We start from the raw sequence: 355,167 nt of genomic DNA, 5'->3' as shown, positions 1-355,167 counted from the left end.
ATGCGGACGCGACGCGAGACGGTCGAGCATCCCTTTGGCACGATCAAGGCCCGTATGGGTGCAACCCACTTCTTGATGAAGCGCCTACGGAACGTCGCCGCCGAGATGGCTTTGCACGTCCTGGCCTATAACCTCACTCGGGTGATGAACATCGTCGGCAAACCGAGCCTGATTGCAGCAATCCGCGCCACCTGAACGCGCGGAAGTGCGTCCAAAAGCGCCACCGCGCGTCGCTATAACCACCTCAGCCGGCTATTGGACGATCCGACGCGAAAACATCGGCGGCCTGCAACGATTGTCGACTACGGCCGCTTCCGAGCTATCCATTTCCACACAACCAAGACCCAATGCTGCAATCTAGCGAGCCTTTGAGCATTGGTCAGCTGGTGACGGAAGAGCCGACCTCGCAGCGTAACCGGTTGCTTCGCACGAGCGATGGTTCATTGGCTTCGCGGCCGAACCTCAGATAGTTGCCGATCTGCAACATTGCCGCTTTCTTTGCAACTTTGCCAAATCTGCATAGGCAGCCTCGCGCTCCTGCTGTTGCATTCCCTTAGGGGCATACAGCGGCTGCGATTCACGTCGCTCGGATGGTGCTCGGTTTTTGAAGAAGGGGACGCAAATGAATAAGACGTTGACCGCAAGTGTCGCGCTCATTGCGCTCGGCACAACGGCCGCCGGAGCAGCGGATATGGCTGTTAAGGCCCCGCCGCCGCCACCGCCGGTGCCCGTGTTCAGTTGGACCGGGTTCTACATCGGCGCCAACATTGGAGGCGCCTGGTCCAACAACCGCTGGCACGACACGCTCTTCCTGACAAACTTCAACAACAATAACAACGGCAGATTCATCGGCGGCGGACAGATCGGCGGCAATTACCAGATTGGCAATTTCGTCATCGGCGGCGAATGGGACTTCGACTGGGCCGGCAACAATAACAACAACGGCGCCGGTGTTTTCATTCCGGGCGTTGGAGCCATCGCGGTCACCAACAACAACAATCGCTGGATCACGACAGTGGCTGCTCGCTTCGGCTGGGCCGTCGACCACTGGATGTTCTATGGCAAGGCCGGCGGCGGTTGGGTTGGCAACAACAACTTCACCGTCACCAACCTCACGACGGGCGCGTCTTTCACCTGCGGCACCTTCGGCCTTACAAACTGCGGCAACAACGCCGGCGGTTGGCTGGTAGGGGCTGGCTTCGAATATGCGTTCACGAACAATTGGACGGTGAAGTTCGAATACGACTATCTCGGGTTGGGCAACCGGACTTTCGTCATTCCGGCCACGGCCCCGTTCCTCGCTGGCGATACGTTCACCTCCAACAATCGCAATGTCCAGATGGTGAAAGTTGGTGTCAACTACTTGTTCAACTGGGGCGCGCCGGCTGCCTCCAGATACTAGTCGCCGAATCCATCTTTGACTTTGGGCAATCAACATAAGGGCTCCGGGCTCTCGCACCGGAGCCCGCTCTGTCTTACGGCGCGGGCCTCCAATACGCCCCTCATCGCCAGCGCGATGAGATGATTGAAGAGCACGCAATTTGAGTCCGGAGTTGCCCAAATCCCGACATGTGCCCACGCCGCTTGAACGTCTGCTTTCGAGAGCAAAACTGGCTCGACGATTTTGTGAAGCCACACCCTAGTCCGGCGACAATCCCGTCCTGCGCCTCAAATCCGTGATCGCGCGCATAAAACTGTCGGCCGGCGTCGTCTCCGGATCGATCAACCGGTGCAGGCGAAAGCCGTCCTCCAAGGCCAGCACGACGGACGCTGTCCATGACGGGTTGAGTCCGCCATTCCTGCCGTTGCCCTTCAGCGTGGTCTCGACGATGTCGGCAATCAGCTTGCGCCGGGCGCGCAGGCGTTTTGCAAGTTCGGGGCGGCGTTTCTCGGCGCGCGCGACGTAGAGGATCATCTCCATGTGCAGGAGAGGGGAGCGGCCAAGCGGATCCTGCCGGCTGCGATCCATCGATTTCAAGGCTGCGATGAAGTCGTCGAGATCGGTATGCTCGGCGAGGATGTCGAGATTGCGCCGGATCGACTGCTCGACATGATCTTCGAGCATCGCGATGATCAGCTCATCCTTGCTCTTGAAGTTCGAATAGAACGCCCCGCGGGTGAAACCGGCCGCGGCCGCGATCGCCTCGATGCTGGCACTGCCGATGCCTTCCTGCTCGAACACGCGGGCGGCTGCCTCGAACAGCTTGTCGCGCGTGTCGTCCCTGGTCGGCCTGGTTCTTACCCTTGACATCGGCGCAGATTAGGCGAGAATGCAACTCGATACAACAATGTATCGAGTTGATTATTCAGGGATGGTTACGCCGGGCTTTGGGCCGCCGGCGTATTCGTGTCATGCGGCAACCGATTTGAGGTCACCATGAACGAGCATGTGCAACCCGCAGGCGGCGGGCCGCTGTTCAATCCGCTGTCACCGGATTTCATCCGCGATCCCTATCCGCACTATGCGCGGCTGCGCACGACCGATCCGGTCCACCTCTCGCCCTACGGCTCGTTCGTCACCAGCCGCCATGCCGAGGTGAGCCTCGTGATGCGCGACAAGCGTTTCGGCAAGGACTATGTCGAGCGCACCAAGCGCCGCTACGGCGAGAAGATCATGGAGGAGCCGGTCTTCCGCAGCATGAGCCACTGGATGCTGCAGGCCGATCCGCCCGATCACACCCGCCTGCGCGGCCTGGTGGTAAAGGCCTTCACCGCCCGCCGCGTCGAGGACATGCGGCCGCGCATCCAGGAGATCGTCGATCAGACCATCGATGCGGTGATGGATCACGGCCACATGGACCTGATCGAGGATTTTGCCTTCCGCCTGCCGGTCACCATCATCTGCGACATGCTCGGAATCCCCGAAGACCATCGCGAGGTCTTCTACAAGAGCTCGCGCGATGGCGGCCGGCTGCTCGATCCCGTGCCGCTCTCGCCGGAGGAGATCAAGCAGGGCAACGCCGGCAACCTGATGGCGCAGATGTATTTCCAGCAGTTGTTCGAGCTGCGCCGCCGCAATCCCGGCGACGACCTCACGACCCAGCTGGTGCAGGCCGAGGAGGACGGCCACAAGCTCACCAACGAGGAACTGACCGCCAACATCATCCTGCTGTTCGGCGCTGGCCACGAGACCACCGTCAACCTGATCGGCAACGGCCTGTTGGCCCTGCATCGCAATCCGGACCAGCTTGCACTGCTGAAGGCGAAGCCTGAGCTGATCACCAATGCGATCGAGGAATTCCTGCGCTACGATTCGTCGGTGCAGATGACCGGGCGGGTCACGCTGGAGGACATCGACGACCTCGGCGGCGTGCGGATCCCCAAGGGCGAGACCGTGCTGTGCCTGCTCGGCTCGGCCAACCGCGATCCGGCTGTCTATCCTGATCGCCCCGACCGGCTCGACATCATCCGGCCGAACGTCAAGCCGCTGTCGTTCGGCGGCGGCATCCATTTCTGCCTGGGCGCCCAACTGGCGCGCATCGAGGCCGAGATCGCCATCGCCACGCTACTGCGGCGGCTGCCGGACTTGCGGATCGACGACGTCGAGAACCCGGAATGGCGGCCGACCTTCGTGCTGCGCGGCCTGAAGCGGCTGCCGGCGAGCTGGTAAGGCGGCTCGGCGTTAACCTCCGCGCGCAACAGTCGCTGTGACTTCGCCACACTTCGCCCTATATAAGGGATTGTTCCGGCGCGGGTTTAGGCAGTGACGCAAGGCTTGGGTTTGGCCCGGGCGCCGGTTTGGCCGAGGGGAGACCCGTGCAGACGACACTGCTCGGATTAGCGATTGCCTTCATCATTGCGCTGCTGGCCGCGCTGATCGGGCCTTACTTCGTCGACTGGAACCAGTTCCGGCCCCAGTTCGAGGCGGAGGCGACCCGGATCATCGGCGTGCCGGTGCGGGTGGCGGGCGAGCTGGACGCGCGGCTGCTGCCGGCGCCGACGCTGCGCCTGCGCTCGGTTACCTTCGGCGGCAACAACGATCTCGGCCGCCTGCGCGCCGACAAGCTCGACGTCGAGTTCAGCCTGGGCTCGCTGATGCGTGGCGAATGGCGCGCCACCGAGCTCACGGTCAATGGCATGGCGGTCGATCTCGGCCTCGATGCCAAGGGTCGGGTCGACCTGCCGTCCACCGCGAGCGGCAGCTTCAATCTCGCCTCGCTCGCGATCGAGCGGCTGAACCTCACCGGCCGCATCGCCCTGCATGATGCCGCCAGCCGCTCGACGCTGGAATTGAATGACATCGCCTTCTCGGGCGACGTGCGCTCGCTCGCCGGCTCGGTGCGCGGCGACGGCAATTTCACCCTCGGGCGCACCCGCTATCCGTTCCGCCTCTCCTCCGGCCCGAGCGCCGACGGCAGCGCCACCCGGCTCCATCTCAATATCGATCCCGGCGAGCGCGCCATCCTGGCCGATCTCGAGGGTGTGCTCACCTTCGACAACCGGCTGCCGAAGTTCGATGGCGCGCTGACGCTGGCCGTACCCAAGAAGCCGGGCGAGGCGGGGCCGACGCCCTGGAAGCTCGCCGCCAAGCTCAAGGCCGATCCGGCGGGTGCGAAATTCGAGCAGATCGACGCGAGCTTCGGCGCCGAGGACAATGCGCTGAAGGTCGGCGGCGTCGGCGACATCAGGTTCGGTGCGGCGCCGCTGCTGCGCGCGGTGCTGTCGGCGCGCCAGGTCGATGCTGACAAGCTGACTGGCAAGGACGATGCGGAGCCGCTGCGCATCCTCCCGGTCCTGCGCGCCGGCCTCGCTGCGATCCCGCAGGCGCCAATCCCGGCGCAGATCGAGTTCAATTCCGACCAGATCATGCTGGGCGGCCGTCCTCTGCAGAACATCGCGGCCGAGCTGCAGACCGACGGCAAGTCCTGGACCTTCCGGCGGCTCGAGCTGCGCGCGCCCGGCATGACGCAGCTTTCGCTGAACGGCGCGGCTCCCGGCTCCGACAGTTTCAGTGGCCGCCTCAGCGTCGAATCCTCCGATCCCGATGTGCTGGTCGCCTGGCTCCAGGGTCGCAGCGACGTCAACCGCCGCAGCACGAGGCCGCTGCGCCTTGCCGGCGACGTGACGATCGCCGCCAACCATCTCGCGATCGAGAAGCTGAAGGCCGAGATCGAAGGCGGCGCCGTCGAGGGCCGGATCGCATTCGCGCAAGTCGGCGCGAACAAGGGCTCGCGGATCGATGCGGAGCTCAAGGCCGATCGCCTCGATCTCGACGTCGCATCGGCCTTCGTGCGCGCGATGGCCGGGCCGCAAGGCGAATGGCCGGAGGAGGCAAAGCTTTCGCTCGATGTCGGCCGCGCGATCTCGGCCGGCCAGGAGCTGCGGCCGTTCACGGCGAAGCTCGGCTACGGCCCGACATCGCTCTCGTTGGAGCAGCTCCGATTTGGCCAGGCCAGCGGCGTCACCACGGAAGCGAGCGGCAATTTCGACCGCACGCGCACGACCGGCCGGCTTGCGCTGACATCGTCGGCGGGCTCGCTGCGCGAGCTCGCTGCGCTGATCGAGCCGCTGGCACCAATGGTCCGCGCGCGGTTCGATGCCATCGAAGCGTTGCCGGGCGCCACGCGCCTGAAGCTCAACGTCAGCCTCGACAAGAACGCCGAACATGCCGACCGCAGCGACGCGCGCGCGACGTTCGATCTCGATGCGCCGCAGCTCAAGGCCACCGCGACATTGGCGGCTCAGACCCCGGCGACCGCGGTCAACGGTATCGACATCGACAGGCTGCGCAGCAGCGATTTCACGCTGGACTCGAATGTGTCGACGCCGCAGGCCGCGACCCTGCTGGCGCTGCTCGGCCTTGATCGCGCGGTTGCCGCAGGCGAGGGGACTTCGCAGTTCGAGGGCCGCCTGAGTGGCGTTTGGCAGAAGCCGCTGCAATTCAGCGCCAAGCTGTCGGGCGGTCTGGACGCGGACGCGCAGGGCAGCTTCGATTGGTCGGCATCCAAGGGCAGTGCGAATCTGCGCGTGCGCAACGCCAATCTGGCGCCGCTGTTCGGAATGAGCCCGACCGAGAAGTCGGCGCAGAATGTCGGCCTGTCCTCGCGGGTCAGCCTGTCCGGCAACAAGCTGATCTTCGACGATCTCGACAGCAGCGCGGCCGGCTCGCGCCTGCGCGGCCGTCTGGCGATGACGCTGGACCAGGACAGAAGCGTCGAGGGCGAGGTCGGCCTCGACACGCTCGATCTCATGCCGGCGCTCGCGGTCGCCCTTGGCGCGGCCGGACGTGACGCCGGCGAGCCACTGAGCGTGGGGCTTCTCGGCAACTGGCGTGGCAAGATCGCCTTCCAGGCCCTGCGCGGCAGCCTGCCGGGCGGCGTCGAGGTGCGTCCCTTCAGCGGCACGATCCGGAACGACGGCCAGGCGCTCTCGCTCGATGGCCTGAAGGGCAGTGTCGGCGGCGGCGAGATGGCCGCGAGCCTCGATGCCAGGAATGGCCCTAACGGTCTTGCGCTGAACGCGCGTATCGAGCTCACCGATGTCGATGCGACGACGCTGCGCTATCGCAACCTCGCACTGCCCAAGGGACGCGCCTCGGTGCAGATGGCGCTGACCAGCCAGGGCCGCAGCGTTGCGGCACTGACCGGCGCGCTGGCCGGCAACGGCACGGTGACGCTGAACGCGGCCGAGATCACCGGCCTCGACCCGCGCGCCTTCGAGATCGCGATCCGCGCCAGCGACGGCGGCCAGGTCACCGATGACAACCGTCTCCGGCAGCTGGTCGAGCCCGCGCTGTCGGCAGGTCCCATCGCGATCGCCTCGGCGCAGATCCCGTTCACGATCCGCGACGGCCGCTTGCGCGTCGGCGCCACCACGCTCGAAGCGAAGAACGCCCGCGCCATCATCTCCGGCGGCTACGATATTCCGGCCGACCAGGCCGACATCCGCGCCAGCCTGACGCCGATCATGACTGGGCTCTCCGGCGCCCCGCCCGAGATCCAGCTGTTTGCGGCAGGTCCCCCCGACAGACTGAACCGCACCGTCGATCTCGGGCCGCTGTCCTCGTGGCTCGCGGTGCGCACGATCGATCGCGAGACGCGGCGGCTGGACGCCATCGAGCGCGGCGAGCCGCCGCCGGCCACCGCGGCGCTTCCGACCCTGGTCGCTCCGGACGCGGCGCCCGGGCCGGCGCCGGCCAACATACCGTTGCCGGGCCAGGATCCGCGCCGTATCCCGCAAAAGCCGAAGGCCGCTCCGACGCCGAAGGCGCAGCACGCAGCTCCCGCGACACAGGGCCCGCCGATCGCGAGTCAGCAGGTCGCCCCGCTGCCGCCGCCGATCGAGGTGAGGCCGGCCCCAGGGCCGCCGCCAAGGCCCAAACCGAAGCCGCCGCTGGTCCTGACACCGTCGAATCCCTGAACGAACTTGAGTTGAATTGAGGCTTCACGGAAGCCCGGCCATGACGCCGGGGAGGCTTCAGCGCTCCAGGCTCTTGCGTCAGATGCGCGCCTTGCGCGGCGGTGAATTCATTCCCCCGCATTTTAATGAAAATTGGTCGGCAAAACTGATTTGCCGATTTTACCGAATTCTCGCGTTTGACGGCTAGCGTCAGCTCAAGAGGAATTCGGCGTCTTGCCAACAGAGGCAGGATCGCTCGCCAAGAACTGGGGTTATCGAATGAACGGGGCGAAATCGCTTCTGCAGGATCTGGACGACGCGATCGCGCGGGGCACGGATGAAAGCCGCGCGCGCGCGCTGTGGCACGCGACCGATCTGTTGATCACCGGTCGCTACAGCGACGACGAGATCAGCATGTTCGGCGAGGTCATCGGCCGGCTCGCCGATGAGATCGAGGTCGCCGCGCGCACGCAGCTCTCCGAGCTGATGGCGGCGTGCGATCACGCGCCGCTCAACGTCATCGAGCAGCTCGCCTTCGACGACGAGATCGATGTCGCCGGTCCCGTGCTGCGCGACTCCACCCGGCTCGACGAGAAGGTGCTGGTCAGGAACGCCATGACCAAGGGCCAGTCGCATCTTCTCGCGATCTCGCAGCGCCAGTCGATCGGCGAGGCCGTGACCGACGTGCTGGTCAAGCGCGGCGACCAGGAGGTCGTGACCGCCGTCGCCAGGAACGAGGGCGCGCGCTTCTCGGGCTCGGGCCTGCTGCACATGGTCAGGCGCGCCGAGGGAGATTCGATTCTCGCCGAACAACTTGGCCTGCGCAAGGACGTGCCGCGGCACATCTTCCAGCAGCTCATCGCCAAAGCGTCGGAGGACGTCCGCCGCCGGCTCGAGACCGAGCGTCCCGAGATGATGGCGCAGATCCAGAGCTCGGTGACCGGGGTCACCGGCGACCTGCAATCCAAGTTCGGTCCGTCCTCGCGCAGCTACTTCGTCGCCAAGCGCGTGGTGACGACGCAGTACCGCCAGGGCAACCTCAACCAGGATTCGATCTCGAACTACGCGCGCCAGCACCGCTTCGACGAGGTGCAGATCGGCCTGTCGCTGCTGTCGTCGCTCCCCGTGGACGTGATCGAGCGCGCGCTGATGGACCGCAACCGCGAGATGCTGCTGGTGCTGTGCAAGGCGCTCGATTTCTCCTGGCAGACCACGATGTCGCTGCTGTTCCTCGGCGCCAAGGATCATCTGATCACGGCGCGGGACCTCAACGACAGCGAGCGCGAGTTCGGTCGCCTCAACATCGAGACGTCGCGCAGCATTTTGAAGTTCTACCAGTCGCGCAAGAACAACGCGGCCGCCGACCCCGCCGCGGGTCGTCAGGCCGAGCTCCAGATGCACTAAACATCGGGAATTGGCAGGGGAGAATTTGCCATGTTGCCTCAGTTCGGCACCGCAGCCCGCAAGAATCCAAACAAGAATCTCAACAAGGCTGTTTCCGCCGATGCCGGCGGCGCAGCCCCGGAAAAGGCGTCGGTGGACGCCGCCTGGCTCGTGCTGGAAGCCGCCAACGATCTCGGCGATCAGGCCGCAGTCGAGGCCTGCCGCCGCGTCATCGATGCCGAGCTGAACGGCACCGTCGCCGGCGCCTCGGACCTCGATCTCGTGCTGGGGTATTTCCGCTAAGAGTTAGCAGTCCGTAGGGTGGGTTAGCCCCGCGGCTGCGCGAAGCGCGGTCCGCTCGGCGTAACCCACCACTTCTCTCACAGCCCGGATAGAAGTTGGTGGGTTACGCCTCCGGCTAACCCACCCTACGAGCTTCCTGCGATCTTCGTCGAATGCTTCGCCAGTAACAGGAAGGCCTCGCTTCCCGCGAGGCCTTCCACGCTCGATGACGGGGCTTGCTTAGTCATCGTCCCAGTAATGTCGGCGGATCACCACGCCACGATCGTAGTCGCGGTCATGATGGTACCAGCCATGATGCCAGCCGCGGTCGTGACCGTAGAAGCGTGCGCGCGGACCATCATAGCGATCGCCGTAATAGCCGCTGTCGCCGCCGATATAGACGCCGACGCCGCCCGCGTTTGCGATGGTCGGGGCACTGGCCGCAAGCGTCGCAATCGCTGCAAGAGCGTAAGTGAGCTTGTTCATCTGTTCCTCCTCTGCATCGTTGGTGCGGGGGTCAACGGCTGCCGGCATCAGCCGTTGCAGGAACCAGGCAGGAACTTTCTTGAATGGCTGTTCAGCTTTCGGCGAATGACAGCCGTCGGATGGGGTGCGGTCGAGGCCATGCTATCGTACCACCTGGGATAGCATCCGCTATCCCCTGGAATCCGGGAGAGATAGCCATGAAGACCTTGTCGCTCGTCGTCGCGGTACTCGCTGTCGCAACCCTGTCAATGTCGACGGCAAATGCTCAGTACAAATGCTCCTGGAGCGGCGGGACCATTTCCTCCGTCCCGTGCGCCAAACGCTACGCTGTCAATTACGAAGCGTGCCGGAAATACGTCGTGGAGCATGGCTCGACGGCGGCTGACGCCATGTGGTGGTGCACGAGCCAGGGCTACACCAAATAAGGCTACACCAAGCGATTTGATGTCGACCACAAGCGAGAGGCCGCCCCCGGTGGGCGGCCTCTTGATTCCAGATGTTGGCTGATCAGCCGCAATTCCAGATCGGGCCGATCGGCGTCCGCGTCCAGCACGGACCGAAGCTGCCGCCATTGTAGCGGCCGTTGTAGATGCCGGGCCGGCCGAAATAGTGCCACTCGCCGTCGTAGTACCGGTAATAGCGGGGGACCGGGTCGATGTACCAGGGGCGCCGGTTGTTGCGCGCGACGCGCCACGTCGGGTCCTTCTGCGCATAGAGCGGCTGGCTGTTGCTCGGTGGCTGGCGATAGCCCGGCAGGAAGCCGTAACCGTGCCAGCGCGGCGCCGGCCGCTTGTGAACGGGATCCGCCGGCGCGATGGACGGCAGCAGCGACAGAACGATGACAATCGGAAGATACTTGAGGCGGGACATGGTCCGACCATACGCAGTCAGTCGCGGGATGGCGATTCAAATCCGAGTGCGAAGATCGGGCCGGTCGCTTCTGTTGCTAAACATTGCCGGCCGGACAAGTTCGGTGATCAAAAACGGAGGCTATCCGTCGAGCGCAGGCAGCGCCGCTTGCGGCAATGCCCGGCTGCGAATCGACGAGCGTTGAGCACGGAGCGGGCTTGGGGGCATGCTACCTGCAAACTTCAACCAATCCGCCCATGCCATTGCCGGCATACGAAGAGCCTGTGCTTCCCGATCCGGGTGCGGCGCTGGATCGTTCCAGCCTGCATCCGGATCTTACGGGTCGACATCCGGCTTGGCCGCATATGATCTGGCCGCTCGCCTGTGGCTTCGATGGCGCTGTTTCCGTCTGCTTTCGATCCGCATCGCGTGGCTTTTGGTCCTCGCGTGCAACGGGCTTCTTCTCCGGCACCTTCTCGCATTCGTTGTCGTCATTGACGCGATAGCCGCTGCGGCAGGTGATCTTCACGCAGGCATCGCCGTCTGCCCTGAAACCGTGATCGCAGACCAGCGGGCAGACGCGGCCTTGCCTGGCCTTGATTGCGTCCAGCGCGTCGAAGCTCGCGAGCTTCGTGTCGAACTTCGTCCCCGCATATTTGTTGAACAGCGTCAGGGAGCGCTGCGACGTCGCGTTCCAGTCGCCATCGCCAGTTCCTGTCAGACATCCGACACGCCGCAGTTCGGATTGCACCAGCTTCGCCATCTCCGGAGGCGAGAGAGTTGGTTGCGATGAGGTCGGCGCCAGAGCGGCAACTTTCTGTTCGCTGTCGCTCTTCACCTTCATCTCGGCCGCCTGCTTCTCCGCGGCCTGCTTCTGTGCGGCCAACTCGGCAGCCGCTTTCTCATTGGCGATCTTGTCGGCGAGTGCCTTCTCGGCGGCCTGCTTTTCGGCAACCGCCTTGGCTGCGGCAGCCTCGGCCTCCTTCCGCCGCTGCTCGGCCGCTGCGGCCTTGGCCTCCTCGATCTGTTTTGCCTTTTCGGCGGCAAGACGGGCATCCTCGGCGGCCTTCGCTGCGGCCGCGGCCTTGTCCTGCTCCGCCTTCTTGGCGCGCTCGGCTGAGAGGCGGGTCTTTTCGTCCTCGGCCTGCCGGGCCTTCTCTGCGGCGGCGGCCCGCGCTTCCTCTGCTGCGATCCGGCTCAACTGCCCCTTGGCGAGGCTGGCGTAAAACCCATCGGTGTATTTGGCGAGGAAAGCGGTCCAGACCTCTCGCGTGCCGATCTGCAACGCCAACTCGTAGTCGCGGCGCACCGCATCATCCGGGCTCGCCTGCGGTCCCGTGGCGGCCGGTTTTGCCGGGACCAATGGCACGTCCTCGCCACCAAGCGAGCCGTAGACGTAGGGCTCCTGCCTGTAGCTCGTGTTCTTCAAGACATCGTCGCGGACGAAGCCGAATGCTTTTCGCAGGTCGAGACCGGGTGTAGGCAGCCGCTCGACGAGAGCGGCCGTGAACGGGCTGTTTTTGGAATCGCCGTCCGAAGCCGTCGACCCCGCCTTCGCGGCGAACGCGATCATCGTGTTCGGGCTGGTCGGCTCGATCTTGGCAAGGCCGCGCCCGATGGCGCGGGCGGCGACCGTGCGCTTCATGGTCTTGGCGAAGGGATTGTCGCGGCAGGCATCCAGAATGACGAGCCGAAGCTGCTTGGCGGGTTCGACCGTGGCCAGCACACGGTCAAGCGCAAAGGCCTCGTCGTAGACGTCCGTATCGACCTCGAGAACCGCATCGGTCGGGATGAGGTAGTTGTTGCCGTCGATCTCGATCCCGTGCCCGGCGTAGTAGATCACGGCGACTTCGGCATCGCGCGCCCTCATTCCGAACTCGCGCAGCGCCTTGCGCATCTCGGGAACACCGAGGTCGACCTTGACCTCCACGTTCTCGAATCCGGCCTTCCCCAACATGCCACCGACCAGAGCGGCATCGTTCACGGGATTGGCGAGCTTCGGCACGTTCTTGTAGGCGGAGTTGCCAATCACCAGCGCGACGCGGCGCTCGGCATGGGCCGAGCCGCAGGTGAGCCAGATGAAAAAGAACAATGAAAACCAGCGAAACGCGCCCATCGCAGCCCCGACAATATGTGCGCAGCCTATGCGGAACCTGCCGAAAGGCAAGCATCGGCTCTGTGACGCTGGTCACGCTACATGGCATGATCGCTTTGGGGCGGTTGCAGACGCAAACGCGGGCCCCGGCGTGGACCGAGGCCCGAAGCTATTTTCCGACAAGAAGCGCTCTGCCTAGGACGAAAGCTGCGTCAGCGGCAGACGTAGGTGCCGTTCACCAGCACGCGGACGCATGCCGTGCCGGCAGCGGCGGCTCCGACGGCCGCGCCGCCGACCACCGCGCGCCGGGTCGTCCTGCGCGCGACGCCTGCGACGCTCACCGGCGTCAAAGGACGTCCCACTCTTGCCTCGGCACTCGAAATGGCAAGTGACAAGCCATCCTGTGGCGACCATTCGATCGAACCCGTGCCGCAAACCAGGATGGCTGCTACGAACAAAATCTGTCTGACGCGCGTGTGTCTCATTCTGGAATCCTCCCCTCCAACTTGGTTCAGGATATCCAGCATTCCCTTTGGGTGGACCTGTTGCTTGATCCACATCAACGTGCCCGGCGGTTCGGCGGTCTGCAAGCGATGAGCTGTGGCACGAAGTGCATAGGCCGGGCGCCGCTCACCAGGGCCGGAATCCGAACCATGCGAATTGTGGCCGCGCCCACGGATCCATCTGCGGCTTCACATGTCGCTTCGGCCTTGTCGCGACGTGTTGCGGCTTGCGTTGTCGCTTGCGATCGACGGATTCGGGTGGACGGGGCAGCATCGCCAATGCATTCGCTGCTGCCGACGTCTCCGCGCGGACGACAGGTGGCGCGATCGGGGCCGCCGCGATCGCGGTGGCCGTATTCGATACGACAGGCGCAGCCGAGGTATCCAAGACCACACGCTCGGGCAATTTTTGTTCGGAGTGAATGCGTATGGTCGGCCGGTCCGCAGCCGCGTCCCGAACGGTCGGCGCCCTGGGCAGACAAAAGTCCGCGACGAAGAGAAGGGCGAGCAACAGCGCGCCGATCTTCCAGAAATATGCCGCCAGCGGCATGTCGGTCGCTCCGTGCCCCCCCCGAGTCTGGGCCCAGTCGGCGACGATGTCTCAACGATTATTGGTTCTTACCCGTGGAGGTAGATTGATCTGGATCAAGCCCTCGACGTCATCTTCGCGATGGTGCGCTCGCGAAGCGTCCAGCGCCCAATTCTTCGATCGTGGCATCGTGCCGCTGTTTTGCCCGACATGTCAAATGGCTCGGCAGGATGTGCCAGCCATCATGACCTGTAGCGGCCTGGAATTCGATATGATCTGGAAATTGATCGACTTAAAATTTGATATCGAGTCCGGAATGTTTTTTCGCGTCGGCGATCCACTCGTCGTCGGTTGCGGCACCCAGATGGACCCACTCTTCGTCGGTCTTGCTCTTGCGCCAGTTGATGAGCGTCGCTCCGTCGGCGCCGGCCGGGTTTCGCAGCTTCGTGCTCTTGCCTTCCACGATATCCTGGATCGTCTTGGCCACGTCGAACGGCGAGGTCGGTCTGCCGAGTGATGCCATGAAATAGGCAGCCATTCGTCGCCCATGCATGGAGTAGGGGCTCGGAGGCGGGGCGGGCCTCGGCGTCGTCGTCATCGGTGTTGCAATCACGCCCGGCTCCACGATGGCAACGCGGACGTTGAATGGGCTGAGCTCTTGCGCGAGGCACTCGCTCAATCCTTCGAAGGCCCATTTTGAGGCGGCGTAGGGCGCCTGCGGCGGCATTCCGAACTGGCCTGCCACCGAGGTTATGTTGACGATGCAGCCGCTTCGCCGCTCTCGCATCGAGGGCACGACAGCCTGGATACAGCGCAGGCTGCCGAAGAAGTTCGTTTCCATCACTTGCCGGAAGAACGCGATCGGCGTCTCTTCGACATAACCCCGTCCCAGAATTCCCGCGTTATTGACCAGCGCGTCGATGTGGCCGGCCTCCTTCAGGATCCCGCCGAACGCTTCGTTGACCGAACTGTCGCTGTCGATGTCGAGCTTCACGAGCCTGATCGGAAGGTTCTCCTTTGCGGTGACCTCCCGAAGCTCGCCGCCCTTATCGAGATTTCGCATGCCCGCAAAGACGACATGTCCGCCGCGCGCCAGAGTGATTGCGGTTGCAAGACCGATTCCAGTGCTCGTCCCGGTGACGACGACAACAGCCATGCCAGCCTCCGCTCCAGTACCGCAGCCAAATATTGTCCAGGAAGCAGTCGATCCCGGCGACCTTAGTTACCGATCGTCGCCCCGGTCATTGTACCAAGGGACAGTTGGGAAGGCGATCTTGCACAGGCCCTGACGGCTCATCGATCGTCCGATCGGACGCCTCGCGGATCAACGGAGGTGTTCGCGGCGACGTAGTCGATCTCGCCGCGGGAGATGCCCATGTCCAGGAGCTCCCGATCGGACAGTCCCGACAGGTCGCCGCGCAACCTCTGGCGCTGTTGATGGGCCAGCAGCGTCGTCCAATACCTCCGGAGCAGGCCTGAGACATGTCGCGTTGGTGCCGCCGTCCGTCTCAGCTCGATGAGCGTACTCATTGTGACATCTCCTCAGTCCTCGGGAAGTCCCAGCTCGTCGATTATTGGCAGTAGCGAGCCACCGGTGCAGCAAACGCTGAGCACGATGAGTGCCGCGCGCACGATCAAGCGAAGCTTGCGCATGGCTTCCTCCATTGGGCCGGGCTGAGCGGCCTCAATGGCCGTCTCCCTGTCCAGAAGCATGCTATCGATGCGCCGCAATCGACCTGTGGTTCCCAGCGTGATAGGATCGCAAAATCATCGATCCGGGCGCATGTTGGCGTCCTCAGCTCGCGTGCGACCGGTATGGCGAAGGTCAATCTCGCACTGCTGGGTGGTTTTCGGCTCCAGACCAATCTCGGCGAGCCGGTCCCGCTGTCGACCAAGAAGGCCGGCGCATTGCTGGCTTATCTGGTGCTCCACCCGGGTCAGGCTCAGGCGCGGCCAAAGCTTGCCGCGCTGCTTTGGGGCGATCGCACCGAGGCTCAGGCACGCGACAGTTTGCGACAGGCGCTCAGCCTGCTGCGCAAGGCGCTGTCGCACATCGATTCACGGGCCCTGGTTGCTCACGAGGATGCGATCGGCTTCGAACCCACCGCGTTGACAAGCGATGTCGTCGCTTTCTGCGATCTGGCGGCGCGACAGGATGTTGGCAACCTCGAGCAGGCGAGCGCACTCTATGGCGGCGAGCTTCTCGACGGTTTCGAGGTGCCGGCTCCCGAGTTCGAAAGCTGGATGCGCGCGGAACGCGAGCGCTTCCGCGAGCTGGCGCTCGCAGCGATGACCAGGCTGCTCGACCATCATCTGTCGAATGGTTCGGTCGAGCGCGGCATTCACATCGCGGCCCGGCTGCTGACGGTCGACCCGCTTCAGGAGCGTATCCATCGCACATTGATGGAGCTCTATCACCGACAGGGCAGGCACAGCGCCGCCCTTCGCCAGTACCGCACCTGCGCGGATTTGCTGACCAGGGAGCTGGGAATTGAACCGGACGCCAGCTCGAAGGCCTTGCGCCGCGAGATCCTTCGCGAGTGGAACCAGCAGCAGGATGTGATCCCCGGCGATGAGGCGGCGCCGCGTCCTCCTGACGAGAGCGATGTGGAAGCGCCGGCAACGCCGCGCGCGCCGGAGCGGCGTCAGGTCACGGTGCTCGCCTATGATCTTGTCGGCACGAGCGCGCTCGCGGCCCAAATCGATCCGGAAGAGTTGGAGGCCTTGATTGCCGCCTATCGGCGCTGCTGCACGCCGATCGTCTCTCGCGCCGGCGGCGTGATGGGCAAATTGTCCGCGACCGAGATGGTGGCCTGTTTCGGGCATCCACAGGCGCACGAGCACGACATCGAATGCGCGGTTCGTGCGGGTCTTGCGCTCGTCGATGCAGTCCCCCGGCTTGACGGTGTCAGCCTCGGCCCCCTGCAGCTGCGTGCGGGTATCGCAACCGGGCCAGTCGTCTTCGGTGATGTCCTTGGCGATGGTGCGGATCAGCAGGTCATTGCCGGCGAAGCGGTGCAGCTTGCAAGCGGCCTGCAAAAGGTCGCCGCGCCCGGCACCGTCTTGATCGCAGCGAGCACGCGCCAGTTCGTCGGCAATCTGTTCGACTGCAACGACCTTGGCGAGTTGGTGCTCAATGGCGTCCCTGGGTCGGTTCGGGCCTGTCACGTGCTGGGCCCGAGTGGCGTCGACAGCAGGTTCGAAGCCTTGCGCGCGGCGACGACGCCGCTCATCGGGCGCGAGGAAGAACTCGACCTGTTAGAGCGCCGATGGCGGCATGCGACGGAAGGGGAGGGGCGCGTGGTGCTGCTGGCGGGAGAGCCGGGGATCGGCAAGTCGCGGCTGACGGTGGAGCTGCAAGACCGGCTCCGGGAAGAATCGCACGCCCGGCTGCCACACTTCTGCTCGCCTCACCACCGCGACAACGAGCTCTATCCGATCATCAGCCAGCTGGAACGGGCCGCCGGGTTTCGTCGCGACGAAACCGATGAGCAGCGGCTGGACAAGCTGGAGGCCGTCCTTGCTCCGACGACGAACGAAGCGCGCGACGCCGTACCATTGATCGCGAATCTGTTGTCGGTAACATCCGCCCGCCACCCGCCGCTCAATCTCACCCCGCAGAAGCGCAAGGAGAAGACGCTACAGGCGTTGCTCGCCCGGCTGGAGGGGCTGGCCGCGCGTGCGCCGGTGCTGATCGTGTTCGAGGATGTCCATTGGATCGACCCGACGTCGCTGGAATTGCTGGACCTGATGGTCGAGCGGGTCGCGACCATGCCGGTTCTGCTCGTCATCACGTTCCGGCCCGAGTTCGCGCCGGCGTGGATCGGTCGTCCGCAGGTCACTCTGCTCGCGCTCAGTCGTTTGCCTCCCGCCCAGCGCGCCCAGATGATCGTGGCGCTGACAGGCGGCAGGGCGTTGCCCCAGGACATACTCGACCAGATCGTCGATCGTACCGACGGCGTGCCGCTGTTCGTCGAAGAGCTGACCAGATCCGTCATGGAGAGCGGCGTTCTGGACGAGGCCGGTGGTCGCAACGGGGCAGGCGGACAGGTGATCCCGCTGGCGATCCCGTCGACATTGCAGGCCTCGCTGCTCGCGCGGCTTGACCGTCTGCCCGAAACGCATGAGGTCGTGCAGATCGGCGCGGCCCTTGGCCGATCGTTTTCTCACGAGCTGATTGCTGCGGTCGCTCGGCTGCCACAGCATCGACTCGATGATGCCCTTGCCCGACTGGTGGAGGCCGGGCTGATCTTCCGCCGCGGTATTGCCCCCGACGCGGAGTACACGTTCAAGCACGCTTTGGTGCAGGACGCGGCCTACGGGACGCTGTCGCGCACCCAGCGCCAGCTCCTGCATGGCCGCATTACCAAGACGCTCGAAGAGCAGTTTCCCGAGACTGTCACGGCCCATCCGGCGTTGCTTGCCCATCACAGCGAGGCGGCCGGTTTGACGGGAAAGGCGGTCGGCTACCTCAGGCAGGCCGGCCAACAGGCGATTGCGCATGCGGCGATGACCGAGGCGGAGACACAGCTGCTCAAGGGCATCAGTCTTCTCGAAGGCCTGCCCGAAGGTCCCGAACGCCGTCGCCACGAGCTGCGATTGCAGATCGCTCTTGGCTCGGCGTGGTTTGGCACGCGCGGTGGCGGCTCAGTCTCGGCAGGTGAGGCCTTCGACCGCGCCCGCGAGCTCTGTGCGGGACAGGAGCAGGCCGACGAGCTCCCGACCATCCTCACCTGTCAGGCCGTCAATCGCTTGTATCGTGGCGAGCCGCGGTCTGCGTATCAACTGTCCGACGAACTCCTCGATCTCGGCAGGTCTTGGCAAGACAAGGCTTCGCCCGCCTTGCGATGGACGTCCAATGCGATCACGTCCGTGGCGCGCTATCTGAGGGGACAAAACGGATTGTGGCTGGGTGAATTCGCATCGGCTCGCGCAGATACCGAGGAGGCACTTCGTCTTCTCGACCCGGCGCGCCTGCCTGGCAACTGGATGATTGACGTTCAGGCGGTCCTGCTTTCGGTCAGCATGGGATCGCTGACAGGTCTCGGCTATCTGGATCAGGCGCGTGCGCGCCGCGACGAGGCACTGGCGCGAGCCCGCGAGGTCGATCGGGTTGCCACGTCCGTCGTCATATTCGCGAACGCCGCCATTTGCGATGCGTGCATGGAGACCGATCCTGCGGTCCTGCTGGATCAGGTCTCGAAGTTGGAGGCCTACTCGACCCAACACGGATTCTTCTCGGAGTACGAGAAGTTCGCCAAGTGGCATCGCCAATGTTACCTGATTGCGCTTGGCCGGAGCGAGCCGGCAAGGCTACATGCAGAGTTCCCCGCGGAATTGCACGCCGAACGCCGCTACCTCTACAAACCGACCTGGTTCATGTCCCTAGCCGAAGCACTTGGGAAAATCGGCCGGTCGAAGGATGGGCTCGACGAACTGGACAAGGCCGAACGCGAAATGGAGGTGACCGGAGAGCGTTGGGCGGAAGCGAACCTGCACCGTATCCGCGGAGAGTTGCTGGTCGACATCGGCGATGCTGCGGCAGGGGAAGCAAGTCTCCGACGCTCCATCGATCTTGCATGCCGCCAAAGCGCGAAATTGTGGGAGCTCCGCGCGGCCACAAGCCTCGCCCGCCTCTGGCGCGGCCAGCGCAAGCATGCGCAGGCGCGCGATCTGCTCGCGCCGGTCTATGCCTGGTTCACCGAGGGGCTCGACACGCCGGTCGTGCAGGCCGCGAGAATTCTGCTGGAGCAGCTCGCCTAGCAGGGCTAGCGATGATGCCATCGTGCCGGTGTTTTGCCCGACGTGTCAAATGGCTTCGCAGAATGTGCCAGCCGTCATGACCGGTGGCCTCGGCTACTTTGCATGGGGTTGTTTTTCATATTTTTGTTGGACCCGATCAGCCGTTCGGCCATGTCGGCCGCAATGGCTCCTAGACCGGGCCGGCCGAGCCGGGCGGGATCATGTAGAGCGTCATCGCGAAAATGGCGTAGATGAAAAGCAGGAGAGCACCGATGAACCAGGCTGAGCGTCCGCTATTGCTCACGAAGCATGTGACCACGGTGGCGATCATGACCATGGTCACCGCGCCGGGCCAGAATTGAAGGTCCATCGGCTGCGGCCCGATGACATAGCTGAGCAGCACGAGGACGGGCGCGACGAACAGGGCGATCTGGGAGGCGCTTCCCAGTGCGATGCTGACGCTCATGTCGAGCCGATTCCGGCGTGCCGCAGAGAACGCAACGGCCATCTCGGCTGCGGCGCCGACAAGGGCAACCACGATGAAGCCGACGAAGGCCGGGCTCATGCCGAGCGTTTCGGCCGCCTTCTGCACCGACTCTACGAAAATTTCACTGACGAGCGCGACCAGCACGGTCACGACGATCAGCGTCGGCACGGCAACCCCGATCGGCAGTACTGGTCCGGCCCCTTCGCCGTGGTCCTGGCTGGCGAACAGCTCCTTGTGCGTCTTCAGCGAGAAAAGCAGGCTGAGACCGTAGGCCGCAATCAGCAGAAACGACAGGGCTGCACTCAACCGGTGAACCGTCGCTTCCCGTCCGGGGAATTCGAGGTCGGCCACCGCGGAAGGCGACAGCAGGGCGATCGTGGCCATGAGCAGCAGCGCCGAATAGAGGCGTCCGCCCGCCCGGTTGTAGTCCTGCACGTGGTGCCTCAGTCCGCCCAGCAGCAGGGACGCGCCGAGCATGAACAGCGAGTTGGTCACTATCGCACCTGCGATGGAGGCCTTGACCAGCATGTATTGACCGGCGTGCAGGGCCGTCACCGCGATGATGAGCTCGGTCAGATTCCCGAGCGTGGCATTCAACAGCCCGCCGACGGCATCACCGGTCTTCTCGGCGACGGCTTCCGTCGCGTGGCTGAGCAGGCTCGCGAGCGGAACGATGGCGATCACGGCGAGGATGAAGAGCAGCGTGTGCGCATCCGGCATGATGTGCTCGAGCGCGATCACCACGGGCACGAAGACCAGCAGCCACAGGAGTGGACTGTGCCGGATTTCCTTCAGCAGCGGATTCATGGTCCGTCCTCTGTGCTCTGAGGCGGACCTTGATGCCGGGGACAAGCCGGGCGTTGATCTAGCTCAATGAGCGCAAGGAGCTACCCCGCGCCGAGCGCGACGGCGACGTTGTACGTCAAAAAGCTCGCGGCATAGGCGAGCACCAGCATGTAGGTGAAGGTCACCGCCATCCAGGTCCAGCTTCCGGTCTCGCGACGGATCACGGCCAGGGTCGAGGCGCATTGCGGGGCGAAGATGTACCAGGCCAGCATCGACAGAGCGGTCGCGAGCGACCATTTCGTCGCCAGCACCTGGCCGATCTGCTCGGCCGCTTCCTTGCCGCCTTCGATCGCATAGACGGTGCCGAGCGCCGCGACCGCGACCTCGCGCGCCGCCATGCCCGGAATCAGGGCGACCGCGATCTGCCAGTTGAAGCCGACCGGTGCGAGCAGCGGCTCGATCGCCTTGCCGATGATCGCAGCCAGGCTGAAGTCGATCGCCGGCTCGGTGGCACCCAGCGGCGGCTGCGGGAACGAGGCCAAAAACCAGATCAGCACCATCATCGAGAAGATCGTGGTGCCGGCGCGCTGCAGGAACATCTTCGCCCGCGTGAAGATGCCGATCGCGATCGATTTCAAGCGCGGCATCTTGTAGTCGGGCAGCTCCAGCATGAACGGCGCCGGCGCATAGTCGCGCAGCATGAAGAACTTGATCAGGAACGAGACGAGAAGCGCGCTGATGATGCCCATGGCGTAGAGGCCGAACATCACGAGGCCCTGCAGGTTGATGAAGCCCCAGACCTCTTTCGCCGGAATGAAGGCGGAGATGATCAGCGTGTAGACCGGAATGCGCGCCGAGCAGGTCATCAGCGGCGCGATCAGGATCGTGGTCAGGCGGTCGCGCTTGTTGTCGATCACGCGCGTCGCCATGATGCCGGGGATGGCGCAGGCGAAGCTCGACAGCAGCGGAATGAAGGCGCGGCCATGCAGGCCGGCGCCGCCCATGATGCGGTCCATCAGGAAGGCGGCGCGCGCCATGTAGCCGAAATCTTCCAGGAGCAGGATGAACAGGAAGATGATGATGATCTGGGGCAGGAACACGATGACGCTGCCGACGCCGGAGATCACGCCGTTCTGCAGGAAGCTCTGCAACAGGCCGGCGGGCAGGGTGTCGTGCACGAGCTCGCCGAGCGCATCGAAGCCGGAATTGAGCAGTTCCATCAGTGGCTGCGCCCAGGCGAACACTGCCTGGAACATCACGAACAGGATCAGCGCGAGCACCAGGAGCCCGCCGACGGGGTGCAGCACCACGGCATCGATCCGGGCGGTCCAGGTGTCGGGGCGGCTCGGCAGGCTGACGCAGTCGGCGATGATCCGGTCGGCTTCGCGCTGGGTGGCGCGCAGTTCCGAGACGCTGAGCGCGCGCCACTTGTTCTCCTGGGGCTCGGGGGCGAGCTCGGCCGAGATCTCGTCGGTCAGCCTCAATAGGTCGGCAGTACCGCCCTTGCGGACCGCGATCGAGGTGACCACGGGCACGCCGAGCTCCTTGGCGAGGCGTTCCACGTCGACCGTAATGCCGCGGCGGCTCGCGATGTCGAACATGTTGAGGACCAGGATCAGCGGCCGGCCGGTCCGCTTGAGCTCGAGCAGGAGGCGGATGGTCAGCCGCAGATTGGTCGAATCGGCCACGCACAGCACGAGATCGGGCATGCTCTCGCCGGAGGCCTTGCCGAGCACGAAGTCGCGGGTGATCTCCTCGTCCGGGCTGCGGCCGCGCAGCGAATAGGTGCCGGGGAGGTCGACCACCGAGACCTGGCGTCCCAAGGGAGTGACGAAGAAGCCTTCCTTGCGCTCGACGGTGACGCCCGGATAGTTCGCGACCTTCTGCCGGCCGCCGGTCAGCGCATTGAACAGCGAAGTCTTGCCGCTGTTTGGCGTGCCCACCAGGGCGAGATGCAGCAGGGGTGCTTCCATGAGATCAAAGGTCCGGCCGCTTCACGCGACGATGATGGCCATGGCTTCGCGACGACGTACCGCGATCGTGATGTTGTCGACGCGCACGGCGATCGGGTCGCGCCCGACGATGCCCTCATGCAGGATCTCCACCCGGGCGCCCTCGACGAAGCCGAGCTCGATCAGCCGGCTCTCGAGCTCGATGTCGGGCAGGGCCGAGGCTGCGTCCCTGGCGGAAAGGTGCTGAATGACGCCGGTGTAGCCGCGCTGGGCCAGACCCAGCGGAATTTGCGAGCGCGTGTCATTGTCGTCGGTCATGCCCTGTATTTTCAACGCAGGGCATTGAGGTCAAGCCGGCTCGGCCTGCCCCGGTCGCACCTTAGAGTAATTATAAAGTGCGAGCCGGCGAGACACGGCCGGCTCGGTCTCTGGCGCTTACTGAGCCGCGACCTTCTGCTCGGCCGGGACGGCCACGGGCCCGGCCCCTGCGCGGTTCTTGAAGTAGTCGAGAACGAACAGGCGGATCGCCGACGACAGGTTGCCCTGCTGGCGAGCGCCGTCGATCTCGCCCACGAGCTCGGACAGCGTCATATTGCGCAGGCCGGAAATCTCTTTCATGCCGTTCCAGAACGCCTCTTCCAGGCTGACGCTGGTCTTGTGGCCGGCGACGACGATCGATCGTTTGACGACGGGCGATTTCATGGCTGTTCCTCGCGCTCGATCAGATGCTGGTCCAGTTGCTCCTTCGCCTGCGCCTTGCGCTTCTCCTCCGCCGTGCGCTCGGCCTTGGTACGGCCGAACTTCGTCCGGTTGGCGTCCGCCTGTTTGGCCGAGGCTTCCCGCTCGGCCCGCTTCCTGAAGCGGTTCAGGTTGATGACGTTCCCCATGGCGCGTCTCCATCACCCGATCCTCGGCGGGCGGGATGAAACATTCAGAAACAGGGCACGGCAATGTGCCCGATAAGATTTGATTGTCATTCGCTCGTCCTCGTCAATCGGCCCGATGGACCATCAAACGATGAATCTGGCCCCGGGAAGGGGTGAGAGGTTTGCGGTAGCACGCATCCCCCCCGAAACATTGACGGTAATCAAATCCTTCCCATTAAACTCATATAAATATGCTGTTTTGGGTCCGTATCATTACGGATGACTATCGGAATTCGGAATTACCCCGGACGGGTCATCTTCCCGGGCTGCACCAGGCGATCGAACTCGTCCGCCGACACGAATCCAAGCCGTAGCGCCTCCTCCTTCAGCGTGGTGCCGTTGGCGTGCGCCGTCTTCGCCACCTTGGCCGCGTTGTCGTAGCCGATCTTGGGTGCGAGCGCGGTGACCAGCATCAGGGACCGCTCCATCAGCTCCTTGATGTGCTGCTCGTCGGCGCGGATGCCGCTGACGCAATGTTCGGTGAAGGAGCGCGCGGCGTCCGCCAGGAGGCGGATCGAGTGCAGCATGTTGTAGGCGAGCACGGGCTTGTAGACGTTGAGCTCGAAATGACCCTGGCTGCCGGCGACCGTGATCGCGGTGTGATTGCCGAACACCTGGCAGCACACCATCGTCATCGCCTCGCACTGGGTCGGATTGACCTTGCCCGGCATGATCGAGGAACCGGGCTCGTTTTCCGGCAGGATCAATTCGCCGAGTCCCGAGCGCGGGCCTGATCCGAGCAGGCGGATGTCGTTGGCGATCTTGAACAGCCCCGTCGCCACCGAATTGATCGCGCCGTGCACCAGCACATAGGCGTCGTTGGAGGCCAGCGCCTCGAATTTGTTGGCGGCGCTGGTGAAGGGCAGCTTGGTAATGCCAGCCACGTGCTTGGCGAACAGCTTGGCAAAGCGCGGCTTCGAGTTGAGGCCGGTGCCGACGGCCGTGCCGCCCTGCGCCAGCGGATAGAGATCCTTGACCGCGACCTTGAGCCGGGCGATGCCGCTTTCGACCTGCGCGGCATAGCCGGAGAATTCCTGTCCGAGCGTCAGCGGCGTCGCGTCCTGGGTGTGGGTGCGGCCGATCTTGACGATCTTCGCGAACTCATTCTCCTTCTTGCGCAGCGCGCGCTGCAGCTCGCCGAGCGCGGGGATCAGGTCGGCGGTGATGCGGCTTGCTGCGGCGATATGCATCGCGGTCGGGAACGAGTCGTTCGACGACTGGCTCATGTTGACGTGATCATTGGGATGGACCGGCTTCTTGGCCCCGAGCTCGCCGCCGAGCAGCTCATTGGCGCGGTTCGCGATCACCTCGTTGAGATTCATGTTGCTCTGCGTGCCCGAGCCGGTCTGCCACACCACCAGCGGGAAATGATCGTCCAGGCTGCCGTCGATCACCTCGCGCGCGGCGCGGATGATGGCATTGGCCCGGCGCTGGTCGAGCAGGCCGAGCTCGCGGTTGGACTGCGCAGCGGCCAGCTTGACGATGCCGAGCGCATGCACGAGCGCGATCGGCATGCGATCCTGCCCGATGCGGAAGTTCTGGCGCGAGCGTTCGGTCTGCGCGCCCCAATAGCGATCGGCGGGGACCTCGATCGGACCGAAGCTGTCGGTCTCGACGCGGGTTGCGGAGCGGCGTGAGGGGCGGGTGGTCTTGTCCATGAGCATATCCATTCTGCCGCGCGAGAATGCGCGGCCTTTCGGTTGCTCATCTATATAGGCGGTTTGCCTGCGTGTGGCGGTCGCGTTCCGGATCTAGATCATTTCTTGCGGAAACGATCGAGGCGCACGACCTCGGCGCCGCCCTGGCTCGGCGGCGTCGGCTCGTCCGCGGTCTCGGCTGCTTCAGCTGCAGCCGCGGGCACCGACACGGCCGACGGCGCGGGAGCCGCCGGCAGCTTGTCCGGCGCCACCTCGGCGACGTCGGAGGTGTCGAACTGGAGGCCGAATTTCACGGACGGATCGAGGAAGCTCTTGATGGCGCTGAACGGCACCACCAGCCGCTCAGGAATGCCGCCGAAGGACAGGCCGACCTCGAAGCGGTCCTCGAGCACGGTCAGATCCCAGAACTGATGCTGAAGGATGATCGTCATCTCTTCCGGATACTGGGCCAGGAGCCGCGGCGACAGCTTCACGCCCTCGGCCTTCGACACGAAGGTGATGAAGAAATGATGCTCGCTCGGCAATCCGTGGGCTGCGGCATCGGTCAGCACCTTGCGCAGCACGCCGCGCAGCGCGTCGCGCGCCAGCACATCGTATCGGATATGATCGGTCGCCATGGTGGTCCTGTCGCATTCTCGGAGCCGGCCCTGCCGGCCCGACTCGCCAAGTCGCAATGGTACCGCGCCTGACAGGTCAGAAGGAGTCCCCGCCGGGGATAAAAATGAAAGGCAAGTGGAGGCTTCTGTTGCCAGGTGCCTCCGAACCCCGCCTAGCGGAGCTTAACCCGCTAGGACTTTAAGTTGGTCTTTCAAACTGCGTTACGCAGCCTGAGCAACCGGAGCAAAGTTGTCGTTGGCAACTATTGCAGTAGCCCGATAACGGCGGAACAATACCGGGAAAAAGCACGCCCTTTACGCCCTCGTCGATCCTATTTCGCCCCCGCCGAAGCCCACTTTCTTGGGCGGGCCAGAGCCCGCTTTTTTGCGCGGGCCGGGGCCCGCTATCCGGTGGGCTTTGGTGGAGGCGCCGGGTACCGCCCCCGGGTCCGAATGGTTTATTGCGACGACCGTTTATTTCCATAGCCGGCGAACCGGCACCCCCAATATAGGGGGCAAAGGTTTCAAAAAACAGAGGTTTCAAGCAACAAGCACGCTGTTCCTTTTGGATAGGGTTCCGGACGGTCTTGGCCACGTGGCCGTGCCCATTCTAAAGTCCTGCCATGTCCTCGGATTCGTCACCGGCCGCCCAAGAGCCGGCCGCCCAAGAGCCGGACCTTCCAGCCAAAAGCGTTCCACCCGGCCTGCTGGCGCTGTTTGTCGCCTTTGCCAGGATGTCGCTGGCCGGCTTCGGCGGCGTTCTGGTGTTCGCCCGCCGGGCCATCGTCGACCAGCACCGCTGGATGACGGCCGAGGAGTTCAACGAGACCTTCGCCCTCTGCCATTTCCTGCCCGGCCCCAACATCGTCAATCTGTCGATGGTGTTCGGTGCGCGGCTGCGCGGGATCGCCGGCGGCGTTGCCGCCTTCTCCGGGCTGTTGCTGCCGCCGACGCTGATCATGACCGTGCTTGCGGCACTCTACGTCCATTTCGGCGAGCTGGAGCTTTTGCGCCGCAGCCTCGCCGGCATCTCCTGCGCCGCAGTCGGGCTCCTGATCGCAGTGGTCTTCCGCGTGATGACCCCGCTGCTCAAGAAGCCGGACGGAGTCGGGCTCATCCTGATGCTCGCGGTGTTCGCCGCCATCGGCGTGCTCCGCCTGCCGCTTCAGGCCGTGCTGCTGGTCGCGATCCCGCTCAGCGTCGCCGTAACCTACGTCCTGCGACGGAAGGTAGCGGCATGAGCAGCCAGAGCCCGATCTGGACGCTGATCTCCACCTTTGGTCTGATGTCGCTGTTCGCCGTCGGCGGCGCCGCCGCGGCCGTTCCGGAGATGCACCGGATCGCCGTGGAGGTGCATCACTGGATGACCGACAAGCAGTTTGCCGATGCCTATGCCATCGCGCAGCTCTCGCCCGGCCCCAACGTTCTGATCGTCACACTGATCGGCTATGCCGTTGCCGGCATTCCCGGGGCGCTGGCGGCAACGCTGGCGATGTGCCTGCCAACGGCACTGCTTGCTTATTGTGTCAGCCGGCTCCTGAACCGGCCCAGCCAATCGCGTTGGCCGGGCCTGATCCAGGCTGCGCTGGTTCCGTTGTCGATTGGATTGATGGCGGCAAGTGCCTTGATCCTGGCCCAGGCGACCGATCGCACCCTTGTTGCGCTGTTCCTGACCGCGGCGGTTGCGATCATCGCCTCCCTTTCGCGCGTCAATCCGCTGTGGCTGCTGCTGGCCGGAGGCCTGTTGGGTTTTGCTGGCATTGTGTGATGAAAATCGCTAGGCAGTGGTGCGGGCAGGGGATCCATTTCCAGCCGATTTAAAACAACAGTGCTCGTGACTTACGGGTCGCGGAGGAGACATGCATGGCCGATACGATGGGCCACTCGGCGACGGCCACCCGAAACACCTCGGTGGCGCTCGGCTTCTGTCTGCTGGCGATAGCGCCGCAGATCTTTGAATTCATCTGGTCGATCGGGACGATCTTCGGCTGGGGTGCCGGGCGCGGTCCGGCGACGGTCGTGATTAGCCATGTCACTGCGCTGCTCGCGGGGGCTCCGAGCGCACTGCTCGCCGGCGACACCAAGAAGTCGTCCGACGTGCTGCTGGCACTGATGTATTCGTATCCGCTGTTCGCGGTCGCGATCCTCACGATCTTCATGACGATCAAGTCGGCGCAGGACTATATCGGCGGCATCGTGCTGATGGCTCTCGCCTTGTTCGCGCTGTGGGCCTCGAGCGACCTGCAGGGCATGCGCGGCTTCTCCTTCGGCGCGGGCACTGCGCCACGCATGTTCGGTGGGCTTCTGGTCGCGCTGTCCGCCGGCATTGCATTGACCGGCCTGATGACGGACGGGCCGGCGCTGGCCCATTATTCCTGGCGCGGTCCGCTGTTCGTGATGGCCGCGATCCTGTTCTTCGCCCTCGCGATCCGGCCCCTCGGCCTCGTGGTCTCGGCCTTCGTGAGCTTCTTGATCGCCGCGCTCGGATCGCATGAGACGCGCTGGCTCGAGGCCGTGATCGTCGGCGCCTGCCTGACGCTCGGCTGCGCGCTTCTGTTCCCATACGTGCTCGGGTTGCCGATGCCGATGTTCCCGCGTTTCCTGGTTCAGTGAGGATGTGATGGAGCTCTTTGCCAACCTCGCTCACGGTTTTGTCGTCGCGTTCTCTCCGATCAATCTTCTGATGTGCCTGATCGGTGCCCTGGTCGGCACGCTGGTCGGCGTGCTGCCGGGCATCGGCACCATTGCAACGGTCGCGATGCTGCTGCCGATCACCTTCGGACTGCCGCCGGTCGGCGCGCTGATCATGCTCGCCGGCATCTATTACGGCGCGCAATATGGCGGCTCGACCACCTCGATCCTGGTCAACATCCCAGGCGAGGCGACATCGGTCGTCACCGCCATCGACGGCCACCAGATGGCCAAGCAGGGCCGCGCCGGCCCGGCGCTGGCGATCGCGGCGATCGGCTCGTTCTTCGCCGGTTGTGTCGCGACCGTGCTCATTGCCGTTCTCGGTGCGCCGCTGACCAAGCTCGCGCTGGCGTTCGGTCCGGCCGAGTATTTCTCGCTGATGGTGCTCGGCCTGATTTTCGCGGTGGTGCTGGCGAAGGGATCCGTGCTCAAGGCGATTGCGATGATCGTGCTGGGTCTCCTGATGTCGATGGTCGGATCGGACATCGAGACCGGCGCCTCGCGCATGGCCTTCAACATTCCGGAGCTTGCCGACGGTCTCGGCTTCGCGACGGTGGCGATGGGTGTATTCGGTTTCGCCGAGATCATCCGCAATCTCGACGCCGGCGCCGAGATGAACCGCGATCTCGTGCAGCAGAAGATCACCGGCCTGATGCCGACCAGGAAGGACCTGATCGACTCGACACCTCCGATCCTGCGCGGCACCGTGCTCGGCTCGATCCTCGGCATTCTGCCCGGTGGCGGTGCGGTGATCGCCTCCTTCGCGGCCTACACGCTCGAGAAGAAGCTCGCCAAGGATCCGAAGCGGTTCGGTCGCGGCGCGATCGAGGGCGTGGCGGCGCCGGAAAGCGCCAACAACGCGGCGGCGCAGACCTCGTTCATCCCGCTCCTCACGCTCGGCATCCCGCCGAACGCGGTGATGGCGCTGATGGTCGGCGCGATGACCATTCACGGCATCGTTCCGGGCCCGCAGGTGATGCAGAAGCAGCCTGACCTCGTCTGGGGCATGATCGCCTCGATGTGGATCGGCAATCTGATGCTGATCATCATCAACCTGCCGCTGGTCGGAATCTGGGTGCGGCTGCTGCGCGTTCCCTACCGGCTGATGTTCCCCTCGATCGTGATCTTCTGCGCGATCGGCATCTACTCGGTGAACAACGCGCCGGTCGACGTCATCCTCGCCGGTGTGTTCGGTCTGGTCGGCTACTGGCTGATCAAGCACGATTTCGAGCCGGCGCCGCTGCTGCTCGGCATGGTGCTCGGGCCGCTGATGGAGGAGAACCTGCGCCGGGCGCTGCTGATCTCGCGCGGCGACTGGAGCGTCTTCCTGACGCGTCCATTGTCGGCGGTGCTGCTCGCGATCGCGGCCTTCCTGCTCGTGCTCACGGTGCTGCCCGTGCTGCGTGCCAAGCGCGACGAGGTATTCACGGAGTCCGAGAACTGACCGCAGCGTCCCTGCGTCGGCGCGCCGCATTCGGAAGTTGAATCGACTCGTCCGACTGCTTCATGAAATGAAAATGCCGGCCGCTTGGCCGGCATTTTTGTCCGTGTCCGAGGGGATCGATATGACTTCAATTCGCGCGCTTGCGGGCGCATGTGTCGTGGCGTTCGCATCGCTGTGCGTCTTTGTCGCACCGGCGGAAGCGCAGTCCTATCCGACGCGCAGCATCACCATGATCGTGCCGTTCGCGGCCGGCGGTCCGACCGACGTCGTTGCGCGTATCGTCACCGCGCATATGGCGCAGACGCTCGGACAGAGCATCATCATCGAGAACGTGGTCGGCGCCGGCGGCACCACTGCGACGACGCGCGCCGCGCGTGCGGCCAATGACGGTCATACGCTGATCACCGGCCATATGGGCACGCACGCCGCGTCCGTGCCGCTCTATCCGAAGCTCGCCTATCACCCCGAAAAGGACTTCGAGCCGATCGCGCTGCTCGCGGGCACGCCGATCCTGATCCTGGCGCGCAAGGACTTTCCGCCGAAGGACCTCAAGGAATTCGTCACTTACGTGAAGGCGAACGCGGAGAAGGTGAATGCCGCGCACGCCGGCGTTGGTTCCGTCTCGCACGTCTCGTGCGAGCTCCTGCACTCCATCCTCGACGTCAAGCCGGTCGGCGTGCCCTTCAACGGCACGGGCCCCGCGATGAACGCGCTGGTGGCGGGGCAGGTCGACTACATGTGCGACCAGATCGTCAACGCCGTGCCGCAGATCAACGCCGGCACCATCAAGGCCTATGCGATCGCGACGGCCGAGCGCAATCCGTCGTTGCCGAACGTGCCGACGACGGCGGAAGCGGGCCTGCCCGCGTTCCAGGCTCAGGCCTGGAACGCCATGTTCGCGCCGAAGGGAACCTCGCCGGCGATCGTGGCCAGCCTGAATGCGGCCGCCGTCAAGGCGCTCGACGATGAGAACGTGCGCAAGCGCCTGCTCGAGCTCGGCAGCGTTATCCCGGGCCCCGCGGAGCGGACGCCGGAGGCGCTGGCAGCCCTTGTCAAAGCCGAGATCGCGAAGTGGAGCCCGGTGCTCAAGCCGGCAAGTTAGCGAGTACAATCAAGCCGATAGATGAGGGGCGGGACACCGGTTCCGCCCCTTGTCGTTTGCGGCGGGAACGCTCACTTTTCGGGGTATAATCCGTGCGGACAGCGAATCGCGGCTGTCGCAGCGGGGGGGTGGCCGTTAAGTTCGCCGTCCTCCCAAAGGCTCATGGCACATGCACCAGTATCAGGACCTGCTCGAGCGGATTCTTTCAGACGGCGCCGAGAAGACCGACCGGACCGGCACCGGCACGCTGTCGGTGTTCGGCCATCAGATGCGCTTCAATCTATCCGCCGGCTTTCCGATGCTGACCACCAAGCGGCTGCCGCTGAAGGCGATCGTGCATGAGCTTTTGTGGTTCCTGAAGGGCGACACCAACATCAAATATCTGAAGGACCACGGCGTCACCATCTGGGACGAGTGGGCGGACGCCAACGGCGATCTCGGCCCGGTCTATGGCCATCAGTGGCGCTCCTGGCCGGCGCCCGACGGAGGCAGCATCGACCAGATCGCGAACCTCGTCGACATGATCAAGCGCAACCCGGACTCGCGCCGCTTGATCGTCTCGGCCTGGAATCCCGCCGAAGTCGACCAGATGGCGCTGCCGCCGTGCCACTGCCTGTTCCAGTTCTATGTCGCGAACGGAAAGCTGTCCTGCCAGCTCTATCAGCGCTCGGCCGACGTGTTCCTCGGCGTGCCCTTCAACATCGCCTCCTACGCGCTGCTCACCCTGATGGTCGCGCAGGTCACGGGGCTGAAGCCCGGCGACTTCGTGCACTCGCTCGGCGACACCCATCTCTATTCCAACCATCTGGAGCAGGCGCGGCTTCAGCTCACGCGCGCGCCGCGTGCGCTGCCGGTGATGAAGATCAATCCTGACGTGAAGGACATCTTCTCCTTCCGCTACGAGGATTTCGAGCTCGTCGGCTACGATCCGCATCCGCACATCAAGGCGGAAGTCGCGGTCTAGCGCCGATGTCCCTCACCATCCGCCGCGCGCGGCCCAGCGAGGCCAGTCTCGTTCTCGCTTTCATCCGCGAGCTTGCCGAGTACGAGAAGCTCTCGCACGAGGTGGAAGCAACCGAAGCGATGATTGCGCAAGCGCTGTTCGGCGACGATCCGCGGCTCTATTGCGCGATCGCCGAATGGGAGGGCGAGCCGGCCGGCTTCGCGGTCTGGTTCCTCAATTTCTCCACCTTCAGCGGGCGGCACGGCATCTATCTCGAGGATCTCTATGTGCGGCCGTCGCACCGGGGCAGGGGCCTCGGCAAGGCGCTGCTGGTTTATCTCGCCAGGGAATGCGTCGAGAACGGCTGGTCGCGCCTGCAATGGGCCGTGCTCGATTGGAACGCGCCGTCGATCGCATTCTACAAATCGCTGGGCGCGGTGATGATGGACGATTGGACGCTGTGCCGCGTCGCCGGGCCCGCGCTGGCAAAGCTCGCAGGGAAGGCGTCCTGATGGAGATCGTCTTCGTCGTCGCCATCGCGGAGAACGGCGTCATCGGCGCTGGTGGTGCGATCCCATGGCGGCTGAAGTCCGACATGCAGCGCTTCAAGGCGCTCACGATCGGCAAGCCCGTGATCATGGGCCGCAAGACCTTCGAGTCCCTGCGCCGGCCGCTTCCGGACCGCACCAACATCGTCATCACGCGGGATGCGGACTATCGCGCCCGAGGTGCCATCGTCACGACGTCGGCGGCGGATGCCGGTGCGGTCGCGCGCGGCGACGCCCTGCGGCGTTCGGCCGCTGAAATCGCCGTGATCGGCGGCGCCGAGATCTACCGGCAATGGCTCGACCGCGCCGACCGCCTCGAAATTACCGAGGTGCACGCGCGGCCCGAGGGCGACACTTATTTCGAGATCGACAAGGCGCAGTGGGAGGAAACGAGCCGCATCCGCCATCCGGCAGGCGCGGACGACAGTGCCGACTACTCCTATGTGACATATCGTCGGCGGTCCCAAGATTAACCGCATTCGCCAATGTTTACATTGACTTTTCCGCGCTCAAGCATAGCTCGGGAGACGGTCAGCGGCGCGTTGTAAGGGACCTGCCGGTCCCCTATAAAGCCGGACCGGACAAATGCCGGCCGGGTAAGTTCTAGTCCCGGTCCGCAGAGGAGACTGTCGAATGCCGTGGAAGAATCAGGGCGGTGGCCCTTGGGGCTCGGGTCCGAAAGGGCCATGGGGCACAGGCCCGCAACCGGTCGGGCCGAGGCCGCCGGATCTGGAAGACCTTCTGCGGCGCGGCCAGGACCGCCTCCAGCAGATACTGCCCGGCGGCTATTTCTCCGGCGTCGGCATCACGCTGATCCTCCTGATCATCGTCGCGTTCTGGCTGCTGTCGGGCTTCTTCCGCGTGCAGTCCGAAGAGCTCGGCGTCGTCTTGCGCTTCGGCAAGCATGTCCGCACCGTGCAGCCGGGCCTCAACTATCATCTGCCCTATCCAATCGAGACCGTGCTGCTGCCGAAGGCGCTGCGCGTCTCCACGATCTCCATCGGCATGACGCTGATCGACGATCCGGCGCGGCGCGGCCGCTCCATCCGCGACGTGCCGGAGGAGAGCTTGATGCTGACCGGCGACGAGAACATCGTCGACGTCGATTTCACCGTGCTCTGGCGCATCAAGCCGGATGGCGTCGGCGACTTCCTGTTCAACATCCAGAATCCCGAAGGCACCGTGAAGGCGGTTGCCGAGAGCGCGATGCGCGAGGTGATCGGCCGCTCCAACATCCAGCCGATCCTGACCGGCGCCCGCAACGTTACCGAACAGGGCGTGCAGGAGCTGATGCAGAGGACGCTCGACAGCTACGGCTCCGGCATTCTGATCACACAGGTGCAGATGCAGAAGGTCGATCCGCCCGCGCAGGTGATCGACGCCTTCCGCGACGTGCAGGCGGCGCGCGCCGACCTCGAGCGCTTGCAGAACGAGGCGCAGACCTATGCCAATCAGGTCGTGCCGCAGGCGCGCGGACGTGCGGCGCAGATCCAGCAGGCTGCCGAGGCTTACAGGGAGCAGACCGTCGCTGAGGCCAGGGGCCAGAGCGCACGCTTCCTGAAGGTGTACGAGGAATACAAGAAGGCGCCCGACGTGACGCGTGAACGGATCTATCTGGAGACGATGGAGCGCGTGCTCGGCGGCTCGGAAAAGCTTGTCTATGACGGCGGCCCCTCGGGCCAGGGCGTCGTGCCATTCCTGCCGCTGGGCGAATTGACGCCCAAACGGGCGCCCACCGCCGGCCAGCAGCAGAGCGGAGGCACCCGATGAGGTCTCCGGTTACAGGCATCGTCGCGCTGCTCGGACTGCTCCTGATCGCGATCGTGGCCTACATGTCGCTGTTCACGGTGCAGCAGACGGAGCAGACCATCGTGCTTCAGTTCGGCCGGCCCGTGGACGTGGTCACCGATCCCGGCCTGCATTTCAAGGCGCCGTGGAACTCGGTGATCAACATCGACAAGCGGATTCTCGATCTCGAGAACCCGTCGCAGGAAGCGATCGCTTCCGATCAGAAGCGGCTGGTGGTCGACGCCTTCGCGCGTTACCGCATCAAGGATGCGCTGCGCTTCTATCAGAGCGTCGGCTCGATCCAGGCCGCCAACCTGCAGCTTACCGCGCTGCTCAACGCGGCGCTGCGCCGCGTGCTCGGCGAGGTCACTTTCATCAACGTGGTGCGCGACGACCGCGAGAAGCTGATGCTGCGTATCCGCGACCAGCTCGATCATGAAGCCGACGGCTACGGCATCCAGGTGGTCGACGTCCGGATCCGCCGTGCCGACCTGCCGGAGCAGAACAGCCAGGCGGTCTACCTGCGCATGAAGACCGAGCGTGAGCGCGAAGCGGCAGAGTTCCGCGCGCAGGGCGGTCAGAAGGCACAGGAAATCCGCGCCAAGGCGGATCGCGAGGCAACCGTGATCGAGGCAGAAGCCAAATCTCAGGCCGATCTGACCCGCGGCGCCGGCGACGCCGAGCGCAACCGTCTGTTCGCCGAGGCCTACAGCAAGGATGCCGACTTCTTCGCCTTCTATCGGTCGATGACGGCGTATGAGACCGGTCTGCGCTCCAGCGACACCCGCTTCCTGCTGCGCCCCGACTCGAATTTCTTCCGGTACTTCAGTAATCCGAGCGGCAAGACGGGCGGCGAGACGCCGCCGGCGAAGCCTTAAAAGTCGAGCGAGCCGAAGGGCGGCGCATCCGCCGCCCTTCGTCGAAACAAGAATTGCACGCGGGGAGGTTCCAATCCGATGAGGTCCATTGCGTTCGCCGACTTCCTCATCGGCTTAGGCATCCTGTTCGTGCTGGAAGGCCTGATGTTCGCGGCAAGTCCGAACTGGATGCGCAAGGCCATGAAGAGCGCGCTTGCGACACCCGATCATGTGCTGCGCGCCGTCGGGATCGCTTCGGCTGTGGTCGGCCTGATCCTGATCTGGGTTATGCGACGGCCCGTTTAGCCGCCAGGCCAACGCCAAAGTGAAACCTTGGGCCGGTTTTTCGCCGTATTATCCGACTGTTGAGGCCCGTTAACCTCTGTGCTTGCGCCGTCCCTCCGTTCGTGCGCAGTCTGGAGCCGAATCCTTTCTCTGGAGATCACAATGATCGCTGCCACCATTGCCCCGACCCGCTTGCACCATTGCGTGCGACTTGGGCTGGCCGCGCTCGCCATCGGCGCATTCAGCGTGTTCGGCTCGCCGGCCCATGCGCGGGGACCTGAGGGAATCGCCGATGTCGCCGAGAAGGTGATCGACGCGGTCGTCAACATCTCGACCTCGCAGACCGTCGAAGCCAAGAGCGGTGGCGGCAGCAATACCATGCCGCAACTTCCGCCCGGCTCGCCCTTCGAGGAATTCTTCGACGACTTCTTCAAGAACCGTCGCGGCCCCGGTGCTGGCAAGGGCGGCGAGCGCGGCGACAACGGGCCGCCGCGCAAGACCAACTCGCTTGGCTCCGGCTTCATTATCGATACGTCCGGCATCGTGGTGACGAACAACCACGTCATCGCCGATGCCGACGAGATCAACGTCATTCTCAACGACGGCACCAAGATCAAGGCCGAGCTGGTCGGCGTCGACAAGAAGACCGACCTTGCCGTGCTGAAATTCAAGCCGTCGAAGCCGCTCGTCGCGGTGAAGTTCGGCGACTCCGACAAGCTCCGCCTTGGGGACTGGGTGGTCGCGATCGGCAATCCCTTCAGCCTCGGCGGCACGGTAACCGCGGGCATCGTCTCGGCCAAGAACCGCGACATCTCCTCTGGACCCTATGACAGCTACATCCAGACCGACGCCGCCATCAACCGCGGCAATTCCGGCGGTCCGCTGTTCAACCTCGATGGCGAGGTCATCGGCGTCAACACGCTGATCATCTCGCCCTCCGGCGGCTCGATCGGCATCGGCTTCGCCGTGCCGTCGAAGACGGTCGCCGGCGTCGTCGATCAGCTCCGTCAGTTCGGCGAGCTTCGCCGCGGCTGGCTAGGGGTGCGCATCCAGAGCGTGACGGACGAGATCGCCGAGAGCCTCAACATCAAGCCCGCGCGCGGCGCGCTGGTCGCCGGCGTCGACGACAAGGGCCCGGCCAAGCCGGCCGGCATCGAGCCAGGCGACGTCGTCGTCAAGTTCGACGGCAAGGACATCAAGGACCCGAAGGATCTCTCCCGCGTCGTCGCCGACACCGCGGTGGGCAAGGAGGTCGACGTCGTCGTCATCCGCAAGGGCCAGGAGGAGACCAAGAAAGTCACGCTCGGCCGCCTCCAGGATCCCGACAAGGTGCAGGCCGCGGTGAAGACCGACGAGCCGCCGCCGGAGAAGCCGGTGACGCAGAAGGCGCTCGGCCTCGATCTTGCGACGCTGAGCAAGGATCTGCGCACGCGCTACAAGATCAAGGACAGCGTCAAGGGCGTGGTCGTCACCAATGTCGATGCCAATTCGGATGCCGCCGAGAAGCGGCTCTCCGCCGGCGACGTCATCGTCGAGGTGGCGCAGGAGGCGGTGGCGAGCGGCGCCGACGTCCAGAAGCGGGTCGACCAGCTCAAGAAGGACGGCAAGAAGTCGGTACTGCTGCTCGTCTCCAACGGCGACGGCGAGCTGCGGTTCGTGGCTCTGAGCGTGCAGTAGGGAAGGCTGTCCACCACAAACTCACTGTCATGCCCCGCGAAAGCGGGGCATCCAGTAGCTGCGGCCTCTCTGTATCCTCGCACTGTCTCTGGAATACTGGATCACCCGCCTGCGCTAAAGCTTCGGCGGGCCAGTACCAGAACCCCGGCGAAGCCTTGGCGTAGCCGGGTCGCGGGTGATGACGGCCGAGGTTAGCCCTCCACAAACTCCTCGCGCCGATACCCCTGCGCATAGAGCAGCGCGGTGAGATCGCCATGGTCGATCCGGGCCGCTGCCGCGGCGGCGACCGCCGGCTTCGCGTGATACGCCACACCCAGCCCCGCCGCCTGGATCATCGCGAGGTCGTTGGCGCCGTCGCCGACCACCAGCGAGTCGATATCGTCGAGATCGAATGACTCCATCAGGTCCACCAGCGTCGCGAGCTTTGCGGCGCGCCCGAGGATCGGCTCCTTCACCTCGCCGGTGAACTTGCCGTCGCGCACGACGAGCTCGTTGGCGCGGTTCTCCTGGAAGCCGATCCTGGCGGCGACCGCGCGTGTGAACAGCGTGAAGCCGCCGGAGACGAGGCAGGTATAGGCGCCGTGCGCGCGCATGGTCGCGACCAACTCGCGGCCCCCCGGGGTCGCCGTGATGCGCTTCGCCAGGACCTCGTCGACCACGTTGACGGGGAGGTCCTTCAGCAGGGCCACGCGCTCGCGCAAGGCCGGCTCGAACTCGATCTCGCCGCGCATCGCGCGTTCGGTGATGCCTGCGACACGCGCCTTCATCCCGACGAAATCGGCGAGCTCGTCGATGCATTCCTGGCCGATCATGGTGGAATCCATGTCAGCCAGAAAAAGCTTCTTGCGCCGGAAGCCGACCGGCTGCACGACAATGTCGATCGGGAGGTCGCCACGGATTTCGCGCAACCGCTCTTCGATGGCGTGACGGTCGCCTTCGAGGTTACTGTTGGCGCCGAAGGGAATGTCGACCGCGACCCCGTCGAACAGCCAGTGCGCCGGTTCTGCCTTGGGCAGCACGGCGCGGGCGCCGTCGACGATGGTGGAGTCGAGCGCGGGATTGGCAGGGTTGCAGATCAGCGTGGCGACGAGGGACATTTGAGGTTTTCGTGAGCGAGGGGCATCCGAGCAAGGCCGTGCTTATCGCAGGCCCGACCGCCAGCGGCAAGTCGGCGCTGGCGCTCGAGCTTGCGCTCGCCGCCGGCGGTATCGTCATCAATGCCGATTCCATGCAGGTCTACCGCGACCTGCGCATCATCACGGCGCGTCCCACGCGGGGTGACGAGGCGCGGGCGCCGCACCGCCTCTATGGTCACGTCGATGCGGCCGTGAACTTCTCGGCCGGCGCCTGGGTGACCGATGCGGCGAAGGTGCTCGAAGAAGCGCAGGCGCTGGGCCGCCTGCCGATCTTCATCGGGGGCACCGGGCTTTATTTCAAGGCGCTGACGGCGGGGCTCTCGGTGGTGCCGCCGATCCCTGCCGCGGTGCGTGAGGACGTGCGCGCGCGGCTGGAGCGGAACGGCGTCGAGGCGTTGCATGCGGAGCTCGCGGCCCGCGATCCGCGCGCCGCCGAGCGATTGAAGGTCCGCGACCGCACTCGCATAGCGCGCGCGCTCGAAGTGGTCGAGGCGACCGGCCGTTCGCTGCTCGACTGGCACCATGAGGGCCAGCCGCCGCTGCTGCCGAAGAACAGTTTTCGCGCGGTGTTTCTCGCGCCCGAGCGCGACGAGCTCTACGCCCGCATCGATGCTCGTTTCGACGCCATGCTCGGTGCCGGCGCGCTGAAGGAGGTGCAGCGGCTCGCCGATCGCCATCTCGATCCGCTGCTGCCGGCGATGAAAGCCCACGGCGTGCCGGTGCTGATCCGGCATTTGCGCGGCGAGCTTGGCCTGGAGGAGGCCGCAAGCATCGGCCGAGCCGACACCCGCCATTACGCCAAGCGCCAGTTCACCTGGTTCCGCCACCAGCTTCCGGAGTTCGAATGGGTGAAGCCGGAGGAGGCGAGGGGCTGGCTTGCCGCGGCGGCACGGGAGAGGGATTAGGGGCGTGTCCGGTCGTCGTTTCCGGTGCGCGCAAGGCGCGAGCCAGGCCCCCGCATCCCGAGATGGTTGTGGGGCGATGACCGCCGGCCAAGCCTCGCGCCACATCAGGGCCTGTGGTTATGGATTCCGGGCTCGATGCTCGGGCGTTGCGCTTCGCGCGATCCCGTCGCATCGCCCCGGATGACGGAGGATTGTTGGCGGTGCCGCAATTTCCCCCTCGCCGAACCGCGGGAACACCGCTACACTGCCAAAATCGCGTGGGAACGGCCGCTTTGCCTTGACATCCAGGCTTTGGTCGCTATGTTTCGCGCAACCTTTGGGAAGCCGGGCGCCCGCCATGCGTAACATTATTACCAAACTCCTTATCGCCGTCGTACCCAGGCACACCGCCGGGGGTGGCTAGCTGCCATCCACAAGACAGGCGGTGTGCATGGGCCCTCTTCGGGGCCTTTTTTATTTCCCGAACCCGACCAGAACGAAGCCGCTGACAACAGCGCATCCGGAGCAAGCCAATGAGCGACAAGAGCCACGATCCGAACCAGATGACCGGCGCCGCGATGATCGTTCGCGCGCTCATCGATCATGGCGTGAAGGATATCTTCGGCTATCCCGGCGGCGCGGTGCTTCCGATCTATGACGAGATCTTCCAGCAGAGCGAGGTCCAGCACATCCTGGTCCGCCACGAGCAGGGCGCGGGCCACGCCGCGGAAGGTTATGCGCGCTCGACCGGCAGGCCGGGCGTCGTGCTGGTGACCTCCGGCCCCGGCGCCACCAACATGGTGACGCCGCTGACCGACGCGCTGATGGATTCGATTCCGCTCGTCTGCATCACCGGCCAGGTGCCGACGCATCTGATCGGCAACGACGCGTTCCAGGAGTGCGACACCGTCGGCATCACGCGCCCCTGCACCAAGCACAATTGGCTGGTGCGCGACGTCAACGATCTCGCAAAAGTGCTGCACGAGGCCTTCTACGTCGCGACCTCCGGCCGTCCCGGCCCGGTGCTCGTCGACGTGCCGAAGGACGTGCAGTTCGCCACCGGCACCTACCATCCGCCGCGCAAATCCGACGTGCACCGGTCCTATGCGCCGCGCGTGAAGGGTGACGCGATGCAGATTCGCAAGGCGGTGGCGCTACTCGCCCACGCCAAGCGTCCCGTGATCTACAGCGGCGGCGGCGTCATCAATTCCGGTCCCGAGGCGACCAAGCTGCTGCGCGAGCTGGTCGAGGTTACCGGCTTTCCGATCACCTCCACGCTGATGGGGCTGGGCGCATATCCGGCGTCGGGCAAGAACTGGCTCGGCATGCTCGGCATGCACGGCACCTATGAGGCCAACATGACCATGCATGATTGCGACGTCATGCTGTGTGTCGGCGCGCGCTTCGACGACCGCATCACCGGCCGCGTCGATGCGTTCTCGCCGGGCTCGAAGAAGATCCACATCGACATCGACCCGTCCTCGATCAACAAGAACATCCGCGTCGACGTGCCGATCATCGGCGACTGCGGCAACGTCCTGGGCGACATCCTCCAGGTGTTCAAGGCAGAGGCGAAGAAGCCCGACATCAAGGCGTGGTGGCAGCAGATCGCGCAGTGGCGCGCCCGCAATTCGCTGTTCTACAAGAAGAGCAACGACGTCATCCTGCCGCAATATGCGATCCAGCGCCTGTTCGAGCTGACGCGCGGCAAGGATACCTACATCACGACCGAGGTCGGCCAGCACCAGATGTGGGCGGCGCAGTTCTTCGGCTTCGAGGAGCCGCACCGCTGGATGACGTCGGGCGGTCTCGGCACGATGGGCTACGGTCTGCCGGCGGCGCTCGGCGTGCAGGTCGCGCATCCCGACAGCCTCGTCATCGACATCGCGGGCGATGCCTCGGTGCAGATGACGATGCAGGAGATGTCGACGGCGGTTCAGTACGAGCTGCCGATCAAGATCTTCATCCTGAACAACCAGTACATGGGCATGGTGCGGCAGTGGCAGCAGCTGCTGCACGGCAACCGGCTGTCGCATTCCTACTCCGAAGCCCTGCCGGATTTCGTCAAGCTCGCGGAAGCCTATGGCGGCGTCGGCATCCAGGCGCACAAGCCTGCCGATCTCGACGGCGCCATCAAGGAGATGATCTCGGTCAAGCGTCCGGTGCTGTTCGACTGCCGCGTCGCGGCGCTCGAAAACTGCTTCCCGATGATTCCCTCCGGCAAGGCGCATAACGAGATGCTGTTGCCGGAACAGGCGAACGACGAAGCCACGGCGACCGCATTCGCGGGCGGCAAGGCGCTGGTGTGATGTGATGTTTGACCTGAAGGAGCTCGAGCGCGCACATGCGATCGTGGGGCAGGCGGTGCCGGCGACGCCGGCGCATGCCTGGCCCTTGCTCGCTGAGCGGCTCGGCACTGAGGTCGTGGTCAAGCACGAGAACCACACGCCGATCGGCGCCTTCAAGGTGCGCGGCGGCCTCGTCTATCTCGAACGGCTGAAGCGCGAAAGGCCGCACACGCCCGGCATCATTTCGGCGACGCGCGGCAATCACGGCCAGAGCCTGGCGTTCGCGGCCAGCCGGCATGGCGTGCCGGCCGTGATCTACGTGCCGCGCGGCAACTCGGTCGAGAAGAACCGGGCGATGAAGGCATTTGGCGCCGAGCTCGTCGAGCATGGCGAGGACTTTCAGGCCGCGCGCGAGGAGGCCGAGCGCCGCGCGCAATTCGCCGGCCTCCACATGGTGCCCTCGTTCCACCCTGATCTGGTGCTGGGCGTGGCGACCTATGCGCTCGAGCTGTTCAGGGTCGCGCCCGACCTCGACATTCTGTACGTGCCGATCGGGCAGGGCTCCGGCATCTGCGGCTGCATCATGGCGCGCGACCTCCTCGGCCTGAAGACCGAGATCGTCGGCGTGCAGTCGACCGAGGCGCCGTCCTACGCGCTATCCTTCGCGTCCGGCACGATCGTGACGACCGAGACAAGCAACACGCTTGCCGACGGCATGGCGACGCGCATCCCCGACGCGGATGCGCTCGCACTGATCCGCAAGGGCGCCTCCCGCATCGTCCAGGTTACGGACGACGAGGTCGCCTCCGCGATCCGCGCCTACTGGACCGATACGCATAATCTTGCCGAAGGCGCCGGCGCCGCCGCGCTCGCCGCGGCACTGCAGGAAAAGAGCAAGCTCGGGGGCAGGCGAGTGGGTCTCGTGCTCTCGGGCGGCAATATCGATTTCGATCTGTTCCGCCGCTGGGTTGGAACGGATGCGCCTTTAGCCCGGCCGGCGATGGCGTGACGAAGAGAATAAAGGGGACGACAATGAACCAGCCCGCATCCGCCTATTTCATCGAGGACCGCCACGATCCCAACGAGACGCACACGCTCGCGGTGCTCGTGCAGAACGAGCCGGGCGTGCTCGCGCGCGTCATCGGCCTGTTCTCGGGCCGCGGCTACAACATCGAGAGCCTCACGGTCTCGGAGACCGAGAGCCAGAAGCATCTCTCGCGCATCACCATCGTCACCACGGGCACGCCGATGGTGATCGAGCAGATCAAGCATCAGCTCGACCGCATGATCCCGGTCTACCGCGTCGTCGACATGACGCAGACCAAGCGCTCGATCGAGCGGGAACTTGCGATGGTGAAGGTGCGCGGAGAGGGCGAGCACCGGGTCGAAGCGCTCAGACTCGCGGACGCGTTCCGGGCCCGGGTGATCGATGCGACAACCGAGAGTTTTGTGTTTGAGATCACAGGCAATACCGACAAAATCAATCAATTTATCGACCTGATGCGCCCGCTCGGCCTCGTCGAGGTGTCGCGCACTGGCGTTGCCGCGATCGGCCGCGGGCCTGAAGGGATGTGAACCATGTTGGCGCGCGACTGGTACTACAACGAGCGGAACCGGATGGGCATAGAGCCCGCGGTGGCGTCGATCTATGACAATCATGACGACGCCGATCTGCGCGCGCGCGCCGCGCTGAAAATGCTCGGGGTACAGCGAGGCTGGCGCATAGCCGACATCGGCTGCGGCAACGGCGTGCTCGCGACCGAAGCCGCGCTGATGGGCGCCGAGGTCGACGCCATCGACATCTCGCCGGCGATGCTGGCGCTCGCTGAGATCTATGCCCGCGACCGCAAGGCGCCCGTGCGCACGCAATCGGCGGGCCTGCTCAGCTTCTCCTATCGGCCGGAATCCTACGACCTGATCGTCAGCGAGTTCACGCTGCATCATCTGCCGGATTTCTGGAAGGCGGTGGCGATATCGCGGATCTATCGCGCGCTGAAGCCCGGCGCGACCTTTTACCTGCGCGACATCGTCTTCGCCGCGATGCCCGACGCCGTCGAGCGCGACGTCGAGCAATGGGCCGACTTCCAGATCAAGAATCATGATTTCTCGCGCGAGGGCGTGGTGACGCATATGCGCGACGAATATTCCACCTTCGGCTGGGTCATGGAGCGGATGCTGACCGACGTCGGCTTCACGCTGGTCTCGGCCGACTACCACGCCCCCATGCACGGCACCTATCTGCTGCGCAAACCCAATCCTTCCACGTAATGGCCGAGCAGGCCCAGACGACAACAGAGCGGCACGACAGAGCAGAGCCAAGAAACAGCCAAGAACAAGAACAATGAAGCCGGCCGACATCCTCATCGCCGTCCTGGTGGCGATCATCTGGGGCCTTGCCTTCGTGGCGAGCCGGATCGCGCTCGACGAATTGTCGCCGGAGCTGATGACGGCGCTGCGCTTCATCATCGCCGCGGTGCCGTGCCTGTTCATCCGCAAGCCGAAAATCGCCTGGCCGCTGCTGATCGCGATCAGCTTCACGCTGTTCCTCGGCCAGTTCTTGTCTCAGGCCTATGGCATCGCCCATGGCGTGCCGGTGGGGCTCACCAGCGTCATCGTGCAGAGCCAGGCGCTGTTCACCATCGGCTTTGCGGTGCTCGCCTTCGGCGAACGGCCGACTCCGGTGCAGATGCTCGGCATTGCGATTGCAGCGGTCGGCCTCCTGATGATCTGCGGCACCGTCGGCTATGATTTCAGCGTCAGTGCCTTTGCAGTGCTGATGATCTCGCCGATCTCTTTCGCGATCGGCAATCTCCTCTTACGCGGCGCCCGTGGCGTGCCGATGTTCGATCTGTTTGCCTGGCTGTGCCTCGCCTCGGCCGTGCCGCTGTTCGCGCTGGCTCTGATCGCCAACGGCCCGGGGCCGACCTGGGCCTCATTGACGCATATGTCTCTAACGGTCGTTCTTTGCATGCTGGCGCTCGGCGCCATTTCCACCAGCATCGCCTATTGGCTCTGGGGTCGGCTGCTGCGCGATTATCCCGCCGCGCAGGTGGTGCCGTTCGCGCTCCTGGTGCCGTTCGTCGGCTCGGCCGCCTCCAGCATCGCGTTCGGCGAGAAGTTCGGGCCGCTGCGCCTCGCCGGCATGCTTACCGTCATCGGCGGCATCGCGGTGATGCTGCTGGCCCGGCGTCCGCAGACGCTGCCGAAGACAGCATGAGGTGAGCATGTCCCAGTCGCTGCTCTATGCCTTCATCATCTTTGCGGTCGTGATGTTCTTCACGCCGGGGCCGAACAACATCATGCTGCTGTCGTCGGGGCTGACCTACGGCTTCCGCCGCACCATCCCGCACATCGCCGGCATCACCATCGGGTTTGCCTTCATGGTCGGCGCCGTCGGCCTCGGGCTTGGCACCGTGTTCCTGGCCTATCCTATCCTCCAGACCATCCTGAAATATGCCGGCGCCGCCTATCTGATCTATCTTGCCTCTGCGATCGCCCTGTCCGGGCCGACCAAGCCGGGGGAGGGGGACGGTCGCGGCCCGATGACGTTCTGGGGCGCGGCGATGTTCCAGTGGATCAACGCCAAGGGCTGGGTGATCGTGATCGGCACTATCACGGCCTATGCCGCCATCGCCCGGTTTCCGGTCAACATCGCCATCCAGACCCTGATCAGCCTGCTGGTCGGTACGGTCTCGACCGTGGTCTGGGCCCTGTTCGGGACCGCGCTGCGGCCGGTCCTGACCTCGGAGCGGCTGGTCCGCGCCTTCAATATCCTGATGGCGATCCTGCTGCTCGCCTCCCTCTACCCCGTCTTCATGGATGCATGATGCCGCAGATTTCCATGCAGAAACGGGTTTCCCAGGGGCCCTAAAATGCTCTAGACAGCCCCCGAAATCCGTCAATTTCACCGTCCGAGACCGTCCATCGGCCGATTCCGGCCCCCAATGAGGAAACGACTATGCGTGTTTATTACGATCGCGACGCCGACCTGAACCTGATCAAGGGCAAGAAGGTCGCCATCGTCGGCTACGGCAGCCAGGGCCACGCCCATGCGCTGAACCTGAAGGACTCCGGCGTCAAGGAGGTGGCGATTGCGCTGCGCAAGGGTTCGGCCTCGGCCAAGAAGGCGGAGAACGCTGGCTTCAAGGTGATGGAAGTCGCCGAAGCCGCCAAATGGGCCGACCTCGTCATGATGCTGACCCCGGACGAGCTCCAGGGCGACATCTATCGCGAGCACCTGCACGACAACATGAAGAAGGGCGCTGCGCTCGTCTTCGCGCACGGCCTCAACGTCCACTTCAACCTGCTCGATCCGCGCGCCGACCTCGACGTGCTGATGATCGCCCCGAAGGGTCCAGGCCACACCGTGCGCTCGGAATATCAGCGCGGCGGCGGCGTGCCCTGCCTGATCGCGATCGCCAAGGACGTCTCGGGCAACGCCCATGACCTCGGCCTGTCCTACGCTTCCGCCATCGGCGGCGGCCGCGCCGGCATCATCGAGACCACCTTCAAGGAAGAGTGCGAGACCGACCTGTTCGGCGAGCAGGTGGTGCTCTGCGGCGGCCTGGTCGAGCTGATCAAGGGCGGTTACGAGACCCTGGTCGAAGCCGGCTACGCCCCGGAGATGGCCTATTTCGAGTGCCTTCACGAAGTGAAGCTGATCGTCGACCTGATCTATGAAGGCGGCATCGCCAACATGAACTACTCGATCTCCAACACCGCCGAGTACGGCGAGTACGTCACCGGTCCGCGGATCGTGACCGCCGAGACCAAGGCCGAGATGAAGCGCGTTCTCGCCGACATCCAGGGCGGCAAGTTCGCCCGCGACTGGATGCTCGAGAACAAGGTCAACCAGACCTCGTTCAAGGCGACCCGCGCCAAGCTCGCCCAGCACCCGATCGAGGAAGTCGGCGCCAAGCTGCGTGACATGATGCCCTGGATCAAGAAGGGCGCGCTGGTCGACAAGTCGAAGAACTGAGGCTTGCGTTCCCCGGATGCAGCGCAGCACTCCTGGCGATGCGAAGCATCGTTCAGTGTGATGCGCTGCTGATCCGGGGTCCACGCGGCTAGATGGATCCGGCTCTGCGGCGCATCGCTGACGCGCTGCACCGCGTCCGGGACAAGAGGGTGAAACAAGAGCTTCACTCGCCAAACCAAATATTAAACCTTCGCGACTACAACCGGAGCGAGATCGCGAGCAGCGCTCTCGCTCTTTCCTTCTCGGCGCAAGCGCTGGTGCTTCATTCAAATTCTTCGATGTTGAAGCGCGGCATGAAGTCCAAGAATTGACGCTTAAAGCACATTCTTGAGCTCGCGCTGTTTCTGAGGCCTTTGCCTCCCTTCTCCAACCTTCAAAAGACCAGCGACATCAGAGTCTAGGATTCGGCTCTTCATCCTCGCTGTAATCATTCGCGAGACATGCGCGAGGGCGGCTTCGCGCAGCACATCATCTTAAGAGCTGACGTTCGCGCGCGCTTCTTGACCTCGATCGCGGATTCGAGAGGACGCGCATCTGGCCCGCGCGATGGGCGGGCAGCGTTGCACTCTGTTCCCTTTCCCCTACATGATCCCTGGAGATTGAGGGGGAGGACATCATGCGATCTGTCGTCATCACCGGCGCATCCACCGGCATTGGCTGGGCCACCACAAAATTCCTGATCGAGCGCGGCTTCCGCGTTTTCGGTAGCGTACGCAAGCAGGAGGACGCGGACCGGCTCAAGGCCGAGCTCGGCGCCAACTTCACGCCGCTCCTGTTCGACGTCACCGATGAGGCTGCGGTGTTTGCTGCGGCGCGGCAAGTGCGCGAGGCGCTGGGCGGTGAGACGCTCGCAGGTCTCGTCAACAATGCGGGGGTCGCGGTCGCCGGCCCCGTCCTGGAATTGTCCGCCGACGAATTCCGCCGGCAGATGGACGTCAACGTCATGGGGCCCGTTATTGCGACCCAGGCGTTCGGCCCGCTGCTCGGCGCCGATGCCTCGCTCAGGGGGCCCAAGGGCCGGATCGTCATGATGAGCTCGGTCGCCGGCAAGAACGGCAACCCCTTGATGGCGCCTTACTGCACCTCGAAGCACGCCGTCGAAGGGCTGTCGGAAAGCCTGCGCCGCGAGCTGATGCTGTATGGCATCGACGTCGTCATCATCGCGCCAGGCGCGGTGAAGACGCCGATCTGGAGCAAGGCGGAGCAGTTCGACGTCTCCGCCTATCAGAACTCGCCCTATTTCCCAGTGCTCAACAGGCTGATGGCGTTCATGAGCAAGCTCGCCGAAAGCGGCCTGCCGGCCGAGCGGATCGCCGAAATCGTGTTCGAGGCGCTCACCGCCGCGAGACCCAAGGTGCGCTACCAGATCACGCCGGACCCGATGCGGCACCTGATGGGGGCGACGCTGCCCAAGCGCGCCCTCGACCGCATCATCGGCAAGCAGCTCGGCCTGGTGTCGCGGTGAGACGGGCGTACTAGCCGGCCGCGACCGTTCGTCCGCGCGGGTGTGCGGCCATTGCGATCATGCGCAGCGCCATCACGGCGAGCAGCGGCAGCAGGAAGGCCGCGTAGGGCGGCATCGCCGGCACGCGCATGCCGAACGACACCATGAACTGGAACCAGAGATAATAACCGCCGACAAGGTGGAGCGCGCGCCAGGCGCGCGGTCCGATCAGCGCCGCCGTGCGGTCGAACGAGGTCGCGCTCATCGCGATGATGAAGGTGTAGCCAATGCCGCCGAAGATGAATGAGGCGGCCGAGGTCGCCGCCGCAAAGCCGACGGGGTCCATCTTGGCGAACGCGATGATCGCAACCGCGTGGATGGCGTGAGAGGCGGCGAAGCTCAGGCCGAGGTAGCGCCGGTTGCGGCGCTGCCAGTGCGTCCAGGCGTTGGGCCAGAGCCGCGCCAGCGCCGCGGCGCCGAAGGCGAGGCAGAACAGGAGGAGCGAACTGCGCGCCGTGAAGCGGATCACCATCCGCACGCCCTCGATCTCGAACTGCCGCATCGAGGCGATCCACAGGCTCAGGGCGACCAGACTGAGGGTGAGGGCGGCGAGCAGCCGCCAGCCTTCGAGCCAGCTTCGACGTTGCGTCATGACGATGATCCTCTCCGCTATGTAATCATTGATTACATTTTGGCGAGAAGCGATCGTCAACGGTGTAATCGCCGCTTACATTCACGTTCGTGTGATGGTAGAAGAAGAGGAACGATGCGGCCGCAGCCGTGCTGCACCTCTCCCGCTTGCGGGGGAGGTCGGCGCGAAGCGCCGGGTGGGGGCTTTCTCCACCCAGGGAGTCTTCGTCGTGGCGCTACCCCCACCCCAGCCCACCCCCGCAAGCGGGAGAGGGAGCCTACTTCCGCCGTGACTCTCAGAATGTCCAAATCCGCCCATGCAACTCCGAAGCGTCGCGCCAGCCGCCGCACCCCTGAAGCCCGGCCTTACCACCATGGCGACCTCCGCCGTGTCCTGATCGATGCTGCGCTGCAGCTGGCGGCGGAGGGCGGCGAGGTCTCGGTGCGCGAGGCCGCACGCCGCGCCGCGGTGTCGCCGGGGGCACCGTTCCGGCACTTTCCCAATCGCGATGCGCTGATGGCCGCGGTGGCGGAGGAGGCGCAGCGGCGCTTTCGCGCCGAGATCGATTTGGCGCTGACGGAGGCGCCAACCGACCCACTTGCCCGCTTCCGCGCGTTCGGCCTTGCCTATGTGCGCTGGGCGATGCGCAATCCCGCCCACTTCGAGATCATCTCGACCGGTCGTTACTTCGTGCACAGCAGCTCCGCCGAGTTGACGCGCGACAATGCCGAACTGGTCGCGCTGACCGAGCGGATGCTGACCGAGGCGGCGGAGCAGGGCCTGTTGCGGTCGGCTGATCTCAAGCGCATCCAGATCGCCGGCCGCGCCCTGGTCTATGGCTTTGCCAGGATGAACCTCGACGGCCATTTCCCGCGCTGGGGGGTGGAGGAGGGCGAGATCGAGCGGATGGCGGAGGGGGTGATTGACCTGTTCATCGCGGGGATCGCCAAGCGCTAGCGCCCGAGTGACTCTGCCCGATCCTCATGGTGAGGAGGCGAGCAGCGCCGTCTCGAACCATAGAGGCCCCGGCTCCGGGCCTCGCCCTTCGAGACCGCCGCTTCCCGGGCTCCTCAGGGTGAGGGGATGGAGCGAGGTGTGCGGCGCTTCGCCGCTCGCTAACATTAAGCGAAGGTCGAAGCGGTGCCCGCGTTGCGTGTCCGTGACTGTTCCGTTACAATTTTGTGACACGGCGCGCTCCGGCGGCGCTGGACGCCCTGGCCGTCAATAGGCCGGCCAGACGGCTTGGCATCACCGCGCCGGACTTTAAGTTTAGCGTGTCGTCGATGGCGTCCGCGCCCAATCCAGGCCCTTCCGCCGCGACCGCTGTGTTGGCGAGCGTTGCCGCACTCGGCATCTGGCGCCTGCTGGCGGTCGCCGCTCCACACCTCGCGGCCCTCGCGCTGATGTACGAGACCGAGACCGATTTCGGCTCGCGGCTCTCCTTCGTCCTCGCCTGGGGTATCCTCAACTTCTTCTGGATCACGCTGCTGCGGCGGCCCGCGCTGTCGGGCGCGTTGTCACTGACCATGGTCGTCGTGCTCGTGCTGCTGTCGCGGCTCAAGCACGACGTCGTGCAGATGACGGTGAACTTCATCGACCTGATGATGATCGACCGCGACACCGTCGCGTTCCTGTTCACGATTTTCCCGAACCTGCGTTGGTCGGTGATCGGGGCCGGCCTCGTCACGCTGCCGCTGATGTATGCGCTGTGGTGGCTCGATCCGTTCCGCATCCGCCGCCTGCCGGCGCTCGCCTGCAAGCTCGCCTGTCTCGCAGCTCTGGTCGGTTACTCCGTCTATCATCCTGACGAAGCCTGGCGCGGCTATTACGATGACGGCTATCTCTCGAAATTCTTCCGCTCCGGCGTCACCGCCGTCTCCGACTTCGTGCAATACGGCTTTATGGAGTCCGCGGCGTCCACCAATGAGCGGCTCAACATGCCGCTGGTCGATTCCTGCCATCCTGCGGGCCGTCGGCCGAACATCATCATGATCCATGATGAATCGAGCTTCGACATCCGCGCCGCGCAAGGCATCAAGGTGCCGCCTGGCTATGGCAGCCATTTCAAGTCCTATGACGGCAAGCAGCGCACTTTCCTCGCCGAGAGCAATGGCGGGCCGAGCTGGTTCACCGAATACAACGTGCTCGCGGGTCTGTCCTCGCGCTCGTTCGGCCGCTTCGCCTACTTCGTCACCCGTCTCGCGTCCGGCCGTGTCGAACGCGGCCTGCCGCTGGCCCTGCGCCGCTGCGGCTACGACACCATGTCGCTCTATCCCGCATACGGCGGTTTCATGGGAGCGCGCAGCTTCCAGCTCACCACCGGCATCGAACGCTTCTACGACGCGAAGGATCTCGGCGCCAAGGACGTCGAGCCCGACTCGTTCTTCTACGACAAGGCGCTTCAGCTGATGGGCCAGCGGCCGCCGAACAAGCCGCTGTTCACCTTCGTCTATCTCGGCGCCAATCATTTCCCCTGGGAGACGCGCCTCCGCCCGGACCTGATGCCGAACTGGCGCGCGCCCGGCAATACGCCCTCCATCGACGAATATCTGCGCCGGCAGGCGATGAGCGCCGAGCAGTACAAATCGTTTATTGCAGGTCTGAAGAAGACGTTCCCGGGCGAGCCCTTCCTGATCGTGCGCTACGGCGACCATCAGCCGGAATTCGCGCCCCATATCCTCGAGCCCGGGCTCGACGAAGGCAGCATCGGCAAGAAGCTCGACGACTATGATAAACGCCTCTACGCGACCTATTACGCGATCGACGTCGTTAATTTCGAGCCGATGAAAAGCAAGGCGGTGATGGATACCATCGACGGCGCCTATCTGCCGCTGGTGATCCAGGAGGCCGCAGGCATTCCGCTCGACCCATCCTTCGCCGAGCAGAAGGAGATCATGCTCCGCTGCAACGGCGCATTCTACGGCTGCAAGGACGGCGCGGAGGCGCGCCGTCTCAACCGGCTGCTGATCGATGCGGGGACGATCCGGGGGCTTTAGCGCTGCTGGTCCGATCTGCTGGGCCCGCGAGCGACGCTCTCTAACCGTCACCTTGAGGTGCGAGCTACTGCCTGTGGATCTTCTCCCACAGCCACATCGCCACCGCATCGGGCGATGAGTTCGCGTCGTTGCCGCTGGCGCGCAAATTCGCTTCGCGCATGGTGGCGATGTCGATCTTGCCGAGCAGTGGCTTCAGCGCCGCCTGCAAGCGCGCGTCGCCGGCGCGCTTCGGCGCCAACAGCAGGATGGCATCGTAAGGCGGAATCGCGTGCCTGGGGTCGTCGAGCGTCACGAGGTCGTATTTCGCGATCAAGCCGTCGCTGGTGTAGCCCGCGATCACGTCGACCTCGCCGCTTGCGACTGCCGCATACATGAAGTCCGGTTGCATCTGGCGTTGGGCTTGGAACGCGAGGCCGTAGGCCTGCTGCAGCGCAGCCCATTCCGGACGCGAGAAGAACTCGTAGTCGCCGGCGATCGACATTGTCGATGCATGTGCGGCGAGATCGGCGATGGTGCGAATATGAAGCGCCTCGGCGCGTTTCCTCGGCATCACCAGCGCATAGGCGTTCTCGAAGCCGAGCTCGCCGAGCAGGGTGATGTTGTCCTTGGCAAGCGCCGTCCTCAACTCCGATAACAGCTCTGCGCGCGGCTTGATGTCGGTGCGATGCAACTGGTTGGCCCAGAGCGTGCCGGAATAGTCGACATAGAGATCGATGTCGCCGGCCTTCAGCGCCTCGAAGATCACGTTCGAGCCGAGGCCGGAGCGTGTGGTCGCAGGCAGGCCTGCCGCCTCGAGGCGTTCCTTCATGAGCGCTGACAACACATATTGCTCCGCAAATGTCTTCGCGCCGACGACATAGCTCGATGAGGAGCGCCCCATCGACGGCACCAGCGTCGCAATCACCAGCGCTGCAAGGCCGACGCCGCCGAGCCCCGCGCGCAGGCGGCTGCGGTTGCGCAGGCCGCTCTCGATCAGGCCGAGCAATTGGTCGACGGCGAGTGCCAGCAGGGCAGAGGCAAAGCAGCCGAACAGCACGAACACCCAGTTCTGCGTCTGGAGCCCTGCGAAGATGTAATTGCCGAGGCTGGTCTGTCCGATCGGCGTCGACAGCGTCGCCGTCCCGATCACCCACACCGCGGCGGTGCGGATGCCGGCCATCATCACCGGCAGCGCCAGCGGCAGCTCGACCATGACGAGCGACTGTCGCGCGGTCATGCCGACGCCCTTGGCGGCCTCGAGCAGGGCCGGGTCGATGCCGTTCAGCCCGGTGATGCCGTTGCGCAGCACCGGCAGCATCGAATAGAGCGCCAGCGCCAGCATCGCCGGCAGGAAGCCGAACGCGGAGAAGGAGACGCCGAACCAGGCGAGCGTCACCGAGGCCGCCGCCAGCAGCAGCGGATAGAACAGCGCGAGCAGCGCCAGTCCGGGGACGGTCTGCACGATGCTCGCAAGCGCGAGCAGGACGCCGCGCGGTGCCGGGCGGTTGCGCGTCAGGATCGCCAGCGGCAGGCTGACGATCAGTCCGAGCGCCAGTGCGGCGAGGCTCACCCGCACGTGGTTGCCGAGATAATCGGGCAGATGCGCCAGCGCCTCGCCCCAGCGTGGATCGGTGAGGAGGCTCATGCCGGGCCATCCTGCGGCAACAGCGCGTTCAGCCGCTCGACCTGGCGCCGTGGTGTACGCAGGAGCTCGAGCACATAGGCATCGCCGCTGCGGGCGAGCTCAGCCGGCGTGCCCTGCGCCAGCAGCTTTCCGCTCCGCATCACCGCGATGCGGTCGGCGAGCAAGATCGCTTCCGTCATGTCGTGCGTGATCATGACGGTGGTGAGCCCGAGCTTGCGGTGCAGGTCGCGAAAATCCTCGCCGAGCGCATCGCGGGTGAGGGGATCGAGCGCGCCGAACGGCTCGTCCATCAGCACGATGCGGGGACGTGCAGCGAGCGCTCGCGCCACGCCGACACGCTGGCGCTGGCCGCCGGAGAGCGCTTCTGGCAGTCGGTCGCGGTGGGCGCCGCGGTCGAGCCGCACCAGCCCCAGCAGCTCGTCGACGCGCGCGGCAATCTCCGGCGCCGGCACAGCCAGCAGTTTTGGCGTGATCCCGATATTGTCGGCGACGCTCAGATGCGGGAAAAGTCCACCGCTCTGGAACACGTAGCCGATCCGGCGCCGCAGCGCGACATGGTCGACCGTGCCGATATCCTCACCCTCGACCGTGATCGTGCCGCCATTCGCCTCGATCAGCCGGTTGGTCAGCCGCAGCAGCGTCGTCTTGCCCGAGCCAGAGCCGCCGACCACCGCCACAAACTCGCCCTCGGCGATGTCGAGCGATACGTCGTCGACGGCCACGACGGGGCCGAAATTCTTGGTGACGTGCCTGTAGCTGATCGTCGGCTTGGAAAGCATTGGTGGCGGGCTCACTCTTGCTCGCCCTCCCCCTCCAGGGGAGGGTGAAGAGCGACGAGGCTTATGCGTACCACGCTTGGCGGCTTGATTGAACTTGGCCGCGCGAGAGGCTAAGCCATCGATCAAGGTTCGGAGGAAACACATGACAACGCCCACGGCGGTGGCGCTCGAGGACGCGAAGGTCGCGTTTCGGCTGGCGGACGAGCGAATCTATACGGCGGTGGAGAAGGCCCACCTCACCGTGGCGCAGGGCGAGTTCGTCGCCATCGTCGGTCCGACCGGCTGCGGAAAATCCACGCTGCTCAACGTCGCGGCGGGCCTGCTGAAGCCGGCCGCCGGCAGCGTCAAGATATTTGACCGGCCGCTTGCCGGCCTCAATCGCGATGCCGGTTACCTGTTCCAGGCCGACGCGCTGTTTCCCTGGAAGACGGCGCTCGACAATGTCGCGATCGGGCTCGAGATCAAGGGCACGCCGCGCACTGAGGCGCTGCCGCGCGCGCAGAAATGGCTTACCTCGGTCGGCCTCGGCGCGTTCGCGGGCCGCTATCCGCACATGCTCTCCGGCGGCCAGCGCAAGCGCGTCGCACTGGCGCAGGTGCTGATCCGCGATCCAAAAATTCTCTTGATGGACGAGCCGTTCGGGCCGCTCGACGCGCAGACCCGGCAGGTGATGGGTAATCTCCTGCTCGACCTCTGGAGCGCCGATCGCAAGGCCGTGCTGTTCGTCACCCATGACCTCGAAGAGGCGATCGCGCTCGCCGACCGTGTCGTCATCATGTCGGCGGGGCCGTCCTCGCGCATCATCGGCGACTGGCGCGTGACGCTGCCGCGGCCCCGCGACATCTTCGAGGTGCGGCTGGACAGGGAGTTTCACGCACTCCATCGCGAGATCTGGAGCGTGCTCAAGGACGAGGTGATGAAGGGCTACGCCCAATCCACCCAAGCGGCGGAGGCGGTCTGATGTCGCGTCTGACGCTGCTTGCACTGCAAGTCCTGGTTGCCGTCGTCTGCATCGTGCTGTGGCAGGTGCTGTCGACTGTCCCTGTGTTCGGCAAGATCCTGCTGCCCCCGTTCTTCTTCTCCAACCCGGTCGACGTGTTCAGCCAGATCGTGAAGTGGTTTGCGAGCGGCGTGATCTGGAAGCATCTTGCGATCACGCTCTGGGAATCCATCCTCGCCTTCGTGATCGGCTCGCTCGGCGGCGTCCTGGTCGGCTTCTGGTTTGCGCGGCAGCCGACGGTCGCCGCGGTGTTCGACCCCTATGTGAAGATGGCCAACGCGCTGCCGCGCGTGGTGCTCGCCCCGATCTTCGCCCTGTGGCTCGGTCTCGGCATCTGGTCCAAGGTCGCGCTCGGCGTGACGCTCGTGTTCTTCATCGTGTTCTTCAACGTCTATCAGGGCGTCAAGGAGGTCAGCCGCACCGTGCTCGACAATGGCCGCATGCTCGGCATGAGCGAGCGGCAGTTGATGCAGCACGTCTATTGGCCGTCCGCATTGTCGTGGATGTTCTCCTCGCTGCACACGTCCGTCGGCTTCGCGGTGGTCGGCGCCGTCGTCGGCGAATATCTGGGGTCGGCGGCGGGGCTCGGCTATCTGATCCAGCAGGCCGAGGGCGTGTTCGACGTCGCGGGCGTTTTCGCCGGCATGTTCGTGCTGTCGGCCTTCGTCATCCTGATCGACACGGGCGTCACGCTGGTAGAGCGGCGCCTGCTGGTGTGGCGGCCGACGGCAGCCGACGGGCGCGGTTAGCGCAATGAGGCCCGCGCGTCAGCGCGAGCCCGATGGCGCGAAGGCTTTAGTCCAGAAGCTTGGTGTCATCGGGCGCCTGCGGCGGCGTCTTGATCGCGATCGCCTTCACCTGCCCGCTGATCGGCTTGGTGCCGCCATGCGCCGTCCCCTTCGGGATGATGACGAGGTCGCCGGGTTTCACCGTGACTTCCTTGTCGCCGAGCCAGATCGTCCCGGTCCCGTCCAGGATGTACTGGATCTCGTTGGTGTTGGGATGCATGTGCTTGGGCACATTGCCGACCTGGATCGAGATGGTGGCGCCGTCGGCGCTCATGAACATCTTGGAGCGGTAGCCGACATTGTTGGCGGGCCCGAGCGCGTCGCCTTCCATCTCGCTGGTGTGGATGATTTGTGCGTTGACGTTTTCCGCAGCGAGCGCCGGCCGGAGCAGGTGTGTCGCGCCGCATCCGGCGGCAAAGGCGGCGGCCATCGAAACGGCGGCGGCGATACGGTTCATGGATAGTCCTCCCATCTGGAATTGTTCTTGTGCCGTCATGCTATTGCGCCGAAAGGCCGATGACCAGTGCCCCGTCCGGCGCTTCTCAAGCCTGTCCCGCTGCTCTATGGTGCCGCCAGCCGAACGGAGGAAACCAATGAAGAACACGATAGCGAGGCTCGCCGGCGCGCTGCTCGCGCTGACGCTCACCACCGGTCTTGCCGCGGCGCAAAGCAAGGTGACCATCGCGGTCGGCGGCGGCTCCTGCCTGTGCTACCTGCCGACGGTGCTGGCAAAGCAGCTCGGCGAATACGAAAAGGCCGGCGTCAACGTCGATCTGGTCGACCTCAAGGGCGGCTCGGACGCGCTCAAGGCCGTGCTCGGCGGCAGCGCCGACGTGGTCTCCGGCTATTTCGACCATTGCGTCAACCTCGCGGCCAAGAAGCAGGAACTCCAGGCCTTCGTGGTCTATGACCGCTATCCCGGCCTCGTGCTGGTGGTTGCGCCCTCGCGCACCAACGAGATCAAGTCGGTCAAGGATCTCGCGGGCAAGAAAGTCGGCGTCAGCGCGCCCGGCTCGTCGACGGACTTCTTCCTGAAATATCTGCTGAAGAAGAACGGGCTCGATCCCGCCGGCACCGCCGTGATCGGCGTCGGCCTCGGCGCCACTGCGGTGGCCGCGATGGAGCAGGGCCAGCTCGATGCGGCCGTGATGCTCGACCCCTCCGTGACCGTGCTCCAGGGCAGCCACAAGGACCTGCGTATTCTCAGCGATACCCGCACGCAGAAGGACACGCTCGAGACGTTCGGCGGTGAATATCCGGGCGGCGCGCTGTACTCGACGGCGGCGTGGGTTGCCGGCCACGAGAAGGAGACGCAGGCGCTGACCAATGCGATGCTGGGCACGCTCGCCTGGATCCATTCGCACTCGCCCGAGGAGATCATGGCGAAGATGCCGGAGGAGATGGTCGGCAAGAACAAGGATCTCTATCTCGCCGCGCTGAAGAACACGATTCCGATGTTCTCCGAAACCGGCAAAATGGACCCGAAGGGCGCCGACGCGGTGCTCGCGGTGTTCAGCGTCGGCTCGCCGGAGGTGGCGAACGCCAAGATCGACGTCAGCAAGACCTTCACCAACAAGTTCGTCGATCAGGCCAAGAAGACCACGGGATCGAATGCCAAATAACTGACGCGAAGGCGTGCTAGTCGACTGTCATGACGTCTTCCATCATTCATCGCGTCACGACGCTTGATCTTGCCGTCCGCCCGATCGCGTGGCCGTTCGCGGAAGAACGGCGCGCCGAGATCGACGCGCATTTCGCCGCGAAGCAGCGCGAGCTCCCGCAGATCTGGAACGGCCGCGTCCTGCTCGGGCGCGACCCCGTGTTCTCTGACGGCCATTTCGCCGCGACTTATTTCGAGACGGATTTTGCCAGCTTCCTCGCTTGGCGCGACTGGGGTTTTCCGGACCCGGCCGTGTTCAACGGCTTCGGCATGGGCGCGCTGCGCGCCTCCGACGGCGCCTTCGTGATGGGCGAGATGGGACCGCATACATCCAATGCGGGCCGCATCTATTTCCCGTCGGGCACGCCCGACCTCGATGACGTCAAGGATGGCACGCTCGACATCACCGGCAGCGTTGTGCGGGAGATGGAGGAGGAGACCGGCCTGACCGCCACCGACTACGTGGTGGAGGCGGGCTGGCACTGCGTTGTCGCCGGCCGCTCGATTGCCATGATGCAGATCCTCAACCTGGACATGCCGGGCGAGGCGGCCCGTGCCCGGATCGAGGCCAATCTCGCTGCCCAGGCCGAGCCCGAACTTGCGGCCGTTCATCTCGTGCGCGGGATGAGTGATCTCACGCCGACCATGCCGCGTTTTGTCACGGCCTTCGTCGAGCACCAGTTCGCCGCGCGCTGACGCGCGAGGCTTGACATCGCATCGCTCAACCCATGTGATGGGCCAAAAAGCAAAAACAACAAGAATGCAATGCACAATCGTCCAGGGAGGTTTAGATGCGCCTGCGCATGGCTGCCCGCTTGGTACGTGGGCTGTTGGTCGCGATCGCGGCGACGGGCTTGGCAATGTCCGCCCAGGCCCAGGAGAAAAAAATCAAGATTGGCGTGATTTTCGACCTGACCGGACCGCTCGCAGGCGGCGGATCGGAGCTCGAATATATCGGCGTCAAGATCATCCTCGACCAGTACAGCAAGACCGGCGTCGAGGGCTACAAGGTCGAGGCGGTTTACGCCGACGCGCAGAGCAAGCCTGACGTCGCCATCAACGAATCCGTTCGCCTGCTCGAGCAGGAGAAGGTCGACATGGTGCTCGGCTTCTTCTCCTCGGCGCAATGCGTGCCGGTGGCCGCTCGCGTCGAGCAGCTGAAGAAGTTCATGTGGATGACGACCTGTATCTCGTCCGCGGTGTTCAACGACAAGAACTACAGATACGTGTTCCGCCCGCAGGCGAGCGGCGATCAGTTCGGCATGATGACCATGGACTTCATCGCGCAGAACGCGAAGGAGAAGTTCGGCAAGGAGCCGAAGGACCTCCGCGTCGCCATCATCCACGAGGACGGCGCCTATGGTGTCGACGTCTCCAAGGGCAACGAGGTTGGCGCCAAGAAGGCCGGCTTCAACGTCGTGCTGAAGGAAGGCTATTCGGCAACCGCGCCGGATCTCTCAGCGCTGGTGACCAAGCTGAAGCGCGCCAGGCCCGACGTGATCTTCCACACCGGCTACAATCCCGACATCACGCTCCTGCTGCGCCAGGCCCGCGAGCAGGGCTTGAAATTCGGCGCGCTGATGGGCCACGGCGCGGGCTACGGCGTCTATGAGAAGCTGAAGGAAGGCCTCGGCGCCGACGCCACCTACATCTTCAACACCGACCCGATCTCGATCTGGCTCGCCAACCAGAAGACCATGGATCCGAAGCTCGCGCCGGTCATCAAGATGGTCGGCGAGGAGTTCGACAAGATCAAGCCCGGCGTCGCCATCCGCTCGGCTCATGTCGGCATCGGCGCCTCCAACACCTACGTGTTCATGAACGATGTGCTGCCGCGCGCGATCAAGAAGTATGGCGGCGTCGATCCGGACGCGCTGCGCAAGGCATCGCTCGATACCGACATCCCGGAAGGCGGCACCATGCTCGGCTTCGGCGTCAAGTTCTACGGCGAGGGGACGCCGATGGCCGGGCAGAACGAGCGCTCGTTCCCCGTTGTCATCCAGTATCTCGACGACAAATCCTATGTGGTGTGGCCCAAGAGCCAGGCGCAGCGCGAAGCCGTTCTGCCGCTGCCGAAGGGCACCACCTACAGCAACCAGTAGCGGCGGAGAGCTTTGGTGTTGGAGGTCAGCGGGCTCGTGAAGCGGTTTGGCGGCTTCAAGGCCGTCAACAACGTGTCGTTCAGGGTCGATCAGGGCGAGATCCTCGGCCTGATCGGCCCGAACGGCTCTGGCAAGAGCACGATCTTCAACATGCTCTCCGGCACGCTTCCTCCGACTTCCGGATCCATCCTGTTCGCCGGGCACGAGATCGCGGGCCTTGCCCCGCACCGGATCATCAACCGCGGCATCGGCCGCACCTTCCAGATTCCGCGGCCGTTTCGCAAGCTGACCATCTTCGAGAACGTCGCGCTCGCCGGCTTCTACGGCCAGGGCCGTCACAGCCGCGTCAAGGCGGAGGAGGCGGCCGAACGCGCGCTCGCGATGGTTGGATTACCGACCGATCGGCATGCGTCTGTCGACGGCTTAGGAGCGGCCGGCCTGAAGAAGCTCGAGCTTGCGAAGGCGCTCGCGACCGCGCCAAAACTGCTGCTCGCGGATGAAAGCCTCGGCGGCCTCGATGAGGCCGAGATGGATCAGGCCGCCGAGATGCTGCGAAAGATCCGCGACGAGCTCGGCATCACCATCATCTGGGTCGAGCACATCATGGGCGTGTTGATGCGCGTGGTCGACCGCGTCATGGTGCTCGACCACGGCGAGAAGATCTCGGAGGGGCTGCCGAGCGCGGTTGCGAGCGATCTGCGCGTGATCGAGGTCTATCTCGGCACCGATGCCGAGACCACGCAAGCCGCGGCCGCCGAGGCGCGCCGCCGCGCCGGAGTGTAGCGCCATGCTGGAGCTTCGTTCCGTCGATGCCGGCTATGGCAGCTTCCAGGCGCTGTTTGACGTCAATCTCGACGTGAAAGCCGGCGAGGCGGTCGGCGTCATCGGACCGAACGGCGCCGGCAAGACCACCTTGATGCGGGTGATCTCGGGCCTGATCCGCCCCTCGCGCGGATCGATCCGGATGGAGGGCGTCGATGTCGCGGCGACGCCGGCGCACCGCATCGTCGGCCTCGGCATCGCCCATGTGCCGGAGAACCGGCGGCTGTTTCCGCAGCTCTCGGTCGACGACAATCTGAAGATGGGCGCCTTCATGAAGGAGGCGCGCAGGACATACGCCGAGCGCCTCGATTTCGTCTTCGAGCTGTTCCCCCGGCTGAAGGAGCGCCGCCACCAGATGGCCGGCACCATGTCCGGCGGCGAGCAGCAGATGTGCGCGATCGGCCGCGCGCTGATGTCGAATCCGAAGCTGCTGCTGCTGGATGAGCCCTCCGCAGGGCTTGCGCCGGTCGTCGTGCAGCAGGTGTTCGAGCTCGTGAAACGAATCCGAGCGAGCGGGCTGACCGTCTTGATCGTCGAGCAGAACGTGCAGCAGGTGCTGCATGTGGTCGACCGTGCCTATCTGATCGAGGCCGGTACGATCCGCAGCTCGGGCACCGCGGCCGAGATGCTGGCCAGCGACACGGTCAAGGAAGCGTATCTCGGGGTATGATGGCGGGTACGGCGCATGCAGGCATTTCTTGACATCTTCGACATCTATCTGCTGGAGGCGGTGATCAACGGCATCCTGCTCGGCGGCGTGCTGGCGCTGCTGGCGCTCGGGCTGAACCTGATCTTCGGCGTCATCGACGTGACCTGGATCTGCTACGCCGAGCTCGTGATGATCGGCATGTACGCCATGTACTTCATGGTGCAATATTACGGCCTCAGCTATTTCATCGCCGCGCCGTTCACCATCCTTCTGGTTGCGCTGCTCGGCGCCTTGCTCCACTACCTCGTCATCGCGCCGCTGCTCACGGCGCCGCCGATCAATCAGCTTCTGGCGACCGGCGGGGTGCTGTTCGTGCTCCAGAGCTTTGCCACAGTCGCCTTCGGCATCGACTTCCGCAATCTCGGCATCCGCCTGCCGGTGCTGGCCTTCGGCGACATGAATTTCAGCTACGCGCGATTGCTGTCGTTCCTGGCTGCCCTGGTCGGCATGGTCGCGGTCTATCTGTTCATGACCCGCACCTTCACCGGCACCGCGATCCGCGCCATCTCGCAGGACCGGCAGATCATGGCGCTGATGGGTGTCGATACCAAACGGATGTACATCATCACATCCGCGCTCGGCGGCGGGCTCGCCGGACTCGCCGCCTGCCTCCTGGTGCTGCAATACGACGTGCATCCCTTCGTCGGACTGTCGTTCGGGCCGATCACCTTCCTGATCTGCGTGCTCGGCGGTCTCGGCAATTTCATCGGCGGCTTCATCGCTGCCTTCGTGTTTGCCGAGATCATCTCGCTCGGCGGCCTGTTCTCCGACCTCGAATGGGGCTATGTGCTCGCCTTCGCCTTCTTCATCGTCATGATGTTCATCCGGCCCGCGGGCCTGCTTGCGAGGCGGCGATGACGGGGCAGGGCCGGCTTGCAGCGTGGGCGGTGGGTTTGGCGGCACTGGTTGCGCTGCCCTTCGTCTATCGCGATCCCTATCATCTGCACATCCTCGTGCTGATCCTGATCTGGTCGTTCGCCTACACCTCCTGGTCGATGATGGGGCGGTTCGGCCTCGTTTCGCTCGGCCATGGCGGCTTCATGGGAATCGGCGCCTATGTCACCGCGCTGCTGTGGAATCATCTCGGTCTGTCGCCCTGGATCGGCATCCCCGTCAGCATGGTCGCGGCCGGCGCGCTGGCCCTCGTCGTCGGCTATCCCTGCTTCCGTTTCCGCATCACCGGGCACTATTTCGTGCTGGTGACGCTCGCGCTCTCCGGCATCGTGCTCCAGGTCATCACGGCGACGCGCGACTATACTGGCGGGTCCCTCGGCTATACGCCGAACCGCGCCACGACCAACAAGCTGCTGGCGCTGCAATTCGACGACAAGACGACATGGTACCTGATCGCGCTTGCGGTTTGGCTTGCGGGCATCGTCGTCTGGCACTTGATCGATCGCAGCATGAGCCGCTACGCACTGGAGGCTATCTCGGAGGATGAGGACGCCGCGGCGGCCGCCGGCGTCGACGTCACCGCCGAGAAGCTGAAGATCACGCTGATCAGCGCGCTGATGACGGCGCTGGCCGGCGCGATCTACTGCCAGTACCAGATGTTCATCACGCCCGACACTGTCAGCGGCATCGCGGTGTCGCTGCAGATGGTGTTCGCGGCCATCGTCGGCGGCCTGTTCGTCTCGCTCGGTCCGACCGTCGGCGCCATCATCACCATCCTGCTCGCGGAGACCCTGCGCATCGGCTTCGGCACCAAGGCGGTCGGCTGGGACAATCTCGTCTACGGCGTGCTGCTCGTCCTCTTCATCATATTCCTTCCCAAGGGCATCCTTGGTAGCGTGCTCGATCGATTGAAATCGCAACGCAAGGTATCCCGCACGCATGAGCAAGAGGCCGTCAAAATCGCTCGCTGAACAACTCGACCGGTATATCTCGCCGTTCCGCCATGACGGGTCCGGCAAGTTTCGCCTGAAAGAGCACAAGACCGACGAGAAAGGGGGCTTGGACAAGGAGCAGGGGCAGGAGATCCTCGACGCCAACAAGAAACACCTCATCGAATTCCAGGAGAAGCTCTACGCCCAGGACCGCTGGTCGCTCCTGATCGTGCTCCAGGGCATGGATGCGGGCGGCAAGGACTCCGCGATCAAGGCGATCTTCGAGGGCATCAACCCGCAGGGCTGCGAGGTCCATGCCTTCAAGCAGCCGAGCAGCAAGGAGCTCGACCACGATTTCCTTTGGCGCCACGTCATCGCGCTGCCGGAGCGTGGCCACATCGGTATCTTCAACCGCTCCCATTACGAGGAATGCCTGGTGACGCGCGTCCACCCGGAGATACTCGCCAAGGAGAAGCTGCCGCCAAAGCTCGTGACCAGGAACATCTGGAAAGAACGGTTCGAGGACATTTCCGCCTTTGAGCGATACCTGACGCGCAACGGCACCGTGGTGCTGAAGTTCTTTCTCAATCTGTCCAAGGACGAGCAGCGCGAGCGCTTTCTCGACCGGCTGGAGGATCCGGCCAAGCAGTGGAAGTTCTCCATGGACGACATCAAGGAGCGTGCGCTGTGGCCGCGCTATCAGGCCGTGTACCAGGATATCGTCCGGCACACGGCGACGCCTCATGCGCCCTGGCATGTCGTGCCCGCCGACCACAAATGGTTCGCGCGGGTCGTGATCGGCTCGGTGATCGTCGCGGCGCTCGAAAAGCTCGATCTGCGCTTTCCGCGCGCGGACAAGGCCTCGCTGAGTGAGTTCGCCGAAGTGCGGAAAGCGCTCGAGAGCGAAGCCAAGCGAGGCAGGAAGCGCGCCAAGTGACCGCCTATGGGACCGGAAACCAGAAAAACGTCAACTTCGCACTCCAGGGCGGCGGCGCGCACGGCGCCTTCGTCTGGGGCGTGCTGGACCACGTGCTCGAGGACGGCAGGCTCGCGATCGAGGCGATCAGCGCCACCAGCGCCGGTGCGATGAATGCCGTGGTGCTGGCTTCCGGCATGGCCATCGGCGGAGCCGAGGCGGCCCGGCAGAACCTGCATGCGTTCTGGAACGAGGTCTCGCGGATGGACCAGATCTATGACCTGTTTTCGCCGCTCAACCAGCTGATCCAGGCCCTCAAGCTGCCGCCGGAATATCACCCGGTCCATGCCTTCATCCACACGTTGACGCACACGGTTCCGCCGAACGTGCTCAACCCCTTCCAATTCAATCCGCTCCGGTCCTTGCTGCAGCGCGTGGTCGACTTCGACCGGCTCAATTCGTCGCCGGAGGCGCCGCAGCTCTTTCTTAACGCCACCAATGTCCGCACTGGCAAGATCAAGGTGTTCCAGACGCCGCTGCTCAGCGCGGACACCGTGCTGGCCTCGGCCTGCCTGCCGCCGTATTTCCAGGCCGTCGAGATCGACGGCGAGCATTATTGGGACGGCGGCTATCTCGGCAATCCCGCGATCTTTCCTCTGATCTATCGCAAGGGCAGCCACGACGTCATCATCGTGCAGGTCACCGCGATCCGGCGCGACGAGCTGCCGGCGAGCGCGGCCGATGTCCTGCACCGCATCAACGAGATCAGCTTCAATTCGTCGCTGATGCGGGAGATGCGCGCGATTGCCTTCGCCACCCGTCTGATAGACAATGGCGAACTCGATAGCAGCACGCACAGCCGCATGTTCATGCACTGGATCGGCAATGACCAGTTGATGTCGCAGCTCGGGACCGCCACACAGTTTCATCCCGAATGGAGCTTGCTGTGCCAGCTGCGCGATGAGGGGCGCGAGGCCGCGCGAAGCTGGCTCGCGCAAAACTTTGACCAGATCGGAAATTCATCTACGGTCGATTTGACCGACATGTTTCTGTGAATCCGAGGTCGTTGTGTTCAAGCCGGTTGTCGCCATTTCCGCGCTCGCCATGCTCCTGGCGGCTGGTTCTGCGCGAGCCCAGACCTATGCTGGCAACGCGCCGGTCTGCCTGCGCGTCTTCGGCGAATTGGAGGGCGAGCGGATGGATTGCATTTTCCATTCGTTAGGCGAGTGCCAGGCGAGCGCGTCGGGACGCCCGGCGACCTGCCTTGCGAATCCGTATTTCGCGCAAGCCTCTCCCCGCAGGAGCGGGGAGAGGTCAAAACCCTCTCAATACCCGCGGCCCCACCAATAGCAGAAGCGCTCCACATTGGCGGGGAGGCCGCTTTCGTAGTTCGCCCATTTCTCGTATTTGGGCAGCTTCACTTCCTTCATCGCGGTGTCGAAGCACTTGCCGGCATCGGCGGCCCTCTTCACCTCGGCCGACAGGTCCTCCATGTAGGCGATGTCGTCTTCGACGTCCTTCTTGGTGCCGAGCCGGCCGCCCGCATTGGGGTGGCCCGGGATCATCCGCTCCCAGTCGAGCGCGGCGAGCTTCTTGAGCGAAGCGATATATTCGACCGGCGACGCATTATCCGGGATGTTGCGGAACTGGACGGACTCGATCGGTGCGAAGTCGACGACGAAGACGAGTTTCTCCTTCGGCAGCCGCATCACCAGCGAATTGTCCGAATGGTTGCGGCCGACATAGTTCAGCTCCAGCGTGGTGCCGCCGAGCGTGATGGTCTTCTTGTCGTCGACCACCTGGTCCGGCATCACGACGTCGGACAGCAGTGCATTCTGCTTCTTCAGCTCGAGCAGGCGCTCCTTGGTCCGCCGGTGGGCGATGAAGATGGCGCCGAGATCCTTGAACGGCTGGCCGCCGGCGATGTGGTCGTAATGGTGGTGGCTGTAGATGACGTATTTGATCGGTTTGTCGGTGACCGCCTTGATGGCTTCGATATAGGGCTTCGCGGGACGCAAGTACGAGATCGGGTCGGTCGCGATCACGCCCTGCGGTGTCACCACGAACATCGACTGATGGCCGCCATAGCGGAAGATGTAGACGTTCTCGGTACCGTCGACCTTCCTGGTCGAGGTCTGCGGCGGATTTTGCGCGGCGGCCGATCCAACTCCGGCGACGAGCGCGGCGAGCACAGTGAGACAAATCGATATCTTCATCTTTTGCTTTCTGGAAATGACGGAGAAAGGAGAGGCGAATATCCTCATCGACACAAACGCTGCGGGGAAGAATTTATTCCGCCGCATCTTGTCGCGGACCAGCCACCGGCAGCGTCGACGTTGCGGAACCAGCACATTCAAATGTGATCCGCGCACCTCTGATCCCGCTTGACAGTTTTGTGGCACGGGAGGAGCATTCCGAGGGTCGCAAATCTGCGACGCGCAATGTCCAACCTCAAGAGCAAGGGGAGGTCTATGACGCCACCTCCGCAAATCCGGCCGCGTTAATTGCGATGGAGCTCGTTCGGACTATCGCATAGCGGTTCAATCCGCGAACGACACGCCGGGACAAGGTTTAAGCGGGCTGCATCAGTGAGGCAAAGCCCCTTACCTTCCCGGCGGTGTGTTGTGAGACGCGCTCAGCGCATCAGGCGACCGCGACGAGGCCGCCGCGCGAAGTTGCCTTCGACATCCTGCTTTCTCTCTCTTCTCCTCCTCGCCGTCATTCCGGGCTGAAGCCCGGGATGACGGGAGCTTTGCTCTCGCCTATTACGCCGCGGGCATTCCCTGCATTGCGGCAAATGCCAAGAGAAAGTCGTCTCGCCGGCAAACTTCCGACACAGGATCGGGGCGAATAGCACAATCCGACATGACGCCTGCGCCACGGCGGCGACGAGTCTCGTCTCCGCCGGGCGCAGCCGTTTTTCCAGGGAATCTTCGTGTCGCACAAGCTCGTCCCAGCGCTATTCGCTGTCCTCTTCCTCGCAATCTCGACCTTCTCCGGTGCCCGCGCCGAGCCGCGCGCGCCGGCAACGAACGGAGCGGCCACGCTGTCGCCCGACGAAGCCAAGCGGGCGCTGGAGACCCTGCAGGACGACAAGAAACGCGCCCAGATGATCGATACGCTGCGCGCCATCGCCAACGCTTCGACCCAGGCCGCGCCGCCCCCGCCCGAACAGAAATCCCCGATTCCCCTCTCGGCCGACGGTCTCGGCGCGCAGCTCCTGCTGACGGTATCGGAGGAGATCGGCGATATCTCGCGTCAGGTCGCGGAAATCGCGCGGACGCTGACACATTTCCCGGCCTTCTACTACTGGTTCCTGCGCACGGCGAATGATCCCGCCGCCTACAATCTTCTGATCGAGATCGCCTGGAAGCTGGCGCTGGTGTTCGGCTGTGCCTTCTGCGCCGAATGGGTGATCTTTCGCCTGATCCGGCGTCCGGTCGCATTCCTGGAATCGCGCGTGCCGCAGACCGCGCGTCTTCCCGCGCAGGCGCTGCCCGTCGCCGATCCGCCATCCTCCGCCGCCGATGTCGCCGCCGCACCCGAGCTGCACCGGCGCCGCGCCACCCTGGCGCGGGCCTGGCAGCTGTTCCTGCGGCTGCCGTTCGTGATCGGACGTCTGCTTCTCGAGCTGCTCCCGGTGTGCGTCTTCGTCGGCATCGCCACGGCGCTTCTGGGAACGGAGATCGGCGATCCAATAACGGTACGCCTCGTGATCCTCGCGGTCGTCAACGCCTACGCGTTCTCGCGCGGGCTCATCTGCGTCGTCCGCGCTCTGGCGGGGCCGTACGGCCTGTTCCCGGTTCGCGCCGAGACTGCGGCCTATATCGAGATCTGGGCGCGCCGCATCGTCGGCGTCGGCGTGTCCGGCATCTGCTTTGCCAACGTGGCGCTGCTGCTCGGGCTGCATCGCGCTGGCTATGCTGCCTTGCTGCGCATGGTGATGCTGATCGTGCATCTCTTCATCGTCGTCATCATCCTGCAATGCCGCCGCCAGGTTGCGGACGCCATTCGCGCGCCCGCCGGCCGGCAGGGAATTGCGGCGCGCCTGCGCAACCGCATCGCCGGCGGCTGGCACTATCTTGCGATCGCGCTCGACCTTGCGCTGTGGGCGGTGTGGGCGCTGAACATCCGCAACGGCTACTCGCTGCTGCTGCAATATTTCGTCGGCACCATCGCGGTCGCGCTGATCACGCGCGTCGTCATCATGGTGACGCTGAGCCTGATCGACCGCGGCTTCCGCATCAATCCGGAGATCTTGCAGCGATTCCCCGGCCTCGAGATCCGCGCGAACCGCTATCTGCCGCTGCTGCGCAGGATCGTCTCTGGTGTCATCGCCTTCATCGGCTTCGTGGCTGTGCTCGAGGTCTGGGGCGTCGATGCCATCGTCTGGTTCTATGGGGGCCAGATCGGCAGCCGGCTGATATCGGCGGTGGTGACCATCGGCATCGCCGCTGCCATTGCCGCGATAGTCTGGGAAGCCAGCAACGCGCTGCTGGAACGTCAGATCAACACGTTGTCGCGGGACGGACATTACGCCCGCGCCGCGCGGCTGCGCACGTTCCAGCCGATGCTGCGGACGGTGCTGCTCTGCCTGATCGCCACCGTCGTCGGTCTCACTGCGCTGAGCGAGGTCGGCGTCAATGTCGCGCCATTGCTTGCCGGTGCCGGCATTGTCGGCATTGCTATCGGCTTCGGTTCGCAGAAGCTGGTGCAGGACCTCATCACCGGCCTGTTTCTGCTCCTGGAGAACACGGTGCAGGTCGGCGACACCGTCAGTGTGTCGGGTCTCACCGGCGTGGTCGAGAACGTCTCGATCCGCACCATCCGCCTGCGCGCCGGTGATGGCTCCGTGCACATCGTGCCGTTCAGCGCGGTCACAACCATCACCAATTCGAGCCGCGGTGCGGGCAATGCGTCGGTCAGCGTCAACGTCGCCTACAAGGAGGACACCGACCGCGCCGGCCTGATCCTCAAGGAGATCGTCGACGAGATGCGCCGCGAGCCGGAATTCCGTGCGGCGATCCGCGGCGACCTCGAGCTCTGGGGCATCGACAAGGTCGACGGCGCGATGGTGTCGATCGTCGGCCAGATCCGCTGCACGGATTCGGGGCGCTGGCCGGTGCAGCGCGAATTCAACCGCCGCATGAAGCTGCGCTTCCAGCAGGCCGGGATCGAGATCGCATCTCCCGTTCAGACCATCTTGATGCAGATCGCGCCGCCGGCCGATGCGGCTGCGAACCTGACGCCCCGTCGCGCGACCGGATAGCCGCTCGACAAATTTCCGGCTTGCCTCTGTCCGCCTGGCAGCGTTCACTCCGGCTCCAGCCCGCTGCCAACATGCGGGCGACGAAAAGGGTGGTGAGGATGATGCGGGGGCTGTGGGCTGGATTGCGCGGCCAAGTGATCGTTTGCGCGTTGATCGTTTGCACTCTGATCGGATCTGCGCTGTGGACCGCGCCGGCCGGCGCTCAGTCCTTCCCGTCGCGACCCATCACGCTCGTCGTGCCGTTCGCGGCGGGTGGCCCGACCGATACGCTGGCGCGGATCCTGTCCGAACGGATCTCCGCTGAATTGCACACGACGGTCGTTGTCGAGAACGTGGCGGGCGCCTCCGGCAGCATCGCCGGCGCCCGTGTCGCGCGCGCGAGCCCGGACGGCACGACGATCACGATCGGCCATTGGGGCACGCATGTTCTGAACGGCGCGATCTTCAAGCTACCCTACGACGTGATCGCGGATTTCGAGCCGGTCGCGATGATCGCGATGGGCACGCAGCTCATCGTCGGCAGGAAGACGCTCAAGGCCGACAATCTGAAGGAGCTGATCGCCTGGCTGAAGGAAAATCCCGGCAAGGCCACTGCCGGGACCGCCGGTGCCGGCACGGGCGCGCATGTTGCTGGCGTCTTCTTCAAGGAAAAGACCGGCACCGACTTCCAGTTCGTGCCCTATCGCGGCGCGGGGCCCGCGATGATCGATCTGGTGGCAGGGCAGATCGACATCATGTTCGACCAGGCATCGAACTCGCTACCGCAATACAAGAACGGTGCGATCAAGGCGTTCGCGGTGACGTCGCCGACGCGGCTTGCGTCCGCGCCCGACATTCCGACCGTCGACGAGGCGGGGCTGCCCGGCCTCTACATCTCCTACTGGCACGGCATCTGGGCACCGAAGAACGCGCCCAAAGAAATTGTCACAAAACTCAACGCGGCGATCGTGGCAGTGCTGGCCGATCCGTCAGTCAAGCAGCGCTTTGCCGAATTGGGGCAGGAGATTCCGCCGCTGGAGCAGCAATCGCCCGCAGCGCTCGAGAGATTCCAGAAGGCCGAGACTGAAAAATGGTGGCCGGTCGTGAAGGCCGCCGACATCAAGCCGGAGTAGCTGCAGTATCACAAAGCGCTCCCCCTCATCCTGAGGGCCCGCTGGAAGCGGGCGTCTCGAAGGATGGGAAGCGGGCGAGATAGGGGCATTCATGGTTCGCGACGCGCGTTCCGCGCGCCTCACCATGAGGGCGACGAGTTTGCGGCGTTAACTTTGTCGTCGCATGCAACTTGCGGTCTTTACGGAAATCTCGCTGCGGTGCGAGATCACAATCGACGCATGCGTGGCAACGTCCTTGATCTCCAGGGTGTGGTGGCCGACAATGTTCGCGGTTCAATAAGAAACTCCCTGGGGGGAATTCGTGAATAGACCTAACCGGGTTAGTGCCCACTCGACACCATCTTCCACCGCGCTGCAGGGCATGACGCTGCTTCGCGATCCCTTGCTCAACAAGGGCACCGCCTTCACCGAACAGGAGCGCGCCGCGCTCGGCTTGCGCGGTTTGCTGCCGCCCTGCGTGCTGACCATGGAAACGCAGGCGGAGCGCGTGCTCACCAATTTGCGCACGCTGCCGACCGACCTGGAAAAATACGTTGCGCTGAACGCGCTGCATGACCGCAACGAGGCGCTGTTCTTCCGCGTCGTCTGCGACAATATCGACGAGATCCAGCCGATCATCTACACGCCGACGGTTGGGCTCGCCTGCCAGAAATATGGCCTGATCTTCCAGCGGCCGCGCGGCATGTTCATCTCCTCGCGCGATCGCGGCCAGATCGCCGAGATCCTTAAGAACTGGCCCTATCCGGCGAAACTCATCGTCGTGACCGACGGCGAGCGCATCCTCGGTCTCGGCGACCTCGGCGCCAACGGCATGGGCATCCCGGTCGGCAAACTCTCGCTCTATTCGGCCTGTGCGGGCGTGCATCCGGAGCAATGCCTGCCGATCGTGCTCGATGTCGGCACCAACAACGAAGAGCTGCTGAACGATCCCTATTATCTCGGGCTGCGCGAGCGGCGGCTCACGGGCGAGGCCTATGACAGCTTCGTGGACGAGTTCATGCAGGCCGCGCGAAAGACGTTTCCGGGCGTGCTGATCCAGTTCGAGGATTTCGCCAACCATTCGGCATTCAAGCTGCTGCACAAATATCGGGACGAAGCCTGCGTCTTCAACGACGATATCCAGGGCACGGCGGCGGTCGCGCTCGCCGGTCTGTTCTCGGCGCTGCGAGTCAGCGGCGGCAAGCTCAGGGACCAGAAGATCCTGTTCCTCGGCGCGGGCGAGGCGGCGACCGGGATCGCCGATCTCGTTGTCTCCGCCATGATGGCGGAGGGCGCCACGGAGGCCGAAGCGCTCCGGCGCAACTGGCTGGTGGATTCCCGCGGCCTCGTCGTTGCGGGACGTGCGGGCCTTTCCGGCCACAAGCTCCGCTATGCCCATGCCGACCAGGCGCCGATCACCGACTTCCTCGCTGCCATCAAGACGCTGAAGCCGACGGCGATCATCGGTGTCGCTGCAGTCGGCGGCGCCTTCACGCCCGACGTGCTCAAGGCGATGGCCGAGCTCAACAAGCATCCGATCGTGTTCGCGCTCTCCAACCCGACCTCGAAGGCGGAATGCTCGGCGGAGGATGCCTATCGCTACACCGAGGGCCGCGCGCTGTTCGCCTGCGGCAGCCCCTATGATTCCGTGACGCTCAACGGCCGCACCTTCGTGCCGCGCCAGGGCAATAATTCCTACATCTTCCCTGGCGTCGGCCTCGGCGTCATCGCCAGCGGTTCGCGATTGGTAACGGACGAGATGTTCATGGCCGCGGCCCACACGCTCGCCGATTGCGTCGGCAAGGAGGACCTCGCGCAAGGCAGCCTCTACCCGGCGCTGCCCCGCATCCGCGAGGTCTCCGCGCGCATTGCCGCTGCCGTCGCGCAAGTGGCCTATCAGCGCGGGCTCGCCGATGGTCCCGCGCCCAACGACGTGATGGCCCAGGTCTCGTCGCAGATGTACGAGCCGCATTACTGAGCGTCGGGCCAAATCCAACCGCATATGATGCGGGCGCTAAGTGCGCTGACGCTTCCACATCGTCATGGCCGGGCTTGTCCCGGCCATCCACGCGTTGCCTGCGGTACGAACAACGTGGATGCCCGGGACAAGCCCGGGCATGACGACCTCCTGAAGTTTGGCATATGCGATCAAGCCGACCTCGGCCGGACGGTGGTTTAGGTCAGCACGGCGATACCATTTCAGGTAGAATCGCCGTTGCGCGGCGCGAAGGCGCGGCTTCGGGCCAGCTCTTCAATCTGCTCGGCGCACTCGACGGTGCCTTCGCTTCAATCGAAAGCAACATGGGCGAAGCCTGGCACGAGACCGTGGTCGCCGTCGTCACCGAATTCGGGCGCACCGCCCGCATCAACGGGACGGGCGGAACGGACCACGGCACCGGCACAGTCGCCTTCCTCGCAGGCGGTGCGCTCGCCGGTGGCCGCGTGATCGTGGACTGGCCGGGGCTGAAGCCGGCGCAGCTGTTCGAGGACCGCGATCTCAAGCCCACCATCGATCTGCGCGCCGTGCTCAAGGGCCTGCTCAAGGATCATCTGCGCGTCGAGGAGAATCTGCTCGCCAGCGCCGTCTTCCCCGACAGCGTAGATGTCAGGCCGATGGGAGGTCTCGTCGGCTGACGCGTTCAACGGATCGGGTTCGTGATGTGCACATTGGCGCAACGAGAGCTCGACTTTCTCGCCAGCCTGACGACTCGCTGGCAATGGCTCTACCGACGCGAGCTCGTGCGCATCCTTAAGAAGCACTCGCTGGCCCGTAAGCCCGGCGCAGCGCTCGTGCTGTGACGTTGCGACTTGTCTTGCGTCGAGTTATTGGCCGGTTCGGTGGGAACCTGTCCCGATTCAGGACATAAACTGTGATGGAATCGTCACAGCCGGCCCGAAACGACGGTCGCCTCAGGCCTGCTTTCCTTCCGACAAGGTTCTGCCCCCATTGCCGAACGAACCTAGGGTTGTTCGGAGGGGCGTATCATGTCTCGCTATGCACATACCGAAAGTGCCCGGATTTCTCCCGCAACCTCATGCCGGCTTCTGCTCGCCGTGATCGGCGCCGCTTCCCTCGCCGCGTGCGCGCAATCGCCGGCCGGCCGCCAGGCGGCCTCTGGATTTGTCGGAACCAGCCGCCAGGCCACCGTCGAGCGGCCTCATAGGGTTGCAGCCCTGCATACTCGGCCGATCAGGCGTGCGCGCGCGCCGGTCGATCGAGGCAATGCCACGGAGACAGCCGCGCACGGCGTTGCCAGCTTCTACTCGGACACGGAGACCGCGAGCGGCGAGAAGTACGACAAGAACGAATTGACCGCGGCGCATCCGACCCTGCCGTTCGGGACGCGCCTGCGCGTCACTGATGTCTCCAGCGGCCGTTCCGTCACCGTCAGGGTCAACGATCGCGGGCCCTATGTCCGGGGGCGCGTTGTCGACCTTACCCCTTCTGCTGCCGCCGCACTCGGCATGGAGGACAAGGGCATCACCAATGTCCGGCTCGACGTGGTGCGATAGACGTAGTCGATCGACATTGAGCACCGCGCGCTTAACCGGCTATTAGCCGCTCTGACGCACCATGGGTGCCCAACAAATCGGGCTCTCGGGGAGACGGCGCTTGAACACGATCCAGTATCTCGAAGATCAGGCCGCGCGCGCCGAACGGCTGGCCAAACGGATCACGGATACGCGGACGATCGAACAGCTCCTGACCTTCGCCGGCGAACGCCGCCGCGAGATCGAGGTGATCGCCGGCAGATATCAGCGCGCCTAACTCCGGTCGCTCCAGGCGTCGTTTTGTGCGGGCTTGCGGATTTGGCCGGGCCGATGCGATCGTGGGCGATCAGCTATGGCTCTCGACGAAATCGCTGAGATAGTCGGGCAGCGTGACGCCGTCGATGTCGCAGCGCGCCTGGATTTCGCCGGCGATCTCGGTCGAGATGTCCTTCATCCAATGTTCGAGCGTGTTGAAGGAAATCACCTGGATAGGATCGTGGAAGCAGCCGGCGACGAGTTCGTCGATCGTGACTTCGATGTCGCTTCGTTCAATGCGGATTTCTGTCGCCCTGTCGAGACGGTCGACCACCACGAATATGGTTTGATCGGCGCCATAAGGCACGATCGGGGATGATACGTCCGCTTCAAGCATCGTAGGCACTCACGCCATTTTCCGATGCACTGATAACGGGAAAATCCGGCAGAAGGTTCCTACTGTCGCGCGAAGCTTGTCGTGCGCTGCAAACGACAGCAGCCGCACGCGATCAGAGAAATTCCCGTAAGCGTGACAGCTCGGCGATGTGCTCTGGCGACAGGATTGCCGTGACCAGTGGCGGCTGCGGCGTTGCGCGGATCTCATAGAGGTGCCGGGTTGCCGCAGGTTTGCCCATGAAGGCCGAAATGCACTGATCGAGCGTGCCTTCGATCACTTGATAGGAGGTACGATCCGGCCGGCGCTGATTGCCGAGCGAAGGCCATTTGTACAGTACGGCGGCCGCGCTGAAATTGACCTTGGAATCACTGAAAGACGCGTCTCCCATCGCACTCCCCCTCACGCAAAAAGAACCCCAGCACGCGTGCCTTGCGTGCCGGGGCCCACACATCTATCGCTGCATCTCAATGCCACGCGCTGCTAACGTGGCGGCCGGGAAATGGTTCCCGGCAGTCCGTCACCGGTTAACTCGCAGCCGCCGCGATCTTGTAAAATCCCGCGAAGCGCCTCAGCGCCTCGGCCATCTGCACCCGGCCCGGCACGCCGGTGATCACCACGTCGACCATGGTGAAGGACGAGTGGAAATGACCGCGCGCCTTGAGCTGCTCGACCGGCACTCCGGCGGCCGCGAGCGCTTCGGCATAGGCGATCCCCTCGTCGCGCAGGGGATCGAACTCACAGGTGACGATGAAGGCCGGCGGCAGGCCCGCGACCTTGCCGCGCAGCGGCGAGACGCGCGGATCGGTGCGGTCGGCCGGTGAGCAGTAGAGGTCCCAGAACCAGTACATCAGCGAGCGCGTCAGGAAATAGCCGGTCGCATTGTCGTTGTAGGACGGCCGTTCGTAGGTGCAGTCGGTGACCGGGCATATCAGGAGCTGACCGGAGATCTCCGGGCCGCCACGGTCGCGCGCGAGCTGGCACGTGACGGCAGCGATATTGCCGCCGGCGCTCCATCCCGCGACCAGCACGGCGCCGGGCGCGCCGCCGAGCTTGGCCGCGTGTTCGGCGATCCAGCGTGTCGCGGCATAACCGTCCTCGGCCGCGGTCGGGAAGCGATGCTCGGGCGCATGGCGATAGCCGACGCTGACGAAGATCATGCCGGTTCGCCGCACCATGTCGCGGCAGAACGGATCGTCGGACTGCTCGTCGCCGAGCACCCAGCCGCCGCCATGGAAATAGACCACGACCGGATGCGGCCCCGGCGTCGCCGGTCGATACAGCCGATAGGGTAGCGGACCGTCGCTGCCGGGCAGGGTGCCATCGACGATTTCGCCGACAGGGCGTCCCGCAGGCCGCAATTTGTTGAACTCGTTGACGAAGGCGCGCGCGCCAAGCGCGCCCATCGACTCGATCGGCGGCAGGTTCAACTGCCCGAGCAGGTTCAGCACCAGCCGGACATCCGGCTGCAGGCGCACGATCTCGCCGTCATTGCATTGCGCGGCGCCGCCGGCGCCGGTGAGCCTGAAGCCGAGCATGCCGCGGCCGACGACCTCCTCGCAGATGCTGCGATAGGGACCGACGCCGCCGGTATAGGGCATCAGCGCGTGCACCTTGCCGGGCACGTTGGCGCCCGTGTACCAGGTGTTGGCGAGCCGGTGCAGCGTCAGCATCGAGCAGTCGGCCATGTGCTGGCCCCAGCCGGCCTGCGCCGTCTCGGTGGCCTCGATGGTGGAAAAGCCGGTGTCGCGAAGCGCGGCGAGGCGGTCGACGATCCAGTCGACATGCTGCTCGATCGACACCGCCATGTTCGACAGCACCGACGGGCTGCCGGGCCCGGTGATCATGAAGAAGTTCGGGAAGCCCGCGACCGTGAGCCCGAGATAAGTCTGCGGCCCCTGCGCCCAGACGTCGGACAGCGACTTGCCGCCACGTCCCGTGATCGGATGCACGGCGCGGATCGCGCCGGTCATGGCGTCGAAGCCGGTTGCGAACACGATCACGTCGACGTCGAAGCTGCGCTTGTCGGTCACAATGCCGCCGGCGGTGATCGCCTTGATCGGCTCCTGGCGCAGATTGACTAGCGTGACGTTCGGCCGGTTGTAGGTCGCGTAGTAATTGGTGTCGAGGCAGGGACGTTTTGCGCCGAACGGATGATCGTGCGGCATCAAGGCGGCCGCCGTTTCGGGATCCTTCACGATCGTCGTGATCTTCTCGCGGATCAGGTCGCAGATCAGCGCGTTGCCGTCGAAGTCGACGGCCTGGTCGGCCCAGAGCTGCGTCAGGATGTAGACGAGGTCGCCCTTGCCCCAGGCCTCTTCGAAGCGCGCACGGCGCTCGGCATCGCTGAGCTGCCAGCTCACCGCGGTCTGCTGCGGATAGGGGACGCCCGCCATCGACTGGCGCGCCTGCTCGCGATAGGCGGCACGGTCGCCCTGCAACAGGCTCATGCGATCCTCCGGCGCCGGCCCGTTGTGCGCCGGCAGCGCGAAATTCGGCGTGCGCTGGAACACGGTGAGATGCGCGGCCTGCTCGGCAATCAGCGGAATTGACTGGATGCCGGAGGAGCCCGTGCCGATCACGGCGATGCGCTTGCCCGCAAGGTTGACGCCCTCATGCGGCCAGCGCCCGGTGAAGTAAACCGCGCCCTGGAAATCCTTGACGCCGTCGATCTCCGGCGGCTTCGGTGCCGAGAGGCAGCCGGTTGCCATGATGTAATAGCGGCAGGAGACGGGTGCACCGTTGTCGGTGCCGAGCCGCCAGCGTTCGGCCGCTTCGTCCCACTTGGCTTCCGTGACCTTGGTCTTGAAACGGATGTCGCGGCGCAGATCGTAACGGTCAGCGACGAAGCCGAGATAGCGCAGGATCTCCGGCTGGGTCGCGTATTTCTCCGACCAGGTCCAGGCCGTCTCGAGCTCGGGATCGAAGGTGTAGCTGTAGTCGATGGTCTGGATGTCGCAGCGCGCGCCGGGATAGCGGTTCCAGTACCAGGTGCCGCCGACATCGCCGGCCTCTTCCAGCGCGACGGTCGAGAAGCCGGCCTTGCGCAGCCGGTGCAGGAGATAGAGGCCGGCAAAGCCGGCGCCGACCACGGCGACATCGACCTGCTGGATGGCTCCGCTTGCGGCGTCAGAGGCACGTGCAGCGACCATTGCGTCAGGCATGGCATTCCTCCCGTGCGTTTTGTTTTGCCGGCAGGCTATCGCTGCAGGCCCGGCTTGTCATTTGAGCAATTTCAATCTTCGGTAGTCGTTTGGAGCGGTACCGCGGCAACGCGAAGGTCATGGAGATACACGCGTCGCGACGCACAACGGCGCCATATGCGTGATTTTCCGGACTAATCAGGCGGGATGCTTCTGTGTACGCTGCGTTTTTCGTCACCCATGCGTACCGACCGGCGCCATGACAGAGTTGAGCGAGCGAACCAAAGCCAACATGGACGTCGTCCTGGAGGAGACGTGCCGCCAATTGCCGCACGGCGGCGATCACGACAGCCGCAGATTCATCGCCGAGAACCTGATCAAGGCGGCGCAATCCGGGCACTCGACGCTCGGTGAACTCGGCATCGTCGCGCGGCGCGCGCTCGCCGAGCTCACCAGCAAGCACAGCTAGGCTCGACGTCGCGTCGGGCTTGCCTCGCCGCAGCCTGCGGACGTAACTTCTCGAGGAACCATTCCGCGCATCGAGATCCTCCGAAGATGCGGTCCTTGCTTGCGCTCGCTCTGGCTACCGCAATCCTGTGCTGCGCCGGCCTCGCCGCGGCCCAGCCGGTCGGCCAGTTTCCATTTGCGCTGACGCGCGAAGGACAGATGCTCGGCGCCGTCGAAGGCGAGGTCGCCTCCTTCAAGGGACTCGCCTATGCCGCGCCGCCGGTCGGCCCGCTGCGCTGGCGCCCGCCGCAAGCCACGGCGGAGAGCTCGGACATGCGGACCGCCTATGATTTCGGCTCGTCTTGTCTGCAACCGTCCTTGCAGGACACGAGCGAGGATTGCCTCACGCTCAACGTGTTTCGTCCTTTCGGGGTGGACGGCCCGCTGCCGGTGATGGTGTTCATCCACGGTGGCGCGTTCGTCTCTGGCACCGCCAACGATCCGCTGTTCGATGGCGCAAAGCTCGCGCAGGCCGGGCTCATCGTGGTGTCCGTGAATTATCGCCTCGGCGCGCTCGGCTGGCTCAGCCATCCCGCGCTGTCGGAAGGCGGCTCCGGCAATTTTGGACTGATGGACCAGATCGCGGCGCTGCATTGGGTTCACGACAACATCGCGGCGTTCGGCGGCGATCCAGCCAACGTCACCCTGTTCGGCAGCGGTGCGGGCGCGACATCGATCGCGCTGCTGATGCTGTGCAGAGAGGCGCGCGATCTGTTCCAGAAGGCGATTCTTCAATCTGTGCCCGGCCGCGCGCGCCTGCGCTCGCAGCAGGAGACGGAGACGCTTGGTAGCCAGTTCGTTACCGCGCTCGGGCAGGATGGCAACAGGACCGATCCGCGCGCGATCGAGCCCGACCGCCTGCTGGCCGCCGAAAAACGCCTGCTTGCAAAATCCGCACGCTACGCGCCGACCGCCGACGGAGTCCTGGCCGCGGAAGACATCGCCGCAGGGTTTGCTGCCGGCCATGAAGGCCGCATTCCCCTGATCATCGGCTCGAACGATGACGAGACGCGTTTCGACAGCGAGCGCGATGTGAAAGACGAGCTTGCATCCTCCGGCACCGGCATCGACGAGCTGCGCAAGCTCTATCCTGATGTCGCCAAGCCGTCGGACCTCGCGGCACGCTTCTACACCGACAAGGTCTACTCCGAACCGGTGCGATTGCTGTCGCGCCTGCACGCCGCGAGCGGCGCGCCGACCTTCCGCTATCGCTTCGCCTACGTTCCCGAAGCCCGGCGCGGAAATCCGGAGGAGGGGCACGGGCGCGAGCTGCAGTTCATCTTCGGCGTCGAGGGCCTGCCGGGTGCGGGCATCTTCACGCGACGGGATCGCGAAGTCGCGAGCCGCTTGCGCGCCTACTGGATCAACTTCGCCAGAAGCGGCGATCCCAACGGCCCGGACCTGCCGCATTGGGATGCGGCTGCGAAGGACGATCGTCTGCTGCTGATCACGAATGATCACATCACGAGCGGCGACGACGCCTGGTCAGAGCGTCTCGACCGGCTCGTTCGATAGAGATTCGAAAAGGAGGTTTGGATTTATGCCGCGAGTTCGACGCGCGGTGCGGGCGTCAGGCGGTCTTCCTCCAGATAGTCCATCGCGCCGTCCTTCTCGACGGCGTAGAACTGCTGGCCTTCCCTCGACTTGAAGGCGGCGCGAACCACGCCGCGGCGGCCCTTGTCACTGTTGACGACGTCCCCCAGCGAAAACTTCCTCATCTTTCGTCCTGCTTGTCTTCTGGCCGAGTGCTTCGGCCACGCCGGGGATTGTGAGCGGCAAATCGTTAACGGCTTGCTAACCATACCGGTTTGCCTATGCTCGCCGCCGCTGGCGCGGGTGTAACACGCGCATGTTGCGAAACAGACGAGCCGACATCCATGACGCGATTTCCAACCTTCTTCCTGTCGCATGGCGGCGGCCCCTGGCCGTTCATGGAGGACAGGCGGGTGCAATATGCAAAGACCGCCGAGGAGTTCAGGCGGTTGCCGCAGCTTCTGCCGGCAAGACCGAAGGCGGTGCTCGTCATCACCGGCCATTGGGAGACCGATGCGTTCACCGTGTCGACCTCGGCGCATCCGCCGATGGTGTATGACTATTACGGCTTCCCCGAGCACACCTATCACCTGAAATACCCGGCGCCCGGTCAACCCGAGCTCGCCGCCGAGGTGAGGGCATTGCTCGTGCGCGCCGGCGTCGATTGCCGCGAGGATGCCAATCAGGGTTTTGACCACGGCACCTTCGTGCCGCTGGGCCTGATGTATCCGGACGCCGATATGCCGATCGTGCTGTTGTCGCTGAAGTCCGGCTACGACGCGGCTGAGCACATCAAGGTCGGGCAGGCGATCGCCTCGCTGCGCGATGCCGGCATTCTGATCGTCGGCAGCGGGCTCACCTATCACAACATGCGCGGTTTCGGCCGACCGGAGTCGAAGCCGGTGTCGTACGAGTTCGAAGCCTATCTGAATGATGCGATCAGCCAGCCGGATCCGGCGCGCCGCAACGCGATGCTGATCGACTGGCAGAACGCGCCGAGCGCGCGGCTTGCGCATCCGCGGGAGGATCATCTGCTGCCGCTGATGGTGGTGGCCGGCGCCGCCGGTAGCGACGTCGGCCAGCGTCTGTTCCTCGACGAGGTCGCAAGCGTCGCGATGGCGTCATACGCATTCGGTGGATGATCGTCAGCCGTATTTCAGCTTCATGAACAGGATGCCGCCGGCGAGCAGCATCGTGACGGCGTTGGCGGCGACCAGTGGGGCATCGCCCGAGAGCAGACCGTAGACGAGCCAGAGTGCGAGGCCGAGCACCATGACCAGGAACATGCCGAGCGAGATGTCCCTCGCCGAGCGCGTCTTCCAGACCTTGATGAATTGCGGCGCGTAAGCGACGGTGGTGCAGGTTGCAGCGGCAAAGCCGAGCAGCTTGATCGCGAAGGGTTCCATGCGGCTCTATAGCATGGATTCGACGATGGTGATGCGTCAGTCGAAATGCGTCACGGACGGCGCGCAGCGATGAGGTCGCGGTAGAGCGTGGCATAATCACCCGCCCGGTTGCGCCACGAGACGTCGGTGGCGAGGCCGCTCAGTTGCAGCCGCCGCCAGGTCAGCTTGTCATGGAAGGCGATATTGGCCTTGCGCAGCGTGCCTGCGAGCGCCTCCGCCGTCACCGGAGCGAACTTGAAGCCGGTGGCGTGGCCGGACCTGTCGGCCTCGCCGATATCGATGATGGTGTCCTCGAGGCCGCCGACGCGGGAGACGATGGGCGCGGCACCATAGCGCAGCGCGCAGAGCTGGGTCAGGCCGCACGGTTCGAATCGCGACGGCACGATGAGCGCATCCGAACCGGCCTGGATCAGATGCGCCAAGATCTCGTCATAGCCGATCACGACCGCGATCCGTCCTGGATTGGCGCGCGCGACGGCCTGATAGCGATCCTGGAGATCGCGGTCGCCGCTGCCCAATAGCGCAAGCTGCATGCCCTCGCTCAGGATGGTCGGGATCGCCTCGAGCAGGAGATCGAGGCCCTTCTGCCACGACAGCCGGCTGATGACGCCGAGCAGAGGCGTTTCCGGCGCAGATGCGAGATTGAACTGCTGCTGAAGCGCGGCCTTGTTCGCGGCCCGAAACGCCAGGTCCTGGGCGCTGAAGCGATAGGCGATGTGCGGATCTGTTTCCGGATTCCAGACCGAGATGTCGATGCCGTTGAGGATGCCGCTCAGGACGCTTGCGCGTTCGCGAAGAAGGCCGCCGAGTCCCATGCCGCCCTCGTCGCTCTGGATCTCATGGGCATAGGTCGGCGACACCGTGGTGATGCGGTCGGCGAATTGCAGGCCGGCTTTCAGGAAGCTGATGCCGCCGAAATATTCCAGGCTGTTGACGTTGAACGAGTCCCACGGCAGTCCGATGGCGCCGATCAGCTCGCGGTCGAACTTGCCCTGATAGGCCATGTTGTGAATGGTCATCACGGTGCCGGGCCGCGGTCGGTTGTCATAGTGCAGATAGGCGGGCGCGAGCCCCGCCTGCCAGTCGTGCGCGTGCACGATGTCGAGCACGAAGCCGGGGACGAGGCCGTGGCCGATATCGGCGGCGATGCGCGACAGCGCCGCGAAGCGGACGCCGTTGTCCGGCCAGTCGACGCCGTCGGCCGTGACGTAAGGGTTGCCCGGCCGCGCGTAGAGATGCGGCACGTCGAGCACGAACAGATCGAGCCCGTCGCGCGAGCCGGCGAGCAGGCGGCCCGGGCCGCCGAAATAGTCCGGCCAGCGCCGGATTTCCTCCGCGCCCGTGAGAACCCGCATCACGTCGGGATAGCCCGGCATCAGCGTGCGCATCTCGACGCCATGCGACTTCAGCGCGAGCGGCAGCGCGCCGGCGACATCCGCGAGGCCGCCGGTCTTGACGATGGGATAGACTTCAGAGGCGACCGCAAGGACGCGAACAGGCGTCATGTATTGAGCCTGTCGATCATCGGCTGGGTGATGAGCGAGATGCCCTGCTCGGTGGTGCGAAAGCGCTTGGCGTCGAACTCCGGATCTTCGCCGACGACGAGACCTTCGGGGATCTCGACGCCGCGGTCGATCACGACGTTCTTCAGCCGCGCGCCGCGGCCGACATTCACGTAGGGCATGATCACGGCGTTCTCGACATTGGCGTAGGAATTGACGCGCACGCCGGTAAACAGCAGCGAGCGGCGCAGCGACGCGCCGGAGATGATGCAGCCGCCGGAGACCAGCGAACTCACGGCCTGGCCGCGCCGGCTCTCCTCGTCGTGCACGAACTTGGCGGGCGGCGTGATCTCCGCATAGGACCAGATCGGCCAGGAGCGATCGAACAGATCGAGCTCCGGCACCACGTCAGTGAGGTCGATATTGGCGGCCCAATAGGCATCGACCGTGCCGGCATCGCGCCAGTAGGAGCGGTGGTCGTTGCCGGAACGGACGCAGGAGCTGGAGAACTGATGCGCGATCGCGCGGCCGTTCTTCACGATGTAGGGGATGATGTCCTTGCCGAAATCGTGGTTCGAGTTCGGATCCTCGGCGTCGCGCTTGAGCTCGTCGAACAGGAACTTGGCGTTGAAGACATAGATGCCCATGCTGGCGAGCGAGACGTTGGGCTTGCCCGGCATCGGCGGCGGATCGGCGGGCTTCTCGAGGAACGACTTGATCCAGCCATCCTCGTCGATGTGCATGATGCCGAACCCGGAGGATTCCGCGCGCGGCATTTCGAGGCAGCCGACCGTGACGTCGGCGCCGCTCTCGACATGCTGGCGCAGCATCACCTCGTAATCCATCTTGTAGATGTGGTCGCCGGCCAGCACCACGATGAAGCGGGCATTGTGCGACTCGATGATGTCGATGTTCTGGTAGACCGCGTCGGCCGTGCCGACATACCACATGTTCTCGGAGACGCGCTGGCTTGCCGGGAGGATGTCAAAGCTCTCGTTGCGCTCGGGACGGAAGAAATTCCAGCCCATCTGCAAGTGCCGGATCAGGCTGTGTGCCTTGTACTGGGTCGCGACCGCGATGCGGCGGATGCCGGAGTTGACGGCGTTCGACAGGGTGAAATCGATGATGCGCGACTTGCCGCCAAAATAGACCGCCGGCTTGGCGCGCCGGTCGGTCAATTCCAGCAGCCGGCTTCCCCGTCCGCCGGCCAAGACGAATGCCAGCGCCTGACGGGCGAGCGGCTCATTTCCCACGGCATTCATGTCATCCTCCCACTGACGTCTGGCGCGGGCCGAGGCCTTTTGTCGCGAGGAGCCTGTCGGCCCGGCGCCATTGGAACCGATAGTAACGGCACGAATAGTAAATCGAAAAGGTGGTTGTTGGTTGCGACCGTGCGGGAAGCTTAATGCTTTCGCCTTTAGCGACAGACCTTTGCCGTCGCAGCGGTGTCATATCCGCGCGGAAATAGACGTGTCGATCGAGGCTCGGAAAGACGCGGCGTCTGCGGCGAGGCTTGATCACGATTGAGGCAGGAGCAGGTCTCTTGTGCGCTGCACGCGAAATCGAGGCTTTGACTCAGCGCAAAGATACCCGATCATCGCGCGCGATCCTTTTCCAAGCGAAACGTCAAACAGGGAGTTACGACGATGAGTATCTGGAAAACGGCAATTGCCGGCTCGCTGGCGGTCACGGTGATCGTCGGTCAGGTGGAGCAGGCGTCGGCGGCGCCGATGCCGACCAATGTCGGAGCCATGAAGGCCGCGGCAGGCAATGACACCACGCGGGTGCATTGGCGTGGCGGCTGGGGCGGCGGTTGGGGATGGGGCCTGGGCGGCCTCGCGGCCGGCGCCATCATCGGCGGCGCCATCGCCGCCAGCACCGCACCTTACGGCTACTATGGTGGCGGTCCCTATTACGGCGGCTACGGATATCCGGGCCCTTATTACGGCTATGGTCCGGCCTACTATGGCTACGCGCCCACCTATGGCTATTACGGCGGCTACCGCCGCTATTATCGTCCATACTATTATGGCTACCACCGGCCGATGCGGTTCTATCATCGCGCGTATTGGTGATTAAACGCGCCGGCAAAGGCACCCGGTTCGAGCGGGGTGCCTGCCGAGCGGAAACGCTCCGATGCCTATACTGGCCGCGGACCGCTGAAAGCAGGTGGTCCGAGGGGCGGGCGCTTGCTCCGACTTGTGATCCGGTGCATGGCTGTGGGCACGTAGGCCCAAGAAAATCCCGATGCAGATCGCGACAATGATCGCGATGTCGATGCACCATTCGAGGGGGCCCGAGCTCATGGTAACGCGACCGCGGTGATGATGTCGGCTTCGGGCAGGCCGGGGCCGCCTGAGGCGAGATACAGCGCGATGAGGAAAATACGGCTGAGGATGGCGACGCTCAGCAGGACCTTGATATCGTATTGGCGAATGACAAGAGCAAAAGGTGCAATCGCCGGGCGTTTTGAAATGCTCATGGCCAACTCCTTGCCAAAATTCGGGCGTCGAGTGCCTGCTGACCGAAATTGACAGCGTGATGAGAGGTTGTCCGACACCTTCCTGAAATGACGATGCGCGATGCTAGTGCCGGCGCCAGGCGCAAGTCTTAAGCGTGTCCTTACATTTGGCTGAGCTTTCCCTTAAGATTGGGGAGCATCCGGAGGTTGGAGCCGTGCGTACTGACGCGCTTGCCTTTGGGGAATTTCGGCTCGATCGGGCCAACGCGCTGTTGTGGCGAGGCCGGGAGCGGATCGCGCTGGCGCCGAAGCCGTTCGAGGTTCTCTGCTGTCTGGCCGGCCGCCCCGGTGAGCTCGTCACCAAGGAAGAGCTGCTCGACACGGTCTGGTCCGATCTGCATGTCAGCGAATCCAGCCTTGCCGTGGCCATGAACGCGCTGCGTTCGGCGCTCGGCGATGACAGGCAGTCTCCCAACTACATCGAGACGGTCACGCGGCGCGGCTATCGCTTCATTGCGGCGGTCACGATCACCGACCTCGTTCCGATCGAACAGGCGGTCGAGGAAGAGCCGTCCGCCGCCGAGCAGATCGTCGATCGGCGGCGGCAATGGCGAGTGGGACGCGCTGCGGCGCTCGAGACGCTGGACAAGGCGCTGCAGCTTGCTCGGACCGGACAGCGTCAGGTCGTCTTCATCACCGGCGAGGCCGGAATCGGCAAGACAACCCTCGTCCAGATGACGCTCGACAGGATCGAGCGGCAAGGGCTGAGCGTCCTGCATTGCAACTGCAACGAGCTGTTCGGCACGCACGAGGCCTTCCTGCCGATCATCGAAGCGCTGAACGAGCGTTGCCGTGGGACCGAAGGCGCTTCGCTTCTTGCCTCCATACGCGCGCACGCGCCGACCTGGCTCGCGCAAATGCCCGGATTCCTGGGCGAAGCAGACCGCACCGCATTCCAGCATGAAGTCTTCGGCGCGACGCGCGAGCGCATGCTGCGTGAATTCGCCGATCTCATGGAAAGTCTTGCCGTCGGCCGACCATGGGTGATCGTGCTCGAAGACATGCATTGGAGCGACTTTGCCACCGTCGACGTCCTCTCGCGGCTCGCGCGGCGGGACCGCAAGGCTGCGATCCTTGTCCTGGCGACCTATCGGCCGATGGAAGTCGCCGTCGGCGGACATCCCGTCCGCGCCGTTCATCAGGATTTGCGGATCCATGGCCATGCCATCGAGCTCGCGCTCGATCGGCTGTCCGGCGTCGACGTCGAGCGCTATCTTGCTCTGCGCTTCGGCTCCGCCGATTTTGCCCGGGAGCTGGTCGAGCGCATTTTTGCCCGAACCGGCGGCCAGCCGTTGTTCGTGACATCTCTCGTCGATCATCTCGTGGCGCAGGGTGCGCTCGTCGAGGACGACGCCGGCTGGCGGCTGGTCCGCGAGGAAGCGGCCTCGCATGACAGCGTGCCGCGCGATCTGGAAGGCATGATCACGCAGCAGATCGATCACCTCTCCGCCGACGAGCGCAGCCTGCTCGAGGTTGCAAGCGCGGCGGGTGCGGAGTTTTCCGCGCTCCAGGTTGCCGGCGTGCTGGACCGTCCGGTGCTGGAAGTCGAGCAGATGTGCGAGGACCTCGCACGGACCGGCCGCATCATCGTTGTCGATGGCCTGACCGAGTGGCCGAACGGAGAGGTCTCCGGACGCTATGCGTTCCAGCACGCGCTTTATCAGGAGGCGTTGTATCAGCGGCTAGCGCCGGCGCGCCGCACCAGGACCCATGCGAGCCTCGGGGCGGGCCTCGAACGGGCTTACGGGCCTCGGGCTCCGGAGATTGCCGCGGTGCTCGCGCGTCACTTCGAGCTGGGGCGAGACTTCCCGAAGGCGATGCTCTATCTGGGCACGGCCGCCGAAGGCTCGGCGCGGCGGTTCAGCACGCGCGAAGCAGCGAACTATTTGTCCCGGGCCTTGGAGCTCGTGCCGAATCTGCCGCCCGAATTTCAGGTGGCAACGCGTCTGAAGCTGCTGCTCCAGCGCGCCTGGGCCTGGCGGGCCGGCGGAGATTTCCTCAATTCGCTCCAGGATCTCGGCGCAGTGGTCGCGCATGCGGCCGAGAACGGGCTGGTGCGTGAAGAGGTGAACGCGCTGGTCGACCTCAGCAGGTTCTGCCTTTACGTCGATCGGCGCCAGAGCCTGCCGTTCGCCGAGCAGGCTCTGGCGAAGAGTCGTGCGATTGATGACGCCGCGTTCGGCGCACTGGTTCAGGGCAACGTCGCCAATCTGAAGTTGATGCTGCGCGGCTGGGACCGCGAGAACGCCGAACTCTCCGAGCGGGCATCAAGGCTGATCACGGACTCGCAGGATTTCAGCATGAGGCTGCGGCGCTGCTCGATGGAGATGGTGCTGGAGTATTTGCGCGCAAACTACCCGGCCTGCTGCGCTGCGACGAGCAGAGGAAAACAGCTCGCCCGGCAAGTCGGCGACGTCTATCTGTTCGCGCTCTACGAGTCGGTCGAGGCTTTTGCGCAGATCTATTCCGGTGAGTGGGGGCGAGCGCATAGCAGCGTTGTCGCCGCACTGGCCATCTCGGAGCGGAACGCAAATCCGCAGGCCATCGCACTGTGCCAGCTCACCATCGGTTGGCTGTATTCCGAGGCCGAGGAATACGGCGGCGCGGCGCGACGAGGCGAGGAAGCGCTCGGCCCGATGACCGAGGCAAATCCGTTCACCTTCTTCGTCGGCAGGAACCTGCTTGCGCGCGCCTATGTCAGGATGCGCAACCTGGCCCTGGCGCGACAGCACCTCGACGCTCTGGAGAGGCGAATGGAGGTCGACCGCGTGCCGATGGAGTCGCTGGTCATGCCCCACTATCTCCTGACCTGGTGCGACTACTGGATTGCGGTCGGCGATCTCGATCGCGCCGAGAGTGCAGCCGGTCGTTTTCATAAGGTGACGAGCGCTGCGCCCGACAAGCCGTTTCTCGTGCTGAGTTACGATGTGATGGCAAGAATTGCGCTGCTGAAGCACGATGCGCAGTCGGCAGGCGACCATCTGTCGGCGGCCATTTCGGTCATCCGCCATGCGGGGCTGCCGCAGGCTGCATGGCGCGTCTACCGTACGGCCGCGGCACTTTACGAAAGCCTGGGACACGCGCAGAAGGCGGCCAAGTGGCAAGGTCGATCCCGCCAGGTGATCGCGTCGCTGGCGCAGTCGCTCGATCCCGGTGATCCCTTGCGGTTGGCATCCCTCTTCGACGCAGACCGCAATGCCGAAGGCGAAATTGCCGGCCTGACGTGATCGGGCTCAATCTGGCAGGTCCGCGATCTCTCGCGGCTCTTTGGGCGGTGGGAACTTGTCCTTGTTCTGTTGCTGCCGGAGCGTCCGGGACATGCGGTAGGCATCCCTGCGCACCCGCATGATCGAGCCGAGCGGCCGATGCGCCGCAAGGGATCGCCAGGGATCGAACGACAGCACCTCGTTGGCATAGTCGCGACGTGCGGGACTGTCGGCGGCCTGGCGCGGAAGGGTGATCTTGCCCAAGGCTTGCGGCGGCGAGACGTCCTCGGGCCAGTCGATCGAAGCATCCTCGATCGGCGTGCGCTTCAAGTCGGTGCAGAGCTGGGCCTGCAGTTCATACTCCGCCGAATTGTCCTTGAAGTAGGCAACGACGGATTTGAGCACGACATCGTCGCCATCATGGCAGGGCTGACCGGTGAGCCTGCGGAGCGCCTCCGACATCGGCACCGCGCGAAGCCGTGCGACATAATCACCAAAGCGCAGCGCGCCCTCGGTGTGGAAGGTCTCTCCAAGAATGTTGTTGCCGGGATCGCCGATCGCCCGCAGCAGGATCGGGATGTGAATGCCCGTCGAGTCCGACAGCGCGACAAGATTGCGCGCGACGAACCCTCCGAATCTGAACACGAAATCCGGCATGCCCACGTTGCGCTCGGCATTGCGCTGTGCGCTCCAATAGGCCATGGCATCCGCGAAATAGCTCTTGTGATTGACCAGCAGCAGATCCTGGTTCGTCGAGGCATCGTCGTCGGTCGCCTTCGGGCCCGTCACGCCCAAGACCTTGATGGCGAATCCCCGTGGCGAGCGAACGCGATCGCTCTTGTCGAACGCGGTGGAGAGGCGGACGATGATCGGATAGACGCCGGCCTTTTCGAACAGGCCCTGGCGCAGATGGTCCGGCAGACCGTCGTAGACGGTCAATTCGCCCCGGAGAAAGCCGACGCCCTTGGCGTGCTGCTGGCGCGTTCCGTGCCCCTTGTCTCGGTCGCAGGTGAATTCGCTGGTTCGCTTGATCGAGGCGATGATCTCCGCGACCGCTTTCGTCTCCTCCGGCCGGACTTGTTCGACGGACGGTTCATAACGCAGATATTGAGTGGCTGACATGGCGCTGATCTCCAGCCCTAAGGTCGCCTTCCCCTGCGAGCGTCGGCGGCCGCAGGGCAAGTTCCATTGTAAGCCCGTAACTGCGGCATGGGCAACCAGAGAGCGAACCCGGCTGTCCGGCCGCGCCGCGGGTGAGGCATCGCGTTACCACCGAAATGACGGGCGCGATGCTAGTGCGGCGGTGCGACAAAAGTCCTTATGGCAACCTTATGTTGTCATGATCATTTTCTTAATGCCGGCGGGCGGATGCGGGCCGTTAGAGCGACGGCCACACGAGCAGACTCATGCAAGCGAGATGCGCGAGCACGATCGCGGCGAGATGAAGCGGGGCGGCCTTGGGACGAAGCCTGCGCATCCCGCCGCGTCCTTCTCTAGTTCGAGCCAGCGACTGCGGCAGTGAAGCTGCGGTCGACGGCTTTACTGACGTCGAGCCGCTTCGGCAGGATGCCGTAGCGCGTCGAGCGGTCGGACGCCTCCTGGATTTCCTTGACCACATTCTCATCGATCACGATCGGGCTGGTGCGCTGTGCGGTGTAGGCGGACAGCAGCACGTCCTCCGGCAGCTTGGTCAGCTCGGCCGTGCTCTTGGCATACTCGCCGAGGTGATCGAGCGACCACAGCCGCGCCTTGTTCAGCCGCTGCACGAGGTCCTGCACGGCGGCACGCTTGGTGGCGATGGCATTGTCGGAAGCCACGATGAAGGTGATGGTCGGCGTCAGGCCATCGCCGTCGGCGATCACGCGCGCCTTGTCCTTCAGCGTCGCGAACGACACGTAGGGCTCCCACACCGCCCACGCATCGATCGAGCCGGCCACCAGCGCGATCTTGGCGTCGACCGGGCCGAGCGGTGCGAAGGTCGCATCCTCGAGCTTGATCTGGGCCTTCTCCAGCGTCGCGTCGATCAGGAACTGGCCCCAGCCGCCGCGCGTGCCGGCGAGACGCTTGCCCCGGAGATCGGCGACCGATTTGATCGGCGAATCCCGGCGCACGAGGATGGCCTGCGTCTTCGCATCCGAGCGCGTGCCGCCGATCGCCTTGATTGGCGCGCCAGCCGCATAGACCGAGAGGAAGGAGAGATCGCCGGTGTGGCCGACGTCGAGCGCGCCGGCGTTGAGCGCTTCGAGGATCGGTGCGGCCGCGGGGAATTCCGACCGCTCGATCTTGTACGGCAGATCCTTGGCGTAGCCGGAGATGTCGAGCAGTGAGCGGTTGCCGCCCTTCTGGTCGCCGACGCGCAGCACGACGGTCTCGGCGGCGAGTGATGCCGCGGCTGTCGACAGCGTGATGGCAGCCGCGAGCAGCGATGCTGCAAGCCGGCGAGTGATGGGATGGTCGTGGGAGGAGGAGTTGATACTCATGTCTTCTGTCTGTTGCCTTGCTCACGACGCGTGAGCGAGCGATGCAGCGAGACGATCAAGTCTATGATCGCGCCACGCGCAGTCAATGAAATGGCCGACCGTATTGCAGGCAACGCAGGCAAGGACGTTTCAACGAACCGACGCTTTCGAGAAGGCGCCATGCGCACAGACGAAGATGCGCAAGAATGATGTAGACCAGGGAGAAACGACGCTGCATTGAGCGACAATGCTCCAGCGAAAATCGTTTCATCGCGCGTGTGCGTGCCGATGGACAGAATGACTTCGCCTCGCACGACATTCGAAATTCCATTTCATTGACGATGTGCCGAACGCGCCGCATGATTTGCGCATCGCATCAACGCGGCGCGTGATCGCCGAGGATAAGATTTTTCTTTCAACGCAGCTCCGCACGGAACATGCGCAACGCCAGACGTTGCGCAAACGGCAGAGCCGTGCCAGCGCAGGAGCCAAAGACCGATGAAGAACGACAACGAACGCGGCGGATCGAGCCTCGACCGGCGCCATCTGCTGCAGGCCGGGCTAGCGGCGGCTTTCGTCGCGCCGCTCGGGGCCCTCGGTGCGCAGGCCTTCGCGCCCCGCGCGGTCGCGCCGGGTGTCGATTTCTCGGAGTTTCCACTGTGCCGGACGGCATCCGATGGAGCCGCGCTCACAGGCGCGCCGCGCAAGCTGAAGCTGTCGTGGAACGCCGGAGCCGTCTGCCTCGCGCCGCTGCCCGTCGCCATCGAGCACGGCTTCTTCCAGAAGCAGAATCTCGACGTCGAGCTCGTCAACTATTCCGGCTCGACCGATCAGCTGCTCGAAGCGATCGCGACCGGCAAGAGTGATGCCGGTCTCGGCATGGCGCTGCGCTGGCTGAAGCCGCTGGAGCAGGGCTTTGACGTCAAGATCGCTGCCGGCACCCATGGCGGTTGCATGCGCGTGCTGACGCGCACCGATTCCGGCGTCGGCAAGCTCGCCGATCTCAAGGGCAAGATCGTCGCGGTCGGCGATCTCGCCGGTCCTGATAAGAACTTCTTCTCGATCCAGCTCGCAAAGCTCGGAATCGATCCGGTCAAGGAGGTCGATTGGCGCGCCTATCCCGGCAACCTTCTCAACGTCGCCGTCGAGAAGGGCGAGGTGCAGGCCTTCTTGTCATCCGATCCGCTCGCCTATCTCTGGCTCAAGGACAGCCAGTACAAGGAGGTCGCCTCCAATCTCGACGGCGAATACCGCGACAAGAGCTGCTGCATCGTGGGCCTGCGCGGCAGCCTGGTTCGCGAGGAGCCGCAAGTTGCGCGCGCCATCACCCAGGCGCTGCTCGATGCCGCGATGTTCACCGCGCAGAATCCGACCGTTGCGGCGAAGTCGTTCCAGCCTTACGCGCCGAAAGCGGCAACGCTCGCCGATATCGAAGGCATGGTGCGCTACCACACCCACCATCATCATCCGGTCGGCGAGGTGCTGAAGCGCGAGCTGAAGGCCTATGCCGACGACCTGAAGAGCGTCCAGGTTTTCAAACAGAGCACCGACACGGCCAAGTTCGCGGAGCGCATCTATGTCGACGTATTCGCTGTCTGACGGCCTCGCTTCTGGCGCGCCACGCCTCACGCGCGCACCGCTGCTCGCCGGCTGGCTGAAGGAATCCGGCGCGGGCGTCGCCGCCAGCGCCATCTGGATCGCCTTCGGCCTGTCCTGCCTGTGGTGGGAGGACGTCGGCGACTGGTCGCGGACGCGTTCGCTCGGCATTGCCGCCTTCATCATTGCCGCGGTCGCTCTGTTCGGAACGGTCGGCGCCGATTACCTCGGCTCGGCCGGTCGAGGCTTGCGCCAGCGCGCGCCCTGGCTCGTCGCGCTCGGCGCCTTCCTGACGCTGTGGGAGGTTGCGACTGCAAAATTCGCCTGGTTGCCGCTGCCGTTCTTCCCGCCGCCGCAGGCGATCATCGAGGTCTACACCGACGATCTGCCAAAGCTGCTCGACAGCGTGTTTGCGTCGGTGAGGCTTCAGCTCGGGGGCTATCTGATCGGCGCCGCCGTCGGCTTCCTGACCGGCGTCTCGATCGGCTGGTCGCGTGCGGTCGGCTATTGGGTGCACCCGGTGCTGCGCTTCATCGGACCGCTGCCGGCGACCGCCTGGCTGCCGATCGCGTTCTTCACGTTCCCATCGAGCTGGAGCGCCTCGACCTTCCTGATCGCGCTCGCGACCGGCTTCCCGGTCACGGTGTTGACCTGGTCAGGTGTCGCGAGCGTCAGCAATGCCTATTACGACGTCGCGCGCACGCTGGGTGCAAAGCCGTCCTTTCTGGTGTTGAAGGTCGCGATCCCCGCGGCGTTGCCGCACGTCTTCGTCGGGCTGTTCATGGGGCTCGGCTCGTCCTTCGCCGTGCTCGTCGTCGCCGAGATGATCGGCGTGAAGGCCGGCCTCGGCTGGTACCTGCAATGGGCGCAGGGCTGGGCTGCCTACGCCAACATGTATGCGGCGCTGATCGTGATGTCGCTGCTCTGCTCCGGCGCCATCACGCTGCTGTTCGCGATCCGTGACCGCCTCTTGGTCTGGCAGAAGGGGACCGTCAAATGGTAGCCGTAGCTCTCGCCGAAGCCATCACCCATCCGGCCGCCGGCGCCGCGCTCGATATCGAGCAGGTCAGCCATGCCTTCGACATCGACGGCGCCGAGCTCCCTGTGCTCAGCGACGTCAGCAGCTCGGTCGAGCCGGGCGAGTTCGTCGCGCTGCTCGGCCCATCCGGTTGCGGAAAGTCGACACTGCTGCGCCTCGTCGCGGGCCTCGACAGGCCGAAGGCGGGAACGTTGCGCGAGGACGAAAGCCGCATCAGAAGTCCGCATCCCTCGCGCGTCGTCGTGTTCCAGGACCCGACGCTGTTTCCCTGGCGCTCGGTGTGGGACAATGTCGCGCTCGGTCTGGAAGCCCAGGGCATTCTGAAGAGCCAGCGTCACCGCGTCGATGACGCGCTCGATCTCGTCGGCCTTGCGGCGTTCCGCAACGCCTATCCGCACCAGCTCTCGGGCGGCATGGCGCAGCGCGTCGCGCTCGCCCGTGCGCTGGTCAACGATCCCAGAATCCTCATCCTCGACGAGCCGCTCGGCAAGCTCGACTCGCTCACGCGGATCACCATGCAGTCCGAGATCGTTGCGCTGTGGCAGCGCAAGGGCTTTACCACGCTGCTGGTGACGCATGACGCCGAGGAGGCGCTGGTGCTCGCCAATCGCGTCATCGTCTTCAGCGAACGGCCCGCGCGCGTCAAGGCCGACATCCGCGTCGACCGTCCCTATCCACGCCATCGTGGCGACCCCTATCTTGCGGATCTGCGCCGCCAGATCCTTGGCCTGTTGGGGCTCGACGCCACATGGTGAATTCCGCGGCCAGGGGCCGGACGGCCCAGAGCGAACCCGACTTTGTCGCGCGCGCCGAGGCTCTCGCCGAGGGCTTTGCTGCACGCGCGGCCAAGCACGACCGCGAGGCCAGCTTCCCCTTCGAGAATTTTCGTGAGCTTTCCGAGGCCGGCTTGTTGTCGCTGACGGTGCCGGCGTCCCACGGCGGGGCCGGGGCCGGCGCAAGATACGCCGCGCGCGTCCTCGGCATCATCGGCAAGGCCGATGCGTCGACCGCGCTCGTGCTGTCGATGCACTACATCAATCATCTGGTGATGGCGCGAGGTGCGAATTGGCCGGCGTGGCTGTCGCGCAAGCTCGCGCGCGAAGCCGTCGAGGGGATTTCCCTCATCAATGCGCTGCGGGTCGAGCCGGAGCTCGGCTCGCCAGCGCGCGGCGGCCTGCCGGCCACGATCGCGCGGCGCACCGAAACCGGCTGGCGCCTGACCGGCCACAAGATCTATTCGACCGGTGCGCCGATCCTGGAATGGTATCTGGTCTGGGCGCGGACCGACGAGGCGGAGCCGCGCGTCGGCCAGTTCCTGGTGCCCGCAGGGCTGCCGGGCACGCGCATCGTCGAGACCTGGGATCACCATGGCCTGCGCGCCAGCGGCAGCCACGACGTCGTCTTCGACGATGTCGTGATCCCCCTCGATTCCGAGATCGACGTCCGCAAACCATCGGATTGGCGCGGGCCAGATGTCGCGCAGGCGACTGTTCACACCGTCTTCGTGGCCGCGATCTATGACGGCGTCGCACGTGCCGCGCGCGACTGGCTTGTGACCTTCCTGAAGCATCGTGTCCCCGCCAGCCTCGGCGCGCCGCTCGCAACCTTGCCGCGCGCGCAGGAAATCCTCGGCGCAATCGAGGCACGGCTTGCCGTCAATGCGCGGCTGATCTCCTCCTTCGCCGGCGATTTCGACGATGGCGCCGCGCTCTCCGCCGGCGAGTCCAACGTGATCAAGCTGACCGTGACCAACAACGCCGTCGCGGTGGTCGAGGACGCGCTGTCGCTCACTGGCAATCACGGCCTCAGCCGCGCCAACCCGCTGGAGCGGCACTATCGCGACGTCCTGTGCGGGCGCGTGCACACGCCGCAGGACGATTCCACGCGCCTCGCGCTCGGCCGCGCCGCGCTTGCACTCTAGGACTCAACAAGGAGACGATCATGTCGATCGAGTTCATCGGTTACATCAGCAACAACAATTCGTCGGAGACCATCGTCCGCGAGGGCCCGGTCCTCGATCCGACGCATATCGAGACGGTGGCGAAGGCACATGAGAATGCCGGCTTCGACCGCGCGCTGCTTGCGTTCCATTCGACCACGCCGGACAGTCTCCAGGTCGCCCAGCACGTTCTTAACGTCACCGATCGCCTGAATGTGCTGATCGCGCAGCGCCCCGGCTTCACCGCGCCGACGCTGCTGGCGCGGCAGTTTGCCGTGCTCGACCAGTTCTCCCGCGGCCGTGTCGCGCTGCACGTCATCACCGGCGGCAACGCCACCGAGCTCCGGCAGGACGGCAATACGCTCGACGACAAGGACGCGCGCTATGCCCGCACCTCCGAATTCCTCGATATCGTCCGGCAAGAATGGACCAGCGACAAGCCGTTCACCTACAAGGGCAAGTACTACCAGGTGGAGAACGCCTTCTCGCAGGTGAAGCCGTATCGAGCCGAGGGCATCAGGATCTATTTCGGCGGCGCCTCGGAGGCGGCCATCGACGTTGCCGGCAGGCACGCCGATACCTTCGCGCTGTGGGGCGAATCCTACGCCCAGGTGCGCGACGTCACCTCGCGCGTCCATAACGCAGCGGTCAGGCAGAGGCGGCCGACGCCGCGCTTCAGCCTTTCGGTGCGGCCGATCATTGCGCCGACTGAGAAGCAGGCCTGGGAGAAGGCGGAAGAAATCCTGGCGCGCGCCACCGCGCTTCAGGACAAGACCGGCTATCGCAAGCCGGCCGACGGGCATGCCACCGCCGGTGCACGGCGCCTGCTCGCGCTTGCCGACCAGGGCAGCCGCATCGACAAGCGGCTCTGGACCGAGATCGCAAAGCTCACCGGCGCCAACAGCAACACCACGGCGCTGGTCGGCACGCCCGAGCAGGTGGCCGAAGTCTTCGGCGACTATTTTGACCTCGGCATCACCCATTTCCTGATCCGCGGCTTCGATCCATTGATCGATGCCATCGAATATGGCCGCGAGCTGATCCCGCTGACGCGCAAGCTGATCGTTGAACGTCAGGTCGCCCGCGGCGAGGCCGCGGAATGATCCGCCTCATGCTGGCCGGCGCGCTGCTGTTCGGTTCGCTTGAACTGGCGGCCGCGCAACCCACCTTGGGCGTCGGCGACCAGAAGGGCAATTCGCAAGCCGTGATGGAAGCAGCCGGCGTCCTCAAGGACGTCCCCTACAAGATCGAATGGAAGGAGTTTCCGGCCACAGCACCGCTGCTCGAAGCGCTGAGCGCCGGCGCGATCGAGACCGGCCTCGTCGGCGATGCGCCCTTTACCTTCGCCGCCGCCTCCGGCGCGCCGGTGAGGGCGATTGCCGCGATCCGCCAGACGCGCGAGGGGCTCGCGATCCTCGTTCCTGAGAATTCGCCGATCAGGACATTCGACGATCTGCGCGGCAAGAAGATCGCAACCGGTCGCGGCTCGATCGGCCATCAGCTCATCCTCGCGGCATTGGAGAAGAACGGCTGGAGCAGAAGCGACGTGCAGATCGCGTTCCTCGCACCGTCCGAAGCCAAGATCGCCTACACGCAAGGTTCGGTCGATGCATGGTCAACTTGGGAGCCCTATGTCAGCCAGGAGGAGGTGCTGTTCAGGTCGCGCCGCATCATCACCTCGGAAGGTCTGACGCCGGGCCTGAGCTTTCAGGTGGCGCGACCCGACGCGATCCGCGACAAGCGCGCGGAGCTGACCGACTTCATCCGGCGTCTGACCGCGGCGCGGGCGTGGTCGCTGAACAATGTGAACGGTTATGCGGAGACCTGGGGCAGGCTGATGAACATCCCGACCGCCGTGCCGCAAAATTGGCTCTCGCGCGCAAGGATCCGGATCGCCCCGATCGACGATAGCGTGGTAGCGGACGAGCAGGCGACCATTGATCTGTACTTCCGCTGGGGTTTGATCAAACAGAAGCTGATGCGGCGGAGATCGTCGATCGCTCGTTCGCGGATGTGATCGCAAAGGCAGGATTGTAGCCGCTAGGCATACTCTCGTGTCTCCAACGCGGAGCAGCGCTGCATCCGGGGCACGAGACCTCACAAACACTCAAGCATTCGTGAGGCATGAACGAGGTTTCCCTCTCGGCTGCAATTTTTGAAACATTCCGTCTGCAATCTGGAGCTCGGCGAGAGCCCTATTGCTATTTGCATCGCCTCCCTTGCAGCGCGCTATGGCCCGTCAAAGATCAAACAGACGTCCTCATCGGGAGACCGGCCATGGGCCTGCAAGAAACAAAAATCGTATCGCTTCCCTTCGTCAACGCCGAACTCAACTATCTCGCGCCGACAGCGGCCAAGCCGCGCACTTACGCGTTCGATCCGCCGCCGGGCGAGCCGAAGAGCACGGCGTTGCCCGAGCCGCACCAGGTCCCGATCTTCGATGCACGGCTGATCGCGCAAAACATCTCGCTCGACCGCGAGGGGTTTGCCCTGGTGCGCCACCCGACGCGCGTGAGGGACTTCTACAACGATGAAGAGGTGAGGGCGGTCTACTATCCCGCCGTGGAGGCCTTCCTGCGAGCGACGCTGAAGGCAGACCGCGTCGTGATCTTCGATCACACCGTGCGCAAGCGTGTCGATGGCGCTGCCGACATCCGCGGCGCCGGGCCGCGGCAGCCCGCGACCCGCGTCCATGTCGACCAGACCATCCTCTCGGGCGCCAACCGCGTGCGCGAACATCTGCCTGACGAGGCCGACGAGTTGCTCAAGGGCCGAGTGCAGGTGATCAATCTCTGGCGGCCGATCCGCGGTCCCTTGCGCGATTCGCCGCTGGCGATGGCTGACGGCACGACAGTGGAGCCCGGTGATCTCGTCGCTTCCGATCTGATCTATCCCAACCGCCGCGGCGAAACCTATTCGGTGAAATACAATCCGAACCATCGCTGGTTCTATTTCCCGGAGATGACGCCGGACGAGGCGTTGCTGCTGAAGTGCTACGATTCCGCGACCGATGGCCGCACCCGCTTCGGGCCACACACGGCCTTCGTCGATCCGACCACGCCGCTTGATGCGCCGCCGCGCGAAAGCATCGAGCTGCGCATACTCGTCTTCCACAAACAGTAACAATGTGTGATGGCACTGCCGGACCGAGCCCGGCAGTGTTTTTGGAACTTCAAGGAACAAGTCCACGTTTGCAGCCGCAGGCAGGCCAACCCGGGAGCGGTGCCGTGCGAGCGCTGACGACGCTATTCTTTTGTCTTGTTACGTTTTCTCTGGCTCACGCCGAAAGTGGACTTGCCTCATACTACGGATACGGAAAGGCCGCCAGGAATGGCGAACTGACCTGCGCGCATCGGACGCGTGCCTTCGGCAGTGTGCTCAAGGTGTCTTATGGCGGCCGCTCGATCCAGTGCCGCGTCAATGATCGCGGTCCCTTCATCCGCGGCCGCATCGTCGATCTCTCCGTCCCCGCCGCCCGCGCACTCGGCATGATGAGCGCCGGCGTGGTGCGCGTCTCGGTGGAATAGCGAGCGGCGAGGTCTTCCGCTCCGGGCTTCGCGGCTATTTTGGCGTGTCGTAAAGCGACACGCCCTTGTCGACGATGTGCGTGGATAGATAGACGATCGGCTTGTCGCCGACGACCTTGAATGCGCCGTGAGGAACGTCACGACGGTTGATGCCGGTCGTCCCGGTCGGGAACGGCACCTGCTTGCCGTCCGGAAGCTCGATCGTTCCGCCTGACACGACGTAGAACGACTCCTCACCATGATGAACGTGAAGCGCCGAGGAGTCGCCGGGCTTGATCTCATTGATGCTGGTGATGACCTCCATGTTCGTGCCCGAGAGGTCGGCCCGCTTCAGCTCCTTTCGGAAGGGAGAGTCCTGTGCGCTCGCCGCGCTGATCAGGACCCCCGCAATCAAGACGCCGAGACACCACTTCATGGAAACCTCCCTTTCCCCAATAGCGACTGTCGAACTAGACTAGCGGCCGGGGCCGCAGTCAGGCAAGAGCCTGCGACGACGGCAAGACAAACGGCAAGCGGAGGGGCTCGCGATGGCGAGGATCAGGGTGGGGCTCGTGGGCTGCGGCTTCGTGTCGGAGCTGCACATGTATGCGTTCCGGCGGGTCTACGGCGTTGACGTCGAGGTCGCGGCGGTGGCGGCACGTGGCGATCATGTCGTCGAATTCGCCCGGCGCCACCAGATCCCGCGCTTCTATCGCAGCTTCGTCGAGCTGATTGCGGATCGCGAGCTCGACGTCATCGACATCTGCACGCCACCGAGCCTCCACGCCGAGATGATCGTCGCGGCCATGCAGGCCGGCAAGCACGTCATCTGTGAGAAGCCGTTCGCTGGCTATTTCGGCCGCGAGGGCGACAAGCAGCCGATCGGCAGACACGTGCCGAAGGGCCTGATGTACGAGCGCGTGCTGGAGGAGATGGACAAGACCCGGGCCGCGATCGAGCGCACCGGAAAGCTGTTCATGTATGCCGAGGACTGGATCTACGCGCCCGCGGTGACCAAGATCGCGCAGATTATCAAAGCAACCGGGGACAAGATCCTGTTCATGAAGGGCGAGGAGAGCCATTCCGGCTCGCATGCCGCCCACGCCGCGGAATGGGCCATGACCGGCGGCGGCTCGCTGATCCGCATGGGCTGCCATCCGCTTTCGGCTGTGCTTTATCTGAAGCAGGTCGAGGCCAAGGCGCGTGGCGAGACCATCCGCGTCGCCAGCGTCTCCGGCGATGTCGGCAACGTCACCGCCGGCCTCAAGCCCGAGGAGCGCACCTACATCAAGGCCAATCCAGTCGACGTCGAGGACTGGGGCACGCTCACCGCCACCTTCTCCGACGGCACCAAGGCCACCGTGTTCTCCGGCGATATGATCATGGGCGGCGTACGCAATTTGATCGAGACCTACACCTCCGGCGGTTCGCTGTTCGCCAACATCACGCCGAACACGCATCTGATGAGCTACCAGACCAGCGAGGAGAAGCTCGCCAGCGTCTACATCACCGAAAAGGTCGACCGCAAAACCGGCTGGCAATACGTCTGCCTCGAGGAGGAATGGACGCGCGGCTATCTCCAGGAGATCCAGGACTTCATGGAATGTGCCGCCACGGGCCGGCAGCCGCTGTCGGACCTGGCGCTGGCGTATGAGACCATCAAAGTGAACTACGCGGGATATTGGGCAGCGGAAGAGGGAAGGCGCGTGGCGTTGTAGTGAAGAGCCGGCTGTGCCAGCCGCGCGCATGGTTGAGCAGAGAGGCGCGCAAACAAAGAAAGCCCCCGAGAGGGGGCCCACAATGGGAATCCTTTGGGGGCTATTTTCGGCGAAGCTCGTATTGAGAGTGTACGAGGTTTTTATTTGCAGACCCGCCCAGGTTCTGCCAAAGCAAGGCTACTGCTTCTGTCTCCCGGTTCGTTGTGAACCAACTCACATCGTCGCATCGTTAAAATGTCGAGAGGTTTACTCGCGGAGAGAACCCCTCACCGGTATCGCCGCTGCGCGATAGCCGATGCGTAGCATCGGCGTTTCCAAGGACGGCGGCCGAAGGCCGCCTCTGCCACCCTCCTCCACAATGGGAGAGGGGCACCGTCGGCGCGGCGAGTGTGCTTACGTCATCGCAGCATAGCTTGATTGACCACGCGCCAGCGCAGTGACCGCCGTCGCCTACCAAGCTCCGATAGCCATTAAAACAAAAATGGTCGCGCACGAGATGCAGGCGATCGATGCAGTATAGAATTCTGGCGTGTTCATGTTGCCTCCTGAACTGTTGCCGCTTTTCCTGCTGGCTGCTGCGGCGAGGAGAGGCCCCCCTGCTTTTTGGCGCGCTTCAACTCAGCGCGCCGTCACGCACTTCGTGCTGCGTGTCTGCCGTGTCAAAGCTGCTCGGATCAGCAGGATCGCAATCCGCTTGCAAGAGTTCAGGTCGTTTGCTCGTGAGCAGAAGCTGTTTCCGCATTTCAGTGAGGCGAGCGCGGCAATATTCGCGATAGAGCAGGTCGAATATGGCGGGCATGGTCACCCCCATCGTTGAGTATCACTAATATGAGTATTCCCAACACGAGCCCTGCTGGACGGCTCCGCGATGCGAACCCGTTCGCCGGCTGCGCCAGTCGTGCGAACAAAGAGCAGGACCAATTACCTAAAGCCTACTGTAGCAAGCTCCTGTTTCAACAAGACTTCGTCAAACAACTTGAACGCGCTGCCCCGCGACCAAAAATCCAACTACAGCGCGAAGAAGTTTACCACTGGATGCAAGCGTCGTTGGCTGCAACGCTGATCGAGACGCTTGCCGGTGCCCGGCTTTATGCGGGGCAAGGCATAGGAGCGGTCTTCCTTCTCCCCTTGTTTGTGGAAGAAGGTGGCGTAGGCGGCCTTTGGCCGCCGTTCCTAAGAGAACGCCGAAGCGCAGCTTCGGCTATGGCGCCGGGCGAGGGGTTGCTTCCGCGAACTCGAACGTTGAGATGTTCACTCGCGGAGAGATACCCCTCACCCGGCTCGCAGCCACTGCCCCGTCTACCTGGAAGTCGCCGGTCACGCGGAAGGCGGCGGCCTCAAATCAAATGCAGCGCCACGTTCCATCGGGCATGAGCGTGGCCGGATGGCCCGTCTTTCGAATGCACCAGTCCTGATTTTGACCGCCGGGAACGCAACGGCCCCAGCCATCGCGATGTGCGTTTCGACCGCAGCCGCCAAGGGCAAGTGCGGGTGCCGACGTCAGCCACAGCGCGGTCGACAGAACAGCAATTCCGAACAGGGCAGCAGCAAGAATTTTCATGAACATCTCCACTTCTCGCGCCATCGTGATGAATGGCTCTCGCGCATAGCACGAGCGCGGAAGCGAAAGTGTGCCGTGCGTCTCACCCGACTGATTTGTTCGCGACATGCCGGCTCGCAAGCACGAGAGCGGGGTTGCGCCGTCAGCTTGGTGTCGTGTTACTACGCCCCGTAGGTCGACCCCTTCGGCAACGGAAACACCGGATCCTGTGTGCGAATGTTCGTTGGCCACACCACAGAAATGTGCTCGCCGGCGTTCTGCATCACCACCGGCGTCGAGCGTTCGTTCTGGCCGGAGAGTGGCGTGCCCGGCGGGAAGAACTTCACGCCGTAGCCCTGGATCGTGCCGCCGGCAGGGATGTCGACGTCGAGTGCCGCCTTCCGAATGGCCTCGGGCTCGAAGCTGCCGTATTTCTCCTTGGCGACAGGCAGCACGTTGTTGAGCAGCACCCAGGTCTGGTTGAAGCCCATCGAGCAGTGCGGCGGCACGTCGGTGGCGCCGGTCTTGGCCTGGTAGCGGCTGACCATAGTCTTGATCAGATCGCCCATGCCCGGCGCGAGCTTCGACGGATCGAGCAGTTGCGCCGGCACTGGATCGATGTTGCAGAAATTGTCGATATCGGCGCCGAAGGTGGCGCGCAGCTTGTCGAGTTGGCTGTAGCCGGCGCCGGCGCCGAACAACATCTTGAAGCGCAGGCCGCTCTCGCGCGCCTGGCGCAGGAACAGCGTGATATCCGGATTGTAGCCGGCATGCGAGATCACGTCGGCTTTGGCGCGCTTGATCTTGGTCACGAGCACCGACAGGTCGGGGGCGGAGGCGGAGTAGCCCTCGCGCAGCACCACCTGGATGCCGGCTTGCTTGGCATAGGCCTCGTCGGCCGCGGCGACGCCGACGCCATAGGGGCCGTCCTCGTGGATCAGCGCGACCTTGACGTCCTTGGGGTCCATGCCGAGCTTGCCTTGCGCGTGCTCGGCGAGGAAGCTCGCGAACGCCTGGCCGTACTGATCCGAGTGAATCTGCGCGCGAAAGACGTATTGCAGGTTCTTGTCCTTGAACACGGCGGTCGAAACGGCGGTCGTGATCCAGAGGATCTTCTTCTGCTGCTCGACCTTGGCCGCGAGCGGCACCGCATGCGAGCTCGCATAGACGCCGTTGAGGATGTCGATCTTTTCCTGGCTGATCAGGCGCTCGGCCTCGTTGATCGCAACGTCGGGCTTGCTCTGGGAATCCGCGGCGACCGGAGCAACCTTGTACTTGCCGCCGATGCCGCCCTTCTCGTTGACGAGGTCGATGGCGATCTGTGCGCCGACTGAGGAAGCGACCGAGCCGCCTGCGGCGAACGGTCCGGTGAGATCGTAGATCAGGCCGATGCGCAATGTCTCGGCTTGTGCCTGGGCGCGCGTCCAATCGAGGCTGAGTGCGGCGGCGGCAGCCGCCGAGGTCTTCAGCAGCGTCCTGCGTGAAGTCGGCATCCTATCCTCCCTCTGAACCGTCGTATGATCGGTTGTTATTTTTTTGCGAAGTATTCAGAGCGGGAACTGGAAAGTCAACATCGCCCAAGGTCGATACGGGTCGGCCGTGCCGCAGGACGCAATTGCGAAAGACCAAGAAAAATGCCCACCGCTCCGCAACGAGCGATGGGCGCGACGTCGGCGGGTAGGGGTTACTGCGACAGCTTCACGAAGTTCGGAAACTTGAGTTTGCCTTCCGCGATCTTCTCGGGCCAGACCACGACCTGCTTGCTGTCCTGCCACTGGAACACGAGACCGGTCACCGCGCTGGGGCCGGACTTGATGCCGTGGGTGAACTCGTCGTCCTTGCCGTAGAACTGGATGCGGCCGATCGTGCCCTCATAATCGGTCTTCTCCAACTCGGCGACCATCTTGTCGGGATCAGTCGAGCCCGCGCGCTTGATCGCTTCGGTGATGAAGTAGACCTCGTCATAGGCGGTGTAGCCGGTATAGGCCGGCGGCGTGCCGAACTTGGCCTTGAAGGCTGCCGCAAACGGTTTTGTCTTGGAGGTTACGGCAACATCGGGTGTTGCCACGGCGAGCGACGGCACGCCGTCGGCGGCACCGTTGGTGTCCTTCCAGAAGGTCGGGCTCAGCGCCTGCGCGCTGATGCCGAACATCGGGATCGGCACCTGCTGGTTCTTCCACTGCACCGTGGGCTGCACGCCGACATGGGAGATGCCGGTCACGATCACGTCCGGCTTCTTGCTCTCCATATTATTGAAGATCGGCGTGAAGTCGGTCGTATCGGGCGAGAAGCGCACGTGCTCGACGACCTTCAGTCCGGCCTTGGGCAGGCAGGCCTCGTAGCCGACGTCGAGCGGTTTGGTCCAGGCCGCGTCCTCGCTCATGATCGCGACAGTCTTGAACTTGAGCTTGTCGACCAGAAGATCCTTGGCCGCGTCGCAGACGAGCTGCGCCTGCGCCGCCGACGTCAGATAGCCGTGGAAAGTGTACTTGTTCTTCTCATAGTCGTTGTGAATCGCCTTGGTGATCTCGTTCGAGGCGGCGCCGGGGGTGATCAGTGGCATCTTCAACCGGGCCGCCCAGGGCTCGAGCGCCAGCACGACTTCGCTGATGTAGCTCGCGATCACGGCGGAGACCTTGTCCTCGCTCACTGCGCGCTGGAAGGCGCGCACGGAATCCGCCGACGAGCTCTTGTTGTCGTAAGTGACGATCTCGATCTTGCGGCCGAGCACGCCGCCCTTGGCGTTGATCTCGTCGGCTGCGATCTGCGCGCCGCCTGGGGTAGCCGCACCCGCGATCGACTGCACCTCGGCGATGACGCCGATCTTGATCGGATCGTTCGACTGCGCGTAGGCCGGCGCGGCGAGGCACAGCGCCAGCGCGGAGGCGAGAAGGAGGCTACGGCTCATTGTCGTCGATGATCGCATGGTCGTTTCCCTTTCTATTGTTCTGTCGTCGTTATGAACTGCCTCAGAGATATCCGGCGCCGGCCTCCGCGGCGAAGCGGCCGGGATCGCCTTCCCAGACGATCCGCGCATGCTCGAGCACGTAGACGCGGTCGGCATGCGGAAGCGCGAACGTCACGTTCTGCTCGCCGAGCAGCACCGTGATTGACGTGGTCTGCTGCAGCTTCTCCAGCGCCTTGGACAATTGCTCGAGGATGACGGGGGCGAGGCCGAGCGTCGGCTCGTCCAGGATCAGGATCTGCGGCTGCATCATCAGCGCGCGGCCGATCGCGAGCATCTGCTGCTCGCCGCCGGACAGCGTCTGCGCCAGTTGGCCCTGGCGTTCCTTGAGGATCGGGAACAGCTCGAACAGCCAGGCGAGCTGCGCTCTGCGCGCCTCGTCGGTGAGATGCTGGCCGCCGAGATCGAGGTTCTCGCGCACCGTCATTTCGCCGAACAGCTCGCGCGATTCCGGGCATTGCACGAGACCGCCGCGGGCGATCTTCGCGGGGCTCGTGCCACGCAGCTTCTCGCCGCCGCGCAGGATCTCGCCGCTATAGGGCAGGAAGCCTGAGATGGTGTTGAACAGCGTGGTTTTGCCGGCGCCGTTGAGGCCGACGATCGAGACGAACTCGCCCTCGTGGACATGGATCGAGACGTTCTCGAGCGCCTGCGCCTTGCCGTAATGAACACTGACGTTCTCGACCTGGAGCAGCGGCACCTTGTCCTTGAAGCTGGTCTCGGGCCGCGCATGGGTCTCGATCGCGCCGCCGAGATAGACCCGCCGCACGGTCTCGTTCTTCATCACCTCGTCGGCCTTGCCGGTGACGATCTCTTCGCCGAGATACATCGCGAGCACACGGTCGACGAGGGCCGCGACGCTCTTGACGTTGTGGTCGACCAGCATCACCGCGCGCCCTTCATCGCGGAAACTGCGGATCAGGTCGGAGAACACGTCGACCTCGGCGCGGGTCAGCCCGGCGAAGGGCTCGTCGACCAGGACCACCTTCGGGTCGCGCGCGATTGCCTTGGCCAGCTCGAGCCGACGCAGATCGGCAAAGGGCAGCGTCGGCGGGCGGCGGTTCATCACCGCGCCCAGTCCGACGCGATCGGCGATCCACTTGGCGCGATCGACCAGCGCCTTGTCCGGGAAGAGCATGAACAGGCTGTCCGGCAGGAGCGCGACCATGATGTTCTCCAGCACGGTCTGCCGGTTCAGTGGCCGCGAGTGCTGGAACACCATGCCGAAGCCTTTTCGCGCGATCTTGTGCGCGGGGAGGCCTGCAACGTTCTCGCCTTCGAAGATCACTTCGCCGGCGGTCGGGCGCTCGATGCCCATAACGCTCTTCATCGCGGTCGACTTGCCCGAGCCGTTCGGCCCGATCAGGCCAAAGATCTCGCCGCTATTGACCTCGAAGCCGAGGTTCTTCACTGCGGTCAGGCCGCCGAAGCGCTTTGTGAGGCCGCGGACTTCGAGCACGGGTCTGTTTGCGATCATATCCATCACGAGCGTGCCTCGCGCGAGAGGGCCGCTCCGAGGAAGCCGCCGGGGAAGAACAGCACGACGAGGAGGGCGACCGCCGAGACGATGAAGGTCGCAAGTTCGCCCGTCGGCCGCAAGAATTCGCCGGCGACGATCAGGAAGATCGCGCCCAGCGCCGCGCCGAGTACGGTGCGCCGGCCGCCGAGCACGGCCGAGACGATGACGTTGACGCCGACCGCGACGTCGACGACGGTGCCGACCGAGGCGGTGCCGAAGTAGAACACCAAGAGTGCGCCGGACAGGCCGGAGAAGAACGCGCTGACGATGAAGGCGGCGAGCTTGTGCTTGACGATGTTGAAGCCGAGCGCGCCGGCCTGCACCGGATCCTGGCCGCTCGCCTGCAGCACGAGCCCGATCGGCGATTGCGACAGGCCGTAGAGGATTGCCGCCGAGATCGTCATGAAGCCGAGCGCGATCCAGTAGTTGGCGCCGGCGTTGATGGTGATGACGTCGGGGATGGTCAGGCCGATTTCGCCACCGGTGAGATCGGCGAACACCACGATGAAGTTCTGCAGCATCAGGACCGCGACCAGCGTGGTCAGGCCGAAATAGGGCCCGCGGACCCGGAGCGCTGGCAGCGCCAGCACGAGGCCAGCGATGACGGAGGCGAGGGCGCCGAGCAGGATGCAGAGATAGACCGACCAGCCGAACTGGTTGTTCAGGATGCCGGCGGTGTAGGCGCCGACGCCGATCAGGAAGGTCGGCCCGAAATTGACCTCGCCGGCGAAGCCGAACAAGAGGTCCCAGGCCATCGCGAACACGCCGAAATAGAACGCGACCGTGAGAAGTCCGAGCACGTAGCCGGAGACGTAGAGCGGCAGCGTCGCCGCAATCACGACCAGGGCAAGCGAAACGAAGAACAGGCGTGAGGTGAAAAATCCCGACATCTCAGCGCCTCCCCAGAAGGCCCTGGGGCCGGATGTACATCACGACGACGAGCAGCAAGAGCGCCGGAATGGTGCGATAGGCCGGCGAGACCAGATAGGCCGTGATGGTTTCGAGATAGCCGACCACGAAGGCCGCGATCAGCGAGCCGGAGACGCTGCCGAGGCCGCCGAGTACGACGATCGAGAAAGCGCTCGCCGTCAGCGGGCCGACGCTGTAAGAGCTGACGCCCAGGAACATCCCGAGCAGCACGCCGGCGATGCCGGCGAGCACGCCGTAGATCGCCCAGACCACGATGAAGATGTTGGTGAGTTCGAGCCCGAGCAGAGTGACGCCGCGCGGATTCATCGACGCCGCCAGCACCGCCTTGCCGGTGCGGGTGCGGTTCACCAGCAGCCACAGCAGCGCGATGACGAGGCAGCACACGATCGCGGTGAAAATCTCGTTCTTCGGCGTGCGGACGCCGAGGATATCGACGACGCCCTCGACGATCGGCAGCACGGTCTTGGCGTTGTTGGTGAAGAAATAGGCAATCAGCTCCTGGATCATGATGCCCCACAAGAGCGTGCCGGTGAGGACGAAGATCTCTTTCTCCTCATTCGGGATGCGGCGCGAATCCTGGATCGGCTTCACCACCGCGAAGTAGGTGGCAAACGCCGTGATCAGGGCGACCGCGACCCCGATCAGCGCGCCGGCATAGGTGCCGACATTCAGGATGCTGGCGGCGGCCCAGGCCGCCACCGCTGCCGCCACCATGATGGCACCGTGGGAGAGGTTGAGGACGCCGGAGACGCCGAAGATCAGCGTAAAGCCGGTGGCACCGAGAGCGTAGAGGGCGCTGATGGCAAAGCCATCGATCAGAATCTGGAATGCTCGCATCTATGATTGGCCGGGTGGCAGTCTGGCTGCCGCTTTGAGGGAAGGTGCTGCGAGGAGCCGCATGTGGAAGCTCCCGGGAGATGGTCCCGGGAGCTGTTTCCGACTAGTTCGTGGTGAGCTTGACGAAGCTCGGGAACTTAATCTCGGTCTTGGCTACCTCTTTCGGCCAGACCGCGATCTGCTTGCCGTCCTGCCATTGCAGCATCAATCCGGTGATCAGGCCCTTGCCGTATTTGATCGAGTGGGTGAACGGATCGTCCTTGCCGTAGAACTGGACGCGGCCGATCGTGCCTTCCCAGTCGGTCTTCTCGAGCGCCGCGACCAGCTTGTCGGCATCCGTCGAGCCGGCGCGCTTGGCCGCGTCGGCGATGTAATAGACCTCGTCATAGGCGGTGTAGCCGGCATAGGACGGATAGTTGCCGAACTTCTTCTTGAAGTTCTCCGCGAACGGCACCGACTTCGGCGTCACTGCGACGCCCGGTCCGGAGACGCCCTGGTAGAGCACGCCCTCGGCCGCCTGGTTGGTGTCCTTGCCAAAGGTCTCGTTGGTCGCCTGCGACGAGATGCCGAACATCGGGATCGGCACTTGCTGGTTCTTCCACTGCACGGTCGGCTGGACGCCGACATGCGAGATGCCGGTGATGATCACGTCGGGCTTGGAGCCTTCGATCTTGTTGAAGATCGGCGTGAAGTCGGTGGTATCGGGCGAGAAGCGGATGTGGTCGAGCACCTTCAGCCCGACTTTGGGCAGGCACTCCTCGTAGCCGACGTCGAGCGGCTTGGTCCAGGCCGCGTCCTCGCTCATGATCACCGCCGACTTCATGTGCATCTTGTCGACGAGCAATTCCTTGGCGGCGTCGCAGACCGAGAGCGCCAGCGCAGCCGAGGTCAGATAGCCGTGAAAGGTGTACTTGTTCTTCTCGTAATCGGCGTGAACGCTTTTGCTGATCTCGTTGGAGGCGGCACCGGGCGTGACGAAAGGCGTCTTCAACCGCGAGGCCCAGGGCTCCAGCGCCAGCACCACTTCGCTGATGTAGCTGGCAATGACCGCGTTAACCTTGTCCTCGTTCACCGCGCGCTGAAACGCGCGCACCGAATCCGCCGAGGAGGAATGGTTGTCGTAGGAGATGATCTCGATCTTGCGTCCGTCGACGCCGCCGCTCGCGTTGATCTCGTCGGCTGCAAGCTGCGCTGCCTGCGGGATCGATGCGCCGGCGATCGCCTGCGCCTCTGCGATCACGCCGATCCTGATCGGGTCTGCCGCAAGGGCCGCGCCCGATGCGGTCACCAGTACACCGAGCGAGGCCGCGCCGAGGACCATTCGCAATGCACCAGAGAGTATGGTTTTCATGTTGTTCTCTCCCTTTAATAAGCCTCTTATGAGCTATTGGGGCGCGACTATACCGGCGATGGCATTCTCGGCAAGTGAAACTGCATTCAGGATTGTGAGAGCCGGACTAAAGTCTAGAATTGCGCAAACAGCAGGCGTTGCAGTTGCAAGCCCTGTTTCGCGATCAGGCATGCAGATTTCGTCGATCGCCATGCCGTGCGCGCCCGGCCTTGCGATCGTCGGTGTCGAGCCGAGCCGCTCGCGATGCGAGCAGCCATCGGTCATCGCCCGCCGCGGGCGTCGATGCGACCGCGAGCGAGCCGCGTTGACAATGGTAACGCCGCGCCGCGCGGGAAGGTCCTAAGCATGGCCCAGCTGGTTCAATGTCGCCTCGTCAACGAGCCTTTCGCCGATCCCGGCCTGCTCGTCGATTTCAGGTTCGGACGCCGCGCGATGCTGTTCGACATCGGCGATCTCGCTGGCCTGTCCAATCGCGAGCTGCTCCGCATCAGCGACGTCTTCGTCAGCCATCGGCACATGGATCATTTCGCCGGCTTCGACCAGTTGCTCCGGGGCCGGCATCATCAGCCCGGCCGTTTGCGCGTGACGGGGCCGCCGGGTCTCATTGCCGGCGTCGCCGGCAAGCTCGCGGCCTATAGCTGGAATCTGCTCGATGCGACGTCACCCGACTTCATGATCGAAGCGGCCGAGTTCTGCGATGGCCGGCTCGGCGACTGGACCGGCTTCGCGGCGCGAGGGCAGTTCCGCGCCCAGAAGAGCGAGGAGGCATCGCTAGCGCCCGGGCTGATGTTTAGGGATGGTGATCTCTCCATCGAGGCGGTTACGCTCGATCACGGCATGCCCTGCCTCGGGTTTGCACTGCAGGAGAGCCGCGGAGTCAATGTCTGGAGCGTTGGCCTGGCGCAGCTTGGCCTCGAGGTTGGACCATGGCTCAACGCGGCCAAGCGCGCGGTGCGCAGCGACGCGGACGACGACATGCTGATCACCGTTGGCGATGGTCGCACCGTCCGGCTCGGCGAGCTCAGGCGGCACGCACTCAAGGTCGCGCCGGGACAGCGCGTTGCCTACGTGACTGACGTTGCCTTCACCCCTGATAACGCCGAGCGCATTGTCGCGCTTGCGCGCGGCGCCGATCATCTCTTCATCGAGGCAGCCTTTGCCGGCGACGATGTCGAGATCGCCAGGGCCCGCCATCATTTGACGGCGATGCAGGCAGGCGAGCTCGCCCGCGCCGCGGGCGTGAAGCAGATGACGACGTTCCACTATTCGCCGCGCTATCTCGAAACACCCGACCGGCTGCGGACCGAGGCGGAGGCTGCGTTTTCCGGCGCGGCCTAGCGTGCCCTCAGCAGCGACGGATCGAGCGGCCGCATCCGGCTGGGATCGAACGGCGACAGGTCGATGTCGCCTGCTGCACCCTCCGCGATCAGCTGCGCCAGCGCTTCCCCGGTCGCGGGCGCATTGAGAATGCCCCAGACATTGTGTCCGGTCGCAACGTAGAGGCCTTCGCTTTGCGGCACCTTGCCGATCAGCGGCAGGCCGTCCTGCGTGACCGGACGGAAGCAGGCCTGCCGCGCGATGATCCTATCGGCGCGAAACGCGGGCGATATGCGCTCGGAGATCGCCTGCAGGCGGTCGATGGCGTCCTGGTCCGGCGTCACGGCGGCGGGATCCAGCGGCAGCGGCGCGACGTCGGAGAAGGCGGTGATGTGCGTGCTGCCGTCCGCACGCGGGAAAACCTCGATCGAGACCGCGTCGCCGTTCTCTTCAGACTCCAGAAACAAGGCATCCGCCGGGACATCCGTGCCGGTGTCGTAGACGATGCTGGGGCTGCGCTGTCCGTAGACGGCGGGCAGGCTCATCCATTGTGCGGCGAGCAGCGACCACGGCCCCATCGCGATCACCACGGCGTCGGCCTCAAGTGTGCGGCCATCAATCTCGACGCCGCGTGCGGTGCCGCTTGCATCGCGCATGACGCCGGTGACGCGTCCGGTGTGGAACTCGGCGCCTTGCGCGAGCGCTGCGTTCATCATGGCGGAGGTGAACTTGCGGGGATGTACGATCGCGGTCGTCTCCGTCGTGGCGAGGCGGTGGGCGATGACGATGCCATTGGAGAGCCAACCGAGCGCGGCCGGCGTATCGCGGCGTGCATCGGCGTCGGACACGACGAAGCCGCTATAGGCGCTCATGCGGCGATAGCCCCAATCGCCCGCGATCTCGTCCGCCAGCCGTGCATGTAGCGCAAAGCTGCGCCGCGCCAGCGCGTCGAGCGACGTGCCGGCGCACCAGTCGAGCGCGAGGAAGCCGCCGGCCTTGCCGGAAGCGGCGGCCGCCACCTCGGTCCGTTCGACGACGGTGACGTCGATGCCGCGGCGGCGCAGGAAATAGGCGGTGCAGCCGCCGATCACGCCACCGCCGCAAATGACAACGCGCATGGTCTTTCCAGTGATGACCTTCTCGCTTCGAGAGGACTATCCAAACAATTCGGCGCCGGCGGGGCACGACGGCGCCGTATCGTGTTCCGCTTCCCGCCGCTTCAGCCCGGCCCCGCGCCCTGCGTCGCGGTGTAGACGGCGTAGAGCGACTGGCTCGCGGCCATGAACAGGCGGTTGCGCTTGGGTCCGCCGAAGCAGAGATTGCCGCACACTTCGGGCAGGCGGATACGGCCGAGCAGCTTGCCCTCCGGCGACCACACAGTCACGCCGTTATAGCCGACCGCGCGGCCGGCATTGCTGGAGGCCCAGACATTGCCGTTGACGTCGCAGCGCACGCCGTCCGGTCCGCACTTCACGCCGTCGATCACGCAATCGGAAAACCGCTTCTGGTTCGACAGCTTGTTGTCGCTGCCGACGTCGAACACGAAGATCTCGCCCTTGCCGCCAGCGCCGGTGTCGCCCGGACCCTTGCCGGTCGAGATGACGTAGAGCTTCTTGAAGTCGGGTGAGAAGCAGAGCCCGTTGGGATCGGGCACCTGGTCCTCGCTGACCACGAGATCGACGCGGCCGGAGGGATCGATGCGATAGCAATTGGTCGGCAGCTCGCGCTTGCCCGGCACGAAGCCGGCCGGCTGACCGATCCGCGGATTGAGCTTGCCGCCAGAATTGCTCGGGCCGCCCGGGCCATCAGGCTCGCCTTCATAGAGCTGGCCGCCATAGGGCGGATCGGTGAACCAGTAGCTGCCGTCGGGATGCGCGACGACGTCGTTCGGCGAGTTCAGCTTCTTGCCGTTGTAGGAATCGGCGAGCACGGTGGCGGTGCCGTCGTGCTCGTAGCGCGTGACGCGGCGCGTGAGATGCTCGCAGGAGAGCTGGCGGCCCTGGAAGTCGAAGGAGTTGCCGTTGGAATTGTTGGATGGGCTGCGGAAGACGCTGACGCGGCCGTCGTCCTCGCTCCAGCGCATCTGCCGGTTGTTGGGAATGTCGCTCCAGAGCAGATAGCGCCCCTGCGCGCTCCATGCCGGGCCTTCGGCCCAGAGCAGGCCGGTAAAGAGCCGCTTGATCGCGGTGTTGGGCTGCGCGAGGTCGTTGAAGGACGGATCGACCGCGATGATGTCGGGGTCCCAGAAATAGGTGGTCGGCGCGCCGCTCGGGCTGAAATCGCGCGGCGGGGTGGTGATCGTGGTCGGCGGCGCAGCCGGGCCGGTCTGGGCCAGTGCGGAGGCTGCTCCGGCCACGCTGGCCGCGGCGCCGAGCGCGAGCCCCTGGACAAGCGTTCGTCGTGAAAGCGCAGCATCTTGGTCACGCTGCTGATGGCATGTCATCGCGTCCTCCCGGTCAGATTCACTGGCCGGTTGATCCGGCCGTGCAGGTGTGGAGGTTAATGCGCTCCGCAGCCGGTTGCGAGAGGCGGATTCCCATCCTCTGGGTGAAATCGGGTCGCAATCCCGTCACGTTCGTATGCGTCCTGATTTGCCGTTACCGCATGCTTGTGCGTGCGTTGCGTCGTCATCGAGGCTCGAAAATGTTCCGCGCACGCAAGCAAAAATTTCCCCTGTTCCAAAGGCAGGCGCGAGCTCACATGACGCATGTCAAGCCTTGACCTCGCGCGCGATGCTGGCAGAACTTCGCCTGGGGTCTAGAGCCGGAGCTCATTGTGCAAGGTATTGGCGTCGTCATACTGATCATATTGCTCGGGCTCGCTTACGCGGCCGGCTATTTCACGCGCGACTTCAAGTCCCGCAAACGGCGTGAGGAAGCGCGCCGCTGGCGCGACTACACGCAGCCGGACTGGCTGCAAGCCGCCGCCCCCGCCAACACCAACGAAGCCGCGCCTCAGCCGGTCGGCGAGCTCGGCCAGATGCTGAATCGCTGGGAGAGCAGGGCCCGCGCCCGCCGCACGGGATAGTGTCTCAGCTCGTCATTCCCCATTGCGCAAGTGCGCAATGGGGCTCGCGCCAAATGGCGCGCCCCGGAAGCCGCGACGCTACGCACCAGCATTTCGCCAATCTCTGGCCGGGGTACGGTCCTGGCCGTTACCATGACGAGACACCAACCGGCGATCTCATTGTCCCGCTAGGTCAGTTCCCCTGACCATCTTTTGGCGTTGCAGTTGCTCCTATTTCTCGTCTAGAAACGACGCATCGAGCCACCCGGCAACGAACCGTCAACGGTTTTGGCTGAGGATTTCTGGGCTCAAAAGGGTCTGGCAATGCTGATTCGCGGCCAAATCGATGGGATTTCGGGGGAGGTGGCTCTGGCCGCCGCCACGATCCCGGCCGCGCTGCTGCCCACCCTCCTTATTGACGGGCTTCTTCTTACCTGCCCCTGAGGGCCGGCTGGGCGCCACGCGCCTGGGCACTCAGGGGTTGTACGAGATCACCGGACACCTCAAGCGCCCAGAACCTGAACGGCCTGAACGGCGCGAAAGCTCAAAAGGAAATTTGATAATGGCCCCCGTAAATAAGTCCGAGAAGGACCGCGTCATCATTTTCGATACCACGCTGCGCGACGGCGAGCAGTGCCCCGGCGCCACCATGACCTTCGAGGAGAAGCTCGAAGTTGCCGAGCTCCTGGATGATATGGGCGTCGACGTCATCGAAGCCGGCTTCCCGATCACGTCCGAAGGCGACTTCCAGGCGGTCAGCGAGATCGCCCGCCGCTCCAAGAATTCGGTGATTGCCGGCTTGTCGCGCGCGCATCCGGCTGACATCGATCGTTGCGCCGAGGCCGTGAAGTTCGCCAAGCGTGGCCGCGTCCACACCGTGATCGCGACCTCGCCGCTGCACATGCGGGTGAAGCTGAACAAGACCCCGGAGCAGGTGATCGAGACCTCGGTTGCGATGGTCGCGCGCGCCCGCAATCAGATCGACGACGTCGAATGGTCGGCCGAGGACGGCACCCGCAGCGAGATGGACTTCCTGTGCCGCATCGTCGAAGCCGTGATCAAGGCCGGCGCCACCACGGTGAACATCCCCGATACCGTCGGCTACACGGTGCCGGAGGAATACACCCACTTCATGAGGACGTTGATCGAGCGCGTCCCGAACTCGGACAAGGCGATCTTCTCGGTCCACTGTCATAACGACCTCGGCATGGCCGTGGCGAATTCGCTGGCCGGCATCGTCGGTGGCGCGCGTCAGGTCGAGTGCACCATCAACGGTATCGGCGAGCGCGCCGGCAACGCCGCGCTCGAAGAGATCGTGATGGCGATCAACGTGCGCAACGACAAATTCCCGTACTGGAATAAGATCGACACCACGCAGCTGACCCGCGCCTCCAAGGTCGTGTCGGCGGCGACCTCGTTCCCGGTCCAGTACAACAAGGCCATCGTCGGCCGGAACGCCTTCGCGCATGAGAGCGGCATCCACCAGGACGGCGTGCTGAAGGATGCTTCGACCTACGAGATCATGCGGCCCGAAATGGTCGGCCTGAAGCAATCCTCGCTGGTGCTCGGCAAGCACTCCGGCCGCCACGCCTTCGTGCACAAGCTGGAAGAGATGGGCTACAAGCTCGGCCCCAACCAGCTGGAAGATGCATTCACGCGGATGAAGGCGCTCGCCGACCGCAAGAAGGACATCTATGACGAGGACATCGAGGCGCTGGTCGACGAGGAGATGGCGGCCTCGCACGACCGCATCAAGCTGACCTCGCTGACCGTGATCGCCGGCACCCATGGCCCGCAGCGCGCGACCATGAAGCTGGACGTCGACGGCCAGATTAGAATCGAGGAGGCCGAGGGCAACGGTCCGGTGGATGCGGTGTTCAACTGCATCAAGCGTCTGGTGCCGCACGAGGCCAAGCTCGAGCTGTATCAGGTCCACGCCGTCACCGAAGGCACCGACGCGCAGGCCGAGGTCTCGGTGCGCCTGTCTCAAGACGGCCGTTCGATGACCGCGCGCGCGGCGGATCCGGATACGCTGGTGGCTTCGGCCAAGGCCTATCTCGGCGCGCTCAACAAGATCGTCATGAAGCGCCAGCGCGACACGGTGACGACTGCCGCGGCGAGCTGAGGCTTACTCGCCAGACAGATCGGCGGAAACGCGGTGCCTTCGGCGCCGCGTTTTTTGTTGGGAGCGGGGCGAAGACCACCCCTCGGATACCGCATTTTTGCAAGGAGACCCCTGCTAACAGGCAATGGCGCCTGTGCCTGCTTCCCTATAATGCTGCCTCCAAGTCTTCAATTTAAAGTCTCGGGGCCGGCGGTCCGTGCCCCCAAGGACGTGCGGGAGGAAGCATGCGAAAGTTCGTTTGGGCTGCGGCGTCGATCGTGGCACTGGCCTTTGCCGGGACGGCATGGGCGCAATCGCCGATCATCATCAAGTTCAGCCACGTCGTCGCCACCGACACGCCGAAGGGCAAGGCGGCCGAGAAGTTCAAGGAACTCGCCGAGAAATATACCCGCGGCAAGGTCAAGATCGAGGTCTATCCGAACTCGTCGCTCTACAAGGACAAGGAAGAGCTCGAGGCGCTCCAGCTCGGCAGCGTGCAGATGCTGGCGCCGTCCAACTCGAAATTCGGACCGCTCGGCATCCGCGAGTTCGAGGTGTTCGATCTGCCCTACATCCTCCCCGACCTGAAGACGCTGCGGAAGGTGACGGAAGGGCCGCTCGGCGCGAGGCTGCTCAAGCTGCTCGAGCCCAAGGGCATCACCGGCCTTGCCTATTGGGACAACGGCTTCAAGGAGATGAGCGCCAACAAGAAGCTGGTCGCACCTGGCGACTATCAGGGCGTGAAATTCCGCATCCAGTCCTCGCGCGTGCTCCAGGCGCAGTTCAAGGCGCTCGGTTCGCTGCCGCAGGTGATGGCGTTCTCCGAAGTCTACCAGGCGCTGCAGACCGGCGTGGTCGACGGCCAGGAGAACACCTGGTCGAACATCTACACCCAGAAGATGCACGAGGTGCAGAAGTACATCACCGAGACCAACCACGGCTACATCGGCTACGTCGTGATCGTGAACAAGAAGTTCTGGGACGATCTGCCGGCCGACATCCGCGACCAGCTTTCGAAGGCGATGAAGGAAGCGACCGACTTCAACAACGCGCAGTCGCAGAAGGAGAATGACGACGCGCTCGCCGAGATCAAGAAGAGCGGCAAGAGCGAGATCATCAAACTCACGCCGGAGCAGGACGAGGCGATGCGCAAGGCGATGGAGCCGGTCTACAAGGACGCCGCAAGCCGCGTCGGGCAGTCGCTGATCGACGAGTTCCAGAAGGAAGCGAAGAGCACGACGAACTAGTGTGAATGAGTCGTGAAGGAAGGGCTTCCGCGCTGACCGCGCGGAAGCCCTTCCGTATTGTTGCAAATGATTTCTGAGTGCGAGTGCGAATTAAATTGCAATGAGAGCGCCTTCCCTGTCCAAGTTGTAAGTTGCGCACGGGCCGGGTGGCGCTCATTTTCATGGACATCCTTCCAGAGGAGGTTCTCATGAGGAAGTTTACCATCGCCGCCATCGCCGTGCTCAGCATCGCCGGCTCGGGCGCGGTCTATGCCCAGTATCATCGTCCGTGGATGTTCGAGCACATGCGCCACATGCGCATGAACCCGGAAGATCGCGCTGCCTTCGTCGACGCGCGCATCGCCGCCGTCCATGCCGGGCTGAAGCTGAACGCCGACCAGGAGAAGCTGTGGCCGCCGGTCGAGGCCGCCGTGCGGGAGTTCGCCAAGCTGCGCATCGACCGGGCCAACGCCCGAATGAATGCCGGCCCGGGCGATGCCGACAAGCCGGATGATCCGGTCGCCCGCCTGCGCCAGCGCGCCGAGGACATGGCCGCGACCTCCGCGGCGCTGAAGAAGATCGCCGATGCCGCCGATCCGCTCTACAAGACGCTGGATGAGGGCCAGAAGCGGCGTCTCGCCGTGCTGACCCGGCACCGGGGCCCGTTCGGCGGCGGTGGCGAGGAGGGCTGGCACCACCGCTTCATGGAACGGGGCATGGACCGCTTCCATGACGGCGACCGGGATGGCGGGCCGGACCGCGACCGGGAGGGCCGCCTTTGAGCGGGCCGGGATTCCCCTGGGATTAGCCCTCGCGAAGCCGCTGGATTCCAGCGGCTTTTCGCATTTTTGGGCTTGTGGACGAACCCTTGGAAAACCTTCGCCACATCGCTTGCCATCCCCGAACTGCTTTGCTAAACGACCGGCCTCGCAAGGCTTTGACCGCCTTTCGGGCGCATAGCTCAGTTGGTAGAGCAGCTGACTCTTAATCAGCGGGTCCCAGGTTCGAGCCCTGGTGCGCCCACCATATCAAAGCCCTGCCGATGCAGGGTTTTTCAATACCGGGCAGAAAACAAAGCGCGTTTCGTGCGACGCTTTTCGTGATCGGACGTCGCACGGTGGGATTGTTGTGCGACCTTTTTCTTTGCTTCTGCATCTTCACCCCGTTCGATAGAGCGCGCAGATGCGATGGTACAGGTCGACTATGTCCCCGTCGGAGAAAGGGATACTAGGGCGAGCAAAACGGTGAACGTGATCGAACACTCTTGTGTTGATCATTGCGGTCATTCTGTCTCCATTACCACGCGAGCCAGCTCCGACGGATTTTCGACAGCTGAGAAGTGGCCGGTATTCTTGAGCGTCACCATCTGCGAACCAGGAATCAGCGACCGTGTGCGTTCGCGTTCATCTGGCCGAGACCAATCGCTGTCGCCGTAAATGAGCGTCACGGGCGCCGAGATTTGCCGATAGTAATCGCGGGCCTTGCTCCAGGAGCGCCAGCCTGCCAGCAGCTTGCGGGCGCCCCGCTTGTATCCGGGGCGACGGGCGACCTTGTTGAATTCGGCAAGCAGATCCGCCGGCAGTTTGCGCGGATCGTGATATCCGCCGCTCATGACCTTGCCGAGCACGAGCTTGTTTTCGAGCGATGCATTGATCGCGCCGAGCACCGGGATCTGCAGGCTTCCGATGATGAAATTCGCGAACCAGTTGCCACGTCGAATGCCGTCGCCGTAACGGGTCTCGTAGTCGTACGGGTTGATTGCAACGACCCGCTTCACCCGCTGCGGAAGCGATGCCGCTACTGTGAGGACCAATGCTCCGCCGATCGATTCACCAACGAGCGTTACGCCCGAGAGGTCCAGCTCCTCGATAAAGCCTATGACGGCCCGCCTGAAGTAGGGTTCATCAAGGCTCGCGTTCGGATCGATTGGCGCGTGTCCGTGACCCGGAAGGTCGATAACGTACACCGTGTGCGCGCCGGCAAGGAGGGGCGCAAGAGCGCGGAAATATTCGAGCTGCGTCCGGATCGTGTGCAACAGTAACAACGGAGGCCCGCTGCCGATCTTTTGAAAACGTACGCTTAGCTTGTCCGATATCTTCAGCAAACTTGGTTTGGCTGCGGTCATGCTGAGCATTCGATCTCTCCGTGCTTTGAGGGCGCACGCTTTCAAGCGGCCGCGACGTCGCGAACCTGTTCGGCCGCGGCATTCAAAAGGGCCTGAGACAGATCAGGGTCGTTGACGACGCGCGATAGCGTCACCGCGCCGACCATCGTCGCGAGAATGGCCATGGCCTTGCCGCGCGAGGCCTCGTCGCCGGTCCCGGCGATGAAGCGGCCGATCACGTCGAGATGCGCTTTGATTCCCGCTTCGAATTCCGCCTTCACGTCGGGGCCCTGTCGGGCGGCATCCGAGCCGAGTGCCACGATCGGGCAGCCGTCCATCATTTCTTCGCGGTGGTCGCCGCTGAGATAGAACGCGATCACCGCGCCGAGTGGATCGTCGGGATTCTGCGCGGCCGCATCTGACCATCGGCCGGAAGCGCTCTCCAATGCCCGCTTGGACGCCTCTACCGCCAGATCCTCCTTTGATGCGAACTGCTTATAGAAGGCGCCTTGGGTTAGCCCGGCACCCTTCATCAGATCCTTGAGCCCGATGCCATCAAAGCCGCGCTCCCTGAAGAGGCGACTTGCCACATTGATCACGGTTTGGCGGTTCTCGGCCGCCTGAGTGCGACTCACTCGCATCGTGGATCTCCATTTGGATTTCGTTCGACTTCTATATGCGATATAGAGTTCGAGCGCAATCTATCAAGCTGCAAGGGCTCAAATTGGCTGCCCTAACCCCAATAACCCCGACTTTTCGAGATCACGTTCCCGTTATTCTCCGCAATTAGATTGCGACCGAAATCTAAATCGCGTATAGAAGTCATATGTAATCTAAATTTCAAAGGAGACGGTCATGAAGAGGGGTGTTGCGGTGCTCGCCGGTATTCTGGTCCCAGCAGGGGTAGCGACCTTCGTGGCTCTTGCAATTCCCGCCCATAAGGCCTCCGCAGTCGGCGATCCGAGGCAGGACCCGCCGATGGTCCGTCTGGTGACAGCCGTGCGGGTCAGCGGATCGGAGCGCGGTTTCACCGGGACCATCGGCGCCAGAGTGGAAAGCAATCTCGGCTTTCGCGTCGCCGGGAAGATCGTCGAACGACTCGTGAATGTCGGTGAGCAGGTCAAATCCGGCCAGCCGCTGATGCGGATCGACGAAACCGACCTCCGTCTGGCGGTCGCAGCGAAGCGCAACGCCGTCGCCGCTGCGCGTGCAGTTGTCGTTCAGACCGACGCAGACGAGCGGCGCTACGCCAACCTGGTGAACGACGGATGGACTTCCAAACAGCGCTACGAGCAGGCGAAGGCCGCATCGGACACCGCCAAAGCGCAGCTTGCCGCGGCGGAAGCCGAAGCAGGGGTCGCCGAGAACCAGGCGACCTATTCCATCCTGGTGGCGGATGCGGACGGAACGGTCACCCAAACGCTTGGTGAGCCGGGACAAGTGGTCTCCGCCGGCCAAACGGTCGTTCGGCTGGCACAGTCCGGTCCTCGCGAAGCTGTGGTGGCGCTTCCCGAAACGATCCGGCCGGCGATTGGTTCGCTCGCCGATGCAAGTCTGTATGGGAGCGATGGGCGCCGCTATACCGCACATCTCCGGCAGTTGTCGGATTCCGCCGATCCCCAGACCCGCACCTATGAGGCCCGCTACGTGCTCGATGGCGACGCCGCGGCGGCACCGCTTGGCGCAACGGTCACCATTCGGCTTGCAAGCCAGGATAATCAGCCGGAAGTCCAGGTGCCGCTGGGAGCCGTGCTCGATAACGGCAGAACGACAGGCGTTTGGGTCTTCGACGTCGCTACCTCGACCGTCCGCTTGCAGCCGGTCAAGCTCCTGCGAGTGACCAGCGAAACGGCCGTTATCTCCGGATCAAACACTGGTGACCAGATTGTTTCCCTGGGCGCTCATCTCCTGCACGAGGGTGCTCGCGTCAAGACCGCCTCGGAATCCAGGAGCAACGGATGAGCTTCAATCTTTCCGCGGTCGCCGTTCGCGAGCGGGCCGTCACCCTGTTCTTCATCGTCCTGCTAGCGGCCGCGGGCGTCTACGCCTTCATCATGCTCGGGCGGGCCGAGGACCCGTCCTTCACCATCAAGACCCTGACGGTCACCGCCGTATGGCCCGGCGCGACGGCACGCGAGATGCAGGACCAGGTTGCCGAACCCCTGGAGAAGCGGATTCAGGAGCTGACCTGGTACGACCGGGTGGAGACAACCACGCGGCCTGGTTATGCGTACATGACGATTACGCTGAAGGACAGCACACCGCCATCGAGCGTGCAGGAGGAATTCTATCAGGCCCGCAAGAAGCTCGCAGATGAAGCCCGCAAGCTACCGGCTGGCGTGCTCGGCCCCTTTGTCAACGACGAATATTCGGACGTGAGCTTCGCCCTCTATGCCCTCAAGGCCAAGGGCATGCCGATGCGTGAACTCGCCAGGCAAGCCGAGGTCATTCGTCAGGACCTCCTGCACGTGCCCGGTGTCAAGAAGATCAACATCCTCGGCGAGCGCCCCGAACAGATCTTCGTCGAGTTCTCCTATGCCAAGCTGGCTACCCTCGGCGTATCGGCAACGGATATCGTTGCCGCCTTGCAGCGGCAGAACACGGTGACGCCGGCAGGCTCGATCGACACCAAGGGGCCGCAGGTCTTCATCCGGGTCGATGGCGCTTATGACAGTCTCCAGGCGATCGCCGACACGCCGATTGTCGCCGCGGGGCGGACGCTGAAACTCTCCGATATCGCTGACGTTCGCCGCGGCTACGAGGATCCTCCCACCTACATCATCCGACACCAAGGTGAGCCCACAATCATGCTCGCGGCGGTGATGCAGGAGGGCTGGAATGGTCTGGCGCTCGGCAAGGCGCTGGAGGAGAGGTCCGCTGCCATCGCTCGTACCCTGCCGCTCGGGATGTCCCTGGCCAAGGTCAGCGACCAGGCCGTCAACATCACCTCGGCGGTCGACGAGTTCATGATGAAGTTCGCGATGGCGCTCGGCGTGGTGCTACTGGTGAGCCTGCTCAGCCTCGGCTGGCGCGTCGGCATCGTCGTTGCGGCGGCCGTGCCTTTGACGCTCGCCGTCGTGTTCCTCATCATGCTGGAGACCGGGCGGTTCTTCGACCGTATCACGCTCGGCGCTCTCATCCTCGCGCTCGGTCTCCTCGTCGACGACGCCATCATCGCCATCGAGGTGATGGTGGTGAAAATGGAAGAGGGCATGGACCGCATCTCGGCGGCAGCCTACGCGTGGAGCCACACTGCGGCGCCGATGCTGTCCGGAACACTCGTGACGATCGCAGGCTTCCTGCCGGTGGGCTTTGCCCGCTCGACCGCCGGCGAATACGCCGGCAACATCTTCTGGGTCGTGGGGTTCGCCCTCATCGTTTCCTGGATCGTCGCGGTGATCTTCACGCCCTATCTTGGCGTCAAGATGCTGCCCGCGATCAAGCCGGTCGAAGGTGGTCACCACGCGATTTACGGCACGCCCAACTATCAGCGCCTGCGAGGACTCATCACCTTTGCCGTCCGCCACAAGTTCCTAACCTGCAGCATCGTCGCCGTCGCCTTCGCGCTTTCCGTCCTCGGCATGAGTGGCGTCAAGCAGCAGTTCTTCCCGACCTCCGATCGCCCGGAAGTGCTGGTGGAGGTTCGTCTGCCGGAAGGCACCAGCATCGAGACGACGACGGCCACCGTCGAGAAGCTCGAGGGTTGGCTGCACGATCAACCCGAGGCCAAGATCATCACGAGCTACGTCGGTCAGGGCGCGCCGCGCTTCTTCTTCGCGATGGCGCCGGAGCTGCCCGATCCGGCCTTCGCAAAGATCGTCGTCCTGACACCGGACGCAGAGGCGCGCGAGGCTTTGAAGCACCGACTTCGACAGACCGTGTCACAGGGCCTTGCAGCTGAGGCCAATGTGCGCGTCACCCAGCTCGTGTTCGGACCCTACACGCCTTTCCCCGTGGAGTTCCGGGTCATGGGGCCTGATCCAGCGGAATTGTACGCTATCTCTCAAAAGGCCCTCGACGTCATGCGCGGCGTTCCCGACGTACGGCAGGCAAATCGGGATTGGGGCAATCGCACGCCCGTACTCCGCTTCGTCCCGGATCAGGATCGACTGAACCTGATCGGGCTTTCGCCAGCCGAGGTGGGCCGGCAACTCCAGTTCCTCCTCACCGGCATCGCCGTGACGCAAGTCCGCGAGGACATCCGCAATGTCCCCATCGTGGCCCGCAGCGCTGGTGGCGAGCGGCTGGATCCGGCGCGTCTGGCGGATTTCTCGTTGATGAGCCGGGATGGCCGCTCGATTCCGCTCGACCAGGTCGGCCATTCGGAAATCCAACTTGAAGAACCGATCCTGAAGCGTCGCGATCGCACACCGGTCGTCACCGTTCGCTCTGATATCAATGAGGCGACCCAACCTCCGGAAGTTTCCAAGGATATCAAGACGGCCCTTCAGCCGCTGATCGCATCCCTTCCGGCTGGCTATCGCATCGAGTTGGGCGGATCGATCGAGGAGGCAACCAAGGCAAACGACGCGTTGGCGACGATCTTTCCGGCCATGATTGCCGCCATGCTGATTGTCGTCATGCTGCAGGTGCGATCCTTCTCGACGATGGCGATGGTCGTACTGACGGGACCGCTCGGCCTCGTCGGTGTCGTGCCGGCATTGCTCATCTTCAACCAGCCCTTCGGCTTCAACGCGATTCTGGGTCTGATTGGACTGGCCGGCATCCTCATGCGCAACACTCTGATCTTGACCGAGCAGATCAAGGAAAACCTTGCCGCCGGCCTTGATGACTATCACGCCGTCATCGAGGCCACGGTGCAACGCACGAGGCCCGTGATCCTGACCGCATTGGCTGCCGTCTTGGCCTTCATCCCGCTCACGCATTCCGTGTTCTGGGGATCGATGGCCTACACGCTGATCGGCGGCACCGCGGTCGGAACAGTTCTGATCCTGCTGTTCCTACCTGCGCTTTATGCCGCGTGGTTCCGGATCAAGCCGACCGCAGATGATATGCACGAGGCTTCGCGCGAGAAGCCGGAATTGCGATCAGCATTGGCTGCCGAGTAAGGCTCTGTTGCTCCAATGGATCGTCCGGCCCGAATGGGAAAAGCGTCCAACGAGGCCCGCGCCCGGATCCTGGGAGCGGCGGAGGAGAGCTTTCGCCGCGTCGGTCACCACAGGACGTCGGTGGCCGACATCGCCGCTGAACTCGGCATGAGCCCGGCGAATATCTATCGTTTCTTTCCGTCCAGGCTTGCCATCGACGAGTCCATCTGCGGGCGTCTGATGAACGAGGTTGCCGACATCGCCGTTGCGATCGCACGCACGGACGCGCCGGCGACGGAGAAACTCGATCAACTGCTGACCAATGTGCACCGTCATGCCAAGATGATGCTGGTCAAGGCAAAGCCCATGCACGATCTGATCGTCGCCGCCACGCAGGAGAACTGGCCGATCATTCAGGCGCACATCAAGGGGATGCTGATGATCTTGGAGGCGATCATACGCGATGGCGCAGACGCAGGCGAGTTCGACGTCGAAGACGCAGCGGAAGCCGCGCGGGCAGTCAGGTCCGCGTTAGTGCCCTTCTTCCATCCAGTTCTGATCGAGCACCGCGTTGTAAACGGTGAAGACGCCGAGGCAGGCCTGCGCGATCAGATTCGCTTTATCCTGAAAGCTTTGGGCAAGTCCGGCTAAGCAGCCTGCCATATTCGGGCCAGATGCTCCTTGTTCAGGCAGCAAGAGTAATTCGCGTCACGAACATAGGTGCCAAGGTTCGGCTCTGGAACTACCGCGCTCGGACCATCATCAGCGCGACGTACGATGATCGTGCGACGAATGCCCATTCTCGGCGGAGAGGTCCAGGGGTGCGACCGGCAAGTCATTGATTGTTCTCAACCCGTGGCTGTCTCTTAATCAGCGGGTCCCAGGTTCGAGCCCTGGTGCGCCCACCATATCATTGGCTTAGCTAGCAAAACCGTTTGGCGGCACGCCGATCGATTACGAGCGCGAAGACTTTACGAAGGTCGTGCCAGGCGGGTTCGATGTCGTGTTCGACGGAATTGGAGAGGATGGCTGTCGCCGCTCGTTGGCGGCACTCAAACGGGGCGGTCTGCTCTGTGCCTACGGCTACACCGCCGGCGTACAGGCGCACCGCAGCCTGTTCAGCATCTTGACGTGGACGGCGCGCCTGTATGTGTTGGGGTGGTTGTCCAGCGGCTGGCGGGTCTACCTCTACTCGATCAATTAGATGCGGGCGCGACATCCGGCCTGGTTCCGGGAAGATTTGGCGCGGCTCTTCGAACTGTTGGCAGCTCGCGCCATTCAGCCACGCGTTGCCGAGCGAATCTCCTTCGCTGAAGTTGCTGAGGCGCACCGGCGTCTGGAAGCGGGCCTGTGCGGTCGACGGCTGTTGAGCATGAAACTGCGACTTTACCGCGAGGGCAGCTTCTGGCGCATAGCTCATGTCGCAGTCCGGCGCTCTGCACCGGCAGGAGGTCAATACAAAGCCTGCTATTCAAGCCCGCAGCTGCAAGAAAACGGGCGGTTGCCGGCGGCGCCGACAGGGCATTGTCGTCATCCCGGCCGCTTGACCCGAGGATTGCATTGAATCATCCGAATTTGATCTGAATCATGGAGTTCGGTCAGCCAACGCTTAAAGCGTAGGCGAGCCCCGCCGGACGAGGGGGCACTTCAACGGGAAGAACTCCAGGGATCATTGATGTGAGCAACCTCGCAAGGATTGAACGCGACCCGAACTATCAGGAGCTCGTGCGCCGGCGTTCGTCGCTGGGCTGGATGCTGTCGCTGATCATGCTTGTCACCTATTTCGGCTTCATCCTGCTGGTCGCCTACGCTCCCAAGTTTCTGGGCACTCCGCTGGGCAGCGGCGTGACAACGATCGGAATTCCAATCGGATTGTCCGTCATCGTGCTCGCCTTCGTGCTCACGGGCATCTACGTGCGTCGGGCGAATTCCAGCTACGACGTACTCATCCGCAAGATTGTCGAGGAGAACCGCTCATGAAGAAGTTCTCCTGGTTGCTAGTGATCCTGTTCGCAAGCATGCCCACGCTCGCGGTTGCCGCAGGCACCATCGAGGGCGGCTCCAGGCAGGCGACCAACTGGTCGGCGATCGGTATGTTCGTCGGGTTCGTCGCCCTGACGCTCGTCATCACCTATTGGGCCGCGAAGCGGACCGCGTCGGCTGCAGATTTCTACTCGGCCGGCGGTGGAATCACCGGGTTCCAGAATGGTCTTGCGATCGCCGGCGACTACATGTCGGCGGCTTCATTCCTCGGCATCTCAGGCCTCGTCTACACCTCCGGCTACGACGGCTTGATCTACTCGGTCGGCTGGCTCGTGGGCTGGCCGATCGTCACGTTTCTGATCGCCGAGCAGCTGCGCAATCTCGGCAAGTTCACCTTTGCCGACGTCACGTCGTTTCGGCTCGGGCAGACCGACATCCGTATCCTGGCGGCGTGCGGCTCGCTGGTGACCGTTGCGTTCTACTTGATTGCCCAGATGGTCGGGGCCGGCAAGCTGATCCAGCTGCTGTTCGGTCTCGATTACTGGATCGCGGTCGTCCTGGTCGGCGGCCTGATGATGATCTACGTAACCTTCGGGGGAATGAAGGCGACAACCTGGGTGCAGATCATCAAGGCCGTATTGCTGCTCTCGGGCGCAACGTTCATGGCCGGAGCCGTCCTTTACAAGTACGGGTTCAGCCCGGAAGCACTGTTCGCCAAGGCAACCGAGGTGCACCCCAAGAAGCTCGCGATCATGGAGCCGGGTAGCCTCATTTCGAACCCACTCTCGGCAATCTCGCTCGGCCTGGCGCTGATGTTCGGGACGGCGGGTCTGCCGCACATCCTGATGCGTTTCTTCACGGTGAAGGACGCTCAGGCGGCCCGCAAGTCGGTGTTCTATGCCACGGGCCTTATCGGATATTTCTACATCCTGACCTTCATCATCGGCTTTGGCGCGATCACGCTGGTTTCGACCGATGCGATGTTCCTGGACAGCACCATTCTGGAAAAGACCAAGAGCGGCATCGCGGCGATCAAGGGCGGCTCCAACATGGCCGCCATTCATCTCGCGAACGCGGTCGGCGGCAACCTGTTTCTGGGCTTTATCTCGGCCGTCGCCTTCGCCACGATCCTGGCCGTTGTGTCGGGACTGGCCCTGGCCGGGGCGTCGTCTATCAGCCATGACCTCTACGGCATGGTGATCAAGGGCGGGAAGGCCAATGAGCAGGACGAGATTCGTGTCTCGAAGATCGCGACACTGGTTCTTGGCGTGCTGGCGATCTTCCTGGGTATCGTGTTCGAAAATCAGAATGTCGCATTCATGGTGGGCCTCGCCTTCGCCATCGCGGCGTCCTGCAATTTCCCCGTGCTGGTGATGTCGATCTTCTGGAGAGGCCTGACGACGCGGGGAGCGCTGATCGGCGGCTTCCTGGGGCTCGTCAGCGCGGTCGTCGGAGTCATTCTCTCGCCGGCTGTCTGGGAGGTAACGCTGGGCTTTGCCAAGGGATCGGCGCCCGTCAAGCTGGACAATCCAGCCTTGTTCTCGATGGCGCTGGCGTTTGCGGGCATCTGGCTGTTCTCCATCCTGGATCGCAGCAGGCGTGCCGCTCTCGACCGCGACGGTTTTGACGCACAGTATGTTCGGTGCCAGACCGGTATCGGAGCTGCCTCGGCGACGACCCACTGAGCGAGGCTTGCAGGACGGCGGTTCGGCACCGGCCGGGTCACTTGACCTGCCGGTGCCATCTTTCGATGGTCAATCGTCAGGCCCCTGGATTGTCTGCATCTTCGGAAGACCGAAATGCCCAAGGCATTCGATATCACTAACCCTCCGTTCGATCGTCTGACGCCGCACGAGGCCGAAACATTGCTGGCGGCGCTCGATATAGGGTACTTCAGTCCGGGAGAAGCGATCATCAGCAGGGACGCTCCGGCGGATGCCCTCTATGTCGTGATCAAGGGCACGGTCGAGGAACGGAGTGAGGCCGACCTGCTCGCGCTGCTCGGTCCAAAGGACACCTTCGACAGCCGCGTACTCGTTCACGACCACAACGGGCACCAATTTCTCGCCCGCGATGAAACGCTTTGCTATATCATCCCCAAGGCCGTCGCCCTCAAATTGATCAAGGCCAACCCGCGATTTGCGGCATTCTTCTACCGCGAGATATCTCAGAGGCTGGATGAGCTTGCCAATGATGAGGAGGCGAAGCGTTACGGCTCGCTGATGAACGCCAGGGTCAACGAGCTATTTCTGCACCCTCCATCGTTTGTTGCGGCGAGCGATACGGTTGAAGCCGCCGGTCACCTGATGCGCGAGATCGACAGCAACGCGCTGTTTGTTCGCGACGGCGAGCGGATCGGCATCATTACAGGCATGAACCTGTCGAAGGCGGTGGTGTTGCGGCGTCAGCCGATCCAGACACCGGTCGCCGAGTTTGCCAATTTCGACATCGTGTCGGTGAGACCCGACGATTTCGTCTCCTCGGCCCTCCTGCTCATGACGAAATACAACAAGCGTCGTCTCGCCGTGCACGATGGCGAGCGGTTCGTCGGCATCCTCGAAGACATCGACCTTCTTGGATTCTTGGCAGGCAGCGCTCAGGTCGTCGCCGGTCGCATCGATCGCAGCTCCAGTCTGCAGGATCTGGCGATTTCTGCGCGCGAGATCGAAGCGCAAACGCGGACGCTGCGGAGGCAGGGCGTCAAGGTGGAAGTGATTGCGGAGATCGTCTCGGACCTCAATCGCCGCCTTCTCTCCAGACTGTTCGAAATGATCGCGCCCGCCGAGCTGCGGACCAGCGGTTGTCTGATCGTCATGGGCAGCGAGGGCCGCGGCGAGCAGACCATGCGCACCGACCAGGACAACGGGCTCATTCTCGAGGGACCCGCCGAAAGCGCGACACTGGAGTCGTTCCGGAACGAGTTTTCGGGCGCCCTGGAGAGCTTCGGTTTTCCACCATGCCCCGGCGATATCATGGTGCGCAATCCGGCATGGTCGAAGCCGCTCTCCGACTATCTTGCGGATTTCCGCCGCTGGATCGTGCTTCCCGACGAGACCGCGCATATGAATGTGGCCATCATCTATGATGCGCAAGCAATCGCGGGTAACGAGCAACTGCTTGATAGCGCCAAGACGGCGCTGATCGACTTGATCCGAGGCGAGCAGGCCTTCCTGGCCCACTTCGCCCGCGCAGTCGACGCCTTCGAGACGCCGATCGGCCTCTTCAACAACCTGATCACGTCCGAGGGGACAGGAGACGCGCTCGATCTCAAGAAGGGCGGCATCTTTCCTATCTTGCACGGCGTTCGCAGCCTGGCGCTGGGGCAGGGCCTGCGCGAGACCTCCACCGACAAGCGAATCTCCCGTCTATGTGACCTGGGCGTACTGCGCCCCGACTTTGGACGTGACTTGACGCAGGCCTTCCGATTCCTGCTGATGCTCCGGCTCGACGGACAGCTGGCCGCGTCGGCCGGCGCGTCGGGTACGCTGGTGAGACCGGCGCATTTGTCCAGCATGGAGCGTCATCTGCTGCGCGACGCGCTCCAAGTGGTGAAGCAGTTTCGCGAAATTGTCCGCCATCATTTCAAGCTCGGCATGTTCTAGAATGCTGCCCCGTGCGATCAAGCGGCTGCTCCACCAGGCGACCCTGAGCGACCAGTCGTACCGCTTCATGTTCGGTCGAGCTCCAGACGATGAGTTCGTCGTCATCGATTGCGAGACGACCGGTCTCAATGTGCGGACGGACGACATTGTCACCATTGCCGCAATCAAGATCCGCGGCAATCGGATACTCACCAGTGAGCACTTTGAAGCCGTAGTCCATCCCGACCGAGAGATGGGGGCAGAGGCGATCAAGATTCACGGTTTGCGTCGGTCCGATGTCGAGACGGCGCCAATCGTCTGGAAGATTCTGCCGAGCTTTCTGCATTTCATCGGGACGCGTCCCCTGATCGGCTACTATGTCGATTTCGACATCGCCATGTTGGACAAGTACATTCTTCCGCTGGTGGGAATCGAGCTGCCTAACGAGCGCATCGAAATTTCACGGCTCTATTACGAGCGAAAATACGGTGATGCCCCTCCCAATACGTCAATCGACCTCTCGTTCGCCGCGATGCTCAGGGACCTCTGCATCCCTCTCCTGAGACAGCACGATGCTTTCGATGACGCGTTGATGACTGCGATGATGTTCCTGCAGTTGCGTGACCTTGCCGAGCGGGGCGTGCGGATCGCGCGCCAACGCACCAGCCCCGTTTTTAATCCGACTGGGGCATGATCTCGCCCGGTGCGACGTCCAGGGGCGAGGCAGAATGTCTGTTGTTGGCGCAAGGTCTCATCGCTGACCTGCGCGTAGGCGATCCCGTGAGTTCGTCCTTAGTTCCACAAGCCGCGCGCGAATGGGGGCAATGGCTGAACAGTTGAAATAGACGGAGCGCGAACAGGTCTATTGGATTATCCGGTGCCGCCGGGAGTGAAGATCGCAGGTCAAGTCCGGCCATATCTTCAGGTGCCAGAATCCCTCCGATCGCACTGCGGGCATCGGCCATCCGTGGCGGCGCCGAGTTGACGACCGAATTCTTCCCTGAGGACGTCCGATGCCCAGAACCCGCCATCGCTCTTGGTGATTCTTTTCGCCCGTTCGAAGGCATGGCTCTCGGCGGCATCGTCGCCGACGCGGATGATAACCTGATCGTGGAAAGGACAGATGATCGTGGCACGGGTGGTTTCGAGCGCGTAGCGCACGACTGCGGTCAGATCGTCGGCGTGAATGTTGCTCGACATCGTGGCTCTCCTGTCGACGTCGCGGAGCGGGAAGGCAAATCAGCCCGGGCTTCCGAGGAGGAGCGCCGAGGCCAATTTCTCGATTTGCGTTTTCCTGCAGGGGCTGTGGCAATCCAACCCGCCGGGTCTAGCCTACGTTCCGTCGAACTAGCCGGCGGAGTTGCCTCTCGGAGCCAACTCCGGTGATTGCGGTCGCTTGCGCCCTGCCATGAAGCGGAGTCTGGGCGCCGCAATTGTCTCTAGTGCCATTCCTCGGGTTCGCATTGACCCAACTCAACAACGGATGTCGTATGGTTCAATCGCCGTGCGGAAGGTAAGGGAGGGTGCTTCGGCGAAAGTTCGGATGACTACTTACAGCTTAACTGCAGCGCCGCCTCCACGTCAGCTAGCGGAAGGGCGAGCAAATCGTTGATCTAAATCATTTCGTTATACTGCCAAGACACGCATGCTGCGCACCGGATACGAGGGAGGTTCCATATGGCGCTGGTCTCAACGCCGCATAACGCAAAATGCCCTCGCTGTGGTTCTGGGCTAGTCCGTCTCGAATGGCATGAACGCGTCAATGCTCAGGAAGCCCAGGAGCTCTGGCGCTGCTGGAGCTGTGACCGCGAATTTGTCACCGCCGTCGCTTCTGACGGGACTGAGTCGTCGGTCGCCGAGATCACTGAACCATTCTTCACGAACCTGCTTGTCTGATCAACTACGCCTGAGCCGATCGACAAGGAAATCGTTCGCTGTCCTTGGTTGATGCATCGAGACCTCGCTCTGGTAACGTGCGCGGAGGTGTCGGATCGGAATCAACGCCGAGCCTGGCCTCGATGTCATCGTGCCTCATCATTTCGAGCGCTGGCATGAAGTTCCGGACGCTGATGACCGCCGCGATTGTTGCCATGCTCCCGCCATTCAATGCGGGCGCACAGGTGAACTTGCCGGCTGGCAGCACGTCAGCCCAACTATCCGACCTTATGATCGCGCTACAATTCCAACACATCAAATTATGGTTTGCCGGAAAGCTCAGCAACTGGGACTTGGCGAATTATGAGCTTCGACAGATCCAGACAAACTTGCGGAAGGCAATGCCGTCTCCCTCCGAAAGCTTGCGATCGTCCCAAACTGCCGAACATCTGCAGGCGCTGGATCGCGCGATCCAACAGAAGGATGGTGCAGCTTTTGCCAAGGCCTACTCGGATCTCACGAACGGATGCAATGCCTGCCACCGCGCTAGCGGACTCGGTTGGATCACCATCCAGGTGCCGGCCAACTCACCGTTCGGCGATCAGCTGTTCGCGGATCAGATCGCGCAGGGTCGCGCGCTCGCTCATGGGACCTGCGGCCTCTGTCACATCGTCGCGGATGCTTCAAGGGAAACGCCAGCCTTTCGCTTCCCCGCGCCAAGCTTCAGCGAAATTGCCAGCCGGCCATCCTTTTCAACCAGCGATCTCCGACAGCTACTGACATCAAACCACCGTCGCGTAGGCCCGAACCAGGCAATGCTCAAGCCAAAGCTCGTCGAATACCAGATTGACGCGATCGTGGCGTTCTTCGAGACCTTGCAAGCCGACCGGGCTCGCTAAGACCCCAGCTTACGGTCACGGTCGCGCCGATCAGCGTTCTAGTCCTGAGCCTTTAGGCTAAGGATGTAATTCGCGAGAGCGTCGGCCTGATCGGGCGCGATAACCAGGTTCGGCATGTTCTGGTGGCTGGTCTTCAGGAACACTTTCAGCGAAAGCGCCGTCGTTCCATGCCTGTTTGCGATTGCTGCGAAGCCCGGTGCCTGATCCGACATTCCCGCCATGTGCGGTTCGATTGCATGACACGGCTTGCACCATGCTTCCGCGAGGCGATATCCTTCCGATGCGCTGCCTGCAGCAAGTTTAGATCCGTTCGCATCGTACACGCGGACGAGAAACAACGCTGCTAACGCGATCAGGATCGCAAGGCTGATGGCGAATCGCGTGCTGCGCGACATGTTCCGTCCACCCGCGGTTGGCACCTGCAGCAAAACCCGATTAAGCCATGTGGGAGGCGGCTAGTGTTGCGCTGGATCAAGGACGGGCGATTTTCCGCACAGCGGTCCCGTCACGGATTTCGTTGAGCGTCGCCCTGCGGCCAAGAGCGGATCAATGCGCGCAAGCGCACTTTGACGCCTCACACCTCTAACACGCGATCAGGTCGGTATGTCCAAATCCTCTTGAGTAGTCGAGCAGGGAGACGATCGTGGGTGTCAGGCGGAAGACGCAGACGTCCGGGGTTTTCGGCATGGGGAGATCAAGCCCCTTCTGGTTCGGATATCGCGAGATCAGGAGCCGCAAGGCCCTTTCGAATTCCGCGGAGTCCGTCACGAGTTTCGCGCGTGCCGCCATCGATAGGCCCGCGATGTCCATCACTTGCGCGGGATCATCATCCACCGCAAGCGAGACGCGATCGTCCCTCGCCAGGTTGGCTGCCTTCTGACTGTCCGCTCCGCAAAGGAAATAGATAGCGAGCCCATCGTTGGCGTAGCCGACAGTGGTCACCTGGGGCCAGCCGTCAGGCCGCAACGTCGCGATCCTCATGGTCCGGTGCTGATCCAGAAGCTGAAGGATTTTCCGCTTGAACGTCTCGTCCATTGGTCGCCTCCAGGCAAAATCTAGCTCCGGAGTAGCGTGCACGTTTTGAGGCAGGTCAAATCGCCGACCGAGGTCATCCTTTGAGCTGTATCAAGCGGGATTTCAACGACGGTGACATCGTGTGGGTCGGGAGGGCTGCTTCGATGCGCCGTTTCGCCTTGAAAGCCCTATTCACGGCTCTGGCTCTCAGAAGGGCCGAGAAGGAGCGGATCGATTGGGATCGAAACATCTTGATCTTCTCGACGGTGGTGACCGTCGGGTTGATCGTGCTCTACGTCTACGGCAAGGCAACCTCGCGCTGGTGAGCTGTTTCGCGAGAACGACTGCGATGATGCGATGCTTGCCGATACTCTTGGCAATGGGTCTCTGGTGGAGCGCCTGCGCCCACGCGCTCGATGCGGAGCAACAACATGGCAAAGATCTGCTGCAAAAGCTGTGCGCACGCTGTCACTCGGTTGGCAGGACCGGGGCGAGCCCCCTCAGGCAAGCGCCGCCCTTTCGCAGCTTTAGCGAAACCAAGCTCTACGATAGCGACTTGCTGCAGCGACTACAGGATGGCTATAGCAGCATTCATCCCTCGATGCCGACCTTCCGCTTCAGCAGGGACGATGCGGAGGCAGCCCTGAACTACATGAAGTCAATTCAGGAACCCCGAAGCCGAAACAATCTCCGCAGCGATGAGTTCCGGCCGTCTCCAGGAGGCCAAAATGCAGCCGACACCCAGCAGCGAAGACACCTCTTGCGCTGAACGAGTGCCTGCGCAAATTTGGCCTAAACTCCGGAGACCAGAACCAGCTCTTAAGTTCCAGTCCCCGGTTTCCTGCGACGACCGTTCAGGGCTAAGCAGCCTTATTTGGTACGACGGCGCTGTTCGATGTAGGGTTTTAGCTCGGAGGAGCGCCCGTCTTGACAGGAATTGTCTTGGCGCTCTTCAGGGCCTTGACAGGCTTCTTGATCAAGAGATGGAGTACGCCGTTGTCGAAATGAGCTTCGACGGCTCCCTCTTCTGGTTCGAAAGGCAAAAACATCGATCGATAGAATGAGCCGTAGCTCCGTTCCTCGATGTGCCAGTCCTTGTCTTCTTTCGTGCTCTCCGCCTTTTTCTCGCCTGAAATGACCAGCTGGTTATCGTCTAGACTAACGTTGATGTCTTTCTCGTCCACGCCAGGAAGTTCTGCAGTCACTTCGAAGGCATGACTTGTTTCCGCCACACTGATTGCTGGAGCGCCAGCCCCAATGCCGGGAGACGGTTTCTGATCGAAGCCACGAAACACGTTTTCCATTTCACGCCGCATCATTCGGAACGGATCCAATTCTTGGCTCCACAATCTTGGAAGACTCATCTGTTCCCTCCATCGGCTAGAGAAAATATATATGTGTATCCTGTTCCTGTTGAACGTGAGAGATCTTGATCCAGCTCAACCCGTCCGGACTGATCTTCGAGGCGCGTAACGCGTTATCCATGGCAACCGGCTAGTTGTGCACATCGAGGACACGCGCCGTCGGCCGCATCTGTCAGTTGGCGGGCAATCTCGTCCATCAAATCTTCATGCTCCCAGCTATCGCTCTTGATCATGTTTCTAACGCGGTAATAGGCATGAGTCTCGGCGGCGTCGTCGCCCACACGGATGATCACCTCTGGATGGAACGGACAGATCACTGTGGCGCGCGTCGTCAACAGCGCATGACGCACGAGCGCCTCGAGACTGTCGTTTGAGGTGGCTTCTAGCACTGGCGGTCTCCTACTCCGCAACTCTATCCCGAGCCGCAGCGCGACCTTCTTCGCCTGTCGCCGACTTCTGGACTTTGTTCACCGCCTCTGTATTCAGCCGGGCCCGATCCTAACAAACTCGCTATCAAGCTCCCCGCAACCGCGAAAACGCGACCAATTTCGTTCGGCGTCAGCCGCCAGCCGCAAAGAAATATGTGCGCTTAGCGCGTCAAACCGCTCTTCGGGAACATCGCTGAACAGCGGGTCCTTACGACCAGTTACGGCCGAAGCGATTTCGGTCCAATCTTGAGGCTTGAGTGCCTTAGGTACGGCAGGAAAGAAATCGCGATGTTCCATCATCATGTGATGGCGCTCGTGCTCGATGAAATCGAGCTCCCGCTCAGGGATGGCGAGCAGCGCCTCAATATTGCGATGCTCTCGTGATAGGCGCTCAACGATCATGGCAACACTCCTGCGAGTGAAGCAGTTTAAGAATAGTCCTTTGGCCCGATATCCTCTTTGCTCCAGATCAAATCGGGCCAGGAGAGGGCGCAGGCCCGCTGACATGGGCCTTACCGGAAATGCTGCCGACAAGCCGCTAGTCCGCGGCCAAGTCGTGGACATGCGTCGGTATTCCAGACCCAACGGCTTCTGACTCAATCGCCGGTTCCGGCTTTCCTGAGTTCTTCGCCTGCTTGATCCAACTCGTGGGCAGCTTGAGTAGGCTGCATTTGTTGGCGAGCGTTCGGAACCGGTCATTGATTCCGCTCAAACCGCGAAGCTGGTTTCGGAAGAGAATGATGTTGGTAGCTGCGGAATTGGACCATGTCGTTTGAGCGGGTTCTGCGATGGGCTCTGGCTGCGGTCGCAATCGCGGGATTGACCGCAGGTATTCTCGCGCGAGCCGCGGGCCGGCCTGATCTGGCGGACCTCGCATGGGCAATGGGAACGGCGCCCGTGATAGGAGGACTGGCGGTCTCGATCGTCAGGGACCTGCTGGGCGGCCGCCTCGGAGTGGACGCGATCGCGCTCCTTTCGATGAGCGCGGCGTTGGCGCTCGGCCAGCCGCTTGCCGGGGCTGTGGTCGCGCTGATGTATTCCGGAGGCAACGTGCTGGAGGATATCGCTGTCGCGCGAGCTGAGCACGATCTGCGGTCACTGGTCGATCGTGCGCCGCGCCGTGCACATCGCAAGACCGGCGAGCGGATCGAGGAGGTTTCGATCGAGGACGTCTCGGTCGGCGAGGAGCTCCTGGTGCGGGCTGGAGAGATCGTGCCAGTCGACGGCATCGTCCGTTCGGCCATGGCGACCATCGACGAGTCCGCGGTTACGGGAGAGCCGATCCCCGTCGCGAAGACCCGCGGCAGCGCCGTCCTTTCCGGTTCGCTGAATGCGGGTGAGACGTTGGAGTTGACCGTTACCGCACCGGCTGGCGAGAGTACCTACGCTGGCATCGTGCGCATGGTGACGGCGGCGCAAACGGCGAAGGCTCCCTTTGTGCGGTTGGCCGATCGCTATGCGCTGATCTTTCTGCCGGTGACGCTCGTCATCGCCTTCCTGGCGTGGTGGATCTCCGGCGATCTGATCCGCAGTCTCGCCGTGCTGGTGGCGGCAACGCCTTGTCCCCTGATTCTGGCCGCGCCTGTCGCCTTCATTGCCGGCGTGGCGCAAGCGGCCCGTCGCGGCATCTTGGCCAAGGGCGGAGGGGCACTGGAGGCGCTGGCTCGCGCACACACCGTGCTCTTCGACAAAACCGGCACCCTCACGGTTGGAGGTGCGCGGTTGCTTTCGGTTGAAGTCGCTCCGGGGGAAGACCCGGACGAGGTTCTCACGCTTGGGGCATCGCTCGAGCAGGCCTCGCATCACGTCCTCGCCAAGACTGTCGTCGCTGCGGCCGTCGATCGCGGCCTCAAGCTCAAAGCGCCTGAACAGGTCAAGGAAACCATGGGCACCGGCTTGTCCGGCCTGGTCGACGGCCGCCAGGTAACCGCGGGCTCGCGAGAGCTGCTTCGCTCGCATGCCGACCTGTCGCCGTGGGAGCTGCGGGCAATCCGGCGCGCATCGTGGCGCTCGGCATTGATCGTCTTTGTCGCTGTGGATAGCCGTCCGCTCGGCGCGCTGCTGCTGGCCGACGAGCTGCGGGCTGATACGCCGCGTGCGATCCGGCTGCTGCGCGATGCGGGCATCGCGCGAATGGTGATGGTCACCGGCGATCGCGCCGCGGCGGCGCAGGCCATCGGAGCAGCACTCGACCTCGATGCCGTGCTGGCCGACCGCGTTCCCTCTGACAAGGTCGAGGCCGTGCGCACGGAACAGCGGCTGCATCCGACCATCATGGTCGGCGATGGCATCAATGATGCCCCGGCGCTGGCCGTGGCCGATATCGGGGTCGCGCTCGGCGCGCGTGGCGCGAGCGCCTCGTCCGAGGCGGCGGATGTGGTCATCCTGGCCGATCGGCTCGATCGCGTCGGCGAAGCGATCATCATTGCGCAGCGGGCGCGGCGGATCGCCCTCCAAAGCATCATTATCGGTATGGGATTGTCGATAGCGGCCATGGTGGCCGCCACTGCTGGCTGGCTGAAACCCGTACCGGCAGCGGTCGTGCAGGAGGTGATCGACGTTGCCGTCATCCTGAACGCGCTGCGGGCGCTCACCCCCGCTTACGGGAACACCGGTCGCCGGATATCCGCAGAGCAGGGGCTGGCACTGCATCACGACCATCAGGCGCTTCTCAGGGATCTCGACCGGCTGCGCAAGATCGTCGATGCGATTGACGATGCGACACCAGACACCGCGGCGGCCTTGATCGAAGAGGCTCATCGCCTGGTTCAGGGCAGTGTCGTGACGCACGAGCGCGAGGATGAAGGCAGCGTCTATCCGAAGATTGCAAGTGTGCTGCGAGAACGCCACGGCCTCTCGGCCATGAGCCGCGCGCACCGAGAGATCCTGCACCTTGCGCGGCTGCTCGCGCGGATCGCGGCGGACCTACCGTCAGAAAAGGTCGACCGTTATCTCATCCGAGACGCCCAGCGTGTGATCGAGGCGATCGAAACGCTTGTGCGCATGCATACTGCTCAAGAGGAGGATATTTACGAAGCGGTGGCCGCGCAGTGATCAGCTTGGCGAGCTTTACGCAACCTGAACGCCAAGCAACAAGGCCTTGTTGGTTAGTTAGGGCGCGGACTCATTAGCACACAGCCAATCACGTCTCGGGCCGCAGCATCAATCGGCAACGCCCCGGGCCTGATTTACTTCCGCTTTCGGCGGGATAACTGACTTGGCGGGACTTGCTACTGGCTTGACCCGTCGCGAATGGCCCCAAACAGGCATCGGCGATGGGTCGTTCTTCCAAGGTTGAATTGTCGCCATTGCGATGTATAACGGCGTTCGGGTGCTCACTGCATTAAAGCAGCGACAGGTCAAGCGATGGTCGGGCCGCCACGCGGAAAGCGTGCGCCCCATGAACGATAGCCCCTCATTTGACGAACTGCCGAAAGCCCAGCGGCTGGCGGAACAGGCCCTCAGCACACTTCATCGGTTCCTGCATGTCGAGGCAGTCAGCGGTGCCGCCCTTCTCGCTGCCGCCGCCGCTGCACTGATCTGGGCCAACTCTCCGTTCGCCCATAGCTATCACGCCTTTTGGAACCTTCCGCTCACAATCGGTGTCGGGGAACACGCCTTTTCCCGTTCGCTGCATTTCTGGGTCAATGACGCGCTGATGACAGTCTTCTTTCTCGTCGTGGGCATGGAGATTCGGCGCGAAGTTCATGAAGGCGCACTGAGCAGACCCGACCAAGCCATTCTGCCGCTGGTCGCGGCGATTGGTGGCGTCATCGTCCCGGCACTCATCTATCTGAGCCTCAACAGCGATCCGGCTAGAGGGCAGGGCTGGGCCGTGCCAACCGCGACAGACATCGCCTTTGCCGTCGGGGTGCTCGCGCTGCTTGGACGAAAGATCCCGGTCAATGTGCGGGTCTTCCTGCTTGCTCTGGCGATCATCGACGACATCATTGCGGTACTTATCATTGCCCTCTTCTACACTACCAGTCTTCAGCTTGGCGGTTTCATCATCGCGTCAATTGGCATTCTCGCGGCTTTAGGGTTTCAGCGGATTGGGATCGGTTCGGCGCCCTTTTACGTGCTGCCCGGTTCTTTGGTTTGGATTGGGTTCTTGGTAGCCGGAATCCATCCGACTCTTGCAGGCGTCGTGCTCGGGCTGATCACTCCGGCACGCGCCATACCGATGCGGGAACCGCCGCTGGAAGTGGTGTCGCGCGTGCTCAAACAGCTGCGAAGTAGCGATGCGGTGAAGGCAAGGAATCCGTATCTGTTGGAGCAACCGCTGCGAGACCTTCGCGTAGCTCACCGCGAAATATTGCCGCCGGTGTCGCGGGTGCAGATGGCGATGCATCCGTGGGTGGCTTACGGCGTCATGCCGATCTTCGCACTGGCGAACGCTGGCGTCAGCTTAACGGGCGCCGATCTCTCCGCTGGGGGCCATCTGGTGATGATGGGCACTGCGCTTGCTTTGATCGCTGGGAAACCGCTTGGCGTTGTCGGCGCGACTTGGGTCGCGGTACGACTGGGCGGCTGTCGCCTCGCTCCTGGAGTTTCGTGGAGGGGCGTCTGTCTGGTCGGCCTGCTGGCTGGCATCGGTTTTACCATGTCGATCTTCATCTCGATGCTCGCCTTCTCCGATCAAGGATTATTGAGGGCGGCGAAACTGGGCGTACTGTTCGGCTCGCTTGTCGCAGCCACACTCGGTCTTGGCTGGGGCGCCACCTACGTTCGACGTCAGTGAAAGCGACTCCAATGCCTTTCAAGGCTCCGCACGTATCGTTCGTACCATTCGCGGTTGAGGTTCTACCCTCCGGGATAACCCAGGTGATGATCGTCGAAACTGGCTTGCACCTAAATCCGAAGCATCCCTCGTACAGTCAATCCGCCGTGGAAACTCTCATTTCGACCGCTCAAAAGTATCTTAGGCCAACATAGAAGGTCCTGCCTCTATTCGGCTTGTCTCGACCCAGAGCGGGGAGATCTGACTGTCTGCTCACCGTTGTTTTGTCGCCAATTGGCCCATCGTTCATTTAGCTGCGTTGCAGAGTTTGGTCGCTATCGATGGATAGCGGACTTTGGGCAAGCCGTCTGCCCTGACAAAACTTTATGGGTTCACGCCTAATCGATGGTGCCGAATTCTGCCACGGGCAGGATCCAATAGACGAGATTGGTGCCGGCAAACGAAGTCCGAACCCGGTCGAGCAGGCGCTCGGCATCGCTCCGTGGCAGGACAATCCATACGATGACCTGATCGGCGTGCCCTTTGACGCGCTCGGCCATGCTTTGGAGCCGCACGCCGGCGCCGTGTCCGGCTGCATCGGAGGCCGTAAAGCCGCTCACCAGATCGGTCTGTTCGTTGAGATAGTCGAACAGCTCAGCGCGAAGCTGGCGCGGCAGGATCAGCGTGATGCAGACGGCCGCGCTCGTCATTTGGCCTCCTTAGCAGCGCCGCCGTAGCGGCGATACAGGATCGGCAGCAGGATCAGCGTCAGCAGCGTGGACGAGACCAGACCCCCGATCACGACGATGGCCAGCGGTCGCTGCACTTCGGATCCCGGACCGAAGGCGAACAACAGCGGGATCAATCCGAGCGCCGTGATGCTGGCCGTCATGAGAACGGGCCGCAGCCTTCGCTTGGCGCCTTCGACGACGATGCGCCCCTCGCTCAGGCCATGAGCGCGGAGCTGGTTGAAATAGGAGACCAGCACGACGCCGTTCAGCACGGCTATGCCAAGCAGCGCGATGAATCCGACCGACGCCGGAACGGACAGATATTCGCCGCTCGAGACCAGCGCGAATACGCCGCCAATCAGCGCGAAGGGGATGTTGACCAGCACCAGCAGGGCATGGCGCACTGAGCCGAATGTGGTGAACAGCAGCACGAAGATCAGGCCGATGGCGACCGGCACCACGACGGAGAGCCGCGCGGCGGCGCGCTGCTGGTTCTCGAACTGGCCGCCCCAGGTCAGCCGATAGCCGTCGGGCAGCGGCAACTCGGCGGCAACCTTCTGCTGAGCTGCCTGGACAAATCCGACCATGTCGCGGCCGCGGACATTGGCGCGAACCACGCTCATCCGATTGCCGTTTTCACGGTCGATCTTCACGGGCCCATCGACGCGCTGGATGCGGGCGACCTGCGACAGCGCGACGTGCTGCCCGGACGAGAGCGTCAATGGCAGGCTGGCGAGCAGAGTAGGCGCCTCCCGAGTCGTCTCGCTGCCGCGAACCAGGATGGGCGTGCGGCGTCCCTCCTCGAGCGCCGTTCCGATCGTCCTGCCCTCGATCTGTGTGCGCAGCGAGTTGGCAATGGAATCGACCGTGATGCCGAGGCGGCCGGTCTCCATCCGGTTGACGGCCACAGTGTAGTATTGGGCGCCTTCGTTGAGCGTGGTGTAGACGTCTTCGGCGCCATCGATGCCGGACAGGATGGACGACAGTTTCGCCGCGATCTCATTGAGCCTGGCGATGTCCGGGCCGAAGATCTTGACCGCGACGTCGCCGCGTACGCCGCTGATCATCTCCTGCACGCGCATGTCGATCGGCTGGGTGAAGCTGAGCGAGATGCCGGGAAAGCCGGCCAGAACCTCGCGAAGCTTCTGCAGCATGGCTTCCCTGTCCGTAGTCTGCCTCTCTGCCGCCGGCTTGAGCACGAGAAACGTATCGGTCTGATTGGGACCCATGGGATCGAGACCGAGCTCATCCGATCCGGTCCGTGCGATGATGCCGGCAACGTCCGGCACCTTCAACAGCGCGGATTGCAGCCTGGCATTGATGGCGAGCGATTCGTCCAGGTTAACGGAAGGAAGCGTCTCCACGCTGACGATGACGTCGCCCTCGTCCATGGTCGGCATGAAGGTCTTGCCGAGCTTTGTGTAGGCAAAGCCCGCAGCGATGAGGCCGATCAGTGCCGCGGCGATGACCTTGCGCTCATTGTTCAGCGCCCAATCCAGAGCAGGCGCGTAGACGCGCTGCGCGGCCCGGATCAGCAGGGGATCGCCATGCGAGGCGGACTTGAGCATGAAGGAGGTCGCGACTGGAACGACGGTGAGCGCAAGCAGGAGCGAACCGGCGAGGGCGAAAATGATTGCGAGCGCCACGGGAATAAAGAGCTTTCCCTCCAGTCCCTGAAGGGTCAGGAGCGGCACGAACACGATGATGATGATCAGCACGCCGGAGGCGACGGGTTGCAGGACTTCGCAGACCGAGCGGAACACGATGTGGATCAGCGGCGTGGCTCTGCCGGGATCGTGCTTGCCGAGATTGCCGACGATGTTCTCGACCACGACAACAAGTGCATCGATCAGCATTCCAATCGCGATTGCAAGTCCGCCGAGACTCATCAGATTGGCCGACATCCCGACCGCCCGCATCACGATCAGCGCGATGACGATGGCGAGCGGCAGGCTGAGCGCGATCACCAGCGAGGCGCGCCAGTTACCTAGGAACAGCAGCAGAAGCACGATCACGAGCACAGTGGCTTCGCCGAGCGCCCGCACCACGGTGCCGACGGCACGGTTGACCAGGTGGCTCCGGTCGTAGAACACGTTGAGCGAGACGCTCTTCGGCAGCGACGGCTGCAGCTCCGCAAGGCGCGCCCGAACATCGCGGACAAGCTGACCCGCATTGGCGCCGCGCAGGCCGAGCACCAACCCTTCGACGGTCTCGCCGCGGCCGTCAGCCGTGACCGCCCCGTAGCGGGTCAGCGCGCCGATCCTGACGTGGGCCACGTCGCTGACCCGGATCGGGATGCCGTCGCGGGTATCAACGACGATGGAACGAATATCGTCGACACCGCGGATGCTGCCTTCGACGCGAACCAGCGCGCTGTCTTCGCCCTGGTTCACGCGGCCCGCGCCGTCATTGCGGCTGTTTGCCTCGATAGCGCGGCGAAACAAATCGGACGAAATACCGCGCGCTGCGAGTGCATCGTTGCGCGGCACGATCTCGAACGCACGTACATAGCCGCCGAGCGCGTTGACGTCTGCAACGCCGGGAACGGTGCGCAAGGCCGGGCGGATCACCCAGTCGAGCAGGGTCCTCCGCTCCGCGAGCGAGAGCTCGGGGCTGTCGATGGTGAACATGAACATCTCGCCCAACGGGCTCGTGATCGGCGCAAGCCCGCCGCTCACGCCGTCCGGGAAATCGCGCGAGATGTTTGACAGGCGTTCCGATACCTGGTTGCGCGCCCAGTAAATGTCGGTGCCGTCCTCGAAATCGACGGTGATGTCCGCCAGCGCATATTTCGTGGTCGAGCGCAGGATCTTCTTGTTCGGCAGTCCAAGGAGCTCGAGCTCGATCGGAACCGTGATCCGCTGCTCGACCTCCTCGGGGGTGAGACCCGGCGCCTTCATGATGACCTTCACCTGAACGGGCGAGACGTCTGGAAAGGCGTCGATCGGCAGGCTTGGCAGAAACACGGCGCCCGCACCAATCAACAGCAGCACGCTCAGGACGACGAACAGTCGCTGCGAAAGTGCGAATGCGACGAGGCGTTGGAGCATCTATTGCCCTAACCCAGAGAGAATGCCGCGAAGCGCCGAAATGCCGCCGATGGCGATCTCGTCCTTGTCCGTGATGGGGCCGGATACCACGACGTGGTCCTGATCTTCCGCGAGCAGAGTGACCGGGACGAGGCGGAAGCCGCCGTCGATGGCGACGAAGACCGAGGTCTGCTCGCCGCGGCGGACCAGCCCGCTGTAGGGAATCTCCCAGGCGCTTTCGCCAGCGGAGAGGAAGCCGACGCGCGCTGCAGCCGTTTGGCCGGGATGCAGCTCCCCGTTGTTGGGGATTTCTGCGCGCACCAAAATGGTCTGGGTTGCCGCGTCCGTGGTCTCGGAGACCAGTACGACCTGGCCCGGCGTGGTATAGCCCTCGATTTCAATTTTCGCACCCGTGCGGATCGCACGGATGTTGGCCGCTGGGATTGCGATTTCCGCCCAGAGTGACGATAGCTGCGCGAGCTTGACGAGCGACGCGGACTGCTCGAGCCGCTGGCCTGGTGAAACCGCGATGTCGACTACGGAGGCCGCCCGCGGTGCGATGACGGTCAGCGTTGCGCTGATCGCCGCCTCGTTGGTCAGCCGCGAAATCGCCTCGTCGGACAGTCCGCTCAGACGCAGCATTTGACGCCGCTCCGCGACCGCGATGCTGGCCTGCCGCGCCTCGGTCTGGCTCGCCTCCAGCACACGTTGCGGCACCGCCCTGCCTTCAAACAGATCGGCGTTGCGCTTGAGTTGCTGGGCGGCGAGAACTTCTTGCGCGACCGCTTGCAGATACTCGCGTTGCTGCGAAACGAAGCTTGGGCTTTCCAGTGTAACGAGTGGCTGGCCGGCGTTGACGCGATCTCCGCGAGCGATAGCCAGATTGGAGACCATCCCTGCAACCGGCGCGCTGACGACCCACAATTGCGGCGTCGGAATCACGATCTGGGCGGGATAGGGCAATGTCTTGTCGGTACGGCTCGAAACCGGATGCATCACCCGGACTCCGAGATTCTGCGCCTGCGCCGCGCTTAGCTTCACCTCGTCTTCCGCCATTGACACTGAAGGCAGAAAACTGAGCGCGAGCGCAAGAAGAGCGCGGGCCCCGCTCCGAAGGGGGCTCGGACGGAGAGTCGCCTGCCGGAGTTGCATGACGGATGTCCTCTGTCGCCGGGCGGCCGAAGCGTCCCGTGATCGCAGAATTCGCTTACTCCCTCAGAGCATTGGTGGGTTGATTTGCGTCAACTGACCACGAACCGCCCGGCAAGTGGGGATGCAGTCGAGTGCTTCTACGGTCTCCCTGCGGGTCATCAGCGGATTTCGCTTGATCTCGCTCAATCTGTTCACGGCGTTGGAGGTTAAATTGTTCCAAAGCTTGAGGAGCCCTGGGCAGTGAAGCCAATCAAAATCGCTTCGGTGCTTGCAAGCGCTCTTCTTGCGTCGCTCGGGCTTCTGCAGCCGGCGCTCTCCCATAGTGGAACAGCGCAGGACCCTTGGGATCCTGCGCACCTTCAGATGCTGCCTCCCGAAATTCGAGCGGACGTACGCAAATGGGATTCTATGTGCGGGGGCTCAGTAGCTGCGGCCCAGGGGTTTGGTCTTTATCTCAAAGTAGCTTGCTACGGTGGAACGGGAGCCGGTTTGTCCGGAAATAAATATCGCACAGTCTCTGGCGGGTCGGCCAAATGATCTCGCCCGGCGCGCAACGAGAACAGGGATGATCCGGAATCATACGCTCTAAATTTACCTTGCCCGACTTGGAGGAGGGGCTGCAAGAGTTGCAGGATGGAGCTGTTGTCCAAATCAGCCGCCGTGACTAAGGACCTTACTGGGCATCCGGTCGGCGAGATCGAAAAGCATTTGCTGGACGAGTAGGACAGGTTGCTCTCCTGGGAGCGGCCTGCGATGTCAGAGCACATTTTCTCGCTTGATGTGCATCAAGCCTTGAAGGGACCCGATACACGATAATGGGTTGTCACCTCGGAGCGCGGACATGTCTTTCGCCAGCGTTATGGTCTACGTCGATCCAGAGCAGCAGGAAGAAGGGCAGATTGCCGTCGCGGAGGGCATCGCCAGTCGATTTGGGGCGTCCATCCTCGGTGTCTCGGCGATCGCAACCGAACCCACGATCGCTGCGGAAGGCGTGATCATCCAGGAAACGACAGCCGAGGATCTCGAGCGCATACGGGCAACGCTGTCGGCCAAAGAGGCGTGGTTCAGGCGGATTGTTCGCCTGCCAGGCGAAAAGGTGGAATGGCGCTCGGCAATTGGATTTCCGACCGAATTTTTGGCTGAGCAGGCCAGGGCTGCTGACCTTGTTGTCGTCAAGCGCAAGCAGCACAGGACCTATCACCCCCGCTATCTCGATTCCGCCGGCGCCATGCTGCGGATGGGCTGTCCTACGCTTTCGGTGCCGGACGGTGTGACGCAACTGGCTGGTGACCGTATCGTGATCGGCTGGAAGGATACTCGGGAAGCGCGCCTTGCGGTTCGCGAGGCGTTGCCGTTCTTGACGCGGGCGTCGAAGGTCACGATCGCCGAAATCTGCACCCCGGACGAACAGGATGCGGCACATCTGCGGGTGCGCGACGTCGCCGGCTATCTCGGAAGGCACGGCGTGAATTGCGAGCACGAAGTCCGGGTGCATACGGCGGAGCCGGATGCCGGTTATCTCATTCGCCTGGCCACGGACGTCGGCGCCGACCTCATCGTTACCGGAGGCTATGGACATAGCCGGTTGGGTGAATGGATGTTCGGCGGCATGACACAGAGCCTTCTGCGACAGGCTCAGGTCTGCTTGCTTATGGTCCACTAGGCCGCAACGCGTAGCGGAACGCTCCTTCTATTCAGGTCGACCGATGGCCGTTCAATGCCGCGATCAAGAGGGGCCGAGGCGCAGGTTGCGGTGGAGAGAAGCAATGCGGGCGTCAGATATCATGCGGACCTCGTTCGCAACGGTGAAGCCGGAAACGCCGCTGCTGGAGGCCCTCCATCTCCTGCTCGAGACCAATCAACGTGGCTTGCCGGTTCTCGATGATGAAGGGGCTCTGGTCGGCCTTATTGCCGAAGGCGACTTCCTCCATCGTCGCGAGCTGGGCGTCAGTTATCCCGAGGGGTTTTGGCTCGAATGGCTACTGGGGAGACAGGAAGGCCAGCTCGCTCGTGAGCGGACGAGGGGACTGCGGGTCGATGCAGTCATGAGCCCTCATCCCGTTTGCGTCGATGAGAACGCCACGATCGAGGCGGTCGTCAAGGAAATGGATATCTACCAGATCTCGCAGGTGCCGGTGCTTCGCAAGAGACGGGTCGTGGGTATCGTTGGCCGGATGCAGATGCTCACAGCGCTGGAGAGCTGTCTTAGGGAGCCTGGGCGAGCCTTAAGCGAATAGGATCAGCGGGGATATTTCGAATATTTGCGATGGGCCCACTCGACGATATGCTTGACCGGGACATTCGGCTCGATGCCTGCAGAGGGGTTGCACTCTGGTTTGTCTTCATCAACCATATCCCGGGGAATATCTGCAGTTGGCTTACGTTGAGCCATTATGGATTCAGTGACACCACTGAAGTCTTCATGTTTGTCTCGGGACTGACGTGCACGATGGCATATGGACGCGTGTTCCGAAGCGCCGGGGCTTGGGCGACGATTAGTCATACGATTCGACGAAGCTGGGACATCTATGCGGCATTTCTGCTGCTGACGCTCTTTCTGGTCGTCGCCGTTCATTGGATGGATGCCGAACTCGCAGACGACGCAAATGTGGCGATCGTCCTGCAGCAGCCGGGAGAAGCGTTGTCGCGTGCGGCGATTCTGCAATACCGGCCCGTCAATACGGATGTGCTGCCGACCTTCGTGCTCTTCCATTTGCTGTTTGCGCCGTGGCTTTTTCTTCTCCTCAGATTCCCAAATGTCACCTTGGCTGTTTCGGCCCTGCTGTACGGCCTGGTTCAGATATACGGCTGGAACCTTCGGGGATGGCCGACGAACGACTGGTATTTCAACCCGTTCGCCTGGCAATTCCTCGTCACGATCGGTGGATGGTGGGCGGTGGTGGGGCACGGGCGGCTAGCGCCATTCGTGATGTCACGTCCGGCGATCATGCTGTCAGCCGCATACTTGATTTGGTCATTGGCTGTTGCAATGAGTTGGATCAACCCGGCTATCGAGTTCGCAGTTCCTCAATTCCTGAAAGCCTTGGTCTATCCGATAAACAAGTCGGATCTCGATCCGCTACGGCTTCTGCATTTCTTTGCGCTTGCGGTCTGCGTCGCCAATCTCGCGCCGGCGCATTGGGCCGCCATGCGGTCGCGCGTGTTCCTGAGGGCCGTTCGCTGCGGAGAAAACTCGCTCGAGGTCTACTGTGTGGGAGTTCTGCTGTCGCTTGCGGCTTATGCCTTTCTAAGAACTGTATCGGGCGGCGTGCTTGCTCAAGTCATGGTCAGTGCAACGGGCATCACGATTCTCATTGTCTTCGCCACCTTGTTGACCTGGCTCACCGGCCTTGTCTCGCCTCGGATAAGATTGTTCTGACCAAATCTCTCAACATTTCGCGCAGATTCTAGACTAGCATCAGGCAGCGACGCTCATACTCCCTCAAGCGCTTTGCGCAGTTTCCGGACGATGACGCCGCGCGATCGATCGTCCGCCGCCGCTTCGATCCGGTCATTGATATCGAGAATAAGTTTGGACATATCGTTATGCCAATCCCGTCCCGTGCTGAGGTTGATCTCTGTCAAGACGTCCTTTGACGCAGCAAATACCTCTTGAACCGCTCCGGAGTGGAAGATATGCGCGCGCACCAGATAATGTCTCGACGGGTGATGACGATCCGGCCCGAAGCCTCGATTGCCGACGCTATCAAGGTGATGCTTGCACATCACATCAGTGGTCTTCCGATCGTGGACGCGAACGGTAAGCTCGTCGGCATTCTGTGCGAAAGCGATTTCCTCAGGCGGATCGAAATCGGCACGGAGCATGCGCGCAATCGATTGCTCACGATCGTGCTTGGGGCCGACCGAATCGCGGGTGAATTCGTCAAGGAGCACGGCCGCAAGGTCGAGCAGGTGATGACGCGTCAGCCGGCGACCACCAGCGAGGAGGCGCCTCTCGAGGAGGTCGGCGACTTGATGGAGCGCCGACATCTAAATCATGTGCCGGTCATCAGGCCGCCGACCTCGATCGACAGCTTCGCGAACCGCATTAGGAACGAGCCGCTGCAGGGCAGGTTCCTGACGTAGAAGCCGGATCGATGCGTTTCCAGGCCTGGCCGCGTTCTAGACCGAGCCTCATCAGGGAATCGTCGATCCAGTTCGTTCGCATCTGAATCTCGTGCCTGCTCAGCAACGCGAAAGGACTATGCCGTACCACGCCAGCCTGATGGGAGATCGTCCGACATGTGCCATGTCAGCGTGGAGAGCCTCACCACCAGTCAAGGCGAGAAAGACTCCGCCAAGTAGCATGAAGCCTGACCGGATCAAGCTCGATGCGGTCTTTCCTTCAGTCGCGTCGATTGCGCGTTGCCACTTCAGGACGCGCGGAGCATCTTCTCGATCTTCCTGATTTCAGCGCGCAGCATGGGCGCGATCTTCTCGATGCGCTCCGACGGCAGTCGATTTTCGATGGCCGCGATGCTGATCGAGCCCGCAAGGCCGCCATCGGCGTGACGCACGGCCATGCCGACCGCCGCGATGCCCGGAGCGCGGTGTGGGTTGATTGCATAACCGCGGCCGCGCGCGGCCGCCACGAGTTCAGCGAGCTGTGTCGCCGTCACGTCGCCGTACTCCGCAAGGCGCGGCGCATTGAACTTGAGAATGCTCGCGGCCTCCTCTTCCGGGAGCGCGGCGAGCATCGCGATGCCGCCGCAGCCGATCCCGAGGGGCATCCTGCTTCCGACTTCGACGGTGAACGCCTTGATCGGAAAGCTACCGGCCTTGCGTTCGATGCAAAGCGCATCGTTACCGCCGCGCACGGCAAGAAACACGGTATCGCCTGTTTGCTCCGCGAGAAACGCGACCGCCTGACGTGCGATCTCGCGCAGATGAAAGCGCGGCTCCGCGAGCAAGCCGAGCTCGTAGATGAACGGGCCGAGATAATAGCGGCGCGTGCCTTCGTTCTGAGTGGCCATGCCTTCGGCGATCAAGCCCTGGAGGATGCGGTGGGCCGTCGGACGCTCAAGTCCAGTCTCACGGGCGATGTCGGCCATGCGCGCGCCCGATTGGCTGCGGAGCGCGAGCGCACGCAGCACTGCGGCCGCGCGGCCGATGCTCTGCGTGCCGGTGGGCTTGATGGCGTCATCCTTCATGATATGTCCAATATATGGAATATTTCTGATATCCTGTCGATCTCGTGATGCCGCTTCGCAAGAAATGAAGGATATCGTCATGCGCAGAATCGCTTGACGGAGATGGTCATTCGATTCCAGAACGCGCATCACAAGGGCGATCATTAATAGTCCATAATATGGACATGTCAAGCGGTGGAGGAAGTGGGCGATGAGGCGGTGCTGGTTGGGGACGTTGGTCTCGTTGGTTCTGGTGTGGGGCAGCTCCGCAGCCATGGTTCATGCCGATCCTTATCCGTCGAAACCGATTCACCTCGTGGTGGGGTATGCGGCTGGCGGTTCGACCGACGTCGTCGCGCGCATCGTGGGGCAGCAATTGTCCGAGGTCCTCGGTCAACCCGTGGTGATCGAAAACCGGCCGGGCGCGGGCGGAAGCATTGCATCGGCTCAGGTGGCGCGGTCCGCACCCGACGGCCACACGATCTTCATGGGCACGATCGCCAACACCATCAACACCAGCCTTTATCCGAAGCTGCCTTTCGACTTCGCCACGGATCTTGCGCCGATCAGCCTGGTTGCGACGGTGCCGAACGTGCTGGTGGTCAATCCAGAGGTTCCTGCGGCGAATCTGAAGGAGTTCATTGCTCTTGCGAAGAGCAAGCCAGGTCAGATCAACTTCGCGTCCTCGGGAGCCGGGTCATCGATTCACTTGAGCGGCGAACTGTTCAACATGGTCGCGCAGGTGCAGCTCGTGCATGTGCCCTACAAGGGGAGCGCGCCGGCAGTCGTGGATCTGATCAGCGGCCAGGTCCAATCGATGTTCGACAATCTTTCCTCGTCGCTGCCCTATATCAAGGCCAGCAAACTGCGCGCGCTTGCAGTGACGAGCCCGCATCGCTCGACGGCAGCGCCGGACATTCCGACCATGGCGGAAGCCGGCCTGCCTGGCTGCGAGGTGACGTCCTGGTTTGCGCTGGTGGCGCCGGCGAAGACGCCGCAGGCGATCGTCGCGCGTCTCAACGAGGAGGTTGGCAGGATTCTCGCCGAACCCCGCGTCAAGGCCCGCCTCGCCGAGCTCGGCGCCGATGCCGCACCGAGTACGCCGGAAGAGCTGGCCGCATTGATCGCATCCGAAACCAGGAAATGGGCCGGGGTCATCAAGGCCTCGGGGGCCAGCATCGAATGACGTTCGAGCAGCAGTGTCACACGTTTTCAAGAGGAATGATCGAGACAATGAATCAGCACGTTGAAGTGAACGCCGACGGCGGAACCGATGTCCTGTCGATCTCCGGTGGCGAAGCCATCGCCCGGATGATCCAGGTCTTCGATGGTGGCGTGATGTTCGGCATGGGCGGGTTTCAGCTCTTGCCGTTCTATGATGCGGCGAGGCGCTTCGGGCTCCCACACCACCTCGTCAACGACGAGCGCGCAGGAATCTTCGCGGCTGATGCTTATGCGAAAGTGTCGGGCCGGGTCGGTCTGGCCGACGCCACGCTTGGTCCCGGCGCGACCAATCTCGTGACCGGGTTGATGGAGGCGTTCAACGCGGGCACGCCGCTGGTGGTCCTTGTGGGCGATACCCATCGCGAGCACTCCTGGAAGAACATGACTCAGGAATGCCGACAGACGGATGTCTTGCGGCCCGTATGCAAGGAGCTGATCCGCATCGAGTCGGTCGGCCGCATTCCAGAGCTGATGCGCCGGGCCTTCGCGGTGGCGACCTCGGGGCGGCCCGGCCCGGTGGTGGTGGACGTTCCCGAGGATGTCTCCCATGCCGTGCACGATTTCAGCGCAGCGGACTTTTATGGCGACGCGATCTATCGCGGAGCGCCGTCGCTGCGCGCGCGTCCGGATGCGGCGAGTATTTCCCGGGCCGCCGAGTTGATCGCGGCCGCCCGCGCGCCCGTCATTCTCGCCGGCGGCGGCGTGCATCTCTCCGGCGCGGCCGAGCGGCTCACCGACTTCGCCCGCAGCTTCAAGCTGCCGGTTGCGCACACGCTGACCGGAAAGGGTGCGATCCCCTGCAACGATGCGCTCAATGCAGGCCTGTTCGGCCGCTACGATCGCTTTGCCAACGAGTTGATCGAGGAGTCCGATCTCCTGCTGGTGGTGGGCTGCAAGCTCGGCGAGATCGCAACCAAGCGCTACACGGTGCCGGGCCGAGGCAAGCCGCTGATCCATCTCGACTGCGTCGCCGAGGAATTCGACCGCACCGTTCCGGCAACCTTGCGGTTGTGGGGCGATGTGTTGCTCGGCTTGACCGATCTTGCCGCTGCGCTCGCGCCGCAGCGGGAGCGGTTGCAGGTTCGCTGGGCGGGCCGGCCAGCGGATATCGCGGAGCGAATGGCGAATTGGCGCCGCAAGGTCGGCGCGCGTCTCCATTCGGACGAGCATCCCGTCGACATCGCCCGTCTGTTGACGGAGATCAACGCGGCGCTGCCGGCCGATGGCTACCTGGTGGCTGATGGCGGTTTCGCGGCGCACTGGGGCGGGCTGCTGTTCGATACCAAGCGCGCAGGCCGCGCTTTCGTGCCGGATCGGGGTTCGGCCTCGATCGGCTATGGCCTGCCTGGCGCGATCGGCGCGGCGGCGGCGGCTCCGGGACACCCGGTCTTCGCGCTCACCGGCGACGGCGGCTTCAACATGATGATCGGCGAACTGGAGACGGCGCGCCGCATGGGACTCGCTTTCACCGTCATCGTGGTCAACAACGCGGCGTCGGGCTACGTCAAAGCGTTACAGCATCTGATGTACGGTGCGGGCGCCTATCACGCCTCGGATCTTAACGAAACCAACTATGCGGACGTCGCCGCGGCGATGGGCTGTCATGGTATTCGGGTCGAGCGCCCCGAGCAATTGGCGCCCGCGCTTCACGAGGCGCTCGCGCGACGCGTGGGCCCGACGGTGATCGACGTCGTGGTGACACGCGATCCCGCCAAGATGCTGCCGGGCGTCGACAGTCGCACCGTCCAGATCAAGAAAGGTGACCGGGTTGCGTGAGCCGGCGGACACGACCGATCGTCGCGGACCTGCCACTCTAGTCGATCGTCTCGGCAAGGATCGGATCGGCGCGGCGCTGCTGACGATGATGGGCGCGAGCATCTCGGCGCTCGCGCTCACCTACCGAATGGGTACGGCAACCCGCATGGGACCCGGTTACATGCCGTTCTTCTACGGCATGTTCATGGTTCTGGTCGGTCTTGCGATCGGCGTGTTCTCAAGGGGACATCAAGAGGAGGGCGGTGAAGTCACGACCGTCAATTGGCGGGGGTGGCTGTGCATCCTCGGTGCTCTGATCGCTTTCGCGATCATCGGGGTGTATGGAGGCCTGGTGCCGGCAACCTTCATCGCGGTGTTCGTCGCCGCGATGGGCAGCGCCGCCAATTCGGCACGGACTGCGGCTTTGTTGGCAACAGGCCTCGTCGTCGCGGCGGTTGTCATCTTCAGTTACGGTTTGAAGCTGCAGTTCGCGCTGTTCGCCTGGGGGTGAACGGTCGAGGGATTTGGGGGAAGAGCGATGGAACAGGCGTTGGCTGATCTATTGTATGGTTTCGGCGTCGCGCTGCAGCCTGCGAACCTGATGTGGGTCGTCATCGGCGTGGTGCTGGGAAATCTGATCGGCGTCCTTCCCGGATTGGGCGCGATGACTACAATTTCCATGCTGCTGCCGCTGACCTATGTAATCCCGGCGGTTCCGGCCATCCTCATGCTTGCCGGAATCTTCTACGGCTCCATGTATGGCGGCGCCATTTGCGCCATTCTCCTCAATCTGCCGAGCCATCCTCCGCACGCGGTCACCTGCATCGACGGTTATCCGATGACCCTGAACGGACGCGGCGGCGCTGCGCTCGGCGTCACGATGATGGCCTCGTTCTTCGCCGCATCCGTCGGTATCGCGCTGATGGTCTTCGTCTCGCCGCTGCTCGAGGCCGTTGCCTTCAAGTTCGGTCCGACCGAGATCAGCGCGGTGATGCTGCTCGGGCTGCTGGCGGGGTCGACCATGGCGCGCGGCTCGCCGCTCAAGGGCATCGCCATGACGCTGTTTGGTCTCTTCCTCGGCTCGATCGGCACCGACGTCAGCAGCGGCATTCAACGCTACACGTTCGGCCTGCCGGATCTCGCCGATGGCATCGATCTCGCGGCGCTTTCTCTTGGGCTGTTCGGCATCGCCGATTTCCTGCTCACCGTCGATCGACGGGAGGTCTCGACCACGACAACGCGCATCACCATGAGGCAGATGATGCCTACGCGCGCTGAACTGAAGAGATCTATCCTGCCGATGCTGCGCGGCACCGGCGTCGGCGCCATCTTTGGCGCGATGCCCGGCACCGGGCCTACGATCACGACCTTCGTTGCCTATGCGTTGGAGCGGAAGGTCTCGAAGTCGCCGGATCGATTCGGCAAGGGGGCGATCGAGGGGGTGACGGCGCCGGAGGCGGCCGCACATTCGAAGACCCAGATCGACTTCATCCCAACAATGTCGCTCGGTATCCCCGGCGACCCCGTCATGGCCCTGCTGCTCGGCGCACTGATCATCAAAGGCGTCAACACCGGGCCGCAACTGATCACGGAGCATCCAGACGTGTTCTGGGGGCTGGTCGCCAGCTTCTGGATCGGCAACCTGTTATTGATGGTCTTGAACGTGCCGCTCATCGGAATCTGGGTCAGGCTGCTCCGAATTCCCTATCGCTTCCTGTTCCCGTCCGCGTTGTTCTTCATTGCAATCGGTGTCTACAGCACGCACAACAACGTGTTCGATATCCTTCTCGTAGCGGTGTTCGGCTGTGTCGGTGCGATCTTTCTGCTGCTGGAATTTCCGGTGGCTCCCGTCGTGCTCGGGTTCGTGCTGGGACCCATGCTCGAGGAGAATTTTCGCAGGGCGATGGTGCTTTCGCGTGGCGACCTGATGACCTACCTGGAGCGTCCGATCAGCGCCACATTCATCGTCCTCTGCTTGGCGCTGATCCTGCTCCAGTTCTACAGCTATCTGCGCCTCTCGCCATCACCTCGACCAGCGCGAGCCATGCACTGAGCGATCGCGGGTGGGGCTCGGCATCTCCGTGCACCCCGACGCGCTGCCCTGCAATGCCGCAGCTGAGGCTGCGCGCTGGTCGGCGTCGGCATCGGCTTAATGATCAGCGGGGGGACGCTACGCGACGAGCCTCGCTGCGGGAACACTGATCTGGCGCATCAGGCGAGGAGCTTGTCGAGCGTGATCGGGAAGCGGCGGATGCGCTTTCCCGTGGCGTGATAGACGGCGTTCGCAATTGCTGCTGGGACGCCAACGATGCCGATTTCGCCGAGGCCCTTGACGCCCAGGGCGTTGATGCGATCGTCGCGTTCTTCGACGAAGATGACCTCGATCTCGTGAATGTCGGCATTCACGGGGATGTGGTACTCGGCGATATTCGCGTTCATGATCCGGCCGAAGCGGTGATCCGTCACCGTCTCCTCGTGCAGCGCCATCCCGATCCCCCAGACCACACCGCCCATGATCTGACTGCGGCCGGTCTTGGTGTTCAGGATCCGCCCGGCCGCGACGGCGCTCATGACCCGCGAGACGCGGATGACGCCGAGTTGCTCGTCGATCTTCACTTCGGCGAAGACGGCCGAATGCGTGTTGCGGGCGTGCGACTTGTCCTCCGCGAAGTGATTGAGCTTCTGCTTCTCGATCCGCTCGAGCTTGCCGTAGCGCATCGCATCTGCGATCGAGACGGCACGGCCCTTGTCGCCAGCCTTGGCAATCGTGCCGTCGACAAGAATCACATCGGCCGCATCGACGCCGCCGAGCGGCGAGGCTGGCATCGTCTTGGCAAGACGCGCGAGTTCCCGACGAATATCCTCGGCTGCTCCCAGCACCGCATGCGCGCTCGATGCGGCCATCCAGGAACCGCCCTCGACGGGAGCCTGCGGCAGGGTCGAGTCGGCAAGTTTCACGCTAATGCTCTCGATTGGCAGCCCGAGCGCATCGGCTGCGACCTGCGCCACGATGGTGTAGGTGCCGGTGCCGATATCGGACGCCGCGCAGGATACCTCGGCATGGCCATTGGCAGTCAGCACGATGCGGACCGCGACCGGCATCTGCAGCGCTTCCCACACACCTGTCGCCATACCCCAGCCGACCAGCTCCTTGTCATCACGCATCGAGCGAGGGGTGGGATTGCGCTTGCTCCAGCCGAAGGCCTCCGCGCCGCGGGCGTAGCATTCGCGCAGCTGCTTGCTCGTGTAGGGGAGGTCTTCGCTCTGGTCGCGATCGGAGTAGCACTTCAGCCGCAGTTCGAGCGGATCGAGTTTGAGCGCGACGGCCAACTCGTCCATGGCGCATTCGAGCGCGCAGACGCCGGAAGCGGCTCCGGGCGCGCGCATGTCGCAGGGAGTGGAGACGTCGAGACGGACGAGCTTGTGGGAATAGCGACTGTTCGGGCTCCTGTAGAGCTGTTCCGCCCAGCCGCTGTCGTTACGCGAGAAATCCTCGTAGCGCGAGGTGATGGCGGTGGCCTCGTGCGCGACCGCCTCGAGCGTGCCGTCGGGCTTCGCACCGAGCCCGATGCGCTCGATCGTCGCTGGCCGGTGACCGAGCCCGTACATCTGCTGCCGCGTCAACACCACGCGAACGGAGCGCTTCAGCGCAAGCGCGCCGAGCGTTGCCAGCACCACCTGGTATTGCGGCCGCAAGCCGGAGCCGAAGGCCCCACCGACATAGGGCGAGAGCACGCGGATATCATCGGGCTTTTTGCCGAACACGCCGCAGAGATATTTGTGGACGTTCTGGACGCCTTGCGTCTTGTCGTAAACGGTGAGTCTGCCGTTGCCGTCCCAGACAACCGTGGTCGCAAAGAGCTCCATCGGGTTGTGATGCTCGGTCGGAATGAAGTAGTCCGCCTCGTGCCGCACGGCCGCTCCGGCAAGCGCTCCTGCGGCGTCGCCGCGCGGCTTGTGCGGCCCCTGCACCTCGATCGCCTTGTCGCGCCCGGCTTCGAGGTCGGTACCAAACGCCCCCTCCTGATATTCGACGTGCACCAGCGTCGCGGCGAATTTCGCGGTTTCCCAGTTCTCCGCCACGACGAGCGCGATCGGCTGGCCGTTGAACTTGATGTTGTCGTCATAGAGCGGACGGAACGGCGATCCTTCGTCCGGCGCCACCTCGTCCATCCAGGCTTCGTCCTTGTCGGCGAGCGGCGGGCGATGCGTATGGGTGAGCACGTCGAGCACGCCCGTCACCCTCAGCGCCTCGCTGGTGTCGAGGCGCGCGATGCGGCCCCGTGGAATGGTGGCCGCGACGACGAAGCCATGGACGAGTCCGTTGGCCGTGAATTCGCCTGCGTATTTGGCTGCCCCCGTGACCTTGGCCCGACCGTCGACACGGGACGTTGGAGTTCCGACATAAGCGTTCATCGGTCCCTCACGCGATCTTCTTGTGAGCCTGCGATTGCGGCGTGGCGTTCGCGGCCTGCATCAGCGTCCGAACAATAGCGCGGCGCGCGAGCTCGATCTTGAAGCCGTTATGCGAATAGGCTTGTGCTCCCTGCAGCAGGAGATCCGCAGCGCGCGAGAAATGATCTGCCGTCGCGGCTTGGCCGCATAATGCCGTTTCGGCCTCGAGGCTGCGCCAAGGCTTGTGGGCCACGCCGCCGAGCGCCACGCGCGCCTCGCTGATGGCGTTGCCCTCGAGTTCCAGTGCGGCTGCGACCGAAACCAGGGCGAAGGCATATGACAGCCGATCGCGGATTTTCAGATAGCTGTAATGATGGGCGAAGCCGCGCGGCGGCAGTTCGATCGCGGTGATGATCTCGCCGATATCGAGATTGGTGTCGATGTGAGGCGTGTCGACGGGCAGCCGATGGAAATCGGCTAACGCCATCGTGCGCTCGCCGGAAGGACCGGCGATATGCACGCGTGCGCCCAGCGCGGCCAACGCCACGCTCATGTCGGACGGATTTGTCGCGATACAGGAGGCGCTGGCGCCGAGGATCGCATGGTTGCGGTTGAGGCCGTCGATCGCCGAGCAGCCGCTGCCGGGAGTTCGCTTGTTGCAGGGCGTTGCCGTATCGTAGAAGTAGGCACAGCGCGTTCGTTGCATCAGATTGCCACCAACGGAGGCCATGTTGCGCAATTGCGCCGAAGCTCCGGCGAGGATGGCGCTGGCGACCAGCGGATAGCGCTGCTCGATCAGCGGATGGTAGGCAAGATCCGAGTTCGGCACCAAGGCACCGATGCGCAGTCCTCCGTCGGCCGTCTCCTCTATCTTGCGGAGCGGCAGGCGGGAAATGTCGATCAGCCGGGAGGGCTCTTCGACATTCTCCTTCATCAGGTCGATCAGGTTGGTGCCGCCGGCGATGAGCTTGGCGCCGGGATGGGCGGTGAGCAGGAGGATCGCGTCGGCGACATCGGTGGCGCGGGAATACTGGAAGTTGATCATGGCTGCCCCATTGCCTGTTGGATGGCGGCGACGATGTTGGGATAGGCGCCGCAACGGCAGAGATTTCCGCTCATCAGCTCCCGGATCTCGTCAGCATCGCTGGCGTGTCCTTCGGCCAGGAGGCCGGTTGCCGAACAAATCTGACCCGGCGTGCAATAGCCGCACTGGAAGGCGTCGTGGTCGATGAACGCCTGTTGCAAAGGATGCAGCGCGCCATCCCTGGCAAGACCTTCGACGGTGGTGATCTCCGCGCCGTCTTTCATTACGGCGAGCGTCAGGCAGGAATTGACCCGCCGACCGTCCACCAGCACCGTACAGGCGCCGCATTGACCGTGATCGCAGCCTTTTTTTGTGCCGGTCAGTCCGAGATGGTCACGCAGGGCATCCAGGAGCGTAGTCCAGGGCACAAGGTCGAGCGTGCGCCCGACGCCATTGACGACGAGATTGGTTGGGATGCGGTTGGCAATTTGATTTGCGGCATCGGCCATGTCGTTTTTCCTGCGGTGGAAGCCGAGCCGAGAAGTCAAGCCTGTTGGCGCGAGCGCGCGCCGGTCTCCGCTGGCCACTAGCGCCCAACGGTCGGCCAATCGCTTGGTTCCATGCGGTGATGTTCTCTCCGGCGAGGAAACCGTGAGCTCTCAGATACCGCGGGTATCGCGCAGTTGACGACCTCGCGGGTCGTGTCGTGGGGGCGCGGAAGGTTCGCCGTCATTTCTTCAGGATTAGCCCCATCTCTCGCGCAGTCCGCTTTACCGACCCGGTGTGGCGGCGAAGAGCCGCGGCAATTTCCGCCGCGCCGAAGCGTCGGCGTATCATCGCCGAAAGCTTCTTGCGTTCGATGTCGGTCCATTCCTTGGGCTTCGAGGATTTCATTGCGAAATCTTCCAGCCGGCTCGACACGGGCGATATTGGGAAATCTACGGGTGGTGCTGCTAGCGGCACCGGATTCGGGCGGTCGGCGTCTTTTGAGCGAATGGTTATCTTCCCCAACAGCGCGATCAGTTCGACGCCAACGGCTATTTCGAGGTCGTCGGCTCTCAAAGCGGAAAGCGATACCGCACCCATTCCGCTTGATTCGGCAATTGTCGGATGAGTTGGTCGACGTTCGCGTAGCCGATCGAGAATCGAGCCCACAGCTCTCAGAGTTCGCAGTTCGGCTGCAAGTTGAGCTTTCGCAGAAGCGGGCTCAACCCATCTTGGCTGCAATTCTGCTTTGGCCTTTCGATGGTTCTGGCTTGAGTTGCCTTTGCCTCCGCAGCATTGCGCTTACGGATAGTGTATCCAGAGGCCGTGTTGTCGTGCCAATGGCGCGGAATGAAGGCGGGCTCTTTTGGCTTCGTCGTCGTTCGAGGGGGAGGCGTCGAAACCGCAGCCTCGGGTGCCGATGTCGGCTCGCTGGCTGTCGCGGCCGGGAGAGCAACCGCCACTTCCTGCCTTTTGGCCGGAAGCAATCGATCACTCTTGGTACCGACTGCCACCGGGTATATCACCACCTCAGGCGCGATCGCAGCAGGGGCTACCAGGGCAGCACTTCTACCAAGCGCTGCAACGGCACCCAGCGCCACCAAGCCGGTCACTCCGAGGGCAACGAATCTGATCACGTTGACGGGTCCCCACCCTTCCGCGAGTAGAGGGTCAGGCCGGAATCGGCCGACATTATGGCTAAGTGGTTGGCGCGGTTAACGGAAAGAGATTTTGACCCCAATCTCGTTCGCCCAACCAAATCCGGCCAATGCTTTCAGAAACGCGCCGGCAAGCCGATAGTGTCGAAAGAGCGTCCGAAGGGCGAGAATGTGTCCAGCATTAGCGGGCGATAAACGGGATTTCGTAGCTCGCGTTGGCATCTCGCTGGTGTTGCGAATGGATGAAGCCCTGCCTTGGGTGCCTTGGGCGATGGTCCTCCGCTCGATGACCTGCGCGTCGTAAAGTGGATATCAGGGCGAGCAAAATGGACAATCCGTCCCTCGCCGCGGGGTACGCGTCCTGCAGGGCCAGGACTTGATTGTTCGGGCCGGGGTTGGATTCGCTAGCACGGGATACGTTTTTTTCGCCAATCTACGATCTTTGGCGAGCAACCCGCTTTAGGCGGCGCGGGCACGAAAAAAGTTCTGCAGGTTAGCCACCCCACAGTTGTCTCTTAACTGGGTGGGCGTTGAAGTTGGCATCGCTCGTCGAGATCCTTCCCCCGGCGGCCAGCATGACCAGCAAACCTGAGGGCGGGCGCTGGGCATTGACCAGCACTTCGCCCGAGACCAGCTCGATCGCCGGCTGGTCGTGCACCGACCGGAGCGCGAGGCTTGTCAGCGTATTGAGCTCCACTGAGACTCCCGGCGCGAGCTGAACCGTGCTCCGCTCCCCCACGCTCGTCCTGGCCAACGTGGGGCATCGATACTCGCCAACGGTCGCAAGCCCGACCAATCCGTACGGGATCGGCTATGTCGGGGCCGACATGGCGAAGCTGCGCAACATCACGACTGCCGGGTGGACTGGTGCTTTTGAGCTAGGGTCTTCCGCATCATTGCTTCAGATTCTTGGCGTTGACCGCGATCGCGGCTGCCGCCGTGCGATTCTCGACGCCGAGCTTGGAATAGATCTGCTCGAGGTGCTTGTCGACGGTACGCGGGCTCAAGCCGAGGATTTGCGCTATGTCGCGGTTGGTCTTTCCTTTGGACAGCCAGGATAGAACTTCGCCTTCGCGCGTGGTAAGGCCCAGCTCTCTCGAAAATTCCGCCGGCGCATCGGCGCCAGAATCCTTGGCGAGGCGGAGCAGGAATTCGTTCGGCCCGAGCTTGCCCATATATTGCAGCCGCAGTTGCTCGTGGCCGGGGAAGGAGGCCATGGTAGCGGTCTTCGCGGCGGATTTGCCCTTCTGCGCCTGGTCGAGCCATTGCGGCATCGGATCGGGCAGCACGAAATCGTCCATGGCGTCGTCGGCAAGGGTGTCCGCGAGAAGCTTTTGGCCCTGCGGCGTCGCCCATAACAACTTGCCATGGCTGTTCACTGCGAGCAGATAGCGGCCCGAGACGTCGAGCGCCGCGCGTGCGCTCTGGGTCATCCGTGCGTTGGCAAGGTGGACGCGGATCCGCGCCAGCATCTCCTCGACCACGATCGGTTTCGTCACGTAGTCGACGCCGCCGGCCTCGAGGCCGCGTACAATATGCTCGGTCTCGGCGAGGCCCGTCATGAAGATGATCGGCACGCCGTCGAGGCCGGCGTCGCGCTTCAGCCGCCGGCAGGTCTCGAACCCGTCCATGCCAGGCATCACCGCATCGAGCAGTACGATGTCGGGCGTGATCTGGTCGACGATCCGCATCGCGGAGACGCCGTCGAGCGCGACCATCACGGTCATGCCGGCGCCGTCGAGCGCGTCGGTCAGGAACCGCAGCGTCTCGGGAGAATCGTCGACGACGAGGGCGACGTCGCGCTTTTTCGGATCAGTGATCATAGCTGTGCAGGGTTTTCAGCGTGGCCATGTATTGGTCGAGATCGAAGCGGTCGATCAGCGCGCGCATGTGGGTGACGAAATCGGCGTGTTCCGGATGTTCGGTGCCGATCTCGTCGAGCTTGAGTTGGATCGCCCTGACATAGCCGAGCTGGCCGAGGCCTATCAGCTCCGTGACGTATTTCACCGGCGGTCGCGAGCCGCTCTCCGGCTTCCACAGCGGCACCGGCGCCTGATCGGCCTCGTACTGCCATTCGATCCTGAGCAATTGCCGGATGGTTTCCAGGAGCCGCGGGATGTCGATCGGCTTCATCAGATAACCGTCATGGAACGGCTGCGCCAGCGGCGCGCCGTGCGCTTCCAGCGCGCTCGCCGACACCATCAGGATGCGCGCCTGGTGATGGCCGTTGGCGCGCAAGGTCTCTGCGACCGTCCAGCCGTCCATGCCGGCCATCGAGATGTCGAGCAGGAACAGGTCGGGTCGGCAGTGTTGCGCCAGCGCGAGGCAGCCGGGCCCATCGGGTGCGCTGAGCAGGATGAAGCCCAGCGGGGCCAGAACCTCGCGCAGCAGGTCGCGATGAGTTGGATCGTCATCGGTGATCAGGATGGTCCTGCGCGGGCCGAGATAGCCGTAGACCGGCGCCTCCACCGGCGCGTCGCGGCGTGGATTGGTCACCTCGGACAGCAGCAGCTTGACGCGGAACGTGCTGCCGGCACCGACCGTGCTCGTCACCTTGATGTCGCCGCCCATCACGCCGGCGAGCAGGCGACTGATCGTCAGCCCGAGGCCGGTGCCGGTCTGCGGCTGCGCCACGCCGAGCGCGCCACGTTCGAAGGGAGCGAAGATGCGTTCGAGATCGTCGGACCGGATGCCGGGCCCGGTGTCGGTCACCTCGAACTCGGCGACCGGGCTGCGGTAGTGCACGACGAACTGCACGCTGCCGGCCTGCGTGAACTTGATCGCGTTCGACAACAGATTGATCAGGATCTGCCGCAGCCGCTTTTCGTCGGCATAGACCACGATCGGCAGCACGGCCGGCCGCTTGAACACGAAGTCGATGCCTTTGGCGGCGGCTTGCAGTCGGAACATGCCGACGAGCTGATCGAGGAAGTCGCTGAGGCGGACCTCGTCGCGGGAGAGATAGAGCCGCCCGGCCTCGATCTTGGAGATGTCGAGGATGCCGTCGATCAGTCCCGACAGATGATCGGCGCTGCGGCGGACCACGCGCACCTGGTCGCGTGGCCGCGCCTGCAGGCTGGCGTCCTGCTCGAGCAGTTGCGCATAGCCGGAGATCGCGTTCAGCGGCGAGCGTAGCTCGTGGCTCAGGCCGACGACATAGCGGCTCTTGGCGAGATTGGCGGATTCGGCGACTTCCTTGGCGCGCTGCAATTCGGCGTCGGTGCGCTTGTGCGCGTCGATCTCCTGGATCAGCAGCGTGGTCTGCCGCCGTGTTTCCTGTTCGGCGGCGCGCCGACTCTGCTGCGCCAGCACGAACAGCCAGGCAACCACGCCGATGATAATGATCAGCGCAAAGAACACTTTCCACAACACGTCCGCCAACAGCGCGTCGGCGTGCATGGTCGCCGAGGTCTGCAGGTAGATCAGCCCCAGCGTCAGCCCGACCAGGCCGGCGGAGACCGCGAACACGCCCAGGTAATGTCCGAACTGCGAGTTGATCCGCGTATAGATCGCCTCGGGCAACATCCTGCCGAGTGTCTCCGACACCTGCGCACCGGCTCGCGCGTGCGGTTTGCAGAGATCGTGGCAGCGGGCATCGAGCGAGCAGCACAACGAGCAGATCGGTCCGGCATAGGCCGGGCAGGAGGCCATGTCCTCCGGCTCGAACGAATGCTCGCAGATACAGCACTGGATCGCCTCGATGTTCTGCCAGCTCCGCTTCGGCTTGCGCGCGATGTAATACTTGCCGTCGGTGGCCCACGCGATCAGCGGCGCCGAAACGAAGGCTGCCGCGAGCGCGACGAAGGCCGACAGCGCCTTCGCGGTCGGGCCGAACAGGCCGTAGAACGCGCTGATCGAGACGATGGTCGCGATCGTCATGGCGCCGACGCCGACTGGATTGATGTCGTAGAGATGGGCGCGCTTGAACTCGATCTGCGGCGGGCGCAGGCCCAGCGGCTTGTTGATGACGAGGTCGGCGACCAGCGCGCCGACCCAGGCGATCGCGACGTTGGAGTAGAGCGCCAGCGTCTGCTCCAGCGCCTTGTAGACGCCGATCTCCATCAACAGCAGGGCCACCATCACGTTGAACACCAGCCAGACGACGCGGCCGGGATGGCTGTGCGTCAGCCGCGAGAAGAAGTTCGACCAGGCGATCGAGCCGGCATAGGCATTGGTGACGTTGATCTTGACCTGCGAGAGAATGACGAAGATGCCGGTGAGCGCCAGCGCCAGATCCGGTTGCGACAGCACGTAGCGGAACGCCTCGAGATACATGTTCGCGGGCTCGGCGGCCTGTTCGAGAGCGACGCCGTGGCTCAGCGCGAAATAGGCGAGGAAGGAGCCGACCAGCAGCTTGAGTGCGCCGAAGATGATCCAGCCGGGACCGGCGCAGAGCAGTGCGGTCCACCATGAGATCTGCGACTTGCGCGGGTCGCGCGGCAGGAAGCGCAGGAAGTCGACCTGTTCGCCGATCTGCGCCATCAGCGAAAACACCACGGAGGCTGCGGCGCCGAATAGCAGCAGATCGAGATGGCCGTTGGGATCGCCATGTTCGCCGGCGAATTTCCGCCACTCGGTGAACGAATGCGGATTGGCCCAGGAGATCGCGAGGAACGGGAGGACGTGCAGGATCACCCACAGCGGCTGCGTCCACAGTTGGAAGCGGCTGATCAGGGTGATGCCGTAGGTCACCAGCGGAATGATGACGATGGCGCTGACGAGATAGCCGAGCGGGCGCGGGATACCGAAGCACACTTCCAAGGCGGCCGCCAGGATGACCGCCTCGAAGGCGAAGAAGATGAAGGTGAAGGAGGCGTAGATCAGCGAGGTGATGGTCGAGCCGATATAGCCGAAGCCGGCGCCGCGGGTCAGCAGGTCGATATCGATGCCGCATTTGGCGGCATAATAGGCAATCGGCAGCCCGCAACAGAAGATGATGACGCTGACGACCAGGATGGCCGCGGTCGCGTTGCTTGCCCCGTAGTTCAGCGTGATGGTGCCGCCGATCGCTTCCAGCGCCAGGAAGGAGATCGCGCCGAGCGCGGTGTTGGCGACGCGGGCGGCGGACCAGCGCCGCGCGCTCTTGGCGGTGAAGCGCAGCGCGTAGTCCTCGAGCGTCTGGTTGGCAACCCATTGATTGTACTGGCGCCTGACGCGGTCTATCCGCTGCCGCCCTGCCACGTCCGTTCTCCTCACTGCAAACGACCGATCCTTCGATCGCCAGCAAACCCCGTACCAAAAAACCTACGTCGCTATTTTGCGGTGCAGTATACGCAATCTTGCGTATCTGTGCGGTGCACAATTCTAGGCAATCCTCGCCTGACCAATAAGCGCGTTCTCAAACCAATGGGGTGCTCATGTCAGACGAAACCAACCAGGGCCTGCAATCGGCATTCCGCCGCAAGCTGCTGATGGGAATGGCGGCGATTCCCGCCGTGACCATGCTTCCGCGGTCGTCCTTTGCGCAAACGCCTGCAACTTCCGCGGTCAACACCACGGGACTCGCGGTGACCGATACTGAGGTCACGGTTGGCATTCTGCACTCGGCCACCGGCACAATGGCGATCTCGGAGACCGGCTCGATCGAAGCCGAGAAGCTCGCGATCGAGCAGATCAACGCCGCCGGCGGCGTGCTCGGCCGCAAGATCAAGTTTATCCAGGAGGACGGCGCCAGCGACTGGCCGACCTTCGCCGAGAAGGCCAAGAAGCTTCTCGTCAACGACAAGGTCGCGGCGATCATGGGCTGCTGGACCTCGGCCTCGCGCAAGGCGGTGCTGCCGGTGATGGAACAGTACAACGGCATGCTCTACTACCCGACCTTCTACGAAGGTCTCGAGCAGTCCAAGAACGTCATCTACACCGGCCAGGAAGCCACCCAGCAGATTCTGGCCGGCCTGAACTGGATCGCCAAGGAGAAGGGCGCCAAGTCGTTCTTCTTCATCGGCTCGGACTACATCTGGCCACGCACCTCGAACAAGATCGCGCGCAAGCATGTCGAAAACGTGCTGAAGGGCAAGGTCGTCGGCGAGGAATATTATGCGCTCGGCAGCACCCAGTTCAATTCGGTGATCAACAAGATCAAGCTGACCAAGCCGGATGTGATCTTCACCGACGTGGTCGGCGGCTCGAACGTCGCCTTCTACAAGCAGCTCAAGGCGGCCGGCATCGATCTGTCCAAGCAGGCGCTGCTGACGATCTCGGTGACGGAAGACGAGATCGACGGCATCGGCGGCGAGAACATCGCGGGCGCCTATGCCTGCATGAAGTACTTCCAGTCGCTCGACAATGCCAACAACAAGGCCTTCGTCCCCGCCTTCAAGAAGATGTGGGGCGAGAAGACCGTGATTGGCGACGTGACGCAGGCCGCCTATCTCGGCCCGTGGCTGTGGAAGTTGACGGTCGAGAAGGCTGGCAGCTTCGACGTTGACAAGATCGCCGCTGCCTCGCCCGGTGTGGAGTTCAAGGGCGCGCCGGAAGGTTACGTGCGCATCCATGAGAACCATCACCTCTGGTCGAAGACCCGCGTCGGTCGCGCCAAGCTCGATGGCCAGTTCGAGCTGATCTACGAGACCGCAGATCTGGTCGAGCCCGATCCGTTCCCGAAGGGCTACCAGTAAGCGCGCGGAATTCTCCGCAAGCCTTCCCCGAGCAAGAGCTCCCTGGCGCGGACCGTCAATCCGCGCTTCACGACCCCGCGTCGCGATATCGCTCGCGACGCGGGACCCTGTCCCCTCGACGGAGAAACATCGATGTTCGGTGACTATTCGATTGGCGATCTCGGCTCCATCTTCGTCATGCAGGGCTTTGCCGGCCTGATCCTGTTTTCCGTCTACGTTCTGATGGCGCTTGGTCTTGCGATCATCTTCGGCCAGATGGGCGTCATCAACATGGCGCATGGCGAGTTCATGATCCTCGGCGCCTACGTCACCTGGATGACGTCGAACGTCTTCCAGTCGTATTTGCCAAGCCTGTTCAGCGGTTATTTCTTCCTCGCGATGATATTGGCGTTCCTGGCCTCCGGCGCGCTGGGGATGCTGGTCGAATGGGTGCTGATCCGGCATCTCTACAAGCGGCCGCTCGACACGCTGCTCGCGACCTGGGGCCTCAGCCTGATGCTGCAGCAGGCCTATCGCTCGATCTTCGGCGCACGTGAAGTCGGCGTGGAGCTGCCGCAGTGGATGCTGGGCTCGCTGCACGTCACCGACTCGATCGAGGTGCCGATCAACGGCGTCTTCGTGATGGGCCTGACGGTGCTGATCACGATCGCGGTCGCCTACATCATGTTCAGGTCGCGCTGGGGCCGCCAGGTCCGTGCCGTCGTGCAGAACCGCGTCATGGCGGGCGCCGTCGGCATCAACACCGCGAAAGTCGACCGATACACCTTTGCCCTCGGCTGCGGCATCGCCGGCGTCGCCGGCAGCGCCTTCACCATGATCGGCTCGACCGGGCCGACGTCGGGCCAGCTCTACATCGTCGACACGTTCCTGGTCGTCGTGTTCGGCGGCGCCGCCAGCCTGCTCGGCACCATCGCATCGGCCTTCTCGATCTCGCAGACGCAGTCGACGCTCGAGTTCTTCATGTCGGGTTCGATGGCAAAAGTGCTGACGCTGCTCGCGGTGGTCGGAATTCTGATGCTGCGGCCGCAGGGGTTGTTCGCCCTCAAGGTCCGCAAATAACGAAGTGCAGGGGGCTGAACCATGAACGACAGTCGCTTTACCACGCGTTCGGAGCTGATCGGCATCCTGGTGCTCGCGGTCTTTCTGGTCGTGATCCTGCCGCTCTGCCTCGATGTCTTCAGGCTCAATCTGGTCGCCAAATATCTCACCTACGCTTTCGTGGCGCTGGGGCTGGTGATCTGCTGGGGCTACGGCGGCATCCTGAGCCTGGGGCAGGGCGTGTTCTTCGGCCTCGGCGGCTACTGCATGGCGATGTTCCTCAAGCTCGAAGCCTCGAGCGTCGAGAACACCAAGATCCAGTCGACGCCGGGCATTCCCGATTTCATGGACTGGAATCAGATCACCGCGCTGCCGTTCTTCTGGAAGCCTTTCCACAGCCTGACCTTCACCGTCGCCGCCGTCATGCTGGTGCCGGGCATCTTTGCCCTGATCATCGGCGCCGCGATGTTCAAGCGCCGCGTCGGCGGCACCTATTTCGCGATCATCACGCAGGCGGTCGCCGCGATCCTGACCATCCTGATCGTCGGCCAGCAGGGTTACACCGGCGGCATCAACGGCATGACCGATCTGCGCACGCTGAAGGGCTGGGACATCCGTCCGGACCACGCCAAGATCGTGCTGTATTTCTTCGAGGTCGGCCTGCTGTTCGCCTGCATCTTCGTCGCGCAGTTCGTCCGGCACTCGAAGCTCGGCCGCATCCTGGTGGCGATGCGCGACCAGGAAGACCGGGTTCGCTTCTCCGGCTACAGCGTCGCCAACTTCAAGATCTTCGCCTTCTGCATCGCCGCGATCTTCGCCGCGATCGGCGGCGCCATGTTCGCGCTCAATGTCGGTTTCATGTCACCGTCCTTCGTCGGCATCGTGCCGTCGATCGAGATGGTGATCTATACCGCGGTCGGCGGCCGGCTCTCGATCCTGGGTGCGGTCTACGGAACGATCCTCGTCAACTTCGCCAAGACCAGTCTGTCCGAGTCCTTTCCCGAGCTCTGGTTGTTCGGCCTCGGCGGATTGTTCATCGCCGTGGTGCTCGCCTTCCCGAACGGCCTCGCCGGCATCTGGGGGGACTACGTCCAGCCGCGGATCGACCGGTTGATCGCCTCGCGCAAGCCGAAGTCCGGCGCCGGCTGGACCGACGATTCGGTCGCAGACGGCGCGCCGGCAGAGTGAGGAGGACATCATGCTCATCGGTCATCAGCCAAAGCCCTTCCTGCTTTCGGTCGAAGGTCTCACCGTATCCTTCGACGGCTTCAAGGCGGTCAACGATCTCTCCTTCTATGTCGAGGAAAACGAGATCCGCGTCATCATCGGCCCGAACGGCGCCGGCAAGACCACCGTGCTCGACCTGATCTGCGGGAAGACCAAGGCGACGTCAGGCTCGATCGAGTTTCGCGGCAAGGATCTGACCAAGCTGAAGGAGAACCAGATCGTGAAGGCCGGCGTCGGCCGCAAGTTCCAGACGCCGTCGATCTACGACGACCTCACGGTGTTCGAGAATCTCGAGATCTCCTTTCCGCGGGGCCGCACCGTGTTCGGCGCACTGACGTTCACGCGCGACGCCACCGTGCGCGACCGCGTCCACGAGGTCGCCGAGATGATCTTCCTCAAAGATCACCTCGGCATGAGCGCAGCCCTGCTCAGCCATGGTCAGAAGCAGTGGCTCGAGATCGGCATGCTGCTGATCCAGGATCCGGATCTGCTGATGCTGGACGAGCCCGTCGCAGGCATGAGCGTCAGCGAGCGCACCAAGACCGCCGAGCTGCTCAACCGCATCATCAAGGACCGCTCGGTGCTGGTGATCGAGCACGACATGAAATTCGTCGAGGACATCGCCCACAAGGTCACGGTGCTGCACCAGGGCCAGATCCTCTCCGAGGGCACCATGGACCACGTCAAGAACGATCCTAAGGTGATCGAAGTCTACCTCGGCCATTAAGGAGCACGTTCATGTTGGCTATCAATGATCTCCATGTTGCTTACGGCCAGAGTGAGGTCTTGCATGGCCTCAACGTCTCTGTCGCGCCCAACGAGATCGTCGCGATCATGGGCCGCAACGGCATGGGCAAGACCACGCTGATGAAGTCGTTGATGGGGATCGTGCCGATCAAGAGCGGTTCGGTGACCATGGACGGCGACGAGCTCGGTGCGCTCCCGAGCTACGACCGCGTCGCCAAGGGTCTCGCGTATGTGCCGCAGGGGCGCATGATCTTCTCGACCATGACGGTGAAGGAGAACATCGAGACCGGTCTCGTCGTGTCCGGCGGCTCGGAAGTGCCGGATGACATCTACGAACTGTTTCCGGTGCTGCTGGAGATGAAGGGCCGCCGTGGCGGCAATCTCTCGGGCGGGCAGCAGCAGCAATTGGCGATCGCACGCGCGCTCGCCACCAGGCCGAAGGTGCTGTTGCTGGACGAGCCGACCGAAGGCATCCAGCCGTCGATCATCAAGGACATGGCGAAAACCCTGAAGCGCATCCGCGACCAGCGCGGGCTGTCGATTGTCGTGTCCGAGCAGGTCTTGAGCTTCGCGCTCGACATTGCCGACCGCGTGCTCGTGATCGAGAACGGCGAGATCGTGCGTGACGATCCGCGCGACAGCGTCGATGCCGCGCAGATCTCGAAATTCCTGTCCGTCTAACCAGTAAACCAAGGGGAGCATCTCGATGCCAGAGACACTGATCAAGGTCGATCTCACCAAGTCGGCCTACGAAAACGACAAGGTCCACAACCGCTGGCACCCCGACATTCCGATCGTGGCGTGGGTTGATCCGGGCGACGACTTCATCATCGAGACCTACGACTGGACCGGCGGCTTCATCAAGAACAACGATTCCGCCGACGACGTGCGCGACATCGACCTCTCGATCGTGCACTTCCTGTCCGGCCCGATCGGCGTCAAGGGCGCAGAGCCGGGCGATTTGCTGGTGGTCGATCTGCTTGATGTCGGTCCGCTGAAGGAGAGCCTGTGGGGCTTCAACGGCTTCTTCTCCAAGCAGAATGGCGGTGGCTTCCTGACCGATCATTTTCCGCTGGCGCAAAAGTCGATCTGGGACATCAAGGGCCTCTACACCTCGTCGCGCCACGTGCCCGGCGTGAATTTTGCGGGTCTGATCCATCCCGGTCTGATCGGCTGTCTGCCCGATCCGAAGCTGCTGGCGAGCTGGAACGCGCGCGAAGCCGAGCTGATCGCGACCAATCCCACCCGCGTGCCTGGCCTCGCCAATCCGCCGTTTGCGCCGACTGCGCATGCCGGGCAAGCCAAGGGTGATGCGAAAGCCAGGGTTGGCCTCGAAGGCGCGCGTACCGTGCCGCCGCGCGAGCATGGCGGCAATTGCGACATCAAGGACCTCTCGCGCGGCTCAAAGATCTACTTCCCGGTCTACGTGCCGGGCGGCGGCCTCTCGATGGGCGATCTGCACTTCAGCCAGGGCGACGGCGAGATCACCTTCTGCGGCGCGATCGAAATGGCCGGCTGGCTGCATCTGAAGGTCGATGTCATCAAGGATGGCGTGGCGAAATACGGCATCAAGAACCCCGTGTTCAAGCCGTCGCCGATCACGCCGAACTACAAGGACTACCTGATCTTCGAGGGCATCTCGGTCGATGAGGCGGGCAAGCAGCATTACCTCGATGTCCACATCGCCTATCGCCAGGCCTGCCTGAACGCGATCGAGTATCTCAAGAAGTTCGGCTACTCCGGCGCCCAGGCCTATTCGATCCTCGGCACCGCACCGTGCCAGGGCCATATCTCGGGCGTCGTCGACGTGCCGAATGCCTGCGCCACGCTGTGGCTGCCGACCGAGATATTCGACTTCGACATCATGCCGTCGTCGGCCGGCCCGGTGAAACATATCAAAGGCGACATCCAGATGCCGATCTCGCCGGACAAGTGATCCCTGCGTGAAGGGTGCGGGACGGCGCATCTGCCGCCCCGCATCCGTCACCCCTCAACCATCGCGCAAGGACCAGACATGCCCGTCTATGAATATCTCTGCAACGATTGCGGCCCGTTCACCGACATGCGGCCGATGGCCGAATGCGACGACCCGCGGGAATGCCCGAAATGCGAGCATGAATCGCCGCGCGTGATCCTGACTGCGCCGGCGTTCTCGTGCATGCCCGCGGACAGGCGCAAGGCCCACGCCACCAACGAGCGCAGCAAGCACGCGCCGAAGACGCTTGATCAGCACAAGGCCTCGCACGGTGCCGGCTGCGGCTGCTGCTCCGGCAGGAAGCCGGCACGGCTGGTGACGAAGAGCAAGAGCGGCGCGAAGGGTTTCCCGACCGCGCGACCCTGGATGATCAGCCACTGACGCACGTGGCCGTTTGACGGCGGCAAATTCAAACCAGACTAGAAGGGCGTTTCAAATGCTTCATGGTGACATTTCTTCCAGCAACGACACGGTCGGCGTCGCAGTCGTCAATTACAAGATGCCGCGGCTGCACACCAGGGCCGAGGTGCTCGACAATGCTCGCAAGATCGCCGACATGATCGTCGGCATGAAGCTCGGCCTGCCAGGCATGGATCTCGTGATCTTCCCGGAATATTCCACCCACGGCATCATGTACGACTCCAAGGAGATGTACGACACCGCCTCGCAGGTGCCGGGCGCCGAGACCGAGATCTTCGCCGCGGCCTGCCGCAAAGCCAAGGTATGGGGCGTGTTCTCGCTCACCGGCGAGCGCCATGAGGAGCATCCGCACAAGGCACCCTACAACACCTTGATCCTGATGAACGACAAGGGCGAGATCGTTCAGAAGTACCGCAAGATCATGCCGTGGGTGCCGATTGAAGGCTGGTATCCCGGCAACTGCACCTACGTCTCCGACGGCCCGAAGGGCCTGAAGGTCAGCCTGATCATCTGCGACGACGGCAACTTCCCTGAGATCTGGCGCGACTGCGCCATGAAGGGCGCCGAGTTGATCGTGCGCTGTCAGGGCTACATGTATCCGGCCAAGGAGCAGCAAGTGTTGATCTCCAAGGCGATGGCCTGGGCCAACAACGTCTATGTCGCGGTTGCCAATGCCGCGGGCTTCGACGGCGTGTACTCGTATTTCGGCCACTCTGCGATCATCGGCTTCGATGGTCGCACCCTGGGCGAGACCGGCGAGGAGGAATACGGCATCCAGTACGCCGGCCTGTCGAAGAGCTTGATCCGCGATGCGCGCCGCAACAACCAGTCGCAGAACCATCTCTTCAAGCTCCTGCATCGCGGCTACACCGGCATGATCAATTCCGGCGAGAGCGCGAAGGGCCTGGCGGCCTGTCCCTATGATTTCTATTCGAAATGGATCGCCGACCCCGAAGGCACGCGGGATATGGTCGAGGCAATGACCCGCTCGACCGTGGGAACCGCTGAATGCCCGATCGAAGGCATTCCCAACGAGAAGTCCGCGACGAACTACTAGTTCATCGGTCGACCTGAAGTCCCGGCGGAGCTGGCCCGGGTGCCGGCCCGCTGCGTCCGCTCTCCCGCGAAACCGGCCGACGGAGATTGGCTTGCGAAAGCTTGGACCTTGGGTTGAACACGCGATCCGTCGATCACCTCGAGTTGGCCGCAGCGGTTCAGGGTGTGCAACTTCCTTCCCGGCCAAGCCGGCCCGGGTCTCAGAGAGTGGCGAACGATCTGCCTGAATGTCGTCGACGACAGTTCGACGACTTCCGCCAGCCCGAGCCCTGCGCCATATCCGTCGGCACAGTCCTGGACCGGTCGCCACAATCGTTCATTGATGGTGACGAAATTCCCCGCCGGCCGCGCGCTTGCGCGATCGATCAGAACCGGGTTGCTGGCGTGGGGCAACCAGGGGCCGAGCAGGTGTTCGGCGTAGAAGATCGCGAGCGAATCCGAATAACCGCCGGTTCCGTCGCGCCAGGCTCCGAACAGATAATTCATGCCGTTGTGCCGTGTGATCGTCACGTCGGCCAGTTCAAGGCCTGACAAGAGCGTCGCGTGTCGCTCCCATTTGTCGGGAAAGCGCACGCATTTGTAGAGCGCGACGTCCCCGTGTGTGGAGCTCTCCGGGATCATCCATAACTCGCCACCGTCCTCGATCAGGAACGGATAGGACAGGTGCCAGGGCTCCTCCAGTACGGGCACGACCTCTCCGACCGGCCCGGCGTCGCCGAACTCGATCGCGGAAATGATCCCTTTTCCGACCCGGTGATCGAGGTCTTCAAAGAAGACGAACGTTCGTCCCTGCCACGTGATGGGAAAGGGGTCGGCGTAGAAGCGATGTCCCGGATCTGCAAGCACGTTCCAGCCTGGCCCGGACAGATCTCCGGTCTCCCAGACGCCTGCGCTCCCATTGTGGCGCCAGCCGACGTGCCAATGCGGGGCATAGCAGCAGAGACGATAGATCTCCTTGGCGATCGATACGGCGAGGCCACGCACAACGTATTCGCCGGGCCGCCGGCGCATGCCGTCTCCGGCAGGACGCGCGATTTGCGGCAGAATTCGCGGCCTTCCCGACAGGATGGCCGTCACCATGGTCAGGGTTCGCGCCATGACCGTTTCGAGCGCACCACTCAAGCCAGCCGCAATCTCTCCGGAGGGATGGCCGCGATCGAGCACCGAACCGTCGAGCTCGTTGACGATTTCGATGACCGGCAGGTCGCCCGCGAGGATGGCGGTCAGTGCGGCGTTCTCGCCTGCAGCTCCATTGAAGAACGGACGGAGATACAGCCGGGCAGAACAGTCCGGATGCCGCGGGTTGCGTGTAAAATCGACAATCACGTCGGCCGCTCCGGTGCGAGCCTGCGTCGGTTCCGAAATGATCTTCAGTCGATCGGCGCCGCCCTGTTTGCCCCTGCGCAAGACCATGCGTTCGAGTTCGAACAGCGCGTCGAGACCGGCAGGCCGCTGCTCTGCCGTTGCGGTCCACACGATCTGAACCGGAACGTCCCGGCCGTCGATCGATAATGTCTCGCGGCACATCCACTGCCGGGCATGTTCACGTTCGCAGCGAAACTCGATGATCATGTCGAGCCACTCTACTCCAACGCGCCGGCTCAAATGGCCCGGCTGAGAATTTGAATGTATTCCTCCACCATGGCATCGACCGAATAGCGCGACTTCAGGCCTTTAGCGTTTTGCCGCAGTTCGTCGCTCAGGGCCTGGTCTGTTAGAATTGTGGAGACGGCCGCCGACAGTTTCGCAGGATCGGAGGCATCGACGAAGAGTGCCGTGGGCCTTCCCTCGAAAGACAGCACCTCGCGCAAGACGGGAAGATCACTGACGACGGAGGGAACACCGGCGTTCGCGGCTTCGACCGCAGCCAGACCGAAGGTTTCGGCTTGCGTCGGAAATACGAACACGTCCAGACAAGCGAGAAAGTCCGCCATTCGCCACGGGGGAATTTCGCCGACCAGATGTAATCGGTCGGACACTTTCAGCTCATCCGCCAACTGCCTTAGCCGCGCTTCGTCGGCCCCCTGGCCGGCCAGCGCAAGGTGCCAGGACGGTTCACCCGGCAAAAGACGTATCGCCGCGTCAAGCCGCTTGTGCGGGTGCAGCCTGGCCGCGCAGCCGAGCAGCACGCGATCGTGCGGCAGATTGAATTGTCCTCGCGCAGCTTCCTTCGGCAGGGCGAGCGACTTGTCGTCGAAGCCGTGCGGGACGTGAATCATGCGCGATCGATAGGCGGCGGGATAGCGCGAGTACTCCCGTTGCATGTCCTGCGAGTTCAGCGTGATGCAGTCGAAAACGCCGAGGCTGCCCATGACAATGTCGGCCGTGCGGACCGGCCAGCTCATCGACAGCGCGGACGAGACCTGATTGGCGACAACCGGTGCGCGGCTGACGAGGCGCGACACGCCGCCGCCGATGACGTTGCCGAAGTGCTGAAAGGTCAGAACCGCGTCGGGCCTGGTGGTCCTGACATGGCGGCCGAGCGTCCACAGCATGCGTAGCAGCGCGAGCGGATTTCCCGGTCGGCTCGAGGCGCAGTAGAACGTGTTGGGCGGCTCGTCGAAGGAGTCCGATTTGCGGAAGAAGAACAGATTGGAGACCCGATAGCCGCGTGCGGTCAGGCCCGCACCCAGCAGCCTGGTGATCTCCTGCGCACCTGCGTTCTCGGCCTGAGTCTGCACGAGAAGAACGTGCGGCTTTGGCTTGCTTAAGTCTGGTCGCGCGGCTGGCGCGGTCGACGACCGCATCGGTGCCTCGCGCAATTCTGTGCTTGGCTGATAACGGAGCACGGATTTCTACCCATTGACGGATTTTTTCTCGTGGACGTACCTATCACGCGAGACACATTCGGACATCGATTTGCGCCGAACGGAGTTAATGCGCAGGCTGCACGATCGAGCGTCGCTCATGCGGGAATTCCGTTGGTTTCCCGCACCGGGCGCAGCGAGCTCGTTAACCAATTGGTTACGGTCATTTGGAGAGCGGGTAACTGCCGATTAACCATAGATATTTACGTTGGGGCAGGCCACTGAACAGTGTTCGCCAGTTGAATTCGAGTAAATCCATGACGTTCGGTCGCCGAGCAGACCCGACGAGTTCCGGATCGACCGGTGATTCCGCGTCGTGGCAGGCTAAAAATTTGCCGAACGGCGGGGCGCGCGAAACGATCGCGCTCACCGCCGCGGGTGCGCTCTCCTTCGTTCGGGAAAACCTCCGCCGCATTTTGACGCTCGCGGCCGCCATCTTCGCCGTCGGCGTTATCGTTCTCTTGGTGATCCCGGCTCGATTTGCGGCGACCGCGCTGGTCGTTGTCGATCCCCGCGAGCAACGCGTGACCACGGAGCAGGACGTTCTGCCGGGCATTGGGCAGGATAGCGCCGCGCTGCAGAGCCTGGTTGAAGTCGCCAAGTCCGATGGCTTTCTCCGGCCGCTGATCGAGCAGCTCAAGGTTCGGGACGATGAAGACATCTCCGGGGGTCACACCGACGCCACACGCCTGCTCGAGAGATTTCGCAATCGTCTCGATATTTCCCGTCGCGGGCTGACTTACGTCATCGCCATACGGTTCACCTCGAACCGCCCGGAGCGGGCTGCTTACTATGCCAATGCCATAGCCGAGGCGTTTGTCGCCAGCCAGGGTCGCATCCGCACCGAGGCCACCGACGAGGCGGCCGACTGGCTCAGTGGCCGGCTGAAGACATTGAACGACCGGCTGAGAGCTTCGGAGGATGCCGTTGCTGCATTCAAGCTCGAGCACAGGATCGTCAATGCCGGCAAGGACGCCACGACCCAGCAGTTGCGCGTGACCGAGCTGTCGCAGCAAGTTACCGCGGCTCGCGCCCGTACCGAAGAGGCGAGAGCCCGCTACGAGCAGGCCCAACGCGACCTGAAGGCGAACGTCGAAGGACCCGTCAAGCAGGACCTTCTGAACGTTCTGCGCGCCCAGCGGTCGGCGCTCAACGATCAGATTGCGCAAAAGCGGGCGGTCTTCGGCGACCGCCATCCCGACCTCGTCATTTCGTACAGCCAGCTGAATGATCTCAACCGGCAGATCGAGGTGGAGCGGACGAAAGCCATCGAGACTGCAAAGTCGGAATATGAGGCCCAGCGCGACCAACAGAAGGCTCTGGAAGGCCAGATGAAGGCGGCTGAATCGCAGCTGCTGATCGACGGTCAGGCTCTCGTCCGGCTGCAGGAGCTGCAGCGCGACGCCGAGGCCAACAGAAACATCTACGAGCAGTTTCTCTCGCGGTCCAAGACGACCAATGAGCAGCGCCTTCTGCAGAGCTCCCAGACCAAGGTTGCCTCGCCCGCCATTCCGCCGCTTCGCTCGACCCTTCCACCGCTGCCTCTGCTGCTCGCTGCCCTCGCGATCGGCTCGCTGCTGACATCGACGGCGGTCGTTGCCGCCACGGCGCGCGGACCGGGCAAGTCCGTTCAAGAGGTTCGCGATCCGGAGCCGGCCGTGCCCCAGCCCGCCGTGTGGCCGCGTCCGCCCGTATGGGCCCGGATTCCCGACCTGATGCCCGGAGGGGCAACCAGAAACGTCTGGCAAGGCCCGGTGTCCGCGACGGCTGAACTTGATCTCAGCCTCCATCTGCGTCCGCTGCTCGACAGGCTGGAGAAGCTGCCGGGACCTCGGGGCAAGGTCGCGCTCGTCATGTCGGTCGGGAAGGGGGCCGGCGGCAACACCGTCGCGCGGTCGCTGAACCGGTGGGCGGTGAACCAGGGAAAGTTGAGCGTTCTGATCCAGGTGCAACCGGATCTCGGCGGTGCCGCGGAGGCGCCGAAGGGGCAGGCGGAGGGCGCGTCCATGGCGAGCTTTCGCAGCGTCGACGTGCTTCTGGGCGCGAGCAGGAGTTCCGAGCCGTTGCCCGCGGACGATATTCGCTCTGAGTTCGATCTGATCGTCGTCCATGCGACGTCGCTTGCCCTGCAACCCGAGGCGACGGCTCTGGCCGCGCACGCCGATCTGGTCATCCTCGTGGTTCGCGAAGACGCAGTCGATTCGGCGGCAATGCGCAGGGCTACGGCTGCGCTCGCGCGGTTCGGCGGCGTGCCGACCGGACTGGTCGTCAATCGTGTGCCGAACGGTTCGCCGGCTCCTCAACGCCAGGGCGCAGCATTGGGCCTGGTTGGTTGATCGTCATTCAACAACGTGTTGCCGGGCCGGGCAATCATGCCGCCGATTGAGTAGAGGCCTAGTCGCTCGTGTCAGCCACACGGACCGTATAAGAGCCGCGTTTCGATCTCGAGAAGCGCGAAAGCACGAGAATTGAAGGATCAACTCCGGTTCGCCGTCGACAGAGGATGTTGAGGGCGATGGTCGCAAGCGCCAGCGACACGGTGGCCGAAATCGCTGCGCCAAGCACGCCGAGCCAGGGGATGAGGACGAGAAATCCGACCAGCCGCATCGCCACGTTCGCGGCAACCACGGGGACATACTGACGCTCATGGCCGGTCAGCTGCAATATCGCAGCAGCCGGACCGCCCGCCGCTTGAAACGCCGTTCCGATCGCGAGCACGATCAGCACCCAGTGCTGCGCGGCGAAATGCGGCCCGAACAGGTTGAGAAGATAGGGGGCGCCAAGCCAGATGATGACGAGCCCGCTCACCACGCAAAGCGCAGTCACCTCCGCCATGAGCTGCAGCGTTCGCTCGAATTCCTCATGATTCTTGCTGAAGTACAGCGAGGGAAGCCGGCGCGCCCCGAAACTATACAGTGCGGCCGACAGCATGGCGAAGATGTTGGCCAGACGCGACGCGGCAAAATAGATTCCGGCAGTCGTCGGATCCAGCATCCAGTAGACCAGAATGACGTCGAAGTACTGGTTTGCGGCTTCAAGGATGGACGCGACCCAGAAATGAAGCGCGCTCGATCTCCAGCGGGATGTCTCGGAGCGCGCGGACACGCCGCGCAAATGCGGCAGAGCCCGCACGATCGCGATGATTTGCGCGATCAGGCCCACCGACATGGCAATTGTCATCACGGCGATCAATTCGGTTGGATCGAGTTGTCGATGACCGAAGAGCACGGCGAGCAGAAACAGCACCACGATGACCCGCCAAAAGAACTCCCTATTGCCTTCGCCCATGAGAATGCTGACCAGCGAGCGTGCAATCTGACTGCCGAGCATCAGGGCGGCATTCACGGCAGTGTAGGCTGACACCGCGAGCATCAGCAGCCACCAATTGCCTCTCAAGCTCGCCACCATCGCGATTGCGGCAATTGCGATCAGCATCGCGACGGCAGAAATCTTCAGGCTTGATAGGAGCACGCCTTTCGTGAGGTCGTGTTGATCTCTCACCTGATATTCGTTCAGGAATCGCACCAGAAGCGACTCCTGGCCGACCAGTCCAACGACCGATGCGATCTGGGCAATCGAAAGCCAGGTTGCAAAGATGCCAAATCCGTCCGGCGACATGGCTCGAGCCGCCAGTGAGAACAATGCAAACGCAAGCGCACCGCTGCCGACCTTCAGGAGGATGGTACCGGCAACACCGCGCGTCACATCGCGTCGCATGAACTGGACAATGGATTCGATCATGGAAGTTACAGGGAAATTCTCCCGCGACGATGCGCGTTGCGATAGCAGGGACAGCCTAGCATGCCAACAAACCGCGAGTGTTAATTGCGACCGCCAGGAGCTTGTCCGCCGTGACGGACCTCAGCGCTACGCCAATTGCTTCACTGTGAAACACCATCAGTCCCAGCTGTGCCAGATCGAGCAATGGCCGGCGATTACCGAATGGCAATGTAGCGCCGCGCAGACGCTCCATGAGAACCGATATCGGCTGACCTGCCGCCGTTTGAGCGCGAAATGCCTCGCCAACATTGAATTCGGACCACCTGACACGATAGGAAACAACGGCTGCTCCGCCACGGAGACCGCGTTTCAGCTCATCCTCAGCAAGCTGCGTGCCGGGACATTGTCAGGCCTGGCAGGTCCGCAATTCATTAACCTCGATATCCGGAAATGATCGCGTTTGGTCCTGCGATGGGACATCAGGCGAGAGAATTGCACGTGCAACCACCGCTAACCGTGGGAGCCTGGACCATGACGACGAGCAAGAGCGTGACCGAGCCGATCGTGGCTGATATCGCTATCGTCGGCGGCGGCCTTGCGGGATCGCTCGCGGCGGCTGTCCTTGCACGGGCCGGGCATCGCGTCGCCCTGGTCGACAAGCGCGCGGTCTATCCGGAGGAGTTCCGGGTCGAAAAGATCGGCGGCCAGCAGCTCGATATGATCCGCAGGCTGGGCTTCATCCGCGGTCTCGAGAATGCCGGTTGTTTATATGACCGTGTGCTCAATATCAGGGAAGGCAAGGTGGTCGATGTCAGCGTCGGCCAGGCTTACGGACTTCCCTATGCCAACCTCGTTGCCATGGCGCGCGGTCAGATCCCCGATCCATCCAGTCTGGTTGTCGACGAGGTTACGGCGGTAAGCTGCAGCGATGACGTCCAACATCTCGAGCTCGCCTCCGGACAGCGCGTGAGCGCGCGCCTTGTCGTCCTTGCGACGGGCATGGCGGGCGTTCTCGGATACAAGCTGGGAATCAGGCGGCGCGTATTGGCCGAGCGCCACTCGGTCTCGTTCGGCTTCACGATCGCCCGCCGAAATGGTGGGCCGTTCGATTTCAAGGCCCTGACCTGTTACGGCGAGCGGACCTCCGACGGCGTCGATTATCTCAGCCTGTTTCCCGTGCCTGCGGGTATGCGGGCAAATCTCTTCATGTTTCGCGACCCGACCGATCCGGTCATGCGCGACCTGCGTCGCGACACGGAAGCAACCCTTCTGCGCCTGCTGCCGGGATTGCAGCCCTATCTCGGTGATTTCCATGTCATGGACCGGGTCCAGAATTGGGTGATGGATTTGTCCGTCGTCGAGGGACACCTGCAGCCCGGCGTCGTGCTCATCGGCGATGCCTTCCAGACCAACTGTCCTGCGGCCGGAACCGGCGTTGCCCGTCTGCTGGTGGATGTCGAGCGTCTTTGCACCGAGTATGTGCCGCAATGGCTCAAGACCGCGGGCATGGGCACGGATAAAATATCGCAGTTCTATTCCGATTCCGACAAGGTCGCGGCAGACCTGCAGTCACTGAAGATGGCGCACTTCCGCCAGGCGCTGACCTCCCGCAACGATATCAGCTGGGATGTGCGGCGACGGCTGCACTTCCTGCGGCGTAATATCTCCCACCGCGTCGATCAAATGCGGCCCGGCTGGCTCGCGGGCTTCCGCAGCGCGCTGCGCGCCTGAGCGCTGAACCGGGTTGGCGCCTGCCCATCGGTCAGCGCGCGGGAGTTGAGGTGCGGGCCGGGAAGAGCCTGAACTCCGACATTCGCTTTGCCGCCAGTTTGAGCCACGGGGCCTGCCTCAGCGCGAACAGGGTCACGGCACCTGCGGTGCTGCCGGCCTGCACGACCGTCCACATCGGCGAAGGCTGCCCGCCGAACAATTTCTTGTACGGCTCGTCGCCAATCGTGAAATCGAGCATCTGATCCCCGCGCTCGATGCAGTCCCGCGCGACCTGCTCGAACATCAGCGCGCCAAGGGACTGGCTCTTGTATCCGGCAATGTCGAAGGCGCTCATGATGACGAGGAAACTGCCGCGATGACACAGCCCCAGCACGGCAGCGATCAGATTGCCGTCCATCTTCATGGCATAGAGCCGGACAAGCGAGCCGAGACCGCGTAGCGCTACGTCGGAATAGAAACCGTAGTACTCGGGACGCTGAAGCAGGTCTCCGTCGCCCTGCGCCTGAAACCGCGGGCCGCGGAATTTCCTCATCACGTCCAGCGCAGCGAGGACGGAGGCGCTGTCGTCGCAGCATGAGAAGCTCAACGCGCCCTTCTTCTGGAGTTGGCGATATTTCTTGGCGAGCTCCTTTTGATAGGAGCGATCCAGCGCACTGGCCCGCCATTGCTCGAATGGAGCGACGAGAACGGTCGCGTAGGCATTCGTGTCCATCGATACGCGGCGCGGCGCTGCAAGGAGGTTCTCGATCGGAAGCCGTCCGTCGGGCAGCTTCGTCATGCGAAGCAGATCGAACGGGCGGATGAGGCGCCGGATCTCTCGGCACGCAGTCTCGTCCTCGATCAGTTGGGAAAATACGTCCGGGCTGCAGACCGGCGCCAAATAGTCGGATACGCGAAGGTCGGCGAATTCGACGGTCCGTATCGGGCCGCGCCGAACCCGGAGCAAGGGCAGCACCATCGCAAGCGCGCCGCTCGCGCGGTGGCGGACCACGACGACCATCCGTTTTGCCCCCGCATGGGCCGCGAGCTTGGTATAAAGGCTATCCAGCCAGAACGGATGCTGGAATGCGGTCGCGGCCGAGCTGTCAAACAGCTCCGCGTATTCCGGAGACAGGAAGTTGAACGCGTGATCGATGGTGACATCGAACGTGTCGCTATTGCTGTTCATACGTGACCAAGGAAACCAAACAATTTGGAAAAGCCGCGAGTGCTTATATAGCAGGGTGCGGCCGGTCCAGACACCGACGGGGTGCGGTTTTCATTAACGCGTTGAGCCGGTGTGCCCATCGTCTCACAGCGATGCCGAGCCTCGCGATATCTTCCATGCGGGGCCGGACCCGGTTACGGGCTGCTCTGGCAGTCGCTTCGTTCGGGATTGCGCGGCATTTCGTAACGTTAACGAACTCTTAATTCCCGCGGTCGCGAGAGGGGGCCACGTAGCTTGTCCAACCCGCGATAGCAAATAATTAACCGCGCTTCAGGAAGGTCATTTCATGGCCAGCCTACAGACACAGGTGGATTCCGGGGCACTCGAGAGCGCGATCTGGAAGACGCGCAGCGTTGGCGTGGAGAGGATTGCCAGGTTCGCAATCAGCTGGTCGATCACTATCAATGTCGTTGCATCGATGGGCACCTTCAATGCCGCGATCCTGCCGGCGGAGCTGACCTATCTGCAACAGGCCATTGCGCTCTTGATGTGGGGCGTCGTCATCTATGCAAGCGCCTTCGTGCGCCCGCGCCTGCGGTTGGAGTCCAACCCCGACCTGATCGCGTTGGTCGCATTCTATGGTCTCGCCGCCCTCTCCGTGCTCTGGACCACCTTGAACGCCGCCGCGATCATGAAGGGCGTGGCGCTTGCGATGACGACCTTCGGTGCGTTCTGTCTCATCACGCGTATCGACGTGGACGAGATCGTGAAGTCGACAGCCCTGGGGTTTTCCATACTGGTTGCCGCATCGGCGTTTTGTGCGATCTTCGTACCCGATATCGGGTTGGACCACAGCTGGATGCATGGTGGCCAGTGGCAAGGCGTCTACGAATCGAAGCAGACGCTCGGCTTTATCAGCGCGTATCTGATGTTCTTTGCCTGTTATCGAAAGATGACGGGCCAGGGGTGGGCAGCCTTCCTCGTTACATTCTTGCTCGCCTCGACCTGCGTCATCGGGTCGGAATCGCGAGGCGCCGGTGCTGTTGCCTTGGCTGCCGGTGCACTTCTTGCCACGTCGCTGTGGTCGATCAACTGCATGCGGATCTATGCGGTGTTGCCGTCCATCATGTGCATTCTGGCCGGCTTCCTGATCCTGTATTTTTATACGACGGGATATGATTCCATCCATCTCGGCGACTCGACGATCGATTTTACCGAGAGGACCTTCATCTGGCAGTACGCGATCAGCCATTTTGACGATGCGCCGCTGCTGGGCTTTGGAATCAACGGTTTTTGGACGGTTCCATCGATCTATGATTATTTCGAACAGAGCCACGGCTGGGTGCTCGACAACTATCACAGCGGCTACATCGCCATCCTGATGGAGACGGGATTTCTGGGGTACTTGCTTTTCGTCGCCAGCGTCTTTCTGTTCTCGAACAAGGTTCTCCATCTGATTGCCACGAGGTCGATCAATCGATCTCATTGCGCGCTCATCATCGGATTTGTCGTCCTCAGCTTTCAGACCAATTTCACCGAGACGATGTTTCTTCGTTCGACGATGTTCACGTCGTTGCTCCTGGTGGCGTTTTTCTTCGCGACGTGCAGGCCGGTGTCGCAGGCAAATCTGCCGCCATCATGATTGGAAGCAAGATGACCGTCATCCGCGCTCGTTGGTCGAGAAGCCTCACTCTCGCAGCGACGGCAATTTTCCTCGCAGCACTTGTCTCCGGGGCCCATGGGGTCGAGCAGGGTGCTTCCCGGGACGCCGCGGGGTTGGGGCGCGGCATCAATATCCTCGGCTACGACGGACTCTGGGAAGGCGGCGAGAACGCGCCGTTTCGCCTGGACAACCTGACGGAAATCCGCATAGCCGGATTCTCGCACGTCAGGATCAATTTCTTCGGCTTCAAGTACATGGATTCCGGCAACGTTCTGGATGAGACCGTCTTGAAGCGGCTTGATGCCGTCATCGAGGAAGTTCTCGCCAGGCACCTCATCCCCATCGTTGACGAGCACGATACCCATTTTTGTCAGCGCGACGTTTCCGGATGCGCTGAGAAGCTCAAGGCATTCTGGAGGCAGGTCGCCGCGCGCTATGCCGGGAAATATCCCTCGCTTGTCTTTGAGGTCTTGAATGAGCCTGGCGGGCAGATGACGTCCGCCAGCTGGAATTCCCTCCTCAACGAATGTCTTGGCATCATCCGCCTCACCAATCCCGAGCGGAAGGTCATTGCCGCAGTTCTCAATACCGATGATATGCCCGTCGACGACTTGGCTCTGCCGGACGGCGACAGAAACCTCATCGTCACGTTTCATTACTACGCGCCGATACGCTTCACGCATCAGGGCGCGCCATGGTCTCGAACGTTTTCGGGGATCGGGCCCCTGGACTGGGGCGCCCCGGACGATGAAGCGAAGGTCGTCGCTGATTTCGGGAAGATGAGTCTTTGGGCCGAGAGAGAGAAACGCCCGATCTATCTCGGCGAGTTCGGGGTGTACGAGCGTGCTCCATCCGACAGCCGCCAGAGATACCTGTCGTTCGTGGCGAGAACCGCCGATCGGTTTGGCTGGGCATGGGCCTACTGGCAGTTCGACCATGATTTCGCTGCCTTCGATAGTGCCAGTCAAACCTGGAAGCCGGACATCCTGCGTGCCCTGATCCCGTCTGCGCGTTGAACCGGGGACTTTGCACAACGGGCATTTGGAAGCGTGCGTCCGCCCCCGAATTCGCATATGTAGGCAGCCCTAGGCGTAGCTCCCGCAGCAGAGCCCGCCTTTGCAAGGTAAACACTGCCTCCAGCTTTCGCTGGTCGCGAATCAGCGATGGGTTCCCATTGGGCCGTTCCAGTAAAGCGCGCGTTGCCAGAACGGCAACGACGCGAAAGAAGTCATCACCTCGGACTGCGATCTCCTCGTCATCTCCCCTCGGGATGCTGAGCCTCCATCTGCTTGGTCAGTGGGAGAAGTCGGGGCGCAAAGGCGTCGTGTTCTTGGCTGAAAACGAAAGCAAGGCGGAGCGGCTTGGGGCCATCATTCATGCCCTCGACGCCTCGTGCGGTGTCCTGGTTCTTCCGAGACTGGACACGCTGCCGTTCGATCAAATGGAGCCGTCGCACGAAATCGCGGGTCGACGAAGCTCGGTCTTGAGGCGGCTTGCGAAGCCCGAGGAACCCATCCTGCTCGTAGCCACGGCAGAGGCCGTGATGGAGCGTCTGCCGGCGCCGGCGAGTTGGTCTCGGCTGAATCTCCGTCTGAGGGTGGGCGCCGAGTTTTCCGAGAAGGATCTCCGGGCGCGGCTCGAAGCGCTCGGATACGAGCTCGATGACGATGTCCGCTATGCCGGCGACGTGCTGTTTCACGGCCAGACATTCGAGATATTTCCCGCCGGAGCCCTCGGTCCATTCAGAGTAGAGCATTCCGGCCGGATGATACGTCGGATTGTGGCATTCGACCCGGTCGAGCATCACATCGTTTTCGAGACCAAGGAGCTGCTGGTCGACCCGATGTCGGAGCGGATCACGCTCGGAAATGGGCGCGGAAAACGTTCGACCCTGTTCGGCTATTGCGGCCCAGCCAAGTGGATTGCGGATGCCGGCGTTCCGGATCACGCCGACAATTGGCTGAGCACGATCGAGGAGGCGGCTGGTCGCGCGGACAGGGAGCGCGCCTATCTTGGACGGCGCGAATGGAAGGATGCGACCAAGCGCATGGACGTTCTGCCTCGACAGGCTCCGTTCCGTACCGTTCCGGACTTTTCCAAAGCCGCATCGCCGAGAAAGGCGCTCCGCGCATTCGTCGACGAGGTGCAAAGCGTCGGCTCGCGGCTGGTATTTGTCGCGGCGCATGAGGATGACCTGCGCGCGATCGAGCGAATGAGCGGGGTCAAGGCGGAGCGCTTTGCGGGTTGGCGTGAGGCGACGGCCGGACGCAATCGAGAAGCGGCGCTTCTCGCCGGCTTCGACTCCGGCTTTGTCGTGCCTGACGGTAAACCTCTTGTCGTCGTTACGGCTTCGGACGCGCTCGGCAGCAAGGCGCATCACGCGCAGCCTTTGGCGAGAACCTGGAGCGCGGCTTTCGACCACGCAGATGTACCGGAGCAGGGGACAGTGGTCGTTCATCTGCAGCGGGGACTGGCCTTGCTCGATGGATTGCAGACCGTGGCGACTGGAGGCGGATCATCGCGAGAAATGGTCAGGCTCCTGTTTGCGGGCGACAATGCCGTCCTGGTTCCGCCCGCGGACCTGGCATTGATCTGGCCATACGCATCGGAGCGCGGCGATCTGACGCTGGACAAGGCGGACGGCAGTACATGGTTTGCGCGCCGTACAGAGGCGGGGCACGAAATTCAGATTGCGGGCAGGCAGCTCTCCAAACATATCGGCCAGCGTCGCCGCCGGCGGGCTCCGAAACTCATCCCGCCGGGCCATCTTTATGAGAGGTTCGTCGCACGCTTTCCGTTCTTCACGACGGTCGATCAGGCGAAAGCCATCCGCGATGTCCTGGATGATCTTGCGTCCGGTCATCCGATGGATCGGGTCATTTGCGGCGACGTCGGATTCGGCAAGACCGAGGTGGCTTTGCGGGCGGCGGCTGCCGTCGTGCTGTCGGGAAAGCAGGTCGCGATCGCGGTGCCGACGACGGTTCTGGCACGGCAGCATGTGGCGACGTTCCGCAAGCGGTTTGCTTCCATCGATATCGAAGTGGGGAGCTTGTCACGGGCCACATCGAGCGCGGAAGTCAGGGTGGCAAAGGAGGGGCTGAAGAGCGGAAGATTGAAGGTCGTGGTCGGGACCCAGGCTCTTGCCTCGAAGGACGTGAAGTTCCGCGATCTCGGCCTGGTCATCATCGACGAGGAGCAGCATTTTGGCGCGGCTGAGAAGGCAAAGCTTTCCGGGCTCGCCAAGGGTGTCCATACCCTTTGGATGAGTGCCACGCCGATACCGCGGACTCTCGCGGCGGGTCTTGCGGGCTTCAGGGATCTCAGCGTCATTGCCTCTCCGCCCGCTCACCGGCTTCCGGTCGCCACGAGAATTGCGCCGCTCTCCGATGCTGCCATCGCCGCGGCGTTGCTGCGCGAACAAAGACGCCACGGGCAAAGTTTCCTGATCTGCCCGCGGATTCAGGATCTCGATCCGATGCTGGCGCGCGTGCAGTCGCTGGCCCCGGATCTGCGCATTGTCTGTCTCCATGGCAGGTTGAGCGCGGACGAAATGGACGATCGGATGATGAGCTTCGTCGAAGGCGAGGCGGACGTTCTGCTCGCGACCAATATCGTGGAGAGCGGTCTGGATATCCCGCGCGCAAATACGATCGTGGTGTGCTGGCCCGAAAGGTTCGGCCTTGCGCAACTCCATCAACTGAGGGGAAGGGTGGGGCGCGGCGGCATACGCGCGTTTGCGTATTTGCTGACCGAGTCGGATGCGGCGCGATCCGAGAAGCGGCTCGCGGTTCTGGAGGAGTTCAGCAGGCCTGGTGCGGGTTTTGCGATCAGCGCACGGGACCTGGACCTCAGAGGCGCGGGAGATCTGCTCTCGGAGCGGCAGTCCGGCCATGTGCAGGTGTTCGGACCCGTGCTCTACAGCCATCTCCTGAAATTGGCCTCGGAGAAGGTCGACGACAGGACGGCCGACCTGTGGGTACCCGATCTCAATCTCCCGATCGCCGACATGTTGCCGGCAGACTACGTGCAATCGGAGGCGGTCCGGCTGGAAATCTACGCCCGCGCCTCGCGGTGCCGAAGCGAGGATGAGCTGGACGACCTCGAGGAGGAGACCCTCCGTCGCTTCGGACAGTTGCCGCCGGCGGCGCTCGATTTCTTCGCGGCGGCAAAGCTCAGGATCGATTGCAGGCGAAGAGGGATCATAAGGCTGGATGTCGGATCGGAAGCGGTCGCTGCGACATTCCTTCCGGGACGGCTGCGAAAGTCCAAGGCGAAGTCAAAGGCGCGACCGCTGCATCGTGACGGCGATCGGGTCGTTTACGCCGACAATGGATCCGATGGACCGCTTGCAAAAGTCGAGAGCCTTTTCGATGTCCTGGACGAATGAGAGCAATCAGGAGAGCGCCAACACCAGCTGAATCGTGTGCGGGTCCAGCTTCGCCGCGGGCTTGAAGCCGAGCTTGGCGAACACGCGGCGCATCGCGGCATTCTCCGACAGCACTTCCGCCGTCAATTCCGTCAGCCCGGCCTCGCGCGCGAGGGCGATGAGATGACGCGCGAGCATCGCGCCGATGCCGCGCCCCTGCCAGGCATCGATCACGACGAAAGCCATTTCGGCCTCGCCGGGCGCGGAGACGATATAGCGGCCGCCGCCGACGATGAGGCTCCGGCCTGCATCCTCCACGCAGGCGACCAGTGCCACGTGGTTCTCGAAGTCGACCTTCATGAAAAAGGCGCGTTCGTTCTCGGAGAAATGGCGCTTTTGCACGAAGAAGCGGCGCTGGAGCGATTGCGCGCTGGTGTGGTCGAGTGCGGTCAGCATGTCGCCCTCGTCTTCGGGATGGAGTGCCCGGATCTCGACCGACCTCCCGTCGCGCAACTGCTCCTGTCGCGTGTAGCTCGCCAAGTCCTGCATACGGTGGCCTCGCTGCGATCCTTCGTGGGCGAAACACCATGATCTGTGCCCGCATTGGCCGATCAGGCCTTTAGGCCGCAATGCCCTGCTTGATCTGGATCAAGCCTTCCGCGCCAGATGAGCGGCTACGCTTGGCGAGTGTGGCCACACCTCGAGAGACAGGCACCAAGCCTTGAAGACACTGCGCCAGCTCCTGTCCACGGACGAGATCATTCAGCTCGTGATCCGGCTTGGATTGCTGGCGCTGCTGGTCCTTTGGGCCTTCCTGATCATCAAGCCCTTCGTACCGATCCTGACCTGGAGCGCGATCCTTGCGGTGGCCTTCTATCCGGTGTTCAGCTGGCTCGCCAAATGCCTCGGCGGCCGTCCCCGGATCGCTGCGGCCATTCTCACCCTGGTCACGCTCGGCATCGTCATTGGTCCTGCGACCTGGCTCGGCCTCAGCGCCGTCGAAGGCATCAAGGATCTTGCGAGCCAGATCGGAGCCGGCGATCTCAGGCTCCGGACCGCGCCCGAGCAGATCAAGGGCTGGCCGCTGATCGGACCATGGCTCTACGATTTCTGGAATCAGGCCTACACCAACATCCGCGCGGCACTGCGCGAGGTGGCGCCGTACCTGAAGCCGCTCGCCGGGATGATGCTGTCGTTCGCCGGCGATGCCGGCATCGGCACGCTCCAGTTCCTGCTGTCGGTGCTCGTTGCCGGTTTCCTGTTCCCGTACGGGCCGCAGCTGGTCGACGCGATCCGCGGCTTCCTGATCCGTATCGTGCCGGAGCAGAGCGAGCATTTTCTGGAGCTTGCGGGCGCGACCATCCGTGCGGTGTCACAGGGCATAATCGGCGTCGCCATCGTGCAGGCGCTTTTGGCCGGGATCGGCTTCAAGCTCGCAGGCATCCCGAGCGCGGGCCTGCTCGCCATCATCGTGCTGTTGCTGTCGATCGTCCAGATCGGAGCCACCATCGTCATTCTTCCCGTGGTGATCTGGATCTGGATGGACAAGGACGTCGGTACGGCGTTGCTACTGACCGTGTTCCTAGTCTTCGTCGGTCTCCTCGACAACATCCTGAAACCGCTCGTCATGGGCCGCGGACTGACCACGCCGACGCTGGTCATCCTGATCGGGGTGATCGGCGGAACACTTGCACATGGGATCATCGGTCTTTTCATTGGGCCAATCATCCTGTCGGTCGCCTGGGAACTGGCGGCAGCCTGGATCCGCATCGATCACGCCGCGCCGGCCTCGAACGTCGTCGCCGACCGTTGACCTATGTCAACGTCGGCGACCGCCGGGCTCCTTGAATAGGCGTGCGGGCGACGGCGAGGTCGGACATGTCGATGGAAAATATGAAACTGCCGGGCGGCCCAATGTCGGGTCTGGTCTCCTCCGCCGTGGAATACATGGTCGATGCGGGACAGCGCAGCGTCCTGTTCCTGGACATCATGCGCCAGCGCGGCGACCAGTACCGCGAGCACGTCGCGCAGACTGCGCCGCATGTGCTGCAATATGCCGCCGAATTGATCATGGACGGCCGCAAGCTGGACGAGCCGGTCAATTACGCGCTGGTACGCATCGTTCCACCCAAGGGCGTCGAGATCGACATGAGCCGGCGGCCATTCGTCGTGGTCGATCCGCGCGCCGGTCACGGACCGGGCATCGGCGGCTTCAAGGCGGACAGCGAGATCGGCGTCGCGATGCAGGCGGGCCATCCCTGCTATTTCATCGGCTTCCTGCCCGAGCCCATGCCAGGCCAGACCATCGAGCGCGTCGCGCGCGCGGAAGCCAAGTTCATCGAGACGGTCGTCAGCCGCCACCCCGATGCCGACGGCAAGCCCTGCGTGATCGGCAATTGCCAGGCCGGCTGGGCCATCATGATCCTGGCGTCACTGCGGCCAGAACTGTTCGGCCCCCTGATCGTCGCCGGTGCGCCGCTCGCATATTGGGCAGGCGTGCACGGCAAATATCCGATGCGCTATTCGGGCGGGCTTCTGGGCGGAAGCTGGCTCACGGCCCTCGCGAGCGACCTCGGCGCCGGCAAGTTCGACGGCGCCTGGCTGGTGCAGAATTTTGAAAACCAGAACCCGTCCAACACGCTCTGGAGCAAGCAATACAACGTCTATTCCAAGGTCGACACCGAGGCAGAGCGCTACCTCGACTTCGAGCGCTGGTGGGGCGGGCACGTCAATCTCAACGCCGAGGAGATCCAGTTCATCGTCGACGAGCTCTTCGTCGGCAACAACCTCGCCGCCGGCAAGATCGAGATGTCCGACGGGCAGAAGGTTGACCTGCGCAACATCCGCTCACCGATCGTGGTGTTCTGTTCCAAGGGCGACAACATCACCCCGCCGCAGCAGGCATTGCATTGGATCCTCGACTGCTACGCCGACGTCGACGAGATCAGGGCCTATGGCCAGACCATCGTCTACACCGTTCACGAAAGCGTCGGCCATCTCGGCATCTTCGTCTCCGGCGGAGTGGCAAAGAAGGAGCATGCGGAATTCTCAGGCAATATCGACCTGATCGACGTGCTGCCGCCGGGGCTCTATGAAGCGATGTTCGAAGCTCGCGGCGCGGAGACGCTCAATGCAGATCTCGCGGCCGGCCAGTGGGTGATGCGCTGCGAGGCCCGGACGCTGGATGATATCCGCGCAATGGGTGGCAACTCGCCCGAGGATGAGCGGCGCTTTGCCGCCGCCAAGCGCATCTCCGAGCTCAATCTCGCCGCCTACCGGAAGTTCATGCAGCCCTGGGTCAAGGGCATGGTGACGCCGCAGATGGCCGAATTGGCGCGCCACATGCACCCGCTGCGGCTGCAATATGAGGCCTTCAGCAGCCAGAATCCCTGGATGGCCACCGTCAAGTCTGCCGCTGATGCCGTCGAGGACAACCGCAGGCCCGTCTCGAAGGACAATCCGTTCCTGGCGTTCCAGGAGCAGATATCCAAGCAGATCGTCCACGCGCTTGATAGCTGGCGCGATGCGCAGGAAGCGCTGAGCGAGACCATCTTCCTCAACGTCTACGGCTCGCCGGCGCTCCAGGCCGCCGTCGGGATCGACCCGAACTCGGTGCCGTCGCACGTCCGCGAGATGTCGGCGGAGCACCGCGCCATGCTCGCGAGGCGGATTGCCGAGCTGAAGTCCCGCATCGGCGAGGGCGGGCTTCGCGAAGCGGCGCTCCGGGCGCTGCTCTATGTCGGCTCCGCCCGCGGCATGGTCGACGAGCGAAGCATCGAGGCGCTCCGTCAGGTTCGGCGCGACTATTCCGGTGCCCGGCTGACGCTGTCCGAATTCAAGATGCTGGTGCGCGAGCAGTTCTTCATGCTGCTGCTGGATAAGGAGGGCGCGCTCGCTGCCATTCCCAAACTGCTGCCCGACGACATGAACCAGAGGCGCGCGGCCTTCGCGGCGATGCGGGAGGTGCTTTCGGCGAGCGCAGACATCACCGGCGAGCGCGCCAGGCGTCTGAAGCGCATGGCCGAGCTGTTCGGTCTGGACGGGGAAGGGGAGTTGACGTCGAACGTCGCCCCTTTCGACACCAAGGCAAGGGCGTCGTAACGCGGATTGGCAGGATCGGGAGTCACATCATGTCGGCCGACACGACGCAAGCGCAGCCAGGCAGCAAGTACGACCGTCTGATCGCGGCAGCGAGGGCTGCCCCCCCGATTCCGACCATCGTCGTGCATCCCTGCGACGAGACCTCGCTGCGCGGCGCCGTCGATAGCGCGAGCGCGGGGATCATCCGGCCGGTGCTGGTCGGACCCGAGAGGAAGATCAGAGACGTCGCCGCCAAATTCGATATCGACGTAGCGGGCTTCGACATCGTCGACGCCGCGCATAGCGACGATTCCGCCGCCAAAGGCGTCGAGCTCATTCATGCCGCCAGGGGCGAGCTGCTGATGAAGGGCAGTTTGCACACCGACGAGTTGATGCGCGCCGTGACTGCGAAGGTCGGCGGTCTGCGCACCGACCGGCGCATCAGCCACGTCTTTGTCATGGACGTGCCGGCCTATGCCGAGACCATCTTCGTGACCGACGCCGCCATCAACATCTTCCCGGATCTCGACGCCAAGCGCGACATCATCCAGAACGCGATCGATCTCTACAACCTGGCCGGCTTCGGCAAGGCGCCCCGCGTCGCGATTCTGTCAGCGGTCGAGACCGTGACCACGAAAATTCCATCCACGATCGAAGCCGCTGCCTTGTGCAAGATGGCCGATCGCGGCCAGATCACCGGCGGTATGCTCGATGGGCCCCTGGCGTTCGACAACGCCATCGACCCGGAAGCGGCGCGGATCAAGGGCATCACCTCCGAGGTCGCCGGCCGCGCGCAGATCCTGGTCGTTCCGGACCTCGAGTCCGGCAACATGCTGGCCAAGAACCTCGCCTATTTCGCCAAGGCGGACGGCGCCGGCATCGTGCTCGGTGCAAGGGTGCCGGTCGTCCTGACGTCGCGCGCGGATTCGCCGCGCGCGCGCATGGCTTCCTGCGCGGTTGCTGCGCTCTATGCCCGCGCCCGGCGCCAGAAGGCGCCGACAGTTGCCGCGTGACTGCCATGGACACGATCCTGGTCATCAATGCTGGCTCCTCCAGCGTCAAGTTCCAGGTCTATTCGGTTGAAGGCGATGGGGCGCTTCGCCGGCAGATCAAGGGACAGATGGACGGTATCGGCAGCCGGCCGCGCCTGCGGGCGAGCGACGCGACGGGCGATCCGCTGGCCGATCGCGCCTATCCGATCGAAGCCGTGCCGGACGTTCCGGCCGCGATGGCGGTTGCCGGCGACTGGTTGCGGGACGAACTTCGGGTCATCCCGATCGCGGTCGGCCACCGCGTCGTGCATGGCGGTCCGGACCATGCCCGGCCGGTCCTGATCGACCACGGCGTGGTGTCCCGTCTCGAACGCTTCGTCCCGCTAGCGCCGCTGCATCAGCCGCACAACCTCGCGCCGATCCGCTCGCTGCTGGCGAACTTCCCGACGCTCCCTCAGGTGGCGTGCTTCGACACCGCGTTCCACCGCACGCATGATGCCGTCGCCGATCACTACGCCATCCCGCATCAGCTTCATGCCGAGGGCGTGCGGCGCTACGGCTTCCACGGCCTGTCTTACGAGTATATCGCCAGAACCTTGCCGAGCGTGGCGCCCGACATCGCCAGGCGACGCGTGATCGTCGCTCATCTCGGCAGCGGCGCCTCGATGTGCGCGATAAAGGACGGGCGCAGTATCGAAAGCACCATGGGCTTCACCGCGCTCGACGGCTTGCCGATGGGGACGCGTCCCGGTCAGATCGATCCCGGCGTGGTGCTCTATCTCATGTCGGAAAAGGGAATGTCGGCGGCGAAGGTGCAGGACTTCCTCTACCGCGACTGCGGATTGAAGGGGCTTTCCGGCGTCAGCAACGACATGCGGGAGCTGGAGGCGAGCACGGATCCGCATGCAAAGCTCGCGATTGACTATTTCGTCTACCGGATCGGCCTCAACGCCGGCATGCTGGCGGCGGCCCTGCAGGGCCTGGACGCCTTCGTGTTCACGGCCGGGATCGGCGAGAACTCGGCCTCGATCCGCGCGCGCATCGCGGAGCAGCTCGGATGGCTTGGCGTAGCGCTCGATGCGACCGAGAATGCGCGCCATGCGCGGCTGATCTCCCGGTCTGGCAGCCTCATCCCCGTCTATGTCGTTCCGACCGACGAGGAGCTGATGATCGCGCAGCACACGCTGTCGCTGCTGATGAACGGCCGATCGACCAACCCAAGACCTGAGAGGGTGTCATGATTCCTGTGTTTCCGGACAGCAAGGTGGCCCTCAAGGGTAAGAAGGGCCTGGTCGTCGGCATCGCCAATGATCAGTCGATCGCCTGGGGCTGCGCCCGGGCATTTCGCGCGCTTGGTGCCGATCTCGCCGTCACCTATCTGAATGACCGCGCCAGGAAGCATGTCGAGCCGCTGGCGCAGGCGCTGGAGGCGTCGATCTTCATGCCGCTGGACGTGATGGTCGAGGGACAGACCGAGGCGGTGTTCGAGCGCATTGCGAAGGAATGGGGCCAGCTGGACTTCCTGCTTCACTCCATCGCGTTCTCGCCCAAGGATGCACTGCATGGCCGCGTCGTCGATGTCGGCCGCGACGGCTTCCTCAAGACCATGGACGTGTCGTGCTGGTCGTTCCTGCGCATGGCCCATTTGGCCGAGCCGCTGATGAAGAATGGCGGCACCATGTTCACCATGACCTATTACGGCAGTCAGATGGTCGTGGAGAACTACAACGTCATGGGCGTGGCGAAGGCGGCGCTCGAATCGGCCGTCCGTTACGCCGCCGCGGAGCTCGGCCCGAAGGGCATCCGCGTCCACGCGATCTCGCCTGGACCGCTGGCGACCCGCGCGGCGTCAGGCATTCCCGAGTTCGACGAGCTCATGGACAAGGCGCAGTCGAAGGCGCCGGCACGCAGCCTCGTCAGCATCGACGACGTCGGCAACGCCACCGCGTTCCTGGCGCTCGACGGCGCCAAGCTGATGACCGGCGGCGTTCTTTACATCGATGGCGGCTATCACATCATCGATTGAGCGCGAGGCGGCGCATTACGCGCCGTTGCTGGCAACCTGCGTGCTTGTTCGGCGGCATTAGAGCGATGGCAGCCTACTCTTGGCCAGTGAGCTCATAGCACACGCTTCGTCCCCACGATCAGGTTTGAATCGCAGCTTGGCGGGCAGGCTCAGCTTGGCTCGCCAAGGAGAGGCTTTCTGCCTGAAAGCAGACCTATTATGCTCACTCGGAGTTTTGGCGTTGATGACCCGCAACGGACATTGCGTTTTGCCCGGTTACATCGTTGGCTTGGCCGTGCTCTAATGCGGTCGGCGGGTCAGCCAAAATCGGCGAGGCGATCGAATGAGACGCCGCGAATTCATGACGCTGCTCGGCGGCACCGCTGCGGCATGGCCGCTTTCCTCGCGCGCGCAACGACGCAAGCCAAACCCGCGCGTCGGCATTCTCTGGCACGCCGCCAACGCCAAGCAAGAAGAGGAATATCTGGTCGTCCTGACCAAAGCGTTTCACGAGCTTGGTTACGTCGAAGGCAAGAATATCGAGATCGACCACCGTTTTCCTGCCGAGCAACCGGAACGGTTTCGTGCGCTTGCGCAGGAACTTGCAGAAAGCAAAGTCGATGTGATCGTCGCGGTGACCGGACTTGGCGCCATGGAAGCCAAACGAGCCACCAACACCATTCCGATCGTACTTGTCGCCGATCCGGATCCGGTCGGTAAGGGGCTTGTCGAGAGTCTCGCTCGCCCTGGTGGCAATGTCACCGGATTTTCACTGATGACCGTTGACCTCACCAGCAAGCGGCTTGAGCTTTTGAAGGAAATCGTTCCGAAGCTAGCCCGCCTGGCCCTCGTGCTCGATCCCCGGGAGCCATCTTCAAAGCCTACCATTATCGCTAACGAAAGAGCGGGCAAAGCTGCGGGATGCTCGACACAAATATTCGAAGTGACCAGGGCAGATGAAATCGACTCGACGTTTTCGGCGATTGCGCGTGAGGGCTTTGACGGCGCATTAGTCTTTGGAGCGCCGATGTACAATGAACGGGTGCAAGTGGGCGCATCAGCCATGGCGCACAAGGTGCCGACAATTACAGCCAACGCTGAAGAGGTACCTTACGGCCTGCTGCTATCCTATGGACCGGATTTCCCAGATTATTTTCGTCGGGCGGTCGGCTATGTCGACAGGATCCTGAAAGGCGCAAAGCCCGGCGATCTGCCCATAGAGCAGCCCACGCGTTTCAAACTAGTCGTCAATCTGAAGACGGCCAAGGCCCTCGGTCTCACCGTTCCGCCTTCGCTGCTGGCCACGGCCGACGAAGTCATCGAGTGACGCGGCGGGGGATTCTCCCCTCCCGACATGGCGGATCAAGTCAGCGCTGTCGGCTCGGCGAGACGAGGCGGACATTGCGTTGGCGAGTGCGGAGACCCGGAAATGGCGTGGGGCTCGCAATCCGCGAGCCCCGCTGTGCACTCGGCAATGTCAGGCCTTGTGATGGACAGCCTGCAGGCCATAGACCGGCGTCGGGATGCTCTCGTAGCGTGCCTTCAACTGCAGGGAAAGGAATTGCGAGTAATGTCGCGACTGATGCAGATTGCCGCCGTGGAACCATAGGCCTTCCTGCTGCGTCGGCTTCCACATGTTGCGCTGCTCACCTTCCCATGGGCCGGGGTCCTTTGTCGTATTCGAGCCGAGGCCCCAGACCTTGCCGACCTTGTCGGCCATTTCCCGATTGACGAGATCGGCGACAAAGCCGTTCATCGAGCTGTAGCCGGTGGCATAGACGATCACGTCCGCTGGCAATTCCTTGCCGTTGTCGAGCCTGACGCCGTTGGGCGTGATTTCCTCGACCTGTCCAGCGAACAGTTTGATTTTGCCGTCAATGATAAGCTGCGAGGCGCCGACGTCGATGTAATAGCCCGAGCCTCGGCGCAGATATTTCATGAATAGCCCGGAATCGTCGTCGCCGAAGTCGAGCCTGAAGCCGGCCTTCTCCAGCCCGGCATAGAAAGCGGCGTCATCCTGGCGGATCTTGTCGTAGACCGGCTTCTGAAACTGATTCAATATCCGGTAGGGCAGTGAAGCGAAGATCAGATCGGCCTTTGCCGTCGTCATTCCGCCGCGGACGGCGCGTTCGGAATAAAGATCGCCGATACTTTCCATCAGCGAATCCGAGCGCACAATGTGGGTCGTCGAGCGCTGCACCATCGTCACGTCGATGCCGGCCTCGTACAGCGCAGCGCAGATGTCATGGGCCGAATTGTTCGAGCCGATCACCACCACCTTCTTGCCTTTGTAGCCGCTGGAGCCGGGATGGCGTGAGGAATGGTGTTGCTCGCCCTTGAACGTTTCCATGCCCTTGATGTCCGGCATGTTCGGCTTGGCCGACATGCCGGTCGCGAACACGAGCTGCTTGGGCCGCAGAGTAATCTCCTTGCCATCGCGTTCGACGATGACGGTCCATTCCTTCCTGGTGTCGTCCCAACTGGCGCGTTTGGCCGTGGTGTTGGTCCAGTAGTTCAGCTCCATGACCTTGGTGTACATTTCCAGCCAATCGCCGATCTTGTCCTTGGGCGAGAAGACAGGCCAGTTCTTGGGGAAATCGATGTAGGGCAAGTGATCGTACCAGACGGGATCGTGCAGGCAGAGCGACTTGTAGCGATTGCGCCAGGAATCGCCGGCGCGTGCGTTCTTCTCGGCGATGATCGTCGGTACACCGAGCTGGCGCAGCCGCGCCCCGAGCGCAATGCCGCCCTGTCCGCCGCCGATGACTAGCACGTAGGGCTGGGTCTTGAAGCCGAGTTGCTCGACTTCCTCGTCACGCAGTTCCTTCCAGGTCTTGGCGCCCGGATTGACGCCGTGCCTGGCGCCGAGCGGTCGGCTGAAGCCAGCCTTTTCCTCATGGGCCTTCAGTTCGGCCATGGTCGTCAAGAGAGTCCAGATCTGACCATCCTGCAGGCGGATGAGCCCATAACCGCGCGCGACATCGGTCTCGAACGTGATCCAGGATTCGGTCACGCCGCCGGCCTCGGTTGGCGTCTCACCCTCGGCGATTTTCCAGTTGTGCGGCTTCACATGCGCGAGGCATTGCGCGAGCATGTCGCGGATCTGATCGCGGCCTTCCATGGTCTTGATGTTCCAGGTGAAGGCAACGAGATCGCGCCAGTAGCATTCCGGAGCGAACATTCCTACGGCGGCGTCGAGATCGCCCACCGCAAGCGCGGCTTCAAACTTGTCGAGGAAAACCTGGACGCGCGCGCTAAGCGTGGTGTCGAGCATCACTTCCTCCCGGATGTCGTTTGCAATTGTTCTGCGCAGGCGGCGTAACCTTACCCCAACCATCGCGGGAATCCAGACTCGCACGGCAGGGTTCCCGGTCGGCTTCGGCGCCTCTCAGCGCTCGCCTGCGGCAACGCCACCTTTTTGAGCCGAAGGAGACGCTAGGCAACCCCATCTATGGGCACACGGCCTGGGACACCGGTCAGGACACTTTGGGCTGATCATGGCATCGTGCCGGTGTTTTGCCCGACGTGTCAAACGGTTTGGCTGACTGAAGGCAGCATGCTGACAACCCACGCTACTTTGCATGGGGTTGTTTTCCATATTTTGTGTTCAGCGGTAGTGCAGGGCGATCAGCTCGGCGACACAGGCGGGTCTCTTGCCGCCTTCGATCTCGATGACGAGATGGTAGTTCACGCGCAGGCCGTCCGGTGGCACATCCTCGGCTTCGGCGACCGTGACGCGGCCGCGCAGCTTCGAGCCCGCCGGCACCGGCGCGAGATATCTGATCCGGTCGGCGCCGTAGTTCATCGTGTTGCGCAGGCCTTTCAGGCCGATCACCGAGCGGATGAAGAGAGGCGCGAGTGCAAGCGACAGCAGGCCGTGGGCAATGGTCTTGCCGCCCGGCATCTCCTTGCTGGCGCGCTCCTGGTCGACGTGGATCCACTGCTCATCGCAGGTCGCTTCTGCAAACTGGTTGATGCGGTCCTGCGACACTTCCACCCAATCGCTGACGCCGATCTCGGTGCCAATGGCGGCTTTGATCTCGTCGAAATCGCTGAAGACTCGCATGACGACCTCGTCAGATCCTCATTTCCGGCACGGTGTCGGGAACGTCAAGTTCGGCCTCCGTCACCGCCATGACCTCGCCGACGCTGATGCCGGGCGCAGTTTCCAGCAGCGTCGCCTTGCCATCGGGAAAGCCGATCACGGCCATATCGGTGACGACCAGGTTCACCGGCCGCGCCGAGGTCAGGGGCAGCGTGCATTTGGCGACGATCTTCGATTTGCCCTTGGCGGCGTGCTGCATGGCGACGATGACGCGCTTGGCGCCGGTGACGAGGTCCATCGCGCCGCCCATGCCCGGGACCATCTTGCCGGGGATCATCCAGTTGGCGAGAAGGCCGTGCGCGTCGACCTGGAGGCCGCCGAGCACGGTGATATCGACATGGCCGCCACGGATCAGGCCGAACGACATCGCGCTGTCGAAGGTGCTGGCGCCGGGAAGCGCGCTGATCGGGCGCCCGCCGGCATCGGTGAGCGTCGGATGAGCCATGCCTTGCTCGGGAATCGGCCCGGTGCCGATCAATCCGTTCTCCGATTGAAAGAACACCTTCAGATCGGACGGCACGTAGTTCGCGACCAGCGTTGGAATGCCAATGCCGAGATTGACGAGATTGCCGTTCTTCAGCTCCTTGGCAACACGTCGGGCGATGATGATCTGCGGATCCATGATCTCACCCGTTCGTAATGAGGTAGTCGACGAGTGGCGCCGGCGTCACGACGTGATCGGGCGCAATGACGCCGACCGGCACGATGTTCTCCGCGGTGACGATGACGGTGTCGGCGGCCATCGCCATGATCGGGTTGAAGTTGCGGGAGGTCAGTGCGTAAGCGAGGTTGCCGAGGTAGTCGGCGAGAAAGGCATGCACTAGCGCGAACTGGGCGCGCAGCGCAATCTCGAGCAGAAACGGCTTGCCGTCGACCTCGATCTGGCGCTTGCCTTCGGCAACCAGGGTGCCGACACCGGTTGGTGTCAGCACGCCGCCGAGCCCGCAGCCGCCAGCGCGAATACGTTCGACGAAGGTGCCCTGCGGCACGAGATCGACATTGATCTGGTTCGCCAGCATCTGCTGCTGCGCCTTCGGATTGAGCCCGATATGCGTCGCCGTCAGCTGCGACACGAGCGCCGCATCGAATAGCTTGCCGACGCCTTTGCCCGGTATCGCGGCATCGTTGCAGATCAGCGACAGACCGGTCTTCTGCTGCCGCACCACTTCATCGACCAGGCGCTCCGGCGTGCCGACGCCCATGAAGCCGCCGACCATGACGCTCGCGCCGGCCGGGATCATCGCAACGGCTTCTTCGACGGAAACGGCCTTCATGGTCGGAACTCCGGTCGGCGGACGCAGGAATGGCGGTGGATGCAGGTTGGCAGGGTGCAGTCGCGCACCCTTGATCTGCGTCAAGGCTCGACGTCACTCGTCAAAGGCGACACCGACGCTCTGGAGCGTCTCGCGCCAAAGCTTGCGCACCTCGGCGTGGCGCCGCTCCAGTGCGGAATCGACGGCGTCGCGAAATGGGACGAGGTCGGGACCCTTCAGCGACAGGATTTGTGCCTGGAGCAGGCGGCTGCTTTCGAACTCGATGCGGCGCAGCGCCATTGCGAACGGATCCTCGGGATTTGCTTCCGCCGGCAACAATGCTGCCGGCCGGATACCCGCGTGAACGGCGTGGGCGAGCGTTGCAAGACCGATCGCTACCGCGAGAGGCCAGTCCGAAATCTCGTAGACCGGTTGCGGAAACCAGGCGCTTTCCCAGGTCGCGACCATGTAGCCCAGGCCGGGATCAGGCGCCCAGCTCGTCGCGCGCATCAGCAGCGAGACGATTTCGGTCTCGCGGAAGAGCTGCGCGTTCAGCTCGGTCTGCCAGGCGGATTCGAGCCTTGTGGGCAAGGTGAATGCCGACTGCCGCGCCAGGGCACCGTGTGCGGAGATGAGGAATGTGGCGACACGCGTCTGCTGCAACGGCGGCACGCGGCCCTCGGAATCGAGGGGTCCGAAGAACTCGCTCATGTCGCCTCCCTCTGGACGGGGATCTCGACCCGCAAGGTCTCGTGCAGCGCGCGCGGAGTCAGGAAGTCGAACTCGCCGTTCAGGATCATGGTCGGCACGGTGATTGACGAGAGCTGCGGCGTCAATGGCTTGAAGTCGAGGAAAGACTCCATCAGGTTGGGCCAACATGGTGATGGCCAATCCTCAACGCAGAGCTGAGGCTTCCATTGAGCTAAATCAAACGTCCGGAAGGTGCGCCCCCTAGCGTTCACGCGAAACACCGCCAGGAGGAGTCTGCAATGGTGCTGTGGGGCGAATGGGACGGCTGGATTCCGCCGGCCGATCTTCGCGCCATGGCCGAGGCGATGCCGGACTGCCGCCTCGTCGTCGTGCCCCGCATCGGGCATTCGATGAATCTGGAACCGCCGGCACTCCATGCCGGTTATTTCGGCGCCTGGTTCGGAGGACTTCCCGCGTAACCGCCAACCCCTGAAGGGAGAGATGTAATGGCAGATATCAATCCGTCCGCAGAGAATGTTCGCGCGATGCTGACCGAGGCGCTCGGCCGCCTGCGCAAGGCCAATGCGGACTATTTCGAGCTACTGGAGAAGGGCCTCGCCTCTTCGCCGCTGCCGATCGCGGGTCAGGCCAGGGAGCTCTGCAGCCTGATGCAGCGCAATGTCACGGCCAGTTTTGATCTCGGCGAGAAGCTCATTCATGCCAAGGACGTGCCGGACGCGCTCAAGCTTCAGGCCGAGTTCTTCCAGGACCAGATGCGAGCGATGACCGATCAGGCCAGGACCGCGGGCGAATCGGCGATGAAGGCGGCAGGCGGCATGTTCAGCCCGAAGAGCTGAAGGGCTGGCGTGCGGTTGCATGACACCTACGGCAATTGCCCGCAGGACTATCGCAATTCGCGATCGCAGCAATGCAAGGAGGGTGTGTCATGGCTGAGACGAACAAGCTTTCGGTCGAGAAGGCGCTCAAGAAGCTGCAACGCGATGAACTGCGGGAGTCGGGGACGGAGCAGCGAGACGAGAAGATGGAGGCTATGAAGAGCGAAATCAGGCGCATGAGGGCACAGCGATCGCGCCTTGGGCCACCCTCCGCCAAGCGCGATTGAAGTTCAGGCCAGCCCTTATGCTGCTTCAGTTCCTTGTCGGTACGCTGGTCAGTTTGATCAATATCGGGATCCACGCGCTGGTGACGGTCGTTGCCGTCTGGATCGCTCGCAGCGCCGGCCTGCAGAAAACCGCACGACCCAGATTGCACTTGATGGGCGTGATGGTCGCAACTGCCGCGGTGTTGAAGGTCGCGCACACGCTGGAAATCCTGGTGTGGGCCTCGACGTACGCCATCATCGACGCCGCCGAGCCCGGGAGCGATCTGCTCTATTTTGCCTTCGTCAACTACACCACCCTCGGCTACGGCGATATCGTACCGGTGCGCCAATGGCGGCTCATCGGCCCGCTGACTGCGATGAATGGTGTGCTGCTGTTCGGCTGGTCGGCTGCCATCCTGTTCGAGGTCCTGCGCAAGACACTTGAGCACCTGAGGCTGGCCGAACCGCCGGGCACCAGATCATCCTCGACCTGATGCAACCAACCGCGACTCACTTGTTCAAGGCTGCAGGTCGAGGCTCGCGAGCTGGCGCCGGTCCAAGAGCACGATCTGGCGCTGGGTATTGCCGACGAAGCCGAGGATGCCGAGCTCGTGCAGCCGTGACAGGGCGCGGGAGACAGTCTCCAGCGTCAGGCCGAGATAGTCTGCGATGTCGCGCCGCGACATCGGCAGCGCTATGACCCCGGCCGCGGTCAGCCGCTTGTCCATCTCGAGCAGGAAGGCCGCAACCCGCTCCAGCGAGGTCTTGCGGCCGAGCAGCAGCATGTGATCCTCGGCGTGCTGGAGATTGGTCGTGGTCATGCTGAGCAGGTTCCTGGCGACCATGGCATCGCTCTCGGCCACCAGCTCGAGGCTTTGGCGTCTGACCAGGCGCACCGTGGTATCGACGATCGCTTCCGTCGTGAAGCGGTGCTCGCCGCCGTTCTCGAGTCCGAAGATGTCGCCGACGAGGTGGAATGCGCCGATCTGCCTGCGGCCGTCCGATAGCAGCTTGTAGCTGCGTACCGCGCCGGACCTGACCTGGTAGATATACTCGGCGGGCTCCTTCTCGCCGTAGATCTCGCTGCCTTTCTTGTAGGAAAATTCGCTTAAACTGATGAGCGTATTTGAATCGCTGGTCATGCCGAGATCACGAAGCGAATTGGGGCGCGGTGTGGAATCCGTTGTGATGCGTACGAACATAGCCAACTCCTCAGCTCACCGCCGGATTGGTCCGTCAAACGAAAAAATCTCACAGCTGGGAATGCGCCGCGCCTTCCCACTCCCGCCGGAGGCGATTTACGACTAAGGCGGTATTCTCATCCATTGTCCCAAGGTTCATTGTCCTAAGGGACAGCGGACGTTCCTTCGGGCGTTTGTTGCGCGAAATGAGAAGGTTACCTATGCCGGAATGCAGGCCATTGCTAAGCAGACGTCTTGATTGTCGGATTATCTTGCAAGTATTTTCAGAGTGAGAATTCGATGGTTCTCGGTGGATCCGGCGAGAGGCGAAGCGCGCTAGGCCTCGTTCACGTGGTCGACGACGACGACTCCTTTCGGACGGCGATCGAGCGCCGGCTGAAGCTCGCCGGCTATGACGTTGCGACCTATGCGTCAGCGCAGGACCTGCTGGATGCCGCTCCTGACGACGAGCAGCCGGGATGCATCCTGCTCGACGTGCGGATACCGGGACTCAGCGGTCCCGACCTGCAGAGCCGTCTGATTGAATCGGGCTCGACCCTGCCGATCATCTTCCTGACCGGACACGCCGACACGCCGACCACCGTGCGGGCGATCAAGGCCGGCGCCGAGGATTTCCTGACCAAGCCGATCTCCTCAGAGCAGTTGATCGACGCGATCGAGCGCGCGCTGGCGCGCCAGCATGCGGCGCGCGCGCAGCGCGGCAGGCTCGAATCGTTCCGCGGTCACCTCGCCACGCTGACGCAGCGCGAACGGCAGGTGTTCGATCTCATCGTGCGCGGCAGAATCAACAAGCAGATCGCGCATGAACTCGGAACGACCGAGCGCACTGTGAAAGCGCACCGCCATCAGGTGATGGAAAAGATGCAGGTTCATTCACTCGCGGAGCTTGTTTCGATCGCGGAGCGGCTCGGAATGCTCGATACGAACGGCGGTTAACTGCTTCGTCATCGCGATGCAGTTTCCGTGATGTCACTTCCCCAAAGGACAATATGAAAGCGTGTTGACAGTGCACCGCGCGCTGTGCGCAATGCTGTGACAGATATTTTGTCGATGAAAGCAGGACACGGGTATTGCGTATTCCATCGCGGTCACCGGCTTGCAGTTTCGCTCATCTTTCGGGAAGGCCAACAGTCTTGCCGACGCGCGAATCCGTTTTCATCGTCGATGACGATCCGTCCATGCGGACCAGCATGAACAGGCTGCTGCGCGAGCACGGTTTCGCGACCACTCTGTTCGACTCCCCGGCCGCTCTGCTCGATCACGCCAACTTCGAGAAGGCAATCTGCATCGTGCTCGATATCAATCTGGACGGAAGCTCGGGCCTCGATTTGCGGAAAAAGCTGACGGATGCAGGCGTCACCGCGCCGGTCATCTACGTCACCGGCAATGACAGCACGGCAAACCGAGCCGCGGCAATTGCATCCGGCTGTATCGCCTACCTGGTCAAGCCATTCACAGCACAGTCGCTGATCGAGTCAGTCGAGCGCGCAGGCGTCATGTAGCGCTGCAAGTGTCGTTCATTCATCGACATATTGCTCCAGCGTCTTCGTCGGCGCGCCCTTGTGGACGGACGCAAACTGCGACAGGGGGATCGACGTCGTCAGGGCGAGCAGATTGGAATCGACGACCTCGAGGGCCAGCGTTTTCCCGGATTCCATCTCCTTGATGACCTTTGGATCAGCGACGTCCGCCGCAATGCAGGCGTTGGTGGCGCACCAAGTATAAGGCATCCGATGGGACTGCCCTTGATCGACGGTCAGCTTGGCCGGCTGTTGCAGGTACATGCCGACAGGCACGAACAATTGCAGCCGCGCCGTTGGCGCATCCTCGCGCTCGATCAGGTCCACGCGCACGGCCGTCTGGCCAGTCGGAAACTTGCCGGTGATCGACGTCCGACACAGCGTCGGCGCGCCGCCGGCCTTGAAGCAGAGTTTTTGCCAGTCGCCGTAGGTGATGTCCTTGGCCTCGCGCTGGCCGCGCGTTGCGACCTCGGCCGGTTTGTCGGCCCGTGCGGCCTTTTGCGCGGGAATGCCGGGAGATGCCACGACAGCGGCAATTGCGAGGACCAGAAGGCCTGCGAGACAATCACGGGTGCTTGGCATGGTTGCGCCTCCGGAGCCTGACTCTATTTCTGCGCGTCGAGGAATCCCGTCACCAGCGGCGACCAGAGCGGGATCGCATCCGGCGAGCCGATGAAGAAATGGCCGTCGTTGCCGAACGGCGGCATCAGGTGGTACTCGGCGCGGCCGCCGGCGGCGGTGAAAGCCGCATGCATGCGCTTCGACAGATCGGGACCGAAGAACGTGTCGTTCTCGATGTAGATCCACAGCATCGGGACGCGCGAGGTGCGGCCGAAATCCGCGGTTGCTTCGACAAGCTTGTCGGGTGCGCAGTTGTTGTTCGGCTTGCCGCCGACCCGGCCGCCGCGGCCGGCGGCAAAGGTGATGATGGCCTTCACCTGCGGCGGGTTCACGCTCGACAATGCGATCGAGGCCCAGCCGCCGGCTGACTGTCCGACCACGATCACGTCCTTCGGGATGATCCGCTTCTCTGCGGTCATGTAATCGATGATCCAGAGATCGACCTGCGCGACCGCAAGGCCTGCGTCGTGGAAGTTGGGATTGGTGCACTTGCCGACCTTGGAGAAGAACGGCCCATAGATTGCGCGCTCGGGAATGTCGATGGCGGCCGCGCCATAGCCCGTGCCGACCGGCGCCACCGCGAGATAGCCGCGCTTTGCGAACCATTTGGCGGCGTCGCGGAATTCGACCAGCGGAAAGAAGCTGCGGTCGGTCGGATTCATCGAGACGCCGTGGTTCATGATCACGAGCGGGAAGGGGCCGTCGCCGACCGGGCGCACCAGATAGGCGAACATCGGCAGTGGCAAGGGCAGGGCCCAGATCTCTTCCTGAATGCGGATATTCTCATCGGCGCGCGCCGGCGCAGCGAGAGCGGCAATAAGCAGAATGGCGGTTGCCAGGGACCGGAGGATTGCCGTCAGCGGCGCGCGCATCGCGATCTCCCTCAAGCCGTGAACAGCGACAAGAAGATCTCCGGTGTGGTGGAGATGATCCACCTGATGGTGTCCATGGTCGCAATTCCCCCGGGTGCGTCGATTTGAGTTGCGGCGGGAGGAGCTTGCTTGATCCAGATCAAGCCTAGCCGGCGGCAAGGCGCCGCCTATGCGTACATGCAGAACCTGCGACAGCTCCGTATCGCCAATACGAGCGTTCCGATCCCTGCGTTGCTAGGCCGCGTGGTCGCTCGCAAGGAGTCGCGATGAGCGCGCCGTCCGAGCCCGGGTGGACGCGGTTCTTTCCGCCATCCGGCTGGCTCCCTGGCTACCGGCGCGAGTGGCTGCCCTCCGATGCGGTCGCTGGCATCACGCTCGCCGCTTACGCCATCCCGGTCTCGCTCGCCTATGCCGCGCTCGCCGGCCTGCCGCCGCAGGTCGGCGTGTACGGCTACATGCTCGGCGGCATCGGCTATGCCCTGCTCGGGGCATCGCGGCAGCTTGCGATCGGCCCGACCTCGGCGATCTCCTTGATGATCGCCGGGACCGTCGGCGCGCTCGCCGGCGGAGATACGATCCGCTATGCGGAGATCGCGAGCTTGGCTGCGTTCGCGGTGGCGGTGCTGTGTCTCATCGCCTGGCTGTTCAAGCTAAGCGTGCTCGTGCGCCTCGTCAGCGACAGCATATTGGTCGGCTTCAAGGCCGGTGCCGGGCTCACCATCATCATGAGCCAGTTGCCGAGCCTCCTGGGCGTCGCCGGCGGCGGCCACAATTTCTTCGATCGCGCGATCAAGCTCGCAGGGCAGCTCGGGCATATCGACCCGCTCGTGCTGACGATTGGTGCGGTCGCGCTGCTGCTGCTCCTGCTTGGCGAGCGCCTCCTGCCGGGAAAGCCGGTCGGGATCACCATCGTGGCGCTGGCGATTGTGGTGGCAACGCTCCTCGGCTTTCCCTCGCTCGGTGTGCCCGTCACCGGCAAGATACCGGAAGGATTGCCGGCGCTGGGGATACCGACATTTGGGCTGCTGGAATTCGACGATCTCTTTCCGCTCGCCGCCGGATGCGTGCTGCTGGCCTACATCGAAGGCGTCTCGGCGGCGCGCAGCTTCGCCGCCAAGCACGGCTACGCGCTCGACGTCCGGCAGGAGTTCTTGGGGCTGGGGGCTGCGAACCTCGCCGCCGCCTTCGGCCATGGCTACCCCGTCGCCGGCGGCCTGTCGCAATCGGCCGTCAACGACAACGCCGGCGCGCGGACGCCGTTGGCGCTGGTGATCTGTTCGGTGACGCTCGGGCTGTGCCTTTTGTTCTTCACGGGGCTGTTGACCAACCTGCCCAAGGCCGTGCTCGCGGCCATCGTCTTCGCCGCAGTCTACAGGCTGGTGGATGTGCGCGCGCTCTTGCGGATGTGGCAGGTCAGCCGGATCGACTTCACCGCGGCGGCGATTGCGCTGGTGTCGGTGCTGCTGCTCGGCATCCTCCAGGGCGTGCTGCTGGCATCGATCGCATCGATCTTCCTGCTCCTGGCGCGCGCCTCGCGGCCGAACGTCGCGTTCCTCGGCCGCTTGCCCGAGAGCGGCCGCTATTCGGACAGCGCGAGGCATGAGGGCATCGAGCCGCTGGTCGGTGTCATCGCGTTTCGCCCCGAAGCTTCGCTGCTCTACATCAATGCCGAGACGATCCTGGACACGGTGCTGGTCGCGCTCAGGAGATCGCCCGGTATCCGGCTGGTGGCCTGCGACCTCTCCGCCTCGCCCTATATCGACCTCGCCGGCGCGCGCATGCTGCATGACCTCTATGATGAGCTTGCCTCCCGTCAGGTCACGTTCTGCATCGTCGGCGCGCATGCGCAGCTGCGCGACCTGCTGCGCGCCGAAGGGCTGGCGGAGAAGACGGACAGCGGCCAATGGCTGCGATCGCTCGACAGTGTTCTCGGAGGGGAGCAACCCGATACGGCTCAGAGAACGTCCTGACGACGGTGTGCTGCGATACGATGGGCATCGCGGTGATCGTCGGCGCCACCAGAATAGGCGCCCGTTGACTTGGATCAATGGAGCTGCCGGCATCCAACTCACGATCAAGGGATCGAGAGTGCCGCATGTCCAAGCGCGCTTTCGCGGTGATCCTCGCTCAAGAAGCCGCCGCTCTAACCAAAAGGAGAACGTACGTCATGAGGAAATTTGCCATCGGTGCCGTCCTGGTTGCCTCGCTCGCAGCCGTCGCTGGGTTCAGCACGCCGTCGCGTGCCGAGACCGGCCAGGTTGCCGTCGTCTTCACCAAGGGCGGCTTCATCGTTGGCGTCGGTGGTGGCGAGGGCGTGCTGCTGTTCCGAGGCAAGAAATACCCCTTCACCGTGTCCGGCATGAGCGTCGGCTTCACGGTCGGGGCCTCGACCTCGAAGTTTGTCGGCCGGGCGCTCAATCTGAGAGGACCGCAATCTATCGAAGGCTCCTACGCGGTGGGCGGGGCAGGCGGCGCCGTCGCGGCAGGCGCCGGAGCCGTTCAACTGCAAAATGCCAATGGCGTGATCCTGCAGCTCAGCGGTCCGAGGGTCGGCGCGGAAGTGTCGGCTGCGGTCGGTGGCGTCACGATCCGCCTGAAGTAGAGCGCATTGAACGGGCCACGCGGGCGTGGCCCGTTCACCTGCACGCTGCAAGGACACGGCTCAAAAGGCCTCCGTCTTGTTGATTTAAGTCAAGCTTGAACGCGATCGACACCTGACGTTATCCTCGGGTGCCAATCGCAGTCGTGCGGCGGCATCACCGAAGAGCGAGTGACGGCACCCTGATCAATGGAGGGAGATGCCATGCTTCGTTATCTTCTTGCTGCTCTTGCGGTCTTCACTCTTCTCACCATCAGCCTTGTTCCCGACGAGGCTTTAGCTCGCCGCGGTGGCGGCGGTGGGGGCTTCCGCGGTGGCGGTGGCTTCCATGGTGGTGGGATGCGCGCAGGTGGTTTTCATGGTGGCTTTCGTGGCGGCGCGGTTCATGCTGGCCGTGTCCACGGTGGTTATCGCGTCGCCGGAGGTCCGCGTCCGAGTCATCCGATCGCCGGCCGTCCCGGCCGCTACCCCATCGCAGGTCGGCCAGGTCGTCCGATCGCCGGCTATCCAGGCCGGCCGGTCGCAGGTTATCCCGGATATCGCCCCGGCTACGGTTGGGGTGCCGCCGCCGTTGGAGCAGCCGCAGCAGCGGGTGCCTATGGCGCTTACGGCTACTACAACAATAACAACGGCTGCTATCAGGACACCTACGGCAATTGGGTCTGCCCGCAGCAATACCCCTATAATTATTGAGCGGATGACAGATCAGGCCGCCATTGGGCGGCCTGGTCTGCTCAATATCGCTCGGCGACGAAATTCATCCCCTTCAGGCTGGCCCGGTCGTCGTAGCGTCCCTTGTTGGAGCGCTTCGGCAGCTTGATCTTGTCCTTCTTGATGCGCTTGTAGGAGATCGCGCCCAACAGATGCGCGATGCAGTTCAGCCGCGCCCGGCGCTTGTCGTCGGAGCGGATGATGTACCAGGGGGCGACCTCCGTGCTCGTTGCTTTGAGCATCAGATCGCGTGCTCGCGAATAATCGTACCAGCGCCGATATGACCCGATATCCATCGGGCTCAGTTTCCATTGCCGCACGGGATCGTCGATGCGGGCGTTGAAGCGGCGTTCCTGCTCCTCCATCCCGACCTCGAGCCAGATCTTGATCAGGATGATGCCGCCATCGATGAGGTATTTTTCCATCTGGGGGCACAGGTTCAGAAACCGCTCGTGCTCGGCGGGTGTGCAGAAGCCCATCACATATTCGACGCCGGCGCGATTGTACCAGCTCCGGTCGAAGATCACGATCTCGCCGCCGGCTGGAAACTTCTCCATGTAGCGCTGGAAAAAGAGCTGCGTCTTTTCGCGGTCCGATGGCGCCGGCAGCGCGACCACGCGAAACACGCGCGGTGAGACCTTCTCGGTGATCGCCTTGATCGTGCCGCCCTTGCCGGCGGCGTCCCGGCCCTCGAACAGGATGATGACCCGGAGCTTGTTCTCCCTGACATAGTCCTGGAGATGGCAGAGCTCGACCTGGAGCTTCCCCAGCTCCTTCTCATAGTCCTTCCGCTTCATCCGCTCCGCGGGCGCATCCTTGGCCATGCCTGTCCTTTCGCTGGTTCTTGCGGCTACTAGTCGTCGCCCCAGGAAATGGTCACGCCGACATCACCCGGCACGCCGCCCGGAAAATCGATGATCTGGTAGGCGATCCGATAGCCGCGAGGCTTCAAATAATCGGTCCAGAGCTGGAAGATCTCCTTCGGGATTCCGGTCAGTGTGTTCTCCCAGCCCTTCTCCTGCTGGTTGATGGCGCGCCCCTTGTCCGTGCACAGCGTGTTGGGGAACCGATAGACCTGGACCTGGGTCTGGCCGTTTCGCACCGCGCGCTGGATGATGGTCGAGGCGAGCTGGATCTTCTCCTCCTCGGTCTTGCCCGACGGCTTGGTCAGCCGTTCGATCAGCGCGCGCTTCTCGCCCTCGGTGGCGGCGGCGAGGCGGGCATATTCCTCGGCCTTCTCGGCTTCCTTGAGTGCGGCTTCCTTCCGGATCTGTGCGGCATTTGGTATGAGTTCGTCGAGGCCGGGCATGGCTGCGGCTCCTCAATTGGCTGTTTGCAGTTCGGCGTTCGCGAAAGGCTAGGTCGGGCAGTGCGCACTCCCTTGATTCAAATCAAGCAAACCCCACGCCCGTCTGCTCACAGTGCCGCACGTGCTTCGCGTGAGGCGGGGTCCTGACGGGGAGAGACATTTGAGCGATCAGCTTCATCCGATGGCGCCGCACCATCTGCCCTTTTTTCTCGCGCCCGGAAGCGGGGTCGATCCTCTCATGGTGGTGATGGGCATCTTCCTCGTCGGCACCTTGCTCTGGGTCGGAACGCTCTATTGGAAGCTGCACAGCCTGCCGGAGCGGATGGCGCATAAGTCGCAAAAGCTGCAGTTCGAATTTGTCGCAGTGCTCGGCATTATCTCGCTCTTCACGCACATGCACATCTTCTGGATTGCAGGCCTGTTGCTTGCGCTGATCGACATCCCCGATTTCGGCACGCCGCTGCGCAGCATCGCCGATTCCGTCGAGAAGATCGCCGACGCGACGCCTGGAGAGGAGGGCGAGCCGGCGCAACCAAGTCCTGCTCCTGCGGGTAAACCGGACGCGGCCAGGGAGAAGGAGCACAGTCATGCTTGAGCTCATGATTTGCTCCCTCGTGACGATCCTGCCCGACTACCTCTACCGGCGTTACGTCCAGGGCAAGCGCTTCGGCAAGGAGATCACCTTCTTCTCGGTGTGGTACGAGCTGCGCTGGGGCATTACTGGCTGCCTGATGCTCACGGTGTCGCTGATCACCATGATCTTCTACTTCCACCCGTCGACGACGTCGGCGACGCTGTATTTCCGCACCGTGCCGATCCTGCCCGAAGGCTCGGGCCGCGTGGCGGACGTCAAGGTCGGCTTCAGCGCGCCGGTGAGGAAGGGCGACGTGCTGTTCACGCTCGACAGTTCCAGGCAGCAGGCGGCGCTCGAAACCGCCAAGCGAAAGGTTGCCGAGGTCGATGCCGCCATACAGTCGGCGCAGGCCGACGTGGCCAAGGCGGAAGCGCAGATCGGCGAGGCGAAAGCCAACCTTCAGCAGGCCAAGGACGAACTCGACGTCAAAACCGAGCTCCAGCGCCGCAATCCCGGCATCGTTCCGCAGCGCGACATCGAGAAGCTGCAGGTGCTGGTTAATCAGCGCCAAGCCGGCGTCGATGCCGCGACCGCCGCCAGACAGGCCGCGGGCCTGCAGGTGTCGACGCTGCTGCCGGCGCAGAAGGCCAGCGCCGAGGCGGCGCTCGATCAGGCCCAGGTCGATCTCGACAAGACCATCGTCCGCGCCGGCGTCGACGGGCGCGTCGAGCAATTCCTGGTTCGCACCGGAGACGTCGTCAACCAGCTCATGCGCCCCGCCGGCGTGCTCATTCCGGAAGGCTCGGGCCGCAAGGTGCTTCAGGCTGGCTTTGGCCAGATCGAGGCGCAGGTGATGCAGCCGGGCATGGTGGCCGAGGCGACCTGCATCTCGAGGCCATGGGTCATCATCCCAATGGTGATCACGACGGTGCAGGACTACATCGCCACGGGACAGTTTCGCACCGGCGAGCAATTGCTCGAAGCCCAGAACGCCGTGCGTCCCGGCACGATCCTGGTGTTCATGGAGCCGCTCTATAAGGGCGGGCTCGACGGCGTGACGCCCGGCAGCAGTTGCATCGTCAATGCCTATACCAGCAACCACGAGGAGATCTCGGCCAAGGACACCCCGACCAGCCGGAGGATCGCTCTGCACGTCGTCGACGGCGTCGGCCTCGTCCATGCGCTGCTGCTGCGTATCCAGGCGCTGCTGCTGCCAATCCAGACTCTGGTGCTAAGCGGTCATTGAACGGCGAGGGAAGGGCGACAAAAATGAACTTATGGAAGGTGATCGCGCTGGGTGCACCGCTGCTTGTCACGGTGAACGCAGCCGGCGCGATCGATCTCAACGGCGCCTGGGCGAGCGATACCGACAATTGCGGCAAGGTCTTCGTGCGCCAGGGCGCGCAGCTCGGCTTCGCGGATATGTCGGACGTCTATGGCGGCGGCTTCATCATCGATGGCGACCAGATCATCGGCAAGTTCGCGCGCTGCCGGATCAAGGCCAGGAAGGACAGCGGTCCGAACGTTAATCTGATCGCCGCCTGCGCGACCGATATAATGCTTTCCAGTGTCCAGTTCAGCCTGAAGGAGCTGGATGCCGACAGTCTCGTCCGGCTGTTCCCGGGCATGGAGGACATGGAAATCCGCTATCATCGCTGTCCTAAATAGTGACAAGTCCTCGGGTTGTCGGCGCGCGGCGATCCCCGCTAGAATTGTCCCCGAGAGCGGCCGTGGGAAGCTGCCGGGGAAGAGGATGAGCGGGCGCTGCACCATTGCGTTGATCAAGCCGTGGCCAGCGGCAGCGCTGCTGCTGTGTCTCAGTCTCCTGTTCGCCGTATGCATCCTGCCCGGGCTCGCGGACGCCTCGCCAAACGTCTCCATGCGAACCGAGCCCAAGCGCGTGCTGCTGCTACATTCCTTCGGCCGCGAGTTTCGGCCCTGGAGCGAATATGCGCGCAGCATCAAGACGGAGCTGGAGCGGCAATCGCCGTGGCCGCTCGACATCCAGGAGCACACCCTGCTCACGGCGCGCTTCAACAGTCCGGGCCCCGAGGCGCCCTTCGTCGACTATCTTGGATCGCTGTACCACGATGCGCTGCCCGACATCGTGCTGAGCATCGGCGCGCCGGCGGCGCGGTTCGTGCAGAAATACCGGGGAAAGCTGTTTCCCGATACGCCGATGGTGCTGTCGGTGGTCGAGCAGCGGCTGGTGAACAAGTCCGACCTTACCGACAAGGACGTCGTCGTCGCGGTGCGCAACGATTTCCTGGCGGTCTTCGAAAACATTCTGAAGGTCTTGCCGGATACCAAAGCTGTCGCCGTCGTGGTCGGTGCATCCCCGCTCGAGAAATTCTGGATCGACGAGGTGAAGCGGGAACTGAAGCCGCTGGACGGCCGCCTCGACCTCGTCTGGTACTCCGACCTGTCATTCGACGAGATTCTCAAGCGCGCATCGAACCTTCCGCCGCACACGGCGCTGTTCTGGGGCCTGATGTCGGTCGATGCCGCAGGCGTTGTCCATGAGGGCGACGTCGCCTTGCGCACCCTTCATTCGGTCGCGAACGCGCCGATCTTTTCCTACCAGGAGCCATTCTTCGGCGGCGGCACCGTCGGCGGCCCGATGCATTCGGTCAGAGAAACCAGTGCGAAGACCGTCAGCGCCGCAATCCGAATCCTCGGCGGCGAGAAGCCTGCCAATATCACCTACGAGCCGATCGGATTCGGATCGCCGAAATACGATTGGCGGGAGCTGCGGCGCTGGGGCATCGCCGAGAGCAGTTTGCCGCCGGACAGCGAAATCCTGTTTCGCGAGCCGCCCCTCTGGGAAAGCTACCGCTGGCAGATGTTGTTGATCATGGCGGTCATCCTGGTGCAGGCCGGTCTCATCAGCGGGCTGCTCCACGAGCGCCACGGCCGCCAGCTCGCCGAGGTCGAATCGCGTCAACGCCTCGCCGAGCTCGCTCACGTCAATCGCTACTCGGCCGTCGGCGAGTTGACGACCTCGATCGCGCATGAGCTGAACCAGCCGCTCGGATCGATCCTGACCAACACGGAGACGGCGGAGCTGATGCTCAAAGACAGCTCGCCGGACCTCGACGAGATCCGTCAGATACTCGCCGACATCCGGCGCGATGATCAGCGCGCAAGCGAAGTGATCCGCAGGTTGCGCAGCGTGCTGAAGAAGGCGCCGTTCGAGGTCCGGAGTATCGAGCTCAACGACACCGTGCGGGACGCTATCGGCCTCGTGCGTGCGCTCGCCGACGGACGCCGGATTGCGCTGACGTTCGTGCCCGCCTCCGCCGGCCTTCACGTCAAGGGCGATCCGGTGCAGCTCCAGCAGGTTATTCTCAACCTGATCATCAACGCGATGGACGCGGTCTCGGACGCGGACATGAAGAAGCGCGAGGTCAGCGTGTCGACCCTGCGCACCGGCAGCCAAGCCGAGATCAGGGTCAGCGATACCGGGCCTGGAATTGCGGCCGCCGATCTCGCAAGCGTGTTCGATCCGTTCTTCACCACCAAGCCGCAGGGGATGGGCATGGGCCTTGCGATCGCCAGGACCATCGTCGAGGCCCATCACGGCACGATCGTCGCCACGAACCAGCCGTCGGGCGGCGCGCTGTTCGCGATCAGGCTGCCGATCATCCGCTGATCGCTGGTATCTTGATCTTGATCAAGGCCTCCGGTCTGACTGGCTGTTCCTTCGCAGATGCGTCATAACCGGGACGGGCGCGGGGGCAGGGTTGGGAGTGGTGGGTGGCCATGAGACGCCGTGAGTTCATGTCGCTGGTTGGCGCGGCGGCTGCATTCCCGGTCTTCGCGAGAGCCCAGGACAGGATGCCGTCCGTGGGCGTGCTGACCGGCAACGTCGCGGGCGATCCCGGCGCGCAGATGCGCGTCGATGCTTTTCAGCAGGGGCTCGCCGATCGGGGCTGGATCGCCAACCAGAACTACCGGCTGGAGGTCCGCTGGCCCGGCCCCAATCCGGCGCGGCAGCAATTGGAGGCGCTCGAGCTCGTCGCTGCGGCGCCGGACGTGCTGCTGTCGACCAGCACGGGGACAACTCGTGCGCTGCGCGATGCGACCTCGAGGATCCCGATCGTCTTCGTGGGCCTCTCCGATCCCGTCGGCACCGGCCTCGTCGCCAATCTGGCGCGACCGACCAGCAACCTCACCGGCTTTTCGCTCTATGAGCACTCGATGAGCGGGAAGTGGCTCAGCCTCTTGAAGGACATGGTGCCCGGCATCAGCCAGGCGGCTCTTCTGTTCAATCCGGAATCGGCGCCCTATGCTCCGTCTTACGTTCAGGCTGCGCATCAGATGGAAGGCCGCCTCGGCCTGAAGATCACCGGTGCCGCTGTCCGCAGCGGAGCCGAGATCGCCGCGGCCATCGAGGCGGCGGCGCGAACCGGTGCCGGCGTTGTCGTGCTGCCCGACGGCGGCTTCTTCGGGACACAAAGCGCGATGACGATCCCGTTGCTCGCGCAACGCCGCGTGCCCGCGATCTTCGCGGTCCGCTTCTACGCGCTGAACGGCGGGCTGATGTCCTATGGCGCCGATCTGACCCAGCAGTTTCGTGACGGCGCCAGCTATGTCGACCGCATCCTGCGCGGCGTCGATGTCCGCACACTTCCGGTGCAGTTTGCCACCAGGTTCGAGCTCGTCATCAACACGAAGGCTGCCAATGCGCTCGGGCTGACCGTGCCCAGCCGACTCTTGATGGAAGCCGAGTTGATCGAATGACGTATCGCTCTCGCGTTGCAACAGCGTGAGGGTGCCCTTTCGTTGATCTTGATCAACAAACACGTGTGCCCCGGCAACGATCTTCCCGGACTGGAGTCCAAGGGAGATTGTAATGTTTCGCTGCTGCAAGACCCTGATGGCGCTTGCCTTGGTGATGGCGATCCCAGTCGCTGCGCCCGCGCAGACCACCGACAAGCCGGCGGCCCCCAGCACGCAGGCGCAGCCCGCTACTCCGCCGGCTCCTAGCGCCGAGCTCCTGAAGCCGGAGCAACTCGAGGCCCTGGTCGCGCCGATCGCGCTTTATCCGGACGAGCTGCTGGCCAACGTGCTGGCCGCCTCGACTTATCCGCTGGAGGTGGTGCAGGCCGACCGCTGGCTGAAGGAGCGCAAGAACCTCAAGGGTGATGCACTGAAGACCGCGGTCGACAAGCAGGGCTGGGACGACAGCGTCAAGGCGCTGGCCAGCACCGCCGATGTTCTCGCGATGATGAGCGACCAACTCGAATGGACCAAGAATCTCGGCGATGCCTTCCTCGCGCAGCAGCCCGACGTGATGGATGCGATCCAGCGCCTGCGCAACAAGGCCTATGACAACAAGAAGCTGGTCACCACAAAGCAGCAGAAGGTCAGTGTCCAGACTCAGGAGGGCAAGCAGGTCGTCGTGATCCAGCAGGCCGATCCCGCCGAGCTGTACGTGCCCTATTACGATCCGGCGACTGTCTATGGCACCTGGCCCTATGCGGAGTATCCGCCATACTATTGGGGCTATCCGTCCTATATCGGCGCCGGTGTAATCGCCGCGGGTTTAGCCTTCGGCACGGCCTGGGCGATCGGGCGCTGGGGCAATTATTGGGGCGGCGGCTGCAACTGGGGCAACCGCAACGTCTATGTGAACCATCGCAACGTGAACATCAACAACGGCTGGCAGCACAATGCGGCGCATCGCCAGGGTGTGCGCTACAATAACGCCAATGTTGCACAGCGTTTCGGCAACAACAATCTGAAGGCCGGCGCGTCGGACCGGATGGATTTCCGCGGCCGTGAGGGAAACCAGGTGCTGCGCCCCAACCAAGGTGCCGGAGATCGGGCGGCAGATCGCGCCCGTGACCGGGCCGGAGATCGGGCGGGTGATCGCGGTGGAGATCGTGCAGGAGCCGGCGATCGCGCCAAGGGCGGCGGTGATCGTGCCAAGGGCGGAGGTGATCGCGCAAAGGGTGGTGGCGATCGCGCCAAGGGCGGTGGCGATCGCGCAAAGGCTGCCAACCGCGCGGGCGGCGGTGCGGGTAACCGCGCCGGCGGCGGCAATCGCGGCGGTGCGATGAACGTCTCGTCCGGCCGCGCGGCGGCCGCAGCATCGGCGCGTGGCCGCGCGAGCATGGCCAGCATGCCGCGCGGTGGCGGAGGCGGCGCGAGCTTCGCCGGGCGCGGCGGCGGTGGTGGTGGAATGGCCATGCGCGGCGGCGGAGGCGGCTTTGGTGGAGGCGGGCGCGGAGGTGGCGGTGGCGGCCGGCGCTCTGATATCGCGCTGAAGCACGACATCGTCCTGCTCGGCCATCTTGCCAACGGCCTCGGCTATTACCGCTTCAGCTATATCGGCAGCCACAAGGCCTATGTCGGCGTGATGGCGCAGGAGGTCGAGCAGGTGATGCCGGATGCGGTGACCCGCGGCAGCGATGGCTACTTGCGAGTTGACTACGAAAAGCTCGGACTGAAATTCCGCACCTATAGCGATTGGCTCGCCGGCGGGGCGAAGGTGCCTACGGAGGTGTCGCCATGATCGGTCTGAAATCGCTTCGACGTGTGGCCCTCCTGAGCCTGGTGGTGCTGGCGCTGCCTGGGGCGTCACAAGCACAGGAGTCCTACAAGACGCCGGAGGACGCTGCCGCGGCGCTCGCGGCCGCGGTCAAGAGCGGTCCGAGCGATATCCTGAAGGTGCTCGGCAAGGCCGCCGAGGACATCGTCTCCTCCGGTGACGAGGTCGCCGATACCGACATCCGCCAACGCTTCGCGTCGATGTACGATGCCAAGCACGCGATCAAGGCGGAGGGCAACAAGACGGCGACGCTGCTGCTGGGCCCGGACGACTTCCCGTTCCCGATTCCAATGGTCAACACCAAAGCCGGCTGGGAATTCGACACCGTCGAGGGGCGCAAGGAGGTGCTGTATCGACGGATCGGCCGTAACGAGCTCGATGCGATCCAGACCATGCTCGCCTATGTCGACGCGCAGAACGAATACGCCGAGAAGGATCGCGGCGAAGGCGCGGGCGTCTACGCGCAGCGTATCGTCTCCTCGCCCGGCAAGAAGGATGGTCTGTTCTGGCGCGACGACAGCGATCCGAGCCCGCTCGGCGCGCTCGCGGCGGAGGCGTCAAAGGAAGGCTACAGAGCGGGCGACGTGGGGCCGGCGCCGTATCACGGCTACTACTTCCGCATCCTGAAGGGGCAGGGCCCCGACGCGCCCGGCGGCGCGCTCAACTATGTCGTCAAGGGCAAGATGATCGGCGGCTACGGATTGATTGCGTGGCCTGCCGAATACGGTAACTCCGGCGTCATGACCTTCCTGGTCAATCATGCCGGCACCGTCTACCAGAAGGACCTGGGCAACCGGACCGAGTTCATTGCCGAGCGCACCACGCTGTTCGATCCGGATCAGACCTGGAAGAAAGTCGATGCCGCAAAACCCTGACCTGCGGAGGGCATCACGCACTTCCCGCCTGATTGCGATCGCTCTCCTGGCACTGGCACTGGCGCTCGCCGCGCCGGCGACGCCATCCTTCGCGCAGGCCGCCGGCCATGTCCGTGCCAAGATCGTCAAGGCCGGCCTCCTCGTCGGCGGCGGTGCCGGCAGCGGCGTGCTGACCTACCGCGGCAAGACCTATCCCTTCAAAATCTCCGGCTTGAGCTTTGGCATCACGGTCGGTGCCACGGTCGGCCGGCTCGATGGCTGGGCCTCGGGCATCCGCGAGGTCAGCGACTTCGCCGGCACCTACAGCTCCGTCGGCGGCGGCTTCGCCCTGGTCGGCGGCGTCAACGGCGTCCACTTGCGCAACGAGAAGGGCGTCACGATGGTGCTGCAGGGGGCAAAGGCGGGACTGGAGCTCGCGGCGAATATCAGCCAGATCACGATCTCGCTGAGGTGATGCCGCGAATCTCAAATGTATTCTCACGAGAAGAATGCCGGCGTGCGGCGGTGCGAACGCGCCGCCGGGATAGCTCACAGATCACCGGAGCCAAAGGCAGGGCGGCGAATAGACACACGCTGTGGTAGCAAATCCTCTTGCTGCCGAAGTGATGGCGGGCTAAATTCCATCCAGTAATTGCGGCTGGGGCCTTGCATCGTGCGCGGAGCGTGAGCGTTTTGCTCCTTCTCCTGCCGGAAGACTCGATCGATTTCTTTTTCGAAAGTGAATTGCTTCACACGCGGCGACGAATGCCGGGGCTTATGAACCGATCAATGCGAGTGCGGTGACGACGCGACGCTGAAGATATTTTCAGATCAACCTAATCATATCGCTGAGGAAGCCAGATATGACGCAGGTTACGGATCGATCATTTTTACACCAAGACAACGCCGCGCTGATCTTCTCGCCGCTGCAGTTTCGACATCTCGACGTCAAGAACCGCCTGTTCCGGTCAAACCTCTCGGGCATGTTTGACGAGTACAACGGCTATGGCGGGCACACCCGGATCAACTGGGAAGAGAAATTCGCCAAGGGCGGCGTCGGCTGCATCATCTCGTCCTACACTCCCGTCGCGGTGCGCGGGCGGATCCTGATCCGCTACGCCATGATCGACCATGACGACAAGATTCCATTCTGGCGCGAGGTCGGTCAACGGGTCCACGCGCATGATTGCCGTTTCATCATGCAGCTCAGTCATTCCGGGCGGCAGCAGGACATGGGCGGCGTCGAGAACCTGTTCAAGAAGGCGCTGAGTTCGACCAGCCAGAAGGACTTCTTCCACGGCATATTGGCGCAGGCCATGACCGTCGCCGAGATCCGCGAGACCGTCGAGCTGTTCGCGCAAGGCGCCCGACGCGCCAAAGAGGCCGGTCTTGACGGTGTCGAGCTGCATGGCGCCAACGGCTATCTGATCACCCAGTTCCTGAGTTCGGGGATCAACGACCGGACCGACGATTATGGCGGCGCGGTTGAGAACAGGGCGCGGTTCGTTCTGGAGATCGTGCGCGCCATCCGCCGCGAGGTTGGGTCGGATTTTCATCTCCAGATGAAGATCAACGGCGTCGACCACAACAACTGGCTCTATCCCTGGAAGAAAAAGGGCAACACGCTCGAAGACACGCTGACGATCTGCAAGATGCTGCTCGATGACGGCAAGGGCGTGGACGCCTTTCACATCTCCAGCGGCTCGACGTTTCCGCATCCGCGCAATCCGCCGGGCGACATCTCGCTTCAGAATCTGCTGCGGTGGTATTGCGGCATGCTTCCCTCCGGCGTCCGCACCCGCTTCAACTACGCGATCTTCAACAATCTGATCGCCGGGCCGCTGTTCCGGTGGCTTTGGCATCTGCGGCGCGGCAGGGTCATCGAAGGAATCAACGCCGGCTACAGCAAATATTTGCGCGACGAGATCACGAAGATCGATCCGAGCATCAAATTCATCTGCACCGGCGGCTTTCAGCACGCCGCCAACATCGCCGGCGTCATCAGGGACGGCTCCTGCGACGGCGTCAGCATCGCCCGGCCGCTGATCGCGAACGTGGATCTGCCCCAAATCCTGCGGACCGCCAACGGACCGGTCAAGCAGAAGGAATGCACTTACTGCAACAAGTGCCTGCTCAACGATCTCGCCAATCCGCTCGGATGCTACGAGGTGTCCCGCTACGACGGCGATACCTTCGATGAGAAGTGGGACAACATGATCAAGTGCGTCATGTCGGTGTTCCAGCCGCCGCTGTTCCGCTGACGGGAGCCGAAACACAGAGAGGGGGTGTTGTCATGAATTATGATCCGCCTACCCCGGTCGAGCGCGTTCTGGCCCGCACTCGGTGGATTCGTTTCCTGGTCGTTCTGCCGTTGCTGCTGCTCGCCGTCTACTATCTGGTGTTCGTGAGGCAGTACACCGTCGCCTATGCGGATGACAGGGAGCATTTCAAGTACGGGTCGATCGGCAGCGAACCGAACAACGGGATTCCCATCCTGGTGTTCAAGGCGCTCGCAGTCATGTACCGCGACGAGCTCGGGCCGACGGGTTACCGCCGGTTCGGATTGCTCTACGAAACCGAGCAGTCCGAGCTGCCCGTCGGCATGTCCAGGCGGATCGTTACCGGTATCGAGCGGGTCTGGCTGAATTGTGCCGTTTGTCATGTCGGCACCTACAGGATCAACACTGCGGACAAGCCAACTCTCATTCTTGGCGCACCCTCGAACAATCTTCGTCTCTATGACCTCCTGAGATTCTTTCTCAAGGTCGGCGCCGATCCGAAGTTCAATGCCGACAACCTGATCGCGGCCATCAACGGTCCCGAGGTCGGCGGACACCTCAATTTCATCGACCGCGCGATCTACCGGTACATCGTGTTTCCGCGCGTGCAGGCGGCATTCCTGCACCTGTCCCAGCAGTTCGCGTTCCTCGGCAGGCAGGGAGACGGTGGGGGCAATGGGCGCCCGGCATACCATCCCTATTACGATTGGGGGCCGGGCCGGGTCGACACGTTCAATCCCTACAAGGCGACGCAGTTCAACTTCCCGATGGACGCCTCGCACATTTCACTGATCGAGCTGAACGGCTCATCCGACTTCCCCTCGATCTGGGCACAGCATCCGCGCGACGGCATGCATCTGCATTGGGACGGCAACAACACGTCCGTCGACGAGCGCAATCTGAGCGCGGCGCTCGGCGCCGGCGTCACGCCAGTCAGCGTCGACATCGATGCAATCAAGCGGGTGCGCGCCTGGATCTGGGAGCTGCCACCGCCAGAAATTCCGCCGGCCGCGATCGATCGGTCCGATCGCGATTATGAGCGCAGGCTGAACCGCGGTCGTGAGCTCTTCGCCGAATACTGCGCGGGCTGCCACGGGATGAAAGATCAAACGGGAGCCTACAGCTACGACACCAACCGCTTTCCGCGTCTCGGTCAGGTCGAGAGCCTGAAGCAGATCGGCACGGATTCCGGGCGCTGGCGGTCCTACACGCAGGATTTCGCGGCCGCGCAGAACACGCTCTACGCCGGCTATCCCTGGCGCTTCAGCCATTTCACCAAGACGGCCGGCTACGCCAACCAGCCGCTCGATGGCATCTGGGCGCGTTCGCCTTATCTGCACAACGGTTCAGTGCCGACGCTGCGCGACCTGTTAGACCCGGCCCGCTGCACGGACCCATTGAAGCCGGTCGATTGTCGACCGCCGAAGTGGTCTCGGGGAAGCGACCTCCTTGATCTCAAGAAGGTCGGCTACCGCTCCGACGGATACGGGGCGGCACCCGAACGCTTGTTTCTTTACGACACCAGCATGCCCGGAAATTCGAACAGCGGACACGACGGCGAGGCCTACGGCACCGCACTCGGTCGCGAGGATAAGGATGCTCTAGTGGAGTACATGAAGACGCTATGAAAAACTCCGTCGACGACACGGTGAGCGCGTGGATCCTCCGTCACACGATCCTGGTGTGGTTCGGCATCCTCCTGAATGCGCTGTTCGTCATCCCGCTGCTGTTTTGTCCGCGATGGTTCCTCGATCTGTTCCACATTCCGCTCGAGGAGCTGATCTGGGCGCGCGCGTCTGCCGGCCTCCTGATGATCATCTCGGTCTTCTACATACCGGCCGCGGTCGATTTCGTGCGCTATCGCGCCAATGCCTGCATCGCCGTGTTTCCATCGCGGACGTTCGGCGCCACGTTCTTCTTCCTCGCCGTGGTGTTGTTCGGGCAACCTCCGGGCTTCCTGTCGATCTCGTTCGTCGATGCGCTGATCGGCTCGACCACGCTGTATTGCCTGATCCGCATCAGGAAGCTCGAGCAGCAGAACCGCGAGACGGGGCTGATCAAATGACCAGGATCATCTCCATCATCCTGGCGATCGTGCTCGCGCTCATTGCGGTCGTGGTCCCGCTCGCCTGGTTCGTGCTGCTGCGTCCGGTCCCGCAGCCCGCCACCAACGATCCGCTCCGGGTGTTCGACCACGGCTCCATCGGCAATGAAAGCGCGCAAGGGATTCCCTATTGGATCTGGCGGGTGCTGCCGACGCTGTTTCCCGAATATCTGCCGGGCAACCAGGACGGCTATGGATCGATCGGCGTCTATTGGATCGCCGGCGAGGAGCTGCCCGTCGGCTTTTCCAAGAAGACGCTCGGCGTGATCCCGCGCGTCGCGCCGAACTGCGCATTCTGCCATCAGGGCACCTATCGCCTGCACGCCGATGATCCCGCCACCTTCGTTCCGGCAGGAGCGGGCACGCGCGTGAATGTCCAGGGCTTCCTGCGCTTCCTGACTGCGATCGGCCGCGACAAGGATCGCTTCACTGCCGACAGGGTCATGACGGCGATCACGGCGATCTACGACATGCCGCTCGGCGAGCGCCTGCTGTATCGCTACTTGCTGATTCCGGCGGTCCGCAAGGGATTTGCGGAGCAGGCGACGCGTTTCGCCTGGATGGATGCGCGGCTCGATTGTTCGCTCGCGGGCCGCACGGCTGATGTCCCCTCGCGGACGTCGCTGCGGCCGGATTGGGGGCCAGGGCGGATCGATCCGTTCAATCCGGCCAAGTACTTCAACCTGAAGCTGCCCGATGATTGCACGATCGGCAATTCCGACATCATGCCGCTCTGGCACCTGGACAGGCTGACTGATCCCGGTCGCGAATATTCGCTGCACTGGGACGGGCTCAGCACCAGCCTGAGAGAGACCGCAATCTCAGGCGCGATCGGCGACGGCATGGACTATCAGGGCTATACCGGCGCAAAGGCGACGCTGGACACCATCATGGACTTCGTGCGGCTGCAGAAGCCGCCGCCTTCGCCCTTCTCCGCCGAGCGTGCTGATGACGATCCCTATCACGTCGACGCCGCACAGGTGGAAAAGGGCAAGGCGGTCTATGCGGATCGCTGCGCGACCTGTCACGACCCAACAGGGGCACGCTTCCGCACCGTCATTTCGGCAACGGAGCTCGGCACCGACCGCCACCGCATCGACATGTGGACCGAAGCCGCGAAGCAGCGCTACACCCAATACCGTGAGGGCGGCTACGATTGGGGCTTTCGCGCCTTCCACAAGACCAATGGCTATAACGCGACCGGACTGAGCGGATTGTGGTTGCGTGGCCCCTATCTGCACAACGGCTCGGTGCCGACGCTGCGCGATCTTCTGTCGCCGCCGTCCGAGCGGCCCAAACTATTCTATCGGGGTTATGACCTGGTCGATCCGGCGAATGGCGGATTCGTTAGTCAGCCGGGCACGGTGGCCGAGCGCTTCGGCACGCTCTACGACACGTCGCTTCCCGGCAACGCCAACGAGGGACACGCCTACGGTACGGACCTGCCTGCGAACGACAAGGAAGCGCTCCTAGCTTTTCTGAAGACGTTGTGATCTTGCCAATTGACGAGAGCCAGCCATGAAGAGCATCGCGATACGCATTCTCAAATGGGCGATTGTCTCGCTGGCGGTGCTGTCGGTGCTGCTCGTCGTTGGCGGTGTCGTCCTGTTCCGGGCCATCGTCGAACCGGAGAGCGACAAATTCGGCACCATTCCAGACGAAGCGAAGCTGGCCAACCGGCCGCGGCAGTCGCTGCCGGCGGTCGCGAAGCCATGCAGCGAAGTGCCGGCTGATTGCAGCTATTTTGCTCACATGGACAAAGGCCTTCTGTTGAAGCCGGCCGACGGCGCCTCTTATCCGCAGGAGGTGATGGAGGTCGCCGAGCTGACAAAGCTCAGTCCGGAGCAGATGCATGAAAACGCCGCACTCGCAAAGCTGACCCCGGAGCAGGTGCGCGAGAGCGCGAGCCTCGGCCAGACCGCCTGGATGATCTGGACCGGCGGCAATGATCGGTTCTGGAATTTTGCCGCGAGTAACACCGCGGGCGCATTCGATCTCCTGAAGACGGTCTCGTCCTACAAGGGCGGGCCCTATGGACGGCGCAATCGCTGGTCCTGGCTCGGTCTCGTCAATGAGCCGTGTTTCAGCGAGCCCACGGAAGGCGACGTGTCGCGGTTCGGGCTGTGGCTCGACCGGCGCGATCCGAATTGCGCGCCCGATCCATTTGCCGATCCGGACAAATATCCGGGAGTGCGGGTCGGCGCCCGCGGCAAGACCGTCCCTGTCGGCTCCTATTACGGAGAGCCGACCGGCGTCATCGGCCTGCGGCTGTTTCCAAATCCGGATTTCGACGAAAAGGCGAAAGCGGACTGGAACGCGGAACGCTACTACACCGATCCGTCCTACTACAACAACGCCAAGCTGATCCGCCCTTACCGGGTCGGCATGTCCTGCGCGTTCTGTCACGTCGGCCCCAGCGCGACCAATCCGCCCGCTGACCCGGAAAATCCAAAATGGGAAAACCTCGCCTCGAATCCCGGCGCTCAATATTACTGGGTCAACCGGATCTTCTTCTGGAACACCAGGCCGCGCGACGAGGATAACGCGCCCGCGCCCAATGAAGGCAACTTCCTCTACCAGCTCTTCCACACCAACCCGCCCGGAAGCCTGGACACCTCGCTGGTGTCCACGGACTACATGAACAATCCGCGGACGATGAACGCGGTCTACAGCGTCATCCCGCGTCTGAAATTGAGCCTGGAGCACGGCGCCGAGCAGTTGACGGGCGGCGAGCTCGATAACAAGCAGCTCCAGGACTATCCGCAGACAGCTGCGCTTCCCCAGTTCTGGGATCCCGCCAGCGGCACGTCGCACACCATGCGGGTGCTGAAGGACGGCGCTGACGCGGTGGGCACCCTCGGCGCGCTCAACCGCGTCTATCTGAACATCGGCACTTTCAGCGAGGAATGGCTGCTGCATTTCCGCCCGTTCCTTGGCGGACGCAAGATCACGCCGATCAGGATCAGCGATGCGGAGAAGCAATCGGTCTACTGGCAGGCGACCGAAGATCGAACCGCGGACATGGCAGTCTTCTTCCTGGTCACCGCGCGTCCCGACCGTCTGGAGGACGTTCGCGAGGGCGAGCCGTTTCTCGAAGACTTCACTTCCGAGAAGGTCAATCGCGGCAAGATCGTCTTCGCCGAAAATTGTGCCGCCTGCCATTCGAGCAAGATCCCGGAGATCCCGGCGAATTCAGGGATCAACGACGGCATCTGCGCCGGCGGCGGCAACGGACCAAATTATCGCCAGTGCTGGGACCGCTATTGGGAATGGACGCAGTCCAAGGCGTTCAAGGAGGCGATGGTCAAGTTGGTCGTGGAGGGCAAGCCCTTTCTGGAGGGCAATTATCTGTCGTCCGAGCGCCGCGTCCCTGTCGACCTCCTGCAGACCAACGCCTGCACGCCGCTCGCCACCAATGGTCTGGCCGGTGACATCTGGGATAATTTCACCTCGTCGTCGTACAAGACCTTGCCTCCGGTCAAGGAACTCACCGTCCAGCATCCGGTCTCCGGCGCGTCGATGCCCTTGCAGCCGCTTGGCAACGGGCGCGGCTATCTCCGGCCGCCCTCGCTGATCAGCCTGTGGTCGACCGCCCCGTTCCTGTCGAACAACTCGCTCGGGCACGAAGATGACGCGACTTACTACGCCCGCGACTACGCCGCAGCCTCTCGCGGCGGCAGCTACGGAAACTACGCCGCCGCCGAACACTGCCCCGCGGCGAGCGACGACAATCCGTATCTGCCGTGCGTGGCCAACCGGGTGAAGGTCTTCGATCGATCGATCCGGCAGATGCTGAATCCATCGACGCGGCGTATGGACAAGCTCACGCAGATTCCGGTGCCCGGTTATATCTATCGCACCACCGCGCCGGCCTGCCTGATGATCGCGTCGGGTTACATGCCGTCATGGGAGCAGCGCCTGTCGCGCCCGCTGCATTGGCTGGCGCCATGGGCGATCGACGAGAAAGGCGGAATTGCGCTCGGACCCTTGCCCAAGGACTTCCCCATCAATGCGATGACGAATACGAAGCTGTTGCCGGACAATGACGAGCCCGGCGGGATCAGCCATTACTGGCGGCTCGCCACTGCGATGCCGACGCTGGTCGGCGCCTTCAAGAAGATGGGCGGCAAATGCTCGCCCGGTGAACTCGCCGATCCGCAAACCCAGGCCAATTCCGAAGCCGCCGTGCGCGACACCGGACTGATCGACACGCTGGTCGGGCTGAGCAAATGCCCGGACTACGTCGTCAATCGCGGCCACTACTTCGGGTCTGATCTCTCCGCCGGCGATAAGGAAGCGCTCATAGCCTATCTCAAGCATTTCTGAGGTGTGCCGTGACGGCAGTGGAAACTTATGACTACGTCGTGGTCGGAGCGGGCGCCGGCGGCGGCGTGCTGGCCGCGCGGTTGGCCGAGGCAGGCCGGCGCGTGCTGTTGCTCGACGCCGGCGATGATCCCGTTGGATCGGTGGACGACGTCCCACCGGGAAGCCGGTCTGTCGGGCCGGACTATCAGGTCCCTGCATTCCATCCGTTCGCCTCCGAAAACCCTGGGCTCAGATGGAATTTCTGGGTCCGCCATTATGCGAATACGGTGCAACAGCGGAAGGATTGGCGCTACCACGAGTACTGGGACGGCGAAGCAGTCGATGGCGTGCTTTATCCGCGCGCCAGCGGCCTCGGCGGTTGTACTGGCCACAATGCGATGATCATCGTGCGGCCGAACAATGCCGACTGGAATCACATCTGGCAGATCACCGGCGACGCCTCGTGGCGGGCGTCCAACATGCAGCAATATTTTCACCGCCTCGAGCGCTGCCGCTACCGCTCGTTCGTCCTCAGATGGCTCGACCGGTTCTTCGGCTGGAATCCGACCGGACATGGCTGGCGCGGCTGGCTGACGACCGAACGCGCATTGCCGCTAAGGGCTGTTCTCGATTGGCGGCTGCGCCGCACGATGTGGCGGGCTGTGCTCGCCGCCGCCAGCCTGCTGCCGGACGCGGCCGAAGGCTGGGGCTGGCTGATGCGCAGCCTCGGCGATCCCAATGATGAGAGGCTTTTGGATGCCGAGGCCTCGACTGTCTGCCTGACCCCGATGTCGTCGGCGCGGCATGCACGGACCGGGCCTCGCGAATTCCTGCGCGAGGTGCAAAGGCGATTTCCGAACAACCTGACGATACGGCTGAACGCATTCGTCACCCGCATCAAGATCGATGACATCTCTGCCACCGCATCCGGCGTCTTCTATCGCGAAGGCAAGCGGATCTATCGGGTCGCGGCGCAGCCTCGCGGGGAGGCCGGGCCGGAGAGATTCGTCGGCGCGAGCCGCGAGGTGATCCTGGCCGGCGGCGCTTTCAACACACCGCAATTGCTGATGCTGTCGGGCATCGGTGATTGGGAGCACCTGAAGGCTCGCGGGATCGCAAAGGTAAAGCACTTGCCGGGTGTCGGCCAAAACCTCCAGGATCGATATGAAATCGGCGTGGTCAATCGGGTCAAGAAACCGTGGGAGGCCCTGCGCGGAGTGACGTACACGACCAAGGACCGCCTGTATCGTCAATGGCGCCGGTGGGGCACCGGCGCTTACACCAGCAACGGGGTTCTGTTCTCAGCGAAGTTTCGGTCGCGGACCGACCAGGAGCGTCCCGACCTCTTCTGCTTCTGTCTCCTCGCGGACTTCCGCGGCTACTATCCCAACTATTCCGAGCGCGTCAGGAAGCTCAACTATCTCACCTGGGCCGTCCTCAAGGCCTACACAAACAACACGAGGGGTACGGTGCGATTGCGATCCGACAATCCATTCGCGCAGCCGCTGATCAATTTTCACTATTTGTCTGAAGGCAATTGCGACCCCGGCCCTGATTTCGACGCAATGGTCACCGGCATCCGCGTTGGGCGCAAAGTGGCCGATGCACTGGGGAAGATGGTCGTCGAAGAGGAGGTCCCCGGACGCCATCTCTACACCGATGGTCAGTTGCGCCGCCATGTCGAGGATAACGCCTGGGGCCATCACGCCTGCGGCACCTGTGCCATGAAACCGGAAGATCAAGGTGGCGTGGTCGACAGCAAATTCCGCGTCCACGGCCTGCGAAATCTCCGCGTCGTCGATGCATCGGTCTTTCCGCGTATCCCCGGCTATTTCATCGTGACGGCCGTGTACATGATCGCGGAGAAGGCCGCTGACGATCTTCTGAGTGAGTGAGAGGTTGACCAGGCTGAGATGAGTGATCGCCCTTTGGGGGCACAGTAGCGAAGGGAGACGCGCCGTGAACAAGAACGAGCGTTTGTCGACGGAAACGGGTCGGGACCAAACGGTGGAGCCGCCCAGCGCGCCGCCGATACCCCCGTGGTGGCAATGCGTGCTCAGCGTCGCACTCATCCTGTGGGTTCTCCGCGTGCCCGTAACAACAACGCTGCTCGGATGGCTCCTGCTCTGCTTCGCGCCGCAGGCGCAGGACCTGTTTACCGAATATCTGGATGTTGTCATGTGGTTGCGGATGCTGCTGTTCGTGGTTGTTCTGACCGTGTTCTGGGCTTTGCCGACCCACTATGCCGCCCGCATGCTGGTCAACAGCGATTCCAGGCTGCCCGCGAATGGCGGGCCGTGCCTTGCTGGAGCAGCCCTCTGGCTGCCCCGTCTGCTTGGACTTCTGACATTCGTGGCCGTCGAAGCTGCGATCCTGCGCTCCTACATGAACATTCCGACGCTGGATCAACAACGGGAAGTCGTGCGGCCTGTCGAGCAAGCACTGCTCGCGATGGCAGGCTGGGTCGCGCTCGGTGCTGTCGCATATCTGCTCTGGATATTTTTCCGGCCACGCGATCTCAGGCCAAGGGGCCTGCTCGGGCGCATCAATGCCAAGCTCGGATGGTTCTGGCAGGCGATCTCTCCGGGGCGCAAGAGCGGGTCGGCAGACGAGGAAGGCCGCGACTTCGGCAGGCTTATCCTCGCCGCCGTATTCGCTATCTTCGCGGGGATATTTTTCGTGGGCGCCGATCACGTTGCCGGCTGGTTTCCGCGGTCGATGGCAATACCGTTCATCCTGGGCGGATGGCTGCCATTCCTGACTTATCTGTCCGGCCTTGGACGACAGATCCGCGCGCCGCTGATCACGGGACTGGCCGTGCTGGTCGCCATCGTCGCTGTCGTGTTCGGCGATAACCACACGGTACGCCGTGTGGCCTCGAAAGATGTCGTGCCCATCAAGATCGAGGACGCGATCGATCTCTGGATGACTGAGAACGGCTGCAATCCGAAGACCTCCAACAATGCGCCTGCCGCGAACTGTCCGCGTCCGATCATTGTCGCGGCGGCGGGCGGAGCAAGCCGCGCCGGCTTCATGATGGCAAGCATGATCGGCTACTTCCTCGATACCCATGAGGCAGACTATTACGGCGTCAAGGGACTTAGCGCCAAAGACGTCCGCAACCGCCTGTTTTCGATTTCAGGCGTATCGGGCGGAGCGATGGGAGCCGTGATGGTGACCGCAGCGCTGGGCGCGGCATCGCCGGCCGCCGACAAGCAGCCTTGCGTGAATGCCGTCGCCGTCGATCAGTGGTGGGGCGACAAGGTCAACAACTGGCGCGACTGCCTGGAAGCGTTGACCAGCGGGGACTTCCTGACGGCCGGCTTCCTTGGGTTTGCGTTCAACGATGCGTTGCCCTTCACGCTCCGCGACCGCGCCGCCGTGCTGGAGGACAGTTGGCGCAATCGCTTTCGCGATGTCGTACCCAAGGCAAAGGAGGACGCCAAAACCTTAGGCTGCGGGGGCCTGGATTGTCCGTTTCTCTCGTTGCGGCCGCAGCCGGGACACTGGATCCCGCTGCTGGTCCTCAACGGTACTTCGGAAGCCGTCGGCCGAAGGATCCTGACGACGCCGCTGGCGATGAGCTATGCGCCACCGGGAAAATGCCCGACGGCCGTAACGAACGGCCCCTGTCCGTTGTTCGTGGAAGCTGACAGCTTTCACCAGTTGCTGCGGACGGAGATCGCGTCGGAGAGCTGGCGCGAATGGCTGGGCATGTTCGGGCGATTGCTGTACGGCAACCCGCAAGCCAACGACATCCGCCTGAGCACGGCCGCGCTCAACTCGGCGCGCTTTCCACTGATCTCCCCGCCGGGCTCGGTTCGCAATCAGGAGTATCGGCTGGTCGACCGCATCGTGGACGGCGGCTATTTCGAGAACTACGGCACGTTGACCGCAAGGGAGCTTGCGCTGGCCATTCATACAATCGCGCCGCAACTCAAGCCGCTTGTCATCGTGATCTCGAATGACCCCGACGATCAGCTCGGCCCAACCGACGACGTCGCCAACGATCCGCAGGTCCCGCCACGCCCGACCGCAACTGCGGGCGAAGTGCTCAGCGAGGTCAGCGCTCCGATCACCACTGTTTTCAACCTTCGAACGGCGCATGGCGTGCAGGCCGTCGACGCATTGCGCACCGGACTGCACGCCACCATTCCGGAGTGCGACAAGCTCGTGATTCAGCTCCGTATCTCGCGCGATGGCAACAAGTCCTTGTCCATGAGCTGGTGGGAATCGCCGTTGGTTCAGCGGCGGATCCATCGTCAGACCGAAAGCGATCCGGATACCAATTACGCGAGGGAGCACAACCAGAATCTCCCGCGCCTGAAGGCGATCTGGCAGGAAATGCAATCGTCGAGCTGCAGGGCAAGTTAGCTGCCTTGGCTGGTGTTCGAAAGCAGCAGGTGCGCGTGGCGAATCCGACGTCTGTCGTTCCAGCGCTTCGTTCTCCGCCGGGACGCATTTTGCCGTGCGTTTGTGAAAAGTCGTGATGTGTCCATGCGGGGTTGATCGCGTATTGTCCGGACTGGCGGGCCGGCGAAAGCACTCTGAAATCGTTGCGGAATTCTCCTCCCTCGTCGGAGAAGTCGCGCCGCAATATGCCGTCGCGCCAGTCTGGAGCGAACGTGGACAGCGGTGGGCGAATACCCGATAATGAGTTGCTGGACTTGCAGGACGCTGTGGCCTGCGCTTGGACGCCCACAGAAGGATACATCTGATGACTAGAGCTGGTGCCTACGGACAGAAGCTCGGCCAGTTCCTGCATCTGAAGGACGCCCCGCCTTCGCTGGTCACACGTTCGCTGCGCAGCACTGAACTCGCGGTCACCGAGACCCGGAATGACAACCCGGTGTCGGGGCTGTCCGGCTCGCTTGCCGCCGAGGACGCATTTCTCGTCAGTCTGAAGCTTCACGATTACCCGGCCTGCGAGCTCTGGGAGCGTGGCAAATGCCTCATGACGGCGGATGTCCGCGCGGGCACGACCTATCTGTACGACCTCAAGCGCGATCCGCGCTACGTGATCGACAAGCCGTTCCACTCCCTGTTCTTCTACATTCCGCGCTCCGCGCTCGACGGCATCTCGGAACAGTCCGGCACGCCGCGTGTGGACGAGCTCGACTGCCGGACCGGCGTCGGCCATGACGACGCCATCGTCCGTCACATCGGCGCTTCACTGCAGCAAGGGCTGCGCCGGCCGGGCGAGGCCAATCAGCTTTTCATCGATCACATGATGCTCGCGCTGACCGCACACGTGGCGCAGACCTATGGCGGGCTTCACCGCGCCGCCGAACCCAGCCGCGGCGGTCTCGCGCCGTGGCAGGTGAAGCGCGCCTGCGACAGGCTCGAGTCCGATCTCGGCAGCACGCTCTCATTGCAGGCCATCGCGGCGGAGCTCGGCCTCTCGGTCAGCCATTTTTCGCGCGCGTTTCGCGTCTCCACCGGACTGCCGCCGCACCAATGGCTGCTACAGCAGCGCGTGAAGGCCGCCAAGCAGTTGATGAGCGTGCGCGACCTGCCGCTGTCGGAGATCGCGATATCGGCGGGCTTTGCCAATCAAAGTCATTTTACGCGGGTGTTCTCCGCGGTGGTCGGCGTCAGCCCGGGCGCGTGGCGGCGCGAAGCGCAGGGCGCCCCGGGCAGCGGGGGCGTGATCAGCGACGCTTAGGATTTCTTTTAACCGCTCAGGATGCGCCGGCAGGCGTCGACGAAGACCTCGGCGCCCGTGACGATATCCGCGTCGGCGGTATTTTCGGTCCAGTGATGGCTGATGCCGCCGATCGATGGCACGAACAGCATGCCTGCGGGCATGATGGTTGCGAGCATCTGCGCGTCGTGGCCGGCACCGCTCGGCATACGGACCGATCGTCCGTCGGCAACGGCCTTGCTCGCCGCCTCGATCGCATCCTGGAAGCGGGAATCCATCATCGCGGGGGCGCCAGTGCGGATCCGCTCCACCCTCACGATGCACGGTCCCTTCGCGTTGGCGTCATCAGCCATGGTGTGCAGCAGATCCTCCAGCCGCGCAATCACGGCCGGGTCGTCGTCGCGGATCTGGAACAGCATCTCGGCGCCGCCGGGAATGATGCTCGGCGCGCCCGGATCGAGCGCGATGCGGCCGGTGGTCCAGACCGTGCGCGGCCCGCATGCGGCCGGGAAGCGCTCGTCGATCGCCACGCAGAATTTGGCCAGCGCCAGCCCCGCATCCTTGCGGACGGCCATTCGCGTGGTGCCAGCGTGGTTCTGCTCGCCGACAAAATCGATGCGGTATTGCCAGATGCCGACGATGGAGGTCACGACGCCGATCGCGAGGCGGCCGCTTTCGAGCGTGTCGCCTTGCTCGATATGTGCTTCCAGATATCCGACGTGGCGTCCTGGCTCGGCGCTGACACGCGCGCGGCCGGCAAGTCCCAGGTCGGCGAGGGCATCGCGCATGGTCCGGCCGCTGGTGCGGTCACGCGCGGTGTCGATATCGGCCTCGGTCACCTGCCCGACATAGGAGCGCGAGCCGAGGAAGTGGCCGAAATGACCTTCCTCGTCGCACCAGGCGGCAACCTCGACCGCGCCCTTGAACGAGGGATCGGCATTGAGCACGCGCGCAGCTTCGAGCGCATAGACGACGCCGAGCGGACCGTCGAGCCAGCCGGCATAGTTCTGGCTTTCCAGATGCGATCCGGCCAGCAGCTTCGGCCCGGACTTCGCGCTGGTGCCGAAGACATTGCCGATGCCGTCGATCGCAGCCGAGAGCTTTGCCTCGGGCAGCTTCTGCATCAGCCAGTCCAGCGATTGCTTGTGCGGCTCGGAAAAGGTCGGCTTGTGCACGCCGGTCTTGTAGGCGCCGATGGCGCGGAGTGCGTTGAGATCGGCGAGAACCCGCTCGCCATTGGCGCGCGATCGAGTGTCAGGCATGTTCGGCAACCTTCAGCGCCTCGGTGCGGATCTCCTCGACCAGCCTCTCCTTCAGCCGGACGAATTCGGGCGTGGTCTTGATCTTGTAGGAGCGCGGATGCGGCAGGTCCACCGTAATCTCGGCCTTGATGCGGCCGGGACGCGCGCTCATGACGATGACGCGGCTGCCGAGGAAGATCGCCTCCTCGATGTCGTGCGTCACGAACAGCACGGTCTTCTGGTCGCGCTCCCAGATCCCGAGCAGCATTTCCTGCATCAGCGCGCGGGTCTGGTTGTCCAGTGCGCCGAAGGGCTCGTCGAGCAGGAGGATCTTTGGATCATTGGCGAGCGCGCGCGCGATCGCCGTGCGCTGCTGCATGCCGCCGGAGAGTTGCTTGGGCCAATGGTTCTCGAAGCCGGACAGGCCAACCTGGCGGATGAACGCATCCGCGACCTTGTGCCGCTCTGCTTGCGGCACGCCGCGCTCGCGCAGGCCGAAGGCGATGTTCTCGCGCACGGTCAGCCAGGGAAACAGCGTATAGGATTGGAACACCATGCCGCGATCGGCGCCGGGGCCGGTCACCTCGCGCCCGTCGAGCGTGACGCGCCCGCTGGTCGGACGGTCGAGGCCGGCGACGATGCGAAGCAGCGTGGACTTGCCGCAGCCGGAGGGACCGAGGATGGTGACGAAGTCGTTGTTGCCGATGGTGAGATCGGTCGGCTCCAGCGCCTTGGTCGGCGCGTTGCCGTGGCGCGCGGGAAAGGTTCGCGAGACCTGCTCGATCTTCAGCGTCGTCATGCGAGCTTCCACGGAAACAGCCAGGCGTTGAACGCCTTGAACAGGAAGTCGGAGATGAGGCCGATCAATCCGATGACGATGATGCCGAAGATGATCTGGCCGGTGTTGAGCAGGGCCTGGCTGTCGGTGATCATGTGGCCGATGCCGGAGGACGAGCCGATCAGCTCGGCGACGATGACGTAGGTCCAGGCCCAGCCCAGCACGAGCCGCAGGATTTCGGCGATCTCGGGCGCGGAGGAGGGCAGCAGCACGCGGCGGATGATGCCGCGGTCGCTGGCCCCGAGCGTGTAGGCCGCCTCGACCAGATCGCGCCGCGTAGCGCCGACGGTCACGGCGATCATCAGGATGATCTGGAACACCGAGCCGATGAAGATGACGAGCAACTTTTGCAGCTCGCCGATGCCGGCCCACAGGATCAGGAGCGGAATGAAGGCGGACGCGGGCAGGTAGCGGGCGAAGGAGACGAACGGCTCGAGGAAGGCCTCGACGGGCTTGTAGGCGCCCATCAACACGCCGAGCGGCACCGCGATAGCAGCGGCCAGCGCAAAGCCGCCGACCACGCGCCAGATCGTCATGCCGATGTCGAACAGGAAGCCCTGGCGGGTCAGCAGCTCAACGCCTTCCTGCACCATGGTCAGCGGGTTGGCGAGGAATGTCTTCGACACATGGCCGCCGAAGGTTGCCCACGACCAGAGGGCAACGAACAGCACGAAGAACGCAAAGCCGTAGGCCGCGCGTTGCTTCGATGTCACGGGATCCAGGGGACGCATCAAACGATCTATCCGAACCGATAATTTAAGTCATGCGCCGGTCCCGCCGCGATGCGGGACCCGCAGGTCCTAAGGCAGTTTACTTGATGTAGCTCGCGTCGAAGAGGTCCTCGACCTTCGGCGCTGCCTTGATGATGCCGATCTCGAGCAGGAGCTCGGCGGCGTCCTTGTTGAAGGTCAGGAAATCGCCGGCGAAGAATTTCTGGTTCGCGGCCTTGTCCTGCCAGCGCAGGTATTTTGCCGAGTTGCCGAACTGTTCGGCGGTCTGTTTCACGTCGGCGCCCATGATCTCGTAGGCCTTTGCCTGATCCTTGACGATCATGTCCAGCGCCTCGAAATAGCTTTCGGCGAGCGCCTTGGCCGCCTTGGGATTGTCGGTCAGGAATTTCGACGTGCAGCCGAAGGTGTCCATGACCATCGGATAGTCGAGCGTGGTCGCAATGATCTTGCCCTTGTCGGGCGCGGCGCGCACGGTCGACAGATACGGCTCATAGGTCATCGCCGCATCGTTCTGGCCGGAGACGAAGGCCTGGGCGGCCGCGGCGGGCTCCAGGTTCACGACGGTGACGTCCTTCACTGACAGCCCGTTCTTCTTGAGCATCCAGGCCAGCGCGAAATAGGGCGAGGTGCCGGGAGCGGAGGCTGCGACCGTCTTGCCCTTCAGGTCCTTGATCGCGGCGACGTCGTTGCGCACGGCCATGCCGTCGGCACCAAAGCTCTTGTCGAGCTGGAAGATCTGCTTGGTGGCGACGCCGTTGGCGTTCCAGGAGATCCAGGTCTCGACCGTCGTTGCCGCACACTGGACGTCGCCGGAGGCGATGGCGAGATGGCGGTCCTTCTGCGGGATCTTCTTGATCGTGACGTCGAGGCCGTTCTTCTTGAAGATGCCGGCCTCTTTCGCAAGCGTCAGCGGCGCGAAACCGGTCCAGCCGGAGATACCGACGCCGACCTTGATGTCGTCGGCGAGCGCCGGGCCGGATACCGCAAGCGCGGATCCGGTCACTGCGAGGGCAATGATTGTCGCGAATACCTTTGAACTACGCATGATTGTCGTCCTCTTGCGATCGATGGATTGACGTCCTGTTGATCTGTGTCAGTCCTGACTGGATGGACCGTTGCCCGAAGCGTTGCACGAATTGTGCCGACATCGTCTCTCTCAGCCCCCCTGGAATCGGGCGACAAGGCGGTGAGAGTCACCGGGATAGAGCAGCCGCACGGCAGTGATCGTGCGCGCACTGCGCCAGGTATAGCGGTCGATCACGAGGCAGGGTGCGCCGACGGCAATATCGAGCGCTTCTGCCGTGCGATCGTCCGCAACAATGGCGCTGATCGTGTGCTCGGCCTCTGTCCATGGGACGTGATGAAGCAGCCATGAGCCCGGCGGCTCCCGCGCAAAGTCTGCGGTCGCCGCCTCCGGCACGGAGGAGAGATCGATCAGCCTGTCCTCGACCGCAAACGGCACGTTGTCGGCGCTGTGCCGGCAGGCGATCGCAACCACCCTGCCGGCCTTCTTCACGCCGAGACGGTCGCGGTCGGCCGCAGTCGCCGCGCGCAGTTTGCGATGGATCAGCTCGTAACCGTAAGTGCGGCCGAGCGCGGTGATCTCGGCGCGGATGTCGGCGATCTTGAGCACGGCCGACATGTGTTGCGGCCGGCGCACGAAGGAGCCGGCCCGCCGCCGCCGCTCGATCAGATCGGCCTGTGCGAGCTCCGACAGCGCCTTGTTCACCGTCATGCGCGAGCAGCCATAGCGCGCCATCAACTGGTGTTCGAAGGGAATGCGATGCCCTGGTGGCCATTCGCCGGTCAGGATACGCTTCTCGATGTCGGCCCGGATCCGCTTGTAGAGCGTAGGCTTCTCGGCTGCGTCCGTGGCGAGGCTCATGCGACGAGCCTCCGCACGGCTGCATTGAATTGCTCCCGCGCCCTGGCGCGCAGTCTGTGCCTTCCGCCTTCGACCACCTTGGTGCCGCCGGCCCAGACGCAATCGATCGCGCCGTTGGCTGCCGCAAAGATCCAGCCGTCGATTGCGGCATCGCCACGGCGTCCCGCCAGCGACGGATGTTCGGTGTCGAGGGTGACGATGTCGGCGCGCGCGCCCGGAACAATGCCGACGGTCCTCTGCGCCAGCGCCCGCCCGCCGCCCGCAAGCGCATGATCGAACAGCGCGCGTCCCGTCGAGCTGCCTGCGGCGCCCGACAGCACATTGCGCTGGCGATGCTTGAGCCGCTGGCCGTATTCGAGCTGACGCAGCTCATCGGCGATGCCGACCAGCACATTGGAATCGGTGCCGATGCCGAACGCGCCGCCGGCGTCGAGAAATTCGCGGGCCGGAAAGATACCGTCGCCGAGGCTTGCCTCGGTCACCGGACAAAGGCCGGCGACCGCGCCGGTCCCGGCAAATGCGGCGACTTCCTCATTCGTCGTGTGGGTCGCGTGAATGAGGCACCAGCGCCGATCGACGGGTGCATTCTCCAGCAGCCACTGAACCGGCCGCCGGTTCGACCAGGACAGGCAATCCTCGACTTCCTTGACCTGCTCGGCAGCATGGATATGCACCGGCCCGCCATCCGCGAGCGGAATGATCGCCGCGAGCTCGTCCGGCGCCACGGCGCGCAAGCTGTGCGGCGCAATGCCGATATTGGCGCCCGGCAAGCTGCTGATCGCTTTGCGGGAGGCCGCCATCAGCATGGCAAACTGATCGACCGAGCAGATGAAGCGGCGCTGCCCGGCATGCGGCGCTGCGCCGCCGAACGAGCCGTGCGCATAGAAGCTCGGCAGCAGCGTGAGGGCGATGCCAGACGCTTCGGCAGCCTGCGCGATGCGCGCGGCCATTTCGGCGATGTCGACGTAAGGCGCGCCGTCGCGGTCGTGATGCAAATAATGGAATTCGCCGACGCGGGTAAAACCCTGTTCCAGCATCTCGACATAGAGCAGCGTCGCAACAGTGGCGACATCGTCCGGCGTCATCCCGAGCGCGAAACGATACATCGTCTCGCGCCAGGTCCAGAATGTATCGGTCGAGTCGCCGCGCAGCTCCGCAAGGCCCGCCATGCCACGCTGGAACGCGTGGCTGTGCAGGCTCGCCAGTCCCGGAAGCGCAATCTGGTGGCGTTCGTCGCCCGCGGCCGGCGCCACGCCCGCGGTCACCGCGGCAATCGCGCCGGCGGTCACGAGCACCTGCACGTCATTGGCCCAGCCCGAAGGCAGCAGCGCGGAGGCGAAATGCAGTCGTGTCATGTTTCCATGCCGGCTGGACAGAACCCCGCCACGATTATATGTCTAGACATATATGTCAAGCATCCCACGGCTAAGGGACCACCGCATGGCAGAGCGCTTCGACCGGATATGGCACAATGCCCGGCTCGCCACGATGCGGGCCGACCGTCCCGATCTCGGCGAGATCGAGCATGGCCTAATCGCAGCACGCGACGGCCGCATCGTCTACGCCGGGGCGCAGGCGGAGTTTCCGGCGGATGCCGATGCGGCCGAACGGATCGATTGCGAGGGCCGCTGGATCACGCCGGGCCTCGTCGACTGCCACACCCATCTCGTCTATGGCGGCAATCGCGCGCACGAGTTCGAGCTGCGCCTGAAGGGCGCGAGCTATGAGGAGATCGCGCGCGCCGGCGGTGGGATCGTCTCGACCGTGGCCGCAACGCGCAAGGCGAGCGAGGCTGACCTCGTCGCGAGCGCGCTACCGCGGCTCGATGCGCTGATGGGCGAGGGCGCAACCACGGTCGAGATCAAGTCAGGCTACGGCCTCGACACCGAAACCGAGATGCGGCAGCTCGCCGCCGCGCGCAGCCTCGGCCGGATGCGGCCGGTTGCGATCCGCACCTCCTTCCTCGGCGCGCACGCGCTGCCTGCGGAAGCCGAGGGCGACAAGGACCGTTACATCGATCTCGTTTGCAAGGAGATGTTGCCGACGGTGGCAAGGGCCGGCCTTGCCGATGCGGTGGATGCTTTCATGGAAGGCATTGCGTTTTCCGGTGCGCAGACCGCGCGGGTGTTCGAGACGGCGACGGCGCTCGGGCTGCCGGTCAAGCTGCATGCCGACCAGTTGTCGAACCTCGGTGGCGCGGCGCTCGCCGCTAAATTTTCCGCGCTCTCGGCCGATCATCTCGAACATACCGACGAGGCGGGCGCGGCGACGATGGCGAAGGCCGGCACGGTGGCCGTGCTGCTGCCCGGCGCCTTCTATTTCATCCGCGAGACGCAGAAGCCGCCGGTCGAGGCGTTCCGCAAGCACGGCGTCAACATGGCGCTCGCGACCGACTGCAATCCCGGCAGCTCGCCGCTGACTTCGCTGCTGCTCGCCATGAACATGGGCGCGACGCTGTTCCGGATGACGGTTGTCGAGTGCCTTGCCGGCGTCACCCGCGAAGGCGCGCGCGCGCTGGGCGTGCTCCATGAAACCGGTACGTTAGAGACCGGCAAATGGTGCGACCTCGCGATCTGGGACATCGAGCGTCCCGCTGAGCTGGTCTATCGCATCGGCTTCAACCCGCTGCACCGCCGGGTGTGGAGGGGCCGGTGACCGGGGCGGGCGCACCGATCGTCGTCGCGCCGGGAACGGTCGGCCTCGACGATCTTGCGCGTGTGCTCTCCGGCGCTTCCGTCACGCTTGATCCCTCGTACTGGCCGCGCGTCGAGGCGGCCGCGGAGATCGTCGCGAAGGCCGCACACGCCGATACGCCGGTCTACGGCATCAACACCGGTTTCGGAAAGTTGGCGTCGAAGCGCATTCCGCCGGACCGGACCGCGCTGCTTCAGCGCAACCTCATCGTCTCGCATTGCTGTGGCGTCGGACCAGTAACGCCCGAGCCGATCGTGCGGCTGATGATGGCGCTGAAGATCGTCTCGCTCGGGCGCGGTGCTTCCGGCGTGCGCCGCGAGGTGATCGAGCAGCTGCAGGCAATGCTGGCGCAGCGCGTCTATCCGCTGGTGCCGCAGCAGGGTTCGGTGGGCGCCTCCGGCGATCTCGCGCCGCTCGCGCACATGACCGCCGTCATGATCGGCGAGGGGCAGGCGATCGTCGACGGCAAGACCGTGTCAGGCCGCGAGGCGCTTGCCGCCGCGGGGCTGGCGCCGCTGACGCTCGGCCCCAAGGAAGGGCTCGCGCTGATCAACGGCACGCAGTTCTCGGCTGCCTATGCCATCGCCGGGGTGCTGCGCGCGCATCGCCTCGCCCGCGCCGCGCTCGTCACCGGGGCGCTGGCGGTCGATGCGGCGATGGCGTCGACGGCACCGTTCCGCCCCGAGATCCAGCAACTGCGCGGCCATGCCGGGCAGATCGCCGCGGCGGCAACGCTGACGGCGCTGCTAGACGGCAGCGATATCCGGCTGTCGCATCTCGAAGGCGACGAGCGCGTGCAGGATCCCTATTGCCTGCGCTGCCAGCCGCAGGTGGCGGGCGCCGCGCTTGACCTGATCGCGCAGGCCGCGCGTACCCTTGTCGTCGAGGCCAATGCCGTCACCGACAACCCACTCGTTCTGGTCGAGACCGGCGAGATCGTCTCCGGCGGCAATTTCCACGCCGAGCCCGTGGCGTTCGTCGCCGACGCAGTCGCGCTGGCGCTGTCGGAGATCGGCGCGATCAGTGAACGGCGCATCGCGACGTTGGTCGATCCCGCGCTCAATTTCGGCCTCCCGCCGTTCCTGACGCCAGATCCCGGTATCAATTCCGGTTTCATGATTGCAGAGGTGACGGCCGCCGCGCTCTATGCCGAGAACAAGCAGCGCGCGCTTCCCTGCTCGATCGATTCGACGCCGACCAGCGCCAACCAGGAAGATCACGTGTCCATGGCCGCGCATGCGGCGCGGCGCCTCTCCGACATGGCCGACAATCTCGCCGCCATTCTCGGCATCGAGCTGCTGGTCGCCGCACAGGGCATCACGCTGCGCGCGCCGCATATGACGAGCAAACCGCTTGTCGCTGTCATCGCCACCCTTCGCGGGCAGGTACCTGCGCTCGGTGCCGACCGCTACATGGCTGGCGATCTCGCCAAGGCAGCCGCGCTGATCGAGGCCGACGCGCTGCCGGCCGCGGCGCTCTCAACACTTTCAACCGATCCGTTTCCGAGACTTGGCTCGCGACTTGGCTAAAGAGGTCTTCATGAACCGCCGACTGGACAATGACCGCACCATCCGCGCCCCGCGCGGCAGCGACATCAGCGCCAAGAGCTGGCTGACGGAAGCACCACTGCGCATGCTCATGAACAACCTCGATCCCGAGGTGGCCGAGCGGCCGAGCGAGCTCGTCGTCTATGGCGGTATCGGTCGCGCGGCGCGCGACTGGGAGAGTTTTGACCGGATCGCTGCGTCCCTGCGCAAGCTGGAGACCGACCAGACGCTGCTGGTCCAGTCCGGCAAGCCGGTCGGCATTTTCCGCACCCATGCGGACGCGCCGCGCGTCCTGATCGCGAACTCGAATATCGTGCCGCACTGGGCAACGCTCGATCATTTCAACGAGCTCGATCGCCAGGGACTGATGATGTTCGGCCAGATGACGGCAGGCTCGTGGATCTATATCGGCAGCCAGGGCATCGTGCAGGGCACCTACGAGACGTTCGTCGAGGTCGGTCGTCGTCATTACGGTGGCAGCCTCGCGGGAAAATGGATCCTCACAGCCGGCCTCGGCGGCATGGGCGGCGCTCAGCCGCTCGCTGCGACCATGGCCGGCGCCTCGCTGCTCGCGGTCGAGTGCCAGCCGAGCCGCATCGAGATGCGCTTAAGCACCGGCTATCTCGATCGCCAGGCCGCAACGCTCGACGAAGCGCTCGCGATCATGGCCGAGGCCACGAAGACGAAGAAGCCCGTCTCGGTCGGCCTGCTCGGCAATGCCGCCGAGATCTTTCCCGAGCTGGTGCGCCGCGGTGTCAAGCCCGACATCGTCACCGACCAGACCAGCGCGCATGATCCGATCAACGGCTATCTGCCGAAGGGCTGGACGCTCGCCGAGTGGGAGACGAAGCGCGCCTCCGATCCCAAGGCGGTCGAGCGCGCCTCAAAAACCTCGATGGTCGAACACGTCCAGGCCATGCTGGATTTGCACGCGCAGGGCATTCCGACGCTCGACTACGGCAACAACATTCGCCAGATGGCGAAGGACATGGGCCTGAGCAATGCGTTCGATTTTCCGGGCTTCGTTCCAGCCTATATCCGCCCGCTGTTCTGCCGCGGCGTGGGACCGTTCCGCTGGGCGGCGCTCTCAGGTGATCCCGAGGACATCTTCAAGACCGACGCCAAGGTCAAGGAGCTGATGCCGCACGACAAGCATCTGCACAATTGGCTCGACATGGCCAAGGCGCGCATCAAGTTCCAGGGCTTGCCGGCGCGGATCTGCTGGGTCGGCCTCGGCGACCGCCACCGGCTCGGCCTCGCCTTCAACGAGATGGTGGCACGCGGCGAGCTCAAAGCGCCGGTCGTGATCGGCCGCGATCACCTCGATAGCGGCTCGGTGGCAAGCCCCAACCGCGAGACCGAGGCGATGCGCGACGGATCGGACGCGGTATCCGATTGGCCTTTGCTCAATGCGCTGCTCAACTGCGCGAGCGGCGCGACCTGGGTCTCGCTGCACCACGGCGGCGGCGTCGGCATCGGCTATTCGCAGCATGCCGGCATGGTGATCGTCGCGGACGGCACGCCGGAGGCCGCGAAGCGGATCGAGCGTGTGCTCTGGAATGATCCCGCCACCGGCGTCATGCGCCACGCCGATGCGGGCTACGAGACCGCGATCGAATGCGCCCGCGCCAACGGGCTCGATCTGCCGAGCCTGGCGAGATAGCCAAAGCCTAGTCGGGCAGCAGCAGCTTCGGCATCGTCGCCTTGGCGCCGTCCATGAAGGTCTGGACGGCATCGCGCACGATCGCGTCGAGATCGGACGGGATCGGCGTCGCGTAGATGAACTTGCGGATGGCGAGATAGAAGATGCGGCCGTGCAGGCCCCAGAACAGCTCGGTCTCGCGCTCGCCGAGCGGCTGGACTTTCGCATCGGGCAGCTTCAGCTCATGGCGCAGCTCGGCCGCCGCCGGCTCGATGATCTCGCGGCGGACGATGTCGAGATAGCGGCCGGTAATCCCGAACGACTTCATGCCGGAGAACACGAAGATCCGGACCCAGTTGTATTCGAACACGCGCACGACATAGTCGAGATAGAAGCGCGTCAGCCGCGCCTCCAGCGGCAATGCGCGGTCGCGGATCAAGGGACCCCAGTCGGGCGACCAGCGGCTGAGATAGACTTCCTGGTAGACGCGCTCGATCAGCGCCTCCTTGCTGGGAAAGTGGCGGTAGATCGCCGAATGGGTGATGCCCATGCGCTTGGCGAGCTCGCGGGTCTGACCCTCGAAGCCGCGCTCGGCGAAGAAGCGGATCGCCTCGTCGACGATCGCCCGCTCGCGGTCGGCTGCGCGCATGTTGCGGCGCTTTGGCGCGGCCTTGCCGCCGGTCTCGGCCCGTCTTCGGGCCGGTCGTTTCGCCGTCTTCTGCGTCTTTTTCGCCATCTTGCCGCTGAATCGCATACCCAGCTGCCTTCTTAGCCCAAGGACGCGTTTGTGACCAAATGGTCATTTCCTGTTGACCGACCTCTGCCGACATGTCAGGATTTTGAGACCAGATGGTTACAAATCTGGCGTCCCGGCTGATGAGCCGATGGATCTGAGGAAACGGTGTGAAGGCGAGGGCTTTCAGCTATTTTCGCGCTGATACGATCGACCAGGCGCTGAACGCTCATGCGCGCGCCGGGGACGACGCGCGATTCATCGCCGGCGGCCAGAGCCTCGTGCCGGCGCTGTCGCTGCGGCTGCAGGCGCCGCGGCTCCTGATCGACATCGCCCACATCGCCGAGCTGCGTGGGATCAGGCGCGAAGGCGATACCTTGCGCATCGGCGCGCTCACCCGTCACTGCGAGATGCTGAGCGAGCCGCTGATCGCCGAGTTCGCGCCGCTGCTGCGGGCTGCGGCGCCCTTCGTCGCCCATCCCGCGATCCGCAACCGCGGCACCTTCGGCGGCAGCGTCGCGCTCGCCGATCCCGCGTCCGAATTTCCCGCGATGACGCTGGCGCTCGGCGCCGAGATCGAGATCGCCGGCCCCTCCGGCAACCGGCGCGTCAAGGCCGACGACTTCTTCATCGATCTGTTCGAGACCGCCTTGCAGCCGGGCGAGCTGATCACGGCGGTCCACGTTCCGCTGTTCAGGAGCGGCCAGCGCTTTGCCTTCGACGAGCTGGCGCGCCGGCGTGGCGACTATGCGCTGGTCGGCTGCGGCATGCTCGCGAGCCATACGGGCGATCGCATCGACGACATTCGCATCGCGTTCTTCTCGGTCGGCAATACGCCGACACGGGTCAAGGGCGCGGAGGCTGCCCTGACCGGCTTCACCATCGATGCGGCGCGCATCGCTGCCGCGCAAGCCGCGCTCGAAGACGATCTTGCGCCGCCCGAGAGCGACGAGGTGCCGCCGGCGATGCGGCTGCATCTTGCCCGCGTGCTGCTCGGCCGTCTGCTCGGCCGCTTGGGCGAGGGCGCATGAGCGGGATCGGCGACGATATGTTGGTCGACGGAGCCGACGAGACCATGCGGGTCCGCTTCGTCGTCAATGGCCGCAAGGTCGCCTGCGAGGTGGCGCCGCGCGAGACGCTGGTCGATTGCCTGCGCAATGCGCTCGAGCTGACGGGTACGCATGCCGGCTGCGAGATGGGGGCCTGCGGCGCCTGCCTCGTGCAGATCGACGGCCGTGCCGTGCATTCCTGCCTGATGTTCGCAGTGCAGGCCGATGGCGCCAGGATCGACACCATCGAGGGACTGTCCGAGAGCGGTGTGATCGCCGACCTCCAGGCCGAATTCCATCGCCGCAACGCATTGCAATGCGGCTTCTGCACGCCGGGCATGCTGGTCAACGCCCACGAGCTCCTGTCGCAGGTCACGCGGCCGAGCCGCGAGGCGATCCGCGACGCGCTGTCGGGCAATTACTGCCGCTGCACCGGCTATGAGGCGATCGTCGATGCCATCGACGCCGTCGCCAAGGCTCGCGTCGAGGCACGCGTCGAGGTGCGCAGCGAAGGCGGAGGTGCAACATGAGCGCGCCGCTGACTTCGCTCGATCGTCCCAACTCCTATATCGGCCGCTCGGTGCCGCGACCGAACGCCAAGCGGTTGCTCGCCGGGCGCGGACGCTATGTCAGCGACCTTCGTCTGCCGCGCATGCTGCACGCCGCGTTCCTGCGCAGCCCGCACGCACATGCGAAGATCATCTCCATCGATATCGAGCAGGCGCGCGCGCTCGAGGGCGTGCATCTCGTGGCCACAGGAGCCGATCTTGCAAAGATCTGCACGCCCTGGACCGGCACGCTCGATCATTTCAAGGGCATGACGTCGGCGCCGCAACTGCCGTTGCCGCTCGATCGCGTGGTCTGGGCCGGGCAGGCGGTTGTAGCGGTGGTGGCCGAAACCAGGGCGATCGCGGAGGACGCGCTGGAGCTGATCGAGGTCGATTACGAGGATCTGCCCGTCGTCGTCGACATCGACAGCGCCCGCGACGTCGGAACGCCGCTCGTCAATCCCGGCAGCGCCAGCAATGTCTGCTTCCGCAGCCAGCTCGACAGCGGCGGCGTCGATGACGTCTTCGCGAGCGCGGCCCATGTCGTGGAAGAAGAATTCAGCTTCGGTCGTCACACCGCGGTGACGCTGGAACCGCGTGCGATCGTCGCCGATTACGATCCTGGCGCAGAGATGCTGACCGTGCATCACGGCACGCAGACGCCGTACCAGTTCCAGGACCTCTACTCGCGCCACTACGGCATCCCCGAGGCTCGCGTCCGCGTGATTGCGACGGATATCGGCGGCTCCTTCGGAATGAAGCTGCATGTCTATCACGAGGACATGGCGGTGGTCGGCCTGTCCATCCTGCTCGGCCGCCCCGTGAAATATGTCGCCGACCGCATCGAGTCCTTCGTCTCCGACATCCATGCGCGCGACCACCGCGTCCGCGCCCGCATCGCGCTCGATGCCAAGGGCGAGATTTTGGCGATGGACGTGCACGATCTGACCGCGATCGGCGCCTTCTCGACCTATCCGCGCACCAGCGTGGTCGAAGGCAACCAGGTGATCCGCCTGATCGGCGCGCCCTATCGTTTCAAGAACTATCGCGCCGCGCTGGAGGTGATCTTCCAGAACAAGGTGCAGACCAGCCAGTATCGGGCCGTCGGCCATCCCATCGCCTGCGCCGTCACCGAACGGCTGGTCGACATGGCCGCGGCCAAGGTCGGCCTCGATCCCTTCGCGATCCGCGCACGGAACGTCATCGCCGACGATGCCTATCCACAGACCTCGCCGACCGGTTATCGTTTCGAGGCGCTGTCGCACCAGGAATGCCTGAGGCGTTTACATGCGATGATGGACTATGACGCGCTCCGCGCCGAGCAGGCGGACTTGCGCAAGCGCGGCGTCTATCGCGGCATCGGGATTGCGACCTTCGTTGAAATCACCAATCCCAGCCCCGCCTTCTACGGCGTCGGCGGCGCACGCATCTCGTCGCAGGACGGTGCGATCGTCAGCCTGACGCCCTCCGGCGAGGTCCGCTGCCTGATCTCGGTCACCGAACAGGGCCAGGGCACCGAGGCGATCATCAGCCAGATCGTTGCCGATCAGCTCGGCCTCGCGCAGGAGCACGTCAAGGTCATCACCGGCGATACCGAGGTCACGCCGCATGGCGGCGCCACCTGGGCCTGCCGCGGTGCCGGCATTGGCGGGGAGACCGCGCTCCAGGCAACGCGCGTGCTCAAGCGCAACATTCTGGAGATCGCCGCGCTCATCCTGCAGGAGCAGCCGGCCGCGCTCGACATCATCGACGGCGAGGTCGTTGATGCTGCGACACGGCAGCAGCGCCTGCCGATCTCCGAGATCGCGCGCATCGCCTATTTCCGCTCCGACACGCTGTCGCCGGGCACGCAGGCCCAGCTCACCGTCAGCCACCACTTCGCTCCTCAAGGCTATCCCTTTGCCTTTACCAACGGCATCCAGGGCTGCTCGCTGGAGGTCGATGTCGAGACCGGCTTCATCAAGCTCCTGAAGCACTTCGTCGTCGAGGATTGCGGCCGCATCATCAATCCGATGCTGGTGGATGAGCAGCTACGCGGCGGCGTCGTGCAGGGGCTGGGTGCGGCCCTGTTCGAGGAATGCCGTTACAACGACACCGGCCAGCTCATCAACGGCTCGCTTGCGGACTATCTGGTTCCGATGGCGATGGAGATGCCCGACATCGTCATCGCACATGTCGAGACGCCGACTGCTGACACCGCGCTTGGCGCCAAGGGGTGCGGCGAGGCCGGCACCGCAGCGGCCTCCGCCTGCGTGCTCAATGCCGTCAACGACGCGCTTACCCCGTTCGGTGCAACGATCAGTACAATCCCGATCACGCCCGCTAAAATCCTGAAAGCCCTGAAGCGGTTCTAGAAAAAGCTCTTGGAGGAAATCATGCGCAAATCCGGTTCGAACCTGTTTCGTCCAAAAATCTCCCGCCGCGCCGCGCTGGCGGGCCTGTCGGCAAGCGCCGCGATGCTCGCCATGCCCCGGCCTGGCCGCGCCGCGGAAGAGACGATCCGCATCGGCTTCCCCACGCCACTGACCGGCCCCTTCGCGGCCGAAGCGCGCGATCAGGTCAAATGCGCCGAGCTCGCGGTCAAGCTCGCCAACGACAAGGGCGGCATCGGCGGCCGCAAGGTCGAGCTCTTGGTGCGCGATGACAAGCTCAACGCCGGGGAAGCCGCGACCCGCACGCTGGAGCTGATCGAGAAGGACAAGGTTCATGCCGTCGTCGGCGCGCTCTCCAGCGCCGTGCAGCTCGCCGTCAACGAGGTCACCCGCGCCCGCGGCGTGATCTATGTTTCGATCAGCCAGTCCGACACCATCAACGAGGCCAAGGATTTCAGCAAATACACTTTCCACGAGGCGCTCAATCCGCACATGACGACCGCGGCGGTGGCGCGGCAGACCCTGAAGAAGGGCATGAAGGTCGCCCATCTCGTCGCAGACTACGCCTACGGCCACGAAATGCTGCGCGGCTTCAAGCGCGCCCAGGCGGCGATCGGTGCCGACAATGTCGGCGAGATACTGCATCCGTTCGGTGCGGCCGATTACTCCACCTTCATGCCGCGCCTGATGTCGATGCGGCCGGACGTGCTCTGCATCTCCAACTTCGGCCGCGATCAGGCCAACGCGATCAAGCAGGCGGTGGATTTCGGCGTCAAGCAGCAGATGAAGATCGTCGTGCCCGTGATCCTGCACAACCAGCGGCTCGCGGTCGGCCCCGACGTGTTCGAGGGCGTCGTCGGCGGCGCCAATTACTATTGGGGCCTGGAGACGCAGAGCAAGTCGGCTGCCGATTTCAACGCGGCGTTCCGCAGCGCCAACGGCGGCGCGATCCCGACCGATTACGGCGCCTACGGCTATTCCGGCGTGGCCTCGCTGCTGCTTGCCATGCAGGCCGCCGGCGGTACCGACACCGACAAGGTCGTCGATGCCCTGGAGAAGCTGCAATACGATCTGACCAAGGGTCCGCAGCACTACCGCAAATGCGACCACCAGTCGGTGCAGTCGGTCCTGGTGCTGGAGTCCAAGAAGAAGTCCGCGATGGCCAACGACAACGACCTGTTCGCGGTCGTTGCCAACGACGTAGGATCGGACGACATGTTGCGCAGCTGCAGCGAGCTCGGACACGCCACTTAAAGCCTCCGCCGATGGACCTGTCGCTGATCATCATGCAGCTTCTCTCAGGGATCGCCCTCGGGGCGGTCCTGGTGATCACTGCGCTTGGGCTGACGATCGTGTTCGGCATGCTCGGGGTGGTGAATTTCGCCCACGGCGCGCTGTTCATGATCGGCGCCTATGCGGGGCTGTATCTGGCATCGCTCACCGGCAGCTTCTGGTGGGGGCTTCTGCTGGCCCCGATCCTGATCGGCGCGTTCGGCATGCTGATCGAGTTCGTTCTGATCCGCCGGCTCTATGGACGCTCGATCGACGATCCGCTGCTGCTGACGTTCGGCCTCAGCTACGTCCTGGTCGAGGGCGTACGCATCGTGTTCGGCAGCGACGGCATCCCGTTTCCGACCCCGCCGCAGCTCATTGGCGTGCTCGACCTCGGCATCGGATTCTTCCCACGCTACCGCCTCTTCGTCATCGCGCTCGTGGCGGTCGTCCTGCTGGTGCTCTGGCTGATGCTGGAGAAGACCCGTGTCGGCCTGATCGTGCGTGCCGGCGCCCGCGATCCCACCATCATGCAGGTGCTCGGCGTCGATATCGGCCGTGTCTGGCTCGCGATCTTCGGCCTCGGCGTCACGCTCGCGGCCCTCGGCGGCGTGCTCGCTGGTCCCATGCGCAGCGTCAATCCGGAGATGGGCTCGCTCGTGCTCGCGGAAGCCTTCGTCGTGACCGTGATCGGCGGCCTGGGTTCGATCGTCGGCGCGGTCGTGGCCGGCCTCATGGTCGGCATTTCCATCAGCTTGGTGGCGCTGTTTGCGCCGGAGATGGCGACCATCGTGATGTTCGCGCTGATGGCGGTGGTGCTGCTGATCCGCCCGCAGGGCCTATTTGGCGTGAAGGGGAGGACCGCGTGACGTCACCATCGAGCGGCGAGGCGATGGCCAAATCTGCGCCCGGCGGGCTGGCCTGGCTCCTTGACCAGCGCGTGCTGCTCTCCATCGCGGTCCTTGCCGTGTTGCCGTGGCTGCTGCCGTCCAAGGCATTGGCGGTCAACGTCCTGATCTACGGCGTCGTGGTGATGGGCTACAATCTCCTGTTCGGTTACACCGGCCTCCTGTCGTTCGGCCAGGCCGCTTTCTTCGGCGCCGGCGCCTATTTCACCGGCATCGCGATCGGCCGCTACGGCGTGCCCTGGTTCGCCGCGGTCACGATTGCGGTCCTCCTCAGCACGTGCCTTGCGGCCGTGATTGGCGTGGTCTCGACGCGCACCCGCGGCATCTATTTCTCGATGGTGACGCTCGCGCTCGCCCAGCTCGTCTACTACGTGGCGCTGCAGGCCGCCTCCTTCACGGGCGGCGAGAATGGCCTGCGCGGCTTCACCGTCGACCGCATCAGCCTGTTCGGCCTCTCCGTCAATTTCCTCGATCCCGTCAACAAGTACTACGTGCTGATGGCCTTCGCGGCGCTGGCGATGTGGTTCCAGTCACGCATCCTGAATTCACCCTTCGGCGCCGTCATCGAGGCGATCCGCGAGAACGAGCAGCGGGCGCGAGCCTGCGGCTACAATGTCGAGCGCTGCAAGCTGATCGTGTTCATGCTGTCAGGCGCGATCTCCTCGCTCGGCGGCTGCATGCTGGCGCTGCATCTGTCGATCGTGCCGCTGGACATCCTGCACTATCAGACCTCCGGCATGATCGTGATGATGGTGCTGCTTGGCGGCGCGCGCAGCTTCTTCGGGCCTTTCGTCGGCGCGGCAACCTTCCTGATCCTGGAGGATGTCATTTCGCTCTGGACGCCGCACTGGCAGATATTCGTTGGTGCGATCTTCGTCCTGTTCGTGCTGTTCCTGCCCAAGGGTATCTGGGGCACGCTGCTGGAAGGCTTGCCGATCCGAAAGGCACGGCAATGAGCGAGCTGCTTCGCGCCGAGGGCATTGGCAAGTGCTTTGGCGGGTTCGTCGCGCTCGAGGACATCACCGTGTCCTTTGCGGCCGGCCAGCTCACCTCGATCATCGGGCCCAACGGCGCCGGCAAGAGCACCTTCTTCAACATCCTCTCGGGCGCGCTGACGCCGTCGTCCGGCAAGCTGCATTTCAGGGGACGCGAGCTGAACGGGCTGCCGCAGCACCGCTTCGTGCATCAGGGTATCTCGCGCTCCTACCAGATCACCAACATCTTTCCGGACCTCACCGTGCACGAGAATGTGCGCGTTGCGGCGCAGGCACTGACCGTGAGCTACGACATCTGGCGCAACCGTACGCGCCTTGCCGAGTTGAACACGCGCGCCGACACGGCGCTCGACGCGGTCGGCTTGCTCGGCAAGCGCGGCGAGCTTGCGAAGTTCCTCTCGCACGGCCAGCAGCGTGCATTGGAAATCGCGATCGCGCTGGTCTCTGAGCCCGAGCTGCTCCTCCTCGATGAGCCCACTGCCGGCATGGGGCCGGAGGAGACCAAGGACATGGTGGCGCTCCTGGAGCGGCTTGCCGACAAGCGTACCGTGCTCCTCGTCGAGCACAAGATGAAGATGGTGCTGGGGCTCAGTAAGCGCGTGGTGGTGCTGCACCACGGCCGCCTGCTTGCCGACGGCGCGCCCGACGAGATCAGGGGCAATCCGGAGGTCCGCCGGGTCTATCTCGGACAGAGTGAGGGCTATGGCTGAGACGGCGCTGCTCGAGATCGAAGACCTCCACGCCTGGTACGGCGCAAGCCAGATCCTTCACGGCATCTCGCTCCGTGTGAAGGAGGGCGAGGTGGTCGCGCTGGTCGGCCGCAACGGCGCCGGCAAGACCACGACGTTGCGCGCGATGATGGGCCTGATGCCGAAGGCGACGGGACGGGTGCGCTTTGCAGGCAAGGAGCTGTTGCCGCTGCGGGCGCATCAGCGGTTCCACCTCGGCCTTGCCTATGTGCCGGAGGAGCGCCGTATCGTCCCCGGGCTGTCCGTGCGCGAGAACCTGCGCCTCGGCCTCGTCGCGGCCGGTGGCGATATCGAGGAGCGCGCGGCGATCGACGAGATCGCCGAAACCTTTCCGCGCCTGAAGGAGCGCCTCGACCAGGAGGGCGTGACGCTCTCGGGCGGCGAGCAGCAGATGCTGGCGATCGCCCGCGCGCTGATCGCAAGACCGAGGATGATCCTGCTCGACGAGCCCTCCGAAGGCATCATGCCGGTGCTGGTCGAGGAGATGGGTGTGCTGTTCCGTCGCCTGCGCGACGAGGGCAAGACGCTGCTGCTGGTCGAGCAGAACGTCGAATGGGCGCTGCGCCTTGCTGATCGCGCCGTGATCATCGACCAGGGCGAAGTGGTGCACGAGAGCAGCGCCGCGGCGCTGCTCGCGGACAAGGCGATCCAGGACCGCTATTGCGCGGTGTGAGCGGCCTTAGGCCGCGCCCCTGGCAGCGCGCTTGGCGTCATCGAGACGCTGATCTTCCGCCGCGAGATAGTCGGCGATCGCATCGGCTGGCATGGGCTTTGCAAAGTAGTAGCCCTGGATGAAGTCGCAGCCGAGGCGGCGCAGGCTGTCGAGCTGCGCGCGGGTCTCGACGCCTTCGACGACGCAGGCGATCTCCATGTCGTCGCACAGGCCCGTCAGCGACTTGATGATCTTGTGGCTGATCGGATTGTCGTTGACGTCGGCGACGAAGCTGCGGTCGACCTTGATCTTGTCCAGCGGCAGGCGGTGCACGTGGCTGAGCGACGAATAGCCGGTGCCGAAATCATCCAGCGAAATGCCGCAGCCCATCGCCTTCAGCGCGGCGATCGACTGCTGGGCGCGCACGAAATCGAAGGTGACGGCGGTTTCGGTGATCTCGAAGTCGATCCGGCGCGGCGGCACGCCGCTTTTCTCGATGATGGAGATCAGCGGCAGAATGCCGTCGGATGAACAGATGTCGTGGGCGGAGAGGTTGAATGACAGGCGGATGTCGTCGGACCAGGTCTTCGCGGTTGCGAGTGCGCGCACCAGCAGCGCCTGCGTTAGCGGGCGGATCAGGCCGATGCGCTCTGCGGCCGGAATGAAGTCGGCCGGCGAGACCAGGCCGAGGCGGGGGCTGTGCCAGCGCGCCAGCACCTCGAAGCCCGCGGTGCGCTCGCTCATGGCATCCACGATCGGCTGGAACACCAGATCCATCTCGGCGCCGAAATCGGAGGTGCGCAAGAGGTTCTCGATGACGCCGCGGCTGCGGATCTCGGCCTCGAGCTCGCTCGAGAAGATCACGGTGCGGCCGCGTGCATGGCGCTTGGCGTGATAGAGCGCGTAGTCGGCGCATTCGTAGAGCGCTTCGGCTGATGTCGCCGAGCGCGGGAACTGCGCAAATCCGATCGAGCAGGACAACCCGGTATGCGCGGTATCGAGCTGATAGGGCAGCTTGACGTGATCGCCGATGCGTTCACCGAGCCGCGCCAGATCCTCATCGTCGGGATCGCCGCACACCACGAGGCCGAATTCGTCGCCGCCGAGCCGCGCGAACTCGACGCGGTGTGGACCAAAGCCTTCGCAGACTTCGCGGATGCGGCGTCCGGCCTCGATCAGGACGCGGTCGCCGACGGTGTGGCCGTAATTGTCGTTGATCGGCTTGAAGCCGTCGAGGTCGATGATCCCGACCGCGAGGCGAATGTTCCTGCGCTCGGCATCGCCGAAAGCGGTTGCGAGCTCGGCGAAGAAGCGGCGCCGGTTCGGCAGTTCGGTCAGGGAATCGAGATTGGCGAGACGGAAATTCTCGTCCGAAAGCGCTTGCGTCGCCGCCTGCTGCGCCAACAGCGATTTGCGGCTGGCGACGAGGTCGGCGAAGTCGCGATAGTAGATGAACAGGACCGTCACCATCGCGCCCGAGACCAGCAAATTGTTGACCGCGATCGCCTTCCGCGTCGGCTCCCCCGTGGCGAAGAAGAACAGTACATAGGGCACGTCGACGACCAGCGTCACGATCAGCGCCGCCGAGCGCAGATGCATCAGTGAGAAGATGCAGCCGATCACGGTCACCGCCATGTAGAAGGCGACCTGGCTCTTGGCGAACGGATCGCCGTAAGGGTAGAGCGCGAATGACCATGCGGTGAAGCCCGCGGCGATCGGCAGGGTCAGCCAGTTGGTGGCGCGCAAGTTGCGCAGGATGTCGGCATCGCTACGCACCAGATGACGCTGGCGCAGCCACCAGAAGGTCCGCAAGCCCGCCAGCACGGACAGCACGCTCGGCACGATCATCGTCAGCCAGGCCGGCGCCAGCGGCACATAAGTATAGGCCACGGCGATCGTGTTGCTGATCAGGATGAAGTAGAGCAGCGGGATCTGCTTGGAGAAGGCGTCGAATTGGGCGCGCGTCAGATCGGGGTTGTCGGCCCGCACGCGGAACAGCCCCGCGGCGGCCGCGAGATAGGACTTCACATCGGCAATCGGCATTGAAATACGAGCCCCGGATGCTGAGAAAACGCCGGAGATCTTGCATGGCACGGGTAAAAGGCGGGTTAGACGGTTCCGCGTGGGCCGCGCGCGCAAGTTGCGCGCCGCCGCAGATTTCTCACCGCCGCGTGCACCGGTGAGGCCGCGTTAAGCATATGCACCGGAATGGGAGTGCATCCGGCTGCAGATTGCCCGCATCTGCGAGTGCTACCTCATGCTAACCATGCTCTTCACCTCTCCCGTGGGGAGAGGCGAAAAGCGAGAACCGAAGCCGCTACTTCGCGGTCTGCAGGGCTGCGGTCTGCTTGGCGAGCTGCTTGTCGAAGTCCTGTTCGAGGCCGGCCGCATAGGTGGTGAGCTCGCCCGGCTTGACGAACGGGTTCGGCGCGCCGTCCTTCATCTGCGCGCGCTTGTCCTGCATGCCGTAGACCTCCGGATGCGGCCCGAGCAGAACGTCGATCTTCATCGCCTTGGCCTTGGCGTAAGTCGCGCGATAGTCGTCGACGATACCGGGATAGGTCGGCTGGCCGACCAGCCGGTTGAGCGCGACCGTTCCGCTGCAGAAGAACAGAACCTCGCGGTCCTGGCCGCCGTCCTTGACGGTCATCTCCCAGCTCGTGCAGCCGGGCGAGTGGCCGGGCGTCGCATGTGCCGTCAGAGTGGTGTCGCCGAGCGTGACCTTATCGCCTTCCTTCACCGCGCGATCGACTTTCACCGCGGGAAAGGCGAGGTCCTCGTTCTTCTCGTCGCCGGGATAATAGCCGCCTTCGAGCAGCGGCTTGTCGCGCTCGCCGGCGATGAGCTGCGCGCCGCTTTCCTTCTTGATCTCGGCGAAGCCGCCGGTGTGATCGAAATGCGCGTGGGTGTTGAGGATGTACTTGATGTCGGCAACCTTGAAGCCGAGCTTCGCGATGCTGTCCTTGATCATGCCCGTCGACTGCGGCAGCGCCGTATCCATCAGGATCAGGCCCTGCGAGGTCTTGATGATGTAGACGGCGATGCCGTCGGTGCCGACATAGTAGATGTTGCCGATGAGCTGGAACGGCTCGAATGGCGTAGTCCATTTCTTGGTGACCGCCGCGAGGAAATCCTTCAGAGTCTGTGCCTGCGCGCCCGTCGCGAACAGCGCCACCGCGCATAGTGCGGCTGCGAACCTTCTCATCGTCTGCCTCCCAAGTGTTCTTGTCGTTCTCGCTGGCGGCGGCTTTGCGTGCGCGTCGCGATCATGCGCAAGCTACGTCGCGCAAGGCGCGGCAGGCAACAGCCTTGCGTTGAAAATATTTCGTCCCATGCGCGGGAATAACGGCACATGCTGGCTTTGCGCATGGCGCGAAGGATGGGAGGGATGCGCGTTATCGCCCGATCGTGACGCCGGCGGTCGAGCGCATGGCGTCCTTGAGGCTCGTTGCATTCATGTCGTCGAGGACCTGCCGCGTGAGCACGGTGGTCTGCCCGGGCGTGTTGAGGATCGTCTCGCCGCGCGAGAACGACAGCCGATCGGCCTTGTAGGGGGCTGCCGGATCGACAAACGGTGGTGGCGGACGGTGCGGCCGCTTGGCCGGGGCGGCGGAGGCTGCGTGCGAGACGCATAGCGTGACGATTGCGATCGTTCGCAACAATTTCGTGGGCATGCGATCTCCCCTGTCAGGGCGCAAGCCTAACACAATTCACCGGCCATTGCAGGCAAAACGATCAGGCCGGCACAGCCTCACGTGCGCGCTCCGGCTGTCGCCGCTCGGCGAGCACGGTGAAGCTGCGCTGGCCCTCATGCACGGGCGCCTCGACGATGACGCCCTCGCAAACGATCTGTCCGCCGAGCATCCTGAACTCGAGCTTGTCGTAGCGCGGCATCTTTTCGCCCGGCTCGGGCGGCAGCAGCTCGATGCGCCCCTGGATGTTCAGCGCGGCCTCACCGGTGCCATGCAGCCGCGGGTTCCACATCCTGATCCCGGTCTCCGCCCAGCGCCGCCGGATCAGCGTGGCGCGATCGATGGGCTCTGCGGCTTTCGCCGGCGCCTTCGGAACATCTCGCGCGTCCGGTGCGGGGGATGCGCCAACCGCAGGCGGTTCGCTGCTCGAGGTGATGCGGAGCGCCGACGCCGAAGGAGCTTCCTCTGCTTCGGCTGTAGCAATCGGCGCGCTTTCGACAGTGATTGCCTCGCTGGCAGCGTCGTCGCGGCTGATGCCGGCCTCGGGACAATCGACCAGAGCAGTCTCGGCAAGTTCGATCGGGCCGACCGCAATGGCGTCTACCGCCACCGGCTCGACGTCGATGACTGTGCTGCTGGATGACTTGTCGCCGGAAATATCTGCCAGGACCTCCGGAGAGCTCTCTGTGCTATCGGCAATGGCCGGTTCGTCCGCGGCGACCGTCTCGAGGTCCGCGATGCTGTGGCTCGGATCGCTGCTGATGCTGACATCGGGATGATCGGCCGGAGCCTCTTCCGCAAGGGCGGCAAGGCTTGCCGCAGAGGCGTCTACCGTGACCGGCTCGATGTCGGCGGCCGTGCTGCAAGACGACTCGTCGGCGACAATATCCGCCAGAGCCTCCGGAGAGCTCTCTGTGCTATCGGCAATGGCCGGTTCGTCCGCGGCGACCGTTTCGAGGTCTGCGATGCTGTGGCTCGGATCGCTGCTGATGCTGACGTCGGAACGATCGGGCGGAGCATCTTCCGCGAGGGCGGCAAGGCTTGCCGGAGAAGCGTCTACCGCGACAGGCTCGATGTCAGCGGTCGCACTGCTGGCTGACTCATCAGCGCCAGCAATATCTGCCAGGGCCTCGGGAGAGCTCTCGACGACCTCGATAACGGCTGGCTCGTCCGCAGCGACCAGCTCAACATCCACGGTGTCGCTGTGGTCTGGATCGGCGCTCGTGCTGGCGTCCGGGATCTCGGAGTGGTCTGAAGTCTCGAGAATGGTGAGCGGAGCGTCATCTGCGATGATCGTCTCGATGTCCGCAAGTGTGGTGCAAGATGGGCCGTTGCCGACATCGGGGCCGCCGGCCGAAGTCTCTTCAGAAAGATCCACGGTCGTCGCGCTCTCAACGGCAACCGCGGTGATATCGCGAGACGGCTCGCTGCCGACGCAAATATCGGCAGAAACAGCCGCAAGACCTTCCGTGCTATCGGCAACGACAACGGGAGAGTGTTCCAGAGCGACCGGCGCGACCCTCGCGGCGTCGACCTGCGTCGAGGGCCGAAGCTTACTGAAAGCCCATTTCACCGCAGGAACGCGGCGCAGCAACGCTATCAGTTTCGAAAGCACTGGAAGTTGTCCAAAAGGTACTCGAAATGAGACATCGCTGATTCGCCAGCAAAGCAAAAATTGCCCCGGCCGTCACATAGATGTCAATGGATGCGGCCCAATTGAGGCGCCCGCATCCACGAGTGAGGGCGGCAGCACAAATGCCGTGACCGCTGCTAGCCTTTCGACTGTTACTGACGGCCGCGCTGCATTCCGTTCTCTGATCGTTCTTCCGACATGCAACGCCAGTGAGCAGCGCAGAAGATACACGTGCGCTTGGTGGGCCGCCAGTTTCCCGCCTCAGCGCTTGACGGCCGCTGATGCCACCGTGGGCGCTTCGATGCTTTGCTGCCAGTAGTGTTCGATCTGCTCGATCAAGGCAGGCGGCAAGGGAACGTAGTTGAGCATTTCGGCCTGGGATTTCCCGTTCTCCAGCGACCAGCGAATGAAGTCGATCGCGGCCGCCGACCGTTCCGGAGATTTCGCGGTCTTCGGCATCAACACGAACGTCGTGGCGGTGATCGGATAGGCGTCCTCGCCGGGCGCATTGGTGAGCACGAGATGGAAATCCTTCTCTGCCTTCCAGTCCGCGCTCGAGGCCGCTGCCTGGAACGATGCTGCATCGGGGACGACGAAGTTGCCTGCGCTGTTCTGCACGACACCGAAGGAAATCCTGTCCAGCCGTTGCAGTGCGTAGGTGTATTCGAGATAGCCGATCGCGCCGGGAACGAGACTGACGAGCGAGGCGACGCCGTCATTGCCGCGTCCGCCCAATCCGAGCGGCCACTCGACCGAAGTGCCTTCTCCGACCGCCGTCTTCCATTGAGGACTGACCTTCGAGAGGTAGTTCGACCAGTTGAAAGTCGTTCCGGATCCGTCGATGCGATGAACGACGGTGATCGGCGCGCTCGGCAGCTTGATGTCGGGATTGATCGCCCGTATGGCGGGATCGTTCCAGGACCTGAGCTTGCCGAGATAGATGTCGGCAAGCATCGCTCCCGTGAAGCGGATCTGGCCAGGCTTGACGCCGTCAATATTGACCACCGGCACGACGCCTCCGACCACGATCGGGAATTGCATCATGCCGAGCTTGTCCAATTCTCTGGGATCAAGCGGCATGTCGCTTGCGCCGAAATCGACGGCTTCCTTCTTGATCAAGCCGACGCCAATGCTCGAGCCCACCGATTGATAGCTGACAATGTTGCCGGTCCTGGCCTTGTAGGCGTCGATCCATTTCGCCATCACCGGCGAAACGAAGGTTGAGCCCGCACCCCTGGTGTCGGCAGCAAAGCTTTGCGTCGCCATGACCAGGGCGGTGAAGATGATCGGTAGCCTGAGGCGCTTTGTCATGGGCGCGACCCTAGCAGTTCCAACACCAGGCCAATGTGGTCTATGTCACAAAAGTGCAATGTGCTTTCTGGCGCCGGCGCGGGCGGGAAAAGCCCGGCGTAGTCACTTCGCCGATATGCGGATTTGTCAGCTATATTGTCGCATCTTGCCGGCTAGCGCGATGCGGCGGCGTGGTCCGCCGCCAGTCCTGGCTCAGATCAGATCGCGCAGCACTTCAATCAGCCGGCCACACTGCTCTTCCGTTCCGACCGTGATGCGCAGGAAGTCTTCGATGCGCGGCTTCTTGAAATGCCGGACCAGAACGCCGCGCTGCCGAAGCGCAGCCGCGAGATCGGCTCCGCTTTGGCTGCGATGGCGCGCAAAGACGAAGTTCGCGAGCGAGGGCAGCACCTCGAAGCCGAGCTGCCGGAGATCGCGGGTCAGCGCTTCGCGGCTTGCGATGATGCGGGCGCGGGTCCGCCGAAACGACTCGTCGTCCTCGATGGCTGCGACCGCGCCGGCGATGGCGAGGCCATCGACGGGATAGGAGTTGAAGCTGTCTTTCACCCGTTCCAACGCTTCGATCAGCGGCCGTTGACCGATCGCAAAACCAACCCGCAAGCCGGCGAGCGAGCGCGATTTCGAGAAGGTCTGGACGACGAGCAGATTGTCGTGACGTGCAACGAGCGGCACGGCGCTCTCCGCGCCGAAATCGACATAGGCCTCGTCGACCACCACTAGCCGGTCCGGATCTTCGGCGAGCAGGGCGGCGATTGCGTCGCGCGGCAGGGCGATGCCGGTGGGCGCGTTCGGATTGCAGAGCAGGATGGCACTTGATGGTCGCCGGTAATCGGCGAGCTCAATTCTCATCGCGCCATCGAGTGGCACCTCCTCGTGAGCGACCCCATAGAGGCCGCAATAGACGGGATAGAAGCTGTAGGTGACGTCGGGGAACAGCAGCGGCGCATCGTGCTTCAGAAGAGCCTGGAAGGTGTGTGCGAGAACCTCATCGGAGCCGTTGCCGACGAACACCTCTTCGGGTGCCACATCGCAGCCCGCCGCGATCGCCTCGCGCAGCCGCGTCGCCCGCGGATCGGGATAGAGGCGCAGCCGCTCCGCAGCCGATGCGATCGCCGCCAGCACGCGCGGCGAGGGCGGATAGGGGTTCTCGTTGGTATTGAGCTTGACGATGCCGTCCTGCTTCGGCTGCTCGCCTGGCACATAGGGCGACAGCGTATGGACGACCGGACTCCAGAAGCGGCTCATGATCTCCGATCCAAGTTGATCGGAGCACAGTAGGATATGCCGGGCGTCGGTGGAAGTGCGCCTCCCGTTGAGGATTCGAAGCAGATCTGCACCAGCGTCGCAGCCGGAGACGTTCCCGCAAGCGCTGCCCTCATGCTAGGATTGGCCGCAAACGTGAAGAACCGAAAACAAGAACGAAGGCCGGCGCACCCAGGCTGCGCAGAAGAGCCGCAAAAAGAGAGGAATACATGCCGGGTGCAGCCCTTCCCACCATTCCCTCCATTCCGACCGCGCCCGTGACCGCTGCCATTCTCGACCGCTTGCAGGCAATCGTGGGCGACAGGGGCCTGATCCTGGACGAGCAGGACAAGCGGCCGTTCGTGACCGACTGGCGCGGCGCGCTGGCCGGGCAGGCTGCAGCGGTCGTGCGTCCCGCCAGCACCGCGGAAGTCTCCGCCGTCGTGAAGCTCTGCTATGACAACGGCATTGCCATCGTGCCGCAGGGCGGCAACACCGGTCTGATGGGCGGCGCTACGCCGTGGCCTACGCATCGCGGCATCCTGCTGTCGCTCGGCCGCATGAACCATGTGCTGAATGTCGATCCCGTCGGTTACGCCATGACCGTGGAGGCGGGCTGCATCCTCGAGACGCTTCAGGACACGGCTGCACGTCATGACCGCTTCTTTCCGCTCAGCCTGGGTGCCCAGGGCTCGTGCATGATCGGAGGCAATCTGTCGACCAATGCCGGCGGCGTGCAGGTGTTGCGCTATGGCAATGCGCGCAATCTGGTGCTGGGCCTCGAGGTCGTGCTGGCCAACGGCGACGTCTGGGATGGCTTGCGCGCACTCAAGAAGGACAATACCGGCTACGACCTCAAGCATCTGTTCATGGGCGCCGAAGGCACCCTCGGCATCATCACCAAGGCGGTGCTGAAGCTCTGGCCCGCGCCAAAGGACGTGTGCACGGCGTGGCTCGCGATCCGCGATCCGCTAGCCGCCATCGAGATCCTGTCGGAAGCGTATGCCGCTTCCGACGACAATGTCAGCTCCTGCGAGCTCATGAGCCGCGCGTGCACCGACATGGTGCTGCGCCACATACCCGGCACCCAGGATCCGCTCAAGGCGGCGACCGAATGGTATCTCCTGCTCGAATGGTCGTCGGCCCGGCCGCGGCAGGACGGCGCTGCGGGCATGTCGGACAAGATGGAGCAGTTCCTGGCCGACCAGCTCGACGCGGGCCGCGTGCTGGATGCGGTGATCGCGCAAACGGAAGCGCAGTCGCGCAACATGTGGCGGATTCGCGAAAGCGTGGCCGAGGCCTCGCGCACCGAGGGACCCGGCTTGAGCTACGACGTGTCGGTCGCGGTCTCCAGAATCCCTGACTTCATCGACAAGGGCCTCAAAGCCGTGCTTGAGATCCTGCCGACGATCCGCCCATACCCGCTCGGCCATATCGGAGACGGCAATTTGCACTTCTCCTTCATGGGTCCAAAGGGCATGGATCGCGAGACGCTCGACCAATATTCCGCGGCGATCACGCGGGTCGTCAACGACCTCATCACCTCGATGGGAGGCTCAATCTCGGCCGAGCATGGCATCGGCATCGAGAAGCTCGACGAGCTGGCGCACTATCGCTCCAGGACCGAACTCGACATCATGCGCACGATCAAGCGGGCGCTCGATCCCAGGAACATCATGAACCCGGGAAAGGTGCTGCGTCTTTCGTGAGCGAGACGCAGGGTGTCGCGATGCGGCTGCAACATGTCCGCTAAGGGCGCTCGCAAAGCGGACGTTGGTGCCGCTGCAGCCTGCAATCACGTCTAGGCAATTGGTCCGGGTGTCCAATCGTCGCCTACAAGCGGCGTAACCTTGACGCCAGCAATGACTCCTCGTTGCAGGCTTGGATCGAAGTGGCGCATCGTCTGCTCATTCAAATCAATGATGCGACCAGGCGTGAGAGGTCCTACATCGTTTATTTTGACGATGGCCTTCTTGCCTGCACCCTCGACGAGGGCATATTTCGGCTTCGCGCCAAATTGAACCCCGCCAAACTTCTTACGCAAATCAGTCTTGATGGCAGCCGCCCACGCAGATGGATCATAGCGCTCCCCGGAGGCTGTGTTCACGCCGCCCTCCCGATATCCGGGCCGGAACGGGTTGTACATGGAGGCTGCGCCGACGATCGCGGGTCCAGAAGCGGCGCTATCGACGGCATCTGAACGAACCACGCCGATTTCACTCCGAGCCATGGCAACGGATGAAATGGCAAGCGTCATTACGGCGCCGCACATTGCGGCGCTCAAGCGAAACACGATCGGGACTCCATGACTGATTTTGGATGCAGCATTCGGCGGGCTCTCGCGCGAGGTTGCGCGAGAGTGCAGGTGCTATCGGAGCCGAGCCGTCTATTTGCGGATTGGTGCCAATCGGGCGCCAAAACTGGCGAGGAAGCCGCGCTGGTCTTGGTCGACGAAAGCAGGGTTGGCTGGCACCGCGGCGGGAGCGCGGGCATCGACGTAGCACGGGCGATACATGGCTTGGAGCTGTCTGCCGCGAAGAAAGATCATTCTGCGGGTAAGACCGCCGCGGCTTGTAATCCACCGCCGCACTTGGGATGGATATCCCGAATAGAGCAACTGGGTTGCTTCAGGATTAGTGACAGTTCGGCCATTGCCGGCGAAATCATAAGCGGCGTGAAAGCCAAGGGTCGCGTTCGAGGTGACACAAATCTTGTCGTGAGGGATTGTCGAGAGGAGGATGGTGCAGGCCGAAGCGCAAAGGCCATCGATCATCACCGTTTGGCCTGAAGCGCGGAGTTCGCTGTACCTGGAGAGGTACTCTCCAATCTGCCCACCCGGGTCGTCTGCAATCCGAACCGCCGCGTGGCCTGACCCCATGCCCGCGAGCAAGAGCGCTGCCGTGAGCAGCGCAGACAGAATTTTCATCAATGTCCCTACCCAAGTTGATGTTGTGATGCGGACGTCCGCCGTAGCGCATCGGGCCGGAAAACAATGGCCGACGACGGTTCAGGTGTGACGCCAGAAGTCGAATTAGCGGCTCGCGGCCGCCGCTTAAACTAACTGCAACGTTTGTTGCGCGGTGCATGCACGCGCACTGTTCCCTGGCGGAAACCCTTTGCATTTCGATGAGTTAGCGGAATCGTTGCGAAACGATCGCGTCTTGGTTTGTGGCGGATCTTTGGCGCGCGACGAGATGCCGGCACGCTGATATGGTGTAACGGGAGGATGGAGCGATGAAGGTCCTTGCTGCGACACTCGCCCTGCTTGTCTCGAGTCCGGCCGCCGCCCAAGAGTGCCAGACGTGCTCGTCGACCGACGCCTGCATACAGACGTACCTCAAGTCGACCGCGCAGGCGCAACGGGAGGTCAAGCAGGCAATCCGGGATTGGAGACAGAACCTGGACAGGAAGGCCTCAGGGGAATTGCTCAGCAAAGGTACGGTAGCTTTACAAGGCGCCATGGAGTCTCAAGTTCGCTCGGAGCTTGAGCGGCTAAAGGAGTGCCTGGCCAAAATCCAATAGCGGCGCGCGATCTGGCCGCCTTCGCTCCGTTCGGCTTTGACCCGCGAGTGCGCTTGGTGTGCAAATCGGCCATTTCTGATTAACCTCAGAAGAGGCAGTCTGGTAGTTCGCACTTTCGACGCCGACTGCCAGAAATGAATCCACCGCGCCGCCGGATTTAAGCCGCATTGCGACCCAGGTCACGGCCAAAGGTCAAGGCCGGGCGGGGCGCAACACCGGGGTTTTCCATGTCCGGTCATTTGCGATTTTACTTCGCTGGTTTTGTCCTTCTTGCAGCCCTCTCGACGTCGCCCGCGTCTTCGAACCCTTTCGCCGACTTCTTTAATGTCGCTCCCGCGACACCGCCCGCGCCCAAATCCGAGCAAGAGTCGTGCGTGCCGCGACCCGGTAAGTCGACCGCCGACGGCCAGCACTGGGTCTATCGATTGGAGGGCCGCCGCAAATGCTGGTTTCAGGCTGCAGAAGGGACCGCGCCGGTGAAGAAGCTGCTTCAGCGCCGCGCCGCCAAATATCGTGTTGCCACAGTCCAGGAGAACGAGACGGCAGGGCGTACGCGGAAGGTTGCGGTGGATGCGCGAGCGGAGCTGCTTCGCTCAGTACCTGTGGATACGTCTCGGCCGAGCCCTTCCGCGCCCGTGCAGGTGGCTGATGCTGATCCACTCGCGACCGCGACCACGCTGGCTCCCGTTCTCAACCGCGCGAACGACCGGCTGACGGCTGACCGCATCACGCCGAGTCAGGTCGACGTGGAGGCGCTTCTGGCGGCCGCGCCGGCCGCCAGTGACGTGGTTGCCGCGTCCGCGTCTTCGGCGACGCCGCTAGCCTTTCCAACCGTCGAGGCCGGCGATGATGGGTGGGACTGGAGGTGGCTTGGCGTGCTGCTGATGGCTCTGGGGCTCGCATCCGTCTTAGGCTCGAGCCGAGCCATTCGGGAGGCCGTGCTACTGCATCACTAGTCGGAGGAATCTTTCGCGCGTCGATGCAACTGCCAGTCGACCGCAATCTCGCGCGGAAGCCAGCTTCTGGCGCAAAGCGGTTCTGCCGCACGAGAGAAGCCTACTTGCCATCGTTCCATATGTCGGTCGCGAGCTTCCAGTCATCTCCGACCTTCTCCCAAACAACGACATACTTTCCAGTCACCTCCTGCGGCGTCGGTCCCTTGGTCTTCAGGACGAAGGTGCCGATCTCGCGTGCGGCGGCTGGGCCAAGTGGCTTGACGTCGACCGTTGTGAGCTTCGGATCGGCAACTTGTTCGGCCATGCTCTTCCACATTGCCTCGATGGCTGCTCGGCCGTGCACCATCGGAGAGCCGGGCGGGAGCGCGGTTGCATCAGTGCTGTAGAGTGATCCGATCCCGGCGAAATCTCCCTTGTTGAAAAATTCGATCCATTTCGCGTTGATCGCGTCAATCTCGGCCTTCTGAGCCGAAGCCGGCGCGCTCAATGAAATCACGAATGCGATTGTCAACGCTATGCTGCGCATGATCGTCTCCAGGCTAAGTGCACGATGTGAATGCAGGCAGTCGTCTTGGCGCGAAGTTTTCATTCGATCACCTTGTCGGCGCGGGCGAGCACGCTGTCGGGAATGGTCACGCCAAGTGCCGCGGCCGTCTTGAGGTTCACGGCGAGCTCGAAAATCACTGGTTGCTCGACGGGGTACTCGGCCGGATTGGTGCCCTTGAAAACCCGGTCGACGTAATGTGCCACCTTGATGCAGATCGACTCGATCTTGGGATGATAGCTCGCCAGCGCGCCCAGCGACATGAACGGGCTGGATTGGTGACCGCCGGCATTCTCGGTTTGGCAGGCAACGTCGCGATGGCCGGTCTCGTCGGATCGCCGATCATCCATATGAAATTCCGTCGCAACATTGATCGAGCTCAAAATCGACTGCTGAAACGAAATGCAAAAACGATGTGATCTTGAGCGGAAGACGAGAGTTTTGCAACGCTCACGATGGGCGGGAATGCTCGCGAAGGTCGCCGCCGTCAGGCTGGCCCTCGACCGGTCGGCCTGCACACCCGACCGGCCCGGTCTCCCCGCATCCTCGGCATTCCCTGGGGGCGGGATGGGCGCGGGCCAAACAGGCCGAAAGAACGGCAAATCAGGCCTATCCAAGGGAACAGGCGGCTTTATTCCGGCCAAGGATGCTTTAAGGAAGGGCCAGGATCAGGTCGCACCCGCCCGGCAGCGGTGCTAGACCCTGATGCAGGGAAAATGGGGCTGGGCCCGTGCTGGCACGCCCGCAGGACGAGAAGGATGTGAATCAATGATCCAAACCGTTGGCATCATCGGGGCAGGGACCATGGGGAACGGCATCGCGCAGATCTGCGCGGCGGCGGGGCTCGACGTGGTGATGGTCGACATCTCCGATGCCGCCGTCAGCCGCGGCATCGCCACCGTCGGCGGAAGCCTCGACCGTCTGGTCAAGAAGGAGAAGCTGTCCGCGTCCGACCGCGAGGCGACTCTCAAGCGCATCACGGGAACGACCGACCGGGCCAAGCTCGCCAATTGCGACCTGGTGATCGAGGCCGCGACCGAGAACGAGGAGCTCAAGGTCAAGATCCTGAGGGATCTCTGCGCGACGTTGTCGCCGCGCACGCTGATCGCGACCAACACCTCGTCGATCTCGATCACGAAGCTCGCCGCTGCGACCGATCGCCCCGACCGCTTTATCGGCATGCACTTCTTCAATCCGGTTCCGGTGATGGCGCTGCTGGAACTCATCCGCGGTTTGCAGACCTCGGACGACACTCACGCCAAGGCTCTGGACTTCGCCAAGCGCGTCGGCAAGGTGGCGATCACCGCCAAGAACAGCCCGGGCTTCGCCGTCAACCGCATCCTGTGCCCGATGATCAACGAGGCGATCTTCGCGCTTCAGGAAGGGATCGCCACGGCGGAAGAGATCGACGCCGGCATGAAGCTCGGCTGCAACCATCCGATCGGTCCGCTGGCGCTCGCCGATCTCGTCGGGCTGGACACCATGTTGTCGGTGATGGAGGTCTTTTACAAAGGCTTCAACGACCCTAAATACCGTCCAGCGCCGCTGCTCAAGGAGATGGTCGATGCCGGCCATCTCGGCCGCAAGACCGGGCAGGGCTTCTACACCTACAGCGCCTAATTGGCGCAGGCGGCGGGTGTTCGGAGCATGATCCGGAAAAGCGCGTAGCGGTTTTCCGACAAGATCATGCTCAAGATATAGCGTCCGCCGCCGCACTCCCGCAATTTGCGCTGCGACAAAGACGGAGCGGCGTGGTCAGCCCAGACAATGTCGCAAGGGCGGTTGCGGAACCAACGAACGGATAGCAAGGGAATGTCGGATCGACTGAAGGCCGAGCGGGAAGCTGCGGCCGAGCGGCGGAGCCTCCTGGTTCAGGATGCGATCGAGCGCACCGGGATCACCGAAGAGATGATCGGGGAACTCGTCACCCGCTTCTACGGGCGCGTGCGCGAGGATTCATTGCTGGGCCCGGTGTTCGCGGTCGTCAAGGATTGGGACGAGCACCTCGCCAAGCTGAGGAATTTCTGGTCATCGGTTGTGCTGATGACCGGCCGCTATCATGGCCAGCCGATGCGGGCGCATCTGCCGCTGAGCCTGATCGGCGATCATTTCGATCGCTGGCTCGACCTGTTCGAGCAGACCGCCCGCGACGTCTGTCCGCCCGCCGCCGCCGCGCACTTCATCGACAAGGCGCGGCGCATCGCCGATAGTTTTGAGATGGCATCGGCCACGGTCGCGGGGCGCATTGCCGCGCCGCGCCACATGCTGAGATCCTGAAACTGAGATGCTGAAACGACAAATTGCCTGCAAAACGTGCAGTTGCATTGTCATCGTGTTGCATCGCGCCGCATGATGGCGCGTTGCACCAATACTGACATCATCGGTCTGACCTGCAAAATCATCATGACCGATCGCGCATCATGACGTTGCAATCGCGAAAATGCGCGTGAACGCGTTCACTCGCGTTCAATCAAAGCGAGCAAAGCCATATTGATGCACTGCGATGCCAATTCTCCGCCATGTTTTTGGCAGAGTTGCAGCGCCTGCTAGATGCATGTCGAGCTCATCGTTCAACATCACCTCAACATCATCGGCCTCTGACATCGCAACGGAACCTGACGCCGACGCGGGCGCGGAGCAAACGCGGCGAACGATCCTGATCGGCGCGCTTGTCACCACGGCCTGCCTTGGTTGTTCGGCACCGTCCCGTGCAGGCGAAGACGCGCCCGGCGCCGACGAGCGGCCGCAGAAGGGCGATCTCCTCGTCTTCTCTGAAGGCGATCAGGAAGGAAAGGTCATCACCGCGGCCGATCTGCCGCGCGGCGGACCGCCGGTGCATGCCTGGCCGAAAGATCCCAAGACATCGGTGGTGCGCAGCGGCTCGCGGCTGAACGAGATCCTGATCATCCGGCTCGATCCCGCCGAACTCGACGAGCAAACCAAATCGCGCGCCGTGGATGGCATCATCGCCTATTCGGCGATCTGCTCGCATGCCGGCTGTCCCGTCACCGCCTGGGTCAAGAGCGATGTCGGCGACAAGGAGGTCTTCAAGTGCATGTGCCACAACTCCGAATACGATCCCCGCGCGGGCGCGCAGGTCGTATTCGGGCCGGCGCCGCGGCGGCTCGCCGCGCTGCCGCTGGCGCTCGTTGACGCCACGCTCAGCGTCGCCGGCAATTTCATCGGAAAGGTAGGTGGCCAGCAGCCAGGATGATGGATCGCGGGTCGCGCCCGCATCACGACAGGCCGCATCCGCATCTCGTGCGGATGACGAGAAGAACGACAAGAATTCACGTCAAGAATTCAACGGATGAAATCAAGGGGAAACGTCCATGACCAGGAAGCAATGGTTACTGTCCGGCTTCGTCGCCTTCACCTGCCTCGTCCCGATCGCCGCCGGCGCCGGCCCGATCGAGAATTACAGTCCGGTCACCTCGCAGCGCCTGGAGAATCCGGAAGCCGGCAACTGGATGCTCTATCGACGGACCTATGACGGGCAGGGCTATAGCACGCTCGACCAGATCAACACCTCGAACGTCAAGAATCTCACGCCGGTCTGGACCTTCGCCACCGGCGTCGTCGAAGGCCACGAGGCGCCGCCGATCGTCAACAACGGCGTGATGTTCGTGGCAACTCCCATGGGGCAGGTGATCGCGCTGAATGCCAAGACCGGCGACGAATACTGGCGCTACAAGCGGCAACTCCCCGACGATCTGTTCCAGTTGCATCCGACCAGCCGCGGCGTCGGCCTCTGGGACGACAAGCTCTATCTCGCCACCACCGACGACCACGTCGTCGCGCTCGACGCCAAGACCGGCAAGGTGGTGTGGGACACCAAGGTGCAGGATTATAAGAAGGGGCAGTACATGACCCTGATGCCCCTGGTCGTCGACGGCAAGGTCATCGTCGGTGGCTCTGGCGGCGAGTTCGGCGTGCGCGGCTACGTTGCCGCCTACGATGCCAAGGACGGCAAGGAGTTATGGCGAACCTTCACCATTCCCGGTGAAGGCGAGCCTGGTCATGACACCTGGCAGGGCGAGGACTGGAAGAACGGCGGCGGCTCGGCCTGGATGACCGGCACCTACGACAAGGACACCAAGACGATCTACTGGGGCGTCGGCAATGCCGCGCCGTGGCCCGGCGAGATGCATCCAGGCGACAATCTCTACACCTCGTCCGTGATCGCGCTCGATCCCAACACCGGCAAGATCAAGACCCATCACCAGTATCATCAGAACGATTCGTGGGACTGGGACGAGGTCGATGCGCCGATGCTGGTCGATCTGCAACGTGACGGCCGCAGCATCAAGAGCCTGATCCATCCGGGCCGCGATGCGATCTTCTGGGTGCTCGAGCGCACGCCGACCAAGATCAATTACGTCGCCGGCTGGCCGTTCGTCTCCACCGACGTCTGGAAAGGCATCGAGCCCGAGAGCGGCAAGCCGATCGTCGATCCCGCGCACAAGCCGATCGTCGGCAAACGCGTCGAGTTCTGCCCGTCGCTCTGGGGCGGCAAGGACTGGCCGTCGGCGGCCTACAGCCAGAAGACCGGGCTCGTCTACGTGCCCGCCAACGAGAATTTCTGCGGCGGCTTCACCGGCGAGAAGATTCCGCTGAAGCCGGGCGAGCTCTGGCTCGGCACCAAGCCGGAAGACATCGGCCTGAAGGCCAAGCCCGGCGCCGATCATTTCGGCGAGCTTCAGGCCTGGGATCCCACGACCGGCAAGAAGGTGTGGCAGCACAACTTCCCGAAGTCGCAGCTGTTCGGCTCGGTGACGGCGACCGCCGGAGACCTCGTCTTCACCGGCGGCACCAACGACCGCAACTTCCGCGCCTTCAACGCCAAGACCGGCGAACTACTCTGGGAGCAGAAGACCAACTCCGGCATCATGGGCATGCCTGTGTCGTATGAGGTCGACGGCACGCAGTACATCGCGATCCAGTCCGGCTGGGGCGTCGATGCGCAACGCATCCAGGATGCGCTGGCGACCAACAATATCGGCATCGAATCCAACGTGCCGCAGGGCGGTGTGGTCTGGGTCTTTGCGCTCAAGAAATAGCTCCGCTGGCGGATCGAAAGAAGCGGAGCGTGCAGGGGGCGAGCGAATGCGGCGGACGGCAGCGTCCGCCGCATTCTGCTGTGTGCGCCCTGAGAGGGGCATAGCTGCCTGCTTGAGGCGGACCGCCACTCGTCCCCACGCAAAAGAAGGCGGACTACATTGCAGGGCCACGCAAGAAGCAGGCAGAGAAATTCGACTGGTCGGGATCAAAGGGCAAACGCCGCCTCATGCTCCGAGATCGGCGCCGCCGTCCTGCCTTTCGAGATGTTTCAGCATCGTGGTGCAGGCTTCCTCCGCTTCCGCGAAAGTCTTGAACGGTGAGCCGCCGATCTTGATCGCGCCATTGGTCTGATAGAGCGGTCGCCATGACGCCACATAGCCCGGCTGCCCGTGAAAGCCGGGACCGGCGGGACTCTCATGGCTGATCACGAACGAATAGCCCTCGCTGCTCGCGCTCCATATTTCCATGTGCTCGACAGCGCGGTGGAATTGCAGGGCCATCAGCGTCAGTCACCGGGACATGAGATCGTCATGTTCGGGCCCCCCTTAGCCAACCATCATAAGCAAGCTCATTGCCCCCATCAGCACGAAAAATCCGGTCATCGTGGTGACGATGAACCTACGCTCTACCCCGTTCATGGCCGTCTTCCTTCGTGGCCTATGAAGGCAGCATGCCGACTTCCGGAAGTCGCGTCGGTTCGTTTATGGACATAGAAAGCCAGTAATTATGCGGGCTGCGCCCTTTTCGCAGGACTGAATTCATTGGCAACCGTGGCACCAAGTCCAAGCCCGTCTGCGGGCCGCATCGGGTCTACCGGATCCTGACCACGGAGGCGAACGCAGTGGTCGAGCCAAGCCGATACCAGGTGATCCTGGCGGCCGATGAGAGCGCGATGTCTGAATGCGCGCACCGTGGGATGAGGCGCGCTGCATTGGCAGTTACCGGATGACGCGCTCAAGATCGTGATGCGTGGGGCGGACAAGCAGGGTAATGCCGCTGCATAACGCGGGCGCTCTTCACGGAAGCGCAAACAAGAGCGCCGCCCCGAAAGGTCCGGCGAGTGTTAGTCCGTGTCAGCGAACTCACTTCTTTATGGCGTCTGCCGCGTGCCTTGCGGCTTCTCATATGAACGTAGGGGGTGCGAGATCGCGAGGTCAGCGGACCGGCAGCATCAGATGCTCGTACTGCGTGCCGGGCCACATCACATAGGGTCTCGTTGGGTCCGCCTTCGCGTCGCGTGGATAACCATCCAACATCTTGGCGCCAGAGCCGACGATCATCACATGTGCGCCGGTTTTGATCCAGTTGTTGCCGGCCTCTTCTTTTGTTGCATACGGGTCGGTGTTGCTCGCACCCCCGTCTCCTCGGAGCATGTACATGAACCCTACCTTGTTCGCCGGTGGCTCCTTGTGATCCATCCAGGCTGTTGCCCATTCCATCGCGTTCTTATCGCCGCACATCGGGTCCGGGTTGGCCGGATCGGCGTGACCTGGCATGCACGTCCACTGCCCCGTTCCTTGGCGCAATGTCCGCATCTTGCCGTCGTGGTCCATAGCGACGATCGTTGCATCTTTGGCGATGGCCTCGGGCGCGGCTGACAGCGATAGTTTAATCAGCTCTTCGTCGCTCATGTTGTGGCCGGTTGAGCCTTGAGCGAAGCCGTAGCTCGGGGCAAATGCGAGAGCAAATAAGGTTGCATAAGCCAGCGATTTCATCGCGATGTCCTCCTGTGATTTTTGTCGATGGCAGCCGCGGAGTAAGCCGAAAGGCGGCCATCTGCACTGAGGTGCTTGCACGTGATAATCCTAGGCTCCTTGTTGGCCTCCCGCAACGATGCAGACCCATCCACAACCACGACGCGCGGTGGTCAAGAGGCGATCCCCCAACCCACTGACAATTTGCCAGCGGTATCACGCGGCGCTCGACCATGACTCATCTCGCCCGTCGTCGTGACTGCGACGTCTGACAGGAAAGCTGGCTGATCCCATTACGGCGATGTCCAAGGTCGGCAGCATCGGCCTGCGCAGCGGCAATCCGACTGAGAGTGATCCATGGCAATGGCGCTGCAGCTTCTATCCTGGGTCACGTGCCGGCGGGTGCATGTCGGGCACAGCGAAAACGTTCGAGAGCACGCGTGCTGCGTTCTTGGCTGCGTCGGCGGTATTCTTGTCCAAGCGCACCGAAGTCGATTTCAGAAAGTGGCGAGAAGAACTGGACGGCACGGAGATGTGCCACGTGGGATTGCGGCGAGAGAGTGCCTAGTGCGTGTCTTTCAGCGTCGCTGCCCTCTCCCACAACAAGGGGAGAGGGCACATCGGATGGGGAAGGTTGCTCTAACCTAAAGCGCTTAACGCGCTTTACGCCTCCAATTGCTTGCCGATCGGAAGCGCGCGGATGCGTTTTCCGGTCGCGGCGAAGATCGCATTCATCAGCGCCGGGGCGAAGGGCGGCACGCCGGGCTCGCCGACGCCGCTCGGCGGCGTGTCGGGTCCGGGCGGCACGATATGGACGTTGGTGATGAGCGGAGACTCGTCCATCCTGAGGACCTGGAAGTCGTCGAAGTTCTTCTGCTCCACCTTGCCGTCCTTGAAGGTGATCTCGCCATATTTGGCGAGGCCGAGGCCCATGATCGCCGCGCCTTCGATCTGCGAGGCGATGCGCTCGGGGTTGACATAGGTGCCGCAATCGATGGCGGTGTCGACCCGTGGCACCGTCAGCTTGCCCTTGTCGTCGACGTCCACCTCGACGATGGTCGCGATGTAGCTGACGAAGCTGCGGTGCACGGCGATGCCGAGGCCGTGGCCCTTCGGCACCTGGCGTCCCCATTCGCCCTTCTCGGCGACCAGCTCGACCACCTTGCGCAGGCGCGCGGTGTCGATCGGGTAGCTGTCATAGGGCTCGCCGTAGTTCCAGAGGTCCTTCACCGCGGGCTTGACGATCCGCGGGCTTCCGATCAGCGCGAGCAGCGTCTCCTTCTGATCGCGGCCGGTCGCATGCGCGATCTCGCCAACCATTGATTGCACCGCGAAGGCGCGCGGGATGTTCGACACCGAGCGGAACCAGCCGATGCGGGTGTGCGCGGCCGCTTCCGGATTTTCGCAGGAGATGTTGGCGATCTCGAAGGGCATGTCGACGAGGCCCATGCCGAGCTCGAACGGTGCCTGGTGAACGGTATCGGCGGCGAAGGTCGAGGCGATGCTGGGAGCCACGCTGCGGTGGCGCCAGGCGATCACCTTGCCGTTCTTGTCGAGCCCCGCCTCGATCCGCTCGGCCGAGACGGTGTGCAGGAAGTCGTGCTGGACGTCGTCCTCCCGTGTCCACTGCACCTTCACCGGCGTGCCGAGCTCCTTCGACAGCAGTGCGGCTTCCAGCGCGAAGTCGCATTTCGACTTGCGGCCGAAGCCGCCGCCGAGCAGCGTGACGTTGACCGTGACGTTCTGCTCGGGGATACCGAGCGTCTTGGCGACGTCTTCGCGTGTGCCGCCCGGGCTCTGAACCGGCGCCCAGATCTCCGCTTTGTCGTCCTTGACGTCGGCAACCGCGACCGGCGGCTCCATGCTGACATGGGCAAGGTGCGGGATGTAGTACTCGCCGACGATCACCTTGTCGGCGCTCTTCAGCGCGGCATCCGCATCGCCCTCCTGGCGCACGACGAGGCCCGGCTTGCGCGAGGCGTCCTCGAGCTCCTTGCGGTAGGCGACCGAGTCGTATTTGGCATTCGCGCCGTCGTCCCAGGTCAGCTTCAGCGCGTCGCGGCCCTTGATCGCCGCACCGGTGTTGCGGGCGATCACCGCAACGCCGCCGAGCGGCTGGAATTTCGAGGGCCACGGCCAGCCGCGGACCTTCATCACCTTCTCGACGCCAGGGACCTTCAACGCCGCGTCCGGATCGAACGAGACGAGCGTGCCGCCGGTCACCGGCGGGCGCGCGATGACCGCGTATTTCATGCCGGGCAGGCGTATGTCGGCGCCGTAGCGCGCCTTGCCCGTGGTGATGTCGTGAAGATCGACGATGCCGATCCGGCCCTTGGTCAGATAGCGGAAGTCCTTGGGGTCCTTCAGCTTGAGGCCCTCGATGCTCGGCACCGATTGCTCGGCGGCATCGGCCGCGAGCTCGCCGTAGCCGAGCTTGCGTCCGCTGGCGCTGTGGACCACCTCGTGATTGACGGCCTTGACCTCGGCAGCCGGCACGCCCCAGCGTTTGGCCGCGGCCTGCTCCAGCATGATGCGGGCGGACGCGCCGATCTGGCGCATCGGGATCAGATAGTGCCGCGTGCTGCGGGAGCCATCGGTGTCCTGGTTGCCGAACTTGACCTCGTCGCCATGGGCCTGCTCGACCTTGACCCTGGACCAGTCGGCCTCCATCTCCTCGGCCACGATCAGCGGCAGGCTGGTGCGCACGCCCGTGCCCATCTCCGAGCGGTGGGCGAGAATGGTGACGATGCCGTCAGGCGCGACCGCGACGAAGACGCGTGGATCGACCACGACGCCGTGCGGCATCTTTCCGGCGCCGGTCTCATAGGCGAAGGCCTGGCGCGTCATCACGGGCGCGGCCAGCACGAAGCCGCCGGTGACGCCGAGACCCTTCAGGATACTGCGGCGGGAGACCTTCTCGACCTTGATGTGCTTTTCGAAGCCGCGAAGCTTCCGGGGATTGTCGATGAAATTCATGATCACACCCCCGTCGATGCGAGATGAACGGCGTTCTCGATGCGCTGGTAGCAGCCGCAGCGGCAGATGTTGCCCGCCATGGCCTCGCGGATCTGCTCATGCGACGGTTTTGGATTTTCCATCAGCAGCGCGGCGGCCTGCATGATCTGGCCGGCCTGGCAGAAGCCGCATTGGGGAACGTTGACCTGGCGCCAGGCCTTCTGGACGGGATGATCGCCGGTGGGATGCAGCCCTTCGATCGTCGTGACCTCGCGTCCCGCGACGTCGTTGATCGATGTGATGCAGGCGCGCACGGCCTCCTTGTCGACGATGACCGTGCAGGCGCCGCACAAGGCCTGGCCGCAGCCGAATTTGGTGCCGGTCAGCCCGGCCTCGTCGCGCAGGAACCAGAGTAGCGGAAGATCCGGGTCGCCGTCCCAGCTCTGTTCCTGGCCGTTGATCTTTATTTTGATCATGATCGTCCTCGCTCTTCATAAGCTTGTCGATTTTTGATTGCGCCGACGTCGTCGACGCCATGGTCCGTGTGTCGTCTCGCCCGCATCCAGCCTGTTGTCCCCGCGCGGGCAGGTCCCGGGAGGAGGTCGGAATGCGATTGGCGATGTCTGGATGTGCTCGATACCTCCCGTTTTGTTCTTATTTGATTGAATTTGGCGCGGCATCGTCACGCCGCGACTCTTATCAGAGATCGGGCCGGACCGGCATTCACAGCCGGGTGTGCTTGACGTGAAGAGATTGTATCCGCGGTTTGGCAAAAGCAGGGCGGCGATGCTGCGCGTAGCTTTTGCAGCGGCAGGTTGCGCGGCAAAAAAAGCTTCGTCCGCCAGAGGGACTGCGCGGACGAAGCAGGATGCCTCAGTCGAGGGAGGGAGAAACGCAGGACGCGGACTTCAAGCTGGAAGTCGGCGGCACTGCGCAGTCATTCAAAGACCAGGACTGAGGGAGCAGAGGGCCCTCGCAGGCGCATCAAACGAAGGGGCGGAACCACGCCGCCGCAATCTTGGGAGCCTCGCCGTCCGGCGCGCTGGTGATGGTCGGGAGCAGCGGCCGGACGGGCGTGGCGAACGTCTGGCGGCCTCAGGCGGCCTTGGCTTTGGCCACGTGGGTCGCGATCGCGTCCATCAGGGGCGGCGACAGGCAGTCATAGGGCTCGAGCCCGAGCTCCTTGAGCCGCGACCGCACACCGGCCATCTGCTCCGGCTTCACGCCGGATTCGATCACCGAGGAGACGAAGGCGGCGAAGCCGGGAGCGGCCGAGCCCTGTTCCTGGAACAGCTCGGGATGGATGAAGTCGAGGCCGTAGAACGGATGGTTCTTGTTCTCGATGCGGCCGTACATGTGCGTGCCGCAGGCCTTGCAGGCATAGCGCTGGATCACCGCCGACGGGTCGACGATCTGCAGCTTGTCGCCGTTCTCGAGCACGGAGACGTTCTGGCGCGGCACGACCGCGACCACCGAGAACATCGCGCCCTGCGGCTTCCAGCACTTGGTGCAGCCGCAGGCATGGTTGTGGGCGACGTCGCCCTTCACGCTGACCTTGACCGGGTGGTCACTGCATTTGCAGACCAGCGTGCCGCCGGCAAAGCTGCCGCTGCCCTGTTTGACGCCGTTGTCGATCGAGGGATGGAGTGCAACAGTCATGGGTCGATCCTCCTTGGGTGGGATGTCTGAGAGCTAGAACACGACGACTGAACGGATGGACTTGCCCTCGTGCATGAGGTCGAAGCCCTTGTTGATCTCTTCGAGCTTCAGCACGTGGGTGATCATCGGATCGATCTGGATCTTTCCGTTCATGTACCAGTCGACGATCTTCGGCACGTCGGTGCGGCCGCGCGCGCCGCCGAAGGCGGTGCCCCGCCAGTTGCGCCCGGTGACGAGCTGGAACGGACGGGTGGCGATCTCCTTGCCCGCTTCCGCGACGCCGATGATGATCGAGGTGCCCCAGCCGCGATGGCAGGCTTCCAACGCCTGGCGCATCACCGTGGTGTTGCCGGTGCAGTCGAATGTGTAATCGGCGCCGCCGTCGGTGAGGCTGACGAGATGCGGGACGATGTCGCCCGTGATCTTCTTGGGGTTGACGAAGTCGGTCATGCCGAACCGGCGGCCCCATTCCTCCTTGGAGTCGTTGACGTCGACGCCAATGATCTTGTCGGCGCCAGCCATCTTGGCGCCCTGGATGACGTTGAGGCCGATGCCGCCGAGGCCGAACACGACCACGTTGGAGCCCGGCTCGACCTTGGCGGTGTTGACGACTGCGCCGACGCCGGTGGTGACGCCGCAGCCGATGTAGCAGCTCTTGTCGAAGGGCGCGTCCTCGCGGATCTTCGCCACCGCGATCTCCGGCAGCACCGTGAAGTTCGAGAACGTCGAGCAGCCCATGTAGTGGTAGATCGGCTTGCCCTTGTAGGAGAAGCGGCTGGTTCCGTCAGGCATCACGCCCTTGCCCTGGGTGGCGCGGATCGCGGTGCAGAGATTGGTCTTCTGGCTCAGGCAGCTTTTGCACTGCCGGCATTCCGGCGTGTAGAGCGGGATGACGTGATCGCCCGGCTTCACCGAGGTCACGCCGGGGCCGATCTCGCGGATGATGCCCGCGCCCTCATGGCCCAGAATCGAGGGGAAGATTCCCTCGCTGTCGAAGCCGTCGAGCGTGTAGGCGTCGGTATGGCAGATGCCGGTCGCCTTGATTTCGACCAGAACTTCACCGGCCTTCGGGCCTTCCAGATCGACCTCGACGATTTCAAGCGGTTTTTTCGCTTCAAAAGCGACGGCTGCACGTGTCTTCATCGTAAACTCCTCAGATCTTCACGGAGATGCCGAGATTTAAGTCCCGGTCAGACTCCAAACGTTCACTTCTTGTTGCCCATGCAGGCATCTTCAGCCGCCGTGTATGCCTGCGTCTTGTCCTCATGCTTGGGTGGCCGCGCACGGCCCCAGGCGTCATTGGTCCGGGCGCGCAGATAGACGTAAAGGTCGTCCATGTAACAGGCGACGTTCGGATTGTCGCCGAAGGCCGGCATCACGTTCTCCTGCGCCGTGGAGATATTCTTGCGGCCGGAGGCGACGACGCCGAGGAAGTCGGCGTAGCTCATGGTCTTGAGCGAATCCTTCAGCGCCGGAGCGTAGGTGGAGCCCATTCCGTCAGGGCCGTGGCAGACATGACACTCGGAGTGATAGCGGCGGTATCCGGAATAGGTGTACCAGTCCACGGATCCGTCGCTGACCTTGTAGGTCGGGTTTCCGTCCTTATCGGACCATTCGCCACTTTCGTTCTGTTTGACGGCGGTCGGGTCACCCGAGCCGTCCGCGACGGCAATTCCTCCGGACGCGACGAACATCATCGCAGCAATGACAGAGCAGATTCTACGCAAGTGAGTTTTCCTCGGACGCGTTCGGTGGAGACGAGCCAGCGCGTGGAGTTGATCCACGCGCCGGGACGATACGAGTCGACGTTAGTTCGGCAGCGAGAACACGGTCAGCGTACCGCCGAGAGCCGTGTAGTTCGACAGCGCCGCGTAGCCGCCGACCGCGCCGAGACCGGCCGTCGGATCGGTCAGACCAGCCGCCAGACCGATGCCGGCCCAGCCGCCCACGCCGGAGAGCACGGCAACGTACTGCTTGCCATTGTTCTCATAGGTCGTGACGTTGCCGATGATGCCGGAGGGAGTCTTGAACTTGTAGAGCTCCTTGCCGGTCTTGGCATCGACTGCCTTCAGGTAGCCTTCGAGCGTGCCGTAGAACACCACGTTGCCGGCGGTTGCGAGCGCACCCGACCAGACCGAGAACTGCTCCTTGTTCGACCACACGATCTTGCCGGTCTTGCCGTCCCAGGCGATGAAGTTGCCCATGTGGCTTTCACCCTGCGGCGGATACATCGACAGCGTCGCACCCACATAGGGCTGGCCCGCGGTGTAGCTCACCTTGAACGGTTCGTAGTCCATGCAGACATGGTTGGTCGGCACGTAGAACAGCTGCGTGTCCGGCGAGTAGGCCGCCGGCTGCTCGTCCTTGGTACCGAGCGCGGCCGGGCAGATGCCCTTGGTGTTGTGGTCCTCTCCGCCCTTTTCGGTCGAAGCTGCATCGAGCACCTTCGGACGACCATAGGTCGGCGAGTTCTTGTCCATGTCGACGCCGGAGGTCCAGTTCACCTTCGGATCGTACTTCTCGGCGACCAGCAGCTCGCCGGTGGCACGGTCCATGGTGTAGGCGAGACCGTTGCGATCGAAGTGCGTCAGGAGCTTCCTCGCCTGGCCGTTGATGCTCTGATCGGAGAGGATCATCTCGTTGACGCCGTCATAGTCCCACTCGTCGTGGGGCGTCATCTGGTAGACCCACTTGGCCAAACCGGTGTCCGGATTGCGCGCGAAGACGGTCATCGACCACTTGTTGTCGCCCGGGCGCTGTTTCGGATTCCAGGTCGAGGGATTGCCGGAGCCGTAGTAGATCAGGTCGAGGGTGGGATCGTAGGAGACCCAGCCCCAGGTGCAACCGCCGCCGATCTTCCACTGGTCGCCCTGCCAGGTCTTGAGGCTCGAATCCTTGCCGACCGGCTTGCCGAGCGCAGTGGTCTTGTCGTCAAACAGGATCTGGTCATCCGGGCCTTCCGAATAGGCCTTCCAGACCTGCTTGCCGTCCTTGACGTCGTAGGCGGTCATGCTGCACTGAACGCCGAATTCGCCGCCCGAGGTGCCAACGAGCACCTTGTCCTTGACGACCAGAGGCGCCGAGGTGCCGGTCTGGCCCTTGGTGGGATCGCCGTTCTTCGCGGCCCATACCTGCTTGCCCGTCTTGGCATCCAGCGCGACAAGCATGTCATCCGCCTGGTGCAGGAAGATCTTGCCGTCGGAATAAGCGAGACCGCGATTGACGGTGTCGCAGCACATCACCGGGATGACGTTCGGGTCCTGCTTGGGCTCGTAGCTCCAGATGATCTTGTTCTCGTTGGAAAGGTCAAGAGCGTAGACCTTGTTCGGGAACGGGGTGTGGACATACATCACGTTGCCGATGATCAGCGGCCCACCTTCGTGGCCGCGCAGCACGCCGGTTGAGAAGGTCCAGGCGACCTGGAGCTTGCCGACGTTCTGGGCGTTGATCTGGTTCAGTTTGGAATAGCGGCTGTTGGCGTAGTCGCCGGCCGGCATCACCCAGTCTTTCGGGTTCTGCGACATCTTGTTCAACTCGTCATTGGCTGACGCGCTGCCGACGGCGAGCACCGCCGCGGAGCCAAGATAGGTCGCCAGTAGCACCTTGCGCATAGTTTATTCCTCCTAGGGCTCGTTTATTGTTTCCAAAGCATTGCTAAATCGCTGGGCATTGACGTCCAGCGTCTGCTCGTGCAGGGCGGTCACGATTGGGACCAGAAACGATGCTGTGAGTTTCCTCCTCCTGGTATGAGCCACGGGTCCGCGTTTCGTCTGCAGCCCGTTTCTTGTTGTTCCTGCCACATTCCCTAACCGGTTCATAATCGGGAAACTTGCCCAAGAGGGAAGCTGCTTTGCTCGACAGCGCACGGATGCGAAGTTTTTGATTTTGCAGTAGCGAATTCAGCGGCTTCCGCGACGCCTGTCTGCGGCCTTTGGCGCTCAGGTTCCCCTTGACGGCGGTGCAACTAAGGCGGAGGATTATTCTTAAGGATGGCAGTGGGGCATAGCGCTTGCCCCAAAAGACCGCCCAAATTCGAGGTAAACGTCGCGCAATCACGACAGAGGGCACCCAGCGGCACCGGTCGCGATTCGCATCGTATCTCCGGGTGAAACCAGTTGGCTGGATGATGTCCGACACAATCCACACGCTCTCGACGACCGGACTGACGCCGAAGAAGCAGATCCAGAGCTGGATCGACGGGCTGACGAGCCTGTGCGGCTACTTCGACGTGGATCCGCTGGAAGCGTCCTCGCTCGAGGGCCGTATCGACTACACCACCGTCTCGCGCCTCAAGCTCTGCCAGATTGAGGTGAGCCAGCATCGCGTCGCGCACACGCTTGCGCGCGCCAAGGCGAACGAGCATCCCTATATCAAGATCCACTTCCAGACCTACGGCGTGTCCTATTTCGAGCAGGACGGCCGCCATATCGAGCTCAATCCGGGCGACATCATCGCCTATGATGTGTCCTGCCCGCATTCGATCATCAGTCCCGCCTTCACGCGGCACGACGTGGTGATCGTGCCGAAATCGCTGCTGCGCGATCGCGGTTTCCCCTCGCAGCGGATGCCCGCCTGCAAGCTGTCGGCGAAGACGGGAACGGGGCGGATCGCCCATGATTTCGTCCATGCGACCTTCGACGAGGCGGCGAAGCTGTCGGCGAACAGCGCGGTCGGCGTCGCCGATTCGCTGATCGATCTGTTGCTGCTGCCGCTGCGTGAGGCCGACACGATGTTCGATCGGGTCGGGCCAGAGGCGATGTATGTGCGCGCGCAGTTCTTCATTCGCGAGCATCTGCGCGATCCGGATCTGTGCATCGACCAGATCTCCACCGAGCTCGGCTGCTCCAAGCGCTATCTGCACATGCTGTTCTCTGAGCGCGGCACCACGGTGAGCGACTATATCTGGCAGGCGCGCCTTCAGAACTGCCGGCAGGAGCTCGAGGCCCACGGCGGCAAGACCATCACCGACGTCGCGTTCTCCTGGGGCTTCTCCAGCTCATCGCACTTCAGCCGGGTGTTCAGGAAGTATTTCGGCGTGGTGCCGTCCTCGATCCACAAGGCGCAACAGAACGTCGTTTCCTCGGAAGAGCACTAGGCGGGTAGGGGGCGCAGCCCTCCTGCAGGACATTCCGATGCTTGGTCGTTCGAGGAACTGGCGCGAAGGCGAGGCGCCGGATCGGCCAGGGGCAAGGCCGCCAAAAAGAAGCGGCCCATGTGCGCCCTGCCTCAGGTCGACGGGGCAACGTAGGGAATGCTGGTCACGAGAGCGACGACCAGGACCGCGTTGGACAGCATTCCGCCCCAATGCAGCCGACGTAACCGACGCGCCGCATTAGCGCCGCCCGCGCCCCCGGCGCTGAGCTGGTCATCCATCTGTCGCAGAAACCAGAGGCGTCCCCAGATCGCGAAAGCCACGATCAGGGCGGGACCGATTGCGAAGGCAAATCGACCGGTCACGACGAAAACCACCGTCCCGATTGCGCCGACAACGCTCAACATCAGGAAATAGGCATTGAACTGCCCGCGCAACAGCAGGGCGACGGGCCGGATGTCGAGCTTCACCAGCAGGAAGGCGGGCGACGACAGCAGAAAATAGCCCATCGGGAAAAGCAGGATGATCATGGTGGCCACAGTGACGCCGTCTGGTGTCATGCGATCGGCCTTTCTCGTCAGGACCCGGGGGGCTTGACGCAAGGGTTGTCCGGTCGGCGTGCATTATACTAGAACGCGTGTGCGTCTTCGACCTAGGCTTTGGTCGGATGCGAGCGCCCGACACGGGCTGCTAGCGCATCCGGGGGTCAGGTTGGCTCCAGTCCGAGCGACTGCGCGCTCTCGATCCAGATCGGCAACTCGCGCTGATACAGGGCATTGGTCTCCTTGAAGCCGAACGCCGGTTCGAGCACGAACGTGCCGAGAACCTCCTTCACTTTCGGATCGCTGTTGGCGGCGACACAGAGTTTGGCCAGCCGGTCGACGATCGGCTGCGGCGTCGCCTTCGGCACCGCCCAGCCGGTGAAGCCGCTCACGGTGAAGAACTTTGACGTCGCGCCCTGCTCGGGGAGAGTCTTGATGTTCGGGATCGCGTCGACCTTCTTCGAATGAACCGCGAACACGGTGCCGCGGTCGCTTTGCAGGACGGATTGCGCGGCGGTGTAGCTGCCCATCGCGGCATCGAGCGTGCCTTCCAGCATGCCCGTCCACATCGGGGCTTCGCCCCGGTAGTGGACCGGCTCGACGTTGAGGCCATACTGCTTGTTGAGCTCGTTGATCGTCATGTGTGGGGATGAGCCCGCACTATAGGTGCCGAAATTCACCTTGCCGCTCTTGCGCGCGAAGGCGACGAAGTCGTTCAGCGTCTTGATGCCGGTTTTCGGGTTCGCAACCAGCAAGAGGCCGGCGCCCGGAATGACGCTGACGAGCGTCAAATCCTTGTCCATGTCGTAGCCGGGATTCTTCATCACCACCCGATTCATGATGTAGGTGGTCGAGATCGAGCACAGCACGGTGTGGCCGTCGGGCTCTGCACGCGCGACCTCTGCCGTGCCGATCGCACCTGAGGCGCCGGGCTTGTTTTCGATGACGACGGTCTTTCCCGTCTGCTTGGAAATGAACTCGCCGAATGCGCGCGCGAGCAGGTCGGTCTGTCCGCCGGCAGGGTAGCTGCAGATCATGCGGATCTGCCGTGACGGCCATGGGCTTTGCGCCGATGCGCTGCGCGTGATGAAAGGCATCGCGATAGCGCTGGCGCCGGCGGCAACGAAGTGGCGGCGATCGAGTTTCGCGGACATGACTCCCTCCCTGAATCTTTGTCGAGGGTACTGCATCATGCGGCCTCTGCCATGAGCGAGAGGCGAGACAGATTGGCGCATTCGAGGACGCGCCGGGCATTATCCAGGCGAACGGGCTTTCCGCCGGACGCGCAGCCAGACGATCTCCGTCAAGGCGACCGCGATGAGGCCGAATGCGCCGCCCGTGATCACGTTGGCGACGCGCTCCTCCGCTATGCCGCTGGCGCCTCCGGCGAATGAGGCCGCAAGAGCGATGAAGAAGCAACGCAGGCCGAAGCCGACGATGTAGCGCGAGAATGAGATCAGCGTGAGGGTCGCGCCGAGAACCGCGAGCGCATAGCCGGCCCGGCCGACCGGCAGCTCGAAGCCCGCGAGGAAGCCGAGCGGGACACCAACGAACGCCCCGATCGCTCTCTGCTTCAGCTTGCCGGTGGAGGCGGAGAGATCTCCGACGATGACGCTTGCTGCCGACCACATCACCCATTGCCCCTGGGCGAGATCCAGAATTTCGACCAGCGCTGCCGCGGCGAACACCGCCACGGCGGTTGCGGCCGCGGGCAGGAACCATTCGGCGGAGGGAGGTCCATAGGAGGATGCCACGGCATCGCCTCTTCGGCGCTGGTCGTAAATCCGGACGCCGCAGACGAGCGCGAGCGCAACCGGTGAGGTCGCGACGATGATGCCTGCATGACGGAGCGCCTCCGCAGCGCTCACCCCCTCGCGGACCTCGCAGGCGAGATAGACGGCCGGGATGAACACCCAATTGCCCAGCGTGCGCAAATTGTCTCCATAGCGCGTCACCGCGACGGCAAGGAAGCCGGCCAGCGCTGTCAACGCGACGAACAGCGGCTTGATCGGAGCTGCGAGGAACAGCGTGCCAAAGGTGAGGAGAATGCTGAGGTAGTGCAATGCGATCATCTTCGACGGCAGCCGAAGTTTGAGCGCGGGAATGAGCAGCGAAACCGCGATCAGGCCGAGGTTCAACAGGGCCGGTTCGCGCGTGAGGAAATAGGCGGCCACGATCGGGCCGACCACGACCAGTGCTCGCAGAAGCTCGCCGGTCTTGATTTCGCGAGAGAGGAAATCTCCGAGGCGTGCAGCGGGCGGGACGGTCGGCAGGTTCACGATTGCACCAGATCGTCGATGAAACGGCGCGCATCATACGGTTCCGGGCGCGGGCGAGCTAGCCAAAGCCGCTGCGCTTGGCGGCAATCCCTTCTCCGTCATTCCGGGATGCGTGCGCAGCACGGGGGCCCGGAATCCATCGGGCCGCAATTTGTGCGGCGAGATGGATTCCGGGTTCGCCCTGCGGGCGCCCCGGAATGACGGAGGTAGACCTCACCGCTGGATGATCTGCCTCCAGACGTCGCCGAGGACCGCAGGGTCTCGCGGTGGCAGTTAGGTGAGGCTGGCCCGCTTGGCGACCTCGGTGATCCTGCCCTCGGAAGTCCGTGGCATGAAGCGACATGCGTTGTGTCTCGCGCGCTTGCGCATCTAGTGGGTCAGATGGTCCGGACAGAGAATCGGGCGCGACTTGGTTCCACGCTTGTCCGGCGGCACATTGCAATTGTCGATGCGTTGCTCGTCGGTCCATTTGGGGCCGAGTCGTTCCTTGCCGGTCAGGACCTTGGCCGTTGCCGGCATGGGTTTGGAAGGAGTCCCGCTCTGCGCCGCGGCGGGCGAGAAAAGGCAAATCGCAACGGCGCAGCACAATGGCATCTGGATCAAGAACTTCATGGGTGGCCTCGCTGATGCAGCATGGTCCGCAATAAGGCGACGGCTTGGCTCAACGATCCACCCGAAATCCGTCAACTTTGCGCATGTGCGAGCGCCCGCATCGAATTCGGCTTGGACCGGACCCCATCAATGGACTTATGTTGTCGCGATCCCGCGCGATGCGGGATTTTTCCGCCAGGGAGGTTTTGATGATTTCGCGCCGCTCCATTGCACTCGCGTTGACAAATGTTCTGTTCGCTGGCCCGGCCTGGTCGGCATCCGGCAACGTCATCAAGATGTTCGACACCGACAATGACGGAACGCTCGATCTTGCCGAGGTGAAGAAAGCTGCCGCCGCGCTGTTCGCCAAGCTCGATCCCGACCATGACGGCACGCTCGATGCACGCGAACTGCGCGGACGGTTGACGGCGAAGGAACTCGCCGTCGCCGATCCCGATCACGACGGGACGCTCACGCTGGATGAATATCTCGCTGTGGTCGAGCAACGCTTCAAGGCCGCCAATCCCGACAATGATGGAACGCTGGACGCCAAGGAGCTGAACTCGCGCGCGGGGCGCGCGTTGCTGCGGCTATTGAAATGAACGGCTGACCCGCTGCGCACAGGCGGCGGGTCAATTCCATGCCGGCATTCGGAACCTCGCGCGTCGCGACATATTCTCTCCGCAAGAGCTTCCCCGCGAGGGCACGGGCAGGAGGAGAGGAGATGCACATGAACACGAAACGATCGATGCTCGCGGCATGCGCGATTCTCGCTTTGAGCGCCGGCACAGCCATCGCGGGCCCCTGCAACAGCACAAGCGCCGCCAATGATAAGGACGCCGGGTCGGGTCCCGTCACGGTCGGCTCGGCGCAGTCTCACACGTCCGATTCCGCGAACGACACCAACAAGCATCCGCCGACCAGCACGATGAATCGTGCAAGCGGTGAAACGGCGACATCATCCGAGGATGCGCAGCGGCAGATGCAGGGGGAGCCGACTGCGGCTCAGCGCGCCGAGGGTGCCAAGCCGAACGCAGCAACCGCGGACAAGGGCTGCTGACGACAAGGCGCGGTTCGCGCCGAGTCATCGACGGTGCGTCGCACAAGATCACTCTTCGTTAATCGCGTTTGACCAAGAGGGAACAGCTCTTGTCCGAGAGCGAAATGCGCCTGCGAAGAATCGGCGCGGATGTGCTGCGCGTTCGAATCCAGGCTTGCGCGGTGCGCGATGCAGCCCTAGGTTTCCGTCCGCGCGATGTCGCGCTCAATCCCTTGGGAGACCCCGAATGGCTTGGAAAGCTCCGAAGATCGTGGAAGTGCCGGTGGGCATGGAAATCAACATGTACGCCTGCGCTTCGCGCAAGTAAGACCACCTCACGACCTGCCGCGGCTTCGATGGCAAACACCATCGAGGCCGTGGCAGTGTTCGGGCCGTCTTTGCCCGTCATCGTTGTGCCGGACGATCCGTCATTCAACGCATTGTCGTTGATGCAAAGCCACAACGATCGGGCTTCAACTCTCTTCCACCAAAATCTCGACTGTGCTCTTTCGGCACTGTGCTAGGCTGACGCTTGGTCAGCGCTGCTGCCGCTTTTGAGGCGAGCGTGATCCTGATCGTCAAGCGCTTTGCGTGCGCTCAGAGCGGCTCTTGAAACGCGCATATCGAAGCGCAAGAGTCGGCAGAACCAGCAAACTAAGCGCCATCGAAGTGATCAGCCCCCCGAGGATGACGATTGCCATCGGGCCCTCGATTTCACGACCCGGTTCTCCTGCGCCTATCGCCAGCGGCAGCAATCCCAGGCCGGTCACGAGAGACGTCATCAGGATCGGGACAAGACGATCGGCCGCGCCCTCGATCGCGGTATCGGGTCCCCACGCGTGACCATCGACGAGGACGAGGTGCTCGTAGTGCGAGATCATGAGGATGGAGTTGCGCAGCGTAATTCCGAACAGCGTGACGAAGCCGACCATCGATCCGAGCGAAAGCAGACCACCCGTCAACGCTAATGCGAACACGCCGCCGACAAAGGCAAACGGCAGGTTGATCATCACCAGCAACAAATTTCGCCAATGGCCGGTAACCATCGAGAGCAGAACGACGATACCCGTCCCAGCCAGCAAGGAGTTGACGATGAGATCGCGCCGCGATCGGGCTTGTGCCTCGGCCGCTCCGGCAAATTCGATATGGGCACCCGGCGGCAACGTGACCTCGCGGGCCAGCTTGCGTTTGGCTGCGGCCACGAAGGACTCGAGATCGCGTCCGCTGACGTTCGCCGTTACGGTCTGAACGCGCTGTGCATTCTGGTGCTGGATCTGATAACGGCCCGAGGTTTCGTAGACGTCGGCAATTTGCTTCAGCAGAATGTATGCTCCGCTCGGCGTGCGCACCGGCAGGTCACCGATCTGAGTGAGCCGGGCGCGGGCATGTGTGTCGAGGATCACGATGACATTGAAGACGGCATTGCCTTCATATCCCTGGCCGACGACATCGCCCTGATAGGCGGTGCGGATCAGTTCGAGCACTTCGACAGCATCGAGCCCCCAGCGCTGCAGATCGGTCGGACGAAGCGTCACATTCACCTGCGGCATCCCTGGCGGGGATCTCTGCTGCACGTCGATGGCACCACCGACCTCGTCGAGTTCTCGAGCGACGTCGCGCGCAGCGCGCTCGAGTGAATCGAGATCGGACCCGTAGATGTTGATCACCACCGCCGCGGTGAAGCCGGAGACGGTCTCCTCCACGCGCTCGGTCAAGTAGGTCTTGCTCGAGAAGGAAACCCCGGGGAAGTCGGCCAAGGCGGCCCTGATGCGCGCTTCCGCTGCGGATTGTGCCTGACCCGAGAGACCCGGCTCTAAGTCGACCTCGAACTCGCTGGAATGCGGACCAACCGTGTCGATACCGGCCTCGGCTCGGCCTGCATGCTGCGCCACCCTGCGGATGCCCGGGATCTGTCGGAGGGTATCCGTCATCAGTTTGCCGATACGAAGTGATTCGTCGAGCGAGGTGCCAGGGATCGCGGAGACGTGCAGTATCAGATGGCCTTCCCGCAGATCCGGCAGGAAGGTCCCGCCGAAGAAAGGCAGCATCGCCGCGCCGGCGATCGTGAGAGCTGCGGCGGCCGTCATCACCAGCTTCGGGAAGCGGCCGATACGACGCAGCAAGGCCTGGTAGTAGCGACGGGACCACCGCACCGCTGGCGGCTCATGCAGGCGTTGTTCGCCGGTCCGCCCGACGAGGAGCAGCATGGAGAGCGCCGGCGTCACCGTAAGAGCGACCGCGAGCGAGGCGAGCACGGCGAATATATAGGCGATCCCCAAGGGGCCGAAGAGACGGCCGGCGATGCCGGAAAGCGCCAGGACCGGAAGGAAGACCAGCAGCACCGCAAACGTCGCATAGGCAACGGCGGTGCGCACCTCGAGGAAAGCTTCGAGCACGACGCGAGCCTCGGGTTTCGGCGCCGGCGCCCGGCGATTTTCGCGCAATCGACGTACGACGTTCTCGACGCCGATCACGGCGTCATCGACGACTTCGCCGATCGCGATTGCAAGGCCGCCCAACGTCATCGTGCTGAGAGTCTCGCCCATCCATTGCAGCGCGAGCACGGCCGCTATCAACGATAGGGGGATAGCGGTGCAACTGATGATCGAGGTGCGCCAGTCGAACAGAAATAGAAACAGAACGACGACCACGAGCGCCCCACCGATCAACAAGGCGTTGAGCACGTTCTCGGTCGCCGCGTCGATGAAATTGGCAGGGCGAAAGATATCCGCATGGAGCTGTACCCCGTCGCCTTCGAGGCCAGGCCGCAGTTCTTGCAGCGCGGCTTCCGCCCGCGTGGTGACCTCTCGCGTATTCGCGCCGTATTGCTGGCTGACCATGAGCATGATGCCAGGCACGCCGTCGATGAGGGCGGCCCCGATTGGCGGCTCGGGAGCGGTCACGACGGTGGCGACGTCGCCGAGAACCACGCTTGCGCCGCCTTCGTGCAGAAGAACGGTGCGGGCAAGCTGGTCGGGCGTCAAAGACTGCCCCTGGGTTTGCAGCGTGATGCGCTGATTGGCGGTATCGATGAAGCCGGCGCCCCGTACGCCGGTGGCCTTGCGCGCGGCGGCCAGTACGTCATTCAGGCCGACCCGGTACCTGATCAGGTCGTCCGGTCGGACTTGCACTTGCAGAGACCGGACATCTTTGCCGTAAGTGGATACTTGTGCCACGCCCTGGACGGCCAGAAGTCGTCTTGCCACGGTCCAGTCCGCAATGGTGCGCAAATCCATCAGCGAACGTTGGTCGGACGTCAGGCCGATGACCAGCACTGTGCCGGCCAGCGGGGTCAATGGTGTCATCGACGGCGGCTGAACGCCCTGAGGCAGCCGCGCGGCCACGACCGCGAGACGCTCCGTCACCAATTGACGCGCCCGGTAGATATCGCTGCGCGGCTGGAAGATGACTGTTATTACGGAGAGGCCCTGGATCGACGACGAGCGCAGACTCTCGACGCCGGCCAAGCCGTTGATCGACGTTTCGATCGGTTGCGTGACCAGAATCTCGACATGCTCCGGGCTGAGGCCGGGAGCTTCAGTCTGAATCGTGACCTGTGGTGGCGCGAATTCGGGGAACACTCCGTATTTGGCTTCGCCGAGCGTGAACAGGCCATAGCCCAGCAGTGCGAACGAAAGCGCGAGCACGATGCCGCGGAAGCGGATGGAGAATGCGACGAGAGCAGCTTGCGGCCCTGACCTGTTGGAGCCGATGCCGTCAGTCATTGTCATCGCCGCCCCGAAGCTCGCTCTTGGCCTCTTCGGACAACAAGACCTGTGCGCCCCGGATTACGATTTCGGACCCCGATGGGATGTCTCGGACGACGTAGTCATCATCCGAAACCGGCTGATCCGTGCTGATCGGATGCCGTCGGAAGCTATCGGCGCTGACGCGCAGGTAAACCCACGATCGACCCTGCCATCGCACGATCGCGGTATCCTCGACGAACACGCCCGCGTAAGTGTTGCCTGACGGTACATAAACGGTGGTGTTCATGCCGGGCAGCAGGCCACTATCGCCAGGCGCGGAGAAGAAATAGCTCAATCCCTGAATACGAGGGTCGGTGCGTGTTGCCGGGGAAATGTACTGGAGATCGATATTCGCATTTCGCGTCGGCGCTTGTGCCAGGGCCGTCCCCGGGGGCCCCGTGACGGCCACGCCAGGCGGCAGCGTCACCTGCACCAGAAAATGATCGCGTTCGATCAGCCTTACAACGGCGGGCGAGCGCTCGACGATTCCCCGGCCGATCACCGGTCCCCACTCCTGCTTTGCTGTTGCCGCGAGAGTCCTGAGCTGCGATTCCGCCGCGGCAAGTGCGGCCTTGTCGGTCCGCAACGTTCCCTCTGCGGTTTCGGCTTCCTTTTTTGGGAGCGCGGCGGAGTCGACGAGATTCTTGGTCCGGTCGAATGCGCTCTTCGCAACTTCGAGCTTGGCCTGTGCTGTTTGGAGTTGAGCCTGCGCATTGGCGTAGCTGTTGGTGAGCTCCGTAATGCGGGAGATGTCCAGCACCGCGCCGTATGCGCGGAATTGCTCAGGATGCGGAGCAGCTTCCACAACCGAGGTTTCGAGTCCGACCTGTCCCTGCTGGCTGGGCGTAAGCTTGACCGCTGGCTGGTCGCTGTTTGCGGAGCGGGAAGGCTCGGTGCGGACAGAATTCGACTTGTCCGGCTGCGGCTCCGCCGCTGCGCGCCGGACTTGACCCGTGATAGCCCAAGAGCCAGCGAGGAGCGCCAGCAAGCACACAGCGACCGCGACGCCGCGCCGAGAGGTTTCCGTGAGAGCCATCAGCCTGTTAGCAGTTGTGGGGAACCAGCTTATTGACGAAATGATCTGGCGGCAAGGCGCTGGTTTCACCTCAGCTAGCTTGGCGAAGGTCGGCGCGCTTGGGTGAGAGGCCATGGCCCGCCAGGTTCCCGCTTCGTCTCGCACGGAGTTGAAACTTCCGGCTGCTGGGAACGTAGCTCTTATGCTAGTTTCTTGATCGCCGAGGCGAGAGGATCACAGCATGAACCCGATTGACCTGGTGGTGACCGTGTGTGCGGTGCTTTCGCCGGCGACGTGCGAGGAGCAGCATCTGGTATTTTCCTATGCCGGTTCGCCGCGGCAATGCGCCATGGCTGCGCCGCCCTATATCGCGCAATGGGTCGGCGAGCATCCGAAGTGGCAGGCCGTGCGGTGGCGCTGCGAATATCCGCACATGCATGACAAGGCCTGAGCACCGGCGTTTACTTGGTGCAGTCCTTCAGATCCTTGTCGGCAATCGAGAACACCGCGTCCGCCCTGATCTCGATGTCGCGGACGATGCATTGCCGTGAACTCGGATAGCTGACCTTGGCGTCGTAGCGGCCGGGCTCGACGCCGGTGATCCGCAGCCGCTCGTCATGGTCGACCTCCTTGTCCTTGTCGTTCAAGGTCTGGTTCGGTCCCCAGTCGGTCTTGCCGGCCGGCGAGAGCTGGAATCCGGAGATCGTCTCGGCCGTCAAATTCCAGAGCCGGATGCCCTTGCCCTTGCTCTGCGCGGCGGCTGCGCCGGCACATGCCACGACGACGATCAAAGCCAGACCCCAACGTCTCATCCGCTGCTCCTCCCAAATCACGCCGTCATTCCCTGATGACGCGCTCGCTGTTTCTTGCCTTGTCGAAATTCTTGGCGCGGTCAAGGCCGATCGGTGCGATCAGCCTGGTGGACACAAGATCGGCGCCCTCGAAATCGGTGCCGACGACGGTTGCTCCGCTGAGATCGGCGCCGCCGAGCTGGGCGCCCTTGAGCGAAGCGCCGGTGAGATCGGCGCCTTTGAGAACGGCGAATTCGAGATCGACGCGCGAGAGGTCGGCGTTGCGCGCATTCAGGCCTTCCAGATTGGCCGAGCGCAGGACGGCGCGCATCAGGCCCATCGACTGGTTGCGCATGTCGGCGCCGAGATGTGCATCCGCGATCGAGGCGCCCTTGAGGCTTGCACCGGTGAGATCGGCGGCGATGCGGGCACCGGTCAGATCGGCGCCGTCGAGGCGGGCGCGCGGCATTTGCGCGGCGAACAGATTGGCGCCCTTGAGGCTTGCGCCGGTGAGATCGGCCTCCAGCAGCCAGGCCTGATCCAGGATCGCGCGATCGAGGTGAGCGCCCACAAGCCTGGTCTTGTTCAGCCGCGCTGCACGAAAAATGGCGCCGGACATGTCGAGGCCCGACAGGTCGAGGCCCGAGAGCCGCTTGCTGGTGAAGTCGGCGGGTGCGGCCGCGCTCGCTCTTGCGAGCATGGCTTCGACCTCCGCCCGGCTCATCTCGGCCGACACCATCGCCGGCGAGGTGAGGTCGACACCACGCATCATGTCCTGCGCGTTGGCCGCGGGTGCGGCAAGCGCGAGGCCGAGAGCTATCAGTACAACCGTCGCCTTCATCATGAGGCTCCGCTTGAGGTCCATTTTAGCACGCAAGCGGCACGGGTTGCTATGAGACATCCCGGCCGGCGCGCTCGCCCTGGGTCCGCCGCACCAGGCCCGCCTTGATCGCGGCGATCTCGGCCTCGCCCCGCGCAGCGCGCGGGATGGCGATCGGCACTTCGGCCAGAATCCGCGCCGGTCGCGGCGACAGGAAGAACAGGCGGTCGCCGAGACGCACGGCGTCGTCGAGGCTGTGCGTGACGAGCAGCGTCATCACCGGCCGGCTTGCGACCAGCGTTGCAATCTCCTCACGCAAACGGCCGGCCAGGGCATCGTCGAGCGAGGCGAGCGGCTCGTCGAGCACCAGGAGGTCCGGCTCGACCGCGAAGGCGCGGGCGAGCGCGACGCGGCGGGCGAGCCCAAGCGACAACTCGCCGGGGAAGTGGCTGCGGTGCGCGTCGAGCTCCAGAATCCTGAACAGTTCGGTGAGCTTCGCCTCGTCGATCTCCGGCGCCGCCAGCCGCACGTTCTGCTCGACCGAGCGCCACGGCAGCAGACGCGGCTCCTGGAACACCATGCCGATGCGTGCGTTCGGAGGGCGTGTGACGTCGCCCTGGAAGTCGCGGTCGAGGCCCAGGATGATGCGCAGCATCGTGCTCTTGCCGCAGCCGGAGGGGCCGACGAGAACGCCGACCTCGCCGGCGCCGAGCGAGAGGCGGACCGGCGCGAGCACCTCATGCGTTTCGCCGGCCGCGCTCCGGAAGGTCTTGCCTGTGATGTCGACCTCAAGCCGCACGGGGGCGCCACCGTGTTGAGCGGGCTTCGAAGGGCTGCACCAGCAGGGTTTCGATGACGAGCACGACCGCGGCAAAGGTCAGCGAATAGGCGAGCAGCCGCGGCGTGTCGAACAGCTGGAACGCGACGCCGATCTCGAAGCCGACGCCGTTCGGCCGTCCCAGGAGTTCGGCGACCAGCACGATCTTCCAGACCAGCGACAGCCCGGAGCGGGCGGCGGCCGCGATATAGGGCGCAAGCTGCGGCAGCACCACGTGGCGGAACGCGCGCCAGCGCGACATCGCAAATACCGCGGCCATCTCGTCGAGCGAGCGGTCGAGCGCGCGCGTGCCCTCACGCAGCGTGACCACGGCGGTCGGCAGCTTGTTGATGGCGATCGCCGCGATCGCGGCGGCCTCGGTGAGGCCGGCCCAGATATAGGCCAGCACGATCACGACCAGCGCCGGCAGGTTCAGCAGCAGGATCAGCCAGGGATCGCCGAGCCGGTCGGCGAGCTTCACCCGCCCCATCAGGTAGCCGATGGCGCTGCCGAGCGACATCGCCAGCACGAAGGCGAGCACGACGCGCGCGAGCGTGGCACCGAGATGCAGGAATAGCGCGCCGCTCGCCGCTTCCGCCATCATCACCTGGAGCACCGCAGGTGGGGAGGGCAGCTTCACGCCGCCAACGAACAGCGCTGCGATCCACCAGATCGCGAGAAACAGGGCAAACGACAAAAGACGCAGCACCTCAGTCTCCGGAAACCGCGTGATAGAACGTGCCGGGATCGAGCTCGCCCGCCGGCCCGACCAGATCGCGGCCGCCAATCTCGGCCAGCACGCGGTAGAGCACGCGCGCGTCGGCCTCCTCGTCATCGATGCTCCGGCGCGGAATGCCGTCGCGATAGCGGTCGCGGTAGGTCTTTAGCATGGCCGCATCGGTCGTGCCGGTGAGCGGGGCGACCTTCTCCCAGGCCGCATCCGACGTCACCAGCAATTGCTTGGCCTTGCGGGTCATCGCGATGAAGCGCGCCACCGCGTCGCGATGGCCCGCCGCCCAGGTCTCGTCGAAGACATAGCCGACGGCGGAGACCGGGCCCTTGGCGCCGAGCTTCGGCAGAATGTCCTCGATGCCGGCGACGCGGCGAAAGCCCTTGGCCTCGAGCTGCGCGCAGAAATTCCAGAAATTGAGGCTCGCATCCATCTCGCCGTCGAGCGCCTTGGCCGCCAGCAAGGGCGGCGCGCCATAGACGATCGTCGCTTCCGATTTCAGGTCGATGCCGTCCTGCTTCATCCGCGCCTGGAGCAGCAGCCAGCTCTTGTCGATCGGCCCGCCGGCAACCGCCAGCTTGCGTCCCTTGAGGTCGGTGAGCGACTTGATCGGCGAGGAGGCCGGCACCATCACCGCGCCGAGCGCGCTGGAATAGGGATAGAAGGTCAGCTTGGCGCCGAGCGCGCGTTCGCGCGACACCCAGAGCCAGTCCGACAGCATGATGTCGGCATTGCCTGCGCGCATCGCGATCTTGCCGGCCTCGGTGCTCGCAAGCTCCGTCACCTCGAGCGACAGATTGGCCTCCTTGTCGAGTCCACCTGCGCGGATCGTGGCCAGTTCCCAGGAGAATGTTCCGGTTTTCTGCACCGCAAGGCGGATCGTGTCCGCGGCGCGGGCGGGGGCGAGAAGCGCCAGCGCGGCCGACAGCGCGACTATTCGTGCAAGATATCTCATCACCCTGTGAGCCGTTTCCACCAACGAGTTCTTTTCAGGACAATAGGCATAGCATAGTTTCGGTCGCAACCAGCGGGAGGACGCTCATGAGTTTCGCGGAACGGGTACGACCGATTGTCGCCGCATTGGCGGTGGTGGCCGCGACCGCATGCGTGGCGCGGGCCGAGGAGGCCAATGACTATCCGACCTCTGCGCGGGCTGAATATGTCTATGGCTGCATGAAGGCCAATGGCGAGACGCGGCAGTCGATCGAGCAATGCTCCTGCTCGATCGACGTGGTCGCCTCGATCGTGCCCTATGAGCGCTACGTCACCGCGGAGACCGCGCTCAGCATGTCTCAGGTCCGCGGCAATCTCGGCACCCAGTTTCGCACCTCCGAACAGGCCAACACCGCCGTGAACGATCTCCGCCGCGCGCAGGCGGAGGCCGAGGTGAGGTGTTTCTAGCCGCGGCCGCATAGGCGCTGTCCCTTCTCCCCTTGTCTTGTGGGAGAAGGTGGCGCGAAGCGCCGGATGAGGGGTCCGCTCCGCATATCCCGGCGCGAGCGGGTTGCGCGGAGAGCTCACCCGTCTCGCCGCTGCGCGGCGATTCTCCCTCTCCCACAAAGGAAGAGGCGGCGATCGCGCCACTCACGTCCCCGGCTTCTCCACGTCCCACTCGTTGCGGAACACGTGTCCATCCGTGTCCTTGGCTTCGGCGCGGAAGCGCCTGGCGCCGTTGGAGACGTAGGTGAAGCGCAGATTTGGGTCTTCCGAAATCGAGATGCCGCCTTCCATCGCCAGCACGAGGCTGTCGTCCTGCGTCAGCTTCAGCTGGTTGACGAAAAAGGCCGGGATATAGAGATGCGTGATCTGGTCCATCTGGAGCCCGGAATTGTTGGGATGGCCGATCATGATCTGCGCCTCGCGGATGCGGCTCGCCGGCGCGTCCTCGCGCGCGAACTGCCGGTAGCGCATCTGGCCGAGCCGGTTCCTGGCTTCCTCGGCGTTCTTCCCCGCCGGCGCCGAGCAGCCGCCGGAGGCCTTCACATAGGTCTTGGAGACATAGAGCTGGCCGTCGCTGAGCTCGGCCACCGCATGGACGTCGGTGTAGTTGTTGACGCGCACGCGTGTGGAGATCTCCGTGACATTGGCGTCCGGCCCGAGCTCGAACTTCGCCGCCATCGGCGCGGGGTTGCGGTCGATCACGAGTGTGATCGCGCGGATGCGACGCGCATCGCCGGGCGACAGCTTGCTGCGCAGGGTTACGGGAACGATCGCCGCATCCTCGGCGCGATAGGGCATCTCGATGCCGACGACGTCGCTGCCGTCGTTCATCGGGCGGTTGTTGAAGATGTCCTGCACGAGGCCCGGCCAGGGATCATAGGCCTCCTCGGCGCGCGCCGGTGCGGCAAGAGCGATGCCGAGCAGCGCGGCGATCAAGGGCAGGCGGAGAATGTGTCCCGTCATGGTCGTGGTCCTGCACAGGCGAAGCAGTAATCCCGGAGTCAGCGTAGCTGATCCCGGAGTCAGCGTAGCTGATCCCGGAGTCAGCGTAGCTGATCCCGGAGTCAGCGTAGCTGATCCCGGAGTCAGCGTAGCTGATCCCGGAGTCAGCGTAGCTGATCCCGGAGTCAGCGTAGCTGATCCCGGAGTCAGCGTAGCTGATCCCTGGGTCAGCGTAGCGCGCCCGCTACTCCCATTCAATTTCCGAAAATGCTGCGGTTGCGTTGCGGGCATTGTAGTCCTCGAAAAGGTCCCAATGAGGCTGCTCCGACGCCGCCGCCTTGTCCGCAGCAGCCCGGATCGGCTCGCCCTTCGTGTTGAGCGCGCGGACATCGGTAAGCAATGTCTGGAGATAACGCCGTTCGTCGGCCAACGCGGCGGGCCAGTCGGTCACGGGTCCGTGACCGGGAACGACGCGTTGCGCGGGAATGGCTTCGAGGTCCTTGAGCAGGGCAAGCCAGCCGCGGATGCTGCCGTCCATCACCGGGATATGGCGGAGAAAGACGAGGTCGCCCGCGAACAGGGTTTTCGTCGTCTCATCGAACACCGTGAGGTCGTTGTCGCTGTGCGCGGCAGGCCAGGCTCGCAGGCTCAGGCGGCGCGATCCGAGATCGAGCGTCATGGTATCCGAAACGAGCAGGGTGGGCGGCACGATCTTCACCGGCGCGATCAGCTCGTCGCCCATGATGCGGCGAAAATTGTCGAGATAGTACGGCCCGCGCGTGGCAAGCGCCTGCGGCAGCTTGCTGTGGCCGACGAAGCTGGTCCCTTGCGCAACGAAGGCGGCATTGCCGAAGATGTGGTCGGGATGGCCATGTGTATTGATGACGTAGCGGATCGGCTTGTCGGTGCGGGCCCGCACGGCCTCGAGCAGAGCCTCGCCCTCACGGACGCTGCCGCCGGTATCGATCACGGCCACCGCGTCGCTGCCGACGATGAAGCCGACATTGGCAATGGCGCCCTCGTTCTCGGAATTCATCGATGCAATTGACCCGGCGTGCATGAAAATTCCGGGTGCGACTTCGCTCACAGGCAATTCGGGAGGGGTTGCGCGTGCTAGCGTCGGCAGCCCCAGCAGGGCGAGCACCGCGATCACCAGAGCGACATGCGCCATCTTTACGCCTCAGTTCCGATCATCGCGCGGCATTGCACTGCAACAAGACAAACCCCAAGCGAAGTCATAGAGAAACTTCGCCGTCCATGGCGCATAACGTGATCCATGGATAGCATTCAATCAAGACAAGAGGAGGAAGCGCGATGACGGAGGCCGGACGACATCGTCGCGGGTTGTTCTCGCTGTTAGCGATCGCCGCAATGTTCGTCGTGGGCGGCGCCGCGCGGGCACAGACCAACGACAGCGGCGACCTCTCGTTCGAGCTGGTCGACCCGAAGGTGCTGCGCGTCTGCGCCGATCCACGCAACATGCCTTTCTCCAATGAGAAGGGCGAGGGCTTTGAGAACAAGCTCGCCCAGCTGTTCGCCGAAAAACTCCAGAAAACGCTCGACTACGTCTACTTCCCGCAGGCCACCGGCTTCGTCCGCATGACGCTCGGCGCGCACCGCTGCGACGTGATCATGGGTTTCCCGCAGGGCGATGATCTCGTGCAGGGCACCAATCCCTATTACCGCACGACCTATGCGCTGGTCGCGAAGGCGGGCAGTGGGCTCGAGGACGTCGACACGCTCGAGGACGCGCGGCTCAAGGGCAAGCACATCGGCATCATCGCCGGAACGCCGCCGGCGACCAACATGGCCATCGCCGGTCTGATGGGCGACGCAAAGCCCTATCCGCTGATGATCGACACGCGCTTTGACAATTCCGCCAAGGCGATGATCGATGATCTTGCTGCCGGCACGATCGATGCTGGCGTGCTGTGGGGACCGATGGCGGGCTTCTATGCGAAGCAGGCCGGCGCCTCGCTGCATGTCACGCCGCTGGTCAAGGAGACCACCGGGCCGAAGCTCGTCTATCGCATCGGCATGGGTGTGCGTCCTGCCGACCAGAACTGGAAGCGGCAGCTCAACAAGCTGATCCAGGAGAATCAGGGCGAGATCAACAAGATCCTGATCGACTTCGGCGTCCCGCTGCTCGACGAGAGCGACCGGCCGCTCGGCGCGGAGACCGCCAAGAAGACGCCATGAGACAGCGTCTTGCTGCTGCGCTCGTCGCCGTCGCGCTGGCGGTGCCGGCACTCGCGCAGCAGCAGGAGCCGTTCGAGCCTGAGGGCTATCGCACCGACAATTACCGCGCGCCGGTGCCGGCGACGCTGGAAGGCGCGCGCGTGCTCTCGACCGCGCAAGCAGAGGCGATCTGGCGGGCGAAGAGCGCCGCCTTCGTCGACGTGCTGCCGCGTCCGCCGAAGCCGAGCCTTCCCGCGGGCACCGTCTGGCGCGACATGCCGCGCAACAACATTCCCGGCAGCATCTGGCTGCCCGACGCCGGCTATGGCGCGCTATCGCCTGCCATGGACGACTATTTCCGCCGCGGGCTCGCACATGCGACGCATGGCGACAAGGCCGCGCCGCTCGTGATCTATTGCCAGGCCGATTGCTGGATGTCCTGGAACGCCGCCAAGCGCGCGCGCGCCTACGGCTATGCCAACGTCGCCTGGTACCCGGACGGCACCGACGGCTGGGAACGCGCGAGCCTTCCCACTGAAAAGGCGCAGCCAGAGCCGCGCCCCGAGCAGTGAGCCGTGTTTTGGAGCCGAGCCGCGTGATCCAACGAAGCTGCGCCCCCTCGCCCCGTTCTTGCGGGGTCGCGACGAGCTGCGCTCGCGCTGAGAGGGGTGGGGTGAGGGGCTCTATCCACGTTTCACAGTGCCAGTCGGATTCGCGGAAGCTCCGCCTCACCCGGAATCCGCGCGTTGCGCGAGTTCCAATCTCTCCCCGCAAGCGGCAGGGCTATCGCATATGCCCTTGTGGCGCGCGCTCGGCCTTCATGGTTCGAGACGCGCCGTAAGGCGGCGCTCCTCACCATGAGGGTCTAAGATCTTTGCCGCGAGACAAGACCTCATCCTGAGGAGCCCGCCAAAAGCGGGCGTCTCGAAGGATGGGCCGCAAGGAGGCTGCCTGCCAAACTCTCTCATATGCGATTGCCCTCCCCGCAAGCGGGGAGAGGACCACGCGCTGAGAGCTACTGCTTCTGAAGCTTGGTCAGCGTGCCGGTGCCGTTCGTGTCGGTCGCGGAGTACGTCACCCTGTCGCCGGCGTGAACGCTTTCGAGCATGCCGGCGTCCTTCGCCTTGTACTCCTGAAGCGCGCCGGCGCCGCCCGCGCTGCCACCGACCGTTCCCTTCTGCATCTGCTGAATGGAGATCGTGTTGTTGAGCCGGTCGATCCTCGTGATCATTCCGGTCATGTCGTCAGCGGCAAATGCCGGTGACGCAAGCATGCCGATGGCCGCAGCTCCTGCGTAGATGAATTTTGCTGTTCCCATCGAGGCCTCCCGACGTCTAGGATTCACTTCGACAAGACATGATAAATCGATTTGGTTCCGGCAGATAGCGCGGCAAAAGCGGGGCCAATCCAGGAACTTTTCGTGAGCTGTCAGCGAGGCTGACGCTATTCCATTTCCTGCTGGATCACGCGTCCAAGCGCAAACAGGCGCTGGTCGATCGTGGTTGGAACCTCGCAGACAAATCGCACCACCTTGCGACGGTCCTCGAAAATGCGGGTCTCCCAGACCAATTGATTACTCAGCGCCTCGATCTTGGTCTCGTCGCGGGGCGTCGCGCCCTGAAGCGCCTGGAGCTGGAGGGTCTCGTCGCGGATCTTGTCGGCGGCTTCGCGCTGCTTGCGGCTGACGCGTTCGAGCCCGCTCATGACCTGGGAGCGTTGGGCGTTGAGCGTGTCGAACAGGCCGGCGAACAGCAGTTTTGCGTTCGTGGTCTTGTCGGAGGCGGAAGCTGCCAGAAATTCCTTCACTGACTTCTCGGCCTCGTCCAGCGGCGTCTTCCGCGCCGATAGCTTTGAGACCAGTCCGCTGATCTTCGCGTCGTCCTTCCACTTGTTCTGGATGTCGTCGAGCGGCGGCCCGGCCCAGACAGCGGCGAGCGAGATCTCCGGAACCTTGGCCTGCGTGCAGGGCCAGTTGGGATAGCGCGGATCGGCCGCGCGCGCGGCCGTGCTCGCGGCTGCGAGCACCAGTGCGGCCATGGTCACGATCCCCAATCTCATCCTTCGCCTCCCGCGGGCCCGCGTCGTGCCAGTCCGCGCGATGGATCATAGGCATAGATCGCCCCGATCATGAAGACGATTGTACAGGTCGCGACCACCGCCAGCGAGATCCAGTTGATCTTTCCATACAGCGCGAAGCGGATCAGCTCCACCGCATGGGTGAACGGATTGGTCTCACAGACATAATAAAGATAGGGGCTGCCCTCCTGCACCCGCCAGAGCGGGTAGAGCGCAGAGGAGGCGAAGAACATCGGGAAGATCACGAAATTCATCACGCCGGCGAAGTTCTCGAGCTGCTTGATGCCGGAGGAGATCAGCATGCCGAGCGAGCCCAGCATCAATCCGGACAGGATCAGCGCCGGCAGCACGGTGAGATAGCCTGATGGGGGAGGGGTGATGTCCCAGAACCAGGCGATCAGGAGGAACGCATAGACCTGGAGCAGCGACACCGCGGTGCCCGCGAGCAGCTTGCAGAACAGCAAGAACCAGCGCGGCAGCGGGCTCACCAGCAGCGTGCGCATATTGCCCATCTCGCGGTCATAGACCATCGAGAGCGAGGACTGCATGCCGTTGAAGAGCTGGATCATCGCGATCAGCCCTGGCGCGATATAGACCTCGTAGAGGATGTAGGTCTCGTAAGGCGGGATGATCGAGATGCCGAGCACCTGGCGGAAGCCGGCGGCGAAGATGAACAGCCACACCAGGGGGCGCACCAGCGCGGAGATGAAGCGCTCGCGCTGATGCAGGAAACGCAGGCCCTCGCGCCAGACGATGCCGGTGAGGCAGGTCATGTACTCCGAGGCCGAGAAACCGCGCGGCGCGTCGCGCGTCGTGACGCTGCTCATGCGCCGCCTCCCGGCACGACTTGCGCGCCGGTCAGGCGCATGAAGGCGGTGTTGACATCCTGCGCGCCTGCCTCAGTGATAACGCGGCCGACGGGGCCCTTCGCCAGCACCTTGCCCTGGTGTAGCACCACGAGGTCGTCGCTTGCGGTGATCTCGTCGAACAGATGCGTCGCCCAGAGCACGCCGATGCCCTGTTCGGTCACGAGCTGACGGACATGGCTGATGATGTCGGCCCGCGCCTTGACGTCGAGGCCGACGGTCGGCTCGTCCAGCAGCAAGAGGCGCGGCCGGTGCAGCAGTGCCCGCGCGATCTCCAGCCGCCGCATTTGTCCGCCGGAGAGATCGCGCACCTTGTTGCCGGCACGGTCGGCAAGCCCGATGCGGCCGAGCAGGTCTGCGCTGCGAGCGGCCGCCTCGCGCCGGCTGATGCCGTGGAGGGCGGCGTGATAGAGCAGGTTCTGCGTCAGCGAAAGGTCGAGATCGAGCGTGCGCGGCTGGAATACGACGCCGAGCAGCCGCAGCGCCTCGCCAGGCGAGCTGCTGATGTCATGACCGAAAATGGCGACGCGTCCCGATTGGATGCCGAACAGGCGTGTGATGAGCGAAAACAGCGTGCTCTTGCCGGCGCCGTTGAGGCCGAGCAGCGCCGTGAAGCTTGCCGGCGCGACACTGAAGGAGACGTCGATCAGCGCCCGGCGCGGGCCGTAGGAATGGCTGACGCCGTCGATCGACAGCGCCGGCACTGTGGCCGGATCGGGCTTCGGCGCGGCCTCGCGTTGATCGGCGATGGGAGCAGGGCTGGTCATGGCGCGATCGTGATGCCCCAGGGCAGTTCGCCCACCTGAATGGTCTTGATCACCTTCTGCGCGGCGACGTCGATCACGGAGATGTCGTTCGAGACGCCGTTGGTGGTGAGCAGGTATTTTTCGTCCGGCGTGAACGCCATATGCCAGACGCGCTGGCCCACCAGCAGATATTTCGTCACCTTGCGCGTAGCGGTATCGACCACGGCGATGCGGTTGGCGGGGCCCAGCGCGATGAAGGCGGTCTTGTCGTCCTTCGTCATGCCGATACCGACCGGCTGGATCGCCTCGCGCCGCAGGCCCGGAATCTCGAATGTGACCTTGCCGATCACCTCATGCTTCTTGGGATCGATGATCGACACCGTGCCGCCGATCTCCGAGGACACCCACAATTCCGTGCTGTCATGCTTGAACTCGGCAAAGCGCGGCCGCGCATCGACCAGCACGTTGGCGACGATCTGGCGCGAGCCGGTGTCGATGAAATGCGCCATGTTGGTCGTTTCCGACGTGTTGATCAGCGTCTTGCCGTCGGGGCTGATGGTCATGCCCTCCGGCTCGACGCCGACCTGGATATCGCCGAGCCGCGCGCGCTTCTCCAAATCGATCACGGTGACGGTATTGTCGTTCTCGTTGGCGACATAGAGGACCTTGCCGGCGGCGTCCTGGGCGAACAATTCAGGGTCGGGGCCGGATGGCAGGCTGTCCACCACCGCTTGCGTCTTCGCATCGATCACCTGGATGGTGTCGTCGTCGCCGACCGCGACCATCACGAACTTGCCGTCGCGCGAGAACTCGATGCCGCGCGGACGCTGGCCGACCTTGATGGTCTTGGTCACCGTCCAGCTTTCGGTATCGATCACCGAGACGGTGTTGCTCTTCTCGTTCGAGACATAGGCGATGAACGCGTGCGCCGGCGCTGCCGCAAGCGCCAGTCCGAAGAGCAATCCCACACGCCACATGCGCGACATTCCGCTGCGGATTGGCTTCACCTCCCCCGCTTGCAGGGGAGGCCGCATCGCATCGAGAGATGCGATGCGGGTGAGGGTTTTCTCCCCTTGGGGGGGACCGCTTGTGGAAACACCCCCACCCCAGCCCTCCCCCGCAAGCGGGAGAGGAAGCGCAGCTTCGTCGCGTTGGCAGTTCGAACTCATCTCACGAGGCTCATTTCAGCTTGCATTTGCTCTCCGGGCGGTCATAGCCGAGCGTATCGAGCTCCGAGACCTGGTGCAGGAAGCCTTCCTGCGGCGAGACCGAGACGACCATGCGGCCGTCGACCAGGAGGATCGGCTGGCGCAGTTGGAGGTTCCAGTCGCGCAGGGTCAGCCGCGTGCCCTTGAAGGCGGCGACCGAGAAGTCCGGTCCCTTGATGAAATCGGTGACCTTCTTGACGTCGCCGGAATTGGTGCGCGAGGTCGCTTCCCCGATCATGCGCGCCGCGGTCCACGCCTGCATGTCGAGTGCCGTCATCCGCCGCGAATTCAGCTTCATGAAGCGGTTCTGCATCTGGATCGCGCCCCACTGATCCTGCGCCGCGTCCCAGCTGCGCGGCACGAGGCCTGCCGAGCCGGCGACGGGCCGCGGATCCCAGGTGCGATAGGGCAGGTAGGCGCCGAACACCTCGCTCTCGTCGGCGGCGACCAGCACGTCATAGGCCGGCGCCTGCTGCGTAAAGACCGGCATCTGGCGCTGGATCAGCGTCACGCCGGAATCGGTGCGGCGTGCGCCACCGGTGTCTTCGAACGTTCGCTCCTGCACGATCTTGGCGCCGAACCGCGCGGCGGCGCGCCTGAGTGCATCGGCATAGAGCTTGTCCTCGTCATGCGAGCCGACCACGAGCAGCCAGCGCGACCACCGCTTCCACACCAGATACTGGCCGAGCGCGTCCGCCAGCATCGACCGCGTCGGCGCGGTGTGGATGACGTTGGTGCGGCAATCGGCCTCGCGCAGCCGCTCGTCGATCGCGCCGGCGTTGAACAGCAGCGTGCCGCGGTCGCGCAAGGCGTCGGCAACCTTCAGCAGGGCATCGGGGGGAAGATCGGCAATGATGAAGCCGTTATGCTCGGCGAGCGCGGTGGCGGCCTGGACCGGGTCCTCGCCTTCCTTCAGGCGACGCTCCTCCAGCGTGAAACGCTGGTTGAGGAATTTTCCGGTGGTGTTGTTGTCCTCGATCGCCAGGCGCGCGCCGGCGATACCGTCATTCTCGGCGGGCTGCTCGACCAGCGACAGCGTCGACTTCGTGCCGGCAACGCCGAGATAGCCGACGCCGATCTCAATGGGGTCAGCGGCCAGCGCCTGCGTCGCCGCAAGACTGAGGCCAATCAGGCCGACCAACCATCGGATCATGTATCCTCCGTCGCGTTCTCCCCGGCTTGACCGCCGGTGGAGAATTGTTTCTGCTGGAAGCATGACCAATTTGGCATGGCTTGCAACCCCGCATTTCGTCCTCATGCGCGCACGGGCTGGAATCACGATCATGCGAGCGCTGTCGTCGATCGTCGTCCTGCTGCTCTTGGGATCGGTCGCGTTCGCCGATCCGCCGAAACTCGCGGTGTTCGATTTCGAGCTGCTCGACACCAGCCTGCCCGGCGAGTTCTACGGCTCGAAGCCGGAGCAGGAACGGCTCGGTCGCATCAGTGAGCAGCTGCGCAAGGAGTTGGCGGAGTCAGGCAGGTTCCAACTGCTCGACATCGCGCCGGTCCGGGATGCCGCCCATCGCAGCAATTTGCAGGCCTGCGGCGGCTGCGACGTCGAACTCGCCGGCAAATTGGGCGCCGACCTCGAGATCACCGGCCTGGTGCAGAAGGTCTCCAACCTGATCATCAACCTGAACATCTACCTGCGCGACGTGAAGACGGGCAGTCTCATCACCGTTGCCAGCGCGGACATGCGCGGCAACACCGACGAATCCTGGACCCGCGCCATGAGCTATTTGATCCGCAACCGCCTGCTCGCGCCGAACTACGGGAAGCCGGAGTAGGGTCTTTCACCCTCGCCCCTTGCGGGAGAGGGTGGCATAGGCGGCCTACGGCCGCCGTCCTTAAGAACGCCGATGCTTCGCGTCGGCTATGGCGATAGCGGCGAGACGGGTGAGGGGTTCTCTCCGCGAGTCCAACCCTCATTTGAGGTCGCGGAGAGAACCCCTCATCCGGCGCCATAGCCGAAGCTTCGCCTCGGCGTTCTCTTGAGAACGGCGGCCGTAGGCCGCCTATGCCGCCTTTTCCCACAAGGGGAGAGGGAAAAGGATTACGCCGCCAACTTCCCAGCGTGCCAGTGCAGTTGGTCGCTCATGAAGGTGGAGATGAAGTAGTAGCTGTGGTCGTAACCCACCTGACGCCGCAGCGTCAGCGGGATGTTGGCCTTGGTGCAGGCGGCCTCCAGCAGCTCGGGACGGAGCTGCTCTTTCAGGAAATTGTCGGCATCGCCATAGTCGACCATGAAGCCGGAAAACTTCGCGCCGTCCTCGATCAGCGCGACCGTGTCATGGCTGCGCCAGGCGTCCTTGTTGGGGCCGAGATAGCCGGTGAGCGCCTTGATGCCCCACGGTACCTGCGACGGCGCCACGATCGGGGCGAAGGCGCTGGCCGCGCGATAGCGGTGCGGATTGCGCAGCGCCACCGTCAACGCGCCGTGGCCGCCCATCGAATGGCCCATCACCGATTGCCGCTTGGCATCGACCGGGAAATTCTCCGCCACGAGCTTCGGCAGCTCGTCGGTGACGTAGCTCCACATCCGATAGTTGCGCGCGAACGGCTCTTGCGTGGCGTCGACGTAGAAGCCGGCGCCCAGACCGAAATCATAGGCGTTGTTGGGATCGCCGGGCACGTCGGGCCCGCGCGGGCTGGTGTCGGGCGCGACGAAGATCAGGCCGAGCTCGGCGCAGGCGCGGCGGAATTCACCCTTTTCGGTGACGTTGGCATGGGTGCAGGTGAGGCCGGAGAGATACCACACCACCGGCAGCTTCACCCCATCCGGGTGCGGTGGAACATAGACCGAGAACACCATATCGGTGCCGGTGACGGCGCTCGCATGGCGGTACACGCCCTGCACGCCGCCATAGGATTTGTTGGTCGAGACAGTCTGGATCGTCATGCCCTAATACTCCGTGGCGCCTAACCACATGATGATTGCAACGCTTGTGTGACCGATATGTGCCGGCGCTCGCTTCGTCAGGCGACGCCGCTGTCGATCGCCAGCCGCACCAGTTCGACCGAGGTCTTCACCCCGAGCTTCTGGCGCATGATCGAGGAGGTGTTGGCGACCGTCTTGTAGGACGATTGCACCAGCCAGGCGATTTCGGACAGGCTTTTTCCCGCGCTGAGCAGCCGCAGGATCTCCATCTCGCGCGCGTTCAGCTTCGCCAGCGGATTTTGCGCCAGCGCAGGTCCGGCAAAGGCGATGCTGCGCGCGATCGCGCTCGGCAAGTAGGTGCCGCCGTTGCCGACGGCGCGGATCGCCTCGACGAGGTCGTCGGGGTCGCCGGTCTTGGAGACGTAGCCCTTGGCCCCGCACTCGATCGCGCGCGCGGCGAAGGCAGGGTCGTCGTTCATGCTGAACATGATGATGCGGGCCTCGGGCGCACGATCGAGGATGCGGCGCGCGAGCTCGAAGCCGGAGACGGTCGGCAGGTTGATGTCGATCACGCAGATGTCGGGACGCTCGACAATGAAGACGCACTCGCCGCTTTCGGCGTCGGCGGCTTCCAAAATGTCGATCTCGCCTTCGTCGGCCAGCACGGCTCGGCAGCCGGAGGCGACGATAGGATGATCGTCAACGATCAAAATGCGCATAAGCGTTCCTCGCGACAGCGCCGCGACCTGCTTTTGCGCCGCATGGTTCGGACAGAGACGGCGCCTGCTTTCGGCGCGCTCCTCATCTGACCATGCAGCCCGGTCGAGATTGCTGTACGCTTGCGATTAGATATCGGGCGCTTCGGGTCTGTCAACGTCATCGGACAGGCGCGGGCAAACCTTCGCGGGTCACGGACACACCTATGTGGCAAAATCTCTCGTTGCGCGGGCGCATCAACCTCCTGCTGGCGCTGCTGCTTGCGCTGGGGCTCGCCGTCAACATCGCCCGCCAGGTCGCGGAGGCGGGGCCGCGCGTGCAGGCCGAGGACCAGAGCGTGATCCGGCTCGCGCGCGAGTTCATCGAGATGATCGTTGCCGATCTCAACGAAGCGCCCGATCCCGAAGCCAAGCTGAACCAGATCGCCCGCGACCTCAACCGCCTGCGCCACGTCAGCATCGCGCTGCGCGACGCCGACGGAAACCCGCTCACGCCGCCGCGGGCCGAGGCAGAAGACGACGCGCACGGGCCGCCGGCCTGGTTCATCAGCCTGGTTCATCCCGATCAGACCGCCGTCAGCGTGCCCGTTTCGATCCACGGCAAGCCCGGCTCGCTCGTGATCACCTCGCATCCGAATGACGAGATCGCCGAGATCTGGGACGGCATCGTGACGCAACTCGAGGTCGGCTCGGTGATCGCGCTCGCGCTGTTCCTGGTGACCATGACGGTGGTCGGCCGCGCGCTCGAGCCGCTCCAATCGCTGGCGCAGGCCATGTCCGCCCTCGAAAGCGGGCGCTACGACGCCCGCGTCAAGCCGGGCGGCGCGCCCGAGCTCGCCGCGATCTGCGCCAAGCTCAACCATCTCGCGGCGACGCTGGGGCAGGCCGTTGAAGACAAGCGCCGGCTCGCCGAACGCGCCGTATCGCTGCAGGACGTGGAGCGCAAGGAGATCGCGCGCGAGTTGCACGATGAGTTCGGGCCATATCTGTTCTCCCTGCGCGCGCATGCGAGCGCGCTGGCGAAACTGTCGGACGGGCGGGCGCCGAGCCCGGAGGCCGTGCGCAAGCACGGCAGCGCCATGCTGGAGCAGATCAATGCGCTACAGCAGTTCAATCGCCGCGTGCTGGAGCGCCTCCGGCCCGTCGGCCTCGCCGAGCTTGGCCTGCGCAAGGCGCTCGAATCGCTGTCGCGGCTCTGGCGCGAATCGCACCCCGACGTGGCGATCGAGACCACGATCTCGCCGGCGCTTGGGGTCACCGGCGAGACCGCCGACCTCACCATCTACCGCATCGTGCAGGAGGCGCTCACCAACGTGTTCCGCCATGCCGGCGCGACTTCGGTCAATGTCCTCATCGAGCCGGCCGGACAGTCCGACGGTGTCCGCGACGGCCGCGGCTGTGCCCGGGTGCGGGTCAGCGATAATGGCCGCGGCATGGAGCCGGGCCAGAAGCTCGGCTTCGGTCTGGTCGGCATGCGGGAGCGGATTCTGGCGTTGGGCGGCACGCTCGACATTGCGTCCGGAGAGGGGGGCGTCACCGTGGAAGCGCTGGTTCCGACAGCGGCGGCCTGATCGCGCCGCAGGTGATCGGGAAAAATTCCCGGAATCGTCGGGAAGATGGGCGCGGAAATCGCCCGACCTTTTGTGGCTGGCGCGACCGCGACCGGCGATTACACTCGTCTCAACCAAACGGCGAGAGAAAGCAGCCGCAGAAAAAGAATGTGTTTGCGGGTGGGACGGCAGGGGATGGGCGTGCGCAAATTGTTGATTGCCTCGATGTCGACGGGGCTGGTGCTCTGGACTGACGCCGGTATGGCGGCGCAGGACGAGGACACCAACGTCCAGAATCTGCCGGCGGTCGAGGTGGTGGCGCCGCAGCCCGCGCCAAGACGCCACACGACGCGCGCACCGGCACGCGTCGTCGCGGGCTCCGGAAAGCCAAAGACGCGGCTTTACGTCTACCCGACGTCGCCGGGCACCGGCACCGGCAAAGGCCTCGAGGTCGACAAGGTCCCTTCGGCGATCAACGCCGTCGATGCCAACCAGATCAGCCGCACCCGCTCGCCGGATATCGCCGTCGCCTTGCAACAGTATGTGCCTGGTCTCAGCATCAACGAGGTGACCGGCAATCCATTCCAGCCTGATGTGCAGTTTCGCGGCTTCGTCGCTTCACCTCTGGCCGGAACGCCGCAGGGCCTCGCCGTCTACCAGAACGGCGTGCGCATCAACGAGGCGTTTTCCGACACCGTCAATTGGGATCTGATCCCGACGGCTGCGATCCGATCGGCGCTGGTCGTGACCAATAATCCTGCATACGGCCTCAACGCGCTCGGCGGCGCCATCGATCTGCAGATGAAGAACGGCTTCAACTATCACGGCGCCGAGATCGACATCATGGGCGGCTCATTCGGCCGCATCCAGGGCTCCGCACAATGGGGCAAGCAGGTCGACAACAATTGGGCGGTCTACGGCGCGCTCGAAGGCGTACACGACAATGGCTTCCGCAACTTCTCGTCATCGGACGTCCGGCGCTTCTATGGCGATGTCGGGTATCGCTTCGAAGGCAACGAATTCCACCTCAACATGGGCGTCGCCAACAATTCCCTGGCGGGACCCAGCACTGTTCCGGCCGAATTGCTCCAGCAATATTGGGGCGCGACGTACACAACGCCGCAAACCACTTCCAACAAGGTCGGCTATCTCAACCTGACCGGCAAGGTGGAGGCGACGCCGACCTGGACCTTCGAGGGCACGGCGCATCTGCGGGGCTTCAGACAAAATACCGTGGACGGAAACCCGACCGATACGCAGCCCTGCGACGCCGATGCGACGCTGCTTTGCTTTGGCGACGTCAACCCTTTGACCGGCCTCCAAGCGCCGGCGAACGGCCTCAATGGCGCTCAGCTCGTCAATCCCTTTGCGCCGGGTGCCATACTCGGCGAGATCGATCGCACCACCACGAGATCGACCACGTTTGGCGTATCCGGGCAGGCGACCAACAGCGACCAGCTTTTCGGTCACGAGAACCGCTTCGTGATCGGCGCGACCTATGACGTCAGCAGCACGCGCTTCACCGGTAGCGCCGAATTGGGCACCATAGGCACGAACTATGTCGTCACGGGCAGCGGCATATTCCTGGGCCAGTCCGGCGACCCGACATCGATTGGCCCGGTGTCGCTCCGCACCGTCAACCAATATCAGGGGCTCTATGCGCTCGACACGTTCAACGTCGATGATCGCTTCGCGGTGACCGCAGGCGGGCGCTTCAATGCGGCCCGTGTCACCCTGATGGACCAGCTCGGCACCGCGCTCAATGGCGATCATACCTATGATCGATTCAATCCGGTCATCGGCGGTACCTACAAGATCACGTCTGAAGTGACCGCCTATGCGGGCTATTCCGAAGCCAACCGGGTGCCGACCCCGCTCGAACTGGGCTGCGCCGATCCGACGAGGCCGTGCATCATTGGGCAGTTCCTGATCGCCGATCCGTCACTGCAGCAGGTCGTATCCAAAACTGTGGAAGCGGGCTTCCGCGGCACCAGGGAATTGAACATCGGCTCGCTCGGCTGGAAGATCGGCGCCTACCGCGCCACCAACAACAACGACATCCTTGCGGTCGCGAGTCCGGGTTTAACGGGATTCGGCTTCTTCCAGAACGTCGGCTCGACGCGCCGGCAGGGGATTGAAGCCGAGGTGAGCATCAAGTCGAGTGTCCTCCAGTTCCAGGCGAGCTACGCGTTCCTGGATGCGCGCTTCCTCGACGCGTTCCAGATCGGCTCTGAGAGCCCCTTCGCCGTCGGCGGCATCATCCAGGTCCTGCCGGGCAACCACATTCCGCGCCTGCCGAGCCACCTCGTCAAGGCCAGTGTCGAATACGCTGTTACCGACGTCTGGAAGGTCGGAGGCGACGCGCTCTTTGTCTCGAGCCAGTATTTCGTCGGCGACGACTCCAACCAGTTTCCGAAGTTGCCGTCCTATGCCGTGTTCAATCTCCACACCTCCTACCAGGTCACCAAGAATCTCCAGATCTACGGTCGTGTCGACAACCTCTTCGACAACCGCTACTCGACTCTCGGCACCTTCTTCGACAGGGAGAAGCTGCCCAACTTTGCCAATGGCGGCGCAGAATTCACCGATCCGCGTTCGCTCAGCCCAGCTAGGCCGCGCGCGTTCTACGCGGGGATGCGGGTCACGTTCTGAGCTCGCATTGCGCTGCGATCGCGGCGAACGACGCAGGGTGCGCGGCAATCAGGCCGCGACACACAGAGCCCTGTCCCCATGATAGGATAAGTCACGGCGCATCAAGGCTGTCGAGGCGCAAGTCAAGCCCGCCGCCGTTGAGCAGACAGCGCGAGATTGTCTCTGTCTTTTGATCTTATCAGGGGAGGACACTCGATGCCGAGAAAAGAAATTCTCGACCAGATCCAGAAGTACACCCACCCGTTCCGCATTGCGAGCGGCAAAGGCTTTCAGCTCAGGGATTTCGACCCCGGCGACACGCGCGGTCTGAACATGGAAAAGGGCGAAGCCGCCGAACTTCTCCAACGCGGCACGCGCTGGCTCGCAGAAGAGCAGGACATGCTTTATGCCCAGGACCGCTGGTCGCTGCTGCTCGTGTTCCAGGCCATGGATGCCGCTGGCAAGGATAGCACGATCAAACACGTCATGTCGGGGGTGAATCCGCAGGGCTGCCAGGTCTTTTCATTCAAGCAACCCTCACAAGAGGAGCTCGCGCACGACTTCATGTGGCGCTATGTCACGCGCCTGCCGGTGCGTGGGCAGATCGGAATCTTCAATCGTTCCTATTACGAGGAGGTCCTCGTTGTGCGCGTTCACGAGGAGATCCTGAAACGGCAGAGGCTGCCGCCGGCGTTCATGGGCGCGCGGATCTGGGACGAACGGCTTGCGGACATCGCGCACTTCGAGGAGTACCTGACCCGACAGGGCGTAGTCATCCTCAAGTTCTTCCTGAATTTGTCGCGCGACGAGCAAAAGAAGCGTTTCATGAAGCGCCTCGACAATCCCGAGAAGAACTGGAAATTCTCTGTGTCGGACGTGCAGGAGCGCAGGTATTGGGACGACTATATGGGCTCGTACGCGGCGGCGATCGCCGCCACTGCATCGGAGCACGCGCCGTGGTACGTGGTGCCGGCCGACAACAAGTGGTTCACCCGCCTTGTCGTCGCCGCGGCAATCGTGGAGGCCGTGGAGAAGCTCGACCTTGCATATCCCAAGGTGAGCCCGGAGCAGAAGAAGGAGTTGGCTGCGGCCCGTGCGGAACTTGCGCGCGAAGCCTGACTCCCGTGGCCCGATCCGCTCACGCGCCTGCTTCCGCGGCGACAACAACCTTTCGCAAGGTGCTTGACGAGCGAATGACAAGCTTTTCTGCCTCCACCACGAGGAAGAACAGCAGGCCGCCCGCAAACAGCCAGGGCCACACCCAAAGCGGGATGGATTCGTTGCCAAACAACGCCTGGACCGGCGGCGCGTAGGTGAAGATCAGTTGCAGGATCACGACGGCAATGATGCCGAGCGGCAAGTACGCGTTGCCCAGGTGCGCCTTCAGGGAGAGCGACGAATCGAGCAGGTAGCGGCTGTTCAGCAAATAGAAGACCTGGCCGATCGTGATGGCATTGACGGCGACCGTTCGGGCAAGCCCATCCGATGCGCCTTGTGCCGTCATCCAGAAGAATGCCAGCAAGGTATAGGCAAGCAGCGCCAAGCCGACGAAGATGATCCGCCAAATTCCGAAGCCGGTCACGATCGGGCGGTCTACCGCGCGCGGGGGCCGGTGCATCACATCGATCTCGTGCGGCTCGAAGGAGATGACCAGGCCGAGCGCGACCGAGGTGACCATATTGACCCAGAGCACCTGCGGGGCGGTGATCGGCATGGTGAACCCGACAAAGATTGCAACCGCAATGACCAGCGCCTGCGCGACGTTGGTCGGCAGCATGAATAGCATGGCCTTCTCGATGTTGTTGTAGACAGTGCGCCCTTCCTTCACCGCCGCCGAGATCGAGGCGAAATTGTCGTCGGCCAGGATCATTTCGGCAGCTTCCTTCGTGACCTCGGTGCCTTTGATACCCATCGCGACCCCGATGTCGGCCTTCTTGAGAGAGGGCGCGTCGTTCACACCATCGCCTGTCATCGCCACGATCTGATTGTTGGCCTGGATCGCTTTCACCAGACGCAGCTTGTGTTCGGGGCTGGCGCGCGCGAAGACGTCAACGGCGCGAACGCGTTCCTGCAGCGTCGCGGTGTCCATGTTCTCGATTTCGGCGCCGGTGATCGCGGTCTTTCCGTCGCCAAGCCCGAGCATCTTGGCGATGGCTGCGGCGGTGATCTTGTGATCGCCGGTGATCATGGTGACGCGGATGCCACCACCTTGGCACTCCTTCACGGCTTCGATGGCCTCTTTGCGCGGCGGATCCAGGAGGCCGATCAGGCCCAGCAGGACGAGCGTCCTTGGCAGATCGGCCGCTGTGAGACCGCCGGCCTTCACATTCGGATTTTGTAGCCACGCGAACGCCAGCACACGTTCGCCTTGGGCCGCAAGTCTGTCCGATTGTTTCAGGAAGTGATCGCGGTCGAGCGGGCTCGACTGGCCGTCGGCGGTCTGCTGGCGATCGCAGTGCTCGAGGATGACTTCCGGGGCGCCCTTGACGAGCAGGACCTGCTCGCCGCTCGCTCCCCTCTGGAGCGTCGCCATGAACTTGTGCTCGGATTCGAACGGAATGGCATCGATGCGCGGAGATGCTGCCTGCTCGAGCTGCCGATCCATGCCGAGCTTGGCCGCGAACGGATAGAGCGCGCCCTCGGTCGGATCGCCCTCCACCTTCCAGGTGCCTTCCTCCTGGAACAGCTCCGCGTCGTTGCAGAGCAGGGACACTCGCCCCATCAGCGTGAGCACCGGGTCCTTAGCCGCGGGCTGTCCGTCCTTCTTGATTTGCCCCTCGGGAGAATAGCCGTCGCCGGTGACCTGATACGTCGCCTCGGCCGTGACGGCGGACACCACCATCATCTCCATGAGCGTGAGCGTGCCCGTCTTGTCCGAGCAGATCCGCGACACCGAGCCGAGCGTTTCGACGGCCGGCAACCGCCGGATAATGGCGTTGCGCTGGGCCATGCGCTGCACGCCGATGGCCAGGGTGATCGTGATGAGCGCAGGCAGTCCTTCCGGAATGAGCGATACGGCGATGCCGACGACCGCCTGGAAGAGCTCCACAAAGTCGATGTGCTTCACCCACTTGCCGTAGGCGAAGATGAGGACGCTGATCACCCCGATTGCCCCGGTGATGGCGTAGCCGAATTTCTTGATCTGGCGCAGCAACGGAGTCTCGATCGGACTGACGCTGGCGAGGAGCTGATTGATGCGGCCGAGCTCGGTCTGATTGCCGGTCGAGACGACGATCCCGGTTGCGCGGCCGGACACGACCATTGTGCCGGAAAATGCCATGCTTTCGCGATCCCCGACGGTCGCGTTCGCGGGCACGGCATCGACGGTCTTTTCCGCCGGCACCGACTCACCGGTGAGCGCCGCCTCTTCGGTCCGCAGGTTCTTCGCTTCGATGAGTCGCAGATCCGCAGGAATCTTGTCGCCTGACTCCAGGAGCACGACGTCCCCCGGGACGAGTTGCTCCGCAGGAATCATGCGGGTCTCGCCGCCGCGCACCGTCCGTGCTTCCGCGGACAGCATGTTGCGAATGGAATCCAGGGCTTTTTCCGCCTTGCCCTCCTGAATGAAGCCAAGCAAGGCGTTGAGAACGACCACGCCAAAGATGATTGCCGCGTCGACCCACAGGTTCAACATCAGCTTGGTGAACCCTGCGGCGAGCAGCACGTAGACCAGGATGTTGTTGAACTGTGCGAGGAGCCGCGAAAACCAGCCGCGCTTCCTGCCTTCGGGCAGGCGGTTCTGACCAAATTTCTGAAGTCGGACCGCGGCCTCAGCCGGAGCAAGCCCCTTCTCGGAGCTGGTAGCAAGTCGCTCCACGACCTCGTGTTGAGGTATCGCGTGCCAGGGCGTCACCTCATTGGTCGTGGTCGCATTCGCTGCTGCGCTCATGCTATTTCGCCTACCGGCCGACGTCCAAAACCAGTCAAGTCCGCTTACGGCGTTGGCATCTGACATTTCTGTCGAAGTCGCAATGACATGGGTTGTGATCCGCACGGCCCTTGATCTGAATCAAGAGAATGAGACGCGTTGGAGGGCCTGTTTCAATCGGGAAAATCCCTCACTCAACTTGGAGTTTCGTCGTAGGGTTTGACGAGATCGACCGTGGCGACGGGTTCCGTATCTGATTTCGTTTAGCGAGCAGCTTTCGGTCATGGGCTCGGAGCCGACGCAAGGCCGGCCGCGGCTAAAGTCGGTTTCCGACCCATTGCGGGACACGGCCTGTCCTATGCCGGGTAGCTCAAGGTCTCCGTGGAATTGCCAAATAATCGGGATTTGCTTGGAAATCGGGGGCCTCGAGGTCTGCAGTGAATTCGTTCCACCAAGTTCCGTTAGTCGCTTACGGCGAACGTCCGAAGAACGAAGTTTCGTGCCGGACGGTCGTCGACTGCGCGAGCCGGCAGGATCTGACCCCTCGATCCAGGCAGGTGAGTTCGTCGGCTCGACCCGCCTTGTTATGCCTCGTGTCGCTGGCCATGCTTGCGTTTTGTCTCAATGCCCTTCACGCCCAGGAGAGGGCGCCCCCCGACAGGGAATTGGTGGTGGCGACCAAGGCGGCACCCCCGTTTGCGATCAGGCAATCGGACGGGAGTTGGAGCGGCATCAGCATTGCGCTCTGGAAGAGGATCGCTGATCGGGAGCACCTGCGTTTTCGCCTGGTCGAAACCCAGAGCGTCCCGGATCTCTTGGATGGCGTCGCAAACGGCACCTTCGACGCCGGTGTTGCCGCCGTGACAGTGACCGCGGCGCGTGCACGCAGCATCGATTTTACTCAACCTTTTTACAGTACCGGGCTCGGAATAGCGGTGCCGATCAATGAAAATCCGTGGGTCTCGATCGGGCGGGCGCTGCTTTCCTTCGGCTTCTTCCAGGCTGTCGGGGTGCTGCTCTCTTTCGCGCTCGCGGTCGGCTTCGTGATTTGGATGCTGGAGCGGCGCAAAACGGAACACTTCGGCGGTGGCGCCAAGGGGCTAGGCTCGAGCTTCTGGTGGTCGACGATGGCCATGACCCAGGCGGGCGCTGCCCACAATGCTCCGGCAACCCTCCCAGGCCGGATCGTCGCAATGGGTTGGATGATCGCTTCCGTCATCGCGATCGCCGTATTCACCGCTGGTATCACCTCCACACTGACGCGCAGAGGGCTCGAAGGTGCCGTTCACGGCTTCAACGACCTGCGCTCCGTGCGTGTCGGCGCGGTCGCGAACTCCGCGACGTCCGATTACCTCGGCCGTCACCGGCTTTCCTTTCGAACATTTCCCGACATTCAATCCGGCCTCTCTGCACTCGGAGCCGGCAAGATAGATGCCTTTGTCCATGACAAGCCACTCCTGACCTGGATGGTTCGGAATGACTTTTCCGGTTCGGTCCGTGTCGTCGAGACCAGCTTCAGCAGCGAGAGCTATGCGATCGTTCTGCCCAGAAACAGCGCACTGCGGCCGATGCTCGATCTCGCCGTTCTCGATCAGGTTGAAAGCGATTGGTGGCAGCAAACGCTGTTCGAGACCCTTGGAACCGCTCGATCCCCTTGATGCCCCCTGCCAGGCATCGTCAGGCGCAACCCGTCTTCGGCTCCCCGGCCGCGCTGAGCGCCTGGCAGGTTGACCGCCGACGAAGATGCGCCAATCGACCGGGGACAATCCGCCTGATCGGGTGGACGAGGCGAGCTAGGACCTCACACGCCTAGGCAGCCTTTGCCTGAGCCGCAGCAGCGAGGGTATCACGCAAATGCTGCTCCTTCTTTTCGTCCAGCGAGGTCTTGAGAACATGCCCTCCTGCATCCTTGATCTCATTGAGAACCTTGTCTGTAGTCATGTTCTGGATCAGCAGGAATAGAACAGCATCTCCCGATTTCACCTTCGACGCGAGATCCTTCATGAATTGATCTCTGATCCCGAAGTCGGTCAGCGCGCCGCCCAACGCGCCTGCGCCGGCACCGAGAGCCACGCCGATAAGTGGATTCAAGAACACCAATCCAAACAGCAGTCCCCAGAAGCTTCCGCTTGCGGCGCCCGTCATCGTGGTGTTCACAAGCTGATTGAGCTTGACAGAGTCTCCCGTCTTGACGGCGATCACGGCATCATTGATCGTGATCAGATACTCTTTTTGCAGCTTGAGTATTTTCTGCCGAACTTCCTCTGCTTTGGCTTCGGATGGATATACAATCGCAACGAGGTCGGACATTGAACGCTCCCGTGCTGACCTGAAGTGCTGCCCCTGATCACACGCGCTTGTTTGCGCGGCTATCGTTTAACACGGCGCAAAAAGTCTCCTGTCGGCTAATCGGACTCGCGTGTTCACAAATCGGAGACTCGTGGTCTCGGCGCGATTGAGTAAGCGGGATTGCCGTATGTGGCGCCGCGCCATGCGACTTCGCAGGCTTGCCGAACGAGCAACAGGCTTTGGCAGTCCTGAGTGAAGAGATATACACGTGAGCAAGCGCGCTCGGCTCATGGATGATCGCGCGATGTTTGGAACCGAGCTCGCGACGGGGGCGAAACCTCATAGGAGGAATTTATGTCGGGTTCTAAGCTATGGCTGATCTCCGCGATGATGCTTCTCTCGCTCGGCTTCGCTCTCTGTGCTCAGGGCCCCGCCAATGCTGCCAGCTTCTGTGCGCAGTTGAGAGGAGCGAAGGCCACAGGACAACCTGACTGCTCATTTTCGACGCTGGAAGCCTGTCGTCTGCGAGTGAAGCACAGGGGCGGCGGCCACTGCTATAAATTGACTCATTAGCCTGATGGGCCAAATCCGCCACGACACTTGCAATCATATGCGGGTCGTGGCGTTCGGTTCGTCGAGCAACTCGGATTGACGAAATCAGCGAAACCTCATCGTTGGCTGAGCGGCCGCGGCGAGGCTGAGCATCGGCAACGATACGCGCTTCAATGGGCGTTCGTTGCCGCCTGTGCGGGCACGCAAGGCCGCATGGCGAACATGGCCGTTGCGCCTGGAGACGGCTGGGGAAGCTATAACGTCCTCGTATTCGTTCATCGTATCAAACGTCACGCACCGCGAAATCGATTGGGGCGAGGGCGGCGACGCGCACTTGGGACGCGCCAAGCGTACGCATCTGCGGCGCGGCCAGCGTTGAGAGGAAGCGTGATGGATCTTACTCAAATCATCGGCTTCGCGGCGGGGCTCGGGACAACCTTCGCGGCTCTGCCCGATCTCATTGCGATGCTGAAACAGCGCTCCAGCGTCGGCATGAATCCCAGAATGGCAGCCATCACGGGCACCTTCCAAATTCTCTGGGTGATCTACGGCATGTTGATTGGCTCAAGCAACATCATCATGTGGAATGTGATTGCAGTCGTGATCAATTATCTGACCGTCGCGGCATACGTGCACTTTCGCCGCCAGGAAGCGCGATCGTGATCAAACGCAACGCCGCGTGCGTTCTATGCAGGGATGCGGGTGGCGTTCTGAGTGGAGCTCGTGCTGCAGCGGGTGACAGCGATACGCCACCATCAAAGCGGCGACCTTTCCGCTTTCGAACGTCGAGCAGTCCTCGAACAGGCCGACGTCGCAGGTGTACGGTTGACCCTAAATGGATATGTTACCCAGACTGGAAGGTCCCGCCGATATTGTTGATCTAAGTCAAGACGAGTTTTATGCTTGGGCAAAGCATTGCGCCGCCTGCTTCGTAGACGCTACGGAGATCGATATGGGCATGCGATTATCGGCGGTGTCGATCACCGCAGCTTTTTTTACGACGACCATTTCGGGTTTTGCTCAGGACCCCTTTTCGTTTGAGAAAAGAGCTGCGGCAAAGGGCAGCCATCGATATGGCGACGTGCCGTTGGGGGCGGTCATCCGTACCGACGAACGGTACAACCAGAATGGCTTATTCCAGGGCCCGCGTGGATGGGCCTACTGGAATTTTTTGCCAGAGCCCTATCAGAACCCCAACCTTTGGCCCGATCAGCGGCCGACCTGGAAGTTCCGAACCCAAGACCTTGGCGAGGATCTGGTGTTGGACCTCAAGTCGGATCAAACCATCTACGCTATCGGTGACGAATACCATCAGTATTGGACGCGAATTCCAGACAGCAAGGCGACCGACGCCACGACTGCGAACTGACCACGGTCTCGGGGCCTACGCCCCTTGGGGCAATTGCGCGCTGCAACCTGCCAATGCCCCGAACAGCAGGAGGGTGTGTCATGCGTATAGCTATTCCTCTCGTCCTCTCGATCGCGATCTCGTCGCAGGCTGCGATCGCCGACATCAAACGGCACGCGTCGATCCCGGAGGCGCTGCAGGGATCATGGGCAACGAGCGCGGATGCCTGCAAAATCGCGAACAAATCGGCCGTCGCACTCGCAGCCAAGACTTACGCCGGGCCTGCGGGGAACTGTACCGTGATGTGGGTGAGCGAAACCCCCAGCCCGCACGGGGCACTCTATTCCGCCCGTTTGCGTTGCCCGAACGAGGACGCGCAGCAGCAGTGGTCGGAAACCAACCTGGTCATCCGTTCTGACGACACGAACCAGATTTCGGTCGGCCCCGATTTCGGCAGTCTCAAGACATATCAGCGCTGCCCATAATCTCGCTGCTGCGTTTGACCATGCCAGTCAAGAATCGTTCGACCTTTGGTCAACCCGTCGCAATCGTCGCACCGGCTGGCTCGGGGCCGGCGCCAATGTCGAGCCATCTCGATCACTCATCGTGCACTTGAAAGATCACCCGATGCTGGACGCGCTGCTGCCAATGGAGCCACCTTCGATCGACCAACTCAGCCGCATCATCGCAACGGTCGCCGCACCGGCATTTCTGCTGGGGGCTGTTGCCTCCTTCATTGCGGTGCTGATCTCCAGGATCAACCGTGTTGTCGATCGATCCCAAGTCCTGCACGCCATCGTCGATGACGATAGCTCCAAGGCTTACCTGAAGGCCGATATACCGCGTCTAAAGCGTCGAGCTGCTCTGCTTAATCGGTCATTGTTGTGCTCGATCATCTCCGCAATTCTGACGGCCCTCATCATCATCGTTGCCTTCATCAGCTCGATGTTCAGCATGGCTCATGAGTACGGGGTTGCGATATTGTTCGTCGCCGCGCTCGTGCTATTTTGCCTGTCACTGATCGATCTGGCGCGAGAGGCTCGGATTGCACTTCACGAGAATGACTTTCGCGCCTAGACCACAGCGAGTTCGCGGGGCGGGGACGCTACGCTGCCGCGGTTCATTGCGTTCGATATTCCTGTCTGTTGTTGCCACGGAGAAGTCGGCTTCGGGCCTTCTCAAATCGACCGGGACTGGTCATTGTGCCGGTCCGAAGCCATGGAAGGGAGCAGCATCAATGTCGGACGAGGTCTCGCGTCGCCGGTTCGCGAAGCTCGCGGGATTGTCCGCAGCGGGAATGACGAGTCCGCTGGAGATGGCGGCGGCGAAGCCGGCATCGTCGCCGCGCAGCGCCGGTGGGTTTCCAACCGGTTTCCTCTGGGGCACGGCGACCTCGTCCTATCAGGTCGAGGGCGCGGTCACTGAGGATGGGCGAGGGGCCTCGATCTGGGACACGTTTGTTCGCGTCCCCGGCAAGATCGAGGATGGCAGCAATGGCGACCGCGCCAACGAGCACTATCATCGCTACAAGGACGATATCGCTCTCATCAAGGAGCTCGGCTGCAGGGCCTATCGCTTTTCGGTCGCCTGGCCGCGGGTGTTTCCGGATGGCGACGGCAAGCCGAACCCCAGGGGGCTCGACTTCTACAACCGGCTGATCGACGAGCTCTTGAAGAACGGCATCGAGCCGTGGCTGACGCTTTATCACTGGGACCTGCCGCAATCGCTGCAGGATCGCTTTGGCGGCTGGCGCTCGACCGAGACCTGCAGGGCGTTCGGCGATTATGCAGCTTACGTCGCCGAACGCCTGACCGATCGCGTCAGGAACGTGTTCACTCTGAACGAGAGCGGCCGCTTCGTCTACTTCGGTTACGGCAACGGCATCGACGCGCCCGGCTTGATGCTGCCACAGGCCGAGATCAACCAGGTCAGGCACAACAGCGCGCTCGCGCACGGGCTCGCCGTGCAGGCGGTACGCGCCCACGGCAGCCGCGGCACGCGCGTCGGTCCGGCCGAGAACATCGATGCCTGCATTCCCGCGATCGACACGCCCGAGCACGTCCGCGCCGCCGAGATCGCGCTGCGCGAGATGAATGCCAGCTATCTCAACGTCATCATCGAGGGCCGCTATACCGACGCCTTCCTGAAGTTCGCCGGCAGCGACGCGCCGAAATACACCGATGCGGAGTTGAAGATCATCTCCTCGCCGGTCGATTTCCTCGGCCTCAACATCTACGCGCCGCAGCACTATGTCGTGCCGTCCGACCAGGGTGCGGGCTTTGCGCCGCTGCCGATCCCGAAATCCTTTCCGCACATGAACTCGGACTGGCTGCGCGTCGGCCCCGAGACGATCTACTGGGTGCCGAAGCTGGCTGCGAAGATATGGAAAACCAGCGCGATCTATATCAGCGAGAACGGCACCTCCGGGGACGACAGGGTGACACTGGATGGCAAGATCTACGACACCGACCGCATCATGTATTTGCGCAACTATCTGGCGCAGCTCCAGCGCGCGACGGAAGAGGGCGTGCCGGTGCGCGGCTATTTCCTCTGGAGCCTGATGGACAATTTCGAATGGGTGTTCGGGCTGAACAAGCGCTTCGGCCTCTACCATGTCAATTTCGACACGCAGGTGCGGACGCCGAAGCTCAGTGCAAGCTTCTATCGCAACGTGATCGCGAAGAATGCGGCGGGGGTGTAGCGATACTTCTCCCTCTCCCCGTTCTTACGGGGAGAGGGGCTCGATCCACGAGTCCATCTACCACCGTCCTCGCGGAAGCTCCCCCTCACCCGGATTTTCCGCTGCGCGTAAAATCCGACCTCTCCCCGCAAGCGGGGCGAGGTGAAAAGGAGCTCTCGTACGGATTGCGCGATCATACATTGTTGCCGGTGTTTTGCCCGACGTGTCAATTGGTTCGCGAATGCGCCAGGCGTCATCCCGCTACCGCATTTCTACTTTGCATGGGGTTGTTTTCGAGTTTTTTGCAAAGAGGGGCGCGCCAGCGCGCATTGACTCAACTCTCCCCCTGATTCAAAACGCCCTCAACATCCATAAGAAGAGGGCAACGCCCATGGTTGACGCGCTGATCATCGATGCCTGCAGGACGCCGCGGGGCGTCGGCAAGGCCGGAAAGGGAGCACTGTCCGGTATCCATCCGCAGCAGCTGGGTGCAACCGTCCTGCGTGCGCTCGCCGATCGCACCGGGATCAACACGGCCGATGTCGACGACATCGTCTGGGGCTGCAGCGCGCAGGTCGCAACGCAAAGCGGCGATCTCGGGCGGATGTCGGCGCTCGATGCCGGCTACGACGTGCGCGCCAGCGCCGTGACGCTCGACCGCTTCTGCGGTTCCGGCATTACCAGCGTCAACATGGCGGCAGCCTCGATCATGGCGGGCGCCGAAGACCTCGTCGTCGCCGGTGGCTGCGAGATGATGTCGATGGAGGGACGGCGCGGGTCTAACCCCATGATGATGGACTCCGGCAACCTGCGGCTTCGCGCCAGGCATCCGCAGTCGCATCAGGGCGTCTGCGCCGATGCGATCGCGACGCTCGAGGGCATCACCCGGCAGGACGTCGACGCGCTCGGCCTCGAGAGCCAGAAGCGCGCTACGCATGCGATGGCGAGCGGCCACTTCAAGAAGAGCCTCGTGCCGGTCCATCGCGAGGACGGCAGCCTCGCGCTCGATCATGAAGAGTATCCGCGGCCGCAGACCACGATGGAAGGTCTTGGCTCGCTGAAGCCTGCATTCCCGGCGATCGCCGACTATGCACTCGACGACAAGGGCACGACCTATCGCGGCCTGATCCTGCAAAAATATCCGGACTTGAAGATCGACTTCGTGCACCACGCCGGCAACTCCTCCGGCGTCGTGGATGGTGCCGCCGCGATCCTGCTGGCCTCGCCCGCCTACGCCAAGGCGCATGGCCTGAAGCCCCGCGCCCGTGTCGTGGCGATGGCCAATATGGGGGACTCGCCGACGTTGATGCTGAACGCGCCGGTGCCGGCGACCCGCAAGGTGCTGGCGAAGGCCGGCCTCACCATCGACGACATCGATTTGTTCGAGATCAACGAGGCCTTTGCGGTGGTTGCGGAGAAATATATCCGCGACCTCAAGCTCGACCGCGCCAGGGTCAACGTCAATGGCGGCTCGATCGCGCTCGGCCATCCCATCGGCGCCACCGGCTCGATCCTGATCGGCACCGTGCTGGACGAGCTCGAACGGCGCGACCTCAAGCGCGGCCTCGTCACCATGTGCGCCGCCGGCGGCATGGCCCCCGCCATCATCATCGAGCGCGTCTAGCCTTATTTTCCCGGGTGAATCGCGACCGGCCTCCCATAAAGAGGCCGGTCGTCGCTTGTCGAAAGCATGGAATCAGCTTTAGCAAGGCGGCGTGCGGGCCTTTGAAACAAGGCAAAAACCCGCTGCCGAGGCCTCCTCCGCTCCGGAAGTGGCTAAAAAGCAGGGTTTTTTGCCACAGGGGGGCAAAAAAGCCCGTATTTTCGCGATAAAACTGTGCAGAAGGCTATAGGCCTTCAACGGTTGGTCTAATATGCAACCGGCAACGAATCAGAGGAGACACGATGCCAACCCAACTTTCCAAATCGCAGCTGATCGAAAAGATTGCGACCGCCACCGAGCTTTCCAAGCGCGACGTCAAGAACGTCATGGAGACGCTGACCGACGTCGGCCACAAGGAGCTCAAGAAGAACGGCCTTTTCCTGGTGCCGGGTTTCGCCAAGTTCGTGGTCATCAAGAAGCCCGCGACCAAGGCGCGCAAGGGCACCAACCCGTTCACGGGTGAAGAGATGATGTTCAAGGCCAAGCCGGCCCGGAAGATCGTCCGCGCCCGCCCGGTCAAGGCCGCCAAGGACGCCGTGGCCTAAGAACGCAAAGGCCCCCTCAAACGAGGGGGCCTTTTATTTAGGGGCGGCCGCGAGGGCTGAAGCAGAGGGATCAGCCCTTGCGGCGCTTCACCCGCACCGGAACCGGCTGAAGCCGCGGCTGCGGTACACCGGGCAGCGCGTCCCGAAGCCGATCGATGGCGCGATCGAGCAACTGGCGCAGGCGCTGCGCCGTCCGGGACCTTTTCGCTCTTCCCACCCGTTCGTTCATCTCATCTCACTCCGCCGCCTCGACCTTGGCTCCGGCCGGCTCGAGCGCCGCGGCGATGGCCTCGTCCACGCGCTCCAGCCAGATGAATTCGAGGTTGTCCCGCGCGCTCTTCGGGATGTCGTCGTAGTCCCGCTTGTTGCGCGCCGGCAGCATCACCCGCTTCAGCCCGGCGGCCGCGGCCGCGACCACCTTCTCCTTGATGCCGCCGACCGGGAGCACCAGGCCGCGCAGCGAGATCTCGCCGGTCATCGCGGTGTCGCTGCGCACCGTGCGGCTCGTGAGCAGCGAGGTCAGCGCCGTGAACATCGCGACCCCCGCGCTCGGTCCGTCCTTCGGGGTTGCGCCCGCCGGGACGTGAACGTGAATGTCGCTCTTCTCGAACAGCGCCGGGTCGATGCCGAGCTGGGTCGCGCGGCTCTTCACCAGCGTGAGCGCCGCCTGCACGCTTTCGCGCATGACGTCGCCGAGCTGACCGGTCAGGATCAGCCCGCCCCGGCCGGGGACGCGCGTTGCCTCGATGAACAGGATGTCGCCGCCGACCGGCGTCCAGGCAAGGCCAGTGGCCACGCCCGGAATGCTGGTGCGCAGTGCGATCTCGCCCTCGAAGCGCGGCTGACCGAGCACGGTGCTGATGTCCTTCGGGCTGATGACGACTTTCGTGGCCGTACCCTCCGCAACCTGCACCGCGGCGTAGCGGAACACCTTGCCGATCTCCCGCTCCAGATTGCGCACGCCGGCCTCGCGGGTATAGCCCTTGACGATCAGCTTCAGTGCCTCCGGCTCGATCTCGGCCTGCTCCGCCGTCAGCCCGTTGGCCTCGAGCTGCCGCCGCACCAGATAGCGGCGCGCGATCTCGAGCTTCTCCTCCTCGGTGTAGCCGGCGAGGCTGATCAGCTCCATGCGATCCAGCAGCGGACCCGGGATCTGGTCCAGCATGTTGGCGGTCGCGATGAAGACCACGCGCGACAGGTCGAAGGGCACGCCGAGATAGTTGTCCCGGAACGTCCCGTTCTGCTCGGGGTCGAGCACCTCCAGCATCGCGGCAGAGGGATCGCCCTGCACACCGCGGCCCATCTTGTCGATCTCGTCCAGCATCATCACGCAGTTCCGGCTTCCTGCCTTCTTGATGCCCTGGATGATGTTGCCGGGCAGCGCGCCGATATAGGTGCGCCGGTGACCGCGGATCTCGGCCTCGTCATGCACGCCGCCCAAGCTGACGCGTACGAAGGGGCGATCCATCGCGCGGGCGATGGACTGGCCGAGCGAGGTCTTGCCGACGCCGGGCGGGCCGACGAAGCACAGGATCGGCGCCTTGCCCTGCGGCGCGAGCTTGCGCACGGCGAGATATTCGATGATCCGGCTCTTGATCTTCTCGAGGCCAAAGTGATCGGCATCGAGGATGCGCCGCGCCTCCTTGATGTCGATCGGCTTCTCCTCGGGCAGCGCCCAGGGCAGTTCGATCAGCCAGTCGAGATAGGTGCGGACCATGCCGGATTCGCCGGCGGCCTCCGGCATGCGCTCGTAGCGGCGCAGCTCCTTCTTGGCGTGCGCCTCCGCCTCCGGCGGCATGCCGGCCTTGGCGATCGCAGCCGTCAGCTCGGCGACCTCGGCCGCCTTGCCGTCGCCTTCGCCGAGCTGGCGCTGGATGGTCGCCATCTGCTCGCGCAGAATCGCCTCGCGCTGCCGCTCGTCGAAAGCGGCGCGGGTCTTCTGCCCGATCTCGTTGGAGATGCGCAGCACCTCCAGCCGCTCGGCGAGCTGCTTCGACACCTTCTCCACACGCAGGGCGAGGTCGATGGTCTCCAGCACCTCCTGCTTGTCCTGCGGCTTGATGTCCATGAAGGAGGTCGCCAGATCGGCCAGCGCGCCGGGCGCGGTAGTGGTCTGGAACATCGTGACCAGCTCCTGCGGCGCCTGCGGCAACAGCTCGATCGCCTCGATCGCCTGGCGCTGCAGGTTCAGCGAACGGGCCTCGATCTCGGCCGAGGTCGTCGCCGGCTCTGGAATCTGCTGAAACCGTGCAGCCAGAAATGGCTTGTCCGGCAGGAAGTCGAGAATGCGGACGCGCTGCACGCCCTGGCAGACGACATGATGCGTCCCGTCAGGCGCGGTGATGTAGCGCACGATGTTGGCGATGGTCGCGACCCGGTAGAGATCGTCCGGGCCGGGATCGTCGATCTCGGGATTGCGTTGCAGGAGGATACCGATCGGCCGCTGCTCGCGCAGCGCCTGCTGCGCGGCCGCGATCGACTTCGGACGGCCGACCGCGATCGGCGCGATCGCGCCGGGAAACAGCACCATCTCGCGGACGGGGATGATGATCAGCGCATCGTCCGGGATGCTGACGGATTCAGTGTTCGGCGTATTGTTCATCTGTTCGGGGGCCATAATCGACCTCAGGATTTGGCGAGGCGCAGTGCGACGCAGCCGTCCATCACGAAGCGGCTGATGGCATAGCGGCCGAGGGGAAGCGCGATGCGGCGCTCGAAACGTCCCTGCGGCAGTTCGAGCCGGTGGATGCGGGCGTTGCGCAGTTCGGCCGGCAACGTGCGCTGGCCGGAGATGACGAGCACGCCGTCATGGATCACCGTCTCCACATTGTCGGGATTGACGCCGGGGAGCGCGACCAGGATCAAGAGCTCATGCTCGGTCTCGAGCACGTCGATCGGCGGCTCCCAGCAGGCTTCCTGACGGCCGAACTGCTGACGCAGCCGCTCGGCGCGGGTCAGCGAGTCCAGGGCTTCGGAAAGCATCCAGTCGAGGGGATTTTTCGGTTGCATGGGCAAGGCTCTGAGGAAGGCGCTGCGATTGGAAGAACCGCATATGGGGATGGTTCCCGGGAAGTCCAGCATTGCGCGTTCAGAGTATGCCCGGTCTGCGTGATCTGAACCAGACCGCAAGTCCCCTTCAGTCAGACTGACGGCGCCGCGGATATGGTCCGCAGCGCCGTCGGCAGCAATTGGGCCGGCGCGGTATCAAGCCGCAGCGCGGTAGTGGCCTTCCGCTTCGAGGTTGATCACAGAAGTGGCGAGCTCGGTCAACGCGCGATCGGTCGATTCTTCCTCGTCCAGCGTCGCCTGGAGCAACGTTGCGGCGTCCTGCATGCCGAGTTCCTCGGCCCAGGTGCGCAGCGTGCCGTAGCGGGAGATCTCGTAGTGCTCGACCGCCTGGGCCGCAGCGAGCAGGCCGGCATCGAGGGCAGGGGCGTTCTTGAACTCCCTCATGATCTCGGCGCCCTCGTCCGTGATGCCGTTGATCGCCTCGCAAGGCTTGCCGCGCGCCGGCTTGCCAAGCATCTTGAAGATCTGGTCGAGCCGTTTGACCTGGCCCTGGGTCTCGCGCAGATGCTTGTTGAAGGCGGCCGCAAGGTCCTTCGAGTGCGCGGCCTTGGACATCTTGGGCAGGGTCTTGATGATCTTGTTCTCGGCGAAATAGATGTCCCTCAGCGTCTCCAGGAACAGATCGTTCAGCGTCTTCGGCGCCCGGCGCGTGCGCCGCGCCGCAGTCTTCCTGGTTGCGCGTTTCTTGGTTGTGCGCTTCGTGGTTCGTCTGGCCATATGTCCTCCTCTTGAGGCGACACGGGAAGGCATGCCCTTCCTCAATCCTCAGCGATCAAGAGTCTGCGAGAGCAAATGTTCCTCGCAGAGGTCGCGGCGAGCCGTTATGGATTGCAGCTCAAGCCACCGCTTGCGTGAGACGCATTCTCCCATGCTCGACTTTGCCCTGTCCGCCTTCGTGACGTTGCTGCTGGTGGTCGACCCCGTCGGCCTTGCACCGGCCTTCCTCGCTGCGACCGGGGGCATGCCCGACAAAATCAAGCGGACGATCGCGCTGCGTGCACCGTTGATCGCGGCATCAATCCTGGTTGTGATCGCGCTGGTCGGAAATTGGCTGTTGCGCCAGCTCGGGATCGGCATCCCGGCGTTCCAGATCGCAGGCGGGCTGCTCTTGTTTGGCGTCTCCTATCAGATGATCTTCGGCGACCGGCCGCATCGCGAGGCGCGCGAGGCCGACAAGGCGCTGTCCGAGCATGCCTCCGATGTCGCTGTATTTCCGCTCGCCATCCCCATGATGGCCGGCCCAGGGGCGATCGCCACCACTCTGCTGCTGGCGGGCAATGCCGGCTATGGCGTCAAGCTCGCGCTCATCATCGCGGTTGTGATCTCGGTCTGCCTGCTCTGCATGCTGTGCTTTGCCTCCGCGTCGCTGATCGCGCGGACGCTCGGGCGCACCGGCAATGCGGTGCTGTCGCGCGTGCTCGGCATGCTGCTTGCCGCCTATTCGGTGCAGTTCGTCATCAACGGCATCGCCGCCGTCCGCACGGGGCTGCCCTGATCCTAAGCCGATTCAATAATCTATTGATTTTACTGTCTATTTTAAGCTGCGGCAGGGCCGCAAGCATGACAATGCGCGGCGAGGTCCGCTTTCTCTTGCACTGTCTTATTGCTTTGACGTACTTCCCCTCTAGCAAGCTTCCATCGCCGGAAATTCGAGATGTCGATGACAGGAAACGAGCTCGACAAGAGACAGGCCATCATCGACGCCTGCCGCCGCATGAATGCGCTCGGCATCAACCAGGGCACCTCGGGCAATATCAGCCTGCGGCACAATGACGGCCTCCTGATCACGCCGACCAGCGTGCCCTACGATGCCATGACACCGGACCAGATCGTCTTCATGGCCATGGACGGCTCGCATGCCGCCAGCCAGAAGCCGTCGAGCGAATGGCGCTTCCATCGCGACATCCTGAAGTCGCGCGACGACGTCAACGCCGTCGTCCACGCCCATCCGACCTATTCGACCATTTTGGCGATCATGGGCATGGACATTCCGCCCGTGCACTACATGATCGCGGCCGCAGGCGGCGACAGCATCCGCTGCGCGCCTTATGCCACCTTCGGCACGGCGGAACTGTCCGAGCATGCGGTCCGAGCGCTGGAGGGCCGGCTCGCCTGCCTGCTCGACCATCACGGCATGATCGCGATCGGCAAGACCCTGGACAAGGCGATGTGGCTCGCAGTCGAGGTCGAGACGCTGGCGCGGCAGTATCATGGCTGCCTCCAGATAGGGAAACCGCCGCTGCTCACCAGCGCCGAGATCGAACGGGTCCGCCAGCGTATGGCCGGCTACGGCATGTCCGAAGGCTAGGGCGGGGCAGGCGGTGTTCGCGCGGATCAGGCATATCGTCGATCGCAAGGGTTCGAACCGGGTCATGGTTCGCCTGCGCGCGCTGCTGCGCAGCAACGAGTTCTACCTGATCCCGCTCGCGCTCGTGATCGGCACGCTTGCCGGCGCGGTGGTGACGCTGATGGCCGAGATCGCGCAGATCGCCCATGTCCTGATCTATGGCATTCCCGTCGACGTCCGCCTGTCCGCCCATGCGCGCGTCAGCCCCTGGGCGGCGCTGCTCGCGCCCGCGCTCGGCGGGCTCGCGCTCGGTATCATGGAATGGTCGCGGCGGCGGATGAAGATATCGAACGCGGTCGACCCGATCGAGGCCAATGCGCTGCGCGGCGGTAATCTCTCGATGCGCGACAGCGTGGTGGTGTCGAGCCAGACGCTGATCTCCAACGGCTGCGGCGCATCCGTCGGTCTCGAGGCCGGCTATACCCAGATCGGCTCGGGCATCGCCTCGCTGCTCGGCAAGTTCTTCAATCTCCGCCGCAACGATTTGCGTCTGATCGTCGGCTGCGGCGCCGCAGCGGCGATTGCGGCGGCGTTCGGCGCGCCGATCACTGGCGCCTTCTACGCCTGCGAGCTGATCGTCGGCGTCTATTCGGTCGGCAGCGCCGCGCCGATCCTGGCGGCCTCACTCGCCGGTGCACTGACCGCACAGTGGCTCGGCGGCGCCCCGTACTCGATCGAGATACCGAAGGTCTCTTCGGTCGGCATCGAGCAATATCTGGCGCTGATCGGGCTCGCGCTCGTCACCAGCGGCGTCGGCATCGCCGTGATGCGCTCGTCCTCGACGTTCGAGCGCCTGTTCGCCTGGCTGCCGGTCTGGTTGCGCCCGGTGATCGGCGGCCTCATCGTCGGCTCTTTTGCGATCGTCACTCCGCAGGTGCTCGCTGCCGGCCACGGCGCCATGGTGCTCGATCTCTTTCACGACATGACGATCGGCCTGATCGCGATCATCATTGCCTTGAAGCTGACGGCCTGTCTGATCTCGCTCGCCTCCGGCTTCCGCGGCGGCCTGTTTTTCGCCTCGCTGTTCGTCGGCAGCCTGATCGGAAAGTTCTTCGCCGCGCTGCTGCTGCTCATCAGCCCGGACTTCGCGATCGACCCGCTGGTGGCGATGCTGACGGGCATGGCGACGCTTGGCGTCGCCATCGTCGGCGGCCCGCTGACGATGTCGTTTCTCGTGCTCGAGATGACGCGCAATGTTGACGTCACCGCCGTCGTGCTGGCGGGCTGCATCGTCACCTCGATCTGCGTCCGCTTCATGTTCGGCCATTCCTTCTCGACCTGGCGCCTGCACCTGCGCGGCGAGACTATCCGCAGCGCCAACGATGTCGGCTGGCTGCGCAACCTCACCGTCGAGCGGCTGATGCGCTCCGACGTCGGCAAGGTGCCGGCGACCACGACGATTGCCGCGACGCGGCGCGAGTTCGCGCTGGGGTCGCGCCCCGGCATCGTCGTCGTCAACAATGCTGACGAATATGTCGGCCTCGTCATGCTGCCCGACCTGTTTTCCAGCGATCTCGATACCATCGCCGACGACATCCAGGTGGTCGAGCTCGCCCGTTACATCGACATCGTGCTGATCCCGGAAATGAACGTGAAGTCGGCGATGGCGGTGTTCGACGAAGCCGAGGCCGAGATGCTGGCGGTGGTCGATTCCACCGACAGCCGCAAGGTGGTGGGCTTCCTGTCCGAGACCTTCGCCCGCCGCCGCTATGTCGAGGAGATCGACAAAGCCACGCGCGGCGTGCTGGGGGCGCTGTCGTAAGCCTCTGCGGCCTCGAGGGTCGAGATAGGTATCGGAGGAGGGGGCTGCGGAACTCGTCGTCGCCCTGCCTCCTAATTTCCATGATGGGGTCTTGCTTTGGACAAATCGCGTGAGCGATCATCAGCCAGGGCAAATGCGACGGACGCCTTCGGGCGACATTGGGCTGGGGGGAGGGAAGCGCCAATGAACTCCGTAACAACACCGATCGAGCCGCGTTATGCGCTGTCCGCACGCATGGACGAAGAGCTCTCGCACACCTTCGAGAAAATCAAGAGCGTCGATGAACAGATCGCGCGCGCCAGCGAGCAGCTTTCCAGGCTCGAGCGCGATGACGCACGCAGCCGGTCGCCGCGTGGCCGGCCGGCGCTGCGCGGCATCGTCGGCCTGGTGCTGGCAGCGGGGATTGGCACCGCTGCCTTGGTCTCGCAATCATCCTACGGTGATACGGCCAGGCAGATGATCGCCGGTTGGGCACCGCTGCGTGCTGCGACGTCGTCCCAGTTGCAAGAGCCAGCCCCCGTCGCTCAGCCGAGCCCGACTGTTCAGCTCGCCGAGGCGCCGCCGGCATCGCCGCAACCTGCAGCGGCCGCTGAAGCCATACCGGAAGCGGTCGCGTCAACCGTGAGCGCGCTGCCCCCGGAGCTGACGGAATTGCTGCAGAAGCTGGCGAGCGATGTCGCAAACGTGCAGCAAGGCATCGACGAGCTCAAGGCGAGCCAGGCGCAATTGAAAGCGAACCAGGAGCAGATGTCGCTCGACAGCGTCAGGCTTGCCGATGAGTTGAAGGCAGGCCAGGAACAAATGGCACGGCTTGTCGCCAAGACGCCGGACAACAAGACGCCCGAGGTCGCCGGGAAAACGCCCGACCGGGCGAATGCGGGGCAGAAGACGAGCGCAGCGCCCGTGCCTGCGCCACGCCCGCCTGCAGCCACGACGCGCAAGCCGGCGCCGGCAACGCCGTCACCGCATGCCACGGTGCGGCAGCCGGCTCCGCTGCAGCTGCGATCCGCACAACAATAGGCGCGATCGATAGCGGCGCGCTGTTGTAGCGACGTCCGGCCGGACATCCATCGCGATGGCGATAGGCCGCACGCGCGGCGGACTTGCCAGATTCTCTGCAACCTCTAGGCTAGTGGCTCCGCCGGGCCATGTCCCTGGCCGGCCCCGCTGACGAGGGATGCGCGATGTCCGAGACGCTGCGCCTGTTGATCGCTTTGCTCGACCTCGGGCCCGGGTTGAAGGATCTGCTTGGCGACAAATGGCCGGCCTACAGCGAAGAGTTGCTGGAGCTCGCCGGACGAGCCGGCCGCGGCGACGACCTGGTCGAGCTTCGTCGCACGCTCGATGCGCTGGTCCAACGGCTGCTCGCGGAGGCGCCGGCTGCAGAGCTCGTCGAGCGCGCGGTGCGGCCACCGGCACCCACATTCGGTCCCGAAATCATAATCCGCCGCGGCCGCGTCCCGCCGACCGGTCCCACGCAGATCGTCCGGCCGAGCACCGACGACGTCACCGGCATCGTCAAGATTCCCGTCTTCTATGGCACCGATCGCGCGCGCGGCGACGACACGCCGGCGAACTACTATACGGGCCGCCGCGCAGGGCCGGCCTTCGGGATCGCAGAGGTCAGCGTGCCGACGCGCGGCCGCAACGTCGGTGAGCTGACCGGGCCGAGCTGGTGGCGTCTCGAATTCTCGCAAGATCCCGAGAAGCATGTGATCCTGATGGCGGTCGAAATGCTCGGCCGGGATGTGTTCACCGCCAGCTTGGCGGGCTCGCTCGCTGCGGCCGACCAGCGCGACGTTCTCATCTTCGTGCACGGCTACAACGTGTCGTTCGAGGATGCGGCGCGGCGTGCCGCGCAGATTTCCGTCGATCTGAAATTCGCCGGCAGGACCCTTCTGTATAGCTGGGCGTCGGCGGCGGACCCGAAGCAGTACACGGTGGATGAAGACACGATCGAATGGTCGCGCGAGCATTTCGAGGCGTTTTTCCGGCTTGCGCTGACCGAGATCGGCGCCCGCGAGGTTCACGTCATCGCCCACAGCATGGGCAACCGCGCGCTCATCAACACGCTCGAGCGCGTCAGGTCCTGGCAATTGCCGCCCGGCGCCGCGACGCTGTGCCAGGTCATCTTTGCTGCGCCCGACATCGGCCGCGACCGCTTCGTCCAGCTCGCCGAGAAGTTCAAGGGCTGCGCGCGCCGCTGCACGCTCTATGCGTCGTCAAGCGACGTCGCGCTGATGGCCTCGAGACTGGTGCACGGCTATCCGCGGGCGGGCGAAGCCGGCCCGGCGCTGCTGGTCGTCGACGGCGTCGATACGATCGACGCCTCGCTGGTCGATACCAGCCTCGTCGGGCTGCGCCATTCCTATTTCGGCAGCAAGCGCTCGATCCTCAACGACATGTTCGGCCTGATCGTGCAGCAGCTCACGCCGGATCAGCGCTTCGATCTTCAGGCCACGGGCGACGCGCTCCGAAAATACTGGAACTACCGGGCCTAGACGTTGCCCCCTCATTCCAGAGGTCGCGGACGGTGTCGCGACGGCGCGAAGTGTCGAGCAATCATGGAAGCAGGACGGCGGCTTTGCGCCGCCGTCCGTGCCGGCTATTGGCCTGCTTGAGGTGAAGGCACGACGAGGCATGCCACGATCCGGCGGACCATTGGCAGGACCACGAGCAACGTCGGAAAGGCGACGAGCCACGACAGCGCCCAGGCGCCTGGCCAGGTGGCCAGGAAGGCAGGCGTCGGCCCGAGGCTCCTCAGTGTCGAAATGATCGACACCACGGCCGTCATAAGGATGGAAAGCACAAATGGCATGACGATCGGCGCGTAGCGCGCCGGCAGTTTGCGAACCGCAATCATCTGTTTCTCTTGAGGAAAAGGACGCGTCGGTCACGTTGAACCCTTAGAATTGCATCGATCCCGACGGCGTCGGTTGATGCGTTGGTTCACGTGAAACGCTTACGGCGACCGAAAAACGGCGCGGCTGTTCATTATCCACTCAGGTTGAATCGATCAAGCTGGACTTGGTTGTTCGGTTTACAATCGTTCAAAGCGTGGCAGATTGCCGCGATCAAGAAACCATCTCAATGGTTTGCGCGTTACGTGTCGTTTTCCTATCTCTGCTTTGGGCGAGAACAGAGGACCCTCAGATGCGCGATGGACCCATGAATTTCAGAGTTGGCCACAACACCGTCCTAGCCGCGTTCGCAAGCCTCGCCCTGGTTGCGGCCTCCGCATCGCCCTCGACGGCGACCTCGCCACGTAAAGCGGTTGCTGCGAGCTCGAATGCATCCGCGGCGACCGACTTCAGCGCCGCCCGCCGCCACCGCTATTATCGTCGGGGTCCAAGTGCGGCGGGTCTCGCTTTCATGGGCGCGGCGACCGGCATTATCGCGGGGGCGATCGCGGAGAGCCAGCGCCGCGAATACTACGAAGACAATTATTACTACGGCGGCCCGCGGCACTACTATGGTCCCGGCTACGGCTACTATGGCGGTCCGGGCTACTATGGCGGTCCGGGCTATTATCAGCCCTACTGACCGTTGCGCCATCAAACAGGGCAGTGCCTGCGTAGCCGATGCCGGCTCGCAATGGCAACGTTGGGGCAGTTGCGGTTCATGTGCAGCCAATGTCGTCCCGGCTTTCGCCAGGGCGACATCCGAGAGTCCGGCGGGATGCCTCACTACGGCCAAAGCATCGCGCCTCTCGCATCACCGCCCCGCGGGCGCCGACATTGCGCCGTTGGCGTAGCGCGACCAGTCGGGCTCGGTCGGCTGTGACGGCCACAGCGCGGCGTTGGAGTCACGTATCGACTGGGTGATGGGGGCGGGTTTCGCCTTGCGGGTGTGATGGCGGCCGCTTGCCGCGGCCGCGTGGATTGTGATTGCGGCGATCAGCGTGGCGCCGAGGATGGTCAAGGTCATTCGCATTGTCGTTTCTCCCGTGATGACACGTTGGTTGCGAGCGGACTGTCTCGCGTGCGTCCTCGCGGCTGAGATGGCGATGTGTGCTGCGGACTATGACGGCAGGCGCCATCACGATGGAGCGAGCAAATCTTTTGGTCGCGGCTAAATATTCGGCAATTGCGCCCGCGCCGCCGATGGACTTGACCCGCGCAATCCGGTTGAATGGGACGATCCGAGGTTTCGAGCGACAATGATATCGAGATATCTGCTGGTCCTGTTGTTGATGGCGTCGCCGGCCGTGGCGCAAGTCAAGTTGACGCCGAAGAATACGGCGGCGCGACCCGACCCCTGCGCCCCGATCGGACGTACCGCAGACGGCAAGCTGGTCTACGCCATGACATGCGAGCACCTTCCGGCGCCGCCTCCACAGGCGGAGCTGAAAGAGGCGCCGCCGCCGGTTGCCGAGCCGGAGCCGGAAGTGCGGCGAAGCGGGATTTTCGGCTGGTCCTACGACCGCAGGTGACGGGGCCGCGGCACTTGCGCGCGCCGGTCCGGAATGCTCTTTGCTTGAAAGTTCCCTTGGAGGGCCAAAGCCCTCCGACCCAGAGAGATGAGATGAGCAAACTCGTTATCCGCGCCGGCGATTTCACCTTCGATGCCCGCTTCGAGGAGCAGCTTGCGCCCAAGACCGTCGCCGCGTTCCGCAAGGCCATGCCGTTCGAGAGCCACATCATCCATGTGCGCTGGAGCGGCGAGGGCGTGTGGATGCCGCTCGGCGATCTCGACTTCGGCGTCGGCTACGAGAACCACACCAGCTATCCCGCGCCCGGCCACATCATTCTCTATCCCGGCGGCATCAGCGAGACCGAGATCCTGCTCGCCTATGGCGGCGTGCACTTCGCGAGCAAGATGGGCCAGCTCGCCGGCAACCATTTCATCACCCTGACCTCGGGCCTGGAAAATCTCGCCACTCTCGGCAAGAGCGTGCTGTGGAAGGGCGCCCTTCCGATCCGCTTCGAGGAAGTCTGAGTTGCAGGAGCCACGCTACCCGCGCGATCTTCGCGGCTACGGCCGCAACCCGCCGCATCCGCAATGGCCGGGCAATGCGCGGGTCGCGGTGCAGTTCGTCGTCAATTTCGAGGAAGGCGGCGAGAACAACATCCTGCACGGCGACCGCGCCTCGGAAGCGTTCCTGTCCGACGTGCTCGGCGCGCAGCCCTGGCCGGGCCAGCGCCACGCCAACATCGAATCGATGTTCGAATATGGCTCGCGCGCCGGCTTCTGGCGGCTGTGGCGGATGTTCGACGAACGGAAATGGCCGACGACCGTGTTCGGCGTCGCCACCGCGCTGAAGCGCAATCCGGAAATCGTCGCGGCGATGAAAGAGGCGGGCTGGGACATTGCGAGCCACAGCCTCAAATGGATCGAGCACAAGGACATGACCGAGGCGCAGGAGCGCGCCGAGATCGCGGAGGCGATCCGTGTTCACACCGAAGCCACCGGCTCGCGGCCGCTCGGCTGGTACACCGGGCGCTCCTCGATCAACACCAACCGCCTGTTGATGGAGGAGGGCGGCTTCCTCTATCTCTGCGACTCCTATGCCGACGATCTGCCCTACTGGGTCAGGGGGACGAACGGCAGGCAGCTCGTCATTCCCTACACGCTCGATGCCAACGATATGCGCTTCATCAACCCGCAAGGCTTTGCGGAAGGTGAGCAGTTCTTCACTTACCTGAAGGACGCCTTCGACGTGCTCTATGTCGAAGGCGAGACCGCGCCGAAGATGATGTCGGTGGGGCTGCACTGCCGGCTCGCCGGCCGTCCCGGCCGCGCCGCGGGCCTGATCCGTTTCCTCGACTATATCGGCAAGCACGATCGCGTCTGGGTGCCGACGCGATTGCAGATCGCGCAGCATTGGCACGACAAGCACGCGCATCTCGCCGAAGGCGCGTTCGAGATCGGCTGAGGAAGCAATGTCGCAGGTCGCCCTGTCCGATCTCAATGCCGCGAGCGAGGCCGAGTTCGTGGCCGCGCTCGCCAATGTCGTCGAATATTCGCCGTGGATTGCCGAGCAATTGGCCGCGCGTCGTCCATTCGCCGGCATCAATCAATTGTTCGATGCGATCAAGGCGGCGATCCAGAGTGCTGAACCCGACGCGCAATTGGCGCTGATCCGCGCGCATCCCGACCTCGCGGACAAGACACAGCGTGCGGCGGGGCTCACCGCCGAGTCGAACGCCGAGCAGAACAGCGCCGGTCTTGACCGGCTGTCAGAGGCGGAATACGCGGCGTTCGAGCGCGTCAACAAAGCCTATCGCGTCAAATTCGGCTTCCCCTATATCGTCTGCGTGCGCCGTCACAGCAAGGATTCCATCCTGCGCGATTTCGAGACGCGGCTTTCCAACATTGCCAAGACCGAGACGCGGCGTGCGATCGAGGAGATCTGCCGCATCGCCGCGCTGCGGCTCGATCAGCTCGTCGCCGCCGATGACAAGCTCAAAGTGCACGGCCGGCTCTCGACTCATGTGCTCGACAATCACAGCGGCAAGCCCGCATCTGGCATCGCGGTCGAGCTGGTCGAGCTCGCGAGCCTCGGCGAAAGCCGCGTGATCACGCGTGCCGTCACCAACCATGACGGGCGTACCGATGCTCCCCTGATCAGCGGCCGCCCCCTGCCGATCGGTCGCTACGAGCTGCGCTTCAGCGTCGGCAAATATTACGCCGAGCGCAACGTGCCGATGTCCGATCCGCCGTTCCTCGACGAGATCCCGCTGCGCTTTGCGATCAGCGAGCCCGAAGGCCACTATCACGTGCCGCTGCTGGTCACGCCCTGGAGCTACGCAACCTATCGCGGAAGCTAGGATCCGAACTTCTCGTGCAGCGCCGGGAACAGCCGGTCAGGCTTGAACGGCGTCGACGTGAAGCGGATGCCCGTCGCATCGGCGATCGCGTTGCCGAGCGCTGCGGCGACGGGGTTGTATGGGCTCTCGCTCATCGACTTCGCTCCCATCGGACCGACCGTGTCGGACGTGTCGGCGAAGAACACCTCGGTGCGCGGGACGTCGGCGAAGGAGGGCAGGTGGTAGTCGCGGAACCTTGGGTTGGCGACGCGGCCGTCCGCATCGATCACCATCTCCTCAAAGAGTGCCGCGCCGAGCGCCTGCGCCACGCCGCCCTCGACCTGGCCGCGGCACTGCATGGGATTGGCGACGCGGCCGGCATCTGCCGCCTGGACGCTGCGTAGAATCCTGAGCTCGCCGGTGCCCTTGTTCACGGCCACGCGAAAGCCCTGCACGTTGAAGGCAACCGAGCGCGGCGTGCCCCCGGAATTGCCGCTGGCCGCGAGCGGCCGGCCACGCTCGCGCGCAATCGCTGCCAGCTCGGTGAATGGCATCCGCCGGACGCCGCTGACGACGGCCTCGTCCTCGAGTACGCAAGCCCCGGCGTCGCATAACCAGGCCTCGGCAGCGGCTGCCGTCAACTCGGTCGCAAGCTGCATGGCCGCGGCGTGCGTTGCCTTGCCGGCGACGAAGACGCCGGCGCTGCCATAGGCGCCGGTATCGTGTCCGCCATGAGCGGTGTCGGACTGGCGCAAGCGGATTCTGTCGACCGTGGTCGCGAGCACCGTGGCTGCGATCTGACGGTGCACGGTGCTGGTGCCGTTGCCGAACTCGGCGGTGCCGACGGTGAGATCGAAGCTGCCGTCGTCGTTGAGCGCGATCGCGGCGTCCGCGACGTGGCCGGCCGGCGGCACCGTGTCGATCATGGTCAGCGCGATGCCTTCCCCGATCAGCCACTCCGGCGAGAGGTCGGGCTTTGGCGTATCCGCCCTCATCGCGCGCTCGACGAGGTCGAGGCACTGGTCGAGCCCGTAGGAGCCATAGAGCACGTCGTGATAGTCGGACGGCGGCGGCGACAGCATGGGATCGCCGGGCTTGACGATATTGCGACGGCGCATCTCGTAGGGGCTGATGCCGAGCTGTCGTGCGAGCTCGTCGATCGCGGCTTCCATGGCAATCAGCGACTGCGGCAGGCCGTAGCCGCGAAACGCGCCCGCCGGTACCGTATTGGTGTAGACCGCGACCGCATCGACCTTCTTGTTCGGGCAATTGTAGACGCCAAAACTTTCCGCCACCGCGTGGAACAGCACGGGGCCGGCGTGATTGCCGTAGGCGCCGGTGTTGGAGAGCACGTTGAGCTGCAACGCGGTCAGCTTGCCATTTGCGTCGGCGCCGGCCTTGACGTGAATCCGCATCGGGTGCCGCGTCGACGTGGCGATGAACTGCTCCTCGCGGGTGAACTCGAGCTTCACCGGGCGCCCGGTCTTCAGCGCGGCGAGCGCCAGAATGTCCTCGACGAACATCTCCTGTTTGCCGCCAAAGCCACCGCCGACGCGTTCGCAGAATACGCGGACCTTGTCGGCGGGAAGACCGAAAATATCCGCCAGCGTGCGCCGGGTCAGGAACGGCACCTGCGTCGAGGAGCGAATGTTGAGCACGCCGGTTTCGTCTAGCCAGGCGAGGCCGCCATGGGTCTCCAGCGCCGCATGCTGCACGCGTTGTGTCGTGAATGTGCCTTCATAGATGACGGCGGAGGCTGCCAGCGCGGCAGCAACATCGCCGAACTCGGCGTGCCGTTCGGCAACGATGTTGCGCTGTGCGTCGGCGACGCGATTTGCGGTGGTCCGGTCGGGATGGATGATCGGCGCCCCGGGGGCGGTCGCCTGCTCCGGATCGATCACAGCGGGCAGGATGTCGTAGGTGACCTTCAGCCGGCGGCAGGCCTCTTCGGCGGCGGCATCGCTTTCGGCGATAACGGCAGCGACCTTCTGCCCGATGAAGCGGACGGTGTCGTCGAGGACGCGCGTGTCATCCGGATCCATCCAGTCCTTCTCATGCCGCGCGGTCGAGAACAGTGCGGGCGGGGCATCCTCATGCGTCAGCACCGCATGCACGCCGGGAACAGCCAGCGCGGCCGATGCGTCGATCGCGACGATTTTGGCGTGCGCGTGTGGCGAGCGGAGCAGCTTGATGTGCAAGAGGCCTTCGGTGGCGATGTCGAAGGTGTAGCGCGCCTTGCCGCGTACGACGTCCGGGCCGGCGGGCGCCGGCAGGCTGCGGCCGAATGCGACGCCGGCCTCGACCATGTCATCGACGTTGCTCGTGCCGTCAAGCGCGTCCTCGATCGAGCGATAGCCGGTACAGCGGCAGATGTTGCCCTTCAGCGCAGCGCCGAGATCGGTGCGCTGGGCCTGATTCAGTGTGGCGCAGGTGAGAATCATGCCGGCGGTGCAGAAGCCGCATTGGAAGCCCTGCGCATCGAGGAACGCCCGCTGCATCGGATGCGCGCCACGGTCGCCGCCAAGTCCTTCGATCGTGGTGATCGCGCGGCCCCCGGCGCGGAAGGCCGGGATCAGGCAGCTATGCACCGGCTCGCCGTCGAGCAGCACGGTGCACGCGCCACAATCGCCGGCGTCGCAGCCCTTCTTCACGCCGAACTGGCCGAGCTCGCGCAGGAAGGTGCGCAGGCACTGGCCGGCGCGCGGCGTCTGCGAAAACGACTTGCCGTTGACCTCGTAACTCATGGCCGCGCCATATCGAGCAGTTCACCGCGGATCTCCTCGGCGAGTCGCAGCGTCATGTGCTTGCGCCAGAACGGATTGCCGTGGACGTCGGTGTGGTAGAGGTCATCAGCGATGTGCTCTGCAATCGCGTCGCGAAGCGCGCTTGCATCGGGCAGCTTCGGAAAGGAGATCCGGATCGGGCGCACCGTCGATGCGGTCACCGTCAGCGCCAGCGCGCCGGCGGGATCGAGGCTGCCGATCAGAAGCGCCGCCGAACGGCCGACCGGCGTCAGCGAGATCTGGCGAAAGGCCGAGCGTCGCGTCAGCGCGGGAAGCGGGATATCGATCTGGCGCAAGAGATCGCCCGCTGTCAGGCGGTTGCGCTGGTTGCCGGTGACGAACTCGACGACGGGAATCTTCTGCTCGCCGCCGCCGGCTTTCCAGATGGTGCAGACGCCGCCGAACGCAGAGGTGAGGGAGATCATCGGCCCCGCCGGCAGCGACATGCAGAGATTGCCGCCGACAGTCGCCGTCTTCCAGATCTTGAAGGAGGCGAGGAAGGCGCGGCAGCACTGGTTGATCAGCGGCGCCGCGATCCAATCGGGCGGACACACGAGCGCATCGAGCTGGGCGATGGTGCAGGTGGCGGCGATCGAAAGATGCGTGTCGGTGATCGTCAGCGCCGGCCATCTCAAATCGGTGAGATCGATCAAGCGCGAGAGGTGGGTCTGCGGTTCCGAGAACAGCCACGTGCCGCCCGCAAGCCAAGCATCACCTGCCGTCCAAACGGGCAGTTGGGCGCGACTCCCGGGATGGGCGACAGTCGTGATGGTGTTCAAGTCCATGGCCAGGCCAGCCTCGACCGGATGCGTTACTTGCGGGAAAGTCTTGCAAGACCGGCGCCAACTGGCAACAACAAGTAGCAAGACCTCCGCGAACCTGCTGGCCCTCGCCTTGCAGGCCCGTCATACGCGGATGTGAGGAGAAATGGATCATGAGCGACGCCAAGCCGATCTGGATCAGGGATCCTCTGGCCATCCTCGCCGACGGTGCGGAGCGCGGGATCGTGGTCAGGGATGGCCGGATCGTCGAGCTCGTGCCGGCGGGCGCTCAGCCCGCCACCGCCGATGTCGCGGTGTTCGACGCAGGCGAGCACGTCGTGCTGCCCGGCCTCATCAACACGCATCACCATTTCTACCAGACGCTGACGCGAGCGTTGCCGGCGGCGATGGACCGGGAGCTGTTTCCCTGGCTCCAGGCTCTCTATCCGGTGTGGGCGAAGCTCACGCCGGAATCGCTGGAACTCGGCGTCACCGTGGCGATGTCCGAGCTCCTGCTCTCCGGTTGCACCGCCACGACGGATCATCATTACGTGTTTCCGGCCGGGCTCGAAGACGCCGTCGACATCGAGGTTGCGGTGGCCAGACGGCTCGGCGTGCGGGTGCTGCTCACGCGCGGCTCGATGAACCTGTCCCAGCGCGACGGCGGCCTGCCGCCGGACAGCGTCGTGCAGGACGAGGACACGATTCTGGCAGATAGCGCCCGCGTTGTCGCCCAACATCACCAGCGCGGCGAAGATGCGATGGTGCAGATCGCGCTCGCGCCGTGCTCGCCCTTTTCGGTGACGACGTCTCTCATGCGCGCCACCGCCGAGCTCGCGGACAAGCTCGACGTGCGCCTGCACACCCATCTCGCCGAGACCGAGGACGAGAACCGGTTCTGCCTGCAAATGCATGGCTGCCGTCCGCTCGATTATCTCGAGCAGTGCGGCTGGCTCAATGCGCGGACCTGGCTCGCGCACGGCATCTTCTTCAACGCCGACGAGATGAAGCGGCTCGGCAGGGCAGGGACAGCGATTAGCCACTGTGCTTGCAGCAACCAGCTTCTCGCATCCGGCTGCTGCCCGGTCTGCGAGATGGAGGAGGCCGGCGTCGGGATCGGGCTCGGCGTCGACGGCCCCGCCTCCAACGATGCGTCGAACCTGATGCAGGAGGTGCGCGCGGCGTTCCTGCTGCAGCGGGCACGTTACGGCGTGACCAAGGTCAGCCACAAGGACGCGCTGCGCTGGGCCACCAAGGGTTCGGCGGCCTGCGTCGGCCGTCCCGAGCTCGGCGAGATCGCCGTCGGCAAGGCGGCTGATCTGGCGCTGTTCAAGCTCGACGAATTGCGCTTCTCCGGCCATGGCGATCCCTTGGCCGCGCTCGTGCTGTGTGGCGCGCACCGGGCCGACCGGGTGATGGTCGCGGGCAAATGGGCCGTGGTCGATGGCGCGATACCGGGACTGGACGTCGCCGGTCTCATCCGCCGCCACAGTGCGGCGGCACGCGCGATGCTGGCAGGATAGAAGAGGGGGCAACCACAAGTGCCGGGTGCTTGTGGCTACCCCCTCGAACCTCCTCTGGGAGGAGCAGGTGAATTCCCCAAGCAAGAAGCGTGCTACTTGCCGGGAAGCTTGTCGTCGATGCCCTTGACGTAGAAATTCATGCCGAGGATCTGGCCGTCGTCGAGATGATCGCCGCCCTTGCACTCGATCGGCTTGTCGTCCTGCCCAACGATCGGGCACTTGAACGGATGCAGCTTGCCGGCCGTGATCGCCGCCTGGGCGTCTTCGGCCATCTTCTTCACGTCGTCGGGCATGTTGGTGTACGGCGCCATCGCGAACATGTGGCTGTCGAGGCCGCCCCAACTATCCTCCGACTTCCAGGTGCCGTCGAGCTCGGCCTTGACGCGGGCGATGTAATAGGGGCCCCAGGTGTCTAGGATCGAGGTCAGCTGCGTCTTCGGCCCGAACTTGATCATCTCGGAGTCCTGGCCGAAGGCGAGCTTGCCGCGCTCGCTGGCGATCTGCATCGCCGCCGGCGAATCCGTGTGCTGCATGATGATGTCAGCGCCCTGGTCGATCAGCGCCTTGGCAGCATCGGCCTCCTTGCCCGGATCGAACCAGGTGTTGGCCCAGATGATCTTGACCTTGATGTTCGGGTTGATGGTCTGCGCCGCGAGGATCGTCGCGTTGATGCCGGAGACGACCTCGGGAATCGGGAACGAGCCGATATAGCCGAGCACGCCTGACTTCGACATCTTGGCCGCGATCAGGCCCTGGATGTAGCGACCCTGGTACCATCTCGCCGAATAGGTCGACATGTTCGGGTTGCGCTTGTAGCCGGTGGCGTGCTCGAAATGCACGTTCGGAAATCTCTTGGCGACCTTCAGCGTCGGATCCATGTAGCCGAACGAGGTGGTGAAGATCAGCTTGTTGCCGGCGCGGGCGAGCTGCTCAATCGCGCGTTCCGCGTCGGGACCTTCGGGGACGTTCTCGAGATAGGTCGTCTCGATCTTGTCGCCGAGCTCCTTCACCAGCGCCTGGCGGGCGAGCTCATGCTGATAGGTCCAGCCGAGATCGCCGATCGGACCGAGATAAATGAAACCGACCTTCAGTTTGTCGGCGGCAGAGGCTGCACCGACGCTCCCGGCAAGCAGAAGCCCGGCAGCCAGCGCAAGAAGTGTTTTCCTCATCATCAATCTCCAAACAGTCGGGGAAAGCCACGATCCGCACCATGCGCGCCCCCTTCGCGCACGCTACGGAAAAAATCAGCGGTCGGGCACGAATACGGTGCCGAGTGCGGCCGGCGCGGTCGAGCCACCGGTGCGCGCGCGGGACAGCAGGACCAGAACGATGATGGTCGCGAGATACGGCAGCGCCGACATGAACTGCGAGGGAATGCCGACGCCCCAGCCCTGCGCGTGCAGTTGCAGGATCGTCACCGCGCCGAACAAATAGGCGCCGACGACAAGCCGCCCCGGCTGCCAGGATGAGAACACGACCAGCGCCAGGGCGATCCAGCCGCGACCGGCGGTCATGCCGGGAATGAAGAACGGCGTGTAGGCGAGCGGCAGATAAGCGCCGGCAAGCCCGGCGCAGGCGCCGCCGAACATCACGGCCAGGGTGCGGATGCGCAGCACGGGATAGCCGAGCGCATGCGCGGAGAGGTGGTTGTCGCCGCAGGCGCGCAGGATCAGGCCCGGCCGGGTGCGGTACAGGAACCACCACACGCCGACGATCAACGCCAGCGAGAGATAGACGAAGGCGTCCTGGCCGAACAGCACGTGGCCGATGAAGGGGATATCCGTGAGGCCGGGAATGTCGAGATGCGCAGCCGGAGTGATGCGCTCGCCGACAAAACCGGCGCCGATCAGGCCGGAGAGGCCGACGCCGAGGATGGTCAGCGCGAGGCCGGTCGCAACCTGGTTGACGGCGAGCCCGAGCGCCATCAGCGCGAAGATCAGTGACATCAGGGTCCCCGCGACGATGCCGCAGAGCGCGCCGACCAGGATCGAGCCGCTCAGCCAGGCGCCGGCAAAGCCGCAGGCCGCGCCCATGATCATCATGCCCTCGACGCCGAGATTGAGCACGCCGGAGCGCTCGGTCAGGAGCTCGCCGGTCGCCGCAATCAGCAGCGGCGTCGAAGCGGCGAGCACCGACAGGATGATGGCCTCAACCAGCTCCACGGGTCACCTGACGGTTCGAGAAGACCAGCCGGAAACGGTAGAGAATGAGGGAATCGCAGGCGAGCACGTAGAACAGCAGAATGCCCTGGAAAACCTTGGTGACGTCCAACGGGATCTTCATTGCGATCTGGGCCTGCTCGCCGCCGATAAAGGTCAATGCGAGGAACAGACCTGCAATTAGTATTCCAACCGGGTTCAGCCGGCCGAGAAAGGCGACGATGATCGCGGTAAAGCCATAGCCGGGCGAGATGCCGGGCTGGAGATGTCCGACGGGACCAGCGACCTCGATGATGCCGGCGAGGCCCGCCAGTGCGCCGGAGACCGCGAAGGTCAGGATGACCAGCTGGTTGGCGTTGAAGCCGCCGAACCGCGCCGCGCGTGGCGCCGCGCCCACCACACGGATCTCGAATCCCTTGATGGTACGCCCGAGCAGGATCGCCGCCGCAGCAGCCACCAACAGCGCGATGATGGAACCGAGATGCAGCCGGCCACCCTCGAACAGCAGGGGAACGGTTGCCACCGGATCGAATTCCGCCGTGGTCGGGAAGTTGAAGCCGTGCGGATCGCGCCAGGGCCCGCGCACGAGGTAGTCGAGGAGGAGGTCGGCGACATAGACCAGCATCAGGCTGGTCAGGATTTCGCTGGCGCCGAACTTCACCTTGCAGATTGCCGGAATGAGCGCGTAGAGCGCGCCCGCGACGGCTGCGAGCAGCAGCATGGCCGGCAGCACCCAGGCCCCGGCATCGGTGCCTTGTGTCTTCACCGCGATCCAGCTTCCGGCCACCGCACCGATGAGGAATTGCCCCTCGGCGCCGATGTTCCAGGCGTTGGCGAGATAGCACAGCGACAGCCCGATCGCGATCATCACCAGCGGCGTCGCCTTCACTGCGATCTCCTGCAGCGAATAGCCGTCGGTCAGCGGCGCGATGAAATACGCATCGAGCGCGAGCAGCGGATTCTTACCGAGGATCGCGAACAGGATCACCATGGTCAGAAGCGTCAATCCGATCGCGATCAGGGGAGAGACCAGCGCGATCCTGCCAGAGCGCTCGGCACGCTTCTCAAGCACCAGCTGCATGCACGGCCTCCTTCGGCTCCAGACTGCTGCCGCCCATCAACAGGCCGAGTTTTTCGCGCGTGGCTTCGCGGGTCGGCAGCGGCACCGACAGCCGTCCGTGGAACATCACGGCGATGCGGTCGGTGATTTCGACGAGCTCGTCGAGGTCCTGACTCGTGACCAGCACCGCTGCGCCCTCCGTCGCCAGATCAAGCAGTGCCTGGCGGATCACGGCGGCCGCGCCGGCGTCGACGCCCCAAGTGGGCTGGCTCACCACCAGCACCGCCGGGTTGCGCAGGATCTCGCGACCGACGATGAATTTCTGCAGATTGCCGCCGGAGAGACTTGCCGCTTCCGGATCGCGCTTGGCCTTGCGCACGTCGAACGTCTCGGTCGCCTTGTCGACGGTCTTCAGTGTCGCTGCGGTGTCGATGAAGCCGTGACGAACCATGCGGCTCGCGGCGTGGCCGGTGAGCAACGCATTCTCCGACAGCTTCATGCGCGGCGCGGTGCCGTGGCCGAGCCGCTCCTCCGGCACGAACGCCGCGCCCAGCTTGCGCCGCCCGGTGATCGAGAGATGGCCGGCGGCGATGCCTTCGATCACCACGGTGCCCGGGTCTTTCGACAGTCGCTCGCCGGAGAGCGCGGCGAACAGCTCGTCCTGCCCGTTGCCGGCCACGCCGGCGATGCCGAGGATCTCACCGCCCTTCAATTCGAACGAGACGTGTTCGAGCCGCACGCCATGCGCCTCGGCTGGCGCCAGCCAGAGATCGTTGACGACCAGCCGCGGCACCGTGGTCTGCCGGCCGGCCGCGGCCCTCACTTCCTTGATCTCGCTACCCACCATCATGCGCGCCAGCGAGGCCGCGGTCTCGAGCCGTGGGTTGCAGGTCGCGACCTTCCTCCCGGCGCGCAGGATGGTGGCGGTGTCGCAGAGCCGCTTCACCTCGTCGAGCTTGTGACTGATGTAGAGGATGGCGCGGCCCTCAGCCTTGAGCCGTTCCAGCACGATGAAGAGCTGATCGGCCTCCTGCGGCGTCAGCACCGCGGTGGGCTCGTCCAGGATCAGGAATTTCGGATCCTGCATCAGCGCGCGGACGATCTCGATGCGCTGGCGTTCGCCGACTGACAATTGCCAGACCTCGCGTTTGGGATCGAGCGGGAGGCCGTAGGTCTTCGACACCTGCGCGAGCCGCGCCGACATGTCCTTGAAGGACTCACTCCCGTCGAGGCCGAGCGCGACATTCTCGGCGACGGTGAGATTGTCGAACAGCGAGAAGTGCTGGAACACCATGCCGATGCCGCGGCGGCGTGCGTCCGAGGGACCGGACAGGACGATCGGCCGACCCTGGCAGCTAATCTCGCCGGCGCTGGGCTGGATCAGCCCGTAGATCGCCTTGACCAGCGTCGACTTGCCGGCGCCGTTCTCGCCGAGCAGCGCATGGATCTCCCCGGGCCGGATCTCGATGTCGATAGAGTCGTTGGCGACGAAATCACCATAGCGCTTGGTGAGCCCGCGCGTCTGAAGCAGCGGCGGTTCGCCGGAATGCAGGCCGTTGGGCGTCGGGTCTAACATGCGCTGGTACACTTGCAGGGGGTGAGTTGCCTCAATTGTGGGCTAGTTTGAACTGCCGCGTAAGATGTGAAAAAGCGCCATCCCTTGCTCAACGCTTTGGCAGGCGCCGGCGTTCGCGAGGCGTGTCCATGTCAGGGAGCGGGAAAGGCGGCCAGTTGTGGTCTGGAAGGCTGCCGCGATCGCCGAGACGGGCCGCGCCTGTTGCAATTTTGTGACGGTTCAAACCAAATCGGAACCCGCTGTGCAGGCTTGACGAGAAGTTGAGCAGCAGCGTCGCCATCCCTGCATGCATCGCCACGACGCGAAAGCGACCGCCGTACTGCGCGATCGATGCTTCGCGCGACGCCTAGAAAAGACCGAAAAAACCAAACGGGAATGTTCGGCAACGAGCATGCGTCAAGCGCACGCAAGCAGCGCGCGTGACGCCTGCAAATCCGCGATGAGACGCTGCGTGCTGCCGAAACATACGGCACGCCCTGGAAAAAGATGAGGCTTCTCACTCCGGGATATCGGCGCAAGTGTCGCACCCAAGGGCGGTCATTTCTAATTGTCAAACTTGGGGGTCTTCAGAATGTCGTTTCGTTACATGGCAATGGCAGCAACGATGCTGTCACTTGCTACGCTGGCCAATGGTGGCCCAGCTCTCGCGGCGGATTTACCGGTCAAGGCCGCCAAGAAGCCGGCCGATCTTCCGTTCTTCCTCGTGATCGATAACCGCGTGACGTTCTCCTGGATGCCCAAGGGCACTGATCCCGGCATGTGGAGCGTCAATCCGAATGGCAGCATCAACGGCACCACCGCCAAGCAGGTCTATTCCTTCACCCACTTCGACCTGTGGTCCTACGGCACCAACTTCTTCACCATCTCGATGTTCAAGTCGGGTCACAACGACCCGGCCTCGCCCTGCACCGCGCCGGGTGTGACCATCAGCGGCGCCGCCGGCAACTGCGCGGGCGCCACCGAAATCTACGGCCTGTTCCGCTCGACCTTCGGCTGGAACGAGCTGTTCAACACCAAGGCCTTCACCATGGGGCCGCTGCACAACGTCTCGTTCGAAGTCGGTATGGACGGCAACAGCGAGAACACCTTCCTCGCGCCGGCCAAGCGCGACGTCGTCGCCGGTCTGCAGTTCGCCTTCGACCTTCCCTACAAGGGCTACATCAACGTCGCGCCGTTGATGTACTGGGAGTTCTCGAACCACAATGCCTTCACCCAGTGCGGACTGTTCGTCGCCGGGCCCGCGGGCGTCGCCTGCAACTCGGATGGCAATGTCAGCTACAACCCGACCTGGGCGGTCGAAATCAACTACTACATGGACCTCGGCTTCCTGCCGCCGAGCATGCAGTTCTGGTCGATCAGCGGCCGCGCCGGCTGGTACGGGCCGAAGGGTGACTCGAATGGCCTCCCTGCGCTCTCGGGCATCGGCCGCTTCTCCACGGCGTCCAAGACTGAGCTGAACAGCGAGCCGATACGCCTGACCTTCGATGCCGCGAAGGCGGTGTGGGGCGACAAGTACTCGCACTTCGTCGACCTCTGGGTCGCCTATCGCTACTGGCAGAACAAGTTCGGCCTCGACCACAACGCCATGCCCGGCGTCTGCACAGTCGCCGCGACCGGCCAGAGCACCAAGAGCTGCACCGAGTCCACGGTTTATGGTGGCATCACCATGAAGTTCTGATCGGCGGACGGACCTGAGGATGGCGTCGCGCGAGAATGCGCGGCGCCATTTGCACGTCTGCCGTAGGGTGGGCAAAGGCGCGTTGCGGCGTGCCCACCATCTCTCCGGAATCACGGTTCGCAATAGGTGGGCACGCTGCGCTTTGCCCACCCTACGACACAGCTTACCTCGTCCACACGCCGTCATGCAGCGCTTCGGCCTCATCCTCGAGCAGCGGGCCGACCACCTCCGTGGGGCGCTGGCCGCTGGCGAAAACCGTGCGGCAAGGCAGGTCGAGCGTGGGATTTTCCGGGTGGTTGCCGGTGACACCGCGCAGGCGGTGCTCGCTGAGGCCATAGACGACGCGGCCGATGCCGGCCCAGTAGATCGCGCCGGCACACATCGCGCAGGGTTCGGCCGAGGAATAGAGCGTCGCCTTCGCCAGCACCTCGGGGCTGAGCGTGCGGCAAGCTTGCGTGGCTGCTAGGCGCTCGGCATGCGCGGTGCCGTCGTGGTCCGGCATGTAGCCGTTTTCGGCCTCGATCAGCACCTTGCCGCCCGCATCGACCACAACGCAGCCGAAGGGATGGTTGCCATGGGTGAGCGCGCGGCGCGCGACCGCGAAGGACAGGCGCAAGAACTGTTGGTCGCGTTCCGATGCGGCGCTCATCGCTGCTCCGCGGTCAATGTCCCGCCATGTGACGGCCGACCACGGTCAGGTCGGCCTCGCTGGTTCGTGCTTCATACACGAATTCGCCGTGGAACATTACCACCAACCGATCCGACAGTTCGAGCAGCTCGTCGAGGTCCTCGCTGACCAGCAGCACCGCGGCGCCGCGATTGCGGGCGGCCATGATCTCGGCGTGGATCTGCGCCACAGCCGCGAAGTCGAGCCCGAAGCAGGGATTGGCCGCGATCAGCACCTCGACGTCTCCGGCGAGCTCGCGGGCGAGCACGGCGCGCTGCACATTGCCGCCCGACAGCGCCGAGATCGGCGTCTCCGGCGTGCGGGTCTTGATCTTGTACTGTGCGATCTTCTTCCTGGCGTCGTCGCGGAAGGCGCCGCGGTTGAGCCACCAGCCGCCGCTTGCGAAGGGCGCGCGGTCGAATTCGCGGAAGGCGATGTTATCGGCGACGCTCATGCCGCCGACGCAGGCGTTCTTGAGCGGCTCTTCGGGCAGCAGCGACATTCTGTGCCGGCGCATCTCCTCGCGGCTGGCGTGATAGGGATCGCCCGCGACGCGGATCTCGCCGCTCTCGGCCTCGCGCTGGCCGGCCAAGACCTCGACGAGCTGGCGCTGTCCGTTGCCGGAGACGCCGGCGATGCCGACGATCTCGCCGGCGCGCACTGTCAGCGAGACGTCGTGCACGGCAATGGCGCCGGCATCGTCGAGCGCGCGAAGCTTTGCCAGCTCCAGCCGCGCCTTACCGGCTTCGCCGGTGCGCGGCGGCTGCACCGTCAGCTCCTCCGCGCCGATCATGGTGCGGGCCATCGCATCCGGCGTGAGCTCGGCGACCTTGCCGTGTCCGGCGAGCTTGCCACGGCGCAGGATCGTGACCTCGTCGGCGAAGGCCATGACCTCGCGGAACTTGTGAGTGATCATCAGGATCGTCAGCTCGCCCTTCACGACCATGTCGCGGAGCATGCCGAGCACCTCGTCGGCCTCCGCAGGCGTCAGCACCGAGGTCGGCTCGTCCAGGATCAGGAAGCGGCGCTTCAAATAGAGCTGCTTGAGGATCTCGCATTTCTGCCGCTCGCCGGCGGAGATGTCGGAAACCTTTGCGCCGAGCGGCACCTTGAAGGGCATTCGGGCCAGGAAGGCCTCGAGCTCCTTCATCTCCTTCGGCCAATTCACGACGGCCGGTACGTCGTCACGCGCCAGCACGAGATTTTCCGCAACCGTCATGGCCGGCACCAGCGTGAAGTGCTGGTAGACCATGCCGAGCCCGAGCGCGTGGGCATCCTTGGGATTGCCGATCGCCTGCTCGCGGCCACCGACGAGGATGTCGCCTTCGGTCGCGTGGTAGTAGCCCATGATGCATTTGACGAGCGTCGACTTGCCGGCGCCGTTCTCGCCGAGCAGCGCATGGAAGGAGCCGGGGCGCACCTTCAGCTCGACGTTGTCCAGCGCCAGGAAGTCGCCGAAGCGCATGGTCATGGCGATGGCGTCGACGCCGAAGGCGCCTGACGGCGGGGGCGTCTCGCCGATGATCACGAGATCGTTCCGATAAAGGCATCGGATGTCGAGACCGCACCGAACACGCCGCCCTGCATCTTGATCATCTTCAGGGCATGGTCGTGGTTGCTCTTGTCGGTCGCGCCGCAGCAATCGTGTAGCAGCACGCATTCGAATCCGCGGTCGTTGGCCTCGCGCATCGTGGTGTGGACGCAGACGTCGGTGGTGATACCGGTGAGCACGATGTTCTCGATGCCGCGTACGCGCAGGATCAGCTCCAGATCGGTGGCGCAGAACGAGCCCTTGCCGGGCTTGTCGATGACGGGCTCGCCCGGCAGCGGCGCGAGCTCGGGGATGATTTCCCAGCCGGGCTCGCCGCGCACCAGGATGCGGCCGCACGGGCCGGGATCGCCGATCCCGGCACCGATCTGGCGCGAGCGCCAGCGCTTGTTGGCGGGCAGGTCGGACAGATCGGGGCGGTGGCCTTCGCGGGTATGGATGATGTGGAACCCCTGCTTGCGCATCACTGCGAGCAGCTTCTTGATCGGCTCGATCGGCGCCCGCGTCAGCGAGAGATCATAGCCCATCTTGTCGACATAGCCGCCGACGCCGCAGAAATCGGTCTGCATGTCGATGATGACGAGTGCCGTGTTCGCAGGCCGGAGATCGCCGTTGTAGGGCCAGGCGTAGGGCTCGGACTTGATATAGCGCTCGGGCATGGACGACCTCGTGGATGCGCGGGGATTACCGTGTGATCGAGAGTTCAGCGGGGGCGCCGGTCAGCGTCCGCTTCGGCGAGCAGGTGATGATCATGATCGCCAGCGTCAGAATGTAGGGCGCGGCGTTGAAGAGGTGATAGCCGGAGGTGACGCCGACCGATTGCAGCGCCGGGCCCAGTGCCGCGGCGCCGCCGAAGGCGAGCGAGGCCCACAGGCAGAGCAGGGGATCCCAGCGCGCGAAGATCACGAGTGCCACGGCCGTGATGCCCTGGCCGGAGGACAGGCCCTCGTTCCAGCTTCCGGGATAGAACAGCGACAGGAAGGACCCGCCGATACCGGCGAGGAAGCCGCCGATCATGGTCGCGCGCAGGCGGATCAGCAGCACCGAGTGGCCCATCGCGCGCGCGGCGTCCGAGCTCTCGCCGGCGGTGCGGATCAGGAGGCCCCACCGCGTGGTGCGGAAGGCCCAATAGAGGATCGGTGCGAGCGCGACGCCGATCAGGAAGAGGACGTTGACGCGCAGCGCCGCGCGCAGCTGCGGGATGTCGCTCCACCAGCCGAAATCGATTGCTGGCAGGCGCGGCGCGGTGGGCTCGATCAGCGGCTTGCCGAGATAGAAGGCGAGCCCGGTGCCGAACAGCATCAAGGCGATGCCGACCGCGACGTCATTGACGCGCGGCAGCGAGCAGATGCCGGCATGCAGTGCACCGAGCATGGCTCCGGTAATGCCGGCGGCGAGCACGCCGAGCCATGGCGAGCCCGAGAGGTAGGAGATGCCGTAGGCGCTCATTGCGCCCATCACCAGCGTGCCTTCGAGGCCGAGATTGATGCGCCCGGAGCGCTCGGTGATGCATTCCCCCAAGCTCACGAACAGGAACGGCGTGGAGACGCGAATGGCGCCGCCGAGCACGGCGAGCGGCACGGTCCAGAGTCCGATCGATCCGTCCGCCATGTCAGGACTTGCCTTTCAAGAAGCCGATGCGGCCGTAGAGCGCATCGCTTGCCAGCACGAAGACGAAGATGATGCCTTGGAGCACCAGCACGGACGCATCGGGCAGCCCAAGGCGGCGCTGCAACAGGCCGCCGCTGGCGCTGATGCCGCCGAGCAGGATCGCGACCGGGATGATCGCGAGCGGATTTTGCCGCGCCAGGAAGGCGACGAGGATGCC

General features: G+C 63.7%; 325 protein-coding genes, 2 tRNA genes, 1 other RNA gene and 4 pseudogenes (1 of these 332 running past the window's edge). 187 read left to right on the top strand and 145 right to left on the bottom strand.

Translation table 11 applies throughout. The features are described 5' to 3' along the window. Positions 1 to 195 (top strand): transposase (locus K289_RS0109945; RefSeq protein ID WP_027551369.1); only part of this gene is annotated, 195 nt, incomplete at its 5' end. Positions 196 to 604: 409 nt separating this feature from the next. Then, a complete protein-coding gene (locus K289_RS0109935; RefSeq protein WP_051310535.1) occupies positions 605 to 1,402 on the top strand; it encodes an outer membrane protein in 798 nt (265 codons plus the stop codon). 237 nt (positions 1,403 to 1,639) lie between these two features. Here K289_RS0109935 and K289_RS0109930 read toward each other — a convergent pair whose 3' ends face one another. Then, positions 1,640 to 2,251 carry a TetR/AcrR family transcriptional regulator gene (locus K289_RS0109930; RefSeq protein WP_027551367.1) on the bottom strand — a complete coding sequence of 204 codons (612 nt, stop codon included), beginning with the start codon at positions 2,249 to 2,251 and terminating at the stop codon, positions 1,640 to 1,642. Positions 2,252 to 2,377: 126 nt separating this feature from the next. Between K289_RS0109930 and K289_RS0109925 the strand changes: the two genes are divergently transcribed. The 4 genes from K289_RS0109925 (at position 2,378) to K289_RS0109910 (ending at position 9,024) form a co-directional block, all read left to right on the top strand. Continuing rightward, positions 2,378 to 3,610 carry a cytochrome P450 gene (locus tag K289_RS0109925; RefSeq protein ID WP_027551366.1) on the top strand — a complete coding sequence of 411 codons (1,233 nt, stop codon included), beginning with the start codon at positions 2,378 to 2,380 and terminating at the stop codon, positions 3,608 to 3,610. Between the two features lie 146 nt (positions 3,611 to 3,756). Then, complete coding sequence (locus K289_RS0109920) at positions 3,757 to 7,359, top strand: AsmA-like C-terminal region-containing protein (RefSeq protein WP_027551365.1); 3,603 nt, start codon at positions 3,757 to 3,759, stop codon at positions 7,357 to 7,359. 258 nt (positions 7,360 to 7,617) lie between these two features. Further along, on the top strand, positions 7,618 to 8,742 hold the full coding sequence (locus K289_RS0109915; protein ID WP_027551364.1) for a DUF2336 domain-containing protein: 1,125 nt from the start codon (positions 7,618 to 7,620) through the stop codon (positions 8,740 to 8,742). A gap of 30 nt (positions 8,743 to 8,772) precedes the next feature. Further along, on the top strand, positions 8,773 to 9,024 hold the full coding sequence (locus K289_RS0109910) for a hypothetical protein (protein ID WP_027551363.1): 252 nt from the start codon (positions 8,773 to 8,775) through the stop codon (positions 9,022 to 9,024). A gap of 219 nt (positions 9,025 to 9,243) precedes the next feature. On the opposite strand, the gene K289_RS0109905 is transcribed toward K289_RS0109910, so the two are convergent. Then, positions 9,244 to 9,489 carry a hypothetical protein gene (locus tag K289_RS0109905; protein WP_027551362.1) on the bottom strand — a complete coding sequence of 82 codons (246 nt, stop codon included), beginning with the start codon at positions 9,487 to 9,489 and terminating at the stop codon, positions 9,244 to 9,246. 197 nt (positions 9,490 to 9,686) lie between these two features. On the opposite strand from K289_RS0109905, the gene K289_RS0109900 reads away from it, so the two are divergent. Continuing rightward, entirely contained in the window at positions 9,687 to 9,914 is a 228-nt protein-coding gene (locus tag K289_RS0109900) for a hypothetical protein (RefSeq protein ID WP_027551361.1), read from the top strand. A gap of 82 nt (positions 9,915 to 9,996) precedes the next feature. Here K289_RS0109900 and K289_RS0109895 read toward each other — a convergent pair whose 3' ends face one another. The 6 genes from K289_RS0109895 to K289_RS0109870 all read right to left on the bottom strand — a co-directional run bounded on the left by K289_RS0109895 (position 9,997) and on the right by K289_RS0109870 (position 14,995). Next, positions 9,997 to 10,359: a hypothetical protein gene (locus tag K289_RS0109895; RefSeq protein ID WP_027551360.1), complete on the bottom strand. Its 363-nt coding sequence runs from the start codon at positions 10,357 to 10,359 to the stop codon at positions 9,997 to 9,999. A 208-nt stretch (positions 10,360 to 10,567) separates the two neighbouring features. After that, positions 10,568 to 12,454, bottom strand: a complete 1,887-nt coding sequence (locus tag K289_RS44165) for a caspase family protein (RefSeq protein ID WP_051310534.1) — start codon at positions 12,452 to 12,454, stop codon at positions 10,568 to 10,570. A 191-nt stretch (positions 12,455 to 12,645) separates the two neighbouring features. Beyond that, entirely contained in the window at positions 12,646 to 12,918 is a 273-nt protein-coding gene (locus K289_RS0109885) for a hypothetical protein (protein ID WP_027551359.1), read from the bottom strand. A gap of 145 nt (positions 12,919 to 13,063) precedes the next feature. Further along, positions 13,064 to 13,486, bottom strand: a complete 423-nt coding sequence (locus tag K289_RS0109880; RefSeq protein WP_027551358.1) for a hypothetical protein — start codon at positions 13,484 to 13,486, stop codon at positions 13,064 to 13,066. Positions 13,487 to 13,757: 271 nt separating this feature from the next. After that, complete coding sequence (locus tag K289_RS0109875) at positions 13,758 to 14,621, bottom strand: SDR family oxidoreductase (protein ID WP_027551357.1); 864 nt, start codon at positions 14,619 to 14,621, stop codon at positions 13,758 to 13,760. 137 nt (positions 14,622 to 14,758) lie between these two features. Continuing rightward, a complete protein-coding gene (locus tag K289_RS0109870) occupies positions 14,759 to 14,995 on the bottom strand; it encodes a DUF1127 domain-containing protein (RefSeq protein WP_027551356.1) in 237 nt (78 codons plus the stop codon). 285 nt (positions 14,996 to 15,280) lie between these two features. Here K289_RS0109870 and K289_RS44155 point away from each other — a divergent pair, with 285 nt between their 5' ends. Beyond that, positions 15,281 to 19,228: a BTAD domain-containing putative transcriptional regulator gene (locus K289_RS44155; RefSeq protein WP_051310533.1), complete on the top strand. Its 3,948-nt coding sequence runs from the start codon at positions 15,281 to 15,283 to the stop codon at positions 19,226 to 19,228. Between the two features lie 169 nt (positions 19,229 to 19,397). Here K289_RS44155 and cax read toward each other — a convergent pair whose 3' ends face one another. From cax to ssrA, 8 genes are all read right to left on the bottom strand, one after another. After that, positions 19,398 to 20,501 (bottom strand): calcium/proton exchanger, encoded by a 1,104-nt coding sequence (gene cax / locus K289_RS0109855; protein WP_027551355.1) that lies wholly within the window; start codon positions 20,499 to 20,501, stop codon positions 19,398 to 19,400. 80 nt (positions 20,502 to 20,581) lie between these two features. Continuing rightward, positions 20,582 to 22,453 (bottom strand): ferrous iron transporter B, encoded by a 1,872-nt coding sequence (locus tag K289_RS0109850; protein ID WP_027551354.1) that lies wholly within the window; start codon positions 22,451 to 22,453, stop codon positions 20,582 to 20,584. 21 nt (positions 22,454 to 22,474) lie between these two features. After that, positions 22,475 to 22,750, bottom strand: a complete 276-nt coding sequence (locus K289_RS0109845) for a FeoA family protein (RefSeq protein ID WP_027551353.1) — start codon at positions 22,748 to 22,750, stop codon at positions 22,475 to 22,477. Positions 22,751 to 22,867: 117 nt separating this feature from the next. After that, complete coding sequence (locus tag K289_RS0109840) at positions 22,868 to 23,134, bottom strand: ribbon-helix-helix domain-containing protein (protein ID WP_027551352.1); 267 nt, start codon at positions 23,132 to 23,134, stop codon at positions 22,868 to 22,870. Further along, positions 23,131 to 23,319, bottom strand: a complete 189-nt coding sequence (locus K289_RS0109835) for a DUF4169 family protein (protein WP_027551351.1) — start codon at positions 23,317 to 23,319, stop codon at positions 23,131 to 23,133. Before K289_RS0109835 ends, K289_RS0109840 begins: the two co-directional genes overlap by 4 nt. A gap of 278 nt (positions 23,320 to 23,597) precedes the next feature. Further along, the gene (gene fumC / locus K289_RS0109830) at positions 23,598 to 25,028 is read right to left on the bottom strand and encodes a class II fumarate hydratase (protein WP_027551350.1); all 1,431 of its coding nucleotides are present in this window, start codon (positions 25,026 to 25,028) and stop codon (positions 23,598 to 23,600) included. A gap of 86 nt (positions 25,029 to 25,114) precedes the next feature. Beyond that, positions 25,115 to 25,633 carry an SspB family protein gene (locus tag K289_RS0109825; RefSeq protein ID WP_027551349.1) on the bottom strand — a complete coding sequence of 173 codons (519 nt, stop codon included), beginning with the start codon at positions 25,631 to 25,633 and terminating at the stop codon, positions 25,115 to 25,117. A gap of 114 nt (positions 25,634 to 25,747) precedes the next feature. Next, positions 25,748 to 26,150: a transfer-messenger RNA gene (gene ssrA / locus K289_RS48215) on the bottom strand. Between the two features lie 85 nt (positions 26,151 to 26,235). Between ssrA and K289_RS0109820 the strand changes: the two genes are divergently transcribed. From K289_RS0109820 to K289_RS0109765, 12 genes are all read left to right on the top strand, one after another. Next, positions 26,236 to 26,853 (top strand): chromate transporter, encoded by a 618-nt coding sequence (locus K289_RS0109820; RefSeq protein ID WP_027551348.1) that lies wholly within the window; start codon positions 26,236 to 26,238, stop codon positions 26,851 to 26,853. Further along, positions 26,850 to 27,380 carry a chromate transporter gene (locus tag K289_RS0109815; RefSeq protein ID WP_027551347.1) on the top strand — a complete coding sequence of 177 codons (531 nt, stop codon included), beginning with the start codon at positions 26,850 to 26,852 and terminating at the stop codon, positions 27,378 to 27,380. The genes K289_RS0109820 and K289_RS0109815 overlap by 4 nt, the downstream gene beginning before the upstream one ends. Positions 27,381 to 27,475: 95 nt before the next feature. Next, positions 27,476 to 28,225 (top strand): tripartite tricarboxylate transporter TctB family protein, encoded by a 750-nt coding sequence (locus K289_RS0109810; RefSeq protein ID WP_027551346.1) that lies wholly within the window; start codon positions 27,476 to 27,478, stop codon positions 28,223 to 28,225. Between the two features lie 7 nt (positions 28,226 to 28,232). After that, on the top strand, positions 28,233 to 29,747 hold the full coding sequence (locus K289_RS0109805) for a tripartite tricarboxylate transporter permease (RefSeq protein WP_027551345.1): 1,515 nt from the start codon (positions 28,233 to 28,235) through the stop codon (positions 29,745 to 29,747). Between the two features lie 121 nt (positions 29,748 to 29,868). Further along, positions 29,869 to 30,849, top strand: coding sequence for a tripartite tricarboxylate transporter substrate binding protein BugD (locus tag K289_RS0109800; RefSeq protein ID WP_027551344.1), 981 nt, complete (start codon positions 29,869 to 29,871; stop codon positions 30,847 to 30,849). A 169-nt stretch (positions 30,850 to 31,018) separates the two neighbouring features. Continuing rightward, a complete protein-coding gene (locus tag K289_RS0109795; RefSeq protein WP_027551343.1) occupies positions 31,019 to 31,813 on the top strand; it encodes a thymidylate synthase in 795 nt (264 codons plus the stop codon). A gap of 5 nt (positions 31,814 to 31,818) precedes the next feature. Further along, positions 31,819 to 32,304 carry a GNAT family N-acetyltransferase gene (locus tag K289_RS0109790; RefSeq protein WP_027551342.1) on the top strand — a complete coding sequence of 162 codons (486 nt, stop codon included), beginning with the start codon at positions 31,819 to 31,821 and terminating at the stop codon, positions 32,302 to 32,304. Next, positions 32,304 to 32,813 carry a dihydrofolate reductase gene (locus K289_RS0109785; protein WP_027551341.1) on the top strand — a complete coding sequence of 170 codons (510 nt, stop codon included), beginning with the start codon at positions 32,304 to 32,306 and terminating at the stop codon, positions 32,811 to 32,813. Before K289_RS0109790 ends, K289_RS0109785 begins: the two co-directional genes overlap by 1 nt. A 160-nt stretch (positions 32,814 to 32,973) precedes the next feature. Continuing rightward, positions 32,974 to 34,110, top strand: a complete 1,137-nt coding sequence (gene hflK / locus K289_RS0109780; protein WP_027551340.1) for an FtsH protease activity modulator HflK — start codon at positions 32,974 to 32,976, stop codon at positions 34,108 to 34,110. Continuing rightward, positions 34,107 to 35,006, top strand: a complete 900-nt coding sequence (hflC, locus tag K289_RS0109775) for a protease modulator HflC (RefSeq protein ID WP_027551339.1) — start codon at positions 34,107 to 34,109, stop codon at positions 35,004 to 35,006. Before hflK ends, hflC begins: the two co-directional genes overlap by 4 nt. 78 nt (positions 35,007 to 35,084) lie before the next feature. Next, positions 35,085 to 35,291, top strand: coding sequence for a DUF2065 domain-containing protein (locus K289_RS0109770; RefSeq protein ID WP_027551338.1), 207 nt, complete (start codon positions 35,085 to 35,087; stop codon positions 35,289 to 35,291). A 141-nt stretch (positions 35,292 to 35,432) separates the two neighbouring features. Continuing rightward, on the top strand, positions 35,433 to 36,947 hold the full coding sequence (locus K289_RS0109765; RefSeq protein WP_027551337.1) for a Do family serine endopeptidase: 1,515 nt from the start codon (positions 35,433 to 35,435) through the stop codon (positions 36,945 to 36,947). A 191-nt stretch (positions 36,948 to 37,138) separates the two neighbouring features. Here K289_RS0109765 and serB read toward each other — a convergent pair whose 3' ends face one another. Beyond that, positions 37,139 to 38,044 (bottom strand): phosphoserine phosphatase SerB, encoded by a 906-nt coding sequence (gene serB, locus K289_RS0109760; protein ID WP_027551336.1) that lies wholly within the window; start codon positions 38,042 to 38,044, stop codon positions 37,139 to 37,141. Between the two features lie 11 nt (positions 38,045 to 38,055). On the opposite strand from serB, the gene miaA reads away from it, so the two are divergent. The 10 genes from miaA to K289_RS0109710 all read left to right on the top strand — a co-directional run bounded on the left by miaA (position 38,056) and on the right by K289_RS0109710 (position 47,698). Then, on the top strand, positions 38,056 to 38,988 hold the full coding sequence (gene miaA / locus K289_RS0109755) for a tRNA (adenosine(37)-N6)-dimethylallyltransferase MiaA (protein ID WP_027551335.1): 933 nt from the start codon (positions 38,056 to 38,058) through the stop codon (positions 38,986 to 38,988). Positions 38,989 to 39,500: 512 nt separating this feature from the next. Then, on the top strand, positions 39,501 to 41,276 hold the full coding sequence (locus tag K289_RS0109750; protein WP_027551334.1) for an acetolactate synthase 3 large subunit: 1,776 nt from the start codon (positions 39,501 to 39,503) through the stop codon (positions 41,274 to 41,276). A gap of 4 nt (positions 41,277 to 41,280) precedes the next feature. Then, positions 41,281 to 42,264, top strand: a complete 984-nt coding sequence (locus tag K289_RS0109745; protein WP_027551333.1) for a threonine dehydratase — start codon at positions 41,281 to 41,283, stop codon at positions 42,262 to 42,264. 23 nt (positions 42,265 to 42,287) lie between these two features. Beyond that, positions 42,288 to 42,830 (top strand): acetolactate synthase small subunit, encoded by a 543-nt coding sequence (gene ilvN / locus K289_RS0109740; protein ID WP_027551332.1) that lies wholly within the window; start codon positions 42,288 to 42,290, stop codon positions 42,828 to 42,830. 3 nt (positions 42,831 to 42,833) lie between these two features. Further along, a complete protein-coding gene (locus K289_RS0109735; RefSeq protein ID WP_027551331.1) occupies positions 42,834 to 43,523 on the top strand; it encodes a class I SAM-dependent methyltransferase in 690 nt (229 codons plus the stop codon). A 73-nt stretch (positions 43,524 to 43,596) separates the two neighbouring features. Beyond that, positions 43,597 to 44,472 (top strand): EamA family transporter, encoded by an 876-nt coding sequence (locus K289_RS0109730; protein ID WP_027551330.1) that lies wholly within the window; start codon positions 43,597 to 43,599, stop codon positions 44,470 to 44,472. Positions 44,473 to 44,479: 7 nt separating this feature from the next. Further along, positions 44,480 to 45,082 (top strand): LysE family translocator, encoded by a 603-nt coding sequence (locus K289_RS0109725; RefSeq protein WP_027551329.1) that lies wholly within the window; start codon positions 44,480 to 44,482, stop codon positions 45,080 to 45,082. A gap of 131 nt (positions 45,083 to 45,213) precedes the next feature. Further along, positions 45,214 to 46,233 (top strand): ketol-acid reductoisomerase, encoded by a 1,020-nt coding sequence (gene ilvC, locus K289_RS0109720; protein WP_027551328.1) that lies wholly within the window; start codon positions 45,214 to 45,216, stop codon positions 46,231 to 46,233. Between the two features lie 92 nt (positions 46,234 to 46,325). Beyond that, entirely contained in the window at positions 46,326 to 46,544 is a 219-nt protein-coding gene (locus K289_RS0109715) for a hypothetical protein (RefSeq protein WP_027551327.1), read from the top strand. A 305-nt stretch (positions 46,545 to 46,849) separates the two neighbouring features. Beyond that, positions 46,850 to 47,698, top strand: a complete 849-nt coding sequence (locus K289_RS0109710; RefSeq protein WP_027551326.1) for an SDR family oxidoreductase — start codon at positions 46,850 to 46,852, stop codon at positions 47,696 to 47,698. A gap of 10 nt (positions 47,699 to 47,708) precedes the next feature. Here K289_RS0109710 and K289_RS0109705 read toward each other — a convergent pair whose 3' ends face one another. Next, positions 47,709 to 48,329 carry a hypothetical protein gene (locus K289_RS0109705; protein WP_035684329.1) on the bottom strand — a complete coding sequence of 207 codons (621 nt, stop codon included), beginning with the start codon at positions 48,327 to 48,329 and terminating at the stop codon, positions 47,709 to 47,711. Positions 48,330 to 48,608: 279 nt separating this feature from the next. On the opposite strand from K289_RS0109705, the gene K289_RS44150 reads away from it, so the two are divergent. Further along, the gene (locus K289_RS44150) at positions 48,609 to 49,265 is read left to right on the top strand and encodes a TetR/AcrR family transcriptional regulator (protein WP_035684327.1); all 657 of its coding nucleotides are present in this window, start codon (positions 48,609 to 48,611) and stop codon (positions 49,263 to 49,265) included. Between the two features lie 326 nt (positions 49,266 to 49,591). Next, entirely contained in the window at positions 49,592 to 51,304 is a 1,713-nt protein-coding gene (locus K289_RS0109695; protein WP_027551323.1) for a sulfatase-like hydrolase/transferase, read from the top strand. A gap of 64 nt (positions 51,305 to 51,368) precedes the next feature. On the opposite strand, the gene K289_RS0109690 is transcribed toward K289_RS0109695, so the two are convergent. Further along, a complete protein-coding gene (locus K289_RS0109690; protein WP_027551322.1) occupies positions 51,369 to 52,928 on the bottom strand; it encodes a glycine betaine ABC transporter substrate-binding protein in 1,560 nt (519 codons plus the stop codon). Further along, positions 52,925 to 53,707 (bottom strand): ABC transporter ATP-binding protein, encoded by a 783-nt coding sequence (locus tag K289_RS0109685; protein ID WP_027551321.1) that lies wholly within the window; start codon positions 53,705 to 53,707, stop codon positions 52,925 to 52,927. The genes K289_RS0109690 and K289_RS0109685 overlap by 4 nt, the downstream gene beginning before the upstream one ends. 142 nt (positions 53,708 to 53,849) lie before the next feature. On the opposite strand from K289_RS0109685, the gene K289_RS0109680 reads away from it, so the two are divergent. Both K289_RS0109680 and K289_RS0109675 read left to right on the top strand, forming a co-directional pair. Further along, positions 53,850 to 54,668 carry an ABC transporter ATP-binding protein gene (locus tag K289_RS0109680; RefSeq protein WP_027551320.1) on the top strand — a complete coding sequence of 273 codons (819 nt, stop codon included), beginning with the start codon at positions 53,850 to 53,852 and terminating at the stop codon, positions 54,666 to 54,668. Further along, the gene (locus tag K289_RS0109675) at positions 54,668 to 55,456 is read left to right on the top strand and encodes an ABC transporter permease (protein WP_027551319.1); all 789 of its coding nucleotides are present in this window, start codon (positions 54,668 to 54,670) and stop codon (positions 55,454 to 55,456) included. The genes K289_RS0109680 and K289_RS0109675 overlap by 1 nt, the downstream gene beginning before the upstream one ends. Before the next feature lie 46 nt (positions 55,457 to 55,502). On the opposite strand, the gene K289_RS0109670 is transcribed toward K289_RS0109675, so the two are convergent. Further along, positions 55,503 to 55,952, bottom strand: coding sequence for a cupin domain-containing protein (locus tag K289_RS0109670; protein ID WP_027551318.1), 450 nt, complete (start codon positions 55,950 to 55,952; stop codon positions 55,503 to 55,505). A gap of 136 nt (positions 55,953 to 56,088) precedes the next feature. Here K289_RS0109670 and K289_RS0109665 point away from each other — a divergent pair, with 136 nt between their 5' ends. From K289_RS0109665 to K289_RS53045, 10 genes are all read left to right on the top strand, one after another. Then, complete coding sequence (locus K289_RS0109665; protein WP_027551317.1) at positions 56,089 to 57,117, top strand: ABC transporter substrate-binding protein; 1,029 nt, start codon at positions 56,089 to 56,091, stop codon at positions 57,115 to 57,117. 29 nt (positions 57,118 to 57,146) lie between these two features. Next, the gene (locus K289_RS0109660; protein WP_027551316.1) at positions 57,147 to 57,851 is read left to right on the top strand and encodes a hypothetical protein; all 705 of its coding nucleotides are present in this window, start codon (positions 57,147 to 57,149) and stop codon (positions 57,849 to 57,851) included. Between the two features lie 95 nt (positions 57,852 to 57,946). Then, positions 57,947 to 59,257, top strand: coding sequence for an ABC transporter substrate-binding protein (locus K289_RS0109655; RefSeq protein ID WP_027551315.1), 1,311 nt, complete (start codon positions 57,947 to 57,949; stop codon positions 59,255 to 59,257). A gap of 15 nt (positions 59,258 to 59,272) precedes the next feature. Continuing rightward, positions 59,273 to 60,040: an ABC transporter ATP-binding protein gene (locus tag K289_RS0109650; RefSeq protein ID WP_027551314.1), complete on the top strand. Its 768-nt coding sequence runs from the start codon at positions 59,273 to 59,275 to the stop codon at positions 60,038 to 60,040. A gap of 4 nt (positions 60,041 to 60,044) precedes the next feature. Further along, positions 60,045 to 60,749 carry an ABC transporter ATP-binding protein gene (locus K289_RS0109645; RefSeq protein ID WP_027551313.1) on the top strand — a complete coding sequence of 235 codons (705 nt, stop codon included), beginning with the start codon at positions 60,045 to 60,047 and terminating at the stop codon, positions 60,747 to 60,749. Between the two features lie 15 nt (positions 60,750 to 60,764). Continuing rightward, the gene (locus K289_RS0109640; RefSeq protein ID WP_027551312.1) at positions 60,765 to 61,646 is read left to right on the top strand and encodes a branched-chain amino acid ABC transporter permease; all 882 of its coding nucleotides are present in this window, start codon (positions 60,765 to 60,767) and stop codon (positions 61,644 to 61,646) included. Beyond that, a complete protein-coding gene (locus K289_RS0109635; RefSeq protein WP_027551311.1) occupies positions 61,643 to 62,653 on the top strand; it encodes a branched-chain amino acid ABC transporter permease in 1,011 nt (336 codons plus the stop codon). Before K289_RS0109640 ends, K289_RS0109635 begins: the two co-directional genes overlap by 4 nt. Next, the gene (locus tag K289_RS0109630) at positions 62,622 to 63,551 is read left to right on the top strand and encodes a polyphosphate kinase 2 family protein (RefSeq protein ID WP_027551310.1); all 930 of its coding nucleotides are present in this window, start codon (positions 62,622 to 62,624) and stop codon (positions 63,549 to 63,551) included. The genes K289_RS0109635 and K289_RS0109630 overlap by 32 nt, the downstream gene beginning before the upstream one ends. Continuing rightward, positions 63,548 to 64,585: a patatin-like phospholipase family protein gene (locus K289_RS0109625; RefSeq protein WP_027551309.1), complete on the top strand. Its 1,038-nt coding sequence runs from the start codon at positions 63,548 to 63,550 to the stop codon at positions 64,583 to 64,585. The genes K289_RS0109630 and K289_RS0109625 overlap by 4 nt, the downstream gene beginning before the upstream one ends. A 13-nt stretch (positions 64,586 to 64,598) precedes the next feature. After that, entirely contained in the window at positions 64,599 to 64,880 is a 282-nt protein-coding gene (locus K289_RS53045; protein ID WP_156917890.1) for a DUF3551 domain-containing protein, read from the top strand. On the opposite strand, the gene K289_RS0109620 is transcribed toward K289_RS53045, so the two are convergent. Beyond that, positions 64,856 to 65,746: an MBL fold metallo-hydrolase gene (locus tag K289_RS0109620; RefSeq protein ID WP_027551308.1), complete on the bottom strand. Its 891-nt coding sequence runs from the start codon at positions 65,744 to 65,746 to the stop codon at positions 64,856 to 64,858. The two genes, K289_RS53045 and K289_RS0109620, sit on opposite strands and share 25 nt — an antisense overlap. A gap of 719 nt (positions 65,747 to 66,465) precedes the next feature. Here K289_RS0109620 and K289_RS0109615 point away from each other — a divergent pair. The 6 genes and pseudogenes from K289_RS0109615 to K289_RS51475 all read left to right on the top strand — a co-directional run bounded on the left by K289_RS0109615 (position 66,466) and on the right by K289_RS51475 (position 73,659). Next, positions 66,466 to 68,799 (top strand): mechanosensitive ion channel domain-containing protein, encoded by a 2,334-nt coding sequence (locus K289_RS0109615; protein WP_027551307.1) that lies wholly within the window; start codon positions 66,466 to 66,468, stop codon positions 68,797 to 68,799. A gap of 101 nt (positions 68,800 to 68,900) precedes the next feature. Continuing rightward, positions 68,901 to 69,911 carry a tripartite tricarboxylate transporter substrate binding protein gene (locus K289_RS0109610; protein ID WP_027551306.1) on the top strand — a complete coding sequence of 337 codons (1,011 nt, stop codon included), beginning with the start codon at positions 68,901 to 68,903 and terminating at the stop codon, positions 69,909 to 69,911. 361 nt (positions 69,912 to 70,272) lie between these two features. Further along, positions 70,273 to 71,868 carry an NAD-dependent malic enzyme gene (locus K289_RS0109605; RefSeq protein ID WP_027551305.1) on the top strand — a complete coding sequence of 532 codons (1,596 nt, stop codon included), beginning with the start codon at positions 70,273 to 70,275 and terminating at the stop codon, positions 71,866 to 71,868. Between the two features lie 248 nt (positions 71,869 to 72,116). After that, positions 72,117 to 72,524, top strand: a pseudogene (locus K289_RS0109600) (DUF1501 domain-containing protein); the annotation flags it as partial. A gap of 351 nt (positions 72,525 to 72,875) precedes the next feature. Then, the gene (locus K289_RS0109590; RefSeq protein ID WP_027551303.1) at positions 72,876 to 73,403 is read left to right on the top strand and encodes a septal ring lytic transglycosylase RlpA family protein; all 528 of its coding nucleotides are present in this window, start codon (positions 72,876 to 72,878) and stop codon (positions 73,401 to 73,403) included. Positions 73,404 to 73,503: 100 nt separating this feature from the next. Then, a complete protein-coding gene (locus K289_RS51475) occupies positions 73,504 to 73,659 on the top strand; it encodes a hypothetical protein (RefSeq protein ID WP_198024679.1) in 156 nt (51 codons plus the stop codon). Between the two features lie 69 nt (positions 73,660 to 73,728). On the opposite strand, the gene K289_RS0109580 is transcribed toward K289_RS51475, so the two are convergent. The 3 genes from K289_RS0109580 to K289_RS0109570 form a co-directional block, all read right to left on the bottom strand. Beyond that, positions 73,729 to 74,034, bottom strand: a complete 306-nt coding sequence (locus K289_RS0109580) for a hypothetical protein (protein ID WP_027551302.1) — start codon at positions 74,032 to 74,034, stop codon at positions 73,729 to 73,731. Positions 74,035 to 74,146: 112 nt separating this feature from the next. Beyond that, complete coding sequence (locus tag K289_RS0109575) at positions 74,147 to 74,422, bottom strand: hypothetical protein (RefSeq protein WP_027551301.1); 276 nt, start codon at positions 74,420 to 74,422, stop codon at positions 74,147 to 74,149. A gap of 136 nt (positions 74,423 to 74,558) precedes the next feature. Further along, on the bottom strand, positions 74,559 to 77,195 hold the full coding sequence (locus K289_RS0109570; RefSeq protein WP_027551300.1) for an alpha/beta hydrolase fold domain-containing protein: 2,637 nt from the start codon (positions 77,193 to 77,195) through the stop codon (positions 74,559 to 74,561). A gap of 238 nt (positions 77,196 to 77,433) precedes the next feature. On the opposite strand from K289_RS0109570, the gene K289_RS0109565 reads away from it, so the two are divergent. Beyond that, entirely contained in the window at positions 77,434 to 77,643 is a 210-nt protein-coding gene (locus K289_RS0109565; RefSeq protein ID WP_027551299.1) for a hypothetical protein, read from the top strand. Positions 77,644 to 77,729: 86 nt separating this feature from the next. Further along, a complete protein-coding gene (locus tag K289_RS0109560) occupies positions 77,730 to 79,196 on the top strand; it encodes a carboxylesterase/lipase family protein (RefSeq protein ID WP_027551298.1) in 1,467 nt (488 codons plus the stop codon). A gap of 23 nt (positions 79,197 to 79,219) precedes the next feature. Here K289_RS0109560 and K289_RS0109555 read toward each other — a convergent pair whose 3' ends face one another. Then, positions 79,220 to 79,399, bottom strand: a complete 180-nt coding sequence (locus K289_RS0109555; protein ID WP_027551297.1) for a hypothetical protein — start codon at positions 79,397 to 79,399, stop codon at positions 79,220 to 79,222. 159 nt (positions 79,400 to 79,558) lie between these two features. Between K289_RS0109555 and K289_RS0109550 the strand changes: the two genes are divergently transcribed. Further along, positions 79,559 to 80,356, top strand: a complete 798-nt coding sequence (locus K289_RS0109550; protein WP_027551296.1) for a class III extradiol ring-cleavage dioxygenase — start codon at positions 79,559 to 79,561, stop codon at positions 80,354 to 80,356. Between the two features lie 3 nt (positions 80,357 to 80,359). Here the strand turns inward: K289_RS0109550 and K289_RS0109545 are convergent, their stop codons facing one another. From K289_RS0109545 to glgC, 3 genes are read right to left on the bottom strand one after another with little or no spacing between them, the layout of a single operon-like run. Continuing rightward, positions 80,360 to 80,620 carry a SemiSWEET transporter gene (locus K289_RS0109545; RefSeq protein ID WP_027551295.1) on the bottom strand — a complete coding sequence of 87 codons (261 nt, stop codon included), beginning with the start codon at positions 80,618 to 80,620 and terminating at the stop codon, positions 80,360 to 80,362. A gap of 50 nt (positions 80,621 to 80,670) precedes the next feature. Continuing rightward, positions 80,671 to 82,125 (bottom strand): glycogen synthase GlgA, encoded by a 1,455-nt coding sequence (gene glgA / locus K289_RS0109540; RefSeq protein ID WP_027551294.1) that lies wholly within the window; start codon positions 82,123 to 82,125, stop codon positions 80,671 to 80,673. Beyond that, complete coding sequence (glgC, locus tag K289_RS0109535; RefSeq protein ID WP_027551293.1) at positions 82,122 to 83,384, bottom strand: glucose-1-phosphate adenylyltransferase; 1,263 nt, start codon at positions 83,382 to 83,384, stop codon at positions 82,122 to 82,124. Before glgC ends, glgA begins: the two co-directional genes overlap by 4 nt. Before the next feature lie 384 nt (positions 83,385 to 83,768). On the opposite strand from glgC, the gene K289_RS0109530 reads away from it, so the two are divergent. Continuing rightward, positions 83,769 to 84,197, top strand: coding sequence for a hypothetical protein (locus tag K289_RS0109530; RefSeq protein ID WP_027551292.1), 429 nt, complete (start codon positions 83,769 to 83,771; stop codon positions 84,195 to 84,197). 227 nt (positions 84,198 to 84,424) lie between these two features. On the opposite strand, the gene K289_RS0109520 is transcribed toward K289_RS0109530, so the two are convergent. Continuing rightward, complete coding sequence (locus K289_RS0109520; RefSeq protein WP_027551291.1) at positions 84,425 to 84,604, bottom strand: hypothetical protein; 180 nt, start codon at positions 84,602 to 84,604, stop codon at positions 84,425 to 84,427. A gap of 194 nt (positions 84,605 to 84,798) precedes the next feature. On the opposite strand from K289_RS0109520, the gene K289_RS0109515 reads away from it, so the two are divergent. Continuing rightward, entirely contained in the window at positions 84,799 to 87,870 is a 3,072-nt protein-coding gene (locus tag K289_RS0109515) for an AAA family ATPase (RefSeq protein WP_027551290.1), read from the top strand. Positions 87,871 to 87,876: 6 nt separating this feature from the next. On the opposite strand, the gene K289_RS0109510 is transcribed toward K289_RS0109515, so the two are convergent. Both K289_RS0109510 and K289_RS0109500 read right to left on the bottom strand, forming a co-directional pair. After that, the gene (locus K289_RS0109510; protein ID WP_027551289.1) at positions 87,877 to 88,971 is read right to left on the bottom strand and encodes a catalase family protein; all 1,095 of its coding nucleotides are present in this window, start codon (positions 88,969 to 88,971) and stop codon (positions 87,877 to 87,879) included. A gap of 371 nt (positions 88,972 to 89,342) precedes the next feature. Next, positions 89,343 to 90,329, bottom strand: a complete 987-nt coding sequence (locus tag K289_RS0109500) for an ABC transporter substrate-binding protein (protein ID WP_027551288.1) — start codon at positions 90,327 to 90,329, stop codon at positions 89,343 to 89,345. Positions 90,330 to 90,806: 477 nt separating this feature from the next. Between K289_RS0109500 and K289_RS0109495 the strand changes: the two genes are divergently transcribed. The 8 genes and pseudogenes from K289_RS0109495 to K289_RS0109460 all read left to right on the top strand — a co-directional run bounded on the left by K289_RS0109495 (position 90,807) and on the right by K289_RS0109460 (position 98,409). After that, positions 90,807 to 91,907, top strand: coding sequence for an ABC transporter substrate-binding protein (locus tag K289_RS0109495; RefSeq protein WP_027551287.1), 1,101 nt, complete (start codon positions 90,807 to 90,809; stop codon positions 91,905 to 91,907). Continuing rightward, positions 91,885 to 92,907 carry an ABC transporter permease gene (locus K289_RS0109490; RefSeq protein ID WP_027551286.1) on the top strand — a complete coding sequence of 341 codons (1,023 nt, stop codon included), beginning with the start codon at positions 91,885 to 91,887 and terminating at the stop codon, positions 92,905 to 92,907. The genes K289_RS0109495 and K289_RS0109490 overlap by 23 nt, the downstream gene beginning before the upstream one ends. After that, positions 92,901 to 93,698 carry an ABC transporter ATP-binding protein gene (locus tag K289_RS0109485; protein ID WP_027551285.1) on the top strand — a complete coding sequence of 266 codons (798 nt, stop codon included), beginning with the start codon at positions 92,901 to 92,903 and terminating at the stop codon, positions 93,696 to 93,698. The genes K289_RS0109490 and K289_RS0109485 overlap by 7 nt, the downstream gene beginning before the upstream one ends. Beyond that, on the top strand, positions 93,692 to 94,864 hold the full coding sequence (locus K289_RS0109480; protein ID WP_027551284.1) for an acyl-CoA dehydrogenase family protein: 1,173 nt from the start codon (positions 93,692 to 93,694) through the stop codon (positions 94,862 to 94,864). The genes K289_RS0109485 and K289_RS0109480 overlap by 7 nt, the downstream gene beginning before the upstream one ends. 20 nt (positions 94,865 to 94,884) lie before the next feature. Next, positions 94,885 to 95,985 (top strand): LLM class flavin-dependent oxidoreductase, encoded by a 1,101-nt coding sequence (locus tag K289_RS0109475; RefSeq protein ID WP_027551283.1) that lies wholly within the window; start codon positions 94,885 to 94,887, stop codon positions 95,983 to 95,985. After that, positions 95,982 to 96,919: pseudogene (locus tag K289_RS0109470) on the top strand (ABC transporter substrate-binding protein). The gene K289_RS0109475 and the pseudogene K289_RS0109470 overlap by 4 nt, the downstream one beginning before the upstream one ends. Before the next feature lie 240 nt (positions 96,920 to 97,159). Further along, a complete protein-coding gene (locus tag K289_RS0109465; protein WP_027551281.1) occupies positions 97,160 to 98,005 on the top strand; it encodes a CmcJ/NvfI family oxidoreductase in 846 nt (281 codons plus the stop codon). 104 nt (positions 98,006 to 98,109) lie between these two features. Continuing rightward, the gene (locus K289_RS0109460) at positions 98,110 to 98,409 is read left to right on the top strand and encodes a septal ring lytic transglycosylase RlpA family protein (protein ID WP_027551280.1); all 300 of its coding nucleotides are present in this window, start codon (positions 98,110 to 98,112) and stop codon (positions 98,407 to 98,409) included. Positions 98,410 to 98,443: 34 nt separating this feature from the next. On the opposite strand, the gene K289_RS0109455 is transcribed toward K289_RS0109460, so the two are convergent. Next, positions 98,444 to 98,824: a cupin domain-containing protein gene (locus tag K289_RS0109455; protein WP_051310532.1), complete on the bottom strand. Its 381-nt coding sequence runs from the start codon at positions 98,822 to 98,824 to the stop codon at positions 98,444 to 98,446. A gap of 112 nt (positions 98,825 to 98,936) precedes the next feature. Here K289_RS0109455 and K289_RS0109450 point away from each other — a divergent pair, with 112 nt between their 5' ends. Beyond that, positions 98,937 to 100,106: a Gfo/Idh/MocA family protein gene (locus K289_RS0109450; protein WP_027551278.1), complete on the top strand. Its 1,170-nt coding sequence runs from the start codon at positions 98,937 to 98,939 to the stop codon at positions 100,104 to 100,106. Positions 100,107 to 100,719: 613 nt separating this feature from the next. Here the strand turns inward: K289_RS0109450 and K289_RS48575 are convergent. The 8 genes from K289_RS48575 to K289_RS0109415 all read right to left on the bottom strand — a co-directional run bounded on the left by K289_RS48575 (position 100,720) and on the right by K289_RS0109415 (position 109,248). Beyond that, positions 100,720 to 100,905 (bottom strand): hypothetical protein, encoded by a 186-nt coding sequence (locus tag K289_RS48575; RefSeq protein WP_198024678.1) that lies wholly within the window; start codon positions 100,903 to 100,905, stop codon positions 100,720 to 100,722. A gap of 543 nt (positions 100,906 to 101,448) precedes the next feature. Next, entirely contained in the window at positions 101,449 to 101,667 is a 219-nt protein-coding gene (locus K289_RS48570; protein WP_084788587.1) for a GCG_CRPN prefix-to-repeats domain-containing protein, read from the bottom strand. A 161-nt stretch (positions 101,668 to 101,828) separates the two neighbouring features. Continuing rightward, positions 101,829 to 103,139, bottom strand: a complete 1,311-nt coding sequence (locus K289_RS0109440) for an ABC transporter substrate-binding protein (RefSeq protein ID WP_027551276.1) — start codon at positions 103,137 to 103,139, stop codon at positions 101,829 to 101,831. 191 nt (positions 103,140 to 103,330) lie between these two features. Continuing rightward, entirely contained in the window at positions 103,331 to 104,572 is a 1,242-nt protein-coding gene (locus tag K289_RS0109435; protein WP_027551275.1) for an ABC transporter substrate-binding protein, read from the bottom strand. 43 nt (positions 104,573 to 104,615) lie between these two features. Continuing rightward, complete coding sequence (locus K289_RS0109430) at positions 104,616 to 106,094, bottom strand: ATP-binding cassette domain-containing protein (RefSeq protein WP_027551274.1); 1,479 nt, start codon at positions 106,092 to 106,094, stop codon at positions 104,616 to 104,618. Further along, on the bottom strand, positions 106,094 to 107,020 hold the full coding sequence (locus K289_RS0109425) for a branched-chain amino acid ABC transporter permease (protein ID WP_027551273.1): 927 nt from the start codon (positions 107,018 to 107,020) through the stop codon (positions 106,094 to 106,096). The genes K289_RS0109430 and K289_RS0109425 overlap by 1 nt, the downstream gene beginning before the upstream one ends. 1 nt (position 107,021) lies before the next feature. Continuing rightward, positions 107,022 to 107,897: a branched-chain amino acid ABC transporter permease gene (locus K289_RS0109420; protein WP_027551272.1), complete on the bottom strand. Its 876-nt coding sequence runs from the start codon at positions 107,895 to 107,897 to the stop codon at positions 107,022 to 107,024. Between the two features lie 103 nt (positions 107,898 to 108,000). Further along, the gene (locus K289_RS0109415) at positions 108,001 to 109,248 is read right to left on the bottom strand and encodes an ABC transporter substrate-binding protein (protein WP_027551271.1); all 1,248 of its coding nucleotides are present in this window, start codon (positions 109,246 to 109,248) and stop codon (positions 108,001 to 108,003) included. 345 nt (positions 109,249 to 109,593) lie between these two features. On the opposite strand from K289_RS0109415, the gene K289_RS0109410 reads away from it, so the two are divergent. Continuing rightward, a complete protein-coding gene (locus K289_RS0109410; RefSeq protein ID WP_027551270.1) occupies positions 109,594 to 110,586 on the top strand; it encodes an MBL fold metallo-hydrolase in 993 nt (330 codons plus the stop codon). Here the strand turns inward: K289_RS0109410 and K289_RS0109405 are convergent. Together K289_RS0109405 and K289_RS0109400 are read right to left on the bottom strand one after the other, a co-directional pair. Next, positions 110,583 to 111,683 (bottom strand): FAD-binding oxidoreductase, encoded by a 1,101-nt coding sequence (locus K289_RS0109405; RefSeq protein ID WP_027551269.1) that lies wholly within the window; start codon positions 111,681 to 111,683, stop codon positions 110,583 to 110,585. The two genes, K289_RS0109410 and K289_RS0109405, sit on opposite strands and share 4 nt — an antisense overlap. A gap of 101 nt (positions 111,684 to 111,784) precedes the next feature. Continuing rightward, positions 111,785 to 113,008: an SMP-30/gluconolactonase/LRE family protein gene (locus tag K289_RS0109400; protein WP_027551268.1), complete on the bottom strand. Its 1,224-nt coding sequence runs from the start codon at positions 113,006 to 113,008 to the stop codon at positions 111,785 to 111,787. A 332-nt stretch (positions 113,009 to 113,340) separates the two neighbouring features. Here K289_RS0109400 and K289_RS0109395 point away from each other — a divergent pair, with 332 nt between their 5' ends. From K289_RS0109395 to K289_RS0109370, 5 genes are all read left to right on the top strand, one after another. Beyond that, complete coding sequence (locus K289_RS0109395; protein ID WP_245283885.1) at positions 113,341 to 113,592, top strand: hypothetical protein; 252 nt, start codon at positions 113,341 to 113,343, stop codon at positions 113,590 to 113,592. Between the two features lie 541 nt (positions 113,593 to 114,133). Further along, positions 114,134 to 115,696: a 2-isopropylmalate synthase gene (locus K289_RS0109385; RefSeq protein WP_027551266.1), complete on the top strand. Its 1,563-nt coding sequence runs from the start codon at positions 114,134 to 114,136 to the stop codon at positions 115,694 to 115,696. A gap of 224 nt (positions 115,697 to 115,920) precedes the next feature. Then, positions 115,921 to 116,922 carry a TRAP transporter substrate-binding protein gene (locus tag K289_RS0109380; RefSeq protein WP_027551265.1) on the top strand — a complete coding sequence of 334 codons (1,002 nt, stop codon included), beginning with the start codon at positions 115,921 to 115,923 and terminating at the stop codon, positions 116,920 to 116,922. A 188-nt stretch (positions 116,923 to 117,110) separates the two neighbouring features. Then, complete coding sequence (locus tag K289_RS0109375) at positions 117,111 to 117,683, top strand: Spy/CpxP family protein refolding chaperone (protein WP_027551264.1); 573 nt, start codon at positions 117,111 to 117,113, stop codon at positions 117,681 to 117,683. Between the two features lie 168 nt (positions 117,684 to 117,851). After that, positions 117,852 to 117,927 (top strand) — tRNA-Lys (locus K289_RS0109370). A gap of 256 nt (positions 117,928 to 118,183) precedes the next feature. Here K289_RS0109370 and K289_RS0109365 read toward each other — a convergent pair. Both K289_RS0109365 and K289_RS0109360 read right to left on the bottom strand, forming a co-directional pair. After that, complete coding sequence (locus K289_RS0109365) at positions 118,184 to 119,035, bottom strand: alpha/beta fold hydrolase (protein WP_027551263.1); 852 nt, start codon at positions 119,033 to 119,035, stop codon at positions 118,184 to 118,186. Positions 119,036 to 119,067: 32 nt separating this feature from the next. After that, the gene (locus tag K289_RS0109360) at positions 119,068 to 119,646 is read right to left on the bottom strand and encodes a TetR/AcrR family transcriptional regulator (RefSeq protein ID WP_027551262.1); all 579 of its coding nucleotides are present in this window, start codon (positions 119,644 to 119,646) and stop codon (positions 119,068 to 119,070) included. A gap of 214 nt (positions 119,647 to 119,860) precedes the next feature. Here K289_RS0109360 and K289_RS0109355 point away from each other — a divergent pair, with 214 nt between their 5' ends. The 9 genes and pseudogenes from K289_RS0109355 to K289_RS0109320 all read left to right on the top strand — a co-directional run bounded on the left by K289_RS0109355 (position 119,861) and on the right by K289_RS0109320 (position 130,311). Next, positions 119,861 to 120,967: an efflux RND transporter periplasmic adaptor subunit gene (locus tag K289_RS0109355; protein WP_035684315.1), complete on the top strand. Its 1,107-nt coding sequence runs from the start codon at positions 119,861 to 119,863 to the stop codon at positions 120,965 to 120,967. Then, entirely contained in the window at positions 120,964 to 124,074 is a 3,111-nt protein-coding gene (locus tag K289_RS0109350; RefSeq protein ID WP_027551260.1) for an efflux RND transporter permease subunit, read from the top strand. The genes K289_RS0109355 and K289_RS0109350 overlap by 4 nt, the downstream gene beginning before the upstream one ends. Before the next feature lie 33 nt (positions 124,075 to 124,107). Next, positions 124,108 to 124,704, top strand: coding sequence for a TetR/AcrR family transcriptional regulator (locus K289_RS0109345; RefSeq protein ID WP_245283884.1), 597 nt, complete (start codon positions 124,108 to 124,110; stop codon positions 124,702 to 124,704). Positions 124,705 to 124,871: 167 nt separating this feature from the next. Further along, positions 124,872 to 124,961, top strand: a tRNA-Lys gene (locus tag K289_RS50310). Positions 124,962 to 125,035: 74 nt separating this feature from the next. Then, positions 125,036 to 125,617 (top strand): annotated as a pseudogene (locus tag K289_RS53040) (zinc-binding dehydrogenase). A gap of 113 nt (positions 125,618 to 125,730) precedes the next feature. Then, positions 125,731 to 126,033, top strand: a complete 303-nt coding sequence (locus K289_RS0109335) for a DUF485 domain-containing protein (RefSeq protein WP_027551257.1) — start codon at positions 125,731 to 125,733, stop codon at positions 126,031 to 126,033. Beyond that, positions 126,030 to 127,721, top strand: coding sequence for a cation acetate symporter (locus K289_RS0109330; RefSeq protein WP_027551256.1), 1,692 nt, complete (start codon positions 126,030 to 126,032; stop codon positions 127,719 to 127,721). The genes K289_RS0109335 and K289_RS0109330 overlap by 4 nt, the downstream gene beginning before the upstream one ends. A 180-nt stretch (positions 127,722 to 127,901) precedes the next feature. Continuing rightward, the gene (locus K289_RS0109325; RefSeq protein WP_245283882.1) at positions 127,902 to 129,638 is read left to right on the top strand and encodes a putative nucleotidyltransferase substrate binding domain-containing protein; all 1,737 of its coding nucleotides are present in this window, start codon (positions 127,902 to 127,904) and stop codon (positions 129,636 to 129,638) included. A 1-nt stretch (position 129,639) separates the two neighbouring features. Beyond that, positions 129,640 to 130,311: a 3'-5' exonuclease gene (locus K289_RS0109320; protein WP_027551254.1), complete on the top strand. Its 672-nt coding sequence runs from the start codon at positions 129,640 to 129,642 to the stop codon at positions 130,309 to 130,311. 227 nt (positions 130,312 to 130,538) lie between these two features. Here K289_RS0109320 and K289_RS0109315 read toward each other — a convergent pair whose 3' ends face one another. Further along, entirely contained in the window at positions 130,539 to 130,817 is a 279-nt protein-coding gene (locus K289_RS0109315; RefSeq protein ID WP_027551253.1) for a hypothetical protein, read from the bottom strand. A gap of 851 nt (positions 130,818 to 131,668) precedes the next feature. Between K289_RS0109315 and K289_RS0109310 the strand changes: the two genes are divergently transcribed. After that, positions 131,669 to 132,391 carry a hypothetical protein gene (locus tag K289_RS0109310; protein ID WP_027551252.1) on the top strand — a complete coding sequence of 241 codons (723 nt, stop codon included), beginning with the start codon at positions 131,669 to 131,671 and terminating at the stop codon, positions 132,389 to 132,391. Positions 132,392 to 132,429: 38 nt separating this feature from the next. Here K289_RS0109310 and K289_RS0109305 read toward each other — a convergent pair whose 3' ends face one another. Continuing rightward, positions 132,430 to 132,786, bottom strand: coding sequence for a cytochrome c (locus tag K289_RS0109305; protein ID WP_027551251.1), 357 nt, complete (start codon positions 132,784 to 132,786; stop codon positions 132,430 to 132,432). Between the two features lie 187 nt (positions 132,787 to 132,973). Further along, positions 132,974 to 133,426: a pyridoxamine 5'-phosphate oxidase family protein gene (locus tag K289_RS0109300; protein WP_027551250.1), complete on the bottom strand. Its 453-nt coding sequence runs from the start codon at positions 133,424 to 133,426 to the stop codon at positions 132,974 to 132,976. Between the two features lie 143 nt (positions 133,427 to 133,569). Here K289_RS0109300 and K289_RS51470 point away from each other — a divergent pair, with 143 nt between their 5' ends. Next, on the top strand, positions 133,570 to 133,731 hold the full coding sequence (locus K289_RS51470) for a hypothetical protein (RefSeq protein WP_198024677.1): 162 nt from the start codon (positions 133,570 to 133,572) through the stop codon (positions 133,729 to 133,731). Positions 133,732 to 133,754: 23 nt separating this feature from the next. Then, the gene (locus tag K289_RS44130; RefSeq protein ID WP_084788579.1) at positions 133,755 to 134,174 is read left to right on the top strand and encodes a cytochrome c; all 420 of its coding nucleotides are present in this window, start codon (positions 133,755 to 133,757) and stop codon (positions 134,172 to 134,174) included. A 136-nt stretch (positions 134,175 to 134,310) separates the two neighbouring features. On the opposite strand, the gene K289_RS0109285 is transcribed toward K289_RS44130, so the two are convergent. From K289_RS0109285 to K289_RS48560, 3 genes are all read right to left on the bottom strand, one after another. Beyond that, positions 134,311 to 134,769 carry an Hsp20/alpha crystallin family protein gene (locus tag K289_RS0109285; protein ID WP_027551249.1) on the bottom strand — a complete coding sequence of 153 codons (459 nt, stop codon included), beginning with the start codon at positions 134,767 to 134,769 and terminating at the stop codon, positions 134,311 to 134,313. A gap of 113 nt (positions 134,770 to 134,882) precedes the next feature. Continuing rightward, positions 134,883 to 135,158, bottom strand: coding sequence for a hypothetical protein (locus K289_RS0109280; RefSeq protein WP_027551248.1), 276 nt, complete (start codon positions 135,156 to 135,158; stop codon positions 134,883 to 134,885). A gap of 93 nt (positions 135,159 to 135,251) precedes the next feature. Next, positions 135,252 to 135,599 carry a hypothetical protein gene (locus K289_RS48560; RefSeq protein ID WP_245283881.1) on the bottom strand — a complete coding sequence of 116 codons (348 nt, stop codon included), beginning with the start codon at positions 135,597 to 135,599 and terminating at the stop codon, positions 135,252 to 135,254. 363 nt (positions 135,600 to 135,962) lie between these two features. Here K289_RS48560 and K289_RS0109270 point away from each other — a divergent pair, with 363 nt between their 5' ends. Further along, complete coding sequence (locus tag K289_RS0109270; RefSeq protein ID WP_027551247.1) at positions 135,963 to 138,251, top strand: heavy metal translocating P-type ATPase; 2,289 nt, start codon at positions 135,963 to 135,965, stop codon at positions 138,249 to 138,251. Positions 138,252 to 138,597: 346 nt separating this feature from the next. Continuing rightward, positions 138,598 to 139,938 carry a Na+/H+ antiporter NhaA gene (gene nhaA, locus K289_RS0109265; protein WP_027551246.1) on the top strand — a complete coding sequence of 447 codons (1,341 nt, stop codon included), beginning with the start codon at positions 138,598 to 138,600 and terminating at the stop codon, positions 139,936 to 139,938. A gap of 377 nt (positions 139,939 to 140,315) precedes the next feature. On the opposite strand, the gene K289_RS0109260 is transcribed toward nhaA, so the two are convergent. The 3 genes from K289_RS0109260 to K289_RS0109250 are packed head-to-tail and all read right to left on the bottom strand — an operon-like array spanning position 140,316 to position 144,733. Continuing rightward, positions 140,316 to 140,627, bottom strand: coding sequence for a DUF3240 family protein (locus K289_RS0109260; RefSeq protein WP_027551245.1), 312 nt, complete (start codon positions 140,625 to 140,627; stop codon positions 140,316 to 140,318). After that, positions 140,624 to 143,698, bottom strand: coding sequence for an efflux RND transporter permease subunit (locus K289_RS0109255; RefSeq protein ID WP_027551244.1), 3,075 nt, complete (start codon positions 143,696 to 143,698; stop codon positions 140,624 to 140,626). Before K289_RS0109255 ends, K289_RS0109260 begins: the two co-directional genes overlap by 4 nt. Further along, positions 143,699 to 144,733 (bottom strand): efflux RND transporter periplasmic adaptor subunit, encoded by a 1,035-nt coding sequence (locus K289_RS0109250; RefSeq protein ID WP_371260797.1) that lies wholly within the window; start codon positions 144,731 to 144,733, stop codon positions 143,699 to 143,701. A 937-nt stretch (positions 144,734 to 145,670) separates the two neighbouring features. Here K289_RS0109250 and K289_RS0109235 point away from each other — a divergent pair. The 4 genes from K289_RS0109235 to K289_RS44120 all read left to right on the top strand — a co-directional run bounded on the left by K289_RS0109235 (position 145,671) and on the right by K289_RS44120 (position 148,915). Continuing rightward, a complete protein-coding gene (locus tag K289_RS0109235) occupies positions 145,671 to 146,492 on the top strand; it encodes a universal stress protein (RefSeq protein ID WP_027551242.1) in 822 nt (273 codons plus the stop codon). Positions 146,493 to 146,595: 103 nt separating this feature from the next. Further along, on the top strand, positions 146,596 to 147,066 hold the full coding sequence (locus K289_RS0109230) for a CBS domain-containing protein (protein WP_027551241.1): 471 nt from the start codon (positions 146,596 to 146,598) through the stop codon (positions 147,064 to 147,066). A gap of 29 nt (positions 147,067 to 147,095) precedes the next feature. Next, positions 147,096 to 148,208, top strand: coding sequence for an OpgC domain-containing protein (locus K289_RS44125; protein WP_051310529.1), 1,113 nt, complete (start codon positions 147,096 to 147,098; stop codon positions 148,206 to 148,208). A 257-nt stretch (positions 148,209 to 148,465) separates the two neighbouring features. Next, positions 148,466 to 148,915, top strand: a complete 450-nt coding sequence (locus tag K289_RS44120) for a CBS domain-containing protein (protein ID WP_084788578.1) — start codon at positions 148,466 to 148,468, stop codon at positions 148,913 to 148,915. A 99-nt stretch (positions 148,916 to 149,014) separates the two neighbouring features. On the opposite strand, the gene K289_RS48550 is transcribed toward K289_RS44120, so the two are convergent. Beyond that, positions 149,015 to 149,137, bottom strand: coding sequence for a KUP/HAK/KT family potassium transporter (locus K289_RS48550; RefSeq protein WP_084788586.1), 123 nt, complete (start codon positions 149,135 to 149,137; stop codon positions 149,015 to 149,017). A 65-nt stretch (positions 149,138 to 149,202) separates the two neighbouring features. Continuing rightward, entirely contained in the window at positions 149,203 to 150,234 is a 1,032-nt protein-coding gene (locus K289_RS0109210; RefSeq protein ID WP_156917884.1) for an IclR family transcriptional regulator, read from the bottom strand. Here K289_RS0109210 and K289_RS0109205 point away from each other — a divergent pair. From K289_RS0109205 to K289_RS0109190, 4 genes are read left to right on the top strand one after another with little or no spacing between them, the layout of a single operon-like run. Beyond that, entirely contained in the window at positions 150,233 to 151,144 is a 912-nt protein-coding gene (locus K289_RS0109205) for a tripartite tricarboxylate transporter substrate binding protein (protein ID WP_245283879.1), read from the top strand. The two genes, K289_RS0109210 and K289_RS0109205, sit on opposite strands and share 2 nt — an antisense overlap. A gap of 47 nt (positions 151,145 to 151,191) precedes the next feature. Continuing rightward, the gene (locus K289_RS0109200) at positions 151,192 to 152,958 is read left to right on the top strand and encodes a thiamine pyrophosphate-binding protein (RefSeq protein ID WP_051310540.1); all 1,767 of its coding nucleotides are present in this window, start codon (positions 151,192 to 151,194) and stop codon (positions 152,956 to 152,958) included. Next, positions 152,951 to 153,448: a tripartite tricarboxylate transporter TctB family protein gene (locus K289_RS44115; protein ID WP_051310528.1), complete on the top strand. Its 498-nt coding sequence runs from the start codon at positions 152,951 to 152,953 to the stop codon at positions 153,446 to 153,448. Before K289_RS0109200 ends, K289_RS44115 begins: the two co-directional genes overlap by 8 nt. Positions 153,449 to 153,487: 39 nt before the next feature. Beyond that, the gene (locus K289_RS0109190; protein ID WP_371260796.1) at positions 153,488 to 154,990 is read left to right on the top strand and encodes a tripartite tricarboxylate transporter permease; all 1,503 of its coding nucleotides are present in this window, start codon (positions 153,488 to 153,490) and stop codon (positions 154,988 to 154,990) included. 158 nt (positions 154,991 to 155,148) lie between these two features. On the opposite strand, the gene K289_RS0109185 is transcribed toward K289_RS0109190, so the two are convergent. The 7 genes from K289_RS0109185 to K289_RS0109155 all read right to left on the bottom strand — a co-directional run bounded on the left by K289_RS0109185 (position 155,149) and on the right by K289_RS0109155 (position 165,180). Continuing rightward, on the bottom strand, positions 155,149 to 157,353 hold the full coding sequence (locus K289_RS0109185; protein ID WP_027551236.1) for a xanthine dehydrogenase family protein molybdopterin-binding subunit: 2,205 nt from the start codon (positions 157,351 to 157,353) through the stop codon (positions 155,149 to 155,151). Between the two features lie 7 nt (positions 157,354 to 157,360). Then, positions 157,361 to 158,377 (bottom strand): xanthine dehydrogenase family protein subunit M, encoded by a 1,017-nt coding sequence (locus tag K289_RS0109180; protein WP_027551235.1) that lies wholly within the window; start codon positions 158,375 to 158,377, stop codon positions 157,361 to 157,363. Continuing rightward, a complete protein-coding gene (locus K289_RS0109175; protein ID WP_027551234.1) occupies positions 158,374 to 158,865 on the bottom strand; it encodes a (2Fe-2S)-binding protein in 492 nt (163 codons plus the stop codon). Before K289_RS0109175 ends, K289_RS0109180 begins: the two co-directional genes overlap by 4 nt. 220 nt (positions 158,866 to 159,085) lie before the next feature. Then, the gene (locus K289_RS0109170) at positions 159,086 to 159,442 is read right to left on the bottom strand and encodes a hypothetical protein (protein ID WP_027551233.1); all 357 of its coding nucleotides are present in this window, start codon (positions 159,440 to 159,442) and stop codon (positions 159,086 to 159,088) included. 1,050 nt (positions 159,443 to 160,492) lie between these two features. Beyond that, the gene (locus K289_RS52210; RefSeq protein WP_256379998.1) at positions 160,493 to 160,738 is read right to left on the bottom strand and encodes a FecR domain-containing protein; all 246 of its coding nucleotides are present in this window, start codon (positions 160,736 to 160,738) and stop codon (positions 160,493 to 160,495) included. 154 nt (positions 160,739 to 160,892) lie between these two features. Then, entirely contained in the window at positions 160,893 to 161,822 is a 930-nt protein-coding gene (locus K289_RS0109160) for a response regulator transcription factor (RefSeq protein WP_027551231.1), read from the bottom strand. Next, the gene (locus K289_RS0109155; RefSeq protein WP_027551230.1) at positions 161,812 to 165,180 is read right to left on the bottom strand and encodes an ATP-binding protein; all 3,369 of its coding nucleotides are present in this window, start codon (positions 165,178 to 165,180) and stop codon (positions 161,812 to 161,814) included. Before K289_RS0109155 ends, K289_RS0109160 begins: the two co-directional genes overlap by 11 nt. Positions 165,181 to 165,356: 176 nt before the next feature. On the opposite strand from K289_RS0109155, the gene urtA reads away from it, so the two are divergent. The 8 genes from urtA (at position 165,357) to K289_RS0109115 (ending at position 173,080) form a co-directional block, all read left to right on the top strand. Next, positions 165,357 to 166,616, top strand: a complete 1,260-nt coding sequence (gene urtA / locus K289_RS0109150; RefSeq protein WP_027551229.1) for an urea ABC transporter substrate-binding protein — start codon at positions 165,357 to 165,359, stop codon at positions 166,614 to 166,616. Between the two features lie 132 nt (positions 166,617 to 166,748). Continuing rightward, the gene (urtB, locus tag K289_RS0109145) at positions 166,749 to 167,675 is read left to right on the top strand and encodes an urea ABC transporter permease subunit UrtB (protein WP_027551228.1); all 927 of its coding nucleotides are present in this window, start codon (positions 166,749 to 166,751) and stop codon (positions 167,673 to 167,675) included. Positions 167,676 to 167,696: 21 nt separating this feature from the next. Next, positions 167,697 to 168,842, top strand: a complete 1,146-nt coding sequence (urtC, locus tag K289_RS0109140; protein ID WP_027551227.1) for an urea ABC transporter permease subunit UrtC — start codon at positions 167,697 to 167,699, stop codon at positions 168,840 to 168,842. A 10-nt stretch (positions 168,843 to 168,852) separates the two neighbouring features. After that, a complete protein-coding gene (gene urtD / locus K289_RS0109135; protein WP_027551226.1) occupies positions 168,853 to 169,608 on the top strand; it encodes an urea ABC transporter ATP-binding protein UrtD in 756 nt (251 codons plus the stop codon). Between the two features lie 11 nt (positions 169,609 to 169,619). Then, entirely contained in the window at positions 169,620 to 170,309 is a 690-nt protein-coding gene (gene urtE / locus K289_RS0109130) for an urea ABC transporter ATP-binding subunit UrtE (protein WP_027551225.1), read from the top strand. Positions 170,310 to 170,334: 25 nt separating this feature from the next. Then, positions 170,335 to 171,564 (top strand): formamidase, encoded by a 1,230-nt coding sequence (gene fmdA, locus K289_RS0109125; protein WP_027551224.1) that lies wholly within the window; start codon positions 170,335 to 170,337, stop codon positions 171,562 to 171,564. A gap of 78 nt (positions 171,565 to 171,642) precedes the next feature. After that, positions 171,643 to 171,984, top strand: a complete 342-nt coding sequence (locus K289_RS0109120) for a zinc ribbon domain-containing protein (RefSeq protein ID WP_027551223.1) — start codon at positions 171,643 to 171,645, stop codon at positions 171,982 to 171,984. Between the two features lie 55 nt (positions 171,985 to 172,039). Next, the gene (locus K289_RS0109115; RefSeq protein WP_027551222.1) at positions 172,040 to 173,080 is read left to right on the top strand and encodes an aliphatic amidase; all 1,041 of its coding nucleotides are present in this window, start codon (positions 172,040 to 172,042) and stop codon (positions 173,078 to 173,080) included. Here the strand turns inward: K289_RS0109115 and K289_RS44110 are convergent. Together K289_RS44110 and K289_RS0109105 are read right to left on the bottom strand one after the other, a co-directional pair. Beyond that, a complete protein-coding gene (locus K289_RS44110; RefSeq protein WP_051310527.1) occupies positions 173,077 to 174,651 on the bottom strand; it encodes a hypothetical protein in 1,575 nt (524 codons plus the stop codon). The genes K289_RS0109115 and K289_RS44110 overlap by 4 nt on opposite strands. Positions 174,652 to 174,680: 29 nt before the next feature. Continuing rightward, the gene (locus tag K289_RS0109105) at positions 174,681 to 175,868 is read right to left on the bottom strand and encodes a glycosyltransferase family 4 protein (protein WP_027551221.1); all 1,188 of its coding nucleotides are present in this window, start codon (positions 175,866 to 175,868) and stop codon (positions 174,681 to 174,683) included. A 275-nt stretch (positions 175,869 to 176,143) separates the two neighbouring features. Between K289_RS0109105 and K289_RS0109100 the strand changes: the two genes are divergently transcribed. Further along, entirely contained in the window at positions 176,144 to 178,222 is a 2,079-nt protein-coding gene (locus K289_RS0109100) for an exopolysaccharide transport family protein (protein ID WP_027551220.1), read from the top strand. Between the two features lie 58 nt (positions 178,223 to 178,280). On the opposite strand, the gene K289_RS0109095 is transcribed toward K289_RS0109100, so the two are convergent. Next, entirely contained in the window at positions 178,281 to 179,627 is a 1,347-nt protein-coding gene (locus K289_RS0109095) for a lipopolysaccharide biosynthesis protein (protein WP_027551219.1), read from the bottom strand. Here K289_RS0109095 and K289_RS0109090 point away from each other — a divergent pair. Continuing rightward, positions 179,614 to 180,060, top strand: a complete 447-nt coding sequence (locus K289_RS0109090; protein ID WP_156917883.1) for a hypothetical protein — start codon at positions 179,614 to 179,616, stop codon at positions 180,058 to 180,060. The genes K289_RS0109095 and K289_RS0109090 overlap by 14 nt on opposite strands. A 77-nt stretch (positions 180,061 to 180,137) precedes the next feature. Then, positions 180,138 to 181,337 carry an NAD(P)/FAD-dependent oxidoreductase gene (locus tag K289_RS0109085; protein ID WP_027551217.1) on the top strand — a complete coding sequence of 400 codons (1,200 nt, stop codon included), beginning with the start codon at positions 180,138 to 180,140 and terminating at the stop codon, positions 181,335 to 181,337. A 31-nt stretch (positions 181,338 to 181,368) separates the two neighbouring features. Here K289_RS0109085 and K289_RS0109080 read toward each other — a convergent pair whose 3' ends face one another. Together K289_RS0109080 and K289_RS52205 are read right to left on the bottom strand one after the other, a co-directional pair. Then, complete coding sequence (locus K289_RS0109080) at positions 181,369 to 182,505, bottom strand: GNAT family N-acetyltransferase (protein WP_027551216.1); 1,137 nt, start codon at positions 182,503 to 182,505, stop codon at positions 181,369 to 181,371. Between the two features lie 318 nt (positions 182,506 to 182,823). After that, positions 182,824 to 182,976, bottom strand: a complete 153-nt coding sequence (locus K289_RS52205) for a hypothetical protein (protein WP_245283877.1) — start codon at positions 182,974 to 182,976, stop codon at positions 182,824 to 182,826. Between the two features lie 55 nt (positions 182,977 to 183,031). Between K289_RS52205 and K289_RS0109075 the strand changes: the two genes are divergently transcribed. The 3 genes from K289_RS0109075 (at position 183,032) to K289_RS0109065 (ending at position 188,534) form a co-directional block, all read left to right on the top strand. Further along, positions 183,032 to 184,126 carry an O-antigen ligase gene (locus K289_RS0109075; RefSeq protein WP_245283876.1) on the top strand — a complete coding sequence of 365 codons (1,095 nt, stop codon included), beginning with the start codon at positions 183,032 to 183,034 and terminating at the stop codon, positions 184,124 to 184,126. 11 nt (positions 184,127 to 184,137) lie between these two features. Then, on the top strand, positions 184,138 to 185,163 hold the full coding sequence (locus K289_RS0109070) for a glycoside hydrolase family 5 protein (RefSeq protein WP_035684363.1): 1,026 nt from the start codon (positions 184,138 to 184,140) through the stop codon (positions 185,161 to 185,163). A gap of 254 nt (positions 185,164 to 185,417) precedes the next feature. Beyond that, positions 185,418 to 188,534 carry a DEAD/DEAH box helicase gene (locus K289_RS0109065; RefSeq protein ID WP_027551213.1) on the top strand — a complete coding sequence of 1,039 codons (3,117 nt, stop codon included), beginning with the start codon at positions 185,418 to 185,420 and terminating at the stop codon, positions 188,532 to 188,534. Between the two features lie 6 nt (positions 188,535 to 188,540). On the opposite strand, the gene K289_RS0109060 is transcribed toward K289_RS0109065, so the two are convergent. Next, entirely contained in the window at positions 188,541 to 189,062 is a 522-nt protein-coding gene (locus K289_RS0109060) for a GNAT family N-acetyltransferase (protein ID WP_027551212.1), read from the bottom strand. Positions 189,063 to 189,234: 172 nt separating this feature from the next. On the opposite strand from K289_RS0109060, the gene K289_RS0109055 reads away from it, so the two are divergent. The 6 genes from K289_RS0109055 (at position 189,235) to K289_RS0109030 (ending at position 196,917) form a co-directional block, all read left to right on the top strand. After that, positions 189,235 to 190,326, top strand: a complete 1,092-nt coding sequence (locus K289_RS0109055; protein ID WP_035684302.1) for an AI-2E family transporter — start codon at positions 189,235 to 189,237, stop codon at positions 190,324 to 190,326. A gap of 65 nt (positions 190,327 to 190,391) precedes the next feature. Next, entirely contained in the window at positions 190,392 to 192,614 is a 2,223-nt protein-coding gene (locus K289_RS0109050; RefSeq protein ID WP_027551210.1) for a DUF3141 domain-containing protein, read from the top strand. A gap of 29 nt (positions 192,615 to 192,643) precedes the next feature. Beyond that, positions 192,644 to 193,606, top strand: a complete 963-nt coding sequence (locus tag K289_RS0109045) for a phosphate acetyltransferase (RefSeq protein ID WP_027551209.1) — start codon at positions 192,644 to 192,646, stop codon at positions 193,604 to 193,606. 5 nt (positions 193,607 to 193,611) lie between these two features. Beyond that, positions 193,612 to 194,826 (top strand): acetate/propionate family kinase, encoded by a 1,215-nt coding sequence (locus tag K289_RS0109040; RefSeq protein WP_027551208.1) that lies wholly within the window; start codon positions 193,612 to 193,614, stop codon positions 194,824 to 194,826. Further along, positions 194,823 to 195,611, top strand: a complete 789-nt coding sequence (fabI, locus tag K289_RS0109035) for an enoyl-ACP reductase FabI (RefSeq protein WP_027551207.1) — start codon at positions 194,823 to 194,825, stop codon at positions 195,609 to 195,611. The genes K289_RS0109040 and fabI overlap by 4 nt, the downstream gene beginning before the upstream one ends. 322 nt (positions 195,612 to 195,933) lie before the next feature. Beyond that, entirely contained in the window at positions 195,934 to 196,917 is a 984-nt protein-coding gene (locus tag K289_RS0109030; protein ID WP_027551206.1) for an ABC transporter substrate-binding protein, read from the top strand. A 150-nt stretch (positions 196,918 to 197,067) separates the two neighbouring features. Here the strand turns inward: K289_RS0109030 and K289_RS0109025 are convergent, their stop codons facing one another. The 6 genes from K289_RS0109025 to K289_RS50300 form a co-directional block, all read right to left on the bottom strand. Beyond that, on the bottom strand, positions 197,068 to 198,864 hold the full coding sequence (locus K289_RS0109025; protein ID WP_027551205.1) for an NAD(P)/FAD-dependent oxidoreductase: 1,797 nt from the start codon (positions 198,862 to 198,864) through the stop codon (positions 197,068 to 197,070). A gap of 333 nt (positions 198,865 to 199,197) precedes the next feature. Beyond that, a complete protein-coding gene (locus K289_RS0109020) occupies positions 199,198 to 199,656 on the bottom strand; it encodes a MaoC family dehydratase (RefSeq protein WP_027551204.1) in 459 nt (152 codons plus the stop codon). A 10-nt stretch (positions 199,657 to 199,666) separates the two neighbouring features. Next, a complete protein-coding gene (locus K289_RS0109015) occupies positions 199,667 to 200,317 on the bottom strand; it encodes a 3-oxoacid CoA-transferase subunit B (RefSeq protein ID WP_027551203.1) in 651 nt (216 codons plus the stop codon). A 4-nt stretch (positions 200,318 to 200,321) separates the two neighbouring features. After that, positions 200,322 to 200,969 carry a CoA transferase subunit A gene (locus K289_RS0109010; protein ID WP_027551202.1) on the bottom strand — a complete coding sequence of 216 codons (648 nt, stop codon included), beginning with the start codon at positions 200,967 to 200,969 and terminating at the stop codon, positions 200,322 to 200,324. 93 nt (positions 200,970 to 201,062) lie between these two features. Further along, positions 201,063 to 201,659 carry a hypothetical protein gene (locus K289_RS0109005; RefSeq protein ID WP_027551201.1) on the bottom strand — a complete coding sequence of 199 codons (597 nt, stop codon included), beginning with the start codon at positions 201,657 to 201,659 and terminating at the stop codon, positions 201,063 to 201,065. Beyond that, a complete protein-coding gene (locus tag K289_RS50300) occupies positions 201,656 to 201,811 on the bottom strand; it encodes an alpha/beta fold hydrolase (protein ID WP_245283875.1) in 156 nt (51 codons plus the stop codon). The genes K289_RS0109005 and K289_RS50300 overlap by 4 nt, the downstream gene beginning before the upstream one ends. 126 nt (positions 201,812 to 201,937) lie before the next feature. On the opposite strand from K289_RS50300, the pseudogene K289_RS0108995 reads away from it, so the two are divergent. The 4 genes and pseudogenes from K289_RS0108995 to K289_RS0108980 all read left to right on the top strand — a co-directional run. Beyond that, a pseudogene (locus K289_RS0108995) lies at positions 201,938 to 202,117 on the top strand (alpha/beta fold hydrolase); the annotation flags it as partial. Positions 202,118 to 202,144: 27 nt separating this feature from the next. Continuing rightward, the gene (locus tag K289_RS0108990) at positions 202,145 to 202,495 is read left to right on the top strand and encodes a phasin (RefSeq protein ID WP_027551199.1); all 351 of its coding nucleotides are present in this window, start codon (positions 202,145 to 202,147) and stop codon (positions 202,493 to 202,495) included. An 89-nt stretch (positions 202,496 to 202,584) separates the two neighbouring features. Continuing rightward, positions 202,585 to 202,761: a hypothetical protein gene (locus K289_RS51465; RefSeq protein ID WP_198024675.1), complete on the top strand. Its 177-nt coding sequence runs from the start codon at positions 202,585 to 202,587 to the stop codon at positions 202,759 to 202,761. Between the two features lie 17 nt (positions 202,762 to 202,778). Next, positions 202,779 to 203,234: a potassium channel family protein gene (locus tag K289_RS0108980; protein ID WP_027551198.1), complete on the top strand. Its 456-nt coding sequence runs from the start codon at positions 202,779 to 202,781 to the stop codon at positions 203,232 to 203,234. Between the two features lie 24 nt (positions 203,235 to 203,258). On the opposite strand, the gene K289_RS0108975 is transcribed toward K289_RS0108980, so the two are convergent. Next, the gene (locus tag K289_RS0108975) at positions 203,259 to 203,942 is read right to left on the bottom strand and encodes a helix-turn-helix domain-containing protein (RefSeq protein ID WP_027551197.1); all 684 of its coding nucleotides are present in this window, start codon (positions 203,940 to 203,942) and stop codon (positions 203,259 to 203,261) included. A 279-nt stretch (positions 203,943 to 204,221) separates the two neighbouring features. Here K289_RS0108975 and K289_RS0108970 point away from each other — a divergent pair, with 279 nt between their 5' ends. Together K289_RS0108970 and K289_RS0108965 are read left to right on the top strand one after the other, a co-directional pair. After that, positions 204,222 to 204,878: a response regulator transcription factor gene (locus K289_RS0108970; RefSeq protein ID WP_051310526.1), complete on the top strand. Its 657-nt coding sequence runs from the start codon at positions 204,222 to 204,224 to the stop codon at positions 204,876 to 204,878. Between the two features lie 197 nt (positions 204,879 to 205,075). Further along, positions 205,076 to 205,444, top strand: a complete 369-nt coding sequence (locus tag K289_RS0108965) for a response regulator transcription factor (protein WP_027551195.1) — start codon at positions 205,076 to 205,078, stop codon at positions 205,442 to 205,444. A gap of 15 nt (positions 205,445 to 205,459) precedes the next feature. On the opposite strand, the gene K289_RS0108960 is transcribed toward K289_RS0108965, so the two are convergent. Both K289_RS0108960 and K289_RS0108955 read right to left on the bottom strand, forming a co-directional pair. Further along, positions 205,460 to 206,044, bottom strand: a complete 585-nt coding sequence (locus K289_RS0108960) for an invasion associated locus B family protein (RefSeq protein ID WP_027551194.1) — start codon at positions 206,042 to 206,044, stop codon at positions 205,460 to 205,462. A 23-nt stretch (positions 206,045 to 206,067) separates the two neighbouring features. Beyond that, a complete protein-coding gene (locus K289_RS0108955) occupies positions 206,068 to 206,955 on the bottom strand; it encodes a S9 family peptidase (RefSeq protein WP_027551193.1) in 888 nt (295 codons plus the stop codon). 266 nt (positions 206,956 to 207,221) lie between these two features. Between K289_RS0108955 and K289_RS0108945 the strand changes: the two genes are divergently transcribed. The 3 genes from K289_RS0108945 (at position 207,222) to K289_RS48540 (ending at position 210,247) form a co-directional block, all read left to right on the top strand. Beyond that, the gene (locus tag K289_RS0108945) at positions 207,222 to 208,925 is read left to right on the top strand and encodes a SulP family inorganic anion transporter (RefSeq protein ID WP_027551192.1); all 1,704 of its coding nucleotides are present in this window, start codon (positions 207,222 to 207,224) and stop codon (positions 208,923 to 208,925) included. Positions 208,926 to 209,122: 197 nt separating this feature from the next. Next, entirely contained in the window at positions 209,123 to 209,557 is a 435-nt protein-coding gene (locus K289_RS0108940; protein WP_027551191.1) for a hypothetical protein, read from the top strand. 201 nt (positions 209,558 to 209,758) lie between these two features. Next, positions 209,759 to 210,247: a hypothetical protein gene (locus tag K289_RS48540; RefSeq protein ID WP_084788584.1), complete on the top strand. Its 489-nt coding sequence runs from the start codon at positions 209,759 to 209,761 to the stop codon at positions 210,245 to 210,247. 41 nt (positions 210,248 to 210,288) lie between these two features. On the opposite strand, the gene ppk2 is transcribed toward K289_RS48540, so the two are convergent. After that, a complete protein-coding gene (ppk2, locus tag K289_RS0108930; RefSeq protein ID WP_027551190.1) occupies positions 210,289 to 211,089 on the bottom strand; it encodes a polyphosphate kinase 2 in 801 nt (266 codons plus the stop codon). A gap of 29 nt (positions 211,090 to 211,118) precedes the next feature. Continuing rightward, positions 211,119 to 211,574: a hypothetical protein gene (locus tag K289_RS0108925; RefSeq protein ID WP_027551189.1), complete on the bottom strand. Its 456-nt coding sequence runs from the start codon at positions 211,572 to 211,574 to the stop codon at positions 211,119 to 211,121. 181 nt (positions 211,575 to 211,755) lie between these two features. Between K289_RS0108925 and K289_RS0108920 the strand changes: the two genes are divergently transcribed. From K289_RS0108920 to K289_RS0108845, 16 genes are all read left to right on the top strand, one after another. Next, positions 211,756 to 212,169, top strand: coding sequence for a hypothetical protein (locus tag K289_RS0108920; RefSeq protein ID WP_035684299.1), 414 nt, complete (start codon positions 211,756 to 211,758; stop codon positions 212,167 to 212,169). Beyond that, the gene (locus tag K289_RS0108915; RefSeq protein ID WP_027551187.1) at positions 212,162 to 213,394 is read left to right on the top strand and encodes an HlyD family secretion protein; all 1,233 of its coding nucleotides are present in this window, start codon (positions 212,162 to 212,164) and stop codon (positions 213,392 to 213,394) included. Before K289_RS0108920 ends, K289_RS0108915 begins: the two co-directional genes overlap by 8 nt. 23 nt (positions 213,395 to 213,417) lie before the next feature. After that, a complete protein-coding gene (locus tag K289_RS0108910) occupies positions 213,418 to 213,816 on the top strand; it encodes a hypothetical protein (protein WP_027551186.1) in 399 nt (132 codons plus the stop codon). 85 nt (positions 213,817 to 213,901) lie between these two features. Continuing rightward, entirely contained in the window at positions 213,902 to 215,800 is a 1,899-nt protein-coding gene (locus K289_RS0108905; RefSeq protein WP_027551185.1) for a HAMP domain-containing sensor histidine kinase, read from the top strand. A gap of 110 nt (positions 215,801 to 215,910) precedes the next feature. Beyond that, complete coding sequence (locus K289_RS0108900; protein WP_027551184.1) at positions 215,911 to 216,891, top strand: ABC transporter substrate-binding protein; 981 nt, start codon at positions 215,911 to 215,913, stop codon at positions 216,889 to 216,891. 112 nt (positions 216,892 to 217,003) lie between these two features. Then, complete coding sequence (locus K289_RS0108895; RefSeq protein WP_027551183.1) at positions 217,004 to 218,668, top strand: DUF3300 domain-containing protein; 1,665 nt, start codon at positions 217,004 to 217,006, stop codon at positions 218,666 to 218,668. Further along, positions 218,665 to 219,579 carry a DUF2950 domain-containing protein gene (locus K289_RS0108890; protein WP_027551182.1) on the top strand — a complete coding sequence of 305 codons (915 nt, stop codon included), beginning with the start codon at positions 218,665 to 218,667 and terminating at the stop codon, positions 219,577 to 219,579. Before K289_RS0108895 ends, K289_RS0108890 begins: the two co-directional genes overlap by 4 nt. Next, positions 219,563 to 220,033 carry a hypothetical protein gene (locus tag K289_RS0108885; RefSeq protein ID WP_027551181.1) on the top strand — a complete coding sequence of 157 codons (471 nt, stop codon included), beginning with the start codon at positions 219,563 to 219,565 and terminating at the stop codon, positions 220,031 to 220,033. The genes K289_RS0108890 and K289_RS0108885 overlap by 17 nt, the downstream gene beginning before the upstream one ends. Before the next feature lie 388 nt (positions 220,034 to 220,421). Next, positions 220,422 to 221,819 carry an NADH:flavin oxidoreductase gene (locus K289_RS0108880; RefSeq protein WP_027551180.1) on the top strand — a complete coding sequence of 466 codons (1,398 nt, stop codon included), beginning with the start codon at positions 220,422 to 220,424 and terminating at the stop codon, positions 221,817 to 221,819. Between the two features lie 32 nt (positions 221,820 to 221,851). After that, positions 221,852 to 223,465, top strand: a complete 1,614-nt coding sequence (locus tag K289_RS0108875) for a c-type cytochrome (protein WP_027551179.1) — start codon at positions 221,852 to 221,854, stop codon at positions 223,463 to 223,465. Further along, a complete protein-coding gene (locus K289_RS0108870; RefSeq protein WP_035684295.1) occupies positions 223,462 to 223,902 on the top strand; it encodes a hypothetical protein in 441 nt (146 codons plus the stop codon). The genes K289_RS0108875 and K289_RS0108870 overlap by 4 nt, the downstream gene beginning before the upstream one ends. Beyond that, the gene (locus tag K289_RS0108865) at positions 223,899 to 225,434 is read left to right on the top strand and encodes a membrane protein (RefSeq protein ID WP_027551177.1); all 1,536 of its coding nucleotides are present in this window, start codon (positions 223,899 to 223,901) and stop codon (positions 225,432 to 225,434) included. Before K289_RS0108870 ends, K289_RS0108865 begins: the two co-directional genes overlap by 4 nt. A gap of 25 nt (positions 225,435 to 225,459) precedes the next feature. Next, a complete protein-coding gene (locus tag K289_RS0108860; protein WP_035684292.1) occupies positions 225,460 to 228,267 on the top strand; it encodes a hypothetical protein in 2,808 nt (935 codons plus the stop codon). Positions 228,268 to 228,275: 8 nt separating this feature from the next. Beyond that, positions 228,276 to 230,141 carry a GMC family oxidoreductase gene (locus tag K289_RS0108855; RefSeq protein ID WP_027551175.1) on the top strand — a complete coding sequence of 622 codons (1,866 nt, stop codon included), beginning with the start codon at positions 228,276 to 228,278 and terminating at the stop codon, positions 230,139 to 230,141. 193 nt (positions 230,142 to 230,334) lie between these two features. Next, positions 230,335 to 232,620, top strand: a complete 2,286-nt coding sequence (locus tag K289_RS0108850) for a hypothetical protein (protein WP_156917881.1) — start codon at positions 230,335 to 230,337, stop codon at positions 232,618 to 232,620. Positions 232,621 to 232,963: 343 nt separating this feature from the next. Continuing rightward, entirely contained in the window at positions 232,964 to 233,911 is a 948-nt protein-coding gene (locus tag K289_RS0108845; RefSeq protein WP_027551173.1) for an AraC family transcriptional regulator, read from the top strand. Between the two features lie 8 nt (positions 233,912 to 233,919). Here the strand turns inward: K289_RS0108845 and K289_RS0108840 are convergent, their stop codons facing one another. The 6 genes from K289_RS0108840 to K289_RS0108815 form a co-directional block, all read right to left on the bottom strand. After that, positions 233,920 to 235,152, bottom strand: coding sequence for a Zn-dependent hydrolase (locus K289_RS0108840; protein ID WP_027551172.1), 1,233 nt, complete (start codon positions 235,150 to 235,152; stop codon positions 233,920 to 233,922). After that, positions 235,145 to 235,930: an ABC transporter ATP-binding protein gene (locus tag K289_RS0108835; RefSeq protein ID WP_027551171.1), complete on the bottom strand. Its 786-nt coding sequence runs from the start codon at positions 235,928 to 235,930 to the stop codon at positions 235,145 to 235,147. The genes K289_RS0108840 and K289_RS0108835 overlap by 8 nt, the downstream gene beginning before the upstream one ends. Then, positions 235,927 to 236,700, bottom strand: a complete 774-nt coding sequence (locus K289_RS0108830; protein WP_027551170.1) for an ABC transporter permease — start codon at positions 236,698 to 236,700, stop codon at positions 235,927 to 235,929. The genes K289_RS0108835 and K289_RS0108830 overlap by 4 nt, the downstream gene beginning before the upstream one ends. Before the next feature lie 79 nt (positions 236,701 to 236,779). Then, positions 236,780 to 237,745 (bottom strand): ABC transporter substrate-binding protein, encoded by a 966-nt coding sequence (locus K289_RS0108825; protein WP_027551169.1) that lies wholly within the window; start codon positions 237,743 to 237,745, stop codon positions 236,780 to 236,782. Between the two features lie 111 nt (positions 237,746 to 237,856). After that, the gene (gene hutC, locus K289_RS0108820; protein ID WP_027551168.1) at positions 237,857 to 238,585 is read right to left on the bottom strand and encodes a histidine utilization repressor; all 729 of its coding nucleotides are present in this window, start codon (positions 238,583 to 238,585) and stop codon (positions 237,857 to 237,859) included. Beyond that, on the bottom strand, positions 238,582 to 239,940 hold the full coding sequence (locus K289_RS0108815; RefSeq protein ID WP_027551167.1) for a formimidoylglutamate deiminase: 1,359 nt from the start codon (positions 239,938 to 239,940) through the stop codon (positions 238,582 to 238,584). The genes hutC and K289_RS0108815 overlap by 4 nt, the downstream gene beginning before the upstream one ends. Positions 239,941 to 240,025: 85 nt before the next feature. Between K289_RS0108815 and hutI the strand changes: the two genes are divergently transcribed. Genes hutI through hutU form a run of 3 tightly spaced genes read left to right on the top strand, consistent with a single transcriptional unit; the run spans position 240,026 to position 244,489 of the window. After that, positions 240,026 to 241,240, top strand: a complete 1,215-nt coding sequence (gene hutI / locus K289_RS0108810; RefSeq protein WP_027551166.1) for an imidazolonepropionase — start codon at positions 240,026 to 240,028, stop codon at positions 241,238 to 241,240. After that, positions 241,237 to 242,808 carry a histidine ammonia-lyase gene (gene hutH / locus K289_RS0108805; protein WP_027551165.1) on the top strand — a complete coding sequence of 524 codons (1,572 nt, stop codon included), beginning with the start codon at positions 241,237 to 241,239 and terminating at the stop codon, positions 242,806 to 242,808. Before hutI ends, hutH begins: the two co-directional genes overlap by 4 nt. A 10-nt stretch (positions 242,809 to 242,818) precedes the next feature. After that, on the top strand, positions 242,819 to 244,489 hold the full coding sequence (gene hutU / locus K289_RS0108800; RefSeq protein ID WP_027551164.1) for a urocanate hydratase: 1,671 nt from the start codon (positions 242,819 to 242,821) through the stop codon (positions 244,487 to 244,489). Between the two features lie 7 nt (positions 244,490 to 244,496). Here the strand turns inward: hutU and K289_RS0108795 are convergent, their stop codons facing one another. Then, on the bottom strand, positions 244,497 to 245,117 hold the full coding sequence (locus K289_RS0108795) for a TetR/AcrR family transcriptional regulator (RefSeq protein WP_027551163.1): 621 nt from the start codon (positions 245,115 to 245,117) through the stop codon (positions 244,497 to 244,499). Between the two features lie 254 nt (positions 245,118 to 245,371). Between K289_RS0108795 and K289_RS0108790 the strand changes: the two genes are divergently transcribed. From K289_RS0108790 to K289_RS0108755, 8 genes are read left to right on the top strand one after another with little or no spacing between them, the layout of a single operon-like run. Continuing rightward, positions 245,372 to 246,232, top strand: coding sequence for a xanthine dehydrogenase family protein subunit M (locus tag K289_RS0108790; RefSeq protein ID WP_027551162.1), 861 nt, complete (start codon positions 245,372 to 245,374; stop codon positions 246,230 to 246,232). Next, a complete protein-coding gene (locus K289_RS0108785) occupies positions 246,229 to 246,780 on the top strand; it encodes a (2Fe-2S)-binding protein (RefSeq protein ID WP_027551161.1) in 552 nt (183 codons plus the stop codon). The genes K289_RS0108790 and K289_RS0108785 overlap by 4 nt, the downstream gene beginning before the upstream one ends. Continuing rightward, on the top strand, positions 246,777 to 249,152 hold the full coding sequence (locus K289_RS0108780) for a xanthine dehydrogenase family protein molybdopterin-binding subunit (protein ID WP_027551160.1): 2,376 nt from the start codon (positions 246,777 to 246,779) through the stop codon (positions 249,150 to 249,152). Before K289_RS0108785 ends, K289_RS0108780 begins: the two co-directional genes overlap by 4 nt. 21 nt (positions 249,153 to 249,173) lie before the next feature. Next, on the top strand, positions 249,174 to 250,424 hold the full coding sequence (locus K289_RS0108775; RefSeq protein ID WP_051310537.1) for an ABC transporter substrate-binding protein: 1,251 nt from the start codon (positions 249,174 to 249,176) through the stop codon (positions 250,422 to 250,424). 11 nt (positions 250,425 to 250,435) lie between these two features. Beyond that, positions 250,436 to 251,311 (top strand): branched-chain amino acid ABC transporter permease, encoded by an 876-nt coding sequence (locus tag K289_RS0108770; protein ID WP_027551158.1) that lies wholly within the window; start codon positions 250,436 to 250,438, stop codon positions 251,309 to 251,311. After that, positions 251,308 to 252,306, top strand: a complete 999-nt coding sequence (locus K289_RS0108765) for a branched-chain amino acid ABC transporter permease (protein ID WP_027551157.1) — start codon at positions 251,308 to 251,310, stop codon at positions 252,304 to 252,306. The genes K289_RS0108770 and K289_RS0108765 overlap by 4 nt, the downstream gene beginning before the upstream one ends. Then, on the top strand, positions 252,303 to 253,055 hold the full coding sequence (locus K289_RS0108760) for an ABC transporter ATP-binding protein (protein WP_027551156.1): 753 nt from the start codon (positions 252,303 to 252,305) through the stop codon (positions 253,053 to 253,055). Before K289_RS0108765 ends, K289_RS0108760 begins: the two co-directional genes overlap by 4 nt. Beyond that, on the top strand, positions 253,048 to 253,767 hold the full coding sequence (locus K289_RS0108755; RefSeq protein WP_035684288.1) for an ABC transporter ATP-binding protein: 720 nt from the start codon (positions 253,048 to 253,050) through the stop codon (positions 253,765 to 253,767). The genes K289_RS0108760 and K289_RS0108755 overlap by 8 nt, the downstream gene beginning before the upstream one ends. 6 nt (positions 253,768 to 253,773) lie before the next feature. Here K289_RS0108755 and K289_RS0108750 read toward each other — a convergent pair whose 3' ends face one another. The 6 genes from K289_RS0108750 to hisC all read right to left on the bottom strand — a co-directional run bounded on the left by K289_RS0108750 (position 253,774) and on the right by hisC (position 261,627). After that, a complete protein-coding gene (locus tag K289_RS0108750; protein ID WP_027551154.1) occupies positions 253,774 to 255,789 on the bottom strand; it encodes a bifunctional diguanylate cyclase/phosphodiesterase in 2,016 nt (671 codons plus the stop codon). Positions 255,790 to 256,063: 274 nt separating this feature from the next. After that, positions 256,064 to 256,951 (bottom strand): BJP family subclass B3 metallo-beta-lactamase, encoded by an 888-nt coding sequence (gene blaBJP / locus K289_RS0108745; protein ID WP_027551153.1) that lies wholly within the window; start codon positions 256,949 to 256,951, stop codon positions 256,064 to 256,066. Positions 256,952 to 257,141: 190 nt separating this feature from the next. Next, complete coding sequence (locus tag K289_RS0108740) at positions 257,142 to 257,420, bottom strand: TonB-dependent receptor plug domain-containing protein (protein WP_027551152.1); 279 nt, start codon at positions 257,418 to 257,420, stop codon at positions 257,142 to 257,144. 61 nt (positions 257,421 to 257,481) lie between these two features. After that, positions 257,482 to 259,053 carry a hypothetical protein gene (locus K289_RS51460; RefSeq protein ID WP_198024674.1) on the bottom strand — a complete coding sequence of 524 codons (1,572 nt, stop codon included), beginning with the start codon at positions 259,051 to 259,053 and terminating at the stop codon, positions 257,482 to 257,484. 279 nt (positions 259,054 to 259,332) lie between these two features. Further along, positions 259,333 to 260,382 (bottom strand): phosphate ABC transporter substrate-binding protein PstS, encoded by a 1,050-nt coding sequence (pstS, locus tag K289_RS0108730; RefSeq protein WP_027551150.1) that lies wholly within the window; start codon positions 260,380 to 260,382, stop codon positions 259,333 to 259,335. A gap of 192 nt (positions 260,383 to 260,574) precedes the next feature. Then, a complete protein-coding gene (gene hisC, locus K289_RS0108725; protein ID WP_027551149.1) occupies positions 260,575 to 261,627 on the bottom strand; it encodes a histidinol-phosphate transaminase in 1,053 nt (350 codons plus the stop codon). Between the two features lie 227 nt (positions 261,628 to 261,854). Between hisC and K289_RS0108720 the strand changes: the two genes are divergently transcribed. Further along, on the top strand, positions 261,855 to 263,333 hold the full coding sequence (locus K289_RS0108720) for an FAD-binding oxidoreductase (RefSeq protein ID WP_027551148.1): 1,479 nt from the start codon (positions 261,855 to 261,857) through the stop codon (positions 263,331 to 263,333). Between the two features lie 92 nt (positions 263,334 to 263,425). Here the strand turns inward: K289_RS0108720 and K289_RS44105 are convergent, their stop codons facing one another. Together K289_RS44105 and K289_RS44100 are read right to left on the bottom strand one after the other, a co-directional pair. Then, positions 263,426 to 263,920 (bottom strand): RlpA-like double-psi beta-barrel domain-containing protein, encoded by a 495-nt coding sequence (locus K289_RS44105; protein WP_027551147.1) that lies wholly within the window; start codon positions 263,918 to 263,920, stop codon positions 263,426 to 263,428. Positions 263,921 to 264,010: 90 nt separating this feature from the next. Beyond that, positions 264,011 to 264,550: a hypothetical protein gene (locus K289_RS44100; protein ID WP_245283872.1), complete on the bottom strand. Its 540-nt coding sequence runs from the start codon at positions 264,548 to 264,550 to the stop codon at positions 264,011 to 264,013. Between the two features lie 970 nt (positions 264,551 to 265,520). Between K289_RS44100 and K289_RS0108700 the strand changes: the two genes are divergently transcribed. Then, positions 265,521 to 266,102, top strand: a complete 582-nt coding sequence (locus K289_RS0108700) for a hypothetical protein (RefSeq protein ID WP_245283871.1) — start codon at positions 265,521 to 265,523, stop codon at positions 266,100 to 266,102. A gap of 100 nt (positions 266,103 to 266,202) precedes the next feature. On the opposite strand, the gene K289_RS0108695 is transcribed toward K289_RS0108700, so the two are convergent. Further along, entirely contained in the window at positions 266,203 to 266,628 is a 426-nt protein-coding gene (locus K289_RS0108695) for an SgcJ/EcaC family oxidoreductase (RefSeq protein ID WP_027551144.1), read from the bottom strand. A gap of 59 nt (positions 266,629 to 266,687) precedes the next feature. Further along, positions 266,688 to 266,996, bottom strand: a complete 309-nt coding sequence (locus K289_RS0108690) for an ABC transporter substrate binding protein (RefSeq protein WP_156917877.1) — start codon at positions 266,994 to 266,996, stop codon at positions 266,688 to 266,690. 418 nt (positions 266,997 to 267,414) lie between these two features. On the opposite strand from K289_RS0108690, the gene K289_RS0108685 reads away from it, so the two are divergent. From K289_RS0108685 to K289_RS0108665, 4 genes are all read left to right on the top strand, one after another. Further along, positions 267,415 to 268,266 (top strand): 3-hydroxybutyryl-CoA dehydrogenase, encoded by an 852-nt coding sequence (locus tag K289_RS0108685; protein WP_027551142.1) that lies wholly within the window; start codon positions 267,415 to 267,417, stop codon positions 268,264 to 268,266. Between the two features lie 192 nt (positions 268,267 to 268,458). Next, entirely contained in the window at positions 268,459 to 268,923 is a 465-nt protein-coding gene (locus tag K289_RS0108675) for a group III truncated hemoglobin (RefSeq protein WP_035684284.1), read from the top strand. Between the two features lie 277 nt (positions 268,924 to 269,200). Beyond that, positions 269,201 to 269,860: a ubiquinol-cytochrome c reductase iron-sulfur subunit gene (locus tag K289_RS0108670; RefSeq protein ID WP_027551140.1), complete on the top strand. Its 660-nt coding sequence runs from the start codon at positions 269,201 to 269,203 to the stop codon at positions 269,858 to 269,860. A 118-nt stretch (positions 269,861 to 269,978) separates the two neighbouring features. Next, positions 269,979 to 271,706: a methanol/ethanol family PQQ-dependent dehydrogenase gene (locus K289_RS0108665; protein ID WP_027551139.1), complete on the top strand. Its 1,728-nt coding sequence runs from the start codon at positions 269,979 to 269,981 to the stop codon at positions 271,704 to 271,706. Positions 271,707 to 271,931: 225 nt separating this feature from the next. On the opposite strand, the gene K289_RS0108660 is transcribed toward K289_RS0108665, so the two are convergent. The 8 genes from K289_RS0108660 to xoxF5 all read right to left on the bottom strand — a co-directional run bounded on the left by K289_RS0108660 (position 271,932) and on the right by xoxF5 (position 281,626). Then, positions 271,932 to 272,207 carry a hypothetical protein gene (locus K289_RS0108660; protein ID WP_027551138.1) on the bottom strand — a complete coding sequence of 92 codons (276 nt, stop codon included), beginning with the start codon at positions 272,205 to 272,207 and terminating at the stop codon, positions 271,932 to 271,934. Positions 272,208 to 272,861: 654 nt separating this feature from the next. After that, positions 272,862 to 273,422 (bottom strand): hypothetical protein, encoded by a 561-nt coding sequence (locus tag K289_RS0108650; RefSeq protein ID WP_027551137.1) that lies wholly within the window; start codon positions 273,420 to 273,422, stop codon positions 272,862 to 272,864. A 642-nt stretch (positions 273,423 to 274,064) separates the two neighbouring features. Beyond that, complete coding sequence (locus K289_RS0108645) at positions 274,065 to 276,377, bottom strand: molybdopterin cofactor-binding domain-containing protein (RefSeq protein ID WP_027551136.1); 2,313 nt, start codon at positions 276,375 to 276,377, stop codon at positions 274,065 to 274,067. 2 nt (positions 276,378 to 276,379) lie between these two features. Further along, on the bottom strand, positions 276,380 to 276,832 hold the full coding sequence (locus tag K289_RS0108640) for a (2Fe-2S)-binding protein (RefSeq protein ID WP_027551135.1): 453 nt from the start codon (positions 276,830 to 276,832) through the stop codon (positions 276,380 to 276,382). Between the two features lie 619 nt (positions 276,833 to 277,451). Continuing rightward, the gene (gene gfa / locus K289_RS0108630; protein ID WP_027551134.1) at positions 277,452 to 278,015 is read right to left on the bottom strand and encodes an S-(hydroxymethyl)glutathione synthase; all 564 of its coding nucleotides are present in this window, start codon (positions 278,013 to 278,015) and stop codon (positions 277,452 to 277,454) included. A 33-nt stretch (positions 278,016 to 278,048) separates the two neighbouring features. After that, positions 278,049 to 279,158 (bottom strand): S-(hydroxymethyl)glutathione dehydrogenase/class III alcohol dehydrogenase, encoded by a 1,110-nt coding sequence (locus K289_RS0108625; protein ID WP_027551133.1) that lies wholly within the window; start codon positions 279,156 to 279,158, stop codon positions 278,049 to 278,051. Between the two features lie 62 nt (positions 279,159 to 279,220). Continuing rightward, positions 279,221 to 279,712 (bottom strand): c-type cytochrome, methanol metabolism-related, encoded by a 492-nt coding sequence (locus K289_RS0108620; RefSeq protein WP_084788575.1) that lies wholly within the window; start codon positions 279,710 to 279,712, stop codon positions 279,221 to 279,223. Between the two features lie 111 nt (positions 279,713 to 279,823). Next, positions 279,824 to 281,626 (bottom strand): lanthanide-dependent methanol dehydrogenase XoxF5, encoded by a 1,803-nt coding sequence (gene xoxF5, locus K289_RS0108615; protein ID WP_027551131.1) that lies wholly within the window; start codon positions 281,624 to 281,626, stop codon positions 279,824 to 279,826. A gap of 515 nt (positions 281,627 to 282,141) precedes the next feature. On the opposite strand from xoxF5, the gene K289_RS0108610 reads away from it, so the two are divergent. Then, positions 282,142 to 283,110, top strand: coding sequence for a helix-turn-helix domain-containing protein (locus tag K289_RS0108610; protein WP_027551130.1), 969 nt, complete (start codon positions 282,142 to 282,144; stop codon positions 283,108 to 283,110). Positions 283,111 to 283,241: 131 nt separating this feature from the next. On the opposite strand, the gene K289_RS0108605 is transcribed toward K289_RS0108610, so the two are convergent. From K289_RS0108605 to K289_RS44095, 4 genes are all read right to left on the bottom strand, one after another. Further along, on the bottom strand, positions 283,242 to 283,667 hold the full coding sequence (locus tag K289_RS0108605) for a hypothetical protein (RefSeq protein ID WP_027551129.1): 426 nt from the start codon (positions 283,665 to 283,667) through the stop codon (positions 283,242 to 283,244). 146 nt (positions 283,668 to 283,813) lie between these two features. Next, positions 283,814 to 284,803, bottom strand: a complete 990-nt coding sequence (locus tag K289_RS0108600; RefSeq protein ID WP_027551128.1) for a tripartite tricarboxylate transporter substrate binding protein — start codon at positions 284,801 to 284,803, stop codon at positions 283,814 to 283,816. 99 nt (positions 284,804 to 284,902) lie between these two features. Continuing rightward, positions 284,903 to 285,928: an FUSC family protein gene (locus K289_RS0108595; protein WP_027551127.1), complete on the bottom strand. Its 1,026-nt coding sequence runs from the start codon at positions 285,926 to 285,928 to the stop codon at positions 284,903 to 284,905. A 369-nt stretch (positions 285,929 to 286,297) separates the two neighbouring features. After that, positions 286,298 to 286,540, bottom strand: coding sequence for a hypothetical protein (locus tag K289_RS44095; RefSeq protein WP_245283870.1), 243 nt, complete (start codon positions 286,538 to 286,540; stop codon positions 286,298 to 286,300). Between the two features lie 188 nt (positions 286,541 to 286,728). Here K289_RS44095 and K289_RS0108585 point away from each other — a divergent pair, with 188 nt between their 5' ends. The 4 genes from K289_RS0108585 to K289_RS50285 all read left to right on the top strand — a co-directional run bounded on the left by K289_RS0108585 (position 286,729) and on the right by K289_RS50285 (position 288,082). Beyond that, entirely contained in the window at positions 286,729 to 287,121 is a 393-nt protein-coding gene (locus tag K289_RS0108585) for an EF-hand domain-containing protein (protein ID WP_027551125.1), read from the top strand. A gap of 128 nt (positions 287,122 to 287,249) precedes the next feature. After that, positions 287,250 to 287,579, top strand: coding sequence for a hypothetical protein (locus K289_RS0108580; protein WP_245283869.1), 330 nt, complete (start codon positions 287,250 to 287,252; stop codon positions 287,577 to 287,579). 226 nt (positions 287,580 to 287,805) lie between these two features. Next, complete coding sequence (pqqA, locus tag K289_RS44090) at positions 287,806 to 287,886, top strand: pyrroloquinoline quinone precursor peptide PqqA (protein WP_008562446.1); 81 nt, start codon at positions 287,806 to 287,808, stop codon at positions 287,884 to 287,886. A 28-nt stretch (positions 287,887 to 287,914) separates the two neighbouring features. Further along, positions 287,915 to 288,082 carry a hypothetical protein gene (locus K289_RS50285; RefSeq protein WP_156917875.1) on the top strand — a complete coding sequence of 56 codons (168 nt, stop codon included), beginning with the start codon at positions 287,915 to 287,917 and terminating at the stop codon, positions 288,080 to 288,082. 54 nt (positions 288,083 to 288,136) lie between these two features. Here K289_RS50285 and K289_RS0108570 read toward each other — a convergent pair whose 3' ends face one another. Together K289_RS0108570 and K289_RS0108565 are read right to left on the bottom strand one after the other, a co-directional pair. After that, positions 288,137 to 291,283 carry an efflux RND transporter permease subunit gene (locus K289_RS0108570; protein ID WP_027551123.1) on the bottom strand — a complete coding sequence of 1,049 codons (3,147 nt, stop codon included), beginning with the start codon at positions 291,281 to 291,283 and terminating at the stop codon, positions 288,137 to 288,139. Beyond that, positions 291,276 to 292,295 (bottom strand): efflux RND transporter periplasmic adaptor subunit, encoded by a 1,020-nt coding sequence (locus tag K289_RS0108565; protein WP_245283868.1) that lies wholly within the window; start codon positions 292,293 to 292,295, stop codon positions 291,276 to 291,278. Before K289_RS0108565 ends, K289_RS0108570 begins: the two co-directional genes overlap by 8 nt. Before the next feature lie 268 nt (positions 292,296 to 292,563). Between K289_RS0108565 and K289_RS0108560 the strand changes: the two genes are divergently transcribed. Further along, positions 292,564 to 292,773, top strand: coding sequence for a hypothetical protein (locus K289_RS0108560; RefSeq protein ID WP_027551121.1), 210 nt, complete (start codon positions 292,564 to 292,566; stop codon positions 292,771 to 292,773). A gap of 10 nt (positions 292,774 to 292,783) precedes the next feature. Here the strand turns inward: K289_RS0108560 and K289_RS0108555 are convergent, their stop codons facing one another. From K289_RS0108555 to K289_RS0108535, 5 genes are read right to left on the bottom strand one after another with little or no spacing between them, the layout of a single operon-like run. Next, positions 292,784 to 293,134 carry a hypothetical protein gene (locus K289_RS0108555; protein ID WP_027551120.1) on the bottom strand — a complete coding sequence of 117 codons (351 nt, stop codon included), beginning with the start codon at positions 293,132 to 293,134 and terminating at the stop codon, positions 292,784 to 292,786. A gap of 25 nt (positions 293,135 to 293,159) precedes the next feature. Continuing rightward, entirely contained in the window at positions 293,160 to 293,954 is a 795-nt protein-coding gene (locus K289_RS0108550) for a pentapeptide repeat-containing protein (RefSeq protein ID WP_027551119.1), read from the bottom strand. Between the two features lie 49 nt (positions 293,955 to 294,003). Further along, a complete protein-coding gene (locus K289_RS0108545; RefSeq protein WP_027551118.1) occupies positions 294,004 to 294,732 on the bottom strand; it encodes an ABC transporter ATP-binding protein in 729 nt (242 codons plus the stop codon). After that, positions 294,722 to 295,459 (bottom strand): ABC transporter permease, encoded by a 738-nt coding sequence (locus K289_RS0108540; RefSeq protein ID WP_027551117.1) that lies wholly within the window; start codon positions 295,457 to 295,459, stop codon positions 294,722 to 294,724. The genes K289_RS0108545 and K289_RS0108540 overlap by 11 nt, the downstream gene beginning before the upstream one ends. Before the next feature lies 1 nt (position 295,460). Further along, positions 295,461 to 296,435, bottom strand: coding sequence for an ABC transporter substrate-binding protein (locus K289_RS0108535; RefSeq protein ID WP_027551116.1), 975 nt, complete (start codon positions 296,433 to 296,435; stop codon positions 295,461 to 295,463). Positions 296,436 to 296,521: 86 nt separating this feature from the next. On the opposite strand from K289_RS0108535, the gene K289_RS0108530 reads away from it, so the two are divergent. Continuing rightward, positions 296,522 to 296,881 (top strand): hypothetical protein, encoded by a 360-nt coding sequence (locus tag K289_RS0108530; protein ID WP_027551115.1) that lies wholly within the window; start codon positions 296,522 to 296,524, stop codon positions 296,879 to 296,881. 183 nt (positions 296,882 to 297,064) lie between these two features. Here K289_RS0108530 and K289_RS0108525 read toward each other — a convergent pair whose 3' ends face one another. Together K289_RS0108525 and K289_RS0108520 are read right to left on the bottom strand one after the other, a co-directional pair. Then, entirely contained in the window at positions 297,065 to 297,883 is an 819-nt protein-coding gene (locus K289_RS0108525; RefSeq protein WP_027551114.1) for a quinoprotein dehydrogenase-associated SoxYZ-like carrier, read from the bottom strand. A 223-nt stretch (positions 297,884 to 298,106) separates the two neighbouring features. Further along, the gene (locus K289_RS0108520) at positions 298,107 to 299,033 is read right to left on the bottom strand and encodes a quinoprotein relay system zinc metallohydrolase 2 (protein ID WP_027551113.1); all 927 of its coding nucleotides are present in this window, start codon (positions 299,031 to 299,033) and stop codon (positions 298,107 to 298,109) included. 143 nt (positions 299,034 to 299,176) lie between these two features. Between K289_RS0108520 and K289_RS0108515 the strand changes: the two genes are divergently transcribed. Together K289_RS0108515 and K289_RS0108510 are read left to right on the top strand one after the other, a co-directional pair. Continuing rightward, positions 299,177 to 300,061, top strand: coding sequence for a substrate-binding domain-containing protein (locus tag K289_RS0108515; protein WP_027551112.1), 885 nt, complete (start codon positions 299,177 to 299,179; stop codon positions 300,059 to 300,061). After that, entirely contained in the window at positions 300,058 to 300,612 is a 555-nt protein-coding gene (locus K289_RS0108510; protein WP_027551111.1) for a PQQ-dependent catabolism-associated CXXCW motif protein, read from the top strand. The genes K289_RS0108515 and K289_RS0108510 overlap by 4 nt, the downstream gene beginning before the upstream one ends. A gap of 443 nt (positions 300,613 to 301,055) precedes the next feature. Here K289_RS0108510 and K289_RS0108505 read toward each other — a convergent pair whose 3' ends face one another. From K289_RS0108505 to K289_RS0108480, 6 genes are all read right to left on the bottom strand, one after another. After that, the gene (locus tag K289_RS0108505; RefSeq protein ID WP_027551110.1) at positions 301,056 to 301,358 is read right to left on the bottom strand and encodes a copper-binding protein; all 303 of its coding nucleotides are present in this window, start codon (positions 301,356 to 301,358) and stop codon (positions 301,056 to 301,058) included. 125 nt (positions 301,359 to 301,483) lie between these two features. Beyond that, positions 301,484 to 302,098: a hypothetical protein gene (locus K289_RS0108500; protein WP_027551109.1), complete on the bottom strand. Its 615-nt coding sequence runs from the start codon at positions 302,096 to 302,098 to the stop codon at positions 301,484 to 301,486. Then, positions 302,095 to 302,943, bottom strand: a complete 849-nt coding sequence (locus K289_RS0108495) for an ABC transporter permease (RefSeq protein WP_027551108.1) — start codon at positions 302,941 to 302,943, stop codon at positions 302,095 to 302,097. The genes K289_RS0108500 and K289_RS0108495 overlap by 4 nt, the downstream gene beginning before the upstream one ends. Further along, a complete protein-coding gene (locus tag K289_RS0108490; protein ID WP_027551107.1) occupies positions 302,940 to 303,749 on the bottom strand; it encodes an ABC transporter ATP-binding protein in 810 nt (269 codons plus the stop codon). The genes K289_RS0108495 and K289_RS0108490 overlap by 4 nt, the downstream gene beginning before the upstream one ends. Beyond that, positions 303,746 to 304,714 carry a YVTN family beta-propeller repeat protein gene (locus K289_RS0108485; RefSeq protein ID WP_027551106.1) on the bottom strand — a complete coding sequence of 323 codons (969 nt, stop codon included), beginning with the start codon at positions 304,712 to 304,714 and terminating at the stop codon, positions 303,746 to 303,748. The genes K289_RS0108490 and K289_RS0108485 overlap by 4 nt, the downstream gene beginning before the upstream one ends. Before the next feature lie 193 nt (positions 304,715 to 304,907). Next, positions 304,908 to 306,089 (bottom strand): ABC transporter substrate-binding protein, encoded by a 1,182-nt coding sequence (locus tag K289_RS0108480; protein WP_027551105.1) that lies wholly within the window; start codon positions 306,087 to 306,089, stop codon positions 304,908 to 304,910. A gap of 130 nt (positions 306,090 to 306,219) precedes the next feature. On the opposite strand from K289_RS0108480, the gene K289_RS0108475 reads away from it, so the two are divergent. Beyond that, positions 306,220 to 306,723, top strand: coding sequence for a DUF3280 domain-containing protein (locus tag K289_RS0108475; protein ID WP_035684349.1), 504 nt, complete (start codon positions 306,220 to 306,222; stop codon positions 306,721 to 306,723). A gap of 266 nt (positions 306,724 to 306,989) precedes the next feature. Here the strand turns inward: K289_RS0108475 and fghA are convergent, their stop codons facing one another. Next, the gene (gene fghA / locus K289_RS0108470; RefSeq protein ID WP_027551103.1) at positions 306,990 to 307,835 is read right to left on the bottom strand and encodes an S-formylglutathione hydrolase; all 846 of its coding nucleotides are present in this window, start codon (positions 307,833 to 307,835) and stop codon (positions 306,990 to 306,992) included. Between the two features lie 77 nt (positions 307,836 to 307,912). Then, on the bottom strand, positions 307,913 to 308,533 hold the full coding sequence (locus K289_RS0108465; RefSeq protein ID WP_027551102.1) for a response regulator transcription factor: 621 nt from the start codon (positions 308,531 to 308,533) through the stop codon (positions 307,913 to 307,915). A 203-nt stretch (positions 308,534 to 308,736) separates the two neighbouring features. Here K289_RS0108465 and K289_RS0108460 point away from each other — a divergent pair, with 203 nt between their 5' ends. From K289_RS0108460 to K289_RS0108450, 3 genes are all read left to right on the top strand, one after another. Beyond that, complete coding sequence (locus K289_RS0108460) at positions 308,737 to 310,101, top strand: histidine kinase (RefSeq protein ID WP_027551101.1); 1,365 nt, start codon at positions 308,737 to 308,739, stop codon at positions 310,099 to 310,101. Positions 310,102 to 310,275: 174 nt separating this feature from the next. Continuing rightward, positions 310,276 to 312,732: a TonB-dependent receptor gene (locus tag K289_RS0108455; RefSeq protein ID WP_027551100.1), complete on the top strand. Its 2,457-nt coding sequence runs from the start codon at positions 310,276 to 310,278 to the stop codon at positions 312,730 to 312,732. Between the two features lie 195 nt (positions 312,733 to 312,927). Continuing rightward, on the top strand, positions 312,928 to 313,830 hold the full coding sequence (locus K289_RS0108450) for a polyphosphate kinase 2 family protein (protein WP_027551099.1): 903 nt from the start codon (positions 312,928 to 312,930) through the stop codon (positions 313,828 to 313,830). A gap of 19 nt (positions 313,831 to 313,849) precedes the next feature. Here K289_RS0108450 and K289_RS0108445 read toward each other — a convergent pair whose 3' ends face one another. Beyond that, a complete protein-coding gene (locus tag K289_RS0108445; RefSeq protein WP_027551098.1) occupies positions 313,850 to 316,600 on the bottom strand; it encodes an HAD-IC family P-type ATPase in 2,751 nt (916 codons plus the stop codon). Positions 316,601 to 317,250: 650 nt separating this feature from the next. Between K289_RS0108445 and K289_RS0108440 the strand changes: the two genes are divergently transcribed. After that, a complete protein-coding gene (locus K289_RS0108440) occupies positions 317,251 to 318,237 on the top strand; it encodes a transporter substrate-binding domain-containing protein (protein WP_245283867.1) in 987 nt (328 codons plus the stop codon). A gap of 151 nt (positions 318,238 to 318,388) precedes the next feature. On the opposite strand, the gene K289_RS0108435 is transcribed toward K289_RS0108440, so the two are convergent. Continuing rightward, positions 318,389 to 318,889, bottom strand: a complete 501-nt coding sequence (locus K289_RS0108435) for a DUF1269 domain-containing protein (RefSeq protein ID WP_027551096.1) — start codon at positions 318,887 to 318,889, stop codon at positions 318,389 to 318,391. A gap of 627 nt (positions 318,890 to 319,516) precedes the next feature. Here K289_RS0108435 and K289_RS48535 point away from each other — a divergent pair. The 7 genes from K289_RS48535 to K289_RS0108400 all read left to right on the top strand — a co-directional run bounded on the left by K289_RS48535 (position 319,517) and on the right by K289_RS0108400 (position 325,656). Then, a complete protein-coding gene (locus K289_RS48535; RefSeq protein WP_156917872.1) occupies positions 319,517 to 320,083 on the top strand; it encodes a SemiSWEET family sugar transporter in 567 nt (188 codons plus the stop codon). Positions 320,084 to 320,255: 172 nt separating this feature from the next. Further along, positions 320,256 to 320,789, top strand: a complete 534-nt coding sequence (locus tag K289_RS0108425) for a hypothetical protein (protein WP_027551095.1) — start codon at positions 320,256 to 320,258, stop codon at positions 320,787 to 320,789. Between the two features lie 80 nt (positions 320,790 to 320,869). Beyond that, positions 320,870 to 321,253 carry a hypothetical protein gene (locus K289_RS0108420; RefSeq protein ID WP_027551094.1) on the top strand — a complete coding sequence of 128 codons (384 nt, stop codon included), beginning with the start codon at positions 320,870 to 320,872 and terminating at the stop codon, positions 321,251 to 321,253. Between the two features lie 142 nt (positions 321,254 to 321,395). After that, positions 321,396 to 321,845 (top strand): DUF2721 domain-containing protein, encoded by a 450-nt coding sequence (locus tag K289_RS0108415; RefSeq protein ID WP_084788573.1) that lies wholly within the window; start codon positions 321,396 to 321,398, stop codon positions 321,843 to 321,845. A gap of 160 nt (positions 321,846 to 322,005) precedes the next feature. Beyond that, positions 322,006 to 323,469 (top strand): GH1 family beta-glucosidase, encoded by a 1,464-nt coding sequence (locus tag K289_RS0108410; RefSeq protein WP_027551092.1) that lies wholly within the window; start codon positions 322,006 to 322,008, stop codon positions 323,467 to 323,469. Positions 323,470 to 323,839: 370 nt separating this feature from the next. Continuing rightward, a complete protein-coding gene (locus K289_RS0108405) occupies positions 323,840 to 325,072 on the top strand; it encodes an acetyl-CoA C-acetyltransferase (protein WP_027551091.1) in 1,233 nt (410 codons plus the stop codon). A 281-nt stretch (positions 325,073 to 325,353) separates the two neighbouring features. Then, positions 325,354 to 325,656 carry an HU family DNA-binding protein gene (locus K289_RS0108400; RefSeq protein WP_027528369.1) on the top strand — a complete coding sequence of 101 codons (303 nt, stop codon included), beginning with the start codon at positions 325,354 to 325,356 and terminating at the stop codon, positions 325,654 to 325,656. Between the two features lie 70 nt (positions 325,657 to 325,726). Here K289_RS0108400 and K289_RS51455 read toward each other — a convergent pair whose 3' ends face one another. From K289_RS51455 to K289_RS0108385, 4 genes are all read right to left on the bottom strand, one after another. Beyond that, on the bottom strand, positions 325,727 to 325,885 hold the full coding sequence (locus K289_RS51455; protein WP_198024673.1) for a hypothetical protein: 159 nt from the start codon (positions 325,883 to 325,885) through the stop codon (positions 325,727 to 325,729). Positions 325,886 to 325,891: 6 nt separating this feature from the next. Beyond that, positions 325,892 to 328,273, bottom strand: coding sequence for an endopeptidase La (lon, locus tag K289_RS0108395; RefSeq protein ID WP_027551090.1), 2,382 nt, complete (start codon positions 328,271 to 328,273; stop codon positions 325,892 to 325,894). Positions 328,274 to 328,281: 8 nt separating this feature from the next. Further along, entirely contained in the window at positions 328,282 to 328,665 is a 384-nt protein-coding gene (locus tag K289_RS0108390; protein WP_027551089.1) for an Hsp20/alpha crystallin family protein, read from the bottom strand. 195 nt (positions 328,666 to 328,860) lie between these two features. Then, positions 328,861 to 329,442 (bottom strand): ferritin-like domain-containing protein, encoded by a 582-nt coding sequence (locus K289_RS0108385; protein ID WP_027551088.1) that lies wholly within the window; start codon positions 329,440 to 329,442, stop codon positions 328,861 to 328,863. 151 nt (positions 329,443 to 329,593) lie between these two features. Here K289_RS0108385 and K289_RS0108380 point away from each other — a divergent pair, with 151 nt between their 5' ends. From K289_RS0108380 to K289_RS48530, 5 genes are all read left to right on the top strand, one after another. Beyond that, a complete protein-coding gene (locus tag K289_RS0108380; RefSeq protein WP_027551087.1) occupies positions 329,594 to 330,220 on the top strand; it encodes a MarC family protein in 627 nt (208 codons plus the stop codon). Between the two features lie 159 nt (positions 330,221 to 330,379). Next, positions 330,380 to 331,033 (top strand): class II aldolase/adducin family protein, encoded by a 654-nt coding sequence (locus K289_RS0108375; RefSeq protein WP_198024672.1) that lies wholly within the window; start codon positions 330,380 to 330,382, stop codon positions 331,031 to 331,033. 13 nt (positions 331,034 to 331,046) lie between these two features. Then, positions 331,047 to 332,834 carry a chloride channel protein gene (locus K289_RS0108370; RefSeq protein ID WP_027551085.1) on the top strand — a complete coding sequence of 596 codons (1,788 nt, stop codon included), beginning with the start codon at positions 331,047 to 331,049 and terminating at the stop codon, positions 332,832 to 332,834. A gap of 183 nt (positions 332,835 to 333,017) precedes the next feature. Beyond that, on the top strand, positions 333,018 to 333,854 hold the full coding sequence (locus K289_RS0108365; RefSeq protein WP_027551084.1) for a hypothetical protein: 837 nt from the start codon (positions 333,018 to 333,020) through the stop codon (positions 333,852 to 333,854). A 164-nt stretch (positions 333,855 to 334,018) separates the two neighbouring features. After that, the gene (locus K289_RS48530; protein WP_051310522.1) at positions 334,019 to 335,335 is read left to right on the top strand and encodes an alpha/beta hydrolase; all 1,317 of its coding nucleotides are present in this window, start codon (positions 334,019 to 334,021) and stop codon (positions 335,333 to 335,335) included. A 104-nt stretch (positions 335,336 to 335,439) separates the two neighbouring features. Here K289_RS48530 and K289_RS0108355 read toward each other — a convergent pair whose 3' ends face one another. After that, a complete protein-coding gene (locus K289_RS0108355; protein ID WP_027551083.1) occupies positions 335,440 to 335,697 on the bottom strand; it encodes a DUF2798 domain-containing protein in 258 nt (85 codons plus the stop codon). A 290-nt stretch (positions 335,698 to 335,987) separates the two neighbouring features. Here K289_RS0108355 and K289_RS0108350 point away from each other — a divergent pair, with 290 nt between their 5' ends. Further along, the gene (locus tag K289_RS0108350; RefSeq protein ID WP_027551082.1) at positions 335,988 to 336,377 is read left to right on the top strand and encodes a hypothetical protein; all 390 of its coding nucleotides are present in this window, start codon (positions 335,988 to 335,990) and stop codon (positions 336,375 to 336,377) included. A gap of 171 nt (positions 336,378 to 336,548) precedes the next feature. Here the strand turns inward: K289_RS0108350 and K289_RS0108345 are convergent, their stop codons facing one another. Next, on the bottom strand, positions 336,549 to 336,767 hold the full coding sequence (locus tag K289_RS0108345) for a hypothetical protein (protein ID WP_027551081.1): 219 nt from the start codon (positions 336,765 to 336,767) through the stop codon (positions 336,549 to 336,551). A 226-nt stretch (positions 336,768 to 336,993) separates the two neighbouring features. On the opposite strand from K289_RS0108345, the gene K289_RS0108340 reads away from it, so the two are divergent. From K289_RS0108340 to uraD, 4 genes are all read left to right on the top strand, one after another. Then, a complete protein-coding gene (locus tag K289_RS0108340; RefSeq protein ID WP_035684263.1) occupies positions 336,994 to 337,266 on the top strand; it encodes a hypothetical protein in 273 nt (90 codons plus the stop codon). Between the two features lie 92 nt (positions 337,267 to 337,358). Then, a complete protein-coding gene (locus tag K289_RS0108335) occupies positions 337,359 to 337,772 on the top strand; it encodes a DUF3830 family protein (protein ID WP_027551079.1) in 414 nt (137 codons plus the stop codon). Position 337,773: 1 nt separating this feature from the next. Further along, the gene (gene puuE / locus K289_RS0108330; protein WP_027551078.1) at positions 337,774 to 338,709 is read left to right on the top strand and encodes an allantoinase PuuE; all 936 of its coding nucleotides are present in this window, start codon (positions 337,774 to 337,776) and stop codon (positions 338,707 to 338,709) included. A gap of 7 nt (positions 338,710 to 338,716) precedes the next feature. Next, positions 338,717 to 339,604, top strand: coding sequence for a 2-oxo-4-hydroxy-4-carboxy-5-ureidoimidazoline decarboxylase (gene uraD, locus K289_RS0108325; protein WP_027551077.1), 888 nt, complete (start codon positions 338,717 to 338,719; stop codon positions 339,602 to 339,604). Here uraD and K289_RS0108320 read toward each other — a convergent pair. Together K289_RS0108320 and K289_RS0108315 are read right to left on the bottom strand one after the other, a co-directional pair. Then, positions 339,601 to 342,327 (bottom strand): molybdopterin-dependent oxidoreductase, encoded by a 2,727-nt coding sequence (locus K289_RS0108320; RefSeq protein WP_027551076.1) that lies wholly within the window; start codon positions 342,325 to 342,327, stop codon positions 339,601 to 339,603. The genes uraD and K289_RS0108320 overlap by 4 nt on opposite strands. Continuing rightward, complete coding sequence (locus tag K289_RS0108315; RefSeq protein WP_027551075.1) at positions 342,324 to 343,151, bottom strand: FAD binding domain-containing protein; 828 nt, start codon at positions 343,149 to 343,151, stop codon at positions 342,324 to 342,326. Before K289_RS0108315 ends, K289_RS0108320 begins: the two co-directional genes overlap by 4 nt. 149 nt (positions 343,152 to 343,300) lie before the next feature. Between K289_RS0108315 and K289_RS0108310 the strand changes: the two genes are divergently transcribed. Further along, complete coding sequence (locus tag K289_RS0108310) at positions 343,301 to 344,650, top strand: 8-oxoguanine deaminase (RefSeq protein WP_027551074.1); 1,350 nt, start codon at positions 343,301 to 343,303, stop codon at positions 344,648 to 344,650. Between the two features lie 92 nt (positions 344,651 to 344,742). Here the strand turns inward: K289_RS0108310 and K289_RS0108305 are convergent, their stop codons facing one another. The 4 genes from K289_RS0108305 to K289_RS0108290 form a co-directional block, all read right to left on the bottom strand. Further along, the gene (locus K289_RS0108305; RefSeq protein WP_027551073.1) at positions 344,743 to 345,819 is read right to left on the bottom strand and encodes a BMP family ABC transporter substrate-binding protein; all 1,077 of its coding nucleotides are present in this window, start codon (positions 345,817 to 345,819) and stop codon (positions 344,743 to 344,745) included. Between the two features lie 75 nt (positions 345,820 to 345,894). Next, positions 345,895 to 346,812 carry an ABC transporter permease gene (locus K289_RS0108300; protein WP_027551072.1) on the bottom strand — a complete coding sequence of 306 codons (918 nt, stop codon included), beginning with the start codon at positions 346,810 to 346,812 and terminating at the stop codon, positions 345,895 to 345,897. Then, on the bottom strand, positions 346,799 to 347,890 hold the full coding sequence (locus K289_RS0108295; RefSeq protein ID WP_027551071.1) for an ABC transporter permease: 1,092 nt from the start codon (positions 347,888 to 347,890) through the stop codon (positions 346,799 to 346,801). The genes K289_RS0108300 and K289_RS0108295 overlap by 14 nt, the downstream gene beginning before the upstream one ends. Further along, a complete protein-coding gene (locus tag K289_RS0108290) occupies positions 347,874 to 349,445 on the bottom strand; it encodes an ABC transporter ATP-binding protein (RefSeq protein ID WP_027551070.1) in 1,572 nt (523 codons plus the stop codon). Before K289_RS0108290 ends, K289_RS0108295 begins: the two co-directional genes overlap by 17 nt. A gap of 571 nt (positions 349,446 to 350,016) precedes the next feature. On the opposite strand from K289_RS0108290, the gene K289_RS0108285 reads away from it, so the two are divergent. After that, entirely contained in the window at positions 350,017 to 351,123 is a 1,107-nt protein-coding gene (locus tag K289_RS0108285; RefSeq protein WP_027551069.1) for a hypothetical protein, read from the top strand. 163 nt (positions 351,124 to 351,286) lie between these two features. On the opposite strand, the gene K289_RS0108280 is transcribed toward K289_RS0108285, so the two are convergent. The 5 genes in view from K289_RS0108280 to K289_RS0108260 are tightly spaced (at most 25 nt apart) and all read right to left on the bottom strand, a layout consistent with a single transcriptional unit that may run on beyond the window. Continuing rightward, positions 351,287 to 351,772: a nucleoside deaminase gene (locus K289_RS0108280; RefSeq protein WP_027551068.1), complete on the bottom strand. Its 486-nt coding sequence runs from the start codon at positions 351,770 to 351,772 to the stop codon at positions 351,287 to 351,289. A 13-nt stretch (positions 351,773 to 351,785) separates the two neighbouring features. Further along, the gene (locus tag K289_RS0108275) at positions 351,786 to 353,318 is read right to left on the bottom strand and encodes an ABC transporter ATP-binding protein (RefSeq protein WP_027551067.1); all 1,533 of its coding nucleotides are present in this window, start codon (positions 353,316 to 353,318) and stop codon (positions 351,786 to 351,788) included. Beyond that, positions 353,315 to 353,998 (bottom strand): cysteine hydrolase family protein, encoded by a 684-nt coding sequence (locus K289_RS0108270; protein WP_027551066.1) that lies wholly within the window; start codon positions 353,996 to 353,998, stop codon positions 353,315 to 353,317. Before K289_RS0108270 ends, K289_RS0108275 begins: the two co-directional genes overlap by 4 nt. Positions 353,999 to 354,023: 25 nt before the next feature. Continuing rightward, entirely contained in the window at positions 354,024 to 354,950 is a 927-nt protein-coding gene (locus tag K289_RS0108265) for an ABC transporter permease (RefSeq protein ID WP_027551065.1), read from the bottom strand. A 1-nt stretch (position 354,951) separates the two neighbouring features. Then, positions 354,952 to 355,167, bottom strand: the 3' portion of a protein-coding gene (locus K289_RS0108260) for an ABC transporter permease (protein WP_027551064.1). Its footprint extends 897 nt past the window's final position; only the last 216 of its 1,113 coding nucleotides appear in the window; the start codon falls outside the window, past its right edge; its stop codon occupies positions 354,952 to 354,954.

It is taken from the genome of Bradyrhizobium sp. Cp5.3, assembly GCF_000426265.1.
GTDB classification, from domain to species: Bacteria; Pseudomonadota; Alphaproteobacteria; order Rhizobiales; family Xanthobacteraceae; genus Bradyrhizobium; species Bradyrhizobium neotropicale.
This window is presented reverse-complemented; position numbering and strand designations above follow the sequence as displayed.

Excerpts from the sequence above, each read along its gene's own strand:
- K289_RS0108365 (WP_027551084.1), top strand. The coding sequence starts at position 333,018 with ATGAACTCCGTAACAACACCGATCGAGCCGCGTTATGCGCTGTCCGCA.
- K289_RS0109635 (WP_027551311.1), top strand. The coding sequence starts at position 61,643 with ATGACGGGGCAGGGCCGGCTTGCAGCGTGGGCGGTGGGTTTGGCGGCA.
- K289_RS0108550 (WP_027551119.1), bottom strand. The coding sequence starts at position 293,954 with ATGAAGGCGACGGTTGTACTGATAGCTCTCGGCCTCGCGCTTGCCGCA.
- K289_RS0108835 (WP_027551171.1), bottom strand. The coding sequence starts at position 235,930 with ATGACGACGCTGAAGATCGAGCAGGTCTCGCGAACCTTTCCCGCGCGC.
- K289_RS0108445 (WP_027551098.1), bottom strand. The coding sequence starts at position 316,600 with ATGAGCGCAGCAGCGAATGCGACCACGACCAATGAGGTGACGCCCTGG.
- K289_RS0109565 (WP_027551299.1), top strand. The coding sequence starts at position 77,434 with ATGACAGAGTTGAGCGAGCGAACCAAAGCCAACATGGACGTCGTCCTG.
- K289_RS0109025 (WP_027551205.1), bottom strand. The coding sequence starts at position 198,864 with ATGCTCGACACCACGCTTAGCGCGCGCGTCCAGGTTTTCCTCGACAAG.
- K289_RS0109085 (WP_027551217.1), top strand. The coding sequence starts at position 180,138 with ATGACGACGAGCAAGAGCGTGACCGAGCCGATCGTGGCTGATATCGCT.
- K289_RS0108415 (WP_084788573.1), top strand. The coding sequence starts at position 321,396 with ATGCTGGACGCGCTGCTGCCAATGGAGCCACCTTCGATCGACCAACTC.
- K289_RS0108775 (WP_051310537.1), top strand. The coding sequence starts at position 249,174 with ATGCGCAAATCCGGTTCGAACCTGTTTCGTCCAAAAATCTCCCGCCGC.
- K289_RS0109030 (WP_027551206.1), top strand. The coding sequence starts at position 195,934 with ATGAGACGCCGCGAATTCATGACGCTGCTCGGCGGCACCGCTGCGGCA.
- K289_RS0108875 (WP_027551179.1), top strand. The coding sequence starts at position 221,852 with ATGAATTATGATCCGCCTACCCCGGTCGAGCGCGTTCTGGCCCGCACT.
- K289_RS0108740 (WP_027551152.1), bottom strand. The coding sequence starts at position 257,420 with ATGCCCACGAAATTGTTGCGAACGATCGCAATCGTCACGCTATGCGTC.
- K289_RS0109375 (WP_027551264.1), top strand. The coding sequence starts at position 117,111 with ATGAGGAAGTTTACCATCGCCGCCATCGCCGTGCTCAGCATCGCCGGC.
- K289_RS0109385 (WP_027551266.1), top strand. The coding sequence starts at position 114,134 with ATGGCCCCCGTAAATAAGTCCGAGAAGGACCGCGTCATCATTTTCGAT.
- K289_RS0108570 (WP_027551123.1), bottom strand. The coding sequence starts at position 291,283 with ATGACTGACGGCATCGGCTCCAACAGGTCAGGGCCGCAAGCTGCTCTC.
- K289_RS0108640 (WP_027551135.1), bottom strand. The coding sequence starts at position 276,832 with ATGATCAAAATAAAGATCAACGGCCAGGAACAGAGCTGGGACGGCGAC.
- K289_RS0109545 (WP_027551295.1), bottom strand. The coding sequence starts at position 80,620 with ATGGAACCCTTCGCGATCAAGCTGCTCGGCTTTGCCGCTGCAACCTGC.
- K289_RS0109605 (WP_027551305.1), top strand. The coding sequence starts at position 70,273 with ATGACGCTGCTTCGCGATCCCTTGCTCAACAAGGGCACCGCCTTCACC.
- K289_RS0109285 (WP_027551249.1), bottom strand. The coding sequence starts at position 134,769 with ATGAGTCTTCCAAGATTGTGGAGCCAAGAATTGGATCCGTTCCGAATG.
- K289_RS0108305 (WP_027551073.1), bottom strand. The coding sequence starts at position 345,819 with ATGAGGAAAACACTTCTTGCGCTGGCTGCCGGGCTTCTGCTTGCCGGG.
- K289_RS48575 (WP_198024678.1), bottom strand. The coding sequence starts at position 100,905 with ATGCCCGCCATATTCGACCTGCTCTATCGCGAATATTGCCGCGCTCGC.
- K289_RS0108620 (WP_084788575.1), bottom strand. The coding sequence starts at position 279,712 with ATGATGTTCGTCGCGTCCGGAGGAATTGCCGTCGCGGACGGCTCGGGT.
- K289_RS0108945 (WP_027551192.1), top strand. The coding sequence starts at position 207,222 with ATGAGCGCGCCGTCCGAGCCCGGGTGGACGCGGTTCTTTCCGCCATCC.
- K289_RS0108515 (WP_027551112.1), top strand. The coding sequence starts at position 299,177 with ATGACGGAGGCCGGACGACATCGTCGCGGGTTGTTCTCGCTGTTAGCG.
- K289_RS0108915 (WP_027551187.1), top strand. The coding sequence starts at position 212,162 with ATGCTTGAGCTCATGATTTGCTCCCTCGTGACGATCCTGCCCGACTAC.
- K289_RS0108420 (WP_027551094.1), top strand. The coding sequence starts at position 320,870 with ATGCGTATAGCTATTCCTCTCGTCCTCTCGATCGCGATCTCGTCGCAG.
- K289_RS0109675 (WP_027551319.1), top strand. The coding sequence starts at position 54,668 with ATGTCGCGTCTGACGCTGCTTGCACTGCAAGTCCTGGTTGCCGTCGTC.
- K289_RS0109050 (WP_027551210.1), top strand. The coding sequence starts at position 190,392 with ATGTCGATGGAAAATATGAAACTGCCGGGCGGCCCAATGTCGGGTCTG.
- K289_RS0109020 (WP_027551204.1), bottom strand. The coding sequence starts at position 199,656 with ATGCGAGTCTTCAGCGATTTCGACGAGATCAAAGCCGCCATTGGCACC.
- K289_RS44165 (WP_051310534.1), bottom strand. The coding sequence starts at position 12,454 with ATGGGCGCGTTTCGCTGGTTTTCATTGTTCTTTTTCATCTGGCTCACC.
- K289_RS0109685 (WP_027551321.1), bottom strand. The coding sequence starts at position 53,707 with ATGCTTTCCAAGCCGACGATCAGCTACAGGCACGTCACCAAGAATTTC.
- K289_RS0109910 (WP_027551363.1), top strand. The coding sequence starts at position 8,773 with ATGTTGCCTCAGTTCGGCACCGCAGCCCGCAAGAATCCAAACAAGAAT.
- K289_RS51470 (WP_198024677.1), top strand. The coding sequence starts at position 133,570 with ATGCGCCGTTTCGCCTTGAAAGCCCTATTCACGGCTCTGGCTCTCAGA.
- K289_RS44130 (WP_084788579.1), top strand. The coding sequence starts at position 133,755 with ATGATGCGATGCTTGCCGATACTCTTGGCAATGGGTCTCTGGTGGAGC.
- K289_RS0109405 (WP_027551269.1), bottom strand. The coding sequence starts at position 111,683 with ATGCGCGTTGTCATTTGCGGCGGTGGCGTGATCGGCGGCTGCACCGCC.
- K289_RS0109670 (WP_027551318.1), bottom strand. The coding sequence starts at position 55,952 with ATGAACCGTATCGCCGCCGCCGTTTCGATGGCCGCCGCCTTTGCCGCC.
- K289_RS0109785 (WP_027551341.1), top strand. The coding sequence starts at position 32,304 with ATGGAGATCGTCTTCGTCGTCGCCATCGCGGAGAACGGCGTCATCGGC.
- K289_RS0109425 (WP_027551273.1), bottom strand. The coding sequence starts at position 107,020 with ATGTCGGGATTTTTCACCTCACGCCTGTTCTTCGTTTCGCTTGCCCTG.
- K289_RS0109080 (WP_027551216.1), bottom strand. The coding sequence starts at position 182,505 with ATGAACAGCAATAGCGACACGTTCGATGTCACCATCGATCACGCGTTC.
- K289_RS0108340 (WP_035684263.1), top strand. The coding sequence starts at position 336,994 with ATGATATCGAGATATCTGCTGGTCCTGTTGTTGATGGCGTCGCCGGCC.
- fmdA (WP_027551224.1), top strand. The coding sequence starts at position 170,335 with ATGCCAGAGACACTGATCAAGGTCGATCTCACCAAGTCGGCCTACGAA.
- K289_RS0109555 (WP_027551297.1), bottom strand. The coding sequence starts at position 79,399 with ATGAGGAAGTTTTCGCTGGGGGACGTCGTCAACAGTGACAAGGGCCGC.
- K289_RS0108665 (WP_027551139.1), top strand. The coding sequence starts at position 269,979 with ATGACCAGGAAGCAATGGTTACTGTCCGGCTTCGTCGCCTTCACCTGC.
- K289_RS0109360 (WP_027551262.1), bottom strand. The coding sequence starts at position 119,646 with ATGCGAGTGAGTCGCACTCAGGCGGCCGAGAACCGCCAAACCGTGATC.
- K289_RS0109100 (WP_027551220.1), top strand. The coding sequence starts at position 176,144 with ATGACGTTCGGTCGCCGAGCAGACCCGACGAGTTCCGGATCGACCGGT.
- glgC (WP_027551293.1), bottom strand. The coding sequence starts at position 83,384 with ATGAATGCCGTGGGAAATGAGCCGCTCGCCCGTCAGGCGCTGGCATTC.
- K289_RS0109040 (WP_027551208.1), top strand. The coding sequence starts at position 193,612 with ATGGACACGATCCTGGTCATCAATGCTGGCTCCTCCAGCGTCAAGTTC.
- K289_RS0109880 (WP_027551358.1), bottom strand. The coding sequence starts at position 13,486 with ATGCCGCTGGCGGCATATTTCTGGAAGATCGGCGCGCTGTTGCTCGCC.
- K289_RS0108980 (WP_027551198.1), top strand. The coding sequence starts at position 202,779 with ATGCTGCTTCAGTTCCTTGTCGGTACGCTGGTCAGTTTGATCAATATC.
- K289_RS0109655 (WP_027551315.1), top strand. The coding sequence starts at position 57,947 with ATGCGCCTGCGCATGGCTGCCCGCTTGGTACGTGGGCTGTTGGTCGCG.
- K289_RS0108770 (WP_027551158.1), top strand. The coding sequence starts at position 250,436 with ATGGACCTGTCGCTGATCATCATGCAGCTTCTCTCAGGGATCGCCCTC.
- K289_RS0108290 (WP_027551070.1), bottom strand. The coding sequence starts at position 349,445 with ATGTTAGACCCGACGCCCAACGGCCTGCATTCCGGCGAACCGCCGCTG.
- K289_RS0108485 (WP_027551106.1), bottom strand. The coding sequence starts at position 304,714 with ATGTCGCGCATGTGGCGTGTGGGATTGCTCTTCGGACTGGCGCTTGCG.
- K289_RS0108435 (WP_027551096.1), bottom strand. The coding sequence starts at position 318,889 with ATGTCCGACCTCGTTGCGATTGTATATCCATCCGAAGCCAAAGCAGAG.
- K289_RS0109010 (WP_027551202.1), bottom strand. The coding sequence starts at position 200,969 with ATGAAGGCCGTTTCCGTCGAAGAAGCCGTTGCGATGATCCCGGCCGGC.
- K289_RS0108760 (WP_027551156.1), top strand. The coding sequence starts at position 252,303 with ATGAGCGAGCTGCTTCGCGCCGAGGGCATTGGCAAGTGCTTTGGCGGG.
- K289_RS0108925 (WP_027551189.1), bottom strand. The coding sequence starts at position 211,574 with ATGCCCGGCCTCGACGAACTCATACCAAATGCCGCACAGATCCGGAAG.
- K289_RS0108385 (WP_027551088.1), bottom strand. The coding sequence starts at position 329,442 with ATGGCCAGACGAACCACGAAGCGCACAACCAAGAAACGCGCAACCAGG.
- K289_RS0109795 (WP_027551343.1), top strand. The coding sequence starts at position 31,019 with ATGCACCAGTATCAGGACCTGCTCGAGCGGATTCTTTCAGACGGCGCC.
- K289_RS0108905 (WP_027551185.1), top strand. The coding sequence starts at position 213,902 with ATGAGCGGGCGCTGCACCATTGCGTTGATCAAGCCGTGGCCAGCGGCA.
- K289_RS0108890 (WP_027551182.1), top strand. The coding sequence starts at position 218,665 with ATGATCGGTCTGAAATCGCTTCGACGTGTGGCCCTCCTGAGCCTGGTG.
- K289_RS0109510 (WP_027551289.1), bottom strand. The coding sequence starts at position 88,971 with ATGTCAGCCACTCAATATCTGCGTTATGAACCGTCCGTCGAACAAGTC.
- K289_RS50300 (WP_245283875.1), bottom strand. The coding sequence starts at position 201,811 with ATGGAGTCTTTCCTCGACTTCAAGCCATTGACGCCGCAGCTCTCGTCA.
- K289_RS0109320 (WP_027551254.1), top strand. The coding sequence starts at position 129,640 with ATGCTGCCCCGTGCGATCAAGCGGCTGCTCCACCAGGCGACCCTGAGC.
- K289_RS0108695 (WP_027551144.1), bottom strand. The coding sequence starts at position 266,628 with ATGCGCAGCATAGCGTTGACAATCGCATTCGTGATTTCATTGAGCGCG.
- K289_RS0109575 (WP_027551301.1), bottom strand. The coding sequence starts at position 74,422 with ATGGGAGACGCGTCTTTCAGTGATTCCAAGGTCAATTTCAGCGCGGCC.
- K289_RS0109090 (WP_156917883.1), top strand. The coding sequence starts at position 179,614 with ATGGATTCGATCATGGAAGTTACAGGGAAATTCTCCCGCGACGATGCG.
- K289_RS0109210 (WP_156917884.1), bottom strand. The coding sequence starts at position 150,234 with ATGGCTGCGGAGCTGCCCCACACCAGAACCAACGAGACCAACGTCCCC.
- urtB (WP_027551228.1), top strand. The coding sequence starts at position 166,749 with ATGTTCGGTGACTATTCGATTGGCGATCTCGGCTCCATCTTCGTCATG.
- K289_RS0109610 (WP_027551306.1), top strand. The coding sequence starts at position 68,901 with ATGCGGGGGCTGTGGGCTGGATTGCGCGGCCAAGTGATCGTTTGCGCG.
- K289_RS0108920 (WP_035684299.1), top strand. The coding sequence starts at position 211,756 with ATGGCGCCGCACCATCTGCCCTTTTTTCTCGCGCCCGGAAGCGGGGTC.
- K289_RS0109820 (WP_027551348.1), top strand. The coding sequence starts at position 26,236 with ATGTCCTCGGATTCGTCACCGGCCGCCCAAGAGCCGGCCGCCCAAGAG.
- K289_RS0108955 (WP_027551193.1), bottom strand. The coding sequence starts at position 206,955 with ATGCGCGCGCCGCTGACGGCAATCCTCCGGTCCCTGGCAACCGCCATT.
- hflK (WP_027551340.1), top strand. The coding sequence starts at position 32,974 with ATGCCGTGGAAGAATCAGGGCGGTGGCCCTTGGGGCTCGGGTCCGAAA.
- K289_RS0108320 (WP_027551076.1), bottom strand. The coding sequence starts at position 342,327 with ATGAGTTACGAGGTCAACGGCAAGTCGTTTTCGCAGACGCCGCGCGCC.
- K289_RS0109305 (WP_027551251.1), bottom strand. The coding sequence starts at position 132,786 with ATGTCGCGCAGCACGCGATTCGCCATCAGCCTTGCGATCCTGATCGCG.
- K289_RS0108410 (WP_027551092.1), top strand. The coding sequence starts at position 322,006 with ATGTCGGACGAGGTCTCGCGTCGCCGGTTCGCGAAGCTCGCGGGATTG.
- K289_RS44155 (WP_051310533.1), top strand. The coding sequence starts at position 15,281 with ATGGCGAAGGTCAATCTCGCACTGCTGGGTGGTTTTCGGCTCCAGACC.
- K289_RS0108870 (WP_035684295.1), top strand. The coding sequence starts at position 223,462 with ATGAAAAACTCCGTCGACGACACGGTGAGCGCGTGGATCCTCCGTCAC.
- K289_RS0108690 (WP_156917877.1), bottom strand. The coding sequence starts at position 266,996 with ATGGATGATCGGCGATCCGACGAGACCGGCCATCGCGACGTTGCCTGC.
- K289_RS0109185 (WP_027551236.1), bottom strand. The coding sequence starts at position 157,353 with ATGAACGCTTATGTCGGAACTCCAACGTCCCGTGTCGACGGTCGGGCC.
- K289_RS0109805 (WP_027551345.1), top strand. The coding sequence starts at position 28,233 with ATGGAGCTCTTTGCCAACCTCGCTCACGGTTTTGTCGTCGCGTTCTCT.
- K289_RS0108555 (WP_027551120.1), bottom strand. The coding sequence starts at position 293,134 with ATGAGACGTTGGGGTCTGGCTTTGATCGTCGTCGTGGCATGTGCCGGC.
- K289_RS0108265 (WP_027551065.1), bottom strand. The coding sequence starts at position 354,950 with ATGGCGGACGGATCGATCGGACTCTGGACCGTGCCGCTCGCCGTGCTC.
- K289_RS50285 (WP_156917875.1), top strand. The coding sequence starts at position 287,915 with ATGGCAAACACCATCGAGGCCGTGGCAGTGTTCGGGCCGTCTTTGCCC.
- K289_RS0108375 (WP_198024672.1), top strand. The coding sequence starts at position 330,380 with ATGTCGATGACAGGAAACGAGCTCGACAAGAGACAGGCCATCATCGAC.
- K289_RS0109300 (WP_027551250.1), bottom strand. The coding sequence starts at position 133,426 with ATGGACGAGACGTTCAAGCGGAAAATCCTTCAGCTTCTGGATCAGCAC.
- K289_RS0109365 (WP_027551263.1), bottom strand. The coding sequence starts at position 119,035 with ATGCTCAGCATGACCGCAGCCAAACCAAGTTTGCTGAAGATATCGGAC.
- K289_RS0108285 (WP_027551069.1), top strand. The coding sequence starts at position 350,017 with ATGTCGTTTCGTTACATGGCAATGGCAGCAACGATGCTGTCACTTGCT.
- K289_RS0108295 (WP_027551071.1), bottom strand. The coding sequence starts at position 347,890 with ATGCAGCTGGTGCTTGAGAAGCGTGCCGAGCGCTCTGGCAGGATCGCG.
- K289_RS0109900 (WP_027551361.1), top strand. The coding sequence starts at position 9,687 with ATGAAGACCTTGTCGCTCGTCGTCGCGGTACTCGCTGTCGCAACCCTG.
- K289_RS0109350 (WP_027551260.1), top strand. The coding sequence starts at position 120,964 with ATGAGCTTCAATCTTTCCGCGGTCGCCGTTCGCGAGCGGGCCGTCACC.
- K289_RS0109490 (WP_027551286.1), top strand. The coding sequence starts at position 91,885 with ATGTCGACGTATTCGCTGTCTGACGGCCTCGCTTCTGGCGCGCCACGC.
- K289_RS0109270 (WP_027551247.1), top strand. The coding sequence starts at position 135,963 with ATGTCGTTTGAGCGGGTTCTGCGATGGGCTCTGGCTGCGGTCGCAATC.
- K289_RS0109070 (WP_035684363.1), top strand. The coding sequence starts at position 184,138 with ATGACCGTCATCCGCGCTCGTTGGTCGAGAAGCCTCACTCTCGCAGCG.
- K289_RS0108355 (WP_027551083.1), bottom strand. The coding sequence starts at position 335,697 with ATGATTGCGGTTCGCAAACTGCCGGCGCGCTACGCGCCGATCGTCATG.
- urtD (WP_027551226.1), top strand. The coding sequence starts at position 168,853 with ATGCTCATCGGTCATCAGCCAAAGCCCTTCCTGCTTTCGGTCGAAGGT.
- K289_RS0108525 (WP_027551114.1), bottom strand. The coding sequence starts at position 297,883 with ATGACGGGACACATTCTCCGCCTGCCCTTGATCGCCGCGCTGCTCGGC.
- K289_RS51465 (WP_198024675.1), top strand. The coding sequence starts at position 202,585 with ATGGCTGAGACGAACAAGCTTTCGGTCGAGAAGGCGCTCAAGAAGCTG.
- K289_RS0109330 (WP_027551256.1), top strand. The coding sequence starts at position 126,030 with ATGAAGAAGTTCTCCTGGTTGCTAGTGATCCTGTTCGCAAGCATGCCC.
- K289_RS0108450 (WP_027551099.1), top strand. The coding sequence starts at position 312,928 with ATGCCGAGAAAAGAAATTCTCGACCAGATCCAGAAGTACACCCACCCG.
- K289_RS0109915 (WP_027551364.1), top strand. The coding sequence starts at position 7,618 with ATGAACGGGGCGAAATCGCTTCTGCAGGATCTGGACGACGCGATCGCG.
- K289_RS0109480 (WP_027551284.1), top strand. The coding sequence starts at position 93,692 with ATGGTGAATTCCGCGGCCAGGGGCCGGACGGCCCAGAGCGAACCCGAC.
- K289_RS0108815 (WP_027551167.1), bottom strand. The coding sequence starts at position 239,940 with ATGACACGACTGCATTTCGCCTCCGCGCTGCTGCCTTCGGGCTGGGCC.
- K289_RS0108660 (WP_027551138.1), bottom strand. The coding sequence starts at position 272,207 with ATGGCCCTGCAATTCCACCGCGCTGTCGAGCACATGGAAATATGGAGC.
- K289_RS0109570 (WP_027551300.1), bottom strand. The coding sequence starts at position 77,195 with ATGCCTGACGCAATGGTCGCTGCACGTGCCTCTGACGCCGCAAGCGGA.
- K289_RS0109095 (WP_027551219.1), bottom strand. The coding sequence starts at position 179,627 with ATGATCGAATCCATTGTCCAGTTCATGCGACGCGATGTGACGCGCGGT.
- K289_RS0109620 (WP_027551308.1), bottom strand. The coding sequence starts at position 65,746 with ATGAAGATATCGATTTGTCTCACTGTGCTCGCCGCGCTCGTCGCCGGA.
- K289_RS0108975 (WP_027551197.1), bottom strand. The coding sequence starts at position 203,942 with ATGTTCGTACGCATCACAACGGATTCCACACCGCGCCCCAATTCGCTT.
- K289_RS0108840 (WP_027551172.1), bottom strand. The coding sequence starts at position 235,152 with ATGCCTGACACTCGATCGCGCGCCAATGGCGAGCGGGTTCTCGCCGAT.
- K289_RS0108825 (WP_027551169.1), bottom strand. The coding sequence starts at position 237,745 with ATGCGTAGTTCAAAGGTATTCGCGACAATCATTGCCCTCGCAGTGACC.
- K289_RS0108990 (WP_027551199.1), top strand. The coding sequence starts at position 202,145 with ATGGCAGATATCAATCCGTCCGCAGAGAATGTTCGCGCGATGCTGACC.
- K289_RS0108750 (WP_027551154.1), bottom strand. The coding sequence starts at position 255,789 with ATGCCGATTGCCGATGTGAAGTCCTATCTCGCGGCCGCCGCGGGGCTG.
- K289_RS0109800 (WP_027551344.1), top strand. The coding sequence starts at position 29,869 with ATGACTTCAATTCGCGCGCTTGCGGGCGCATGTGTCGTGGCGTTCGCA.
- K289_RS44095 (WP_245283870.1), bottom strand. The coding sequence starts at position 286,540 with ATGAAGTTCTTGATCCAGATGCCATTGTGCTGCGCCGTTGCGATTTGC.
- K289_RS0109715 (WP_027551327.1), top strand. The coding sequence starts at position 46,326 with ATGGATCCGGCTCTGCGGCGCATCGCTGACGCGCTGCACCGCGTCCGG.
- K289_RS0108625 (WP_027551133.1), bottom strand. The coding sequence starts at position 279,158 with ATGAAGACACGTGCAGCCGTCGCTTTTGAAGCGAAAAAACCGCTTGAA.
- K289_RS0109815 (WP_027551347.1), top strand. The coding sequence starts at position 26,850 with ATGAGCAGCCAGAGCCCGATCTGGACGCTGATCTCCACCTTTGGTCTG.
- K289_RS0108500 (WP_027551109.1), bottom strand. The coding sequence starts at position 302,098 with ATGAGATTGGGGATCGTGACCATGGCCGCACTGGTGCTCGCAGCCGCG.
- K289_RS0108865 (WP_027551177.1), top strand. The coding sequence starts at position 223,899 with ATGACCAGGATCATCTCCATCATCCTGGCGATCGTGCTCGCGCTCATT.
- K289_RS0109420 (WP_027551272.1), bottom strand. The coding sequence starts at position 107,897 with ATGCGAGCATTCCAGATTCTGATCGATGGCTTTGCCATCAGCGCCCTC.
- K289_RS0109680 (WP_027551320.1), top strand. The coding sequence starts at position 53,850 with ATGACAACGCCCACGGCGGTGGCGCTCGAGGACGCGAAGGTCGCGTTT.
- K289_RS44150 (WP_035684327.1), top strand. The coding sequence starts at position 48,609 with ATGTCCAAATCCGCCCATGCAACTCCGAAGCGTCGCGCCAGCCGCCGC.
- K289_RS0109255 (WP_027551244.1), bottom strand. The coding sequence starts at position 143,698 with ATGCTCCAACGCCTCGTCGCATTCGCACTTTCGCAGCGACTGTTCGTC.
- gfa (WP_027551134.1), bottom strand. The coding sequence starts at position 278,015 with ATGACTGTTGCACTCCATCCCTCGATCGACAACGGCGTCAAACAGGGC.
- K289_RS0108645 (WP_027551136.1), bottom strand. The coding sequence starts at position 276,377 with ATGAATTTCATCGACAATCCCCGGAAGCTTCGCGGCTTCGAAAAGCAC.
- K289_RS0109590 (WP_027551303.1), top strand. The coding sequence starts at position 72,876 with ATGTCTCGCTATGCACATACCGAAAGTGCCCGGATTTCTCCCGCAACC.
- K289_RS0108270 (WP_027551066.1), bottom strand. The coding sequence starts at position 353,998 with ATGCCCGAGCGCTATATCAAGTCCGAGCCCTACGCCTGGCCCTACAAC.
- hutC (WP_027551168.1), bottom strand. The coding sequence starts at position 238,585 with ATGAGCCTCGCCACGGACGCAGCCGAGAAGCCTACGCTCTACAAGCGG.
- K289_RS0108785 (WP_027551161.1), top strand. The coding sequence starts at position 246,229 with ATGAGCGGGATCGGCGACGATATGTTGGTCGACGGAGCCGACGAGACC.
- K289_RS0109410 (WP_027551270.1), top strand. The coding sequence starts at position 109,594 with ATGGCCCAGCTGGTTCAATGTCGCCTCGTCAACGAGCCTTTCGCCGAT.
- K289_RS0108400 (WP_027528369.1), top strand. The coding sequence starts at position 325,354 with ATGCCAACCCAACTTTCCAAATCGCAGCTGATCGAAAAGATTGCGACC.
- K289_RS0109160 (WP_027551231.1), bottom strand. The coding sequence starts at position 161,822 with ATGATCACTGATCCGAAAAAGCGCGACGTCGCCCTCGTCGTCGACGAT.
- K289_RS0108895 (WP_027551183.1), top strand. The coding sequence starts at position 217,004 with ATGTTTCGCTGCTGCAAGACCCTGATGGCGCTTGCCTTGGTGATGGCG.
- K289_RS44110 (WP_051310527.1), bottom strand. The coding sequence starts at position 174,651 with ATGATCATCGAGTTTCGCTGCGAACGTGAACATGCCCGGCAGTGGATG.
- K289_RS0108860 (WP_035684292.1), top strand. The coding sequence starts at position 225,460 with ATGAAGAGCATCGCGATACGCATTCTCAAATGGGCGATTGTCTCGCTG.
- K289_RS0108900 (WP_027551184.1), top strand. The coding sequence starts at position 215,911 with ATGAGACGCCGTGAGTTCATGTCGCTGGTTGGCGCGGCGGCTGCATTC.
- K289_RS0108475 (WP_035684349.1), top strand. The coding sequence starts at position 306,220 with ATGCGAGCGCTGTCGTCGATCGTCGTCCTGCTGCTCTTGGGATCGGTC.
- fumC (WP_027551350.1), bottom strand. The coding sequence starts at position 25,028 with ATGGATATGCTCATGGACAAGACCACCCGCCCCTCACGCCGCTCCGCA.
- K289_RS0109930 (WP_027551367.1), bottom strand. The coding sequence starts at position 2,251 with ATGTCAAGGGTAAGAACCAGGCCGACCAGGGACGACACGCGCGACAAG.
- K289_RS0109750 (WP_027551334.1), top strand. The coding sequence starts at position 39,501 with ATGAGCGACAAGAGCCACGATCCGAACCAGATGACCGGCGCCGCGATG.
- K289_RS0108310 (WP_027551074.1), top strand. The coding sequence starts at position 343,301 with ATGAGCGACGCCAAGCCGATCTGGATCAGGGATCCTCTGGCCATCCTC.
- K289_RS0108885 (WP_027551181.1), top strand. The coding sequence starts at position 219,563 with ATGCCGCAAAACCCTGACCTGCGGAGGGCATCACGCACTTCCCGCCTG.
- K289_RS0108845 (WP_027551173.1), top strand. The coding sequence starts at position 232,964 with ATGACTAGAGCTGGTGCCTACGGACAGAAGCTCGGCCAGTTCCTGCAT.
- K289_RS0109835 (WP_027551351.1), bottom strand. The coding sequence starts at position 23,319 with ATGGGGAACGTCATCAACCTGAACCGCTTCAGGAAGCGGGCCGAGCGG.
- blaBJP (WP_027551153.1), bottom strand. The coding sequence starts at position 256,951 with ATGAGAAGGTTCGCAGCCGCACTATGCGCGGTGGCGCTGTTCGCGACG.
- K289_RS0108405 (WP_027551091.1), top strand. The coding sequence starts at position 323,840 with ATGGTTGACGCGCTGATCATCGATGCCTGCAGGACGCCGCGGGGCGTC.
- K289_RS0109770 (WP_027551338.1), top strand. The coding sequence starts at position 35,085 with ATGAGGTCCATTGCGTTCGCCGACTTCCTCATCGGCTTAGGCATCCTG.
- K289_RS48530 (WP_051310522.1), top strand. The coding sequence starts at position 334,019 with ATGTCCGAGACGCTGCGCCTGTTGATCGCTTTGCTCGACCTCGGGCCC.
- K289_RS0108670 (WP_027551140.1), top strand. The coding sequence starts at position 269,201 with ATGTCGAGCTCATCGTTCAACATCACCTCAACATCATCGGCCTCTGAC.
- K289_RS0109710 (WP_027551326.1), top strand. The coding sequence starts at position 46,850 with ATGCGATCTGTCGTCATCACCGGCGCATCCACCGGCATTGGCTGGGCC.
- K289_RS0109005 (WP_027551201.1), bottom strand. The coding sequence starts at position 201,659 with ATGAGCGAGTTCTTCGGACCCCTCGATTCCGAGGGCCGCGTGCCGCCG.
- K289_RS0109905 (WP_027551362.1), bottom strand. The coding sequence starts at position 9,489 with ATGAACAAGCTCACTTACGCTCTTGCAGCGATTGCGACGCTTGCGGCC.
- K289_RS0109075 (WP_245283876.1), top strand. The coding sequence starts at position 183,032 with ATGTGGGGCGTCGTCATCTATGCAAGCGCCTTCGTGCGCCCGCGCCTG.
- ilvN (WP_027551332.1), top strand. The coding sequence starts at position 42,288 with ATGAACCAGCCCGCATCCGCCTATTTCATCGAGGACCGCCACGATCCC.
- K289_RS0109825 (WP_027551349.1), bottom strand. The coding sequence starts at position 25,633 with ATGGCGACCGATCATATCCGATACGATGTGCTGGCGCGCGACGCGCTG.
- K289_RS0109845 (WP_027551353.1), bottom strand. The coding sequence starts at position 22,750 with ATGACCGACGACAATGACACGCGCTCGCAAATTCCGCTGGGTCTGGCC.
- hutI (WP_027551166.1), top strand. The coding sequence starts at position 240,026 with ATGGCAGAGCGCTTCGACCGGATATGGCACAATGCCCGGCTCGCCACG.
- pqqA (WP_008562446.1), top strand. The coding sequence starts at position 287,806 with ATGGCTTGGAAAGCTCCGAAGATCGTGGAAGTGCCGGTGGGCATGGAA.
- K289_RS0109660 (WP_027551316.1), top strand. The coding sequence starts at position 57,147 with ATGACGTCTTCCATCATTCATCGCGTCACGACGCTTGATCTTGCCGTC.
- K289_RS0108940 (WP_027551191.1), top strand. The coding sequence starts at position 209,123 with ATGAGGAAATTTGCCATCGGTGCCGTCCTGGTTGCCTCGCTCGCAGCC.
- K289_RS0109580 (WP_027551302.1), bottom strand. The coding sequence starts at position 74,034 with ATGCTTGAAGCGGACGTATCATCCCCGATCGTGCCTTATGGCGCCGAT.
- K289_RS0109730 (WP_027551330.1), top strand. The coding sequence starts at position 43,597 with ATGAAGCCGGCCGACATCCTCATCGCCGTCCTGGTGGCGATCATCTGG.
- K289_RS0109495 (WP_027551287.1), top strand. The coding sequence starts at position 90,807 with ATGAAGAACGACAACGAACGCGGCGGATCGAGCCTCGACCGGCGCCAT.
- K289_RS48540 (WP_084788584.1), top strand. The coding sequence starts at position 209,759 with ATGCTTCGTTATCTTCTTGCTGCTCTTGCGGTCTTCACTCTTCTCACC.
- K289_RS0109875 (WP_027551357.1), bottom strand. The coding sequence starts at position 14,621 with ATGGCTGTTGTCGTCGTCACCGGGACGAGCACTGGAATCGGTCTTGCA.
- urtE (WP_027551225.1), top strand. The coding sequence starts at position 169,620 with ATGTTGGCTATCAATGATCTCCATGTTGCTTACGGCCAGAGTGAGGTC.
- K289_RS48570 (WP_084788587.1), bottom strand. The coding sequence starts at position 101,667 with ATGAAAATTCTTGCTGCTGCCCTGTTCGGAATTGCTGTTCTGTCGACC.
- K289_RS0109885 (WP_027551359.1), bottom strand. The coding sequence starts at position 12,918 with ATGAGACACACGCGCGTCAGACAGATTTTGTTCGTAGCAGCCATCCTG.
- urtC (WP_027551227.1), top strand. The coding sequence starts at position 167,697 with ATGAACGACAGTCGCTTTACCACGCGTTCGGAGCTGATCGGCATCCTG.
- K289_RS0108530 (WP_027551115.1), top strand. The coding sequence starts at position 296,522 with ATGAGTTTCGCGGAACGGGTACGACCGATTGTCGCCGCATTGGCGGTG.
- K289_RS0108795 (WP_027551163.1), bottom strand. The coding sequence starts at position 245,117 with ATGCGCGCAGCCGACCGCGAGCGGGCGATCGTCGACGAGGCGATCCGC.
- K289_RS0109120 (WP_027551223.1), top strand. The coding sequence starts at position 171,643 with ATGCCCGTCTATGAATATCTCTGCAACGATTGCGGCCCGTTCACCGAC.
- K289_RS0109630 (WP_027551310.1), top strand. The coding sequence starts at position 62,622 with ATGAGCAAGAGGCCGTCAAAATCGCTCGCTGAACAACTCGACCGGTAT.
- glgA (WP_027551294.1), bottom strand. The coding sequence starts at position 82,125 with ATGACGCCTGTTCGCGTCCTTGCGGTCGCCTCTGAAGTCTATCCCATC.
- K289_RS0109645 (WP_027551313.1), top strand. The coding sequence starts at position 60,045 with ATGCTGGAGCTTCGTTCCGTCGATGCCGGCTATGGCAGCTTCCAGGCG.
- K289_RS0109170 (WP_027551233.1), bottom strand. The coding sequence starts at position 159,442 with ATGGGTGCGGTATCGCTTTCCGCTTTGAGAGCCGACGACCTCGAAATA.
- K289_RS0109455 (WP_051310532.1), bottom strand. The coding sequence starts at position 98,824 with ATGAAGTGGTGTCTCGGCGTCTTGATTGCGGGGGTCCTGATCAGCGCG.
- K289_RS0109440 (WP_027551276.1), bottom strand. The coding sequence starts at position 103,139 with ATGCCGACTTCACGCAGGACGCTGCTGAAGACCTCGGCGGCTGCCGCC.
- K289_RS0109725 (WP_027551329.1), top strand. The coding sequence starts at position 44,480 with ATGTCCCAGTCGCTGCTCTATGCCTTCATCATCTTTGCGGTCGTGATG.
- K289_RS0108675 (WP_035684284.1), top strand. The coding sequence starts at position 268,459 with ATGTCGGATCGACTGAAGGCCGAGCGGGAAGCTGCGGCCGAGCGGCGG.
- K289_RS0108455 (WP_027551100.1), top strand. The coding sequence starts at position 310,276 with ATGGGCGTGCGCAAATTGTTGATTGCCTCGATGTCGACGGGGCTGGTG.
- K289_RS0108600 (WP_027551128.1), bottom strand. The coding sequence starts at position 284,803 with ATGTCCGCGAAACTCGATCGCCGCCACTTCGTTGCCGCCGGCGCCAGC.
- K289_RS0109200 (WP_051310540.1), top strand. The coding sequence starts at position 151,192 with ATGAATCAGCACGTTGAAGTGAACGCCGACGGCGGAACCGATGTCCTG.
- K289_RS0109180 (WP_027551235.1), bottom strand. The coding sequence starts at position 158,377 with ATGATCAACTTCCAGTATTCCCGCGCCACCGATGTCGCCGACGCGATC.
- K289_RS0109315 (WP_027551253.1), bottom strand. The coding sequence starts at position 130,817 with ATGTCGAGCAACATTCACGCCGACGATCTGACCGCAGTCGTGCGCTAC.
- K289_RS0109175 (WP_027551234.1), bottom strand. The coding sequence starts at position 158,865 with ATGGCCGATGCCGCAAATCAAATTGCCAACCGCATCCCAACCAATCTC.
- K289_RS51455 (WP_198024673.1), bottom strand. The coding sequence starts at position 325,885 with ATGAACGAACGGGTGGGAAGAGCGAAAAGGTCCCGGACGGCGCAGCGC.
- K289_RS0109690 (WP_027551322.1), bottom strand. The coding sequence starts at position 52,928 with ATGAGCCTCCTCACCGATCCACGCTGGGGCGAGGCGCTGGCGCATCTG.
- K289_RS0109045 (WP_027551209.1), top strand. The coding sequence starts at position 192,644 with ATGTCGGCCGACACGACGCAAGCGCAGCCAGGCAGCAAGTACGACCGT.
- hutU (WP_027551164.1), top strand. The coding sequence starts at position 242,819 with ATGAACCGCCGACTGGACAATGACCGCACCATCCGCGCCCCGCGCGGC.
- K289_RS0109850 (WP_027551354.1), bottom strand. The coding sequence starts at position 22,453 with ATGGAAGCACCCCTGCTGCATCTCGCCCTGGTGGGCACGCCAAACAGC.
- K289_RS0108650 (WP_027551137.1), bottom strand. The coding sequence starts at position 273,422 with ATGAAATCGCTGGCTTATGCAACCTTATTTGCTCTCGCATTTGCCCCG.
- K289_RS0108480 (WP_027551105.1), bottom strand. The coding sequence starts at position 306,089 with ATGATCCGATGGTTGGTCGGCCTGATTGGCCTCAGTCTTGCGGCGACG.
- K289_RS0108605 (WP_027551129.1), bottom strand. The coding sequence starts at position 283,667 with ATGACACCAGACGGCGTCACTGTGGCCACCATGATCATCCTGCTTTTC.
- K289_RS0109345 (WP_245283884.1), top strand. The coding sequence starts at position 124,108 with ATGGGAAAAGCGTCCAACGAGGCCCGCGCCCGGATCCTGGGAGCGGCG.
- K289_RS0108755 (WP_035684288.1), top strand. The coding sequence starts at position 253,048 with ATGGCTGAGACGGCGCTGCTCGAGATCGAAGACCTCCACGCCTGGTAC.
- hisC (WP_027551149.1), bottom strand. The coding sequence starts at position 261,627 with ATGAGCCGCTTCTGGAGTCCGGTCGTCCATACGCTGTCGCCCTATGTG.
- uraD (WP_027551077.1), top strand. The coding sequence starts at position 338,717 with ATGTCGCAGGTCGCCCTGTCCGATCTCAATGCCGCGAGCGAGGCCGAG.
- K289_RS0109355 (WP_035684315.1), top strand. The coding sequence starts at position 119,861 with ATGAAGAGGGGTGTTGCGGTGCTCGCCGGTATTCTGGTCCCAGCAGGG.
- K289_RS0108380 (WP_027551087.1), top strand. The coding sequence starts at position 329,594 with ATGCTCGACTTTGCCCTGTCCGCCTTCGTGACGTTGCTGCTGGTGGTC.
- K289_RS0108960 (WP_027551194.1), bottom strand. The coding sequence starts at position 206,044 with ATGCCAAGCACCCGTGATTGTCTCGCAGGCCTTCTGGTCCTCGCAATT.
- K289_RS0109260 (WP_027551245.1), bottom strand. The coding sequence starts at position 140,627 with ATGACGAGCGCGGCCGTCTGCATCACGCTGATCCTGCCGCGCCAGCTT.
- K289_RS0108350 (WP_027551082.1), top strand. The coding sequence starts at position 335,988 with ATGCGCGATGGACCCATGAATTTCAGAGTTGGCCACAACACCGTCCTA.
- K289_RS0109250 (WP_371260797.1), bottom strand. The coding sequence starts at position 144,733 with ATGGCGGAAGACGAGGTGAAGCTAAGCGCGGCGCAGGCGCAGAATCTC.
- K289_RS0109015 (WP_027551203.1), bottom strand. The coding sequence starts at position 200,317 with ATGGATCCGCAGATCATCATCGCCCGACGTGTTGCCAAGGAGCTGAAG.
- K289_RS0109735 (WP_027551331.1), top strand. The coding sequence starts at position 42,834 with ATGTTGGCGCGCGACTGGTACTACAACGAGCGGAACCGGATGGGCATA.
- K289_RS44125 (WP_051310529.1), top strand. The coding sequence starts at position 147,096 with ATGGGCCCACTCGACGATATGCTTGACCGGGACATTCGGCTCGATGCC.
- K289_RS48550 (WP_084788586.1), bottom strand. The coding sequence starts at position 149,137 with ATGCTACTTGGCGGAGTCTTTCTCGCCTTGACTGGTGGTGAGGCTCTC.
- K289_RS0109695 (WP_027551323.1), top strand. The coding sequence starts at position 49,592 with ATGGCGTCCGCGCCCAATCCAGGCCCTTCCGCCGCGACCGCTGTGTTG.
- cax (WP_027551355.1), bottom strand. The coding sequence starts at position 20,501 with ATGAATCCGCTGCTGAAGGAAATCCGGCACAGTCCACTCCTGTGGCTG.
- K289_RS0108505 (WP_027551110.1), bottom strand. The coding sequence starts at position 301,358 with ATGGGAACAGCAAAATTCATCTACGCAGGAGCTGCGGCCATCGGCATG.
- K289_RS0108510 (WP_027551111.1), top strand. The coding sequence starts at position 300,058 with ATGAGACAGCGTCTTGCTGCTGCGCTCGTCGCCGTCGCGCTGGCGGTG.
- pstS (WP_027551150.1), bottom strand. The coding sequence starts at position 260,382 with ATGACAAAGCGCCTCAGGCTACCGATCATCTTCACCGCCCTGGTCATG.
- K289_RS0108335 (WP_027551079.1), top strand. The coding sequence starts at position 337,359 with ATGAGCAAACTCGTTATCCGCGCCGGCGATTTCACCTTCGATGCCCGC.
- K289_RS0109430 (WP_027551274.1), bottom strand. The coding sequence starts at position 106,094 with ATGGATATGATCGCAAACAGACCCGTGCTCGAAGTCCGCGGCCTCACA.
- K289_RS0108780 (WP_027551160.1), top strand. The coding sequence starts at position 246,777 with ATGAGCGCGCCGCTGACTTCGCTCGATCGTCCCAACTCCTATATCGGC.
- xoxF5 (WP_027551131.1), bottom strand. The coding sequence starts at position 281,626 with ATGCGCAAGGTGCTACTGGCGACCTATCTTGGCTCCGCGGCGGTGCTC.
- K289_RS0108830 (WP_027551170.1), bottom strand. The coding sequence starts at position 236,700 with ATGCGTCCCCTGGATCCCGTGACATCGAAGCAACGCGCGGCCTACGGC.
- K289_RS0109895 (WP_027551360.1), bottom strand. The coding sequence starts at position 10,359 with ATGTCCCGCCTCAAGTATCTTCCGATTGTCATCGTTCTGTCGCTGCTG.
- K289_RS0108490 (WP_027551107.1), bottom strand. The coding sequence starts at position 303,749 with ATGACCAGCCCTGCTCCCATCGCCGATCAACGCGAGGCCGCGCCGAAG.
- K289_RS0108495 (WP_027551108.1), bottom strand. The coding sequence starts at position 302,943 with ATGAGCAGCGTCACGACGCGCGACGCGCCGCGCGGTTTCTCGGCCTCG.
- K289_RS0109465 (WP_027551281.1), top strand. The coding sequence starts at position 97,160 with ATGGGCCTGCAAGAAACAAAAATCGTATCGCTTCCCTTCGTCAACGCC.
- K289_RS0109665 (WP_027551317.1), top strand. The coding sequence starts at position 56,089 with ATGAAGAACACGATAGCGAGGCTCGCCGGCGCGCTGCTCGCGCTGACG.
- K289_RS0108520 (WP_027551113.1), bottom strand. The coding sequence starts at position 299,033 with ATGGCGCATGTCGCTCTGGTGATCGCGGTGCTCGCCCTGCTGGGGCTG.
- K289_RS0109500 (WP_027551288.1), bottom strand. The coding sequence starts at position 90,329 with ATGAGTATCAACTCCTCCTCCCACGACCATCCCATCACTCGCCGGCTT.
- K289_RS0108280 (WP_027551068.1), bottom strand. The coding sequence starts at position 351,772 with ATGAGCGCCGCATCGGAACGCGACCAACAGTTCTTGCGCCTGTCCTTC.
- K289_RS44100 (WP_245283872.1), bottom strand. The coding sequence starts at position 264,550 with ATGAAAATTCTGTCTGCGCTGCTCACGGCAGCGCTCTTGCTCGCGGGC.
- K289_RS0109115 (WP_027551222.1), top strand. The coding sequence starts at position 172,040 with ATGCTTCATGGTGACATTTCTTCCAGCAACGACACGGTCGGCGTCGCA.
- K289_RS0108685 (WP_027551142.1), top strand. The coding sequence starts at position 267,415 with ATGATCCAAACCGTTGGCATCATCGGGGCAGGGACCATGGGGAACGGC.
- K289_RS0108720 (WP_027551148.1), top strand. The coding sequence starts at position 261,855 with ATGCCGGGTGCAGCCCTTCCCACCATTCCCTCCATTCCGACCGCGCCC.
- K289_RS0108535 (WP_027551116.1), bottom strand. The coding sequence starts at position 296,435 with ATGAGATATCTTGCACGAATAGTCGCGCTGTCGGCCGCGCTGGCGCTT.
- ppk2 (WP_027551190.1), bottom strand. The coding sequence starts at position 211,089 with ATGGCCAAGGATGCGCCCGCGGAGCGGATGAAGCGGAAGGACTATGAG.
- hflC (WP_027551339.1), top strand. The coding sequence starts at position 34,107 with ATGAGGTCTCCGGTTACAGGCATCGTCGCGCTGCTCGGACTGCTCCTG.
- K289_RS0109485 (WP_027551285.1), top strand. The coding sequence starts at position 92,901 with ATGGTAGCCGTAGCTCTCGCCGAAGCCATCACCCATCCGGCCGCCGGC.
- K289_RS0109745 (WP_027551333.1), top strand. The coding sequence starts at position 41,281 with ATGTTTGACCTGAAGGAGCTCGAGCGCGCACATGCGATCGTGGGGCAG.
- K289_RS0108580 (WP_245283869.1), top strand. The coding sequence starts at position 287,250 with ATGAACACGAAACGATCGATGCTCGCGGCATGCGCGATTCTCGCTTTG.
- K289_RS0108610 (WP_027551130.1), top strand. The coding sequence starts at position 282,142 with ATGTCCGACACAATCCACACGCTCTCGACGACCGGACTGACGCCGAAG.
- K289_RS0109230 (WP_027551241.1), top strand. The coding sequence starts at position 146,596 with ATGCGGGCGTCAGATATCATGCGGACCTCGTTCGCAACGGTGAAGCCG.
- K289_RS0109925 (WP_027551366.1), top strand. The coding sequence starts at position 2,378 with ATGAACGAGCATGTGCAACCCGCAGGCGGCGGGCCGCTGTTCAATCCG.
- K289_RS0108315 (WP_027551075.1), bottom strand. The coding sequence starts at position 343,151 with ATGGACTTGAACACCATCACGACTGTCGCCCATCCCGGGAGTCGCGCC.
- K289_RS0108425 (WP_027551095.1), top strand. The coding sequence starts at position 320,256 with ATGGATATGTTACCCAGACTGGAAGGTCCCGCCGATATTGTTGATCTA.
- K289_RS0109870 (WP_027551356.1), bottom strand. The coding sequence starts at position 14,995 with ATGAGTACGCTCATCGAGCTGAGACGGACGGCGGCACCAACGCGACAT.
- K289_RS0109475 (WP_027551283.1), top strand. The coding sequence starts at position 94,885 with ATGTCGATCGAGTTCATCGGTTACATCAGCAACAACAATTCGTCGGAG.
- serB (WP_027551336.1), bottom strand. The coding sequence starts at position 38,044 with ATGTCCCTCGTCGCCACGCTGATCTGCAACCCTGCCAATCCCGCGCTC.
- K289_RS0109790 (WP_027551342.1), top strand. The coding sequence starts at position 31,819 with ATGTCCCTCACCATCCGCCGCGCGCGGCCCAGCGAGGCCAGTCTCGTT.
- K289_RS48560 (WP_245283881.1), bottom strand. The coding sequence starts at position 135,599 with ATGATCGTTGAGCGCCTATCACGAGAGCATCGCAATATTGAGGCGCTG.
- K289_RS0109840 (WP_027551352.1), bottom strand. The coding sequence starts at position 23,134 with ATGAAATCGCCCGTCGTCAAACGATCGATCGTCGTCGCCGGCCACAAG.
- K289_RS0109235 (WP_027551242.1), top strand. The coding sequence starts at position 145,671 with ATGTCTTTCGCCAGCGTTATGGTCTACGTCGATCCAGAGCAGCAGGAA.
- K289_RS0109550 (WP_027551296.1), top strand. The coding sequence starts at position 79,559 with ATGACGCGATTTCCAACCTTCTTCCTGTCGCATGGCGGCGGCCCCTGG.
- K289_RS0109435 (WP_027551275.1), bottom strand. The coding sequence starts at position 104,572 with ATGCGATCATCGACGACAATGAGCCGTAGCCTCCTTCTCGCCTCCGCG.
- K289_RS0109450 (WP_027551278.1), top strand. The coding sequence starts at position 98,937 with ATGGCGAGGATCAGGGTGGGGCTCGTGGGCTGCGGCTTCGTGTCGGAG.
- K289_RS44120 (WP_084788578.1), top strand. The coding sequence starts at position 148,466 with ATGCGCGCGCACCAGATAATGTCTCGACGGGTGATGACGATCCGGCCC.
- K289_RS0108910 (WP_027551186.1), top strand. The coding sequence starts at position 213,418 with ATGAACTTATGGAAGGTGATCGCGCTGGGTGCACCGCTGCTTGTCACG.
- fabI (WP_027551207.1), top strand. The coding sequence starts at position 194,823 with ATGATTCCTGTGTTTCCGGACAGCAAGGTGGCCCTCAAGGGTAAGAAG.
- K289_RS0108585 (WP_027551125.1), top strand. The coding sequence starts at position 286,729 with ATGATTTCGCGCCGCTCCATTGCACTCGCGTTGACAAATGTTCTGTTC.
- K289_RS0109640 (WP_027551312.1), top strand. The coding sequence starts at position 60,765 with ATGCAGGCATTTCTTGACATCTTCGACATCTATCTGCTGGAGGCGGTG.
- lon (WP_027551090.1), bottom strand. The coding sequence starts at position 328,273 with ATGGCCCCCGAACAGATGAACAATACGCCGAACACTGAATCCGTCAGC.
- K289_RS0109065 (WP_027551213.1), top strand. The coding sequence starts at position 185,418 with ATGCTGAGCCTCCATCTGCTTGGTCAGTGGGAGAAGTCGGGGCGCAAA.
- K289_RS0109705 (WP_035684329.1), bottom strand. The coding sequence starts at position 48,329 with ATGACGCAACGTCGAAGCTGGCTCGAAGGCTGGCGGCTGCTCGCCGCC.
- K289_RS0108460 (WP_027551101.1), top strand. The coding sequence starts at position 308,737 with ATGTGGCAAAATCTCTCGTTGCGCGGGCGCATCAACCTCCTGCTGGCG.
- K289_RS0108970 (WP_051310526.1), top strand. The coding sequence starts at position 204,222 with ATGGTTCTCGGTGGATCCGGCGAGAGGCGAAGCGCGCTAGGCCTCGTT.
- K289_RS0109810 (WP_027551346.1), top strand. The coding sequence starts at position 27,476 with ATGGCCGATACGATGGGCCACTCGGCGACGGCCACCCGAAACACCTCG.
- K289_RS0109765 (WP_027551337.1), top strand. The coding sequence starts at position 35,433 with ATGATCGCTGCCACCATTGCCCCGACCCGCTTGCACCATTGCGTGCGA.
- K289_RS0108390 (WP_027551089.1), bottom strand. The coding sequence starts at position 328,665 with ATGCAACCGAAAAATCCCCTCGACTGGATGCTTTCCGAAGCCCTGGAC.
- fghA (WP_027551103.1), bottom strand. The coding sequence starts at position 307,835 with ATGACGATCCAGACTGTCTCGACCAACAAATCCTATGGCGGCGTGCAG.
- K289_RS0109415 (WP_027551271.1), bottom strand. The coding sequence starts at position 109,248 with ATGAAAACCATACTCTCTGGTGCATTGCGAATGGTCCTCGGCGCGGCC.
- K289_RS0108560 (WP_027551121.1), top strand. The coding sequence starts at position 292,564 with ATGAACCCGATTGACCTGGTGGTGACCGTGTGTGCGGTGCTTTCGCCG.
- nhaA (WP_027551246.1), top strand. The coding sequence starts at position 138,598 with ATGAACGATAGCCCCTCATTTGACGAACTGCCGAAAGCCCAGCGGCTG.
- K289_RS0108345 (WP_027551081.1), bottom strand. The coding sequence starts at position 336,767 with ATGCGAATGACCTTGACCATCCTCGGCGCCACGCTGATCGCCGCAATC.
- K289_RS0109400 (WP_027551268.1), bottom strand. The coding sequence starts at position 113,008 with ATGACATGCCATCAGCAGCGTGACCAAGATGCTGCGCTTTCACGACGA.
- K289_RS0108880 (WP_027551180.1), top strand. The coding sequence starts at position 220,422 with ATGACGCAGGTTACGGATCGATCATTTTTACACCAAGACAACGCCGCG.
- K289_RS0109560 (WP_027551298.1), top strand. The coding sequence starts at position 77,730 with ATGCGGTCCTTGCTTGCGCTCGCTCTGGCTACCGCAATCCTGTGCTGC.
- K289_RS0109530 (WP_027551292.1), top strand. The coding sequence starts at position 83,769 with ATGAGTATCTGGAAAACGGCAATTGCCGGCTCGCTGGCGGTCACGGTG.
- K289_RS0109310 (WP_027551252.1), top strand. The coding sequence starts at position 131,669 with ATGAAGTTCCGGACGCTGATGACCGCCGCGATTGTTGCCATGCTCCCG.
- ilvC (WP_027551328.1), top strand. The coding sequence starts at position 45,214 with ATGCGTGTTTATTACGATCGCGACGCCGACCTGAACCTGATCAAGGGC.
- urtA (WP_027551229.1), top strand. The coding sequence starts at position 165,357 with ATGTCAGACGAAACCAACCAGGGCCTGCAATCGGCATTCCGCCGCAAG.
- K289_RS0109060 (WP_027551212.1), bottom strand. The coding sequence starts at position 189,062 with ATGCAGGACTTGGCGAGCTACACGCGACAGGAGCAGTTGCGCGACGGG.
- K289_RS0109520 (WP_027551291.1), bottom strand. The coding sequence starts at position 84,604 with ATGAGCATTTCAAAACGCCCGGCGATTGCACCTTTTGCTCTTGTCATT.
- K289_RS0109380 (WP_027551265.1), top strand. The coding sequence starts at position 115,921 with ATGCGAAAGTTCGTTTGGGCTGCGGCGTCGATCGTGGCACTGGCCTTT.
- K289_RS0108465 (WP_027551102.1), bottom strand. The coding sequence starts at position 308,533 with ATGCGCATTTTGATCGTTGACGATCATCCTATCGTCGCCTCCGGCTGC.
- K289_RS0109205 (WP_245283879.1), top strand. The coding sequence starts at position 150,233 with ATGGTTCATGCCGATCCTTATCCGTCGAAACCGATTCACCTCGTGGTG.